Below are 461,373 nucleotides of genomic sequence, written 5' to 3' on the forward strand. Positions count from 1 at the left end.
GCTCATATGGAGCCCCCAACATGCCATGTGCAGAAACCATTCCCACCTGCGAAGAGCTTTGAGCGAATTCCAACAACCGCGACATCGCATGAAAGTAGTGCGGCGAAAGCTCAAGATCGTCTTCAAACATCAGAACTGCGTCTGCGTCCGATTCCACCGCGGAAAGCCATGCACGCTCGCAATTCCCATTTGGCCCGAGATTATGAGGCGCAGTGACAATTTCACTAACTGGTAGCCAGCCTTGAAAAACCCGCGCGCACTCTGCAACCAACCCGGCCTCATCAACCGCCGAGCGCGGCCCATCAAGAAACAGTCTGATCGACCTGATCTGCAGACTACCTGCCCTCTGCGCAGCGATAGAGCTCGCCAACCGGTCGAGGCAATGTGGTCGGTTGAACCCTTTTACGATGATATCGACAAGCATAGCCCCACTCATCACTCGCCCCATCTATCAACGAATCTGTCGCGCTCATCGCAGGAATACAAGCACGCCACGTACGGCAGGGAGGCATAGCGGGCAGCAAGGCGCTCCGGTATACGCAACCGTGCCTTCAACCTTTTATAGAGCTCGGCGTAAAGCTTTGTTTTACTATGGTTCTCCTCGACGTTAACAGATGGCTTGAGGAGAATTGAATTCGCCACTTCCTGCAATGCGGCACTGCCGTCCTCAAAACGGTATACAAGAAACGTCGTACTTTCGCGCTTGAAGCGCCACAGCTTACTATCCGGCACTTTTTCGAAATCGCGCCACGACAGATTGTGATGCCCAAGCCACTCATGATCCCACCACCCGACCGCTCGCTCGCTGGCCATTCTGGTGAGCATATCAACGGGCGCATTTCCAGTAAGGTCACATTGCCATGCAGCTTCAAGCACATGAATGACAACCGCCTCGATGTACGATTCCAAATGACCCATTGCCGCCGGCAAAGCGGGATAAGCAGGTACCAGTGCGGATAACAACTGAAAAACATTACTCAGAATGAATCCGATCGGCTCTCGAAATCCGGCAACGATTACCACTTCGTCACCATTCGCATTTGCTGCCTGCAGCTTACTATTAGTTGCCTCAGCTTCATTCGCCTGGAACTCTAGCGAAAGGTAGTGCTCTGGAATCAGGTTACCATTTCGGCGCCCTTCAGCGGCCATCGCTCGCATACTCAAAATAAATTTGTCAGTCAGCCCGTGGTCGCGCCGCAGGTAATCCAGCCATATTTCTTCGCGCAACATCGCTTGCAACGCCTGCGATCCCACCTTACCCATCTGATGTATCAGAACCAATGGTGTTTGGCGCAGTTCTCTCCTGGGACCCGGCATGTCATTCATTGCCGTTCAAGCACGAAGAAACCATTGCCGTCAGGATAGGCGGAAACCCAATTCTCCTTGACGCCACGGAAGCTCAACGTGTCGCTTTTCACGTGCCATCCATACTTTTCAAAGAAGTCACGCCACCAGCTACGCGGCTTGATGGTTACGTGCGTTACGTCATCATCGTAGCTCGGCACGATGAAACCCGGCTCTCCATTTTCCTTGCCGAGCGGAACCACCACGAACATGCGATCGACACGCTCCCTGACACAAAGCATCAAAGCTGCAAGCTGTGGCTCGTCAATATGCTCAAACACATCTTTCGACAGAAGCCAGTCATAATGATGCTCGGTCTTCAGAATGTCCGATGGCGCCTCAATTTTGCTGCAGTATTTCCGTACATCATGGGGCGTTTCGCCAATAGCATAGTCTGAAACGTCAACGCCAAACGCCTGAATGTCGAGAATGCGGAGCGCCCTCACGAGAAAGCCTTTGGCACAACCATAATCCAGCACTTTGTCTGTCGACTTGATCCCCAGCTCCTGCACCAGATGGTGAGCCATTCGAATAGTCATCTCAGGCATCCAGCTGTAATTCATGTAGCCGGATATTCCGAGAACAGCTCCCCGCTCGAAATAGTCGGCATCATATTTCGTGGTCGGAGCGAGATTTTCCCTCGTCTTGGATTTATTTGTCATGAACTGGACCCTTCCGAGATGGATCAAAGGCTTATGGAAAGTTGAGATGCTCGAGAGAAGTGTCGAGGTTCATATCCCCGTAGCTCGCTCGCTTCACGAGGTCTGAAACAGCCCGATTGTTGTTCATGAACAAGCAAGAGGCACAGATGTCGCGCGGATCGAAGAAAGGCTGAAGAGGCTCGGTGAACAGCCGGTGTACCTCGGTGCTCTTGACCGTACCCCATTTGTCGGCATTGAAACGCCGCTCAGAGACTGAAATGTCGGTCTCGCCTTGCTCGTCAGCAAGCACGGTAACGGAGTCGCAAGGATAGCAGTGCGAATACCCGTTCTCTTCATGCCCCGTTGTGTCCCAAAAGACGTTGTAGGACTGAAGTTTACATTGCCCGTCTGACCAAAGCTCTTCAGCCTCACGCTGTGAGCCGTGATACTTGAGCTGGTGAAAAATCCTGGAAAGCGGCTTTCCGACTTCATCAATGAAGCCAAGCCTGAACAGGCGGTCCGCCAAATCCTGATGTGCCTTCAATTGCGCCTGACGCGTCAGATTGCAGTCTGTCAGCAACCTCACGTAACGGAATCCATTTTCATGGGCAGATGCGTCCAAGCGCTTGAGCATATCGTCATCAGTCCACGGGCCGTAAACATACGAGAGGCCGACTGTCAGGCTATCATTGTGACGTAAGCTGGCCGGAATATATTGCCGGTCAAAGCGGCCATCCGGATAGAAAGGTGACGCCGATTCCGGGGTGATTGACAGCCTGACCCACTTGAACCTCTCATAAACGTCCTCGGCAATTTTCGGCGGGAAGCCATTGGTAATCAAACCGACATCCAAATCCAGCTCACCAAGCCACCTAACAAATTCCGAGAAGTGCGGCCAAAGATTCGGTTGTCCACCACCCGACAGGATGAGCCCCTTCAGCCGAATATCTGTGCCCGTCAGCCGCCGGTATTCTTCGTTGTAGCGGACAAACTCATTCCGGTTCAGTGCTGCCTGCTCGTTATACAATGTACTGACAAACGCCTGAGCTTCAGTGAGCGAAACACTGTCCCGCTTGTTCCGCAATATTGTGGAGCAGAACGGACAGTTTGAGGAACAAAGTTGATGAAGCGTCAGGGTTGCCCTTATGATGCTACCAAAGCCTGTTTCCTTGAGCTTTTGAAAAATTGGCCAGTGATGAGCGAGTTTACCGCCCGTCGCAGTAAAGCTCTGTTCCGCAATCGTTCTTTGATGCCGCACCAGGTCGGGCGAAACATTGGTCCGGGTACGAGGCGACCATTTTCCAACCACCAGATCGCTTTCATAAATATTGAAAGCCTCAGTGGACCCCCGAACTTCGAATGAGCCGAAAATGAAGCTGGCAATATCCGGTGTAATCGCAGCCTGCCTCACCAGATTGCCATCATTGTCAAGAATGTTAACAAAGGTATGCACCGCCTTGTGCCGGCCAGACCGCTTACCTATGACGAGCAATTCAGGCTGCGGCAACGCATCACCGCGATACTTGAGCGTGAATTCACCGAGGTCGAGGGTGCTCTCCTCTGGCCGTGACATTTGCCGGGTTGGTGCCATAAAACTCTCCTCGGTCATCGGTCCGGTACGCAACAACGGCTAGACGAACCAACACCATACTCAAGGGGGCAAAGCAATTGCCGTTCCAGTTTCAACGCCGCATCCATATTCAGCATTTTATGCTTGAACGCATAGAAATGCCATGAGAACCCGAACTCAACCTACCCCACTGTTTCTGCGGCCAAAGATTGCGAACAAAAGAACCCATCCGCCAACAATCCTCGGCTCGCCTTGAAAAGCATGAGAGAAGCGATACTAATAGCCCCATGAGATAGTTGAGGCACCTACGAAAAAGCTGACAGAAACATGCAAGACCAAACTGCTGCAAATTTTCCCGACGGTGAATGGTGTTCGCTCCTGTGGCCTCTACCTGCCCACCGGCAAAAATACCTTGCCGCTACCCAAGGGCTCCTTGCAACAGTCGAGGCAAACGAGTTCTATCAGGAACTTGCTCTACACATGACGTCGATTGACCCAGACGCAGCCCAGAATCTGGAAAAGTTGCTACACCATGGAAAGTCCTCCACGCCGGTCCACGATCAAACCCTTCTGGCAAAAGAGGTCGATGATGTTCCATTGACAATCGTGACTGTTTCCCGAAACGATACCCATGTCGAAAGGATGGAAGAGCGAACGCAAGCGTTTATCGACGGCTTGCTACACCAAGCAGAAACTCACGAACAACGGATCGAATTAATTATCGTCGAATGGAATCCGCCGTCAGGGCGGCCTTCTATGGCCGAAGCGTTTCGTTTTCCTGCTTCACATCCCTATGCCAGCGTCAAAATCGTTACGATCCCCAGCGACCTGCACAATCACTTTGCATACGCCTCCCGGCTGCCGCTCTACCAGATGATAGGTAAGAATGTCGGAATCAGGCGCGCGCGAGGCTCAATAATTCTGGCAACAAACATAGATGTCCTGCTGTCCGACGAACTGTTCGCGGTCATATCATCCGGCATGCTGCACTCGGGGAAGCATTATCGCTCTGACCGATGGGATATCGACCGTTCAGTTCTGGATCTCAGCTCGCCATCTTCCCGCCTGCAACAAGCGCGCAGCCTTTGCCTTGGGGTCAACACCCGCCATGGCTGCATACCCAAAGCGGCAGTCGACATTGACAGAGTGGAAATCGGCCCCGCAGCAAACACGCCTTATATTCCGCACCTTCACACCGTAGCCTGCGGCGATTTCCAGTTGTTGCACCGTGACGACTGGGCTCTACTGCGCGGATACCCGGAGCTGGATTCATTTTCTATGCATCTTGATACGATGTTCGCCATGCAATGTCATGCGTTCGGGCTGGTCGAACATACTTTCGCAAGCAAGATGCCTCACTACCACATTGACCATACGCTGGGCGTTCAAGTCAAAGCTGCGTCTTATTTCACACAGGAAAAACAAGAACTCAAACATGTGTCACTTGGCAACATCGTTGCCATGACAGAGACCATGCTGACTTCTGGCAAACCACTCTGTTTGAATAACGAGGATTGGGGACTGATAAACCACGACATTCCCGACACCTGCGTTACTCTCGGAGAGTGGGACACCCCACTGTCTTCAACGCGGAGAAACATAAAATTCGCCAACTCAACTGTTGGCTCGTCTCTCGTTAGCCTTCATGACTTTGAACATTGGGGTTCACAAGCCCTTTTGCCGGCACTCGATGCATCTATGCGACATGTATGCACCACTGCAATCAGGATTGCAGGAGGTCGAAGATTGCGAATTTGGGGACGTGGCGCACGAGGCACTGCGATCTGTGCCTATTTTGCCAAAGTGCAGCACCCGATCGATTGTTTCATTGATGGCACCCTCGCCTCAGGCGCCCGGGAAACATTCCGGAACTACCCTGTGCGCTCGCCCTTTGACGTGCTCAGCACCAGTGAGCCCCCCGACAGCCGAGCCTTTGTGATTGTCGCTTCTTCTTACATTGATGAAATCGAGCCCACATTGCACAAGGCCGGCTATATCGAAGGCTCAGACTATCTGCTTGGCCTATGAGTGTCTATCGACGGTTCGCCATCGCTTGTGTAGCAATCCAGCAATATGTCTTCGCAATTCCCTCCGTCAGCGCGACTGACGGAGCCCAGCCAAGCTCGGCACTGATCTTGCGGTTATCAGAATTGCGGCCTCGTACGCCAAGCGGGCCGGGGATATGTTTCAGCGTCAGCTTCTTGCCAGCTGCCTTCATGGCGATCTCCGCCAACTGGTTGATGGTCACCATCTCATCGGAGCCGATATTGTAGGGTCCGGTCTTGTCGGACCGCGTCAGGCGGATAGTACCCTCAACGCATTCGTCGATATAAAGGAACGAGCGGGTCTGAAGACCGTCGCCCCAGATTTCAATCTCGCCGCCATCAGGGGTTTCCGCGACCTTGCGGCAAATCGCCGCCGGGGCCTTTTCCTTGCCGCCCCGCCACGTGCCCTCGGGCCCGAAGATATTGTGGTACCGCGCTACCCGGCACTTCATGCCATGGTTTCGCGCATAAGCCAGATACAGCCGCTCACTGAAAAGCTTCTCCCACCCATATTCGCTATCCGGCGCAGCCGGATAGGCAGAGTCTTCCGCACAGTTCGGATTGTCGGGGTCTTCCTGATTGTAAGCTGGATACATGCAGGCCGAAGAACTGTAGAAAATGCGGCTGATATTGCGTTTGTGGCAACGGTCCAGGACATTCAGGTTGATGGTCGCCGAGTTTTGCATGATGTCGGCATCATGTTCCCCGGTGAAGATGTAGCCGGCGCCGCCCATGTCGGCAGCGAGCTGATAGACTTCATCGAAACGGCGATCGATCACCTCGCGCACGACCCGCTGGTCGCGGAGGTCCCCGATCAGGAAGTCATCGGCCTCCGTCGTCGCGAATTCCGGGAATTTGAGATCCACGCCACGCACCCAGAGACCTTCACGCTTCAGGCGCTTCACCAGGTGACTGCCGATAAACCCACCGGCGCCGAGTACGAGTGCTGTTTTCATCGAACCCATCCCTTTCAAAAATCAATACAGAATGTCACGCTCAGGCAGGAACCCCAACGCCTGATACTCCCGGCCAATTTCCGGCGCATGCATCGACGCCGCGATTACCAGATGCCGGCCCGGATGCGCCATCCTGCCAAACACTTCAGCACTGATCACCGGCACGCTTGGCGCCGTCGGCAAGGGACTGCCTGCAATACGATCAACAAACATGTCCGGCGTTATTCCTCTGCGCAGCAGAAAGTCAACAAGACGGACAGCAAGTCCACCTGTGCCCCTGATGCAAATCTCTCGTCCTTGCCGCTTGGCAGCAAGCAGCCTTTCCGCAAATCCGGCCAAAACAAAATCCTGCAGCATTTCTGCTGCCTTAACTGGCGAGCGCTTGGAAAGCCTAGCGAACCCGTCCCAATCAAAACCATTTGTCCCGTCGGCAGTCTCTAGAGACATGATCGGAAAGTACCGCTCAACCCGCTCGAGAAGCGTATAGGCAGCATCGACCAGGGCCCGATGTTCCATGCATGCGGAAGCGCCGGCGAGACGCACACAACCGGCAACAAATTCCCGTTCCGGGTCACGGGCGCACTGCGCTGCTAGCCAGTCACGGGCGGCCAGATCCGCTTCGATCAGTTCGCCGCCCTTCAGCAGGTGCGTAACTGCGTCATCAAGATTCATCGCACGGCCATCCATCAGCTGCCTGTTGCGGACGGCATCGTCGCCCTGCACCAGTTGGTGCCATCCGCCAACGGCATGATATCCATGTATCGGATGAAAGAGGCTCATGTCCGCGGATGCATCGATCACATCCCCGCCGCTATTGTGCGCGCTCCAGATAAGCCAGTTGTCCCAGCCCATTCGGCCAACAGCGAACGGCGGAATATCGGTATAGATGTCGCGCGTGAACAGAAAAAGGTCTACCGCATTGCTGCGGTCCCAACAGCCGTACTCCCGGTCAACTGCGCGCAAGTCATCCCAAAAATCATTGCCTCCCTCGCCAAGGGGCATGTCCAGCGGCAAGTTCCTGCGGCGGGCAGTGGCGAGGCCACGCCATGCTTTGCTCTCACAGCACAGGTCCTGAAAAGCTGCATGGGACCGCGTATCAAGAATGATATCGCCGTTGATATAGCCGAGATACGGCGCGTCACTATTTTCCCGTGCCAGACCGAACATCGAGGAGACCAGCGGCACGCCATTCTCGCTGCGCTCTACCGCCGGAAAATGCCTGAACCCGTAGGTTTCGGCCGCCGCTTCAACACCGTCCTCGTCGCCGAACAGAATGACATCCAGCCCGAGAAGTGCCCAGCTCCGCAGCGCATTCTGCTGGAACACCGCTGGCTCGCCCTGGAAAGGCTTGAAGGTCGAAAACAGGGTCAGAGGCAGATCAGAGGGCATTTTGATCCATCCTGCCGCGCCCAAGTGAAACAAGGGTCACACTGTTCCCGAACTCGCTGCCGGAGAACATCCGCCAGGGGTCAACGATCGTCAGCTTCGATTGATCCGGCACCAGAGCGGGCAAGGTGTTGAATGCATCCCAAGGCGTAACAACAACAGCCAGATCGCACCCATTCAAGGCATCCGGCAAAGTCTCCGCCCATGTCAACCAACCATCAGTCGCCGGTCCCTCGGTTGCGACACCCGGATCAAAGGCTGTCACTTTAACGCCTTGGTCAACGAGCCGCTTTCCAAGCATCAGGCCCTGGCTCGCTTCTATCACTGCCGTCAGGGGCTTGTAGGAAACACCGAGGATGGATACTCGCGCGCCTTCGCCGACAAGGCCAAGGATGCAGCGCTCGAGCCGCTCCACCTGATAGTCGTTCATAGCATCGGTCGCGCGGGCAAGATCACTGCGCGCCCCCAGACTATCGGCAAGGGCTGCGAAGGCCCGATTGTCGCGCGGGAAACAGGGCCCACCATAGCCTACTGCACCCTTGAGATATTTTTTCCCGATCCTGCTGTCGGCCCCGACCGCGGTTGTCACGATATCCACATCAGCGCCGGGCAGGCGGTCACAGATATCTGCAAGCATGTTCGCGTAGGTGATTTTGGTAGTGACAAAGGTATTGACCGAGATCTTGCAAAGCTCGGCATTCACCGCATTCATGCGCCTGAAGACCGGCTCCTTGGCACAGGTGTTCTTGTAGATTTCTTCAAGGCAGTCGCCGGAGGTCGTGTCGCTCTCGCCGATCAGGATGAAATCGGGGTGCAGCATGTCGTGAATGACACTGCCAAGTGCGATGAATTCGGGATTATAGCAAAGCCCGATGTCGCGGCCGGCCTTTAGACCAGTCGCCTTTTCCAGTGTCTGTCGAATGATGCCATCTGTGGCACCCGGCATCACTGTGCTGGTGACAACGATAAGGTGCCGAGACTGCTTGGCCCGAAGCGCCGGAGCCATTCCTTCAATAGCGCTAAGGACATAGTCGAGCGAGAAAAACCCGTCAGGTTTGCTCGGCGTTGGTACGATAATGAAGGAAACGTCACTGTTCGAAACGGCTACCTCGATCTTCTCGGTCGCAGTTAGACGCGCGGCGACCTTATTAATCATGTCCTGCAAGCCGGTCTCATTTACCGGCGCCACGCCCCGCTGAACTGCGGACACAAAATCTCGATTGAGGTCGTACCCGATGACCTTGTAGCCACCGTTCGCCATGACAGCGGCGAGCGGAGCTCCAAGCTTGCCAAGCCCGATGACGGATACACGCGGAAAATCGATGGCTTGTGAAGACATATAAACCTCAAACTCAAACTTGGGGTGGCTTAGCAAACTACAGCCAAGGCACTACCCTATCGAAAATTCTTCAGGGAGAGAAACTGCTCACCCGCACCACCAAGCGTCTTTGCAAGAAGCATTCCATCCGAACTATCGCTACCCATCAAAGCGCCATTCCACCCTTGCCTCATCATAGCCGCACCCAACCTCGATGCCCTCGCTTCTGGCCTTGTTCATGATGGCTGCGGTGCTCTGCTTCCAGTCTTCGATCACGGCCCTATTCTGCTGCAGCTTCGCGTGGTGCCGCAAGATAAACGCCTTCACTTCCAGCCACGTCATATCGTCGATTGCGGAGCCCGCAAGGTGGAACAGAGTGTCGAAAAATGCGTGATCCTCTGGATAGTCCAGAACCAATCTTATGTCTCCCTGCAGCTCGCGATACTGCTGCGGGCAAACGAGCTGCAACATGCTGTTTTCTTTTCTGTTCTTGATGCCTAGCGTCACGTGCTCGCGTTCCATGCTGGAAGTGGTTTCCCGGAAGGCCCTATCAAGCTCCGCCATCGTGAAGACCTCGCAGTCAAGCCCATGGGGAAAGCCTGCAATGCCGCCAAACGCGTAGCCGCCATCCATTACAGATCCGAGAAGCTGACCGCACACACCGGGATCCACAAGCGGACAATCGGACGTGATCCGCATCACATAATCCGCACCGGCTGCAACGGCTGCACCGTGGTAACGGGAAAGAACATTTGCCTCGTCCCCCCGGAACACACTAGCGCCAACAGCCGCGGCAATATCGAACACCGGCTGCTCCTCGTCCCGCGCCACCCCGGCACAAATGACCTCATCAATGCCCGGAATCTGCAGGCATCGTTTCAGGCAGGATTCAAGCGCTGTCGTATGACCAATCGGTTTGAGGATCTTGTCTGGCAACCGGGAGGAACCGCGACGCGCCTGGACAATGCAAACAGCTTTCATGCCTGAACACTCCCGTAGTCATGGCGCGAGGCTTCAGCCCGGAGAGGCAGGCGGGTCCAACGGAGCGACCCGCCATCACGATTATGCCGCGCATCAAGATACTCCGGCCAAAGCCTCAATGCCTCGTCGAAATATTCATTGCCGCTGCCCCCTTCTTCCGCAGCGAGCACCCCGAGATTGTTCAGCACTTCGGGGCGCTTCGAAACGGCCAATGCATTTTTCAGGTAGTTCGCGGCCTTGCCACGCTCGCTTCGACCATAGGCCGCGGTCGCAGCCATAAAATTCCAAAGAAATGCAACCTCAGGGCTTGGGTCCTCCGTCAGGCATTCACCGCAGAATTCAGCCAGTTCGTGCCACTCTTCAAGACGGCAAAGCACGCAGGCCCTTACCCAGGCTGCCTCTGTTCTTGGCAGTTCGCTTTTGCCGATAAAAGTGCTGAGCGTCGAAATTCCGATAGACTGCAACGTCAGGCGAACACCCTGCTGCTGGTTTTCGATACGGCGCGACAGGCTTTCCGGATAGCCATACTGCCGATAGGTCACCTCCCGTGACAGAGCGATATTCATGTCCGCGAGCAGCGCCCGCACGAAGAAATGGTAATCTTCGGCGTGCCGCATTGTTGCATCATAATTCAACATCCGCGCCGCATCAGTACGCGCCATAAGCCAGCCAATCGAAGGGATATAGTTTCGTGCAAGCTGATAGGTCAGCCCACCCGGCACAAACAGTTTCTCTGCAATCGGCAAGTGGCGCAGATACCTATCGCTGAGCCCGTCATACAGTTCGGCGGAATCGTAAACAAGATCAGCACCTTGGCAAACATGCGAAAGCATGGATTCGGTGCGTCCCGGTAAGGCCATGTCATCTGCGTCAACACCCATCAGAACAGGCATATCGCAGGCCGCGAGTGCAACCGTGCGCGCATGCCCCACGCCCCTGTTCTCCGGTTGTTTGAGCAGTGTGAGGTGCGATAGCCCAAGCCCCTCCACCACAGCCACCGTGTCATCGCTTGAGCCGTCATCAACCACTATGATGCGTCCCACCTGATCCGCTACCGAGCGGATGGCACGCTCAATCGTCCGGGCGGCGTTATAGGCCGGGATCAGGGCACAGACATCGGCTTTGGTCAGCATGCCTCGTGCTCCAGCATTGCTGTCAGCCTCGTAACATCTGCGATTGCCACGGCAGCCGACGGCACATCCATAAAGCGCCCGGTCAGCACACGCACAAAGCGGCAACCCAAGGCCTTGGCGGCAAGCTCGTCGTGTGCCGGATTATCCCCGACAATCAGTGCGCTTTCCGCGCTGCCTCCGAGAAGGGCAAGCGCCTTCAGATACGCGGCAGGATCGGGTTTTGGCGCGTCCTCTTCCCAGCAATAGACGATGGCATCAACAAGCTGTTCCAGCCCCAATGCCTGCACCTTGTTGCGCTGCATGAGCGGCAGGCCGTCGGTGACGATGGCAACCGGATACCGGCCTTTCAGCCGCCCCAGCATCTCCCTGGCACCGGGATAGAAGCTGATAGTCGGCTGATGCTTCCGATAGGCATCGACAAGATCGGCCACCGTCACCTTCAAGGCCAACACGGGGAATTCAAGGAGCAATGCATCGAAAGCACCTTCCCTGCCCTGTGCTTCGAAACGGCCTGTCAGGAATCCCGTGATGGCGGCAGCTGGAACACCGGCCTCGGTCGCGAAAACCTCACCCAGATGCCGATAGCCCGAGCGAACATAATCGGCCTCCTCATAGAGCGTATCGTCGAGATCAAGGAGGATGGCCGGATGCTTCTTCATCACGCTGCCACCTCGGACGCCAATTCCATCAGCCGTTCTGCAACGCGCGTCGGGCCGCCGGCAATGTCCGGGCACTGTACCTTGTCGACCTGCCCCGCTGCCGCCGCAATGGCAGCAGCATCCATTGCCCGAAATACGGCAACGCCCAGCACTTCCAGCGCCTTGATCTGCAACGCCTGATCCGCGGCCACCTGCACCGCAATCACCTTGCAACCACTGGCCATGCCCTCCACAGCCATTTGCCCTGCCCCGCAGATGAGGACATCCGTGCTGGCATAAAACGCGACCATGTCGGGTGAAACCAGATGGGTAATTTCCGTGCGTTCCGCCAGTAAATCCTGCATGGCTGGCACGAGATTGCGTTGTCCTGCATCAACCCATGTGACGGGTCCATCGAGCGCAGCAAGCACCGGGGCGGCCCAGCTGCCGTCATCGGCGCCACCAAAGCAGACCGCAATACGCTCTCTTCCGGCGTCATCAGCCAGCGCAGAATAACGCGGGTCGATCAGGTTCCAGCGCACGCCTGCCAACACCTCTGAAAAGGCCACAGTGTCGTAGGCCAATTCCTGCCCATAGATGTTTGGATTGATCAGCAGGCGGGCAGCGCCAACAGCCGGTTGGCCGATGTCATCGATCAGCACCAGTTTCCGCGCGGTTTTGGCAAGCGCGGCAAGCTCCGCCGCAGCAAAGTCCTTGCCGTCCACGACAATGAGCGCGGCTGTCGCGGCTGCGTCGGCAAGCGAACAAAAACTGTCGTAAATCGCCGTCGCACTCGATGGCACCGGGCCCTCTCTCACGATTAGCCTGACCGTCGCGCCTTCAGCCTTCAGTGCAGCAGCCAGCACCCCCATGCGCCGCCAATGCCCGAGGCCGTGGCGCGGGTCGCATGTCACCAGAAAGGCAATGGGGCCCATCAGCCGGCTGCACCTTCTCGCACATAAAGGTCGCTCATGAAGCGGTACGATGCGAGGCCCCAGCGGATCAGCCGCGGCTTCACGGCCGCAGCATCACCTGCAGCCATCTGGATAAGCCGTTCGGGCGACGCGAGGCCAGCCTCAACACTCAGCGACGAAACGCCGCCGAAACGGGGGTTGACCTCGATGAAAGAGAATTTCTCGCCGGCCTTATCGTGCACAAAAGCCTGCACCACATTGTGCCCCTTCAGGCCGAGCCGGGCGCAGAGGTCAAGCGACGCCTGCATCAGGGCCGGCAGCTCCACCGTGCGGCTATAACTGCTTTCTCCGTTCGCGATCCGACCGCGCACCCGGCTGACCGCCTGCAAGGGCTCGCCCTCCAGCGACATCAGGACATCGATTGTATATTCGTCGTCAGTGCAGAAGGGCTGGACCAGCGCGTCAGGATGGTCGGCCTGAAATGCTGCAAGCTCGGTCGTATTGTTGATCTGCGCGGTGCTCCGGCTGCCCGCGCCCACTGACGCGCGCACAAAAAGCGGGAAACCGGAAGGCTTGCCCTCAACCGCCGGCAGTACCGGAAATTTGTTGTCCAGACAGAAGCGATGGAAAGCCCGTTTGTCGAGGCACATGTCGAGCGCCTCCGCCGTCGGCAACGGCAGGATGACACCAAGCTTGGCGAGCTCCGGCGCCAATGCTGCGAGCACCTTCATCTCGCCGTCGCGGGTGGGGATCAGGAGCCGCACCCGTTCGCGCTTGCATTCCTCAAGGAGCTTCCTGCCAAAAGCGGGGTCGTCGCTTGCCGGCAGCGGGCAGAAATCATCAGCCACAAAGCGCGAAGCCACATCATCCCGGATATCCGCAGCGATCACCCGCCCGCCGCAATCCATCAGCGCCTTGCGGAACGCTTTCACAAGCGGGACCTTGTTTGCCGAACTCGTTATCAGGACATTCATTCCTTACCGCCCTCGCCGCCTTTGACCATGGCCCAATCAAGCGGCGTACCTGCAGTAATGTCGCAGGTTGCTGTCCGGCCCAAGATGCCTTTCAGATTGCGCGTATGAAGCCCACCCGCGGGACGCACCGACCGCAGGTTTCGGGCTGTGAAAACCTCACCGGCCCTCACGTCTTCTGCAACATAAAGCGAGCGCCTGAAGCGCAGGCTGTCGGCTTCCGAGGCCGTCGGGCCATAATGTGGCGCAGTGCGGGCTTCGGCGACCTGACGGCAGGCTGTCACCATCGCCTTCATTTCGTCCGGCTCCAGCGAAAAGGCACTGTCCACTGCGCCAGCCGCCCGCGAATGGCAGAAATGTTTCTCGATCACGGTTGCGCCGAGTGCCGTTGCCGCAATAGGGATAGCCGTGCCGAGTGTATGGTCGGAAATCCCGACCGGCAGACCGGTGCGCCGCGCCAGATCAGGGATCGTTTCAAGGTGACAATCGCTATAGGGCGTCGGATAGCCACTGATGCAGTGCAGGAGCGTGATATTATCTGCCCCTGCCCCTTTGGCGGCCGCCACCGCCTCATCGATTTCAGCAAGCGTTGCCATACCGGTCGACATGATCATCGGCTTGCCGGTCCCCGCCACCCGTTCGATCAGCCCGATATCAACAAGCTCGCACGAGGCGATCTTGTAAAGCGGGCAATCAAGGCTTTCGAGGAGATCGACTGCCGTCAGGTCAAACGGCGCCGAGAAGGCAAGGATACCGCGTTCCCGCGCACGGGCGAAAAGGGCCGCATGCCACTCGAACGGCGTTTGCGCCTCTTCATAAAGGTCATGCAGGCGCCGACCTTTCCATAGCCCCTCCTGCACCACAAAAACTGGCGCATCGGAATCGAGCGTGATGGTGGCTGGCGAATAGGTCTGGAACTTGACGGCGTCTGCGCCGGTTTCGGCGGCCAGGTCGATCAGTTCCAGCGCGAGGTCGAGCCGTCCCATATGGTTGCCCGAAACCTCTGTGATGATGAAGGGAGATGCTTTCTGGGTCTGTTTCATCGGATTGGTCGTCACACTATCAGCCGGTCGCCGGAACGAGCACTTTCAACATAAGGCTTTGCCGCCTCAATAATGCGTTCCCAAGACCGCGGATGCTCAATATCATAGCCTATAACCTTGCCCTTGGACCGGTAGAAGGGCGGATGCCCGTCCGCCGCACCGAAAAGCCACCACGGACGACCGGGCGTCAACCACACCGTCGGGACCCCAGTGACCATCGCAAAGTGCTGTGTCGCGATATTCGGCCCGATCACCACATCCAAGTTTGCCATGATCGCGAGATTGTCTTCAATGCTCTCGCGCAGGTTGGTGTCTTCCCAGTCGTGGATAACCATCCCGCTGCTTTTTCGGAACTGCTCCAGTTCTGGCTTCACATCCCCATACTGGAGATTGATCAGATGGGCATCCCCGCCCTGTAGTTCAGCCAGCATTTCGACCAAAAAATAGCTTCCCGATCGTGTAACAGCCATATTGCCACTGCGCCAGGACACGCCGATCCTCAGCCCGGGCCCCAACGCATCAAGCCGTTCTTTCCATTTCTGAACAAGGTCTTCACGCGGCAGGAATAGCGGCGCGGTCCGATCCTGGATGGCGGAGACAGTGGGCCAGATGTACTGCAAAGCTGAAGCTATCGGGATATAGTAGTCGACGGAAACCTCACCATTTTTCACCAGCATTGTTAGCTCTGGCGACGACCGGAAATGATAGCCCATCTTTTTCTCGGCAGCATATTGCACCACCCGAGCTTGCGGGAAGCTGCGCCTGAAAATGTCACAGAGCCGCCGGTCGCAGGAAACGACGACTTGTGCCGCCATCTTGATCAGGTCGGGCAACACTTGCGAAAACAGGACCTCATCCCCAATGCCTTGCTCTGCAGCGACATAGATCGTCTTTCCATTCAGGTCTTCACCACGCCACACCGGGAAGTCATGAAGGAATACTACCCCCTGGCCACCTCCACGCCCCGAGCTGAGACGATAGTCATAATGCTTCCAACCTTCTGCAAGGTGACCACTCGACAAAAGTTCAACGCCGAGCCCCAAATGAGCCTCTGTATAGCCCGGCGAGGCTTTCAACGACTGCTCATAGGCGTGAATTCGTTCCTCAACCCTGTCTTGAGAGTAACATGCCGCTAGGTTTGACCAAGCCTTCGCATTGTCCGGCCCGACCCGAACTGCTTCCTCGTAGAACGGGATGGCTTGAAAACCGCCACGGCTATATTGCACGGCTGTCCCCAGTACGTTCCAAAGGCCTGAAACCTCGGGGAACAGCGGAATAATTTCCTGACAGAACTCGATTACCTCCTCCAGCCGTTCCTGCGAATACATGGCGGATGCGAGGTTGACGTAGGAGATCGGCGCTGCAGGGTCGAGCATGATGGCCTGACGCCAGACTTTCTCGGCAATCTCATGCATGCCCATGTTAGTGGCAAGCGAGCCCATCACCTGACAGACACCGACGCTCGGTGTCGCCCGCGCAATTGTACGTTCAAGCATCTGGATCGCCAGGTCCCGTACCCCAAGCCGAACCAGAACGTCGGCAACGACCGTCATCAGGTCGATATTGTCAGGGTCTGTATCGAGCGCCTTGTTCAGGAGTTCAAGCGCCGTGGGCCAGTCCTCACGCTCGTAGGCTGCCTTGCCTTCCTGCAACAACCGCAAATTCTGGCGATTGCCTGAGGCGACGCCCTTTTTTTGAGCCTTTGCCTTGACCGCCTTTTGCCGGACTGACTTCGACTTTGCCATACCAATACTCCGCTGCGAACTTTCGTGAGGCAATCGCGAACCACTTGGCACGCTTATAGCAATAATCTTGCCAGCCATGCCAGCGCGCGACATCCTGATTTGCGCTCAACCCTTTTGATGCTAAAAGGAAAAGCGCATCAAACAAAGCACAAGCTGCGGGAGGAACATAATGGCGCTGAAATTGTCGCTGCGTCCTGAGGAAAAGCTGGTCATCAACGGCGCTGTCATCGCCAATGGGGACCGCCGCGCCAACCTTATCGTCCACAACAAGGCATCAATCCTGCGCGAGAAGGACATCATGCAGCAGGAAGAGGCCAATACGCCCGCCCGCCGTATCTATTTCCCGATCATGCTGATGTATATGGACCCATCCAGTTCGAGCCAATATTATGACGAATTTGTGCTCAGGATGACCGAGTTCATGGGGGCCGTATCAACCCCCGAAGTTCTGGATATGTGCGTGGAAGTTAGTAAAGCGGTAATGGATCGCAATTATTATAAGGCACTCGTTCAGTGCAAAAAGGTGCTGAAATTCGAGGCAGATCGGCTGAATTTGAGCTATAGTGACGAGTAGAAGGAACCCGAAGGCCAGATGTCATACCAGGCTTACCAGAAAACCCAGGCATCCGCTGAGAACCCCAGCCAGACGGAATATCGCCTGTTTGCCGAGGTGACCCGGTCGCTCATGGATGTTCGGGAACTGACCCCGCCTGACTCAAAGCTTGCAGCCGCCCTCGATTGGAATCGCCGCCTTTGGTCAGTGCTGGCCACGGATTGCGGTGCCGAGGGCAATCAGTTGCCCCAGCAGCTACGGGCTGCCATCATTTCCCTGTCGATCTGGGTATCCAAGCACTCCTCGCTTGTTATGCGCGGCCGCGAAAAGGTCGATGATCTGATCAACATCAACCGCACCATCATGGAAGGGCTTGCAGCACAGGCCGCCCAAGTCGCAAAACCAGCAACCCCTCCGACCCAACCGACGCCGACATCCCACAACGTTTGACAAGCGCCGCGCTCACCGCGCCCTGCCCGGCAAATTATTCCGCATTTTAATCGAATTTGACCGGCAATAACTGCCTGATCGGTATTTTTTGCCTATTATTTTGTTAACTTTTGAAGGCTTGACTGAGGGGCTTGATGTAAAAAATCGCCTAGCCAATCAGCCAGATTCAAGCCCTCCCCAAATGGTTAACAACTGCTCTGGCACGCAGATTGCTTGGGATTATTCGAGCGCAGAAGTGCTCAGTAAGCAAAATGCTTACAGGTAAAAACCGAACTTATCTCAGAATGGAGATTGTAAAATGGCGTTTTCCGTCAATACCAATGCAGGCGCATTCGCCGCCCTGCAAAACCTCAATGTCACCACCAAAAAGCTGAACACCACGCAGACCCAGATCAACACGGGCCTGAAGGTCGGCTCCTCCAAAGACAATGCTGCTATCTTCGCTATCGCGCAAAAACTGCGTGGTAACGTGGCTGGCCTCAATGCTGTGAAGGGCTCGCTCGACCGTGCTCTTTCGACCCTTGACGTTGCCATCTCGGCTGGTGAAGCCGTGTCCGACCTTCTCATCGAGATGAAAGAGAAGGCTGTGGCTGCCAAGGATCCGGGTCTTGACGATGACAGCCGGACGTCGCTCAACGACGACTTCTCCCAGCTGCGCGACCAGATCACCTCGATCGTCAACAACGCCACCTTCAACGGCACCAACGCCGTGAAAGCCGGCGGTGACGCAATCGTCGCCATCACCGATGAAACCGGTACCTCCGACAACCAGATCACCGTTGCAGCACAAGACCTGTCGCTGCAAGGCCTCGGCCTGGATTCGGATACGGCCATCAGCGGCACGACCGAAGCCAGCTCGGCCGTAGATCTGATTGAATCGGCGATCGACACTGTGAACACGTCCCTGTCGACCCTCGGTGCAGGTTCGAAGCGTCTTGAACTCCAGAAGGACTTCACGACGAAACTGTCGGATGCCATCGAAGTCGGTATCGGTAATCTTGTGGACGCGGACCTCGCCAAGACAAGCGCCCAGCTGCAGTCGCTGCAGGTCAAGCAGCAGCTTGGTCTTCAGGCTCTCTCGATTGCCAACCAGGCTCCGTCGACCGTACTTGGTCTCTTCCGTTAATAGACGGACGACCCATAAAATCAGGACAAAGGGGCCTTTCGAGGCCCCTTTTTCATTGTCCTCACTTCCCCACCGCTGCCCTTTTTGCGGCAATTTTAGCCACTTTCTGTAGGCACTTCCTGCCGCACCCCGACCCCACCCGCACTCAACTCCAAGAATACTCATTATAATTCATATGGTTAGTAATGGCACAGCCGTTGCTCTCCTTCTCCATCGAGCAAAAGGCTCTTAACAGCTTTCCAGAATGGAGAACGGCCATGACTTTCTCAGTCAACACGAACGAAGGTGCCCTGAAGGCACTGCAAAACCTGAACGCAACGAACATGAAGCTCCAAACGGTGCAAACTCAGATCAATACCGGTCTCAAGGTAGCATCCACCAAGGACAATGCCGCTACCTGGGCTATCGCCCAGATTCTGCGCGCAGATGTTTCTGGCCTGAATGCTGCTCGGGGATCGATTGACCGCGCCCTTTCGACGCTTGATGTTGCCGTTTCGGCAGGTGAAGCAGTGTCGGACCTGCTGATTGAAATGAAAGAGAAAGCGGTCGCGGCCAAAGACCCCGGCATTGACAGTGCCAGCCGTACGGCACTGAACAATGATTTCGTCCAACTGCGCGATCAGATCCAAGCGATCGTGCGAACGGCCGAATTCAACGGCATCAATGCGGTCGGGGGGCCGTCTCCAGCTGCCATTACAGCCATTACGGACTCGACTGGCTCTTCCGCCAATCAGATCACCGTCGCCGCCCAGGACATGTCCCTTGGTGGCACGATCGTTACCGTAGCTTCCGATGCCTCCATGACCTCGGCCGCGGAAGCATCGTCCACGCTGAACCTGATCGAGGCTTCCCTCGACAATGTCAATGCGGCCCTGTCGCGCCTCGGTGCCGGCGCCAAGCGTCTCGAACTTCAGAAGGCCTTCACGGCCAAGCTGTCGGACGCGCTTGAAGTCGGTATCGGCAATCTGGTGGATGCCGACATGGCAAAAGCCAGCGCAACGCTACAGGCGGTACAGGTCAAACAGCAACTTGGTCTTCAGGCGCTGTCCATTGCCAACCAAGCTCCGGGCGCCATCATTTCGTTGTTCCAAGGCTAAAACCTCTGCCGGTCGGGCCTCGGCCCGACCGGCACAAATTGCCGACCAATGGGCATTTATGTCCCCAAAGTCAGAAACTAGGCAATTTTTTCCATAGAAATGCACGTCGAAGTAGTCGCGGTATTTCCACTTTTGTTGAGTAAAAACACCGGCTTAGGGCAACCTTTGCCGGCGCATCCGTTTGGCATAAGGCTTGCTTCTATAACAGCGGGATAAAACATCCCTGGGCAAGAAAGCCCAACAACAACTCCAAAATGGAGAAAGCAAAATGGCTTTTTCGGTAAACACCAATGGCGGCGCCTTCCTGGCCCTGCAAAACCTCAACAAGACTTCGTCGAGCCTTGAAACCACTCAGGGCCGCATCAATACCGGCCTGAAAGTCGGTTCTTCCAAAGACAATGCTGCTATCTTCGCTATCGCGCAAAAACTGCGTGGTAACGTGGCTGGCCTCAATGCTGTGAAGGGCTCGCTCGACCGTGCTCTTTCGACCCTTGACGTTGCCATCTCGGCTGGTGAAGCCGTGTCCGACCTTCTCATCGAGATGAAAGAGAAGGCTGTGGCTGCCAAGGATCCGGGTCTTGACGATGACAGCCGGACGTCGCTCAACGACGACTTCTCCCAGCTGCGCGACCAGATCACCTCGATCGTCAACAACGCCACCTTCAACGGCACCAACGCCGTGAAGTCGGGCGGCGATGCGATCTCTGCCATCACCGATGAAACCGGCACCTCCGACAACCAGATCACCGTTGCAGCACAAGACCTGTCGCTGACCGGTCTGGGCCTTGCATCGGATACCGGGATCAGCTCGACCGGCGACGCAAGCTCGGCCGTAGATCTGATTGAATCGGCGATTGACACCGTGAACACCGCCCTGTCGACCCTCGGTGCAGGTTCGAAGCGCCTTGAACTCCAGAAGGACTTCACGACGAAACTGTCGGATGCCATCGAAGTCGGTATCGGTAACCTCGTGGACGCGGACCTCGCCAAAGAGTCGGCGAACTTGCAGGCCCTGCAGGTCAAGCAGCAGCTTGGTCTTCAGGCTCTCTCGATTGCCAACCAGGCTCCGTCGACCGTACTTGGTCTCTTCCGTTAATAGGAATTCGGGCAAGCCGGTACGCCGGCTTGCCCCCTTCCTGGAGATACGAGTAATGGTTAAACGGAGAGGAGATCGATTGAGCGGTTGGAGCTAAACGATGACAACAATTGATAACATCGTTGGCGGTAACCTAGGTCAGACCCTGCGAACCGCCGACAAAAAGGCAGAAGGATCTGAGGGCATCGAACGATTCGCCCCGCCCAAAGGCTCGGGCGAGACGAACAGTGCAGTATCCCAGTTCATTCAGCGACAAGACGTGAAAGAGGCCAAAGGCGACGAAAAGGCCGAGAAGAAGGATCCCCTTCAGAAAGCCAGCGAAACGCTTGAAAGCTTCATTCCGGATGCGGAGTTCATCCCGAACACCCGCCTTCGGATCGACCGTGACGACACAACCGGGCTGTTTGTCTACCAAAGCGTGGACAATGATTCCGGTGAAGTGCGCCGGCAGTTTCCGGCAGAAGATATCCTGAAGTTCCTGTCCTACTACAGGGAGCTTGAGGGACTGGCTGTCGACGACGAAGCCTGATTGCATTGCCGATTTTCGGCAGCCGAGTTTCGGCGATGCAATCGAGCCATGATGTTCTGATTTTCCTGGCCACCCGGACCTGATGGGGTGCTGCCGGGTTTTTGCGTTCTATGCCCCCTCACCTATTCATATTTGACGGCTTGAATTCGTGCTTTTGGCGGCCTACTCCTGTAAATAGGAAGGCACCCTAACGATAGGACGGACAAGACGCATGAAATTCACCGGCACCGATACCTATGTGGCGACGGACGATCTGAAGATCGCCGTCAATGCCGCAGCAACCCTGAAGCGCCCCCTCCTCATCAAGGGTGAGCCCGGAACAGGCAAAACGGTGCTGGCGGAGGAAGTTGCACGGTCTTTCAATACCGAGCTGATCGAGTGGCACATCAAATCAACCACCAAGGCGCAGCAGGGCCTTTACGAATATGATGCTGTATCGCGCCTGCGCGACAGCCAGCTTGGCGACGAGCGCGTGAAGGATATCCGCAACTATATCAAACGCGGCAAACTGTGGGAGGCCTTCACGGCGGAAGGGACCCCCGTTCTTCTCATCGACGAGATCGACAAGGCCGATATCGAGTTCCCGAATGACCTGCTCCTTGAGCTCGACCGTATGGAATTCCATGTCTATGAAACCGGCGAGACAGTGAAGGCGAAAGAGCGCCCCATTGTCATCATCACCTCGAACAACGAGAAGGAACTGCCGGACGCCTTCCTGCGCCGCTGTTTCTTCCATTATATCAAGTTCCCCGAGCGCGAGACGATGCTTGATATCGTCGCGGTCCATTATCCGAATATCCAGAAGGATCTGGTGCGCGAGGCGCTGAACATCTTCTATGACATGCGCGAAGTGCCGGGCCTGAAGAAAAAGCCCTCCACGAGCGAGCTTCTGGACTGGCTGAAGCTCCTGATGGCGGAAGAGCTGCCGCTTGAAGTGCTGCAATCCCGTGACCCGAGCAAGCTGGTGCCGCCACTGCACGGCGCCCTTCTGAAGAACGAGCAGGACGTACATCTTTTCGAACGTCTGGCCTTCATGAACCGCAGGCAGCAGCAGAAAGGCTGACGAACGCCGATGTTCATCGATTTCTTCTATGCGCTGAGGGACGCCCGCCTGCCGGTCAGCATCAAGGAATATCTGACCCTCCTTGAAGCCCTGAAAGCCGGCTGCGCGAGCTACAAGGTGGATGATTTCTACTATCTCTCGCGCGCTGCCTTCATCAAGGACGAGAAGAATCTCGACAAGTTTGACCGCGTTTTTGCCAAGGTCTTTGAAGGCATCGAATTCATCGCCGACGACCCGTCTGCCGAAATCCCTGAGGAATGGCTCCGCAAGATGGCGGAGCTGTATCTGACGCCCGAGGAAATGGCCGAAATCGAAGCCCTTGGCGACTGGGACGAGATCATGGAAACCCTCAAGAAGCGACTTGAGGAACAGAAGGAACGCCACGAAGGCGGCAACAAATGGATCGGCACCGGCGGTAAAAGCCCCTTTGGCGCCTATGGCTATAATCCGGCAGGCGTTCGCATCGGCCAGAAGGAAGGCCGCCACGGCCGCGCCATCAAGGTGTGGGATAAGCGCGAGTACCGCAATCTCGACGACAGTGTCGAGCTTGGCACCCGCAACATCAAGGTGGCCCTAAGGAAGCTGCGCCAGTTTGCCCGCACGGGCGAGCCCGAAGTGCTGGATATAGACGACACGATCCGCGCCACCGCCCACAAGGGCTATCTGGACCTGAAGATGATCCCCGAGCGGCACAATGCTGTGAAGGTCCTGATCTTCTTCGATATCGGCGGTTCGATGGACAGTCATATCCGGGTCTGCGAGGAGCTATTCTCGGCCGCACGCACCGAATTCAAGCATCTTGAATTCTTCTATTTCCACAACTGCCTTTATGAACGCGTGTGGAAGGACAACCGCCGCCGCCATAATGAATATCTCTCGACCATGGATGTGCTGCACACCTACCCGCACGATTACAAGGTGATCTTTGTGGGCGACGCATCGATGAGCCCCTACGAAATTCTCTATCCCGGTGGCTCTGTGGAGCACTGGAATGAGGAATCGGGCGAGGTATGGATGCGGCGGGTTATGGATGTTTATTCCAAGGCCATCTGGCTCAACCCCATCCCGGAAACCCACTGGGGTTACAGCCAGTCGACCGAGATCATGAAAAACCTGATGGAAGGCCGCATGTTCCCCCTCACCATCGCCGGCATCGATGGCGCCATCAAGGAACTGAAGCGCTAGGCCTCAGGCCCCAACCTTGATCCCTTCAGCAATCTTCAGGATTTCTTGCAGACGGTTCTTCCAGCTGTTTTCAGCCTCCGTCTTCGTGCGCCCGGCTGCGGCAATAGCATGCATCTTTTCAGGACTTGTCAGCAGTTCTTCGGCCTTCACAGCCACTGTATTTGTCGACACCCATTCAAAGAGCGCGATATCGCTGCCGTCGGTGAAGTGGGTCTGATACCAGCTGGACACATCCGAAAGCACAGCAGCACCCGCCATCTGGGCCGCAAAAACGCGCTCGTGGGCGCCAGCCACGAAATTCGTGTTGGTGTTCAGCACGATGCGGGTGCGTTTCAGATTTTCAAGGGTTTCCTCGAACGTCCCCTCCCCGCCATAGGTGAAGCTTTTGAAACGATAGAGATGCTTTTCCCACCCCTTGCCATAAAGATGCACCGGCGCCCCGGCCTTGGCGAGCGCGATCAGCGCGTCCCAGCGACGTGTCGAGTGGATCTGGGCCGACAGATGGAAGGAAAGCGTCAGCAGCGACTTGTATACCTGAGGATCGACGCCGCCATAGATCGAGATCATCGCAGCTTCGAGGGCACCTTCGACAGGCATCATATTGTGCGCCATCGCGATATCGAAGGTGGCGTCCAGAAGCCTGCCTACCGGCGTGCCGTTATGCTGCGCCCAGCGCTTTCCCTTATGGTCGTGCCAGGTGCCGGTGAACAGCATCGGAATGTCGCGGCGGTCCATGAATTCATCAACCGTCGCATCAACCGGCGGCGGGGCCTTCACATTGCCGCCCGGCGGCACGAGCGCCAGTGCGCCTGCCTTGCCCGGCATCATGGTCTCGACCCATTTGATATGGCTGCCATCAAGGAAAGTCAGAATCTGATCCTTGGTGGCGGCTGCAACGCGGGGCTGCTGCGCAGCCGGATGATCCACAAACATCACACAGTGCGGGCAACCCGCCACTTCTGCCATCGATTTGCCCTCAAATCGCAAATCACCGCCGATATTCTGGGTCAGGATCAGGGCGTTGTCGCCGCCGAACATGCCCCAGAAACCTGTCTTCACGCCCTCGTCCGTCAGATCCAGCACGACCGGCTTGTAACCCAGCGCCACTGCTGCTTCCGCTGCCTGATCGATATGGAGCCGCAGCGATCCATATTGCGACTGGCCTTTGAGGAAGATGATCTGTTTCATGGGCTTAGGGCTTTCCTTTGAACTGCAGGTCTTGGATAGCGGCGGGCGCTTCCCGGCCTGCTTCGAAGCTCACGTCGGCGGGCACGCCAAGGCACCGTACGGCATCAAACGGCAGGTCATCAATGAAGACCTCATGACCTTGCTCGATCAGCCAGTTATAGACCGGCGCCACATAGGTTTCGCCCTTCTCTGTCGCGCCGCCGCCATAGGTGCCGACAACTGCAGCTTCAAACAGCCGGAATGACGCAAAATGATAAAGGCCGATCGTCGCGTGATCGGAGATGCGGGTTTTCTCCCGTACTTCCAGCGCTTTGCCGTCGGCATCCGCTTTCACGAAGCTCCAGCTTTCGCCGGCCGCCGGGAAGCAGGGTATCCAGCCCTGCCCGCGCACTCTTGCCGGGTCAAGTGCTGCGGGCTCGGTGAAGGTGTCGATATTGTAGATCAGGATCGGCAGGTCGGCCTTGAGATGCGGACCTGCGAGAAGCGCGCTGTCTGCCTGCCCTTTCGTCGGCGCGTCCAGTTCGACAAGGACGGGGTCTGGTACACCAAGTGCTTTGGCGCGTGCCAGTATCCAGTCACCCGCCTCATCCGCCCGCCGCACGATGAAGACCGTACGGCTCACCTGCGGATAAAAGCGTGACAAGGATACAAGCGACCAGTCGAAAAGCGGCACACCGTGCACCGGGATACGATATTTGGGCAGGTCATAGCCCGCGTCGCGGAAGCGGCTGCCGAACCCGGCCATTGTGATGATGATCTGCATGCGTACCCTTAGCTGAAATATGGACCAGCCAGAAGCAATCCCCGCGCCAGCAGCGCCTTCTGGGCTTCCGGCCTGTCCCCATGCAGCGGCAGCATGGAGAGGAACAGAAGCGCCTCGATGAGCCGCACCTGCCGCATATAATCGTCTGGGAACCGCGCCAGCCAACCCGTGAAGAGGTCTTTCACCACCTTCTGGCTGCGGCTGATAGCCGGGGTGAAGGTCACTTGGTCACCGTCCATCTCAAAGCGATAAAGCCCGGCGATGATATGGTCATAGTCGCCTTCGATACTGTGACAAAGCTTGGCGAGATCGTAGCGCGGGTCCCCGGTCAACGATTGCCGCCCGAAACTGCCGCGCGGGTCGATCAGACGGACAATTCCATGGCGCGGGTCAAAAAGGATGTTCGACAGGCAGAAGTCACCGTGGATGATCGAGAAATAGGCGGCAATCAGCAGGTCGTTCGCTTCGGCAACGGCAGCCAGTTCCCGCCGCACGCGCGCGAGGCCCGGGCACACAATGCCATTGATCGTAACCCGCTCCCCTGCCATCGCGCCGAAACGGGAGAGATCACCAAGCCCGTCCAGCCGTTCGAGCGTTTTGCCAAGATACATCTCGGTCAGGTCCGCCGCCATCTCGGCGTCGCTCAGGTCCGGGCGGCGCTTGCCCATCAGCACCAGCGTTTTATCAAGCGCATGGATCACCCGCTGCCAGAAGGCGGGGGCCACATCACCGAACAGGTAAAGATCATTCAGCGCCGGGTAGCTGTAATATTCCATCGCGACACTCGGTCGCTCTGCCCCCATATCGGCATCGAAAATCCGGGGCGCCAAAAACTGCAAGTCTGCAGGCAGGTCACGATACCAGGCAATTTCCCGGCGGAATTTATCGGCGTTCGCGCTTGATTTCACAAGGATGCCGCGGGTTTCATCCAGCGCCACATCGTTGAATTCCCGCGCCCCGAACCCCAGCCGTCGCCGGGTGGCATAATAGGTATCCAGATGCCCGAAATCGTACCAGTCCTTAGGCTGCACAAGGGCGCGGGAGGCTGCGGGTTGCGCGTTGAACCATGCGATGAAGGCCCGGTAGAAAGGATCAAGCGCCTGTCCGGCAGGCAGCCGCAACTCATCCGCCAGATGCCGGAAAAAGCCATGCACGTCGCCGATCCGGAAGACCCCGCAAAAGGCCAGCGCATCGCCGTGCCATGCGCTGTCCTCGAACTTCTCCGTCACTTTCACAATACGGCCGTCAGCGTCCGAGGCGAGCTGGGTCCAGCGGAAGGGGTCGGCCACCCGGTCAACGAAGCACAGGTTCGGCGCATCGGGGTTATCGGTCAGGAGCGTGTCGGAGAAGGCGACAATCATGTCGCTCACATCGTCCGGCACCTGCTCCATCAACACCGCGATGGTTTCACCAAGGCTTGCCGTTTCTCCGACATCGATCAGATCAACGCCATCGTATCCCATCAGGTCAGCGTAAGCGCGGATGCGGTCGCCGCCTTCGTGGATACCGACAAGGATACGGTAGCCACGGTCCAGATACAGGCGCGCGATATAGTCAAAGGCCGGGCGTCCGCCCACGGGCAGCATGGCAGCCGGCATCGAGCCGAACTCGACCTGCAACTCCAGTGGCGCAAGCTTTGCAGCTGGGATCAGCGCCACTTTTGTCACGCTTTGTTGCTCCGCTTTGCCTGAAAGATCATGGACTTGCCCCTATGGTCACCTGCCCTTGCCAGCTTAGCGTCCGTGTCCGCCAGCGCCAAGGAGGAAAAGCAAAAAAGGGCCGCATGAAGCGGCCCTTTGGCATCAGGCGTTTCGCAGGATCAGCGACCGACGGCTGTATCCAATATCTGGATGCTGGCCCGCGCACCGGCGGGTGCGGCATCCGCCAGTTCTTCCCCGGTCACGATGCCCTGACGTTCACGCATCCGGAGTTCCCCGTAGGACGAAACAAGGGCGTATTCCAGCTTCAGCGCAAAGCTCATCTCGTCGCCGGCATAGCTTGCCGGAATCGCCGGGAAATCAGCCCGTTTAGCCACGCGCTTTGCCGCCGCATTGAATACCGATTGACGCGACTTCTTGATGAAGTCGGTGTCGACCACCTCGCCGTCGCGGTTGATCGTCACCCGCAGGACCGTTGCACCGCTCAGGTTGTCGCGGATCGCGCGGGCTGGATACACCATCACGTCATCTACCGCATCGGCGGCACCACCTACCCAACCCTTGAGGACTGACTTGTCGTCCGCCATCGCACTCGCACCGAAGGCTCCGGACACGAGCGCTGCTGCGAGCGCCCCTTTGATGATCAGTTTATTCATATCGTTTCTCCTCGCTTCTTGATGCCGCCACTGCCGGGCGGTAGGGTCACGCTATCAAGGGAGGGCCGCCTCCGACCATCGCAGGCGACGAACCGTTCATCGCCTGCGACTTGTCGCTAAACCTTCAATCGAAGGATTTATGCTCGGCGCCTGAATTTGTGGCAAAGGGAGAACAGAATGCCGAAATCGAGAAACTGGCTGGCCGGAGTTGCACTCCTGGCCGTAAGTACCGCTGTTGCAGCGACTGACTCGCCCAAAGGCGACGGCACTGCTGACGAGTGGTACAAGGCGGGCGCCGACGCGATTGCAGAACGTGCTGCAGCCCCGATCAACAAGGGCCGCGCCAAGAATGTGATCCTCTTTGTCGGTGACGGCATGGGCATTTCGACCATCACCGCTGGCCGTATCCTTGAAGGCCAGATGCGCGGTGACCCGGGCGAAGAAAACAAGCTGAGCTTCGAAAAGTTCCCCTATACCGCCCTCGTAAAGACTTACAACGTGGATGCGCAGGTCCCGGATTCTGCCGGCACGGCCTCGGCCCTCAATACCGGGATCAAGACCCGCATCGGCGCGATCAACACGCTGCCAGGTCAGGAAATCGGCGTCTGCAAGGGCTCGCTTGAAGGCGCCCCCAAAACGCTCGCCATGTATGCCGAAGAAGCCGGGCTTTCAACAGGTATTGTAACAACGACGCGTCTCAGCCACGCCACGCCGGCGGCGGTCTATGCCCACGCAGCAGAACGCGACTGGGAAGCAGACGCTAACCTGCCCGATGAAGCCAAGGCCAACGGCTGCCCGGATATCGCGGTCCAGATGGTTGGCTCGCTTGGTGGGAACGGCCTTGAAGTTGCCCTTGGTGGCGGGCGCCGCAACTATGTGCCCGAGGCCAAAGGTGGCCGCCGGCTGGACGGCCGCGACCTCACCGAAGAATGGGTGAAGGATCGTGCCGACGCGCGCTTTGTAACAAGCCTTGAGGAGCTGAAATCCGTCGACCCGGCGAAAACCAAGCATCTTCTTGGCTTCTTCAACGATAGCGACATGAATTTCGAGGCCGACCGGACGACGGAACCGAGCCTTGCTGACATGACGGAAGCCGCCATCCGCCAGCTTTCCACCAACAAGAAGGGCTATTACCTGATGGTGGAAGGTGCCCGGATCGACCATGCCCACCATGGCGGCAATGCTTACCGTGCGCTCCATGACGTGGTCGCCCTGTCGGCTGCGGTGAAGCGCGCCAGCGAGCTTGTGGACCTCAAGGACACGCTGATCCTTGTGACAGCCGACCACAGCCACGTCTTCACCATTGCGGGCTATCCCTCGCGCGGCAACCCGATCTTCGGTCTTTCCGAATTCCACGGCGAGCCGGATCTTGACGAGGAAGGCCGCCCCTATACCACGCTTGGCTATTATACCGGCCCGGGTGCGGTACAAGGCGACCGCCCGACGCTGACCCCGGAAGAAGTGCTTAACCCGAACTTCCGCCAACAGGCTCTAGTGCATACCAGAAGCGAAACGCACGGCGGTGAAGATGTCGCCCTGTTCGCAGCTGGCCCGCGCTCCTACCTCGCCAGCGGCTCGCTTGAGCAAAATGCCGTCTTCCACCTGATGCGGTATGCGCTGGACCTGAAAGCCAAGCGCTGACCCCCGGACAGAAACACAAAGCCCCCGCCAAGCGATCCTGGCGGGGGCTTTCGTTTGTGCGGATCACCGCACCTCAGGTCGAATATTTGGCGATGGCTTCGTTCAGGCCTTCGGTGAGGCTTTTGCCGATATCGCCGCCTGACCCTGCCACCCGGCCACGGATCACGGCGCGCATCGCATCGATATGGGCTTTCACCAGCTCGACAACCGCGTCTTCGATGTCACCCTTGATCTGGGTGAAGCCATAAAGCGAGTCCGAAAAGGCGGTGATGAGGGGATAGCCGAAGGTGCCACCCTGCCCCTTCATATCATGGGCAATGCGGGCAATTTCCTCGAAACATTCCTTGCGACTTTCCGGCGTATCGACGCAGCGGCCATGCTGTTCCTGCATCTTGCCGACAAGGCCCGACACCCAGTCTGGATAATCTTCCGACATTTTGGAAAGCGCCTTTTCGGCCTCTTCCATCGCTTCCGCAGAAAGCGACACCTTGCCAGACGGATTAAGGCCTGCGGTCTTTTCCTTCAGCCGGTTTTTGAAGCGATAGAAACGCACGATTACGGGTTTGCCATTAGCCACGGATAATCTCCACGCCTTCGCTCTTGTCGGTCAGCACCCGGCGGTCGCGGCCATCCGGCATCTGGATCGCCTGCCGGCGCCTGTCGGGACCGAAATAGTCCTTCGTATGCACAAACTGGCGGGGGCGTTCGATGATCGACACGAGCTTCTCGCCCACGCTTTTCACAGTGAAAGGCTTGGCGAGCATTTCCGTCACGCCCATCTCGCGCGCCTGCATCACCCGGTCGGGCTCGGTATAGCTTGTGATCATCACAAACGGCACGAAGCGGTCCGGGCTGTCCTTGTGACGGCGCACCCAGCGCAGGAACATCATGCCGTCGATCGGATGCATATCCCAGTTGGAGACGATGATGTCGATCTGCTGGCAGCCAACCTTCATCGGCTCATTCTTCACGCGCTGCAGGAAGGTGATTGCGTCACCGCCATGCTCCACCGCGTAAACGTTGCCGACACCAAGCACCTTGAGCGAATTGGCAATAAGCGAGCGAATGAAGGGACTGTCGTCCACCAGAAGCACGCTCACCCTGTCGAAATCGTAATTGCTCATGAATCCGCCCTGAAATTCAATCTTCTATGCTTGTCGCATAATCCAAGTGTCATCTAATCCTTAACCCTGTTCGTGGTCAATCATCACATCAGGGCCTCGCCGCGCTTCAGGCTGCCACAACGGCGCGAATTTCGGCGAGAAGTGCATCAAGCCGGACGGTGAGTTCGGCGAGGCAAGCTGCACGCTCGGCATCGCTGCGCTCCGGCATCTCGGTTTCGGCGCGCTCGGCCTCCACAGCCAGCCGCCATGCGCCAATCCCCCGCGCCGCGCCTTTCAGCTTGTGGGCATGGGCTTTCCAGTCGGCTACTGCCGCCGTTTTCAACGTTTCGAGATAGTTCGGTGCGTTCGCCGCGAAAATACCGAGGATTTCAGCTTCCAGATCCTCGTCCCCGCCGGTAAAGCCCGCAAGGTGGGCCCGGTCGAGTATCACGCTTTCATCCCAGTTGCTGCGCGCTATCGTCACGTGCGGCTTTTCCTTCCATGATCCGAAACGGCGCGCCGGCCAGCATCGGTCAGCTTGCACACAAGCCAGTCCGGCTTGATCGGGTTCCTGTACCAGGGTTCGCACCAGCCCTCGCGCAGGCAAGCCTTCACGGTGGCATCCTTCACGCGCTGGCCGCCACCATCGAAAAGCGGCAACTTGCCGCCCGGCTCGCCAAGGCCGCGCTTCAGATAGGCCGCCTGAACAGGTGTCGGGCGGCGGTTAATGGTTTCTGTATCTGTCCCTCTGGTCGGCTCCACGGTCGTTCCCCAAAAGTCCTTTCCATGGAAGGCCATACTATAGCCACGGATATTCGCCATGCATAGGGTTCAGGCAATTGACCTCGCCCCGGAAATGCGAAAGTCTAGGGGGCAGTGGGGACAGCCCTGCCCACCGGGCACAGGGGCGCGACGATCAAGGCAGAGCGATGAAGGCCGAACTGGAACTCTCGAAATCCGCGAAAGAGCAAGAACCGGAAGGTGCACCGCGCGCTGAAAAGCGCCCGCTGCCGCGCCGTTACTGGCCGGTCGTCGGAGCCTCGCTTGCCTCGCTTCTGTGGATCGGCGCCTGCATCTATTTTGCCGCGACGGGCCAGCTTGGCGCGTTCGACTCGCTGAATGTTGCGACCATCGCGTCCTACCTTGCCGGCGCCATCACGCCGCTTGCGCTGATCTGGCTGATTGCCCTCGCCTTCCAGCGCACCGACCCACTGATCGAACACCGGCTGGATATGTCCCGCACGCTTGATCAGGCGCTTGCCCCCGTGGAGATGGCAGAGCGGCGACTGGTGGAACTGAACCAGAAGCTGAAGAAAGAACTTTCGAGCATCGATGCGGTGGCTGACCTCGCGGCCAACCGGCTAGGCCATCTTGAGGGTCGTTTTCAGGAACAGATTGCCTCGATCTTTTCGGCCACCGCGGACGCCGAAGCGCGCACCGTTTCGATCCGCGATTCCCTGACCCGTGAACGGGCCGAGATCAATACGCTGACCGCTGCGCTTGAAGAGCGGCTCGTGGCCCTTGAAGCCCGCGTTTCGGACATGGGCACGAAAATCGGGGCTGCCACCGATGACACCCGCGCCACCATCGCCGAAAGCGAGGCCTCGGTGACCCGCAGCCTTGGCGCCCTTGGCGGCGCCGGCGAAGCTTTCGAGGCGCGCCTCGCCCGCGTGCAACAGGATATCGACGCGCAGGCGGACCGCATTGCGAGCGAAGCGGCGGCCATCGAAGGGCGGCTCGACAGCGTGACCGGCAATCTCGGCGACCATATGGTCCGGCTGGACGATACGCTTGGCACTATCGAAGGCCGGGCTAACGACATCGGTGGCCGGATGTCGGATCAGGCCACAGCGCTGCGCGACCTTGCCCGGGAAACGGCTTCCGAATCGGAACGAATCGAAGCCACCCTCAAGGCGCATGTCGAGGAAGTCCAGCGTACGGCGGAAGCGGCCCTCGCCCGCACCAGCGAAATCGGCGCCGAATATTCGGCCCACGCCACATCCATGTCCGCCCACATTGTGGATACGGTAGAGCGTGCCCGCGGCATGCTTGATGAGGCAAACAGGGCGCTGGATGCGCACTGCCAGGAAGCCCTCGCCACCAGTGCCGAACTGCATGCCCGCACAATGGCGCAGACGGAAGCCACCAGCGAAGCCGTGCGCACCAGCAGTGCCGAGCTTGACCGGCTGCTGGACGAAGGCCTCGCCCGCGCCCGCGCCACGCTTGAAGAAACGGCTGCCGGCATCACCGAGCAAAGCAGCATGGCCGTCGCCGCCGCCGAGGAAACCGCCGCCCGCACGCTGCAGCATATTCGCCAGATGCGTGCGAATGTGGAAGACCAGATGGCCGAGCTTGCCTCCACAGGGGCCGCCGCAGGCCGCGCGCTTGGCGAGGTTGTGGAGGAAATCGGCGACCAGTCGAAAACCCTTGTCGAAAATGCCCGCGCGACCGGCGAAAGCCTTTCGGAAGTGCATGCAGGCATGAGCGAGCAGAGCGAAGCGCTTGCTGCTGCGCTCAATGATACACGCCAGAAGCTGGTGCGGCTCGAAGCTGATCTGGTGGCGCAGCGCGATACGCTCGCCACGGTATCGGATGAAGCCGCCGCCCGCGTGATCGACGCCACCGAACGCTTCGCCAGCCGCAGCGAGGCCCTGCGCGAAGCCGCGCACGAGGTGCGCAGCGACCTGATCGCGCAGGCGGACGACATGGGCAAGGCAACCGAGCATCTTGGCAGCCTCGGCGCCGCCACGCACAACAAGCTGATAGAAGCTGCTGATGCGCTTGGCACCGAGGCCAACAGCATCCGCAATGAACTGGCGCAGTCGAGCAAGGCGCTCGGTAACGCTGCCACCGCCTTCTCGGGCGAGCGCAACCGCATCCGCGAGGAAGTTGAAGGCATTGTCGCACGCATCAACGATGCCTCTGGCCAGCTTGGCCGCGAGGCCAGACGTCTGGTCGAAGACACCGATGCCATGACAAGCAGGATTGAGGAAGCGGGCCAGACACTGAAGGACGAAAGCGAAACCGCCCGCCTGCGCCTGCGCGATGCCGTGGAGGACACGAACCGCGAACTGACGGCCAGCATCGACGAAATCGGCCGCCACGCCAGCGAGAAGATCACCTATCTGCAATCCGACATGCAGGCGACGCTGGCCAAGGTGCTGGACGACTATCAGTCAACCGCGACCCAAGCCGAGAAGGAAAGCGCCCTTCTGGCCATGCGCATGGGCCGCGAAGCCGAGAAGATGGCCAAGATCGCCGCCGAGTTCGGCGCCAAAACCGCCGAGATCGAAAGCCGGATCGGCGAGGCCACGAAAAACGAGTTCGCCCGCACCGCCCAGCTGCTGATCGAAAGCCTGCAGTCGCTGTCGATCGATATCCACAAGGCGCTGGCCCACGACGTGCCGGACGAGGTGTGGGGAGCCTATTTGGGCGGGGACCGGTCCATCTTCATGCGCCGTACGATCAAGATGGGGGACCGCGCAGCACGGAACGCCATCGCCGACCGCTTTGCGAAGGACCGCGAGTTCAAAGAAGCCGTCTCGCGCTTCTGCCGCGACTTTGAAAGCCTGATGGAGCGCGTGATGCCGGGCGACCGCGGCAGCGCCATGTCGGTATCGCTCATTTCGTCCGAAATGGGCCGGCTGTATCTTCTTCTCGGCCAGTCGCTCAAGAAATTCGGTTGAAATCGATGCGCCCTGCCCTTGTTGCCGCCCTGTCGCTCGCCCTCATGCTGCCTGCCTGCGGCAAGGCACCTGAAACCGCGAAACCGGAAGAAGCGGCACCTGCACGCCAGATCAGCTGGCGCATGTCCAGCACCTACCCGTCTACACTGCTGATCCTTGGCAGCATGGGCAAAAGGATCACGAGCGAGGTGGCAGCGGTTTCGGGCGGCGCCATCAACATACGCTTCTTCGAACCCGGTGTGCTGGCCCCGCCGTTTGAAACCTTCGACGCTGTCAGCTACGGCGCCATCGAGGCCGGCTGGTCGACAAGCGGCTACTGGGCCGGCAAGGTGCCAGCGCTGCAGCTATTCTCCTCTGTTCCGTTCGGGCCATCGGCGCCGGAATATCTGGCCTGGTACGATTATGGCGGCGGGCGGCCCCTGTTCGAGAAAATCTACCACCAGCACAATATCCACGGCCTCATCTGCGGCATGAGCCCGCCTGAGGCATCGGGCTGGTTCAAGGATGAAATCCGCACGCTTGATGATTTCAAGGGCAAGAAGATCCGTTTCTTCGGCCTTGGCGGCAAGGTGCTCGAGGAAGTCGGTGCTTCGCCGCAGCTGCTGGCGGGCGGCGAGATTTATCAGGCGCTCGAGCTTGGAACCATCGACGGCACCGAATATTCGGTGCCTGCAGTGGACGAGAAAATGGGCCTGCAGGAGATCGCCAAGCATTATTATTTCCCCGGCTGGCACCAGCAATCCACCTTCTTTGAACTGATCATCAATCTGGATGCCTGGAACGGCCTGACGACGACCGAACAGACCCAGATCGAAGCCGCCTGCTCGACCAACATCCGCTACGGCCTTTCGGAAGGTGAAGCGCTGCAGGCTGCTGCGCTCAAACGGATCGCCGACGCCGGCGTCACGCTGCACACATGGCCACCCGAAGTGCTCGCCGGCCTCAAGACCGCCTGGGAAAAGGTCGCTGCCGACATGGCCGCAAACGACCCCGAATTTGCCGAGGTCTGGGCCTCGATGACCAGCTTCCGCGCCGCCTACAAGGAATGGGCGGACCGCGGTTACCTGAAAGACTGACGCGGCCATGGGGTGGCTTGAACGGCTGGCGGGGAAACTGGAGCGGATTGTCGCCTTTTTCGGGCGGAGCGCTGCGTGGCTCCTTCTTCTCCTCATGGCTGTGATCGTCGCCGATGTGACCCTGCGCCACTGGTTCGTGATCGGTTCCACCAAACTGCAGGAACTGGAATGGCACCTTCACGGAGGCCTGTTCCTCCTGACCATGGCATGGGCTTACAGCCGCAATTCCCATGTGCGGATCGAACTTGTCAGCGAACGGCTTTCCGAGCGCGCCCGCGCGATCATCGAGCTTGCCGGCATTGCCTTGCTGCTGATCCCCTATGTGGCGGCCATCCTGTGGTTCGGCAGCGACTATCTGGCCTACAGCTTCGCCTTCAATGAAGGTTCGGCCTCGGCCACGGGCCTGCCGTGGCGCTGGATCATCAAGGGCATCCTTGTCTTCGGTTTCGCCCTTCTCGGGCTTGCTGCCATTGCCCGCGCCTGCCGCGCTGTCCTGACGCTGCGGGCGGGAGGTGCCGGTTGATGGAAGAATATCTCGCCCTCCTGATGTTCGCGGCCCTTGTGCCCCTGTTGTTCACCGGATTTCCGGTGGCCTTCGTGCTCGGCGGCGTTGGCCTCGCCTTCTGGGGCATTGCCGTGGCGATGGGGCTGGAGAACGGCCAGAGCTTCTTTCTTGTCGTCGCCCGCATCTTTGGCGGCGTGGTCGACAAGCCGCTTCTTGTCGCCGTCCCCATGTTCATCTTCATGGGGCAGATGCTGGAGAAAAGCGGTGTCGCACGCGACCTTCTGAGCATGCTGCAGCGCCTCACCCGCCGCGTTCCCGGCGGGCTTGCGCTTTCGGTCACGCTTCTGGGCACCATCCTCGCCGCCACCACTGGCATCATCGGGGCAAGCGTGGTGATGATGACGCTGCTGGCCCTGCCGGTGATGCTGGAACATGGCTACAACAGGCCGCTTGCCACTGGCACGATTGCCGCTTCCGGCACGCTCGGCATCCTGTTGCCACCCTCGATCATGCTTGTGGTGATGGCGGACCTGCTGTCGATCTCCGCTGGCGGCCTCTTCATGGCGGCGGTCGGGCCCGGCCTGCTGCTGGCCACCCTTTACGCGCTTTATATTCTGGTGCGCACATGGCTGAACCCGTCGCTCGCGCCATCACTGTGGGATGGGGAAGCCGCCCCCATCACCTTTGCCGAAGTTGTCCGCAGCCTGTTGCCGCCGCTCGGCCTGATGCTTGCCGTTCTTGGCGCCATCTTCGCCGGATTTGCGACCCCCACGGAGGCCAGCGGCATCGGGGCATTCGGCGCCCTGCTCCTGGCCCTTTTCAAAGGCCGCCTGTCATTCCCGACACTCCGGGAAGTGGTGGAAGAAACCGCCCTCACCTCCGCCATGCTCTTCGGGCTTTTCGTCGGCGCGACCGCCTTTTCCTATGTCTTCGCACTTCTTGAAGGGCATCATCTGATCCTGTCGGCGCTTGAAGCCACAGGGGCCGGACCCTGGCATCTGATTGTGGTGCTGATGCTCGCCGTCTTCTTCCTCGGCTTCTTTTTCGACTGGATCGAGATCACCCTGATCATCCTGCCGGTTTTCGCACCCGTCATCGCGGGGCTCGATTTCGGCACCCATGTGCCGGTCGGGCTCGTGTCCATCTGGTTTGCCATCCTGATGGCGGTGAACCTGCAGACAAGCTTCCTGACCCCGCCCTTCGGCTTCGCGCTCTTCTACCTGAAGGGCGCCGCCCCTGCCGATGTGGCGCTGACCGACATCTATCGCGGCATCCTGCCCTTCGTGCTGCTGCAGATACTGGGGCTTGCCGCCATCATCCTGTGGCCGGAAATCGCCCTGTGGCTGGTGCCTGCGCGCTGACATGAAAAAAGGCGCCCCGAAAGGCGCCTTCTTCTTCAATCCGGTATCGAGCTTCCGATCAGGCGACAGCGCCGGTGGGCGATTCGATCTTGTGCAGCTTGCCGATCAGGTAATCGAGATTCTCGGTGTCCCAGCTGTCTTCCACAGCGGTCAGCACGCGCTCGATCATCAGCTGCTTGAACCGCTCGCGGTCATCGCCGCCGGTGGCGACCATCTCGTCCGCCACCTCAAGGGCTGCCCGCGCGACCGGCAGGAACTGGATCGGCATCTTGGCCGCTTCAAACAGGCGCTTCAGGCCCATATCGCCTTTGTCATGTACCAGCTGATAGGCGTTCGCTGCCGGGATGCCGACGATACGGGCAAGGGCCGCCTCGAAGAAGGTGGTGTCGCCCATGATCAGCGCGCGCAGGACGAGCGTCGAGGTCAGGCGCTTGTTCTTGTAAAGCTGGTCGACAAGCTGCAGCACATTCTGCGCCTGCTGGCCACCTTCCAGAAGCGACACAGTCGCCTTCTCGCGGCTCTCCAGAAGCAGGTCGCTCGCCATCGAGGCCGAAATCTCGTGGTGCGACATGATATGTTCGCGCAGTTTTTCAGACACCAGCGTCACCAGACGCTCAGCCACCCCGATCGGCAGTTCGCCGCGCTGGGCAAGCGGCGCGTTGACCTTCTCGTTCGAGCCGAACTTGTCGATCACATGGCCGTAAGTCGCTTCCGAAATCTGGGCGCCTTCGTTGGCAACAAGGGTTGCCACCACATTCTCGTTATCCGTACGAGCAAGCGCATCGGCTACGGAAGCAGACACGGTCGCACGGCTCGCCACCGCCTTCTGCGCGCCTTCGCCCGAGGACTGGACGATGGCCAGGAGGTCTTCATCGGTCAGCACCGAGGAGCTTTCGATGAAAGGCAGCGCCACCTCGTCCACATCGCGGGCGAGTGTCGCAGCCACATCATGCGGCACATCGGGGTTTTCCTTGAGGCTTTCGGAAAGCGCGGCGCGCACGCGCACGGCAGCATCCTTCAGCATCACGCGGAAGATATCTTCGGCAATCGCGCGCTCGCCCTCGGAAAGCTCGGACGAACTGAATGTCGCCGCCACCTTGGCTGCCGCGTCGGCACGGTTGTCGGTATTGGGATCCTGCAGAAGCTTTGCGACATCCGCGCTGGACAAGGTCTTGTTATCTGCCACCGTGCTCTTCCCGTTCTATCTGCCTGACCTATACCGGATAACCGGTCCGTCACCTGCAAGCTAGGTGAAACTGTTTAACCGGGCGTTAATCGCGGCCTTGGGCAAGGATAACACTCCCTTCCCCTACGGCCAGCAACTCCTTCGTCAAATATGGCAGAAATGTGCCATCTTTCCGTTGAGCCGCCCGGCTTTACCGGCTATCGTGCCAGCAATTTTAACCGGACAGCGTATCTGTCCCAAGAACAATCTTCATGAGCACTCATAAACTGCAGGCTCGTGATACGGGGAAAATCAGACACATGATCATTCGATTGCTGGCTGCTATCGGCGCCCTAGTGGGCCTGAGCCAAGCGGCTTTCGCGCAGGAAGCGGCAGAACGAACCTTTTCGCAGACCGTCAATGACACGATCTCGCCGATTACAGATTTCATCTCGAACGAGATCATCTTCTTCAAAATCCCGCTCAGCGCTTTCATCGACGGCGCACCGGACGTTCCCTTCCTCATCGTGTGGCTGCTCTCGGGCGGCATTTTCTTCACCTTCTATATGGGCTTTATCAACCTTCGCGGTTTTGCTCAGTCGCTCAGGATCGTTTCCGGGCGTTATGACAACCCGGCAGATCCCGGTGAAGTTACCCACTTCCAGGCCCTGACAGCCGCCCTTTCGGCCACCGTCGGCCTCGGCAACATCGCAGGTGTGGCACTCGCCATCACGCTTGGCGGCCCTGGCGCCACCTTCTGGATGATCCTCGCCGGCCTTTTCGGCATGACCAGCAAGTTTGTGGAAGTGACCCTTGGTCACAAATACCGTCAGATCGACGAGAATGGCGTGGTGGCCGGTGGCCCCATGCATTATCTGTCGAAAGGCCTTGCTGCCCGTAACTGGCCGAACGCCGGCCGCATCGTGGCGGTGATCTTTGCCGTGATCTGTATCGGCGGCGCCTTCGGGGCCGGCAACATGTTCCAGGCAAACCAGGCGACTGCCCAGCTTGCCAACGTGGCAGCGGACCTGACCGGTGGTGCGGAGAGCATCTTCTTCGGCCGTCCGTGGATTTTCGGCATCATCTATGCGGCGGGACTTGCGCTTGTGATCGTCGGCGGCATTCGCGGCATCACCCGCGTCACCGAGTTCCTGGTACCCATCATGGCGGGGATCTATGTGATCGCCGCCCTTTTCATTATCGGCGCCAATATCGAGCACCTGCCCGATGCCTTCGTCGCCATCTTTGAAGGCGCCTTCACCGGTGACGGCGTTGCCGGTGGTATCCTTGGCGTGATGTATATGGGTCTGCGCCGTGCGACCTTCTCGAACGAAGCGGGCCTCGGCACTGCCTCGATCGCCCACGCCGCCGCCAAGACGAAAGAGCCGGTGGCAGAAGGCCTCGTGGCCCTTCTTGAGCCCTTCGTCGATACCGTCGTCATCTGCACCATGACGGCGCTCGTGATCATCATCACCGACATGCATATCAACGGCGCCGGCCTTGACGGCATCGCGCTGACGTCGGCTGCCTTCGACAGCTTCATCGACGGCTTCCGTTATGTGCTGACGATTGCCGTGCCGCTCTTCGCCTTCTCGACGACCATCACCTATTACTATTACGGCGAACGTGCCCTGCACTTCCTGACCGGCGGCAACAAGGGCAACACTGTCCATGTCTATAAAGCCACCTATCTGGCGGCGATCGTCGTGGGTTCGGCCATGCAGCTGACCGCCGTGATGGACTTTGCAGATGCGATGCTCCTTGCCCTCGGCTTCCCGAACCTTGTGGGTGTGTTCATCATGCGCCGCGAAGTGAAGGCGATGCTGACGGACTACCTGACCCGCCTCAAAGCTGGCGAGATCAAACCGTTCACCGGAAAATGATCAGGCTCCGGCGCGGCAATTCGCCGCGCCGGGCTTGCGTCCGGTTCAGCGCAGGTTCATCATAAGAGTTGAAAATGGCGGTCCATGGCCGCCTTTTTCTTGTTCGGCAGACGGAATTCCGCCAGCCATCCGCCAGACCGGTCCCTACCCCAGGGCCAAAGACTTCAAGGATTTATCCCATGCTGAAATCCCTTCTCAATGCGACTGTCGCCACCCTGATCGTCGCCACCGCGCTGACCACCGGTGCGCAAGCGGCCGGTGACCCGGCCAAGGGCAAGATGATTTTCAACCGCTGCAAGGCCTGCCACACGCTGACTGCCGCCGAGCGCCTGAAGATGGGCCCGTCGCTCGCAGGCGTTTTTGGCCGCAAGGCCGGCACGTCGGAAGGCTACAAATATTCGCCGGCAATGGTGGAATCGGAAGTCGTGTGGAGTGCTGAAACGCTCGATCAGTATCTCGCTGATCCCAAAGGCTTCATCCCGAAGAACAAGATGATCTTCCCAGGACTGAAGAAGGATCAGGACCGCGCTGACGTGATCGCGTATCTCGAACAGGCGACAAAAGAGTAATTAGCGGTTATAGTCGGCGCGCAAATAAGAACCGACTAACCGTCGATGCGAGGAAAAACAAATGCTTGATAGACTGAGCAAACAGGCCTTCGGGGCCGTTTGCGCCCTCTTCATGCTGGGCGCGGGCATTGCCCACGCCCAGGATACCGCCGTGGCCGATCCCCAAGGGGCCGTGGCATTCATCGAATCTGTGGCTGATGACACCAAGGCCGTCTGGAGCGATTCAACGCTTTCAGACGCCGACCGCACCACTGCTTTCCGCAAGATTTTCCGGCAAGCTGCCGATATCGACCTTCTGGCAAAAGGCATGCTTGGCCGTCACTACCGGTCGGCAACGCCGGACCAGCGCTCCGCCTATATGGTTGCGATGACCGATTACATCATCGGTGAATTCGACAAGCGCATGCAGCAGATCGGCTTCAAGGATGTGGAAATCGTCGGCACCACGCCGGCTTCTGGCAAGGGCGGCCACCTGTTTGTCCGCACCAAGGTCGACCGTGCTGAAGGTGCACCGATCCTGGCTGACTGGCGCGTCCGCAAAAAGGACGGCGGCTTCCAGATCGTCAATCTCGAGGTTGAAGGCATCAACCTGCTGATCACCAACCGCGAACAATTCTCGGCGCGCATCGCCGAAATCGGGCTGGACGGCCTGATTGCCGAACTCAAGGCCACTTACAGCACGGCTTCCGCCGCGCCGGTCGGCAACTGACCAGTTCTGATCAGTCCGTCGCGGCCACGGTCGCGACGGATACAGGCTCCATCACACACAGAAGCCGCAAGCTGCCAGCCGTATTGTAAAGCGCACTTTCAAGCGCCGTTGCCCGGGCAGCCGGCACATTCACCGCAAATCGCGTCCTGTAATCGAAACCGGCCTCGGTTTCGATCCGGCGGCTGTTCATCCGCACGATATTGGCGTCGTAATCGACAAGCACTTCACTGATCCGGGCCACCAGCCCCGGGCGGTCACCGCCCTTAACCTCGATCACATGAGTGATGGTGCCGCTGTCATCGCGGGTGAGGTTGAAGGGGAAGCTCGTGACCGCAATACGGGCACCCTCGAGCAGATCGAGGGCAGCAAGCCCTTCCTGCACTTCTTCAGGCGTCGTCAGCGTCGCGAATTCTGCCACACAGCTGAATTCGAACCCCTGCCCCAGTACCGCATAGGCGCTGTCGGCAAGGTTTGCACCGATTTCGAAAAGATAGCTCGAGACAGCAGAAACAACACCGACCCGGTCACGCCCGATGATCGAAATAAGGAGATTACTGGAGACCCGTTCCTGACCTTGTGTGTTGCTCATGTTCTTGCCTGCTTGAAAAAAAATGATGCTGCGCCACAATGGATTTGATACACAGGCGCCGCGCTCCACAATCATTTTCATTAGGGACATAGCCCATGTCTGACAAGCAACTTCTTCACCTCGTCTTCGGCGGTCCGGTTTCGGACCCGCAGACGCTTGATTTCACCGATCTGAGCAAGCTTGAGATCGTCGGTGTCTTCGGCTCCTACCAGGAAGCCGAAAACGCATGGCGCAGCGTCAGCCAGGCCAATGTGGATGACGCGATGACCCGTTATGTGGTCGTGCACCTGCACAAGTTGCTGACGCCGGAAATCTGAAAGCCCACGCTTTCGCCGGCTTTGAAATGAGAAAAGCCCCGCAGGCAGAGCGCTTGCGGGGCTTTTTTTGCGGAGCGCTATCGGGGGGATCAGCGCGTCGACGCGGGGGCAGCAAAATGGGCGTCAAGGCCATCGGCAATCGCTTCGCCTTCAAGGTCATAAGCGCCGAGGTGGCCGTGGAGATAGGTCATGGCTTCCTCGCGGCTGCCAAACTGGCGGCGGGAAAGCTCAAGCTGGGCAATCCGGCGGATGCCTTCGATATCGATCGGGGAATAGTACATCGTCCCTTCGTCTTTCATTTCTTCTTCTGCGATTCACGTATTTCAGCCACCCTAGAAGGGATCACCGGACGAAATCGTGACAGTTAGATGACGTTTTGGTGACAAGGCCCGATGGTTGACATTCGGCTCGCCTGCACCTATCTCACGGCGCAGAAGGAGTAACGAGGACCATGACAACGAATCCGCCCATCACCCGGAATGCGCTTTTCACGATCGGCCAGGTCGTGAAGCATCGCGTGTTTCCGTTCCGTGGCGTGATCTTTGATGTGGACCCGGAATTCGCCAATACGGAAGAATGGTGGGAATCGATCCCGGCCGAAATCCGGCCCGAGAAAGGCCAGCCGTTCTATCATCTGCTCGCGGAGAATGGCGAGCAGTCGTACGAAGCCTATGTTTCGCAACAGAATCTGGTGCCGGACGACAGCGGCGAACCGGTTGATCACCCTGATGTACCCGACATGTTCGGCGAATATCTCGGGGATCGCTACCGCATCAAGGAAAGCCAGCGGCATTGAGACAAAGAAAAAGGCGGCCAGATCGGCCGCCTTTTCTCATACCGGGTATCCGGTTTCCTCAGGCGAGGAAAATCTTCATCAGCACGAGGACCGCGACAATCGCGACGGTCGACCGAACGGCCACCTTGATGAAGCCATTGTAGGTGGTTTCCTGTTCTTTAACGTCCATCGACATGATCATCTCCCAAAGTATGGAGGGCCCCAGCCCGTTGTTTTTTGCTCTATAACCGATTGTGACAGTCCGGCCAAGCCTCAAACCGCAGTGCCGGCGAGGCAAGCCGCGAGAAGTTTGGGGTCGATATTGCCGCCCGAAAGCACGATCACGCTGGTCTGCCCCTTCGCTTCAACACGGCCTTCAAGGAGTGCCGCGAGCGAGACAACACCCCCCGGTTCGGTCGTCAGTTTCAGGATTTCAGAGGCATAGGCCACGGCATCAGCTGCCTCGCGGTCCGATACGGTCAGGCCCTTCACGCCAAAGGCTTGAAGCACGGCAAAGGTCAGCGGCCCAGGCGAATCCGAGAGAAGCGCGTCGCAGATCGACTTTACCGTGATATCCGCCTGCTGGCGCGTACCGCTTTCCAGCGAACGCTTGGTGTCGTCATAGGTCGCGGGTTCCACCACATACCGGGCAGCACCCGGAAATTCGCGCCCGAGCACGGTATAAAGCCCCGAAGCGAGGCCACCGCCACCGCAGCCGGTGAGGATTTGGTCGGGGGTTACGCCAATCGCCTTCAGGTCTTCTGCGATCTCAAGCCCGATGGTGCCCTGCCCGGCCATGATATAAGGGTCGTTGAAGGATGGCACGACGATGGCGCCTTCCTTTTCGCTGATCTCGGCAGCAATCGCTTCGCGGCTTTCGCTGTAGCGGTCAAACAGCCTGACAATCGCGCCATATCCTTTGGTATTGCGAACCTTGATCTCGGGGGCGTCCTTCGGCATCACGATGGTCGCCTTCACGCCCAGCATGCGGGCAGCGAGCGCCACGCCCTGCGCGTGGTTGCCGCTCGAGAAAGCCACAACGCCGCGCTTCTTTTCCTCGTCCGTCAGCTGCGAGATGCGGTTATAGGCTCCCCGGAACTTGAAGGCACCGGCGTGCTGCAGGCATTCGGGCTTGATGAAGACGCGCCCGCCAAGGCGTTCATTGAGGGCAAGGTTTTCGATAAGCGGGGTGCGAACGGCAATCCCCTTGATGCGGCCGGCAGCGGCAACAATATCCTCGTAGCTGATCGCGAGTGTCATGGTCTTATTTATCCTTTTTTCGGCGCGGGCGATGCTTGTGCCACCAGCGCAACAGCCTGACTTCCATGCGCCGGCGGAACCGGCGCACGGCGGGATAATCCACGGAAAGGATCACAAGGCCAAGCGGTATCATCCAGAATCCGAGAACCGGCAGAAATCCGAGGATGCCGCCAATGACCAGAAGGACGCCTACAATGAGGCGTCCCAGCTGGTTGTTCGGAATTGTCTTCTTGATCTTCTGGCGGATCATGTCCCGCCCCTTCGGTCAGTCGACCGCTGCAAGCGTTTCGGCGAACAGGTTGAAGATACGGTCGATATGCGCCTTGTCGGAAACAAGCGGCGGAGCGATGGCAATATGATCGCCCGACAGCCGTACTTTCAGGCCCATTTCAAACGCCTTCAGGAACACATCGTTCGCCCGTGCACCCAAGACGCCGTCGCGCTGCGCCACGGTGAAGGCACTCATGAAGCCGAGGTTGCGGATATCGGTCACATGCTTTGCCGTTTTAAGGCCATGGGCCGCCGCGCCGAAATGCGGCTCAAGGGTCTGGACATTCTCGTAAACGCCCTCTTCCTTGAAGACCTTCTGGGTGGCAAGCGCCGCGGCCACGGCCAGCGGGTGCGCCGAATAGGTATAGCCGTGGAACAGCTCAACCCCGCCCTTCGTTTCATCCATGAAGGTATCGTAGATGCGCTTCTGCACGATCACAGCGCCCATCGGCACGGTGCCGTTGTTGATGGCTTTGGCGGTCGTGATGATATCGGGTTCCACCTTGAAGCGCTCGGCAGCACTGGCATAACCCAGACGCCCGAAGGCCGTGATCACCTCGTCGAAAATCAGGAGGATGCCGTGCTTTGCGGTAATTTCGCGCAGGCGCTCCAGATAGCCGATGGGCGGGATGAACACACCAGCCGAACCCACAACAGGCTCGACGATCACCGCAGCGATGGTGGAGGCATCATGCAGCTTCACCAGATTTTCAAGCTCGTCGGCGTAAGCGGCACCCGTTTCCGGCTGGCCGTTCGTGAAGGCCATGGTCGCCGGGTCATAGGGGAAAGGCATGTGGTCCACACCCGGCAGCAGCGAGCCGAAGAATTTGCGGTTATTGACCATGCCGCCAACCGAGATGCCGCCAAAGCCCACGCCGTGATAACCGTTGAAGCGACCGATCAGGCGGGTCCGCGATGCGTCTCCCTTGAGGCGGTGGTAGGCGATGGCGATCTTGAGCGCGGTATCCACCGATTCCGAGCCCGAGTTCGTGAAGAAGACATGGTCAAGCGAGCCGGGCATCACGTCCGCCACCACATTGGCGAGCTCGAACGCCGGGCGGTGGCCGAAGCCGAAGGCGGTGGAATAGTCCAGCTTGCCGGCCTGTTCGCGGATCGCTTCGGTCACTTTCGGATGGCCGTGCCCCAGCGCTGAACACCAGAGGCCTGAGGAGCCGTCAATCACCTGACGGCCATCGTCCGTGGTGAAATAGAGGCCCGCAGCGCTTTCCAGGAGGCGCGGTTTGGCCTTGAAGGCCTTGTTGGGCGTGAACGGCATCCAGTAGGCCTGCAGTTCATCGTTCCGAAGCGGATTGGAGGAGGTCATGAAACACCTGATGCTTTGGCGAAAGCGGCTCTCCGGCCGTCGCCTCTGGACTTGATCTTTTGTGGGATCGGGGCGGCCGCAGCCGCCCCGCCCGAAGCGCTAGATTATTCTTCGCCGAAGTTGACGGTCAGCTTCACACCCACGGTGCGCGGACGGCTGATGCCGAAACCGTGCGCCGGGAACAGCCCGTCAGGCGAGCCTTCGCTGGTGCCATCGAAATACTTGGCGTTGAACACGTTTTCCATATAGGCCGTGACCGACCAGCCTTCGTTGCTGGTCCAGCCGAGGCGGGCTGCAACATCGGTCCACCCGCCATTAACACCCGACGGGGTGTTGTCGAGGCCGCCGTAGGTCTTGCTTTGCGTACGGAAGTCAACCGACCCTGTGATCTCGCCCGCGTCACCGATCGGCTGGTGATAGGCAAGCACGCCGGCAAGCGTCCATTTGGGCGAACCCGGCAGGCGCGAGCCATCAGGCCCGATCACCACTTCGGTGCCATCCGGATAGGTGTAAACCGCACCGGTCACTTCGTTGGTGTTGTAGGAGCCCGAAACGAACATATCGAGGTTTTCGCTCAGGATCGCCTGCACGGTGGCTTCCGCGCCCCATGCCTTCACCTTGCCCACGTTCACAATCTTGGTGCCTGCATCGAAGAAGTTCAGCTGCAGGTCCGTGTAGCGATAGTGATAGACGTTACCGTTGAGGCGGACGCGGCTGTCAAACAGGTCGCCCTTGAAGCCAACCTCATAGGAGGTCACCTGCTCGGGGTCGAACGAGTTCGGCGTAGCGCCCGGGGTTGCAACGAGATCGTCGTCAACACCATCCGGGAACTCGTCGGTCGGGTTCAGGTTCACAGCGAACGAGCCGAAGCCGCCCGATTTGTAGCCTTTGGTGAGGCTGGCATAGATCATCCAGTCCTCATTCGGGCGGTAACGGGCGATGAAGCGCGGCGTGAACTTGTCCCACGACTTGCTGTCATAGACGAAACCGTCGGTCGTCAGGCCGAACATCCAGTAGGGGCCGAGGCCGGTATCGACCGGCAGCACGTTGATGCCGAAGTTCTTCTTGTCCTTGGTGTAGCGGATGCCGGCACCGATATCGAACTTCTCGCTGAACTCGTAGGTCGCCTCGAAATAGGCACCCCAGCCCGAATATTCACCGTCGACCATGTTGGCTTCAACCTGGCCTTCGGGGTTATATTCATAGTCCTCGCCATAGTAATATTGCGACATTTCCTGACAGGTCATGCCGTAATAGACGCCGCAAAGGACATCTTCACCAAGGGCGTTGCGGAACAGAACGTCGAGCTTTTCCTTATAGTAGGAAACGCCGCCGTACCACGACAGCGGGCCTTCGGTCTGGCCTACAAGGCGCAGTTCCTGCTCGAAATAGTCGCCCGACTGGGTCTGGGCATAGTCGTTGTAGCGGAAGGGCGCGCCGTCGAAATCTTCGGCGTAATCATAGTCATGATCCTTGTAGCCGGTGATCGACTGCAGGCTTGCGAAGCCAAGGTCGAAATTGATGTGCGCCTCGAGCGAGAGAACATCGCCGATATCGTAGTTGCCAAGGCCTTCGTCGGCATCCACATCACGGATATCACCGCGCGGGGTGACCGGGCCTTCGAGCACTTCTTCAAGCGAGTCCAGGATACCGAAGGCATTGTTGGCGCGGTAAACCGAGCCGCTTTGCTCGCGGTCTTCATACTCGAGGATGAAGGTGCTGTCCCAGCTTTCGCCGCGCACGCCAACGCTCGCCCGGAAGGCATCCTTGTTGTGCCATACCTGCTTGCGGGCTTCGGGATCGAACTGGTTGTCGACATAGCCGTCTTCTTCGCTGTGGTAAGCGGCAAGACGCACAGCAACCTTGTCGTTGATGCCATAGTTGAAGGCAGCTTCGCCTTCAAGAATGCCACGCTGGCCAACACCCATTTCCATATAGCCGGACGTCTGGTCGTACTTCGGCTTGGTGGTATAGAGGCTGACAGCGCCCGAGATTGCGTTACGGCCGAACAGGAAGCCCTGCGGCCCGCGCAGGACCTCGGCACGTTCCATATCGAACATCGAGGTCACAACAACGCCGTTACGGCCCTGATAGAGGCCGTTCTTGAAGAAGCCGACCGACGGATCGCCGCCGACGCCGAAGTCGTTCGTCGAGATACCGCGGATGTTGATATAGTCGATGAAGCTGTCTTTGCTGTCGCCCGCGAAGCCCGGGGTGAATTTCACCAGGTCTTTCACGTCGTCAAGATTGACGCGCTTCTGGAAAGCCGCATCGAAGGCCGCAACGGCGAGCGGCACATCCTGCACCGATTCAGCACGTTTCTGGGCTTCAACGAGGATTTCCTCGATCACCATCCCGTTGTTGTCGCCGGATTCCTGGGCAAACGCCTGCCCTGCCCCGGCAAGCAGCGCCGCGAACGACGCACCGGTCGTCAGCCAAGGCCGCTTTTTCTTTGTCGTGACTGCCATTCTGTTTCTCCCTGACAATTCGATTTGCACATTTTTCCAGACTCAAACGCAATCGTGGTGGCCGTTCAAGGCACAAATGCCATGCGGACACCGTTTTTGGGCAAGGGGTTGTCAGACGGCAACACCTTGGGCCAGCAGTTCATTCCGCATCGCGGAAAGCTTGTCTTCATAGCGGCGCCAGCGACCGACCGAGCGCGTGTGGGCGGGCTCTCTCACCTGCGCCGCGCTCGCCGTCGTCACGGCGCCGTCGTTGTTGAAAAAGTCGAGGCAGGCGTCATCCCACGCAAGGCCGAGGGCCGCGATCAGGCGGCGGGTTTCGGCCTCCGTATCCGTCACCAGTTTTTCGTATTCGATCTCGATCAGGCGATCCCCGAGAAGGGCGCGCCAGTCCGTCATCAGTGACAGGTAGCGGGCATGGTGCCGCGCCATTTCCTGCTGATTGTAGGAATGCGGATAGGCTTCGGCGAAAAGCTGTTTGTAGCTTGCGAAGCAGCTATCCATCGGGTCGCGCCGCACATGCACGATCTTGGCGTTCGGCAAGGCGGCGGCGATAAGCGGCGCATACAGATAATTCACCGGCATCTTGTCGATGAAATGCGACTTTGAGCCACGCACCGGCTTCGTTGCCTCGATATAGGCATGCCCGACAAGGCTAGCATCCATCGCGGCTATCGCTTCCACCACCTCAGCGCTCATCGGCAACGGGGTTGAAAGGCCCGACAGGCGCTTCATGGACATGGCAAACTGTTGCAACTCACCCGCCGCCTCGACCTCGCCGTGTGCGGCAATGATCCGTTCCACCAGCGTGGTGCCGGTGCGCGGCTGGCCGACGATGAAGATCGGCGCATCTGCCGGTGTCTTGCCCTTCTGTGCCGCGAGCCATTCAGTGGTGAATGCAGATTTCAGCGCCGCAAACAGCTGTTCCTCGACGGCCTCGTCATAGTCCGTTGCTGCGCGTTTGGCAGCGGCACCGGCCTCGAAGGCTTCGAACGCGGCGTCCCAGTCCTCAAGGTCTTCCAGTTCCTTGCCGGTGGCATACAGGAGGAAGCTCTGGGACAGCGGCGTATAGCCGCGCGAGCCCAGATATTCAGCCATTTCCTCGATATGCTTGCGGTCCTTGGCCTTCGACATGCCAGCGATCATCCAGTGGGCGCGAGGCATATCGGGATGGGCCTTCAGGACGATATCGAGCGCCGCCCGTGCCTCGTCAAACCGGCCGAGGAACAGGAGCGCGTTGGCACGGTTGAAGGCAAACTGCGGATGGCCGGGCTCTTTCGCTGTCGCCTTGTCAAACCAGCGCAGCGCTTCAGCCTGATCGCCAAGCGCGCTGAAGACCCCGCCGATCGTATCCATCACGATAGGCATTGCGGGCGACAACGCCACAGCGCGTTCCAGCGCGGTTTCGGCATTTCCGTATTGGCCGAGCATGGCATAGAGCCGGGCAAGCTGCGCCCAGCCCGCCGCGTCGCCCTCATCAAGACCGACAACGGATTTGAAAGCCCTGACGGCGGTTGCCGTATCGCGGCTTTCGGATGCGATAAGGCCGACGAGGAAATGTGCCTCTTTCACGCGCGGGGCATGGGTCAGCACTTCACGCGCGGCGGCGCCGGCCTCTCCAAGCTTGCGCGATGCGAAGGCCTGATAACCGCGCTTCAACAGAGCGGCCAGCCGGGCCTTGTCGGGCTCGCCTGTCCTTACGATTGTCTCTGTCGCACCTGCGTTCATCATCCCCCCGGATATTCCCGCCTTAGAAAGCCCAGTCTCTGAAACGATACCATGCCATGCCGATTGCCTGCAGCGGATGCTTGAACATGCGCCCGCCGGGGAACGGCAAATGCTTCACCGAGGCCATGATGTCAAACCGTTTCGGGTCGCCCCCGATGGCCTCTGCAATAATCTTGGCCGACATATGCGTCGGCGCCACGCCGTGGCCCGAATAGGCCTGCGCGTACCAGATATTCTTGTCGAGCTTGCCAACCTGCGGAATGCGGTTAAGGCCGATCCCCAGATACCCGCCCCACGAATATTCAACACGGATGTCTTTGAGCTCCGGGAACACTTTTTCCATGGCCGGGCGGATCGATTTCTCAAGATCATGCGGATGCAGGCCGGAATAGTTGGCACGGCCCCCGAACAGGATGCGCCGGTCCGGGCTCATGCGGAAATAATCAAGCGCCCAGCGCTGGTCGCAAGCGGCAAAGCGCGCCGGCATCAGCTTTTTGGCAAGGTCTTCCGAAAGCTGTTCGGTCGCGAGGATATAACTGCCCGTCGGCAGGCAGCGCGCGGCGAGCGAGGGAACGAGTTCCCCCATATAGGCGTTGCCGGCGAGGATCACGTGATCGCAGACGACCTTGCCGCCTGTTGCTGTCACCACCGGCTTGTCACCGTATGCGACATGAGTGACCTCCGCGCCTTCAAAGATGCGCGCGCCATGCTTTTCGGCGGCCCGCGCCTCACCGCGCACAAGGTTCAAGGGGTGCACCTGCCCCCAGCCCATGTTGACCCGGCCACCGACATAACGGTCGGAGCCGATATAGTTCTTCACGTCAGCCGCACCCACCATGCGCTGCTCGTGCGGATAGCCATGGGCTTTCAGGACTTCCATCCCTTCCGCCAGCTCGTCCATCTCGCGCGGCTTCATGGCGGCATCGAAATAGCCCCATTCCAGATCGCAATCGATCTGATATCTGGCGACCCAATCCTTGATGATATCGACGCATTCGACGCCCATGTCGAACACCGCCTGTGCGTTCGCCTTGCCGAAGGTCTTTTCCATCATCGGTGCATCGGTCATTTCCTGACCATAGCCGCCGATGACCTGCCCGCCGTTGCGGCCCGAAGCACCCCAGCCGATCAGGTTCTGCTCCAGCAGCACCACGGACGCGCCGCGTTCCGCCAGATGAAGGGCCGCCGCCACACCGGTGAAACCGCCGCCGACAATGCAGACGTCGGCCTTCACCTCCCCTTCAAGACGCGCGAAAGGCGCCTCGTCCTTCAGGGTGGCGGTATAGTAGGAGGCCGGAAAACGGTCGCTATGTACTCGGTCGGTCAAACGCATATAAGTAACGGTCTTTCCTCAGACAATCCTCAGATAGTGGCGATAGTCAGCCGAGCTGACGGCCCGGTGGAAGGCCAGTTCCTCGGACCCGCGCACCTGCACATAAAGATCGACGAAATCCTCGCCGAGATATTCTTTCATCACGTCCGCCTCCATCAGGCGGTCAAGCGCGATGCGCCAGCGGTTCGGCAGGACGTTCTCGAACACAACAGCGTCGAATTCGCCGCGCTTCGGGCCGGGGTCCAGCTGGTGTTCGAGCCCGAAGTGAGCGCCCGCGAGGATCGCCGCCAGCATCAGGTAGGGGCACGCATCGGCGCCGCACACACGGTGCTCGAAGCGACGATCCTTGCCAGAGGCCATCGGCAGGCGCACCGAGAGAAGCCGGTTGTTCTCGCCCCAGTTCGGCACCACGGGCGCGAAGAAATCGGGGTCGAAACGGCGGTAGCTGTTGGCGTTCGGCGCGAACAGCGCCGTCGCCTCAGGCATGGTTTCCAGAAGCCCGCCAACGGCATGCTTCAGCCGGTCTTCGCCGCCCTTGCCTTCGAAGATATTGTTGCCGTCCTTGTCGAGGATCGAGACGTGGGCATGCATGCCGTTCCCGGCTTCGTCCACCAGCGGCTTGGCCATGAAGCTCGCCAGCAGACCATATTTGAAGGCAACACCCTTGATGATGCGCTTCAGCATCATGGCGTAATCGCACATGCGCATCGGATCATCGATATGCAGGAGATTGGCTTCAAACTGGCTGGAGCCATATTCGGTGACGATCCCGGTGATGGGCAGACCCTGCTCCTTGCAGACATCCTCCATCTCGTTGAGGATTTCCTCATAATCATAGAGGACGTCCATATTATAGATGTTGCCGCCCTCGGCCTTCGGGAAGTCGTTCAGCGGCGACATCGGCACCGGCGGCACCGTGCTTGTGGCCTCGAAAAGATAGAATTCAAACTCCAGCGCCACCACAGGCTTCAGGCCGGCAGCGCGGTAGCGGGCAAGCACCCGGTTCAGCACCGAGCGCGGATCCATGAAGAAGGGGCCGCTTTCCGAATCCATCATCGTCAGCATGATCTGGGCGGTCGGGTGTTTGGTCCAGGGAACCCGCACCAGCGAACCCGGCACCGGCATGCACACGCGGTCGGGGTCGGTGCCATACTCGTCGCTCACCGTATCGGCGGCGGCACCGTTGAAGGTGAGGAACGGCGTGGTGATCGGGAAAAGCGTGCCTTCCTTCGGCAGCTTCTTCAGCGCCTCGATTGGCAGCTGCTTGCCGCGGAAAAGGCCGTTCATATCCGGCAGCAACACCTCGATCACTTCCGTGTCGGGGTGGCGGGCGAGGAAGGCCTCGACCTCTTGCTCCAATGTAAGCTTCGCATCCTTCGGCATCGTCATATACTCTACGTTTGGCGCACAGGTGGGCTGGCACGAACGCCGGCCGGCATGCCAAGGGGCGGCAAGGACCGGCTGCCCGGAAAACGACCCTGAGATGGGTCACAATCGGTGCGGAATGGTGCAATGTGATCACAAGAAAGAGACTAAGTCAATGCCATCAGGATGCAGATTCGGCCAATAGCCGAGCTTCAGCAAGCATTGCGCGGGCTCCAATGCTCCCCGCAGTGCTTTCGTTGCGCATCCGATCCGTCTTGACGGAAACCATAATTTGTGATCACATTTTGTCGAGGCGCGACTCTGAGTCGCTTCCGCCAGTCAATGCTACCCCAAGCTACCTGGAATATAAATCATGACCAGAAAACCCATCGAGCATACGGGCTCCTACTATGCTGCCACGGCGAACCCCTCGCCCGTGCGCCCCTCCCTGCAAGGCGACATCACGGCTGACGTGTGCGTGGTCGGCGCCGGCTATTCAGGCATCGTCAGCGCCCTGACGCTTGCCGAGCTTGGCTACAAGGTCGTTGTCCTTGAGAATGCCAGGGTCGGTTGGGGCGCATCGGGGCGCAACGGCGGCCAGATCATCAACGGCTACAGCCGCGAAATCGAATATATCGAGGACCGCGTTGCCCCCTCACAAGCCCGCATGATGGCCGACCTCGCGCTCGAGGGCGGCAATGTGATCCGCGAGAATGTGGCCAAATACAATATCCACTGCGACCTGAAGCATGGCTCAGTACTTGCCGCCTATACGCAGAAACAGATCCGCCATCTGGATGAAACCATCAAGGCATGGGCCGAGCGCGGTCGTGGCGGGCTTGAGCTGCTGGACAAGGCCGGCATCCGCGAGCAGGTCGGCACCGATATCTATGCCGGCGGCTGGATCGACCATAACGGCGGCCATATCCATCCGCTGAATCTCTGCCTCGGCGAGGCGGCGGCGGCTGAAAGCCTTGGCACCGTTATCTACGAGCAAACCAATGTGACCCGCGTTGACCACAATGCGGAAAAGCCTGTCGTTTACTGTGAAAACGGCAGCGTGACCGCCAATTACGTGGTCCTCGCCGGTAACGCCTATCTTGGCAAGACGGTGCCGGAGCTGGCTCCGAAGGTGCTGCCGGCCTCCACCCAGATCATCGTCACCGAACCGCTTGGCGACCTTGCCGATGAATTGCTGCCCAATGGTTACTGCGTGGAGGACTGCAATTATGTCCTCGATTACTTCCGCCTGACGGCTGACAAACGGCTGCTCTTCGGTGGCGGCACGGTTTATGGCGGGCAGGATATTGCCGACGTCGAAAAGGCCCTTCGTCCCAACATGGAGAAAATCTTCCCCATGCTGAAAGACAAGAAGGTGGACTTCGGCTGGCAGGGCAATATCGCCCTCACCTGGATCCGCCTGCCCCATGTCGGCCGGCTCGGCAAATCCACTTTCTTCACCCAAGGCTATTCCGGCCACGGGGTGACAAGTTCACACATGATGGGCCGTGTTCTCGGACACGCCATTCATGGCCAGGCAACCGCCTTCGATGCCTTTGCGGGCATTCCGGCGCGCAGTTTCCCCGGTGGCCAGCTCCTCAGCGTTCCGCTGTCGACCATCGGCTGCTGGTACTATTCGATGCGAGACAAGCTAGGAATCTGACGCCCGGATGGCATAGACTTCTGATCCGGGCAATTCAGCCCGGTTCCAATGGGATAATGGGATGGGGCACAAGAACACACTGTGGGGCGTGAAGAAGGAACGGCTGTTCCAGGGTTTCAAATATCTGGTTTACAGCTTCATTCTGGTGAACTTCTTCTACTTCCTGCGGGAAGACTATCTGGCCTCGACCCACACCTACCGGGACGGCTTCAACTGGACACAGCTGGCTGAAGCCTTCTCGCAGTCGACCGACACCCTCGCCTGGTGGATCCTCCTGATGCTTTTCGAGCTTCAGACATGGACCCTGAATGACGAGAAGCTGGACCGGATAAAGGGCATGATCAGCGCTGTGGGCGCTGTTGCCTATGGCTTCATCATCATCGCGTTCCTTGGATACGTGGAACGCATGCTGATGACCTACGGTTTCTCGGCCTCCAGCTTCACCGATGCCTGCTCGGCTGTCGGTCAGGTCCTGTCGGTCGCGATGGATATGGATGACTATATCGACCTGACCGCCGCCAACTGCGCCTCGTTCGAAGGAACGCGCTGGTTTGTGAACGAAACGGTTGGCATGATGGCAAACGATGAGGTGCTGACCCGCATGCACCGGCTGTCGGCTACGGATGTCCTGAATGCAGGCGCGTGGCTTCTCATCGTTGTGGTGCTGGAAGTGGATGTCTGGCTGACGCTGAAACGCGAACTGACAGACTTTTTCTACCGCATCAATACCGCCGTGAAGATGGTCCTTTACGGCACCCTCATCGTCTGCTGCCTTTACTGGGCCGGCATGGGGGATCTGGTCGGCTTCTGGGATGCTTTCGTCTGGATTGTCGCCTTCTTCCTGATCGAACTGAACCTGTTCAAATGGCAGGAAGAGGAAGAGGCAGACATGGAACGTGAAGCCATGGAAGACGCGATCGCCAAGACCGGTGACAGTTTCTAGAAGCACTCGAGGACGAAAATGACATCGAAACCCGTCGTCGCCATCGTATGCGATACCTCGAAATCGGGGCCGCATATCTATCATTCGGTCGGCGACAAATATATCCAGGCGCTGCGCCGCTGCGCTGACGTCACGCCTGTACTGATCCCGTCGCTTGATGTGCCGGTGCCAGCGGAGGAGATTTTCTCCTTCGCAGACGGCCTGCTGGCCACTGGTGGCTACAGCAATATCCAGCGCCACTATTATGGCGATGCACCAGCCCCCGAGGGCGAGAATGAAGACCCGCACCGCGACAAGAACACCCTGCCCCTGATCCGGCAGGCGATTGCCATGGGCATCCCGATGCTCGGCATCTGCCGCGGCTTGCAGGAACTGAATGTCACGATGGGCGGCACGCTGTACCCGCGCCTCCATGAAATCGACGGTCGCTTCGACCACCGCGAGGACAAGGACGCCCCGGTCGATGTGCAATATGGCCCCGCCCACAGCGTGAGCGTACGCGAAGGCGGCCTGTTGCATACCATCACCGGCGCTGACGAATTCATGGTCAATACGGTGCATGGCCAGGGCATCCGTGATCTGGCGCCCGGCCTTGTTGTCGAGGCACTTGCCGATGATGACACGATCGAAGCCGTTTCCATCGAGAATGCCAAGGCATTTGCGCTGGCAGTCCAGTGGCATCCTGAGTGGAAAGCCTGGGAAAACGACCAGTCGACAAGAATTTTCCGCGCGTTCGGCGATGCCGTTCGCGCCCATAGCAAGTCCCGAGTGGGCAAATAACCTGAAGAGAAAGGACAGGGCCCGGCAACCGGGCACTGCAAAGGTGTTTCATGTACGACCCGAAGCGTATTGAAGAGCTGGACAACTGGCTCAAGAGCGAGGGCATCGACGATATCGAGTGCATGGTGGCGGATCTCGCCGGCATTGCACGGGGCAAGGCCATGCCGCGCACGAAGTTCATTGAAGGACTGAAAAAGCGAGACATGAAGATGCCGGAAACGCTCTTCGGCCTCACCATTCACGGCGACTATGCCCTCAATGATTATCTCAGGGAAACCGAGCAGGATGTGATCCTGCTGCCGGACCTTGAAACCATCTGCAAGACGCCTTGGCAGTCGGAACCGACCGCCGGGGTGATCTGCGATTGTGTCTATGAAAACGGTCAGGCCGTTGAGTTCTCGCCGCGCCAGATCCTGCGCCGCGTGCTGGATCTCTACCGCAACGAAGGCTGGCAGCCGATTGTGGCGCCGGAGTTCGAGTTTTACCTGATCGACCGGCAGGAAAATGTGGAATCGAACCCGATCCCGCCGCGGGGCCGTTCGGGCCAGCGCGACACGGGCTCGTCGCCTTTCTCCATCGACAGCCTCGATGAATTCCCGGCCTTCTTTGACGATATCTACGATGCCTGCGAAGCGCAGCGCGTGGAGATCGATACCCTGATCCATGAGGCCGGCCCGGCCCAGTATGAATTCAACGTGATCCACGGCGATCCGCTGAACGTAGCCGACCAGTCGTTCCTCTTTAAACGGATCGGGCGTCAGGTTGCCATTCGCCACAATATGTTCTGCACCTTCATGGCGCGCCCCTATCCCGACACGTTCGGTAGCGCCATGCATATCCACCAGTCGGTGCAGGATATCGAAACAGGGCTCAATATCTTCGCCAGTGCCGACGATACCGACAGCGAACTGTTCCACGCGCATATCGCGGGAATGCAGAAATATCTGCCTGCCGCCATGCCCTTCATCGCGCCCTATGTGAACAGCTACCGCCGCTTCGGCACCGGTCTTTCGGCACCGACGAACACGCATTGGAGCCGTGAGAACCGCTCGGTCGGCCTGCGCGTGCCCTCAGGCCCGCGTGAAGCCCGCCGGGTGGAGAACCGCATTGCAGGCTCCGATGTGAACCCCTATCTCGCCATCGCCGCCTCGCTCGCTTGCGGCTACCTTGGCATGAAGGAAGGCCTGTCGCCCTCGCCGGAGTTCAAAGGCTCGGCTTACGAAGCCCGCGGTCGTGCATTACCGGAACATTATCTTGAAGGCCTGCATAACCTTCGTGATTGCAAGCCGCTCGCCAAGGTGCTGGGTGAAGCCTTCGTGAATACCTATATTCAGGCGAAGGAAATGGAATACGAAAGCTTCGGCACTGTGCTTTCCCCGTGGGAAAACAAGTATCTGCTGCTTTCGGTATGAGGTGCGTGGAGCAGGCAAGTGCTTGCGCCACATCACAAAATACCCCACCCTGTGCGAGACAGGACAAGCTTTGACCGGCGTGGAGCATGAATGACGTGACCGAAAAGGCCACACTGCGGTTCGATCAACTGACCCGTGAAGACGGGGAAACCGCCCAGGAGTGGGTGTACCGGGCACTCCGTTTTGCCGTGATGGCGGGTCAGGTGTGGCCTGGCCTCGCCCTGACGATCCGGGGCGTGGCCACACTTCTGGGTGTCAGCCCCATGCCCGTGCGCGAAGCGCTCAGGCGGCTGACGTCCGAAGGCGCGCTGGAACTGAAATCCAACCGCCGGATCGAAGTGCCAACCATGACACCGGCACGGCTCGCCGAGCTTCTGGAACTGAGGATCGTTCTTGAGACCCACGCCGCCGTCCGCGCTCTTCCTTATGTGGATGAAGCCCGCCTTGCCGAGCTCAAGCGGCTGGACCATGAGCAGGATCTGGCATTCGAGCATTATGACGCCGAAGCCATCATCCTTGGCAACCTGCGTTTCCACCGCATGCTTTATACTGCGCACCCCCACCCGGTGACGATGCCCATGATCGAGCGCGTTTGGCTGCAGATGGGCCCGTTGCACCGGTTGGCGCTCGCACATCTGGAGCGCACCTATGTCGTCGACAGGCATGTCGAGATCATGCAGGCCATCGAAGAACGCAATCCCTTCGGGCTCAAATTCGCGCTCGAGGCGGACATCCGCGAAGGTGCGGGCTATGTGACGCAGACCGAGCTTCTGGAACAGTATGCACGCGGCGAAGCCCCGCTCAACCTGCCGCAGCAGGATTTCATCCGCACCCTTGGCCGGCACTGAAACACGACCAGATCACCCGTTCCGGTTTAGGTTTGTTTCAAGCGACTGCGAATGCTATAGTTATGATTGTGTGAAGATTTTTCCAACGCTTCATGGTTGCAGGGGGTCCGATGGACAATGCCGGAAACCTGTTGCATTTTGCCCTTCTGCCCCTCCTTCTGAGCGGCATTCTTCCAGCGTACCTGATTGTCAAGCATCGCCGGCACGGCAGCAATGATCCGGGCTTCCCTTGGCTTGTGACCGGCAGCCTGCTCCTCTGCCTGTATGCCCTGCTGCACTATCTGCACGAAACCGGATTGGTGCCGCACACCCATACCCTGCCCGTCGGCATCACGATCGAGAACGACGATATTGCGATCACTGTGGCTGTCCTTGCCAGCCTCGGCTTCCTGCGCGGCTTTGCCGTATGGCTGCCGGCAGTCCAGTCGCTGAGCGAGGAAATCGCCTACCGCCAGATGGTGGAGGACGAACTGCAAGCGCTGACGATGGAGCTTTCAGACACCGCCGTCCGCGCCGAAGAAGCCATGCAGTCGAAAGCCGAATTTCTCTCGGCCATGAGCCATGAGGTACGCACCCCGCTCAATGCCGTCATCGGCTACGCCCAGATGCTGCAGCAAGGCTATTTCGGGCAAATTGAGGGGACCAAGAACCGCGAATATGTCAGCCTTATCATCGAAGGCGCCACCCAGCTTCTGGGCACCCTTACCGACATCCTTGAACTGTCGAAGCTTGAATCAGGCCGGTTTGAACCCCGCAATGAAGAAGTCGACATGGTGAAGCTGGTGGAAAGCAGTGTCGCGTTCCTGCATCCGATGCTGAACGAGAGCGAGCATTATCTGAGCCTGCAGCTCGAAGACGGCTCGCTATGGACCGATCCGCGCCTCTTGCGCCTGATCCTCATCCATCTTGTCTCAAACGCCGCCAAATTCACGCCGCGCGGCGGGCGCCTGCTTTTGGAGGGACATCCGACCAACGATAGCTACCTGATCCGTATCACGGATACGGGCATTGGCATGACATCTGAAGAAATGGCCCGCGCACTGGAGCCCTTCACGCAGCTGCAGATGCAATATGCGCGGGGCTACAAGGGGGCCGGGCTGGGCTTGCCGCTCGTGCAGCGCTACGCCCGTATCCTCGGGGCCGAATTCACTTTGCAGTCGCGCAAGGGCGTGGGAACAGTCGCGCAAATCGAGGTTCCTTTCACTGCCCAGTCAAAGCGGGCTGCCTGAGGAACGCCCAACAAAAAAGCCCGCCGGAAAGGCAGGCTTTTTGAGTGGTGATCCCTACGGGACTCGAACCCGTGTTTTCGCCGTGAAAGGGCGACGTCCTAGACCGCTAGACGAAGGGACCGTCTATATTTCGCGCGCATCTGCAAGTGGTGATCCCTACGGGACTCGAACCCGTGTTTTCGCCGTGAAAGGGCGACGTCCTAGACCGCTAGACGAAGGGACCACGATCATTTGCTGTGACGCGGGGGCCTAGATACTCACCCCACTCTGATCGGTCAACATCTTTTTAAAAAATTCAGTGCGCGCCGCCGGAGGCCTCGGCGATTGCCACGTCGTCCAGCATGATTTCCGCCTTGGCCGTGCCGGACCAGGTATCGATTTTCAGCTTGCCGGCGATATGGAATTGGCGGCCGACACCGGTGAGGATCAATTGCCCCATCGGCTCGTCCGCCACGCGGAAGGCCATCGCCTTGATCGAGCCGCCATCGCGCCCCTTGAAGATGGCCCGGACGTGCGTCTCGCCCACCCGGTCGGCCTTCACAAGCGCCACAGGGCCAATGGCGAAGCGCGGTGCCGGATTACCGGTCCCGAAGGGGCCGACGGCCTCGATCCGCTCGATCAGTTCTGGCGTGGCGCCCGATAGCGCCACGACGCCATCGATCTTCAGCGCCTTCGCTGCCTCAGCGGCTGTCACATGCGGGCGCAGGAGGCCCGTCAGGAAGCCCTGCAGCTCATCCAGCCGTTGCGGCGCCACGCTGAGGCCTGCGGCCATCGCATGGCCGCCGCCTTTGAGGATGATGCCAGCCTGTGCGGCCTCGATCACCGCAGCCCCAAGGTCCACACCGGGGATGGAACGCCCCGATCCTTTTGCCTCACCCGCCTCCACTGCGAATACAAGCGCAGGGACGCCGTAGCGGTCCTTCAGGCGGCTGGCGACGATGCCGATGACCCCGGCGTGCCAGCCCTCGCCCGCAGCGAATACAAGCCCGTCTGGTGTGCCGCCAGCGCCCAGAAGGCCTTCCACCTGATCGATGGCGGCTTCCAGTACCTCGGCCTCGATGGCGCGGCGTTCTTCGTTATAACGGTCCAGTTCCTCGGCGATACGGCGCGCTTCCACCGGGTCATCTGTGGTCAGGAGACGGGCACCAAGCGAGGATTGCCCTACCCGGCCGCCCGCATTCACACGGGGGCCAAGGATGAAGCCGGCGTGATAGGTACCGGGTGCTTCGGACACGCGCCCGACATCGGCAAGGGCCGCAAGCCCCGCCGTGCGGCGCTGTGCCATCACCTTCAGTCCCTGCGCCACCAGCGCGCGGTTCACACCGGTCAGCGGCACCACGTCACACACGGTGCCCAGCGCCACGATATCAAGAAGCGCCATCAGGTCGGGCTCCCGCCCGCCGCTGGCAAAATATCCACCGGCCCTGAGCGCACGATTGAGCGCGACGACAAGCATGAAGGTAACGCCAACCGCCGCCAGCTGGCCAAGGCCGCTGTCATCGTCCAGCCGGTTCGGGTTCACCACCGCCACCGCTTCGGGCAAGGTCGGCTCTGCCTTGTGGTGATCCACCACAATGACCTCAAGCCCCAGCCGTTTCGCGTGGGCGAGCGGTTCGTAGCTGAGCGTGCCGCAATCAACCGTGATGACAAGATCGATGCCCTCGCGCCGCAGCGTTTCCATCGCTGGTGCATTGGGGCCGTAGCCTTCGCTCATCCGGTCCGGAATATAGATGCGAAGCGGGACACCGATGGTCGCCAGATAGCGATGCAGGAGCGCCGAGGATGTTGCCCCGTCCACATCATAGTCGCCGAACACGGCGATGCGCTCGCCAGCCTGAATAGCACGCGCAAGCCGCGCTACCGCCTTGTCCATATCCATGATGGTGGAGGGGTCTGGCAGGCTGTCACGAAGCGACGGATTGAGAAAGCTTTCAACTTCGTCCGGGTCCACACCGCGCCCGGCAAGCATTTCGCCAACCACGAGCGGCAAGCTGTGGCGTTCGGCGATCATGGCGCCCATGCGCTTCGATGCACTGCGGGCGATCCAGGCCCGGCCAGAAATGGACTGGCGGACGCCGAGGACAGCGTCCGCCATGTCAATCGATTGGGAAGTCTGGCTCACGCCCTGCCCCTCCGCCGCACTCACGCGACGTGTTGTGCCTTCACACGGCGCACCGTTTTGCTCTTCGAGCGCATCACGATCGTTTCCGTGGTGATGTAGCCATCCACCGAACGGTGCACGCCTTCGAGGAGCGAACCGTCGGTCACGCCGGTCGCGGCGAAGATCACATCGCCCGAGGCCATGTCTTCCATATTATATTTGCGGTCGAGGTCGGTGATGCCCCATTTGCGGGCACGGGCGCGCTCGTCGTCGTTGCGGAACAGGAGCCGGCCTTGCATCTGGCCGCCGATGCAGCGCAGGGCTGCGGCCGCCAGCACGCCTTCAGGCGCACCGCCTGCCCCCATATACATGTCCACACCACCCGAGCGATCGGTGGTGTTGATCACGCCTGCCACGTCGCCGTCGCCAATCAGCTTCACGCCGCAGCCGATCTCGCGCAGTTCCTTAATGAGCTGGCTGTGGCGCGGACGATCCAGCACGCAGACCATCATCTCGGTGACTTTCTTGCCGCGCGCTTCAGCAACTGCCGTCACATTCTCGGAAACCGACTTGTCGAGGTCGATGATGCCTTCAGGCAGCCCGCCCCCCACTGCGATCTTGTCCATATAGACGTCCGGCGCATTCAGGAGACCGCCTTCTTCTGCAACCGCAATCACGGCCAGCGCATTCTGCTGTGCACGGGCGCAGATGGTGGTGCCTTCCAGCGGATCAAGCGCGATATCAACGCGCGGGCCGCCGGTGCCGACCTTTTCACCGATATAGAGCATCGGCGCTTCGTCGCGCTCGCCCTCACCAATCACGATAACGCCGTCCAGCGGCATTTCATTTAGGACGGTGCGCATGGCCTCAACCGCCGCGGCGTCTGCCGCTTTCTCGTCGCCCCGGCCATTGAGGGCACTGGCGGCGATGGCAGCGGCTTCGGTGACACGCACCATTTCAAGGACGAGCGTACGGCTGAGGTCTTTAGACATTGGGGTTCCCCTACATTGGTTCTATGGTCGAGGTATGGTTCAGACTTCCTCGATCCGGAGCATTGTCGGGCTCTCTAGCACACAATCCAGACCAGTGAAACGCTTGAGTGTCGCCTTGATGGCCGCTTCATTGGTCTTATGGGTGGTAAGCACCACATAGACCCCGCCACCAGCGGCCTGGCCGCGCTGCAAGAGGCTCTGGATCGAAACACCTTCGCGGCCAAGGGCTGCGGTAATATCAGCCATCACACCGGGCCGGTCCTCGACCCGCAAGCGGATATAATAGGTGCCCTCGTGCGCGTCCGCCGGGATCGCCTTTGCGGTTTTCAGACTACCTGCCGGAATACCGAAGGTCGGACCGCCGCAGCCGCGCGCCACGTCCACAAGGTCGGCAACCACGGCAGAGGCCGTCGGGCCTTCGCCGGCACCGGCGCCTTCATAAACCGTGCGGCCAACGAAATCGGCATGCACGACAACGGCGTTGGTGCCACCCATAACCTGCGCGAGCGGCGCCGCAAGGGGCACAAGTGCGGGGTAAACGCGGGTCTCAACCCCCGCTTCCATCTGGCGCGCAACGCCCAGAAGCTTGATCCGGAAGCCAAGCTCGGCCGCATAATCGATATCAACCGGCGCAATCGTGCGGATACCTTCGATGGCGAGATTGCCCATATCGGGCTCGGTGCCGAAGGCGAGCGAGGCGAGGATCGCCGTTTTATGCGCCGTATCGATGCCATCGATATCGAAGCTCGGGTCTGCTTCGGCGTAACCGATGCGCTGCGCATCCGCCAGCACCTCACCAAAGGGCAGCCCTTCGCGCTCCATCCGTGTCAGGATATAGTTGCAGGTACCATTGAGGATGCCATGCACACCGGTGATGGCGTTGGCGGCAAGGCCTTCGCGCAGCGACTTGATGATCGGGATGCCGCCCGCCACCGCCGCCTCGAACCGCAGCGACGCGCCTTTTTCCTCCGCAAGCGTGGCCAGCTCCTTGCCGTGATGCGCGATCAGCGCCTTGTTGGCGGTGACGAAGCTCTTGCCGCGTTTCAGCGTTTCGCGTGCCAGCGCCAGCGCCGGGCCGTCCGAGCCGCCGATCAGTTCCACAACAACATCCACATCGTCGCGCGCGGCGAGATCAACCGGATTGTCGCACCATGCAAGCGCGGAAAGGTCCACGCCGCGATCCCTGTTCCGGTCGCGTGCCGACACCGCAACAAGCTCCAGCCGGGCGCCACCGCGCGCGGCGAGCAGGTCGCCATGGGCGGCGAGGATCTTGACGACCCCGACGCCCACCGTGCCAAGGCCCGCGACCCCGATCTTTATAGGTTTATCTTTTTCTTTCATGATAATAGTCTCTTTTCTTCAACTCAATTCTTCGAAGCTTGGGCGGCTTTCCAGTCAGCGATGATGCTGTCCTTGTTCGCCATGAATTTCTTGATATTGCGGATGGCCTGCCGCAGGCGGTGCTCGTTTTCCACAAGGGCGATCCGCACGAATCCTTCCCCATATTCGCCGAAGCCGACGCCCGGCGCCACCGCCACCTTGGCATGCTGCAGAAGAAGTTTGGCAAATTCCATCGAGCCCATTTCGCGGAAATCTTCCGGCAGCGGCGCCCAGGCAAACATGGTGGCCTTCGGTGACGGCACATCCCAGCCGGCAGCAGCAAGGCCGCTGATCAGCACATCGCGGCGCGCCTTGTAGGTGCGGCGGTTTTCTTCAATGCAATCCTGCGGGCCGTTGAGGGCAGCAGTTGCGGCCACCTGCACCGGCGTGAAGGCGCCGTAGTCGAGATAGCTTTTGACCCGGGTCAGCGCGCTGATCAGCGTCTTGTTGCCGACCGCGAAGCCGACACGCCAGCCTGCCATCGAATAGGTTTTCGACATGGAGGTGAATTCCACGGCGCAGTCCCACGCCTTGTCGATCTGCAGGATCGAGGGCGGCGGCACGTCGTCGAAATAGATCTCGGCATAGGCAAGGTCCGACAGGATCCAGATACCGCGCGCATGGCAGAAGTCCACGACCTCGCGGTAGAAATCGAGATCGACGACTTCAGCCGTCGGGTTCGACGGATAGTTCAGGATCACGGCACTCGGCGTCGGCACGCTATGCTGCACGGCGCGGGAAAGCTCGCGCATGAAATTGGCACCCGGCGCCATCGGCAGGTGGCGCACCGATGCCCCGGCAATCATGAAGCCATAGGGATGGATCGGATAGGACGGGTTCGGCGAAATGATCACGTCACCGGGGGCCGTGATGGCCTGCGCCAGGTTGGCGAGCCCCTCTTTCGAGCCCATCGTGACGATAGCCTCGGTTTCCGGGTCCACATCCACGCTGAAGCGGCGCTTGTAATAGGCGGAAAGCGCCTTCCGGAGGCCCGGAATGCCTTTCGAAATCGAATAGCCGTGCGTCGTCGGGTTATCGACCGTCTCTTTCAGCTTGTCGACGATATGCTGGGGCGTGGGCAGATCGGGATTGCCCATGCCAAGGTCGATAATATCTTCGCCACGCGCTCGCGCCGCCGCCTTCATCTGATTCACTTCAGCGAACAGATAAGGAGGGAGTCGGCGGATACGGTAGAAGTCGTTGCTGCTCATGGCGAAAAATGTTCCAATTGGTTGGGTGAATGCCGATACGGCAGTGAAACTGTCGTTTCACCGGCTTACATCTAAGGGAATTGTATTGCACACGCAATCTTCGTAATCATTTGCGATGCATTTTGTAATAGTCTTGCGCGAACGTGAGCGTTCGACAGTCTTTGCGGGGGGCAGATCATGACCGATTCTGAGGGGACCAAGGGCACAGGCATGCCTGATATGGAGGCTTACGCGGCCTTTGTGTCGGATGCTGCCGGCAAGTCGCAGCAAATGATCGAGGAATTCCTCGAATCCCAGCCGACCGAGGTTCGCTCGGCGCTTGATCCCATGAACCTGACACCGGCTATTCTGGACCTCACCCGCAAGATGGTGGCGGACCCCAATGCCTTCATGCGCAACCAGATTTCCTTCTTCGAGGATTATCTGAAGCTGGTTGATGCCTCGGCGCGGCGTATGGCCGGTATGGAAACAATGCCGGTGATCGAGCCCACCAAGGGCGACAAGCGCTTCAAGGCGGCGGGCTGGAGCGAACAGGCGCCCTTTGACTTCATCAAGCAGAGCTACCTTCTGGCCTCGCGCTATATCATGCAGATGGTCAGCAATGTGCACGGGCTTGACCCCAAGGAAGCCCGCAAGGTGGAGTTCTTCACCAAGCAGATGGTGGATGCGGCAAGCCCTTCGAACTTTCTGCTGACAAACCCCGAAGCCATTCAGGCGACCATCGAATCGAAGGGTGAGAATCTGGTGCGCGGCATGCAGCACCTGCTGGACGACTTCCAGCGGAACGAAGGCATGCCGCTGGTGAAAATGGTGGACGACAGCAAGTTCGCGGTTGGCGAAAATCTCGCCACTACGCCGGGCAAGGTGGTGTTCCGCAATCGCCTGTTCGAGCTGATCCAGTATAGCCCGACGACGAAGGATGTTTACGCCACGCCCATCGTCATCTTCCCGCCGTGGATCAACAAGTTTTACATTCTGGACCTATCCGCCGAGAAAAGCTTTGTGTCGTGGGCGGTGGCGCAGGGCTTTACCGTTTTCATCGTGTCGTGGGTGAACCCCGATGCATCCTACGCCGACTGCGATATCGCGACCTATGTCAACGAGGGCTTCCTTGAAGCCATCACCGTAGTGCAGGAAATCACCGGCGAGCCATCGGTGCATGCCGTGGGTTACTGCGTGGCCGGGACGATCCTTTCCATGGTGCTTGCTTACCTGCATGCCGAGGGGCGCGAAGGCATCGTCAAGTCAGCCACCTTCTTCACGGCACAGGTCGACTTTTCGGAAGCCGGTGACCTTTCCGTGTTCATCGATGACGAGCAGCTGGCGCTGATTGACCGGATGATGACCGAGAAGGGCTATCTTGATAAACGCGCGATGGCGCTGACCTTCAACATGCTGCGCTCGAATGATCTCATCTGGTCCTATGTCGTGAACAATTACCTGATGGGCCGCGAGCCCATGGCGTTCGATCTCCTTTACTGGAACTGCGACAGCACCAACCTGCCCCGCGCCTTCCACAAGCAGTATCTGAACTGGATGTACAAAAGTAATGCTCTCGTCGAACCGGGCGCGATCGAGATCATGGGCCAGCCGATTGACCTGACGAGCGTGGAAACACCCTGCTACATCCAGGCCGGCCGCGAGGATCACATCGCACCGCCGCGTTCGGTGTTCAAGATCACCGAACAGTTCCAGGGGCCGATGCGCTTTGTGCTGGCGGGGTCAGGGCATATAGCCGGTGTCGTCAACCCGCCCGCAGCCAACAAATACCAGTATTGGACCAACGACAATCGCTACAAGGGCTTCGACGCCTTCCTCGACGGCGCCACCGAAACGCTTGGCAGCTGGTGGCCGGACTGGGCGGCGTGGCTTGGCACCCGTTCGGGCAAGAAGGTGCCTGCGCGCGAACCCGGCAAGGGGCCACACAAGGCGCTCGAAGATGCACCCGGCAGCTATGTGAAGGTCAAAAGCTGAAAAACAAAAGGCGCCGGAAACGGCGCCTTTCTTCACGGAAAGCCGGAACGCCTATTCGTCGAAATGGGCTTCGTGTTCGAAGTGCGCTTCGGCCTTGGCTTCTTCCACATCACGCATCGCAATGGCTTCATCGTGAAGGGCGCGGAGCTCGATATTCACCGCGCGAATTTCCTCGATCCGGGCCAGACGCTCGGAAACGGCGGCAATCGCCTCGGCGCGGCCGTGCTTCCAGTTTTCCATCGCGGCTTCCCGCGACATGGTTTTGATAACATTGCGCAGGGCTTCGGCTTCAATCGCCAGCACGTCAACAACGCTGCGGTCAAACACCCGGCTGCTTTCGGAAAGCCGCTCGGCTACCTTGCGGGTCATTTCCAGACGGCGCAGGGTCGAGGTCGCAACTGCGGTCTGGCAGGCGGCCGTTGCCTCAGTTGCCTTGGCGGGCATCGGCGCCACATGCGGCACCGGTGCAATCGCGGGCTCCATACGCTTGAAGCTCGTGTCGGATACCGCGCCTTTACCGCCCAGTTCGCGCACAATCGAACCGAGGCTATCAAGCGACGCAGGCTCCCCGGCGAGCGCAATGCCCCCGGCAAGTGTTGCGACTGACAGTCCAGCGATGGCGAACCCCACGCGGCGTTTCATCGGTAATCCCCTTGCACAACGCACGGCCCGTTAACCATGCGTAGCATCATCATGCGTCAAATAAGCAATAAGGGCAAGCGATCCGCCGCCTGCCCTTACGAAAGATTATCAATTTCAGGTGAGCGAGCCTCACGCCCTGCCGTCAGCCTCCGGGCTTTCTGGTGCTACGGGCGCTTCTTCAGTTGCCTCAGGCGTGGCTGGCGCGTCAGGCGCGGCATTCACAGCCGGCGTTTCCGGCGCTTTGGGGGCCACGGGTGCCGCCCCCGGCTGGGCAGCCTTGCGGCGGGCCAGCTGTTCCTCAAGGCGCTCGCGGGTGCGCTTCAGGTCCGCTTCTGCGCGTTTCAAGGCCTCAAGATGGCGTTCTTCGTCGATCTGCAGCTGGGCGGCATTTTCCTTCAGGCGCTTGATATGCAGCTCGCGTACTTCACCGTCCAGATCAACCTTCAGCTCGATATCCTTCAGGGCACCGTTCACGTCCTCGCGGGCGCGGCCCAGCACCACGACAAGCTCGTCGCGCATGTCATCAAGGTCGCTCTGGTGCACTTCAATCTCGCGCAAGGCTTCCGCCAGCGAGCGCTGATATTGTTCCTCGGCTTCAGCGATATGCTCGTTCACCTCGTCTTCAGACTGATTACGCAGGCTTTCGCGGGCGGCCAAGAGGCTTTGCCGGGCGGAGGCAAGTGCGGCGCGGTCGATGGCGCGCATCTCGGTCGCGTCACGGGCATCGAGGTCAGCAAGGGCGCGTTCGATATCGGCCATCGCGCGCGAGCGACCTTCCATGACGGCGGCACGAATATCGGCCGGCCAGTCTTCGCTGCGGATCGAGATATGGTTGGAAATCGCCTTGCCGGATTCAGCGGTGGCCTTCACGGCCTCCTTCACCGCCTTGACAGCTTCTTTCGCTGCTTCGGCCTCTGCCACGCGGGCGGCGGCCTCCGCTTTCTCGGTCTCGCGCTCCGCAATTTCGGCAGCGGCTTCGGCTGCCTCTGCTGCCTGCTCGGCAGTGGTGTCTTCGTCGGGTGCGGCAAATGCCCATGCGGGGGTGGCAAGTGCGCTTCCCATCAGGAGAAGTGCTGCAGCACCCGTCAGTTTCCTCGCTTTGATTGTCATTTTATTGGTCCTCCAACAGGCCATGTAATGGCAATGCCCCCACACACCTATCCTGCAACGAGTGGCGCCCGCTGCAAAGTCTTTTGGCGATGAATGGAAAGTCCCTTGCGACGGGACGCCGGATCAGTCGACCGGCAGAAGTAGTGCTGCAACCCGGCGCTCTTCAAGCAGCAGGACATTATAGGTGCGGGCCGCCGCACCTGTATCCATGATGTCGTGCCCAATCCCGGCGGCATCAAGCTTGGCCCGAAGGGCGGAAGGCACCAGCGCCATGCGGGCACCGGTGCCGATCAGCACTAGGTCGATTTTCGGATCGGCATTCAGGGCTTTCGCGAAATCATCGAGCGTGAGCGAGGCGATATCCTTGGCCTCAATCGGGTAAACCCCGCCCGGCAGGACAATGACGCCGCCTTCAAAGCGGCGCCCCATCAGGCGGAAGCCGCCCCCGCCGTAACCTTCCACCAGCAGCACGTCATCGGGATGCTGCTGGTCAAGGAAAACGCCGGAGCCCTGGATGCTTTTGCCTGCCACAAGGCTATCCTTAGTTCGCGAAAGGATCGACCGAACGGGACTTGTCCACGGTCGGGTCGTTGTCCTGAACGTCGTTGAACATGTGCTCGCGGTCCAGCTTCATCAGGGTGAGAAGCGGCGACGCCACGAAGATCGAGCTGTAAGTACCAACGAAAATGCCCCAGATCATGGCCGCGGTGAACCCGCGGATCACTTCGCCGCCGAAGATATAAAGCCCGAGAAGCGCCAGCAGCGTGGTGAAGCTGGTCATCGTCGTCCGGCTGAGCGTCTGGTTCAGCGAGAAGTCGATAAGCTCGGGCACCTCCATCTTGCGGAACTTGCGGATATTCTCGCGGATACGGTCGTAAACAACCACGGTATCGTTGAGCGAATAGCCGACAATGGTCAGGAGCGCCGCGATGACCGACAGGTTGAATTCCAGCTGCGTGATCGCAAAGAAACCGATGGTCAGGATCACATCGTGGAAGAGCGCAATCACGGCACCGGCGCCAAACTGCCACTCGAAACGGAACCAGATATAGATCAGCACGGCAGCAAGTGCGACCGAGATGGCGATGATACCATCACGCTTCAGTTCGCCCGAAACCTTGGGACCGATCACGTTTTCCTGCCGGAAGCTTACATCAGGCACAGTCTTTTCAAGCGTGGCACGAACGAGATCGAGCGCAGCTTTCTGGGCTGCATCATCGCCGGGCTGGCGTTCAACACGGATGAGCGCTTCGCTCGGGCGACCATATTCCTGCACGGACACATCGCCGAGGCCGAGGCTCGAGAGCGAGCCCCGCACCTGGCCGATATCGATGGCGCTGTCGTTCGTGGTGCCGATTTCGACGGCAAGGCCGCCCTCAAAGTCGATGCCATAGTTGAGACCGACGCTGAAGAAAAGCGCGATGGAAGCCACGATGCCGAGGATCGAAAGTCCGTAGCAGAACTTGCGCGCCCCCATGAAGCCGATTTTGGTATTATCCGGAATAAGCCGAAGCATGGTGGTTCTTCCTCAGATATTGATTTTTTCAGGCCGGGCGCGATTGAGCCAGGTCGTCAGGATAAGGCGCGTCAGCACAACGGCCGAAAAGACCGAGGTGATGATGCCGATGCCAAGCGTCACGGCAAAGCCCTGCACAGGACCAGAGCCGAGGAAGTATAGCACGAAGGCCGCGATGAAGGTGGTGATGTTGGCATCGATCACCGTCGACATGGCCTGACCGTACCCTTCGCTGAGCGCAGCAAACGGCTTGCGCCCTGCGAGCTGTTCTTCGCGGATACGCTCGAAAATGATCACGTTGGCGTCGACCGCCATGCCGATCGTCAGCACGATGCCGGCAATGCCGGGCAGCGTGAGCGTCGCCTGGAAGATGCTGAGCGCGCCGAGGATCAGGAGAACGTTGGTGAAAAGCGCGATGTTGGAGATGATGCCGAACCAGCCATAGCCGAAGAACATATAGGCGACAACCGCCAGGAAGCCGATCACGGCGGCCACTTCGCCGGCAGCAATCGAGTCAGCGCCGAGGTCCGGGCCGACAGTCCGCTGTTCCATCACTTCAAGCGGTACGGGCAGCGCACCGGCTTTCAGGAGGGTTGCCAGTTCCTGCGCTTCCTGAACCCCGCCTATCCCGGTGATCTGGCCTGAGCCGCCAAGAATGGCGGTGATGATGCGCGGGGCGCTAATGATTTCATTATCAAGGACGATGGCAAACGGCCGACCCACATTCTCGCGGGTATGGTTGCCGAAACGGCGCGCGCCCGAAGTATTGAAGGCAAAGGCCACTGCAGGCTGGCCGTTCTGGTCGAACGCCGCCTTGGCATCAACGAGATCGTCACCCGAAACGATGGCGCGCTTTTCGATGACCATCTCACCGCCACCGCGCACCGGCACTGCTTTTTCGCTGGACCGGATACGGCCACGGGCTATGTCGTCGGGCGTGATGTTGGTATTCACGTCATGGAAGCTGAGCTTTGCGGCGGTCGAAATCACGCTCAGCAGGCGCTGCGGGTCGCTTTCGCCCGGCACCTGCAGGACAATACGATTGTCCCCTTGCGGCTGCAGGGTGATCTCGCGGGTGCCATCGGGGTCAACGCGCTTGCGGACCACCTCGAGCGCACGCGAAATCGCGTCGCGTGCCTGCATGCTGATGCCTTCGTCGGTCAGCGTCAGGGTGAACTTGCGTCCTTCCCGCTCCAGCGAGACTTCCTGCACGGTCGCGCCCATCATGCCGCCAAGGCCGGCACTTGCCTGCGTCAGCGGCAGAAGTGCGGTGCGCGCCTTTTCGATCATCTCGTCATCGGTTACCGAGAAGATGACCGAGCGGCCTTCGATCCGCACGCCTGCGAAGTTCACGCCTTTTTCGTTGCGGCGAATGTCACGTACCTGCCCCGCCAGATTTTCAAGGCGGCCTTCGATGATATCGTCCGTCTTGGCTTCCAGAAGAAGGTGAACACCGCCCCTCAGGTCAAGCCCCAGATTGAGCGTTTTCGAAGGCATGAAATCGGGCAGTTCCGCCCTTTGCTGCTCGGACAGAAAATTCGGGAGCGCGGCGATGAAACCAAACAGGCACACGCTCAGGATCAGCAGCAGCTTCCAGCGCGGATAAGTCGACATGGCGGGGTCCTCTCGTCACGGCGGCACCGGCGGGACTTGCCCCGCCAGTGCCAGGCCGGACTATTACTCTTCGGTCTTGGCGGGTTCGCCCTTGGCGCGGACTTCGGTCAGCGTGCTTTTCACAACGCGAACCTTGACGCCTTCGCTGATCTCGACCTCAAGCTCGTTGTCGTCCTTCACGCGCACGACCTTGCCGATCAGGCCGCCGGCGGTAACAACCGTGTCGCCGCGTTTCACGTTGGCAACCATTTCACGATGTTCCTTCATGCGCTTCGACTGCGGACGCAGCACGAGGAACCAGAAAATCACAACGATGAGGATGAGCGGCAGGAAGCTCTCGATAATGCTGGGCTGCTGTGCCGCGACAGCGGCGTCGGCAAAGGCCGGAGTGGAAAACATCGGTTAGTCCCCTTGAATAAAGAATGGCGAACGGGCAACCGGCCCATACGCGGTATTTTGTCTTGGTCCCGGACTATAGCCACCCTGCCCCCGATTGCAACAGACGTGGCGGCGTTTGCCCTTGGCGTCTCGCCTCTGGCGGCAAGCCATGCTAAGACCTGCCACGAGAGATAAGAACGCGCGTGAGAGATACAAGTGCAAGACAATGATATCAAGCTAATCAGCGTCCTTGAACGCATCGCCAACGCCCTTGAGGGCCGCCCGGCCGCAGCTGTCGCGCCGGCGCTTGATCCGGCGGTCAATGCCTATGTCTATGAGGCCGAGCGTCACGTGCTGCAGCCGGTGAAGCATGTCTCCGCCCCGCCGCTCGCGCTTGTGCTTGGCGTTGACCGCCCACGCGACGCGCTTCTCGAGAACACCCGCCGGTTTGCGCGCGGCGTAGCGGCCAACAATGCGCTTCTGTGGGGGGCGCGCGGCATGGGCAAAAGCACGCTCGTGAAAGCCGTGCATCAGGCCGTTCTCGCCGAAGCGCCGCTGTCGCTTGTTGAAATCCACCGCGAGGATATCGCCGCACTCCCCGCGCTTCTGGCAATCCTGAAGGGCGCTGACCAGCGCTTCATTATCTTCTGCGACGACCTGTCGTTCGATCAACCCGACAGGGATTTCAAGGCCTTAAAGTCCGTTCTTGAAGGCGGACTTGAAGGACGGCCGGATAACGTAATCTTTTACGCCACTTCCAATCGTCGCCATTTGCTGCCGCGCCGGATGATGGATCAGGAAGCCGCGACCGGCATCCACCCGACCGAAGCGATGGATGAAACGATCGCCCTTTCCGACCGGTTCGGCCTCTGGCTCGGCTTTTATCCCTGCGATCAGGATATCTATCTTGGCATCGTGCGCGGCTATCTGGCGCACTTCGGGCTGGATACCGGCGATGACTGGATGGCGGCAGCGCTTGAATGGTCAAAAACCCGGGGTAATCGTTCGGGCCGCACGGCATGGCAGTTTGTCACCGCCTGGGCCGGCAAGGCGGGCAAATCCCTCGCCTTCTAGGGGGTCAGAGGAACAATTCCTGAAATTGGCGGTCGGTGTTCTCACGCGCCGGGATCGCGACCGTCACCGTCGTGCCCTTACCGGGTTCGGAGGCCATGGCGAAATCGCCGTCCAGCAAGCGCACGAAACGATCCACGATCGTGAGCCCGAGCCCAGCCCCGTCATGCTGGCGGGCATAGGCACTATCGACCCGCACGAACGGCTCCAACACTCAGGAAAGCTGGTCTTCCGTCATCCCGATGCCGGTATCGATCACCTTGTAGGTCAGCCGGCCGTCCGCGAACCCGACTTCAAGGCGCACCTCGCCACCTTCCGGCGTATATTTGGCGGCATTCGACAGAAGGTTGATCAGGATCTGGCGGATCAGCCGGCTGTCGCTTTCAACGCAGACATCGGCGACACTTGAGGTCAGGTTGATGGCCTTTTCCCCGCACATGCCTGCCACGTACGCAAGGCAGTCGCGGGCGTGCAACGCCACATCGAAGGCTTCTTCCTTCACGTCGATCTTGCCGGCCTCAAGCTTTGCTATATCGAGGATTTCGTTGATCAGGGTCAGCAGATGCGAACTGCTGGTATGGATAACCTTCAGATATTCCTCCCGCTTCGCCTCCTCAACCGGCCCGGCGCGACCGAGCAGCATTTCGGTGAAGCCCATGACAGCGTTGAGCGGTGTCCTGAGCTCGTGGCTCATCGTCGCCAGAAATTCGGACTTGGCCTGGTTCGCCTCCTCGGCCTTCACAGCAAGGCGCTGGGTTTCACCAAAAAGGGCGCGGAGCTCCTCTTCCGCCTGCTCGCGACGTTCCACCTCGTGCGAGACCCGGCGAATGGCGGGCAGCCAGCGTGCGAGCCCGAGGCCGATCAGCAGCACCCCCGGCGCATAGATGATCGGCAGGATACTCGGCCCCAGCCGGTCACGGTCAAACACGATCTGGAAGTAAGGCGTCATCGCCGGCACTTCCTCGAGATAGTCGAAGATGCCGGCACCAAAGATGATGCAACTGCCGAACAGGATATAGCTGAAACCGCGGTCCACGCTGCCGAGCCGCCGTGCGCTCAGGATCAGCGTCACACACACGATGCCGATGCAGACGAGCATCAACAATGTCGCATTGATGAATTCCATATCCGCCGCATTTCCTTCCTCGGATACGGCTGTTTGTAATAGAGGAAGATTGACAAGCGGTTACCAGCTAGCGGGCCGCGATAGCGCTTGCTTCGGCTTCTGCGCGCTGCCGCTCAAGGAACCGGAGCGGATCGAGCGCCTGCCGGCCCTGCCGGATTTCAAAATGCAACTGCGGCTCCCGCACGCCGCCGGTGTTGCCAACGCGGGCGACCACCTGCCCGCGCGTCACCTTCTGCCCCTGTCGCACCAGAAGCCGCTCGTTATGTGCATAAGCTGTGATCCAGCCGCCCGAATGTTTGACAAGGAGAAGGTTGCCATACCCCGCCAGCGCGTTCGAGGCATAGACCACAACGCCGTCTTCGGCCGCCTTCACGGGCGTACCGACGGGGGCGACGATATTGATGCCGTCATTATGCTGGCCGCTGCCTGTCGGGCCGTAGCGCGCCACGATGGTGCCGGTGAGCGGCCATGTGAAGGTGGAACTGCGGCGGGGCGGCGGGGCGGCGGTCACCCGGCCCACAACCTCGGTTTCGCGGCGGCGCTCTGCATATGTGCCGCCACCATCCTCGGAAGGCACGGTCGATGGCGTCGCCGGTGTCACCACTTCTGCCTCTGCCCCGCCAGGCAGGCTCAACCGTTGGCCGATGGTCAGGTTATAGGGCGGGCGCACATCATTCAGCGCCATCAGGTCGGCAAGGTTGACGCCGTATGCGCGGGAAATGCTGTAGCCGGTGTCGCCCTTGGCCACCACATGCACCTGCACGCTCGGCACCCTTATCTCCTGCCCCACCGCCAGCCGGTAGGGCGGCGACAGGCGGTTGGCGCTGATCAGATCGCGCACCGGCACGCCGGTACGGCGCGAGATCGCATAAAGCGTATCGCCGGGGCCGACCCTTTCGATCCCGCTCGATGGCAGCGGGGTCGGCGTCACAGGTATCGGGCTGGTGCCCGCTTCCGACGGTTCATAGGGTGCGGCATAGCGTGACGGCACCTGTGCCGGCTTGAACTTCGGGTAAGGCACTGGGACAGGAGAGTTGCGAATGTCATACACGGGCTTGATATCCTCAGGCCGCGTATAGCCGCCACCACTGCCAAAGCAGGCGGCAAGGGGCAAGGCAAGCGCAAGCCCCACAAGCCCGCGCCACGCCTGAATTTTTCCAATTGAAGCGCCAAGCCGCACGATCATGATCCGAAAATACCGGCTCCCTCCCCCCGCTTCAAGCGGTACGGAGGATTACTTGCAGAAGTCGCAGGTAATCGCCTCGCAAAGGGCCGCGCGCGTGGCATGGTGGGTAAGGTCTAGATGCAGGGGCGTGACCGAAATGCAGCCGTCCTGCACCGTGTTCAGGTCCGATTCCTGCCCCGGGATGCCGATCTCGCGGCCCAGCCCAAACCAGTAATAGCGGAAACCGCGTGGGTCGATCCGCTCTTCCACGTTCGACGAGCCCATCTCGCGGCGGCCTTGCGCGGTGATCTTGATGCCCTTCACTTCGGCAGCCGGCATTGCCGGAAAATTGACATTCATCAGCACACCCGCAGGCCAACCGGCATCGAGAAGTTTCGCAAGAACCACTGGCGCGTGCGTTTCTGCCGTTTCCCAAGGGGCTGAACGGTCAAGATCGACACACTGGCTGAAGGCAACCGACGGGATACCGGCAAGCGTGCCTTCCATGGCCACCGAAACAGTCCCCGAATAGGTGACGTCCTCCGCCAGATTGCCGCCCCGGTTGACGCCAGAAAGGATCAGTGTCGGCTTGTTATCGGCCATCAGCTTGTTGACCGCCATCATCACGCAGTCGGTCGGTGTGCCGTCAACGGCATAGCGCTTGTCGGCAAGCTTACGTACCCGCAGCGGCTTGGTGATGGTCAGCGAGTGACCCGCGCCCGATTGCTCTGCTTCCGGGGCGATCACCCACACATCATCCGAAAATTTACGGGCAACCCGCTCAAGCACCGCAAGGCCGGTCGCGTTGATGCCATCGTCGTTGGAGACAAGGATGCGTTCTACCCGGCTCATGCTGTGATGACCTCAACACCACCCATATAGGGGCGCAGAACTGCAGGCACCGTGATCGAGCCATCTTCGTTCTGATAGTTTTCCATAACGGCGATGAGCGTGCGGCCAACGGCAAGGCCAGAACCATTGAGCGTGTGCACGAAACGGGTCTGCTTTTCGCCTTTCGGGCGGCAACGCATCTTCATGCGGCGCGCCTGAAACTCGCCGCAGGTGGAACAAGACGAAATCTCGCGGTACTGGTTCTGCCCCGGCAGCCAGACCTCGAGGTCATAAGTGCGCTCAGCCGCAAAGCCGATATCGCCCGAACACAGCTTCATGGTGCGGAACGGCAGTTCAAGACGTTTCAGGATTTCCTCGGCGCAGCGGGTCATGCGCTCATGTTCCTCGTCCGCCTGTTCCGGCGTCGTCACCGATACCATCTCGACCTTTTCGAACTGGTGCTGGCGGATCATGCCGCGTGTGTCGCGCCCGGCAGAACCGGCTTCCGCACGGAAACACTGGGTCAGCGTCGTGAAGCGCAGCGGCAGGTCTTCTTCAGCGAGGATTTCATCTGCATGGATATTCGTCAGCGTCACTTCAGACGTCGGGATCAGATAATGATCGCCAGCCTTGAAAAGATCGTCCTCGAACTTCGGCAGCTGGCCGGTGCCCATCAGGGCGGTGTCTTTCACCAGCGCCGGCGTCAGCATTTCGGTATAGCCATGCTCGTTCACATGCAGGTCCAGCATGAACTGGCCGAGCGCGCGTTCTAGCCGGGCAAGTTTTCCCTTGAGGACGACGAAGCGCGAGCCCGAAAGCTTGGCCGCACGTTCGAAATCCATCAGGCCCAGCGCTTCGCCGAGGTCGAAATGCTCTTTCGGCTGGAAGCTGAACTCGCGCGGCGTACCGTGGCGGCGGACTTCAACATTGCCGCTTTCATCCGGGCCTTCGGGCACGTCATCACGCACCATGTTCGGCAATGCCATCAGGATGCTGTCGAGGCCGCCCGCAAGATCACGTTCCATTTCCTCAAGTTCCGACAGGCGACCCTTGAGGCCGGCGACTTCGTCCATCAGCGCCTGCGCCTTTGCTTCGTCCTTGTCGGCCTTGGCACGGCCGATCAGCTTCGAAGCCTCATTGCGGCGAGCCTGCGCTTCCTGCGCTTCCGTCATCACGGCGCGGCGGGCGCTATCGATCGACAGGATTTCCTCGGAGCGTGCCTCGGCGCCGCGTTTGGCAAGCGCACGGTCAAAGGCTTCGGGATTGTCGCGGATGAGCTTCAGGTCGAACATGGGATATCTTTCATTCCGGATCAGTCGGGGCCAATTATTCTGGCGTGGTCGCGCGCTTCTTCTCGGATGCGCGGATCATCAGGATGGATAGCTCATACAAAAGCAGCATCGGGATGCCAAGGGCGATCTGGCTGATCGGGTCCGGCGGCGTCAGGATTGCCGCCATGAAAAAGACGACCACGATCGCATAGCGCCGCTTTTCGCGGAGCGTCTCTGCCGAGATTAGCCCCGCCCTGCCCATCAGGGTCAAGGCGACCGGCATCAGGAAGGCGAAGCCGAAGGCAAACACCATCTGCATGATCAGCGACAGATATTCACTGACCCGCGTTTCAGCGGCGATCTGCACGGCGCCGTTGCCGCCTGCTTCCTCGTAGCTCAGCAGGAATTGCCACGCCCACGGCACCACCATGAAATAGGCAAGACACGCCCCCATGGCGAAAAGGATGGGGGTCGCAAACAGGAAGGGCGCGAAGGCGCTGCGCTCGTTCTTGTAAAGGCCCGGCGCCACAAACTTCCATATCTGGATCGCCAGGATCGGGAAAGTGACTATGAAGGCGGCATAAAGCGCGACCTTGATATCGACCACGAACTTTTCCATGAGGCCGGTATAGATCATCCGCACCCCTTCCTTGCCGACCTGCGCGTCGACATAGGGTTTGGCGAGGATCTGGAAGATATCGGCCGAAAAATAGAGGGCGACAAGAAAAGCCAGCAAGAGTCCGATAACCACCTTGATCAGCCGCGAGCGCAGCTCTTTCAGATGCTCCAGAAGCGGGGCTTTGGATGCCGAAACCTCGTCCTCCTCATCCTCGATCAGGTCGGGCGGTGCGATATGGGCGGCGTAATCGTCGGGGCGCATGATCATACCGGCTTGTCCCCGGTTTTCGGCGCTTCGGCAGTCACGGCAGCGGGCATTTCAGCAGGCGTTTCAGCGGGCTCGCCTGTGGCCTCGCGGGCGCGGTTCGCCATGATATGGTCGGTCACTTCCTCTGGGCTCATGCCCGGCTTCAGGCCTTCGCGCTTGCGCTCGTCCCGGAAGGGATCGGTCTCGCGCTCCACTTCATCGGCCAGATGCTCGATCCCCCGGCGGATTTCATAGCTCAGGTCCCGTGCCTTCCGGACCATGCCACCAACGGTGCGCAGCAGGCGTGGCAAATCCTTCGGCCCGACCACGATAAGCGCGACCACCGCCAGCACCAGAAGTTCCATGGCGCCAATATCGAACATGAAAGGCCCCTGCCCCTAGAGAATGCAGTCAGGCTCAGGCGTCGGCCTTGTCACCGGTTTTTTCCGGCTTCGGCGCGACTTCGGTATCGCTCTTGTCTTCAACCGATTTCAGGTCCGGCGTATCGGTGCCGTCCTTCAGGCCCTTGCGGAAGCTGGTGATGCCTTTGGCAACATCACCCATCAGCTCGGAAATCTTGCCGCGACCGAACAACAGCACAATCAGCAGCACTACGAGTGCAATTTGCATCCAACCCGGAAACATCGTCTTTTCTCCTTCTGTCCCTTATCACTCAAGGTAAGGGGCAATCCTCTGTTCTTCAATCGTCCTGTCCGCTCAGGTGAGCGGTTCGGACTCGTAATCCATCTCTTCCTCGAAGCCGGCAGCACGGCGCAGCTCTGCGCCCGCCCTGCGCTCGGAGGCTGCAATCGCGTCTTCAAGGTCGATCTGACGGTCGTCGTCGCGGTCTTTCGCGTCCGCACTGTCCGCCATCTTGTGGAAGGCGTGATCCACAGTATCAAGGAGGCCCGCAGCCTTCAGGTCGGCAATGCCCGGCAGGTCCTTCAGGCTGTCGATCCCGAAATGCACAAGGAAATCCTCGCTGGTGCCGAAGGTCACCGGGCGGCCGGGTGTCCGGCGACGGCCGGCCACGTGTACCCAGCCCGCTTCCATCAGCACATCCAGCGTGCCTTTGGAGATACCGACGCCGCGGATATCCTCGATCTCTGCCCGCGTCACCGGCTGGTGATAGGCGATGATGGCCAGCGTCTCGACCGCCGCGCGGGAAAGCTTGCGGGGTTCCTCGACCTCACGGCGCAGAAGGAAGGCAAGGTCCTCGGCGGTACGGAACATGAATTTGCCCGCCACCTTCACAAGGTTGACGCCGGCATTCCTGTAATCGCGGATCAGCTCGGCCACATGGGTTTCAACCGAGGCGCCTTCGGGCAGCCGTTCGGCGATTTCATCCAGCGACAGCGGCCGGTCGCTCGCGAACAGGATCGCCTCGACCATGCGCCGGTGCTCGCTCATGCGGCCTTCGTCCAGTTCGTCTTCCATTCCCGTCCTCAATTCCCCCCGGCGCTGCGGTCACGCTCGCGCTGGCGCACATACAGGGGGCCGAATGTCTCCATCTGGCGGATTTCCGCCACCCCCTGCCGGGCGAGCTCCAGGCTTGCCACAAACATAGAAGCCAGTGCCGACCGTGCATAGCGGCTGTCCTTCAACCCGTCAGGCAGGAAGGTTGCCAGCTGCGACCAGCTATATACATCGCCAATCAAGCCTGACAAGCGTTCCAGTGCATCTTCAAGCGCCATCACGGGGCGGCGCTCGATCCGCAGTTCCGTCACCATGCCGCGTTCGCGCACGCCGCCGTAGGCGCGCAGAAGCTCGTAATAGGTCAGGTCATACTGGCCAAGCTTCAGGAGCTTCAGGCCTTCGGGTGCGCCGCGCAGGAATATATCGCGCCCTGCCCGGTTGCGGGACATCAGCTGGGCGCCCGCTTCGCGCATGGCTTCCAGCCGCTGCAGGCGCAGTTGCAGGCGCAGCGCCAGTTCCTCGGCCGAGGGCTCGTCCTCGTTCTCTTCCTTCGGTAGCAGGAGGCGGGACTTGAGGTAAGCAAGCCACGCCGCCATCACCAGATAGTCGGCGGCAAGTTCCAGCTTCAGCCGTTTGGCCGCCTGCACGAATTCCAGATATTGCTCGACAAGGGCGAGGATCGAGATCTGCGTCAGGTCCACCTTCTGGGTGCGGGCGAGCGTCAGGAGGACGTCGAGCGGGCCTTCGAAACCTTCGATCTGCAGCACAAGCGCATCGGTATCGGCATCGCCTTCCGGCATCGCCCAAACGGGTGCTTCATCCGCTTCGAAGGTTTCGCCGGTGTCACTCATACCGGGACGCCGACGAGATAGGCGATCAGGCCGAACATCATGCTCGACGGCACCATGATCACGGAAGGCGCCAGAATGATGACCCCCATCAGGATCATGAAACCGAAGGGCGCGATGCTGCGATATTTCTGGGCTGCTTCATACGGCAGGAACTGCTCCACGATCCCGGCGCCATCAAGGGGCGGAATGGGCAACAGGTTGAAGACCATGAAAAGGCAGTTGATATAGATGCCGAACACCATGGTGTTGACGATCCAGCTTTCGGGCCCGGCGCCAAACATCAGGGCGAAGCGCACCATATAGGCGCAGAACAAGGCAACAACGACATTGCCCAGCGGCCCGGCGATTGCCACCAGCACCAGATCCCGCCGCAGCTTCTGGAAGGGGCGCGGGTCGATCATCACAGGCTTGGCGTAGCCGATCAGGAACGGCAGGTTCGCGAGCACCGCGACAATCGGGATAACAACGGTGCCAAAGGGGTCGATATGATTGAGCGGATTGAGCGACAGGCGCCCTTCGGCCACCTGTGACTTGTCGCCCAGATAATAGGCTGCAAAGGCGTGCCCGGCTTCGTGCAGGGTGACGGCCAACAGGAACGGCAAGGCCATCAGGCTCAGATAATGGATACTCGAAGCGAGATCGGGCAAACAACTTACTCCGGCTTGTAACGGGCCATCAGGTCGCGGTAGCGCTTCTCGAGATCGGCCCTGTCCACACCCTGCCGGGCGTTGACTTCTTCGATCAAGGTGGCGAGCCGCTCCTCAAGTTTCAATGAGGCGCGGGGCACAGCGGCCGCAATGGCCTTCATTTCAGCCAGATTGCCGTTGCAGTGAAGCGCGATATCGCAGCCGGCCGCCAGCGCATCGGCGGCGCGCTTCTCGATGGCGCCATCGAGCGCATTCATCGAAAGATCGTCCGAGAACAGGATGCCCTGGAAGCCGATCTTCATACGGATGATCCGGCCGATCACGACCTTGGAAAGCGTCGCGGGGCGCGCGGGATCAATGGCCTGGTAAATGATATGCGCCGTCATCGCGAAGGGCGCGTCATGAAGCGCGGCGAACGGCACGAAATCGGTTTTCGAAAGGTCCTCAAGCGACGCGCTGACACGCGGCAGGCCGTGATGGCTGTCGACAAGTGAACGGCCATGGCCGGGAATATGCTTCAGCACGCCCAGCACGCCGCCGTCCGCCAGCGACTCCAGTGCTATTCGTCCAAGGGCCCCCACTAGCTGCGGGTCATGCGCAAAGGCACGGTCGCCGATCACCTTGTCCGCCCCGCGCTGCGGCACATCAAGGACCGGCAGGCAGTTCACATTGATGCCAAGCTGCACCAGATCATCGGCAATCAGGCGGCAATTGAGGCGAAGCGCACTGGCACCGAGCGTGGCATCCTGCCGCGCCATATGGCCAAAGGTTTCCATCGGCGGGTAGGCGCGCCAGTGCGGTGCCTTCAGGCGTTGCACACGGCCACCTTCCTGATCGATCATCACCGGCACATGCTTGCGGCCCGTGGTTTTCTTGAGTGCTGTGACTAGGGCCCGCACTTCATCAGGGGTGCCCACATTGCGGGCGAACAGAATGAAGCCCGCAGGCTTCACCTCGCTGAAAAAGGCAGCTTCTTCGTCGCTGAGTGTTGTGCCCGCGCAGCCGAAGACGACCGGAATCATCCCCGCCGCCTCACGGGTTCACCACGATGCAAGCCTGGGACTTGGACCGCAGGGCAAGGCAAAGCTGGTCGGCAGCGGCGCGGTCCTCGATGGGGCCGAACCGCAGGCGGTAAAGTGCACGCTCCCCGGCCTGAACCCGCTCATATTGCGGAACAAGGCCGCCAAGCTCGCCACTGAATTTCTGCTTCAGCATCTTGGCCGCACCCTCGGCACTCGGTTCGCTGCCATAGGCGCCAAGCTGGATGCGATATTTGCCGGCGAACGATGTCTCTGCAGCTTCCTGCGGCAGGGCTGCTGCTGGTGCCGGTACTGTCGTTTCTGCTTCGGGTTCGGTAACCTGTGTGGTGGTCGCAGCAGTGGTGTCAGCGGCTGCCGGCATCGATGTATCGCGGTCGGTCGCACCGGGGGCATAGCCCTCTTCGCCCGGCTCGCCCTCAAGGGCTTCTTCCGGCAGGGCTTCCATCGGCTGTTCAGCCGGCTGACCAAGGGCGACGTCTTCGCGGCTCTCGATCCCTGCGGCCTTGTCGAAGACCTGCTTGTCCTGATGGTCGACCTTCATGCCGCCGGCGTCTTCGGGGCGCACCTTCATCGGTTCGCTCGGAGCGCTGACATGCATCGGCGCGCCGTCCGGCTGATCTTCGTAAAGCACAACAATCGCAGTGATGAACAGGATCACCAGAAGGATGGCCCCGCCCGCGACGATCATCATCGTGCGACGGTTGCCGAACATACCTTCTTCATATTCTTCCTCGGGCACCGGCTGCAGCCAGGGTGGCGTTTCCCGGTCATTCTGCCCATAAGGATTGTCGCTCATATCACCGCATTTCCTCAACCGGTGTGACACCGAGAACGGCAAGGCCACTCGCGATCACGAGCGCTGCCGCACGAATGAGGGCCAGGCGGGCCGCCGTCAGGGCTGCGTCCCCCTCGATCACGAACCGAAGGCTCGTGTCTTCATTGCCCCTGTTCCAGAAGGTATGAAACTCGGAGGCAAGATCATAGAGGAAAAATGCAATCCGGTGCGGCTCATGCGCCTCGGCTGCCGCTTCCACCATGCGCGGCCACGCCGCCATCGACCGGATCAGCGCCAGCTCGGCCGGGTGGTCGAGGCAGCTGATATCCACTTTGGCAAGCGCCGCGTCGTCGAAAGCGACACCCGGGAAGGCTTCTGCCGCCTTGCGCAGCACCGAGAAGACCCGGGCGTGGGCATATTGCACATAGAAGACCGGGTTATCCTTCGATTGCTCCATCACCTTGGCGAAGTCGAAATCGAGCGGCGCATCGTTCTTGCGGGTCAGCATGATGAAGCGGGTAACATCGCGGCCAACTTCATCCACTACTTCACGAAGCGTCACGAAGTTACCGGCTCGTTTGGACATTTTTACAGGCTCGCCGTCACGGAACAGGCGCACCAGTTGGCAGAGTTTGACATCAAGCTCGGCGTCGTCATCAAGCGCTTTCACCGCCGCCTGCATACGCTTCACATAGCCGCCGTGATCCGCGCCCAGTACATCGATCATGTCCTTGAAGCCGCGGTTGATCTTGTCGAGGTGATAGGCGATGTCCGCCGCGAAATAGGTATATTCGCCGGTCGATTTCTGCAGCGGGCGGTCCACGTCGTCGCCAAAGGCTGTGGCGCGGAACAGGGTCTGCTCACGCGGCTCCCAGTCCTCCGGCGTCTTGCCCTTCGGCGCTTCCAGCACGCCCTGATACATATGCCCGCGCTTGGTGAGAACCTCGACGGTTTCCGGGATACGGCCGCTTTCGTGCAGCGAACGCTCGGAGAAGAAGACGTCATGTTCGACGCCCAGCACCTTCAGGTCCTCGCGGATCAGATCCATCATGGCGTTCGAGGCATCGATCTTGAAAAGTTTCAGCCACGCGTCTTCCGGGGCATCCAGATACTGGTCGCCGTACTTGGCTTTCAGCATCTGACCGACCGGCACCAGATAGTCGCCGGGGTAAAGCCCCTCGGGGATTTCACCGATATCGCGACCGAAGGCTTCCTGATAGCGCAGGTGCGCCGAACGGGCGAGCGTATCGACCTGGCTGCCGGCGTCGTTGATATAATATTCCTTGGCGACCTTGTAGCCGGCCTTGGCCAGCAGGTTCGCCAGCGCATCGCCGAACACAGCCCCGCGCACGTGGCCCACATGCATCGGGCCCGTCGGGTTCGCCGATACATATTCAACGTTCACGGCACGGCCTGCACCAAGCGCGCCGTCCCCGAAAGCCGTACCCGACTTCAGGATCGTGGCCACCTGTGCTTGCCAAACAGAATGCGCGAGCCGCCAGTTGATGAAACCGGGGCCGGCAATATCAACGCCTTCAACACCCTTGGCAGCCCCCAGAAGCGGCGCCAGCATATCCGCGATATCGCGCGGCTTCATGCCTGCCTGCTTGGACAGCACAAGGGCAGCGTTCGTCGCCATATCGCCGTGGCTTGCGTCTCGCGGTGGTTCCACCGTCACGGCGGTGCAATCGAGGCCGCCCGGCAGGCGGCCTTCTTGTGCAAGGCCCGTGAGCAGGTTGACGATCAGCTGGCGATATTCGGCGAAAATGTTCATTGCGTTACCCGGGAGAGGTCAAAGAGCTTGGCATGTTCGCCAAAGGCGAACCGGTCGGTCATGCCAGCGATGAAATCGGCCACCACGCGGGCGGTCTCGGCCGTGCGGGCGCCGCTTGTGCGCGCGCTCCATTCAGTCGGCAGGCATTCCGGCTCGCTGATATAAAGTTGGAACAAGTCTGTCACAACCCTTTTCGCCTTGCTGGTAACGCGATTGACGAGATAGTGGCGGTACATCCGCTCAAAGAGGAACTCTTTCAGCGTCTTCACGGCCCGACCCATTTCAGGCCCGAACGAGATGGTCGGCTGGCCGGCATTGCGGATATCGTCCGGCGACTGCGGGTTCAGCGCATCCAGCCGCTTGCGGCTTTCGATCGTCAGGTCAGCGACCATACGGTTGATCAGGCGGCGGACCAACTCATGGATCAGGATATCCTTGGGCGCATTCGGATAGGTCCATTTCACTTCGTCAATCAACTGGGCGAGCACAGGGATTGGCTTCAGCTCGTCAAGATCGAAAAGGTTGGCGCGCAGGCCATCATCCAGATCGTGGCTCGAATAGGCGATATCGTCAGCGAGCGCCGCAATCTGCGCTTCGGCGCTGGCATAGGTATGCAGCTCCAGATCCAACGTCGGCAGGAATTCACGCAGGCCAAACGGCAGAGACGCCGGCGGATTTTTGGGATCGATGGCTTTATCGAGAAGCGGGCCATTGTGCTTGGCGAGGCCCTCGAGCGTTTCCCATGTCAGGTTCAGGCCATCGAACGAAGCATAGCGATGCTCCAGCTTCGTCAGCAGGCGCAGGGTCTGCGCATTGTGATCGAAGCCGTCATATTCCTTCATACACTCGTTCAGCACCGCTTCGCCCGCATGGCCGAACGGCGGGTGGCCAAGATCGTGCGCCAGCGCCAGTGCCTCGCCGAGGTCCTCGTTCAGGTGCATTTCACGGCACACCGAACGGGCAATCTGGGCGGTTTCCAGCGAATGGGTCAGGCGCGTTCGGTAATGGTCGCCCTCGTGATACACAAAGACCTGCGTCTTGTGCTTCAGGCGGCGGAAGCTCGATGAATGGATCACACGGTCACGGTCGCGCTGGTAAGGGCTGCGAGTCGGGCTTTCCGGCTCCTTGACGAGACGCCCCCTGCTGTTGTCGGTGCGGCAGGCGTAAGGGGCGAGAAGGTCGTCATAGCTGGGCAGCGCGAGCGTCATCGATGTCTCCGGGCAAGGGGCACAAATTGGATGGGAGGCACCTTATCCGGGAGGCAAAAACACGGCAACCGATTATCTCGCCGACCTCTCATCCACCTCGCGAAAATATTAACAAAACATTAATTCACATCTTGAAGGTTAAGATGATTTTAACTATGCTTTAACAATCATGATCACGGCGGCTACCATACTCGGCCATGATGCCAATTCCCTGACGGCAGCTTTTCAGGACAATCTGCTTACCCACTGGAACGAGATCCGCAACGGGCACCGCTTCCCCCTGCGTCGTGCCTTCCGTCCGCAGACGGCATCCCGTCACCTCCCCCGTGTGGCGATGGTGAGCATCGATGCGGACAAGGCCTTCCACACACGTGTTGTTGGCAGCGACATCGTGGAACGGCTGCATCTCGACACCAGTACCGATCCGTTGATTGAAGCAAACGACCCGCATACTCGCGATCTTTTGATCCAACTGTTGGGCACGGCGCGTGATGCTGCGATGCCGGTTTATCTGGAAGGTGTGTTCTCCCCCGCCGCCTTCCACAGCATCGCCTTCACTGCGCTCGTGCTGCCCTTTTCCATGAACGACAGCGGCGAAAGCCTTGATGTGCTGATGCTGGCGTTCGACTTTTCCCGCCCCCACACGGTTGACTTTTCAACCTACGAACGCCGCGCCGACGACACTTCTTTCGGCGCCGCCATTTGACCCTGAGCCCCGGACGCCTTACATAAGGGCCAAAGCACCCTCCGGGCATGACCCGACAGGGCCAGTTTCAAGGACAGCGTCATGGCACAACAACAAGCCCCCGTTTCCATCAGCGAACGCGCCGCAAAGCGCGTGGCGCAGATCATTGCCGCCGAAGGCAAGCCGGACCTGAAGTTCCGCCTGTCGGTTTCTGGCGGCGGCTGCAGCGGCTTCCAGTACGGGTTCGATCTTGTGTCCGATGCCGCCCCCGATGATGTGAAAGTGGAGCGCGACGGCGTGACGATGCTCGTCGACAGCATGTCGCTACTGTATGTGATCGGCTCGGAAGTCGATTATGTGGAAGACCTTGTCGGCGCCTCCTTCCAGGTGAAAAACCCGAATGCCACCGCTTCGTGCGGCTGCGGCACCTCGTTCGCGGTCTGACCCCGTATGCGGATCGCAACATTCAACATCAACGGGGTGAAGGCCCGCCTGCCCCGCCTCCTCGAATGGATCGAAACCTTCTCGCCCGATGTCGCCTGCCTGCAGGAGATCAAAAGCATCGACGAGAATTTCCCGCGGCTCGAGATCGAAGCCCTTGGCTATAACGTTGAAACCCACGGCCAGAAAGGCTTCAACGGCGTTGCGCTGATATCGAAGCATGCGATTTCCGATGTGAAGCGCGGCCTGCCGGGCGACGACAGCGACGAACAGGCCCGCTATATCGAGGGCACCGTCAACGGTGTCCGCATCGCGTCCATCTACCTGCCGAACGGCAACCCGCAGCCGGGGCCGAAATTCGACTACAAGCTCGCCTGGATGGACCGCCTGATCGCCCACGCGAGAGACCTGCTGGCAACCGAGATGCCGCTGGTGCTGGCCGGCGACTATAACGTCATCCCGGAAGATATCGATTGCCACAATCCCGCCGCATGGGCTGATGACGCGCTGACCCAGCCCGAAAGCCGGCAGAGGCTGCGCACGCTGATCAACCTCGGCCTTACCGATGCCCTGCGCCAGATCAAGCCATCGGGCCCCGCCTACACCTTCTGGGACTATCAGGCGGGCGCATGGCAAAAAGATCACGGCATCCGGATCGATCACCTGCTTCTTTCCGCCGAAGCAGCCGACCGGCTGGAGGACTGCGCCGTGGACCGCGGCCCGCGCGGACTTGAAACACCCAGCGATCACACGCCCGTCTGGATCAAACTCCGCGACTGATCCGGGCACCGGTTCAGGCTTGCCAAGCACCATTTCCACCGCTATGGTCCGCCCCGTCATTGGGGAGTAGCCGCCCTCCGTTTGAGAGGGGGATGCGTCAACAAACTTGAGCCTGCGGGTTCATGGCGTATCCGGCAAATGCTTGGCGAGACCTTTGGCTTCACCGCTGTCCCAGGGGCTGGGCGGAGCGGCGAGCCATTGGTCATTCTGCCGTCCGGCCCTTGATGGACTTTTCATGGAAGCTTTTCTCGTTTCAACCGGCGTCGTTGCCATCGCTGAAATCGGCGACAAGACGCAGCTGCTGGCGCTTTTCCTGGCTGCCCGGTTTCGCGCCCCTGTCCCTATAATCCTCGGCATCCTTGTCGCTACGCTCGCGAACCACGGGCTTGCCGCCTGGGCGGGGCTGATGGTCGCCGACTGGCTGAGCGGCGATTCGCTGCGCTGGATTCTCGGCCTGTCGTTCCTCGCGATGGCTGGATGGATGCTGGTGCCCGACAAGCTGGATGACGACGCACAGGCAAATGGCCGTTTCGGGCCGTTCCTCGCCACTCTCATCGCCTTCTTCCTTGTGGAAATCGGCGACAAGACGCAGGTCGCGACCGTTGCCCTTTCAGCGCGGTTTCAGGATCTTCTGCTGGTTACTGCCGGCACGACGCTTGGCATGATGCTCGCCAATGTGCCTGCCGTGCTGATCGGCGATGCAGCGGCGACCAAAATCCCGCTGAAACTGGTGCACGGGATTGCCGCAGTGATCTTTGCAGCCCTCGGGATTGTGGTACTGGTGGCCTTCTAGGCCGTGTCAGGCGTCAACCGGCTCGTACTTCTCACCGAGCCGGTTACCTGCCGGCGCGCCAAGCGTTTCGAGTGACGGGGTCACATATTCATCGATGCTGACGATGCGGTTGGCGGCGTCCACATGCACGGCGCGGCTGACGCGGCCCGGCAGATCGCGGGCCGGCACCTGCTCATACCCCATGATGATGGCGAGATCACCTTTCGAGAAATGATGCGCAGCCGCACCATTCAGGCAGATATCACCACCGCCTTCCGGCCCCTCGATCACATAGGTGGTGAGCCGCGCGCCATTGGTGATATTCACCACATCCACCGCCGTGTGCGGCAGGATGCCGGACGCACGCAGGAGTGCGGGGTCAACCGTGATTGAGCCCACATAGTGGAGCTCGGCCCCCGTCACCGTCACACGGTGCAGCTTGCCATACATGAAAGCGCGGGTCGCGCCATCGAGCGTGGGGCCAAGAGACTTCGCGGACATGGGACTTCACTCCTGTTCGAACATCGAACAGCGTGATGCCCCACCCGCATTCGAAGGTCAAGAGCCTGCCCGCAAGCCTTTGCTTCAGTTGACAGCCGGTTCCTCGTCGCGCGCCGCGATACACATCCGGTAGCGCACCCCGTGGGCGATGGCGATAGCCGCCATCATCGGAAAGGCCAGCACCACATTCAGCACAATCGACACAAGAGGCAGCCCCACCGCAATCAGCGCAAAGATCGGGATGATGACCACAAGCTCGATCAGCATCAGCGCCACGGCAAAGTCCACCGTGTGGGGATGCTCCAGCCCCTCGCGGTCATCCCCGAGCGCGGTGCCCGTCAGGTTCGCCGAGAAGAAGGAGTAAACAAAGCAGGCAACAAGGATGCTGATGACCTGCAGCGTCATCTGCCCGAGGGTGAAGCTGGCCGACAGGAAAGCGAGGAAACCTTCAACGCTGGAGATATCTTCAGCGGTCGGCTGCAGCCTTTCCCCGCCAAGGCCCATCATGCTGAGCCCCGCCGTGATCACCAGTGTGATGATGCCGATAATGATGACGATGAGGATGAATTTCACGAAATTGACGAGGGCCGCCGAAAGAAACTTGCCAACCGACCCCGGAAATGCCCGCCCGGTGCCGAAAGCCGCGAGCCGGACCCAATAGTTGAAGGCAGCACTCATCGACATGCCAAAAAGCAGGATCAGGGCGACCGCCTTCAGGAACACGGCAAAGCCGGAGGTGCCGAAGTTCTTCGCTGCGCCAAAGCCCAAGCCAATCAGGATGGCAATGAGGCACAGGGCGAGGCCCACACCATAGGTGCGTATCCAGTGTTTCCACGTCAAAGCCCAGGATGCGCCAAACACGCCCAGAATTGAAAACTGCATGAATTTCCCCCTGATCGAATGTGAACAGAGGGAAACCCTAACCGAAGTTTCATGCAACTCAAGCGTTTAGAGTTGGCGAACAGCCCCTTTGGCTGCCGAGGTCGTCAGCTTTGCGTAGGCCTTGAGCGCGGTCGAGACCTTGCGGGTGCGCGGCTTGGTGGGCTTCCAGGCGTCGTCGCCTTTCGCTTCCATCGCCGCACGGCGGATGGCGAGGACATTATCGCCAACCTTCAGCTCGATCGTGCGGTTCGGGATATCGATCTCGATCGGGTCGCCGTTTTCGACAAGGCCGATAAGGCCGCCCTCTTCCGCCTCGGGGCTGACGTGCCCGATGGAAAGGCCCGAGGTGCCACCCGAGAAACGACCATCGGTGAGGAGCGCGCACGCCTTGCCGAGCCCCATCGATTTCAGATAGCTCGTCGGATACAGCATTTCCTGCATGCCGGGGCCGCCGCGGGGGCCTTCGTAGCGGATGACGACCACGTCGCCTTCTTTCACCTCGCCGCCGAGGATGCCTTCAACGGCGGCGTCCTGGCTTTCATAGACGCGGGCCGAGCCCTTGAACTTCAGGATGCTGTCGTCCACGCCCGCCGTTTTCACGATACAGCCTTCTTCGGCCAGATTGCCGAAAAGGACGGCAAGCCCGCCATCCTGGCTGTAGGCATGTTCCTTGGCGCGGATGCAGCCGGCCACGCGGTCCAGATCGAGCGTTTCGTAGCGCTTCGACTGGCTGAACGCGACCTGCGTGGGCACGCCGCCCGGTGCGGCGCGGTAGAAGCGATGCACATCGGCGTCCGTCGTCTGCGTGATATCGAACTGGTCGATAGCTTCGCCGAGCGTTTTTGTGTGCACAGTATGGCAATCGCGGTGGATGAGGCCCGCGCGGTCCAGTTCGCCAAGGATCGCGAAGATACCACCAGCCCTATGCACATCCTGAATGTGATATTTCTGCGTGGCCGGCGCCACCTTGCACAGGTTCGGCACGCGGCGCGACAGCCGGTCGATATCCGCCATCGAGAAATCGATGCCGCCCTCATAGGCCGCCGCCAGAATATGCAGCACGGTGTTTGTCGACCCGCCCATGGCGATATCGAGCGTCATGGCATTTTCAAACGCCTTGAAGTTGGCGACATTGCGCGGCAGGACGCTTTCGTCCCCCTGCAGGTAATAGCGTTTCGTGAGGTCCACCACGCGGCGCGCCGCTGAAAGGAACAGTTCCTTGCGGTCAGCATGGGTCGCAAGCGTCGTACCGTTGCCGGGCAGCGACAGGCCAAGCGCTTCCGTCAGGCAGTTCATGCTGTTGGCGGTGAACATGCCACTACAGGACCCACAGGTGGGGCATGCTGAACGCTCGACAATCGCCACTTCTTCGTCCGAAACCTTCGGGTTCGCAGCATCGACCATGGCATCGACAAGATCGAGCTTGCGGTGGGTGCCTTCATAATCAGCCTCGCCCGCTTCCATCGGACCGCCAGAGACGAACACGGCCGGGATATTGAGGCGGAGTGCCGCCATCAGCATTCCGGGGGTGATCTTGTCGCAGTTCGAGATGCAGACAAGCGCATCGGCACAGTGGGCGTTCGCCATATATTCAACACTGTCGGCGATGATTTCGCGCGACGGCAAGCTATAGAGCATGCCGTCATGCCCCATGGCGATACCGTCATCCACGGCAATCGTGTTGAATTCCTTCGCCACTCCACCGGCAGCCTCGATCTCGCGCGCAACCATCTGGCCAAGGTCTTTCAAATGCACATGACCCGGCACGAACTGGGTGAAGCTGTTGACGACAGCGACAATCGGCTTCCGGAAATCCTCATCCTTCATGCCGGTGGCGCGCCAAAGGGCGCGGGCGCCCGCCATGTTGCGGCCGTGGGTCGAGGTTTTGGAACGATAGTCGGGCATTGCCTACTCCGGTAACAGCGGATGAATCGCGGCGGACTTTAGCCGCGCACCCTGCCCCTGTCGATAAGAAATGAAAAGATTAGGTATCAATTTTTGATTTTTTATTGCGCCTGATTGATTTGCGTCCCGCCGCGCGCGCCAGTATGTATGGGCCGTGTTTTCAATGGTGGAGCAAGACCAATGTCCCAAGGCATGATGGAACCCTATGGCGGCCATATTTCCTACCTGCGTTTCCCGGTGTGCGAAAGCGCCGAAGGGCTGGACCTTGCCATCATGGGCGTGCCGTTTGACCTGAACACCACGGGCCGCGCCGGTGCGCGCTTCGGGCCTCGCGGCATCCGTGAAATGTCGCTGACCATGGCCGAATTCCCCTGGGGGGTCTGGCCGTGGGGCTATCATCTGCGTGACAAGTTCAAGGTCGGCGACATTGGCGATGTGATGGGCTTCACCGCCTACACCGAGCGCATGATGCCTGCCGTGGAAGCCGCTGCTGACAAGGTGATGGCAACCGGCGCCTCGCTCCTCACGCTTGGCGGCGATCACTCGATCACCTATCCGCTCCTGAAGGCCCATGCCCGCAAGCATGGCCCGCTGGCGCTTATCCATTTCGATGCGCACAGCGACACCTGGATTGATGACGACATCAACCACGGCACCATGTTCCATCATGCGATCAAGGACGGCACCATTGTGCCCGAAAACTCGATCCAGCTGGGCATGCGCACCCCGAACCCGGACGAACAAGGCATGCTGGTGCTGGACGGCCTCGAGTGCCTGAAAACCCCGCCGCTGGAGATGGCGAAACGCATCCGCGAGCGTGTGGGCAACCGCCCTGCCTACCTCACCTTCGATATCGATTTCCTTGACCCGGCTTATGCGCCCGCAACTGGTACCCCTGTGGTCGGCGGTCCCAATTCGGCCTATGCCCGCGATGTGCTGCGCGCACTTGTCGGCATGAATATTGTGGGCGGCGATCAGGTGGAGGTTGCCCCGCATTATGAAGGGGCGGCGCAGATCACTGCACTTGCCGGCGCTACGATTGCGGCAGACATCCTTTACCTGATCGGTGCTTCACGCAGCCGTTGAGGCGCTGGCGAGCGGGCCTGTCAGTTCCGGCAGGCCGTAGCCCAGATCGAAGAAATGATAGCTTTCGAGCGTACCCTGATCGAACTGCAGGGTGGCGAGATCAAGCAGCTGTCCAGCTTTGCCCTCGGGCGCCATTTCGATCGTGTACATCCCCATGTTGCGCTGCCCTTTCGCATCGCATAGCGGCAGGGTCATGATATGCATGTTCCACGCCCCGCCGGTCGCCACCGGGATGCGGCGCTTGGATTTCATGCCGCAGGGCACATCAACGAGCGCCCGGAACGCCGCATTCGGCAGAAAGAGCGACGTGCCCTGATAGCGGCGCACCGCCTCGGCCGCCTTGCCGGCCAGTTCCTCGCCGAAAAGATCGCGGTAAAAGGTGCCGGAAAGCCGACCTACCATCTTGCCGGTTTCATCGATATCGATCAGGGCAACATAGGGCAGCAGCTGCTTGATGGCCTGGGGATCAACCTGATCCTTGCGCGGCACCGGCCCGCCCGATGCTGTGCGCCAGCGCTTCCACTCGGAAAGCAACGCCTCGAACGTAGCTGTTGGAACGACAATCATGCCTGCCTCATATCAGGTGCCCCGGAACTTAGCACCGTTCAAGAATAGGAAATGGAGATGGGGCCGGTCAATCGCGGAGGCGCGGGTCTTCGGCACCCTTGCCAAGAATGCGGCGCCATTGGCCATCCTCGACAGCCTTGTCGATCTCGCTATCGACAAGGTCAAGTAGCAAGGTACGGGTGCCGCCCTTCCAGCAGGCGATCTGCTCGTTAATATCGCCGATCCCGAATTCGGGATCGGCCACGACATCCTGTTCGCCGTGTTGCGCTTCATATTGGGCGAGATCAAGCCCGTACACCGCCACGGCATCCACCCTGCCCTTGTCCAACAGCGCCAGCGCTGCCTGCAGGCTGTCCATCGCCATCAGCTGTGCACGGCCACTGACTTCGGGTTCTGTCGAGACAATCGAATAGGCACCGGATTCAGCTGCAACGCTCAATCCCCGCAAGGCCTCAAGCGAAGCAGGCGGTGTGCGACCAGCATGAACGAAGAATTTGATCCTGAGCCGGTTGACCGGCTTCGAATAGCGCACCTCTGAAAGGTCCGGCGAGCCATAGGGTTCGTAATTGAAGCCTTCATTAGCGATATAAAGGCAGGACTGACGGTCTTTGAGGAAGCTGCGGACCGCCCGGCGATACGGCATGATCTGCAGGTTCATGTCCTTCTGCAGATTGCGCGTCAGATACTTCAGGAGCCGCACATAGGGGCTGCCATCCGACGAATCCAGAAGCTCCTCAACCCGCGTGGCATAGATGCGCACCGGGCCGCGTTCTTCAATCTCTTCGGAAAAAGCACCGGGGTTTGCGGAAAGGGACACGGAACCGCACATGACCGAAAGCAGCATGCACACAGGAAACAGGGCTGACCGGCGCACAAACTTGCTGCGCTGCCTATCGATCAGACCTGTTCCTTGTGGACCACGCTTCCTGAGCAATATTGCGACCCCTTCCCGGAGGTTCAGCCCAAACGCTTGAAGGCGGCGTCCAGCTTTTCGGCCTGACTTTCAAGGTCCGCGAGCTGTGCCTTAGCTTCCTCTATCACATGTGCGGGTGCCTTGGCCACGAATCCCTGATTCGACAGGCGACCGGACAGCGCCCCGGCCTCCTTGCGTACCTTTTCCAAGGCTTTGGCAAGACGAGCTTTTTCCGCTTCCACATCCATCAGGTCAGCGAGCGGCAGATAGACAGTCGCTTCATCGACCACCAGCTGGGCCGAACCTTTCGATTCGGCAGTCGCCACGGCCTCGGCCTTTTCAAGCCGCGCCATGCGGGCCAGCATATCCTGCCAGCGATCGATCCGGGCCTGCGTCTCGCTGGATGCACCAACTACCAGAGCGGTCGCCTTGGCGTTTGCGGGCACGTTCATTTCCGCGCGGGTCGAACGGACAGCGCTGATGAACCGGATCACCCAGTTGACCTCGTCACCGGCGGCAGCATCAACCGTATCGATCTTCGGCCACGAGGCAGCGATGAGGTCATGTTTGCGGCCGTCTTTCAGGCCGTGCCACAGCTCTTCGGTGATGAAGGGCATGAAGGGGTGGAGCAGCACAAGGATCTGGTCCAGCACCCAGCCGGCAACGGCACGGGTCTCTTCCTTCTGCGCTTCATCCTCGCCCCAGAAGACCGGCTTGATCAGCTCAAGATACCAGTCGCAGAAAGTGCCCCACACGAAGTGATAGATGGCGTCAGCCGCATCGTTGAAACGGAAGGCTTCAAGCGCGCTCGTCACACCTTCGGCGGCTTTCGCCACTTCACCGATGATCCATTTCGACAGAATGAGGTCAGCCTTCGGCGGCGCTACGGTGTCGGAGCCGCCAATGCCGTTCATTTCGCAGAAGCGGGCCGCGTTCCAGAGCTTGGTGCCGAAGTTGCGGTAACCTTCAACGCGCTTCTCGGCGAGCTTGATGTCGCGCCCTTGCGCTTCCATCGCGGCAAGCGTGAAGCGCAGGGCATCGGCGCCGTAGGTGTCGATGAATTTCAGGGGATCGATCACGTTCCCCTTGGATTTCGACATTTTCTGGCCGTGCTCGTCGCGCACCAGCGCGTGGATGTAAACGTTCTTGAACGGCACATCGCCCATGAAATAGAGGCCGGACATCATCATCCGGGCGACCCAGAAGAAGATGATATCGAAACCGGTCACCAGTGTGGCGTTCGGATAATATTTCTTCACTGTGGCTTCGTCGTCGGGCCAGCCGAGGGTCGAATAGGGCCACATGGCGGACGAGAACCAGGTGTCGAGCACGTCTTTGTCGCGCTCCAGCACCACGTTATCGCCGAACTTGGCCTTGGCCGCGGCCATGGCATCTTCTTCCGTTTCCTCAACGAAAACGGTGCCATCGGGCGCGTACCATGCGGGAATGCGATGGCCCCACCACAGCTGGCGCGACACGCACCAGGGCTGGATGTTGCGCATCCATTCGAAATAGGTCTTTTCCCAGTTTTTGGGGATGAAGTTGGTGCGACCTTGCTCCACCGCTTCAATGGCGGGCTTGGCGAGCGTTGCTGCATCCACATACCATTGCTCGGTCAGCCAGGGCTCGATCACCACGCCGCCACGGTCGCCATACGGCACCATATGGCGGTGGGGCTCAACCTTCACAAGGAAACCGGCGGCGTCCATATCGGCCACAATGGCCTTGCGCGCCACGTAGCGGTCCATGCCCCGGTATTTCGCCGGCGCATTCTCGTTCACGGCCGCTTCCGCCGTGAAGATATTGATCATCGGCAGGTCATGGCGCTTGCCGACTTCAAAGTCGTTGAAGTCATGCGCCGGAGTGATCTTCAGCGCACCAGTGCCCTGCTCCGGGTCCGCATGCTCGTCACCCACAATCGGGATCAGGCGGCCAACCAGCGGCAGCTTCACCATCTTGCCGATCAGGTGCTTGTAGCGCTCGTCTTCTGGGTTCACGGCAACGGCTGTATCACCGAGCATGGTTTCGGGACGCGTGGTCGCAATCTCGATGAAAACGCCGTCTTCGCCGTCCACGGGATAGCGGAAGTGCCAGAAGTTGCCGTCAACTTCCTTCTGTTCCACCTCGAGGTCCGAAATCGCGGTTTTCAGCTTCGGATCCCAGTTCACAAGGCGCTGGTCCTTGTAGAGAAGGCCGTCCTTGTAAAGCTTCACGAATTTCTTGATCACAGCGGCCGAGCGGGGCTCGTCCATGGTGAAGGCCTCGCGCGACCAGTCGCACGAAGCGCCCAGACGGCGCAGCTGGCGGGTGATGGTGCCGCCGGATTCCTCTTTCCATTTCCAGACACGCTCAAGGAAGGCCTCACGGCCCATTTCCTGACGGGTCGTCTTGCCTTCGGCGTCCAGCTGGCGCTCGACCACCATCTGGGTGGCGATGCCCGCATGGTCGGTGCCCGGCTGCCACAACACGTCCTTGCCGCGCAGCCGCTCGAACCGCACCAGAACATCCTGCAGCGTGTTATCCAGCGCATGGCCCATATGGAGACTGCCGGTGACATTCGGCGGCGGCATCACAATCACATAGGGCTCGGCATCCGGCTTCTGCCCGCAGGCGAAGGCGCCGTTATTTTCCCAATGCTGATACCATTTCGCCTCGATGTCGCCGGGGCTGTAGGTCTTTTCCATGGCCATGACTGAAAGGTCCTGAATCAAATGAATACGTGGCCCGAAATCGGGCGAACGCTTCTTTTAGGGGGAAGGCGGCAGGGCGTCAACGCCAACACCGCCGGATTTTGGCTGATTTACTTGCGGCGCGCGATACGGGCGACTTCGCGCTCGACAGCGTCCTGCACGATCTGCGGCAGGTTCTCGTCGAGCCACGCTTGCAGCATCGGCTTCAGCATGCTGCGGACAAGCCCTTCAAGCGTGTTCTGGTCGCCTTCATAGCCCGACACCATCAGATGCGAGAGATGCGCGAAGCTTTGCGCCGTGCGCGTTTCTACCGGTGGCGAAACGATGCCGTCAGAATCAGCGAAATCGGTGAGTTCCAGAATATCATCCAGGCGCTCGGGCTCCGGCTCGTAGGCCGGCTCGGGCTCGGGTTCATATTCCGGTTCAGGTTCGGGTTCCGGCTCGGGCTCAGGTTCCGGCTCGTAAACCGGCTCGGGCTCGGGCTCGGGTTCCGGCTCAAACGCCGGCTCTGCTTCGGGTTCGGGCTCGGGTTCCGGCGCAGCGGCAGGGGCGGCAGTCTCATCCGACTCATCGGAGATAATCCGGCGGATGGACGCCAGAATTTCTTCCATTGTCGGCTCGTCGTCAGATGCAATCACGCTAAATGCCAGCCCGTGTTAACCACTCCCTCATGAACAGGTACCGCCTCCCTTTCGGAGTGTCAATAAATCTTAAGAGTTGAAAGGCAGTTATGGCGCTTTCCATGACTTTTTCGTCACAGCATCCAATGGCTTTCCTGTTTCCAAAAGAAAAGGGCCCCGAAGGGCCCTTGAATTCGTGCGTTTCGATTGACGCTTACCAGCCAATCATCTGGTTTTTCACGTCGTCGTAATGCTCTTCCGGGTCGTAGGCATCGACATCGAGCCCGAGCGTACCGGAATTGAGCGTACCGACGGCCGCCAGAAGATTGTAGGCCGCAACAAATTCGTCACGCTGGGCGCGGATGAGGTTGGCGCGGGCATCCAGCAGTTCCTGCTCGGCATTCAGCACATCAAGCGTGGTGCGCGAGCCGACGGCTGCTTCCTGGCGAACACCTTCAAGTGCGATTTCGTTGGCGCGGACCTGTGCTTCGGTCGAGGCAATCTGGCCCCGCGCTGCGCGCAGGCGGTCCCAAGTCACCAGCGCGGTTTCCTGCGCTGAACGCTCGGCTTCAACGATCTGCACCATACGCTGGCTGCGAACTTCCTTGGCACGACGGATGTCGGCATAGGTAGCGCCGCCCGTGTAAAGGGGCACGGTCAGCTGGAAGCCGAACGCCTTGATGTCGCTATCGTCGGGGGTCGTGTTGTTCCCCACGAGCGAGCTGCCATCGGTGTGCGAGTAGGACGCTTCGGCACCAAGCCGCGGCAGCAGGCCACCTTCGGCGATATGGATACCGCGGCGGGCCGCTTCTTCGCTGTAACGCGCGGCAATCACGTTGGGTGCGTCAGCCATTGCCGTTTCAATTGCAGATTCAAGTGAAGCAGGCAGAACCGGCAGGCCACCCGGCGTATCAAGCCCGGCAGGCGCCCGACCGATCACGCGCTGGTAAGCACCGCGGCTTGCTGCAAGCTGGGCTTCGGCGGCCAGAAGCTGCGACTTTGCCCCTTCGAGGCGGGCTTCGGACTGGGCAACGTCCGTGCGGGTGATTTCACCAACGCGGAAACGGTCGCGGCTGGCTTCCAGCTGGCGTTCCAGTACCTGCACCTGATTCTTGTTCAGTTCGACTACGGACTGATCGCGGACAACATCCATATAGGCGGCAATACCCTGCAGCAGCACTTGCTGTTCGGTATTTTGCAGCTGGGCGCGTGCCACCATGACTTCCGCCTTGGCCTGGCGCACGGCATTCAGGTCACGCATGCCGTTGAAGATCGACAGCTGCGCCGTCACGCCGTATGCGGTCGAATCGACATCTGCGTCGTTCCGCGGGCCATTCGGTGCCTGGCTGTTAATCACCTTGCCATGGCGTTCGCCGTAGCTTGCTTCACCCACCACGCTCGGCAGGAAAGCGGCCTTGGCGCCGGGCACGGTGTTATCGATTGCCCGCACGGCAGCACGCTGTGCTTGCAGGGTCGGGTTGGAGGCGTAGGCGGCCTCGAGCGCTTCCTTGAGCGTCTCGGCGCTGACGGCCCCGGTGCCACCCAGAACGGTGGCGATCGCCAGAAGCGATGCGATGGTTTTTTTCATTGTGTTCCCTCCTTGAGGTTCCTCGCTGTTTATTAAAAGGCAGGTTTCTGTCCTGCCTGTTGAAAGAAAGGCGGCCATCCCCGCCTTTCAAACCCTATTAAAATACAAATCCCGCCGGTTTTGCAAAGCCCGGAATGGGCGGCACGTTGGCGTCGAAAAGGTCGCGGGCGGCAAACTGGCCGTCTTCGCGGGTCACGATATGGGCGCGGCCCACACCGTCTTTTTCACGCACGCACACAAGGCGGCCACCGTCAGCGAGCTGCTTGAGGAGCGCCTGCGGCACTTCCTCCACCAGGCCACCGATGAAAATCACGTCGAACGGGCCTTGTTTGGCAACGCCCTCGGCATGGGCACCCTGCACCACAGCAGTATTGATGATTTCAAGCTCGCCAAGCTTCTTCTCGGCAGCAGCCGCGAGCTTCTTGTCTTCTTCAAGTGCCACAACAGCCTCGGCCAGCCCGGCGATAACGGCCGCGCTGTAGCCAGTGGCGCCGCCGATATCGAGCACAACGTCGCTCGACTGGACGTCAGCTTCCGTCAGGAGGCGGGCAAACACCATCGGCTCCATCAGATAACGGCCTTCGCCAATGGCAATATCCTCGTCAACATAGGCGACGGAACGCTTTGCCTTGGGTACAAAATGCTCCCGCGGGACGCTGCGAATAGCGGCAATCAGGCGCTCGTCATTCACTTCATTGGGGCGGAGCTGGCAGTCGATCATATGGCTGCGGGCGACGGTCATGTCAGTCACGGGCGCTAATCCCTTAATTGATAGGCGAGTTACTCGTGCGCTCTATATAAATATACCGGCGCCGCGTGACAACGCGTTTCCTGCATCAAGGGGGTGTCGCGGCTCGATTTTTAGGGGCAAGTGTGCCTTTCGTCCCTCGCTACTTCGCGCTTGACCGCCGAAGTGCGCGCCTCTATACGGTTCCCCACACCACGTGAGGCGCGATGGCGGAGTGGTGACGCAGCGGATTGCAAATCCGTGTACACCGGTTCGATTCCGGTTCGCGCCTCCAACTTTCCCCCCATATGACAATCATCGACACCCTGCCCGCGCAAGCGCGGCGGCATGTGCTATATCGCGTGCCCTGCCCTGCAATTGGCACGAGCCAAAGCCTCGATTTTTGCAGGAATCTGCGGCTTTGAAAAAAGCTGCACAAAAATGTAAAATGGGGGTTGGCAGGCCATTTTTTTTCAGTATAAAGGGCGCCACTTGCGGCGATGAGCCGCCAGTTACTGATCCCCAGTAGCTCAGTGGTAGAGCAAGCGGCTGTTAACCGCTCGGTCGCTGGTTCGAGTCCGGCCTGGGGAGCCAATCAGGGAAAGCCCGGTTCTTCGGAACCGGGCTTTTTCCGTAAGTGCCTTTTGAAATTGCGCGCAGTCCGCGTGATTTTTGCAACAGTCCCTGTATAAGTATTAAGATAGTGTTGCAGAATTGCCGCTTTCTGCCTTGTGAGTGCCGCATTTCATGGTTAACTCGTCTGGCGGGACAGCCCAGCATTGATCGGGCTGCCGTCACATCCTTTCAGGGAGATCATCTCATGCGCTTTGCCCATTTCCCCACCCTTCTGGCAGGGCTTTCGATGGCCGCGATTGCGGCAACCACTGCTCACGCTGACGAAGGCGTCTATGCCGGTTTTGAACTCGGCGGCAGCTTCGCCGGTGAAAACGAATACCAGACCCCGAACAGCGGGATGCGTATTTCCGACGAAAAGAACATCGGTTTCGTGACCGGTGCTTTCGTTGGTTACGACGATGGCGACAAGTGGCGTACCGAATTCAGCTATTCGTACCGCCGCAACACCCTTGAGTCGTTCGACATCCTGAACCCCGGCGCGATCCCCTTCGGGACCAACACGCGCGACGGTGGTTACCAGCGCTCGCACGCGCTGATGATCGGCGCGAAATACAATGTCGCCACCTTCGGTGACTGGAAAACCTACATCGGCGCAGGCCTTGGCCTCGCACGCCTCGAGCTTGATGCCTATCATATCGGCAAGGTCAATGTGATCGACGAGTCCGATTGGGAAGTCGCCGGTCAGCTGAGCGCCGAAATGGTGAAGCCGATTTCCGACGATATGGAATTCAGCGCCGGCTACCGCTACTTCCGCTCGGCCAAGGCTGATTTCGCTTCTGTGGATGGCCCGGCAAGCTTCGGCTTCTCGGCCCACGAAGCCTTCGCCCGCCTGACCTGGAAGTTCGGCAAGAAAGCCGCGCCGAAGCCCGAGCCGATGCCCGAGCCGGCACCGATGCCCGAGCCGAAGCCTGAGCCCGCTCCGGCACCGGCGCCTGAACCGGCACCGCTTCCGGGTCCGTTCATGGTCTTCTTCGACTGGGATCAGGCCACCATCCGTGGTGACGCCGAGCCGATCATTGCTGCCGCTGCCAAGGCCTTCCTTGAGCGCGGTGCAGTCGAGATCGTCTCGAACGGCCACGCCGATACGTCGGGTGCCCTCACCTATAACGACAAGCTGTCGCTGAAGCGCGCCGAAGCCGTGAAAAACGCCCTCGTCGCCCGCGGTGTTCCGGCCGACAAGATCGACGTGAAATATTTCGGCGAACGCGCCCTGCTCGTTCAGACCGCCGACAACGTCCGCGAGCCGCAAAACCGCCGCGTGGAAATTGTCCTCGGCGAATAAGCCGACACCATAGCGAATACGAAAAGGCCGGGATTTTCCCGGCCTTTTTCTTTTTTCGCTGCCGCCATCTATGAAAATTCATAGTGGCATGGGCCTTGGTTTCGCATGTAGCATCGGTTGCAGTATGAAGCGGGTCGATTGTCGGCCGGTCGTCTTCATTCCTGTCCGGCATAGCCAGCTGGCCATGAATGCAGCATCGGAGCGAACTGTATGAAGCGTTCCCTGAAATCCGCATGGCCACAACTGGCCCTTCTCCTGTCAGCGTCCGTCATCACGCCGATACCAGCCGAGGCGCAATCGTCAAACGGACCGCTTCCCACCTATCCAGCGTCACATCAGGGCCTTTATGACAATCTGAACATCCTGAATACCGCGCCGATCCCGGCGCCGCCCGAGGATGCCCCTTCGAGCCCGTTTCTCGATATGCAGTGGGAAAGCCCCTTGGTGCAGGCCATGCTTGACCGCCCCATTGGCGTTTGTCAGGCGGACGCGAACCCGTATGCCCAACCGGTCGACAACCCGCGCGAAGCCGGGCTGACGAGCCCGCAGACCGCGGGGCCCAGCCTCCTCCGGGGCCTGTTTTATCTGGCCTATGACTATTATGGCATGGGCCTCAATCACTATTTCATGCTGCGGCACGACGTGATGTATGACCGCGAAAAGCTCGAAGCCGCCAAAAAGGCCATGGGCTATAAAGATCCACCCTTCGCGCCTGCCAAAACACAAGCAGTCCCTTATCCAAAGGACGGTCTTGCGCTGCAACCGGTGCCGCCCGGCAAAGGCAACATCGAGATACCCGAGGTCGTTCCCACCAAAAATGGCCCGGAGTGGAGCAGTTTCGGCACCAGGGTCAGTTTCCGTCACACCATCCTTGATCCCTTCGACCTTTCGCTGGTGGCCGACACGTTGGACGAATTTGTGCTGCGGCAGCTGGTGACGCCTGAAAATGCGCAGTCCGCAACAGCCCCGCTTGTGGTGCGGAATGTTCACGGCCCCAACCGCTTTGGCAGCTTCAAGGTCAAGTCAGGCCAGAATGTGCCGGTCGGGCTCAACCATCTCTCGCGCCTTTCTTACCCCGGCGTCGCTTACGCGTGCGACCGCAGCAGCGACGCTGCCTGCGACCGGCGGGGAGACACCGGCAATCCGGTGCCGATAACCGATCATGCCCATTATTCCTACGTCGGCGTCCACATGCCTCTCGAATATAGTTTCTGGCCTGCCAAAAACCGGATCAGCTTCCCGCCGCCTTCCGTGCTGCGGCTGGACACGCCCATGGTGTGCGCCCAGTGGCGCTGGGCACAGGAACGCAAGCATGCAGGGCAGGAAACCGAGGCCGACAAGCTTCTGGAAGCCCTGATGAAGCGCGCTAGGGTCGATGACCGTCGGGTGGTTGTGAAGCAGAACGCCAAATATCCCGGTGTCGCCCTCCACGAAGAACCGACCGACAATTTCTGGATCATTCCGGGAAGGGGGCTTTGACATGATGAAGAACCATCTCCTGCGCACCGCTTTCATCGCCGCCTTCCTCGCCCTGCCGGGTGCCGCCAACGCAGACAGCGGCATCAGCAAGTCAACTGCCCGTGCGCTTGATGAAATCTACAATACGCGGTACGGCGACCTGAAACCGTCCGACCAGAAGAAGGTGGATGCTGCCGTAGCAATCTGGACCGATAAACAACTGGCAGCCTTCAAGGCGCAACTTGAGGCCACCCCCTGCCTAATGCCCTATGTGAACCAGCCATCACGTCAGCTGCACGGTGACCCAGCCCCCACCCCGAAGGGCGAGGCGTGCGACGCGGGCCGGCGCACCCTTGGGGCCTTTAAATATGCCAAGTCCACCGAAGGCTATGAAAGCATCTACGGCTCAAAAGGATTTCGAACCGGCAGCCAGCGCTTCATCAAGAAGAAGGATATCCGCAACCCCGACTGGCCGGGGAATTTCCCTGCGGTCCTGAAAGCTGTGGAAGCCCGACTGGCACCGCTTGCCAAACAAAGCTTCGAAAACTATTCCCCCTATGGCGGCGAGTTCAGTGCCGACATGCGCCATTATGCGGCCAACTCCAGAACCAGCGTCAGGGGGACGGAGTATCTGCTGCGGGATGGGCGCACCATCCTTGGCGTGCAAAGCAAAGCCTATAAAAGCGACCGCCACTGTACGCGCGGCGAATGCGCAGGTGGCAACAATTACAGCCACGTCATTGCCTTCTATGTCTTTGATGTGCGGCGCGTGCCGATCATGAGCTATTGGGGGCGGACTATCGACACCAGCCTCCATCAGGAGCGCCACTTCAGCGCCTTTTTCGATGCACCCTATCACCATTATCTGCGCCAGTGGGAAGGCGTGTCGATCACGGACAAAACGCCGCGGCGCGATGGCGGCAGCCCGTTGCTGATCGGCCGGCGTGCCGATCCGCGACTGCTGGACCCGGCGTATGTGAAAGCAATCGAACTTGAGCCGGAACTTGAGCAGCTTGGCCGACACCTTGCCCAGATCCGTTGGGCGCGGATCGGGTTCGTCAACGACAATATGACCCGCCGTGGCAATCAGGCCGCCTCACAAGCCAACTCGACGGCCGACCAGCTGAACGCCAGTATCGCGCGCGACTGGAAGCGCGATCAGGCCGAATGGCGGGCCAGCATGGGGATTGGCGAGAATGACAACCCGATCGCAGCCGGGATCGTTGCGGGGATCAACAGCGCCGCCCAGCAGCAAGCCTTCTGGAACGCACGGGCAGCCGAAGCCCAGTCGCGCTACTTCATGGCGCAATATGGCTGTCAGGCCGGCTATTGTGCCGGTGGCGGCGGTCACGGCAGGCATCATGGCGACCGTGACAGGGACCGGGATCACGACGACGATAGGCGTGGTCACGACCGCGGCCGCAACGAAGATCGCAGCGAAGGAACCCAAGCCAGCAAGCAGCAGGCATCCGGTTCCTCCTCGTCTGGCAACGGCTCAAGCTCCGGCAATGGCGCACGGCTGACGCAGGAGCGCGGTGCCGCGCCTGCCCCCATTACAGGCTCGTCATCCTCTGCACCTTCCACGCCGCCCGCCGCAGAACAGGCACCAACCCTACGGACCGAACTTATCGGCACGGAACCCGCGTTCGGCGGCACACAGGCGATGGCTTGTGCGGCGGCGAAACGGCTACCGCCGAAACGCAGCACGCCCGGCAACAGTAGCCTGCAGTTCACCGGTAAAATCATGGAAGAATGTGGCTGTCAGGACAGCACACGGGGCATCAACGAGAATATCGCCCGTAACCGGCGCATCATCGCGAAACGGCAGGAGGAACTGGCCAATACGCAGAATGACGCCTACCGCCGGCAAGCCGAACTCAGCATCCAGCATGCCGAGGGTGAAATTGCCGAGCTTGAGGAACAGCTTCGCACAAAGGCATGGCGGTGCACCGCCACGCACGAGGCGAAGGTTTCATCGTCTAACGTTAGGTGAATTAGCGCCCGGTCGGCGTCGTGGCGCTTGCCACGGCGGTGGCAGGGCAGGCTTTACCGATGCGCTGGTAGCTGACAGGCATGAGATCGAGAAGCGGCAGGGCTTCGCGCGCCGAACCGCCTTCAAGCGATGCGACCTTCAGCATCTCGCCGCAAAAATCGGCGACTTCCCAGCTACCCAGGGAAATCAGGTTGGCCTGCGCTACCAGATAGCTGTCGATCGTGGTGCGGCCATCGCGCTTCAGGAAACCGCTGAGGGTGCGATAATTGTCGGTGAATTCGGCGCGGTGATTGGTCACGAAGCCATTATAGAATTCAGCGAGCGCCTTGGTATGCGAATGGCGGCACTGCAGGGCGGCCACCATGAACTGGGTCTGCACAAAGCGGATCTTGTCGGCGCGTTCTTCCTTGGGATTCAGGCACGACTGCCCGCCCGCGATTGCCGGTGCTGCCGTCATCATGGCTGCTACCGCCGTCGCCAACGCGGCCTTCGCCGCCCGATACGCAAACTGTTTCATGGATTCCGCCCCTGCCTGAGCCTTATTGCTGCCTGAAAGCAAGCCTGCCCTTAGAGTGTTAATGATATCTTAAGGGCACAATTAACAGCAAGTTCGAACTGACGATGCGGTGAAATCCGGCAGATTCTTCGGCGCCCACCTTGCCAAACTGCCAAAAATCCTTAGGGTCGCCGGAATAACAAATTTACGGGGGAATTGACGTGACAGCCACAGAACCGACGGTACAGACAGGCGAGCCGATGCATCGCCAGCTCTGGTTCCGCGTGCTGGCCGGGCTTGTGCTTGGAGGGTTTGTCGGCACTTTGATGGGACCAGATCTCGGCCTGATGGATCAGGGGATCGCCTTGCAGATCGGCGAATGGCTGGCCCTGCCCGGCCGCCTGTTCCTGACCCTTCTCAAATTCATCGTCATCCCGCTCGTGATATCGAGCGTGATGCTCGGCATTTGCGACGGCAACGACATCAGGGCCATTCGCACGCTTGGCAGCGGCCTTGTCTATTTCGTCATCACCACGACGATTGCCATCATCATCGGCTTCACCATCACCGGCCTTATCCAGCCGGGCTCGCAGATCGACAGCAGCCAGCTTGGCGCTGTTGTGCGGCCTGACATCGTTGCCCCGAATGTGGGTGGCGGCTCGATCCCTTCCACGATTGTCAGTGCGATCCCGACAAACCTTGTCGAGCATATGGTCAAATCCGACATGCTGCAGGTGGTGATTGCCGCCGTCATCTTCGGCCTTGCTCTCCTGAAAATGCCGAATATCGAAGGCCGCCCGATTGTCGACCTGATGCGTTCCACGCAGCAGGTCTGCATGACCATCGTGATGTGGCTGATGAAATTCGCCCCCGTTGTGGTGTTCGGCCTGATCGCCAATACGGTGATCACCATGGGCTTTGGCGCCATCAGCGCGGTTTCGCTATTCTTCCTGACCGTGATCCTTGGCCTTCTCGCCATGATCGCCGTCTATATGTTCCTCGTGTCCGTCGTTGGTGGCCGTAATCCCGTTACCTTCATCCGTGACTGCCGCGATGTGATGGTGCTTGCCTTCTCCACCTCGTCGTCGTCGGCCACCATGCCGGTGACGCTGCGGACAGTGGAAGAAGTCCACAAGATCCGCCCGACTGTCGGCCGCCTGGTCATTCCGCTTGGCACCACGATCAATATGGACGGCACCGCCATCTATCAGGCGATTGCCGCCCTTTTCATCGCGCAGGCCTACGGTATCGATCTCACCACCTTCCAGATGGTGTCGATCATCGTGCTGTCGATCGCGGGCTCCATCGGCACGCCGGGCATTCCGTCGGCGGGTATCCCGATCCTTGCCGCCATTCTGGAAAGCCAGAATATTCCAGTGGAAGGGATCGCGCTGATCCTGGGCGTTGACCGCCTGCTGGACATGAGCCGTACAGTTATCAACGTTGTGGGCGACATGACGGCAGCCGCCGTGCTCGACCGCCTGTTCGGCCACAAGATGGAAGGCGATGCCGCGCCCGACAATCCCGCCTGAGGCACAAACTTGCCTTTTGGCTTATCATTCGCGGCGCCGGGTGCTATATGCCCCGGCGTTTCGCTTTATGTTAGTGTTTGAAGTCAGCCTGCGGAAAGGATGCACACCCATGACCGAGAAGAAAAAAGCCGTCGTTCTCCTCTCCGGTGGGCTCGATTCCGCGACGGTTGTCGCCATGGCGCAGGCGGATGGCTTTGACGTGCATGCCCTGTCGTTCCGCTATGGCCAGCGCCACAGCGTTGAGCTTGATGCCGCTGAACGCGTCGCCCGCCAGCTCGGGGTAAAGGAACACAAGATCGCGACGCTCGACCTGCGCCTGTTCGGCGGCAGTGCGCTGACCGCCGATATCGATGTGCCGAAGGACCGCGACGAAAGCGCCATGACCGCTGACATCCCGGTCACCTACGTGCCGGCGCGCAACACGATCTTCCTGTCGTTCGCCCTCGCCTATGCTGAAACAGCCGGTGCTCGCGACATTTTCATCGGCGTCAATGCGCTTGATTATTCAGGCTACCCGGATTGCCGCCCGGACTATATCGCGGCTTATGAGAAGATGGCGAACCTCGCCACACGGGTCGGCGTGTCTGATACCGAGCACCCGTTGCATATCCAGACCCCGCTCATCGACCTGACGAAAGCCCAGATCATCGCCGCCGGCACCAAGCTTGGCGTGGACTATAGCCTGACCATCAGCTGCTATGACCCCGACCCCGCCGGCCATGCCTGCGGCCACTGCGACAGCTGTCTTCTGCGGAAGAAAGGTTTCCGCGAAGCCGGGATCGACGACCCGACCCCTTACCAGCAAGGGGCGTGAACGTGGCCAAGGTCTATACGGTCAAGGAAATCTTCTACACACTGCAAGGCGAAGGCGGCAATGCCGGGCGTCCCGCCGTGTTCTGTCGTTTCTCAGGCTGCAACCTGTGGACCGGCCGTGAAGAAGACCGCGCTGAGGCCATCTGCCAGTTCTGCGATACCGATTTCATCGGCACCGACGGCGAAGGCGGCGGCAAGTTCCGCAGCCCCGAAGCGCTCGCTGACGCTGTGAAGACGGCATGGACCGGAGGCCCCGGCGGTGTGCCGCTGGTGGTCTGCACGGGCGGCGAACCGCTCCTGCAGCTGGATACGCCGATGATCGATGCCTTTCACGCAGCAGGCTTTGAAATCGCGGTGGAAACCAACGGGACGATCGAGCCGCCTGCCGGGATCGACTGGCTGTGCGTCAGCCCCAAGATCGGTTCTGAAATGGTCGTGAGAGGCGGGCAGGAACTGAAGCTCGTCTATCCGCAAAAAGGCGGTGATCCGGCCCAGTTCGAGCATCTTGCGTTCGAACGATTTTACCTGCAGCCGATGGATGGTCCCGAGGCCCTTGAAAATACCACATTAAGTGTGGACTATTGCAGACGCCACCCCAAGTGGCACCTTAGCCTTCAGACACACAAATATCTCGGGATTCCATAATGCAGAACGAGCCGGTCGAACATTTGCCCCATGCCCCAGGCGATGAAGAGGCAGATGCCGGCATCTCTCCCTGGATCATCGGCGGCATTGGCGCCGCCCTTGTGTTTTCGCTCGGCCTCTTTTTCATGGGCGGCGAAGATACGGGCGAACCCAGCTATGATGCCGAAGCCGATGTCGCCGCCCTCACCGCCGTCGCCGAAGGCTTTGCCGAAGACTGCCTGAACACGGCGCCAGCCGACCTTGGCATGCGGATCAACGCTGAACCCCGTGATTACGCCCAGATGCGCGGCGCGGGCCGGCCCGGCGAAACCCGCTACCGTCATCTGTCGCTTGAGCGGCAATCCGGACTGGATGTCACGATGCGTATCGCCCCCGGCTTCTGGTGTGGCATGGCGGCGGGGCCTGATATGGCGCACCATTATGATGAATGGCGCGATGCGGTGCTGCAGGCGGTGCGCGGCTACCAGCCGGTAAAAATCGGCGAGCAGACCACCGCTTTCGGTTCATTCGAAGAATATGACCTCGGCCGCCGCCAGAACTGGCGCCTGCGCATCTTCGACGGCCGCAATGAAACCGCCCAGTTCGTCAGCGCGCGGGTCTTTGCCTATGACCCGGCGACGCAGGAACCGCGCGAGCCGCTCGCCGAGGTCACGAAAGAGAATTAACCCCGGCCGCGATAGGGCGCCACGCCCTGATCGGGCAGCCAGACGCCTTCAGGCAGCTTGCCCTTCTGCACAAACACATCGATCGGGATGCCGCCGCGCGGATACCAGTAGCCGCCGAAGCGCAACCATTTCGGCTTCATTTCCTCGAACAGACGTTCGGCGATGCCCACGGTGCAATCCTCATGGAATGCCCGGTGGTTGCGGAAGGACTGCAGGAACAGCTTCAGCGACTTGCTTTCGACAAGCGTTTCACCCGGTACATAATCCAGCACCAGATGCGCAAAATCGGGCTGGCCGGTCACCGGGCAGAGGCTCGTGAACTCGGGGCACGTGAAGCGCACCAGATAATCGGTGTTCGGGCGCGGGTTCGGCACATATTCGAGGACGGCTTCCTCGGGCGTTTGCGGAGTCGCCGACTTGCCGCCAAGCTGGCTCAGGCCTTCATAGATATTCTGCGACATCGCGTGTCTCCTTCAAAAATTCCAGACTTCCATACGCCTTGCAGCGCCGCCTGTCAAAGCGCGAAACGGCAGCCATTCCAAAGCCTTGTACGACCCTTTTCATGCGACACAAAGTTGCGCCATGTTAGGGTTTTGTGAACTTTTTGTTCAGTCGATGTTAAGGCCAAAGCGCTATAGTCAAGTCATCGGATCAAGAAATGATCCCCGGCAGATCGTAGTCGAAAGTAGCCGGAAAGGAGAAGAAAATGGAACACATTCAGACCGCAACTTTTGCCCCTGGCCAGGTGGTTCGCCACCGTCGCTTCGGCTACCGCGGCCTCATCTTCGATGTGGATGCAATGTTCAGCCAGTCTCCCGAGTGGTACGAAATGATGGCACAGTCGCGTCCCAGCAAAGATCGGCCCTGGTATCACGTCCTGGTGGACGGCGAGACCCACACGACCTACGTCGCCGAAGAGAATCTTGAGCTGTGCGGGCATACCGACGAGTTTGACCATCCCCTTCTGTCGTCCCTGTTTGATATGGCCGACAATGGCGATTTCGCCAGCCGTGTAAGCGTGAACTGACACCTTCCTCCCCCCGCAAGGTCAGTTCCAGTTGGCTGGTACGTGATGGGGATGCACCCTCCCCCGGTGCATCCCCATTCATGTTTCAAGTGGCCCGCCCAGGCTTGATTTTCTTGTGCAATTCACAACAAGTCCCCTGTTGAACCTTGGGCTGTGGCGGCCTAGTCTTTGGCATTCGCCGAAGGATGCCCACCCATGCCGCCGAGCCTACCCACCCCCATCGTTTCGCCCGACTGGCTGATCCAGCATCTGGATCATCCGTCTGTTGTGGTGATCGACGCCAGCTGGCACATGCCCGATGCGGGCCGGAAAGGCGCCGACGATTTCGCACGCCGCCACATACCCGGCGCCCGTTTCTTCGATATCGATGCGGTTTCCGACGTCTCGTCACCCTATCCCCACATGCTGCCATCGCCTGCGGATTTCGCCGCTGCCGTCGGTGCGCTTGGCATCAGCAACGACAGCCTTGTGATTGTCTATGACGACAGCGCCGTGCGTTCTGCTGCACGCCTGTGGTGGAGCCTTCGCGCCATGGGGCACGACACCGTTGCCGTATTGTTGGGCGGGCTTGCCGGCTGGATCGCTGCCGGTGGCACCGTGACCGACGCACCAGGCGAGATCACGCGCCGCACTTTCGTGCCCGACTTCCAGCCCGGCCTTGTCCGCAGTCGTACCGACGTGCTGGCTGCCCTCGACAACATCCAGATTCTGGACGCCCGCGCCGCCGCGCGGTTTGAGGGCAGTGTGCCGGAGCCGCGCCCGGGCTTGCGGTCGGGTCATATCCCCGGCGCGCGCAACCTGCCCTTCGGCCAGCTTTTCAACGCTGACGGCCACCTGAAATCTGCCGATGATCTGCAATCGGCTTTCGATGCTGCCGGGATTGATACCGGCAAGCCGGTGATCACCAGTTGCGGGTCAGGTATCACGGCCAGCGTGCTGGCACTGGGTCTCGCCACCCTTGGCAGAGACGACACCGCCGTCTATGACGGCTCCTGGACGGAATGGGGCAGCGACCCCGACCTGCCCCTTGAAACGGGCACCGCTTCGACAAAGTAGGGACTGATGAGCGACAACAAGAAATCGACAAAAATCGAAACACGGCTGATCACCGACGGTCGCCGGGACGAATGGACCCACGGCATCGTCAATCCGCCTGTCTACCGCGCCTCTACCTGCCTTTTTGACAGCTACGCCACGATGCGCGAGCGCGCCAAGGATCCGGCGGCACGGCACCTCTATTATGGCCGCAAGGGTACACCGACACAGTGGTCGCTCGAGGAAGCCCTGACCGACCTTGAAGGCGGCGCCGGCACCAAACTTTACCCCTCGGGCGTCGCTGCTGTGAACAGCGCGATCCTAGGCCTTGTCTCGGCCGGCGATCACGTACTGATGGTGGATAGCGCCTACGAGCCGACCCGTGCGTTCGCCCGCAGCATCCTCCAGCGCTTTGGTGTGGAAACAAGCTTCTATGACCCGATGGCGGGCGAGAATATCGCTGCCGACTTCCGCGAGAACACCAAGCTCGTGGTGGCTGAAAGCCCCGGCTCGCTGACCTTCGAAGTACAGGATATTCCGGCGATTGCCGCCGTCTGCCGCGACAAAGGCGCGTGGCTCCTTGTCGATAACACATGGGCGACACCGCTTTATTGCAATCCGCTGGCGCTTGGCGCCGATGTCAGTGTCCATGCCGTCACCAAATATATCGGCGGGCATTCAGACCTGATGATGGGGTCGGTGACCGCCAACGAGCGCGCCTATCCGCTGATCGAAAAGGCCGCTTTCTCGCTCGGCCAGACCGTCTCGCCCGATGATGCCTTCCTCGCCTCGCGAGGACTGCGCACACTGGCTGCCCGCCTGAAAATCCACGAGGAAAAGGCGCTCACCGTCGCCCGTTGGCTGCGTGAACGCCCAGAAGTCGCCAAGGTGTTGCATCCGGCCTTCGAGGATTGCCGCGGCCATGCCATCTGGAAACGCGATTTCAAAGGCTCAACCGGGCTGTTCTCGGTGATCCTGAAGGACGGTACCGATGCCGATACCGCCCCGATGGTGGATCACATGCGCCTGTTCCGCATGGGCTTTTCGTGGGGCGGCTATGAAAGCCTGATCCTGCCATCGAACCCCGCCGGCAGCCGCAGCGCCACGCACTGGGCGGCCCCCGGCCCGCTCCTGCGCCTGCATATCGGGCTTGAAGATACCGACGACCTGATCGCCGACCTCGCCGACGGGCTCGACCGTTACCGGGAGCATATGGCACGCAAATGATCGGCCCCATGGAAAGTGCCGCACTGATCCTCAGCCTCAAGGTCGCGGGGGCGGCAACGCTCGTCAGCCTTCCGCTCGCCGTTCTTCTCGCCTACGGGATGGCGCGCCGCGATTTCAGGGGCAAGACAATTGCCGACATTTTGCTGCATGTGCCGCTTGTGGTGCCGCCTGTCGTTGTCGGCTATCTACTGTTGATCGCCTTTGCCCCCAATGCGCCTGTCGGCCACTGGCTGGAAGAGGCGGGCCTTGGCGTCGCCTTCCGCTGGCAGGGAGCAGCGCTTGCCAGCGGCATCATGGCCCTGCCCCTGATGGTGCGCAGCATCCGGCAAGCGTTCGAGGCAGAACCGCCGATCTACCGCGAAGTCGCCGCCACACTAGGCGCAGGTGCCTTTGCGCGCTTCTGGCGCGTTTCCCTGCCGCTTGCGGCCCCGGCTATCGCCACCGGCACACTTCTGGGCTTTGCCCGTGCCATCGGGGAGTTCGGCGCCACCATCACCTTTGCCGCCAATATTCCGGGCCTGACGCAGACCCTTCCGCTGGCGCTCTATAGTGCCGCACAGATACCGGGCGGCGAGGCTGAAGCCGCACGGCTGGCGCTTCTGTGCCTGCTGCCTGCTGTTCTGGCCCTTGTAGCCTCCGAAATGCTCAGTCGCCGCGCCCGGCGCCGTACGGGGCTCACATCATGAGCGGGCATCGCCTGACCGCCGATCTCGCCTGGCATACCGGCAGCGCCGAAGGTTCTGCCCGTTTCACGCTTTCAGACGGGATCACAGCGCTCGTCGGTCGCTCGGGATCGGGTAAAACGACCCTCGCCCGCGTGCTCGCAGGCCTGCACCCGGCAACGCGCGGTAATATCAGCCTTGATGGCAGCATGCTTTATGACGGGCAAACGGGCGTCAGCCTTGCCGCTGGCAAGCGCGGCATCGGGCTGGTGCCGCAGGGCTCGTCCCTGTTTCCGCACCTGACAGTCGCCGCCAATATCGATTTCGCCCGCGCCCCGCGCCCGGCGTGGCGGGACGACCTGATCGACCGGCTGGGGCTTGCGGGCCTGATGGACCGCCGCCCGCACCAGCTGTCTGGCGGTGAAGGGCGGCGTGTGGCCATCGCCCGCGCCCTGATGGCAAACCCGCGCCTCCTTATCCTTGACGAGCCGACCACAGGGCTGGACCCGGCCCGCCGGCGCAACATGCTGGAGGCCGTCGGCTATGTTGCCTCGCTCACCAAAACGCCGGTGCTGCTGATCAGCCACGAACGCGAGGATATCCAGACAACCGCGACCCACGCCCTTCTGATGGAGGACCAGCATCTTGTTGCCGCCGGCGCTGTGCCGGATGTGATTGCCCGGATGGACGCAACCCCGTAACTTTCGTTGGCTTGCCAGTGCCACCCTCTTGTCGGACACTGGCAGATCATAAAAACGGGGAGGAATTCCAATGAAAAGAACAACAGGGGTCAACCGCCTGATCAAGGCAGCCCTTCTGGGGACAACGCTTGCCTTCGCACCGATGATGCACGGGGCGATGGCCGAGGATGCACCGGGCCAGATCCGCTGGGACCTGAGCGACCTTTACCCGAGCGTGGAGGCATGGAACGCCACACGCGAGCAGGTGCTGAAGGACGTGGCCGCCTACAGTCGCTTCCAGGGCAATCTCGGCAAAAGTGCCGCAGCCCTCGCCGATGCGCTGGATGAAGTGAACCGGATCGAGAAAGAGCTGGCGCGGATGTATATCTACACCTCGCTCGGTTCCGACGAGGATCTGCGCGACGCCAAGGCGCAGGAGCGTTTTTCCCAAGCCCGCACCACCTATGCCGAGTTCGGCCGTGCCACCGCCTTCATGGCGCCGGAGCTGCTGACTGTCGGCACGAAAAAGATCGAAGGCTATATAAAACGTGAGAAGCGGCTGGAAAAGCATGCCTTCTTCCTGCGCGATACACTGCGGCAGGAAAAATACACGCTGGGGCTTGAAGCCGAAGGCGTGCTCGCGAACGCATCCGAAGTGACGGGCGGTGCTGGCAATATCTATAACCTGCTGACCTCGGCGAATATCGCATGGCCGACCGTGAAGCTTTCAACGGGCGAGGACGCAACGCTCAGCCAGGCGGGCTATTCCAAATACCGCGCCGTGCAGAACCGCGAAGACCGCAAGCTTGTTTTCGATACCTTCTGGCAAACCTGGAAGAATTACGAGGCAACCTTCGGCCAGACGCTCGACACGCTCGTCAAGGGCCACACCTTCTATGCCAAATCGCGGCACTATCCGAACGCGCTTTCCTATGCTTTGTCCGGCCCCAACATCCCGGAGGAGGTATACCGCACGCTCGTTAAATCGGTGAACGAGAGCCTGCCTTCGTTCCACCGCTATCTGAAGCTGCGCCAGCGCATGCTCGGCCTCAGCGACATGCGCTATTATGACATCTATCCGGAAACCACCGCGCTTGACCGTGAATTCAGCGTGGATGACGCGAAGAAGCTGACCCTTGAATCCCTCACTCCCTTTGGCGAGGAATATCTGGGGCTTCTCAAGCAGGGCTTCGATGCTGACTGGATGCATGTCTATCCGCAGCCCGGCAAGCGGTCCGGCGCCTATATGAACGGCGCTGCGTATGACGTGCACCCCTATGTTCTCCTCAATTATAACAAGGGGTTCGAGGACGTTTCGACCTTCAGCCACGAGTGGGGCCATGCTGTCCACACACTCTTGTCCCGTGCCGCCAACCCGTACGAAACCTACAGCTACCGCACCTTCACGGCGGAGCTTGCCTCCACCACGAACGAGGTGCTGCTGCAGGAACATCTGCTGAAGGGCGACCTGTCGGACGAGGAACGGCTTTACTATATCGACCGGGCACTGGAAGGCATCCGCGGCACCCTCTTCCGCCAGACCATGTTTGCGGAGTTCGAACTGAAAATCCACGAAGTGGTCGAGGCCGGTGAGCCGCTTTCGGGCGAGAAAATGACCGCCATCTATCTCGATCTCCTGAAGCGCTATCACGGCGACGCCGAGGGCGTGATGAAGATCGACGATCTTTATGGCATCGAGTGGGCCTATATCCCGCACTTCTACCGGAACTTCTATGTGTTCCAGTATGCCACCAGCATCTCGGGCGGTACCATGTTCGCCGAACGCATGCTGAACGGCGACCCCAAGGCACAATCGGATTACCTGAATGTGCTGAAGGCGGGCGGCTCGCGCTATCCGTATGAAATGCTGAAAGAAGCCGGCGTCGATCTGGCAAGCGAAGCACCGTACCAGACGATCGTTGCCCGCATGAACCGGCTGATGGACGAGGCAGACGCCATCCTCACCCGCATGGGCAAATAATCGCCACACTTGGGCGCGAAGGTTTCGGGGCGGCAAGGGCGTACCATCGGTATGTCTGCCGCCCCGAATGCATTCGAGAGGAAGGCCCGATGAAAAGCCCTGCCCCTGCCCGCTTTGTCGGTCGTTTCGGCCTTGGCGCACGCCCCGGTGACGCCAGCGCCATCGCCGCAGACCCGCTCGGATGGACATTGGCCCAGCTTTCGGACAAGCCCGATGACCGGCGCGCCTTCGATGGCCGCCCGGCGAGCGACAAGCTCCTTGGCGACGTCTTCATGTTCCAGCGTGAATTGCTGAAAGCTCGCAAGGAGAAGGTGGACGACAAGGAAATGGCCGCCAAGGTGATGGACCGGAAGGACTTCCGCGACATCTATCTTGCCGATGTGGAAGCGCGGCTGACGCAAGCCGTGCTGACCGAAACACCGGTGCAGGAACGGCTGGTGCGCTTCTGGTCCAACCATTTCACCGTGTCCGCCGAAAAGCTGGTGGTGCTGACCGTTACCGGCGCGTTTGAGCGCGAGGCGATCCGCCCGCACCTGAACGGCCACTTCCGCGATCTGCTGCAGGCTTCGACCGCGCATCCCGCCATGATCCTCTATCTCGATAACGACCGCTCTGCCGGGCCGAACAGCATGGCCGGGCGGCGGCGCGATCTCGGCCTCAATGAAAATCTGGCGCGGGAAATACTGGAACTGCAGACGTTGGGGGTGAACGGCGGCTACACTCAGGCCGACGTCACCGCCTTCGCCCGTATCCTGACCGGCTGGACAGTCAGCCGCCCGATCCTTGGCGGCACCGGCAGGTTTGTCTATGTCGACCGCATGCATGAGCCCGGTGATCATGCGGTGCTTGGCAAAACCTATCGCGGCGAAGGTGACGCGCAAACGCGTGCCGTGCTTGCCGATCTGGCCGTCCACCCCGCCACCGCAAGTTTTATCGCCCTCAAGCTGGCCCGGCATTTCATCGCGGATACACCGCCCGATGACGTGGTTGCGGCCCTCGCCAGTACCTTCATGGAAACCGACGGGCATTTGCCAAGCGTCCACAAACGGCTCTTTGAACTCGCCGCCCCGCTGCTCGACGACACCCGAAAGGTTCGCCCGCCGGAGGATTATGTGGTGGCAACGCTGAGGGCACTGAAAATCGACCCTGCCGACAAGACCCGCAAGATATTCGCCGTGCTCCGCGACATGGGCCAGCGCCCGATGGTGCCGCCGGGGCCTGACGGCTGGCCGGACACCGCGAGCGAGTGGCTTTCCGGCCAATCGCTGATGACGCGGATCGACTGGGCCTCCGCGCTGGCCGAGCGCGTCACCCGCGTTGATTCCCGCGCACTCGCTGGTTTCCTTTGGGGAGATGCGCTTTCCGAAAGCACCCGCACCTCCATCGCGCGCGCAGAAAGTGGCCATCAGGCCCTGTCGCTGCTCCTTGCTGCACCGGAGATGATCTATGCGTGAAGATGCCCTTTTGAACCGTCGCCGTTTCCTCGCCCTCACGGGTGCGACCGCCGCGCTTACGCTTTTCAGCCCGCACTTGATGGCCAATGAGCCCGGCGAAGCGCCTCGCTTTGTCTTTTTGCTGCTGCGTGGTGGCATGGACGGCCTTTCCGCAGTGCCCATGCTTGCCGACCCGGCCTTCGCCGGACTGCGCGGCGTGCTGGCGGAAGAGGAAACGGCAGGCCTGCCCCTTGACGGTGGCTTTGCCTTGCACCCCAAGCTTGCCACGCTTCATGCCCTTTACGGCGCAAAGGAAGCCACGATCTTTCACGCAGTGGCCGGCCCCTATCGCAGCCGTTCACATTTCGACGCGCAGGACATGCTGGAACAAGGCATCGCTGCTCCGGCCACCAGCGACGGTTTCCTTGCCCGGATGATCAATAATGACGGTGCGACCAAGGCCGTGGCACTCGCCGAGACCATGCCGCTGGCGCTGAGGGGCGGCGAAAGAGCCACAAGCTGGGCACCAACGCTGATCCCGGAAGCGAGCCCCGACATACTGGACCGCCTTGACGACCTTTATGCTGGAGATGCGCTTCTGGAAGCTGCCCTCCAACAAATGCTGGAAAACGAAGCCGTCGGATCGGGCATGGGAGGCAAGATGAATGGCGGGCGAGGCAATATCGTCACGCTGGCCGAATCCGCGGCCCGCTTCCTGACGGTCGAAGGCGGGCCGAATGTTGCTATGCTCGAATTCGGCGGCTGGGACACCCACACTGGCCAAACCGCACGCCTGAACCGGCAGTTCGCCGCCCTCGATCAGGCGATTGCTGCCCTCAAAGCCGGCCTCGGAGCTACATGGCAACGCACCGCCATCATTGTCGCCACCGAGTTTGGCCGCACTGCCGCCGTGAACGGCACACGCGGCACCGATCATGGCACGGCGGGGGCTGCATTCCTCTTCGGAGGAGCCGTTGATGGTGGCAGGGTCATTGCTGACTGGCCAGGCCTTGGCGGCGCGATGCTGTATGAAGGGCGCGATCTGATGCCGACGCTTGATCTGCGGGCCATCCTCAAGGGCGTGATGGCCGATCACATGAAGGTCGCCGGGCCGAAGCTTGATCTGGATATTTTCCCGGACTCCGGCACGGTGAAGCCGCTATCCAGCCTCATCCGGGCCTGATCAGAGGCTTTTCACCGCAGCGGCTGCCGCCGAGCCGAACTCGCGCCGGGCGAGGATCGCAAGTATGAACAGGGTTGAGGCCACATAGAAGACCGGGCCAATGAACCAGCCGACGGTCGCGAGGCCAAAGAAGATCGCCCGGATACCCCGGTTGAAATGCAGGCCGCAAAGGGTGTTCAGACGGGCCGCCGCAGCAACGCGCTGCTGGTCGGCCTCGCTCGGCTCCGCCAGCGCGAACCCGAAGCCGCCCAAAAGGATCGCACAATAATGCGACAGGCGGATCGCCCAGGCGAATTTGAAAAAGGCATAGATGAAGATCGCCAGAAGCACGGCGAGCTTCACCATCAGCTGTTCAGGCGAACTTGGGGTCGCGAAGGGCATGCGGGCGAGCGCCCCCGCCAGCGCCTCATTATAGCCCATCGCCGCAAACAGGCCGCCGATCACGATGATCGACGTGGAGGCGAACATATTCATGCCGCTCATCAATATCTGCAGGATGCCGGTATCGAGGATGCGCAGGTCGCGCCGGAAGGCTTCCTCGAACCAGCGCTGGCGCTGGCGTTCCATCGCGGCGGCAATCGAGCGCGGCCGCAGGAAGCTTGCATCCGTCAGCAAGGTATAGCCCGCCCAGACAAACAGGAAGAAGGCGAGCGCTTCATAATCGGATAGACTGAAAATGGCGAGCAGCCGGTCCATCGTTCACAATCCCCCTGATGATCTTTTCTGGTGTGGCTTCAGACGACAACGATCACATCATTGGCGTCGGCGCTCGTCAAGCCCACGAGCCGCACCCAGTCGCCGCCGCCGAGGTCAATGACAAGCCCCCATGAATCCTGTGTCATCGCAGCACGCGCGGCCGCCTCGCTGGCGAAGCCGCCTGTCAGGCCTGAGAAGTCAAGAATATCGCGGCTTGTGTCGAAATCAGTGATCCGGTCCCCGCCGGAATTGTCCGCGAAGATGTAGGTATCCGCTTCCGAGCCGCCGGTCATGGTGTCATGGCCGGTCCCGCCGATGATTGTATCACGGCCCGGGCCGCCGATCAGCCGATCGTCACCGGCGCCGCCGTCCAGCAGATCAGCCCCCCAGATACCCGAGAGGAAATCGTCACCGGCGTCGCCGTACATTCTGTCGAAACCTTGCTGGCCAAGGATGCGGTCGTCACCATCACCGCCGCTCAATGTATCCCCGCTGTGCCCACCGCGCAGGGTATCGTCGCCAGCATTGCCAAGAAGCGTGTTGGCCTGCTTGTTGCCGATCAATGTATCATTGCCGCTGGCGCCGGAGGCCTTCTCGATCCATGTGTCCGGTGCGATGAAGACGGTCTCGTTCTCCCGGTAGTTTGTGCTGCGGCTGCTGTATGTCACTACGGTCCCGATATCGGACCATGTGCCGGGGATGAGCGAGATGGTCACGTCGTCAGGGCCATTCGTGACGCTCAGGGTATCAATGCCACCAGCATCCCATATCGTTGTCAGGTGACGTTCGGAGAGGTCGAAATTATAGGTATCGGCTCGTCCCGTCGTCACCGTATCAGTGCCATACAGGGCCTGCAGTGCCATGATATCAAGATACATATAGCCGTCTGGCTCGAGATCGGTCCACAGCGCCTCGCTGTAGCGTGCCGACACATTGTAGCTCATCACCGTATAGTCGTTGCCGTCATATCCGGCTGCCAGCACGGGGAACTTGCCTTCTGCCTCATGGGGGTGCTTCAGACCCAGCGCGTGACCGAGTTCGTGATAGATCGTCGTTTCGAAATAGGCGTCGCTTTCGCTGAGCGTGCCGCTGATCAGCCAGATATCACCGGCCACTGGTGCGGAGGTCGGATAATAGGCCCAGGCCAGCGTTTCATCGTCAACATAGTCGGTCCAGGCCATGCGGATGGTGCCCGCCAGGGTGCCCGTATCGCTGACTTCCGTGAAAGACGCGTTGGTGTAGCGTTCGATATCATCAAGTGCCTGACGCAGCACGTCAGCCTGAGACGCCGTCACTGGGTGCCAACCGCTGTTGACCTCGGAATCAGACGCGCCGTAGCCCAGATTGAAACTGGTCGCAAAAGTGCTGCTCGCGCCCGGAATGCTGAAGCTGATATCAACTGCGCCATTGGCGTCCGTTGAATAGCGCACGCCATACAGAAGGCCATTCACCAGCGGGTCGCCTGAAAGACCAACACTTTCAACAAAGGGACGCGAACTGATCGAGGTATCGGGCATTATGTCTGATTTTCCCTACTTATCCGGAACAAGATTGATCCGGGGATCAGGCTCATATTGCAGCCCAATTCCCGCACCCTGCCATCAAACATCAAGCAAACGTCCTGTAAAAGGGTTAAGGCGCAGATATTTTATAACGGCATATGTCCCTGCAATGTTTCTCCACAGGGTGGCAATCGTCACGCCGACCGCCAGCCCGATCAGCCCCCAGAACTGCGCCATGGTCCAGCCGAACGCGACAAGGAGGACGGTGCCGACGAGAGCGTTCCGCAGGGAAATCTTCTCATGTCCGGTAACAGCCAGAAGTGTGCCGACATTCGACATCAGCACGATGGTCAGCTGCGAGATGACAAGTACATGGACAACAGGAACAGCCCCCAATGTCTCCTCGTTCACGATGGCGAGCAGTGGCTTGACGAGAAGAACGATCAGAAGTGCTGCAGGAATGGCCAGCCCGAGCGTCATCTTGGTGATCGAACGACAAAGATGCCCCAGCGCTTCGCGGTCTCCTGCCTTGTGCGCTGCGGCCAGTTTTGGGGCAAAAACCGAATTGAGGGCCGCAAGTATCAGCGTAAGGCTGCCACTGACCTGCCATGCGATCCTCATCTGGCCAGCTTCGGCTGCACCGAAACTGGTGGCGGCGACGGCGAGCGCGAACCATTCGGCGAATACCAGCGTAAGCCCGACCCCGAGAAGCGGCAGGCCACTCTTGATCATCGCCCCGATTGCCGGCTCTTCCTTTTCCCCCGGCGCCAGAGCCAGCCTCAGGCAAAAGAAAAGGCCGACAAGGGTGGCTGATGCAGCAACCACGATATTGATGATCAGGAGTGCATTTACCTCGTTGTACCAGCCGAAGATCATCACGAAAGCGAGTGCTGTCGGTACGAACAATGTTTCCAGGCACTGCCCCAGCAAAAAACGGCGCTGCGACCTGAGTACCGCGCTTACAAGGCGTTCCGACGAACGTACGACGATAACAAGTACAAGCAAGGCGCCCCACTCAATCGGGATGACCCCTCCGAACAGGGTATCCCACAAACGGCTGCCGCCCAGCCAGAACAACAGGCCAATGGCTGAAGTGGTCGACAGTATGAAGAGCACAAGTCGGCCAAGAATGCTGACGGTGAGGTGCCCCTTGCCATCCGATGCGGGTGTAAGAAAGCGGATCGATGAAAGGTCAATACCGCCAAGTGCCAGAACAGCCAGCAACATGCCTGTCTGCGTCACGAGCGCATATTGCCCGTTGGCCTCGGCGCCCAGACGATGCGCAATCAGGAATGTGACAGTGAATCCAAAAGCAGTAGCAACGGCGCGAACAGCAAGCGCACTGATGGCGGAGGTCAACAGCCTCATATAGTCGGGTGTCCTTTACTCAGCGCTCGTGGAAAGCGTTCGTGAAATTACTGAGAAGGGGTTGCAGCAGATAAAGCAGCACAGGCTGCTTGGCGGTTTCGACGATCACCTGAACAGGATAACCCGGCTGCAGGGTTTCCCCTTGCTCCAGATTGGCGAGGCTTGATGCATCGAAGCCGATGGTGATCGGGTAATAGTCGGTGCCGGTGCGTTCGTCCTTCACGATGTCGGGCGACACGGTCAGCACCTTGCCTTCGATTGTCGGTGTCGAACGGCTCTTGAAGGCAAGGACCGAAATGCGCGCATGCAGGCCGGGGCCGATGTTGGCGGCGTCCTTTGCCTGCAGCTGACCCGTGACCACAAGCTGTGCACCTTCCGGCACCAGTTCCATTGCAGCGGCAGCGGCCGGCAGCACACCACCCACGGTATTGACCTTCATATTCATGACGGTGCCGTTCCTGGGGGCACGCATCACCGCACGGGAACGCTGGTCCTCGGCAAGCCGCACCGCGGCGTTAAGTGCCACCAGATCAACAGTTGCCGCCTGAATGGTCTTGGCGATTTCCTGAGCGCGCTCGGAGCGGAATTTGTCAAGCTCCACGCGGGTGGCAAGCAGTGCCTGCCCCTGTTGCTCCTGTTGGCTCATCAGGCCAAGCTGCTCGGAGGCTGCCCCCTCACGCGCGCGCTTCAGCGCAAGGCTCCGCGATTTCGGCGCATAGCCCTTCGCGAGCAAGCCGTCGACGTCGGAAATCTCTTCATCCAGCAGCTTCAGCTGGCCCGCGATATTCTGAAGTTGCGCCGACGTATTGTCATAGACCTCCTGCGCTGCAGTCACCGCATTCACATAAGCGGCCTCCTGACGGGCATAGAGACTGCGGCGCATCACAAACTGCCGCTCTTCAGCCGCCAGGATATCGGCGACAGCTGCATCATTGAGGCCGGTTGTATCAAGGTTTGAAAAATCGGGCGCATCAAGGCCGTCCAGCTCCGCCTGCAGGCGGTTGCGCTGGGCCGCGAAGGCCAGTTGCCGCGCTTTCACCTCCGCCACACGGGCCTCGGCCGGGCGCGGATCCATCACCAGAAGCGGATCACCAGCGAGCACCTTGTCGCCATTCTTGACGAGAATTTCACGGACAATGCCGCCCTCCAGATGCTGCAGCGTTTCCTTGTCGCCTTCCACAATCACCCGGCCCGTGACAACGGCACCCGTCGAAAGTGGCGCGAAGATCGACCAGGCGAGGAGAAAGCCAAAAAAGGCAAGGATCGTGACCGCCCCGATCCGCACCTTGTCTTCGACAAAAGGAAAGCGGGACTGACGAACTTCCTCGATCAGGGCAGACATCTGGCCGTGCGGTACATCAGTCATCCTGACCTCCCTGCGGCGGCAAGGGCGGCTGTGCCGGGCGCCGCGCGAAGCCTTCCGGTGTCAGCGATGCAGCAGTGTCACCACCGTTGCTGCCGGAACGCTCGGGCAACCGGTTCGCCCCAATCGGCCGCACGCCGGAAATCCCGCTCTGGCGCGGTGCAGGGCCAACCTGACGCGGCGCAACACCAGGCTTGGCAGGACCGGAAAGGCGGCGCAGCACCTGCGCTTTCGTGCCAAACTGGCTGAGGCGGCCACGAACGATCAGCGCCAGTTTGTCAGCACGTTCGATCATCGATTTCTGGTGCGAAATCACGATCACCGTCACGCCACGAGCCTTCTCCTCGTCAAGCGCGCGGATAAGAAGCGCCTCGCTTTCATTGTCCAGATTGAGGTTTGGCTCATCGAGGACAAGAAGCCCCGGTCGCCCACACAAGGCGCGCGCAATGGCAAGGCGCTGCAATTGTCCGCCCGAAAGCGGATGACCCTGATCGCCGCCGATACGGGTGTCGTAGCCCTTGGGCAGTTCCATGATGAAATCGTGCGCACCAATCCGCGATGCGGCCTCGATCACCTGCTCGATCGGCATTTCCTGAAAGCGCGCAATATTCTCGTAGATCGAGCCCGGCAGGAATTCGAGCTTCTGCGGCACATAGCCGACGAAACCGCCGAGTTCATCGCGCGAGAAGTGCGACACCTCGAAATTGCCGAGCATCACAAAGCCTTCAGTCGGATTATAGGCCCCGGAAATCACGCGCCCGAGCGTTGATTTGCCGGAAGCCGATGGCCCGATCACCGTCAGGATTTCACCGCGCACGGCTTCAAGGCTGATGCCCTTGAGGAAAGGCTGCTCGGCACCCGGGAAGGCAAAGCTCATGTCCTGCAGAGTGATATCAACCGGGCCATCCGGGCGGCGGGCGCTCACTTTGCGCTCGCTTTCGGCCGGCAGCGAGTCCCGCAGGCGCGAATAGGAACCAAGTGCCGAGATAGCCTGTTTCCATGCGGTGATCGCCTGCTCGACCGGCGCCAGCGCGCGCGACATGATGAGCGACGCACCGACGATCGCGCCGGGGCTGAGATTGCCGCCGAGCACAAGGATGGCCCCGGTGAACAGCACGGCAAGCTGCAGGATCATCCTGAAGGTCTTGAAAAGCGCCAGATTGGTCGCGGCACGGGTGGAGCTCGTATATTGGTCCCGGAGCGCCTTGATATTGTGGGTCAGCCAGCGGTTCATCACCGCGGGCATCATGCCCATCGACTGGATCTCGTCGCTTGAGCGCTGCACCGACCGCACGAAATCACGCGATGTTTCTGCAATATTCTGGGCGTTCGAAAGCACGGCCCGAACCGAATTCTCGTTATAGATGGCAATCCCCAGAAGCACCACTGCGCCGATCAGCGCCAAAAGCCCCAAGGGGACGGCGATCAGGAACAGCACGATGAAATAGAAGACCATCCAGGGGATATCGAAGAGCGCCAGAAGGCCCGGGCTCGACATGAAGGACCGCAAGCGCCATAGGTCTTCCAGACCCTGCGCCTTCACAGGCATCCCGTTATGGAGCGCCATGGCCACGTGCGGAAACAGTTCGACACCGAGGCGCGATTCGAGCCAGCTCGCCGCCCGGTTGAGAATATGGGAGCGCAGTACGTCAAGGGCCGCGGACACGCCAAGCGCCACGACAGCAATCAGGGTGAGCAGATAAAGGCTCGCCGTGTTGCCCGACCCGATCACGCGGTCCAGCAGCGTCATCATATACAGGGGAACGGTCAATTGCAGCAGGTTCAGGACAAGGGAAAAGGCGGCGGCGGCCTTCACAGAACGGCGGCACGCCTGCATCACGGTAACGAACGGTGATGTCTGTTCCGCGATCGCGTCTTCAACCACTGCGGTCTTGAGAAGTTCAGCCACAAGCGATCCCCTGAACTATCCGATGAAGCGGGCACGGCTCCCGCTAACCCTGAACGACCGGCCCGGCCGGCGAAATCTTCGCCTGAATATCAGGCAGGCCCGTCAGCCGAAGCTGGCAAGCATAAGAAGCCTATGCCCGATGCATCCCAAAAGCAAAAACTTATTTGTTTCAGCACCGTTGCCGCCCTCTTCTTCGACAACACTTCACCGATTTACCGTTGAATTCCCTATCTGAATACGGGATAGTATCGTGCGGGGAGCGTTAAGTGTCTGGTAAATTTCCCGAAATCACCTCAATCGCGGGCCATGTAAATCGTGGGCCGCCAACAGGTTCGGTAGAATGACTTGTAAAAATGCATCCTTTTTGACTGCAACCGCCACTTTTGCACTCTTGCTCGGCGCCACGCCGGCAAATGCCCAGCAAGCACAGATTTCAGCAATGAGCGCCCCGCGCGTGGATGGGCTGTCGCTCGCTGCCATGGTTCAGGAAACATACTATGACAACTTCCTGCGCCTTTCCGACATCGAGCAGAGTGCTGACCCCAGCGTCAAGACGTCCGAATTCGTGACGCGCGTGATGGGTGACGTGCAGGTCGGTCGCAACTTCGGACGGCAGCAGGTCAGTGCCGCAGTCCGCACCGGCTACCAGTTCCACAAGGAAAACAGCAATCTCGATAACGATTTCCTCGATGCCCGCGCTGCCCTCAACTGGGCGCTGGGGTCACGCTGCGCCGGCGCCTTTGCCGGCGACTGGGGTCGTCAGCAGAGCGAATTCGAATCGCTCGCCGATATCGTGAAAAGCACGCTGACCGAGAAATCCATCTCCGCCTATGCCCAGTGCGGCGTTGGTGGCCGTTTCTCGCTGGCTGTGGCAGGCGAGCTTGGCGATGCCAGCAACTCTGCCGAGCGCCGCAAGGCGAATGACCACGACGACAAAGGCGCCTATTCGTCGCTGCGTTTCTCTTACGCCCCCGAATCCTACATCGGCGTCAGTGCGCGCTATTTCAAATACGAGTATCCGGAGCGCCCGCTGATCGAAGGCACGCGACCCGCTTTCGAAACCAAGGAACTGATGGCGGAACTGCAGCATTCGCTCGGTGCCCGCATGAAGCTGAGCCTCTCGGGCGGTGCAGTGCAGGTGGATTCCAATTCGACGACCGAGGATCCGGGCACGGGCATCAGCGGCTCGGCAGGTCTGACCTATAATCTCGGCGGTCGCCACGTCATCGACCTGCAGGCCTACAAGTCCTATCAGCCGCTGCAGAACCTCGAGGCCCTCTATTCGAGCACCAAGGGGCTGCAGGCAGCGATCGCTTCCAACTGGTCGCCCACGATCTCGACCAATATCGACGCCGGTTATATTTCGCGCTCCATCGCCTATGCGGATGATTTCGTGCCGACGACCGAAGGCTTGAATACCGGCGACGATACCTTCACCGCCAATGCTTCCATAGGATATACGATTGGCCGCCTGATCATGCTTGAATTCGGCGGGCGCTATATCAAGCGCGATTCCAACGTGTCCTCGTTCGATTATACGGACAAGTCTGTCTTCGTCATGCTTCGCCTGAAATGGGAATGACGACTGGCCGATTGATCGAGCCCCAAATACAGAAAACGTGAGACAGTCATGACTGCAAAGTTTCGATCCACCCTCCTCCGGATGTACCTGGCCGTTGCCGCGCTTGTGGCATGTGCACTCCCTGTGTCGGCGCAAACCGCTTCGTCCTACCTGATCGGGCCGCGCGACCTTGTGGATATCCAGGTCTTCCAGCAACCGTCGCTAAGTGCGCAGGCGCGGGTGCAAAGCGACCAGAGCGTCTTCCTGCCGGTGATCGGCAACGTGACGATCGGCGGCATGGACGAACCAAGTGCGGCACGCGCCATTGCCTCCGCCCTTGAAACGGGTGGCGTGGTGCGTGACGCAGCTGTCACCGTCCGGGTAATCGAATTTGCCAGCCAGCGGATTTCTGTCCTTGGCTATGTCGGCTCGCCGGGTTCCTATATCCTCGATCGGCCTTCAACCATTTCCGATCTTCTCGCCAAGGCAGGCGGCGCCACGCCAGACGCCGGTGACAAGCTCGTCTTTACCGACCGCCCGGTAGGTGCCGGCAAGGTCGAGCGGGTCGAGCTGAATATCCAGGACCTTCTGGGTGGTGCGGACGCATCGATCGACCGGCCGGTCAGTGACGGCGATACCATTTTCGTGCCCCGCGCGCCTGTCTTCTATATCTACGGCGAAGTTCGCTCGCCCGGCACGTTCCGGGTTGAGCCCGGCCTCACGGTCGAGCAGGCGCTGGCCACCGCAGGTGGCGCCACCGAACTTGGCAAATCGAACAAGATCAAACGGCGTGACACGCAAACCGGGAAACTGGTGTCGGCAGAGTTGACCGACATAGTGAAGGGCGGTGATGTTTTCTTCCTGCCGCAAAGCCTGTTCTGACGATAGAAACTGGCTAATCCGTGCAGACACGGCTAGACTGAAGACAACGTGACCAGAAGGTAGCAGAGAGCGAGCGAATCGATGAGTATTTTCCAAGTTGTAGCCATCCTGAAAGCCAGGCTTTGGCTCATCATCTTGTCGACGATCGTGGCAGGTGTCGTCTCGAGCCTGATCGTTCTCGCCCTGCCTGAACGGTACACGGCGTCCACGACCGTGCTTCTCGATATCGCTGAGCCCGATCCGGTCACCGGTCGGGTGATGTCGACCTCGCTTGTCCGCAACCATATTCGTACCCAGATCCGCCTGATCATGTCGGAAGGTGTTGCAGGGCGTGTGGTCGACCAGCTTAACCTGACCTCTTCGCCTTTCTACCTGAATGCCTTCAGCCAGCAGGAAAACCCGGGTGTCGACATCCGCTACTGGATCGGGCGACGTCTTCTCGACAACCTGAAAGCCGAAAACGTGGCGGGTAGCGACATCGTTGCAATCAACTATACGGCGCCTGCGCCCAATCTGGCGGCGCAGCTCGCAAATGCCTTCGCCGACGCCTATATCGCAGCCGACCTCGACCTGCGAGTTGATCCGGCCCGCCGTAACGCCCAGTGGTTTGCCGGCCAGCTGAACAAACTGCGCCAGAACCTGAATGACGCCCAGCGCCGCCTGACCGAATACCAGCAGCGCACCGGCATCGTTTCGGAATCGCAGGAACTGAACGCTGAGGACACCAAGCTCGCCGACCTCACCGCCCGCGTCACCGAAGCCCGTGCAGAGGTCAGCGAAGCCCGTTCGATGGTCAGCCAGATAAATGCTTCCGATATCCAGAAGGGCGGGACCCAAAGCCTGCCGGCCTTCATCAACAGTTCGGAAATCCAGCAGTGGCGCGATGAACTGACCAAGATCGAATCGATTCTCGCAACCGTCGGCGGCCAGGTCGGGGTTAATCACCCTGAGTACAAAGCCATGGTGGCTCGCCGCGAAGTGGCGCAAAACCAGCTGAACACGGAAATCCAGAAGGTCCGTACCGCCATCTTCAACCGCGTGAAGATCGCCGAAGCCAAGGCCGAGACCCTGGAAGCCGAACTTGAAGCCCAGAAGAGCCGCGTGCTGCGCCTGCGTCAGGGCCGCGACGAGCTCGATGGCCTCGCCCGCGAAGTGCAGATCCGCAAGGCCGAGTATGATGACGCCTTCCGCCGCGCCGGGTCGCTGCGCCTCGAAGGCGATATTGCCCAGTCGCAGCTTGTGGTGCTTGAAGAGGCGGTTCCGCCGCTCACCCACAGCTTCCCGAAACGCGGCCTCACCGTTGCTGTTGCCACCGTGGCCGCCGTCTTCTTCGGCATGGCGCTCGCCTTCCTTCTTGAAATGATCGACCGCCGCCTGCGCTCGCCAGAGGATCTGGAGCAAGCAACCGACTTGCCTGTCCTGGCCGTTCTTGCCGCTTCGAAAACGTCGCGCAAGACCAAGAAGGCGGAAAGGAAGCGGCTGAAAAAAGCTTCTTCGGGATCATCTTCCCAACCAACACCGGCAGCTGCCGAATAAAGGGGCACTATAATGCCGGCTACGAATCAAGCGCTCGTCAAGCGTGAAAGCTCCCTGCCCTATGGCCTGAAGATCGGCCAGATCCTGATGGCGCAGGGCAAGATCAATGAAGATCAGGTCCGCGAAATCCTGAAAACCCAGGCCGAGCGCAGCTGCAGTTTCGGTGAAGCCGCCATCTATCTCGGCTTCCTAACCCAGCTTGATATCGACACCGCAATTTCGCAGCAGTTCAACTATGCGATCCTATCGCCGGAAGCCGGTTCCTATTCTGCCGAGCTGCATGTCGCCACCAACCCGTTTGGGCAGGAAGCGGAATCCTTCCGCGCGCTCCGCTCGCAGCTGATGCTCGAAAGCCTTGAAAAGGGCCGCCGCGCCATCACCATCGTCGGGCCGAACGCCGGTTCCGGCTGCACCTATACGGCCGCAAACCTTGCGATTGCCTTCGCCCAGCTCGGCCTCAAGACCTGCCTGATCGATGCAAACCTGCGCAATCCGCGGATCGCGAAACTGTTCAGCATTTCGCGCGAACATGAAGGCCTGTCGGAAATCCTGATCGGTGGCCGTACCTATGACGAGGTGCTGGTTGGCGACACATTCCCGAACCTCAGCATCATCACCTCAGGCCGTGTACCGCCGAACCCGCAGGAACTGCTGGGCCGGCATGAACTGATCTGGACCCTGTCGCACGTCCTCAGGGACTTTGACACCGTGCTGTTCGACACGCCGGCGATGAACCATTGCGCCGACGCCCGTACCGTCGCGGCCCGCGTGGGCTCTGCCCTCCTCGTCGCGCGCCGGCATCAGACGCTGGCAAACGATGCCAGGGTTGCGGTTGAAGAGTTGCGGTCCAACGGTGTCCATCTGATCGGCACCGTGCTCAACACCTACTGACAGAAACGACAAGCCTCCGGAAAGCCGCAACGTGACCACACAAGCCCGTAAGCCCACGATTGACCTGGACTTGCAACGTATTGCAAGCGACCTGTTCGGCAGCGGCATGTGGCTTGTCGTCACTGCACTTGTCGTCACCTACTTTTCGACCTACGCCATCATGGCGGAAGGCCCCTGGAACACCGATCAGGACGGCCACGGTCCCTTCATCCTGATCGTTGCTTTCCTTGCCTTCCTGATCCGCTACCCCGCCATAGCCGTGCTGCCGAAGCCTGACCGGATTGTGTGGGAAGGTTGGGCGCTGCTTGTAGTCAGCCTCGCGGTTTTTGCTGTTGGCAGTTCGCAGGAAATTCTTCTGTTCGACAGCGGCTCGCAGATTCCCGTGGCTGCATCGCTTATTCTCATTTTCCGGGGATGGGCCGGGCTGAAAGCCGCCTGGTTTCCGATCTTCTTCCTTGTTTTCTCGATCCCGCTTCCTGGCTGGTTGATCGATGGCGCTACCCTGCCCCTCAAAGTAATGCTCTCGGATCAGGTGGTGGAACTGCTGTACAACGCCGGCTATGAAATCGCCCAGAACGGCGTGATCCTTTATATCGGCCAATATCAGCTTCTGGTGAAAGACGCCTGCGTGGGCCTCAATTCCATGCACAGCCTTGCCGCTGTCGGGGTGCTCTATATCTATCTGATCAAGCCGCAAAACTGGATGCACACAGCGCTTCTGGTGCTTTTCATCCTGCCTGCGGCCTATGCGGCAAACGTCTTGCGGGTGATCATCCTTGTCCTCATCACTTTTTATCTTGGCGATGAAGCCGGCCAGGGCTTTCTCCATGATTTTGCAGGCATCGTGATGTTCGCATCCGCCCTACTACTCTTCTTCGTCTTTGACAATCTGATCTTCGGAGGTTTGCGGTGGATTCAATCGCGCAAAAAAGCGGCGTGAAGCTTCCCGGTCTCCAGGTCCTTCTTGCAGCGGCGCTGATCCTGCTCGGCGGGCTCGCCAGCTGGCGGCTGACGCCCACGGAAATGACCCCGATCCTGAAGGACAATCTGCAGATTGCGGATATCCTTCCTGAAACATTCGGTGACTGGACCGTCGATGAGCGGATCGAGGCTGTGCGCCCGCTGGAGCAAAGCACGCTTGCCGACGCGATCTACGACCAGTCCATCACCAAGGGCTATCGCAACACCGACGGCGAACTGGTGATGGTGCTGATCGCCTACGGCGCCAACCAGAGCGACACATTGCAGCTGCACCGGCCGGATGTTTGCTATATCGCCAACGGTTTCCGCATCACCTCCAATTTCCGCAAGGACGTGGACCTGAAGGTGCCGGGGCGCGATATCACCCTGCCTTCTGTCCGCATGATGACGATCAACGGCCAGCGCTATGAGCCCGTGACCTTCTGGACGCGGGTCGGCGATGCCATTCCGGTCAAGACGCTGGAGCGCCAGTGGGACAAGCTGAAATATGGCCTCAGCGGCCGTATCCCGGATGGCTTGCTGGTGCGCATTTCCACTATTTCGCGTGACGAAGAATCCGCTTATGATCTGCACGATCAGTTTGCACGGGATCTTCTCGCGGCCCTTCCGGCCAACGCGCTGCCATTATTCATCGGTGCACAAGGCGAAGAGCTCGATCTGTCCGGGCTCCGCGCGGCCGAGAAATAACGTTCCGAGCTACTTTTGAATGAACGACCAAGATTTGGGGGATAGGTGATGGGCTGGGCCACACAAAAGAATAACCTGACCAAGGCGGCTGCGATTGCATCCGTGCTGGTTCTCGCGGCCTGTGGCGGCGGTGACGACAAGGCTGAGACCGCTGGCGGCTCCACGGAAGCGGCCAAAGAAGGTGGCGAGCAAACCCCTTCGAGCCAGGTTGTGGCCAATGTGAACGGTGAGGAAGTCACCATTCACGAACTGAACAGCGAACTGTCACGGATCAATATCCCTGCTGACGCTGACCGTCAGGCGATCGAGGAAAACGTGCTGCGTGCTATCGTGAACCGCAAGGTTCTGGAGCAGAAGGCCGTAGGGGCTGGCCTTGACCGCGTGCCCGGTGTGATTGCGGAAATCCGCCGTTCGCGTTCGACCCTCTTGGCTCAGGCCTATATGCGCTCGCAAGCGTCGGGGGCGCAGACCGTCGGTCGTCAGGAAGCCGAGAAGTACATCCTCGATAACCCGAACCTCTTCGCCAACCGCACCTATTATATCTTCGACGCCATCCTCGCGCCGAGCGATGCCCTGCCTGAAGAGAAGAAAGACGCGTTCGAAGCGCTCGGCAACCTTGACGAGATCGAACGCCAGCTGACGAACTCGCAGATCAACAACCAGCGCAAGCCATACACCGCCTTCTCGGAAACCATTCCGTCGGCGATGCAGGAAAAACTGCCGGAACTGATGCGTGACCGCACCGTCTTCTTCGTGGTGCAGGGGCCGCGCACCATGATCACCCAGTTCCAGGAAAGCCGCCCGGCTTCGCTGACCGGTGAGGAAGCTCTTCGCATCGCAACGCGCATGCTGCAGGGTCGCAACAACCGCGAAACCATGATGAAGGTTCAGTCGGAAGCCCTCGAGCAAGCCAATATCAGCTTCAATGGCAAGTTTGCGTCGATGACCAAGAACCCGCCGAACCTTGTGGACGGCAAGCTGCAGCGCGAGATCGATTCCAGCGTGCAACAGCCGGATACGGACAATGACGGCGACGGAGCGGGTGCCCCCGGCAGCCTGTACTGAGGCATGACGGCAGGCCCTGCCCATCCCCCGCGATAGCAAATCCAACGATGCCCGGTCCTGGGCATCGTTTCATTTCAAGGCGACAGAGATCGATGACAACCGCTGCCGTTTCCCCTCCTTGCCTCACTGTCGGGCTCTTCTGGCATTCGATCAATTCCGACAATCTCGGCATCGGCGCACTGACCGTTTCTAACATCGCGCTGGTGCGGGAAGCCGCCCGGCAGGCCGGTTGCGCGGTCCGTTTCACGATCTTCGGCTATCTTGACAAACGCACCCCGTATGTGGGCGGCGACGATATCGAATTTGTCGCACTGAACGGCAAGCGCATCGCCCTGCCCTGGTCTGACCTGCAAGGCAAGGTCGCTGCGTGCGACCTGATGCTGGATATCGGCGGCGGCGACAGCTTTGCCAGCATCTATGGCGGCAAACGGCTGACGTTCCTGCTGCTGTCGAAGATCCGCACGCTGATCGCTGGTGTACCGCTGATCATGTCGCCGCAAACACTCGGGCCGTTTGACAACTGGCTCGGCCGTACTGCAGCAAGCCTTGTCCTCAAGGGCTGCCACACCGTCTATACCCGCGACGCTCTTTCGGAGGCCTATTTCCGGGAAGCCATGGGCGGCAAGGCTGAGAAAATCAGGCTCACCACCGATGTTGCCTTCGCCCTGCCCTTCGATACGCCCGCCGCTAACACCAGTGGCAAACCGAAAGTCGGCCTCAACCCGTCCGGCCTGATGTTCAGCGGCGGCTACGGCAAGAAGAACGATTATAAGCTGACGCTGCCGTTCGATCAGCTGATGCACCGCCTGATCGCCCATTTCCGGGACAAGGGCTGCGAAGTGCACCTGATCGGCCATGTCAATTCGCTGACCCTGCCGGTTGATGACGATTATCATGTGTGCGAGCAGCTGAAAGCCGAATATCCGGACTGCGTGCTCGCCCCCAATTTCACATCACCGTCCGAAGCCAAAACCTATATCGCGGGGCTGGACTTCTTCACCGGCGCCCGCATGCATGCCTGTATCGCCGCAGCCTCGGCCGGCATTGCCGTTGTACCGCTTGCCTACAGCCGCAAGTTCGAAGGCCTTTTCGGCACGCTCGGGTACAAACGCACCCTCGATTGCCGGACCAGCACGCTCGACGACGCCTTTGACCAGATTGTGAAGGCCTTCGACGACCGCGAAACGTTGAAAGCCGAAGCCGGCGAGCTGGCCGCCGTCTCGCGCGAGCGCCTGAAGGTTTACACCGATGGCATCGCCGATACGATGCGACATGTGATGGCCACCCGCAAAGCCGGATAAGATGACCCAGACGCTGACCTCAATCCTGAAGCGGAACTTGTGTGCGGGCTGCGGCCTTTGCGAAAGCCTTGGTGCATCAGAAGGCATCCGCATGGATTATGATGCCAAGGGCTTCCTCCGCCCGCAGTTCAGCGGCCCTATCTCGAAGGCGCTGGACGAGCAGATCGGCCGTGTCTGCCCCGGCGCCAACCTTGACATGCAGGTGCCAGCTGCCGAGCAAACGATCCTCTGGGGTCCGATCCGCACCGCATGGACGGGCTGTTCAACGCGCGAGGACTTGCGCCACCGTGCGTCCTCGGGCGGTGCGCTGTCGGGGATGCTGATGCATCTCCTGACCTCGGGCAAAGCCGACTGCGTGGTGCAGATCACCGCATCCACCACCCATCCGACGCGCAACCAGATGGTCATCAGTCGCAACAGCCGGGAAGTGCATGAAGCCGCAGGCTCGCGCTATGCCCCGTCGGCCCCGCTTGCCGATATCGTGCGCATCCTCGAGGGCGGCGAACGCGTCGCCTTTGTCGGCAAGCCTTGCGACGTTGCGGGGCTGACCAATCTCCTGCGGGACAAGCCGGCGCTAGCCCGGAACCTTGTCGCCAAAATCTCCTTCATGTGCGGTGGTATCCCGAGCCAGACGGGCACAGCGGAAATCCTGAAGCGCCTTGGCATGGCCGACAAGGAAATCGCCAGCTTCCGTTTCCGCGGCGATGGCTGGCCGGGCGGCGTGAAAGCCGTGGCAACGACCGGCGAGGTCGGCACCATGAGCTATCCCGATTCCTGGGGTGGCATTCTCAGCGGCCGGGTGCAATTCCGCTGCAAGATCTGCCCGGATGGCACCGGTGGTTTTGCCGATCTGGTTTTTGCCGATGCCTGGCACGGTGATGATCGCGGCTATCCGAGCTTTGTCGAGGCCGACGGTCGCAGCATGATCCTCGCCCGCACAGCCCTTGGCGAAGCCCTGCTCGCCGATGGCATCGCTGCAGGCGATATTGTCGCCGATCCGCTCGATCCGTCTGAGATCGCGGGCATGCAGCCCTCGCAGGCAAACCGCAAACGGCTGGTGACATCGCGCCTTGCCGCCATGACCCTGTTTGGCCGTGCCAGGCCGCGCTACAAGGGCCTGCGTCTTGGTGAAGCCTCATCGCAAGCACCGTTCAAGCTGCGGCTTCACAATTTCCTCGGCCTCGTGCGCCGTCTATGGCGTGGCACCGAAGGCTGATCCGCGTACAAAACGCACAACGAAAAAGGGCTCCCGAACGGGAGCCCTTTTCTTGTCGACTATCGGTGGAACCGATTAGGCAACCGAAACGCTGGTGCGCTCACGGCGGCGGGCAGCGATGCCCACGAGGCCGAAGCCCATGATCATCATCAGCCAAGTGGCCGGCTCCGGAACGGCAGCGATGAATTTGGCGAGGATCACGAGGTCGTCGTGGTTATCGTCAACGTCAGCGCCGTTGTCGTCGAAGGCGAAGATCAGGTTGGTGTGGCCATTGAGGTCGTTCACACCACCAACGTGGTAGATGCCGAACTCTTGCGCGCCGAGGCCGATGTTTTTCACGCCCTGAACCGAGTCAAACTGGAAGATCGAACCATTGAGCGCGGTAGCAGCGCCAACGCCGAACGAACCGAGCCAGGTGTTGGTCCAACCCTGCCATGCAACGTTCGACTGGCCGAGATTTTCCTGGAACAGCAGCCCGCCGTTTACCGAGAACGAGTTGCGGTACGCGCTTTCAGCACCGAGCAGGTAGAAGTGGAAGGTACCAGCCGAGGTGGTCTCGAGCGTTGCACCCTGAACGAGGTTGTCGTAGCCAGCTGCGAGCAGTTTGCTCTCGAACCAGTTTTTCGGAATGTCGTTGCCGGTTTGCTCGCCGTCGAAGTCATAATATTCGGTCGAGCCATCAACAACGATGTTCACTGCTGCCTGCGACGGGAAGGTCAGGCCAGCGGCGAGAAGAATAGCACCAAAGAGCTTTTTCATTTTCGTCTCCCTGAACGCCCCCAGCAGGGAAGCGCCTGTTTCGTTTGAGTAATCGATGGAGGCCTCATGCCCCATCCGGTTCTGGGGTTCTCTTAGCGGGTGCAAAAAAACTAAACAAGTGTTAATCATATTTTATTGCAATTTTATCTATCTGCCCTTGAGACAAAGGGCGAAAGGCGGCAATTCCGTATCAAACTGAAACGCCGAAGACCCATTTTGATACAGTTGGGTTGGGATTGGCGTGGGATGTCGCCGCAGGCGTTTGAAGCCGTGTCACACCGATTCCTTTGTGGCCGAATACATCGATTTTTATAGTTAACCTCAATTTAATATAAACATCACAGGCTCATCACCGACGCGGTCGCGCAAAGACTTGAAAAGCTTTGTCAGGCATGCGACTTGATTGAGAGTGAATTGAGGCGGGAGAGATAAGACGTGGGATTGTTTTCGAGCAGGCGGCGAAAAACCGGTAACACCACACCGGAGTCCCCCGAACCCAAGAAAAATCAGGCACCCGGCCCCGATGCCCCTATTCCAGGGCTGCCGCCGCGGCGTACCCTCCTGCGCGATAATGACGTGCAGCAACCCGCGCCCCCAGCCGTTGCACCGCGCACCCCGGCGCCGCGCAGCAGCGGCATGCCTTTCCTTGATATGGGCCAGCAGGCCGCCAAAACCGGGACTGCCGCGGCGGAGCCCGCCGATGCTGCAATCGACCGGGATATCCATAATATCCGCTTCCGCACGCTGGCATCTGACCGCCCCAACAAGAATGCGGTGGAGGACAGCCCGTTCGAGCGCGCCCGGCTTTTGCTGCGCGAAGTGTTCGCACCAAGCGCCCCGGTTCTCGACAAGAACCATTTCGCCGGCCGCACCAATGAACTTCGCCGCGCCATCTCGGCCATCGAGAACGAGCGCATGCACCTGATCATCTACGGCAAGCGCGGCTGGGGCAAAACGAGCTTCACGAACACGCTGTGTATGATCGCGGAAGAAGCGGGATACGCCGTTTGCCGCGCATCCTGCTCCAACGCCACGACGTTCGAAGGCATTTTCCGCGATTTCCTGCGCCAGATTCCGCTGCTGCATGACCGGACTTTCCTTGCCAGCCACGGCGCCGATCAGTCGCACCTCGGCTTCGACACACTTCTGCCGGAAGATGGCTTCTCGCCGAAGGAACTGACCGACGTGCTTTCGCGGCTCTCCACCACCCGCGTCATCTTCGTCTTTGACGAATTTGACCGCGCGGACGAGCACAAGCTGCGCCGGCAGATTGCCGACACGATCAAGAGCTTCTCGGACCGCTCCGTCCGCGCCACGCTGATCATCGTTGGCGTCGCCGATACGCTTGATGACCTGCTCGGTTTCCATGAATCGATCGAGCGGAACGTGACCGGCCTGCCGATGCGGCTGCTGTCGTCCGGCGAATTCGAAGAACTGATCTCGATTGGCGAAACCGTTTCGGGCGTTTCCTTCCCGCTGGCAGTGCGGGACCGGATTTCGAACCTGTCGCGGCAAATTCCCTATTTCACCCGGCTTCTGTGCCTGCACGCCGCCCAAAGCGCGCTTGAAGACCAGCGCTGGGAAGTGCGTAACGGCGATGTCGATTATGCGGTGGAGAAAGCCCTCGACGACACGGCAACGCTGATCGACCGCAACCATCGCCGCCTGATCGATGAAACGGAAACCGGCCCGGCCAAGGACTTCTTCCATTGTCTGGCCTCCGTTTCCACGAACGACGAAGGCGACTTCACAATGGATGCGCTGGTGACCGAATACGAGGCCACCACCAAGACGCATATCTCGAAGCTTTCGATTGGCAGCAAGCTTTCGCTGCTCGCGCGTCCCGGCATCGACTTCCTGTCGAAGCACGAAGACGACAACAAGATCAAATACCGGCTGCATGACCCGATGACAGGCTTCTACCTGCGCCTCATCCAGGATCGCAACCAGACCGGCAAGATCAAGAAAAGCTGAAAATCAAAGAGCCCCCGTCAGGATTGAACGGGGGCTTTTCCTTCGAGGAACCCTTCAATGAAACGGGCATAGGCGTTGGGGTCGATCTCGACCGACTTGCCCTTGCCTGCACGCGCGGCCTTGATCGCCTCCCGGAGGCTGTCCACGTCGCGGGCCTCAAACACCAACCCCTGATCACGGAAGGCGCCGACCAGCTCGAACTGGTGGTCGTCATAATGCTCGCCCATGTCATGGCGGCGCGGCATGGCAATGACCGCGCACCCGGCGCGGATCGCACCGAGCATCGAGCCTGACCCGCCATGGACGATGGCAATAGCGCTTTCCTTCAGGTGACGGTCCATTGCATCCTGCGGCAAGGTCTTGTGGACCTCGATCCCCTCGGGCGCGATATCGCTTTCCCCCGTTTGCGCCACCACCGTTTCCGTGATCACGCCTTCCTGCATCAGCTGGTGCACCGAACTGATCATCCGGTCGAACGGCAGCACGGTGCCCACGGTCGCGAAAAGCTTGTGCGCTTTCTCATGCGCCGGCGCCTCGGACTGGCAGAAAGGATTGCAGTAAACAGCTTTCGGATGCTGCGAAACGAGCCCCGGCCACTGCACAAGATAAAGATCCGCGAAACGGGCCGAAAGCTTGCCGAACATGGAGATGCTTTCAACGCGGGCAATCGATTCGATATAAATCACCTTACGGCGGGTCATCCAGGCCAGCACCAGCGTGAAGAAAGCGGCACCTGCCCCTGTGCTGATCACCACGTCAGGGCGCATCACGATGAAATGCCAGATCGACGCGAAGAAGTTGCTGATGCCTGCCCAGGCGAACTTGAGGAAACCGTCGGTTTCACGCTGGCCGAAGGCAAAGTGCGGCACAAAGCGGGCCGGATGGTCGCTTGCGAGACTAAGCCCCAAGGGCGTCGCTTCCGTCAGGAAATAATAGTCATGCTTGCGGGCAAACGGGAGCATCTGCACCAGCTGACGGAGATGACCACCGCCAGAGGCAGCAAGGCACACGCGCAATTTCTTCATAAGAACAGGTCCGCTTGAAAATCAGCTGTCGTCGCGCTCGTCAGGCACGCCCTGACGCCGCAGGATGAACAGGAAAACATAGCCAAGGGTCGCTGCGATCATGATCCATGCGATGAAATCAAAACCCTTGTTGCCGAAATAGTTGGCGAAGGCGCAGCCCAGCGCGGGCCAGATATAGGCCGCGATATTCTGGTCCTCGCGCCGCGAGAACTGGAAAAACATGCCAACGATTGCCACAAAAATGGCCACCGTCACAAAATCAAAGATCGTACTCATATAGCCCTCGCCCCCATTCTTTTCGTCACCACTTCGGTTCGTGAAATATACAAGCCCAGCCGCCGGTTGCAAGCTGACAAGTCACAGATCGAAGTCTTCCTTGATAGAGTTGCCGCATGCCCTTAACGTGCAGCTTCATTGCAACGTCTCTATTTCGGGGGCCTTCTGGATAGCCTATGACCACCGTACCTGCCGCGTCCGTGATCATTCCTGCCTATAATGAATCAAAGGCCCTGAAGCGCCTGCTGCCCCGGCTGCACGACGCCTCTCCCGATGCCCGCTTCGATGTGATCGTGGTCTGCAACGGTTGCCATGACGACAGTTTCGATGTGGCAGCGCGCTTTGGTGACAATATCCGGGTAATCAACCAGGTAGAAGGGTCGAAGACAAAGGCGCTGAATGCCGGCGACGAAATCGCCAAGGCCTTTCCCCGCATCTATCTGGATGCCGACAGCGAAGTAACACCCGGTGATCTGGCCGCGGTCTGCAAAACGCTGGAGGAGCCGGGGGTCATGGCTGTCGGCGCCGTCGCCAATTTCGATGCAAGCGGCGCAAGCTGGGCCGTTGCAGCTTACTACAAGGCCTGGTCCCTGCTCCCGTTTGGGCGCAATCCATCCAGCATCGGCGGCTCCGGCATCTATGCCCTCAGCCGCGAAGGCCGTGCCCGTTTTGATGCCTTCCCCGATGTGATTGCCGACGACGGTTTCATCAACCATCTGTTCACTGCAGCCGAGAAAGCACGTTGCACAGACTGCGTGGTGCGGATTACGCCGCCGCGCACATGGTGGTCGCTCGTGAAGATCAAGTCGCGGGTATTTCGCGGCAACCGGCAACTGCAGGCAATGGGCATTCATCCACCTGCCGAATCCAACAAGACCGGCTCGGGCATCCTTTCCCTGATCCTTTCTCCGCGCACCTTGGTGCCGGCCATTGTCTATGCCGTCACGCAAGTGGCGGCGCGACTATACGCGCACCTGATCCAGCCCCTCACCCGGCAACGCTGGCAACGTGACGAAACGACCCGCTGAAGGCCTTCATGGACTGCAACGTTGCCGCAACCTATTGATGGTTGAATTCTTTCTCGCACAGAAACAGGTCTTGAGCTTCTATGGCGCCTAAACTAGTTTCCGTTTATAAAGCTTAACCATATCGGCTTTCGGGGGGATGCATTGCTGTGACGGAAACGTCGGAAATCGGCAAGAAAAGCGGCGTTGAGCCGGGCCAGCAGGCCCCTGGCAACACTGACCATGACCCGCATGCCGTGGATAAACTTCTGGAACTGACCGATCTTTCTGCGGGGCGCCCGGTGCCGCCGTCGATGATCGAGTATATTCTGCGGGTGTCGGATGTCCTTTCGATCCTGATTGCCGGGATCATTGTATTTGCCGCTGTCCTTGCCAATCCGACCGCTGACCTCGCATTGTTCTACACGAATATCGTCGTGCTGGGCGCCATCCTCGCGAGCATGACCATCTATTCGGTCGGTGGCTATGATGCCGACTGTTTCTTCAACCTGATCACATCGTTCCGGCGGGCGAGTTTTGGCTGGGCCTTGACCATCGCGGCACTTCTGGTTGTCGGATTTGCCTTCAAATCGACCGGTAATGTCTCGCGTATCTGGGCTTCTGCCTGGGCGATCGGTGCGCTCACCACCCTTGGCGTGACACGCGCCGTGATCTGGGGGCTGATGGTCAACATGCGCAGCCGCAAGCGGTTCGACAGCCGCGTCGCGATTGTCGGGGCCAGTGAACAAGGCCAGCGCCTTTACCGGTTTGTGCGCGACAGCAAGTGGCTGACCATGCGTGTTATAGCCTTCTGTGACGACCGGGTCAGCCGCGTGCCCGACGAACTGGACCAAATTCCAGTGCTCCCCGGCCTTGATTCCCTTGTGGAACTGATCCGCCGCAACGCCATCGATCAGGTTCTTGTTGCCCTGCCCTGGTCCGCGACCGAGCGACTTCGCGAAGTGATCGACCGGATCACGGAAACCCCGATCAAGGTACGCCTTGCGCCCGATATGGCGCTTTTCGATTTCAGCAACCGGACTTTCTCGTCGCTTGGTGGCCTGCCGGTGCTGGACCTGTATGACCGGCCAATTTCCGGCACCAGCTGGATCCAGAAATGGCTGGAGGACAAGATCCTTGCAAGCCTGATCATCCTCCTCGTGTCACCGGTGTTGATCGCCTGCGCCATTGCAATCAAACTGGATAGTCAGGGTCCGGTCTTCTTCCGGCAGAACCGCGAAGGCTTCAACAACCAGACCTTCCGCATCTGGAAATTCCGCACCATGCGGCCTGAAAGCTGCGAGGGCGACAATATCCGCCAGGCCACCAAGAATGACGACCGCATCACCAAGGTTGGCGCCTTCCTGCGCCGCACCAGCCTTGACGAACTGCCGCAGCTGTTCAATGTGATCACCGGTGACATGTCGCTTGTTGGCCCGCGTCCCCACGCCAAATCGACCCGCGCAGCCGGTGTCCGCTTTGACGACGCCGTGAAGCGGTATGCGGCCCGCCACCGGGTGAAGCCCGGCATTACCGGCTGGGCGCAGGTGCATGGCTGGCGCGGCGAAACCGATACGATCGAGAAGCTGGAAGCACGTCTCCGGCACGATCTCTATTATATCGATAACTGGTCGCTGGGGCTTGATCTCTATATCCTCATCCGGACCGGCCTTGTCGTGCTCGGGCAGAAAGAGGCCTATTGAATGAGGCCTGCCGACATGGCTTCCAGCCATTCCCATCAGCACACTGCCCAGTTGCAGCAAGCGCCGACGCGTTTGGCTGAACCAACGCTTGCCATTATCATCGTCAACTGGAACGGCTGGCGTGACGTTGTTGAATGCCTTGAAAGTATCTTCAACAACAAAGATCGCCGTTTCCGCGTTGTCGTTTGCGACAATGCCTCAAGTGACGGCTCCATCGGGCATTTCATTGATTGGGCAGCGGGCCTCGCGCCGGTGACCGCCGCCGGTGCCCTTGCGCATCTATCGACCCCCAATACGCCGAAGCCTTTACGCACGGCGCTCATCGGCCCGGACGCGCCCCTGCCCTCGGCAGACGATGCCGATCTCTTCATCATCGACACGGGTGCCAACCTTGGCTTTGCCGGCGGCAACAATGTGGGGCTGAAGATTGCTGCCAACTGGGCCGGTTGCCGTCATTTCTGGCTTCTCAACCCCGATACAGTGATTGAGCCTGATGCGATTTCAGTCCTTATTGACCGGATGGACGAGGCCGACAAGCCGGGCATGGTCGGCACGGACCTGCGCTTCTATCACACACCGGAAGTGATCCAGGCCTATAACGGCTCGCGCTACAACAAATGGACCGGCACCAGCCGGGGCCATTTCAATTTCCACACGGGCACACCGACCGTAGCCCGGGCGGAAATCGAAGAGGCAACCGACTTTGTATCCGGCGCCTCGCTCGCTATTTCCAAAGCCTGCTACAATGATATCGGGCCAATGAACGAAGCCTATTTCCTCTATTTTGAGGAAATCGAGTGGGCACTCAAGGCAAAGAAGCGGCATCATATTGGCTATGCGCAAGGTGCGCTTGCCTACCACAAGGAAGGGACCGCGGCAGGATCGAGCTCAAACAAGGGGGGGCGCAGCCTCGCATCTGAACGATTTCTCTTGCGTAGCAAGCTGATGTTCACCCGCGAACAATTCCCCTGGGCGCTTCCAGCCGTCTATGCCTTTACCTTGATGCAAATTCTCGTCAGGATTCGACGGGGGCATTTCGACAAGGCAGGCATGATGTTTAAACTATTGATGGGCCGGTGATGAATTTCCTGCGCGCACTTTATACACGCCTTCTCGTGCAATACCGGCTGTACCGGCTGAAGATGCCGGCAACGCGGCCCTATATGCGCTATTCGCAAGGATCGCGCTTCATCAACCGCGCCATTCTTTACCTCAGCTTCTTTGTCGTCGCTATAATCGGATCGTTCCTGTACGGCTACACCGCCATCTACGGCAACCCGCAGCCCATGATACAATCCATGGGCATTCCCGTCGTTGTCCTTGCCCTCATATGCATCTGGGCCCTGCCAGAGCGGGCCTCGTGGGGGGAAAAAGCCCTCTACCCGCTTCTGGTTGCCTATTTCTTCTTCGCCCTTGTCTGGGCCCAGTATGTTTCGATCATCAAGGTGCCAGGCAACCCATGGCTGAGCCCACAGCGCGTTCTTCTGTATGTGATCTCGGGAATCGCCCTAATCTCCTTCTCCGTTTCGCGCGAGATGAAGGGGCTAATCAAGGAACGATTCCAGGCCCACAAGCCGATTTTCATCTGCCTGATCGTGCTCATTGCGATCGAGATTATGAGCCTGGGCCTGACTTCCAACATGCGCCTCTCGGTCAGCTATATTATCCGCGAGACGATGCTGATCACCATCCCGTTCCTCCTTTGCGCCGCTCTCTTCCAAGACGCCGCCCGGGTGCGTCTGTTCATTGCTATCTCCATGGTCAGCATCGTGATCCTTGTTGCCTTCGCCTACCAAGAATCGCGCCTCAACCAGCCCGTCTGGGCAGTCTATATCCCGCACTGGTGGTTTGACACTTCGGACGAGACCATCCAGCGCCTCCTAAGCGGACGATCGCGGTACGACCGTTTCCGGGCGAAATCCTCGTCCCTGACGTCACTCGAATTCGCTGAATTGATGGCAATACTCTTTCCATTCTGCCTATATTATCTGATGGAGCGGCGCCGCATGCTTCTGCGGGGGATTGGCGCCGTCATGACAATCATATGCCTGATTGGTATATATTTTTCGGGCTCCCGACTGGGTTTTGTCGGAGCCATCGCCGCCTTCGCGACATATCTTTTCCTCTTTGGTCTCAGGTACTGGCGTACTCATAGAAAAAGCTTGATAGGCCCGGCGCTTATCGCGTTCTACCCTGCAGCCATGACAACCCTTATGGTGGGGATCGCGATCAGCCCTCGCCTGAGCGCCATGGTGATCGGGGGCAGTTCAACGGATGCAAGTACACAGGCACGCTTCGACCAATGGCAAATGGGCCTGCCGATGATCATGAAAAACCCCTTCATCGGTTATGGGTATGCAAACGGCGCCTACAAACTTGGGTTCGTCAACCCCGGGGGGGAACTGACTATCGACACATTTTACCTGTCAATATTGTTGGAAACTGGGGTGCCCGGTACTCTCGCTTTTTTCTTTTTCCATGCGATTGCAGCATGGGTATCTGCCAAAGCTTATCTAAACTCGACAGACACTGAAGGCAAAGACGGCACGCGCATTGGGGCAGCAATTGCTTGTGCTATGGTCGGCTTTCTGATTGTGAAACTTGTACTTTCCCAAAGAACCAATCACACGTTCTTGGCGATACTCGTAGGATTCGCCGTCGCATTGTATAGAAACAATAAAACCGCCTTGAAGCAACACAGCGATGCCTAATACAGTCCTTTCACCCCAACGCCAATATTATTTCGATGCCCTCAGGGGCTCGATGATGCTGTTTGGCGTTTTTGTTCATGCGAGCCTTGCGGATCAGCGCTCCGGGGAGCTTGAGTGGATCAGGTTTTTGTCAGGCACCTTCCGCATGGCCTGTTTCTTCATGATTTCCGGGTATTTCTCAGCGATGGTCTATGGCAAGCAGCCGGGGTTGCCATTTGTGCGGCAGCGACTGGTGCTGATGCTGGTGCCGGCATTCTTTGCCATCTTCGTGCTGAATCCGCCGGCGATTAACTGGATGTATGAATTCTGGGGAGCGGGAGATCCGGACGCGGAAATTCGCGTCAACTGGCATGTGCACGTCTGGTTCCTGCTTTCGCTCGCGCTTTACACGCTGATCGTGCCGCTTCTGGCCATGGGGTTGACCGAGAAGATCTTCGCATTCGCACAGCGCCTGTGCCGGCCATTGCCGGCCCTGCCTGTGACCATCGCGCTTTGTGCCGGTGCTATGGTGCTGGTTTACGCATGGTCGGTCAGCTGGGAGCGCCTGCCATACGGTGAAGCCTACCAATTCCTGATCCGCTCGACACTTTTTTACCTGCCCTTCTTCATCTTCGGTTTTCTGATGTTCTCGGATGACGGGCTGCGCGCGTTCGCACACCGTTTTGACTGGCCGACGCTGGCAATTGCGCTCCTTGGCATGGCTGCCTGCGCCTATTTCAAATATTGGGCTGTGCCGGTCACTCCCGCAGAAAAGATCGCCAAGTTCGGCGCCCAATATATAACGGGCTTCAGCCTGAGTTTCCTGATCCTTGGCGCTGGGCGGCGCTGGGTGCAGGGCGGCTGGTATGCCAGCTATTGCGCCAAAAGCTCCTACACCATCTATCTGGTGCATTATTTCCTGATCTCGCTCATTTTCCACACCTTCGGCGCCGATACGCTACCGGCTGAATTGCTTTTCCTTCTGGCTGCCTTCACAGCCGTCGCCACGGGATCGGTTATCCAGTACCACCTTGTCGAGCGCTCGAACATTGCCCGCTTTCTGTTGAATGGCCGGTACCGCTGAAAGGAGGCTGACGAGAATGCAAGCGCTGCCAAAACAATTTCTGATCTCCGCACAGGATCTGCCCGTGCCCGAAGGCTGGGCAAGCACTGCCTTTGGTCCCCTTATCGTCAAGAGCGCCCCCGAACTGCCGATCACGCACTTTACGGAGGCAGGAGGCAGGACGGTCGGGCTGTTGCTGGGCTGGGCCGTTTTTGCGGGTTCTGTGGTCGGGAACGGCTACTTCAGCCTGCCGCACAGCGTCATGCTCGATGGCTTCCTTGATGCAGCCTGCGGCCGCTTCATCTGCCTGTTCGAGCGGGACGGAGACACGTTCATCATCGGCGATGCCGGCGGCCTTCTGTCGCTCGTCTATTCGCCGGAACACAAGGTTGCCTGCTCAACCAGCACCGCGCTGCAACGGGCGTTCCCCCTTGAAGCGGAGCCGGAAATCACGGCGCAGTTCGATCTTCGCAGCCGCCACGGCTGGATACCCTTCGGGCTCACGGCTTGGAAATCCCTCTATCGGCTGTTACCCGATCATGCTGTTCGTATCTCCAGCTGGCAGGCTGAGAGGGTCCGGGACTATCCTGCCCCATCGGAAAACAGATCGGATGCTGGCGCCGCCATTGCGAAAATCGCCGAACTCGTCGCGGACAATGTCAATGGCTTCCTCGCCATGGGGGGCTCTGCCGCCCACATCACGGCTGGCAGGGACTCGCGCATGTCCTTGGCGTGCGCGCGACCATATGCGGGGCGGCTGACCCTTGAAACAATCCGCGCACCGGGCGATGGAGCGATGATTGATGTGCTCGTCGGCCAGCGCCTCGCCAAGATTGCCGGAATCAAGCATCGGGCGATTGACCTTGAAGACGCCTCAGAGGAAGAGAAGGCGGCCTGGCTAGAACGGACCGGCTATTCTGTGAATGATAGTGTCGTTGGGCTCGTGCGTACCGTTGAAAAGCATGATCAGGGCCATCCCGTACTCACCGGCACCGGCGGCGAGGTCGGAAGGGCCTTCTACTGGCAGGACGGTGACATGGCTGAACACACAATCGCTCCTGAAGCGCTCGTCACGCGCCTCGGTTTCACCGCGACGCCCGTGCTCGTGCAGGCTGCAACGCAGTGGCTGAACACAACCCCCCATCAAACCCTCACCCAATTGCTCGACATCGCTTATATCGAGCAACGTCTTGGCTGCTGGGCAGGACCTTCGGTGTATGGCCACCGGATTCCGGTCCCGACATTCAGCCCTTTCAACACGCGCGATATCTATCGGCTCATGCTATCGTTGCCTGCCGATTACCGTTATGCACAGCGCCTGTGTGATGACCTTGTCCGGCACGCCTGGCCGGCGCTGGCTGGTCTTCAGTATAATCGTGCGCCGGGCCTCCTGAAACTTCGGTTCCTGAAGTCAGAATTGAAGCGGCTGCTGCCCGCTTCGCTGAAAAGCAGACTGAAGCGAATCCTGTCGCCTCGCTGATAAATTTCAGGCCTCTTTTTGCTGGAAACAGGCGTTCAATTGTTAGTGTTCCGAATCACCTGCGGACAAACAATCTTCGATTCAGAGGAATGGAAATCATGAAAAATGGCTCATTTCCAATAAAAGTCAGGCCTTCTGTCCTTTCATTTTGCCATTCTCAACTTCCTGAAACTACTTACAGTTTTATAAAAGTTTACAGTCTGTTTACCGTGCCAGGCCGCGCTCTGTATGGGAGAAAGGACAAATTCTTCCGATTCGTTAGCTCAATCTTTATTATTCTGATGTTCAATCTGGCCAACGAAGCCGCTCATGGCAGTGATCGGCTTATGCAATCCACGCACATGGAGCAGGCAGACATGGCAACTACCACGATCAAAGTAACGAACGCTTCGGAACTGATGTCGGCGTTGAAGTCGGCAAAGGGGGGCGAAACGATTGTTCTCGCAGACGGTCATTATGGTGAGCTTTCGCTCAACCGTATGGATTTCGGCTCGAACGTCACTATCGTATCGCAAAATCCGGAAGGGGCGGTCTTCAGCAAGATGACCATCCTCAGCACCAACAACCTGACGATCGATGGTGTATTCCTTGACTACGTGCCCGATCAGTCGACCGTTTCCTTCTCGACCGCGCTGAAAATTGACCAAAGCAATCACATCAAATTTGTGAATTCGCTTCTTGAAGGCGGCCCGGCTGTGAACGGAGTCGATCCTTCGGCTGACAAGCTGGACAGCACCGGTAACGTTCTCGGTCTTCCTGCTGCACAGGCCGTGCGCATCACCGGCTCGACCGACGTTCTGTTTGAAAATAACGTAGTCACCGCGTTCCACAAGGGCATCCTCCTCGGCGATTCAAACGGTATCACGATCAACCAGAACGAGGTTTACAACCTGCGTACCACGCCGCTCAACGGTGGCGATCTGGACAATGTGGTGGTCACCAACAACTATTTCCATGACTCCAATCCGTGGAGCCTCGGTGGCGCCGGCGACCATGCCGACTTCATTCACTTCTGGACCGTGCCGACGAAACAGACAACAGCAAGCGAGAATTTCCTGATCTCGAACAACGTTTTGCAGCAAGGTGCCGGCCAGTCGCCCATTCCAATCTATTTCGATGACAACCTCAACGGCCTCGGCTTCAAAAATGTCGATATCGTCAACAACGTCATCCAGGTCGAAGACAACCAAGGTATCCGCCTTGAGTTCGTGAACGGCGGCAACGTGTCGAACAACACAATGATCCAGCGCAGCGGCGACTATGGCGAGAACCCGAGCCTCATTCTGAAAGACAACACCCAGAATCTGACGATCGACAACAATATCCTCGGCGCCATCAGTGGCCTCGACAAGGTCGTCACCTCCACGATCAAGGTTGGCGACAACCTGTTCCTGCAGGGCTGGGACCCGATGGGCGATGACTTCGTCGGCAACTATTTCATGAACGCACTCAACCACACCGCCGATCCGATGACCGATCTTCTCGCCATTCCGGGCGGTCTGATCGACACCAAGAACTATGGTTCTGCCCTCACCCAGCCGACCCTCGGCGCGGGCGAGAGCCTGACCGTGGTCAATGCCCAGAGCGGTGAAAACGTTCTCGAAAAGACCTTCAACGTCAAGGAACTGTCGGCGCTCGGCGAGGTTGACATCTCGAAAGCCAAGATCACCTGGGATTTCGGCGACGGCACCAAGGCGTCGGGCATGAATGTGACCCACACCTTCGCCGACGGCGGTCGCTACGATGTGACGGCTACCGTCAACACCGGCCTTGAAATCATCACCGTGCACAAGACCGTGCTGGTGCAGGACCTCGTCCTTCTCGATCTCAATCTCGGCGCGGGTGGTGGTGACTCGACCATCATGAAAGCAACGGCGGTTGAAGAAGGCAGCACCGATACGAACCTCGCCTGGGTTGGCAAGGCTGCCTACATTCAGTCGGCCGATCATGGCACGGTTGCGCACTTCACCGATGATGGTTCCTACATCAAGATTTCCGGCGGTGCCGACCTCAATGGCATGCAGGACCTGATGCTCGAATTCGACATCCAGTTTGAAAAGGAAAGCGGCGACCGCGCCCGTCCAGTCTGGGGATCGAGCACCTATGGTGTCGAGATCAGCGGCGAAGCATTGACCTTCTTCCTCTATATGCAGGATGGCAGCGTCGCCAAGCTAAAGGGCACCCTGCCCGATGTCCAGAATGGCGACTGGCATACGCTGAAGTTCGTTTATGACGGCGACGCCCACACCGTTTCGGCCATGATGGACGGCGAAGTCGTTGCCAGCATGGAAGGTGTGACGGGTGCAGTTCGCTCCAACAACACAACCAGCATCTATGTGGGGGGCGATCCGTGGGGCGCCGGCTTCACCGGCAATATGTCGAACCTGACGATCCTCAATGGCACTGAGCGCGTGGAAACCGGCACGGTTATCACCGATCCGGTCGAGGAAGTCCCGACACTGCCGGAGGCAATCCTGCCCGACTATATTCTGGACAGCATGCTGGCCAGCATCGACTCGCCGTTCAAGACTGGTGACACCGCTGACGACTATTTCAACTTCAACGGTTCGGGCTATGCGAAGCTCGGCAAGCCGGATGTCTTCTTCAACCCCGATGAGCTGACGGTCAGCTTCGACCTGCGTTCGCACGGCGAAAGCACCTCCACCGCCCGCGTGCTGTGGAACCATGCCCGCTACGGCGTCGAACTGACAGGAGATGACCTGAACTTTCGTCTCTATACCGATACCGGCGGATCATACAATGTTGTCGTGAAAGACACCGGCATCACTGATGGTAACTGGCACAATGCAAGCTTCACCTTCGATGCCGCAGCCGGCACCCTGAATGTCTATGTCGACGGCGATCTTGTTGGCAGCAAATCAGGTATCACCGGCAACATCGCAGCACCCGCTGGCTGGGATGTCACGGTCGGTGGCACACCTTGGGGCCGTAACTTTGACGGCGATATCGCCAACCTGAACGTATACAGCCTTGCGGACGACACGCTTGTCGCCAAAGCCGCAGACACCGTAACTGACGTGGCCGATGCCACCGACGTGATCGCCGATATCATCACCGATGTGATTGCATCGGACGGTGCTGAAGCTCCGGCTTCCAATGATGCGGTTGGTGACGATGTGATCTCGGCAATCGACGATGCGGCCGCTGGCCTCAATGTCATCCAGGCCGTGACCAACTACACCGGTGACGCGACCGACAGCGGCGATGCCCTGCACTTCAACGGCAACGGCTATGCGTCGATCGGTCGTCCGGCCGAACTGATGAGCATGGACGAACTGACCCTGACGCTCGACGTGAAGCCCGATGCCGACAATTCCGGCACCAGCCGCCTGTTCTGGGCGCATGGTCGCTACGGCGTTGAACTCTCGGGCGACGACATCACCTTCCGTCTCTTCACTGATGCCGGCGACAGTAAGTCGCTGACCATCAAGAATACGGAAATCCTTGATGGCGACTGGCACCAGGTAACCATGTCGTTTGACTCGGAAACCGGTACGCTCAAAGGCTTCTTCGACGGCGAACTGGCCGGCAGCCTAACCGGGATCAAAGGCCAGATCAGCAACCCGAGCGAATGGGACGTCACCATCGGCGGCACGCCATGGGGTCGTAACTTCAAGGGCGAGATCGACAACGTCCGCGTCTGGGGCGAAGCCTTGGAGCCTGCGGCCCATGACGGCGAATTCGTCCACGATACCGGCGATGGCCTCGCCTACAATCCGGAGGACTTCTGGTCCACCCATATGCAGGACGCAGATCTGATCATGAATCTGCGCTAGAGCTAGCCTAGCCAAAGTTTTATTGGTCGGCCCGGAACCGTCTTGGTTCCGGGTTTTTTTACGATGCGAACGACTGATTGAAAGCATTCACATTAGGGCCCTCCATCCGCGCCACAGGTTGCACCTGCACCAACCTTAAGTGATTGACAGTGGGAAATTCATGCACATTACTGTTTCAGTAAACTTTATTCTTTTTGTGCAAAGGTGATAAATGAAAACCAATCAAGGTCGGGGCACTATTACCAGCCTTGAGTCTCTCAGGGGAATTTGCGCCATATTGGTCCTGTTATTCCATATTCCATGGGAAAGCCAAATTGGTAACCTCGGCATCGTTCGGCATGCCTCATTGGCAGTTGACTTTTTCTTCGTATTGAGTGGCTTCGTGCTGTCGCTCAATTATGCGGACAAACTAAACACGCCTTCAGCCCTTGTAACATTCATGCGCCGTCGGTTCTGGCGGCTTTACCCGCTCCACCTCACAGTCCTTTTTCTATTTGCTCTCTATGAGATGGCAACGTTTGTTCTGCAGGAGACAATTCTAGGCGGATATGGCACCCCTGCCTTTAGCGACAGCATGACGATATATGGACTTTCTTTATCCCTCAGCATGTTAACGGTCTATGGCTTGGTCGACCACCTCCCATGGAATCAGCCATCATGGTCAATCGCCGCTGAAATGTTTGTCTATGTTGTTTTCTCTTGCTTTGCGACGCTAATGCCCGGCCGTTGCCGACTAGCTGCTTTCTCCATCGTCGCGATCCTCACCGCTTATTGGGTAATTTCAACGAATATTTCCCCATTCCTCTCCCACACCTACGACTTAGGGTGGGCAAGAGCACTTGGGGGCTTCTTCGCTGGCGTCATTGGCTGGCTGACGTTTGACAAGATACGTGACCATATTACCTTGCCCGCAACAGTCTGCACAGCAGTCGGCCTTGTCGGATTTGCGTTCATATGGTTGGTTGCACCAAATAGCCAACTTTCCTTTGCCGCATGGATTGTGTTTCCTGCAGTGATCGTTGCAATGTCACTGTCTGTCCCCGGGGGCATTTTCACCGCTTCACCATTGGTATATCTCGGCCGAGTATCATTCTCGCTTTATATGCTGCACGCACTGATCATTGCGGTCATAAAGAATGTGCTGCAGCTAACCGAGTTGCATTCAACGTTTCCAATGAGTGGCGACGTTTACGCACTGACAGTGGTTGCACTTACTACGTTCTCAGCCAACATTGCTTATCGAATGGTAGAGGAACCTTTCAGGAACGGTATTTCTTGGCTACGTGACCGCACAACGTAGATTTCTTGGCCCGTCCACTATAATATGTAGCTGCTATATAATTAAGCGTTCAGCGGAAAATGCCTTTGCTAGTGCGCCCATCGACAATTCACTTCAAAGGCGAACGGTCCCTCAGGATTTCCGTCGCTTTCTGAATAGCAAGGTCAGCCACGATGCGGTTGCCCTCTGGCGTCCAGTGGCGGTGGCCTTCTTCAAAATAAAGCTTCTTGTCAGGCGCCGCTGCTGCCTTGAAGGCTTCCACCGGGTTGACATAGGGATAGCGCGAGAAGGGCTCGTTGCCGAGATCATTACCGCTTGGCCGGTAATCCAGCCGGCTGAGGCGCACCGGCACGTCCAGCACCATGAAGGCAGCACCGGCAGCTTCCGCCTCGCTCGCGAGGGCATCCACCAACTGGCGGCTGAGCCTGATACCAGCATCCGAGATCTCGCCTGCCACGGTATCGGCACCCGCCGGTGGTGTGTCATTCGCGTCATCTGCGACCGCCGTGCCGCCACGCATGCTCGCGAGAATATTCTTGATCACTGCGGCAGCACGCTCGCGGATCGCACTATAGAAATGGCTGTTGCTGATGGCCCATTCGTATAGCGGAATTTTCATCAGCTTGTCGGTCAGTTCCACACCGGGCAGATAGGTGCGAGCGGCCGGCTGCAGCGCGCCATCCACCATCTTGAAAAGGCCGGAGCGCACATTATCGTCCACGTCCGTCGTGTGCCATTCCATCAGCACAAGGTCCGGCTTGTATTTCAGGCCGCGTTCCCTGAGTGCGATCAGCTCCTCCGCCGTGCCGAAGCCCGAAACGGCAAGGTTGATCACTTCCACCTTCAGCCCTTCGGCCTTCAGTCCCTCTTCCAGAAGCCATGCAAAGCTGTCTTGCAAGTCAACCTCATAGCCCATCATGAAGCTGTCACCGAGGATGACGATCCGGTAAGTGCCGGGCGCCTTCTCAACCGGGATCTCGCGGTCGGCCCGCATGCCTTCGCCGTTGATACGCACTTCCACATCCACCTCGGGCGTCCACTGCCGGTAAACGGCGTTCGGGATATTGGCGCGAATGCCGTCAGGCGCGCCCGTCACATAACGCGGCATCATCGGCTGGGGGTCAAACGCCCGCAGGAAGAATTCTCCGAACACAAGGGCATAAAGCCCGATCAGTGCCCATTTGACGGTGGTTTTGAAAAATTTCTTCACAGCCCCGCCCCCCTAGAAATCGAAATAGATGAAGGCCTGCGTCTGCACGGCCGGAAGGAAAAGCAGGCCATAAAGGATGGCAAGCGCGAGATTGAGCCGGATGAATTTCGGCACCCGCCAGAAAAACTCCAGATCGCGCATCCGGAACTGGATGATCTGCACCAGCACCAATGGCGCGATATAATGGAGCACCCTGACGATGCTCGGGTCGGTCCAGCCCTCGGTCCCGAACAGCCCGATGAAATAGGTGCCAAGGCTCGCCATGTCGTTGGCGCGGAAGATCAGCCAGCCAATGAGCGTGAAGCCGAACATGACGGCCATCAGGAGCCCGTTGATCGCCACCCGGCTCGCCATCGCGCGGTTCTTGAAGCCCTCGAGCCAGTCGTCGATGTTGAAGATGCGGTAGATGACAAGGAGCAGGCCGTGATACGTGCCCCACAGAACAAAGGTCCAGCTCGCCCCGTGCCACAGCCCGCCAAGGATCATCGTCAGCGAAAGGTTGCGGTAGGTGCCAATCGCCCCGCCCCGGTTACCGCCGAGCGAGATATAAAGATAGTCGCGAAGCCAGCTTGAAAGGCTGATATGCCAGCGCCGCCAAAACTCGCTGGGCGTGCGCGAGACATAAGGCAGGTTGAAGTTCAGCATCAGATCGAAGCCGAGCATGCGGGCAGAGCCGCGCGCCATATCGCTATAGCCTGAAAAATCGCAGTAAATCTGGAAGGTGAAGGCCAGAAGCCCGGCAAACAGCTGCCCCGCTGTCATCAGCGAGGGGTCCGCGAAAGCCTGATTGGCGATGGGCGCGATATTGTCCGCAATCACCACCTTCTTGAACATGCCCCAGGCAAAGAGCACGGCGCCCGTCTGGATATTCTCCCAGTTCAGGTGGCGCAGGCGGTCGAACTGCGGCAACAGGTGCGCGGCGCGCTCCACGGGGCCAGCCACAAGTTGCGGGAAGAAAGCGACGAAGGCGGCAAGTTCGATGAAACGATCGGTGGGCTTCAGGTTGCCGCGATACGCGTCGATCGTGTAGCTGAGCGTCTGGAAGGTATAGAAGGAAATACCGACCGGCAGCACGATCTCGAGCGTTACGTAGCTGAAACCGATGCCGAAGGTATCGCCGAGCGCCACGAGCGATTCCGCAAAGAAGTTCAGATACTTGAAGACGCCGAGAATGCTCAGGTTGATGACCACACTGGAGACGACATAGAATTTCCGGCGGGCGGCTTCATCCATGCGGCGCGACAGGAACTCGATACCGACAAGGATGGCGCCAAGGCCCATCACCGCCAGGAAATACTGGCCGGATGTCTCCCACTGCGCGCCAAGCGCCACAAACGAGCCCACAAACAGATAGCCAAGCGCGGTGCCAACCTGACGGTTGGTGATCTTGTTACCCGCGGCCCCAAGCCCTGCCAGATAGTCGGTCGCGGTCGACGCGATGATCAGGACCAGAAAGCGCTCATCCCAGGCGCCATAGAAGACATAGCTGCCAATCAGGATCAGAATATTCTGGAGGCGCAGATGCTTCCGGGTCAGATAGTAAAGGCCGAAGAAGACTGTGAAGAAGGCGAAGAAAAGCGGCGTTTGAAATAGCATAAGTCAGTCATCCATAACGCCGCGCAGCGCGGCCGCAATGCGTTCGTATCCTAGCGGAGAATAATGAAGGGCGTCCACGAAGTTTTCCCGCCCATATTCGCCCCCTGCCATCAGCACCATTTCAAGGGGCAGATAGATGACCCCTTCGCCATTCAATTCGGCAAGCCTCTCATTGAGAGCCTCGACATCGGGGCTGGAATCACCCCAGAGAAGCGCGCGGGCAATGTCTGGCTGAACCGGCGGGGTAACGGAAGGGATAATCACCTCGATGCCCGCCTCGCGGCAGGCAGCAATCATGGCAGCCAGATTGGCTTGTGCTGCAGCTACGATACCGGCGCGTTTGCCATCTTCCAGCATCGAGGCCGTATTCAGGTCGTTGATGCCTGCGAAAATGATGACGGCATCGGGCTTGCGCTCTATCACGTCTTTCTGCAGGCGCACCAGCATGTTAGGCGTCGTATCACCGCCGATGCCGGCAATTTCGACGCCGCGACCAAGAAGCGCGTCCGCCCCGCGAAAGTTGGCTGCGCGGCTGTCGCCAAAAATCACAATATCCGGGGATGGTGCGCCGCTTCGATCCGCCACGCTCGCCCAGCCAGGTTCAAGATGGCCAAGGCGATACTCGATGTAAAAGGCACGGGCAGCGAAAAAGGCGACAATTGCTGAAGCCAGCAAGACGACGGTCACTCTGGACCAGAATTTCTGCCGTTTCGTCAAGCCGCCCCTCCCCCGGTCTGGCTTGCGCAACTGTGCGCGTGTGGCGACCCCGGCAGGGCTCGAACCTGCAACCCCCTGCTTAGAAGGCAGGTGCTCTATCCAGTTGAGCTACGGGGCCCCTTGGGCCTCGTGACCGGCGCTAACGCCGGCCCGCTTCAGGCCGTATATTTGAAATTGTCGGCATAGGCCTGGATATTGCGCTTGCGCGAATGATCCGGCGCTACGGTGTACTCAAGCCCCATGCGCTTGGCATAGCTTTCAGCTTCTTCGAGCGTGTCGAATTTCAGCCGGACCTGACCTTTGGTATCACCCGAGCCCACCCAGCCCATCACGGGGTCGAGCGTCTTGCCCTTCTCGGGCTCAAACTCGAGAAACCATTGCCGCGTGTTGCGGGTGCCGGACTGCATGGCGGTCTTGGACGGACGATAGATGCGTGCACTCATGGCTTTTCGTTCCTGTATCAGGGGTAGGCGAATTGGAGCTACCCATTAACGCATTTTTCCGGCAAGCGAAACACCCAGTTTGCAGCCGGATGTTAGAAGACAAGCGAGGCCAGCGCGTGTTTCACCGGCAGGCACCGCACGCCGCTTTTAGCAACGGCATCCACCACGGCTCTGAATTCATCCGGGCGACAGCCGAAGGGGCTCGGTTTTTCAGCCACCTCGTGGGTGTAGAAGATCAGCCAGCCGCCGTTCGCCGCCACGTCGGCAATCTTGCCTTCAAGGGCCGCAAGGTCAAACCCGTTGCTGTAAATCTGGTTGGCGCGAAGGTTGCCAAGGTCGGCAAGCCCCCGGTTGATGCCCCCGGTCACGCCCCGTGCACTGCCGAAACGGTCGCTCGCCAGCCGTTTGGCGGCAACCGACATCTTGCCGAAGGGATAGGCAAAGCTGTAGGGCGCAAGGCCGGTCAGTTCGGTGATCGCGACCTTGTTCTTTTCAAGGTCAGTGGCAACCGCCGCCGCGCTGTTTGCCTGACAGTCCATATGGCTGAAGGTATGGCAGCCGATTTCGTGACCGGCATCGAAAGCGGTTTTCACCGTGTCCGCGCTCGCGATGCTATGGCCTTCAAGCTCGGCGTCTATCAGTCCGGCGCACAGATAGAAGGTCCCGGTCATGTCGGCCGCTTCCAGAATGCGCCCGCCCTGCTCGTAGGCATCCACATGGAAATCATCGAAGCAGAAGCTGATCGCACCCCGGCCCTTCGGCAGGGTCATGCGGCGGCTCGGTGCATAGCGGGCGACGCGGCGCTCGATCTTTTCAAGAAGCGACATGATCGATCACCTTCACATTGACGATATCCTGATGGTCGAAAGGCTTGCCGTCCGGCCGTTGCAGAATCTTGAAGTCCCCGTCCATGCCAACCTCATCGAAGCCGAGCTTCGAGAAAATCTCGGCGGGCTTGATGTTGCGGTCGCTCGGCTTGAAGCGGATTTTCATGTCCGCGCCCTGGCTTTCCAGAAAATGCTGGATCACGGCATGATCGACATATTTGCCCTGGATACGGCAGCTGAACATCAGGTCCTCGAGAAGCCCGGCTGGCCTGTCAAAGATCGCCAGGCCCACGATGCCGTAATTGCCGAAGCGGTCGGACGCGTGCACCAGCATGGCAAGCTTGTTGTCACTCGCCGCGATTTCGGCAAGCTGCGTTTTGGTGTAGCGGCAGCCCGAGAAGTTCATCTGGTTGGTGCGCTGTGCCAGCTCGTGGGCGCGCGGCAACCGGTCCTCCGACAGGGGCTCCATCTCAACCTGCAGGTTACAGCCACGCAGGAAGGCAAGGAAATCCGCCTCGCCGTTGGTGGCAAGGAAGCTGTTGCGGCTCATTTCGTCGCGGTACATCTGGCGGCGCCCGGCGCTTTCGTCGGTCACTTCCACATCGAACGAGGGATGATCCCGCCAGCTTTCAAAATCAAGCGCATCGAAGGTGCGCACCGCCGGATGGATCGTCGACACTTCCTCGCGCTCGAACGGCTGGTCATCAATGAAGGCGAAGGTATCAATCCCGATATTCAGGCTTTGCCGGATGATATCAATCGACTGGCTTTTGGGCCCCCAGTTGATTTGCGGATAGAGGAAATATTCCTCGATGCCGAGCTCACGGAGCTTCGCGAGGCCATCGGCCTCGTTATTCTTGCTGGCGACCGAATGCAGGATGCCCCTGGCGTCCATCGCCTTGATGAAATCGATCAGCTCGGTGCGCGCAACCAATTTGTCGGCGCCGTCCTCAATCAGCACCCCTTTCCAGAGCGTGTTATCGAGGTCCCAGATGATGCATTTCACTTTGTCTGCGGGGGTTTTCTTGGCTTCCTTCTTGGCGGCGGGCTTTGCAGCCGCCGACAGGAACTTCTGCGGATCACGCAGCTGCACGAAATCAGCGAACAGGAAGGCGATATCTATATTGCCACCCTCTTCCGCCGGATAAACCGCCACGAAATAATCACCGGAAAGATCGATGAGCGCCGAGATCGACGCGAGATCGATCACCACACTCGTCAGGCCCGGCTCAATCGTCACATTCTTCTGGAACACGCCGGTGCGGCCATCCTTGTTGCGAAACTCAAGGATGAGGCTCGCCGCTTTGCCGGAAAGGCTGACGGCCTGCAGCAGGAAGGCATGCGATGCCGTCACCGGTACGCTGGCGCTGCGACGCGCGAGCTTCGATTTCAGGCCATAGAATTTACGGGCCGCCCAGGTACGCGCCCCGTGCGGTACAGGAAAGTGCCAGATCAGGCTGCCGATCACGGACGAAAGGCCAAGCGCGAGCGATGTGATAAGCCCACCCCGCAGCGCATGACTGCCGATGGCTTCAAGCTTTGCCCATTTCCCGTAAGCAACCCGCGCCATCTTCGCGCCGTCCGGCCCCGAGGCAACCTCGAAACCGCGGCGGAACCGGGCACATTTGAAATCGCGGCGCGGCGCATAGAACTGGCAGGACGTGAAACAGGCCGGCATCGTGCATTCGCTGCAATGTTCCGACCATGAAAGAAGCGACCGCCCGACAATGTCACCCGGCTGTACAAGGCCGGTGAGTGCGTCTGCCCCGAGGCCTTCGGGCCAGGCGATGCGCTTCACATTGCCGGATTCACTTTCAATCAGCATTGCCATCAGTCGTTTCCGTCTTCCGTCTCGCGCCGGGAAAGGGGTCCCGGTCGCTCGCTAACAGGTAAGTAATATCGGAAGCAACCGCAATAGGCTAGCCGCCGACGGGAAAGTGATTGTTGAAACGCGTCTCATATCACCTGCCCTGTTGCAACGGCGGCGAATGTATCGTGAAATCATGAATGAATGATGGGAGGGAGAACCAGTCATGTCCGTTACATTCGACTTTACAGGCAAAACCGTTTTCGTGTTTGGCGGCACCAGCGGCATCAATCTTGGCATTGCCGAGGCTTTCGCTGCACGTGGCGCGCTGGTCGGCGTCGCCAGCCGGTCGGAAGACAAGGTGAATGCGGCCGTCGCACGGCTTGAAAGCCTTGGCGCCAAAGCCGCCGGCTATCCACTTGACGTCCGCAATGTGGAAGCAGTGCGCGACGCACTGAAGGCTTTCCATGCCGCCCATGGCCAGATCGACATCCTCATTTCGGGCGCGGCCGGCAACTTCCCCGCCCCTGCCCTTGGCATGTCGGCCAACGCCTTCAAATCGGTCGTCGACATCGATCTTCTCGGCACCTTCCATGTGATGCAAAGCGCCCAGCCTTATCTCAGGGTACCCGGCGCCTCCATCATCAATATCTCGGCCCCGCAGGCCTGGATTCCTATGATGCTGCAGGCCCATGTGTGCGCCGCCAAATCGGGGGTCGATATGCTGACCCGCACACTGGCCATGGAATGGGGCCCGATGGGCATCCGGGTGAACTCGATCTCGCCCGGCCCCATCGATGGCACCGAAGGCATGAAGCGGCTTGCACCGACGCCGGCAGCGGTGAAAGCCACCGTTGAAAGCGTGCCGCTGATGCGCATGGGCGCGGTCAGCGAGATTGCCGACGCGGCCATGTTCCTGTCGTCCCCTGCAGCGGCCTATGTCAGTGGCGTGGTTCTACCCGTGGATGGCGGCTGGAGCCTTGCCGGCGCAGGCACCCTGTCGATGGCAATGGTCAAGGGGCAGATTTAGGCTCGATCCGGTAGATATCGTAGAAACTGCCGTTCAACACGGGGTGGAAGTTGGCCGGAATTTCGGCCCCGCCCCGCGCACTGCCGCAGAGGATCGCATAGTCAAAGCCCGATGCTGCCAGCGCCTGCAGCTTTTCATTGGTGAGAGGCTGGTTGAAACCATGCCGGTAACGCGGGAACGACGGCATCGCGTCGTCCGCTGCCGCCATCGCGCCAATCGCCCGCAGCGGCTGCTGGCCCGGGATGGTGAATAGCTGCGCGCCCACATGATGGACCAGCATCAACAGCGAATCGAGCGGCTGGCAGCGCGGTAACGAGTCGCGCCGGCCATTTACCGGCGCAATCGTGATCGGCTTGACAAGCGCCTCGGGCTCGATCAGCGCCGATGCTTCAGCAAGATACGCGCTGTAAGCGCTCTCGCTTTTCTGCAGATATGCCCCGAGCATTGCGCTTTGCACGACGGCGCCAAGCGACAAGGCAGCGACGAGCGTGCGGGTGCGAACCTCAGCCGTCAACCCTGCGGCCAGCGCGATCAGCAGCAAGAGCGGCACGCGAATTTCCAGATAGCTCGCCCCGAAAAAGTTCGGGGGAATGGTGACAAGCAGCAAGAGAGCCGCGGCGACCGGCATCAGCGGCGGCCAGATACCTGCGACCCGGCGGTGCCGTGCGAAGGCATAGATCAGGACAGCAAACAGCAGGCTGTTCAGAGCGATATCCGCCAAAAAGAATCCTGATTCGACCGTGGTCAATGTCACCACAAGGCGTTCCTTGATCTCCCACACGGTGCGCGCCATCAGGCTGCCCGCATCCGGATAGGTGGCAAGCACACGGTCAACGCCAACGGCATAGCCGCCGCTCGCTTCGGCCGTGCGGGTCATGAAGAAGGCGGCAACCGGCACCAGGGCATGCCCGGCAAGCCAGAGCGCGTCGGTGAAGAGCGTGCGGATATCCCGTGGCTCCCGACGCCACCATCCGGCAAAGATCAGCACACCGGCCATCAGCCCGTAAAAGACGAAGGCAAGCCCATGGCACAGGAAAACCATGAAGGCGAGCGGTAGCTGGATCAGATAGTGCCGCCGTACCAGCCGCCAGTTATCGTCCAGCGTCAAGCGCAGCAGGAACAGCGACAGCGCGAAACCAAGGAGGAAATTGATGAAGCCCCAGCCGAGCACATAATTGTGGGAGAAAAGTGCCGCGACGGGCGCGGCCAGCCGCATATCGGCGCGCATCAGTTGCATCGCCGCAAGCCCGCCCCAATACATCAGCGAGACAAGCGCCAGAATGCAAACCTTCGCCGCAATCAGCGGCGGCAGCCAGTTGAAGACGGGCCACGCGGCCAGATCGAACCCCAGATTGGGCATCAGGGCCCAGGCGGGAGCATACCATTCCCTGAACTGCGGCACTTCATCAAAGTGCGTCAGCACAAAGAGGCGGGCGGCATGATTGTAAAGGTCGACAAAGGGGTAAAGCTGCACCAGCAAGAATGGCGCAAGCGCGACGGCAAAGAACAGGATGGCCCACCACCTGGACGTCACGAATTCCCCCTGATGCATCCGATGCGATCAGCCCCCTGATCGATCTAACGGTTTATGCTTTCCATTGACGATACTGCCCGCTTCTGCATTGCGCAACCTGCGGCATCACAACGGGGCGGAAGGCGTACCATACATTGGCGACCTATATACAATTTTTACGATGCGCTAACACTTGATTCACGAATTGTCCGCTAAATATACAACCATTCACTGTAATTTCTGCGGGTAACGGCGGATGTTGTGCCGGAAGGAGAGAGTTGAATGGATGTCATGGTATGGGAACTGGTGGGCCTCGGCCTGATCCTTGTCGCCATCCTCGGCCTGAATGGCAAGGCGCTGACCCGCCGCAAAGGCAGCCGGCCAAAGCTTGTCTACAGCCGGGAACGCCAGGCTGAACGCCGCGACCCGACCATCGATCAGCTGCAGAAGGTGATGCAGGCAAGTTTCACCAAACGGCGCATCATGAATGGCAGCGAATATGGGCTCTTCCGCCTTGTGGAAAAGGAGCTTCCACAGATCAACGGCGGCTACCGCGTGTTCGCACAGACCTGCCTTGGCGAAATCATCGGCTCGAAAGACAGCGAAGCCCACGCCTGCATCAACAGCAAACGGGTGGATATCCTGATCATTGGCAACACCGGCGAGCCATTGGCCGCCATCGAATATCAAGGCAGCGGCCATTATCAGGGCAATGCCGCCGTACGCGACGCGGTGAAGAAGGAGGCCCTCCGCCGCGCCGGTGTGCGCTATGTGGAAATTTTCGAAAGCTATACCGACGAAACGGTGCGCCAGCTGCTGCGCGATGCCCTGCGTCCTGCGCCGCAGACCGCTGCAACCTCACCCGCTGCCTGAGCCCTACCCCAGTTTCCGCTGCGGTTTACCCTTGCGCGTCCTTGTGCCCGGCTTGCCGCCCATGGCGCGGCCTTGCGGACGCAGGGACTTATCGGCGATGCCAAGCTCGCCGGCCTCCAGCCGCTTGATCTCGTCCCGGATGCGGGCCGCTTCCTCGAATGCCAGATCCTCGGCGGCCTTGCGCATCTTTTCCATCAGGTCCGCGAGGTGCGCCTTGAGGTTCGACCCCACCAGATGCTTGGCGTCCTCGCCGATATCGACGGTCACATAGTCCGATTCTGCCACATGCTCCAGAATGTCGCCGACATTCTTCTTCACTGTTTGCGGAGTGATGCCATGCTCTTCGTTGAAGGCCTGCTGCTTGGCGCGGCGACGGTTGGTCTCGCCAATCGCGCGCTCCATCGAGCCCGTGATCTTGTCGGCATACAGGATCACCCGCCCTTCGGCGTTCCGCGCGGCACGGCCGATTGTCTGCACAAGCGAGCGTTCGGACCGGAGGAAACCTTCCTTGTCGGCGTCCAGAATGGCGACGAGGCCGCATTCAGGGATATCAAGACCCTCGCGCAGGAGGTTGATGCCCACCAGCACATCGAACACGCCAAGGCGCAGGTCGCGGATGATCTCGATCCGCTCCAGCGTTTCGATGTCCGAGTGCATGTAGCGCACCTTGACGCCGTTTTCGTGCAGATATTCGGTAAGGTCTTCCGCCATGCGCTTGGTGAGCGTGGTGACCAGTACCCGCAGGCCCTTTTCCGCCATGCGGCGGGCTTCATGCATCAGGTCATCCACCTGCGTATCCACCGGGCGAATATCGATTTCCGGGTCGGTGAGGCCGGTCGGGCGGATCACCTGTTCTGCAAACACGCCGCCAGTACGTTCCATCTCCCAGTCGCCGGGAGTTGCAGAAACGAACACGCTTTCCGGGCGCATCGCGTCCCATTCCTCGAACTTCAGGGGGCGGTTATCCGCACAGCTCGGCAGACGGAAGCCATACTCCGAGAGGATCGATTTGCGCGCGGCATCGCCCCGGCTCATGCCGCCGATCTGGCTAACACTCACATGGCTTTCATCCACGAAAAGGATGGCGTTTTCGGGCAGATATTCAAACAGCGTCGGCGGTGGCTCACCGGGATTGCGGCCTGTAAGATAACGTGAATAGTTTTCGATCCCCGCGCAGGAGCCGGTGGCTTCCATCATTTCGAGATCGAAACGAGTGCGCTGTTCCAGCCGCTGGGCTTCGAGGATGCGCCCCATCTTCTCATATTCGGCCAGCCGCTGGGTCAGCTCATGCCGGATGCCCTTCACGGCCTGATCAAGCGTCGGGCGCGGCGTCACATAGTGGCTGTTGGCATATACCTTCACCTGCTCCAGGCTTTTGATCTTCTCGCCGGTCAGCGGATCGAACTCGACAATTTCCTCGATCTCGTCGCCGAACATCATCAGTCGCCATGCGCGATCTTCATAGTGGCTCGGGAAAATGTCGATCACGTCGCCGCGGATGCGGAAGGTGCCGCGATGGAAGGCGGCGTCGTTGCGCTGGTAATGCAGTGCCACCAGCCGCCGGGCCAGTTCGCGCGTGTCGATCTCGTCGCCTGCCTTCAGGGTGAAGGTCATGGCCGTATAGGTTTCCACCGACCCGATACCATAGATGCAGGACACCGAGGCCACGATGATCACGTCGTCGCGTTCCAGCACGGCGCGGGTGGCCGAGTGGCGCATGCGGTCAATCTGTTCGTTGATCGAGGCTTCCTTCTCCACGAAGGTGTCGGTGCGCGGCACATAGGCCTCCGGCTGGTAATAGTCGTAATAGGATACGAAATACTCGACCGCGTTTTCCGGGAAAAAGCTTTTGAATTCGCCATAAAGCTGGGCCGCCAGCGTCTTGTTCGGCGCCAGGATCAGCGCCGGGCGCTGGGTTTCCTCGATGATCTTGGCCATCGTGAAGGTCTTGCCCGAGCCGGTGACACCGAGGAGCACCTGATCGCGCTCGTGCCCCTTCAGGCCGCCCACCAGCTCGGCAATCGCTGTTGGCTGGTCGCCTGCCGGCGTGAAATCGCTCACCAGCTTGAAGGCAATGCCGCCTTCGGATTTCTCAGGCCTGTCGGGCCGGTGCGGCACGAAAGGGATAGTGGCGTCGTTCGGGATCATTCTTATGCCTCGCTGTGTTTGGCCCGAAGGTGCCCCTTTCGGGCCGCCGCATCAAGCCCTGCCCGCGAACAGAATTCCGTGATTACCCGCCCCATCGATGTGTTCATATTTTAATCAATGATTATAATATGTGCATGTTTTCTATCGCATCGCAACATAGCTGGATCAGCGAAAACTCAATATATTGTTAATTTACAATGAATTACCGGATAATACCGCGATTGGCACAGCCTTTGCTGATATGCTGTCACAAAAATGAAAATTACCAAGACCCGATATCCACGGAGGAATACTATGCCCACTTTGAAACTGCGCCGTTCTCTTGTTCCCCTGGTTCTGATTGCCTCGGCTGCTGCTGTAGCCCCGAGCGCTGCCATGGCGGACGACGAGCCTTACTTCAGCCTTTCCGCCAATGCTTCGCTCGTCAGCGAATACCGCTTCCGCGGCCTTTCGCTTTCTGAAAAAGATCCTGCCATTCAGGGCGGCTTCGATGTTTCAACCAAGGATGGCTTCTATATCGGCGCCTGGGGCTCCTCGATCGAGGGCTATGGCACCGACACCGGCGGCCTTTCCGAGCTCGAGCTTGACATCTATGCCGGCTACGCCACTGAAATCGGCGCGGGCCTGACTGCAGATATCGGTGTCCTCGCCTATACCTATCCGGGTTCGGACGGCACCCATTATGTGGAAGCCTACGGCTCCATTTCCGGCAACTTCGCCGAACTGGTCGACTGGAAGCTTGGCGCTGCCTACGTATGGGGTGGCCAGGCCAACCTCACCAACCAGGACAATATCTACGTTTATCTGGATGCCGGCGTGCCGATCAAGGACACCCCGATCACCGCAACGGGCCACATCGCCTATGAAGACGGCGCCTTTGGCGACGGCAAATGGGACTGGAACCTCGGCCTTGAGTATGCGTTCGAGCAATACAGCGTCAGCGTTCAGTATGTGGACACCAACGTCGACGGGATCGGCGCTGCCGCCGCCGTCTTCGGCCTGCATGCGTCCTTCTGACGCCTGATCAACCTTTCTATAGTTTCTGGACCAACTTGGGGGCGCTACGGCACCCCCATTTTTTTTTGATTTTCTGATAGCTTTTGGCCCTTTCTGCCCTTGAAGCAGCCCGCAGCCCCGCCTATGCTGCGCCGCGTCAGTCCTGACGCCGAACCCAATTCTCTCAAGGAATTTTCCGATGTCCTTCCTGTCCAGCTCGCTCGACCGTATCAAGCCCTCGCCGACCATCGCCGTGACCACCAAAGCGGCAGAACTCAAGGCAGCTGGCAAGGATGTGATTGGACTGGGCGCAGGCGAGCCCGATTTCGATACGCCCGACCATATCAAGGAAGCCGCCATCGCTGCGATCCGCGCGGGCGACACCAAATACACGGCCGTTGACGGCACCCCGGCCCTGAAGAAGGCCGTGGTCGAGAAGTTTCGCCGCGAAAACGGCCTGACCTATGATGTGAGCCAGATCACGGTGAATGCCGGCGGCAAACACACGGTCTATAACGCCATGATGGCGACGCTCAACCCGGGCGACGAGGTTGTGATCCCCTGCCCTTACTGGGTCAGCTACCCGGATATCGTCCTCCTCGCCCAAGGCGTGCCGGTGTTTGTGCCGACCACGCTTGAACAGAATTTCAAGATGTCGCCCGAGGCGCTTGAAGCCGCGATCACGCCGAAGACCAAATGGCTGATCTTCAACTCGCCCTCGAACCCGTCGGGTGCGGCCTATTCGGAAGCCGAGATCAAGGCGCTGGGTGAAGTGCTGAAGCGCCACCCGCACGTCCATATCTTCTCGGACGATATATACGAGCATCTCGTTTACGACGATTTCAAGTTCAATACGATTGCCGCCGTGGTGCCCGAGCTTTACGAACGCACGCTGACCATGAACGGTGTAGCCAAGGCCTATGCCATGACCGGCTGGCGGATCGGCTACGCCGGCGGCGATGCCAAGCTTGTGAAAGCCATCGCCAAGGTACAGTCGCAGTCGACCTCGAACCCCTGCTCGATCTCGATGGCTGCAACCGTTGCCGCCCTCAACGGCCCGACCGACTTCTTCGCCGAGCGTGCTGCTGTATTCAAAGGCCGCCGCGACCTAGTGGTTGACATGCTGAACGCCGCCGAGGGCATCACCTGCCCGAAGCCCGAAGGCGCCTTCTATGTTTACCCCTCGATCGCCGGCTGCATCGGCAAAACCACGCCCAAAGGCCAGAAGATTCTGACCGACAGCGACTTCGTGACCTATATCCTCGAAGACTTCGGCGTTGCCGCCGTACAGGGTGAAGCCTTCGGCACCTCGCCGCACTTCCGGGTGAGCTATGCGACCTCAACGGAAGCGCTGACCAAGGCTTGCACCCGCGTGCAGGAGGCGTGCGCCGCGCTCAAATGACCGGCCTGATTGCCAACGATCCCGATACATGGGCCACCCTGCTGATCCTGATCGCAGCGGTGGCCCATGCCACTTACAGCGCCCTCCTGAAGAGCGCGTCCGACAAGGTCGCCGCTGCCGTCGGCATGAATATTGTGGGCGGGGTCGCCTTCGTGCCCGCCGCCTTCCTTGTGCCGCCGATGCCATTGCATGGCTGGCTGTGGATCGCGGCCTCGGTGGCCGTGCACGTCACTTACCAGCGGCTGGCGCTTTATTCCCTGTCGCGCGGCCAGCTTTCGACCGTCTATCCCATCGCCCGCGGCACCGGGCCGCTTGTCATCGGACTTCTCAGCTTCTTCTTTCTGCCTGAGCCCCTGACACTCTGGCAGTTCGGTGGTGTTCTGGTGCTGGTGACCGGCATTTTTGCCATGTCGGGCCTTCACCCCCGCCACCTTTTCCATTCAGGCAAACGCGAGGCCGGCGTCGGCAGTGCCATGCTTACCGGGCTTACCATCGCCTCCTACAGCCTGATCGACGGGCTGGCCGTCAAGGAATTCGGCTTTTCCTATATCGTCTGGGTGAACCTCGTGTTCGCGCCCTTCTTCGTGGCGAGCGCCCTGATCCAGCGCCCGGTGAAGCCCCTGATGCAGGCGGTGCGCAAGGAGTGGAAGATCGGGCTTTTGACCGGGATCGTCTCCTACGGCGGCTACACGATCACGCTTTATGCCTTCCAAATCGGCGGCCTCGGCGAGATTGCGGCACTCAGGGAAACGAGCATTCTGTTCGCTGCCCTCATCGGCGCCGTGTGGCTCGGCGAACCCATGACTCGGCGCAAGACGGCGGCGACCCTTCTGATTGTATCCGGCGCCCTTGCCATAAAATTGGCGGGTTGACCTGTTAATCGATTTTTTCGATCACAGACACACCTTTAATCGTCTGTATATATTCCCATGTCTGTGGCATAACCATTTCAACAGCAAGGAGAAATGAATATGAGCCCCAAGACGACGAAGAAATCTGCCACCGTTAAGGCTATTGTTGCTTCCCCCGCCGTTGTCGATGATCTCAAGGTCATCCTCGCGGAAACCGTTCAGCTTTATATCCTGACCTACAACGTACACTGGAACGTCACCGGTCCACTTTTCCAGCCGGTGCACCTGCTGACTGAAACGCAATATACCGAAATCGCGCTTGCCGTTGATGAAGTCGCGGAACGCATCCGTACCCTTGGCCAAAAGGCCCCTGCCGGCTTCAAGGTCTACCAGAAACTGGGCTCGATCGCGGACGGCGATGAAAACGCCTCGGCCGAAGATATGGTCAAAAGCCTTGTGGCTGCCCACGCCCACCTCGCCGCACGCATCCGTCCGGTGATTGGCAAGGCAGCCGAAGTACATGATGAAGTAACTGCAGGCCTCCTGACCGACCGCCTGCAAGCCCACGAGAAAGCAGGCTGGATGCTCGGCGCCATGCTCGCCTGATTAAAGGCAGACACCTGCAAAAATGAAAACCGGGCGCCCAAGAGGCGCCCGGCTTCATTTTGGCTAAATGCAGCTTCCTAGAAGCGGAAGTTGGCCGACAGCATCAGGCGGCGGCCGATAACGTCATAAGTCGACGGATCGGTACCCGACTGCACGTTCGGTGCATAGGTTTGCGGCTGCTTGTTGAACAGGTTGTTCAGGCCGGCGCGGAAGGTCATATTCTCGGTGAAATTCCAGCTGACAGCGGTATCGAAATACCAGACAGCTTTGGTACCGGTGGGCGACGTTTCACCAAGGAACTCAACAGAAGCCCGGTTTTTCATGCCGTCGATGAAGCGGCTACGGAGGTCAACCGAGAAGTCACCCACGGTCCAGCGGGTGTTCAGGTTGGCTTTCCATTTCGGGAAGGTCTGACCGAGGCCGACACCGAAATACGGTACGGTGCCCGCATAATCGATCACCGGCAGGAAGTCCCATTCCTGAACCTTGTAATCCATCACATGGTTCACGGAGAGGCTCATGTCGATAGAACCCGCCGACGGTGAAGCACCGAGCCATTCCAGATCGAAGCCCCAGCCAACGAGCAGGTCAAGACCGGTCGTTTTGGTGAAGCCCTGGTTGTTGCCCGGGATATTGCCGTCATCCGTATTCGGGTCCTGAAGGGCCAGAATGTCACCGCCTGCGCGGAAGATATACTGGCATGAACCATAGTCGGCCGACATGCTCTGATTATTGCCATAATAGTTATAGCAATCCGCGATCAGCAGGTTCACGTTCGGCGTATTGATCAGGCCCGTTACCTTGATGTTGTAGTAATCAAGCGAGGCAACCAGACGCGAAGTCCACTGATTGCTGGTGGGGGCGTTGTAAACGGCGCCCAGCGTGATCGTGGTCCCTTTTTCCGGCTGCAGTTCGGTATTGCCGGTGGTGTTGATCGAAGCCTGGGTGCCTGGCGTCTGCGAATAGGTGTCGGGCGCGCCCACACCGGTTGCAGCACAAAGCGCCCGTGCGTCAGCCCCGCCCGAAGTGCGGAACACGGTCGTCACCGAGCAAGGATCGAAATACTGTGGGGCAGCACCGCCACCGTCAAAGAGCTCGCCGAAGTTCGGGGCACGTACCGACTTCTGGTACGAACCACGGAAACGCGGCCAGCTCGGGTCGACCTGCCAGCTGAGTTCCGCCTTGAAGGCCGAGCTGTTGTCTGCCTCACCAACGATCCCGCGGGCGGTATCGGTGAATTTGGCGCTCGACAGGCGGTAGCCAAGGCTGAGTTCCAGCGTTTCAGCCCAGCTTTCGCCAGAGGCAAGCGGGACAAGGGCTTCAAGGAAGATATCGTTGAAGCGGTTCTTGCCACCAGCCGGATCCTGGGTGTTGAAGCCCGAGACCGGACCGCTCAGTGAACCCGGATCGAAGTCATACTTGAAGTGACGGGTCTCAGCCCCTGCCACAACGCTGACCGGGCCAGCGGGTGCTTCGAAGAGCTCGCCGGTGATGTAGCCCTGCGCGATCTGCTGCTTGAAGACCGTGCCGGTACGTGCATCAACCGTGAAATAGTCGACACATTCTTGCGAGACTTCCTGACGGCCGAACGGATTGTATCCGCCGGCGCAGAGGCTGGCGCCACCGTCGGCTGCTTCAAGGGCATTCTGGATACGCTGGGTATCAAGGTTACCGGTCTGGCGCTGTTCGATGGTCGTCTTGCCTTCCATGGCATAGGCTTCCCAACGCCAGTTGTCGCCGAGGGTGCCACGAAGGCCTGCCATATATTGCAGCACGGTGTTGTCATAGTTGGACTGGCGCAGGCCACCCCAGAGCGAACGGGACCGCATCAGGAACGGTTCGGTTGCGCCCGAGCCCACGAGGTTCGGGTTGTCACCCGACCGCGAAGCCAGCACTGCCGCGAAGTCGGCCGGAATGAAGGGGTTGGTAACCGGCACGATCAAGGTGTTGTTGATCAGGCCACCCGGTACCACGAGATCGGTTTTCACCCGCGAACTTTCGGTGCCAGCGGTGTTTTCGAAACCGACAGTCGGGAACGGTGTCGGCGCCAGCGCAGTTGCCGAATTGTAGTTGGTCCACGAAGCCGAAGCGAAAACCTCGATACTGTCGCTCAGTTCATAATTGATCTTGGTAGAGAACGACTTGCGTTCCACCGGCAGGATCAGCAGGTTCACAGCGTCGAAGTTGTAACTGTAGACATCCGGGAACAGCGAGGTGTTGACCCCGTTATCGATCGGATAGCGCCAGTTCACAACGTCGATCGGCGTATTGAAACCGCCGTAACCGATCAGCGTGCCATCAAGGTTGAAGCCGATGATGCTGCCATTCGCCGGTACTGCACCCGCACCAACGCCATATTGGGCGAAGATTGCATCAACCGAAGCCTGGGTCGGGTTGTTGCCACCGCTGAAATAGCGACCTTCCGGGAAGAAGGAGGTGGTCGACGTGGCGATTTCCGCAAATTCACGCTGCGATTTGATCAGGGCTTCCCTCGAGGAATAATCAAACGAGAAGATCGCATTGCCCTTGTCGTCGGCGAAGTTGCCCCCGATAACGCCCGAAACGTTATATTCCTTGGCGTCCCACTGCTTCAGCGAGTTCGAATAGTTGGCGCGCACATCCAGCCCTTCGAAATCATTCTTCAGCTTGATGTTGACAGCACCGGCGATGGCATCGGCACCATAAGCGGCACCGGCACCGCCCGTGATGATTTCGATGCTGTCGATCATCGCGGCCGGGATGGTGTTCAGGTCGACCGTCATGTTCGAGGCCGACACCATTGTGCGGCGGCCATCGACCAACACGAGGTTGCGGTTGGCGCCAAGGCCGCGAAGGTCGATGTTCGACTGGCCGTTGTTGCCGGGGTTGTTCGAGCTCGTGGTACCCGCCGGGTTCACTTGCGGCAGGGTGTTGAGGAAGGTGTCAATCGTGACATCTGCACGGCTGTTCAGTTCTTCCGCACCCACGGTCGAAACCGGGCTGTTGGCGACATAGTCCTTGCGCACAATGCGCGAGCCGGTGACGACAACCTCTTCAAAGGCCATATCCTCATCTGCACCGGTTGAATCCTGTGCTGCTACCTGTGCTCCCAATCCGCCGGTCGCAAGGGCCACGAGGGCCACATTGCCAAGATACCGGGCGGCTCTTCCATACGTTCTGCGTTCCATGGAACATTCTCCCTTATGTCATTGAATCGGAGAGCTTCGGGCGAATGCCTCCGCCCCCGACACCCCCTCAGACACATGGGATTTCACTTCCCTCATACGACGGATGATTTAGATCGGAGCCTGTTACATAATTGCAACATTCGTCAGCATGACCCGACCGGTCACATAAAATTACACTGGTCATAACGGGGAAGACACGGCAAGCTTGCATCACAAGAAAAAAGGGCGACACAAAGATGCCGCCCTCAAAAGTGTGCTTGGAAACACAAAGTGTGCACCTGTTAAGACCCACGGGTACGGCAATCCCTCAACGGATTTCCGAAAAAATTCACAGATGCACAAAAAATGCATGAATCGTGGTGTGTTAGCGGGTTTTAAGGAGGAACGGAACAAGCAAGACGCACACAATGAATAGCCAAGCCTTCAAGCTATACAACAAGGACGACAGCGTGACTTTCCTCAACTTTGGGGCCGCGGGCAGAACAGCGCGGGACCGCGCTGTTGCAGACTGCAGCCGTGAGCAAATCTCTGCTCTGGAAACGGCAATTACCGAAAATCGACCGATACTGGTCAACTGGCTTCGCCGAAAACTGGGCAATGACGACAGTGCCGAAGATCTGGCGCAGCAGGTTTTTCTGCGTGCCGTGAATTATGCAGGCACCAACGAGATTGCCGAGCCCCGTGCGCTTCTGTTCAAGATTGCTGCCAATCTGGTTATCAACGAGTACCGCCGCCGCGCGATGGAAGCCATGCACTTTGTGCCGCTGGATGACGATGCGCCGGCAAATGCCTTTGATGCCACAAAGGCGGAATCCCAGTCTCCCGAGTTCCAGCTCCTCCACAAACAGCAACTGCAGCTTCTGAAAGCTGCGATCGATGCCCTGCCCGAACGTCAGCGCACCGCGTTTGTCATGAACCGGTTTGAAGGCAAAACCTATCCGGATATTGCGGCGGTCATGCAGGTCTCGGTCAGCACCATTGAAAAATACATGATGGAGGCGCTCCGCCAGTTGCGGGACGCGGCAGGTCGCACCCCCCTTTCTCCGGGCCAGACGAAACCTGCCAATCCAAACGATCGGGACACCAAATGAACGAAAACAATAATCCCATGCCCGCTGAACTGATCGACGAAACGGCGCACGGCTGGGTCGCCCGTCAACGCTCCGGCATAATGGACGAAAGCGATGTCGCCGAGCTGAATGACTGGCTGGCTGCTGCCGAGCAGCACCGTGATGCCTATTGGCGAGCCCGGGCCTTCGATGAATCGCTCGATGACATCGCCGCCGAAGTACTCGAGCCCCTGCTCATCGCCGAGCTTGAGGCAGATGCCGCGGCGGCCGCTGAAGCAAGGATGCCGGCAGGGCCCGCCACGGGCGATATATTGCCTTTCAGGAAGGCCGCCCCGCCAGCCCCAACAAACAGTGGATGGCGCACGATGATGCAGGCAGCGGCAGTTTTTCTGGTGGCCGGGGTTGCCGGGCTCATGCTTTGGCAAGAGCCACCTGCCGAAGCAACAATTTACGAAACTGCTGTCGGGCGGCAGCAAACGATCAGCCTGGCAGATGGCTCGGCCGTTACCCTCAACACCGGCAGTCGGCTCGAAGCGGGGCTTGACGGCAACGACCGGCATGTCCGCCTGCAGCAGGGCGAGGCCTTCTTCGATGTCTCGCACGATGAAGCCCATCCCTTTGTTGTTGAAAGCGGCAACACCCGCATCATTGTGCTTGGCACCAGTTTCAGCGTGCGCCACGACAGCGAAGGCGAAACCGTGGTCGTCCTCACCGGCCGGGTTCAGGTTCAATATGAAAACGACCAGCGCACCGAAAGCGCGCTTCTTTCCGCCAACGAGCGTATCAAGGTCAGTGAGACTGATGAGCCGAAAGTCGAGAAAAGCGAGCCGGGGATCGATTTCGCCTGGCGGGATGGCTGGCTGAGATTCCGCCAGACTCCCCTGGCCGAGGCCGTCGCGGATCTCAACCGTTATCGCCGCCAGAAGCTTGTCATCGAGGACGAACGCCTAAAGAACTTGCCCCTGACAGCCGACTTCAGGTTTGAACAGGAAGCTGACACGGTCAAGGCACTGGAAGCCGCCTTCAACCTGAAGGCACGCCGCAGCACGACAGGCGAGATGATCCTTGAAGCTGCGCAGTCCTGACCATCGCAAACGGAGCAAGGCACTTCTTGGCCTTGCGCTTTGCGGCATCACATTGCCTGCCGCCGGCGCCGATGAGGTGCGGGCAGCGATGGAGTTCACTATCCCGAGCCAGCCGCTGCCGGCCGCGCTGACATCCTATGTCGACCAGACCGGCATCGGTATCGTCGTCGACAGCCGGCTGATTGCCGGCAAGACAGCCCGGGCCGTCACCGGTCCGATGCTCCCGCTTGATGCACTGGAACACATGCTGGCGGACAGCGGGCTCGATATCCGGCGGATTGGCCAAGGCACAGTATCGCTGACGCCCATGCGCGCCCTCAATGTTGACAGTGCCCGCCGGATCGCGCCCTTGCCGGTTGCCGAAATACGGCATACGGCCGCCCGTGACATCCCGATTGAAGAACTGCTGGTAATCGGCGAACGACCGCCGCAATTCACCCAGCCGAACGGCCACCCTGTCTCACGGCTCAATTTGGATCAGATTTCCGGCAACGGCTATCTGACTGCAGCAGACGCACTGACCAGCCTGCCAATGATGGAATCGACCATCGGTCTTATCAACTCGGCGATTTATGGAACGGCCACCGCCCTCTCGCTGGTTGAACTGCGAGGGCTCGGCGCAATGCGCACCCTTGTCCTTGTGAACGGCAAGCGCGTCGCCAGTACGCTTGGCGGCAACGACATGCTGCAAGGTACCGATCTCAATTCCATCCCGCTTGATGACATCGAACAGATTGAGGTCATCAGGGGCAATAGCTCGGCGGAATATGGCGAAGAAGCTATCGGCGGCGTCATCAACTTCAAGCTGGCGCGGGACAGGGAAGGCTTTTCGCTGACGACAAACAGCGGCATCAGCCAAAAGGGCGACCGGCAGAATATCAGCGGCAGCATGCGCTATGGCACGCCCTTCAGTGGTGGATCGGGCTTTGTTTCCGGCAGCATTTCCTACGCTGCTTCTGGCGGGCTTCTCATGAGCGACCGCCGGATTACATCGAGCCCTGCCGACTTCGCGAAAGATGGCAGAAGGGTCCCGTTTCAGGAGGGGGGCGTCTATACGCCGGGCTTCGGCGGCAGCACCTTTACGCAGAACGGCACTATCATCGGCTATTGGACAGCCGATGGGGAACTGCGCAACTTTTCGGACGGCTCCTACCTCATCGCCCCGGACGGCAGCTCGATCACACGGCCCGAAGGCAAGCCCGGCGAGCGGTACAATTATTCAAGCGCCCAGTCGCTGGTTGCGCCGCTGGAGCGTTGGACCGCAAACTTCTACATCGACAAGGATATCGGCAGCAGCGCCGAATGGCGCCTTGATGCCGGCTTTGCCCGCTCAAGCGCTGACACGACCCTCGCGCCGCTGCCGCTGGTCGCGGGTACCGATATCGTCGAAGCGACGAGCCCGATTTATGGCATCGATCTCGATCATCCTGCGATCCCGGAGAGTGTGCGGCAGGAACTGCTGGCCGCGTCCGGCGGTGCGGCATCTCGCCTGCTGCTCACCCGGCGTCTTGTAGAACTTGGCAGCCGAACGTGGCTTTTGGACCGGGATACGATCAACGCCTCAACCGGCATTTCGGGCAGCTTTGCCGATATCTGGCACTATGACCTCGACCTCCTCTACAGCCAGACCATCGTCAAGGAACGCCGCCGGGGGCTGGTCAACCTTTCAAAGCTGTTGCGGGCACTGGATGCCGAAGACTGCGCGGCCGAGCCCGGTTGCACGCCGGTGCATCTGTTTGGCGCTAACGGGATATCACCTGAGGCCGCCATCTATATCGGCGCGGCAGAAACACGGCGCCGTCTGACAAGCTACAGCAAGATTGCCAGCTTCTCGCTGGAAGGCAACCTACGCTTCCTTGGGCGTCCCACGACCCTGAATACCGGGCTGGAATATCGCCACGACAAGATCAAGGACCGCCCGGAAAGCAGACATGCCCCCGGCGAGGTACTCAGTACCTTCCCCCTTCTTTCGACGGAGGGCAGCACAAGCGTGCCATCTGCCTGGTCACGGCTTTCTCTCTCGCTCATCGACAACAAGCCTTTTGTCCATGCGCTGAACGTTAACATGGCTGCACGGGTGAGTTCCCAGGGCAGCTCCGGGACGCTTTTCAGCCGTAGCCACAGCCTTGACTGGCAACCCGCCAAAGGGATTTCGGTCAATTTTTCCTACAGCCGAAGTGAACGCCCGCCCTCAACACTCGAAATGTTCCTGAACGGCCCATTTGGCTACGATCCCTACAACGATCCCTGTGCCGGGATAGAAATCCCCGACAACTCAGACCTCGCGGCGAACTGTGATGCCGTACTGCCAACAGATGCCCATGATCTGTTCGAGCAGGAGAACCCCAATACGCTCGTCTGGTACGAAGGCAGCACCGAGCTTGAGGCGGAACAGATCAAGAGCACTTCTCTTGGCGTTGATTTCGCCACCCAGCCCATATGGCCGGACGCAGGTTTTCAGGCTGGCCTAAGCATTGACTGGTACCGTAACCGACTTTGGAATGTGATCGGATACCCTACCGCTTCCGACGTGCTGGCGACCTGCTATCAGTCGCCGGAGTTTTCCCACCGCTTTTGCGGTGCCGCCCCGCTCAGTGGCCGTCCGATCATCACGCGCGACCCGGTCTCCGGGCAGGTCAGCCGCGTCATCGTCACCCCGCTTGCACAGGGCCGCGGCAGCACCGAAGGCGTTGAGACTGAATTATGGTTCAGCTTCGACACATCGAATGGCGCCCTTGGCAACAAGTACGGGCTGCAACATCTCGATCTCAGCATTTCGCACCATTATTCGATCAAGGTTTCGCGGCAGCTGTCGCTGCAACAGGACGAACAGAATCTGAGCGGAACGACAAAATATCCGAAGCACCGGATGGAAGTCCGTTCGGACCTTGATTTCGATGCGCTTGCCATTGGCCTGTCGGCCCACATCCGGGGCCCCGGATACGCCGATGCCGCCCCCCTGCCAATCGCCGCCGCCCGGGCACCCTGGATTGTCACCATGGACTTGTCGGCACGCTACCGGCTGAGCGACACCGTTACCATGACGGCGTCCGTGCAGAACCTGTTCAACAAGGACGCGCCCTTCTTCGCCTTCAGCACAACCTCAGGCACGTCCCCAGAATATTATGACGTGGTGGGAAGACGATTCAGTCTTGGCGTGCGCCTCGCATTCTGACCACGCCTACGGAAGCATCGTCAGGTGGCATGTATCCTGCTACTGTCGGGATATAGTGAAATGTTCAGGAAACTCCCCCGATGTCCAATCCATATCAATCGCTTGGCCCTTCAAAATTCTGGCGCTCCGGTGTCGCTGAAATTGAACAGGGCAAAAGCTTTCCTGACATCTGGTGCCCCAAATACCCGGTTGGCGAGCAGTCCGGATTCATCACAGCCGGGTCTTGCTTTGCCCAGCATGTCGGCAAATGGCTGACATCGAACGGCTTTCGATTTTCGCCGTCCAGGCTTGCGCCAGCGTTCAATTTTTCCTTCGCGCTCGGCAACATCTACACCCCTGCCCTGATGCGCCAGTGGCTGGAGGCCGCTGCAGGAGGCAAAACCCTCACCGGGCACATTGCCGAAACGGACGGCAAGTTTTTTGACCTGCTGCGCCCTGCTGTGGTCACGGACGGGTTTGAAAGCGCTGCTACCTTACAGGAAGCCAGAGAAAAGGCGATTGCCGAGATCGCGGAGCAGATCAGGAGTGCGGAGATATTCGTGTTCACGCTCGGCCTGACTGAAGCATGGCGCCATAGCGATGGTACGGTCTATCCCATGTGCCCGGGCACGATCTGCGGCACATTTGACCCCACCGCCCACCACTTCCACAATTATGGCCACGCCGAAACGCTGGCCGAAATGAAGGCCGTGCGGCGCCTCGCCCGCGAAATCAACCCGGATATCCGCTTCCTCCTGACCGTATCGCCCGTTCCGCTCACCGCCACAGCAGCAGACGACCATGTGCTTGTGGCAACGACCTATTCAAAATCGGTGCTGCGGGCCGTTGCCGGCGAGCTTGCCGCAAGCCATGCTGATATCGACTATTTCCCTTCCTTCGAGCTGATTGCCTCCCCGCCGATCCAGGGACGGTATTTCGAGGAAAACCAGCGCAACGTGAAACCCGAAGGCGTGTCATTTGTGATGTCGCACCTGAGGGCAGGCCTTGGAGGGGCGCCCCAAGACTCAGCGCAGCCCGTGGCCGCTGACGAAGATGCCATTTGCGAGGAATTGCAGCTCGAAAGCTGGAACAACAGCTCGAAAGTCGATACCACGGCGCGCTTCTGCCTCGTCGGCGATAGCCATATGCCGCTTCTGGCCAGGAGTTTCGCCCGGGCTAACATCCCAACGGTCGGCGGCATGACCATGATGGGGGCTTCGTGGGCCGCGGGCAAATTCCGCCCCGATGAGGACGACTTCTTCGTGCCGCTCGAGGGCCGGGCATCCCGTCGCAACTGGCTGCAAACGCTCGAGCATCTTGAAGCCATCGAAAAGGTCGCAGGTAAGCCGGTTATCGTGACCAACATCGGCCTCAATACAAGGGCCAGCGTCAATCAGCTGATCCAGTGGCTGCAAGCCCGCAACATGTTGCAAAATCTGGACGTCAACAAATGCTTCGACTTCTTCAATGAAGTGAAGGCCCCACACAAGGCCGCCATCAAGGCATTTGTCGATGCGGGATACGGGGTCGTTGTTTTCTCCGACCCGCCATTGCAACGCTTCTACGACACCGGCTCGGAGATCGAACCGTTTGTCGAGCTTTATGAGAAACTCTATTGCCTTGTCGTGCGCTCGGTGGGCGCCGAATTCATTCTGGTGCGGGAAAAGATGGCGGAGGAGGGCCGGATCAGCGAAGCCCTGTGCTCTGACACACCGCTGGCGGACGGCGGGCGGGACTGGATGCACGGCAGCGATGCCTATTATGACATCATCCGCGACTGGCTTGTCGCCCTTGAGAAAACAAAAAGCCCGGTCAGATGACCGGGCTTTTTATCATGGTCGGGGAGACAGGATTCGAACCTGCGACCCTCTGTTCCCAAAACAGATGCGCTACCAGACTGCGCCACTCCCCGACGCCCGCTCCTTCTAGGGAACTGTAGCATCGCTTGGCAAGCGGAAAGTTCGGGATTATTCGCCCGCGGCGATCAGGTCGTGCAGGATACGGTCGCCCGGCTTGATGCCGAGCTCCGCTGCGCGGCCACCGGCAAGCTCCAGGACACCGATCACCCTGCCCTTCGAGGGGCGCGGATCATCGGTCTCAGGCTCGGCATTGGCGATGATATTGGCCACCCGGCCATCGGTGCGGATAAAGAGCATATCAAGCGGGATCAGCGTATTGCGCATCCAGAACTGGGCGCGCACGGGCTCCTCGAAGATGAAAAGCATGCCGTGATCGGGGGCCAGATGGGTGCGGAACATCAGCCCTTCGGCGCGGGACATGTCATCCGTTGCCGTTTCCACCTGAAATTCGATCCGGGCGCCATCGCCCTTCACGACAGCAAGTGGCGAAAGCGGCCCTTGTTGTTCGCCCGCCGCAAGCGGCAAGGCGGCCACTGCCAGAAGGCAGAAGCCGGCCAATAATGTTTTGAAGGTACGCAGCACAGATTGCCCCTGGGCTTTAAGGGATCACGCGTCCCCGGGCAGTGCGATCTGGGCTACAAGCGGCCCGCGCTCGCCCCGGCCGATCCGTACGCGTACGGCCTGCCCGGGCTCGAGATCCGTCAGGCCTGCCCGGCGCAGCGTCTCGATATGGACGAAAATATCAGGTGTGCCTTCACCACGCGACACGAAACCGTATCCCTTGGTGCGGTTGAACCATTTGACACTGACGTCTTCATATTCGCGCGCGACCTCAACTTCCATCCCCGGATGGGAGAAGGACGAACGCCCCAGATCTTCGGGCGAAACGGCTGTTGAAAGGTCGAGCGAGCTTACACGAACAGCCTGCCGCCCCTTGTCGCGGGCGACAGCTTCGCAAATCACGGTTGTCCCCTCGGGGACTGAACGGCGTCCAATTTCACGCAGTACGGAGAAATGGAGAAGAATGTCGCCATTGCCATCATCGGGCACCATGAATCCGTAGCCTTTCACGGCATCGAACCATTTGACGCGCCCGGTAACTTGCTGCGCATTCTCGACGGGCCGGTCCTCCAAACGCGCCTGATCACGGCCACTCATATCTACCCCCCTTAAATAGTCACGGACGGATATGCCTGACCGCCCAAAAATTAACCATTCATTAACTATATAGCAAACATTGGCTCAAAATAAAACCGCCCGCAACTGTTTTCGTTGCGGGCGGTTTGTCGTTTCGTCACCGGCCTGTTGCTTCAAGACAACGGGCAGGAACTTGTTTTAGTGACCGGTTTTATCCGGAACACCGTGCGTACCGGCGGTGTCACCCATGTCGGCAGCTTCGCCCACAAGCTCATGGTGATGCTTGATCAGCTTGGCTTCATACATGTATTCGGTGCCCGGAATAAGCAGGTGGGCAACGGCAAGATAGCCAATGATCGACATGGTGATCGTGTAGGGCAGCGCCATCACGACCATGCGCATGTAGCTGAGCCGGATGAGGGGCGCGAGCGCGCTCGTCAGCAGGAACAGGAATGCAGCCTGGCCGTTCGGGGTCGCAACCGACGGGATGTTGGTGCCGGTGTTGATCGCCACAGCCATCATGTCGAAGGTGTCGCGGTCGATCACGTGGGTCGACAGTGCCTTCGCAGCTTCAGTGATATAGACCGTTGCCACGAACACGTTGTCCGAGATCGCCGATAGCACCCCGTTCGCCACATAGAAGGCTGTGATCTGGCCGTGCCCGTCAAGGCTCAGCACGAGATCAGTGACCGGACGGAAGAGATCGAGGTTACCGATCACCGCCACAACCGCGAAGAAGACCACGAGCAGCGAGGTGAAGGGCAGTGCTTCCTGGAAAGCATGGCCGATCTGGTGTTCTTCGGTCACACCGGTCAGCGCCGATGCGAGAACGATGATGGTCAGGCCGATAAGACCGACAGCGGCAAGGTGGAACAGAAGCGCCACGATCAGCCAAAGGGCAACAATGCCCTGAAGTACGAGCGAAATCTTGTCCTTCTTCGTGCGGCGCCCGCTTTCGTAGGCGTCATAGTCCTGCAGGATGGTGAGGACTTTCGGCGGAATCTTGCCGCCATAGCCGAACCAGCCGGTGAGCTCGAGCAGCACACAGGTGATGAGGCCGGTGAAGAGAACCGGAATGGTCACGGGCGACATGCGGAGGAAGAATTCCGCAAATCCCCAGTTGGCGCGGCTGCCGATCATCAGGTTCTGCGGCTCGCCAACGATGGTGCAAACGCCACCAAGGGCGGTACCGACAGCAGCGTGCATCATCAGGCTGCGCAGGAACGCGCGGAAACCTTCAAGGTCTTCCTGACCAAGCGGCTCGATCGTCGTGTCGTCGCCGTGATCGTGGTCGTGATGGTAATCCTTGCCCGAAGCTACCTTGTGGTAGATCGAGTAGAAACCGACCGAAATCGCGATAACGACGGCGATAACCGTGAGCGCATCAAGGAAGGCCGACAGGAAGGCGCCGGCAAAGCAGAACATCAGGCCAAGAAGGACCTTGTTCTTGACGCGCACCAGGAGCTTCGTGAAGACAAACAGCAGCATGTCTTTCAGGAAGTGGATACCCGCTACCATGAAGACGAGGAGCAGGATCACTTCAAGGCCGTGCTGGACCTCGTAATAGACCTGATCGGGCGACGCCATGCCGATGGCGATGGCCTCGATGGCGAGAAGACCGCCGGGCTGCAGCGGATAGCATTTCAGCGCCATCGCAAGGCAGAAGATGAATTCGAGAACGAGCACCCAGCCGGCGATCCACGGATCCACGGCGAAATAGATGATCGGGTTAATTACAAGAAATGCCAGAATGGTCAGCTTGTACCATTCGGCGGAATGCCCGAGGAAAAGTCTCCCCGTCGGGTTCGCAAAAAGCGACATTGTCCACCCCTAAACTTTATTGGAAGTCCTCAATCCGGTCGCAGCTTTTCCCTGGCCAGCTTCCGGCGTGCAGTTCGCTTTTACAAACCCCCTATTCCCAAATCAAGGATAACCGGTAGCGATACCGGCTATCGGCTTAAGGCTTGCCAGCCACAGCGGGGCGGCGCTAGTCTCCGGCAAAATGGGGATGGGCACACGCGTATGGATCATGAACTACAGACACTGATCAGTTGGCACCTTGCGGGGCAGAAGGTGGCCCTTGCCATCGTGGCGGAAACATGGGGTTCTGCCCCGCGCCCGGCTGGCAGCCTGATGGTGATCCGCAAGGATCAGGCCTTCGAGGGATCCGTGTCCGGTGGCTGCGTTGAAGGCGCCGTCATCGCAGAGGCAACCGAACTGATGCATTTCGGCGGCGCCAAGCGGCTGAATTTCAGCGTCGCTGATTCCGAGGCATGGGGCGCCGGCCTCGCCTGTGGTGGCCAGATTCGCATCCTTCTCCTCGCCGTTGACCATGCGCTTTCCGAAATCCTCGGCGACACGCTGAAAAAACTGCAGGCAGGCAAGGATACGCTGCTCGAGATCGATATGAAGCGCGGCACGATCAGCATCCCCCGCTATGTGGGTGAGGAGATCAGCGGCAGCGACATCCCCATCATCGAGGGCGACACGCTTTTCCTGCCGGTGAAATCGAAGCCGAAACTGGTGGTCGTCGGTGCGGTTCACATCGCGCAGCATCTGGTGCAATTCGCGAACGAATCCGGATTCGCGGTCACCGTTGTGGACCCGCGCGGCGCTTTCACCGACAGCCGCGTGTTCGGCAAGGCGGAAATCGTGCGCGACTGGCCGGACGATTATCTGAATTCGCACGAGCCCGACAGCCGCACCGCCGTTGTCACCCTGACCCACGATCCGAAGCTGGATGACGCAGCGCTCAAGGTGGCGCTCCGTAGTGACGCCTTCTATATCGGCGCACTCGGCAGCCGCAAAACCCACGGCGCGCGGATCGAACGGCTGAAGCAATATTCGTTCGACACGGCGACCCTTACCCGTATCCAGGGTCCTGTCGGGCTCAAGATCGGCGCGGTAACGCCCGCCGAGATCGCGCTTTCCATCATGGCGGAAATCATCTGCATCATGAGAACGGGCAATGGACTTTGAAGATCGCGCACCGGCTGATGCCATCGGCTGGCAGCTCGCGCACTCCCTGCCCTTTCCCGGTGGCAAACTGACCAAGGGCCATCTGCTGACAGATGCCGACATTGACCGGATGGGGAATACCGCCCGCACACCTGTCGGTGTTTTCCGCTTGGGACCAGACGATTGCGGCGAGGATGACGCCGCCACAAGGATTGCAGCCACGCTTGCCGGCGCCGGCGTGCGGGCGGCAGCCCCCGTTCATGGCAGGGTCGATCTGTTCGCGGCGGCTGACGGCCTGTTGCAGCTGCCGACGGATCAGCCCCAAGGTCTCGGTGGCTATCCCACCGCGCTTGCCACCCTCAGCCCATCAGCACCGGTAAAAGCTGGCGACAAGGTTGCAAGCCTCAAGGTCATCCCGTTCGGCCTGCCCTCACGCGACGTGAAGGCTTTGGCCGCTGCAGCGGCTGCCCTGCAAGTCGCGCCCTTCAAACCGTTCAGGGCAGCACTTCTGAATGCAGATGCGCCGGGAGGTGAGAAGCTGGTGAAAGTCACCGATGCTCGCCTTGCCGCTGCCGCAGGTGCACTTGCTGTCCATGCCGACTGCGGGTTTGACAAGGCATCGCTCGCCGATGCGCTGGCAAAAGCAAGCACCGCGTCGCCGGATGTGATCCTGATTGCCGGCAAAGCAGCCATCACCGACGCGCGCGATATCGTGCCTGCAGCCCTTGTGGCGGCTGGTGGGGAAGTTCTGCAACTTGGCCTCGCGGTCGATCCCGGCAACCTCCTGATGCTCGGCAAGCTAGGGAACAGCCTTGTCATTGGCATGCCCGGCTGTGCCCGCAGCCCCGCCCGCAACGGGCTGGATCTGGTGCTGGAGCGGTTCGCAGCGCGCCTGCCGCTTGACCCCGCAGCCCTCAGCACCCTTGGTGCTGGCGGTCTTCTGGAGCCCGGCCGCGGACGTATCGAGGTTACCAGCAGCAATGCTGAACCGCGCATCGCTGCCATTGTCCTTGCCGCCGGATCGGCCCGGCGCGCGGGCGGCGTCAACAAGCTGACAAGCCGGTTGAACGGTGAACCCGTGCTCGCACGCAGCATTAGAAAAATATCAGAACCAATTAAAAATAAAGACAATATCATCGTCATAACGGGCCACGATTCAGCGTCGAGCGGCGCGATTGCTGTCGCAGAGGGCGTCGTGGCAATCCACAATCCGGCACATGCGGAAGGCATGAGCACCAGCCTGAAAGCCGGCCTTGCGGCCCTGCCCGAGTGTGACTGGTTCCTTGTGGCGCTGGGTGACATGCCCTTCGTGCGGGCCGATACGATCAAGGCACTGATCAATGCCGGTGAAGACGACCCCACAGCCGAAATCATCGCTCCCCTCTTCGCCGGGCGGCGCGGCCATCCAGTGCTATGGCGGGCCGATCTGAAAGCTGAACTGATGCAGGTTGAAGGCGACAAGGGCGGCAAGGCCGTAATGGCGGCGCACGAAGCTGGCGTGCTTGAAGTGCCGGTTGACGACCCCGGCATCCTCATCGATCTCGACACGCCCGAGCTTCTCGCCCTATTCGGTGCGGTTACAGAAGCTCCCTGAGGGCGTCTTCGTCCATATCGAGGATTTCCGTCGCGAGGCTATAGGAAAAGCCGCCGCGCATCATGGCGCCCAGTTCCTTGCGGCGACGGTCGTCGCTTTGCTCCTTGCCCGTACCAAAGGCACCGAACCGGCGGCGACGCGCCAAAGCAGCCGCCGCTCTGCGATCCAGTGAGGCACCTTCGTCGGTATCGATTGTTTCCAGCGCCCCGGCCACGCCCTCTTCGCCGATGCCCCGGTGGCGCAGGTCGGCCGCAATCGCGCGTCCGGGCTTGCCCTTGCGCAGCAGCGTGGCGGCGCGGGCGCGGGCATAGGCCGCGTCATCCACATAGCCCAGCTCCACGCAGCGGTCGGCCACGGCCTCAACCCAGCCTGCCTCCTCCGTGCTTGGCGGGGCGTCGTCCTCATGCCGTCGGCGCACCTTGCGGATCAGCACCTCTACAAGCCGGCTTCGTGTTGCCGAATAACGCCCCAGATAATGCAGCGCCGCCCGTTCCAGCCATTCCTTGGTGACTGGCCGGGCCCGGCGTGCCTTGGCGGGGTCAGAGTGCACCGATCCGCTCCACAAAGCGGTCGATATCTTCTTCCGACAGATAATAGTGCGGCGATGCGCGAAGTGTGGTGTCGACCCCGCGTGCCTCAAGGTCGATCCGTGTATGCGCCACCGACGCCACATTCACCGCGATACCTTCTGCTTCCAGCAGCGCTTTCACTGCTGCCGGGTCATGCCCCTCCTTGCGGAAGGTCACGATGGCGCCGTAAGCGCCGGGCGGACAGGTCATGGTGACACCGGGAAGGCTGGCAAGACCCGAGCGAAGCCGGTCAGCGAGGCCAAGTGCCCGCGCCATCAGCTCAGCCGGGCCATGGTCGCGGAAATAGCCAAGCGCAGCCCCGAAACCGAGGACGGCAACCACATTGCGCTCCCATGCTTCAAAGGCGCGGGCATCATCCCTGAGGGCAAAGCGGTCGGTCGCGACCCAGGCGCTGTTGTTGGTGACAAAGGCGAGCTCAAGCCGCCGCCGCATTTCAGGCTTCACGTAAAGGAAGCCCACACCGCGCGGCCCGCGCAGGAACTTGCGCGCCGTGCCGATCATCATGTCGCAGCCGATCTCGTCCACATTCACCGGCACATGGCCTGCGGACTGGGCGGCGTCCAGCAGGAACGGCACCCCCTTGGCCCGTGCCACCTTGCCAACCGCCGCAACAGGATTCACCTGCCCGCTTGAAGACGGCACATGCACGAGGCTGATAAGCCGGGTGCGGGCATCGACAAGGCTTTCGAGGGCAGCCACATCAAGCTCGCCGTTCGCGCCGGGCGGTGCCACGCGGATTTCGATCCCGCGCCGCTCAGCCTGATGCAAATAGGCAACATAGTTGGCACAATATTCATTGTAGCCGGTGACGAGATTGTCGCCCGGCTCGAACGGAACACTGTAGAAAAGCCGGGTCCAAGCATCCACCGCACCGCTTGTCAAAGCATAGTCCGCTGTCTTGCCGCCAAAGAGGGCTGCAAGCGACATATAGACGCCGTCCATCTCCGCCGCCGTGCGCTCCTGCCCCACGTAGCCGCCAGTCTCTGCCTCGAGTTTCAGCTGCTTTTCCATGCGCTCGATCACCGGCCGCGGCATCAGGGCCGAACCGGCATTATCGAGGTGCAGTCGCGTGGCCGCCCCTGGTGTGTCGTTACGCAGATCGTTCAGGTTCTGTTCAGGCATATCAAATGTCTTCCGCTGTCATCTTTTGGCCGCAATGGCTCTCTAATCGAACTCGCAGACTACCCGGCAGGCCAGAAATCACTTGCGCCGGAGCCGCGCAGATTGTAATTCAGCCGTAACATTCGGGACAAAACTAACTGCCTGAAATGAATAAAATGGGACCCGGGCGAATCAAGGATTTTCTTTCGGGTTTGCAAGCAAAATATCAGTTCCAGGGACGGGACCGACGGCGAATCGGAACGACCCTCGTATGTTATTTGGTACCGGTCCGTTTGTCTGGATCTATTTGGTTGAAGCGAGCGCTATGACTTCAGTAACGCCTACCCTTGACCCCACCCTGCCGCGTCGCTTTGCGGACTTCGATACTCTTGTCGACGCAATGGAATATGCGGCGCAGGGTATTCGGGGCGCCAATTTTTTTGACGCACGGGGTGATCTTGTAGAGTCGGTTACCTGGACCGAAATTCGTGACCGCGCCCGTATCATCGGCCGCAAACTGACGGGCCTTGGCTTCAAGCCGGGCGACCGCATTGCGTTGATCGCCGAAACGAGCGCCAATTTCGTGGCCTTTTTCGTGGGCTGCCAGTATGCGAGCGTCCTGCCCGTGCCACTGCCCCTGCCGACCTCGTTCGGTGGCAAGGAAGGCTATGTGAGCCAGCTGCAGGGCCAGATGCAAAGCTGCGATGCCTCGGGCATCATGGCGCCGGAATTCATGAGCAGCATCATCGCCGAAGCCACCGAAGGCATGAGCCTGCGCTTCAAAGGCTCCTACGCTGACTATGCCGCCGCCGATGCAGACGCCGAGCATAACCTGCCGACCGCAGATGACCTCGCTTACCTGCAATATTCTTCCGGCAGCACGCGCTTCCCGCACGGTGTGGCGGTTACCCACCGGTCGCTCCTTGCCAACACCTTCGGCATGGGCTTCCACGGCGTGAAGCTGCAGGATACCGACCGCTGCGTTTCCTGGCTGCCTTTCTACCATGACATGGGCCTTGTCGGCACGCTCCTCACCACCCTCACCTGCCAGGTATCGGTGGACTTCATCCCGACCGAGGAATTTGCCCGCCGCCCGCTTACATGGCTGCGTGTTCTGTCGAACAACAAGGGCACCATTTCCTACAGCCCGACCTTCGGTTTCGATGTCTGCTCGCGCCGCGCTGCCATGCGCGCCAGCGCCCTTGAAGGCCTCGATCTTACCAGCTGGCGCGTGGCCGGTATCGGCGGCGACATGATCCGCCCCGACGTGATGCGTGACTTCTTCGAGACCTTCCGGTCGATTGGCCTCAAGAAAACGATTTTCCTGCCGAGCTACGGCCTTGCCGAATGCACCTTGGGTGTGAGCTTCGGCGAAGTGGGCAAAGGGATCGAGATCGATCTCGTCGAGGAAGCCCTTCTGGGCGGCGACCGCCACCTCCTCGTCACCAACTCCAAGGACAACGACCGCAAGCGCGAAGTTGTCAACTGCGGCAAGCCGCTCCCCGAATATGAGATCGAAATCCGCGACGAAGACGACGCCGCCCTTGGCGAAGGCCATGTGGGCCGTGTGTTCGTACGTGGCACCTCGGTCATGCGGGAATATTTCAACGATCCCGAAACCACCCGCGACGTTCTGTCGGAAGACGGCTGGCTCGACACCGGCGACATGGGCTACATGAAGCGCGAGTGCCTCTATATCGTTGGCCGCGCCAAGGACATGATCATCGTCAACGGCCGTAACCATTGGCCGCAGGATATCGAATGGGCTGCCGAGCAGCTTCCGGGCGTGAAGGCCGGCGATATTGCCGCCATTTCGGTTCCCGGCGAGAATGCCGAAGAAGTGCCGATGATCCTTGCCCAGTGCCGCCAGTCGGACCCGGCGGACCGCGCCCGTTTCGCCGACATGCTGAAAAAGCATGTCCAGAAAACCACCGGCATCAACTGCCTGATCGAGCTTGTCGGCCCACGCGCCCTGCCGCGCACCTCTTCGGGCAAGCTCAGCCGCTCCAAGGCCCGCAACCAGTATCTGTCGGGCCGCCTGCAGGCCCTCGCGAGCTGATATGAGCGACCCCGTGGCGACGGCACCCGTCGTCGCCCTGACCGGGGCGACCGGTTTTCTCGGCGGTCATCTGATCGATAGTCTTTTGCGTGCCGGATACCGCGTGCGTGCCCTCACCCGCCGCACGCCCACCGACAACCGCACCGGGCTTGAGTGGATCAAGGGCGACCTTGACGACGAAGACGCGCTTGAAGATCTCTGCGAAGGGGCCGAGGCCGTCATCCATGCCGCTGGTCTTGTGAAAGCGCTCAGCCGCAGTGACTATTTCGACGTCAACCTGAACGGCACGCTCGCCGTACTGAAGGCGGCAGCCGACGAAGACGTGAAGCGCTTCTTCCTTGTCTCCAGCCTGTCGGCCCGCGAGCCGCGCCTGACCCATTATGGCGCCTCGAAAGCCGCAGCCGAGCTTGCCGTATCGGCGCGTCCCTGGCCGTTTCGCTGGACCATCATCCGCCCGCCTGCCATCTATGGCCCCGGCGACATGGAAATCCTGAAGCTGTTCAAGGCGACCCGGTTTGGCCTTCTGCCCAACGGCGGCTCGCGCGACAATCGCTTCTCGATGATCCACGGCGCCGACATGGCCGAGGCCATCGTTGCCATGCTGAAGGGCGGTTTTGGAGGCCAGATCGTGGAAGTGGACGACGGCCGTGACGGCGGTTACCGGATCGACGATATCGCCAGGGCGCTCGGCGACGACGAGAAAACACCCCGTGTGCTGGCCATCCCGCGCCCGCTGGTGATCTTTGCCGGCGCTATCGGCAGCCTCGTCGGACGCATCATCGGCAAGCCGCTCACGCTCAATCTGGACAAGGCCCGGCTGATCACCCACCCGGACTGGCTGGTGCGCGGCGCACGGCGCCCGTCGATCCCCGGCTGGACCCCCGTTTACGACCTGAAATCGGGCCTAAAAAACACAATTGAATGGTATCGCCTGAACCGCTTTTTGTGATAGGTTCCGCGTCACCCTGCCAGCAGCCCGGTTTCCGGGTGCGCCGGCCCCCAACCAAGAGGCGGATTTATTTCTATGGCAAACGCCCAAACCCTCGACCGTATTTTCGAACTGGTCACCCCCTTCAACAAGAAGGGCATTGAACTTCAAGCGGACACGACTTTCGCGACAGACCTTGATCTCGACAGCCTGACCGTGATGGATCTGGTGGCTGAAATCGAAGACGCGTTCGACATCATCCTGCCGCTCAATCTGCTGCCCGAACTCGAAACCATCGAGCAGGTGGCCGACGCCGTCGACCGCATCGTGGCCGACAACGACTGAGCCTTTTGCCCGAGTACCGACGATGGACCTGTTTGACAAATTCGATCCGCTGATCGCCCAGAAATCCAGCCTGCCGTTCGAGAAGGCCGACCCCTTCAAGGTAGTGATGGAAAAGGTTCTCTCCGAGACCGTTGCGATCATCGATGGCCGCGAGACCATCCTTGCCGGCACCAACAATTACATGGGCATGACCTTCAACGAGGAAGCGATTGCTGCCGCCAAGGAAGCCCTGGACAATTACGGCACCGGAACAACCGGCAGCCGCGTCCTTAACGGCACCTATTCGGGCCATAAAGGCCTCGAGAAAACTATCGCCGACTTCTATGGCATGGACCATTGCATGGTCTTTTCCACGGGCTATCAGGCCAACCTTGGCATGATCTCCACCCTCGCAGGTGTCGACGATTATGTCATCATCGATGCCGACAGCCATGCCTCGATCTATGACGGCTGCGCCATGGGCAATGCCACCATCGTGCGCTTCAAGCACAATGACATCGAAAGCATGGAAAAGCGCCTGAAGCGCCTGCCGGAAGGCGTTGGCAAGCTCGTTGTCGTCGAAAGCCTTTATTCGATGCTGGGCGATGCCGCCCCGTTGAAAGAACTTCTGGAAACCGCCAAGAAATACGGCTGCACCACGCTCGTGGACGAAGCGCACTCGATGGGCTTCTGCGGCGAAAAAGGCCGCGGCCTTTGCGAGGAACTCGGCGTCGAGCATCTGGCTGATTTCATCGTCGGCACCTTCTCGAAATCGGTTGGTACCGTTGGCGGCTACTGCGTTTCGAACCATCCGAAATTCGATGTGCTGCGCCTTGTGTGCCGCCCCTATATGTTCACGGCTTCGCTGCCGCCGAGCGTGGTGGCGTCGGCCACGGCAGCCATCAAGGCGCTGGAGCGCAGCGGGAACCGCCGTGCCCACCTGTGGGAAAATGCCCGCCGCCTGCATTCGGGTCTGAAAGCCGCCGGCTTTACGCTGGCGACCGAAACGGCAACGAGCCCGATCATCGCGGTTTGCCTGCCGGACCCCCTGATCGCCACCAAATTCTGGGAAAAGCTGCTCCTGAACGGCGTTTACGTGAACATGGCCCTGCCGCCTGCCACGCCCGCCGGTTACAACCTGATGCGGGTCAGCGTTTGTGCGCAGCATACGACCGAACAGATCGACGAGATCACCCGCCGCTTCATCGCCACGGCAGAAGAACTGGGCCTGAACGTCAAGGCTGCCTGACCCGGCGAACATCCGATACAGAAAGGGCCGCATTGCTGCGGCCCTTTTTCTTTGCCTATTTGAAGGCGCCCTTTTTCCTTAGGCTCCAGAAAAGCGAGATACCGGCGAGCACCGGGTGGCGGCGCATCCAGTCGGTGACTTCGATCTCCACCCCCGAATGACGGCGGATCTTCCAGGCAAGATAGTCGATGCCACCATCAAAGGTCATGGAAGCCTTCACAAGCCTGAGGAAACTGACAACCTTGCCGTTCCAGCGGCGCCGCGCCCAAAGGAAGCCGGGCGAGTGTGGCATCGGGATGCCGTCAGCCGCGATCACACCGGCAAGCGACGGCGTGAAGCGGTCATACCGTTCCTGATCGAGCAGATAAAGCTCCAGCCCCTTGCCCGGCTTTTCAGACCGCAGCTCGGCCGCATAGGTGGCCTCGAAGGCTGCCACCCACCAGTCGCGCGGCGCCGCGCTTTCGATCAGCGGCTTTGCAGCCTCGAGCATCGTCACGCTGGCCTCAGCAATGGCTGCAGCAATCCGGTCGCGCGATGCGTCATCTTTGGCTGAAAGCAGTAGTGTCGGCTGCGAGAAACGCGCCCAGACGGAGACATTCAGGCAGCTGCGCCCGGTGCGGTATTCAAGATCGGCAAGCGACAGGACGGCATATTTGGACCGCACGATCATGCCGCCATGATTGAACTCATGATAAAACACGTTCGGCGGGATCAGCTTGTTGGCAACGGCCAGAAACCGGCTTTTATAGGCCGCAGCATAATCACTGACGATCACATAGAAATCGAGGATCTTGTCCTCGATCTCGCCCGTCCGCAGGCAGGAACCATAGAAGAGCGTGCCAAGAGCGGCATCCCCATAAAGGGCGGCAATCCGGCTGGCGGCTTCAACCGCGGCCTCGGCGGCCGGGCGCTGCCATTCCTGAAGGATGAAATCGCGGGCGCCCGCGCGGGCTTCCTGTGGCGTGGTCATGCGTGTTGGCCGCGCGTCAGAGCCGGACGAAGGTGAGGCACTTGTCGCCCCGCAGGACCACAGGGCGGCCCGGGATCGGCGTGTAGATTTCGCCGTCGAGCGTCATCGGGTCGCTGCCTTCGATAAGGATTTCGTCGCCGCAATAGGTGTGCACGCCTTCTGCCGGGCGGCGGCCAAACACGCCGGTGAGCAGGTCGCGCATGCCGCGCCACACATTGGCGCCGCCAAATTCAACCGCTGCGAAACGAAGGCCACCAAGTCCGTCCTCGGCATAGGGGCGCAGGCCGAACAGAAGCCGGTCGAGCGTCGTCGCCGTCACGATGGCGAAACGCCCGGTCAGCGTTACCCTGCCCCGTACATCAAGCTGCATGGGTTCGGACGCCATCAGGTTGCGGTCCTTGCCAAGGCCGGCGGCGGACGAGATCAGCTTGAAGGCCGACCACAGGTGCGCCATCCAGTTGGGCAGGCCAAGGCTGTAGGCATTCTCGCGGCACCAGAAGATGCCTTTCACGATACCGGCAGTCCCGAAGAAGGTGCCAACCTTGGGGTGCGATCCGTCGCCAAGGTCCAGCTCGATCAGCTGGCGGCTGGTCAGGTTGTCGTCCACCTTGCCGAAGGCCGCGAGGCGCAGCAATTTTTTGAGGACAGCATCCGGCCGCCCTTTGGCGCCAAGGTCTGCAGCCGTCATGTTCGTCTTGCCGCCGGGCAGGAAGGAAACCGGCGGCGTCGATTTGAAGGGGTTGCGGTAGAGAAGTGCAGCAAGCACGGCACCGATCGTGCCGTCGCCGCCGTTGATGACCACGAGGCCGACGCCGGCACGGGCGAACAGCGCAAGGCCTTCATCGATGGATTCGATGCCATCAAGTTCGAAATGGATCACATGCGGGGTGGCATCCACAATGGAGCGGATGCGGCTCATGCCCTCGGCATTGGTGGAACTGCGCGGGTTGGAAAGAATACCGACGAGCAAGATGCCCGATTTGCCTTCTTCCACGATATGCCGCTCATGCTGCATCGTGCGCGTTCCAATCCCTGCTATGCTGACCGGCGTCTTCTTACCGTTTCAACAGCCAGCCTGCAAGCATCGTCGGTCAGCTACGCCGGAGCTTGCGCCGTTTCTCGGTCTGTTCCTTGTCTTTCCCGAACATATATTGAAGATCGATAGAAACCAATGTTTCTCCGGCGGGTGCGTCAAAAACGACATCTTCATGGTCGGGTGCCGAGAGGCCAAGCTTGGGATTGTTCGAAAAACCGAAGCCTTCCGAGAAAAAATCGGATTTCCCGTTCGCATTGCGGTCATGCAGGATCACCAGCGCATAACGGCCGGGTGCAGGGAGCGGCACACAGATGCTGGCATCGTCCTCAAGGGCGGGCACCTCGATGCGAACGAGCTTTTTGCCCTTCTTCAGGAACTCTGCCTTGTCGCTACTGTAAACCTGCGCGCGCAGGTTACCCTCCGCCGAGCGGATATTGTGGATTTCTGCGCGGATCACGGCGCCGCTTGGCGGTACCTCGCAATCAGCTGATGACTTTTCTTCGGCCTGGACCGGGACCGAAACCATTGTCAGGGCAAGCAGGAAAGGAAGCGTAATGCGCTTCAAAAGACATCTCCTCTATCTTCGCCGTCGGGTCTTTTTTCTGTTCTGGCCCGTACAGGCATCGCCGTCCAAGGTGGCAAAAATAAGGTAGAGCAGCACAAGCGTCACCGAGCAAACGATTTTTCAACACAAATTGGCTTGCATCGGCGCCCGCGCCCGTGTAGCGCGGACTGATGCTGACCCTTCTTGACCGCTATGTCCTGCGCCTTGTCATGACCCCGCTCATGACCACGCTCGGTATTGCGGCCCTCCTCCTTATCCTCGAGCGAATGCTGCGGCTTTTCGACTTCGTGGTGAACGAGGGCGGCCCTGTGGGCGTGGTGTTCGAGATGCTGGCGAACCTGACGCCGCACTATATGGGGCTTGCCCTGCCCATCGGGCTTTTCCTCGGCATCCTTGTCGCCTTCCGGAACCTTTCACTTTCAAGTGAGCTCGATGCCCTGCAGACCAACGGCGTCGGCCTTGGCCGTTTGCTGCGCCCGGTCCTGATGCTGGCGCTTCTCCTGATGGCAGTGAATGTGGCGCTCGTTGGTTGGGTCCAGCCGCACAGCCGCTATGCTTACCGCGGCCTTGTCTATGACCTGCGCTCGGGCGCGCTTGGCGCCTCGATCCGGGTCGGCGAATTTGTCGAGATCGGTGACGACACCGTGCTTCGGATCGAAGAGTCGCACAATCAGGGCAGCGACCTGCGCGGTATCTTTGTCGAGCGCCGCGACAGCCGGGGCAGCATCGCCGTTTCCGCCGACCGCGGCGGCTTCTTTGCAACCAGCGACGAACAGACCGTGATGCTGCGGCTTTATGACGGCATGCTCATTGACCTTAACGAGAACCAGATGAAGCCGCGTGTGCTGTCATTCGATCAGCAGGACCTGACCTTCCGCCTGCCGACCGGCAGCACCTTCCGCGACCGGCTGGGCGAAGAGCTTGAGATGACCCTGCCGGAACTGTACCGGCACCAGCATGACAGCAGCCTGCCCCCTGAAAGCCGCCAGCGCATGGAAGCCAACTTCCACTGGCGCCTGATGCACAGCCTGACCTTCCTTGTGTTGCCGCTCCTTGCCGTGCCCATGGGCATCACCAACAAGCGCGCCACCAAGGCCACGGGCTTCGTCGTCGGCCTCACGCTCGTCATCGTTTATAACGAACTGATGGAAGCGATGGAGACGCTGATCATCAGCGGCCATTCTCCCTTTACCACCATGTGGCTGCTGTTTGCCGGTTTCACGATACTCAGCCTGTACCTCTTCCGCGTTGCCGCCTATAAGGTAGGCGGTGACCCGCTCGCATGGGTCAACGGCATCTGGAGCAGCATCAAGACACCGCTGATCCGCACGACCCGCCGACTGATCGGAGTGAAAGACTGATGGCCATGAAGTTCCTGCGCCCCCTGATGCCCTCGGGCACGCTGGCGCGCTACATGATCCGGATGCATCTCGGTCGCTTCTTCGGCATTCTCATCGGCCTCTGCGCCGTGCTGCAGCTTCTGGACCTTCTGGCCCAGTCGGACGAGATCATGGCGGCCGACGGCGCCACGTCAGCCTCGCTCATCACCTATGTTGGCCTGCGCTTGCCGCAGATCATCAGCCAGTTCGTGCCATTTGTGGCGCTTCTTGCCACCCTTCTGACCCTAGCCACGCTCAACCAGCACAGCGAGGTGATCGTGATGAAGGCCGCCGGGCTTTCCGCGCACCGCATCCTCTTGCCTGTCGGCTATGCCTCCTTCTTCATCGCTGTCGCGCACTTCACCTTCAACGAAACCGTTGTGGTGGATGCCACCGACCAGCTCGATTACTGGGCCGAGCATGGCTACGCGATCGACCTGCCACCCAAAACCTCCAACACCGGGCGCGTGTGGGTGAAGGAAGGTGAGACAGTCATCCTTGTGGAAGCCGTCAGCCAGGTGCAGAACCGAGTGGTGCTAGACAAGGTCAACCTTTTCGAACGCGATGGCTCGGGCCGCCTCAAGGCCATTGCCCGCGCCGATTTTGCCTGGCACCAGGATGGCAAGTGGACTCTCCATGAGGTCCGCCGCTTTGACGCAGGCTCGCACGAGCTTTCCGTCACGCCGCTTGAAGAATGGAATATCCCGACGCGTCCGCAGCGCTTCATGGCACTGACGGTGAAACCCAAACATGAATCGCTTTTCTCGCTGTGGCATTCGATCGATGAACTGAAGGCCGAGGGCCTGCCGACCGAACGACTGATGACGAGCCTGCTGCACAAGATTGCCGCCCCGGCCTCAAGCCTCCTGATGCCGCTGCTGGCCGCTGTCGCCGCCTTCGGTGTGCACCGCGCCGGCAGCCTGTTCATGCGGCTTGTGATGGGCATGGCGCTCGGTTTCGGTTTCTTCGTCGCCGACAATTTCATGCTGGCGATGGGCGAGTTCGGCGTGGCGCCGCCGCTGCTGGCTTCGTTTGCGCCTTTCCTTCTGTTCCTTGTCGTCGGCTATGCCGTGATCTTCCATACTGAAGAAGGGCACAAACTGCCCCGCCGCAAAGAGGTCTCCGCGTGAGCGACCCTCACCTGTCGGATGCCGGGAAGGAAGAGGACCAGCGTGCCCGCGTCGCTTCCGGCGCCGGGATGGCGCTGGTGGGCCGCCTTGGCGCCCTGATCGAGGTCGTATCGGTCATCTTCTTCACCTGGGCCTACGGGGCCGTCACCTACGGCCTTTTCGCGGTTCTCTGGAGCTATGTGAAAGTCCTGACGGCGGTCAGCGACATCGCCATGACAACCGCCCTGCAGCGCTTCGTACCACGCGCCGAGGGCGAAGCTGCCGACCATGCGGCAGGCTATGCCCTCAAACTCAGCCTGATTGCTTCGAGCCTGATCGCACTTGCCCTGACTGTCGCGGCCCCCTTCCTTGGCCGGTTTGTGAACGCCGGGGACGGCGACGCCGAGCATCTGGTGCGCGTGATCCAGCTTTATGCGTGGGTGCTGCCCTTCTGGACGATTGTCGAGGTCGCAACCGCCGCCATCCGGGCGCGGCGCACCTTCGGACCCGAAATCCGGGTGCGCATCTTCTATGAGCAAGGCCTTCGCCTCGTCGCAGCCCTCGCCTTCGCCGGGCTCGGCTTCAATACCTTCGGGCTTTTCGCGGCCCACCTTGTCAGCGTCATTCTGGCGGCGATCCTCGCCCTTCGCCTTGTTGCCAAACATTATAATTTCCGTGCTGTCATGGCGGCCCCGATGCGGGGATTGCAGGTACAGGCGATGCGCCGCTATGGCCGCACCGTGATGCCCGCGAACCTTGTGAAGAAGCTCTTCAGCGAATTCCCTGTCATGTATCTGAACCTGCTGCTGCCGGGCGCAGCGGGGGCGGCGGCTGGCGGCTATTATGCCGTGGCCCGCAAGGTGGCAAGCGCGCTACAACTGGTGCGCCTGACCTTCGAATATGTGATGGCGCCCCTGGCGGCTGAACGCGACGGCAAAGGCGACCGCTCCGCGCTTGGCGACATGTATGCCTTCGCGACCCGTATCTCGCTGGCGCTTGCCCTGCCCTTCGGCGTGTCGCTGATGGCCGCCCGCCATGACCTGCTGGCTGCACTCACACCCGAGTTTCAGGTGGCGGGTAGCGCGATTGTGATCCTGTGCGTGGCGCGGATCATCGAGGCCGCAACCGGGCCATCGTCGGCGATTGTCGAGATGCTCGGCCACCGCAGCCTGCCGCTTATCAATGGCTTCGCAGGCCTTGCCGTGCTGCTTGCCCTCGGCTTCGCCCTCATTCCGGAACAAGGGGTTACGGGTGCCGCGTGGGCTGCTGCCTTCGGTATGAATACCACCGCCATCCTTGGCCTTATCCAGACGCATATGCTGTACCGTCTCAACCCCTACACCCGCCCCATGGTGCGCCCGCTGGCGCTCGGGATCCTTCTCGGGGCGCTGCTATTCGGCCTCGGCGACGCGCTAAACACCTTCGGCCCGCCCTTCGGCCTTGTTTCTGCCGTTTTTGGCTTTATGGTGTCGCTCCTGATTCTGGTACGGTACGGGATCGGCGCGGAAGATGCCGCTGCACTTGGACGTTTTGGACGTATCCTGCGGCACGGACGAGCCTGAGACCTGCGTGCGGCACAGTGCCGCGTATCAGAAAATGATGTTGCGGTGCAGCCATCGAGGCTAGTATGACCGCGATTAGACAGCGAAAATGATTGCGGAGTGCAAGCAATGCGGTTCAGCTTCCTGAAGCAGAAGAGCCATTATCTCGACAAGATGACCATCAAAGAACTGGTGGTCGCCTTCTTCGGCTATTATGCCGTGCAGGTGTATCTGGTGCTGGCGGCCGTCAGCCTTTATGTCGCCTTCACCTATGGCACCAGCCTTCTCATGGGCCTTGCAGCAGCCGCGATCGCCATCGCGCTTTATCCGCTGTCGTGGTACATCACCCACCGCTGGATCCTGCACGGGCAGTGGCTTTACAAGAACCCGCTGACCGCCCCGCTCTGGAAGCGGATCCATTATGATCACCATCAGGACCCGCACCATCTCGAGGTGCTGTTCGGCGCGCTTTACACCACACTGCCGGCCATCGGCATCGTGACCATTCCGGCTGGCTACTATCTGGACGGGATCGGCGGCGCAGGTGCGGGCTTCGCGGCAGGTGTGCTCTGGACCTGTTTCTATGAATTCTGCCACTGCATCCAGCACCTGAACTACAAGCCCAAGAATGCGTTCCTGAAGCATATGAAGGAACAGCACATGATGCACCACTTCCATGATGAAGATGGCAACTATGGCATCACCAGCTTCTTCTGGGACAAGCTCTTTGGCACCTATTACCTGCGCAAGGAACGCCCCGTGAAAAGCACCACTGTCTTCAACCTCGGCTATACCGAGGAAGTCGCGGCGGTCTATCCGTGGGTCGCGAACCTTTCAGGCGGCGTCGATGACCGCCGGCCCCGCGAAAAACGCGATGGCTACAAATCCGGCGCAGAAGACACGAAGGCGGCTGAATAAGCCGCCTTTGGCGTATCAGTACGGGGAAGCATACTGTGAGCGAACTCATCATCCGGCCTGTTGTTACAAAGGCCGACCTCAAGACATTCATCCGCGTCACCGAGCTCGTCTATAAGGACGACCCGGCCTTCATCCAGCCCTTGATGCTGGAGCGGCTTGAAAGCCTTTCGAAAGACAAGAATCCCTATTTCCTGCATGCGGAAGGCGAATACTGGATCGCCGAGCGCGACGGCATTGCCGTTGGCCGCATTTCGGCGCAGGTTGACCCGACCGTGCAGGAAAAGTGGGGCCCGGACCTCGGCCACTTCGGGCTCTTTGAGGCAACCGACTTTGAAGCCGCGGAAGCCCTTTTCAAAACCGCTGCCGGCTGGCTGAAAGCCAAGGGCATGAAACGCATCCAGGGCCCGTGGTCGCTGTCGGCCAACCAGGAATGCGGCATGCTCGTCAAGGGCTTCGAGACGCCGCCTGTGGTGATGATGCCACATGGCCGCCCCGAATATGATGGCTGGCTGAAAAAGCTCGGCTTCGAAAAGGCCAAGGATCTGGTTGCCTGGTATCTCGATATCAAGGACGAGCCCGAAGAGCGCATCGCCCGTATCGTCGAAATGGGCAAGCGCAACAAGAAGATCAAGATCCGCGAGATCGATATGAAGCGCTTCAATGAGGAACTCGACCTCATCCTCGATATCTTCAACGACGCATGGGCGGACAACTGGGGCTTCTCGCCCTTCACGGACGCCGAAGCCGCGCACACCGCCGCCTCGCTGAAACCCATCGTGAAGCCCTACCGCACCTTTATCGCCGAATATGACGGCGAAGCCGTGGGCTTCATGGTGACCATTCCTGATGTGAACCACCATATCCGTGACCTGAAAGGCAAGCTTTTCCCCTTCGGCATCTTCAAGCTCTTGGCTCGGATGCTGGGCAAAAAATCGGACGAGCGCGTCCGCGTACCCCTGATGGGCGTTCGCCAGTCAATCCAGAAATCGAAGGTCGGCGGCATCATCCCGATCATGCTGATCGAAGCCACCCGCCCGGGTGTGCGCAAACGCGGCGCCACCTTCGCCGAGCTCAGCTGGATCCTTGAAGACAACGAAGGCATGAACAACATGCTGCGCGAAGTGGCCTGCGTGCCCTACAAAACGATGCGCATGTATGAAAAGGCTATCGACTAGCCTGCCTTGGTCTCGAAACTGCCCTCAAGGCTCTCCCGCAGCCAGTCGGCAACATATTCTTTGCCACAAGGCGAGTAGCGACTGAGATGGGGAAGCCCTGCGACAACCAATGGGCTTCCCTTTACGACCGCGCGAAACCTTTTTAGCTTCCAGTTCCCGTGACCTGCGGCCTGATGGTCGACGACGGCTTCTCTACAATCAAAAGGCGTCTGCAAATAATTAAATGGCGAAGTCTTGGAGTTGCCGAAGGCCAGAATGAGTTTGGGCCTCACAATTCCCAAGATTGCCTCATGCACCGGCCAACAAATATCGGCCAAATCACGAGGAACTTCGCCTGCCCTCCTGCTTTTCACAAATATCAGGTTGCTGGCGCAAATGGTCTGGAGCGGGTACCCAAGCTGATCCGCGATCCATTTCAGCCGTTGCTGGAGAGGGGCTCTACTATACGGGGCATCAGGCCCCTGATCGGAGGTCAGCCAATTCTCGCAAAGATAGGCATTGCAGTCGTTTGTCAGCATCGTATCGATGCTTTCCGAAATCGGCCTACCGTCTTCTGGCGCTCCGCCGGGATTGAAGCCCAGAATATAGATATCGCCCTTCACGAGGGTACTGTGGCCGCTATAAAGAATGCCGCCCGTCCGGTGCTGAATATCTTTCAGCTTCTCCCTCGCCTTGACCTGCAGATCTACTTTTCCGATGTCCAAAGCGCCCCTCCCGATGCCTGATCGGATGCTAGATATCCACGCGAGCAGCAACAATCAAAAATTGCAGCGGTGTTATCCCGATTGCATCAGGCGCACGCCTTCGTCGCGCTCGAACAGATACAGAAGATTACGGAGCGCCTGACCGCGCTCCGTTTTCAATTCCGGGTCCTTCGATACAAACAGCCGGGCGTCGTCGTTCGCCATCGGGATCATGTCACCGTGGGCTGCGAAATCGACGAGGCGGAATTCCGGCAGGCCCGATTGCTTGAGCCCGAGGATTTCACCGCCCCCCCGAAGGCGCAGGTCTTCCTCGGCGATCAGGAAGCCATCGTCAGTGTCGCGCATCACCTGCAGGCGGGCGCGGGCGACCTCGCCGACCGACTGGGCACGAACGAGCAAGCAGGTTGACTTGGCAGCCCCCCGCCCCACCCGGCCCCTGAGCTGGTGAAGCTGGGCCAGGCCGAAACGTTCGGCATGTTCGATCACCATGATGGAAGCTTCGGGCACATCAACCCCCACCTCGATCACTGTGGTCGCCACCAGCAGCTGGATATCGCCTTTCTGGAAGGCTTCCATCACCGCGTCTTTCTCCGGCCCCTTCATGCGGCCATGGACAAGCCCGACAGCGTTTTCACCGAAGACATGGGCGAGCATGCCATAGCGTTCTTCGGCGGCAGCCAAGTCGCTGTTTTCGGATTCCTCCACGAGCGGACAAACCCAATAGGCGCGTGCCCCCTGCGCCATCGCCCGGCGCAAGCCGTCAATCACATCCGACAGCCGGTCTTCCGATACTACACGGGTATCGATCGGCGTGCGGCCCGGCGGCTTTTCGCGAATGAGCGACACATCCATGTCGCCGTAGGCCGTCAGCGTCAGCGTGCGCGGGATGGGGGTCGCCGTCATGCCCAGCACATCGATGCCATGGGCGGCCTTGTCGGCAAGCGCCAGCCGCTGCTGCACGCCAAAGCGATGCTGCTCGTCGATGATGGCAAGGCCGAGGTCGCGGTAGGCCACATCATCCTGAATGAGGGCGTGGGTGCCGATGAGGATATCAATCTCGCCGGCCTTGAGGCTGGCGAGCAAAGCCTCGCGCGCCTTGCCCTTGGTGCGACCGGTGAGGAACGCAATCTTGAGGCCGGCAGCAGCCGCCAGTTTCTCGATCCCCGCCGCATGCTGGCGCGCGAGGATTTCGGTCGGTGCCAGGAGGGCCGCCTGTGTGCCCGCCTCCACGGCGGTCGCCATGGCGAGAAGCGCCACGACCGTCTTGCCACTGCCCACATCGCCTTGCAGCAGGCGCAGCATGGCGCGGTCCCCGCCCATGTCGGCCATGATCTCGGCCAGTGCCTTTTCCTGATCACCAGTCAGCGTGTAGGGAAGTGCGGCGCGTATCTGTGCCGTCAGTTTGCCGTTCCCTTTGATCGCGCGCCCGCGCTTCTTGCGGACCTTTTCGCGCACCAGCGCGAGCGCCAACTGGGTGGCCAGCAGTTCGTCGTAAGCCAGCCGCCGCCGGGCGGGGCTATCGAGCGCGATATCATGCCCGGTTTCGGGCGAATGCAGATGGGTGAGTGCAGCCTTGAAGCCCGGCCAGCCTTCGCGCGCCATCAGGCCGGCGTCATGCCATTCGGGCAGGTCGGGGATTTGCCCGAGCGCATCAAGCACCGCCTTGCGGATCACCTTGCCCGAGAGGCCGGCAGTGAGCGGATAAACGGTTTCGAGCAGCGGCAGGCTGCCTTCTTCCTCCGGCTTCACCATATAGTCCGGATGGGTGATCTGCCGGGTGCCCTGATATTCCTCCACCCGGCCCGAGATCAGCCGGGTTTCGCCTTCGGGCAGCTGCGCCCGCAGCCAGTCGGCCCGCGGATTGAAGAACACGAGGGTCAGGAAACCGGTCTCATCCTTCGTGAGCACGCGGTATGGCACGCGCTTCGAAGGCGCAGGGCGGTGTTCGATGATATCGAGCGACAGGGTGGCGATACTGCCCGGCACGGCAACCGCCACGCTCGGCCTATAGCGCCGGTCAATCAGGCCGGTCGGCAGATGCAACAGCATGTCGCGGATACGGGTGCCGGAAAGTTTATCGAAAAGCGCGCGGTTGCGCTTGCCGATGCCAGACAGGCCCTCTATATCCGCAAAAAATGCATTCAAGGCTGGCGGCCGCATTGGCCCTGTCTCCCCGGAATTTAGCTTTATCGGGGGTGGACCTTAGCCTATGGTGGCGGCCCCGCCAAGAGAGCGAAACGATAAGAGAATTCCGATGAGCGACTATAACCCCCATGCCCCCCTGAACCTTGAAGACCGGCGCCGCCGCCTTGTCTTCCGGTCGTGGCACCGGGGCATCAAGGAACTGGACCTCATCTTCGGCAATTTCGTCGAGGCGAATGTGGCCACCTTCAGCGATGAGGATTGCGCCTGGTTCGAACGCCTCTTTGAGGAACAGGACCATGAAATCCTCGCATGGGTCACGGGCGGCGCGCCTGAGCCTGATGAATTCAAAGGCGAGATGATGGACCGGCTGAAGAAGCTTGATTTCATGACACTGAAGGCGAGGTAGGTGGATCGTGATTGCCAATATCATTGACAGTCGAAAGAAGAAATTCCGTTGGAAAACTGTGAATGCGATAGTCGAGGCGACATGGCAAGACAACAGCTGCTCAGATTCAGATCAAGCTGAAGAGGGTGAGGCTGTTTTTGATGAGCGCAAGGGCATTTCAGTCCACGAGGCTATCGACTGGGCGAGCAACATGACCATGCCCGTCACGCTCTATCTGTCTGATTCAAAGTAATCCACTTAGCCACAATCAACTGTTTTCAGGCTTCAATATTGAACATCACATGACGAACCCTGCCGCCGATGCTCTGCCCTTTGCCCTCGCGCTCGACGCCCTGACGAGCGGCGACCCCGTCACGCGCATGTCCGGCGTTGTGCCGGGCTTCGATGGCATGATGCTCGGGGCGCTGGCCTCCCGTGTGTTCGGTAAGGGCAAGCGGGCGCTCGTTCATGTGGCGCGGGATGACGCACGGCTCGCCGCCCTTGAAGCCACCGTCCGCTTCTTCTCGCCTGAAATCGAGGTCATCACCTTCCCGGCGTGGGACTGCCTGCCTTATGACCGCGTGAGCCCGGCGGGGGAGATCGTGGCGCACCGGATGGCGACGCTCGCCGAGCTTGCCGCACGCAAGCCCAAAGGCCCTCTCCTTCTCCTCACCACCATCAACGCCGCCCTGCAGCGTGTGGTGCCGAAATCGGCGGTAGCGACATCAAGCCTGATGGCCACCCCCGGCGATACGCTTTCGATGGACGATGTGATCGCCTTCCTTGTCGGCGCCGGTTACCGCCGTGCGGGACAAGTGATGGAAGCCGGCGAGTTTGCGGTGCGCGGTGGCCTTGTCGATATTTTCCCCTCGGGTGAAGCCGAACCCGTGCGGCTCGATTTCTTTGGCGACGAGCTGGATGCCATTCGCCGCTTCGATCCCTTCACGCAGCTGACGACCCAGAAGGCGGACAAGCTGCATCTGATCTCGGCTAGCGAAATTGCCTTCACGCCCGAAGCCATCAGCCGCTTCCAGCGCACCTACACATCCACCTTCGGCCCTGCCAAGGGTGAAGACCCGCTTTATGAAGCCGTGCTTGATGGCCGCCGCTATCAGGGCGCCGAACACTGGCTGCCCTTCTTCCATGAGCGGCTGGAGACGATCTTCGATTATCTCGATGATCCGGTCGTCACCTTGGATCACCAGACGGATGAAGCCGCCGCCGAGCGCTTCACGGCCGTAGCTGACTATTACACTGCCCGCAAGGAAGCCTGGGAAACCGCCAAGGCGACAAAAGACACCCGCATCCCGCCCTACAAGCCGGTGCCGGCGGAAAGCCTGTTTCTGGATGCTGAAGGCTGGGGTGACCTCACCGATGTGCTGGGTGCCCTGCACCTGACGCCCTTCAAGGCCCCGCAGGTGCCGGGTCTTGTGGCATTCGATGCAGCACAGGGCCGCGACTTCGCTCCGGAACGCGCCGCCCGCGAAGGCAATATCTATGACACGCTGAAAACCCACGTTGATGCCCTGCGGGACGCCGGCAAACGGGTCGTGTTCGCCAGTTACTCGGAAGGCGCTGCCGAGCGCCTGAAGGGTGTTCTGGAAGACCACGGCGTGAAGCCAGTTGGCGTGGCCGAGGGCTGGGCCGATATCCGCCACGCCAATCCGCGCCTTGTGGCCATCACAGTGCTGCCGCTTGAAAGCGGGTTCGAGACCGCCGACCTCGCCATCATCAGCGAGCAGGATGTGCTGGGCGACCGGCTGGTGCGCAAGGTGCGCCGCTCCAAGAAGGCCGACAATTTCCTGACCGAAGCCGCCGCCCTCAGCCCCGGTGATCTGGTCGTGCACGCCAGCCATGGCATCGGGCGCTTCGAAGGGCTTGAGACCGTAGAGGTGACGGGAGCAGCGCATGACTGCGTGCTTCTCACCTATCATGGCGGCGACAAGCTTTTTGTGCCGGTCGAGAATATCGAGGTCCTGTCGCGTTACGGCAGCGACGAAACCGGCGCCCAGCTCGACAAGCTTGGCGGTGTTGCGTGGCAGGCCCGCAAGGCGAAGATGAAAGAGCGTATCCGCGAGATGGCGGGGGAGCTGATCAAGCTTGCCGCTGCCCGCGCGCTCAAGGAAGGCAATCCCATCGCCGCCACCGACGGCGCCTACGAGGAATTCTGCGCCCGCTTCCCCTACGCCGAAACGGACGATCAGCTGCGCGCCATCGCCGATGTGGCGACCGACCTTGCGTCCGGTCGCCCGATGGACCGGCTCATTTGCGGCGACGTGGGTTTCGGCAAAACCGAAGTGGCCCTGCGTGCGGCTTTCCTTGCCGTGATGGCTGGCTATCAGGTGGCGGTGATCGCGCCGACCACCCTTCTTGCCCGTCAGCATTTCCAGACCTTCACCGAGCGCTTCAAGGGGCTCCCGGTTCGCATTGCGCAGCTTTCGCGGCTTGTTTCCACCAAGGAGGCAAACGCCAGCAAGGACGAGATGAAGGACGGCAAGCTCGATATCGTGATCGGCACCCACGCCCTTCTCGGCAAGGGGATCGGCTTCCGCGACCTCGGCCTGATGATTGTGGACGAAGAGCAGCATTTCGGCGTGGCCCACAAGGAGCGCCTGAAGGCGCTGAAAGCCAACGTCCACGTGCTGACCCTGACCGCCACCCCCATCCCGCGCACCCTGCAGATGGCAATGAGCGGCATCCGTGATCTTTCGATCATCGCGACCCCACCGGTGGACAGGCTGGCCGTGCGCACCTTCGTACTGCCGTTCGACCCCGTGGTGATCCGCGAGGCGCTCTTGCGCGAGCATTACAGGGGCGGCCAGAGCTTCTTCGTGGTGCCGCGCATCTCGGATATCGCCGAGGCTGCCGACTTCCTGAAGGAACAGGTGCCCGAAGTGCGCTTCACCATCGGCCACGGCCAGATGGCCGCAAGCGAACTGGAAGATGTCATGACCGCCTTCTACGAGGGCAAGTATGAAGTGCTTCTGTCCACCACCATTGTGGAATCCGGCATCGATATCCCCACTGCGAATACAATGGTGCTATACCGCGCTGACCGGTTTGGCCTGGCGCAGATGTACCAGCTGCGCGGGCGTGTGGGGCGCGCCAAGGTGCGGGCTTATGCTTATCTGACCACCCCGCCCGGCCAGATGATCAGCGACAATGCCGACAAGCGCCTGCAAGTGCTGCAAACGCTGGATACGCTCGGCGCCGGCTTCACGCTTGCCAGCCACGATATGGATATCCGGGGCGCGGGGAACCTCCTTGGCGAGGAACAGTCCGGCCATATCCGCGAGGTGGGCGTCGAGCTTTACCAGAAGATGCTCGAGGAAGCCGTGGCCGAAGCCCGTGCCGGCGGGTTCGAGGAAGCGGAAACCGACTGGTCCCCCACCATCAATGTGGGCGCCACCGTGATGATTCCGGAAAGCTATGTGCCGGATCTCAACCAGCGCATGGCGCTATATCGCCGCCTTGCCGACCTCGACACGCGCGAAGAAATTGATGGATTTGCCGCCGAATTGATCGACCGTTTCGGCCCGCTGCCGCCACCGGTGAAGCAGCTGACCGCCATCATGATCATCAAGGGCCACGCCAAACGGGCGGGGATCGACAAGCTGGAAGCCGGCCCCAAGGGTGTCATCATCGGTTTCCGGGGCGACAAGTTCGAAAATCCGGCGGGTCTTGTGGAGTTTATCTCCGGCAGTGGTATCCGGGCAAAACTCAGGCCGGATCATAAGCTTATTTACTTCGCCGCCGAAGCAAAGATCGGTGCGCGACTGAAGATGGTGCACGCTCTTGTAAAAGAGCTGGAAGTACGCGCACGGCGTTAACCTTAATCCGCTTTTCTAATACATCGAATTGATATATGTTCCGCCTCCTTAACAAGGCTGGCAGCAAGCTGGCCATTTTTGCGACAGAGAGGAAACATCAATGCTTGCAGCGCGCTTTTTCAAACTCGGGGCCTTATACGGCCTGATCGGCATCGCCCTTGGCGTTTACATGGGGGCGAGCCATGACCACAGCCAGATGCCCACCCATGCCCACCTCAACCTTCTGGGCTTCGTATCGATGATGCTGTTTGGCGGCTATTACCGCCTGCACCCCGCCGCCAATCACACGATGCTGGCGCGGATGCATTTCTGGCTGTCGAACATCGGCCTCTGGATGATGATCGTCGGCCTGTTCGTCATGTTCAGCGGCAATATGGGCGCCGAGCCGCTCACGGCTGTCGGTTCCATCGTCGTGCTCATTTCGATGGCGATGTTTGTGGCCGTCACGCTGCGCACCAAAACGCCGACAGCGTACTGAACCGTAATTCCCAAAGCTTTCAGGCGCCCGCCCCGTCGGTCGCCTGCGCATGGTCGATCACCTTCACAAGTTCGCTATGGTCCTGCGCGCCGGACACGGCAAAGCGGCCATCGAAAATGAAGAAGGGCACGCCCTGCACGCCCATCCGGTGCGCCTCGGCCACTTCCACCTGCACAACGTCCCTGTCGGCGTCGCTCGCCAGCAGATCGGCCACCAGCGTGCGGTCCATCCCTGCCCTTGCGGCAATATCGGCGAGCAGTTCACGGTCGCCCAGAAACGCGCCTTCCTCGAAATAGGCGCGCATCAGTCCTTCCACCACAAGATCCTGACAGCCGGGTGCCAAGGCCCAGCGGATCAGGCGGTGCGCATCCAGCGTGTTGGCGATCCGGGCCGGACGCTCGAAATCGAAGGCGATGCCGAGCTCTTCTCCCCGCGCGATCAGATGCTTCCGCGCCTGTTGGAACTGCGGGCTATTGCCAAATTTCTGCGCATAATAGGTGGCGCGGTCCACGCCCTCAGCCGGCGTTTCAGCACTCAGCTGATAGGGCCGCCAGCGCACGCCAGTGACAGCCGCCGGCCGCTCGGCAACCGCGAGGTCCAGTTCCCGTTTGCCGACGAAGCACCAGGGGCAGACCACATCGATCACCGTATCGATCAGCATCACAGACATCCTTCAAATTGCGCCTACGCATTAAACAGAGCTTTACCCTTTCACCTTATGGTCAGCTAATCAAGGAGGAGAAGCCACCGTGATCGACGCCCTGAACATTGCCGCAAACGGCCTCATCCAGTCCGAAAAACGGGCGACGGATGTGGCGCGCAAGATCATTGACGACACCACGGCAGCGGCCAATTTCTCGCTTGATGACCTGCCCGAAGGCGCCAATACGGCGGCTGTGGCCACCGCCACCGGCGGCAGCGGCAAGCTCTCGGGCGGCCCCGGTTTCGGCGACCTGATCCAGCATATGGTGGACCTGAAGACGGAAAAGCATGTCTTTGCCGCCAACGCGAAGGTCTTCAGCAGCATCGACGAGACGCTGGACGAAGGCCTCGGCCGCCTGCTGGACGACAAGGGCTGAGGATAGCCCGCCGTTCGATTCCTTCTGGAACTCCTCACCCGAACGCCTATACTCTCCGCCCGAGGGAGTATTGCTCAGTATGAAAATAGCCATCATTTCCAGCGAGTTCGGCGAAGCTGCGAAAGCCGCCGCCCGTCTGCGCAGCCACTATCCGGTGGTGGGCACCCGCGAGGCCGAGGTGATCGTCGCCCTTGGCGGCGACGGCTTCATGCTGCAAACCCTGCACGCCTATATGAACCAGAATGTGCCCATCTTCGGGATGAACAAGGGCACCGTCGGCTTCCTGATGAACGAATATAACGAGGAAGGCCTGATAGAGCGGATCAAGGCGGCCACCAACTTCACGATTCACCCCTTGCGGATGCGTGCCACCACCTGCGACGGCGAAACGATCGAATATATGGCGGTGAACGAGGTGTCACTCCTGCGCGAAACCCGGCAGGCTGCCAAGATCCGTGTGTCCATCGATGGCACCGAACGCATCCCCGAACTGGTGGGTGACGGCATCCTTGTGGCCACGCCTGCCGGCAGCACGGCCTATAATCTTTCCGCCAATGGCCCGATCATTCCGCTCGGCGCTGACCTCATGGCACTGACCCCCTTGGCCGCCTTCCGCCCCCGGCGCTGGCGCGGTGCGCTGTTGCCGCACAATGTGTCGGTCGAGCTGGTGGTGATGGACCCGAGCAAACGCCCGGTTTCTGCCGTGGCCGACATGCACGAGGTGCGTGACGTGCGCAAAGTGGTGGTCGAGGAAGCCCGCGATATCCGGATTAATCTTTTGTTCGATAGCGAACATAATCTCGCTGAACGTATCTTCGGCGAACAGTTTGTACACTGAGCCAACAATATAAACCAATTTGGGGGGCGAGAATGAAACCCATGAAATACCTGACCGGCCTGCTGGTAGCAGCGCTGGTCATGAGCGGATCGGCTATTGCCGACGACAAGAAAGAAACGGCTGCAAAGCCGGTTGGTGAGCCCAAAGTCTTCGAGACAACCCACAAGGGCACCTTCGGCGGCACCGCCGTCAGCTACAAGGCTGTGGCCGGCGAAACCTACCTGAAGGATGAAAACGGCGAGCCGACCGCTGCCATTTTCTCCACGAGCTATATCCGCACCGATGTGAAAGACAGCGTTTCGCGCCCTGTCTTCTTCGTCTTCAACGGCGGCCCGGGCTCGGCGAGCGTGTGGCTGCATATGGGCATTTACGGCCCGAAGCGCATCATTGTGCCGTCAGACGCCAAGGATGACGGCGCCGCCCCCTTCACGCTTGTTGATAACCCGGATTCGATCCTTGATCAGGTCGATATGGTCTTCATTGACCCGGTCGGCACCGGCTGGTCCCGCGCCATCGGCAAGGGCAAAAGCGAAGACTTCTGGGGTGTGAAGGAAGACGCCAAGTCGGTCGCGGAATTTATCCGCATCTGGCTGCAGAAGAACAACCGCTGGAACAGCCCCAAATATCTGTCTGGCGAAAGCTATGGCACCACGCGTGCAGCCGCGCTCCTGAACGAGCTTCAGGGCAGCTACACCGATATCGCCATCAACGGCGTGGCGCTGATTTCCTCGATCCTCGACTTCTCGTGGAACAGCTATGACCCCGGCCAAACACGCGCCTATATCGGCTACCTGCCGACGATGGCCGCCACCGCCTGGTATCACGGCCTTGTCAGCCATGAAGGCCGCACGCTTGAAGGCTATGTCGAGGAAGTGCGTCAGTTCGCCCTTGGCGACTATGCAACGGCCCTCCTCCAGGGCAACCGCCTGCCGAAAGCCAAGTTCAACGAGATTGCCGAAAAGGTGGCTGCCTACACGGGCCTGAAGCTTCAGTATGTGAAAAACGCCAACCTGCGTGTTCACTATTACAAATATCTGAAGGAGCTGCGCCGCGACGAAGGCCTCACCGTTGGCCGCCTCGATGGCCGCTATCTTGGCCGCGACTATGAAGGCACGGGCGAGCATATCGACAACGACCCGTCCTTCTACGGCATCGATTCCGCCTATAACGCCGGCACCATGCATTATTTCCAGAACGACCTGAAGGTCGATATCGAACGCCGCTTCTCCGTGATCGGCGGCGTGCGCAACTGGAAAGGCCTGGAATATGGCGGCTATGACGGCGGCTTCGTGAATGTCGCCCAGCATGTGGGCCAGGCCCAGCGCGAGAACAGCGATATCAAGATACTGGTGGCAAACGGCTATTACGATTTTGCAACGCCCTTCTTCGCCACGGAGAATACCTTCAACGACAATGGCATCGACACCGCGAAGGTCACCTTCACCTATTATGAATCCGGCCACATGATGTATGCCCACGAGCCCAGCTTCCAGCAGCTCGTGAAAGATGTGCGGGACTTCATCAGGAAGTAAAAACCAGAGGCCCGGCAGTGGAAACCGCCGGGCCTTTTCCACAAAAAGAGGGGGCCTCAAAGGCTTGTCGCCTGAGGCCCCGCTCCTCCCGTCCCGATCTTGTGATCGGTGATTATCCCCTGGATATCAGATGAAATTGTCGTCCGCGGCAGCACCATCCGAAAGCGGCAGGTGCACGGTGAAGCGGCTGCCCTCACCCACATTGCTTGCAAGCGTCAGGTCGCCGTCCATCCGCCGCGCCAGCTCGCGCGAGATATGCAGGCCAAGGCCGGTGCCTTCCTGCTTGCGCGAGTAGACGTCGTCGGTCACCTGATGGAATTTCTCGAACACCTTCGGCTGGTTTTCTTCCGAAATGCCGATGCCGGTATCCCAGATTGTCAGCTCCACCATATTGTCGTCGCGGTTCTCGGTGATCTCGCAGCCGATGGAGCCGCCCTCAGGCGTGAATTTCACGGCGTTCGACAGAAGGTTCACGATGATCTGCGTGGTGCGCCGGTCATCCGCCTTGATGACAAGGTCGCTGGTGGTGGCGAGAAGCCCGTCCACATCGATCTGTTTCTTGCGGGCAGCTTCCACATTCATCTGCACGGCTTTCATCAGCACGCGCTCCAGCGGCAGTTCGTCAATCAGCAGCGACAGGCCGCCGCTTTCGATCACTGCCACATCCAGAATATCGTTGATAAGGCCAAGGAGATGCTGGCCCGATTTGCGGATATCCGCCGCATAGGCGAGATAGGCGTCTTCAAGCTCGCCAAAGGCCTTGCGCTCGAAGCTTTCGGCAAAGCCGATAATGGCATTAAGCGGCGTACGAAGCTCGTGGCTCATAGCCGCCAGGAATTCGTTCTTGGCCCGCAGCGCCGTGGTGGCCTGCGCCGTGGCGTCATCAAGCGCGATATTCTTGCGGGTCAGTTCCGCCAGCAGCTTTTCAAGTCGTTCCTGGTTTTGCCGCGCGTCATTCGCCTGCTTGTAGCGTTCGGTCACATCCATGCCAACGCCGCGATAGCCACGGAACTCGCCGCTTGCGCGCTCGAACACCGGCACGGCGGACAAGTGGAATTTCAGTTCGTGCCCGTCATGGGTTTCAACCACAAAAAGCTGGTCGCGGAAGGGCTTGCGCATCTTGATGGCGCGCGGCCCATCCGAGTGGCCTTCAAGGTTCGCGTCGAAACGGCCGAACTGATGGAACTCGGCGCCCACGAAAAGCTGGGCCGGCTGGCCGACAAGCGCCGTGAAACGGTCGGACAGTGTGGTGATCTTGAGGTCCGCCCCGCATTCGAAGAACCAGTCAGAGCTTGCGCGGGCGAAATCCTGGAAACGGGCCTGCGTCTTCGAGGCTTCCTCGATACCGCGCACCTGCACGGTCACATCCTCGTAGGTGCCGGCGATGGCGATGATCTCGCCCTTTTCATTGCGCACCGGCATATGACGGCCGAGATAGACCCGCTCCTTGCCGCCGATCACGGCGACTTCCTCGGCGCGCACGGTGGCGCGGGACGCCAGAATATCGCCAATGATGGGCGCCAGCATCGTGCTGCCGCGCTTGCCGCGCGTTTCGGCACCGCCCGGCGCCAGCGTGGCATCGCCCAGCATATGGTCAAGCTGGCGGTAATGGCCGTTCATATGGATAACGGTGCCATCCAGCGCCGCCACATAAAGCGGCAGGCTGTCGTCCACAACGATGCGGTCAATCAGGCCCAGTGCCTGCTCGTTCGCCGGAAGGCCTGCATGGGTGCCGCGAGAGATAGAAGCGCCAAAGGCCGCGTCCGCCCCGTCACCGCGGCGGCCGGTCAGATCAACGACATTCGCTGCCGCCTCAATCGTCCCTTTATCGACCTTCATAAGCGTTCACTACCCTGTCCAGCGGCACTTCTTTTACCGGCGCCTGCCATTTTACCCGGTTCAACCGACCCGGTCCAATTCCTCGATCGCAGCCTGATAGGCGCTGTCGCGCTGCCAGACCTGCAAGGCCCCCTTCGCATTCTCTTCCGTGATGGCATCGAAAAGCGCCAGGATTTCCTTCAGGAAACCCGGCGACTTGACGGTCGCGCCTTCGCGCGCCTGCACCACCAGAAGGAAGATGCTGGTGAACTGGCTGCGATCCACGCCCACGGCCTTGGCAAGGATCGCGAAGCTTTCGCCACCACGGTCCGAGAAAATGCGCCACGCAGTGCGGAAATCCACATTGCCGAGCTCGCCCATGCCTGCCACAAAAACGGCAATCCGCTGCTGACGCAGCGAATTGATCAGGAACTGGATCGAAAGTTCGCCGTTTTCGGCCATGCGGCGCACCAGTTTCTGGGCGCGTATATAGGCGCTTTCATTTTGCTGATGATCGACAATCGTTGTGCTGACGGCGCGCTTCACGGCCTGCTCCAGCACCACGGGGTCGATATCGAATTCGGTTAGGATACGCTTCCTGAGCGCGGCCGACACCCACCAGTACATGCGATAGGCCAGATCGCCCGGCAGATCGGCACGCAACAGAAGCGGCTCCTGGAAGCGGTCAACGCGGCGGCTTTCCGCCACCAGATATTCCATCGCACGTTTCGAGATATTGGCGTCGTGGTTGTTCAGAAGCGTCTCGATCACGTCTTCCGAACCATATTCCACGAGCGCATTCGACACGGCTTCCGAAAGCTCGTCACGCATCGCGATGGACATGCGGTGTTCATCGGTGCGCATGCGGATGATTTCAATCAGGTCCGGATCCTGCAGCAGATGGCTGCGTTCCAGAAGCGGGCGGGCAATCTCGACCTCGTCGTTCGCGAGCATCCGGGCGATATCGGGGAAATCGACCCCGGCCCGCACCATCGTCTCGGCCAGCTCCTTGCGGATATCAGCTTCCACCTGCCCGATCAGCTTGCCAAGAATGTCCGACATCAGCGCGCGTTCATGCTCGCTGAGGCGGCCTTGGTCAGAAAGGAAAAGGTCAGTGATATTCTCGACAAGACGTGCCCGGGCATCGACGGATTTGCTCCGCGCCAGCAACAATAGCTGCTTCAACTGCTCACCAGACACCCATCTTCTCCCGTCGAGAAATTCTTCTCAGCCCGCATGAAAAATTCGAGCATGCGTTTCCCAACTCAGAACCCTTGGCCTTTAGGATATAGATTCCAGACCAAGAATCAACAATTTAGAAGAAATCGTTAACTATTTGCCTTTAGGCTCCCGCCCTTTCCACCATATATCGACTCATAGCGAGTCTCCGATTCTATATCTTGTGATTCGGAAGGTGGCGGAATTCTGCGAAAAATTTATCAAAGCGGCGTCAGGGTCGACCATGTGCCGTCAATATAGGCCAGCGGGTCTTCAAACTGCTCGCCTTCGGCCTCGATCCCCTGCACCTGCCCGATGACGATGCCGTGGCTGCCAACATCAAGAATATTATCGACTGTGCAGTCGAACGTGGCGAGCGCCCCCTTGAGGGCTGGCGCCCCGGTCACGAGCGGCGCCCACAGGCCCCGTTCGAACCGGTCACACTCGGGCTCGCCGCTCATGCCGGCAAAACGCTTGGCAAGTTCAAGATGCGATGCCCCGAGCACATTGATGCACAGGGTGCGGCCGCGCGAGATGATGTCATAGGTGCCGCCCTGCCGGTTGATACAGGCGAGAAGGCGGGGTGGCTCAGCCGACAGCGACGTGACCGCCGTGGCGGTGAGCCCGGCCCAGCGATCCTTGCCATCGGCGGCGGTGACGATGGTGACAGCCCCGCCCAGCCGGCGCATGCCTTTGCGGAAAAGATTTTCGGTGACGCGCACAAACATTCCCCGGTCGCTTCAGAAACGCCCTGACTGTAGCCAGCGCACCCCGGAAAGCAAGGCCGATCGGTCAGATATAGCGCAGAAGCGACAGGTCAGAGAGGATCGAAACAGCCTGATAGGATGCTTCGAGCGCGACCTGGTTGTTGTTGAGCCGCGTCACGGCCTCGGCCATGTCCACATCCTCAAGGTCGGCAATGAAGACCTCAAGGAACACAGCTGTGTCGGAATGCTGCTCGTTAATCAGGTCCAGGCGTTCATACACAAGGCCGTTCTTCACCTGGTTCTGACGCAGACCATCGATGGCCGAGGTGATGTTCGACAGCATGGACTGCAGGTAATCCCACTGCGTCTGGTCAAGTTCGCCATTCAGCGGACCGCCGGCGCCCTGATCGTAGTTATAGAGGTCAAGGAGGACCTGAAAGCTCTCCTCCGCCACGTCATCAGCCACCAGCCCGAAATCGAGATCGACATTGTCGGCAATCTTGGCCTTGAAGCCGATATCCGAGTTATCAAAGGCGTCGGCGACAGCTCCCAGCCCTGAAAGTTCGGCCAGAGTTTTCACGTTCACCGGCACGGTGCTGGTCTTGGCACCCGAGAAAAGATAGGTGCCGTCGAAATTGGTATTGAGGCCATTGACCATGAATTTGAAGGTCTGGTCGAGAAGCTCCGAAAAGCCTTCAGCCTGATTGTTGGCGAGCGCCACCTGGATATTGTCCTTCAGGGCTTCCATCGAGGAGAGCATGCCTTCAATCTGCACGTCGTTGGCGTCAAGCTTGCCACGCACCGTCTTGATCGTCGTCTGGAAGGTATCAACCCGTGCCATGAAAGACCGGGAGCTAAGGACCGTGTTGGTCGCGCTCTTGAGGCCTGCATATTCGTCGGTCTTCTTGCCGGTTGCCACCTGACGCTGGCCTTCGAACACCCGTTTCTGGTTTTCCATCAGGGTGTTGACCATCAGCGACTGCTGGCCGAAGCTGGATACGCGCGTCATGCTATTGCCTCCCTTACACCGAGCTCAGGAGCGTGTCGTAAAGCTCCTGCACGCTCGAAAGAACCCGCGCTGCCGCATTGTAGGCATTCTGGTAGACGATGAGGTTCGAGAGCTCCTCGTCCATATTCACGCCCGTCACATCCGAAAGACGTACGCCGAGCTCGGTCTGCAGCGCCATATTGTCTTCCATCATATTGTTCGCCCGGTTGGCCATCAGGCCGGTATTACCGAGGAAACGGGCGGTATATTGGGTCAGGGTCACGGCAGTGGCATTCAGCTCGCCGGCGTCATCGAAGCTGACAAGCTTGCTCTCAAGCTCCTGAAACGCCAGCGCCCCGCGCTGGTCGCCGTTGGTGAGCGCCACCTGGCCAACCGCTGCGGTCAGGTCAAACTGGCTGAGTGCCAGAAGGTTCTGGTTATTCTGCAGCCGGTCCACCACCTTCACGTCGCGGGCAGCGTTCGCCTGATAACCATCACCGATGCCGAACGCTTCGGTGAAGCCGATGCCGGTGGTGCCGATTTCGCTATTGTCGGTAAGCACTTCAAGCTCCAGCCCCGTACGCGGCGGATTGACTGTCCAATCGAGCCCGCCGTTTGAATTGAGCGAGAAGTTGAAATAGGCACCAAGGCCGGCAACGTTATTGAGCTCGGCCACCATGTCGCCGTAGGTCGTGCCGGTCGCATTCACGGTCACCGTCGTCAGCACACGCCCCTGAGCGTCGCGCACCCGGAAGGTCATGCTGTCGGTCGCGCCGAGATTGTGAAGCGTGGTTGAGGCAACGCCGGTTTCATAGATGCCGGGCTGTGATGCTTCGATAATGTCGTTCATGCCGAAATAGTGGCTGAAGCCGCGGCCGCCACGATCGCTCGGCGCGGACGGATCGTCGGCGATGGCAACACCATGGGTGGGATCAGTTGCGGTCAGGCTCATGACACCGTTATTGAGCGCAAGCGTGCCAGCACCGCCAAGGCCCGCATTCACCTGCGCGATGAGGGCAGCATAGTCCGCGGGCGGGGCACCGTCGAAATCAACCGTCGTTTTGGCAATCACATTGCCTGTGGCATCGACCACGGCAAAGTTCACAATGCCCGTGAAGCCGGTCTCGTTGTTCGCAGAAACCGGCTTGGCCTTGCCGATCAGGCTATTCGGCGCCGGGATCGCGCTGAACTGGTTGTGAACAGCATTGAATTCGTCGGCTGCATGGGCCGCGAGCTCGCCAAGGCTCAGCGACAGGTCGCGCAGCTGGCCATCGCGCATGTCCAGAAGGCCGCGCAGTTCACCAGAACGGACAACCGCTGAAAGATCGAAGGCCGAGGAGGTCGGGTTTAGCTGGTCGTCAACCCGGTGAAGCTCGACCGCACCGAACTTGGTGTCGGCATTCACGATGCCAGCAGCCGAATAGGAAAGCTGGCTGAGCGATGTGTCGACGAGCGGCAGGCCGCTTGAGGTGAAAACGCTGATACCGCCATCGCTGCGCGGGCGCACCACGATATCCAGCAACTGCGAAAGCTCGCTCAGTGCCTGGTCCATCTGGCCGGAAATACCGCCGGTTTCGCCGCCCACCACATTCTGGCGGATAAGGATCGGGTTCAGGTTATCGATGACGCGCAGCAGTTCGTTGGCCTGATCGACCACATCCTCGATCTTGGCGCTCACATCGGCGCGCAGGTCCTGGATCTGATACTGCAGGGTACTGATCTGGCCGAGGTATGTATCGATCTCGGTGATATAATCCTGCCGGCGCAGGGAATCTGCAGGGTTGATCGAGAGGTCGGCAACCGAGGCAAAGATATCGTCAAGCTGGGCGGTCAGCGACGCTTCGGAATCCGGCTTGCCAAGGAGCCCCTGCAGGCGGGAATGGAATTCCGACTGGATGCTGTATTTGGCGGTATCCGAATTTGACGTGCGCAGTGCCGACGACAGGAAATCATCAACAACGCGGGTGATCCCCGAAACCGAGGTCCCCATCGACTGACCCTGCAGCACGAGCGGCGCTTGTTCCACCCGCACCCGAGAATAGTTGGGCGTGTTGACGTTCGCGATATTGTTGGACGTAACCCGGAGTGCCGACTGATTGGTGAAAAGCCCGGTCAGCGAGGTATTCAGGATGGCATTAAGCGTCGACATGGCGGCCCTCCCCTTCAGCGGCAGCATCTGCCGGGCGACAAGCGGCAAAATTCGCCTCGCGCACCACGGAAGCACTCACCGAAATACTGAAAAACTTGTTCATTCGCATAGGCTTGACCAACTCTTGCTCAGCGTCTTCGCAATTGCCACCCGGCACGGGCAGCCTGCTTGTCCACCTTTAAAGCAGCAAGCATCGTGCCAAGCCTGACCAGCCCGGATAAACTCGCGTAACATGGCTGCACGTCATTATGCCGGAGGTTGTTTTTAACAATAAAAGTTGTTAAATTGCGTTGGCGATTGAAGGAGCAGGAAATGACACTGATCGGCCAGGCCGTATCCCGCCTCAGGAAAGAAAAAGGCTATTCTCAGCAGCAGCTTGGATCGATGGTCGGAATGAGCCAGCAGGCTATCGACCGGCTCGAATCGGGTCGCACCGGGCACCCTCGTAAAATTGTGCAGTTGGCTCGCGTTCTGGGTGTCAGCCCGGACGGGCTGGAGCGGGGTGATATCCTGCCCGCAGCACCGGTGCTCACTGAAGGCTCTGGCCAGCCGATCATTCCCCTGCCCGCGCCTGTCTTTTCGCTCGGGCGGGACCTGCCTGTGCTTGGCCGCGCACAAGGGGGCGCCGAGGGCAATCTGGTGATGGAGGAAGGCGCCATTGACTGGACCTTCCGTCCCGCCGACCTCGCCGGGGTGCGCGATGCCTTTGCCGTTTACGTCACCGGCACCAGCATGGTCCCCAAATATCAGGACGGCGACCTTGTCTATGTCCATCCGTCGCGCCCGCCAAGGCGGGACCGTTTCGTGCTTGTTGAAACGTCCGACCATCGCGGCCTGATCAAGCAATTCATCAAATGGGATGAAGACATCCTCGTACTGCGGCAACTGAACCCCGAGGACACGATCCGCTTGCCGCGGGCCCGTGTCCTCCGGGTCATGCTGATCATCGGCAGCATGGACGGCTGAAAAAGCCTAGTCTGCCAAGGCCTTGTGAACCGCGCGCTCAAACGCCGCACGGCGATCCCAAAGCTCGGTAGTGCCCGCCACCGGCCACGAGGACTGGGTAACGATCACAATGCCGCCTTCCATATCGATCTGGAAAGCCTGCCCATGGATGCCCCATGCGCCAAGCTGGCTGATTTCGGGGTCCAGATACCACTGGCTGAAATAGGAGCGCTGTTCCCCGCCCGGCCGCTGCGACTTGAACTTCGTCGGGTCACCGCCTTGCTTGATCTTCTTCACCACTTTCGCTGGCACGACCTGCTGGCCGTTGAACTTGCCGTCATTCGCGATCATCTGGGCGAACCGGGCCCCGTCGCGTGCTGTGATGCTCATGCCGCCCGCCGCGAAGGCGATGCCGTGCGGATCGACAATCACGCTGGCGTCGCGGTCCGCCCCGAGCTTGCTGTAGATGCGCTGCTCGAACAGTTCACCCCAGGACTGGCCCGAGGCGCGCGACATGATCCAGGCAAGCACCTCGGTCGTCGCGCTGATATAGCGCCATGCCTCGCCGTGATTGCCCTGCTTGCTGATCGTCGGCAGATAATCATACATGGACGGATAGACCTTCACCCCTTCGGGCGCCGGGGCAAGGCCTGCCGAATAGGCGAACTGGCTGATGCTGGAATAGGGATCGCCGTAGGTTTCGGTGAAATCGAGCGCCACCAGCATGTCCAGCACCTGCCGCACCGTGGCGTCGCCGTAGCCGCTGTCTTTCAGCTCCGGCACATAGTCGGTCACAAGCTTGGTGTCATCGAGCTTACCTTCAGCGATCAGCATCTCGGCCAGCGTGCCGCCCACCGATTTGGTAACCGAATACATGATGTGGCGTGTTTCGGCGGTCTGGCCGTCGCCATAATGCTCGGCCACCAGCTTGCCGTCCTTCAGGACAACAATCGCATCCACATAATTATCGCGGATATAGGCACCGAGATCGAAATTGCCGCCCTCGCCCATCGCAGCCTCATAGCGCGCGACGACCTTTTTCGATGCCGTCGGCAGGGGCACCACAGGCCCGCTGCCGCGATAGATCGGGCGGCTCGGCAGCAGGCTTTCAACATGCTTGAAGGCCCAGCGGCTATAGGGGGGCAGAACCCAGTTGGAGAAGGTCACCTGTGCTTCGGCAGGCGGCGGAAAGCCCTGCATCAGCGCCGGCGCCTTGGCGGCATCCTCTGCAGCGGTTGACGCAGACAGTACCAGCGACAGGGCCAGGGCCCCGCCGTACCAACGGGATCGTGCGATCATGAATTTCCTCCCTTAATCTCTCCCGCCAGCATCATTAACCATACTGACGGGTTTGACAATGGGGAGGCAGCAACCGGCCTCAGGTGCGGAATTTGCTCCACGGGCCGGTGATCGCCAGCGTTTTTGCCGGGCTATAGACATTGACGAACATGGTGGCACCGTCCGGCGAGAAGCAGACACCGGCGAGCTCCGTCTGCGTCTTCAGCTCGCCAAGCGTATAGACCTTGCCGTCCGGCGTCACGCCGCGCAGGTGATTGTCCGTGATGGTCGTATATTGGTCCTCGCAGACGATCAGGTGGCCGTTCGGCGCGACCGTCAGGTTATCGCCGAAATCGAAAACGTCCGGTCCGGGCGATTCCAGGAACAGCTGGATACGGCCGGGCTCGTCGCCCTCTTTCGCCGTGCCTTCAAACGAGGAAGGCTTATAACGCATGATCTGGCCGTAGCCTTCCACGCCGCCCGAGGTGCAGCAGAAGTAAAGCTCGTCCTTGCCCCAATGGATGCCTTCGGCGCGGGCGAAGGTCACCGCCCCTTTGGCAGCACCGCGTTCGCGCAGGTCATCGTTCGGGCTATGGACGTCATCGAGGTCAACCCAGAAGGCCTGCTGCCACTGGCCAACGCCCCAGTCCCGACCGTTCCAGTTGCGGCTGTCGCCGCCCGCCGGTTTCGCCACAAAGGCAAGCGCCTGCAGGCGGCCACCCTTGGCAAGGTCACCCGGCACTTCGGGAATGAAACGGTAGAAAAGCCCGTCGTCGCGGTCTTCGGTCAGGTAAACGATGCCGCTGCGCGGATCGACAGCCGCAGCTTCGTGGTTGAAACGCCCCATGGCCTTCAGGGGCACGGGCTCCACCGGCCCTTCAGCGCGCGAGGGAACTTCGAAGATCCAGCCATGGTCCTTGGCACCGGGGTCGCCCGGCAGGCTGATATCTTCCTCACAGGTCAGCCAGCTGCCCCACGGTGTTTGTCCGCCCGCGCAGTTGCGGATGGTGCCAATGAGGCTGATAAACTGCCGGTCAACATGGCCGGTCGCCAGATCATAAATGATCGTTGTGGTGCCGCCCGGCAGCGGTACGCCATTGTCGAACCGGTCATAGGCCGGCATGTCGGCGGGCGCGGCTTTGCGGGCGAACGGGCCGGTGCGGGTGTTGGACGGCTTCATTTCATGGTTGCGGACCAGCGCCACCTTGGTGCCTTCATAGGGGAAGCAACCCATGCCATCGGCCTTGTCGGGCACGGCAAAGCCGTCGCTCATCATATCGCCGAACTTGGAGACAACCCGGTAGGAGAAACCCTTCGGCAGGTCCAGCAGGCCATCCGGATCGGGGACAAGCGGCCCATAGCCCGCCACCAGCGGCGAAAGCCCGGCATCGGCAATCGCGAGCCGCGAGGCAACGCCTGCAAAAGCGAGCGAACCGAGCCCCAGGGTGAACTGGCGTCTGCTGAGTTTCATGGATGCTGTCTCCTCTATTTGTCTGGCACCCTAACGCATGTGAATGCCATTTGTGGAGCCGCATACAGCCTGCACAGTGACATTTTGATGAAGCGTTGAAAATTTGAGGTGCATCCTGCCTTGCAGGAAGGTGACAAAAACACCCGCCTCCGGTAGGGTCGCGGCCAACAAACGGAAGGCAATCCATCGTGGCGCGGCTCATTCTTTTCAACAAACCCTATGACGTACTGTCGCAGTTCACCGACCGCGGCACCGACAGCCCCCGTGCCACGCTTTCCGATTTCATCAAGGTGCCGGGCGTGTATCCCGCCGGCCGGCTGGACAGGGACAGCGAAGGACTGATGCTGCTGACGGACGACGGTAGGTTGCAGGCGCAGATTTCGAGCCCGAAGTTCAAGATGCCAAAATGCTATCTCGTGCAGGTGGAAGGCGACCCAGGCGAGGATGCGCTTGTCGCCCTTCGGAGAGGCGTTGAACTGAAAGACGGCATGACCCTGCCCGCAGGTGCGGAACGGATTGAGCCCCCTGCCCTGTGGCCGCGCAATCCGCCCGTGCGTTTCCGCAAAAGCGTGCCAGACACATGGCTGAAGCTCACAATCCGCGAAGGCCGCAACCGGCAGGTCCGCCGCATGACGGCAGCTGTCGGCCACCCCACGCTGCGGCTGGTGCGCTGGAGCATCGGGGACTGGACGCTTGATGGCATCGCACAAGGCGAATGGCGGGAAATCCAGGTCAGATAGTAGCGGGCTCGAGCCCCAGAAGGCTTGTCAGTTGCTCGGGCCTGGCGATCAGGTCAGCGAGCGTGTAACGGTCAAGCACCGTGAGGAACGCCAGAAGCGCTTCAGAGAGGATGCCGCTCAATCGGCAATCGGGTTTCACCCGGCAACAGTTTTCCGCCATGAAGCATTCAACGATGGCCATGTCGGGCTCCACCTTGCGGACAAGCGCGCCAAGGATGATAGCGTCGGGCTCCTTGCCCAATCGGATACCGCCATTCTTGCCCCGGATCGCCTCGACATAGCCAAGTTGCCCCAGCTGATGCACCACCTTCATCAGGTGATTGTTCGAAATGCTGTAGCAGTCTGCAATTTCCCGGATCGTTGCCAGCCGTGACCGGGTGACGCCCAGATACATCAGGACGCGAAGGGAATAGTCGGTCTGCAGCGTCAGTCGCACCTGTTATCTCCGATCATGCCGTGCGGCATCATCTATCATCTAAACAGGTATTCCAGATATTGCAATTCCGGCCTATTCCAGATCGGTGCGGTAAGGGGCGATAACGCTGGCGTCGAAGCCCTCGGCTTCCATCTGCGCGACGGCAGCTTCGAGCTGGGCGCGCCCTTCGGCCTCCTTGCCCTGCCGCATCAGGACCCGGGCTTCGAGCCCCGCAATACGCGACGCCCATGTCTCGCCCGGTGTTGCCGCCTCCATGACCGGCGCCTTAAGGCCCGGCAGCAGCGAGGCTGCCTCGCCCGCTTGCCCGTTTGCCACATAGGCGGTTGCCAGATGGAAGCCCATCACCTGCACCCCCGGCGATGCCGGTCCCATCATTTTGGCAAAGCCTTCGCGCGCCGCCGCCAGTTGCGGCACGGCACCGTCCGCGTCCCCAAGCTGCAGGCGGATGACACCTTCATTGCCGAGCTGCATTAGGCAGGACAGATGCTCGGCGCCGTTGCGCGCACACATGCCTTCCCGCACGCGGGTGATCAGCGGCAGAGCTTCCGCCCAGCGCCCGGTGGAGCCATAGAGATTGACGAGCGCGCCTCGCGCTTCCTCGGCCTGAAACGAGTCCGGGCCGTAGCCTGCCGACAAGGCATCGATGGCCGAGAGCAACACAGGCTCCGCGTCCGCATGCCGCCCGGCATACAGGAGTGCTGCCCCCAGAAACAGCTTGGCGCTCGCCTGACGGGCTGGCGTTACCCCAGCCTCGGCGAAGGCCGGGTGATCCAGCCCTTCCAGAAGTTCAACGGCTTCTTCCTGACGGCCAAGCCGGCTGTAGCTCTGGGCAAGGTCCATGCGCAGGCTGTGAAGGAGGCTCAGGTCCGCCATGCCGGCCTTGTCATAATGGGCAATCGCCTGTTCATAGGCATTGGCCGCCGGCTCCATCTGCGCCTGCAACAGGTGATAGCGCCCCCGCGCATAGGCCGCCCGGATCGCCAGCGGATTGCTCGCCGCAATCAGCGCCCCCGCATCTGCGTCAGCGGCATCCAGTATGGGAGCGGCCTCCCCGTAGCGGCTGGCGTTCGACAGGGCCTGTGCCAGTGCATAGCGGGCCGTGAGGCTTTCTGGCGACGCCTTGCCGGACCGGGCCGTTTCAAGGCTCACCAACCGGGTCAGATGCTTTACCGCCCCTTCAAAATCAGCGAGGCCTTCGTGGATGCCCGCGATGCTCCGGTGCAGGGATATCTGCGTTGTGGGGTCGTCGCCAAAACGTTCATCGATCCGGTCGGCGGCTAGGGCCAATGCTTCCCGCACCGAGGCGTCGGCGCTCGCCCCCGGGCTGCGCGGGTCCGCCGCCAGCAATACCTCGCGCAGGAAACCTGTTGCCGCCTCGGCGCGGCTGGCTTCGGCCACTGCCTGATCCCGGGCCTTCTCGGCGCCCTGATATAACCAGAGGCTGGCGACAAGGCCGAGGGTGAGGACCGCGCCGGTTGCCCATATCCACGGACGGCGGGCGGCAAGCCGGTCAAGCTGCCGTGCCATCCGTTCGCTTTGCGCGAGGGCCTCCCGCGCTTCTTCCGCTGCGCGGTGACGCAGCGACAGGTCACGCAGGCTCCGGGCAAGCATGTCGGCGGCTGGCGTGCGCGCGACCGGATCACCCGCCGTGGCTGCGGCGATATCCTCACGCAGCAGCTCATCTGCCACATCCTGTTCCCAGCCGGTGGTCAGGGGCTTGCGCATGTCGCCCGCCAGCAGCTGATACAGCAGGATGCCCAGCGCATAGATATCGCTGCGCACCGAAGGCGCCTGCCCGGTTACCACCTCGGGCGCCAGATAAAGTGGCGTGCTTCTGCCGGTTTCGCTGGAGCCTGTATCCTGCGTCATCCCCAGCGGGGTCACACCAAGGTCCGCGAGCGTCTCTGCGGCAAAAACACCGCCACTGCCAAAATCGGTCAGTTTGACCTGCCAGCCCTTTTCCGGATTTTCGCGGATCAGGATATTGGCGGGCTTCAGGTCCTTGTGCAGCACACCGGCACGGTGGGCCGCGGCAACCGCGTCAACGATCTGCACGGCAACGGCGAGCCGCGCATCCGGCACCATATGCTTCAGCCTGCCGCCTTCCTCTGCCCAGTCCCGCAACTGCAGGCCGCCATCCTCGATTTCCAGAAAGAAGGGAGGCTCCTCGAAATTCCAGTCGTGGATGCGCACGATATCCGCCCGGTCGCCAAGGCTCATCTGCAGGATGCGCGACAGGGTCACCTCCCGCTTCAGGGCAGAAAGCTGCGCGCCATCAGCGCTGAATTTGAAGATGCGGGTTTCGGGCGTCTTATAGTGCCGCGCCCGCCATACCTCGCTGCCCTCTGTACCGGCGAGCTGCGCTTCAAGCCGGTAATGCGATCGACCCGGCACCTGTTCCCCGGCTGTGAGGTCAAGCCGGTTGACCAGCCGCCGCCCGGTAGCCACGCGTTCAACCGGCCCCTTGAAACGATATCCGACGCGTGCCTGTGTCACGATCCGGTCGGCATGGTCTGGCCCCAGCGCCTTGCGCAGTTTCGCCATGGCGTTGGCGAGCACATTTTCAACGGTGATGCGGCCCGCCCAGACATGGTCAAGGAGTTCGTCCTTGGTCATGACCTCGTCGGCATGGGCGACGAGAATGGCCAGAAGCTCAAGCGGCTTGCGCTCAAGTTCCACCGGCTTGCCGTCAAGGCTCAACTCAAACCGGGCCTCGTCAAACTCGACGGAGCCGAAGCGGTAGCGGAACAGCGTTCCGCCCGATGTGTCCGGTGTTGCCACCATGATCCGACCCCCATGGCGGTTGAAGCCCCAAGTCCTTGATCAGGCGAAAGGTTAGACTTTCGTTAGGGTTCCGTGAAGACCGAAAATGCCCGCTGCCCCTATCGTTCGCTCATTCATGTCGCATTGGGGAGCCATCAGCCATGACACCGAAACCTTCATCGTTCCGAGTTTCACACCGTGCAACCCTACTTGCCGCCGCCAGCCTGATGCTGGCTGCCTGCGGGGGCGAAGAGGACGCATCGTCCGCCGCTGCCGCCGCCGGGGCCAACAGGTCCGCGGCAGAAACACGCCCGGCGGCCGCAAAGCCGGCGGGCGACCCGAACGCCCTGCCTGCCCCCAAATGCCCGGCAAAAACGGATGATGGCCTGCCCGGCCCCGATATCCTTGGCCTGAAGCTCGGCATGAGCAAGGACATGGCGCTCAATATCGTGCGGTGCCATCTGGGCGCCGACGCCTTTGTCGACCCGCAGCGCAACTGGATCCAGGGGCTGAACGCCCACCAGCTGGAACTCGCGCCCCAGGCCTTCATGGTGCAGCAGGGTGAGACCTCGGCCTGTAACTTCCGCACCTTCAACGACATGCAGAAGTGCGGCCCCGGCAACCGTGTCTGGGGGCACGTTTCGGAGAAATTCACCCTCGCCACCCCCGGCGTGCCGGGCCGCGAAACACTCGTCGGCGTCTGGCGGACCCAGAATTTCAAGCCGGACGAGATGCCCGCTGTTGAAAGCCTTGTCGCCGCCCTCACCAAGAAATACGGCGCGCCGCAATTCCGCGACAAACGCGAGAACCGCCGCGGCGACCTCAGCCGCCTGCGCTGGATCACCGATGTGAGCGGCCAGCCTGTCATAGACCCCAACCCGTTGTTCCGGCGCTGCGGCTTCAATATTGACGGCCGCATGAATGCCCTTTCATGGAGCGAAGGCTGCGGCCTCAACCTCGCGGTCGAAATCATGCACAGCCCCGATAACCCGGCCCTCGCCAAGGAACTCAGCGTCGGCATGCTGCATCAGGACAATCTGTTCCAGTATGGCAGCGACCTGCAGGCCGAACTGAACGAGATCGAAGAAGGCCGCCGCGCCGAAGAGCTGGAACGGGCCAAAAAGTCCGGCAGCGATATCGCACTTTAGGAGCAGATCATGACCAGACCAGCTGTTGCCATCCTCTCCCTGTTCCTCGCGGCCTGTGGCGGCGAGGGAACGTCCGAAGGCCAGTCGGGGCAGGATGCAAACCAGACCCGCGCCACCTATGGCAGCTCGCGCAGCCAATCCGGGGGCAATTCCGCTGTGCCCGGCAACACCAGCACATCGTCGGGCGTGGACAGGCTCAAGCTCGGGGGCGGCACCCTCGCCTATCCCGACTATCTTCAGGTGGTCGCGCTGGCCTTCCGCCTGCGTGGAGAGGCGCTGCCCATTGAGGAATGGACGCGCTGGAACATCAAGGTAACAAACGCCAACGAATTTGAACGCCCGGCGCGGCACGCCGAGGTGATGGCTGAATATCGTGCCATCGATGCCTCAACGGCTGGCATCGGCCATCTACGCATTCTCGTGCGTTCGCGGCTCATGGAATATGATATCCAGCGCCAGGGCTTCCCGCTTCAATCCATCGGTCCCGGCACGACCTATGAATATGAGGCGCAAATCGGCAAACCTTACAAGGCCGGTATACGGCTCGAGAATGCGACCGAAGCCGGCTTCTGGCCCATACCGCCCGCCGAGGCGCAAGCCTTGATCAACCGGATCAGGACTGTGCGTATGGTGGACGCCCATCTGGACCTCGACATCACCGGCATCGACACGCGCGGCAAGGTGCCGGTCATTCTGGCAAACGTCACCGAATTCCGGCTCAATCTTGAAAAAGTTCTCCAGAGCGAGGAAATCGCCCACGTCCGGGTGAAGTAGTCGTGGGCGATCAGGATGGGGCCAGCTCGCCGCGCGCGACGGGGTAGCCCATATTCATCCAGCCGAAAATGCCTTCGTAAAGCACGGCGGTGCGGGTATAGCCGCGCCGCCGCAGCTGGTTCACCACATGCTCGGCCGCCGCCCGCGGGCAGGAACAATAAGCCACGATCTGCACATCCTTCGGCAGGTCACGCACCACATCATCAAGCTTCGTATAGTAAGGCAGCGGGACCGAGCCTTCGATATGCACGCGCTGCCATACGGATACGACCCGTGTGTCCAGCAGCACCATGCGTTTGCCCGCCTGAAGGGCTGCGAGCAGGTCCTTCGATGATACGTGCATGCCGTCCCTCAGCTCGAAGTCCGGGTCTTCGCCGTCCTTGTTGATGACATATTGATCCGGCGTCGGCAGCGGCTTCAGGGCAACCTTCTGCGCCTTCCAGCCATCTGCGCGACCACGCAGGAACGCCGTCAGGTCATCAATATTCTGCGGCGACAGGATATCCTTCCACGCCACCATCGGCGTGTCTTCGCGGCCGTTCGCGATGGCATAGCGGATGAATTCATCGGAATTGTGGGCGAGGGCCGACCGGTTGCCGATGGCCGGCGCCGTCACACCCTGCCCCTCGTCGCCGTGGCAGCTGGTGCAGTTTTCCCTGAACAACACTTCGCCGCGCGCAGCGTCGCCTTCGATCATGTCTTTCTGGATATCGACGCGGTCTTCGGCACCCGACTGCCAGAAAAGCCAGTAGGTGAGGTCCCACGTTTCATCGAGCGTCAAGGGGCCGCCGACCTCTCCGAGATAGCCGCCCATCGCCGTGCCTTCGCGCCCGTAGGAAAGCGCACGCAGCACTTCATGCGGCACACCCGTGCGCATCAGGCTTTTGCTTCTGAGCGACGGTGCATGGTCATTCACATAGCCCTGCCGGTCTTCGCCATGGCAAAGCGCGCAGTAGCGCTGGTAATTGCTGGCGGCGACCCGGGCCTGTTCTTCGGTCAATTTGCGGGGCGGCTCGATCGTGCCGCGCTCCTGAGCGTGTGTTGTGCCACCCGCAACCAGCATGAGCGTCGCAACAGCCATGACCCGCGCCAGATTCTGCATTTACCCCTCCCCGACCAGCTTTACGCCAACTGTAGCGGGAAGACGTCCGGTGTCAAAAGGCTATCAGGGCTAGATAATCTTAAAGCCAAGGGAAGCGCTGTGCCTGTTTGTATTCATACACAGCGATGGCATCTTCATCCACGCGCGTGAGGCCGATCTGGTCAAGCCCGCGCAAGAGGCAGTCCTTGCGGAACGCGTCGACGTCAAAGGCCACTTTTGTGCCATCGGTTGTGGTGATGGCCTGCCTTTGCAGATCAACATGCAAGGAGCCCAACGCTGCCGCCGCCAACTGTTGCCTGCGGCAGGGTGATCAGCAGCCTTGCACGCGAACGGCTCCTTTCGGATTCCGCCCGCGTGCAAAGCTGGCCATTCTCGATCTGCCATCCTGGCGGGAAGGCCCCTTAGGCGATCGAAAGACGGACCGTCCTCAAGGACCAGAACTCGATCCAGCCGAGGGCCGCAACCACAAGCGCCTGCGCCACCACAAAGGCGGTGCCGAGCCCGTTGGGTGCAATCATTTCCAACAGAATGATGCTTGCGACCACCCAGCCTGCATTGCCGATGATCACGAGCCAGACGGCAGCTGCGTTGCCGAGCCACCAGGTCGCAGTTGCAGCCATATACAGCCCGATCGGAAGGAGAAGCGCCCCGGCATAGAAAAGCAGGGCTGGCGGCAGAGCGGTGAGGCCGGACACAAACCCGGACGCCGCCACGAGAAGCAGCCCCATGAGAAGACATGTAGCCGCATCGAGCAGAAGAATGGACTTCAGGGAAATTCTGGGTTGGGAAGACATATCAGGTTCCTTTCGCATCTAGACCCACGCCGGGTATGGGGCAAAAAGTGATCCTGCTGCTGCGGGAAGTCGATTACCTGCAAGGTAATTGTTCATACTTTTTATCTGGTGCTAGGATGGTGTCATGAACAGCGCCTCGTCGATGAATGTCGGTTCGCTTCTCAGGGAATGGCGGGAACGCCGCTCGCTGAGCCAGTTGGCCCTCGCCTGCGAGGCCTCGATCTCGCAGCGGCACCTGAGCTTCGTGGAATCCGGCCGCAGTACGCCGAGCCGCGACATGATCATTCATCTGGCCGAACAGCTTTCCATTCCCTTGCGGGAGAGAAACTCCCTGCTTGTCGCGGCTGGCTTCGCGCCCCTATACAGCCAGCGCCCGCCAGAGGACCCCGCCCTCGGGCCCACTAGCGAGGCGGTCGCCGCAATCCTGAAGGGGCACGAGCCATATCCCGCCATTGCAGTGGACCGGCACTGGAACCTGTTGCAGGCGAATGCGGCCTTACCCTTCATGCTGACGGGCGTGGATCCATCGCTTCTGGAAGGTCCGATCAATGTGCTGCGCATAGCGCTGCACCCCAAGGGCCTTATGCCGCGTATCCTTAATCATGCAGAGTGGCGGCGACATCTGTTGCACCGGCTGGACCGCGAAATCAGCAACACGGCCGATCCGAAACTTGTTGAGCTGGCGAACGAACTGAAGTCCTATCCGCATGGCGAAAACCGAGCGCGCTTCGGCGTTGAAATGCCGAACCTCGGCAATGTCGCTGTCATGCTGCAATTATCATCCGACTTCGGGCCGCTCTCGCTGATCAGCACGACAACCGTGTTCGGCACCGCCCTCGATATCGGTCTCGCGGAACTCACCATCGAGACCTTCTTCCCTGCCGATCCCGATACCGGGGCCCGCCTGCGCCAGATTGGTGCCACCCAAAAATAAGCGCCGCCGACTGCCATCAGCCAAGCGTCTTTCCCTCATTTCACCTGCCGGTGCGCGTCCCGAAGCCTTTCATGCGGCGTTTTGGCCATGGCATTTCTCCCTGCTTCGTTGGCAGTGCCGGCCCATGGCATGAAAAACGACGATTAAATGTATACAATTATCTTTACGCCCGCCCCAGAATATGTATCCTGTCAATGATAGGGAAAGTGCGGTTAATCCGGGATATTTTGTAAAAAACGGTAAAAATCAGGAGAGGGTGTCATGCGGAAATTGGGTTCCAGCCTGCTAGTATTGTGTACGTACGGGCTCAGCCAGCAGGCAGTTGCACAGACGGAAGACCAGAGCGACGACTTCGCGCTTGAAGAAATTGTGGTTACGGCGCGCGGCCAGCGCGAGATCCTGCGGGAAACCCCCGCAACACTGACGGTACTGACAGCCGAAACGCTGGAAAAGACGGGCATCAAGAATGCCTCCGACTTTGTGAACTTCACCCCCGGCGTGTCCATCGTGGCCAACACAGCCGAAGCCGGCGACAACCAGATCAACATCCGCGGCATCAATAGTGCGCGCGACGCCGAATCCTCGGTGGCGCTGGTCGTTGACGGCATCCTCAAAACCAACACCGCGGTACTCAATCAGGATCAGGGCACTGTCCGCCAGATTGAAATCCTGAAAGGCCCGCAGGGCGCCATCTATGGCCGCAACGCAGCCGCCGGCGCCATCGTCATGACCACGGCTGAGCCGGGCGACGAAATGGAAGGCGGCTTCAAGGCAAGCGGCGGCAACAACAGCAATTTCAGCGGCGCGGCCTATATCAGCGCCCCGCTTTCCGACACTGTCGGCTTCCTCGTTTCAGCGGACTATACGACAACCGACGGCTTCTTCCGGAACCGCTATCTTGGGGACCGGGCCATTGTCGATGACCGCGAGACATGGAACATCAATGGCCGGCTGGTACTGAAGCCGAGCGACGTGACGAAGATCGATGCCAAGCTGCGCTACGGCGAACTGGGCGGTGCCTCGATTAACTTCAACCCGATCTTCGCCCTGCCCACCTTTGCAAGCGGCCTTGGCGTGCCAGCCTTCTATGAAGACATCAACAAGCACACCTTCCTCTATGACAGCAACATCCGCCCAGAAAACGACCAGCGCACCTTCGAGGCGTCGGTCAAGCTGGAGCATGAATTCGATACGATGCGGCTGACCGCATGGGCGCTTTACAGCGATGTGAAGAACGACCTGACCGCCGATGGCACCTCGGGTGACTTCTTCCGCTATGCCGGTGTTGCAGAATGTATCGCCTCGACAGCCGAGGCCGAAGGCTATCCGGTCAATCCGCCGTCCTACTTCGCGGGCGCATTCGGCCAGCTTTACGGCGCCTATTCGCCCACGACCTGCGACGGCACCCAGTATCAGATGCGCAACCAGAAAGACTTCAGCGCCGAAGTCCGGTTGGCGTCGCTTGATGACGGGCAGCCGCTGCAATGGCAGCTTGGCTCCTATTATCTGAATATCGACCGCACCACGGCGGTCAGCCTTGGCGCTGACCTCAATCAGGGTGTCCTGCAAAATCCCTATAACGGCCCGACCTCGGCAAACCCGACGTCGCAGCTTTACTGGGATAATTTCAACACCAACGTCTATGCAGGTTTCGGCTCGCTGAGCTATGCCATGAGCGAAGCCCTCAAGGGCACCTTCGCCCTGCGCTATGACCGCGAGGAACGCAAGGTCCACAACCTTGCCCCTGCCGTGTTCGACCCTTACACAGGCGGCCCCATCAACCCGGGCCAGCAGGTGGTGGACGGCGTGGTGCAGCCGATTGCCGACCAGTCGGAAGCCTTTGACCAGATCGAGCCGAAAATCAGCCTGAGCTATGCGCCTGACCGTACCTTCACGGCCTTCGCCAACTGGGGGATCGGCTTCAAGTCCGGCGGTTTCAACAACCAGGGCAGCAAGGCGCTGATCGATGCCAACTTCAACTCGGCCCCGGTCAACGCCGGCGTGGTGATCAACGACCAGTTCCGCAAGGAAACCTCAAGCGCGTTTGAAGCAGGCATCAAGGGCACCTTCCTTGATGGTCGCGTCAGCTACGATCTTGCGGGCTACTATACCAAGGTCGACGACATGCAATTCTTCGAATTCTTTGTCGGCGGCTTCGGGCTCCTGCGCGTTGTTTCCAACATCGACCGGGTCGATATCAAGGGCCTTGAAACCAACGTCAATGTCCGCATTACGCCCGAATGGCGCGTGTTCGGCGGGGTGAATATCACCGACAGCGAGATCAAGGAAAACGCGTCGCGCCCCAATACCGTCGGTAACAAGTCACCCTACACGCCGGACTACACGATCAATGCCGGTACCCAGTATGTGCAGGAGATCACGGACGATATCGATCTCTTCGTGCGGGCTGACTGGCGCCGCGTGGGCCCGACCTGGTTCCATACAGTGCAGGACCAGACGCGGGTGACGATCTTCGAAGCCTTCTATCCGGGCCTCGGCACCGCCAACTATGACCTGACGCAGCGCAAGGCCTACGATCTCGTCAATCTCCGCATCGGTTTCGAGACCGACACCTGGAGCCTGACAGGCTATGCCTCCAACCTCTTCAACGAGAAGTTCGTCGAGGAAGTGATCCCGGCGGTCGAGTTCGGCGGATCGTTCGTCTCGCCCGGTGCGCGGCGGTCTTACGGCCTCGAACTGAGCTACAAGTTCTAGGAACCCTCCGGGTGTACGCACCCACGGATAACCATCGAGGCGCGGCTGGCAACGGCCGTGCCTCTTTGCATGGCATGAAAGAGCATGCAGCTGGTGCGAAGCCCCTGTTTTGGCGTGCCAAAACCGGTCAAGTTCCGTATAGAGGCTGTAATCCTTCCGGAAAGGAACTCGAAGGTGTCGAAAGCGACTGAAAAGGCCTATGAAACGATCCGCGCGGCGATCCTGTCCGGGCGCTACGCCCCCGGCGCGCATCTGAAGGAAGAGGAGCTCGTCGGCCTCTGCGGCGTCAGCCGCACCCCGGTGCGCGATGCCCTCCGCCGACTGGCGGCCGATCGCTATGTGGTCGCGCGGCGCAATCAGGGCACCTATGTCAATGAATGGTCGCTCGACGATATCGCCTGCATCTTTGAAATGCGTGCCCTTCTCGAAGGCTATGCCGCCGAGCGCGCGGCCACCCGCATCACGCCCGATCAGCTCGCGCGCGTCGACAAGGCATGGCGCGATATCGAGGACGTCCTTGCCAAAGACAAGCTGGATATCCCCGAATTCCTGCGCGCCAACCGCGTGTTCCACACAACGATCATCGAGGCCGCCTGTAACCGCCAGCTCCGCGAAACCATCGACCAGCTGGTGCAGCCCCCGATCGTGAACCGCACAGCGATGACCTATTCACGGCAGGACCTGCGCCAGAGTAACGATCACCACGGGCTGATCCTTTCGGCACTCAAGACCGGCGATGCGGTCACCGCCTGCACGGCGATGCGCCAGCACCTGCTGACGTCCTATCAGAACTTCCTGCGCAATTACGACCGCTCGCTGGGGCAGGAATAACCGGACAAAACCATAGAAAAGGGCCGCCCGTGACATTCACCGGCGGCCCTTTTTCATTCTATGCTCTTGTCAGTGCTGGCGCGGTGGCATCGGCGCCGGCAGGCCGGTATCCGCCTCGCAGCGCGCCCGCAGTTCCTCGATCGACGGGCCGAAATTGAAGATCTGGCTGGTGTCGATTGTCTTTGCAAGCTCGGCGCGGCGGGCCTTTGTGGCGGCTTCATCCACCGTGAAATCCTCCCGCACCTTGACGCCATAATTGGCAAAGGCACCCTCGACGCTCACAAGACCGCGTTTCACCTCAAGCGCCACGAGATCGGCATCGCGCTCGGCCGGGCTGCCCCAACCGCCACCGCCCCAGGTGATATAGTCAAGCTCGTCGCCTTCCTGCACCTCGATATTATCGCACTTGGCAGGCAGGATGATTTCCTCACCCGATTTACGGCGCAGCACCTTCCTTGACCGCTCGCCGGGCTCACCGCCGTTCACACCCCAAGGTGAGGTGAACCAGCGGTCGTCATGGATCGCGATAATGCCGTCATTGAGGAAGGCATAGGTCATCAGGATGCCATTGCCGCCACGGTTCTTGCCCGCCCCGCCACTATCGGCAAGCGAGGTATAGCGGGTGATGCGCATCGGGAAATAGCGTTCCAGAAACTCGTTCGGCACGTTGGTGAAGCCCGGCCACAGGCTATGACCATCCGGCCCGTCACCCCAAGGCCGGCCCGGAATGCCCCCGAAGCCGATCTGGAACAGCTGGAACCATTCGCGGCTGTCCTTGTGGAAGCCCGAATACATCAGGTGCGGGCTCGACGAGAAACCGGCCGCGTTCAGGAATTCCGGCTGCCCCTGCCCCAGAAGCCCGCCAAGTACGTCGAAGATACGGCCAAGCGCGTGGGTCCGGCAGGAAAGCGCCGCCGGGAAGGCCGGCTTCAGCAGGCTGCGTTCGGGGATGCGTACGTCAACGAGATCATAGAAGCCATCGTTGAACAGCACCTGCGGATCGAACACCATGATCATGTAGATGCCAAAGAACATCTTCAGCATGTTTTCGTTGAGATAGAAGTTCACCGAGCCAACGGCCTGCGGGTCGGTACCTTCGAAATCGAGGATGACCTTCCCGCCCTCGCGCCACATGGTGCATTTCAGCTTGTAGGGGCCATAGCCGCGGCCATCGTCGCAGACATAATCCTCGAAGCTGACTTTCTTTTCGGAAACCGCCGAGGCAATCAGGTGCCCCATCGCGCGTTTGTTGCGGGCCAGAAGCTCATCCGTGGCGGAGGAGAAAAGGTCGTCGCCGAAACGGTCGCAAATCTCGTTCACGCGGCGCTCGGCCACCCGGCAACTGGCGACAATGGCCAGAAGGTCGGCACGGCACCATTCGGGCATCCGCACCTGATGCAGCACCAGCTTCAGGATATCTTCCTGCAGCACATCCTTGCGGAACAGCTTGATCGGCGGGATGCGCACGCCTTCCTCGAAGATCGAGGTGGCGTCGGTGGGCAGCGAGCCCGGCACCTTGCCGCCGATGTCAGTCTGGTGGCCGAACATGCAGGCCCAGGCGGTCAGCCGCCCCTGGCGGAAGATCGGCCGGATGATCAGCCAGTCGTTATTGTGGCTGACCGCGCCTTCGCACGAATAGGGATCGGAAAGCCAGATCATGTCGCCTTCCTCGATCTCGCCTTCATAGGCGCGCAGGAAGCCGCCAATGAAGCTGCCGAACTGGCCGACGACCATCAGGCCGTTGCGGTCAGCGATCAGCGGGAAGGCGTCGCCCTGCTCCCGGATGCCGGGGCTCATGGCCGTGCGGAAAAGCGTCGCGTCCATCTCTTCCCGCGCGTTGCGCAAGGCATTTTCGATGATATCGAGCGTGATCGTATCCACGTCGATGGGCGTGAAGGGCGTCTGGTTGGTCTGGATGATTTTTGCAGCCATTGTCTTTCCCCTCAGGCGACCGGATTGATCAGGATATTGCCGAAGTCATCAACGACCCCGACATGGTCGGGCAGGATCACCGCGGTCGAATCCATCTCGGTGATCACGCACGGGCCGACCAGCCGGTCACCGGCTTCGAGCTTAGCGCGCTCGTAAATAACGGCGTCGCGTTCCTGCCCTTCAACCCACATGCGGTGGTCGCGCAGCTTGGCCTGCGCCGGGTCCGTGTCCCCTTTGGCGAGCTTCTGGGTCGGCATTTCCGCCGCCTTGCCAAGCCCGATGGCCCGGAGGTTGACGATTTCATGCACCACATCAAGATTGAAGGTGAAAAGCCGCTTGTGTTCGGCATCGAAGGCCGCCTTGACCGCCTCGATCCCGTGGCCAGCTTCGAAGTCGGCAATATCGATTGCCATGCTGACTTCGAACCCTTGGCCCGCGTAACGAACGCCGGCCTCGAACCGCACCGACTGCTCGTCCTCGGGCACGCCTTCGTCTTTCAGGTCGCCCTTCACCACGCCGCGCATTTCGGCGAGAAGTGCAGCGATTTCTGCATCTTCCGTCTGGCTGACCATCTTGTTGAACGAGCGGGCATGTTCGTAACGGAGCTGCGTGGTCGCGTCACCGGTTGCACACAGCACACCGGGGCTCACCGGCACGATAACGGGATAGGATCCCATCAGCTTGCCAACCGCGTTCGAATGCAGCGAACCCGCGCCGCCAAAGCCCATCAGGGCAAATTCGCGGGGGTCATAGCCCTGCTGCACGGAAACAAGGCGAAGCGCGCCGAACATATTCTCGTTGGCGATATCGATGATGCCCTGTGCAGCCTCATAAAGGCTGACACCCAGCGCATCGGCAACCTTCTGCACCACGGTTTTCGCCGCGTCACGATCCAGCTTGAAGGTACCACCCAACAGCGATTCCGGCAGGTTGCCAAGCACCACATGTGCATCCGTTACCGTCGCGCGGTCGCCGCCCTTGCCATAGGCCGCCGGCCCCGGCACGGCGCCCGCGGATTCCGGGCCGACACGCAGCGCACGGGTCAGTTCCGGCACATGGGCGATGGAGCCACCACCAGCGCCGACCGTTTTCACATCCAGCGACGATGCCCGCACGGTGAGGTGACCGACACTCGTTTCGCGGCGCAGCTTGGGCTCGCCGTTCTCGATCAGGGCCACGTCGGTGGACGTACCGCCCACATCAAGTGTCAGGATATTGCCGATCCCGGCATTGCGCGAAACCCACAGGGCGCCTGTCACGCCGCCAGCCGGGCCGGACATCAGCAGGTTCACCGGGTGCCCCTCGGCCTTCTCCGATCCCATCAGGCCGCCGTCAGACCGCAGAAGGTTGATCCGGCCTTTCATGCCAAGGGCGCGCAGCTTGGACCGCAGGTTGGCCACATACATGGCCATCACGGGCCGCACCAGCGAGTTGGCAACAGTGGTGAGCGCACGCTCATATTCCTGCATCTCGGGCAGGATTTCATGGCTCAGCGAAACCGGGATATCGGGGAAAATCTCGGCGGCGATTTCGCCAACGCGCTGCTCGTGCGCGCCGTTCACATAGCTGTTAATCAGGCAGACCGTCAGCGCCTCAATCCCTTCGGCTTTCAGGCGCAGGAGTGCTGCGCGCACGCTCGCTTCATCAAGGGGCTTCACGACGCTGCCGTCAGCGCCCAGCCGTTCAGTGACCTCGACGGTCGTCTCCAGCGGGGCCAGCGGCTCGGGCTTCGGCCAGGTGATCCAGGCGGCAAGCCCGCCGGGCACCAGCGACCGGGCGACCTGCAGGATCTGGCGGTAGCCTTCGGTGACGACGAGCCCGGTGCGGGCGCCCTTGCCTTCCAGAACGGCGTTCGTGGCAACCGTGGTGCCATGCAGGAACTGGTCGATCTCGGACGGCTTCACGCCTGCCGCGGCGCAAATCGCCTCGGTGCCGTTGATCACGGCGACCGACGGGTCATGCGGCGTGCTTGGCACCTTGTTGCGCCATGTTTTTCCGGTCTTTTCCTCGATCAGAAGGAGATCGGTGAATGTCCCCCCAACGTCTACTCCGAGCCTGTATGACATCCCGTCTATCTCCCCGTATCGGTCTTGAGCCGTTCTGAAATCATGATATCAGGCGGCGCAGCTGGTGCCGCCGCCTTCTGGAAAACCGCCCGCCTGCGCCACTTGCGATGGCACCGGGCGGCCAAGAATTGTTTCGACCCAGCGTGCGCCCGCGACAATCGCATCAAGCGAAAGGCCCGTTTCAACCCCGCATTCGGCGAGCATATAGACAAGGTCTTCGGTCGCGATATTCCCGGTCGCTTTCGGTGCGAACGGGCACCCGCCAAGGCCGCCGATGGAAGCATCCAGCACATCGGCGCCAGCCTCGTAGGCGGCCCATGCATTGGCGATCCCGGTGCCGCGCGTATTGTGAAGGTGGACCCGGATGGGCATCCCCGGCAAGCGTTCCTTCAATGTGCCGACAAGCGACGCCACGGCGCGCGGATTGGCGACACCGATAGTGTCGGCAATAGCAATCTCGCGCGGGCCGGCCTCAGCGATTGTCTCTGCAATCGAAACAATGCGCGCGGGATCAACCCGCCCTTCGAAGGGGCACCCGAAAGCCGCCGAGATGGTCACCTGCGCTGACATGCCGTTTTCTACCGCCATCCGCACGATCTGGCTTGAAACCTCGACCGATTCAGCCGAGGTCTGGCCCTGATTGCGGGTCGCGAAGGTATCGGTTGCCACCACCACGGCGCCTGCCTCGTCAACCCCGCGCCGTCCGCCTTCCCGCGTGGCAAGCGCTCGCAACAGGCCGCGCTTGTTGAGAACAAGGCCGATATAGGTAACGTCCCCGCGGTCCGGCAGCCCGGCGATCACGTCTTCAGCGTCGGCCATTTGCGGCACACGGGCGGGATTGACGAAACTTGCCACTTCAAGGCGCCGCGCACCGGCATCGATGGCACGCGTGATGAGCGCGAGCTTGTGGACAGTCGAGAAAATGACCTTCTCGTTCTGCAGGCCGTCCCGCGCGCCAACCTCGACAATTTCGACAGGTCTCATCATCTGTGTCTCCCGCCCTATCCATACGCATTTCTATTGACTGTATACAATCCTAAAAATAATTTGTATACAAAATTGGGACGCGATAAATCTGGGCCTTGAGGGGCAATTGCCGACCACGGGCTATTTAGAAGAATACATAAACTGAAGGGTCCGGTTCGCGGGGCTTCGGGTCTGGAAAAGGAGACAAGCATGTCGGACAATGGCTTTGGCGCCCTGCAGGGCCTGCGCATGATCGAGCTCGGCCAGTTGATCGCGGGCCCCTTCTGCGGCCAGCTGATGGCCGATCATGGCGCCGAGGTCATCAAGATCGAGCAGCCCGGCAGCGGCGACCCGATGCGCGAATGGGGCCGCAACAAGCCGGTCTGGTGGCCGGTCATCGCCCGCAACAAGAAATCAGTGACGCTGAACCTACGCGTGCCCGAAGGGCAGGATATCCTGCGCGAACTGGTGCGCGATGCCGACTTCCTCCTCGAAAACTTCCGGCCGGGCACCATGGAGAAATGGGGCCTTGGCTACGATGAGCTTTCAAAGATCAACCCGCGCCTGATCATGATCCGGGTTTCAGGCTATGGCCAGACCGGCCCTTATGCGTCCCGCGCCGGATATGGCTCGATCGGCGAAGCCATGGGCGGCATGCGCAATCTGGCAGGTGATCCCTCCACCCCGCCAAGCCGCGTGGGGCTTTCCATTGGCGATTCCCTTGCTGCCACCTATGCCACCCTTGGCGCCCTGATGGCGCTGCAACGGCGCAACGTAACGGGCCGCGGGCAAGTGGTGGACAGCGCCATTTATGAAGCCGTGCTCGCGATGATGGAATCGACCATTCCCGAATATACTGAAGCGGGCTTCATCCGCGAGCGCACGGGCTCGATCCTGCCGAAGGTCGCACCTTCGAACGTTTACCCAACCAAGGACGGCGAAATCCTGATCGGCGCCAACCAGGACAGCGTCTGGACCCGCATGGCCGAAGCCATGGGCCGCCCGGAACTCGGCAGCGATCCGCGCTATTCGAGCCACCATGCACGCGGCGAAAACCAGGAAGAACTGGACGAGTTGATCTCGGCATGGAGCATCGGCTTCACCTCCAAGGACCTTCTGGACCTCATGGAGGAAAACGGCGTGCCGGCGGGCAAGATTTTCAAGGCGCCTGACATGCTCGAGGACCCGCACTTCAAGGCGCGCGACGCCGTGGTGAAAGTGGAACACCAGAGCTTCCAGAATATCTGGATGCAGAATGCCTTCCCGAAGTTTTCGGAAACGCCGGGCGAAATCCATTGGCCGGGCCCGGAGCTTGGTGCGCATAATGAGGATGTCTACAAGGGCATCCTTGGCCGGTCGGATGCCGACCTTGCCCGGATGAAGGCGGAAGGGATCATCTGATGGCGGGACGCAGCCCCGAAGACCTGCAGGACGACTACAAGAAGGCCGGCTTTTCGGGAACGCTCGGTTTCGGCAAGCGGCCTGCCCTCCTGATCATCGACGTGTGTGCTGCCTACCTCGACCCCGAAGCCCCGCTTTACGCCGGGATCGAGGCCGAATGCGCCAATATCGAAACGCTCCTGAAGGCTTTTCGCGCCAAAAGGCTGCCGGTCGTTCACACGCGGGTGGAATATCTGCCGGGCGGCGCCGACGGCGGACATTTCTACCGCAAGGTTCCAGCCCTGAAGGCCTTTGACCGCGGCAGCCCGCTGGCGGAACCGCCGACCGCCCTTTTGCCGGTAGAGGGCGAGGTGGTTGTCACCAAACAATATGCCAGCGCCTATTTCGGCACGTCGCTCGCCAGCACGCTTACATCACTTGGCGTGGATAGCGTGATCATCACCGGGGTCAGCACATCGGGCTGCGTGCGGGCGTCATGCCTCGATACGCTGCAGCACGGCTTCATCCCGCTTGTGGTGGAAGACGCCTGCGGCGACCGTGACCGCCGGGTCCATGACGCCAATATCTTCGACATGGGCGCCAAATATGCCGACATCGTATCGACTGCCGAGGTCATCGGGCATCTGGCCCGCGCGTAAGCGAAATCCAGCGCCCGCGTGGAACTGGACCGTCATTTGTTTCAACACTGATCTCGGAGCGAGGCTGGCAGCGCAATGCTGTTCAGAAAAGCAAGGATAGCACCCCCTACTTGAGCCGGATGCGTGATGGCAGCCAGATGGCCCGCGCCTTCAAGCCGCAGTCCGCTCGCCTTCGGGAGCCCGATGACCAGCGTGTCGGCAACGGCATGGAGCCAGCCGGTATCATGTTCGCTCGCAACAACAAGTGCCGGTGTTTCGATTTTCGAGAGCCTGCCGGCAATATCGGGCGCCGGACCGGTTGGGAGGGGCGCCGTCAGGTCGCGCCCTTCGTAGGACGCCAGCATGCTCTTTACCAGTTCTTTGGCATCGTTCTGCCCGCCATGCTGCAGCAGCGGATGTGCGACCCAATCCGCCCGCACCCGGTCCATGCCACCCGCCGCCGCCCATTCCCGGTACAGCGCCACGGGGATCGCCTCGTCAGCGTTCGGGGGCGGGAAGCCATCCAGTGGCGCGCTGATCAGGGCCATGCCCCATACCCGGGACGGCAACCTGTCGCTGACCCGCAGGGCCACGCGCCCGCCCTGCGACATGCCGATGAGGCCGCAGGCCGGGGCACCAAGATGATCGAGAAGCGCCGCGATATCATCGACCTCACAGCCCAGACCGGGCGGCGCCGAGGTTTCGCCAAAACCGCGCCGGTCAACAAGGGCGAGCCGGAAGTGCGGTGCCAGCAGGGGCACCAGCGGCCCCCACATGCGCCGGTCGAAGCTCCAGCCATGCAGGCACACAACCAGTGGCCCGCTGCCGGTGATATCCACAACGATGTCACCATCCGGCCGCGTCAGCCGGATGGTTTCAAATGAATAGCTCATGGAAAGGTCATGCCCTGAGGGGCGGGCCGCGTCAATGCGCGGCCAACTCGTCTTCCGGACGGAGGACGTTATTCACCCGGTGATCGCCGCCCAGCCAGCGCTTCAGCTCGCTATGGGCATCCTTGCGCCGGATGGCATTCAGCTTCTCGGCTGAGGGCGAATCGACCGTGAACTCAAGGATCATCCCCGCCGGGTCCTTCACATAGACCGAGCGGCAATAGCCGTGATCGAGGATATAGGTCTGCGGCTCGACGATGCCGGCCTTGGCGATCCGGTCAACGAGCGCATCCTGTGTTTCCTGATCAACAAGGAACGCCACGTGATTGAAGGGCGACGACGGGATTTCCGGGCCGAACAGCGCCTGGTCTTCGGGGTTCGCGAACTGGAAGAAGGCCAGCGCGCCGCCATCTTCGATCTCGAAAAAGCAGTGGGCATAGGTGCGCTCGGCACCAAACAGCTCGTCTTTTTCGCACCAGGTGGCAATCAGCGGCAAGCCGACCACTTCCTCGTAAAACTTGCGGGTCGCTTCCAGATCCTTGGTGACGTAGGCGGTGTGATGCAACCGCTGGGGCCGACGTTTCATGGCCATTCTATTCCTCCTCCACTTGAATGCGGGCCACCTGCCCGCCCCCGGAATATTCCATCGAGGCCCGCCTCCCCCGAGGCCGGCCTCATTTCCGGAAGGGACGATACCACAGGGGCAAAGCCCAAGCAATTCGATTGTCGAAGTTGTTTTCGATATGCGAATTTTTTGAAAAAGACACAGAAGCCCTGCGGCACGAAGCACCGATAGCAGACGGAAAAATCAGCTGCCGCGAAGCGAGTGAACGAGGAAAGGCCAGGCCTTCAGCGCACCTTCCACATGATCGGCCGCATTCTGAAGGAGCGGCAGACGGGTGCGGATCAGGTCATCCCGCGCGATGCGGGTGGTGGAGGTAGAACAGTTGATCGAAGCCGCGATGCGCCGTTCGTTGTCAAACACCGGCACGGCTACTGACACGATTCCATAGTCTAGCTCGTCCTGCGCCGAATCGTATCCCTGGCGGCGAATCTGCTTCAACCGGTCTTTAAGCACCGCCTTGTCGGTGATCGTATAATCGGTGAAGGCCGTCAGTTCGACATTGGCCAAGTAGGCGTCGATCACATCGTCGCTTTGATAGGCCATCAGCACGCGGCCAAGCGACGTTGCATAAACCGGGAAGCGCGTACCAACCCCTGCCCCGAGCCGGATGCGACGGTTGGTGGAAACATGGACAAGATACAGGATGTCCTCGCCCGTCAGCACCGCAAGAGACGAGCTGTCCCCCGTCTCATCCCGCACCGCCTGCAGGTGCGGTGTGGCCACCTGCTCAAGGTTCATCGATGCAAGGAAAGCCGAGCCGAATTCCAGCACCTGCGGGCGCAGCAGGAAGCGACGGCCGTGACGGCCGACATAGCCAAGCTTGACGAGTGTATTGAGGCAGCGCCGCGCAACAGCGGGGCTGAGGCCGGTAGCAGCCGCTACTTCGGAAAGCTGCATTTCGGGATGTTCCTGCCCGAAAACCCGAAGCACGGAAAGGCCACGCTCCAGCGTGGAAAGATATTCGGGATCCTGTTCCGTACCTGCTTCACGCGCCATATTCGCCTGCCCCTCCGGTATGCATACCTGCTGCGATATAGCGCACCTCTGGCGGCGCTTGCCAGAAATTTGTCTAGGCCGGCCTTGCCCTTCTGGGATCTGTGCCTGCCTGATAGGCCGCCTTGATGGCCGTATCGTCCGCCCCCAGAAGCGGCGGGGCGCTGATCGCGAGCGACCGTTCGCCATCGAAACTGACGGGCGAGCGAATACTGCGGAAGCGCCCCTTGGCGGGATCGGGATGCGGCGCCGAGACTTCGAGTTCCAGATGCTTTGCCTGCGGCGTTGCCAGAACATCGGCAGGCGACTGCACCGGTGAATGCGGCACCTCGTTGGCTGCCAGCCGGTCGCACCATTCCGCCCGTGTTGCGGTCAGGAACAGGGGGGCGAGATAGGCCACCACATCTTCATAATGCCCGATCCGTGACAGGCGGTCGCCAAAACGCGGGTCCTGCAGCATTTCAGGGTGCCCGACCGCTTCGGCGAGGCTTTCCCAGAATTTGGCAGGCGACGACATATGAAGGGCGATCCATTTGCCATCCTTGCAAGCGAACACATAGGACTGCGACACATGCGGCCGGCTGTAGGGCGACATCACCATGTCTTCCGAGAAATAATGGGTGAAGTCATCAAGGTTGAAATGGCACATGGCTTCAAGCATCGAAACCTCGACCTTGCGCCCCTTGCCCGTTGCATGCCGCTCATTAAGCGCACCAAGGATGCCATAGGCCGCATAAAAGCCGGTGATGGCGTCGGCAATCGCCGGGCCGACCACGCGGGGATGCTCGGGGTTCACCAGCAGCCGCAGGAAGCCGCTTGCCGCCTGCGCCACCGTATCGAAGGCCGGCCTGTCCTTGTCCGGCCCCGTGGCACCGAAGCCTGAAATGGCGCAGTATATGAGGCGCGGATTGATCGCCTGCAGGCGTTCCGCTCCCACGCCCAGCCGGTCCGCCACGCCGGGACGAAAATTCTGGATGAAAACATCAGCATCCGCGATCATCCTGTCGAGGACTGCAAGGTCGGCCTCATCCTTGGTGTTCAGCGTTATGCTGCGCTTGTTGCGGTTATAGGTCTGGAAATGGGGGCTATAAAGCTCGCCCTTGAAGGCGCGGAAGGGATCACCATCCTTCGGGTTCTCGATCTTGATCACCTCGGCGCCAAGGTCAGCCAGAAGCATGCCGGCAGCGGGGCCGGTGATGAAAGTTCCCATCTCCAGAACCCGCACATTCTTGAGCACTTCAGCCATACATGCCCCCTCCGTCCCTCTATCGAATTCTCACGGCCAAAATGGCCTGTGCCATGATAGCCTTTGCAAAATCTTCGGGCGGAGTATAATTTCTTCGATTATCGAAAACAAGTTCGTATAACGAAAATATTTCACACGAGCTTCACAGAAAGGGAGACCCATGAGAATTGGCAAGCAGGACCAGCCTTTCAGCGCTATTTGCACCTCGGATGCCGAAAGTATCACGGTGCGCGGCAAGGACCTTGTCGGCGATCTCATCGGCAAGACTGATTTCACCACCTATTTCTGGTTTCTGGTGACCGGGCATATGCCGACGGCGGAACAGCGCTTCTTTGCAGATGCCGTTCTCCTTTCCATCGCCGAACACGGGCTGGTGCCGAGCGTGGTTGCCGCTCGCATGACCTATGCCGCCGCCCCCGAAGCCTTCCACGGCGCAGTCGCCGCCGGCCTCCTTGGCTGTGGTTCGGTGATCCTTGGCAGCGCCGAAGTCACCGGTCGTTTCATCGCGGGTCTTGTCGCCGAGGTGCAGGAAAAAGGCATCAGCGAAGCCGAAGCTGCCCTTGCCGGCGTGCAAGCACTGAGGGCTGAGCGCAAGGCAATCCCTGGCTTTGGCCATCCGCAGCATTCGGGCGGCGACCCGCGCGCCAACCTGCTCCTAACCCTCGCCCGCGAGCGCAGCGCCGCTGGCGCGCACATCAGCATGCTGATGGCTGTGCAGAAGGCGATCCCCGAAGTGATCGGCCGCGACCTGCCGATCAATGTGAACGGCGCGATCCCGACCGTGATGCTGGATGTCGGCTTCCCGCTTGAAGCCCTGAAGGGCATTTCGCTCCTTGCCCGCACTGCAAGCCTCATCGGCCACCTGCAGGAAGAAGCGACCCGCCCCATCGGCTTTGTCATGTCCGGCAAGGCGGCGGAAGCCATCACCTACGACGGCCCGAAAGGCTCCTGATCTCCCTCGGCCTGAAGGGAAACTGGTGACGCCTGCCCCACCTCGGGGCGGGCGTTTTCTTTTGGGCGACCCGGCCGCGCCGGAAAAACTTCGTAAATCGAACTTGACTTCGATAATCGAAAAACTTAGCTTTTCCATCAACCGCACGTGTCGATCATGGGGAGACCTGTCTCTTGGGGAAGAGGCAGGCCACAGACTGTCGGGTCGCCTGTGCGTTGGGGAAATGACAGGGAGGGAAACATGGGAAACTTTGGAATTCGTCGGTCGTATCTGGCCGGAACATCCCTGCTGGCGCTGACAGCAGGACTTTTGAGCGTGCCAACGACGGCAGCACGCGCACAGGAAAGTGCAAGCAACTCCGGCGATATGGTGCTTGAAGAAATCACCGTCACCTCGCGGCGCCGGTCGGAAAGCCTGCAAAGCGTGCCGGCAGCAGTGACCGCCTTTTCGTCGCAGACAATCGAAGACGCAGGTATCGAACGCCCGTCCGACTTCGTGGCACTGACCCCGAACGTGACGCTCGTGGAAACCCAGAATGCGGGATCGAGCTTCATCGTCATCCGCGGCGTTTCGCAGGCCCGCAACAGCGAGCCATCGGTCGCCGTGATCATCGACGGCGTGCAGCAGGTGAACCCGGCGCAGTTCAATCAGGAACTCTTTGACATCGAGCAGATTGAGGTCCTGAAAGGCCCGCAAGGCGCCCTTTATGGCCGCAACGCCATCGGCGGCGCCATCGTGGTCACCACCAAGCAGCCGTCAGACGAGATTGAGGGCAAGGTGAAGGTGGGCATGGATTCCGGCCCCGGCTACAAGGCGCAGGCGTCGATCAGCGGGCCGGTCGGCCAGTCCGACACGCTCAAGTTCCGCCTCGCCGGTTCCTTCATGGATACCGACGGCTATATCAATAACGAATATCTGGATGAGGAAGCCGATCCCTATAAGGATTTCAGCCTGCGCGGCATGCTGACATGGCAGGCCAGCGAACGTTTCCAGATGGACCTGCGCGGATCGATGTCCGAGCTTCGGACCCAGGCCTTCTATTATAATATCGTTGGCGATGTGAACGATACGAGCCTGCCCGTGCGCGTGAACAACGCGGGCCAAAACGACCGCGACATGTATACCCTTTCGCTGCGCATGAATTACGATGCCGACTGGGGCACCTTCACATCGGTCAGCGCCTACGACAAGCTTGAAGAAATCCTGACAGGTGACGCCTTCAACTTCCTGCCGATTGAGGAATCCTTCTTCAATGACTTCCTCGGCTTCGACATGAACCAGAGCCAGTATCTGGACGTGGAAGCCTGGAGCCAGGAACTGCGCCTGACATCGAACTCCGACCAGCGCCTGCGCTGGATCGTCGGCACCTATTTCATCGGCACGGATCGCTATATCTCCACCGGCAACATGGTGGATACGGGACAGGGCGTTTTCCCGGTCTACCGGGAGCCGAGCACCAATCCGCTCAATCCGCAGGCCACATTCCTCGCAGATTCGCAGGATAACTTCGCCTGGGCAGTTTTCGGTGACGTAACCTACGATATCACCGAGGACCTGGAGATCGACCTTTCGCTGCGTTACGACCACGACAAACGCGAACAGACGACCCTGACACCGACCCAGTATCTGCCGAACGTGCCGGGCTTCCCGGCTGGCGCCACCGGCGATGTGCGGGACCGGTCCTTCAGCGAATGGCAGCCGAAAGTGACGCTGCGCTACAATGTGTCGGATGATGTCAGCCTTTATGCGGGTTACAGCACCGGCTTCCGCTCTGGCGGCTTCAACCAGACAGGCGTTGGTGCCGTTGCCTTCTCGAACGGCATCGTTGGCGTGAACGACATTTTTGAGGCCGAAGTCGCCAAAACCTTCGAGGCCGGCGTGAAATCGAGCCTGATGGACCGGATGATGACCCTGAATGCCAGCGTCTTCACCACCAAGTCGGAAAACAGCTATTTCTTCGTCTTCCTTGCCGCCAACTCCACGCAGAACCTTGGCAACGTGCCCGAAGCACGCCTCACCGGGTTTGAACTCGAAGGCACGCTCCGCCCGATGGCCGGCCTCGACCTGAATTTCGGCCTCGGCTACACGGACAGCAAGATCAAGGATTTCGAAAACCCGGCCTATATCGGCAACGAAGTGCCGGTTCTGTCCCGCTACACGCTCAATCTCGGCGCCCAGTATCACTGGGATATCACCGATGACGTGCGGGGTATCATGCGGGTGGATTACCAGCGGATCGGCAAGACCTTCTGGGATGTGGAAAATTCCACCGTCCGCCGGCCTGTTGACCTTGTAGATGCCCGCATCGGCGTGGAATGGAACGACTGGTCGCTCACGGCTTGGGCTCGCAACCTGTTCGACGAGCGCTATAATGCCGAATATTCGCCGGGCGGTTTCGTCTTCAAGGCCAAACCGGCCCGTTACGGGATCGAGCTTAGCAAACGGTTCTGAGCCTCCAGCTCTGATCGAGGGCGCCAACCATTCCCGTGGCGCCCTCGTTTTTTATCCGACGACCAACCAAGGAGCAGATGATGGCCCGCATTCTGGTACTTTACTATTCAAGCTACGGACATATCGAAACCATGGCCAATGCCGTGGCCGAAGGCGTGCGCGAGGTGAAGGGCGCAGAAGTGGTGATCAAGCGTGTGCGCGAACTGGTGCCGGACGAAGTCGCCAAGGGTTCAGGCATGAAGACCGATCAGGAAGCACCCTATGCCGAGCCCGGCGAACTTGGCGATTATGACGCCATCATCTTCGGCACCCCCACCCGCTTCGGCAACATGGCCGCCCAGATGCGCAACTTCCTTGACCAGACCGGCGGGCTTTGGGTGAAAGGGGCGCTTGTCGGAAAGGTCGGCAGTGTGTTCACCTCCACCGCCAGCCAGCACGGCGGGCAGGAAACCACCATCACCTCGTTCCATACCACGCTCCTGCACCATGGCATGGTGATCGTCGGCCTGCCCTACAGCTTTGCCGGCAATGCCATCATGACGGAAATCAGCGGCGGCACGCCCTACGGCGCCAGCACGCTCGCCGGTGCCGATGGCAGCCGCAAACCCAGCGAAAACGAACTCGCCGGTGCGCGCTTCCAGGGGCGGCACGTGGCCGAGATCGCCAAAAAACTGGCAAGCTGAGGCAGCGTGGAAGCCTAGGCGTCCTCAAAGCCCGCAAGGAACGAGACAAGGTTACGTGGCAGGGCCTCGGACGGATAGCCGCCTTCCTGCACAAGCAGCGTCGGCAAGCCGGCTGCCGCGATCATCCGTGCTGCCTTGGCAAAGCCTTCGCCGGTGACATTCAGCACACCGACCGGGTCTTCCGCTGCCGCATCAAGGCCCAGCGACACGACAAGGGCGCCGGGTTCAAAAGCCGCAATCCGCTTCAACCCCGTGGCGATAGCCGCTAAATATTCGGCGTCGCCGGACTGGTGGGCGAGCGGGATATTGAGATTGTATCCCGCCCCGTCGCCCGCGCCGGTTTCATCGGCGCCGCCGGTATAGTGCGGGAAATAGCCCTGCGTGGAGGCATGAACGGAAACGGTGAGCACATCGCCGCGTTCATAGAAAATGCGCTGTGTGCCGTCGCCGTGGTGCACATCGATATCAAGGACCGCGACACCTTCATACCGCCCGCGCAGATGCTCGGTCGCAATGGCGGCATTGTTGAGGAAACAGAAGCCGGACCCGCGGGCAGCGCTCGCATGGTGCCCCGGCGGGCGGCACAGCGCGTAGGCGGCCCGCTCGCCGGCGAGCACAGCCTCTGCCCCGCTCAGCGCCGTTTGTGCGGCACCATATACTGCATCCCATGTTCCCGCCCGGATACCGACGGACGTATCACTGGCGTAAAGCCCCATCTGGCCCTGCACGGTTGTCGGGCGTTGCAGCGGCGGCAGCACCGAAAACTGGGTGGTATTGATCTCGTCGCCCGTCAGCCCCTCGGCCTTGCCGCGTTCCCATGCGGTAGCCAGAAACTCGACATAGCCCGCATCATGCACCCGTGTGATCGGTTCGCGCCCAAGGTCGCCCGCCTGCCGCAATTCGTGCGGGCCACCCGCAACGGCATCATAAAGGAGCCGGTAGCGGCCGGCATTTTCCGGGTGATTGATCGGCTTTCCCATGCGGAAGAAATGTTCGGGATCATGCAGGTTCGCCGCATCAGAGTGGAAAATCAGCATCCTCGGGCACCCTTTGTTGCAACAGTCTGGACATCATGCCTGCACACGCAGGGCAACTCATCTAATGGGTATCAGCAATGGGCCCGCAACAGTAACGTATAGCTGGCGTCATTTCCGTTCAAATGACGATAAGAGGCCGGGCTTTCATGATTTTGTTCGGCCAGAGGTTGTTTCCGGGCCCGTCCGCCTGCCCGAAACACGTCCGGACCAAACAAACAGGCCTCCCGCACCGGTCAGGCTGCATATTGTGCGGCGGCCCATAGCGATATACGTCAAAAAAATGCGCGCGCATTGGATAGGCTGGTAAGAGGATAGAAACGCACGCTCGGGGGTATGATGCGCATGTCATTCAGAACAAGCCTGATCGCGGCACTGATCGCCGCAACGCCGCTGCCACTTGCCGCAGTTCATGCGGAGGATGCAGCCACGGCGCGGCCGGCAGCCGAAGGCGGCCCGATCAAACCGCTGGATATCATGAGCCTGCAGTCGCCTGTCGACCTTGCGCTGTCGAACGATGGCAGCCTTGTCGCCTTTGCAGTGCTGCCGCAAATGTCGACCTTCTTCACGCCTTCATCGGATATCTGGATTGCGCGAGCGGACGGCGCCACCCCTGCCCGGCCATTCATCATCGCCAAGGGTGCCAACCGCACGCCGCGCTGGTCGCCTGACGACAAGCTTATCGCTTTCCTCTCCAACCGGGCCAACCCGCTGGCCAGCGAGGACGACAAGTGTGAAGGCCTGCAAATCTGGGCGCTTGCCGTTTCTGGCGGCGAGGCTGCCCCACTGACCTGCGCACCGCAGGGCGTGAACGATTTTCGCTGGTCGCCCGATGGCAGCCGGATCGCCTTCACTTCCGGTGACGCGGCATCTGTTGATGAGGCCAGGCTTTCAGACGCCATCGTCGCCGACGCGCCCCGGCCCCTCTCCCGCCTTTGGCTCCTAGATCTGGCGGACGGCAAAACAGAACGCGTCTCGCCTGAAGGCCTCAATGTCGCCGACATGCAATGGAGCCCGAACGGCAAAACCCTGTCGCTGAGGGTAACCGACAAGCCGGGCCTGAACGCCTATTTCTATCACAGCTACATGGTGCTGATGGACGCTGGCAGCGGCAAGGTGACGGGCACACCGGTGAAGACCATGGCGAGCGGTGGCTACTGGTCGCCGGACGGCAAGCGGATCGCCTATCTCGATCTTCTGAAGGACGGGGCTGACCGCCCGCTGACGGGTGGCATCTCCACCGGCATTCGCGTACTTGACCTTGCCACGGGCAAGATTGACCGCTTCGGCGACGACTATCCCGGTTTCCTCCTTCATCCCCATTGGGCGAAGGGCGGCAAAGTGGTTGAAGCCATGAGCTTCGAGAAAACCCGGTCAAACATCATCAGCATCGATCCCGCCACAGGCACCATCAAAACGGTCGCTGCATTCGACGGCGAACTGACCGATACAGCCACTAATGCGCGCGGGGACATGGCGGCTATCGGCAACACACCCACCCGCCCCGGCGAGGTATGGAAGCTGGACGGCAAAGCCTTCACTGCCCTCACCGACCTCAACCCGGACGTCGACAACTGGAAGCTCGGCAAGGTGGAGGAGATCAGCTGGCAAAGCAGCCTTGATGGCCGCACCATTTACGGCGTGCTGATCACCCCGCCCGGCTACAAGCCCGGCTCCCCGATCAAGACGGTGACGCAGCTTCATGGCGGCCCCGAATGGGCGTGGTGGAGCGGCTGGATGGGCAGCTGGCACGAATGGGGCCAGATGCTGGCAAGCCATGGCTATGCCGTGTTCCTGCCCAACCCCCGCGGATCGGACGGCCAGGGGGCTGCCTTCGCTCGCCTCGCCATCGGCGACTGGGGCGGCGGCGACTATCAGGACGTACTCGACGGCGTCAACCATCTCATCGCCCGCAAGATTGCCGACCCCGAAAAGCTCGGCATCGGCGGCTGGAGCTACGGCGGCTATCTTTCCGCCTGGGCAGTGACCCACGGCGGCCCCTTCAAAACCGCTATCGTCGGCGCGGCGCCCACCGACCTGCTCGCGATGCTGCAAACAACCGATACGCCCGATTTCGTGCTCGACTATTATGGCAGCGCCGCCGACAATCCGACGGCCTATGATGCCGCTTCGCCGGTTCGCCGGCTGGACAAGGTGACAGTCCCTGTCCTCATCCTCCACAACGAGGCGGATGTCCGGGTGCCGGTCGACATCGGCAGGCAATTCTATGGCGGCCTGAAGCTGCTAGGCAAAGAAGCTGCGATGGTCACCTACCCGCGCGAACCGCATTGGATGGGCGAAGCCGACCACCAGCTTGATATACAGGAACGTGTGCTCGACTGGTTCGAGCGTTACATTCACTGAAATGCCTAACCTATTTGGAAGAAACGACAATGCATGTTTCCTCGCTCTATCGATACCCTGTCAAAAGCATGCGGGGCATTGCGCTTGAAAAAGCCCTTATCGAGCCCATCGGCCTCGCCGGTGACCGCCGCTGGATGGTGGTGGACGAGCGGGGCCGTTTCGTCACGCGGCGCGAAGCGCCCGCGATGGCACAGATCGAAGCGTTCGAGGTGCCGGAAGGCATGCTGCTCCGCCATCCGGGTCAAGGTGAACTGGTCGTCAAAACCCCCGATGCACCGCTCGCGGATGTGACCATCTGGAAAGATGCGCTCAGCATCCCCGCAGCCGGCAGCGAAGCGACGGAGTTCCTATCCGCCATCGTCGGCCGTCCCGTTCGCCTGACCCACAAGCCCGACAGCATTCCCCGCCCGGTGGACATGACGTACGGCGCAGCGGGCGAAGAAGTTGGCCTTGCGGACGGGTTTCCCATCCTTGTCACCACGGAAGAAAGCCTCGCCGCCCTGAACGGGCAGCTGGACCATACCGTCACCATGACACGTTTCCGGCCGAACATTGTTCTCTCGGGCACCAGCGAGGCATGGGCGGAAGACTGCTGGAAACGTATCCGCATCGGCGGCCTTGTGCTCAGGATCGTCAAACCCTGCGCGCGCTGCATCATTGTGACGCAGGACCCGGAAACGGGCGAGCGGCACCATGGCAACGAGCCCATCAATACCCTGCGGCAGATGGGGCGTCAGGCGACGAACGGGATCATTTTCGGGCAGAATGCGATCCCCGAAACACGGGCAGAGATCGCGGTTGGCGATGAGGTCGAAATCCTTGAGGAAGGCGAAACCAACCTCGTCCCCCTGAAGAAGCGCTAGGACCGCCTATTCAGACGGCACTGGGTAGCCCGCGAACCGCTTGGTTTCTTCCATCACCACGTGGGTGACCATCTTTTCGACCTTGTATTTGGGCTCAAGGAGGCGGTGGGCAAACTCCTGCCACTCGTGCACGCCCGACAGGCAGAAGCGCACGACATAATCGAAGGGGCCGTTCACCCGCAAGACCTCGACAATTTCGGGCATCGACTTCAGGAGATTATCGAAGGCACGAATGTCATCCGGATTGTGGGAGGCGAGTGAAATCTCGGCCAGCATCACGAGTGTGGGGCGTACCTTCTCGATGGCGATCGAGGCATGATAGCCAAGGATAACCCCCGACTTTTCCATCAATTGAACGCGGGAAACGCAGGCGCTAGGCGACAGGGCCACCCGTTCCGACATGGTGCGGTAGGTGATGGTGCTGTCGTCCTGCAGTTCCTTCAGGATCAGATAATCGCGCTTGTCGAGCTTGGGCAGGTTTGCGGGTTTCATGCAGACTTCCTTTTCGCCGCAATGTGCGCGAGGCCGGGGTGCCTGTCGATAGAAAACATGCGCCCCTCCGCCATCACTTCCCTTCTGACTGCGCCTCCGCCCAGATCCGGCTATTGTGCCGCCCGTAACCAAAATAGAGCCCCGCGCCGAGCGCGATATAGCCACCAAGGATGATCGCCGGCAGCCATTCGCCGTCGATGGCCTTCATGGCGATATCAACAAGCACCGGCCCCATCATCAGAAGGCTCATGACAAGCGCCAGAACCGGAATGACGCCGAGCCAAACGCCGCGCACCCGGATACCGCCGAACGGCACCTTGAAGGGCCGGGGCAGATCGGGCTGGTGGGTGCGCAGGAACATCACGCTCAACGCCACCACGATGAACATGCAAGCCGCCCCGATGCTGACGAAATCGGCAAGCAGCGTGATCGGCAACAGCCCTGCCGCTACCGCAGAAATGGCCGCAAATGCGATGGTGCCGGCAGCCGGCGTCTGGAAGCGCGGATGCACGCGGCTGAACAGCGGCGGCAGCAAGCCGTCACGCGACATGGCAAAGCCGATCCGCGACTGGCCGTAGGTATTGACGAGAAGGACCGAAGCAAGCCCGGTGAGCGCCCCGACCTTGATGAAAGACCCGATGGCCGGCATGCCGATATGATTGACTGCCACGGCGATTGGGTCCGGAACGCTGAGCTCGGTGTAGGAAACAAGCCCGGTCAGCGTCATGGCCACCGCCACATAAATGAGCGTGCTGAAGAGTAGCGCGCCCAAAATGCCAATCGGGATATCGCGCTGGGGCTTGCGGCTCTCGGCCGCTGCCGTCGCCACTGCCTCGAAGCCCAGATAGGCAAAGAACAGGATGGAGGCTGCCCGCACCACCCCCGGCCAACCGAAGGCGAAGCCACCCTGGTTTTCGGGGATGAAGGGCGTCCAGTTCGCGGCATCGACATGGGAGAAGCCTGTTGCCACAAACAGGAACAAAATCCCGACCTTGACGATGACAAGCACCATATTGACCGTCGCCGAATGCGCCACACCGCGGATCAGCACCGCACAAACAACGGCAAGGCTGAGGACGGCCATCAGGTTGAACTGCGGGCCGGCTGTGAAAACCATCTCGCTGCCCGCGCGTGTTGCCTCGATTGTCGAAGTGGCGAGCGCTGCCGGCAGATAAATCCCGAAGTCAGCGAGAAAACTGATCAGATATCCCGAAAAGCCGACGGCGAGCGCCGAACCCGCCAGCCCGAATTCGAGCATCAGCATCCAGGCGAGCGACCATGCGACGACCTCGCCGAGGACCGTATAGCAATAGCTGTAGGACGCACCTGAAACCGGCAATACTGAGGCCAGCTCGGCGTAGCAAAGCCCCGTCAGGCAGCAGGCAAAGCCGGCTATCGCGAACGACAGCACCACCGCAGGCCCCGCATAATTGGCCGCCGCCGTGCCCGTCATCACATAGACACCGGCACCGATGATGATGCCGATGCCAAGCAGGACAAGGTGCGTGGCACCGAGCGACCGGTCGAGCCCCGAGGTTTCGACATCCTGCCGGACGGATTCAATCGATTTGCGGATGAAAAGGGAACGGAAAGGGCGTGACATTGAGGCTCCGGGGGAAAGCGTCTATCGGGAACAGCCGGACAGAAAGAAGTGACAGCCAAACGCGTGACTGCCACTTTCCTTGTCTTGGGTGCCTCAGTTCAGGGCGAACCGCAGCGTTGCGCCGATTGTGCGCGGGCGCGTCACGGCACCGGCGAAGCTGAAGGGCGCGTTCAGGATGCCATATTCGTCAAAGATATTCTTGGCGAACAGGACGACCTCGAGCCCTTCCTTCACCTCGAACGAGGCGTTCAGGTCAACCAGATGATAGCCGCCCTTCTCCAGCACCGCACCGAAGGCAACGGGCGCGTCGGAGAGATAGCGGTGGGCAATCCCGAAGCGCGGCTTCAGCGCCACGTCCTCGAAGCTGAAATCAAGCTGGTTGGACATCATCCATTCGGACGAACCCGGCAGGCGTGAGCCTTCGGCATAGCCGCCACCGACGGCAAAGCTGTCCGGCAGCAGGTCCGACAGGCGCGCGTCGGTGTAGGTCAGGTTGGTCGAGAAGGAGACATTGTCGGTGGGGCGCAGCACTGCCGTCAGTTCCACACCATCCACTTTGGCGCCTCCACCGTTCGTGGTGTAGGCGTTGAAGGTGACCGGCGTGAAGAGACGGGCCTGAATATTGTCCCACTTGATATGATAGGCCGAGATATCGAACGACAGGACCTTGTCCAGCAGATCGAACCGGGTGCCGATCTCATAGTTTTTGGTCGTGTCGCTTTCGAACGTCAGTGGGGTGCCGGCGGCAATCGCATAAACGTTCACACCGCCAATCCGGAAGCCTTCGGAATAGAGCGCATAGGCCATGAAATTGTCGGTCGGCTTGTAGGTCAGCGAGACTTTCGGGATGAAGTCCGACTTCTTGTCAGCGCCCGGCTGATAGTCGAACGGATCGATAAGGGCGGCGTTCGGCAGGAACTGCAGGCGCGGGGTTGATTTATATTCGAACACGCGGCCGCCAAGCGTCAGCGTCAGCGCCTCGGTGAAATCGTAGGATGCCTCACCAAACAGCGCGAGTTCTTTCACCTCGTTCGAGGACACCGTGCGCTGGGTGAAATCGTCGGGCGCGATCACCGAACTCGGCTGATCGCCAAATTCGCCCGGGTTATTGTCGATATAAGCCGCGATGCCGGGAATGCGGACGCCGTCCGTGCTGTTGGATTTCAGCTTGGTGTAGTTGGCGCCAATGATCCACGAAAGCGCGCTTTCGCTGTTCGAGGTCAGCCGTGCTTCCAGATAGTCGGTCTTCGATTTGCCGGCGGAACCGGAAAGCTGGGCCGTATCGGTGCGCGGGTCCATCCCGAGGAAGACGGAATCGTCAAACGCGAGGTCGTTTTCCTTTTCAGTGTGGCTGCCCACCAGCGTCAGCGTGGCAAAATCGAAATCCTGCTCGATCGTCAGGCTGTTCAGGAAGAATTGCGTATCCTGATATTCGTCGACATTGGTGCTGCGCTCGTAGCGATCCATGTCAAAGAGGGCATAGGTCTGATCGTCCAGGCCATATTCCTGATACATGCTGAGGACCGAAACCGTGGTTTCCGCGCTCGGCGTCCAGACAAGGCTGCCGCGCACGCCGCGCACGGTCAGGTCGTTGCTGCCGTCCTCGCCGGTGCCAAGGTTGTCGAGATAGCCCGCATCGTCACGCTGCAGCGCGGTCACACGCAGGGCCAGCTGATCCGACACAATCGGGATATTGGCCATCGCCTTGATCGCATAGCTCGCCTCGCCTGCACGGCGGGTGGACGAGACAGTGCCCTCGAACGCGGCGGCATAGCCGCTGGCGTCCGCTTCATTGACCACATAGTTGATGGCACCGCCGAGCGACGACGAACCGAAGAGCGTACCTTGCGGCCCGCGCAGCACTTCAACCTGTTTCAGGTCGAACGCATCCACATCGGGGATCACCAGCGGGAAGCCGGGCTCGATGAGCGGAATCTGATTGAGATAATAGCCGGTCGTCGCCTGATTGGCCTCGTGATAGGTCGTCGAGGCGATGCCGCGGATCACTACCTCGGATACGCCCGGCTGATAGTCGTTGAACACCACGCCCGGTACGCGCGTGATATAGTCCGACAGGCTCTGGGCGCTCAGGGCCTTGAGATCCGACTGGCCGACAGCGGAAATCGAGCCCGGCACATCGCGCAGCGACTGCTCGCGCTTGTTGGCGGTCACGATGATTTCGTCGAAAAGCACATCATCGTCACCGGCGTCTGCCCCGAGGGCGGGTGCGGATGCCAGCGCAACGGCGATGACGGCGGTGGTCGAATAGAGTTGGATGAAATTACGCATGCTGCACCCCTATGCTATGTGATCAGCGTTCACTTCCCTGTGGTATTCACCGTTTCGGATCAAGCCGAACGGGCCACCCCTGCGAACAATGTTCTGTCTGCTGCATTTCTGTTCGCTGTATAAAAAATTAGCATGCTGAGGGCTGCGAAAATGGCGAATATTCCGGGTAGCCGCCGAACAAAGAACGGAAGCCAAGTCGAATACCGCACAATGTGCATCGGTTGCTTGAAACGGGCTAAAGCCCCTTCGCCGTCGCGGTGCTAATGGCAAGACGAACGGTTTCGACAATGAATGACGGAGGGTGTACCCTGCCCTCATCAGGGCCGCTGTCTGCAGGGCGCGGGTTCCATCTTCTGGCGTTCGCCTTACGACCCACAGTTTCCTGATTGACATCAATCAGATGGCGTCTGCAATGTTACATTATTACAGTTAAGCCCGCACCCGGGACAAGATGACATCCGATCTATGCCATCTGCCCCATTCAACCAACCGCGACCCGGCGGCCAGTCCAAGGCCGCAGCAGGTCGCCATCATTTCGGTTTTCGGAGGTAATTGTGCAATCGCGACTCCTGCCAGCCTGCCTGACGCTCCTGCTCTCTGTCTTCGTTTCTTCATATTCAGCACCTGTTGCGGCTGCCGATACCGAGGTAGCCGAAAGCCTTGAATATCGCCTCATCGGGCCATGGCGCGGTGGCCGAGTGACCGCCGTCACGGGCGTGCCCGGCAAGCCGAACCTATACTATATGGGCGCAGCAGGCGGCGGTGTGTGGCGGACCCAAAATGCCGGCCAGACGTGGGAAAACCTTTCCGACGGGCATTTCAAGGTTGGCACAATCGGTGCGGTGGCGGTGTCAAAGTCCGATAACAATGTCATTTATGTCGGTACCGGCGAGGCGCCGATCCGCGGGGTTACGACCTCGCACGGCGACGGTGTCTGGAAATCGATCGACGGCGGCGCCACCTGGGCGCATATCGGCCTGCCGAAGGCCGGCCAGATCGCCCGGATCGAAATTCACCCCACCAATCCAGATATTGCCTATGTCGGCGTGCAGGGCCAGATTTGGGGCGGCAGCGAAGAGCGCGGCGTATTCCGCACGACTGACGGCGGCAAGACATGGGACCATGTGCTGAAAGTGGGGCCAGAGACAGGCACCTCTGACCTGCGCATGGACCCGACCAACCCGCGCATCCTGTATGCTGCCATGTGGCATCATGGCCGCAAGCCGTGGTTCATCATGTCGGGCGGCACAGAGGGCGGCATCTTCAAAAGCATCGATGGCGGCGACAGCTGGACGAAGCTTGGCGGCGGGCTTCCCGAGATGATCGGCAAGATCGGCGTTGATGTGTCAGCCAGCAACCCTGAGCGCGTCTATGCGATCATCGAGGCAGAACACGGCAAGGGCGGGCTGTGGCGCAGCGACGATGGCGGCAAGGCATGGGCCCTGATCGATGGTCACCGCGTCCTGCATTCCCGCGCCTGGTACTATATTCATATCGCGGCCGATCCGGTCGACGAGAATACCGTTTATGTGCTGAACGTACCGCTGATGAAGTCGATCGATGGCGGCAAGAGCTGGGAGCAACTGTCGACGCCGCACAGCGACCATCACGATCAGTGGATCAACCCCGACAACCCGAAAAACTTCATCAACGGCAATGATGGCGGCGCGACGATCACGTTTGATGGCGGCAAGACCTGGTCGTCGATCATGAACCAGCCGACCGCGCAGTTTTACCGTGCCGAGACCGACGACAAGAAGCCTTTCCGCATCTATGCCGGCCAGCAGGACAATACGACGGTGGCGATCGCCAGCGAGAGCCTCTATGGCGGCATCGGCGTAGAGGATTATTTCGATGTCGGGGGCGGCGAGAGCGCGCATGTGGCTTTCGATCCGGCCAACCCGCAGCTTATCTATGCGACCACGATCAATGGCACCCTGACGGAGCATGACCGCGAAACGCAACTTACCCGCATGATCATTCCGTATCCGGAGATGATGTACGGCAAGGACCCGAAAGACCTTAAATACCGTGCCAACTGGAACGCCCCGGTCGAAGTCGACCCGCATGATCCTTCGGTTATCTATTATGGGACGCAGTTTGTCCTGAAAAGCGATGATCGCGGCCGGACCTGGAGCCAACTCAGCCCCGACCTCACCCGCAACGACCCCGAGAAACAGGGCCGGAACGGCGGCCCCCTGACCCCGGAAAATGTCGGCGCTGAATTCTATAACACCATCTTCTACATCGCGCCCTCCCAGCACGAAAAAGGCGTGATCTGGGTTGGCAGCGATGACGGCCTCGTGCATCTCACCCGCGATGACGGTGCCTCGTGGCAGAATGTTTCGCCCAAACACCGCGGCAAATATTCCGAAGAAGCCTATATCAACGCGATCGAGATCAGCCCGCACGACCCGGCCAAAGCCTATCTCGCAGTACAGGGGCACAAGCTGAATGACTTTGCGCCCTACATTTACCGTACGACCGATTATGGCAAGCGCTGGACCCGGATCGATGCCGGGCTGCCGAAAGACCAGTTCGTTCGCGTGGTCCGTGAAGACCCTACCCGCCGGGGCCTTCTCTATGCAGGCACCGAGGGCGGCATGTTTGTCAGCTATAACGACGGTGCAGACTGGAAGCCGCTGCAGCTCAACCTGCCGCCGGTTCCGATCACGGATATCACCATTCGTCATGACACTCTCGTCCTCGCGACCCAGGGCCGCGCCTTCTGGGCACTGGACGATCTGTTTGTCGTACGACAGGACGCCGAAGGTGTATCGGCTGGCGATGTCGCGGTCTATCGCCCCGGCGTCGTTGAAATGCGGATTGGCGACGGTGGCGCCGCGGGCGACTCTGAAGGCAGCAACCCGCCGCGCGGGGTGCCGCTTTACTACCGGCTGGGCGAAGATGCCGCTGGCCCGTTGACGATCGAGATCATCGACCGCGAAGGGCGTGTCATCCGCACCATCAGCAGCGAGGAATCCCTGCGCGACAAATGCCTGAAGGCCAATGAAGACCCCCGCAGCCCGTTTGAGCTGGAATATCCTTCCAAGAAACGTGGCCTGAACAAGTGGATCTGGGATCAGCGCCGCGACGGTGTCACCTGTATCGAAGATGTCGATATATTCGCCGGATTTGGCGGCCCGAAAGTGCCGCCGGGTGAATATCGGGCCCGCGTTTCGGTCGGGGATGCAAGCGCCGAGGCGGCCTTCTCGCTTGCGCTCGATTTCCGTGTTTCGGCATCACCTGAGGAAGTTCAGGCATGGTCAGCAAAGCTCGACGAGACGGCAGCCCTACTGGATGATGTCCTGCGCACTCTTGGGCAGGCGCGGGAAGCGCGGTCAGACATTGAGGCGCTGATGGCCGATCATCCGGGCGACACAGAGCTGCAAGCGGCCGGTACCGCGGCGATCGAAGCCCTGACAGGCTGGGACCGCCTGATCAACCAGCATCTGCATCAGACCTATGAAGATGAAGATGCGTGGGAGACCATGCTCGCCGGACAGGTCCGCTACCTGCTGGATGTCATCGACTATACCGGTGCACCCGTGACCGGCGGCCAGATCGCACGGCTTGGCGACCTAGAGGCCGAATGGGTGAAACGACTGGCTGAACTCGACGCCATCGTGAAGGGGCAAGTTGCGCCCATCAACGAACGCGCCAGGCAGTTGGGGCTGGAGCATATCACCCTGCCCGGGCAGTGACATGAAGATCCGGCGTGCTGCAGGCGTCTGTCTGCAGCCGGAAGCTCCACACCAGCTGAACTGATCGCCGGCTTCTGTAAAAAATAATCCCTGGACCACCGGCCGCAACCGATGGTCCAGGGATTTGTTTTAGGCCAGAATGCCCTTGAGCTGGCGTCAGTCCAGATCAGGCAGGCTTGCCGAGCCACGCACCCACGGCGCGCCTGCGTCTTCAAGTGCCTTTTCAAACGCAGGAATCGTACCGGTCATCAGCGTATCAAGACGCGCCTTGACGCTGCCGAATGCCTCCAGCGCATAGCCCAGCTGTTCACGGCTCTGGGCGGTCGGCCCATAGCTTGTCGAGCTGCTGAACTTGGCGAAACCGACACGGCTGCTGATGGTAGCGGGTGTTGCCCCCATCTGTTCACGCGACTGCTGGCCGTTGATGGCCTCCTCAAGGCTGAACAGTTCGGCACGGATGGCTGCGAACCGGCTCTCCAGCGCGCCCCTGTTAGACGTCTGGTCAAGAGCATTGCGGTAGCCTTCGAGCCGCTTCTGCAGGTCGGCGATGGTGATGCTGGCTGCGGTAACCGCCGCCTCCGCCTTCACCACCCGCTCCTGGAAGGCCTGCACATCTTGCAGCGTCGCGGTTTCAAGCGACGGATCGATATATTCCGTCACCTTGAACTCGACCGGGCCCGCCAGCTCACGGATCGTGCCGTTTTCACGCAGATTGAGCGTGGCGGTATATTGCCCTGCCAAAGCCCTCACACCCTTCGCCTCGCCGAGCCACGAGGGACGCGGTTCGTTGGTGATGGCCTCCTTCAAGGCATGGTGAAGATCCCACGTTACCCGCTGGACGCCCTTCTTGTTGGCGGCGGGTACGTGCCGGACGATGGTACCCGCAGCGTCCTTGATGGTCACGAACACGGCAGGGCCTTCTTCGCGGCGCTCCGCTTCAAGAACATCCCACGCCGGGAACAGAACACCGTTCCCGCCTTCAACTGCCTTCTTGTCAGCCTCGACACGCTTGTCCTTGGCTGATTTGAAGCTGTCCTTCAGATAATAGGTCAGCGACGCGCCATAAGGCGGGTTCTCTGCCACCCACTGGTCATCGCCCTGGCTATCGCTATGCAGTTCGTCCTCGACATAAAGCAGGGTTTCGGGGTCGGCAAACAGCAGTGCCTCTTTCTCAAGGGCAGCCGCATTGATGCTGCGCAGCGGGCTATAGTCATCAAGCACAAAGATGCCGCGCCCGAAACTGCCTGCAACAAGGTCGCTTTCACGGCGCTGGATGCGCACATCGCGGAAGGAGATGGTCGGCACGCCGCCCGTCAGTTCAATCCACTCGTTGCCACCATCAACCGTGAAATAGAGGCCGAACTCTGTGCCAAGGAACAGGAGATCCTTGTTCACATGGTCCTGCGTGATCCGCCAGACGAGGTTCTTCTCCGGCAGGCCGCCGGTGATCAGTTGCCAGCTCTTGCCGAGGTTGGTGCTCTTGATCAGGTAAGGCTTGTAGTCACCTTCCTTATGGTTATCGAGCGCCGCATAAACGGTATTGGCGTCGAAATTGTCGGCGCGGATATCGTTCACATAGGCATTCGCCGGCACACCCTTGATCTTGCCGATCTCGTAGCGGGTCCAGTTCTGGCCGCCATCGGTCGTTACCTGAATAAGGCCGTCATCCGTGCCGACATAAAGGATATTCTCGTCCACCGGGCTTTCGGCCACGTTGGCGATGGTGTGATAGTCGGACATGGCATAGAGGTCCCAACCGGCCTCAGGGCCCCAGGTGCGGTCCATGACCGGTTTGTGCAGCCGGTTGCCGTTACGGGTCAGGTCACCGGAAATCGGCGTCCAGCTATCCCCGCGGTCATCCGACCGCCACAGGCGCTGGGAGGCGTGATAGAGCCGCTTCGGATCATGGGTCGACACATTGATCGGCGCATCCCAGTTGAACCGTTCGGCGGGCTCACCCGGCTTGGGCTGGGGCTGGATGAAGGTGCTTTCGCGCAGCTTGCGATCATGACGCGCAAGGCTGCCCTTCTGCCACTGTGCATAAACAATGTTCGGGTTGCCAGGCTCGGTAGCCGGCTGGTGCCCGTCAGCACCAAGGATCAGATACCAGTCAGCGTTCTTGATCCCCTCGGCGCGCATGGTGCGGCTGGGGCCGCCCTGGGTCGAGTTATCCTGCGTGCCGCCATAGACATTGTAGAAGGGATAATCGTCGTCCGCTGCGATCTTGTAGAACTGGGTGACCGGGATGCTTTGCATGAAACGCCAGGTTTTCATGTCGTCCCGGCTTTCATAAAGCCCGCCGTCAGACCCCACGAGGATGAAATCCGGGTCAGCGGGATGGAAGGCGAAAGCATGATCGTCCACGTGGCGGTTTTTCAGATTCATGGTTTCCCATGTCTTGCCGCCATCCTTCGAGACCGCACTGGCGTTATTCGACATGTAAAGCATGTCGAACGTATGGGGATCAGCGAAGAGTTCCTGATAATAGTGCGGGCCAGTGCCGCCGCCAACCATATCGGACATCTTTTCCCAGCTGCCGCCCTTGTTGGCGGAGCGCCAGATACCGCCTTTACGCTCATCCAGCTCGATTGCAGCATAGACCACATTCGGGTTCATTGGCGATACAACGAGGCTCGATTTGCCCATGTTGGTGGCGGGCAGGCCATTGGTCATTTTCACCCAGGTCTCGCCGCCGTCATCCGACGTATGAAGTGCCGAACCCGGCCCGGTGTTCACAAGGGCCGCGACCGTGCGCTGGCGCTGCCATGTGGCGGCATAAAGCTTGTTCGGGTTTTCGGGGTCGATGGCCACCGAGCCAACGCCTGTCCATTCATCGCCTTCCAGCACATTGCGCCAGGTCTTGCCGCCGTCTGTCGTCTTGAAAAGGCCGCGCTCGCCACCCTTCGACCACAAGGGCCCCTGTGCAGAAACCCAAACGGTGTTCGAATCCGTCGGATGAACGATGATGTCGCCGATATGCTCGGACTTGCCGAGACCCATGTTTTTCCACGTCTTGCCGCCATCCAGCGACTTGTAGACACCGTCACCGAACGCGATGTGACGGCCACCGTTGTTTTCGCCCGTTCCTACCCAGATGATGTTCGGGTTGCTCGGGTCGATTGTCACGTCACCGATGGAATAAACCGCTTCATTGTCAAAAATCGGCGTCCAGGTCGTGCCCGCATTGACGGTTTTCCAGACCCCGCCAGAACCGATGGCAACATACCAGGTATTCGGGCTGGTCGGATCGACAGCAATGTCGGCCACACGGCCAGACATATAGGCCGGCCCGATGTTCCGCACCTTCAGGCCTTCGAACGTCTTGGCAGACATCGCTTTATCGTCTGGTGCGCCCATGGCCGGTGTGGCCGCGAGCATCATTGCAATTGCAACATTCAGTCCCAGTTTCATAGGTCCCCCCATTTGTTTGATTTCTGTTGCCTTCTTCGTTGTAACCTCAGGTTTCCAACGACATCGAAAGTTCAATTCAGGCAGAAGCTATCTGCCCCGCAATAACCAACTACACTCACTGAACCATCATTACGGCTGACTGCATTTCAACAGTCTGCCCCGCAATTCGCCTTCAGTCGCCCGAAAACCGAATACCGACCTTGAACGCCCTGCCAGCCTCGGGCAAGCCAAGCTGGGGCAACACGAGCGCATCGGTGATATTGTTCAATGCACCGTATAATTGCCAAACGCCGAAGCTGGTCTCTTTCACCGGAATATAGAATTTCACATTCAACTCGGTGGAGCCCTCGAGCCGGGCCGTCGTACCATCTTCGGCCTCGTCATATGCGTGGCCGGTGTGGTTCGCCTCGACACGCAAGTTGGCGCCGCCCGCGAACGTGTGATTGGCCGCCAGAAGCAGCTGCCCCCTTGGTCGCTGATACAGGATCGGACGATTGCCGTCCTCGTCCCTGTCGGCTTCGAGGTCCTGCCACAGGGCGTTGGCTTCCAGCGTCAGCGCCTCTGACACCTGCCATATCGCACCGGCCTCGATGCCGTATCCGCGCGAGCCTTCAAGATTGTAGCGCTGGGTAAGCGAGGCGTCGTCCACCGTCACCCTGCGCTGCGAAAGCGTATCACTGATACGCGTGAACCAGGGCGTAAGGGACAGCTGAAACGGCAGCGCCTGTGGCGCCCATTCGAAACTCAGGTCCCCGACAAGGGCGGTTTCAGGCTTCAGGTCAGGGTTCAGAAGGAAGCGGCCAAGCGCCGTGCCGTAAAGTTCCCGCATGGTGGGGAAACGCGTCCGCAGCCCAAGCGTCGCTGTAATAGTCAGTTCGTCTGAAGCCAGCCACTGCGTCGCCCCGCTTGCTGCCCATTTCGATATGGCCGGCTGTGTTGGCCGCCCGCCCGTGAGCGGTGTGGATGCGCGGTCATAGGCCAGCGCGAGCGAGGTCTTGACCGCTTCGCCCATTGGCACATCGACTTCCCCACCAATACTGAAGAGCCGCTGCCGGAAACGCTCGGTGTCGCCGTCGACATTGCTCGAAAGATCGGTTTCGAACTGGGCATGGGTGCTCTGCTGCAGGGAGGTGACAAGGCGGGTCGTCAGATGCGACCAGTCGGTGGCCAGCACAAGTCGCCCGCCGTAGGTACGGTCCTTATCGTTTTGGCGGTCTTCGGGCACGCTGTAGGTGATGTCGCGGTAGGAAACGATCGCCTGGCTGAACCGCTGGTGCCATGTGTTGACGCGCAGGTTTGAGCTTTCGCCAAGCCTGATATCCCCGGCGAGGCTGATCTGCCGCATATGCCAGTCCGGGTATCGCCAGAAGCGGGGGCTCGATTCCGCCGGATCGAGATGCGCGGCCGCAGCGATGCCCTTGTCCGCATCAATATCAATCGCGGAGAGACGCAAGGTTCCCCACGTTTCCTCAAGGGCGACTGCCCCGAAAAAGCTGGTGCTTGTCAGATCGGTATTCGTGCGCCCGTCACCCAAAAGCGGATCGAACGGAATGGCTTCGCTGCCTGCCACACTGATGGCATCGCGGCTGAAATGGTTACCCCCAAACTGCAGGCCCACATTACCGACCGGCACATAGGTCTCGCCTTCCACAAGATAGGAGCCGTGGGTTCCGGCCTCGCTCCGGGCGCTCAGGGTGAAGTCATCCCCGGTTGCGAAGGTGGAGATGTCCACAACGCCAAGCACCGCATTGGCGCCATATTCGATCGGGGCGGCACTTTTGATAACGGTCGCCCGCCGGATCAAGCTTGCCGGGAACAGCGACAGGTCGGCGCGGCCATCCCACGGCACGCTGATCGGCGCGCCATCTATGAACAGCTGGGTCTGGCGCTCTTCCGATCCCCTGAGGCGGAGAACCGCCTCCCCGCGCGAATTTGTTCGCACCCCGACGCCCATGACGGCGCGGAACACCTCGGTGAAATCGGTGGGCACCGTCCGCCTGAAAAGCTCTTCATCAAGCTGTACAGCCGGTTGAAGGGCGCGATTTTCGCTCCTGACAGCCAGAACGCTGATTTCTTCCAAGCGTGATCCCGAGGTCTCCGCCGCCCATGCCTGCGGTATCACCAGCGTCGGCACCAGCACGCATGAGGCAAGCACACAGATTGCGCGATTTCCTGATCGCCGCGCTGAATGGTCTGAGATGCAAGAACGAACCTTAATGCGCACGCTGTCCCCAATCTATCCGGCCGCCTCGAAAGCAGTATGTTCAAACGCCGCGCTCTTCGCGGGTTTGAAGGTATGACGAGGCGATTGTTTTTTGTCTGTCCGAATAAAAGGACCGACCCCCAGTCCTGCTTAGTAAATTACGACCATCAGCAGAAGTTAGCCGAAAGTTTATAGGGCGTCTGTTCCGACGACCAGCCCTGTTTCACTCCTGCCGCCAGTCCTTCTTTTCCGCCTCCCATGCCTGATCCGACTGCATGAGGCACAATGATCTCCCCATATCCATTGGTTCGCTTTCGGTATCACCCGGCTTGGGGGCCGATCAACCTGCACACCTCATACGATGGTATGGCATGGCTGAATCGATTGGCGCAGCATATCCGCCTTGGGGTATCATTCGCCCGGAAGCTGGTTCGGAGACGTGGCCATGGAAGACGTATCCGTCGTTCACATTATCGATGATGACCGCTCGCTGAGGGAAGCGCTCGCGAGCCTTTTCGCCTCGGTCGGGCTGGAAACACGCCTTTATGCCGCTGTGCAGGATTTTCTGGACGCTGACCGGCCGGATATGCCCGCCTGTCTCGTCCTTGATGTACGCCTTCCCGGTATGAGCGGGCTCGACGCGCAAGACCATCTGAAAGAACTGGGTGTCCATATGCCCGTGGTGCTAATGACAGGCCACGGTGATATCCCGATGTCAGTGCGCGGCATGAAGGCCGGTGCGCTTGATTTCCTCACCAAGCCCTTCCGCGATCAGGATATGCTCGATGCTGTCTTGGCCGCGCTTGACCACGACCGTGCCCAGCGCAGCAGCGACCTGAAGCTCAACGAACTTACCGCGCGCCTGAACACCCTTTCGCCGCGCGAGCGGCAGGTGATGGCGCTTGTCGCGACCGGCAAGCTGAACAAACAGATCGCCTGGGACTTACAGCTCAGTGAAATCACCGTGAAAATCCACCGGGGTGCCGCCATGCGCAAGATGGAAGCCCGGACCCTGCCCGAGCTCGTGCGCATGGCCGACGCCCTTGACCTGCGCGTTGAAGCCACCCGCAATTAAACTTGGGTATAATATCCTCCCGCAAAGTTTTGCCGCATCAATGAGGCTTGCAATTTTGCTGACGCCGGCGCTTTGGGGGTGCCTGTCAAGGATGTGATATAGTGCCTGATCCCCGTATTTCGGTCATCGATGATGACGATTCCCTCCGCGAGGCCCTTGTCGGCCTTCTGCGCTCCTGCGGCTTCGAGGCAACGGGCTTCGCCTCCGCCGAAGCTTTCCTTGCAACCGAAACAGCCAACTATGCCTGTATTGTCACCGACATTCATATGTCAGGCATGAGCGGCTTTGATCTGCTGAAGGCACTTGGCGCACGGCAGGCGCCGCCTGCCATCATGATAACGGCCCGGCTCGACGCCGACCTTGAAGACAAGGCCAAGGCTGCCGGGGCGCTGTGTCTTTTACGCAAGCCGTTCGCCAGCGATCGTCTCCTCGATTGCATCGACCGCGCATTGGCACGATAATCCGGGCGAAAGTGAGACCGGCAAATGTGTGGAGCTATCTCTATCGTGTCGGCAAGCCAGGGCGATATTCTCGACCTCCTTCATGTTGCCGTCCTTCAGCGGACGCGCGACGGCAAGGTGGCTGGCTGGAACAAGGCCGCTGAAGCCTTGTTCGGCTGGCCTGCGGCGGACACTCTCCACAAAGCGGCCCACGAACTGATCAAGCTGCGCCCGGACAGCGACAACGCATCCTTGGATGAAGCCTCTGCTGCACTTGATGACACCGGCCAATGGCAGGGAAACCTGATTGCAGAAACCGCCGGCGGCGAGGAGATTTTCGTCGACGCGCACTGGGCGCTGGCCCCGGATGGCAGCGCGGTGGTCGAAACCTACCGCAACATCACGGAACGGCGCCGCACCGAGATGAAGCTGCGCCTCAGCGAACACCGCTACCATAACCTCTTTCAGGCCATGGCCGCCTCCTTCTGGGAACTCGACTTCTCGGGGGTCGACGACATATTGCGGCGCATCTACCGCGCCGGAAACACCGACTTCCGCAAATATTTCCGGGATCATCCCGAAACCGCGCGCGAGATGATGCGGGCGACCCGTGTTGTCGACGTGAACGGCGAAACCGTGAAGCTTTTCGGTCGCGACGGCAACAAGGAAGAGCTGCTCGTCAATGTCGATCCCTTCTGGCCGCCGCAAAGCGAATGGGATTATCTGAACGGCATATTGTCGGCGGTGGAAGGCAAACTCAATTATTCGGTCGAAACCAAGCTTCGCAGTATCGACGGTCGCATCTTCGACGCCCATTTCACCGCCTGCTATCCACCCGACACAATGGGCAAGGGCACGCTCCTCATCGGCGTCCTTGATCTGACCGCCCGCAACGAGGCCTTCGCAGCGCGCGACAGGATGCGGGCCGACATGGCCCATGCCGCCCGCGTTTCCATGCTTGGTGAACTGGCGGCCTCGATTGCGCACGAGGTGAACCAGCCACTCGCCGCCATCTCGACAAGTGCCGAGGCGGGCCTGCGCTGGCTCAATCGTCCCGAACCGAATGTCGAGGAAGTCAGGGCGCTCACAGGGCGGATTGTTGCAGACGCCCGCCGCGCGGCCGATATCGTCGCCCGCACCCGTGCGATGGCGAGCGGACGACCGCCAGCCCCTGAGCCGCTCATCCTGAATGATGTGATCAAGGAAGCCGCGCGCTTCCTGCAACATGAAATGACCGCACACCAGACCGAACTCAGCTGCAAACTGACGCCCGAAACGCCGCAGGTGAAGGCGGACCGCACCCAGTTGCAGCAGGTGATCATCAATCTGGCCGTCAATGCATTGCAGGCCATCGGACAGGTGCCCGGCCGGCGCGGCGCTGTGCGCATCGTCACTCGCCCGTCGGAAACCGGAGAAGCAGAAATCCGGGTCGAAGACAATGGCCCGGGGATCCCGGCCGACCATCTCGATAAGCTGTTCGACAGTTTCTTCACCACGAAGGAGCGCGGCATGGGCATGGGCCTGCAGGTCTGCCGGTCGATCATCGAGGGATGCGGCGGCAGCATCAGCGCAGGCAACGGTGCGATGATCGGCGGGGCTGTTTTCACGATCCGCTTGCCAGCCCTTCAGGCCTGAGGCAGGCCCTTCTGTCGGCAGCATCCCCCGAGCCTTTTTCGCCAGTCGAGTGTCACCCATACAAAGGTTTAACCGGCCAATACGCTCTGGTGATTCCGCCCAATTTTCGCTCTCGCTACAATTCTACCCAGGTCCGGCGAACTCTTCCGCCGTGATCGGCTCCCGCCGCGTGGCCAACGCCCCGGCACCGAGACCGAAAGGAAAAGGCATGACAAAAATCCCCCATACCATTTCACGCCGCGACGTCCTTGTGGGCGGAACGACTGTGGCGGGTATCGCCCTCGCCTCCCCGCTTCTCCTGCAACTTTCCCCGGCTGCCTACGCAGCCCAGCCTTCAAAGGATCAGACCATGAGCTATGTCACCACCAAGGATGGCACCCAGATTTTCTACAAGGACTGGGGCCCGAAATCGGCTCAGCCTGTTGTGTTCCACCACGGCTGGCCACTCAGTGCCGATGACTGGGATGCCCAGATGCTGTTCTTCTATGCGCAGGGCTACCGGGTGATCGCCCATGACCGGCGCGGTCACGGTCGCTCGACCCAGACCGACACCGGCAACGAGATGGACACGTACGCCGCTGACGTAAAGGCCCTCGCCAAGGCGCTTGACCTCAAGAATGCAATCCATGTGGGCCACTCCACCGGCGGCGGTGAGGTAGCCCACTATGTGGCCCGCGCCGATAAAGGCCGGGTCGCCAAAGCGGTCCTCATCGGCGCCGTACCGCCGATCATGGTGAAGACCGCGAACAACCCCAGCGGCCTGCCGATCGAAGTGTTCGATGGCTTCCGCGCAGCCCTTGTCGCCAACCGCGCGCAATTCTTCCTCGATGTGCCCACAGGCCCCTTCTATGGCTATAACCGGCCGGGCGCGAAGGTGGATCAAGGCGTGATCTACAACTGGTGGCGCCAGGGCATGATGGGTGGTGCCAAGGCGCACTATGATTGCATCAAGGCCTTCTCCGAAACCGACTTCACGGAAGACCTGAAGGCGATCGACGTGCCCGTCTTCATTATGCATGGCGATGACGATCAGATCGTCCCGATTGCGGACTCCGCGCTTCTTGCCGCCAAGCTTGTGAAGAACGGCACACTCAAGGTCTATGAGGGTCTGCCCCACGGCATGGCGACAACCCACGCCGACGTGATCAACGCCGACCTTCTCGCCTTCTTCAAAGCGTAGGGGGCCAGCATGCTTAAACAGACCTATACCGCTGCCAATGTGCCGACCGAGTTTGTCGAAAGCCGGGGTCGCACCCTCGCCTACCGTTCGATCGGTGCAGGGTCGCCGCTTATCCTGTGCGTCCGTTTCCGCGGCGTGATGGATGTGTGGGACCCGGCGTTCCTTGATGCGCTTGCCACCCGCTTCCGGGTCATCACGTTCGATTATACGGGTCTTGGCCAATCGACCGGCCACGCCACCTATGACCGTGTCTCGATGGCAGAAGACGCGATTGATCTCGCCGATGCCCTTGGTATCGACACGTTCGCCATCGGCGGCTGGTCGCTCGGCGGGATCGCCGCACAGGTCGCGGCGAAACGTCACCCCGGGCGTATCAGCCACATGATCCTTATCGGCACCACCCCGCCCGGCAAGGTGGCGCACGGCCCCGAGCCCGTCTTCTTCGAGCGCGCGCTGAAGCCGGTGAATGACCTTGATGATGAAACCGTGCTTTTCTTCGAACCCGAAAGCGAAAAAAGCCGCAAGGCCACGAAGGCATCGCACGACCGTATCAATGCCCGCACCGCGGACCGGAGCCCGCCGATCCCGCAGGAAACCTTCATGCGGATGCTGACCGAAAGCCAGAAACCGGACATCTTTTTCGATGATGACGGCTACCGCGACTTCCTGAAGGCGACCGATATTCCGTTCCTCGTGATCTCGGGCGATCATGAAATCGTCTTCCCGCCGGCGAACTGGTTCGATCTTGTCGACACATGCCCGGAACTACACCTTATCGTGCTGCCGGAAATGGGCCACGGACCGCAGCATCAGGCACCGGAGTTTTGCGCCGACCTGATCGCCAGTTTTGTCAGCCGGATAGCCTGACATCGCCCGCCCGACGAAACATTGAAGTACGCACGTGAAATACAGGCCGCCCCACGAGGCGGCCTTCGCACAACTGCAACGTATCCGGTCACATGTATCGCAATTATTATTTTATTTTTGTTGACGATCAGAATTTAAATTGCATTCTGATTGCGGGATGGGATTGGCTGCCTGCAGCCGGAAATGATGGAGGCACCCTTGGCTGGCATATTCAATCTGTTTTCGCCGTCACCAGCCACAACGCCCCTGACTGACAAAACAGAAATCGACCATCTGTATAAAAGGCATCGCCTGCGGGTGATGCTGGCGATCACGCTGGGTTACGGCATCATCTATACCTGTCGTCTCGCCCTTGGCCTTGTGAAGAAGCCTTTGATCGACAACGGTATTTTCACACCAGATGATCTGGGTCTCATCGGATCTGCGCTTTTCTATGCCTATGCCATCGGCAAGCTGACGAACGGTTTTCTGGCCGATCATGTGAATATCAAGCGCGTGCTGGCGCTCTTTTTCCTCATGACTGCGCTTTGCAATATCGCCATGGGCTTTGTGGGCACCGTGGGGGCCGCTGTCCTAATCTGGGGCCTCAACGGCTGGTTCCAGAGCTTCGGTGCGCCCGGCAGCGTGGTGGCCATGACGCACTGGTTTTCAAACCACGAACGTGGCCGCATGTATGGCATCTGGAGCACCGCGCATTCTATCGGCGAAGGGCTGACCTTTCTGGTCGTCGGATCGCTTGTTGCCCTGCTCGGCTGGCGTGCCGGTTTCTGGGGACCGGGGCTGATCGGCCTCGCCGTCGCCCTCGTCTCCTGGCGCTTGCTGCAGGACCGGCCCGCCTCACTCGGCCTGCCCACAGTCGCCGACTGGAAGAACGACCACTATGAAACCACCAACCACAAGCAGGACGCCGCCTCGGTGTTCCGCACCCAGATCGCCATCCTGAGGCTGCCGGCTGTGTGGATATTGGCGCTTGCCAGCGCCACCAACTATGTCACCCGCTACGCCATCAATTCATGGGGGGTCCTGTATCTGCAGGAGGACCGTGGCTTGACGCTTCCCGAGGCCGGCACGCTCCTGATGATCAGCACACTCGCCGGGATCGCAGGTGCCATCGCCTATGGCTTCGTGTCCGACAAATTTTTCAATGCGAAACGCCCGCCCGCGAACCTCCTGTTCGCGCTGATGGAGATCGCCGGGCTGCTGCTGCTGTTCTACGGCCCCGACAGCATGCCGGTGATGGTGTGTGCCGTGCTGCTTTTCGGCCTTGGCATGACCGGCCTTGTGACTGCCCTCGGCGGCCTTTTCGCCGTGGACATCTGCCCCAAGCGGGTGGCAGGCGCGGCGATGGGCGTGATCGGCGTTTTCAGCTATATCGGCGCGGCGGTGCAAGAGCATGTCTCAGGCATCCTCATCAATGGCGGCATGACTGTCGCCGACGGTGTTCGCCATTATGATTTCGATGCCGTGATCCTGTTCTGGATTGGCTCGTCCGTCCTTTCCACCCTTCTTGCCGCAAGCCTGTGGCGCACTCGCCTGAGAGACTGATCCATGCTGAACCCGTCCCGCCACCTTCAGGCCATGATCGACGCCGCCCTTGCAGCTGGCGCCGGCCTTATGGAAGACCAGAAGAAGCTTGATACGCTTGAAATTCGCCGCAAGGGCCCTGCGGACCCGGTATCGGCTGCGGACGAGCGCGCCGAAAAGACCCTGCGCACCCTGCTTGCGGCAGCCGAACCAACCTTTGGCTTCCTCGGCGAAGAAGGCGGCTTGCTCGCAGGCAGCGACCCCGACCATTGCTGGATCGTCGATCCTCTGGATGGCACCGCGAACTTCCTGCATGGCACGCCGCTTTTCGGGGTGAATGCCGCCCTCGCGCGAGGGGGTGACGTGATCGCCGGGGTCATCTATCTGCCCGCGCTAGAAGAGATTTATGTCGCTGAGAAAGGCAAAGGCGCCTTCTGCAACGGCAAGCGTGTGCAGGTTTCGAAACGCAGCAACCTTTCAGAAGCCGCCCTCGCCTGCGGTATCCCGTTCGAAGGCAAGCCGGACCATGACCTGTTCATGCGCGAAATGCAGCTGCTGACCCACCGGGTGGGTGGTATCCGGCGCACGGGCGCTGCGTCGGTTGACCTTGCCTTCACCGTTGCCGGTCGCTGGGACGCCTACTGGGAACGCTGCACGTCAGCATGGGACATGGCGCCGGGCACGATCCTTGTGGCCGAGGCTGGCGGACGTTTCTGCCATCCGTCCGGCGATGACTGGACAATCGATGGCGGTGCCATCCTTGCCACCAACGGTGCGGTGCATGACGAACTGCTCACAGTCCTCAAGGAAGCCTACGCCTCACGCGGCTGATCTGAGCTCAAATTCCAAGGCAATAAAAAAGCGGGCTCGGGGATATTCCCGAGCCCGCAGTCTTGTGGCCCCGCGTGTCAGCGCGAGGATCGGTCGGACGGCGCGTCCAACCCCAGTGCAGTGGCAATATGTTCCCACGGCACAAGCTTGAAATTCTGGTGTTCTTCCGGCGCGATGTTACGGCCGTCCTGCGCAATGAAGGCGCCGTGCGGGAAGGCCGGCCCCATGGGGGCTGCCGTCACATCAAGCCCGTCGGTTTCAGACGAGCCATCGATGCCGGTGCCATCACCTGCCACCACGGTGAAGGAGCCGATATAGGCATGCGGTTCCTTGCGGTCGAACACCGCATAGCTGTTGTTGCCCTGGCTTGAAAGCACCAGATAGCCCGCGCCCTCGTGGCCGTAATAGATCGACACGCCTTCAAGATCGTCTTTGAGCGCCGGGTTGGTTTCAACCGACGTCACCATGGTGCGCGCGTCGCCGTCACCGGGCTCGGCACCGTATTTCCAAAGGGCAACATCTTCCTCGGCAATATAGAAGGCGCCGGTTTCATCGTCCGCCGCACAGCCCTCGGCCTGACTGCCGACCGGGAACCTGCGAACCTCCTCGATCTTCACCTTGCCGGACGTACCTTCCACCAGCTTCCACTGATGCACGGTGCCGTCAGAATCGTTCCCGAGCACATAGGTGCTGCCGTCTTTCGCGCTTTGATACATGCACATGCCGTAAGGGTCGGACATATCGGTCGGCTGCACGCCGTCTGCCACGTCTTCCATCATGCCGGTCGCTTCATCCATCCTGAAAATGGAGATGCTTTTTTCCGTGCGGTTGGTGGCAGTAACAAGCGTCATCGGCGTACCACCGATCTGCACATTATAGCGGATATCCACGTTATTCACGCGGCCAACCGGCAGATACTGATGCTGGGCGCCATCAAGGGTATAGCTGTAGAGCCCACCCTTTTTGTTGGTGCCGATGATCAGGCTTTTTGCCGGATCGCTGGCGTTCTGCCACACAGCCGGATCGTCCGCCGCATCACCGTCATTCACCACAGGTGCGGTTTCGACGCTTGCCGAAACCGGCTTGAAGTCGAACTCGACCGGGCGGTCCTGCCCCAGCGCCTGCCGCTTGCCAAGGTCCAGACCCTTGGCCACGCCTTGCCAGTCAACCAGTTTGAAGTTGGCACCGGCATCATTGCTGTTGTCAGCAACGATCAGCGTGCCATCGGCGAAGGAAATGCCATCGCCCAGATCATCCACGCCGTCGATATTGCCCTGCTCGGCGATCACCGCGCTGCCGAGATAGGCATTGTCGGCATTCAGATCATAGACATTGACGTGTGCGGCACCGGCGTCGCCGGCGAGCAGCACGGCCTTGCCATCAGCATCCCGCACGAGCGCGAGGCCCGCAACTTCGCCCTTGATATTGCCGAAATCACGAACATCAACGAGCTTCGGCACCACTTCGGCTTCCGGGTTCGCATCGAAACGCCAGATGCCAACGGCTTCTTCCGTTACGTAAAGGGAATTCGTCCAGGCATCGGCCACGCAGAATTTCGGTTCCGTGCCCAGCTGCAGGGTGCGGATCTGGCGCCCGGCAACCTTGCCGCCCGCCTTTTCAAGCTGCCACTGCTCGATGATCCCGTCACCGCCCAGAAGGAAAGCGTAGGTGGCACCATCAAGCTCGCTTTTAAAGGCGCACATGCCTTCCAGAAGGCGGCCGGCTTTAATCGGCTTGTCCATAAGGGCAGAAGGTGCCGCATCCGGTGCGCCGGCATCCAGCTTCCAGGCCTGCAGTTCCAGCGAAGACGTATCAAGCGTCAACAGCATGTCGCCGACAAGCGCCAGCCCTTCAACCTTGCCACTGCCGAACGCGCCCTTGAAGGCACCGTCGCGACCATATACTTCCACACCTTCTTCAACGGCACCGAAGAGTCGCGCATTTGCGCCTGTGCCCCACAGAAGGGCAATGCCTGCGCTTTCGGTGCGCGAGGGGGTGGTTTCAGCCGATGCGGCAACGCTGACGACTGAACGACTCGGCTTCGACTGTGTCGGCTGCTCGGCGGAACAGGCTGAAAGACAGGTTCCCGCAAGCGCTGCAACGAGGGTCGATGACCGTATATATTTACCGATAGGCACTGATTTTCTCCCTTTTCACTCCCCTGCCCAGTACCGGATATGGCAGGCAATCCGCCACGTTTCAAGAAAAAAGTAACAAATCTTCTATTTTCATTTAACAAAGGAATTTAAATTCTATATTGTATGCGAGAGCGGCACTGGGGAGTGACCGCCTTTGGACCTTGGGGAAGGCCCATCCATATAGACACCCGGCAAGCCGCAGTGCGGTGACGCGAGGGGAAAAGGGGAGATGAAATGCACAGGAAGAGTTTAATGAATGCACTGCTTTGCAGTTGCCTGACCTTGACCCTGGCGCCAGCCGCCACCGTCATGGCACAGGAAGCTGCAGACGCAAACGCCGCTGCCAGCAGTGCCACAGGGCGCGGGTCGGTTTCCGGTCGGGTTCTTGATGCTGGCTCGAATCTCGGTTTCCGGGGCGCCATTGTAAAGGTGCAGGAACTGGGGATGCAGGCGACCACAGGCGCGGACGGCGATTTCCGCCTGCGTGACCTGCCCGCCGGCACCTACACGCTGGAAGTCAGCTATATCGGCGCCGAAACTGCAACGCAGACGGTGACTGTGTCCGCAGGCCAAACCGTTTCAACCAACGTGGCGCTTTCGTCCGCGGTTGGCGAGTTTGAGGAAATCATGGTCGTCGGCCAAAAGGCACGCGCCCTGAATGCCCTCAACCTGAAACGCTCGGCGGCTGTCGTCAGCGACTCGATCACGTCCGATTCCATGGGCCAGTTCCCCGACCAGAACGTATCGGAAGCCGCCCGCCGCATCGCTGGCGTATCGGTAGTGAACGACCAGGGTGAAGGCCGCTTCGTGACCATCCGCGGTGCCGATCCGAACCTCAACGCCGTTTCCATTGGCGGCATTCGCATGCCGTCGGCCGAAACCGATGCCCGTCAGGTATCGCTTGATGTGGTGGCCTCCGAGCTTCTCTCCGGCATTACGGTGAAAAAGACCGTGACCCCGGACATGGACGGCGACGCCGTCGGCGGTACGGTCGAGGTGAAAACCTTCAACGCGTTCGACCGCGCCGACACCTTCGTCAGCGCCACCGTTGAGGGCAGCTACAACGACCTGATGAACAAACTGTCGCCCAAGGCAGCGCTCTCGGCTTCGAAGCGCTTCAAGGTCGGTGACGAAAACGAACTCGGCATCGCCGTCGCCGGCAACTATTTCGACCGCAAGTTCGGTTCGGACAATGCCGAGAATGGTGAAGGCTGGGATACGGCGGAATTCGGCGGTCAGGAATTCTATATCCCGATCGAGGTTTCGCAGCGCCCCTACCGGATCACCCGCGAACGCGTCGGCTTGGTCGGCAATATCGACTATCGCATCGCCGACCATAGCGAAGTGTATCTGCACACGATCTACAGCCGCTTCTCGGACACGGAAGGCCGCTCGGCGAACGATTTCGAATTCGACGATCCGGAATTCACCAGCCTTTCGGCCACCAGTGCATTGGCCAACAACGGCAGCTACGAGCTTGGCAAATCGACGAAAGACCGGACCGAGACTCAGTCCGTCATGTCGCTCAATCTTGGCGCCAAACACATGACCGACGCCTGGACCGTTGACTATCAGGCGGCCTACTCGAAATCGAAGGACAATTACAGCAACCTCGAAAGCGCGTGGGAAGGTGACTTCGATGATGACCTTTCGGTCGGCTACCAGCTCTCGGACAAGAATCCGAAGGTGATGCAGATCATCGCAAGCGACATGGACGCCATTGCCAATATGGGCGCTTATGAGCTTGACGAGTTTGCCCTGGAAGCAAGCGACTATGCCCAGCGGCAATGGACCTTCGCCGGCAATTTCCAGTATGACTTCACCGCTGGTGACGTGCCTGCCTTCATCAAGTTCGGGGCGAAATCGACCCGTAACAAGAAGACGGCGGACGAAACCAACACGGTCTATGACGATTTCGACGAGGATTACACCCTCGCCCACGACAATCTCTCGACCACGCTGGACTATAGCCTTGCCAATGTCGGGCCGTTTGCCAACATTCCGGGCATCCGCAGCTTCTTCGATGCCAACAACGGTTCGTTCGGCATCAATGATGAAGATACCTATATCGACAGCAATGCCGCCGATTTCGAGATCCGCGAAAATGTGACGGCAGGCTATGTGATGGGTCAGGCGGACTTCGACCCGCTCCTGATCGTTGCCGGCGTCCGGGTGGAGCACACCAAGTTCAGCGCCGATGGCCACCTGCTTTCGGTGAACGAGGATGACGAAACGCTGGAGATTTCCCCCGTTTCGGCAAGCAAAAGCTACACCGACTATTTCCCGAGCCTGAACCTGAAATACAGCGCCGGGGATGCGGTGATCATCCGTGCTGCCGCCAGCCGCACCATCGCCCGCCCGAACTATAATGATGTCGCGCCGATCTATGAAAGCGCCATCGAGGAAGGCGAGCTTGAGGGCAGCTTCGGCAACCCCGATCTCGATCCCTACAGCTCCAAGAACTTCGACCTGTCGCTCGAATATTATCCGGGTGACCTGACGATGATTTCCTTCGCGGCCTTCTACAAGGACATCAAGAATTTCATCGTGACGGCGGATCTTGGCGGCGTACCGGGACAATATGAGGATTTCAATGTGGCCATCACCAAGATCAACGGTGAAACCGCCACCCTGAAAGGCTTCGAGGTCTCGTTGCAGCAGCAGTTCAGCTTCCTGCCCGCACCGTTCGACGGGATGCTTGCCAACGTCAACTATACCTACGCTGACGGCAAGGCCCACCTCGACCTCGGTGACCGCGACATGCCGCTACCGAACCAGGCGAAGCATATCTTCAACGCCTCGCTCGGCTACGAGAAGGATCGCCTCGGCTTCCGCTTCGCGGTTGCCTACAAGGGCAAATATCTGGCGGAGATCCTGGACCCTGAAGACCCGGCCTTCGACAATTATGTCGATGCCCACATTTCCTACGATTTCACCGCGGACTATGAAATCACGGACAATGTGAAGCTCGCCTTCAAGATCCAGAATATCAACGGTCGCCCGTTCCATTCCTACTTTGCGAACAAGCGCTTCCCGGGCCAGTACGAAGACTATGGCTGGACCGGCAGCTTCGGCATCACCGCCAAATATTGACGAAAAAGGTGCCGCCCCACGGGGCGGCCTCTTTCCCTGGGGATTTCCCGGTCCCCGCAATATAAAAGGCAGGCCAATCGGCCTGCCTCTTTTTTTGTCGCGGTCGTGAAGGTGGATCAGGGAGCGACAGCCATCCCGGTTGCCAGCGACTTTGCTGCCGCTTCGGCGAGCTTCAGCGCCTGAACGCCATCGTCACCACTGACAAGCGGCTTCGACTTGCCTTCCATGATCTCAAGGAAGTGTGCCGCTTCCGCCTTGTAGGCGCCAGCATAGCGCTCGAGGAAGAAATCAAGGAGCCGGGCATCCGTCGTGCCCTGCACGCCCGAAATACGCACCGTATTCTCAAGCACGTTGCCGGCCTGCGCCAGCCCTTCGCTGCCATGGACCTCGATCCGCTGGTCGTAGCCATAAACAGCGCGGCGGCTGTTCGAAATCTGGCAGATGCGCCCCGATGCGGTTTGCAGCGTCACGGCCGCGCTATCCACGTCACCCTCAGCCCCGATGGCGGGATCGACAAGGCAGCTGGCAACAGCCGACACCAGCACCGGTTCCTCACCCAGCAGCCAGCGGGCCATATCAAGGTCGTGGATCATCATATCCTTGAAGAGGCCGCCGCTGGTGGCAACATAACTGGCCGGTGGTGGGGCCGAATCACGGCTGGTGATCTGCACCATTTCGACCTTACCGATAGAACCGCCATCGATGGCCTTGCGGAGTGCGGCAAATTGCGGATCGAAACGCCGGTTGAAAGCAAGAAAGAGCGGCACACCGGCCTTTTTCACCGCTTCCACAGATTTCAGTGTGCGCTCCATATCCAGCGCCACCGGCTTTTCGCAGAAAATTGCCTTACCGGCAGCTGCCGCCTTTTCGATCAGGTCGGCATGCGTGCTGGTGGCGCTGCAAATGGCAACGCCGTGCACCGCCGGATCAGCCAGTGCTTCCTCAAGGCCCGCCGGGCGTGCGCCAACAGCCGAGGCCAAGGCCTCCGCCGCTTCCGCCACCGGGTCCACCACATAGCGGACAGCCGCGCCTTTCAGCGCAGCAAAGTTGGATGCGTGAATGCGGCCGATACGGCCGGCACCGATCACGCAGACAGAATGGGTCATTAAGTGGTTCTCCTTACCCTCTAAATTTCACAAACAGAATATATATTCTTGACCTTCATATCAAACGGAATAATTATTCTGTTTAAGGAATCGCTATCATTCCTGTCGCCGACCGAGGGGGAAGGCTGCAGGAAGGACTGAGGGGACATCCGTTGACTGAACATATCACAAATCACAGGGCGGGATTCGATTTCGGCCTGACCCGTATAACAGACTTCCGCAATCCGGACGAACCCACAGGGATGGGCTTTGCCGTCCTGCGCCTGAAGGCCGGCGAAAGCCTTTCGGAAACCTTCGCGCACGAACAGGCGTGGCTGTCGATGCAGGGGGCCGCCAAGGTCAGCGTCGGCGGTGAAACGCTCGACTGGTGGCGTGACAGCCTTTTCGACCAGCATGGCGGCTGCGTGCATGGTGCCAAGGGAACGCAAATTTCGATCGAGGCAGTTACCGACTGCGAATTCACGGTCTATGAATGCCCGAACGAGAAAACCTTCCCGCTCGAAGTTTACGACCCCGCAGAAGGGGCCGACGAGTTTCGCGGCAAGGGCCAGGTGGGAGGCGCATGCCTCAGGATCGTGCGGACTTTCTTCGACGACACCAATTCCTCACCCGATGCCGAACTGGTGCTGGGCGAGGTCGTCACCCTGCCCGGCCGCTGGTCGTCCTACCCCCCGCACTATCATGACCAGCCGGAAATCTATCATTACCGCTTCACCGATCCGCGCGGCTGGGGCCACGGCGAGCTGGATGACGACGTGCTGAAACTGCGCCACGGCGACACCGTGCGCATTCTGGACGGCAAGACGCACGCGCAGGTCTCCGCCCCCGGCTACGGGATGTATTATGCCTGGGTGATCCGTCACCTACCTGGCAACCGCTACGGCATTCCGACCTTCAAGCCGGAACATGCCTGGACAATGGATAAGGATGCCCAGATCTGGCATCCGAAGGGACTCGACGAATGACGCCGCCCGTGAAGACACTGGATATCATCTGCCTCGGCCGCTCGAGCGTCGACCTTTACGGCGAACAGGTCGGTGGCCGGCTTGAGGACATGACGAGCTTTGCCAAATATGTTGGCGGCTGCCCCACGAACATTTCGGTCGGTACTGCGCGCATGGGCCTGAAAAGCGCCCTCCTTTCACGCGTTGGTGACGAGCATATGGGCCGCTTCATCCGCGAAACGCTGGTGCGGGAAGGGGTCGATGTCTCGCATCTGCGGTCTGACCCTGACCGACTGACCGCACTTGTCATCCTCGGCATTCGTGACAAGGAAACCTTCCCGCTGATCTTCTACCGCGAGAATTGCGCGGACATGGCCCTTTGCGCCGATGATGTGGACGAGCCTTTCATCGCGTCCGCCAAGGTCGTGGTTGTCACCGGCACGCATATCTCGACACCCGGCACCTGCAGCGCGACCGACGCCGCCATCACCTTCGCCCGCCGCAACGGCACGAAAGTGGTGCTCGATATCGACTATCGCCCCGTCCTTTGGGGGCTGACCGGCAAAGGGCTCGGCGAGAATCGCTTTGTCGAATCGGAACGGGTGACCGAAACCCTGAAAGATATCCTGCCGCTTTGCGACGTGATTGTCGGCACGGAAGAGGAATTCCACATCGCCGGCGGCTCCACTGATACAGTCGAGGCATTGAGGGCAATCCGCAAACAGACAGGCGCCGTGCTGGTACTGAAGCTCGGGGCCGACGGATGCGCTGTCTACACGGGCGACATTCCGGCAAAGGTCGAAGACGGGCTGGTTGTTCCGGGCTTCCCGGTCGAGGTTTTCAATGTGCTCGGCGCCGGCGACGCTTTCATGTCCGGCCTGATGCGCGGCTATGTGGCCGGGGCCGGCTGGTACGAATGCGGCCAGCTTGCCAACGCCTGTGGGGCGCTTGTCGTCTCCCGCCACGGCTGCGCCCCGGCGATCCCGAGCTACGCCGAGGCCTTGACCTTCATCCGCGAAGGCAGCCCCGAATTCAGCCTGCGGAAAGACGCCGCACTTGAGCAGCTGCACTGGTCCAGCACCCGCACGCGGCGCTATGACGAAGTGCTCGCCTTCGCTTTCGACCACCGCAAGCAGTTGCATGACATGGCAGAGGCGGAAAGCGTGGGCGAGGACAAGATCGCCGAATTCAAACTGCTGTGCCTTGATGCTTTCAACAGCGTCCGCGAGAAGCGCAACGGGCGCGGCCTGGGCATCCTGTGTGACGGACGCTTCGGCGAAGATGCCCTTGCCAAAGCGAGCGGCACCGGTGCCTGGATCGGGCGACCCATCGAGTTTCCGGGCTCGCGTCCGCTTGTCTTCGAAGGCGGGCACAGCGTGATGGCGACGCTGCGTGAATGGCCGCAGGAACACTGCGTAAAATGCCTTGTATTCTATCACCCGGACGACACGCCCGGCATGCTGCTGGAACAGGACAGGCAGCTCAGGCGTCTTGCAGCCGCCAGCCGCGCCACATCACACGAACTGCTGATGGAGGTCATCCCGCCTGCCTCGATGCCGCGCGATGGTGCCACCATCGCCGCTGCCATCGACCGCATCTACAAGCTTGGTATCTATCCCGACTGGTGGAAACTGCCGCCACCGCTGGACGACCGCGAATGGGGTAATCTGGCCCGCATGATCGACAGCTACGACCCGAACTGCCGGGGCATCCTTCTGCTGGGGCTCGATGCTCCTGAAGAAGAGATAGCCGCCGCCATTGCACAGTCGGCGCGCCATGATATCTGCCGGGGCTTCGCGGTCGGTCGCACCATCTTCGGCGATGTGGCACGGCGCTGGTTCGCCCGCCAGATCGATGACACCACCGCGATTGCAGAGATAGCCGCGCGGTACGACCGTCTGATACAAGTCTGGGCAGAAGCACGCCCCACGATCACCGAACGCAAAGAGGCCATCGCATGACGACCATCCGTCTCACCGCAGGGCAGGCCCTCGCCCGCTACCTGACGGCCCAGATCAGTGTACTGGACGATGGCAGCGAGGCACCGCTTTTCGCCGGGGTCTTCGCCATCTTCGGCCACGGCAATGTGGCGGGGTTCGGCCAGGCGCTTGAAAGCATCAAGGACATACTGCCAACGTTTCGGGCCCATAACGAACAATCGATGGCCCATACCGCGATTGCCTACGCCAAGGCGCAGGCGCGCCGCCGGATGATGGCCTGCACCACGTCGGTCGGCCCCGGCGCCACCAATATGGTGACGGCAGCAGCCCTCGCGCATGTCAACCGCCTGCCCGTTCTCCTGCTGCCCGGCGACACGTTTGCCAACCGGCGGCCGGACCCGGTGCTGCAACAGATCGAGAATTTCGGCGATCCCCTGATGGTCGCCAATGATTGCTTCCGCCCCGTCAGCCGCTATTTCGACCGCATCACGCGGCCCGAACAGCTGATCACCAGCCTGCCGCAGGCCATGCGGGTGCTGACTGACCCTGCCGATTGCGGCCCGGTCACCCTGTGCCTGCCTGAAGACGTGCAGGCGGAAGCGTACGACTATCCCGCCGCCATGTTCGAGCCGCGCCGCCACAGGCTGCGCCGGCAAGGGCCCGACGCTCACGAACTGGCCGTTGCATCCTCCCTCGTTTCCTCAGCGAAGGCACCGCTGATCGTCGCGGGCGGCGGGGTTCACTATAGCGGCGCGTGCGAGGCTCTCGCTGCCTTCGCCGCCAAACACGCGATCCCGGTTGCGGAAACGCAGGCAGGCAAAAGCGCGCTCGTGGACGATCACCCGTGTGCGGTGGGCGGGATCGGTGTCACCGGCACCGAAGCCGCCAACAGTTTCGCCCGCACGGCAGATGTCGTTCTGATGGTCGGCACCCGGCTTTCCGATTTCACCACCGGCTCGCGCAGCCTCTTTGCCAATCCGGATGTGAAGTTCGTATCGCTGAATGTGGCCAGCTTCGACGCCATCAAACATAGCGCCCATCCGCTGGTCTCCGATGCCTTGCTGGGTCTTGAGGCGCTCGATGGCGCGATGACGACACCCGCCGGCAAGGATGCCCGCGCCGCCGGCGTCGCCAAGGCGAAGGCGGACTGGTTGAAGGCGGTGGAGCCCATCGTTACGGCGCAGCAAAACACCCTGCCGACCGACGCGCAGGTACTTTCTGCCGTCAACGCGGTGGCAGGCCCGAGGGATGTAGTCGTTGCCGCAGCAGGCGGCCTGCCGGGCGAGCTGCATAAGCTGTGGCGGTCCAAAGGCATTGGCACCTATCACCTTGAATATGGCTTCAGTTGCATGGGCTACGAGGTCGCAGGCGGCCTTGGCGTGAAGATGGCGCGGCCCGAGGGCGACGTGTTCGTGATGGTGGGGGACGGATCGTACCTCATGCACAATTCCGAACTCGCCACGTCTGTCCTGATGGGCCAGAAGATCATCCTTGTCCTTCTGGATAACGGTGGTTTCGGCTGTATCAGCCGGCTTCAGAACGCCACCACTGGCAGCGCCTTCAATAATCTTTTTGACGCAGGCACGCGGATTGACGGCGTGCGGCCGGTGATCGACTTCGCCGCCCATGCCCGCGCCCTTGGTGCGATCGCAGAAAATGTACCCGACGTCTCGTCCCTCGCCGCCGCCATCGCCCGCGCCCGCGCGGCAGATCGGTCCAGCGCCCTTGTCCTTTCAACCGACCCCCGTGTCAGCACCGGCATCGGTGGCCACTGGTGGGATGTACCGGTCGTCGAGACGGGCGGTCATGACGGTTCAGAACAACGCCTTGAGGAACACAAGGCACAACAGAGAAAGCAGAGAATAGATGGCTAACAAGGTCACTTTCGGGACGAACCCGATTGCCTGGTCCAACGATGACAAGCGCGAACTCGGTGGTGCCACGCCGCTTGAAGTCTGCCTCAGCGAAGCGGCGCGCGCCGGATACAGCGGGATCGAGCTTGGCCACAAGTTCCCCCGTCAGGCGGATGTGCTGCGGCCGATCCTTGACCGGCACGGCCTGTCGCTGATTTCCGGCTGGTATTCGTCCGAGCTTCTGCTGCGCTCGGTCGCCGACGAGAAGGCCTCGCTGGAGGCGCATCTCTCGCTGCTGGCCGACATGGGTTGCAAGGTCGTGGTGTGGGCCGAGACAACCAACTGCATCCACGGCCGCGAGGACGTTGCCCTTGGTGCCCGCCCGGTGATTGCGGAAGGCGACTGGAACCGCTTCTGCGATAGCCTCAGCGCCATGGGCGAGCATGTGGCCGCCCGCGGCCTGACGCTTGCCTATCACCACCATATGGGCACCGTGATCGAAACCGAGGCCGAGATCGACCGCATGATGGCGGGCACGTCCGACAAGGTCGGCCTGCTGCTTGATACCGGGCACCTGACATACGCAGGTGGCAGCCCGCTCGGCGTTGCCAAGCGCCACGCCGCCCGCATCGCCCATGTCCATTGCAAGGATGTGCGGGCGGGCGTTCTCGCCGCTGCCAAAGCTGGCGACTGGAGCTTCCTCAAGGCCGTCACCGAAGGCGTTTTCACCGTGCCGGGCGACGGCATGGTCGATTATCCGCCGGTGATGGATGTGCTGAAAAGCGCGGGTTACGAAGGTTGGCTGGTTGTCGAAGCCGAACAGGACCCCGCCAAGGCCAATCCGCTAGAATATGCCCGCAAAGGCTATCAGGCGCTTGTCAAATATGCCAAGGATGCCGGGCTCGCATGAGCCCGGCCTTCGGGCATTCCCTTAAAGATCAATCCAGCGCCGTTCCTCGGCTGAAAGCAGCCAGGCATCGATGATGTCTTCGATTTCGCATGCCTTGTGCACGTCCACCGGCACCGGCGCACCTTCGGCAATCGCCTTCATCAGGCGGTTCACCTCGATCACCTTCAGGTCGTTATAGCCAAGGCCATGACCGGGGGCCGGACAGAAGGGTGCGAAATCGGGGCAGGAACCATCCACCAGCAGCGTCTTGAAGCCACGGCGGCCAACCGGTGCGCCTGCCTCATAAAGCCGCAGCTCGTTCATCCGCTCCTGATCGAACTCGATGCTGCCCTTGGTGCCGACAATCTCGAACGCCAGCCCCTGCTTCTTGCCTTGCGCCACACGGCTGGATTCAAACACACCCATGGCACCGCCCTTGAAGCGCACCATGGCGTGGCCCTGATCCTCGTTCTCGACAGCGCGCGAGGCGCCGTTCGCGTCCTTGCGGGTCGGGATCACTGTCTGGATATCACCGGCGATGGCAGCCACCGGCCCCACCAGATGCAAGGCCATGGAAATGAGGTGCGAGCCCATATCGCCGATTGTGCCACTGCCGGAAAGGACGAGTGAACAGCGCCAGCCGAACGGCACGGACGGATCGGCCATATAGTCCTCGTTATGGCGCCCCCGGAAATGCACGATCTCGCCCAGTTCGCCGGCGTCGATCATCGCTTTCAGCATGCCGATCATCGGATTGCACAGATAATTATAGCCAAGCATATGGACGAGGTTCTTGCCCTTGAGGGCCGCCGCGATCTCCCGCGCTTCGGGGGCATCGAGCGCCAGCGGCTTTTCAATATAGACATGCTTGCCTGCCGCGATGGCGGCGAGCGCCATTTCACGGTGCAGGCTGTTCGGCGTGGCAATTGCCACCACGTCCACCTCCGGATCGGCGACCAGCGCCCGCCAGTCACCATAGGCTTTGCCGATATCAAGCCGGCGGGCAGCATCGACCGCGCGCGCGTCGCCGTCGTCCGCCACAGCCACACATACCGGATTGGCAGGGCCGCCAAACACGCTTGTATGCGTGCGATAGGCAATCGCATGCGTCTTGCCGATATAGCCGCTGCCGATGAGGCCGATCCTAATGTCTTTCACGATTTTCCCCTCCCCTGAGGCGCTCGCATCATCAGAACGACTGTTCTGAGACGAAAATTTACATTCTGAAATCAAAAGCAGCTAGTAAATTCTGAAATGGGAATTTAAATTCCATTGAAACGGCATTCAGGCGCAACCGGAGGCACAGACCGTATGACCAGCATGGAAAAAGGCGAGATCAAGGACGTCGACGGGTTCAACGCCTATCTCGCCAGCCGGTTCGATGGCCTCAGCAAGCAGCTGAAGAAGATTGCCCGCTTCGTCCTTGATAACCCGATTGATACGGCACTTGATACCGCCGCTGAAATCGCCAGCAAGATCGAGGTGCAGCCTTCAAGCCTGATCCGCTTCGCGCAGGCGCTGGGCTTTGACGGTTTTTCCGAAATCCAGCGCATCTTCCGCGGCGGCCTTGTGCAACAACTGCCCGGCTATTCCGCCAACTATTCCCACCGGATCGAAAAACTGAAGGAAGGCACCGAGGACACGGCGTCGAGCGACCATCCGGTGCTGAATGTTTTCATCGATGCCAATATCGATGCCATCAATGCACTGCGGGCTGACGCCAGCGAAGCCAAGCTGAACGAAGCGGTCGGCTATATCAACAAGGCGCGGCATGTGTATGTGGTGGGCCAGCGGCGTTCCTACCCTGTTGCCATCTATCTTTACTATATGATGCGCAATCTGGATGTGCCGACCTACCTTCTGGACGGTGTGGGCGGCCTGTTGCCCGAACAAGCCAACCAGATTGGCCCCGAAGACACCGTGATTGTCGTCACCTTCCCGAATTATTCGGATCAGGTGATCAGCCTGGCCCACAAGGCAGCAGAGGCCGGCGCCAAGGTTGTGGGCCTGACCGACCGCCTTGTCAGCCCCATCGTGAAACTGAGCGACGTCTATTTCCTCAGCGACAAGGTGGAAGTCAGCGGCTTCCGCACCGTGGCAGGTACCATGTGCCTTGCCCAGGCGCTGATGATCGCACTCGGCCTTGACCGCGAAACGGCGGGCGAAAACGCCTGACGGAATTCTGTCCGTCTTTGTCTTGACACCCTTTCGCAATCAGAATAACAATTCTGATAATGCATGCAGATGGAATTTAAATTCATTTGTGATGCGTCATCTTCCTGGGGAGGGGGACCGATGCTGTCACTTGTATCATTCGTTGCTTTCACGGGGCTTGTTGCCCTTATCGCCTGGTGGAAAACCAGGCATGACCGGATGGAAACGTCCGACGCCTATTTCCTTGGCGGCCGCAGCCTGACGGGCTGGGTGATCGCCGGCTCCTTGATGCTCACGAACCTGTCGACCGAGCATCTGATCGGCCTCAATGCCGATGCCTTCAACCATACGATTGCCGTGATGGCATGGGAAACGACGGCTGCCCTTGCCATGGTGCTGACGGCCGTTTTCTTCCTGCCGCGCTACCTGCAGCGGGGCCTGACGACAATCCCGGAGTTCCTGGCGTCGCGTTATGACGAAGGCACACGGGTGATTGCATCCGGCCTTTTCCTCTTTTCCTACATTCTGGCGATCCTGCCGGTGGTGCTGCTGTTTGGCGCGACGGGCCTTGAAAGCCTCTTCAGCGTGGCGGGCACGTTCGGCATTTCGCAAACGGCAGCCATCTGGATGATGGTTTGGGGTGTGGGCACGCTGGGCTCGCTTTACGCCATTTTCGGCGGGCTGAAGGCTGTGGCGATCTCGGACACTGTGAACGGTGTCGGCTTCCTGATTGCCGGGCTCACGATCCCCTTCCTCGCCCTCATGATGATCGGGGACGGTAACCCGCTTGATGGCCTCGCCACCGTTTACACGGAAGAGCAGCCGAAGTTCGATATCACCGGCGACGAGCCCGGTTCGTTCCTGCCGTTCGGCGTGCTGTTCACCGGCATGATCGTCAACCAGATCTTCTTCTGGTGCGTCAACCAGTCCATCGTGCAACGCGCGCTTGGCGCCAAGAATCTCGCGGAAGGCCAGAAAGGTGTGCTGATCGCCGCCGGCTTCAAGCTTCTCGGGCCTTTTGTGATCGTGCTGCCGGGCGTTATCGCCTTCCATATGTTCAAGGATACGATTGCGCCTGAAAACTATCTGATGGCCTACCCGACCCTTGTGAAGGCCGTTCTGCCTGATGCCATGGTCGGCTTCTTTGCCGCCGTTATGGTGGGCGCGGTCCTCAGCACCTTCAACAGTGTTCTCAACAGTTCCGCCACGCTCTTCAGTCACGGCATCTACAAGACACTGATCCGCAAGGATGCGTCGGAACGCGATCTAGTGAAGGCTGGCAAGCTCTGCAGCGTTGCCCTTGCGCTCGCGGCCATGGCGATGGCGCCACTGGTCGATACCTCGGGCAGCCTTTTCAACTACCTGCAGAAGATCAACGCCACCTTCTTTGGTCCCATGCTGGCCGTTATCTTGCTCGGCCTGCTGACCCGCACTGTCACCGCCCGCGCGGCCCGCATCGGGCTGATCATAGGCCCAGTGCTTTTCTATCTGCTCGTCTTTGCGTTCGGCACTGAAACGCAGGCGGCAGCGCGCGCCCTGTTTGGCGTGACCGAGGACCTGCACTTCCTGCACTTCCTGGGGCTTGTGTTCGTGATCGTCACCCTGCTGATGGTGGCGGTGACCCGGCTTGCCCCCGGCGTGGCGCCTGTTGCCGCAGCGATGGAGGCAGCCCCTGCCCCCGTTGACATGACGCCCTGGCGGCACCTGAAACTGGTCAGCGCCGCCATCATAACCATCACACTTGCTTTCTATATTTCGCTTGCCCAATGAACCGGATCACGGAGAAACCGATGCTGAAATCATCCCTATTGCGTACCGCCGCCCTTTTGCCGCTTCTCGCTGCGCCTGCCTGCGCCGCCGACAAGGATGCCGAGATCGGTTTCATCGCCTTCGGCGACAGCGGATATCACTATGGCTACATGGACCCAAAGGAATACAAGAAGCCGCTGAAAACGCTTGAGGAGTTCACGGCAGCAGAAAAAGCTGACGCAGCCGAAGATTACCTACCGCTGGAAAGCTTCCAGATGCCGCCCGCCTATTTCCATCCCGAGATCGGCGGTTATGTAACGGCGAGCGGGCAGGATGCGGTGGCCCGCGCCATGACCGCCTATTGCGAAAAGGCCCTTTGCCAGTTCGCCACGCTTGCCGGCGACAATATCTATCCTGATGGCGCCACCGCCGGCGCCGATGGCAAGGACGATGGCAAACGCTTTGAAGACATCTTCGCTGTTCCCTATGCCGACTTCGGCAAGGACATGCCGGATTTCAAAATCTACGCCGCCCTCGGCAATCACGACTGGGATACTTCACGCGAAGGCGCCATGGCGCAGGTCGCCTATCTCGAGCAGTCGTCGAAATTCTATATGGACGGCATCTTCTATCGCGTCAGCCCGCCCGCCACGAACGGCGAGGTAGAGATTTTCGTGATCGATACGGATGTGATGCTGGCCGGCCTCGAGGTACGCGAAGCGATGCTCAACCCCGATGGCAGCGAGGTGAAAGACACGCCGGTCGACCAGCCCGATGAATGGATCAAGCCGGCCAATGACGCCGAGCGCAACATGGCCAAATGGCTGGAAGACGCGATGGCCTCCTCCACCGCCAAATGGAAGCTGGTGGTGGCCCACCATCCGCTCTGGTCATCGGCTGGCGGCAAATTCGAACAGGCCCGCGTGCTGCGCCGGGTGCTCTTGCCAACGCTTTGCAAATATGCCGACGCTTATCTTTCCGGCCACGAGCATTCGATGGAAATGCATGAAACAAGCTGCGCTGCTGCCACCGGCAACCCTGATGCCCAGCCGCTGCCGGAAATCCTTTCCGGTGCCGCCGCCAAACAGCGTCCGCTCAACCCCAATTTCATGGCCTATCAGGAAAAGACCTATCCTGAATACAAGCCCTACTATCGTCGCGGCATGGTCTGGGGCTTTGCGCATGTGAGTCTGAAAGGCGACGAGGCAAAGGTAACCGTCCTCACGACCCCCAATGACGAAAGCGGCACACCGGTTGAAGATTTCAGCTGGAGCTTCAGCAACCGGCCCTGATCAGCAACCGGTTACAGACGAAAACCGCCCGGGCCTCACATCAGGCCCGGGCGATTTTTTTCTGCGAGGGCTCGCCCATAAACCTCGTGGCATACGGATACGCATGCCATTTACGATAATTCCAAATCTGCAGATTTTGTTGATTCAACACATCACGAATAACAAATTATTATTTAAATTCAATGTTATAGATTAAATCCACAGCTTCTACAGACTTTCTGCAGACCATCTCCAAGCGCGAAATCCCGAGTTCGCGTACCTCTTCATTCGTCAATCACGACACCCTGTGAAAACACGAATTGGAGAGACAAATGTCACACACCGAAACTGCTACCGCCCAACTGAATGGCGTTAATGTTGCTGCCCTTCTGGGTGCCCGCGAAGCCCTCGAACAAGCACCCGAAGCTGCAGAGTTCACCTGGAAAGCCACCAGTGAATGGAAAGACGGCGTTCATACCCGCATGACCATGGACGGCTTCTTCGGCCTTGGTGAAAACCAGGCACGCTCGCGCTCCTTCACCATCGATACCGATCACCCGGCCTGCTTTGCCGCGACCGACAAGGCGCCGACCCCAGTCGAAGTTGCCCTTTCGGGTCTTGCCGGTTGCCTGACCGCCGGCGTCGCCACGGTTGCCGAGAACCGGGGCATCAAGCTCCGTTCTGTAACCGCCACCATTGAAGGGGACATGAGCCTCTTCGGCATCCTCGGCATCGATAGCAACACCCGGAACGGCTTCCGTGCTGTTCGCGTGAACTTCCATGTCGATGCGGACGCCAGCGACGAAGACATCCGCGCACTGGTTGCCCAGTCCCAGAAACGTTCGGCCGTCTTCGACCTTTTCACGAACCCGACGAACGTGTTCGTCACGGTCGACTGACCCGTCCTTCACGACAGCGAAAAACGGAGCGAGTACCATGCGGACAACAACGACAATCATTATCGGTGCCGGGCAGGCTGGCCTTGCCATGAGCTATCATCTGACCGCGCAGTCCATTGACCATGTCGTGCTCGAACGCGGCAAGGTGGCCAACTCCTGGCGCACCGAACGCTGGGACTCGCTCCGCCTTCTGACCCCCAACTGGCAGAGCCGTCTGCCCGGCTATGAATATGAGGGCGATATGCCGGATGGCTATCGCACCATGGAGCAGACGATCACCTTCCTTGCAGGCTACGCCGATAGGATCAAGGCTCCGGTTGAAACCGACACCCTTGTCACTGCAGTTGAGCCGACGGACGGCGGTTACGTCGTCCGGACGAACAAGGGCGACTGGCAATGCGCTGCGGTGGTGATTGCAAGCGGCGCCTGCAATATTGCCAATGTGCCCGCGATGGCCGCTGATCTGCCTTCCGACATCCGCTCGATCACACCAATGGATTATCGCAGCCCCGCACACCTGCCCGAGGGCGGCGTACTGATCGTCGGCGCCTCGGCCACGGGGGTGCAGCTGGCGTCGGAAATCCAGCTTTCCGGCCGCCCGGTGACCCTGGCAGCTGGGGAGCATGTTCGCGTGCCCCGCACCTACCGCGGCCGCGACATCAAATGGTGGATGGAAGCCACCGGCATCCTTGATGAAGGCCTGAACGAGATCGACGATATCCGCCGCGCCCGGCGGCTGCCGTCCCTGCAACTGATCGGTAGCCCCAATCAGGAAACCATCAGCCTGAACAGCCTGCAGACCATCGGCGTGATGATCGCCGGTCGCCTGATGGGCCTGCAGGATGGCCGCGCCCAGTTTTCCGGCGCCCTTGCCAACCTGTGTGCCATGGCCGACCTGAAAATGAACCGGCTCCTCGCCGCCATCGACAAATGGGTCGATGAAAAAGGGATGGCGGATGAGGTTGGCGAGGCCTACCGGCTGCGCCCCACCCATGTGCCTGTCGACCCGCCCCTGATGCTCGACCTGAAAGCCGCGGGCATTCAGACCGTGCTTTGGGCAACCGGCTACCGGCCCGACTATTCCTGGCTCAAGATGCCTGTACTGACACCGCGCGGCGAGCTACGCCACAATGGCGGGGTCGTTGATGCGCCGGGGCTTTATGTGCTGGGGCTGCCGTTCCTGCGGACCCGCAAATCCAATTTCATCGATGGTGTCGGAAACGACGCCCGCCATCTCGCCGATCATCTCGCCCGCTATCTCGCCGGCAGTGCATCGGTTGCCGCCTGAACCCTTGGAAAGGATCATCAAGATGCCGACAGCAATGGAAACAAAAGAGACCCTGCAACGCGCCGTCCAGACCGTGACGCTACGCCCCTCCCATGGCCAGCGCACCTATGTGAATACCGCGATCATCGAGTCCGGCACCGAATGCTGGGTCGAGGAAGCAGGTCATACGATGGTCATCGATGCAGGCAAAGGACTTGGCGGCGGCACCGCAGGCCCTACTCCCAGCATGATTGTCCGCTCCGCCCTTTCCAGCTGCGTGGCGATCGGCATCAAGCTTTGGGCCGCCCGCACCGATGTGCAGATCGATCATGTCAGCGTGCTGCTGGAAACCGACACGGATGCCCGTGGCATCCTCGGGATCGCAGACAATGTCACACCGGGCTTCACGAACTGCCGGCTGAAAATCAACGTCGTTTCGCCGGCAAGCCGTGCCGAAGTCGATCATGCTATCAGCCTGTCCCTGCGCTACAGCCCGCTCATGGCAATTTTCCAGGACGGGCTATCGATCAGCCTTGAAACCAACCTCAGCATGGCAGCCTGAGCGCCAACCGGAGAAGATACGATGCAAACCAATCTGCAACGCCGCATCCAGCGCTATGGCTGGAACAAAGCCGCCGATCATTATGAACGCGGCTGGCGCGAAAGCCTCGCCGAGGCGCAAGCCCGCCTTCTGGAGATGGCCGACGCCCAACCGGGCGAAACTGTCGTCGACATGGCCTGCGGCACCGGCCTCGTCAGCTTTCCGCTTGCCGAAAAGGTCGGCCCCAACGGCCGGGTTATTGCGACCGACATTTCCGAGCGGATGATCGAGATCGTCCGGCAAGAAAGCACGATACGCGGTGTGATGCGGGTCGATGCTTTCCGGGCTGATTCCGAGATGCTGGATATGATCCAGGACGCGAGCGTTGACCTTGTGACCTGCGCGCTTGGCCTGATGTATTTCCCCGATCCCCTGGCCGCCATGAAGCAGGCCATGCGGATGTTGAAGCCCGGTGGACGCGCTGTCTTCGCCGTCTGGGGCGGCAGGGACCGCTGTGGCTGGGCCGATATCTTCCCGATTGTCGATGCACGCGTGCAATCGGATGTGTGCCCGCTCTTCTTCCGGCTTGGCACCGGCAGCACGCTCGCCTGGGAAATGGCGCTTGCTGGCTTCTCCCACGTTCGCGAAGAACGCCTTTCGACAATGCTTCCCTACGACAGCGCTGATGCAGCCGTCAGCGCAGCCTTCGCCGGCGGCCCGGTGGCCCTTGCCTATGAACGTTTCGACGATGACACACGCCATTCGGCCCACGACGAATATCTGGCTTCGATTGCCGCCTTCCGGGACGGCAACGGGTATCGGATACCGGGTGAGTTCGTGATCTGCGAAGGCCGGCGGGCGGTTTAGGGGTTTTCAAGGGCGGCGAAAGATTCTTCGTCGCCCTTGGTCCATAACTCTCCGGCCAGCTCCCTGGCTTTCCGGAGGTGAGACACAGCCTCGACCGTCTGCCCCTCGGCCTGCGCAAGCTTTGACTTCATCCGGTAAAGGCCGGCTTCCTGCGGCACAAGTTTCGCTGCTTCGTCGAGCGCGGCTTTCGCTGCTGCCAGATCACCTGCAGCAAGCGTCGCGCCTGCAAGGCTGACAAGCGCACGACCAAGCTTGTTGGCTTCTGGCAGCTCGCGTGCGGCGGCAACTGATGCCTCGGCATGCCGACGTGCCTCCCCCGACCGGCCCTCTTTGAGGGCGAATTCAGCAAGGGCGGCTTCTGCTTCCATGATATCGGCAGGTACCCCCTCAGACCTGGCCCACGCCAGAACCGTCTGTACCGCCGCAACAGCAGACGCCGCTGCGCCATCCGTATGCTCAAGACGGGCAAGCCTTATCCGTTCGGACTGCATGTTGCCTTCACGCTTCGCGGCTTCGAACAGGTCGAACGCGCGGCGATGATGCTGGCGCGCAAAATCGGCGTCGCCGCGCAAGGATGCGACCCGTCCCAGATAGGAATGAGCCTGCCCCTGGCGGAACTTGTCGTCCCGCGCCTCGCCATTCTTCAGGAGTTCGCGGGCAAGGCTTTCTGCCTGTTCGAGACGCCCCGTATCGACAGACAGACTGACCAGCGACTGAAGGCTAGACGCAATGCCGAATGGATCGTTCACCGCCCTGCGCAGCGTCAGGCCTTCGTTATACAGGACGAATGCACCGGCATAGTCGCCCGCCATTTCTCGGATATCGCCAAGATTGTTTTTGACCGCAGCCGCAAAGCGATCGTTGCCATCCAGATGGAAACGCTGCAACGCCCGTTCAAGATACTGGACCGCTTCTGCAGGGCGGAGCTGTTCGATCCGCAGGAGCGCCATCGTGTTGAGAAGCGCGCCGGGCGGCGCCGTAATGCCTGCCGCATCAAATTCCGCAAACGCGCGCGTCAGGTAAATCTCAGCCTGATCATACTGTCGGCGGCGCCGTTCCAGAATGCCAAGATTGATCAGGATGGCCGCCGACCGTGTGTGATCGGTCAATCCTGCAGAAATCGGCAGCGCCTTCTCAAGGCTCGCGAGTGCCGCCGCGTCATCATTCCTGAGCATGTTGACGATGGCAACGGCATTGAGGATCGACGCCAGCACCTCGGGGTTATCCTTTGCTTCGGCTTCTGCCTGCAGCGTCGTCAATTGCGCCTCTGCACCTTCAAGATCGCCGATTTGCCGCGTGGCAAGGGCATATTCGTAGCGCAGCCAGATGTCCTCCGGGTCTTGCTCCACCGCAACCGCAAACAGGTTCCGTGCCTCTTCCGCCCGCCCTTGCAGGGCATAGGCGAGCCCCCGAGCATAAGCTTCCGCGACAAATGGATCTTCCGGGCTCGTCCGCAGCCTGATGGCTGCATTCTGGCGACCGGGCAGCGAACTGACGATATGGCGGACCATCAGGTCGGCGAGTTCCAGTATTTGCTCCCCGTCGAAACTGCCCCGGCTTTCGCGCCCGTCAGCCCCCCTCACGGCAACATCGAGATGAAGCCGCGCGCCAATGCTTGTGAGGCGCGAAACGACAAAGTGACTGGCACCTTCGGTCTGCCTGAGTTTCCGTATCAGGTCTTCAGGAATCTCGAGCGCATCCGTTGCCGCAACCACCTGCTCGCCCGTTCCTTCGATCATGGCCCGGGGCGAGACACTGCTGACCGCAGCTTCCTGTTCAAGCTTATGGGACACCAGGCTCATCAGCCCGAGCTCCGCCCAGCCGTTTTCAGCCACGTCGGAGGCGATGTGAACAGGCAGGACAGCAACCCGAACCTGATTGGCTTGCACATTTCGCGACATCGGCTGAAAAACCAGAAACAGGGCCACGGCCGCCGCCACGGCAGCAATCACGGCACCAAGCCAGAGCATGTGCGGCTTGCGCTTTTCTCGCGAAGGGATCGGGCCGGCAACCACCTTTCCGGCGGTGGGCGCATCGGTCAGCGCAGCCATTTCAGCTTCGCTGACCGTGACCGGTGCGATGAAGCGGAAGCCCGTTCCATGGACCGTTTTTATGAAGCGCTGCGCCTGCCCATCATCACCAATCGCCTGACGGGCCGACTTGATACGGCTGGAAACAGCGGAATCGGAAACAAACCGTCCCTCCCAAACCACTTCGATCAGTTCATCCTTGGAAACAACCCGTTCGCGTTCGCGCACCAGAAGGACAAGAAGTGAAAGGACCTGCGGCTCAACTGGCACAAGTGCTCCGTCACGACGAAGCTCATGCTTCTCGACATCGATCTCGATTGTATCGAAAGCATAAATCATGTTCCGTGCCCGCCCCTTGCATCAGATGATTACTTTTGAGTTATCATCACCGTGACGTCAATAACCGCTGTAACCGGAACCCGGAACAACAAGCCGGCCCGACAAAAAAGACTGAGCAGAAGAAAGCCCCACCCGCCGAAGCGTCCGTGAGGCCCTAAAGCGCGAGCCAACTGACCAGCAAAGATGCGCAGAAGCTTACGGAAGTCGCCACAAACACCGGGACGGCGGGGCGCCACCCCATGGAGAGAAGCAGATCAAGCCGGGTGCGCATGGCAGTCGCTGTAACGGCGAACAGCAGCAGCACTTTCGACCCCGTCAGCGCCCAGGCCGAAAGTTCGCGTGGGAAATTAACCAGACTGTTCAGCCCGACAAGCAGCAGGAAGGCAACGATGAACCACGGCAGCGACAGGCGCTTCAGGATGCCGCCGGTGTTGTTGTCGGGCGTATCAACCGCAAGGCTGATCAGTGCCACGAACGGCGCGAGCAAGGCCACCCGTGCCATCTTGACGATGGTGGCGTGTTGGCCGGCCTCATCCGAGAACGAATAACCCCCGCCAATCGCTTGCGCGACATCATGGATAGACGCGCCGAGCAGGAACCCGGCCTGCATGTCGTTCAGGCCAAGTTCGGCGGCGAGTATCGGATAGATCGAGAATGCCAGCGCACTTGCCATCGCCACCCCGACAAGTGTCAGGGCAAACTGGGCCTGTGGCAGACGGTCCTTGCCGATGACGCCATAAAGGGCCAAGGCAGCGCTCGATCCGCAAATCGCAGTGGCTCCGCCCGCCAGAAGCCCGGCAAAGCCGGATTGACCGGCAAGCCGCGCGCTACCAACGCCCGCCAGTACCGTTACCGCCATGACGGCCAGCAGGCACACGAACGGCATGATCCCGAGTGCACCGATCTGCATGAAGGTCACCTGCAGCCCGAGCATGGCAATGCCCACACGCAGGAAAGACCGTGACGCAAAGTCCAGCCCTTCGTGCGTGCGCTGATCACTCGACACGAAATTCATGGCGAGACCGACAAGCAGCCCCAGAAGAATGACAGGAAAACCGTAATGGTCGGACAACCAGGCCGCCGATGCAGCCCCTGCCGCGCAAACCGCAAGCCCCGGGAAAAGGCGCTTCCAAAGCGGCCGCAGGTCTCGGTGAGGATCAATTTCCGCGGCCAATTGCTGCTCGCAGAACAGGTCGCCCTGATAGTCGAGGTCGCTTTGATTGGGGTCCTTCATGATCGACTCTCCAATTTTCTGTCCAACGGTATCATATTTTTCTTTCCATATACTTAGCAAGGTATAGGATGCAAGCGGGAAAGTGGGAAGAGACCGGGAGGAAACACCAATGTTCGACAAGGATTCGCGCGGCAACAGCGGCCAGCCTCAAACGGCATTCATGCTGTTGGTAATCCTGCTTTTTATAGGCAATGCGCTTAATTATGTCGACCGGCAGGTCCTTTCCCTCCTGAAACCCACGCTCGAAACCGAATTTGGCTGGAGCGACAGGGATTATGCCCATCTTGGCTCGGCATTCCAGATTGCGGCGGCCGGCGCCCTTCTTTTTGTCGGCTGGTTTGTCGACCGGCTCGGCGTTCGCATCGCATACGGCGTGGCCATTGCTGTCTGGAGCGCGGCGGGCATGGCGCACGCCCTTGCGATGACGGTTCAACAGTTTGTTGCGGCACGCATCGTTCTGGCCGTCGGCGAAACGGTCAGTACTCCGGCCGGACTCAAGACAACAGCGCTCTACATGCATCCGAAACAGCGCAATCTGGCGATCGGCATCATCAACACCGCCCCCAATATCGGCGCGATCATTACGCCGCTGCTGATCCCGCCCTTCGCCATTGCTTTCGGCTGGAAAGCTGCATTTCTGGTGACAGGCGCCCTTGGCTTTGTCTGGCTTCTGTTCTGGCTGCCCGCGACCCGCAATCTCAAGCCCATCGGCAACATCCCCGAACGCGCCCCTGTCGACTGGAAAACATTGTTCCGTGACCGGCGCAGCTGGGTTGTTATCGGCGCCAAAAGCCTCACCGACTGTGTCTGGTGGTTCGTGCTGTTCTGGATGCCGGATTTCTTCAGCCGCGTCTTCGGACTGGGACAAGCCGAACTCGGCTGGCCGATTGCCATCATCTTCTCGCTTGCCGCGTTTGGCGCCATTTCGGCGGGTGCCATCTATCCGATCCTTGTCGCCCGCGGCCACGATATCAATGCTGCCCGCAAGCTTTCAATGCTGTTCTTCGCAGCCATCGTGCTGGCCATGCCTTTCGCGCTCTCGACTGACAGCCCCTGGGTTGCTGCCGTCCTGATCGGCCTTGGCCTTTTTGCGCACCAGGGCTTCTCCACCAACATTTTCGGCATGACCGCCGACATCGTACCGGCCACGCGCATTGCCAGCGTGATTGCCATGGGTGCTGTGGCAGGCAACCTTTCAGGGACCGGCATCATCGAACTCGCCGGCTGGTCGCTTGAAAATGGCCACGGCTACGCCCCCCTGTTCGTCATCTGCGGCGGCGCCTATTTCAGCGCCCTTGCCTTCATCCAGCTGATGATCCCCCGCCTGGAACTTTCGGAGGGGCAAGAGGCCTGAGGAGCCACAATCTTCGAACAATGTCGCGGGCCGCATATTCTGCGGCCCGTTTCATTTCGCCCCTTCACCATCCATTGCCCGTTCGGAACATTGCCCCTTGAGAGGCCATGAAGACGCCCCGCCCTGCCCAACCGCACCCTGCCGCACAACCACTCGCCACACATAGGCGCCACTCCTCGGTGCCCATGTAGTTCACACAAAAGAAAACCCCCGCCAGTGCACAGCGGGGGTTTCGTGTTTGCGGGCCGAGGGAAACGGCTGGCCCGGTCACGAGGGGAAGGGTTACATCTTGATGCGGAAGCTGACGCCCATGTAACGGTCGGCATCGCGCGGGATCTGCAGGCGCTGGCCGTTGGAAACATTGAGGAGAACGTAGCTTTCATCAGTGATGTTCCGGACATGGAACGATAGGCGGTAGCTGTCATCCTTGTCCGAGAAGCCGAGCGAGGCATTCCACATGCCATAGGCATCGATTGCGCCCTGCTCGCCCAGATCCGAGAACTGCTTGCCCACATGGCGATAGTCAGTGTTCAGATACATCATATAGTCGCCGACTTCGCGTTCGTAATCGGCACCAAGGACATAGGTGAACTTCGGTGCCAGCGGCAGGCGGGTGCCATCGCGGGCGTCAGGCGCGTTGGTCAGCGGGTTCGGGTTGAACTCCTTGACCTTTGCGTCTGCATAAGCCGTGCTCAGGCGGAGCGTAAGGCCTTCGGTCGCGAGGAACACGAGATCAGTCTCAAAGCCCTTGCTCTTCACGGTGCCGGCGTTTGTCAGGTTGGTTACCACGGCGCCGTTCAGGAGCACGAAGTTGTTGGCCTGGAACCCGTCATACTCGACCGAGAAGACCGAAGCATTGAGCTGCACGCGGTCATTCATGAACTGGGACTTCATGCCCACTTCGAACGCGTCCGAGGTTTCTTCTTCAATCGGAACGGCGTGTGTCGGTGCCGTGTGGTTGAAGAAGACGTTGAAGGCCGGCCCTTTGTACCCGCGCGTATAGCTGGTGTAGAGCATCATGTCGTCCGAAGGCGTGAACTGGAGGACGGCTTTACCCGAAAGGTTGCCGTTGCGGCTGGACCCTTCCGAGATATTCGTCCCGTTGCCGCCGGCAGAGACAAGACCGCCCGCCGGGTTGCCCGAAACACCGGGGCCCGTTGCCGGAAGGCCTGTCGCGGCATTGATGCCGGGTGCACGTTCATGCGTGTATGAGAGACGGTCCCACGTGTAACGAAGGCCACCGGTCAGGGCGAACATCTCGTTGAAACGATAGGTTCCCTGCCCGAATACGGCATAGTTGGTCGAGTTCACGTCGCTATAGGACGTCGCCGTCGGGAACAGGGTGTTCACCGTGTCCGTAAGGTTGCACGGCTGGCCGCCGGTGACCGGATCAACCGGCAGGTTCGACGTTGCACAGGTGATATCCTCGCGCGTGAAGACCTGCTTGTTGTCAGACCGCCACGCAAAGGCGCCAACCTGATAGAAGAAGGGCTTCGACTGATCGGAGGCAATACGGGCTTCGAACGAAAGCTGCTCGGTTTCCACCACGCCGTTATCATGCAGCTCGGCAACGCCTACGATGGCGCGCGGCTGGAAGTCACCTTCGCGGATTTCCTCGTTCCACCAGTTGCGGTAGCCCGCAACCATGCTGAGCGTATGGCTGTCGGAAATGTCAAAGTCGGCAGATGCCGTCAGGCTCCACTGCTTGTCGTTCGTCTGGGTGACAAGATTGTGGTTGATATAGCGCTGGTCCTCGCCAAGGTCGACGCCGCCCGGCAGGCCAAGCTCGGCGTCGCGCACGGCACCAACGCTGGCGCCAGCCACGTCGGCACAGCAATCGTCATTCGCCTTGAAATAGTCAGCGATGAAGCGCATGCGGCTGCTGTCGCCCTTATAGTCGAGAACGCCGCGTGCACCCCAGTGCTCGTAGCCGTTCACGTCTTCCTCTTCGCCGCCATAGATATTCTTGATGTTGCCATCATAGCTGCCATAGAAGCCGGTTACGCGCCCGCTCCACTGTTCCGACAGCGGCCCTGAAACCGACGTGCGCAGGCGGTATTCATTGCCTTCGTACCATTCTGCACGGGCTTCGGCTTCCAGCTCCTCGGTTCCGCCTTTCGAGACGATATTGACGAGACCTGCCGAAGCGTTCTTGCCAAAGAGCGTACCCTGCGGCCCGCGCAGCACTTCAAGGCGCTCTGCGTCCACAAGATCAAGGAAGGCCTGCCCCGAACGGCTCAGCACGACGCCGTCAACAACAGTCGAAACGCTGGGCTCGGCCGCCACCGAGAAGGTGATTGTGCCAACGCCGCGCATCACAATGGCGCTGTTCGCACTGGTCGTACCTTTGCGGAAACTGACCGAAGGCACGATCCGGCCGATCGTCTCAAGGCTGGTCACACCGGCGTTTTCCATGCGCTGCGGCGTTACCGCACTCATCGAAATCGGCACTTCCTGAATGTTTTCGGAAACTTTTTGCGCGGTCACCACGATTTCTTCGAGCGCAAAATCATCATCTGCCACGACAGCGCCAGCCATCGCGATCAGGCTTGCGGACGCCGTCAGCACCCGCATTGCAATACGATTCGTGTTGGGCATTTTCCCTCCCTAACTCCTTTAAATGGCGCACTTTTTCTGCATCAACCATTGATACAGAGCAAAGCAAACGCGCCAACCTCCCACCTACTCAGATGCTCTTTTCCACTTGTTATGTCAAGCGGTGTCATATAAGGTCAGAAGCAACGGGGAAGAATCACCAATTTTATCTTGGGCAGGGGTGATGAGAGGGATTTCTACACGCATTTTGGCGGAAAATGAGGGTTTTGAGCTGGTCTATGAGGGCCGGATCATCCTTCGTCACACCAGTTTATGTCCTTCGTTGGTCATTTCCAGAGGCAACCCTCGGGTAACCATGTACCGGGGCAATTTCCGCATTGAAGATTCCCCTTCGGGCACAGTGATCCCGACCGGATGGCAACAGTCCGAGAACGGCATTGAATTTGCCGCTAACGGCTCGATCTGCGCGACGCTGACTGTAATGTCGAACGGGATCGAGGTCCGGACCACCGACCCCGCATTTGACCGGATCACCCTGCACTTCCATGCCGAAGCGGATGAGCAAGTCTGGGGTGGTGGCGAACAGATGAGCTATCTGTCGCTCAAGGGCCGCGCCTTCCCCATGTGGACGAGCGAACCGGGTGTCGGCCGCGACAAATCGACCGAACTGACACGGATCATGGACAAGGAAGGCATGGCCGGTGGTGACTATTGGAACACCAATTATCCCCAGCCGACCTTCCTGACGTCCCGCTGGACGGCAATCCACCTTGATGCCAGCTGCTACAGCGTCCTCGATTTCACCAACCCTGAAAGCCACACGGTTTCAGTCTGGAGCAACCGGGCAAAGTTCGAGATATTCGCCGCCGCGAGTCCGACTGAACTGGTCAGCGCCCTCTCAACCCGTTTCGGCCGGCAGCCCCAACTGCCGGACTGGGCGATCGAAGGCGCTATTGTGGGCCTCAAGTCCGGTGCCAGCAGCTTCGACAGACTTGAACGCTTCCTGGATGCAGGCACCTCGGTATCCGGCATCTGGTGTGAAGACTGGGCTGGTATCCGCGAAACCAGTTTCGGACGCCGCCTGTTCTGGGACTGGAAATCCGGCGACCGCAGCGCTGCCCGCTATCCGGGCCTGAAGCAACAGATCGCGGCACTCCATGAACGGGGAATCCGGTTCCTTGCTTATGTGAACCCGTATCTCGCCGTGGACGGTGAGCTTTTCGCTGAAGCCGAGGCAGGCGGGCACTTTGCCCGGCAGCTTGAAAGCGATGCGACGCATCTTGTCGATTTCGGCGAGTTCGACTGCGGCGTCCTTGATTTCACCCAAGCCAAAACCCGCGACTGGTTCGCCGAGCGCATCTTGGGCCGCGAAATGCTTGATATCGGGGTCGATGGCTGGATGGCTGACTTCGGCGAGTATCTGCCGACCGACCTGCGGCTTGGCGACGGATCAGACCCGATGGAAGCGCACAACAAGTGGCCGGTTCTCTGGGCTGAGGTGAATGCGCAGGCCGTCGCATCCCGCGGCAGGACAGGCGACGCCGTTTTCTTCATGCGCGCCGGCTTCTCGGGCGTGCAAGCCCATTGCCCGCTCCTCTGGGCCGGGGACCAGTCCGTTGACTTCACCCGGCATGACGGGATCGGCACCGTGATCACCGGCGCCCTTTCCGCCGGCCTTGTCGGCAATGCCTATAGTCATTCGGACTGCGGCGGCTATACCTCGCTTCATGGCAATATCCGTAGCGAAGAACTGCTGCAGCGCTGGTGCGAGCTTGCAGCCTTCGCCCCGGTCATGCGCAGCCACGAAGGCAACCGGCCGGACGACAATCTGCAATATGACACCAATGAAGCGCTTCTCACGTGTTTTGCACGCTGGAGCCGCGTTCATGCTCATCTGGCGCCCTATGTTCGTCACCTCTGCGAGGAGGCCGAGAAAACCGGCCTGCCCGCCCAGCGCCCCCTTTTCCTGCACTATCCTGACGACGCATCCCTCTGGACAGTGCAAGACCAGTATCTTTACGGTGCTGATCTTCTGGTTGCGCCGGTGATCGAGCAGGGTTCTTCATCACGCAATGTGCTTCTTCCGGGCGATACGCCCTGGCGGCACTGCTGGACCGGCGAAGATTATGCGCCGGGCCTTCATGATATTTCTGCTCCCATTGGCCAGCCGCCGGTCTTCTATCGGCCAGACAGCGCCTTTGCGCCGCTGTTTGCCGGGCTTGCAGGGGTGATTGAACTATGAGTGAACGGGCGAATATCAGGGATGTGGCTGCGAAAGCAGGGGTTGCCGTCAAAACGGTCAGCCGCGTGCTGAACGGGCATCCTTATGTGAGTGCAGAAACCAAGACGAGGGTCGAAGACGCGATCCGTGAACTTGATTTCCGCCCCAGCATCGCCGCCCGCATCCTGACAGGTTCAAAATCGAACCAGATCGCCCTCATCTACGATAACCACAGCCCCTACTACATGTTCCAGATCCAGACGGGCTGCTGGGAATTCTGCAAGGAAAACAACATCCGCCTGCTGGCACAGCCGGTTGATGTGGCAGACCCGCAGGTTGGCGAGCAGGTTCGCGGCCTCGTTTCCGAAACGCATGTCGACGGGATCATCCTTTCGTCGCCGGTAACCGACTGCATCCCGGTCCTGCGTACGCTCGAGGCAATGGATATCCCCTTCGTCCGCATCTCGCCCGGCACCAATCATGCGCTGACTAGCTCGGTCTTCATGGATGACGCGCAGGCCGCAGACGACATCACCACCTTCCTTATCAACGCAGGCCATCGTCGTATCGGCTGCATCAAGGGCCACCCCAACCACATGGCCTCGGATGACCGTCTTTTCGGCTACCGCCGCGCGCTTGACCGCGCCGGCCTGCCCTTTGAGCCGAGCCTCGTCTTCGCCGGCGAGTTCGATTTCGAAAGCGGCGTCCGTGCAGGCCAGTATTTCCTCGACATGCCGGACCGGCCGACCGCCATTTTTGCCTCGAACGACGATATGGCAGCAGGCGTCTTGGCCGTCGCCCATGACCGGGGCATCGAACTGCCCACGCAACTTTCGGTCGCCGGTTTCGATGACACAACGCTTGCCCGTACCGTATGGCCGCCGCTGACCACCATCCATCAGCCGATGGCTGAGCTTGGCCGGACAGCGACCGAAATCCTTGTTGCGGGCGGTGATATCACCCACCGGCGCCTGCCCCACACCCTTGTCGAGCGCGCGTCTGTCGTGCCACCACCTAGGAAGACTTTATGAGCGAACTGCGACTACCGCCTGCCGAGCGCACCCTCGGGGCCAGTGGAATTGCCATCTCCCCCATCGCATGGGGCATGTGGCGCCTTGCTGAAAATGGCCGGACGGCCGGCGAAGCGGCAAGGCTGGTTCATGCAGCCCTTGATGCGGGCATCAATCTGCTCGATACAGCCGACATTTACGGCTTTGACGGCTCAGCCGGTTTCGGCGATGCAGAAGCGCTGCTTGGCGACGTACTGGCGCTGGAGCCGAGCCTGCGGGCCCGCATGGTGCTCGCGACCAAAGGCGGCATCCGCCCGCCACTTCCCTACGACCAGAGCGGCCCGTACCTGAAAGAAGCAATCGACGCATCGCTGCGCCGGATGAAGACCGATGTGATCGACCTGTGGCAGGTTCACCGCCCCGATCTTCTGGCGCATCCGCAGGAAGTTGCGCGTGCCCTTGATGATGCCATTGCCGCCGGCAAGGTGCGCACGCTTGGCGTCTCCAATTTCACCATTCATCAGCTGGCAGCACTCAACCAGTTCCTTGGCAACAAGCTGGTCACGACCCAGCCCGAGATCAGCCCCCTGCGCATCGATTGCTTCGAGAACGGCGAGCTTGATCAGGCCATGATGCTTGATCTTGTGCCGCTTGCCTGGTCGCCGCTTGGTGGCGGCCGTTTGCTCTCGCCGGAATCGGCCCGCGACAAGGCGGTCGTGGCTGAGCTGGACCGGATTGCCGGAGCCAAAGGTATTTCGCGTTCGGTCGCGGCCTATAGCTGGTTGATGGCTCATCCGGCAGGGATCGTGCCGATCATCGGCTCACAGCAGCCGGAACGAATTTTGGAGGGCACGGCCGCGCTTGAAGTGCGCTGGACACGTGAGGAGTGGTACGCGGTGCTTGTCGCCGCCAGAGGAGAAAGGATGCCCTGATCATGACTGATCAACAACAGTGTGAAATCGCCTGGTTCTCAGCGCTTTGCGATGATGACTATGAGTTTCTCGGGGTTCCCGACAAATATCTGCAATCGAGCTGGGACCATTGCCGCAACATCGTGATGCGCGCAGACGAAGGCGGCTTCGACAATATCCTGCTGCCCTCGGGCTACCAGCTTGGCCTCGACACCACGGTGTTCGCAGCCGCGGTTGCCACGCAGGTGCGCAATATCAAGCTTCTCTGGGCGACCCGGATTGGCGAGGACTGGCCGCCGCAACTGTCACGCCGCATCGCGACGCTTGACCGTATCCTTGGCCCCAACAAGGCAGGTACGGGTGGCCGGCTGAACGTCAACATCATCTCGTCCGACATGCCGGGCGAGAAGCTGGAATCCGGCCCGCGCTATGCCCGCGCCACGGAAGTGATGAAAATCGTCCGCACCCTGCTGAACGGCGAACATCTCGATTTCCAGGGCGAGTTTTACAAGCTGAAGCTTGACCCTGCCCGCATCACCACGCTTTCCGGCAAATGCCCGCCCTTCTATTTTGGCGGCCTCAGCCATGAAGCCCGTGAATGCGCCGCCGAGGGCTGCGATGTCTATCTGATGTGGCCGGACACGATGGACAAGGTTCGCGAAACCATCGCCGACATGAAGGCCCGCGCCGCCCGCTTCGGCCGCACTCTCAAGTTTGGCTACCGCGTCCATGTGATCGTCCGCGAAACGGAAGAAGAAGCCCGCGCCTATGCCGACCGGCTTCTGTCGAAGCTGGACGTCGAGGCTGGCAAGGCGATCCGCGAAAAGTCGCTCGATGCCAAAAACTACGGCGTGCAGCGTCAGGCAGAGCTCCGCACTGCTGCGGGCGGTGACGGCTTTGTTGAAGACAATCTCTGGACGGGCGTCGGTCAGGCGCGATCCGGCTGCGGCGCTGCCATCGTCGGCACCCCCGATCAGGTTCTGGCGAAACTCCGGGCCTATCAGGCCGAGGGCATCGAAGCCTTCATCCTGTCCGGTTACCCCCATATGCAGGAAGCCGATCTCTTCGCGCGTCACGTGCTTCCGCACATCAAGCACGGACCGCTTGAACTATGAACCAACACCAGCCGGCAACAGCCGATGACCCGTTTGATATCGCGGTCATCGGCGGCGGCATCAACGGTGCCGGTATCGCCCGGGACGCAGCAGGACGCGGTGCCCGTGTCCTGCTTCTCGAAGCGCGGGACCTTGCGAACGGTACATCATCGGCATCCACCAAGCTCATTCATGGCGGCTTGAGGTATCTCGAGCATTATGAATTCGGGCTGGTGCGGGAAGCGCTTTCCGAACGCGAGCTTCTGTGGTCGATCGCCCCCCATATCATCTGGCCGATGCGGTTTGTGCTGCCCCATATCGAGGGACAGCGGCCCCGCTGGCTGCTGCGCCTTGGCCTGTTCCTTTATGATCATCTGGGTGCCCGCAAGAAGCTGCCCGCGACCGAACAGATCAGGCTTGAAGGCCATAGGGCCGGCGCACCCTTGTCCGCTGAACTCAAGCACGCCTTCGTCTATTCAGATTGCTGGGTGGATGACGCCCGTCTTGTTGTCCTGAATGCCCGCGATGCCGCCGACAAAGGCGCTGTCATCAATACCCGTTGCCCGGTTACCGCGATGGAGCGGAGCGACAAGGGCTGGACGATCACAACACCCAAGGGCCGCTTCCACGCCAAGGCTGTGGTCAATGCATCGGGCCCCGCTGTCCTTGATGTACTGGGACTGAGCGGCAAGAAGACCGACCGCCAGATGCGGCTTGTGCGCGGCTCCCATATCGTGGTGCCGAAAATCTTCGACCACGAGAATGCCTATTTCTTCCAGTTGCCGGACGGCCGCATCTTCTTCGCGATCCCCTACGAGCAGGACTTCACGCTGATCGGCACCACGGATCAGGACCACCATGGCAGCCTGACCGATGTTCGCGCGAGCGAGGCGGAGATCGCATATCTCTGCGAAGGGGCAAGCCGCTACTTCAAAAAGCCCATCAAGCCTTCCGATGTGGTCTGGACCTATTCGGGGGTGCGGCCGCTTATCGATGACGGCTCGCAGAAGCCGGAGGGTGCCACACGCGGCTACAGCCTCGAACTTTCCGCAGCGGATGAAGGTGCCCCTCTCCTTTCCGTCTTCGGCGGCAAGATCACGACTTACCGCCACATGGCACAGGATGCGGTCAACCTGCTGTCAAAGCGCTTGCCGGTTCTGGGGAAAGCTGCGTGGACGCACACTTCGCCTCTACCCGGCGGCGATTTCCCCTGTGAAGGCGTCGGCGAGCAGATCGAGAGCGTGGCCAAACGCTATCCCTTCCTGCAGCCGGAATGGGGTCGTCGCCTTGTCCGCAACTATGGAACCCTCGTCCCGGCCATCCTCGGCGACGCCCGGTCACTGGCAGATTGCGGCCAGCATTTCGGGGCGGGGCTTACGGAACGCGAGGTGGCCCATCTGATCAAAAACGAATGGAGCCAGACGGCGGAAGATATCCTGTGGCGCCGCACCAAGCTCGGGCTGCGCCTCTCCGCTGATCAGGCTTCAAATCTGCAAAACTATATTGAAAAAGAGTTGGTCCAATGACGCATATCGTAGCCATCGGCGGCACCGTCAATCCGCGCAGTGCCACAGAACAAGCCCTGCAGGTTGCCGTTGCTGCAGCCGCGGCAGAAGGCGCCCAGGTGCAGGTTTTCAACGGGGAATATCTGTCGGACCTGCCGCATTATCGCAGCCGTTCCTACAAGCCTACGGACGGCGCCGAAATGATTGAAGCCGTTCGCGCCGCCGATGGCATCATCATCGCGGCCCCCGGCTATCACGGCACCATCTCGGGCCTCGTCAAGAATGCACTGGACTATCTCGAGGATCTGTCGAAGGACACCCGTCCGTATCTGGATGGCCGCGCTGTCGGGCTTCTGGCAACGGCCTATGGCGATCAGGCGACCATGAGCACGATGCAAACCCTGCGCAGCATTGTTCACGCCCTGCGCGGTTGGCCGACCCCCATGGGCGCCACCATCAAGCTGTCGCCTGAATTATTCGCAATCGACGGCGCCTGCACCGATCCGCGCGCCAAGACGCAGCTTGATCTTGTCGGCCAGCAGGTCGTTCAGGGTGCCCGCAGTTTCTCGGCCGGACGGGCGGCCTGATCATGTCTGATATCAGGAAAGCCCTTGAAGACCTCGCAAACGGCAAGATCATCGTACTGACGGGTGACAGGTTGCGGGGCGGCGATATCGATTTTGCCGTCGCTGCCAAACATGCCAACGCCGAAGCCATCAATTTCATGGCTAAGCACGGGCGCGGCCTCGTGTGCCTGTCACTGACGCCTGCGCGGGCGGTGAAGCTTGGCATCCGCCTGATCAATTCGGGCAAAGAGCGCCAGTCGGGCCGTCCCTTCGGACAGTCAATCGAGGCAAAGACAGGCGTTTCGACCGGAATTTCGGTTGCCGACCGCGCCCACACAATCAGCGTGGCCATTCGCGACGGGGCAACGGGCGACGATATTACCGCACCCGGCCATGTCATGCCGCTGATCGCCGCCGCGGGCGGAGTGAAAGAGCGCCCGGCCGCCGCCGAGGCATCCATCGATCTTTGCCGGATGGCCGGCGCCGGTGACACGGCGGTCATCTGCTCGATCATGCGCGAGGACGGCGAAATGGCGCGCCTGCCTGACATCGAAGCCCTGATCAGGGAATTCGATCTCGCCGTTGCTGATATCGACGACCTCCTCGCCTTGCTCGACAAGGGGGACATTCCGCAGTGAGTGGCCCGTGGATTCTGGTGCTGGATGAAGGCACGACCTCAACCCGTGCCATGCTGTTTGATGCGGCCGGCCGCCCGGGCGGCGTCGCCCAGCAGCCGCTGACGCAACATTATCCACGACCGGGCTGGGTTGAACACGACCCGCACGAAATCCTTGAAAAGACGATTGCTTGCGCCCGTGAGGTGATCGAACGCGCGGGCGGCGCTGGCCACATTGCTGCCATCGGCATCACAAACCAGCGGGAAACAACCGTTGCGTGGGACCGCACGACCGGCAAGGCAATAGGCCCTGCTCTTGTCTGGCAGGATCGCCGCACGGGTGACTTCTGTACGTCGCTCAAGGACGCTGGCCACGAGGATGACGTACAGAAGCAAACGGGATTGCTGCTGGACCCCTATTTCAGCGCCTCCAAAATGCGGTGGCTCTTGGATAATATCCCCGAAGCGCACGGCCTAGGCGACAGGCTGGCTTTCGGCACGATTGACAGCTGGCTGATCTGGCACCTGACAGGCGGTTTGCATGTCAGTGACGCGACCAATGCCAGCCGCACATCCCTGATGCGTTTGGACGGCAGAGGCTGGGACGCTGGCCTGTGCGATCTTTTCGGCATTCCGGCAAAGGCATTGCCGGAGATTGTTTCCAGCGCAGGCCGGATCGGCGAAACCATGCCCGAATGGTTTGGCGCCCCGATCCCCATCACCGGGATTGCCGGGGACCAGCAGGCCGCAACAATCGGACAGGGCTGTCTTGCACCCGGCGAGACCAAAGCGACCTTCGGCACCGGCGCCTTCATCCTGACGAACCTTGGGCACGCTGTACCAAAATCCGGTCACCGGCTGCTTGGCACCGTCCTTCATGAAATTGATGACAGACGGACATATGCGCTCGAAGGCTCCATCTTTGCCGCCGGGAGCGCAGTGAAGTGGCTGAGGGACAGTCTCGGCCTCCTTCAGACGGCGGCAGAAAGCGAAACACTCGCGCGGTCGGTTGACGACTCTGGCGGCGTTGTGTTCGTCCCTGCCCTCGCAGGCCTCGGCGCACCGCATTGGCGCCCTGATGCCGCTGCAGCCCTCATGGGGATGAGCTTCGCAACAACACGCGCCCACATTGCCCGGGCGGCGCTGGAATCGATGGCCCACCAGTGCAATGACCTCAAGCGCGCCTTCAAGGCGGATGGTGCCGACTGGCGCCTGCTGCGCATCGACGGTGGCATGAGCAGCAACAACTGGCTTGCGCAGGATCTCGCCGATATACTGGATGTGCCGCTGGAACGCCCGACAGATGTGGAAACCACCGCACGCGGCGCTGCCATGCTGGCGGCTGTTGGCATCGGAATGCATTCCAGCCTTGAAGACGCGAAAGCCATGCTCCCGCCCGTTGATGCCTTCACGCCGAACACATCACCGAAGGTCCGCGAAGCACGCCTGGCAAAGTGGGAGGCCGGATTGGCGGCAGTGTTGAAGGGCCAGGGAGAGTGAAACTATGAAATCGCTGATTGCTGGCCTTCCTGTGCTTCTCGCCTCGACCTTGGCTGTTGCCGAACCAGAAAAGTCTCCAATGATCGATTTGAATGATCAGGTATCCGGACTTGTCTGTGATGCGCGATATGCTGGCGCCGAAAACTTCACGGGCCGGCCACTGACCGGATATGAGAAATCTATGTGCCTCGGCACACCGGAACTTGCGTTGGCGCTTGCCAAGGCGCAGGAAGCTCTCGCCCCATATGGTCTGACGCTCGTCGTTTTCGATGCCTATCGGCCCCAGTCGGCAGTTGATGGTCTGATCAAATGGGCAGCCGACGAGAAAGACACCCTGCACAAGGCTGACTATTATCCAGATGTGCAGAAAGACCGCCTCATTCCAGACGGCTATATCGCCGCCAAATCAGGCCATTCACGGGGCGGCACCGTGGACCTTTCCATCGCTGATGCTGCGACGGGCACTTTGCTGGACATGGCCACCAGTTTCGATTTCTTCGGGCCGCAGTCAGGCCTCTCGGCAACTGGCCTCACCGTGCAGCAAAAGGCCAACAGGGCTTTGCTATCAACTGTGATGCAGGCTGCCGGCTTCGTTCCCTATGATGCCGAATGGTGGCACTTCCGCCTGAAAGATGAACCCTGGCCCGACACATATTTCGACATTCCGGTACGCTAGGCAGCTCCCCTGGAAACAGTCAGGATTGAGCTGCAGCAAGCGAAGCATCGTCTTGGACCGTGTAAAATGCCCGATTACACGGCCCAACAACGGACGCCATCCCGAATTTTATTCGCCAGCACTGTCCTCGATCATATCAGATGGGACCTCGAACAGATCGCGGGTAAGGCTGGCGCTTTCCACCTTTTTCAAGCGTGTTGCGCCCTCCTCGCCGCGGACAATCACGGGCACGCCCGAAAGGCCCATCGATTCCATATCGTTATAGGCGCCGCCGCCAAATGACATGGCGGCTTCCATCGCGGCAAGCTCGTCTTTCGTCAGACCGAAAGCCGCTTCATCGGCAAGACATACGTCGATTGTCACCATGCCGGCGGCGTTCAGTTTGGCCCAACGGCAGCCGATGCCGCCCGCGGTGCCGGCTTCACCGGTCCATGCCCCCGCAAATTTCATCATCGGATTCTGCTGCGCCTTTTTCATCTGGCCAAGCATGGCGCCCGACATACGGCGATACATCCCGTCCGCCGGGAAACCGAAAACATAGGAAGGACCGGCGGGGTCATAAATTGTGAAGCGCGCATCGTCGTCCTCGGTTTCCGGCTGGTCGATCCGCACCTTGCCGTGACCTACCGAAATTCTCATTTCGGCCTTTTCTTCCGTCTCGAACGTGAGTACCGCATCAGCGTGCGCTGCTGATACGCCAAGCCCCAGAAGCATCAGGGCAATGCCTGATTTGATGGTTTGTTTCTGCATGATTTTTATCCTCATTTGCTGTCGTCGTTTTGTTGACTGGATTGAAGGCGCAGGGTGACCCGGCGGTTGCGGGCGCGGCCTGCATCTGTCGCGTTGTCGGCTACCGGCTGGCTTGCCCCGAAGCCTGCAGGCCTGAAGGCATCGGCTGCAGCCCCCCGCACCACGAGGGCACTGACCACGGCTTCTGCCCGCGCCTTCGAAAGCGTCAGGTTGGCAGTATCCGACCCGATGGCATCGGTATGGCCCTCCACGCTGAAACGCGCGTCGGGATCGGCCTTGTGGAGAGCAATAATCTCACCAAGCACCAGCTCGCTTTCCGGCCGGAGGCGCGCGCTACCGAAATCGAAATAGAGGCCATAGAGGTCGGCCTTGCCGTCCGCCTTCATCCGGTCAGCGAGGCTTTTTCCCACCGCAGCCGGTGGCAGGACTCGGGTATAGCCAAGCTCGGTATACCAGGGATGCCCCCAGTTGCTGTTGATCACGAACTTCAGGAACCGGCCCTTGAGCGGCGCGGTCCGCACGGACTGGCCAGCCTTGTTGCGTTCGAGTTCGAATGTCGCGGTCTTGGCCAAGCTGGCCTCGTCCGCCCCCACCCAGATTTCAATCTCGCGGGCTGAAATGCCGGGATGATCGGCTTCATCGGGCAGATAATTGTCGAAGACGAAAGTCTCGAACGATTGCTCTTCCGGAAAGGCGAACGTGATCCAGTGCGGGAACGGCGCCTGGCTTGCCGAACTCCAGATGCGTGACAGGATTGTGGAGCCGTCTGCCTCCTCCTGCCCCCGGATCAGGTTCGCAGCTTCCCAGCCGGAGCCGAATTCAGAACTGAAGGCATGGATACTGGCGCCCGCCGCCTCGCTCAGAAGCTCCCTCTCTTCGGCCATGACTGGCCCCGCGAAGGCGAGGCAAAGCGCCGCGGCAAATGCACTGCGTCTCATTGCCCGCCTCCGGTCAGCAGGCTGATGATCGGCGAAAAATCTGTCCGGGCGAGCCACTTGTCCATCATGGCCTGCAATTCCTTGTCACCTGTCGAGTTATCAAGCCAGACGGAAGCAAAGCGCGGGTCGCCCTGATCACTGCCTTCTTCATAGAGGATCGGATTCAGATAAACGCGGGGCGTGGAAGCACCGCCCTTGACCGTCTCATACGCCCACATGGGATTGTCGGGCGACTGGCCGGAATAGCCGGTCTGCTGCGACAGGTCATCCGCGGACAAGCTGGCGAGCCTGTCATCAATGTCCCACATCTGCTGCGAGGCGAACTCGGCACCGCCATTCATGGCGATTTCGGCCAGGCGGGCCTTCCACTCGCTCAGATGGTCTTCAACTGTATAGGGCAACAGGATATCGGTGCCGACAGGCGCCAGCAGCAGGAAGCCTTCGTTGCCATAAATCGGCAAGGCCCTGTTTTGCCCTTTCTGTTTGGGCAGGGGGAATGGCCGCAGCGGACTGTCTTCCTGCGCGGCATCCCGGAAGGCCAGAATATCCGAACTATTGATCTGGATATTGATCGCTGCACGCAGCTGATAATCGGCCATGCCCTGATCCAGCCCGCAATTGCCTTCCCAAACGTCCCGTGGGTGGAAACCAAGCTGGATACTGACCGTGTAAGGCGCCCCTTCCCACGATGGATAGCCGGTAAAGATGGTCAGCTGCTGGCGATAGCCCGGCAGGCTGCCAAGCATCGGGTCTTTTTCCAGCCAATCGGCGATCTTGCGGGTGGCTTCCACAAGGGGCGACTTTGCGGTCGCCTCCGCCACTTCGTCGCTGGCGTAAGAACTGCGCTCCTCCACCCAGCACCCGGCGAAGGCACTGCCCGAAAGAATGGTCGACAGGAAAAGGAGGCCGAGACAAGCCCGGCCGGAGTTTTTCATGATCATTTTATCCTCACTGTTCGTGTGGCAGCCGGTGGGTTGCGACTGCCTGTTTCTTGTGAGGCCGAAGATGCGGATTTGCCTTCCCGTCGGGAAGCTGCCAATTGCGCAGTTACATTCTGCACTTTTGCAGAACAAAACTGCAGGTCCGGTGACTTTGCCGTGGCGCCCGTCGCGCCTATTGCTGTGGCATCCCAATCCACCGGAGAAGAAAAATGACCAACACGATAGCGACCCGTCTGAACCTGTACCGCGAGATCCACAAGGGGCTGAGGCACGGCCACGGCCTTATGCTCACGCGTCTTGGCAATACAGACTGGCGCGATATCCAACAGACGCAGGCCCTGCTGGAAGCGCTTGATGCCCATCTGTTGCTGTGCGAGCGGCACCTGAAGCACGAGGATGATTTCATCCATCCTGCCCTTGCCGCCTTCGACACGGCCCTCCTTCACAAGCTGGCGGGTGACCATGAGCATCACGAAGGTGCCCTTGGCATGCTCAGTGCCCGGATCGCCAGCCTCGGCTCCACGACCGACAACTTGCGACCCTTGCTTGGCCACCAGCTTTATCTTGCCTTCACCCAGTTTGTTGCTGCGGATTTCGAACATATGGAGCGCGAGGAGGCGCTGGTGATGCCGGTCCTTTGGGAAAATATGGACGATGCCGAGATCGGCACCATTCATGGCCGGATCGTCGGCGCTATCCCGCCCGAAGAGATGATGGCCTACATGCGCCTGATGCTGCCGGCGATTTCGCCTGCCGACCGCCTTGGCATGCTCACCGGCATTCGGGCCGGGGCGCCTGCGGAAGCCTTCCAGGCAATCCTGCAACTGGCAGCCCGCCCGTCGCTGAGCGCTGAAGACTTTGCGTGGCTGAGTACAGAACTCGGCAAGGCGGCCTGAAATGAAAACGCTGAAAGCCCTTGTGGCGCTGGGGTGCGCCGCCTTCGTTGGCGGGCACGCCTTTGCCGACCCCTTCAAGGTTTCGATCGAAATGATGGAACGTTTCGACCTGCAAAGTGAATCCAGCGAAGCCCTGCCGGGCGAAAAGCTTTTCCTGCAGGTCCATTATTACGGCGGCGACATGCGACCCGAATGCCGGGATGCGCCAGAGGATCAGCAGCCGCTGGAATGCGATCTCCTGACGCCGCTCATTACCTATGAAGTCAAGGAATGGACCGTCAATGGCATCCGGAACGGTAACGGCGATGTTGGCGCAATCTCCGGCCTCACTGATGGCCGGGTCACCTATATCGCACCTTCCGAGCCTCCACAGCGTAACCCCGTTGCCGTCACGGCGAAGGTGCGGGTCGGGGAACAGGACGTGCTTGTCAGCACCGAAATCACCGTACGCCCGCCTAACAAGTGGGAAGGCTATGTGACCTACAATTTCGAAGCGGACTATCAGGAAAACGACCCTGCCACGAACAGCGTCACTAACGGCAAGGTCAAATTCTTCGGCGCCTACGAAGTCGATGAAGTTCTCTCCGACAGCTATGGGGACGACGGCACCGGGGTCGTTTTCCTCGCCATCGCGCCGCGCGAGGCCGAATACGAATTCAATGAGAAAACAAGGGATGACTGCGAACGCACATCATCAATGCGCGGCAGTTTCCTCAAGGGCCTGAAGATGCCACCGCCGAACCAGACACTGAACCTGACAGTGGGCAAAGAAGGCCTCGAATTTGCGAATGTGATGCCAATGCCTATCGAGGCCGAGGGGGAATGGCATGTGCGCAATTGCACCAATGACAAGGGGCTGGAAGGATCAGGTGATGCCGAAGCTTTCGTCAATGTAGACATGCTGATCGACAGCGGCTTCAAGGCGCGCCTAAACGGCGGCACCTATCATGGCAGCCTGCAGGAAGACCGCACCCTCAGCATCGCAAGCAAGGAATTCCAGGGCACGCTCACCATGGAATGGGTTTTCAAGCGCCATAATTGAATGCCCGGCACTGCGGGTCAGCGTATCGGCCCGCAGTGTTTGCCAAACTCTGCCGCAAAGAAGTCCATGAAGGCCCGGATGCGGCGAGCATTGCGCATGCTTTCGCGCACCAGCATGAAAAAGTCATACCGGCTACCGGGAATAGCCCCCATGCAGCGGTGCAGGTCTTCGTAATAGTCACCGATGAGCTGCGGCAACGGCCCGATGCCAAGCCCTGCCCTTACCGCCGCCACGACGTTGGTGAGGCTTGAGGAAACCGCACCAACCGGGGCGTCGGGCACTGTTTCCTTCAGCCATGTCATCGCAGGCATCTGGCTGACGCTGCCTTCGCACAGGATCACCGGGCGCTCGCGGAGTTCCTCAATCGTTTCGGGCATCCCGCACCGCGCGATATAGGCCGAACTGGCATAGAGATACCAGTCAGCGACCTGCACCTTCTTCACAACGAGGCCAGCGTCATTAGGGATCGTGCCGGAGCGCAGCGCCACATCGGCTTCCCCCTTAAGGAGATCAAGCCGACGATCCTCGACCATGATTTCGATCCTGACATCAGGGAATTCCTCGTAGAATCGCCCAAGCGCCGGCACCACATAGAGATTCGCAACCGATTCCGACATGGTCACCCGGACGGTGCCGCTGATGCCGCGGCGGCGCTGCTCCAGCTGGGCGGCAAGATCGGTGGCGATACTGTTCATCCGCACGGCATAATCAAGGACGGCGATCCCGTCCTCGGTCGGCAGATAGCCCGATTGCCGCCGCTCCACGAGGGTTAGTCCCACCGCCTGTTCAAGCGCCGCCACCCGGCGCGCCACGGTCGTCTGATCCACCTTCAGCTTGCGGGCAGCGGCCAGCGTCGAGCCCTCCTCGAACACGGCGAGAAGGTAGCGCAGGTCGTTCCAGTCGAAGGTAGGGGTAGCCATCCGTTTATCCGGTCAAATTGCTTTTGCGGCGCCCCGCCCTTTCGGGCAAGAATGCGCCGTCATTAACCAAGGCGACTGTAGTCATGCCGCCGACCGCGTCAAGGATGCCGAATGCTGCGCCTCTATATGGACCCGATTTCAACGACTTGCCGCCCGATCCTGATGTTCGCCGAGGAAGCAGGGATCACGCTTGAGCCTGTACTGATCTCGCTCATGAACAATGAGCAGATGTCGGCTGAATTTATCGCCGTCAACCCGGCCCATGCCATCCCGGTTCTTGATCACGACGGCTTCATCCTGACGGAATCGTCCGCCATCCTGAAATATCTCGCAGACCTGCACGGCTCACCCGCCTACCCCACGGATATCAGGGCCCGCGCACGGGTGAACGAGGCAATGGACTGGTTCAACACAGGCTTTTATGGCTCGTTCGGCCGCGGCTATGTTTATCCGCAGGTGATCGACTTTTTCACCTGGCCGACGCCCGAACAGCAAGAAGCAGCGCTCGACCGCGCACTTGTGCTCGCCAAAGACCGCTTCGCCCAGCTTGAAGGGCAATTGGCCCGGAACGGTGATTTCGTCTGCGGCGATGCGATCACGATTGCCGACTATTTCGGCGCCTGTCTGGTCAGCCTCGGTGAACTGGTCGGCTTCTCACTTGCCCCTTGGCCCAAGGTGCAGGCATGGATGGCGCGCATGCAGGCGCGGCTTGCCTGGGGCAAGGTCCACACTGAATTCAACAAATGGGTCGCGGGCTGCACATCCGAGAAAGACATGCCAAGGTGACATGAAAAGACTGGCAGCAGCGCAGAGGACTGACTTCCCCCTCTGACCCGGGCCAGGTGTCTATCAATTCACCACAAATAAGCGGAAGCAAATCTGGCGTGGTCAATTCCGCGCGCTGTTGTGTGAAATTGACGCTGTCAGTGCGCCAAGCAAGCCCTCAAGGAATTCGCGAGTCTTTGCGTCCACAAGGGCCCCTTCCCTGAACTTCTCCGGCGCAAGGCCGATGGCAACTTCAGGGAATTGAACAACGGGCGTAAGCGTTGCCGAAAGGATGGTCTTCAGATGCTGCTGCGCCCTGACCCCGCCCGTGAGCGCGGGGGTGGCACTGAGGATCGCGGCGGGCTTGCCCTTCAAGACTGACTGATAGGCCGGACGACTGGCCCAATCGATGGCGTTCTTGAGCACACCCGAAATGCTGTAATTATATTCAGGCGTTGCGAACGCAAGGCCGTCTGCCGCCGCGATCGCCTCGCGCAGGCGCACCACGCTTTCGGGCGGCGTTTCGCCGTCAAGTGCCGGATCATAGTGCGGCAGGCTGCCGATATCGGCGAAGGCGAAGCTTACATGGGATGGTGCCAGCGCCGCCATTGCCTCAAGCGCCAGCCGGTTCCACGAGCCCTGACGAAGGCTGCCGGAAAAGGCAAGGATGGTGATCGGCTTCATGACAGCGGCTCCACTTCAATATTGCTCCAAAGGGGCGGAAACAGAACCGGCCTCCGAAGAGGCCGGCCATTTTCTGACTGTGCCCGGCCTTACTGGCCGAAGCGCCAGGTGAAGGTCATGCCGTAGGTGCGCGGCGCCTGATAGTTGGCGTAATAGGTGCCGAAGAGTTCGAGGCGGCTGGCATAGTTCAGCTCGTCCGTCACGTTCTTCACCCATGCACTCAGCCGCCAGCGGTCGTCCTTGGCTGCCACCCCGGCATAAAGGTTCAGGGTGAATTCCGACGGGTTCTTCAGGTCAGCCGTATTGGTGTTCTCGAAGAAATATTCGTCGGTCCACTGATAGTCGGCACCAAGCGAGCCAACGAGATTGTCGGCCAGATCCACCTCATAGCTTGCCCCGAGGTTCGCGGCGTGGCGCGGGGTGCGGCGGCAGGTGTTGCCGTCCACGTCCGTGCCGTCCTCATCGATGATGAGCGTGCCGGTGAATTCGCAGCGGCTGTAGGCATAGTTGCCGGTAACCGCGAAGCCCGCACCAAGGAGCGCCTTGAAATCAAGCTCCAGGCCGTAGGCTTCCGCCCCGTTTTCAGCGTTCACAACGAAGTTGTCCGGCGGCCGGGTGGGATCAAGCTGCAGGAACTGCTGGGTCTGCAGGTCCTTGTATTTGGTGAAGTAGGCAACCGCGTTGACCATCAGGCGGCGGTCTGCAAGCAGGAACTTGCCGCCGGCTTCATAGCTCGTTGCGAATTCAGGTGCGAACGAGACGATGGCATCAAGTGGGTTGCCTGCGTTTTCACCTGTATAGCCGCCAGCCTTGTAGCCGCGCTCCACCCGGGCAAAGTAGTTTTGGCCGTCCGTCGGCGCATAGCTCAGCGTCAGGCTCGGCAGCCAGGCGTCCCAGCTGTCCTTGTCGGTGACGGTGAAACCACCCGGGGGCAGCGGGCTGTCGAAACTGTCGCCAAAGCGGTTCGACGTGAATTTCTTCTTGTCGTAGGCATAGCGAACGCCGCCGTTGATCGACAGGCTTTCGGTGATGTCGTAGGTCAGCTCGCCGAAGAGACCAAGGTTGGTGGCCTTGGAGCCCGTGCGGGCATTGCTGGTGCCGCCAGCAGGCGTCGCCGGCTCACCGCCATAGGCAATCGCAAAGGCAAATTCGGTGATACCGTCAAAGTCCGGGAAGTAGAAGCTGACACGTTCAAGACGCTCGATATCTTCTTTCAGGACATAGGCACCAAGCGACCATTGCAGACGCTCGCCGCCACCCGACAGGCGAAGTTCCTGCGAGAACTGCTTCACGTCATCGGCCTTCTGCTGGTCGAACCAGCAATCCGGCACGGTATTCAGATAGGCATCGACACCTGCTGCCATGACGGCATCGATGACCGGCACCTGCGTTTCGGAATCGATCGGCACATTCCAGTACATGCCGCAGCCATCTTCCCGCACGTCGATATCGCTTTTGCGGAACGAGGTGATGGAGTTAAGCGCCATCGTATCGCTGATGTCGTAATCGATATTGGCCGCGATGCCGTAGAGATCGGAGTTCTGGTAGCCCGAGAAATTGCGGGCACCCTTGCGCGGATCGCTGTTCTTGAACGGCGCGTTCCGGGTCGGCAGCACAAAGCTGTCCGGCAGGCCGGGGATCGGCGGCGCGAAGAAGGAGTTATAGGTGACGGCATGGCTGTCGCCGGCCACATCCACGTCCACCCAGCGTGCGCCGTCGCGGTGACGGGTATAATCGGCAGTGACAGTGGCATCGAGCTTGTCATTCGGGCGGAAGCGCAGCGAGCCGCGCAGCGACTGGACATTGATGTCCTCTTCATCGCCGCCCATCGTGTTGGTGGCAAAACCGTCGCGGGTGCGCGACGTGGCGGTGAGGCCTGCCGAAACGGTGTCGCTGACCGGCCCGCGGATCGAGGCCGCGATATTCACGGCATTAAAGTTGCCGTACGAGGCCTCGACCTTGCCTTCCGTCTCATCGCCCGGCTTCTTGGTGATATAGTGGATGAGGCCGCCGACGATATTCTTGCCGAAACGCAAGCTCTGCGGGCCTTTCAGCACTTCGACGCGTTCGAGATCGAAAAGATCGACCAGCACGCCCGAAGAACGCGCCATATAAACGCCGTCGATAAAGATACCGACCGAACTGTCAGCGGCTGCACCCTGAATGTTGGAGCCGATACCGCGCATGAAGATTTCGGGGTCGGTCGCGTTCGCGATATTGAACTTGGCGCCGGGAATGCGGTTCGTGACCTCATAAAGATCGCGAATACCGGCCTCTTCCATGGCCGACGCATCAAACACCTGCACGCTGACAGGAACGTCTTGCAGCCCCTCGTCCTTGCGGCGGGCGTTGACGATGATTTCCTCGAGATAGAATTCTTCACCCTGATCCTGGGCCATGACCGCCGGTGCCTGCACACCGCTGATCAGCGCTGCCCCGCAAAGGCCGCTCATGAGCGCCGTTTTCATTCCTGACTTCATATCGTGCACGTTACCCCTCCTGTTCATCGGGTTCTTGCGCGGCCATTCGTCGCGGCTCGCGCAGGTGTCACCACAATGCATTCACTTCCCTTGCCCTTCCGGCGCATTGCCTGTGGTTTCAAGAAAAGCTTATGGGGGTCAGGAATAATAAAATAATATCGTTTCATGTGGGCTCTATTACGGTTTTGTTATAGCGAAGCGGGGCTATAACAAACGGCAGAATGCCTCTTTTCCGCTCATAGCTCCTATAAGAATCCGGAATATCAAAGGCCGATACCATTACTTTTTCCGCCTGACCTGCCTCGCTAGTGTTCACCATTGGGGGGCGCACGGGGCGCCTGTAAACGATCAGGAAGGGAGATGACAATGCATCCTGAGAGACGGACACCGAAGGGGGCGCGATGGCTGATGGCCACTGCCCTTTGCGCACTCATGACGGCACCAGCCGCACAGACAGCCGACAAGGACGAAGACAAGCCGGTACGCTATGAAGCGCCGGGCGAAGTCCATGCCCCGAGCCCTGATCCCGATATCCGGGCGTGGCATGACCTTACCTACGACCGCAAGCCCCCACGCCCGACCCCCGGCAAGGATTATGGCTACAATCCCGAAACCGGAGTCTTCACCCATCCGAAGGCAACGCCCCTTGTAAAAGATGCCCCTTCCTTCACCGGTCAGCTCAGCTACTGGGACCAGAATTCCTACACGAAGAATGTCACCGTCCTCGGCTTCTATAACGAGGTCATGTCGGCCGGGCACACATGGCAGAATATCGTCGACTTCGACGGGCGCCGTTACATGTATGTCGCTGGCAGCCGCAATCTTGGTGTCTATGACATCACCGATCCACGCGATGTGAAACTGGTGCACCTCAAAGGCACCCACGTGGTTGGCGAAGGCCGCAACAAGGAGCCGGAAGTCAATCCTTACGCCGAAAATGATATGTCCGGCGCCATGTCGATCCAGTGGAGCAAGAAGCTCGGCAAATATGTGGCCGTCGTTTCCCATGCCATCCCGCGCTACGGCATCATGGATGAAAAACTGCTGGAGCCCGAAGGCGTCGAGACGCTGAAGCACTGGAAAGGCCTGAAGGGCTTCCAAGTCTTCGCCGTGAATAGCCCGAACCCGGATGATTGGGAACTCCTTGCCACCCGCACCACGGATGTGAGCCATCCCGATGCCCCGAACGGCCAGCAGCAGGGCTCGGGCTCGCTTGATGTGCCCTCATGGTTCGGCGGGAAATATATGTTCCTGTCTGCCGCCCCCGACGACCGCTACATGCTGACCGAATTCCCGGACTATCTCTACTCCGCAGGCTTCCAGGCATGGGACATGTCCGATCCTGCTGACCCGAAATTCGTCAGCCAGTTTACTGCTCCCGGCCAGATCCTTGGCGACCCGGCGCATGAAGAAGCCTATCTGATGAACCCGCGGGCGGGGAACCGCACCTCGTGGTTCGGCTCGCGCATGCCGCCGTTCCTTGTAAAGCCGCTCGAAAAGGGCGGCAAATATGCCTTCGGCTCGATGGCGTCGCTTGGCCTTTATGTCCTTGATCTCAGCGATCCGAAGAACATGAAGCCCGTCGGCCATGTGAACACCGCACCGCGCTTTGCCGGCACGGAATTCGATAACGTCGACGTCAGCCAGTACGAGCGCACGGGGTATGTCTTCACCAACGGCTACCCGATGAATGACGAATGCTTCGAACCCTACAAGGATATCTGGGTGGTGGACGCCAAGGACGTGAAAAATCCGAAGATCGTCAGTAAGTTCCCGCGCCCGACCCCGCCGGATGAAGCAGCCTTCACCGACTATTGCCAGCGCCGTGGCAGCTTCGGCCCCAAACGGCCGGGCTATCACACCACGCAGCCGGGCAAATGGCGGCAGGGGATCATCCCCTATGCCTTCTACAATGCCGGCGTCCAGTTCTTCGATGTCAGCAATCCGCTGGATGTGAAGATTGCCGGCTATTTCGTACCGCGCTTCCCCAAAAAGGGCGAAACGCCTTCCTACAGCTTCGGCAACCTGACCTACGGCATCTATGCGGAATACGACCGCAACATCGTCTGGGTCTTCACCAACAACGGCTTCTACGCCGTCAGTTCACCGCTCCTTGGCGAGCCGAGCTTCGAAGCTCCGAAAAAGCCCTGGCCGCCGAAAGGCTGACAGGCACTCTCTGCGATACCGGAAACCTTGCGCCGTCCCTTAAAGGGGCGGCGCTTTTTTATAGGTCTAGTGCCGAATAAAAAAGCGCCGACGGGACTATTTCCGTCGGCGCAAGTCAGGGACAAACTTTGAAATTCGGCAGGATCGCCTATCCTGCCCGGCGACGCACCCAGCGAACAAAAAGCCAGGGCAAGGTGATCATCAAGAGACCATAAGCAAGCGGCAACCGCGCCATCGCCGGTGAGTGGACAATGGTGACCGCAGCAAGGATGGCGACCGCAAGATTCTGGACGCCGACCTCAATGATGACCGTAAGCAACTGTTTTTCAGACAGTCGTGCAGCGCGAGACAGGACGTAGGCAGCTGCGGTCGAACAAAACATAAGCGCCGCGCTCACCCCGAAGGCTTCAGCAAGGATGGCAGGATCAGATAGATACTGCCAATTGAAGCCTGTGGTCGTCGCGCACATGAAAACAATCCCGAGCACAGAAAACCGCCGTCCGTAGGGCGCAATGCGGTCGGTCAGCTTTGGCCACCGCGCGCGGGCGAGCATGCCAAGAATAACGGGCAGGATCGTAAGGAGACCGAGGGTCACCATCGTTTCGCCGACAGGCATCGAAATACTGGCTTCGCCACCCAGGAATTGGCGTATCGCGAAGCCAGTCCAAAGCGGCAGGGTGAATGCAACGAACAGGGTTGAAAGTGCGGTGAGGCTGACCGCAAGCGCGATATCGGCCCTGACGGCCAGCGATATGGCGTTCGAGGTAACACCCCCGGGGCTAGCCGCTAGCGCAACCAAGCCCACCGCCATTTCCGGCGAAACCGGCAATAGGAAGACAAATCCGAAGGCCAGCAGAGGCAGCACCAGCATCTGCGCCCCAAACCCAACAAGCGCCGCCTTCGGCGATTTCATGATGGCACGAAAATCTTCAAGGCCAAGCGTCAGGCCCATCGCCATCATGATGAAAAAAATTATGGACGGGAACACATAGCCCGACAGAAAGGGGAAGAGCCCGCTCATGCAATGCCCTCACACAAAGCTGATCCCCGAGATGCGCCTCGTAGCCCGTTCGATTGAATGGAAAACCGAAGCCACCATTTCGCTGCCTGAAACCCCGATCGCAGGCTGGCGGCGACGGATCGAAATCGAGGCGCCATCCCGCGCCCTGGCGTCGATTTCCAGTTCAAGATGGGTGAGCGCCGGATCGACGATCAGACGGGCGCGGCAGGCATTGAGCCCGGTGGTCGCCAGCGCACAGGCAACCATCGCATTCACATTGTTGGGGTAGCGCGCGGCGATTTCTCGCACACTGCCGTCGAACAATATCTGCGCCCCGGCGGTATCAGACACGTTCCCAAGGCTCGCCGGCGGCTTCCGGAAGGTAATGGTCACATCGTCCCACTGGTCGCGCCATTCGATCAGGCTATCCATCCCGACGAGTGCACCGTGGGCGATATGCATTGCGTGCCCGTGTTCGTTTGCCGCCTCCGTCAGCCGCGCCAGCATTGCATCATCAGCGAGCGCTGTCAGCGACAAAGGCATGTAATCGGCGACCTCCAGCAATGCTTCGCCGTAACGAACCGTGACGTCCGGTCCTGCCATTTCAACAATCAGATCGGGGGCGGCATCACCAGCCTGCGCCAGATCTGTCAGGACGAGGGGCGACGGCACGCCTGCCAATGGCCGCTTTGAACGAACATGGACAAACGCGACCTCATAGGCCTCGGGCAAAGCCGTGAGACGACGAAAGATGCCTTCGCCTATGAAGCCAAAGCCGACAAGCCCGACGCGGATCATTGTCAGTTCCGGACAGGCGTGTAACCCGCCGCATTCGAGTGCGCAGGGCGTGCCTTGCCCACATGCCCTGCCATCTGCAGAAGGCTGAGGAGCGTGTCGTTATATTCGCCTGGCCGCTCGAAGAAGGCCGAATGGCCAGCGCCAACGACTTCCACAAGGAATGAACCCGCGATGCGTTCCTGCATCAGGCGGATGGCTTCCACGGGAAAAAGCTTGTCCTCATGCCCCGCGATGAACAGGATCGGCATACCGGCCTCGGACAATGCCTCGGGCGTGATCGGGTAGAATGATCCGGTCACATTGTGGCGTGTTGTCGGGTTGAAGCTGTTGATCAGGCGGTAAAGCCGCGCCATTTCCGGTCGCTCGCGGGGCGTGCGCTCCCCCAGCACACGGTCGATCAGGTCCATGTCCACTGTGGCATCACGCGCCTTGTCCATGACAGCCTTCACATCGTCCGGCTCGATCAGGCCGTGCAGCGACGAGGAAACGGCAAGGGCGGCTACCCGCTTCGGGTAGCGCGCAGCAAAGCCGATGCAGGTCCCTGCCCCCATCGACTGCCCGAGAAGCGCCACCCTGTCCTCTCCGAGTGCATCAAGGAGAGCGGCAAGGTCGTCAACAAAGGCACTGCGACCGCGGCCGTCCAGGTCCTTCGACAGGCCGAAGCCGCGATGATCGAAGACAATCACCCGGTTGGTGCGGGCGAAGGTGTCGATCTGCTGGAACCAGATGGCGTGATTGCCACCCATCCCGTGCGCGAGCACAAGGGCCGGGCCTTCACCGTGGCTTTCGTAATAAATTTCTGCGCCTTCAATGCTGATGAACGGCATATTTCAATCCTTTCAGGCAACGCCCATCAAGCGACCGAGTTCGGCGGCATATTCGCCGAACATCGGATCCTTGCGGGTTTCGGAGGGGTGGCGGGGCCGCGGCAGATCGATCCTGATGTCGCGGATCACCCGGCCCGGACGTTCAGACATGACAAGCACGCGGTCGGAAAGGAGGATCGATTCCGCAATGCTGTGGGTCACCAGCACCACGGTCTTCTTTTCCTTCTGCCAGATTTTCAGAAGTTCGACGTTCAGATGATCGCGGGTCAGCGCATCAAGGGCACCGAAGGGTTCATCCATCAAAAGCACACGCGGGCTGCGGATCAGTGCCTGGCCAATGGCCACCCGGTGCCGCATGCCGCCCGACAGTTCGTGCGGATAGCTGTCCTCGAAGCCGGTGAGCCCGAGCGTCTCGACCATCGCTGCAATCGCTGCCTCGTCGGGCTGGGTCGCCTTCCGGTCAAGTTCGGCAGCCAGCAGCAGGTTCTTCCTGACATTCGCCCACGGCAGCAGGTTCGATGTCTGGAACACAAAGCCGACGTCAGCGGACGGACTTTCAACCGGCGTATCCAGCAGCGTGATATTGCCTTCCTCGTAGGGCACAAGACCGGCCATCAGGCGCAGCAGGGTCGATTTACCACAGCCCGAAGGCCCGAGGATCGAGACGAACTCACAGTCGGCAATCTCGGCATCAACGGTATCAAGGACCTTCAGGTCGCCGAACCATTTGCAGACGCCTTCGATACGGATCGCAGGACGGCTTTCCGCCTCTGCTGCCACTGGCCGGCTCATGTCGAGCGCCACCATACAAACCTCCCAAGGATTTCAACGATATAGAAAAGGCCCAGCGACAGGATGGTCACGGTCAGAAGCGCCGCGAAGGTGAGCGGCGTATTCGATGACCCGGTCGCCAGCAGGATCAGGTTACCAAGGCCGTCGTTCGAACCGACAAACTCGCCGACAATCGCGCCGATCACGGCAAGCGGCATGGCAACCTTGCAGCCATCCACAAAGCTTGGCATCGCGGCGGGCACCCGCAGGCGCCAGAAGGTTTGCAGGGCACTGGCCCGCAAGGCGCGGAAATGCTCCTCCATATTGGCCGGGGTGCTTGCAAGACCACCGAGGGTCGAAATAACGACCGGGAAGAAGGCAAAGAGGAATGCCATCACCACTTTCGAAGAAAGGCCGTAGCCGAACCAGACGACGATGATGGGCGCGAGGCCGATTTTCGGGATACTCTGCAAGGCCACCATCAGCGGATAAAGCGTCCGCTTGGCGAAAGACGAGAAATAGATCGTCGCCGCCACCGGGATGCCAAGGCCGACAGCCAGCAGGAAGCCCCAAAGCACCTCACCCATGGTGATCATGCCATGCTCGAAAAGCTCTCCCCGCGACACCCAGAGTTCGGCGGCAATCGCGCTCGGCGGCGGCAGGAGATAGGCTTTCACCTCAAAGAGGTCGACGCTGATTTCCCAGATGCCAATGAGGACAGCAAGGAACACAGCGCCTTCCAAAAAGCCGCGCACCGCGCCGGGACCGTTTGAATTGCGGACCTTTTTCATGCGCCGCCCTCCTTCGTGTCCATGTCGAGGATCGCCTTGATACGGGCCGGCGGCTCGACCACAAACTCCTGCAGGTTCCAGCGGTCGAACGTTTCCATCTCGCCGCCATCCCAAACAGCAGGCGTATGCGGTGTTTCGTCCGTCACCTGGATCATGTCGGAATAAAACTCGACATTGTTGCCGTCCGGATCCTTGAACACGATGAAAGTGTTGCCGCCCGGCCCGTGACGACCGATGCCGCGGTCGATCGGTATGCCGCGCGCCACCAGCATTTCGGTGATCTCGCGAATCTCGTCGAGCGTCTCCACATGGTAGGAAAAATGCTCAACCATCGGATACTGGCCTTCCGGCGCCGCCACATGGCCGGGCGGCAGCTGCAGGAGGGCCAGATCGTGGTGATCCTCGCCGCAGCGCAGGAAGACCATATGGCTGCCGATCCAGTCGGAGACCTCAAGGCCGACGACCTCGGTATAGAAAGCAAGGGATTGCTGGATATCACGCACCTTGAGAACAAGATGGCCCAGCTTGCGGGGCTTTGGACGATACATCATGGCCTCCTATTCGGCGGTGTCAGCAGGCAGGAATACGGTGGAATAGATATCCCCGGCGGCGATCGGTGCGCTCAGCGACCCAACTTCGGTGAGGATATCGAGCGTGCCCTGAATGCGGTCGGCATCGATATGGCCCGGCCCACCTTCGGTCGCGAACAATTCGCCGGTTTCAACAATCTGCTGGCGGGTGACGGCGGCATCGAGAAGGCTGTGGGCCTCCTTCATGATCGTCACTGCTTCGTCCGGATGGTTGAAGGCATAGGCATAGCCACGGTAGGTCGCGCGCAGGAAGCCACGCACCACATCAGGCTTGTCCGCAATCAGGCGGTCGCTCGTCACGATGCCGCTGCCGTAAATATCCAGCCCGAAATTGGCATAGGGGAGCCAACCGATGGTGAGGCCCGCCTCCCCGGCCCGTTTCTGGAACAGGGCGATGGAATTGCCGAGCCAGCATTCGCCGAGGTCGATCTTGTCTTCAATGAGCGAGGCAACCACAACGGCAGGATCAAGCTGCATGATGGTCACATCGCCGGCTTCCATGCCATTGCGGGCGAGCCACGCGGGCAACAGGGCCTGCACCGGACTTGCCTGCCCGCCACCGAAAACAAGGCCTTTCATGTCCGCAGGGGCGGCGACGCTGTGGCGTTCCTGCACGAAGCAGGCACCGGCGGGCCAGCGGCCATTGATGGCGCCGACCATGCGGGTCTGACCCCCATTGGCGCGGTTCAGCGCAACGGCCATCGGGTCGCCGTAGCCAAACTCGAACATGCCCTGGTCCAGCTCGTTGACAGTGCGAATGCCGCCAAAGCCGCGCACGGCTTCAACCGTCAGGCCTTCCTCGGCATAGAAGCCTTTCGCTTCAGCCACAAAGACGCCGGCCATGCTGCCTTGCGGCAGCCACGCCATATTGAAACGCACCTTGGTCAGGTCCGTTGTTTCCTCGGCACCGCCGCAACCGGCGAGCAACAGGCCTGTCATAAGTACCGCTGCGGCTTTCGCTTTTGCCGTCACTCCCAACGTTTTCATCATCCCCTCCCTTTCGTGCATCAGGTTTCGATGCGTTCGGCAGCAACCGGATTGACGATCTCGCCAATCCCATCGATCCAGGCGCGCATCACGTCGCCGTCTTTCAGGTAAACGCCCCGGCCCATGCCGACGCCTGCGGGGGTGCCGGTCGCGATCACGTCGCCCGGCTGCAGGGTGAGAATGGCTGACAGATACTGGATCTGCTCGAAGACGTTGAAGATCATCTCGCCGGTGCTGCCGTCCTGCATCGTTTCGCCGTTGACAGAGAGCCCCATGCGGAAGGCATGCGGATCACCGAGGCAGTCGCGGGGCACGAACCAGGGGCCGAGCGGCAGGAAGGTGTCGTAGCTTTTGCCGCGGAACCAGTCGTGCTTGAACGGGAAGTCGTTGCGGCGGGTCTGGTCGCGCGCCGAAACATCGTTGACGACGATATAGCCCGCGATGTGATGTACGGCGTCCGCAAGCGCGATGCGTTTGCCGGGCTTGCCGATCACCACGCCCAGCTCGACTTCCCAGTCTGCGCGTTCAACCTGCGCAGGGATCACGACCGTTTCGCCGGTTGCGATCGCAGAGTCCGGTGACTTCATGAAAACATAGGGCTGACTGTTGACCTTCTCGGCCAGCACTGTGTCCATTTCGTTCGCATGCTCGATGAAGTTCGAGGCGGTCGCGAACACGCGGCGCGGATGGAACGGCAACAGCAACGAAGGATCGGCAACGACAAGCCCGGAAAGGCGGCCATCCTTCAGGGCGTCGGCGGCGACCGCGACAAGCGCCTTGATGCTGCCATCGACTTCCGCCCAGTTCCGGATGATGCCGTCCAGTGTCGCGTCCACCGGCAGCGCGTGGCCGAGTCTGTCGGCGGTCCCTTCAAGGTCGATCAGGTGATCGTCAACGACGATCCCGGTACGGGCTGCACCGTCATCGGCGCGGTAAGTGGCAAGGGCAAACCAAATCATAAAAACATTCCTTCTAGAGCGTCAGTGCCGCGCGGTAGAGCATCCGCGCCGCAACGATGGCGAGGAAGCAGCCGAACGCGATGCTGAGATGGCGCGGGGTCATGGCATGGGCGAGTTTCGCGCCCCAGGGTGCAGCGACCCAGGTCGCCGGTGTGATAACGAGAAAGCCGATGGCATTGACGAAGCCAAGGCTGCCGGCAGGCAGGCGCGGGTCGCCCCAGCCGGTGAGGATGAAGCCGATGGTGGCGGGAACGCTGATCAGCAACCCGAACAGGGAGGCTGTACCGACAGCCCGGTGGATCGGTTGCCCCATCAGGGTCATGGCCGGCACGCTGAGTGTTCCGCCGCCGATCCCCATCATGCTCGAAAACAGACCAACAAAGGCGGGCGGCACCATGCCGACGATCCCGCGCGGGACAGCGGACGTGATATGCTTGCCGTCAAGTGGCAGAATCATCTTCAGGGTCACCAGTGCCGCGATGCCCCCAAAGACAAGCGACAGCACGCCGCTGGAAACCTGCGAGGCGACAACCACCCCCGCTGCCGATCCGATCAGAATTGGCGCGGCCCAAAGCCGGGTCACATCGAGGTCAATCGCACCCTTGCGGTGGTGCGCCTTGGCCGATGAAACAGACGTCACCATGATTGTCGAAAGCGATGTGGCAACGGCAACATGCATGCGGATTGCGGGATCAACGCCCACAAGCCCAAGTGCCACTTCCATCACAGGGACAATCACGATACCGCCGCCGACCCCGAGAAGGCCCGCGAGGATTCCGCCGGCCAGACCGGTACTGATCATCATCAGGAGAAGCGGCAGCGCTTCGATCAATTGTTCGCCAAGGCTATGGTCCATTGGAGGGGCTTTCGGACTGTTCTTTCCTCCTTTCGGACTAGCCCAAACCGGTCAGGTCATAAAATTATAATACCGGTGCGCAATATTCCCGTTCGGCATATCTCGCCTTCAGCTCTCTATATAGTTTTCGTTATAACGAAGCCCGAAGCTAATACTTCATGGCATAGAGGAAACTGCCTAGCTTGACGGAAAGCCCCGCGCCCACCGCGCGGATGTGTTTCTCGCTCGCGAAAGGCAGAATTGATGAAGAAAGTTGCGATTGCAGGACTGGGCACGATCGGCCTTGTCGTGGCGAAAAGGCTGGACGCGGGCATCGAAGGACTGAAGCTTGTCGCCGTTTCAAGCGGCAACCGGGAAAAGGCAGAGGCCAAACTTGCAGAGCTTTCCAGCCCCGTTCCCATGGTTTCCAACGAAACGCTCGCCACCCTTGCCGATATCATCGTCGACTGCGCACCGACCAAGGCATTCGATACTGTTGCCGAGTCCGCGCTCAAGGCCGGCCGCACGCTCGTAACCGTCAGCGGCGCCGCCATTCTCAAGAACCCGGGCATTGTAGATGTTGCGCGTGCCCACGGCGGTCGTATCGTGCTGGCCACCGGTGCCCTTCTCGGACTTGACGCCGTGCGGGCAGCCGCCGAAGGCAATATCCATTCGATCCGCATGCGGACAGCGAAGCCGCCAAAGTCTCTCGTTACCGCAGAATATGTGGTGAAAAACGGGATCGACCTTTCGGGCCTCACCGAACCCCTGAAGCTTTTCTCCGGCACCGCCCGCGAAGGGGCAATGGCTTTTCCTGCCAATGTGAATGTGGCAGCGGCCCTTGGCCTCGCGGGCGTCGGGGCGGATCGCACCGAGCTTGAAATCTGGGCGGATCCGGCGCTTGAGCGCAACACCCACACCATCACCGTCGATGCGGACAGCGCCAGCTTCGAGCTGCGCATCCAGAATATCCCGACGGACGAGAATCCCGGCACCGGCCGGATAACCGCGCTCAGTGTGATCGCGGCCATTAAGGCGCAAGTCGCGCCGCTCCATGTAGGAACGTGACGATCCAGAAAGGAAATCCCATGACCGTTCGCCTGCGCCACGTGGCCATTGCCTCGGCCGACCCCGACAATGCTGCCAAGTTCTTCGAGACCGTCCTTGGCTGGACCATTGCCGGCAAGGTCGATAGCCGCAATGCCCGCGGCTATTATGTAACTGACGGCACCATCAATATCGCCCTTCTGAATTTCAAGAACCGCCCGGCGGCGGGCATGGAATTCCCGGAAGGCTACACCGGCCTTCACCACCTGGGCTTCCAGTGCGATGACATCGAAGGCCTTGTCGAAACCTTCGAAGGCTCCGGCTATGCGCCGCGCCACGATGTGAACATGGCCCAGGGCCTTGGCAAAAACCCCTCCAAGGACAATGCCGAATACAAGATGAAAGGCCCGGAAGGCGTGATGATTGATGTATCGGAACGCGGCTGGGTCGGCACCGACAGCTACAAGAAACTCGACTGACCTCCCCCCACTTGCCAAGCCCGTCAGTCGGGTAAAAGAGCGGCGCCTGTGATGTCACAGGCGCCGCTTCAGTTCTGAGTGGGCAGAGTTAGGCAGGTCTTCAGATGTTGAAGAAGGTTGCGGCGTTGCCGCCGAGGATACGTGCCTTGGCTTCATCGCCGAGGTCCGCATGATGGCGCACCAGATCGCCAATCTGCTGTTCGCCAAGCGGGAAAGGATAGTCCGAGCCAAGCATCACCCGCTCGTCGCCCATGACATCGACCAGAAGCTTCAATGCCTCGTCGCTGAAAACAGCGGAATCGACATAGAAGCGGTCGAGATAGCTGGACGGGCGGTTGGGGCAATCCTCCCGCACGATATCGCGGTATTGCCAGGCATTGTCGACGCGCCCCAGAAGGAAGGCAAAGCTGCCGCCGCCGTGCGCGAAGCATAGCTTCAGGCTCCTCGGCAGCCGCTCGAACGCACCCGACAGGATCAGCGACAGGATCGAAAGCTGCGTTTCCGCCGGCATGGCGACAAGCCATTGCAGCATATATTTCGGCATACGCTCGCGCGCCATCATGTCCCATGGATGGATCAGCACAGGGGCACCAATCGAGGCCGCGTGCTGCATGAAGGTCATCAGGCCTTCGTCATCAAGGTTCCGGTTGCCGAGATGGTTACCGATATGGACCCCGATATGCCCGGCCGCCATCGCCCGCTCCAGCTCCTTACAGGCTAGATCGGTATCCTGTAGCGGCACCTGGCACATAACCTTCAGGCGGGCCGGATCGGGCGCGCAAAGATCAAGCGCAAGATCGTTGAAGAAGGCCGCGCTTTCAGCGGCGTCCTTGGCTGGTCGGGAATAGCCGAACATAACCGGTGTTGCGCTCATCACCTGAACGTCCACGCCGCAGCGGTCCATATCCTCAAGCCGGGCAGAAGCAGCCCAGCAGGCATTGGTGATCGGGCGGAAATGCCGGTCGCCGACCATGATATAGCCGTTCTCGGCGTCGGTTTTCAGGAGCCACGGCAGGCCAGAAATCCGGGCCTTTTCCGAGCGGGAAGCGTCCATTTCCGGGAAGAAATGGCTGTGCATGTCGATCACTGTCACGGCGTCAGTCCTTTCCCGGATGGAAAGTGCCGCACTTGGGGCAAAGCCGCTTGTCGTGCCGGTCGTGGAAGGCCTGATAGATCGGCGGCAGGTCTTTCTCGATATCGGTTACCGGTCGCTCTTCCCGGTGCAGGTGCGTGTGGCACTTGGGACAGAACCAGTGGAAGATTTCGGTCGGGCGCACACGCTCCACCACGATACCGACGCTTGAAGGGTCGGGCCGCTGCGGCGAATGCAACAGGCGCGGCGGCAGCAGGAAGACATTGCCTTCCGGGATATCGATCCGGTCGGGACCCGCATCCGTCATGATATTCAGATGGATGTCACCCTTGATCTGGTAGAAGAATTCCTCGTGCGGGTCTTCGTGATAATCGTTCCGCCGGTTAGGGCCGCCCACCAGGAACACGATGAAATCAGTATCGCGCCACAGGGCCTTCACGTTCGTCGGCGGTGTTTTCAGGAGTTCTTCGTTCTCCCGCATGAAGCGGTGGAGATCGAAGGGAAGCGTGTAGGGTTTCTGGAACAGTGTCATTGTTGGCTCTTCCCTCTTTGCGTCATCCGCGCGGGCGGTAAGCAACCGCCTTGATTTCGATCAGCAGGTGCGGATGGGGCAGCTGATGCACCGCAACCGTGGTGCGGGCCGGCCCCGTTTCGTCAAAGAACTCCCCATAGACTTCGTTATAGCCCTTGAAGTCGTTCATATTGACAAGATAAGCAGAAATTTCGACCACATCCTTCAGGTCGGCGCCCGCATCGGCGAGAATTTCACCGATATTCAGGATCACCGCGCGTGTTTGCGCCCTGATATCGAGGGTCGTGGCGCCGAAACCATCGGCGTCTGCGCCCGCAATCGTGTTATCTGCCCGGCGCGAACTGGTGCCGGATACGAAGATAAAGTCGCCGGCCCGCCGATAATGGGGGAAACGCCCGCGCGGCACGGCCCGCCCTGCGATCACACGCCCGTCGCTCATGAAGCTGCTCCCTTCACCTTCAGGTCCACCCGTCCTAGACCTTCGGTTTCCAGCGCGACATGCAACCCTGCCTTCAGCGGCTGTGCCGCCGTTGCCGCACCCGCCAGCACGATCTGCCCGGGGGCAAGCTGGAAACCATATCGCCCGGCAAGCCTTGCTGCCGCCACCAGAGACCGCCACGGGTTGCCAAGGATGCCTGCAGACGACCCGATCTCCACCGGGCGGCCATCAAAGCGCATCACCATGCCAAGGTTGGCGATATCCGCCGGTGGCTTTGACCAGGCGCCGATCACGAAGCCCGAAGACGAGCAATTGTCGGCCACGACATCCTCAAGCGAGAATTTGAAATCGCGGTAGCGGCTGTCGATCAACTCCATGGCCGGCGCCACAGCGTCGACCGCCGAAATTGCTTCCGGTAGCGAAACATTGCCTGAAAGCGGTCGCGAAAGGCGGAAAGCGATCTCCGGCTCGATCCGGGGATGGACATAATCTTCCATCGAAGCCTCGCCGCCATCTTCCAACATCATGGCATCGGTGAGCCGTCCCCAGATCAGGTCGGCGACACCCATCTGCACCATCTTGGCGCGGCTGGTGAACCCCATCTTGATGCCCACGAGCGCTTCACCCCGCAACAGGCGCCGGGCGATCGACCGCGCCTGGATTTCATAGGCTTCATCAAGGGTGATGGCGTCAGCACCTGTTGAAAGCTGGGCAACAGCGCTGGCCTTCGCGGCAGCGCTATCAAGCCGCTCGGCGATTGTATCGAGGCGGCTCATGCTGCGGCCTCCCGTTCCTTGAGGATATCAAGCGCCACATCGACGATCATATCTTCCTGCCCGCCAACCATCTTGCGCGCCCCGAGGCGGACCAGAATTTCACGAACATCGAGGCCATATTGCGCGGCGGCCTTTTCTGCGTGGCGCAGGAACGAGGAATAGACGCCTGCATAGCCGAGGCTCAGAGTTTCGCGGTCCACCCGGACGGGCCTGTCCTGCAGCGGACGGACAAGGTCTTCCGCCGCGTCCATCAGTTTGAAAAGATCGCAGCCATGGTTCCAGCCCTTGCGGTCGGCGGCAGCGATAAAGACTTCCAGCGGGGCATTGCCCGCCCCCGCCCCCATGCCGGCGAGGCTTGCATCAACGCGGCGCGCACCGTTCTGGACCGCCACGATGGAGTTGGCGACCCCGAGCGACAGATTATGGTGGGCGTGAATGCCGCGTTCGGTAGCAGGATCGAGCACTTCGTTAAACGCCTCAAGGCGCTCGGCCACACCGTCCATATCCAGCGCACCGCCGCTGTCGACCACATAGACGCACTCGGCACCGTAGCTTTCCATCAGCTTCGCCTGCTCGGCGAGTTTCGCGGGCGCCGTCATATGCGACATCATCAGGAAACCGACCGTATCCATCCCGATCTCGCGGGCGACGGCAATATGCTGGGCGGCCACGTCTGCCTCGGTCGAGTGGGTCGCGATCCGGATCGAGCGCACACCCAGCGCATAGGCGCGCCGGATATCCTCCTTGGTGCCAATGCCGGGTAGAAGCAGGGTCGCAAGCTTCGCCTTCTTCAGGACCGAGGCTACCGCCTCGAGCCATTCCCAATCGGTATGGGCGCCAAAGCCATAGTTGAAGCTGGCCCCCGCCAGCCCGTCGCCGTGAGCCACCTCGATTGCATCGACGCCAGCTTCATCAAGTGCCTTGGCAATCGTCATCACATGGTTGACGCCGTACATATGCCGGATCGCATGCATGCCATCGCGCAGGGTGACGTCCTGGATATAAAGCTTGTCGGTCATGCTGCTGCCCGCCCGTATTTTTCAGCGGCGATACGCTCACCCGTACCGCGCGCTGCCGATGTCATGATGTCCAGATTGCCGGCATAGGCCGGCAGGTAATCCGCCGCCCCCTCGACCTCGAGGAAGATCGAGGATTTGATGCCGGTGAAAGTGCCGTAGCCGGGGATTTCTAGCGGGTTGTTGTTGCCGAAGCGTTCGAACTGCACGTCCTGCTTCAGCCGGTAGCCCGGCACATAGGACTGCACGTCCGCCGCCATTGCCGCGACCGATGCCCGGATGGCTTGTTCGTCCGCTTCATCCGACAGCACATAGACCGTATTGCGCATCAGAAGCGGGGGCTCAGCCGGGTTCAGCACGATGATCGCCTTGCCGCGCGCAGCCCCGCCGACCCGCTCGATAGCGCGGGAAGTTGTTTCGGTGAATTCATCGATATTGGCGCGCGTACCGGGCCCCGCCGAGCGGGACGAGATCGAGGCGACAATTTCGGCATAGCGCACCGGTGCCACCCGTGCGACAGCCGCCACCATCGGGATCGTGGCCTGCCCGCCGCAGGTGACCATGTTGACATTGCGCTCGCCAAGGGTTTCCCCAAGGTTGACGACCGGCACGGTATAAGGGCCGATCGCAGCGGGGGTAAGATCGATCAGCGTCTTTTCAGGGTGATCGGCGAGCAGTTTGTCATGCGCCAGGTGCGCCTTCGCGGACGTCGCATCGAAGAAGATATCAACCTCGCTAAAAAGATCCTCGCCCATGAAAGCCGCGAGGCCCTCATGGAAGGTCGCCACACCGTGCGAGCGGGCAAGCGCCAGCCCTTCGGACTGGGCATCAATGCCGATCACGACCGCCGCCTCAAGAAGGGCATCTGCCTTCACTATCTTCAGCATCAGATCGGTGCCGATATTGCCCGATCCGATGATGGCGCATTTTACCTTCCCGGCCATCCAAGTCCCCTATTCGAAAATCGCGCGCACGGAGCCAAGCCCGTTGATGCGCACTTCAAAAACATCACCCGCCGTCGCCGCCACCATCGGGCCAAGCGCACCCGAAAGGACAACGTCTCCAGCCTGCAAAGGCGTGCCGACCTCGACCATCTTCTCAGCCAGCCATTTGACAGCATTGAGCGGGTTGCCAAGGCATGCCGCACCAGCACCGAGCGAAACCTGATCACCGCCGCGTTCCATGACCATGCCACACAGAACCGGGTCGAAGTCGCCAAGGCGCTTCGGGTGACCGCCAAGAACGAACAGCCCGGAAGATGCATTGTCAGCAATGGTATCGAGGATGCCGATCTTCCAGTCGGCGATCCGACTGTCGACAATCTCGAGCGCCGGCAGGGCATAGGCTGTGGCACTGATGATATCGGCGAGCGTCAACCGCTCGGCTGTCAGGTCACGCGCCAGTACGAAGGCGATCTCGGCTTCGATTTTCGGCTGGATCAGGCGGCTTGTGGGCACCGGTTCGCTGTCGCCAAAGGCCATATCGGCAAAGAGGGCGCCGAAGTCCGGTTGGCCAACGCCAAGCTGCTTCTGCACGGCGGCAGACGTCAGCCCGATTTTCCGCCCGACAAGGCGCCGCCCGGCGGCCAGCCCGCGTTCGGTATTGATGAACTGGATGCGGTAGGCATCGTCAAGGCTGCCACTCGTGATCCGGTCGCGCACGGGGGCAACCGGCTGGCGCTTGCCTTCCGCCTCCATCAGGTCCGCCGCGATTTCGGCAAGGATATCGTTCGTCATCGCCCGTTCCTCAAAGCTTGATACAAATGTTGGATGGCTCGGCATAGAAGGCGAGCGAGTGGCGTCCCCCTTCGCGGCCGACGCCTGAAAGGCCGACCCCGCCGAAGGGTGTGCGCAGGTCCCTCAGGAACCAGTCATTCACCCACACAATGCCGACTTCCATCTGGCGCGCGACCCGGTGACCGCGTTTGATATCCTGCGTCCAGACAGCAGCCGCGAGGCCATAGTCGGTGTTGTTCGCCAGTGCCACGGCCTCTTCCTCGCTGTCGAAGGGGGCGATGTGGCAGATGGGCCCGAAGATTTCCTCGCGCACCGTGCGTGCGGTTTCAGGAAGACCGGTCAGGATGGTTGGCTCCACAAAGGCACCGGCATCGCGCTCGTCCCCGAATGCCGGGATACCGCCACCGGTGACGAACGTGGCACCTTCAGCGCGGGCAATTTCGAAATAGCCTGTCACCTTCTCGCGGTGCTCGCGGGAAATGAGCGGCCCCATATCAACCCCGTCTTCCGGCCGACCGATGGTGAGCGCGCGGGCACGCTCGGCAAGTGCGGCGACGAACCGGTCAAAAATCGAACGCTCCACATAAACGCGTTCAGAGCAAAGGCAGACCTGCCCGCAGTTTGAAAAGACCGAGCGAACGGTGCCCGCAACGGCGGCATCGAAGTCCGCGTCGGCAAAGACAATGGCGGCATTCTTGCCGCCGAGCTCGAACGAAAGCGGCTTCACGGTTGGTGCCGCCGCTTTCATGATCACACTGCCGGTGGCAGAAGCGCCCGTAAAGGTGATGGCATCCACATCCGGGTGGGCTGTCAGGAACTCGCCCGCCGACCCCGGCCCGAAGCCGTGAACCAGATTGAACACGCCTGCGGGCACGCCTGCATCCTGCATCACTTCAGCAAGCAGTGTGGCGGTGGACGGCGTTTCTTCGGATGGCTTTGCCACAACGCAGTTACTGGTGGCGAGCGCCGGCGCAACCTTCCACGTCAGCAACAGCAGCGGCAGGTTCCACGGCGAGATCACGCCAACAACCCCGTGCGGACGGGCGACGCTGTAATTCAGCGCCCCCCGCCCGTCGGGGGTATCCATTTCAAAGCATTCCTGCCCCGCCACCTTCACCATATCGGCAAAGACACGGAAATTGGCCGCACCGCGCGGAATATCGATCGTGCGCGCCTGATGCTGGGACTTGCCCGTATCGGCGATCTCTGCCGCAACAAATTCATCGAACCGCGCTTCGATGCCATCTGCGATCCGATGCAGCACCTTGGCGCGCTCGGCAGCAGGCATACGCCCCCACACCTCACACTGGGCACGCTTGGCAGCCCGGACAGCTGCATCCACAGTCGCAGCATCGGCCTCGCACACACGCGCCACCAGCGAACCGTCAACCGGTGAAACGTTGTCGAAGCGCACGCGACCCTCAACAAAGGCGCCATCCACAAAATTGCGCAGCAAAGGCACAGTGCGGGCCTTGTTCGGGTCGCTTTCGGGGGCTGCTAAAGTGGTATCCATAAAGGTCTGCTCTCGTAACCGGTGGAATGCTCGGACAAGAAGCAGCCTAGGCGTGCCACTATATGAAAAATAATATCTCTTTCCGTTATTGATATAACAGAATGGGTATAGGCCATGTCACAGTCGCCGGGCAGCCAATAGGAGGCCCGCATGGCCAAGATTCACGAGAATTTCCTGATCTCGCGACTGAAACTGAAGCAACTGAAACTGCTGACCGTCGTGGCGCAGGAAGGCAATATCCTGAAGGCGTCGCAGGTGCTGAATATCGCCCAGCCTGCGGCCACCAAAAACATCCGCGAGCTCGAAGAAACGCTGGGCATTCGCCTGTTCGAGCGCTCCTCGCGGGGCGTCGCGCCCACCTCATACGGCGACGTAATGATCAAGCATGCCAAGCTCATCCTTGCGCAGCTGCGCCACGCAAGCGAGGAACTGACTTCACTTGAGGAAGGCAATTCGGGGCGAATTTTTGTGGGGACCCTGCTGTCGGCATCGTCTGCCTTGCTGCCGCGCGCTGTCGCCCTCATGAAAGCCGAACGGCCAGGGATCGCGATTACCATCGTCGAAGGCATCAACGACAAGCTGATGCCGAGTCTGAGGACCGGTGATCTCGATATTGTGCTCGGCCGCCTGCCCTCCTACCGCGAACGTGACGGCCTGACGCAGGAAATCCTCTATACCCATCCGATTTCGATCGTGGTGCGCAAGGGCCATCCGCTGGCCGACCGGCCATCCCTGACCCTCAAGGATCTTGCCAATTCCGAATGGATCATGCCGTCGCAGCAGACAACCCTGCGCCGCCAGATCGTTACAGCCTTCCTGAATGAAGGGCTGGAGCCACCGGCAGACCTTGTGGAATCCGTGTCGATCATGGCGAACCACGCGCTGCTGACCAACACGGACATGGTGGCCGCCATGCCATTTGAAGTCGCCAACGCTTACCCCGGCCTCGCGCGACTGCCCATCAATCTGGCTTCAGCCGACGGCGAAGTGGGCGCCACGACACGCGCTGGCGCCGACCTTTCGCCAGCAGCCGCCCATTTCATGGCGGTGCTTCGCAGGGTCGCGGAGGAGATCAAAGCCGAACTCCTTTCAGAAGTCGGCGCCGCGTGACCCTTTATGCGAGCTTGAATTCGATAACAGCCGCGCCGGCGCCGTAGGTTGGCCCGTAGGCCTTCACATCGGCGCCCCGAATGTTGCGACAGGTACCCAGTATCCAGGCGATGTGCTTCATGCCCATGTCTGTGCCGGTGCTTGCTGCATAGTCCAATGCAGCCATGCGAAGACCTGCCCCATCGGCATCCGTGATCGCAGCCAGAAATTGGCGATTGGCAGCGTCGTCGTCGCTTTTGGCAATATGATCATCGGATAAATCTATGTCGTGATCGATATAGTTCGAGGAAAGACCGCCGACAGCCAGCACAACAGCACGTTTGCCTTGCGCCAAAACCGCATCTCGCGCGATGGCACCCAGCCCCTCGGTCTTTTCAAAGTCGTGGTAAAGGTTACAGGCTGCAATCAGGGTCGGAATTTTTGCTTCGGGATCGACAAATCCAGTGGCGACAATGGTGCCTGTATCGATCGGGAAGCCGTCGTAATCGACACCTTTGGACTTGATGCCCGCAGCGTTGGCGCGTGCGACACACTCGGCGGCAAGCGTAGTATCGGTGCGCAGTCGGAACGGCAGATCACCATGATCATGCCATTGTTCATCCACATGCACGCCGGCGATTTCAGCCCGTGCCTGCCAAAGCTGGTCAAGCACCGCGTACCACTGGGTCGAATAGATCAGCAACACATCCGGCTTGGTAGCGCGGATGGCGGCGCCAACTTCATTGCAGGCAGCAACAAGCGGCCGCCACGGGGCGTTATCCGGGTGTAAAGTGGGCAGCGGATTGCCCGGCAGGAGAAATGCGGAAACAATGGTCATGAAAATCAGTTCCTTGAAGTCGAAGCGGGGGACCAGGTTCAGGCGTCGAGCCGCCATTCCATTACGGCATTGCCGGTGCCGATGACGGTGCCATAGCCGTGCAGCTCAGCCGGAATTTCGGGATAGTCCATCGCAGCCAGCATCCAGGGAAAGGCCCCGGACTTCACCTCGGCGAAGGCCGCTTCCACCCATTCGGGGAAAAGGCGCATCACGTCACGCAGCTTGCCCTGCCGCATCAGTTCAATCATCCGCATGTCCCACTTGTAGCCTTCATAGCTTTGGGGATGCTCCTTGCTCATATCCTCTGGAACCTCCGGCTCCTCATGAAAATGCCAGTGCGAAAAGGTGTTTGAACAAAGAAGCACCGCACGTTTCCCGGATTTCTCGATGGCGCGCCGGGTGGCGACACCCAGCCGCTCCATTTCATCCACCCCTTCATCGAGCGTCAGATAATAGGGCGAGTTGTTCGCGGAAATGCCGACAACAGGAATGTCCCATTGCGGGCGCATCATATGGAGCGTCGTGATCGTGCCATAGTCGACACGGAAGCGCGGGTTGCGCATAATGCGGGTGGTCAGCCCTTCCGCCTGCGCCTCCTCGCAGCAGGCCTCGGCAAGATCCACATCCACATTGAGCCCGAAGTTGTAGCGAAAAAGGTTCGGAAAGATCGGGTCTACTGACTTGCCCTCGAGCCTTGGAACACCCAGAAAATGGTGGCCGACCTTGGTTTGCCAGTGCGGCGAATGAACAAGAAGCACATCGGGCCTCAGGTCCTCAAGGCTTTGACGCGCCCTTTCGTAGGCCCAGCGCAAGGGTTCCCAGCCGCCCTCGGATCGGGGTTCGTTCTGGGGTGGATTGTCGGAATAGACAAGGTGTGGTGGATGCGGAGCCACAAAGCCCGCAACGATCTTCCCGTCAGCCATTTTTACTTACCTCCCGCGTAAAGATGGGCCTGACCCAAAGGCTGCCAAACGGTGGCAACACAAGGCTCTTGCTCGGGTCTCGCACATCTGACTTGGGGTGAATAATAAGGATTCCGGTGGCACCTATAGCCGCCGGGCATATCCGGGCGGGTTCAATATGCCAGTCGGCTGCGTGCTATGCCGGATTTTTATATCATTGCCTTTTTCTATAGCCGGACGTGTATACTGGGCCGTCGCCTTTTCGCGGCGGTAAGGAGTGCGTAGTGGCCAAGATTCACGAGAACTTTCTGGTCTCGCGGCTGAAGCTGAAACAGCTGAAGCTGCTGACTGTCGTGGCGCAGGAAGGCAATATCCTGAAGGCGTCGCAGATCCTGAATATTGCCCAGCCCGCCGCGACCAAAAACATCCGCGAGCTGGAAGAGACGCTCGGCATCACCCTGTTTGACCGAACATCGCGCGGCGTGACACCCACGCCGTACGGCGAGGTCATGATCAAGCATGCGAAGCTTGTCCTCGCCCAGCTCCGCCATGCAAGCGAGGAACTGACCTCGCTTGAGGAAGGTACTGCCGGCCGCATATTCGTGGGCACGCTGCTTGCCGCTTCTTCGGCCCTCCTGCCGCGCGCAGTTGCCCTGATGAAGAAGGAACGACCGGGGGTTGGCGTTACAATTGTTGAAGGCACCAATGACAAGCTGATGCCAAGCCTTCGTACAGGCGATCTCGATATCGTGCTTGGCCGCCTGCCGGTTTACCGCGAGCGTGAGGGGCTGGCGCAGGAGGTTCTTTACAAGGACCCGATCTCGATTGTCGCGCGCCGGGGCCACCCGCTTGCAGAGCGGCAATCGCTGACGCTCAAGGACCTGGCGGACGCCGAATGGATCATGCCCTCGCCGCAAACCACGCTGCGGCGCCAGATCGTGACGGCCTTCCTGAACGAAGGGCTGGAGCCTCCGGCTGATCTGGTGGAATCGGTATCGATCATGGCGAACCACGCGCTGCTCGTCAGCACCGACATGGTTGCCGCCATGCCGTTTGAAGTGGCGAATGTTTATCCCGATCTCGTGCGTCTGCCGATCGATATGGCATCGGCAGACGGCGAGGTTGGCGCCACCACACGCGCCGGGGCTGAACTGGCGCCCGCAGCCGGGCATTTCATGGCTGTGCTGCGCCGGGTTGCGAAAGATATTGCCGCAGAAATGCCGGCAACCGGCAGCCTTTAGGCCATCGCCCCGCCGATCAGCACTGCCGCCAGCGCAAGCGGCGCCACATAACGCAGGCAGAACCGCCAGAGGCCGAAGGCATAGCCGCTTTCCGCCACACCGAATTCGTCGCGCGTCAGCGCTTTCGGCAACGCCCAGGCAACGAACAGCGCGATGAAGATGGCACATCCCGGCATCATCAGCGTGGTGACGAGATAATCGAACAGCGCAAAGAAATTCCGGCCTTCCAGAAGGGGCACCCCGTCAAGTGGATGAAAGCCCGACAGGATGTTGAAGGAAAGCACACACAGGACGCCAAGGCCGAAGCTGATCGCACCCGGCACCAGCGCAGCCGTCACCCGCGACCAGCCAAACCGGCCCTGCAGCCACGATACCGGCGCCTCGATCATCGAGATGGAGGACGTAAGCGCCGCGAAGAACAGCAGGAAGAAAAAGGCGGGTGCGATGAGGCTGCCGCCTGGCATCTGGGCAAAGGCCACGGGCAGAGTCTGGAACACGAGGCCCGGCCCGCTATCAGGCGCAAGGCCCACGGCAAATACGATAGGGAAAATGGCGATCCCGGCAATCAAGGCAACAGCTGTATCTGCCCCCACGATGAACAGCGACGTGCGGGGGATAGAGGTATCCCGGTCCACATAGGCGCCGTAAGCCATCAGGTTGGTCATACCGACACCGAGCGAGAAGAAGGCCTGCCCCACCGCGTCCATCACAACCGCACCTGTGATCTTCGAAAAGTCGGGTTTGAAAAGGAAGGTCATCGCCTTGGCGGCTTCACCGGCAATCAGGGCATAGGCGGCCAGCGACAGAAGGATCAGGAACAGCGCGGGCATCATGATCTTGACGACCCGTTCGATCCCCTTTTGCACGCCCAGGGCGGAGACGGCGATGGTTGCACCGATGAAGACCGCGAAACAGGCAAACAGCCCCGGCGCACTGGCGTTCAATCCATCAAACGCCGCGCTTGCCTCGGCGGCGGTTACCGGGCTCGCGCCCGTCAGTGCCTTTCCGGCATAGGCCAGCGTCCAGCCGCCGACAACGGAATAGAAGGCAAGCACGATCAGCGAACCAATGCCCCCGACATACCCCATGCCTGCCCATGCAGGCGAAGCCCCGCCCTCCCGCGCGACAGTCCCGATCGCCTGTGGCGGGCTCAGCCGACCGCGGCGACCAACCATCAGCTCTGCAATCAGTACAGGCAGCGATACAAGGAGAACAGCCCCGAGATAGACAAAGACAAACGCGCTGCCGCCGCCGGTGCCGACGCTATAGGGGAAGCGCCAGAGGTTGGCGAGCCCCACGGCCGAGCCAACGGCTGCAAGAATGAATGTGGCGCGTGAAGACCAGCGCTCGGGGGCCTTGGAGGTCATCTTTAGCTTGTCCTTTTCACGGTCATGTCACTGCATCGACCGCGCTGTAAACCGGCTTTTTCCATTCGTCGCTTGCCATGATGCGATAAAGCGTCTCTGCCGCATTCCAGACATCCATATAGCTTGTGTAAAGCGGCGTGAAGCCGAAGCGCAGAATGTCGGGCGCCCGGAAATCACCAATCACACCATGCGCGATCAGCGCCTTCATGATCGGATAGCCGGTTGCGTGGGTCAGGGCCACCTGGCTGCCGCGTGCATCGGCGTCACGCGGGGAGGCAAGCCCGAAGCCGAAACTGCCGCACCGCTCGTCCACCAGCCGGATGAAAAGCGAGGTCAGCGCCAGCGACTTCTGCCGGATCAGGGCCATGTCAGCGCGCGCAAAGATATCCAGCCCGACTTCAGCGACAGCCATGCTGAGGATCGGCTGCGTGCCGGTACGGAACCGCGCGAGGCCGGGTGCGGGTGCATAGTCACGGGAGAAGGCAAAGGGAGCCTTGTGCCCCCACCAGCCGGTGAGCGGCTGGCGTGCCTCACCCTGATGGCGCCGCGCGACAAACAGGAACGCCGGGCCACCGGGGCCACCGTTCAGATATTTGTAGCTGCAGCCGACGGCAAAATCAGCCCGTGCGCCGTTCAAATCCACCGGCATCGCCCCCGCACTATGGCACAGGTCCCAGATGGCAAGCGCACCCGCCTGATGGGCCGCCGCCGTAATCCCCTGCATATCGAGGATGTGGCCGGTTTTATAGTGCACGTGCGTCAGGCATACGGCAGCAACATCCTGATCGATCGCGGCAAGGATATCATCCTTTTCCGCAAAGCGGATCTGGTGACCCTGCCCCAGAAATTCGACCAGCCCCTGCGCCATGTAATTGTCGGTCGGGAAATTGCTGCCTTCCATGACGATGACCTTGCGGTCCGGTCGCAGGGCAAGGGCGGCAGCCAGCACCTTGAAGACATTGAGGCCGGTCGCATCAGTGACCAGCACTTCGCCCGCACCCGCACCGATCACAGGCGCAAGCTTGTCGCCAAGCCGTTCGGGCAATTCAAACCAGCCGGCTGTATTCCAGCTTTTGATCAGGTCCGTTGCCCACTCGCGGGACACAACCTCCTGTGCCCGCGCCAGTGCGGCCTTCGGGGCAGCACCCAATGAGTTACCGTCCAGATAGATCACGCCCTCGGGCAGTGCAAACTCATCCCGAAAGGCACGAAGCGGATCGTCCGCGTCAAGGGCGGCGAAGGCTTCGGCAGTCAGTGGCAGGGTATCGATCTGCATGGGGTTCCTCATCAATGTCAGGCCAGCGTGAAGCAGACAACCTTGGTCTGGCTCATTTCTCGCACCGCAAACTTCACGCCCTCGCGGCCCATGCTGCCTTTTTTGGCACCGCCAAACGGCATCGCATCCAGCCGGTAATCGGTGGACTCGTTGATCATCACGCCGGCAGCCTCAAAGGCGCGCGCGGCACCGAGCGCACGGTTCACGTCGCGGGTGAAGATGGCAGCATGGATTGTATGGTCAGGCGCGTTTGCAGCCTTCATGGCTTCATCGAATTCGCCGAAAGGTACCAGCGTGACGACTGGCCCGAAAACCTCCGAGCAGATGACGGAGGCGGCCTTAGGCACATTCTCGAGGACGGTCGGCCACATAACGGACCCTTCGCGCTTGCCACCGGCGAGCACACGCCCCCCTTGGGAAACAGCATCCCGGACCCAGGCCTCCACACGGGCAGCTTCGGCCTCACCGATCATCGGGCCGATATCGGTGCCCGGCAGCATCGGGTCGCCAACCACCAGCGCTTTGGTATGGCGCACCACTGCATCGCGGAAGGCTACGTATGCACCTTCTTCCACAAGGATGCGCTGCACGCCGATGCAATTTTGCCCGGCCGCCCAGAAGGCGCCTGACACACACGAGGCTGCAGCCGTCTCGATGTCGGCATCCGCCATCACGATAACCGGCGAATTGGCACCAAGTTCCATTGCCAGTTTCTTGATCCCCGCCTTTGCGGCGATGCGATTGGCAACAGCGACCCCACCGGTGAAAGAGATCATCGCCGGCTCCGCCGACGCGACGATCAGGTCACCAAAGTCGCTGCCACGCCCGGTTAGCGCCGCAAGCCCCAAGGGCGGCAAGCCTGCAGCCAGCAGTTTCTTCACCAGCATCAGCGCAACGATCGGGGCCTGCTCGGCGGGTTTCAGAAGCACCGAATTGCCCGCTGCAATCGCGGGGCCGAGCTTGTGGGCGACCAGATTGAGGGGGTCGTTGAACGGCGTGATCGCGACGATCAGCCCGAGCGGCTCATAGGCATAAAAACCCTGCCGCGCCTCACCGCCTGCAAAACTGTCGAAGCGGATAGTCTCGCCCGTCAGCCGAACCGCCTCCTCAGCGGAAAGGCGCAGCGTGTTGACGCAGCGGCGAACCTCTTTCTCAGCCGCCTTCAGGGGCTTGCCGGTTTCAGCCACAATCATCGCAGCGAAAGCCGTGGCGTCAGCGGCCACTGCATCAGCGGTACGGTGCAGGATGGCCGACCGTTCACCGCTCGTCAGCGCTTTCATTGCAGCCCGGCCAGCCGCAGCACTCGCCAGCGCTTTGGCGGCATCGGCATCGGTCGCGGCACCAACTGTGCCAATCACGGCGCCAGTGAAAGGGTTGACGATATCCATCCCGCTGGCCGCATGGTGCCAGCTTCCATCATAATAAAGCGACTGCATGGCGGCTGTCCGGTCAGGGCTTGTCTTTGTGGAGGACGAGGCTGTCGTATTCGTGGCTACTGACGAGCGCTTCCACAATCACCGGGCCGTCGCCCGCAAAGGCGTCCTTCAGGTGAGCACGGAATTCCTCGGCGCTTACTGCCGTTTTCACCGGCACGCCAAACAGATTGTCACCACCGATATTGCCCTTGGCCCGGATGGGCGTCCCGTAGATCGGGTTCTGCTTCTTCTGCTGCTTGATGCGAATGAGCGCGAGGTCGTTATCCGTCAGCACCACAAACACGATCTTCAGATTTTCACGCACGGCCACAGCCAGTTCACCGACGGTCATCAGGAAGCCGCCATCACCAAGCACCGCACACACCTCGGTGTTCGGGCGGGCAAGTTTGGCGGCAATCGCTGCCGGGATGCCGAAGCCCATGGCGGACCAGCCGTTCGTCATGATCTGCAAGCCCGGCTTCGGGGTCGGCCACTTCTGGCCGATAAGGTGCGTATGGGCACCCACATCACAGGTCATGATGCCGTCTTCAGGAAGCTCGTCACGCAGCACATCAAGTGCCGCTGTCGGCCCGAAAACATCGGACTGCGGCGACATGCGGCGGAAGATTTCTGCCTTGCGCTCGGCGACGTCCGTCAGGTCCCATGCCTTGGCGCTGCCGCCCTGCTCGATCAGGAAATCGACGCTGGCCGCAATATCGCCCGTAACATCGGCGCCGAGCGTATATTTGCTCGTATCCAGATCGACCGGAACGATATCGATATTCACCACCGGCACATCGGGTATCCAGCCTTCAAGATTGAATTCGACCGGGTCATAGCCAATGGCGACCACCAGATCAGCCTGCTGGTGCGTTTGGCCGACAACATCGGACAACGCATGGAACAGGATGCCCGCATAGGACGGGTGCGTTTCAGGTACCATGCCCTTCGCCATCGGGGTCAGCACGACCGGCACATTGAATTTTTCAATCAGTGCAATCACTTCTGCCTGCACGCCCGCCTGCACGGCACCAAGGCCGACAGCCACAACCGGCTTCGCCGACGACTTGAAAAGTGCCGTCATGCGGGCAAGGGCTTCCTTGTCAGCCTTGGCCGGGCGTGAGGGCGCCCAGGAAACCGGCTTGCCGTCGCCAGCGGGCTCGGCGCTCATGCCAACAGGCAAGCCGACGTGGACCGGGCCGGGCCGCCCGTCGAGGGCAACGAGGGCTGCATCGTGCAGGATTTCGGTGACACGGTCAGCTTCAAGCCGCGTCGTTTTCTTGGTCACAGGGGCAAACAGCGCCTGATGATCGATCCCCATCTGGGTGACGCGCCCCCGCATCGCTGTCGGCATTTCATCCGAAAAGGCGATCATCGGCGAACGGTCGAGGAGCGCCCCGCCAACACCGGTCGTCAGGTTGGTGGCGCCGGGGCCGAAGGTACCGAAGCAGACGCCGGGCACGCCGGTGAGCCGCGCAGTCACGTCTGCCATGAAGCTGGCGCCACCTTCATGTGTGGCAAGAATGAAGTCGATGCCATCAACCTTGCGCATGGCTTCCATATAATCGACCCAGCCGCCGCTCGGCACGCCGAACACATGGCGTACGCCCATTTCCTTCAGTGTCTGGACCAACTTTTCCGCGACGTTCGTGGCACTCATGTCTCGCCCTCTTTGTTCCCATTGCGCCAGCCGGGCAATGTATCCCCGGCGGCAGATATGCCCTGACAATAGGCAGGCGGCCTATGATGAAAAAATAATAAAAAGCGGGTTCGATATAACGAAGAGAATATAGTCAATCGGCAAGGCGACGAACAAGAACGGCTGCCCCCAAGGCAGCAAGCCCCATCAATGCTGATACGACGGCAAGACCGACCCCCGCATCGAACATAAGCCCCGCCAAGGCAGGTGCCAGTACAGCCCCTCCCCGGCCTACCCCGATCACAAGCCCCGCGCCTGTCGCACGTTCGGCGGGCGCAAAAGCGGTACCGATCAGCGCATACAGGAGGCTCATCCCCGCCATCACGAAGAAGCCGGCAAGACAGGCAAGCAGGGTGACAAGCCCGAGGGGCGGTACAGCCTGTCCGAACAGGGCGATGGAGAATGCCGTTCCGCCGAGTACCGCAACAATGACACGCGCAAGGCCAAACCGCGATGCCAGCATCCCGGCCAATGCGCCACCCGCAATGCCCGCGAGGTTCGACGCCGATGCCACACCGGCTGCTGTAGCCGGATCGAAGCCGACGTCCGCGACGATTTTCGGCAGCCAACTGAGGAAGTAGTAGATGCTCATGATATAGAGGAAATAGCCGCCCATCAGGCGCAGTGTTCGCTGGCGCGCAGCGCCGGTCAGGAGGGCACGGACGCCAGACTTCGGCGCCCCGCTTTCCGGCACCGGCAAAACGTCAAGCCGCTGCAAGCCGAAACGCCCGAGCACACGATTGATCCGCACAAGCGCATCTTTCGGCTGGCGTGCCGCCAGATAGTCGGGCGATTCCGGCAGGTAGCGCAGCACAAGCGGCACCAGCAGCAGGGCCATGCCGGCGCCAAACAGGAAAACTGCTCGCCAGTCATACGCCGCCAGCAACAGCCCGCTTGCCGCACCGCCCAGAAAGCCGCCGACAGGATAACCGATCGTCATCAGGGAAACGGCAACCGGCTTCATGCGCAGGTTCGCAAATTCCGCCGCCAGGGGCGTGATGATCCCGACCATACCCCCGATCCCAACCCCGGTGAAAAGACGACATGCCGCAAGGCTGCCAAGGCCGCCCATAAGGGGCGACAATGCCATTCCAAGCGCCATGACGCCGAGGCACAATAAAACGGCAGGTCGCCGCCCCAGCCTGTCTGCGACCGGCGACAGGAACAGGGAGCCGAGCGCCATACCGGCCAGCCCCGAGGAGAGCAGCAAGCCAAGCTCTGTCTTGCCAATCCCCCGCGATGCAGAAATGCCGGGTGCAGCAAATGTCATGGCCAGCACATCGAAGCCATCAAGCGCGCTGAGCGCCACTGTCACTGCAATGGCCTGCCACTGCGCGCGGCTCATAGGCCCGTTTGCGATCAGGTCGCGGGCAGCCAGGTCAGCTCGCGCCATCAGGCGATGGTGAAATCAAGCGGCTCCAGCCCCTCGATCTCCGCCCGCACCCGATCACCCCGCGCCACCGGCCCAACCCCGGCCGGGGTTCCGGTGTAGATAAGGTCCCCTGGCAGAAGTGCCATATAGGTTGAAAGCTCGGCGACAATGTCGGCCACAGGCCAGATCATATCGGCGACATGTCCCTGCTGCCGCACGTCGCCATTCACTGTAAGCCGCAGGGCTGCCTGCTCAATGCCGGGCACCGCAACGGCAGGCGTGATCGCAGAAATCGGCGCCGCCTCATCAAAGGATTTGGACATGTCCCAAGGCCGGCGCTTGGCCTTGGCTTCGGCCTGCATGTCGCGGCGGGTCATATCGACCCCGGTGGCATAGCCCGCCACATGCTCCAAAGCCCTGTCCCGCGCGATATCGCGGCCACCCTTGCCGATCACAACAACAAGCTCGATCTCATGCTGCAGATCAGCCGTGCGCGGCGGATAGGAAAGTGTAGCCGGGCGAACGACAAGGCATGTAGCAGGCTTGATGAAGAAGAAGGGCGGCTCCGGCACTGCATCGCCCATCTCGGCAGCATGGTCAGCATAATTACGGCCAACGCAAAACACACGCCCGGCAGCAAGATCGCCACCACCAAGGACTGGGATGTCAGGAGAAAAAACGGAAGCTTCGGTCACGGCACCCTCAAGGCAATATATGATTGCACACATTCTGGGGGCTTGCTGCCATGCAGGGAAATATCGAACGACCTCCGCACTATAACAGCAGCATTATATCAATGGCGGCCTCTATTCCAACTCGGGTGCATCGCTTGGGCGGCATCTGTCGCCTCGGCCTTTTTATGCACCGGTGATCCGGCTTCCATCCTCCGCCGTAAAGAAGGGCAATATCTGGCAACCCCTTGTCCCGGAAGGATGACCATAGTGTCGAGCATCTGTCAGCGCAGGATCGCCGTCGTCGGCACCGGCATTTCCGGCCTTTCCGCCGCATGGCTCTTGCACCGGGACCATGACGTCACCGTTTTCGAGAAAAACGACTATGTCGGCGGGCACAGCCATACCGTTGATATCGACGTTGACGGACAGCCCGTAGCAGTCGACACGGGCTTCATCGTCTATAATCCGGTCAACTATCCGAACCTCACGGCCCTCTTCGATCAGCTGAGCGTGCCAACCCACCCGACAGTCATGTCCTTTGCAGCCTCTGTGGACGACGGAGATTTCGAATATTCAGGCGGCGATGGCTTTGGCCTGTTGGCGCAACCGATCAACCTGCTGCGACCCCGCTTCTGGTCGATGGTCAGCGGCATCCTGCGCTTTTACCGGAATGCGCCTGCCCTGACCGCGCGCGCCGAGGAAACCGGCTGCACGCTTGGCGAGCTGCTCGCGGAAGCTGGTTACAGGGGCGCCTTCATCGACGATCACCTCGCCCCCATGGCCGGGGCCATCTGGTCGTCCGATTGCCGGTCCGCGCTTGAAATGCCGGCTGCTCCGTTCCTGCGCTTCTTCCGCAACCACGGCCTCGTCCAGCTGACCGACCGGCCCGGCTGGCGCAGCGTTGAAGGGGGAAGCCGCGAATATGTGGAACGCCTCACGGCTGATTTCCGCAGCAAGATCCGGCTTTCCTGCGGCGTGGCGTCACTCACGCGAGAAAAGGGGCAAATCCGTGTCTCCGGCACGGACGGATCATCCGAACTGTTTGATGATGTTGTTCTGGCTTGCCACAGCGATGAAGCGCGGGCCCTTGCCGCCAGTATTCAAAGCGTCGCCGCGAAACCGTTGTCCGCCATGCGGTACTCTGAAAACGAGGTCATTCTGCATGGCGATACCGGCCTGATGCCGAAGCGGCGGGCAGCGTGGTCGGCCTGGAACTTCCTTGCACGCTCCGGCACCGCTTCAGCGGCGCCCTGCGTGACCTACTGGATGAATGCCCTGCAGCGGCTCGGCACCGATACGCCGGTCCTTGTGACCCTCAATCCTGATCGCCCCATCAACGAGGCTGAAGTCCATGGGCGCTACACCTATGCCCATCCGGTTTTCGACAAGGCTGCGCTTGATGCACGCGCCGAGCTTTGGGCGTTACAGGGTAGAGGCGGCTTGTGGTTTGCGGGTGCCTATCTCGGGGATGGCTTCCACGAGGACGGCATACAGGCTGGCCTCGCCGTTGCCGAAATGATCGGCCCGCGCCTGCGCCCGTGGGTACGACCCAATCAGAATGCCCGCATCGGCCTGCCCGACATCATCACTGCCAAACGCCACAGCCCCGAGCCGTTGCCGGAGCCCGTATGATTAACGCTGCTGCCGAGCTTCTAGTCGCGACCGTCTGGCATCGCCGCCACCAGCCGAAGCCGCACGCCTTTCGCTATCCGAGCTTCTATCTGCTGATGGACCTCGACCGGCTGGATGCACTTGGCAAAATGTCATTCCTCTTTTCGGTCAACCGCTTCAATCTGTTGAGCTTCCACGAAAAAGACCATGGCAGCGCGGGTGACGAGTGCTTGCGGGACAGAATCGCCAATCTCCTTGCCAGCCGGTTCGGCGGCTGGCAGGCAGATCGCATCCTGCTGCTGGCCATGCCGCGCTGTCTGGGTTTTGCCTTCAACCCGCTCAGTGTTTTCTATGCCTACGATGCGAACGGCCAGCTTGGTGCGATTGTTTACGAAGTCAGCAACACCTTTGGCGAAAAGCATTCCTATGTTTTCCGCATGGAAGGCAGCACAGGCGAGCCCTCCCCACACAGCTGCAACAAGCGTTTCCACGTCTCGCCCTTCTTTCCCCTTGATGGCAACTACGAGTTCCGCCAGCGCCACGGGGAAAGCAGCCTGAACCTGCTGATCCGCTATTTCGGCCCGAACGGCGAGCGCCGTTTCGACGCGGGCGTCAAAGCCGACCGGCGCCACTTCGCCACCAGTGCACTCCTGAAGCAGCTCGTGCGCATGCCGCTTGCGAGCGTCGGGGTTGTCGTCGCCATTCATTACGAAGCCCTAAGGCTTTGGCTCAAACGGCTTCGTGTCTTTTCATGGCCGGGCAAATCGCCCGAGCCTGCTTCTTATCATCTTGTCACCAAGGACGGAGGGATCTGATGGACGGATCAGGCGCTTTCAGGGAGGAGACAATCGTCCGCCCTTCATCTTCAATGCCTTTCATGTCGGTGCTGCGTAAACGCATGGCGCGGCTGGCTGTTGGCACGCTTGATATCACCTTCCCCGGTGGCGGATTTGAACGCTTCGGCAATCCCGGCACCGGCGCCCCCGGCCTCCACGGCGCGATTGTCCTTCATAACTGGCGGGCCCTGTCGCGTATGTTACGGTCGGGCGCGGTCGGCCTTGGTGAAGGCTATATGGCCGGTGACTGGGACAGCCCGGACCTCACAGCCCTTCTCACCCTGCTTGCCGCCAACATGGATCAGGTGGAGCGCAACAGTTTCCTTGGCCGCCTGACCCTGCAGGTGGACCGCCTGCGGCATTTCCTCAATCGCAACTCGCGGGAAGGCAGCCGTCGCAACATCGCCTTCCACTATGACCTCGGCAACGACTTCTACCGGCTGTGGCTGGACCGCACCTTCACCTACTCCGCCGCCCTTTATGACCGGCCGGGCCTGACGCTCGAGGCGGCACAGACCCGTAAATATGCCCGTCTTGCTGAAGCCGTGGGCCTCAAACGCGGCGATCATGTGCTGGAAATCGGCTGCGGCTGGGGCGGGTTTGCCGAATATGCAGCGGGCACGCTCGGCTGCCGCGTCACCGGGGTCACGCTTTCGCAGGAACAGCTGGTCCATGCCACCGCGCGCATGAAAGCTGCGGGGCTTGACCATCTTGTTGAGCTGCGCCTGCAGGATTACCGGGATGTGGACGGCAGCTTCGACGCCATTGTCTCGATCGAGATGCTCGAAGCCGTGGGCGAGGACTGGTGGCCGACCTACTTCAACCGGCTGAAGGCGCGGCTAAAACCCGGCGGCAAGGCGGGTGTGCAAGTCATCACCATCGATGACGAGCGCTTCGAAGGCTACCGGAACAGCTCCGATTTCATCCAGAAATATATCTTCCCCGGCGGCATGTTGCCTTCCGACAGCATCGTCCGCAGGCAGGCGGCAAACGCGGGCCTCAGGGTCGACAGCCACCTCGCCTTCGGCCTCGGCTATGCCGACACGCTGGCCGAATGGCACAAGCGTTTTCTCACGGTGCGGGCTGATGTCATGGAGCTTGGCTACGACGTCCGCTTCCTGCGCATGTGGCGCTTCTATCTCGCCTACTGCGAGGCAGGCTTCCGGCAGGGCCTGATCGACGTCCGCCAATATGTCTTCGCCTGACAAAAGCCGGGCAAGCCTCACGCTTGCCTATGGCCTGCCGGCACTGATCCTGGCGGTGCCGACCATTCCGTTCGCGGTCTATCTGCCCGCATGGTTCGCCAATGACTTGGGGCTCGGCTATCTGGCCGTCGGGACTGCGCTCTTCGCCGCGCGCCTTTTCGATATTGTCAGCGACCCGATCGCCGGCATTGTAAGCGACCGGATGCCGCTTCTTGGTTACCGGCGCAAAGGCTGGATGGTCGCGGGCGTTGCCGTTGCCGGGGCAGCACTTTCGATGCTGGCAGGCAGCGGGCCGGGCATGCAGCCTTTCGACCTCTTCTTATGGTCGGCGATCCTCTATATCGGCTGGACCTTCGCGACAGTGCCCTATCTTGCGATGGGCGCCGATCTCGCCTGCTCGGCGCACGACCGATCCCGCCTTGCCGGTGTGCGCGAGGCCATGTCACTGGCCGGCATGCTGGTCGCCCTTTCGCTACCCCTGATCGTCGGCGGTGAAGGATCGGTCATTCCGCGTTTACCCGGCCTTCTGTTGCCCGGTGCCCTCCTCTGCATTTTCCTGTTCTGCCTTTTGGTGCCCGAACCACACGGGTCAGGCACAGCTCCACCTGTTTCAGCTGCCGCATTAAAGCTGGCACTGGCGCACCTGCCCTTCCGCCGCCTTTGCACAGGCTGGCTGCTGCTTGCTGCCGCCAACGCCATGCCTGCCGTTCTGTTCCCGGTATTCGTGAGCGATGTACTGAAGGCTGATACAGGCACGCGCGACTGGCTGATCGTCCTCTATTTCGTGGCCGCCATCCTTTTCGTACCAGCCTGGATCGCTGCGGCACGGCGTTGGGGCAAACAAAGGATCCTTGCAGCTGGGGCCACACTCACCTGCCTTGTCTTCCTGTTTGTGCCGCTGATCGGGGAAGGAAACATCCTCGCCTTTGCAATTGTGTGCGGGCTCACCGGCGCCGCACTGGGTGCCGAGATGGTCTTGCCCCCTTCTATCCTGGCCGACATTGCCCACGAGAGCGGCACGCACATGAAAAGCAATACGGCCTTTCTGTTTGCCCTGTGGAGCATGACATCGAAGATCGCGCTCGCCGTGGGTGTCGCCGTCGCCTTTGGCGGCATGGCGTTCGCTGAAAACATCCTCGATCCCGGCAGCCTGCCGCTTGCCACTGCCATGCTTTATGCCCTCGTTCCGGCGATCCTGAAACTAACGGCAATGCCCTTTCTTCTGGCCACCGGAAAAGCAGCGCCAAACTGATCCGGTCGGCCCGGCTGTGCGTACCTAAAACATACCCATCAACAAAGGAGCAATCGGCAGATGCATGCAGTGAAAACCCTAATTTCGCTCTTTCTGCTAACCCTGCTGAGTGCCTGCGGAACAAACATGAAACCGACTGATTTTGCCAGCATGAAACCCGACCTGAAGCTTGAGGACTATTTCACCGGTCGCACGGTGGCGACAGGTCTTTTCGAAGACCGGTTCGGCAATGTGCGCAACCAGTTTGTTGTCACGATCGATGGCACCTGGGACGGGCGGACCCTTATCCTGAAGGAAGACTTCGCCTATTCCGACGGCACCAGCGAATTCCGCCGGTGGGAAATCGTGAAAGATGGTGAAAACCGTTACAGCGGCATCACCGAGCAGGTCATCGGCCGTGCCGTAGGCGAAACCTCCGGCAATGCCTTCAACTGGCAATATGACTTCAACCTCAAGGTCGGGGATGACATCTGGAAGGTCAGCTTTGACGACTGGATGTTTCTGCAGCCTGACGGAACCTTGCTCAACAAGGCGACCGTCAAGCGCTGGGGCTTCAAGATCGGCACCGTCTTCCTGTCCTTCCGCCGCGTCGCCAATGAGGATGCTGCGACCGGCCCGGCACCGCTTGCCGCAACCGGTTCCTAGGGAAGAAGGCGGCGTGTCAGGCTGAAGAACAGGCCCTCCGGCAACAGCCGCAGGATTTTCATCAGGAAGGCAAACCGGCGGGGCGTGGTGATTTCAAATCGCCCGCCCCGCAGCCCTTTGTGGATCGCGCGCGCGGCGGTATCCGCGTCAATCAGGAACGGCATCTCGAACTCGTTGCGGTCGGTAAGGGGCGTCTCGATAAAGCCGGGATTGACGAGGCGCAGGTCAATCCCCTCCCGCGCCAGTTCCGGCCGCAGGGCTTCTGCCATATTGATCAGCGCGGCTTTCGACGCCCCGTAGGCCGCCGCCCCCGGCAGGCCCCGATAGCCAGCAAGGGAGGCCACAATAGCGATCTGCCCGCTGCCCCGCGCCCGCATGAGGGGCAGAAGTGCCGCCAATCCATGCACCACGCCGAAATAGTTGACGTCCATCAGGGACCTATAGTCCTGAACCCTGAAGTCTCCCGCCCATGTGGGAATGTGATTGCCCGCGTTGAGGATGACAATATCGGGTAGCATACCGGCCGCCCTCAATGTGTCTGCAAGGGCCTGCATGCCAGCTTCGTCCGTCACGTCACCTGGCAAGGCGCGGATTTCGCCAAGTGAACCACGCCCGGCTTCGACCACATCGTCCAGAACCTCACGCCGACGGCCGGTGATCACCACGTTGCAGCCGTCTGCTGTATAAAGGAGGGCTAGCGCCCGACCGATCCCGGTCCCGGCGCCTGTGATCCAGACTGTCTGTGGCGCGCGCGTCATGGCCTGCCTGCCTGGGTGTCAGCTGAAACAGCGCCTGGCACCTCATCCGTGCGCCGGAACTCGATCTCACTACCACCCTTGTGCCGGAACTGCATGCCAAGCCAATTGCCATCGTCGTCATAGGTGGAACGGATATTCAGATCACCCGTGACTGCATATGTCGTGGCCCCGGATTGCCCGGCATCAATGGGCTGGATAGTTACCTTGTTCACCTTGCCCGTGATCGTATTGAAAAGCGCAGAAGCCTGCATAGCAGCAGGGTTCCAGTGGTTGGTGGTGGCGAACCTGCCGTGCGAGTTTTCCAGCACACCAATCTCATCCGCCGTCAGTTCAACCTTGATGTCGGTGCCATTGTCGTCAACCTCGGTCGAAATCTGCTGCAAGCTGTCGCCACACCAGACCTCGCGGGACGCATAGTCATACCGGAACACGGTAACGAACAGCAGCTTCACCCGCATTCTGGTACGAACATCGGCGACAAGGCGCCCGCTATCCTCCTGAAGCCGGATGCTATGTTCACCGATCTTTTTGCCGTTGCGATAAACGTCATAGGAAGCCGGAGAAACAAGATTTTCAGCCGGGCTTGCGACCGCCGGACACTCTGGCTGCGGCCTCACCGCCTCCCCTGCATCCTCGGGGACAACGGCGGTGCCCATAAGCGCTAAAGCTTCAATTATCATGATCAATCCGTTCCTTAAGGCTGAAGCATCCTTGATACGTGCCAGGATGCCCCGCTAGATCAGTGGTGATCAGCAACGCACTGCAGGTCGGAGATTTATGCGACGGCTTTGGCCAGGCTGGTGTCAGGGCACCAGCCCGATCCAATCGATTAGCCGCCACAAAGTAAATTGTGTCTGGATTGATCCACTGACGAAAACAGGAGGCCAGCGCACCCTGAAGGAGAAGCCCTTCAGGGTGGCTTGAATTCAGAACTTGGCGGAGGCCATGAACCAAAGCTTTGTCGTATCGGTCGCGAAACTGTCGGCATTGTAGAAGGCGGCCTTGGCGGTGAGTGTCAGATAGCTTGTCACCTGCTTCTCCACCTGAAAATCCCACTCGCTGCCATAGTCAGCGCTGCCAGTGTCAGATTTGAACTTGTGATAAACGGCCATGAGCGCCGTGCCCGAAAGCGCGCTGCCCTCGGGCACCTTGTAGGCAAGCGTTGCATAGATATCCTTCAGGCCAGCAGCGGGCGTGGACAGGAACTTGTCCGCCCAGCCGTTGAATTTGTGAAGGGTGGCAAGCGGCGTCTGGAAGGCGGCACCGCCGTCTGCCCCCAGAAGCTCGTAATCGAGCCCGGCCATCAGCCCCTTGCCCGAAACGCTTGCGCCCACATGCCAGAAATCGGCGGCATAGTCGGCCGGATTGGCGCCGTGGTCGGATTGCCGTGCATATTCAATCTGGTAGCCAAGCGAGACGGGATCGGCGAGCTTCGCACTGCCCGCAAACCGGACGCCGAGTGTCTTCGACGACAGGCCCGCCGCCCCCGGCGCATCGAAATCGAGGAGATAACCGTAGGCTGTCAGCTTGCCGTAACTCCAGCCCGCATAGCTCGCATTGAAGAGATGCGTGTCGCCGTGCAGGTTGCCGAGCGGATGATCGTTCCCGAAGATGCGGTTGACGTTCCAGACATAGGCATAGGTGGCGCTGAGCCCGGCAGCGGGCGTCACGGTCGCAGCCGCGCTATCATAGGTCTGGTCGTTCTGGCGCCAGCCAACGGTGCCAATGAATCGCTGGTCATCGAAATTGATACCCTGCCGCCCGGCCTTCACCTCGAATGCGTCGGACTTGTAGCTCGCCCATGCCTGATTGACCTCGGTGCCGGTCGGGTCCGGCACCACGGGATAGGCCGCCTTGCCATTAACGGTGCTGTTATAGGAACTCCCGCCGATGGCCGCCACATTGGTGGCCTCCAGATAACCGCTGAAACCGTTCACATTGGCGGTCTTGTACCAGAGTTTGGTGAGAAGCGTGGAGGCTGTAGCGTTTTCCGCGAACCCGTCCTGATCCACTGTTTCCAGCCGGTAGCGGAGATCAAGCCCCGCGTCGCCTTTGGTGAAAAAGTCAGTGATGTCGTCCGCAAAAGCCGAGGGCGCCTGAGCCGCAATCATCACGGTTGCGCCGATATATTTGTGAAATGCCTTCATCGAAGGTCTCCCTGCAGAATGTTTCTTTCATGGTTGGACCCGGACACAATTCACCCGTCCCGTGCGGCGCTGCACGGCCGGGGGTCGTGTTCCCGGGGAGATGCGCGCCGCCATTGACACGCAGGGATAAAGTCAATCGTTCAGGCGCCGCGCCGGATCGGGAAACGGCGCCAGTAACCTTCCACATCGCCGCCATCGAAGGCGTTGCCATCGAACGGCATGGCCGCCATGCGGCGACCCGCGTTTGTGCGGCTGCCAGCATCCTGCCGGCCAATGCCGTCCATGATGGTGGTATCGAAAATCGCGCTGACCTCTTCTTCGTGCCCGGCACCGGCCTGCCCCCAGCGCCGCATCTGGGCAAGGAGCCAGAGGCCTGCTTCGGCATAGGGATAGCCAAGATCAAGCCCACCGAAGGACAGATAATCGGCAACCGGCTGGCGCGTCTCGCCGGGCACCAGCCGGGGCGCGCACATCAGGCCGCCAAGGATCACCTCGCGGTCGGTATCCAGATAGTCAGGCCCGGCCAGCATGTCGGCCAGTGCATTGCGGTTTGCCGGTTGTGCCGCCCAGCGCATGGCGGCCACACAGGCGGCCACAAGCCGCGACACTGTCTCGGCATGCCCCGTGGCCCATGACCGCCGCAGTGCCAGCACCTTTTCGGGGCTGTAGGGATAGAGATCAGCTTTGGTGGCCATGATGCGCCCGATGCCTTCCTCGACTGCCAACTGGCTCCAGGGTTCCCCCACGCAGTAGCCGTCGATCTGACCGGCCCGCAGCGCCTCCACCATCTTCGGCGGTGGCACCACGGAAAGTTCCACATCCTGATCGGGATCGACCCCGCCGTGGGCGAGCCAGGCGCGGAGTTCATAACTGTGGCTTGAATAGGCATGCACGCTGGCCAATCGAAGCGGTGCTTCCCCCGCCGCCCGCCGCGCCTGCACGACAGCGGCAAGCATGGCGGCCGACTGGGCGCGGTCGAAAATCACCCTGCCCTTCATCAGGGCCCGGGCTTCCTCATACAGCGCAACCGAGATGGTGATGGCATTGCCACCGCGCCCGAGGAGAAGCGGCACCATCATTTCGGACCGAAAACCGCCAAGCCCCAGATGCATGGCCAGCGTCAACCCGCCGAGCATATGGGCACATTCAAGCTTCTCGAACGCCAGCTGGTCGCGTACTGCCGCCCACGACGGCAGGCGCACGGGCTCGATCCTGATGCCTTCTTCAAGGTCAAGGCCCAATTCGCGCGCCACCACAATGGGGGCGCAGTCGGTGAGCGCGATGAAGCCGGCGCGGATAACGGGGAGGTTGGCTTCAGGCATGGTGGCGGTCTCCGAGTAAGCCGGCATCCAGCTCAAAGGCCGTGATGATGCTGTCGGCGATATCGACAATCTTGCGGCTCTGCTGCATGGCGGTGCGGCGCATCATGCTGTAGGCCTCTTCTTCCGTGATGCCGCGATACTGCATCAGAAGCCCCTTGGCGCGGTTGATGCGCTTGATATCGGCAAGGGCCGTGCGGGCCTCGTCGCGTTCGCGCAATAGCTGACTGAAGCTTTCAAAGCGGGTCACCGCCACTTCGACAATCGGGCGCACACGGTCCTTCTTCAGGCCGTCAACCACATAGGCGCTGACGCCAGCCTCGACCGCGCGCCTGATGGCGTCGTCGTCCGACTGGTCAACGAACATGGCAATCGGCTTTTTCACCGAGCGCGACACCTGGAACATGTTTTCCAGCGTGTCGCGGTCGGGGTTCTGCAGGTCGATGATGATCACATCGGGTTCGATGGCCACGATACGCTGGTGCAGGTTCGCCGTTGTTCGCAGCGTCACCACATGGGTGTAGCCAGCCTCAACAAGCGCCCCTTCAAGGAGCGCGGCGCGGGCCGGATCCTCGTCGATCACCAGAATATTGAGGCCGGTTCCTGCCATTTACGCTGCGGTCCTCCGCTTGGGGGTCGGTTTGCTTTCGGCGTCTGCGGGGTCGCCGTGCTCGTAGGCTTCAAGGAAGGACAAAAGTTCTTCCCTGTATTCATAATATTTCGGATGCCCAACGAGATCACGGCGGCGGCGCGGCCGGGGGATATCGATCTCCATGATATTGCCGATCTTGGCGTTCGGGCCGTTGCTCATCATCACGCAGCGGTCGGCCAGAAGGATCGCCTCGTCCACATCATGGGTCACGCAGATGGCGGTCACCTGTGTGCGCGCCCAAACATCCATCAGCACTTCCTGCAAGGCCCAGCGGGTAAGGCTATCCAGCATTCCGAAAGGCTCATCCAGAAGCAGCAGCTTCGGCGACAGGGCAAAGGCACGGGCGATGCCGACGCGCTGGCGCATGCCGTTCGACATTTCAGCCGCTGGCTTGTGCATGGCGTCGCCAAGCCCGACGCGGGCGAGATAATATTCGATCACATCGCGCTTCTCGGCCGCCGTCGCGTGCGGATAAACACGGTTGACGCCCAGCGCCACATTCTGGAAGGCGGTCAGCCACGGCATCAGGCTCGGCGCCTGAAACACCACGGCGCGCTCCGGCCCCGTGGAGATGACCTGACGCCCATCAAGGATCACACCGCCGGCGCTGATCGAGGTCAGCCCCGCCGCCATATTGAGGACGGTGGATTTGCCGCAGCCCGAATGGCCAATGAGCGTGATGAACTCGCCCTTTTTCATCTTCAGGTCAAAGCCATCGACGATGGTGAGCGGTCCTTTCGGCGTGTCATAGACCTTGGAGATTTGCGAAAACTCCACATAGCGATCCACACGCGGGCTCGCCGCCGCCTCGCGGTATGCTTTCGGTGCCCGGCCGATCTCGATGGGTGCGATGGTCGGCAGGATGCCTTCTGCCGCCTGCCGTGCGGCGTTCGCACCTTTTTCAGCTTCGATCAGGAAGCTTGTTACATCGGCCCGAAGCTTCACGAAGCCTGCATCATGGTTCATCGCGGACCGCAGGCGCGGGCGCGGGATATCCACCTTGAAGGCAGGCCCCAGCGTGGCTTCCGGCCCCGGTGTCAGCGGGATGATCCGGTCAGCCAGCAGGATCGCCTCGTCCACATCGTTGGTGATCAGGATCACCGTCTTGCGGTCCTTCGCCCGGATCGCATCCAGCTCGTCCTGCAATTTGGCGCGGGTGAGCGCGTCGAGTGCCGACAGGGGTTCATCCAGCAACAGGATTTCCGGATCCATCGCCAGTGCGCGGGCCACCGCCACGCGCTGGCGCATGCCACCCGAAAGCTCGTGGGGTTTGCGGTCGCGGGCATGGGTAAGGCCGACCATATCGATATAGCGGTCAACCCGCGCCTGCCGGGCCACCTTGTCTTCGGTGCCGAAAAGGCTATCGACCGCCAGCGCGATATTGCCCGCGACCGTCAGCCACGGCATCAGCGAATAATTCTGGAACACGACGCCCCGGTCAGGGCCGGGGCCGGTGACCGGCGTGCCATTCATCGTGATGCTGCCGCGTTCGGGCTTCACAAGGCCCGAGATCAGCGAGATGAGAGAGGTTTTGCCCGCGCCCGAAAAGCCGACGATGGCCAGAAATTCGCCTTCCTCGATGGCAAGATTGATATCCCGCAGCACAGGGGTACGCCCCCTGCCCTTGCCGTAGGAAAATGCAACGTCCTTGAGTTCAAGATGTGCCATTTGCCGCCCCCTCACCGCTGTGCCCGGCTGGTGACCAGCGCTTCAAAGGCGAGCATCAGGCGGTCCAGAAGGAAGCCGATGATACCGATGGTGAAAACGGCGACCATGATGCGAGCGAGCGAGCTTGATGACCCGTTCTGGAATTCGTCCCACACGAATTTGCCAAGGCCCGGATTCTGGGCCAGCATTTCGGCGGCGATCAGCACCATCCAGCCAACCCCCAGCGAAAGGCGCATGCCGGTGAAGATGAACGGCAGGGCCGAAGGCACGATCAGCTTGCGCACCTGCACGCCGGGCGACAGGCGCAGCACGCGGCCGACATTCAGGAGGTCCTTGTCGATCGAGGCCACCCCCATCGACGTATTGATCAGCGTCGGCCACAGCGAGCAGAGCGTGACAGTGATGGCAGACGTGAGGAACGCCTTATCGAACAGCGGATCGTCGCTCACATAAAGCGCACTGACCACCATTGTGACAATCGGCAGCCAGGCCAGCGGCGACACCGGCTTGAAAATCTGCACCAGCGGATTGATCGCTGCATTCATCGATGGCGACAGGCCACCGATGATGCCGATGGGAACGGCCACGAGCGTAGCAAGCAGGAAGCCCATGAAAACGGTCTGGATGCTTGTCCATATCTGGTCGAAATAAGTCGGCTTGCCGGTATAGGGGTGGATTTTCGGCTCGTAGGACGGGTCTTCCGCAACCCGCGCCTCGTTCCGTGCGTGCTGGCGTTCGTAGAATGCCTCTGCCTTCTCGCGTTCCGCCTTATGGCTGTCCACAAGCCCGCCGAAGGCTTCGGCTACCTGCGCCGGCCCCGGGATCGCCCCGAGGCTTGTATCCACCTTCGGCGCCATCTGGGCCCAGAGCCCGAGGAAGAGGATGATCGACGCGAGCGGAATGCCAAGGCCGCGCCACAGGGCTTTTAGCTGTGCCGAGGGATCCTCGCCGTTCGCCAGCCGCAACATCGGGGTGACCCAGCCGAAGCCGAAGATGGAGATATAACCGTCAATCCGCCCGATCAGCAGGCCGCGCTGCGCCTGCGCAGCCTTGCGGGCGGCGCGGGCGAGTTCGGGATCGTTCTTCACCGTCGCATTCATGTCAGTTGCCTCCCGCTTGCGCAGGGGCCACGTCGTCCTTCAGGCCGATACTGAATTTGCGCAGATAAGCCGTCGGCGTTTTGCCGTTGAAGGCGATGCCATCGATGAAATGGGTTTGCGGTGCGCGGTAGCCATCCGTGTCCCACGGGAAATCCTCTTCCCGTGCCTTGCCTTCCTGCACGAGAAGCCGTGCAGCTTTCAGGTAAATTTCAGGCTGATAGACCTTGCGGGCGACCTCGTCATACCAGGCATCCGGTTTCGCTTCGCCGATCTGCCCCCAGCGGCGCATCTGGGTGAGATACCAGACAGCGTCGGAATAATAGGGATAGGTAGCAAAATAGCGGAAGAAGACGTTGAAATCGGGCACATCGCGCTTGTCGCCCTTTTCATATTCAAACGTCCCGGTCATCGAATTGGCGATCACGGCGGCGTCCGCCCCCACGTAAGCGGGCTTTGCCAGCATTTTCACCGCTTCCTGCCGGTTGGCATTGCCGTTCGCGTCCAGCCACATGGCCGCGCGGATCAGCGCCTTGACGACAGCGAGATGCGTGTTCGGATATTTCTTCGCCCATTCGGCTGAAACACCGAACACCTTTTCCGGGTTGTTCTTCCAGATTTCATAATCGGTGACGACCGGCACACCGACGCCCTTGAACACCGCCTGCTGGTTCCAGGGCTCGCCAACGCAATAGCCGAAGATGGTGCCCGCCTCCATCGTCGCCGGCATTTGCGGCGGCGGGGTCACGGACAGCAGCACTTCGGCGTCCGTCGTGCCTGTCACATCACCCGTCGTATAATAGCCCGGATGGATGCCGCCAGCAGCGAGCCAGTAGCGCAGTTCATAATTGTGGGTCGAAACGGGGAAGACCATGCCCATCTTGAAAGGCTTGCCTTCGGCCCGGTACTGCTGAACCACCGGCTTCAGATAATCCGCCTTGATCGGATGCACGGGCTTGCCATCCGCGCCCATGGGTACATGTTTTTTCATCGCTGCCCAGACCTCGTTCGACACGGTGATGCCGTTGCCATTGAGGTCCATCGAAAAGGCGGTGACGATATCAGCCTTGGTGCCAAAGCCGATGGTGGCGCCAAGCGGCTGGCCCGCCAGCATGTGAGCACCATCCAGCTCGCCCGAGATCACCCGGTCCAGGAGCACTTTCCAGTTGGCCTGCGCCTCAAGCGTCACATAAAGCCCCTCGTCTTCAAAATAGCCAAGCTCATAGGCCACCGCGAGGGGGGCCATGTCGGTCAGCTTGATGAAACCGAGGGTCAGGGTTTCCTTCTCCGGCCAGAGATTGTCGGCCGCGGCCGGCAGCCCGAAGCCGCAAACAAGGGCCGCGAGCGCCGCAACGCGGCGGCATGTGCCGGCAATTCGTTTGCTGATGTCAGTCGTCTTTCCTTGCATCCTATCCTCCGAAAGCCTTGTCTCTGCCTCGAATGATCGATGCGTCGATCAGTCGAAGGCCAAAAGCCGCTGCCTTCATGCGGACGAACCCGTCCAGAAGCTTGCAGCGATGTCTTTCGACCCTCCGTTGGATCGGAAACCTGGTGCGCCTTCATCGGCGACCGACAGGGGATAACGAGCAAAGCGCGTGCCAAGGGAACACGCCGCAGCAGCGCCGGGGCACGCTTGGCGTCAGGGGCTACCTGCAAAAACCGCAGGCCCCTGCGGGTTTTCTTGCTGCATAGCAACACAAAAATTGTTTCAATCGCCTCAGGAAGATGGGCCCACCATCCGGAATCAGCACTATTCCCGGCCGCCTTTCATGCTGCGGCGCATCTAATTTATTGACTATTTTTTGTTCATTGATTATTTTTTAATCAATTCAGTCGGCATTTGCAGCCACCATCACACGATGGCCTGCAGGCCGGCAGATGGCAGGATCACAGGGCTTCCGCGCCAATATGCCCCCTCGGGCCCGGCGTGGCATGCTCCTTGCTGATCCTTCCCTTCACAGGCACCCGATTTGCCACCGACCCAACGGCGGGTCATTTCAGGATAACGACGTCCAGGGCCACAGCCATCAGGCTGGCGGGCGGATGTCGTTTTTCACCTCCCCCTCCTTCCACCGGCACCCCTGGACCAGCCAAGTGGAAGCGACCATGACAAAGTCCAAGAAACCCAGACTGGTGATTGTCGGCAACGGCATGGCCGGCATTCGCACGCTCGAGGAGCTGTTGAAGCGCGCGCCGGATACCTACGATGTCACGGTGTTCGGGCAGGAGCCGCGCCTCAATTATAACCGCATCATGCTGTCTCCCATCCTCGCGGGCGAAAAAGCCTATCAGGATATCATCCTCAACGACTGGGACTGGTACGAAGCCAATAATATCCGCCTGCATGCGGGTGACCCGGTCATCGGGATCGACCAGAAGCGCGGGTTCGTCTTCTCCGCTGCCGGACGCAAGGTGGCTTACGACAAGCTATTACTCGCCACCGGCTCGGAGCCCATCGTCATTCCCGTGCCCGGCCACAAAAAGAACGGCGTCATCACCTTCCGCGACATGAAGGACGTGGAAACGATGATCGACGGCGCCGGGCGCCTGCAACATGCTGTGGTAATCGGCGGCGGGCTGCTGGGCCTTGAGGCGGCTTACGGCCTCTCCACGCTCGGCATGAAGGTCACCGTGCTGCATCTGGCCCCGCACCTGATGGAACGCCAGCTGGATACCGCAGCCGGCACACTGCTGAAGCAGGAACTGGAACGCCGCGGGCTCGATATCATCCTTGAAGCCGATACCGCCGAAATCACCGGCGACGACCGCGTTGAAGGCGTGCGACTGAAGGATGGCCGCAGCTTCCCGGCCGATCTTGTGGTGATGGCAGTGGGTATCCGCCCCAACACATGGCTTGCGCGTTCGCACGGGCTCGCCACCGGGCGCGGCATCCTGGTGGACGATCACATGATCACCTCCAACCCCGACATTCTGGCGATCGGCGAATGCGTCGAGCATCGCGGCCTATGCTACGGCCTCGTCGCTCCCATATGGGATATGGCGCGGGCCGCTGCCGACACGCTCGCCGGGTCAGACGGCAAGGGTTATCAGGGCTCGGCCATCTCTACAAAGCTCAAGGTCACCGGGGTCGATCTTTTCTCGGGCGGTGATTTCTCGGGCGGCAAGGGCACCGAGGATATCGTGTTCCGCGATGCCGCCCGCGGCGTTTACAAGCGGCTTGTGGTGAAGGAAAACCAGCTGATCGGCGCCGTCCTTTACGGCGATACGGGCGACGGCCCCTGGTATTTCCAGATGATCAAGGACGGCACCGACATCACCCCCTTGCGCGGCACCATGGCCTTTGGCCAGGGCTTCGAGGAGGGGGCGCTTTCCGACCCTTTTAAGGCGGTCGCGGATCTGCCGGCAGATGCCGAGATCTGCGGCTGCAACGGCGTCTGCAAGGGCACCATCCAGACGGCGATCACCGAAGGCGGCCTCACCTCGCTTGCCGAGGTTCGCGCCCACACCAAGGCCTCGTCTTCCTGCGGGTCCTGCACCGGGCTTGTCGAAAAACTGATCGGCTTCACGCTGGGTGATGGCTATGTGGCCGACAGCGGGCCGAAGCCCCTTTGCGGCTGCACCTCGCTCGATCACGGCGAAGTCCGCCGGCTGATCGTCGCCAAAGGCATCAAGGATATCCCGAGCGTGTTTCAGGCACTGGAATGGCGCACGCCGGATGGCTGCCATACCTGCCGCCCTGCCGTGAACTATTATCTCCTCTGTGCCTGGCCCGGCGAATATCAGGACGACGCCCGCGCCCGCTTCATCAATGAACGCGTCCACGCCAACATCCAGAAGGATGGCACCTATTCCGTGGTGCCGCGCATGTGGGGCGGCGTCACATCCGCGAAGGAACTTCGGGCCATCGCCGATGTGGTGGACAAGTTCAATATCCCGACCGTGAAGGTGACAGGCGGCCAGCGGATTGACCTTCTTGGCATCAAGAAGGACGACCTGACCGCCGTCTGGGCTGATCTGGGCGCTGCAGGGATGGTTTCGGGTCATGCCTATGGCAAGTCGCTGCGCACGGTGAAAACCTGCGTGGGGACCGACTGGTGCCGCTTCGGCACGCAGGACAGCACCGGGCTCGGCGTGAAGCTTGAACATGCCACCTGGGGCAGCTGGATGCCCCACAAGTTCAAGATGGCGGTTTCGGGCTGCCCCCGCAACTGCGCCGAAGCCACGATCAAGGATTTCGGCATCGTCTGTGTGGACAGCGGCTACGAGCTGCATGTCGGCGGCAACGGAGGCATCCATGTGCGCGCCACCGATCTTCTCTGCAAGGTTACAACGGAAGAAGAAGCCATCGAATATTGCATGGCCTTCATCCAGATGTACCGCGAGGAAGCCTGGTATCTGGAACGCACCGCCCCCTGGATCGAGCGGGTGGGGATCGACCATATCCGCGACCGACTCACCAGCGACTCCGAGGTGCGCATCAAGCTGCGCGATCGTTTCCTCCTGAGCCAGAAGGATGCGCAGGATGACCCGTGGGCGGCGCGCGCCAAGGGCGTTGACGCCCATGAATATCAACTTCTTGCGACGATTGGATGAGCCGATGGTTAAAGCATCCACCTTCACCCTTGTCGGCCAGCGGGACGATATTCCCCGCCTCGGATCGCGCCGCGTGCGCACCCCGGCGGGCGAGATCGCCCTTTTCCGCACCAGCGACGACAAGGTCTTCGCACTGAGGAACGAATGCCCGCACAAGAAGGGCCCCTTGTCCGAAGGCATCGTGCACGGGCACAGCGTTACCTGCCCCTTGCACAACTGGGTGATCAGCCTGGAGACAGGCGAGGCACAGGGCGCCGACACGGGCTGCACGGGCAAGCTTGCCGTCGAGGTGCGCGACGACGGCTCGATCTATCTGGCCATTCCTTCGGGCATGGCCGAGGCGGCGGTGGCATGACAATCACAAGGACCACATGCGCCTACTGCGGGGTGGGATGCGGAATCATCGCCACCGAGATGGAAGGAGGGGTCCGGATCGAAGGCGACCCGTCTCACCCCGCCAACCGCGGCCGCCTGTGTTCCAAGGGACTGGCCCTCGGCCAGACGCTCGATCATGCTTCCCGCCTTGCCTTTCCGACCATCGATGGCGTGCGCGTTTCGTGGGATACCGCAACCCGCGCCGTCGCAGACCGGCTCACCACCGTTATCAACGAGCACGGCCCCGATGCGGTTGCCTTCTATGTTTCCGGCCAGTTGCTGACCGAAGACTATTATGTCGCCAACAAGCTGATGAAGGGCTTCATCGGCAGCGCCAATATCGACACAAACTCGCGCCTGTGCATGGCTTCAACCGTGGCGGGCCACACCCGTGCCTTCGGCGGCGATATCGTGCCCGGCGACTATGCCGACCTTGAAGAAGCCGATCTTGTGGTGCTTGTGGGCTCCAACCTCGCCTGGTGCCACCCGGTACTGTTCCAGCGCCTGCGAGCGGCCCGGGAGGCACGCGGTACAAGGGTGGTGGTGATCGATCCGCGCCGCACCGAAAGCTGCGATATCGCTGATCTCCATATCCCCGTGATGCCGGACGGCGACGTGCTGCTGTTCAACGGCCTGCTCGCCCATCTGGACGCCTGCGGCACCGCCCCTGCCGCCTTCACAGGCCATCATGTGGATGGCTATGCCGGTGCGGTCGCGGCCGCCCGCAGTGAAGCGCCAGCACTGGCCGCTGCCATCGCTACGCGCGGCATCGAGGCCGAGGTCGCAGCCTTCTACCGGCTGTTTGCGGCCACCGAAAAGGTGGTGACCGTCTTTTCCCAAGGCGTCAATCAGGCGCACAATGGCACCGACCGGGTGAATGCCATCATCAATTGCCATCTGGCGACCGGCCGTATCGGGCGACCCGGCATGGGGCCTTTTTCGGTGACCGGCCAGCCGAACGCGATGGGCGGGCGCGAGGTCGGCGGACTTGCCAGCATGCTTGCCGCCCATATGGGCTTTTCGGATCATGAATGCGATCTCGTGCAGGGCTTCTGGCAATCGCCCGCCATTCCCCGCGCGGCAGGCCTTCGCGCTGTCGACATGTTCGATGCCGTCCATGACGGGCGTATCAAGGCGATCTGGATCATGGCGACCAACCCGGCGGTCAGCCTGCCGCAGGCCGCGAAGGTCCGCGAGGCACTGGCCCGTTGCCCCACTGTAATCGTATCCGACTGCGTGAAGGATACAGACACACAGGCTTTCGCCCATATCCGCCTGCCCGCCACGGGCTGGAGCGAAAAGGACGGCACGGTCACCAATTCCGACCGCACGATCTCCCGCCAGCGTGCGTTCCGGGCCCCTTATGCCGAGGCACGGCCCGACTGGCAGATCATCTGCGATGTGGCCACTGCTATGGGGCATGGTGCAGCCTTCGCCTATGAAAGCCCCGCTGACATTTTCCGCGAACATGCCGCCCTCAGCGCGCACCGCAACGAAGGCAGCCGCGCTTTCGATATTGGCGCGCTGGCCAACATAGGCGCCGCCGACTACAACACCCTCGCACCAACCAAATGGCCGCAGCGAGCGGGGGAGCGCAGTCAGACGCGGCTTTTCGGCAATGGCGCCTTCTTCACGCCGGACGCACGAGCCCGGATGGTCGCCCTTGATCACCGCCCCTCGCCTGCCGTCCCCTCGCCTGATTATCCGCTTCTCCTGAACACCGGGCGCTACCGGGACCAGTGGCACACCATGACCCGCACCGGCCTCGCCCCCAGCCTGACCGGGCACAGGCCCGAGCCGCTGCTGGACGTTTCCCCCACGGATGCACGGTCGCACGGGCTCGCTGACAAAGGCTTTGCCACCGTCGCCAGCCCGCGCGGCCGTGTCGTCGTTCGTGTGCGGGTCACGGATGACCAGAAGCCCGGCGAGCTGTTCCTGCCCATGCACTGGTCCGAAACCCATGCGAGCGCTGCCCTTGTTGGCACGCTGATCGCGCCAGAGGTCGATCCCCTTTCCAAGCAGCCCGCCTTCAAGTCCACGGCGGTCTCCCTTGCCCCCGCCGCCATGTCATGGCGGGGGCTTCTTCTTTCCCGCTCGGAAATTGAAATCCAGATGCCCTACTGGACCCGGACCCAGCTGAAGCATGCGACGCTCACCCGCATAGCCGGCTACAGCGAGGCCGACTTCGCCGCGCTTCGCGCACGCCTTGAACAGGTCACCGGGGACACTGCCAGCATTGAAGACGGCACCGGCCTGCGGTTGGCCGGCTTTGAGAAGGGGCAACTCGCCTTCATCCTTTTCGCGGGCGAAAGCCTTGCCGGGATCGACCTCGGCTGGGCGGACAGCCAGTTTGAGGCTGCAAGCCTTGAGGATAGCGCTCGCCGCCAACTGCTCGCCGGCCGCAGCCCCGGCGCCGTGCGGGACACGGGCCCGGTCGTCTGCTCCTGCTTTCAGGTCGGCCAAAACACGATCCGCGATGCCATCTGCAAGGGCCGCCTGACCAGTACCGACGGCGTTCGCGACGCCACCGGGGCCGGTGGCAATTGCGGCTCCTGCATCCCTGAAATCAAAGCCCTCATCGCCCGGGAGTAAAGCCCCAATGCAGCCTGAAACCCTGTTTCCGATCAGCCTTGACCTCCGTGGCCGCACCTGCCTGATGCTGGGCGGCGGCCCGATTGCCGCCACCAAGGCAAAGCCGCTCCTCGACGCTGGTGCCACGCTGCGCCTTGTGGCTGACCACCTTTGCCCCGATATGGCGGCGCTGATCAAAGATCACCCCATTGAGCACGCAGGTGCCTTGCTGGATGACCCGCATCTCGACGGCATCACGCTTGCCATCGATAGCGGCGAGATGCCGGCCTTTGCCGATGACCTGCGCCGGATGACACTGGCGCGGGGTATCCTCCTGAATGCCGTCGATGCGCCCGCCCGGTGCGATTTCCAGATGCCCGCCGTGGTACGGCGTGGCCCCGTTCAGGTTGCGATTTCCACAGGCGGTGCCGCCCCGACACTCGCCCGGAACCTTCGCCAAGCCATCGAGCGCCTGTTGCCGCATGATATTACCCACCGCGTGCGCCGCGCTGCCGCCATCCGCGTCGAGGTGAAGGAGAAACTGCCCCCCGCTGCCCAGCGCCGCCTGTGGGACCGGATGTTCGACCTTGGCCGGCTGACAGACACAGAAGCAGATATGCCGGACCACCTGACCGAGGCAGAAATCGAGGCAGCACAAGGCGACGGCATCCCCGGCGAGGTCTGGCTCGTGGGCGCGGGTGCGGGCAGCGCCGACATGATCACCCTCAAGGGCCTGAAAGCGCTCGAAAGCGCTGACGTGGTGCTGCATGACGCATTGATCGACCCCGCACTGCTGCTGCACGCCCGGCGCGATGCCCGGCTCATCCCGGTTGGCAAACGCTGCGGCAAACGCTCGGCCAGCCAGGAATTCATCAACCGCACGCTCACCAACCTTGCGGCACGTGGCCAACGGGTGGTGCGCCTGAAATGCGGCGATCCCTTCATCTTCGGACGCGGCGGCGAGGAACTGGACCATTTGCAGGCAGCGGGCATCCGTACCCATATCGTGCCCGGCGTGACGGCTGCATCCGTAGCCGCTGCCGACTGCGGCATCGCGCTCACCCACCGTGGCATCTCCCGCCGCCTGACGCTGATGACAGCCAGCACCAATGAAGGCCTCGCCGAAGACCAGCCAGACTGGCAGGCGCTGCTGAACGGCGGCACGGTCGCGCTTTATATGGCGCGGAACAAGATCGGCAGCCTGATGGAAGCCATGATCGCGAGCGGTGTTCCCGCAGCCCTGCCCGTCATGATCATCGCCAATGCCGGACGCACCGAACGCCAGCAATGGCAAGGAACAATCGGCAGCATGCGCGCGGCGCCCGCCACGCTTGCCGAGGACGCCCCCACCCTGATCATTGTCGGCGCTTCTGCCACCGCTCGCCTCGCCGAGCTGCATGAACCCTTGGCGGAACGGACAGCGGCCAATGTTTGATCTGCTCTCCAATAGCGCAGACGTTCCGGTGGTCATCCTTGCAGGTGGCCAGTCGCGGCGCATGCGCGGGCCCGACAAGGCCGAAGTGCGCCTGGGCCGGGATCGAATGATCGACCTGATCATCAATCGCCTGCGCCCGCAGGCCAGCCGCCTCCTCGTCTCTGGCCCGCACGATTACGGGACCGGCCTTACGGTGATTACTGACATGCCAGACATGCCACCGGGCCCGGTCGGCGGCATTCACTCGATTGCTGCATGGCTCGCCGCCAATGCCCCTTCGGTCGCCGGCTTCATCACCACACCTGTCGATGGCCCTTGCGTTCCGGAAGATCTGGTCTGCAAGCTCAGCGCCAGCGGCGATGCGGCCTTTGGCCTTGATGAAACCGGCGACCATCCGACATTCGCCTATTGGTCCGTCCCTCGCCTGATGGCACTGCGAATGCAAGCGCCCGTCTCGCGCGCATCCTCGCTGCGTGCCCTTCTCGCCGCGATTGATGCCACCCCGGTCGCGTGGCCGGGGGCGGGACAATTCCTCAATATCAACACGCCGGAAGAACTGGCAGCTGCGCAAACGCTGCATGCGGGCAATAGTTCCTCCTGCACCCGCGCGACCATCTCCTATAGCGAGGCACTCGCGGTCCTTCACGCAAAGACCCGGCCTCTGAAGCCGGTCTACGCTTCCCTGAAGACGGTGGCAGGGCATGTGCTTGCCGCTGATGTCATGGCGGAGGCCCCAGCCCCTGCGTTCGACAATGCTGCCATGGATGGATTTGCACTCCGGGCGGCAGACACTGACCTTGCCACCCCTGCAACGCCCGCCCGGCTCGAAATCATCGGCACTTCGGCGGCCGGCGATGAAGGCAAAGCCGAAGCCATCGGTCAAAATCAGGCCGTCGCCATCATGACCGGCGCGCCGGTCCCTTTGGGCACCACCAGTGTCATCCCGATCGAAGCGACAAGAACAGAGGGCAGCACCGTGCTGATTGAAACGCCCTTCCCCAGCGGAAAGAACATTCGCCGAAAGGGCACAGATTTCAACGCTGGAGACCGGCTTGTTCCGAAAGGCACGTTCGTCACCCCGTCAGCTCTGCCGGCCCTTGCCGCCTCCGGGCAGGCGCGTTTTGCGGTCTATCCCAAACCGCGCGCCTTTTGGATTTCCAGCGGCAATGAACTGGTGGACGACCCTGCGGAGGCTCTGGCACCCGGCCAGATTTACAACAGCTCCGGCCCGTTTGGTGAAGCGGCACTGCACGAAGCCGGCGCCACATGCACGGGTCGCATAACCATCAGGGATGACGCCGATACCCTGATAGCGGCCCTTTCCTCTCCGGCCGCACGTCAAAGCGATCTGGTGATCTCGACAGGCGCCGTATCTGCCGGACGGTTCGATTTTGTGCGCACGGCGCTGGAGGCCATCGGGGCAACGATCCACTTTCACGGCGTCCGCATCAGGCCCGGCAAGCCTGTCCTGTTCGCACAACTGGCAGACGGCCGGTATTTCGCCGGGCTGCCCGGCAACCCTTCGGCGACGACCGCCACCTTCCGCCTGTTCGTCAATCCGCTGATCCGCGCCCTGACGGGCCTCCCCGCTGAACGCCCCTTCAAGGCAAGACTGACATCCGAGGCAAATATCCGCCCAAACCTGACTTTCATGATGAAAGCACATCTGGAGACCAGCCAGACCGGGCAACTTGAAGTCAAAGCACTGGACGGCCAGCAATCCTACAAAGTCGCCAACATGATCGACCAGAATGCCTGGATCCTGCATGTGGAAGGCGCAGCCCTGCCGGAACCGGGCACAATGGTTGATTGCCTGTGGCGTTGACAGCGGTGCCGCGAGAGTCTCGCCCTACAATCGCAAATAATTCAATAACTTAAGATCGTTATCGCCCGCTACCGGCACCAGAGACTTGCTCCGATCAAAAAGTTACAAGCACTTGGCGCTAATCTGACGCACCATTTTATTGATCCGGGAACATCTGTTTTTGTGCGCCGATTGCCCATCCCCCCCGAAATCGGAAGCCCCCACCCGCCAAACATGGTTAATTCGAGTAAATAAATCTAATTCGCTGGCTCTTTCGTGGTCATGTATATCTTTCGATATAGCGGCGTGGGGGCGTCACCATGACAATCGGACTGAATTTGCGGACTGCAGGTGCGGCGCTGATGGCCGACCTGTTGATGGCCTTTCCGACACAAGCACAGGATTTCGCCCTGCTACCGCCTGAAAAGGTGACCACCTTCCTTGGCATCGACCTGCCCCTGCAGCCCGGCGAACGGCTCGTGCCAACTGCAGACGGCGACTGCTCGGTCGTCGTGTTTGCCCCAACGCCGGACCGGTACGAGCGACACCGCGCCTATTGGGAGGCACACAACTGGCTCGGCGCCTGCCGGTTCGGCCTAGCCCATGGCCCCGGCTATGCCTCACGAAAGACCGATGAGGCCACACGGGGTTATACGATGCTGTATGGAATCTCGATTGCGACACCACTTGAATCGGAAACGCGAAACTGGCCCAGTGGTGGTACATATATCATGCAGACGGAGGCCTATTACAGTTCTCCAGCCCTTCATGACCTCTCGGAGGCTCGGTATTATATCATTCATGGTCAGTATTCTGACCTGCCGACCAAGGACTTCAAAAAATTTGAGACGAGCTGGAGCGACGTCGGCACTTTCCAAAAGATCAGCTATGACGGACAAGGCAACGAGTTTTTGGTCACAATCCAAAGCATGAACGTAGCCGACCAGTGCGAGACCCACCGTGGGGCGAAGAATCTCTATTCAACAGAAGTCAGAAAGGCCTGCAAGGCCAAGTCCGCGGGCAAATACATTCTTGTCAGGCGCGAAGGATACCGGACCAGCCCAACGGCCTCTCATCAGATCATCACGGTCAAGGCATGTCCTTACAAGACCAAGGGCGACTATTATCAGGATTGCGGCCTGGTCCTTCGCGACGTCCTTGGCACAGAGGCCGCTCAGGTCGAAAGCGCCGTTTCCACAGATAACGCGCATCGCGCCGCCGCTGCGCAGGCAGTGCTCGCACGCTACGCACCGCTTGAGCAGGCGCTTGAAAATCGTATCCGCCGTTCCGGGAACATTGCACCATGACACGCATCCTGTCCGTACCGGCAAAGCTTCGTCTTGGCCTGATTGCCGGCATGATAGCCCTTGGCTCGGCGCCTTTAGCGGCGCAGGAGGCCGGATATGACGCCAATTGCGACCCGCGCAATTATACGGACGAGGAACTGACCCAGCAGGAGCTGTGCAAGGCGCATATCGGCTGCAACCTTACCATCAAGTTTGCGCAGTCCGCCTGCAAGGTGAAGGGCTTCTTCAACAATCTGGGCGGCCTGCTCGGCGGTCGCAGCAAACCCGACAATATCGATGTGTTCGAGGCCCTCAATCAGACCGAAGTCCCGCAAACACCGGGCGTCAAGCAGGTCAATGCCAAAGCAAAGGCAAACTATGCGCAGGCTCGCCAGCCCGCCTACGACCGCACGAATGCAGCCCAGATAGATTACCAGCAGCAGCCTGATGGCACCCTTTCCGCAGACGGCAAGCCTCGAAGCACCCTGTTCCGGTTTCAGGACAACAAGGCTGTGGGATTATTGGAAGCCACCACCATCGAAGACCCGTCTGTTAAGGCCATCAGTTACGGGGTCATGATCAGCAAGTATGGCGATATACGGGCTGGCCTCAAGCCCAACGGCACTTCCATCAAGGATGACGGCGCCTTCCGCGCACCGGATGGCACCTGGATTGGCGGCACGCTGACCCACGAAGGCAAACTTTTTGGGCCAGGATACAAGCTCACGCCGGACGGCACGGGCCAGCCACCGGTTCTGGAAGGCAGATTCGAAAATGACGTTCCCGTTGGCATGATGCTGGCCACCTGGCCTGATTTCAGCTCGCGGAAGGAATTGTGGCAAGACGGCAAGATGGTCGCCGCCGGACCGAAAGTCGCCAAAGGGCAAATCCCGACCAACCCGCAAGCACCTGCGCAGCCGCAACTTGCTTCGAGCAGCACGGGCACGAATACTGGCAATGGCGGAGCCGCGACAGCGGCTTCTCTACCGGCCTCAGGCTCGCCCGGCAAGATGCACGCTGTGACCCTTGTAGACCGCTGGGCCGGCGCCTGGGAAAACACATCCCTTCTGCAAGTACCGGAATCCGCCTACGATCAAACGGTCGCCAACATGAAATCCTTTTGCCAGTCCAATGACTGCAGCGCGACCATGGCCTCACCCCAGCGGGTATTCGCCTACAATGTCGGCAATATCGTGAACCCCTTCAGAATCTCGGGGGAGCCCGGCCAGCAGTTGCCACAGTGCAAATACACCCCGCAGGGCGGCTATTCGCTCCCCTACCTGCCGGGCTCGAGGGGCATGATTGCGTCCGCCGGCGTGCCGGGGGAGAAGACATGTGCGTTTCTCCTTTTGGCCGCCATCCACGAATGGATGGAAAACAATGTGGGTGGCCAGCGCGGTGCTGGGTCGCTTGCCAGTTCAGCGCCTGTCATGCCCGGCACGGCGACAGGGCAATGCAATGCCGACATGCAGGCCTATCTCGCTTCCGCAAAGCAGATCAGGGCCAATGTTTCGCCGATGGACCTTATCAAAAGCTTGCAGGTCTCTCTGTATCTCGACCTCAACCTCTACCGGATATCGACCACTTCCTGCAAAGGCACGTCTTACGAGGAAAGCGCCGGCATGTATCTTCAGACAGCTGGCCAGTCACTGAAGACCTGCCAGATGATGACGTCAACGCAAGGGGTTTGCGTCCCCAAAATCCCATGATGGCGGCCGCTGACGGCACCTTATCCTTATTGATGTCAATCCATCACATGGGAAGATGCGCAGCTTTTGGAAATGGGCCAAAGCGACGGATTGTCACAAGATTGAGATGAGCGTCTCCCGCACATGACAGGTGATTTATTTCTTGGTAATCCCTCTGTGCAACGTTAGGACATCAGCACCAAGACCCAAGGGAATGTCGAGATGCGGGTGATATCGCCCCGAAAAGGAATGCTGAGCTTGCTGTCGGCCATACTGATGGCCGTGCATCTGGCATGTCTTTGCCTCGTGACGAGTTCCGCCCACCACAATAGCGTGTCGCCGCAAGTCGAGATGAGCCATCACGGGCATGTCTCTGCCACAGTAGGTGATGCCGCGCCGTCCTTTGGTGAACATTGCGATTCATGCCCGGATCAGGATCTGACCCGCTCGACGAGCGTGACGGAAATCAAGCTATTCCAGACAAGTGAACCCTTCCTCCCTGCCGAGACCTGGACACCCGAAAAGAAAGTCAGCAAATCCATCTGGCAAACCTACCGGTCGTTGGCTCGACCTCCAACCCCAAGTCCTGTTATCCTGAAAGTCAGACTTCGGAATTGAGATGCCGTCTGCCCCCTGACGCAGTCAGTGGGCCCACGCCGGTATCCATCCAACCAGTCGCAACAGGAACAGTCATGATCAACAGACGACATTTTCTCATCGGGGCCAGTCAGGTCGGCCTCATGACCGCGCTCGGCGCCAGCTTGCCCGCTTGGGCGCGCAGCAGCGCAGACGGCAACATGGGCATCACCACGCTCGAAGGCCGCGATTTCAATCTCACCATCGACCGCTTCCCGGTCACGATTGACGGCCGCCGTGGCAGGGCTGTCGGCGTCAACGGCACCCTGCCCGCGCCCCTTCTCCGTTTCCGCGAAGGCGAGGATGTAACCCTTCGTGTCACCAACCGCCTGAAAGAAGACACGTCAATCCACTGGCACGGCCTTCTGCTGCCGTTCGAGATGGACGGCGTGCCGGGCGTGACCTTCGATGGGATCAAGCCGGGCGAGACCTTCACCTATCATTTCCCGGTCCGCCAGAGCGGTACCTACTGGTATCATTCGCATTCCGGCCTGCAGGAGCAGGACGGCCTTTACGGCCCGCTCGTGATCGACCCCGCAGGCGCCGACCCCGTAGCGTATGACCGTGAATATGTGCTGGTGCTTTCCGACTGGACGTTCGAGGGCGGCGACCGCGTATTCGCAAAGCTCAAAAAGGTCAGCGACACCTACAATATGGGCCAGCGCACCCTCGGCGACTTCTTCCGGGATGTTTCTGACAATGGCCTCGACGCCACGCTCCGCGACCGTCGCGAGTGGGGCGAAATGCGCATGTCGCCGCGCGACATTTCAGACACCAGTGCCATGACCTACGAGTTCCTGATCAATGGCCACACGACAGGCGACAACTGGAACGGCGTCTTCAAAGCGGGTGAAAAAGTGCGCCTGCGCATCATCAATGCCTCGGCCATGACCATTTTCAACGTGCGGATGCCCGATCTGCCGATGACCGTCGTTGCCGCCGACGGGCTGAATGTCCAGCCACTTGAGACCGACGAATTCCAGATGGGCGTCGCCGAAACCTATGATGTGATCATCGAGCCGAAGGAAGACCGCGCCTATGCCTTCGTGGCGGAATCAATTGACCGGTCCGGTCAGGCTGTCGCCACATTTGGACCGCGCCCAGGCATGCGGGCAGAAGCTCCTGCTCTCCGCAAAATCCCGACGCTCACCATGAAAGACATGGGCATGGACCACGGCGCCATGGGGCATGGCAACATGGGCGGCATGGATCATTCGACCATGGATCATTCCCAGATGAACCATGCCACAATGGATCATGGGCAAATGGACCATTCGACAATGGACCATTCAAAGATGGGGCATGCGCAGCCGGATGAAGGGCAGATGGACCATGCCGCCATGGGGCATGCACCTGCCGCCAAACCCTTGAAGACCGGACCGGGGGTCGACAATATCGCCACCATGCCGGTCAGCAGGCTTCATGAGCCTGGCCTCGGCCTTGAAGATGTCCCGCACCGCACCTTGCGCTACTCGCAACTGCGCAGCCTTGATCCCATTCCTGATCGGCGACAGCCGGAACGAGAACTGGACCTGCACCTGACCGGCAATATGGAACGCTATATGTGGTCCTTCGACGGGATCAAATATACCGAGGTGAAAGGGCCGATCATCTTTAAGGAAGGGGAACGCCTGCGGCTGCACCTGACCAACGACACGATGATGAGCCACCCGATCCACCTGCACGGCATGTTCTTTGAACTCAATAACGAGGGCGGCGACCATCGCCCCCGCAAGCATACCGTGATCGTGAAGCCGGGCGAGAAGCTGTCGTTCGACGTCACTGCCGACGCCCTCGGCAACTGGGCTTTCCACTGCCACCTGCTGTATCACATGCATGCCGGCATGATGCGGGTTGTGCAGGTACAGCCGCGAAATCCGGGCGAAGTCGACCACTCCACGATGGATCATTCAAAGATGGACCATTCGAAAATGGGCCATAACAACATGAACCACGGGGAGCACAACCAATGAGCCTGAAACATCTTCTGGTCGTCGGGCTCGGCGCCCTCTCCGCCTCGGCAGCGGCACAAGACCATAGCAACCACGGCACGCATACTCCGGCCACGGCTGATACGCCTTACCAGATGCAGGGCAGCGGCGCCGGGCATCATGATCCCATGTTCCTGTTCCTGCAGGCCGACCGGCTGGAAACGCAGTTCCATGACGGCGAAGAAACACTCGTCTGGGATACGAACGCCTGGTACGGCGGCGACCTCAACAAACTGTGGATCAAATCTGAAGGGGAACTCAGCCTTTCAGGCGGCGAGTTTGAAGAAGCCGAGGTGCAGGCCCTGTGGTCCCATGCGATCTCGACCTATTTCGACCTCCAAACGGGGCTCCGCTATGACATCGCAGGCAAGGACCGCGTGCACGCGGCCTTCGGTGTCATGGGGCTGGCCCCCTACTGGTTCGAGGTCGATGCCATGGCGTATGTCAGCGACAAGGGCGACATCACGGCAACGGTGGAGCTTGAATACGAACTGCTTCTGACCCAGCGCCTGATCCTACAGCCGCGGGCCGAGCTCGCCTTTTCGGCGCAGCATGTGCCCGATGCTGGCCTTGGCAAAGGACTGACAGGGCTCGATACCGGCATCCGGCTTCGCTATGAAATCATCCGCGAGTTTGCCCCCTATGTCGGCATCGAGTGGCAGAAGCGCTTCGGAGCAACCGCCGACATGATGCGGCGGGACGGGGAAGACCCGAACCGGATGGTCCTTGTGGCAGGCATCCGCGCCTGGTTCTAAGCTTCTCCCAAGAAAACAGAAGGGCGCTGCGACCCGGGTCGCAGCGCCCTTTTGCATGGACTGCCGGACGTCTGTGTTAACTGCCGAAGTCGTCGAAGGCGATCCGATCCTCGCGAACCCCAAGCTGGGCCAGCATCGCAATGCAAGCTTCTAGCATGAGCGGCGGACCACACAGATAGAAGTCGCACGACGCAATATCTGGATGTGTCGCTAGATGGTCCCTGAGGGCGACCTCATGGATCAGGCCCCTTGCACCGCTCCAGCTTGGCCCTACGGATTCGGAAAGGGCAACTGTCCAGCGGAAATTGGCATGTGCCTTGGCAAACGCGTCGAACTGGGCCTGGTAGGGAATATCGGTCTCGGTACGTGCCCCGTACCAAAGAGAGAGTGGTGCAGTGTCACCCCGATTGACGAGCGCATCGATGATCATCGAGCGCAAGGGAGCGATACCAGCGCCGCCGCCGATAAAGACCTTCTCCCGGCCGCCTTCCTTGAGGCCGAAGTCACCAAACGGACCGCGCAAGGCGAGCCGGTCGCCGGGAGCAAGCTGGCACATGTAGGCAGACCCGGCGCCGAGGGGAGCCACCTCGCCCCCCGCTTTGGGCGTAGCGAGACGAACATTCAGGAGGAAATCTCCCTCTGTCTCACCCGGCGCATTGGCGAGTGAATAGGTCCGGTGCAACGGTGCTTTCAACCGAATATCGTTGCTTGCCTCGCTATAGCCCCAAGCTGTCCTGAGTTCCGCCGGCACACCGGCGTCATCCCTGTTCAGGCTATAGGAAGGAATCGTAACCTGCATATAGGACCCCGCCCTGAAATCGAGGGCGCCACCTGCGATCGGGCGCAGGCGAATTTCGCGGATCGTCGGGGTCAGAAATGTCGCGGAAACAACCTCCGCTTCAAAATCACGGGCCTCGAGCAAATGATCGGGCAACTTCAGTCGTGCATCACGGCTGACAAAATGTTGGCACGCGAGCCGGTAGCCGGCCTGCAGTTCGCTTGCCGGTATCTGCCGGAAATCGGCAGGCGTGGCCACGGGGGCATCGTCCATCTGGATACGACACAGACCACAACTGCCACCCCCCCCACAGGAGGAGGGCAAGTGCAGATCCGACGTGGCAAGAGCATCAAAGACGGTAATCCGACCACGCGCAGTGACGATCCTTTCCCCGCCGCTCTTGTCCCACAAGGTCAGGTTACGGGTGCGCTTACGTTGACTCGCTGCCGAGACAAGGTTGAAGTCACCCCGTTTAAAACCCTCCCCAATCATTACAAGCCCAGAAAGCACCAGCCAGAAGACAATCCAGCTGCTGCCGATCACCAGGATATTGTTGAAACTCTCCCGGTTTTCGTAATCCATGATATGGAGCATCCAGAAGATATCGAACACCCGCCAGGTATCGTTCCGCCGTTCCCAGATATCGCCGGTTTCGGCCGAGACATAGAAGCTGCTTGCCCCTTCGTCATCGAAATCAACGCGCCACGCAGGACCCTTGCGCTTGCGCGTCTCCATGGTTGGCGCTTCTATCGCCGTGACAGAGGACACTGTACCCTCCCCCGCATAATCGCTGATAGCGATCGTCTTTGCAGCATCTGCATCCACAACCACATCCTGCCCGGTCGAGGCATCAATCATCCGTGTGCCGTTTTCGGCCCTGATTGCGAAAACAGACTTATGAAGGAAAGTCCTGAGGCTGATGTCCTTTAAGGCCCCTGCTTTTTCATCTTGTGTCAGGAATGCCATCGGATCGACGGGATTGCTTTCACGCATCACAGCATGATCCATATGGCCTTCGTGACGGCTGAGAGCGTGACCGCTCACCGTCTCGTGGTCGAACCATCCCATCATGAAGCCAGAGAGCATCCAGAGGAAAAGTTGCAAGCCAAGCAACAGGCCGATCCATTTGTGAAGGGCGCGCATGAGGGTCATTTGGCACCCCCTTCCACAGAAGCCGATTTTTTGCGATTGAAGCTGTAGAACAGCAGGCAGAGGCCCGCCAACGAGGTCAATGTCCCAAGAAGGGCCGCGAGGCGCAGCAGATTGTTGTTGATGTCGTCACGCGTTTCATAATCCATGATGTGGAACATCCACACAAAATCGAACCAGCGCCAATAGCGGTGCCGCTTGACCACAAGTCGACCATCTGATGGCGAAATATAGAAACGGGTTTCTCCTGCGTCATCGAAGCTCACCTGCCACATGGGCAAGCGGTTCGCCTGAATTTCCGTCGAACGGTCACTATTGCTGTCGATTAGCGCCACCGAACTGATCTCGCCATCGAGAGCATAATGATAGGAAGCGACAGCCCGCGCCCCGGCTTCCGAGATCGGTGACAGGATGGTACCCGTACCTGCATCAAGGAGAATGGCGCCTTCAGCGAGATCAACACGATAAACTGGTTTGCCAAGCCACGACCTTAGGTGAATCGAGCGGGCTTCCGGGTAACGCGCAGAAATTTCCGGCATGAAGACCTTCACGGCGTCCTGTGCGACGGGTTCATCCAGCCGTGTGACAAGATGATCACCATGGATGAAATCCAGATTCACGGTGACCATATAGATTCCGCTGATCAGCCACAGGAGTGCCTGGACCCCGATAATCAGCGACAGCCACTTGTGCCATCGGCGGACTAGAAACGAAAAACGCATCGAGACTTTCCTTATCCGGAACGTTGATCCATTCGATATGGACTGACCTCTGGACGGGATCTATTCCTACACCGCCGTTAGGCTCACACGCACGATTGATCGATCCAAACCGGAAAATTGCGAAGAAAATTAGGCAATTGGGCCGCAAAAATCAAAAATAATATAATAAAATCAGTAATTTAAAATAATCGACACCCTCTGCCGGCACCAGAGACTTATTCAGATCAATTAGTTACGAGCACTTGGCGCAAGTTTGGCGCACAATCTTATTGCTCTCGCATCTAGTGTTTTCATGGTCTAATCGACCCAATTGTCCAAGAGTACCAACCTAAGCTGCATCTATTCGATCTCGCAAATCGGCCAGCCAGTCTGCGAGATCAAGCCCGGTGCTTTCTTGCACAAGCGTCAGATCGTCAATCATCGCACCTAGCACCGAAACCGGTATATTCGCAGCCTTCGCGTCCGGTTGGCCTTCAATGCTTCTCTCGTTCAACCTGTCGATTTTCTTGAAAACCCACCACTTCACCCGCGTCGGGACAAGCCGCATCACAGCTCTTCGCAAAGCCGATTTTCCCCCGGGCGCATAAAGAACATCCCGCAAGACCCTGCTGCGCGGTGCGCTGGCTGTGTTGGCACGCAGAGACGCCTGCCCGCTCGTCCGATGTGGATTCGTACCGATGAAAGAACATATCCGGTCATATCCGCTCGAACTGAGCGTGTCTGACCGGAGGAACAGAAACTCCCCGTCCGGAAAAGCATCCCGAAATCGCTGTATCTGCGGGTGGTAGAGGCTGCGTGACGCATAGCTCCAGTTGTCATGCGCGAACAAAGCGTTATCGCCAGCCAACCTGCCTGCCTCTTCGCTCAGGGCCGTGTGAAAATCCGACGTTTCATACCCTCGGCGTTGGCTCATAAGAAAATGAGAATAGGCCCTGTCGACCGGATGGCGCAGGATGAAAACGAATTTTCGCACACTGCTGCCCGCCCGAATGGCACTGGCGGCCTCGGGCCAATACATATATTCGGGGTCGATTTCACCGACCAAATGCGTGGCTGCCGACTGATTGAACTGGCCGAGATACCAATCGCGTCCAAGTGTTGCCCGCTCTGCATGGCTGAAAAAATGCGTTTCCTTGATCTTCGGCAATGCAATATCCGGGTGTGCGCTCAGCATTTCGTGAAGCGCCGTCGTCCCGGCTTTCTGGGCACCGACCACAAGGAAATCGAGCCTGATCGGACCTTTCCTCATACACCGCGCCTTTCAGCCAAGGCCTGTGCCAGATAGTCGGCCCGGACCGCAAGGCTTGGCCGCAAGCGCGCCAGAACCCGCATCGTGGCAAGACGACGATGTGGCAGGTCGGGCTTTCCGATAATCTCGCTATAGAGGATGAGACTGCGGGCTTCTTCCCTGAGCATGAAGTCGACCGAAGGATTGCTGGCGCCGCCTTCGTGCAGGATTTTCACATCCCGACAGAAGCGCGGTCGCCCGAACTTTTCGTTCAGGCGGCGGCTCAATTCGACTTCTTCATAATAAAGGAAAAACCGTTCATCGAAGCCGCCGACGGCCTCAAATGCTGAACGGCAGACCACGAGCAGGGAACCCACCGGATAGGCAAAACGCAGCAGCGGCGCGCACCGGTGCATCCAGCGGTGCGGCCGCGCAAGATCGGTCAGCAGTGTTCTGTATTCAGGCCTCAGGTCAAACGTGTTCACGCCGCGCTCGCGGGATATCTGCAAGGCGGTTCCCCAGCGATTGCCGGCGAATGATTGCACGAGGGGGACAAGCGAGGTCTGGAAGAGGACGTCAGGATTGATGAAGGCGATCGTTTCGCCATTCGCCAGTGCCACGCCTTCGTTACAGCCGGCCCCGAATCCGTGATTCTCCGTCATTTTCACGGTCACGGCGAACCCGGCCTGCCGCAGCGTCGCAGCATGCTCTTGGGTGCTGATGTCCCCCGAGTTTTCAATGAAGATGAACTCGAAGTCGCCTTTGCCTGCCAGCGAGGCGTGACACTCTAGGAACGAGGCGACATACCCGCCAAGCCGGGACGCTGAATTATGGCAAACGGTCACGATGGAAATCATGATCGCCGTCCCGTCAGCGAAAGGATCATGTCTGCATAGGCCCCGGCCGCGGCATCCCACGAATAGTCGGCCCCTATCCGGGCTCGCTTTGCTACCGCTTCAGCACGCAACCCTCTAATATTTTCGGAAGCGGAACGAACTGCCGCGAGAAAAGCCTGATTGTCGTCTGCGGGGAATGTGTGCCCCGCGAACTTGCCCCTGAAATCGGCAAGGGCACCGCCATCGGAGACAACCGCCGGAAGCCCCGCGGCCACAGCCTCGATGACCGGAATGCCAAACCCTTCAGCTTCCGACGGGAACAGGAGGAGATCGCTGCTGGCATAAACGGCAGCGAGATCAGCTGACGACAGGCCGGCGCGAATATCAACCTTCAGCCCTACGGAGCGAGCGCGGGCGACCTCTGTGTGCAACTGCGCGGCATACTCCCCGACGCCACTGCCAATGATCGTGTATTCGCTATCGATCCCGGCACCCGCGAGCATCTGCTGCGCCTGTATCCCCCATTCGTGACGCTTGCGCTGCTCCAGCCGTGACACAGACAGAAGCCTTAAGGGCCCTGCGCTGGCCCTTTCCTGCCTCGGGATTTGCAGGAACACCGGGTCAACGGCATTCGCGATAATGGCGATGCTATCCGCCGGAACCCCGAAATGGTGTTCGATGCGCCCGGCTGAATAACGCGACACAGTGGCGACACGCGTTGAATGCCGTGCCGACCAGCCAAAAAGCAAGCGGCGCAGCGTGCGGTAACCCCATGAAAAGCTGTTCGGGAAATCAAGGAACAGAACATCATGGATGACACTGATGGTCGGGCAAGGCGCTGCGAACGGCCTTACATACTGGCTGAGAACAACATCAGCCCCGGTCCGGCGAAGCGCCCGCGGGATATCAACCAAATTTCGCCATAAAAACCCGGTGCGGATCGGAACATATTCAAATGGCACCGTCAGGAACCGGCAGATATTGTCTGCACTTTCAGCGGCACAAACGAGCCGCAGCTTTATATCCGGCACCTTTGCGGCCATTGCGCCCGGCAACGCATTCAGGATGCCGGCGAGATAGGTTGTCGTCCCCTGCCATCCGGCATCGAACGTATGACAATCCACAAAGACAGTGACGGCCCTGCTCATCGACGCCCTGCTCCGGGCTCCACACCGCCGGCAACAGGCCCTTCGTTTTGAGCCTCAGCCGTCGCCATCGCTGCCCGCCGGCTGGCGGCGCGGGCAACCAGCATCATCCGGATCAGCGCCCCGGAACTCCAGCCCCACACCAGCAGCACGCCATCAAGGCTTTCCCGGTTCAACGGGCCGGAAATCAGTACGGTGGTGATCAGCAGCGTGACTGCGGAGGCGCGCGCAAGCTGCGAGAGAACATAGTCGTGGCCCGTTTGCGTCAGATAGGGCAGACGGAAGGGATAGATCATGAAAACAATGATCGCGACGACGCCGACAATCCCGGTTTTCACGAGCAACGTAAAATAGGCATTGTGGATGAAGGGTAGCGACCGGACATCCTCTGAATCGCCGTAAGCCACAGAATTGCCAAGGTCGATTGCCGTTCCGAAGCCCATCCCGAAAATCTGCTCCGGCAACGATCCTGATATCCAGGTCTGGTAAGCCCGGTAGGCTTCGAACCCGCGCCAGTTGGCATACATCCGCAGCCGGTCGTCGCCGGTTTCAAACGTGATTTCATTGAGGGCATTCTGGATTTTGCCCAGGAAGGTGATGTTTGCGAAATCATACTGTGGCAGCAACGGCACCACGAGGAACATGAGAATGCCAAGCGCCAGTGTCGTCATCAGGAAGCGCGACTGTGTATGCAGCACATGGTTCACGGCCAGATAAGACACGAAGAGGATCAGCACACCGGTGCGCGAGCCGCTGAGGACGATCATCACGACAACAAGGATCAACAGGGACATCCTGACCACCTGCTCGAGGATACCCCTGCCCTGATAATAGCGCCAAATGAAGGGGGTCAGCAGAACCGCGACGTAGGAAAGGTGCCGCGCCGTCTCGATGTTCCGGTCAAGGACCGCCAGAAACACATTGACGGCAGAGAGCACGAGGGCAACACGGGTGAATTGCCTGAGCCAGTTGCGGTCCACCGCCAACAGAAGCCCGAGCAAGAGGCCGACAAAGGCCACCAGCATGACTTTTGAAACATACCAGACGTCCTTGAGAACATCATAGGATGCAGGGCCCCAGTCAGCGAACAGAAAGCCCGACAACGCAAGCAGCGCAAGCGGCGCGAGTGGTCGGAATGCCGGGACCGGCAGCTTTCCACCCCGCAGGAGAAAGAGCCCGACAGCAACCACAATCAGCACAGGGAAATAGTAGGCGCTCGGAAACAAGCCGATAATCAGCAACAGCCCGGGCAGAAGCAGGCGGCTCATACGGGGGCCCCTTCGTCGGACGCATCCCTCTGCCGCAAGAAGCGCGCAGGGATGCCCACGTAAATACAGTTCGCGTCTGTCTGGGCACCGGCAAGAACCGTGTTGGCGCCAAGGACAGTACCGTCGCCAAGGTCGGAGCCGTCCAAGAGGGTCGATTTGGCCCCAAGCCAGCAATCGTTGCCGATACGGATCCCGCGTCCCCGGATCGCCTGTGCTCGCACAGGTCGGTCGGTCGCAAGGCCGTGTTCTTCAGGGTGGACCGACACATAAGGGCCGGCAATCACATTTGCCCCTATCACAAGGCCAAAGCCGCCACCGATATTGCAATAGGGCCCAAAGGTGACATTCTCGCCAATCTCCACGTTCGGGCAGGTGAACGTGGAGCTTCCGGATGCGCGGAAGATGCTGAAATCCCCAAGCGAAAACCCGGACCGGATCGTCCCCTTTGCCGTATAGCGCAGGTCAAGCTTTGCGAAGTCGCCGACCTTCACAATGCCCTGCAGCTTCACTTTCCGGTCAATCCAGATGCGCGCGCCCCGGCCCTTCAGGATGATGGCATCGAACCGCAGATGCAGTATCTGCCAGATCAGCCCCCGGACAAGCATGGCGATATGTTCTGGCCTGACCCGGCGTTTCATTTGTGGCGCCCCCTTCGGGCCTGCAGCCCGACCTGCCATTCATCATATTTCGCCATCAGATCACCCCCGGCAGAAAACCAAGATTCCGCCGCACGGCCAAAACAACAAGAAGCTTTGTCATGACCAGCCCGATCGCGATACCGACGGCGGCGCCGTCTGCGCCGAAAAGTACCGCAAGTACGGTAACCGACACCATCATTATGGATAAGCCGGTCGCCTGTGCCGTGACACCGCGCCGCTCATGCCCCGTCATCATCAGGATAAGCGCCGGCGAGCCGAAGGCGACACCAAGCAGCTGCCCCACGCTCAGGAACACCAGCGGCAAATAGCCACCTTCAACATAATTGTCCCCGAAGGTCAGCCCGATCAGGGGCTTGCCAAGGGAAATGAGTATAAGGGCAACGGGCAGCGCCAGTGCAAGTGTCAGCCGTGCCGACTGCCGCGACAGCGCCTGAAGCGCCGGGCGCCCTGCCCGGTTGGCTTCAACGATCCGCGGACCGATGATGGCATTCATGATCATCAGGGGAAAGGCTACCAGCAGCGCGCCCCGCTCGGCCACCCGCAAATAGGCAACGTGTTCATCATTGCCAAGGAAGCCAAGAAGCAGCGTGGCGAACTGGGTGCTGAGGGTGGTCATGCCGCTGATCAGCGCGAATGACAGCAGGGCCGGCCCCCAGGCTTGCAGGTGCGCCCCGCCCGGCAATAAGGGTCGCACAGGGAATTTCGAGACCTGTATGACGAGCCACAATCCGGCAAGGCCGACAAACAGATAGGCCAGCAGATTGAACCGCAGCATGATGCCTGCTTCGGCAACTGCCCCTTGCAACAGCCAAAGTGCCGCAACGATCAGGATCGGCGGCACGGCAAGTTGCCGGATGGCCTCTGCCAGGGCCGGGCGCCCAGCCCCTTTCAGGACCCCTTCCCCCACAGCCATCAGGCTCAGGGCCGGAACCATCAGTGCAGCCATCGTCAGCAATGCCGAGCGCCCCGGCATAACATATGCCCCGAAGGCGAGCACCCCGAGGATCACCACCAGCGACGCCACCCCCACCCACGCTAGCGACGTGGTCAGGACCCGTTGAAAGGCCGGCGTGTCTTCGGCCAGCAGGCTTGTCGAGACTTCCCGTGTCAGAAGAAGGGGCAGACCGCCTGAAACCGGCACGGCCAGAAAGGTCGCCGCTGCGATCGCAAAGCTATATTGCCCGAATTCTTCCACGGGCAACCACCGGGCCAGCACGATATTGACGATGAGCGCAAGCGGCACGCCAATCACATACACAGCCGAAACGGATGCCAGCGATTTCATCATGGGAATTGCCCGCCCGCCCGCCGCACGCCGATCATGCAATGATCCAGCGTTCGGTGCCCATCAGGCCAACCGCGCTTAACTTGCCCGTGGCGAAGGCGCCCGTATCGACCGCAATCCGTCCGGCTTCCATCGTGACTTCATTGACGCCCGTATGGCCATGCACGACGCACAGGTCAAAACCGTGATCGCCTTGCGTGAAGGCGTCGCGGATCATCAGCTTGTCGGAGACTTTCTGGTCTTCAAGCGGCACACCGGGGCGCAGGCCCGCATGGACGAAATAATAATCGCCCAACCGGAATTCGAGCTGCAAGCTGAGAAGAAAGTCGGCATGTGACTTGGGGATAGCGGCCTTCAGTGCCTTTGCCGTATCCGCCAGCACTGCATCTGGCACTTCAACCGGCACCGGCACCCCATAGCTTTGGCACGCTGCCCTGCCCCCCACGGCAAACCAGCGCGGGCCTGTTGCGGGGTCACGCAGGAAATCAAACAGCATCAGTTCGTGATTGCCAACAAGAGGGACAAGCTTCAGCTTCGGGTGGCTGTATGCCGCGAAAAAATCAATCACTTCACGGGACTGGAAGCCGCGATCAATATAATCCCCAAGCGGGATAAGATAGGCTTCCTTCACCCCCTCGGCATAGTCGAGATCGGCTTCGATCTTGGCGATCAGCGGCAGCAGGAGATCCAGCCGCCCATGAATGTCTCCGATTGCATAGGCAATCACACCATCAGGCAAGGCCCAGTCACGCGGCGGTACGGTTTTCTTCCGGCTTAAACGACCCCAGAAGGTTTTCATGCGGGCTCCCCAACGGCCTGTCGATCAGTTGCTGAAACCTTTGTAAGGCTTCATATGCCCAACCGCAATCGGCTGCACTGCAGCCTTCAGATGAAAAACCCCGGCACAAACCGGGGTTCACATGACTTTCACGATCTCGAATGGCAGGTCAGGTCGGCGAACCGCTCTGATCAGGATTGGGCTCGACAATTACCGGCACTTCCGGCGTGACGGGCTGCGGCACCACTCGAACAACTGTAGTTGTGTTCTGTTGCGTCGCTTGCTGCGTATTCTGTGCAGTTTGCACAGTCTGCGTATTGCTGCCACCACCGACGTTCGCATTCATATACGCCATCTGCAATGGGCCATTGTTAATCGAAGCAACAAAAGACTGGATATTTGCCGAACTGGCCGGATCGGTTGCCGTCATTGCATAGGCGGCGTTGGCGGCAGCTTCCCCCACGGCATCTACAAGCGTATTGTCCGCCGCAGCCACCGCCGGATTGTTAGCAAGCGTAAGAGCCACATTGATCAGCGCTGCTGAACTCTGCGTATCCGAGGACGCAAGGCTTTGCCCCATGGCCGCGATGCTTTTCGCAACCTTCGCAACCATCGCCCCTTTGCCCTGCGCGAGCTTGATGCCAACCAGTTGCTGGATCCCGGCGGTGTTACCCGCTTGGGCAAGCGCAATGATCTGAGCCTGCAACTGCCGCTCTTCCATGCTTTCGGAAACGGCTTGTGCGACCGCTGCAGGTGTTACCACGGGCAGCGCACCAAGGGAGGCAACCGCGCAGCCGAACGCGACAGCGATAGAATAGGTACGTTTCATGACTTTCCTCCCGACAGGGTGCTCAAACCAGCTTATAAAGTGTCGATATCAGTTTTATGCCAGAATCCGTTAAGCATCAATATCTTAAAACTGCGAGCTTCCTACCGCATAACATTCCTTGCGCGAATGTCCTATTCTCGCACGAATTCCTTCAGAAATGCCGTTTGGGCTTTCGGATCGTGCCCAAGCAGGAAGGAAACCCAGTCAAGCCGCTCCATTCTGACAGCATACAGCCTGAGAGTATCATTGTGCGCATGATAGAGCCGCATCGTCTGTTGCCTCAGAAGATCAAGATCAGCCGGGGTCAGGGACGGCAGCAGGACGCGCCCCAATTCAAGCCGAGGCACCATCAGATCGTACGCCAGCGGGCCTGTCAGCAACGAGCTGCGCAGCGCGTCAACCGCCTTGCCCTCCTGCCCCAGCAGGACCGACCGGGCAACCGCCAGCCTCATCCAGCCATAGGAATATAAGGGCCGGAGGGCGAGACCGGCCTCAAGTTCGTTCGCCGCTTCTGACGCAATGATACGACGGGTCACCGGGTCTTCCTCGCGGGCAAGTTCAGCAACATAAAGCGCACCCAGATTCAGGTGTGGCTCTGCGAGCGGCGCCCAATCAAGGGCCGCCCGGCTGGCTTCGACAAGGATTGTGCGTTCATCGGGCGACAGCATCTCGCCCCTGTTGACCATTTCGATATAGGGCTGCGCAGTCGCAAGGTTCAGGTGCGCCAGCAATCGGGGAGCGGTGGCCGCAAGCGCCCATAAGGAAAGCCCGATACCGGCGACGAAGAGAACCAAACCGGTTCGCCCTGTCGGCCTTCCAGCGTTCTGGCGGAGCTTTTTACGGTGCGGGGAAGCTACGTGAGTCCGCGTTTCGCCGTCCGGGTCAATTTGTGTAGTAGGCTTTATACTTGCCATAATAATGCCCGTACTCGCCGTAGCCGTAGCCCACGTGCTTTTTCACATTGACCTGCGAAATCACCGCTCCCGCCACATCGACCCCGGTATCGGACAGCTGCGACAGACCGGTACGGACCGACTCTTTCGCTGTCTTGTCCCAACGGACAACATAAACGGTTTTATCGACAAGCTTGCTCGTCAGGATCACATCCGAAACGGCAAGCACAGGTGGTGTGTCGATGATGATAAGGTCAAACGTCTGACGTGCCGCCGTGATAAACTGCTGCAGTTTTTCATCCACAAGATACCGCTGCGGTTCGGGCGTATGGCCGCCCGCGATAAGATAGCACCCCGACTTCTCGTCGCGCGCAATTGCGTCCTTGATAGAAAGATTTTGCTGCAAACAGTCCAGAAGCGTCGGGCTTGCCGCGATTTCCGGCACACGGCGTTGAAGCGTCGGCCGGCGCAGATCGGCCTCGATCAGAAGGATTTTGCTGCCCGATTTCGCGAGGAGGCGTGCAAGGCAAAGGGCGAAGGTCGACTTGCCTTCGCCTGACACGGACGACGTTACCTGGATAACCTTGGGGGCGAGACTGCGATCTTGCGAGAACATCAGGGTCGCAAACACATTCCGATGCGCTTCGGCAAAGGATGAGGTGCTTTTGTCCAGGATATATTGTTCCGGCTGGCTCTGGTTGCGGCCGAAAAGGTGCGGAATGAGGCCAAGGCCCTTGATATTCACATCATCCGTCAGCTGCTCGAGCGTATGGTAGCCGTTTTCAAGCGTCTCCAGCAGGAATGCGATACCGATACCGGTCGCAATAGACCCGAAGAAGACAACCAGAAGCGTCAGCCCCTTGCGCGGGAAGGATGCTTCCGTAGGCGCGGTCGCGACAGACAGGATGCGGGCATCCGCTTGCTGCAGGTCTTCCTGGTTGCTGGTTTCGCGGAACCGGGTCAGGAAGGTCTCAAGAAGAACGCGGCTTGCCTCCGCTTCCCGTTCCATCTCGCGCAGTTGCACGAAGGCGCGGTTCGCCTCGACATTCTCGCTCTTCAGGCCATTGAGGCTATCTTCAAGGGTGCGTACTTTTGCCCGGGCAATCCTCACTTCGCCCTCGAGGCTCGACACGATCTTGCGCATCTCGAGCCTGACTTTCGTCTGGAGGTCCGCGAGTTCGGCTTCAACCTTGATCATGTTCGGGTGCTTCGGGCCATATCGCGTTGCCAGTTCGGCGCGGCGACGCAGCACTTCGCTTTCCTGCTGTTTCAGGCTCTGGATCAGCGGACTCGTCAGTACCTCGGCAAGAGTTTCTTCAGAGGCGATACTGTTCCGCGCAAGTTTATCGAGCTGCTGGAAGCGTGCCTCGGCCCGGGCAAGCTCTGTCCGTGCGGTGATCAGGCTTGAGTTCACCTCAGACAATTGCTGTTCATTCACAAGCCCTTGGCCGTGTGTCTGAAAGAGCTGGTTTTCTTCGCGGAACCGCTGAACTGCCAGTTCGGAGACCCGCACCTTCTCGCGCAGGGTGCTGATGCGTTCATTCAGCCAGTTGCTGGCCCGCGAAGTTGCTTCGTATTTATATTCCAGCTGGTCGGTCAAATAGAGTTCGGCGAGCGTATTTGCCAGCAGCGCAGCCTTTTCGGGATCGTGCGACTTTACGGTCACCGCGATCGAGTATGAACGCGCCGGATTGTGTACGCCCAGGGCTTCGATGACATTGTTGACCACCAGATTATAGTCCTGCGCGGCGGCGGCCTCAGCGGACAACGTCTGTTCATCGCCGAGGATCATGCGTTTCCATTTTTCCGGCACCCAGTTCACCGGGTTTAATGGGTCTTCCTCGCGAAGTTCAAAGTTGAATTCCGGATCCTTTGTCAGGTCCAGCTTGTCGACCAGCTTGCCGACCAGACGCCGGGACCTGAGGACGTCAATTTCCGTGGTGATCGCGGCAACGTCAGTGCCAAGCCCGGTCAAAACCGCATCCATATTGACGATATTGTTCTTGCGAGACTCGATCGCCATCAGCGTGGAGGCGGAATAGACTGGCCGCAGCTGGAAGAGAATGATCAGCGTCGCGATGCAAAGCAGCGCCACCGTATTGATGATGACATATCGCCGGCGCCACAACAGGCGGCCGAACGCTCGCAGGTCAAACCCCAACTCCGGTGCGTCGCCCTGGATCGGATCGATTACAGATTGCTGTGACGCCGTGGGCCTGACGATATTCATCTAACTCGTTCCTGATAGAGCGGATAACGCATGGTTCGGGTTCTTGTCGACCAACGGCATCGGGTCAAAACAGTCTCTGAGGGATGCGAATTATATCCCCCGGCAAAACCTTTGCCGTGATCGCCGACTGCAATTTGATTTCCTTGTCGCCATCCTTGCGGGTGACTTCAATTTTCCTTTCCTGGGCGCGCGGTGTAAACCCGCCGGCAAGCGCCACGGCATTCAGTATGGTCATGCCATTCACATAATCATAGCTGCCCGGCTGCTTGACTTCCCCAAGGATGTAGAAGGGGCGATAGTTCATGATCTCGAGGCTGACCTGTGGATTGATCAGGAACCCGTTGGCCAGCTTGTCGCCGACCTGGCGTTCAACTTCCGTCACGGTCAAGCCGCTGACTTTCAGCGTACCGATAAGCGGCAGGCTGATCTGTCCGGCCCCGTCCACCTCGAATTCACCCGAAAGGTCCTGCTCGTTATAGACAAGAACCCGGACCTTGTCGCCGGCACCAAGGCGATACTCGATATTGTCCTGATCCCGCGTTTCCTGGGCGGAGAGGGGCGCAGCCTGTGCGACGGCAATAACTCCCAAAAAACTGATAGCCAGAAGGATCGCGAGGGACTTTAGCTGACGCAACAAACCGGACTCCTTTAGGTCGCAAGATGCAAAGCGGGCGAGATAATCAAATCTCGCCCGCCCCGACGTAGTCAAACGATTACCACTGCAGCTTCAAGCTTGCCATGATCTTGTTCCGCGAGAATTCACCACGGCCGACTTCGTTGCTCTTGTCGCTATAGTCATAGCGGAGTTTGAGGCGGAGGTTCCTGTTGATAAGATACTCCCCGGCAAGGCCGAAACCAAGCACATCGTCCTCGCGAACGGTGCCGATGAATTCCTGCCGCGCATAGCTTGCGATGCCCGAAAGGATCAGGTTTTCCATCAGCTCATGCTCGATTGTGAAGTCGACGCCGGTGTTGAGGATACCTGCCACGGGCACGAAGGCGCCAAGTGCATTCTCATCCGATACCGATGTCTCGACCACATCCTGCGAGACACCAAGCTTCATTGAGGTGAGCTCGGTCGGGCTCCACTCGATGGCCGCACCATAAGTGAACTTGCCGACATCCTTCAGCACGCTCGAATCGTAATCATGGTTCAAATAGCCAGCGTAAACATCGATGCTGGTTGTGCCGGTGATATCAAGCACACCACCGACCACGAGGCGATAGCCATTCCCGTCACGCAGCGGGCCGCCGTCTTCCTGCGAGTTGTCGTATTCCACCTTGTTACGAGAACCGAGGACATAGGCTTCGGTGCTGTCGCCGATTTCATACCCGAGACGCAGGCCGACATTGTAGCGCTTGCGGTCGCGATCGTCGTTGTTGTTGATGCCACCACCGACGAGGTCCGCATCCTTGAAATTTCTCCGCGTGTAGTCAGCGAAGAGCTTCATGGACAGCAGCGAAAGGTCCCGCGTGAATGCGACGTTCGCCTTGAACATATTGTACTCGGTCGGATCGGCGACAGCCCCGAGGCTGTCCGGCGAACCGCGATCCTCGTGCAGCTTCGAATAATCGACCCCTGCGTCGAAGTATGTACCTTCCATGACTTCAAGCGTGCCGTAGGAAGTGAGGGTGTAATCCTCGTAATCTTCGCGGGAATTCTGGTCGTAATAGCCAAGGTCAGCGCTTGCGATGACAGCGAAACTGTTGTTGTTCCAGTTGGAGTACAGCCCGACTTCGGGTTTCACATTGAAGATTGTGTCATCAACCTTGCCGGTGTCCGTCGCATAAATATTGTCGTCGATCGTCACGCCGCCGACCGCGCTCGGCATCAGGTAGAAGCTACCGACACTGAGACCGAGTGCATCATAATCCTGCCGCGGCTTCTTCGAGACCTGCACGACGGACGATTCCGCAAAAGCAGGGGCCGAAATGGCGCCGGCAAGCACGGTGGATGCCAGCATGCCGCAAAGCGTATACTTGAAAGACTTCATAATCAGACCTCACTTTTATACATGAAGGCGAAACAAACAATAGTTGCCCATGACTTGATGGTATGAATTCGGTGCCGTCATCACAACCTCCCCCGGGCCGGGGCATTTCGCCCATAAGACTTTGTACTTTCGGCATTTCGCGGGAACCTTATGCTACCGCCCGGCCACGCTCAATCGAAAAAATGCCCCCTGAAACAACCGCCGGGCGTGACACCTGACCCGTCGCTGGCGCACATTAATTCGTCCACGGGCCAACGGTACATTTGTTCCGTAGAATACGGAAGCAATTGATTGCAAAGAGCCACTGGCGTTCGTCATTTAAAATTGCAGACTGGCAGCAATGCCACAGAGACCCGACGACGCTCGGACCAACCTCCTTCAGAGGCGGAACAGATCGAAATAGGCTTTTCCCACGAGGTTCCAGCGATAGCGTCGCTCCGCGATTTCCTTCATCGCGCTTCCAACCGCGTTCCCATCCCCCGCACCGAGGCCCCGGGCCAGCAGGGCCAAGTCGTTGGCACTCCTGAAGAAAAGCGCTTTCTCTTCCGTTGTGTGCCGGTTGAACACACAGTCGAAGGCGAGGACCGGAATCCCGAAATGCATCATTTCAACCAGTGAAGGATTTGTCCCCCCCGCCGAATGGCCATGCAGATAAATCACCGCACGGTCACGGATCGCCCGCAGCGCGCCGGGCTCGTAGACCGGGTCCAATAACGAAATGTCGGGGTTGTCTGCATAGGCAGCTTTTAGCCTGCGGCCATAACCGCTTCGGTCCCAGTTGCCAACGAAAACAAGAGGCATACCGAGACCGGCCCCTGCTTCCAGGATCATCTCCACATTGTTTTCGGGCTCTATTCTGCAAATCGCGAGCGCATATCGCGCTGGCAGGTCCTGGCAATTTTCCACGTGGGGCGTTGCCGAAACAGCATGATCACCACCGTAAGGGATCGTCACGCAAGGGACGCCGTATCGCGCCTGAACATATTCAGCAACCGCCTGATTGTCGGCGACTATCACATCCGAAAAGCGCACAGCGGCCCATTCCGAGGCTTTAAGCACTGCACGCGCCAGAGGGTTCCACTTGTCGCGGCGCCACTCGATGCCATCAATGTTCGTAACGATGCAGGGGCGCCCGAGCACCTTCCCTGCAATTCGAACTAAGGGCAAAATCAAAGCGCCGGAAACACCCAGAAGGAGAATGTGACTGCAGCCCCGCATCAGGGCATCGAGCATTGACCATGCATCATAGACCATGCTGGATGGGCCATTTGCCCCCAGAGGAACGAACCGGCGACGCGCGCCCCTGAAACAGGGCGCCCGGTCTTCAAACGCGGGCGCAGAGCAGTAGACTGTAATCCCGGCTCCGCCCTCCGCCCGTTCGGCATAGGTCACCAGATTTTCGGCGAGGGTTTCAAAGCCACCATAGCTGCCCGGCACCCCGACCGTGCCTATGATGGCCACATGGAACGCGGGCTGGATGCCTTCTTTTTTCTTTTTCTTCGATTTTTGAGACAATCGTCGCCAGCCCCCGCATCCCCGCTTGCATTCGCCGTACCGCATCGCCCAACCGAGCAGACGGTGCTGGACGACACCCGATCAACCCCATATATTCTGCTGAACCGTCTCAGACAATCTCGTTCCAAACGTGTTGGACACTCAGCGGGCAGTACATCCATGAGCCTTATCATTGCCTACCTTGGCATACTGACGGTCCTCGTTATAGCCCTGAACGCCCGGTTCCTGGGCGAGGCCCTCGGTGTCATGGATGACCCGGAGCAAGAAAAACACAAGCGGCATACTATCTCCACGCCACTGATCGGTTCATTACTCGTCGGGTCAATCGCCGTCACCATCGTCATAAATCAGATGGTCTTTGAGCTGAGTGATCGCTGGGGGGGCGTGAGCACCTGTGTCCTTCTTGTCGCAGCCTTGGGCTTTCTGGATGATCGCCACAATCTCAAATGGCAACTCAGGCTCGCCCTTATTGTGGCCATCTGCGGCCTGCTCGTTTGGCTGGTGCCGGAAATCCGGTTAACCAGCCTCCACTGGTCTTTCGGCGAGACAACCGTTCTCAGTCGCTGGGTCGGCGCCCTCCTGACAGTCGCCTGCCTTGCCACCCTCGTTGTTTCGTTCAACATGATGGATGGATATAATGGCGGCGTGATCGGGATCAGCCTTATCCTGGTTCTTGTCATGGCGCTGCTGTCCGTCAGCCCGCACCGGCAGGCGATCTGCCTGTTCCTCGCCTCGGCCCTTGGCATCATGTTCTTTTACAATATGAAGGGTAAATTCTTCCTTGGAGACGGCGGCGCCTATGCGCTTGGCCTTCTGGTGGGTTCACTTGCGCTGATGACTTATAATCTTGGCAGTGCAACCGTGCCCGTTTATGCGGATACCGTGGGAATTTGGCTGATGTTGCCGGCTGTTGACTGCCTGCGCGTTACGCTCGGTCGCAAGCTCCGGAAGCAGAGCCCTTTCAGTGCCAACCGTGACCATCTGCATCATATCCTCCTCGATCGTTTCGATGCCGGGACCACTCTGGCAATCATAATGTCGATTGTCGGGGCAACTGTCAGCTTGTCGCTCTTCACGGCGTCCTACAGCTTCATCCTGTTCGTGGCCTGTTTCTGCCTTTACTTCTTCATCCTGCCCATCATCGACAGCACTTTCCCTGCCAAAGCAGAAAACCCCTTGTAGGAACCGGCATCCCGACGAACCCTTTTGGTTCCACTGGCCGAACCGCCGTCCGCTGCTGTAGGAATTGGTGGTGAGTTCGGCATCACTCGAGGAGCCCAGAGCAAAACTCCGTGCATAAATTCCTGATCTATTTTCTGATTTCCTTTTCGCCCCTTCCATTTGCGAGCGCCCGCCCGGCGTGGCAATTGTTATGGACCGGGCTCATGTTGCTCGCTTCGATTGCCTTTTTCGCAGAGCGCATCTGGCGGAAGCGCTGGCTTTTCCCTGGCACGCATCTGCGCTCGATCCCGAAGGTTCCCCTTGTTTGCTTCGGGGTCGTCACCCTGTGGGCATTCCTTCAGCCCCTGAGCCTAGGCATTGCCTCCGGCCAGTATCCTTTTGATTCCACGATTGCGTTTGCGGAAACTGCGGGCACGCCAACGTCAATTGCGGTCAATACGGAAGCTGCCTTTTTCGGCGCCCTGCAGCTCTTGTCACATCTTGCGCTTTTCGTGCTTGTCTTCGCTTATGCACGCAGCCCCGAGGCTGTGAGCCGGCTGATACGTTTCATCGCCATCACAACGACCTGTTATGCAGCATACGGATTCATCACCTATATTTCCGGTAACGAGAAGGTGCTGTGGTTCGACAAATGGGCGAGCCTCGACAGCCTGACCTCCACCTTCGTCAACCGAAACAATTACGCAACCTATGCCGGGATTGGCATCATCTGCTGCCTTGTCTGGAGCGCGGACATCCTGATGCCTGATAAGGCAAAGGCGCTGAACCGCAAGGAACGTGTGGGCCAGACCATCAACCTCATCCTCGGCAAAGGCTGGATTCTCGGGCTGATGCTGTTTGTATCCTTCTCGGCGCTCATGCTCACCAACTCGCGGCTTGGAACAGCGGCGAGCATACTTGCGATACTGCTATTCCTGACGACAGCCTTTGCCCGGCATAGTCGCCCCGGCTTTCGCAAGCTGGCAATCTTCGGAAGCGCGCTCATGGCAACGCTGTACTTCGGCTACAATCTGAGCGGCGACATGCTGCAAAAGCGCCTTCTGGCTGACCCGCTTGAGGATGCTCGCTTTGAAATCTATCCCGGCGTCATCGACGCCATCGGACAGCGCCCGCTCACCGGCTACGGATTGGGCAGCTTTGCCGATGTCTTCCAGATGATCCGGTCGCCCGAATTGCCGGATCGGGTGAATTTCGACCAGGCGCATAGCGACTATCTGGAAATGGCTTTCAGCCTCGGCATTCCGGCATCGCTGATTGCGCTCATCGGCTTCATCTTTTGCCTCATCCCGCCGCTCAGGACACTGACGGCAAGTGATCGGCTTTTCCATACGAAACTCGGGATTCTCGCCGCCTCGTTCCTGGTTGCCGTGCATGCGACACTCGATTTCCCGCTCACAATTCCGGCGATATCATATATCCTGACCTGCCTTCTTGCGCTCGGTGTCAGCTCTGGGACGTTCAAACCGGGCGCCTCCCGCAAGTCCCCGCATCCGCCCAGCCGATAACCGAAGCCTTTCAAAGGCAAATCCGGCGCACCTGACCAATGGCAAGGTGCTATTCTGAACCCGAAATCGACATGAACTCCCGCATGGGGACGGACAGAGGCAATCCCATCCGCCCCTTTCACTTCGCGAGATGCCTTACTTGCGCTTGCCGACCTGCTGCCAGTTGCCGGGATTGAGGACAATCGTGTCACTCTCTGCCGGGAAATGGATGGTCAACGGATACCGCCCGGGCACCGTATAATCGCCACCCGCTGCAGCCTGTAATTCCACCGCTTCTTCATGCCCGATGCCATAAACCGGGCGCTTGCCAACCGCGCGTGCAAACAGTTTGCCGTCTTTCGCGGTGACCTCAAGGCTCGCGAAACGGCTGAACTCGTAGGCGCCTGTGGCGTTATCCTGCGCCGCCTTCTGTAACTTGCTCCCTTTCGCGAGGATGGCCGCCTTCGGCTGTTCAGGTACTGACGCGAGGATCGCATCCCACATCACTTCCGAAGCCATCACGCCAAGATCAGGCGAGCCATAGGGCGCCCCCTCCACTTCGGCGGTGGAGACCGCATAAAGCACATCACCATCGAACTGGGTGGCGAAGGGCTGGATGCCCCGGCCCATCGACGTATGCACCTGCACGGCCAGACGCTTCAGTTCCGGCGGGGTCAGTTTCTGGTTGGTCACGATCAGGCTGATCGTCGTGTTTTTGGCGCTGGCGGTTTCAGCGTCCCCGCCAGTCCAGCCTTCCTTGCGGCTTTCTGGGAAATCCTGCATCAGCTCCGCCGTCTTCAGGTCTTTCGGCCAGCCTTTCGCCTTGTAACAGGCGGCAATCTTGCCATCGCGGTCGGTGATCACGCCGTAAGGATTGGCAACAACAAAGGCCGCGATCTTGAGGTCGCCCACCTGCTTGAAGGCACCGCCCTGCCCTGAAAAGGCATTGCAGCCAAAGAAGCCGCCACTTTTGGCAAACCGCCCGGCGCCCCGTGCACCAAGGGGGAATGCCCCCGGCTTTGCGGCGCGGAACGCAGCCTGCGCCAGCCGTTTGTCGGGATAGATTTCATTGAGACGCCGCGAGCCGAAATCGAAAATGATCGATCCCACCGACATAGCAATATTGGGCTCCATGGAGAAAGCGTCACCATCGCGGATGCCGTCGTCCTTGAGCGCGGAGGCCACCGCCGTCACACTTTCAAGGCCGTACCAGGACCCGCCCGAAAAGACGATGGTATCAAGTTCCGGGAAATCGTAGCCAAGGTCCATATAAGGTGCATTCACCGTGCCCGGCCCGCCGCCACGCACATCCACCTGCACCAGCACGCGCTTCTGGAAATGGAAGACCGTAACACCGGTCGGCCCGTCTTCATATTCGCCCGTACCCACATGCAGGAGCGGCCAGTCGAAATCCATCGTCCGGTCGGACTTGTTGAGAACAAGCGGCAGCGTTTCCTGATTGTCGAGAGGCTTTGCTGTGTCTGCCGTCGCGGGTACGGCGAGCATGGCGCATGTCGCACCCGCTGCCATCAGGCGCGTGAGCGTGCGGCGAGCAAAGCGTGCGATTTTCGTATTGGCTGTCATGTCCCTTGATCCTCCCTTGATTGGCGGCGCATTCATCCGCCTTCCTGCTGGAAATCTTAAGGCTGCAAGCCCCAAGCGGAAGATGCGCTTCATGTCATGTGTGGTGCACTGGGCGCACCAAGGCCGGATCAGGCGTCCGGCACTTCCTTGGCGATGGCGGTATGGAGCCAGCTGCGGAAACGCCGGACAGAGGGCTGCTCCCAGCGGTCGGCCCGCGCCATGAACAGATAGGCCGCCGGCGTCTTGCCCGAGAACAGCGGATTGCCGGCACCGACTTCGACAAGCCGCCCGGCCGCAAGATCGGCTGCCGCCACCAGATGGTTGCTGAGGGCGATACCGCGCCCGTGGCGGGCAGCATCCAGCGTCAGGTGCCCCTGCCACAACAGGGTGCCGCCCTGACAGTAATCACTGCCATCCACGCCGTGGGCCGCCAGCCATTCGAGCCACGGGCCGTAGCCTTCCTCGTGCAGCAGCTGATGCCGGGCGAGATCTTCGGGGCGCTCGATCACTGGACGTGCCTTCAGATAGCCGGGGCTCGCAACCCCGATGATCGGCAGATTGGCCAGCTCCAGCGCGCGCAGGCCCTGATCGATATGATAGGGCGTGCCATATTGCTGTACGAAACGGATGTCCACATCGGCTTCGTTGCCCATCAGGTCGGGGCTCATGTCGGTGGGACGCACTTCGATATCCACGCCCGGATAAGCGGCCTCGAAAGCGCCAAGCCGCCCTGTCAGCCAGTGGAAGGCAAGGCCCGGCATGCACCATATCTGCAGTGGCTGGCTGCCGCTTTGTTTCATCATATCAAGGGTCGCCTGCGCGATCGTATCGATCGCCTCGGCGATGCGCGCATGATAGTCGCGGCCAGTATCGGTCAGGACAACGCCGGTCGGCGTGCGCTCGACCAGTGTGGCACCCGTCCATGTTTCGATGGTGCGAATGTGCCGGCTGATCACCGCGTGATCGCGCTCCAGCCCTTGCGCAGCCTTGCGGATACCGCCGAGACGCGCGACGGCGTCAAGGGCGCGCAAGGCCTCGAACGGCGGCAAAGCCTTGCGGGGCGGCAGGCCCTGCGGGGAAAAGCTGCGTTTCGGTTTGTCAGCCGGCATCTTGGTCTCTGGTCTTCACTGGATACAGGAAACCGCGCCACCTGCAGGCAGGCGCCACGAAACCCTGATCTTGCTGACGCACCGAGCTGTGTGTCAAGCCTGCCCCCTAGCCAAGTCGCAGCATGCGCCGGAAGGCGCCATAGCCCAGAAGCACGATCAGCGCTCCGGCCCCGGCGACCGCCGCATGCAAAAGCCAGAAACCGGCAGGCGATAGCGGCTCGTAAAACCGGCCGAGCCAGCCGCTCATAAAGCCCCCCACGAACAGCGACAGATAATAGGCGCTGATCATCATGGCATTCACGGCTTCGGGGGCAGTGCGCGACACAAGCGCCATCATCACCGGCCCCACATAGAGGAAGCCAATGGCGCAGATGAAATGGAAGAGGACAGGCCACATCAGGCCGACCATCCCGCCGTCCGAAAGCCATTCGCCCGCCGCCAGCCATACATAGGCAAGGCCGAAGATGAAGCAGCCCTGCATGATCTTGATCAGGTCGCCCCGTTCAGCCTGCCGCGCCCGCTGGTGCCGCCAGTAAAGGATAACGAGCGGGGCAAGCGCCAGAACCGCAAGGGAATCGAGCGATGAAAACCAGGTAACAGGCATCTCGAGGCCAAAAACAGAGCGGCTGACGCGTTCCTTGATCCAGAGGGGATAGGTGTTCCAGACCTGAAATTGCGCGCTCCAATACATGGCGGCAACCACGAAAAGCGCAAGGATCGCGGCGATGGTCGTGCCATCGCCTTTCTGCAGCTTGGGACGGTCACCGCGGTCGATCCGCTTGCCGTCGGGCGGCAGATAGTGACGCCCCTTCAGATAGATAACGATCCCGACCAGCATGCCGATGCCGGCAGCACCAAAGCCGTAGTGCCAGCCGTAAAGTTCGCCGAGCGTGCCGCACACCAGAGGGGCGACAAAGGCGCCGACATTGATCGCCATATTGTACAGCGAATAGGCCGTATCGCGGCGCTGGTCATCCCGCGCATAAAGCCGGCCAACCTGCGCAGCGAGGTTACCCTTCAGGAGCCCGGCCCCGAAAATCAGCGACAGAAGCGCGAACAGAAATGCGGCCTCTAGCGCCATCAGGAAGTGACCGAGCGCCATGAGGGCCGCACCGATCAGAACGGCGCGCTGCTGGCCAAGCCAGCGGTCACCCAGCCAGCCGCCGATTACCGGGGTGAAATAGATGAGCCCGCCATAAAGGCCGAAAATCTGGGTCGCCAGCGCCTGCGTGCCGAGGGGGCCGAAAACCGCTTCAAGCCCTGTTCGAAAAGCGCCAAAGCCCATCACCCGGTTGGCGTTTTCAGGTTCCAGCAGATAGCCGGCCATATAAAGCACCAGAAGCGCCTGCATGCCATAGTAGGAGAAGCGCTCCCACGCCTCGGTGAAAACAATGAAGGCGAGCCCGCGGGGGTGCCCCATGATATCGCGGGGCTGGTTCAGCGGTGTTCCGTTCATATGGCTTTGCCCCCGGATCGTGTCAGCGGATCGTCTTGACGACGGCGTTGAAGAAATCGTTGTCGAGAATGACCTCGGAGCCGATGGGCTTGGCCCGGGCGCTCCAGACCACAATGACAATTTTCTCGGCCGGATTGATATACATATATTGCCCGAAGATGCCGCGTGCCGAAAAACCCGCCTCGAACTGGGTTCCAGCCGGCGGTTTCACCGGCCACCACATGAAACCATAGTCAAGCGGCTGGCCGCCCACCTCGCGCGATGACCCGGCCTCCTTCACCCACCAGTCCGGCAGGACCGCCTCGCCGTCAATCACGCCGCCATTCATAATGAAGTGGCCAAACCGCGCGTAATCCCTGAGCGTCGCGGAAAGCCCGCTACCCGCGACTTCGAGCCCGTCGGGGGCTTCGAGCCACCATGTGGCGTCCGCCGCCATACCAAGGCGGGACCAGATTTTGCGGGAAAGATAATCCGACAGATATTCGCCCGTGGCAGCGCGGATCAGTTCCCCCACAACATGGGTTTCGCCGGTGCTGTAATTCCAGTGCGTGCCGGGCTCGGCCACGCGCGGCAGGTTTGCCATATATTCAAGGATGGCACCCGGTTGCTGGGCGATCTGCAACTCCAGTACCTGACGACGTTCGGACCCGCCGAAAGTATGGGTCTCGTCCCAGCGCACACCCGAGGTCATCTGCAGGAGGTGCTTCACAGTCACCCCGTCATAGGATGACCCCTTGAGAGACGGCAGATATTTGCTGAGCTGATCGTCAAGGCTGCCAATGGAGCCATCCTTGATCGCCGCACCGACAAGCGTGGTGCTGACCGACTTCGCCATGGACATGGACATCCAACGCGTTTCCGGCCCGTTTCCATATTCATATTGCTCGCGGACAATCTTGCCATCGCGCGCCACGAGCAGCGCCGTCACCCGATTGCGCGCCACATAATCAAAGAGATCATAATCCCCCTGATCGGTTTCGATTGTCATGTCGTCAAGCGGCAGGGGGCGATAGCCGAATGGTCTCACGAACTTGTCCTCCCCCCGTGTTACGGTGCGGGTCGGGAAAAGCCTGTCGATATTTCTGAATGTTTCGATCTGAACAGTCGGAAACAGCCGCCCGGCATAGGCATCGCGTACATTGCCGATCATCAACTCGCCTGACGGCTTCTGTTCGTCCATCATCCATCCCCTCATGAATCCGCTATATCCGGGTGAGCCTAGAAGGCGGGCCCGCGCGCCGGAAGGTGAGAACGGCGCCCCATGTGGTGAGACAGACGCACCGGGGCAACGCACCCTCGAGGCACCGGCACACAAATACCGAACAAAAGCCCAGGGTTTCGTCCGCGCCGGTCTGGTGACTGCAGCGCACCGTCTGCTGCATCATTGGCATCTGTTTCATCCCCATACCCCATGCAAACCTGACGATTGCGGAAGTATGGATGGCAGCGGACCAGCAATGGCAATCGCTGCCGGGATCAACTCTCGGGGGAACGACCATGAACAAAAGAACTGGCAAATTTCTAACTTCCCTGTCTGCGCTCGCACTGCTGCAGACCGGGGCGGCAAACGCCGCAGCCGACGGTGTGGACCTGACGTTCGAGGAAATCGTCGTCACGGCCCAGAAGCGCGAACAGCGCCTGATGGAAGTGCCGATGGCCATCACGGCCTTCGGCGGCACCGAACTCGAACAGCGTGGCATCGACAGCATCCAGGATCTGTCCTTTGCCGTTCCGGGCCTTACGATGCGTGAGGACGGCCCCGGCAGCTACCAGATTTTCCTGCGCGGCATCGCCAATGCCTATGGCGGCGGTTCGCTCGTCAGCGTCTATCAGGACGAAGTGCCGATGAACCTGACCGGGTACGACGTGCTGCCGACCCGCACGCTGGATCTTGCCCGTATCGAGGTGCTCAAAGGCCCGCAAGGCACGCTTTACGGTCAGGGCGCCGTTGCCGGCACCGTGCGCTATATCACCAACGACCCGAAGCTTGACGAATTCGAAGGCAGCATGGATGCCACGCTGACTTCGGTGAAGTCGGGCGACATGGGCGCCGAGGTCACCGGCGTCTTCAACATTCCGGTCGTCAAGGACAAGCTCGCCGTACGCATCGCTGCAACGGGCAAAACCGGCGGCGGCTGGCAGGACCAGCCCGAAGTCGGCATTGAAGACGGCAACGACGAGGAACTGACCAACCTGCGCGTCAAGGTGCTGTGGCAACCGACCGAAAACCTATCGCTGCTTGGCACCTTCATTTCCTACCATGCGGAATATGAACTGGGCCAAGGCTATGAACAGCCGGACCGCACCGTCTTTGTTGCCCTTGATCCGGCCAAGACGCTGATCCCGAAAGTCTGGGACTATGAGCTTTACAACCTCACCATGACCTATGATTTCGGCGGCGCGGAACTGATGAGCTCCACGAGCTATGTCTCACAGGATCACCAGTATCCCTTCGCCTACCGGGGCGGTGAGGAAACAGTCTATGGCGGCAACTATGCCGGCAATGACCTGCGCTACAATCCCGGCAACCAGTTCACGCAGGAACTTCGGCTTTCGTCCACCGGCGACGGGCCGTTCCAGTGGACGCTCGGCGGTTTCTACCGGGATATGGAACGCTCGCTGACCGCCTATTTCGAATATGACTATTTCGGCTTCATCGTTGAAGATCAGGAATATTTCTCGGAAAACACTTCCAAGTCCCACGCCCTGTTCGCGAATGCATCCTACAAGCTGACCGACCGGTTCGAGGTTGGCGCCGGCATCCGCTACTTCAAGGACAAGGCTTCGGAAACGAACGGCTTCGCCCCGGACAGCGTCACCGAAAAGGGCAGCTTCGATACGGTCAACCCGCGCTTCTACCTTTCCTATGCCATCAGCGACGACGCCAACCTTTACGCCAGCGTCGGCAAGGGCTTCCGCAGCGGCGGCTTCAACACCGGCGGCAACCCGCCGTTCAATCCGGAATCGCTCTGGAGCTATGAAGTCGGCCTGAAGGGCAGCCTCGCAGACGGCGCGGTCTATTACGATCTTGCCGCCTATTACACCGAATATAACGACATGCTGCGGCGCGGCCTCGTCTTCCTCGGCCCCGAGCTTGGCCTGCAGCAACTGGTAAGCAACGTGGGTGCGGCCGAAGTGAAAGGTCTTGAGGCCTCGATCAACTGGAAAGTGACGGACGCCCTGACCTTCAGCGCCGCCGGCACCGTGATTGATGCCGAAGTCACCGAAATCACCGCCGAAGATACCGCCAACGTCGTGGGCGACCCCATCGACTATGTGCCGGACTTCAGCTTCACGCTCGGCGCCAACTATGATTTCAACTGGAATGCCGACACGCCCGGCTTCTTCCGGGTGGATTATAGCTATCGGGACAAGCTGCCCTATGTCGACCTGACGAGCTTCCCGGCGGAAAACACACCGCAATATTCCGACAAGATCGCCCTTCTGGATGCGCGCGTCGGTGCCACGCTCGGGCAGTTCGATATTGAAGTTTTCGTGCAGAACCTGACGAACGAAAACAAATATATCGATCCCTATCACGACTGGAACAACGCCAACCGGACGCGCCCGCGCACCATCGGCGTTTCTGTCGGGCTCGATTTCTGATCGAACGAACAAGCCATGCGCCGTCGCCGGGCACCGGCGGCGGCACCTTCATGGATCACGATATGACCAGTCACTTCAAACCGGGCAAAAGGCGCGTCACCACATGGGATGATGTAGGCCGCGACACGTTCGTGCCCGACCATTATGCCATGCCGGAAGGCAGTGACCTCAGCGCCCACATCGCCGCCCACCCCGTGGCCCAGATGTTCACCGCGCATGAAGGCCGCTTGCAGGTAACTGCCGTGCCCTTCGTTCGGGCGACAGGCAGCAAAGATCAGCCCCTTCTGCTGGATGGCCACATGGCAGCGCGCAACCCGCAATGCGCGGCAATACGCGACGGTGCACCGGTGCTGCTGCAATTCTGTGCGCCCGGCGCCTATATCTCACCGCGATGGTTCAGGGAGCGGATGACCGCCCCTACCTGGAGCTATGTGACCGTACAGGTGCGTGGCAGGCTACGGCCCATTGCCACCGCCGCCGACACGCTCGATATTATCGATCGTACCGTCGCCCATATGGAAGCGCAGACGCTGCGGGCGGGCGAGACAGCATGGACCTGTGCCCCGCTGACGGACGAACAGATGGACCGCTATCTCGGCATGATCCTCGCCTTTCAGGTGGAAGTGAGTGCCGCGGAAGGCATCTGCCGCCTCAATCAGGAAAAAACGGACACCGACAGGCAAAGCATCATCGAAGGCCTGCAGCTTCAAACTGATGCAGGCAGCCGGCATATCGCTGCGCTGATGCAAGCCGGCATGGAGGCCAGCGCGTGACGCGGCAAACCCGGATATCAGTGCCTGCGGTGCATAGCGCGCACCGCCGCAGCGGCGCTTGGCACCATCCGCAAGGCGCCGCTTTTTTCCATCCTGCAAAGGTCCAGAAACCCCTCGCTGCCGCCTGCATTTCAGGTCGGTGGCGGGGGAATCAATAGACGCCGGGCGACAACAGCAAACCGGCCAAGAAGAGAGGGGAACAATCATGTCTGGCATGGAACGCACCACCGACGAATGGCAGCGCATTGATGTGGAACACCATCTGCATCCTTTCACCGATCCGCGCTATTTCGACAAAAAGGCGCCGCTGATCGTCACGCGCGCCGATGGCATGCATGTATGGGATTCAAGCGGACGCCAGATCCTCGACGGCATGGCCGGCCTCTGGTGCGTGAATGTGGGCTATGGCCGCAAGGAACTGATCGAGGCGGCGAACCGCCAGATGAGTACGCTCGCCTACTATAACGTCTTCTTCCAGAGCGCGACGCCGCCGCAGATTGAGCTTTCCCGCCTGCTGGCAGAGGTCACGCCTGAAGGGCTCGATCATATCTTCTTCGCGAACTCGGGGTCCGAAGCCAATGATACGATCATCCGGATGGTACGGCACTTCTGGGAAGTGCAAGGCCAGCCGGACAAGCATGTCTTCATCGGCCGCAAGCTCGGCTACCATGGCAGCACGGTGGCCGCGACAAGCCTTGGCGGCATGCAGAATATGCATGCGATGGGTCGCTCGCTGCTGCCTGGCTTCGAACATATCATGCATCCGCACTGGTATCTTGAAGGCGGGGACATGGACCCCGATGAATTCGGCCTGAAAGCTGCCCGTGCGCTCGAGGACAAGATCCTCGAACTGGGCGCCGACAATGTCGCTGCCTTTATCGGAGAGCCGATCCAGGGCGCGGGTGGCGTGATCGACGCGCCCCGCACCTATTGGCCGGAAATCGAGCGTATCTGCCGCAAATATGATGTCCTACTCGTCGTCGATGAGGTTATCTGCGGTTTTGGACGCACCGGTGAATGGTTTGGCTGCCAGACTTACGGCGTAATGCCCGACCTGATGCCGATGGCCAAGGGCCTGTCTTCGGGCTATCTGCCGATTGCGGCCGTTGCCTATAACGAGCGGGTCCACAAGGTGCTGAAGGATGGCGGGCTGTTTTCACACGGCTATACCTATTCGGGCCACCCGGTTGCCTGCGCTGTTGCCATCGCCAACATTGATCTGATCCGCCGCGACAAGCTGGTGGAGCGCGTGCGCGATGATGTCGGGCCCTATTTCCACGACCGCCTGAAGGCTGCTGTCGGTGACCATCCGCTGGTTGGCGAAGTACGTGGCAAGGGGCTGCTTGCCGGTGTGCAACTGGTGAAGGACCGCGACAGCCGCACCCTTTTTGATACCGCCGACAATGTGGCGATGCGGGTCCGTGACCTGTGCTTAGAGCGCGGGCTGATCATGCGCGCTGTCGGTCAGTCGATGGTCGCAAGCCCCGCCCTGATTGTGAAACGCGCGCAGATTGACGAGATGGCGGATATTCTGGCCGACAGCCTGAATGCGGCTGCCCGCGAATTCGGGATGGCCTGAAAATGACAGTCCTTGCCCGTTCAACCGAAGCAGGCGACGCCCTCGCCGACCGGATCATAACATGTCCCCTGCCCGGTGGCTGGCGAGGACCGACCTTCCCGGTTCTCAACCCGGCCACCGGCGCGCACCTCACCGATGTGGCCGACATGGGGCCTGATGAGGCCAAGGCTGCCGTTAAGGCCGCCAGTCAGGCACTCGCGTCATGGGCGGGCCGTACGGCCAAGGAACGTGCCGCTATCCTGATGGCATGGCATGACCGCATCCTGCAGAACAAGGACGAACTCGCCCGGCTGCTGACCCTTGAAATGGGCAAGCCTTTGGCGGAAGCAGCAGGCGAGGTCGCCCATGGTGCGTCCTATATCGCGTGGTTCGCGGAGGAAGCGAAGCGGCTCTATGGCGATGTGATCCCGACGAACGACCCGAACCGCCGCATGCTGGCAATCCGCCAGCCGATCGGGGTCGTCGCCGCCATCACGCCCTGGAATTTCCCGAGCGCGATGATCATGCGCAAGGTGGCACCTGCCCTCGCGGCGGGTTGCACGGTTGTCATCAAGCCGGCTGAAGACACGCCGCTATCTGCCATCGCGCTGCTGCAGCTTGCCGGGGAGGCAGGCATGCCCGAAGGCGTGCTGTCGCTTGTCACTTGCCGCAAGCCGGCCGAGATCGCCCGCGTGCTGACCGACCACCGCGATGTTCGCAAGCTTTCCTTCACCGGGTCCACCGCTGTCGGCAAGCTCCTGATGCGGCAGTGCGCCGATACGGTGAAGAAGGTTTCGCTGGAACTTGGCGGCAACGCACCGTTCATCGTCTTTGCCGATGCCGACCTTGATACCGCCGTGAATAGCGCCATGCTCGCCAAGTTCCGCAATGCCGGGCAAACCTGCATCAGCGCCAATCGTTTCCTTGTGGAAGCGTCCGTCCTGCCTGCCTTCACCGAAAAGCTGCTGGCCCGGATTGCCGGGCTAAAAGCGGGCGACGGGCTGGAGGCCGGCACCAGTCTTGGCCCCATCATCAATGAAGCGGGGCTTGCCAAGATCGACAGGCTGGTGACCACCGCCATGGAACAGGGTGCCACGCTCCTCACCGGCGGCTACCGGATCGAACGCCCCGGCACCTTCTACGCACCGACCGTGCTTGCTGACGTCACGCCCGCGATGGATATCAGCAAGGCAGAAATCTTCGGTCCGGTTGTCACGCTTTCCGCGTTCGAAACGGAAGCCGAGGCCATCCGGCTCGCCAACGATACCGACTATGGGCTCGCTGCCTATGCATTCACGCGGGAGATGGGCCGCCTGTGGCGACTGCCCGAAGCGCTGGAGTTTGGCATGGTTGCCATGAATGAAGGCACGGTCGGCAGCGAAGCCGCCCCCTTTGGCGGCGTCAAGGAATCGGGGATCGGCCGCGAAGGGTCCCGCGTTGGTATCGATGAATATGCCGAGATCAAATATGTGGGCATGGGCGGCATCGGCGCTGCCCGTTAATCCCTCAGGCTTCCGCTGGCTCCGGCGCTGATCGCCTGCTACCTGTCAGATTACGAGCAGGTGATGCTGCGGCAGGGGACGGCTTTCGCCCCTTGCCGCTTCCGGTTGCGCTTGAACTTGTCGTGCAAGCTCTTTATGAAATCATTGTCTGTTGACGGGATTTGAGGGCTGCGCCCGCCCCCTGCCAGACCCCCGCCGTGTACCAAAATTTGTGGGACCGGGGATCGCAGTGATCGTCTGCGCTGAGTTACATCAACAGCGGAACTTCAAGGCAATATGCGGACATTGACGCTTCAGCACCGGCATGAAAAGGCCACATCAGAGAAAGGCCGCAAACGAGTCGAACTGATTCTGAATGCCGCACGGGATGTGTTGATCAACGAAGGTTACCCCTCCCTTTCCATGCGCAAGATCGCGGCTAAAGCCGGGATCACGCTTGGCAATCTTTCCTACTATTATGCGACCAAATCCGACCTGTTGCTCGATCTCGTCGATGCCATCATTCAGGGCTATGTGGGCTGGTGGAATGTCATCCTTGCCGATGAGACCCTGAAGGCCGAGGACCAGTTCCTGCAGATCATCCGCATGATCATCGAGGATCTCGACACGCGCGAAACGACTCACTTTTTCCCCGAGCTTTGGGCCCTCGCCAACCATGAGGCATTTGCCGCCGAAGCCATGGAGCATGTCTATAGCCTCGTCCGGGAAATGCTGATCGGAATCATGCGCCGGCTGAACCCTTCTCACAGCGATAATGAACGGGAAGCGCTTGCTTATTTCATTTGCGGATCGTTCGAGGGCCAGACCGTTTTTGCAGGCTATCAGGGCACCGGCAACCGCCACCTTGGCCTTATCGCCAACATCTCGGCATGGTCTTTCCTGAACCTGATCTACAATATTACGTCCGAAGAAATTCGCGGGCTTCCAGCCACGGGCCGCTGACCCTCATCCCCCGCGTTTCCACCTTTGTTGAATGCCCCGCACTATCGAGCGCCAGGCCAATTTCAAGGCGCTCGTAGACCATCCCATTGTTTTAGTTAGAGATATTTTACCGTTACCGCGTGTCGCCACGCCGTCCCTGCGAAACATTATTGCCGCAAAAGCACCCTCTCCTTTTCGGATCAATTAAAAACTTGGCGGTCGTCTTATTTTTAATATAGGACATTTGTCATGTTTTTATGACGGGATCGTTCGGAGTTGCGAATGAGGTGCCGGGATTGCCCCGCACCACGGAAGGGGAAAATGATGTCGCTCAAATCTGCCATCCGTCGCGTTGCCGGTGCATCCCTGATGTCCATGATGACGGCAACTGCAGGCCTCGCCGATGTTTTGCCGGTGGAGGAGATGCCGTCGGTTCAGACCCTGCCCAAACAATATCCCGCCAACTGGCTGCTGCTTCACGACCTGAACTTCTTCAGCCTCATAGACGGCAAGGTCGTGGTGGTCGACGTGACGGCAGACAACCGCAACTACAAAGGCGCAATCGGCGCTGCGCAGTTTGCGTCTGTCATCAGGTCGGCCGAACGGCAGGAAATCTATGTCGCCGAGACTTTCTACAGCCGGGGCACGCGGGGCACGCGGACAGATGTGGTGACCATCTACGATACCGCAACGCTTTCCACGGTGGGCGAGATCGTCCTGCCCGATGCAAAGCGGGCCTTGACGGTCACCCAGAAAGGCAACCTGCGACTGACGCAGAACCAGCGCTATCTTCTGGTCTTCAACTTCACGCCCGCGGCTTCGGTCACCATCATTGACCTTGAGACACGCGCGATCACCAGCGAGGTCGACGTTCCGGGCTGCATGCTGACTTACCCCATGGGCAAGCAGGGTTTTGCTTCCCTCTGCGGCGACGGCACCATGATTTCGTTCCAGGTGGATGACGCTGGCCAAGCGCATCGGGGCGCCTCGACCGAAGCCTTCAACAATCTCGACGACGATCCGCTGTTCATGAAGTCGGTCAACCTGAACGGCATCGAATATTTCCCGAGCTTCAAAGGGCGCCTGCAGGCCGTTGACCTGAAGGGCGAAGCGCCGGTGATCGGCAAAAGCCTTTCGCTCATTCCCGCCGCCGACAAAGGATGGCGCCCCGGCGGCTGGCAGATCATAGCTGGCAATGGCAGCACCGTCTGGCTTCTGGTTCACCCTGACGGCGTGAACGGCAGCCACAAGAACGGGGGCTCGGAAGTCTGGTCCTTTGACGTCACCTCCGGGAAGCGCCTGTCGCGGGTCACGCTGAAAAACTGGGGCGTGTCGATCGAGGTGGCCGGCGCCAAGGCAGAGTGGCTGGCTGTCGGCACTGCGTCTGGTGATCTGGATGTCTATAATAGTGCAACAGGTGCCTTCGAGCGCACCATTGGCGGCCGCATGACGGCCAACCCGATGGTGATGCACAATGTAACGGGATCACGTTGATGGACCCGCTGTTTCACCTCGTGATAGCCGCCTTCATCTTGGTCCTCTGCGCCCACGCGGGGATCACCAAATTGGCGCATCCCGAACGCCTGCTGCCTGCCGCGCGTGTGCTTTCAGGTCTTCCGGAAAAGCTTTTGGTGCTGGCCCTGCCTGCCCTCGGCATTCTGGAAATCGTGATCGGCGTGTCGCTGTTTATGCCGGTCGTGTCCCCTTACGCCGCTATCGCAGCCGCACTCCTCTTCCTTGGCTACGGCCTGCTGATCGCCCGTCAACTGGCCAGGGGCAACAGGCACTTCGATTGCGGTTGCTCGCTGATTTCCTCCCCCCGCAAGACCGAAACGGCCTCCCGCCATGTCGCCCGGAATCTTGTTCTCGTGGCAGGCGCGGTCTTGCTCCTTATCCCCGTGGCAAGCCGGACCCTTGTCTGGTTCGATTTCCTGAACGGCCTGTTCGGGCTTGCCGCACTCCTCTGCCTTTACATGACCTTTGACGCCCTGGCCGCGCTGAACCCGGCCCACGGAAGGAAGCTTTCATGACCACTGCCCTTGTCGTCTCGCAAATTCTGCTCTGGGCCCTTGTGATTTCCATGTCGCTGGTCATCGTGGCACTGGCCCGACAGGTCGGGGTGTTGCACGAACGGCTGGCACCGGCCGGTGCCTTGGCCATGAACAGAAAACTCAAGGTCGGCGACAAGGCTCCGCAGGCGCCTGTGACCGATCTGAACGGCCGGTCAAGCATGCTGGAACCTGCAAGTAATGGCCGCAGCGAGCTTCTGTTCTTCCTGTCGCCGGATTGCCCAGTGTGCAAGACGCTGCTGCCCGCGCTCCATTCCTTCCGCAAAAACGAGCGCAAATGGCTTGATGTCTCGATTGCATCCGACGGTGAAGCCGCCCCCCATCAGGCCTTTGCGCAGTCGGAAAATCTCGATTTCGCGAAATATTACCTGTCGGAGGAACTCGGGAAGGCCTTCGGCGTCTCGAAGCTCCCCTATGCCGTCCTGATTGACGAAAAAGGCACGATCGCCGCAATGGGGCTCGTCAACAGCCGCGAGCATCTCGAAAGCCTCGTGAATGCCCGCACCATGGGGGTCGCCTCCATCCAGGATTATATGCGCGACCGCGCTTCTGCGTGACCGTGAGAATGGCTCGGACCTAGGGGATTGATGATGAAAAAGTTGGACCAGAAAGTTGAAAGGCTCGCCCGCGGCCTTGCGCACCGCACCTCTCGCCGCAGCCTCCTGACCCTTATTGGCAGTGCGATTGCCGGCGGTGTGGCCATTCCCCTTTTGCCCGTTGCCCGCGCGTCGTCACCGCAGCATGGCGGACAGGGCGAAGGCAACGGCTATCCGGGCGTCGCCTCACAGTCCACCGGCAACCCTCAAGACCCCGGCGACCCGACAAGCTGCGATTACTGGCGTTACTGCGCGATCGACGGCTTCCTGTGCAGCTGCTGTGGCGGCACCCAAAACAGCTGCCCTCCGGGAACCGAAATGTCGCCGATCACCTGGATCGGCACCTGCCAGAACCCGGCAGACGGCGTGAACTACATCATTTCCTACAATGATTGCTGCGGCAAAAGCAGCTGTGGCCGCTGCATGTGCAACCGCAATGAATCCGATCTCCCGATGGTTCGTCCGCAGGCAAACAACGACATCAACTGGTGCCTTGGCACGGCCAGCACGATCTACAACTGCTCGACCGCCATCATCATCGGCACGGCGCTGGAGTGACACCATTGCGGATTGCCTCGCTGACCATCGGCCTTGTTGCCACCTTCGCCATTCAGGCCTCCGCGTTTGCGGGCCCTGATGAAAATGGCCGCCTGCAATTCAAACGCTGCGCCGCCTGCCATCTGGCCACCGGCGAGGGCGTACCGGGCGCGTTCCCGTCGCTCAAAACCCCTGAAGTCGGCTCCTTCTATGAAACCGATGAAGGGCGCCTGTGGCTCGTCCATGTCGTGAACAGCGGACTGGCCGGTGAAATCACCTCCGGCGGCAAGACATACCGGGGCTTCATGCCCGCCCAAGGTGGCGCCCTTGGCCCCGAAGGCATCGCTGACGTCCTGAATTTCGTGCTCCATGAATTTCACCCGGCCCGCAAAGACCCCACCAGTTTCACGGCAGATGAGGTGAAAGCGCTTCTCGATACACACGGCAAGCCCAATCCGAGAACCTTATCCGAAACACGCCGCGCGCTTCTGGAAAAAGGAACGGACTGATGGTTCGCCCGGCTCTCGCAATCCTCACGATGATCGCCTCTTCCAGCGCCTTTGCTGATGATGCCGTCCGGGATGCAAGAGCCGCATTTCTTTGGAAAATGAACTGTCAGGGTTGCCATCAGGCTGACGCCCGCGGCTCGGCCGGTGGCGCGCCGGACATGCGTGGCTATGTCTCCCGTTTTCTTTCGGTCGATGGCGGACGCGCCTATCTCGGGCGGGTGCCGGGCGTTGCCTTCGCGCCGATGTCGGATGCCGACATTGCCAATCTCCTGAACTGGACCCTCAAGGAATATGACGGCGGGCATATCCCCGAGGATTTCAAACTCTATAGCGCCGAAGAACTCGGCCATCTCAGAAAAAACGCCCTCATAGAGAATGCCAAAAGCGAGAGGGAAGCGCTCGTCCGGAAACTGGCGGAGATCAGCCAGACAAACTGAGCCGAAATCAAAAACGTCCAGCCGGGGGGCCGGGCGTCATCAAAAAGGGGTTAGGAAATGAACACGAAATACACGATCAGGGCACTGCTTTGCAGCTGTGCCTCTCTGGCAATCCAGGCACCGGCCGCCATGGCGCAGGATGACAGCGCCACCAGTTCGGTCATGTTCGAGGAAATCACCGTTACCGCACAAAAGCGGGAGCAACGGGCACAGGATGTCGGCATCGCGATCACGGCGATCAGCGGCAACCAGATGAAGGCATTCGGCATGACCAATGCCCAGCAGATCACCGATTTCGCCCCCGGCGTCAGCACGGTGCAGCCGAACGGCGAGGCTAACTATTCCATCGCCATTCGCGGCGTCGCCAACAGCGATTTCACGACCAACGTCGAAAGCCCCGTGGCGATCTATGTTGATGAAACCTACATCAGCCAGACCTCCGGCGCCGGCTTCATGATGTTCGATCTGGACCGCGCTGAAATTCTTCGCGGTCCGCAAGGCACCCTCTTTGGCCGCAACGCCACGGGCGGGCTTGTTCATTTCATCACCCGCAAGCCCTCTCAGGAAGCGGAAGGCTATATGGAAGTGTCCTATGGCCGCTTCGACCGGGTAAGGGCCGAAGGCGCCTATGGCACGCCGCTCAACGATCAGTGGTCTGCGCGGGTATCCTTCGCCACCAATCAGGGCGACGGCTATATCACCAACCGCCAGAACCCGGGGCAGAAGCTGAACAATGCCAACGAAACGGCGGGACGCCTGCAGCTTCTGTATGAAGGCGACGGCGTTGATCTTCTGCTGAACGCCCGGTTTGGCGAGCAGGATATCCGGACCGGCTTCTTCGAATACAAGTCCGCCATCTATCCGACCGGCGACTTCACCCCCGGCCTGCCCAACCCCTTCCTCGGAGATTATGTGGACACGGACGATGACGTCTATGCCGGCGACTATGATTTCACCGGCCACAATGACCTCTCGACCCGCGGCTACACAGCAACCCTGAACTGGGAAGCCACAGACAGCATCACGCTCACCAGCATTACCGATTACCAGACGGTCAAGCGCGACTATATCGAGGATTCCGACGCTTCCCCGGCCAAATATTTCCAGTTCTTCCTGACCACCGACGCCAAGCAGTTTTCGCAGGAACTGCGCCTATCCGGCACCAACGAAGAACTGAAGTGGGTGACCGGGCTTTATTATCTCGATCTCGATATCTCGGACAGCAATGGCGGCATCATGCCCGGCCTCTTTGAGGCTTTGTACGGGGCGTCGGTCGAAGAACTCGGCTTCAACGGCCTTGTGAACCCCTACTCCTCGAAATCGAAAAGCTGGTCGCTTTTCGGGCAGCTGGAATATGACCTGAGCGATACCCTGACCCTGATCGGCGGCGCGCGCTATATCAGCGAGAAGAAGGACTTTGCCTACAGGGATATCGTCGCCCTCTTCCCCGACAATTCGACAAGCGGGCAGGACCCGCGGGCCGAATGGCTGGTTGACGCGGTCGCACCCTATGAGGATTCCCGGAAAGACCATGAATGGTCCGCCCGCCTGCAGATGGACTATAAGCCGAGCGACGACCTGCTCTTCTACGCCAGCTGGAACCGCGGTGTGAAATCCGGCGGCTACAACGGCCCGCTCTTGCCCACCGATATCTATGTGACCGACGCGTTCATGAAATATGAACCGGAAATCCTCAATGCCTTCGAAACCGGCTTCAAGTGGGATATCGCGCCGGGCACCTATCGCCTGAACGGGTCGGTCTATTACTATGACTATGCCAATTATCAGGCCTTCTCCATCATCGCGCTTGATACTTTCACGCTGAATTCGCAGGCAAAGAACAAGGGCTTCGAGCTTGAATTCCAGGCCGCTCCGGCCCGTGGGCTCGATATTCAGCTGGGTGTCGGCTATATCGACGCAAAGGTCAGCGATGTGCCAGGCCTGACCATCGATGTGGACACACCCGCCGGGCTCGTCACCGCCCTCCTGCCCGGCGCAAAAGTCCGCCCGGTGCAAACGCCCAAGTGGAACCTGAACGGCCTTGTCCGGTATGAAACCGCGATCGGCAATGCCGGCAATCTGGCGCTGCAACTGGACGGCCAGTACCGGTCTTCGCACACCTTTGCGCTGACCGGTGCACCGGCTGTTTCCGAAAACGGCTATGCCATCCTCAATACCTCCGCCACCTGGTATCCTGAAGACAAGAACTGGTCGCTGCGCTTCCAGGTCCAGAATCTGACCGATGCCGAATATGTGGTGCAGGCGTTTGACCTGTCGGGCACTGTGGCAGAGGGCGGCTTCTTTGGTCTGGTTGAGCAATATTATGGTCGCCCCCGCCAGTGGAGCGTCACTTTCAGCCTGGACTTCTGAGGAACCCCTTGATGCGTGAGACCAAGAGTTACGTTTGCGGCACCAGCGATACGCCGCTTCAATATCGGACCATCGGCGAGGCGCTTGACGAAACCGTCAGGCGCTTCGGCGAGCGTGACGCACTGGTCTCACGTCATCAGGGCATTCGCTGGAACTGGAAGACCTTTGCCGCTGAAGTGGACAAGGTCGCCGCTGGCCTCTGTGCCATGGGGCTGCGGAAAGGAGACCGGGTCGGCATCTGGTCACCCAACAATGCCGAATGGATCCTGACCCAGTTTGCCACCGCCCGACTGGGCGTGATCCTTGTGAACATCAATCCGGCCTACCGGCTTTCCGAGCTTGACTATGCGCTCAACAAGGCGGGGTGCCGGGGGCTGGTGATCGCGGATCGTTTCAAGGCTTCGGATTATGTGGACATGATCCGGACGCTGGCCCCTGAAATTGCCGATTGCCCCAAGGGAAAACTGAGATCGGGCGCGATACCCAACCTTGAATGGGTCGCTGTCATCGGTGCCAAGGTAACGGGCGGATTCCTTGCCTTTGCTGACATCGCGGGCGCCGGCAGCCAAACCGACCTTGCAGCGCTCCCTGCGATAGCGGCAACCCTGTCGCCGGACGATCCGATCAACATCCAGTTCACCAGCGGCACCACGGGATCACCGAAGGGTGCGACGCTCACCCACCACAATATTCTGAATAACGGCTATTTCGTCGGTGCCCGGCAGGACCTGAGCGAAGCGGACCGGCTTTGCATCCCCGTACCGCTCTATCACTGCTTTGGCATGGTGATGGGTGTTCTCGGATGCCTCACGCACGGCGCCTGCATGGTCTTGCCCGGCGACTCCTTCGATCCGGTCGCCGTGCTGCAGGCCGTGGCCGCCGAGAAATGCACCGCGCTTTACGGTGTCCCGACCATGTTCATCGCGATCCTCGATCATCCGGACTTCGACACCTTCGATCTTTCAATCCTGCGCACCGGCGTGATGGCGGGCTCGCCCTGCCCTGTGGAGGTCATGAAGAAGGTGATTTCCCGAATGCATATGGCGGAAGTCACCATCTGCTATGGCATGACGGAAACAAGCCCTGTTAGCTTCCAGAGCACGACCGACGACCCGCTCGATAAGCGCGTCGGCACCGTCGGGCAGGTTCATCCCTATGTGGAAATCATGATCATCGACGAAGCCGGCTGCCCGGTCCCGCGCGGTGTGCAGGGTGAACTTTGCACCCGCGGCTACAGTGTCATGCGCGGCTACTGGGACGACGAGGCGCAGACACGGGAAGCCATCGATGCGGCAGGCTGGATGCACACCGGTGACCTCGCCACAATGGATAGAGAAGGCTATGTGAATATCACCGGCCGCCTGAAGGATATGATCATCCGGGGCGGCGAGAATATCTACCCCCGTGAAATTGAGGAATATCTCTATCGCCACGAGGACATTCAGGATGTCCAAGTCTTCGGCGTGCCGGACGCCAAATACGGCGAGGAAATCTGCGCATGGGTGGTCCTGCGCGAAGGCGCCCGAATGGACGAGGCCATCCTGAAGGCCTTCTGCAAGGGTCAGATCGCCCATTACAAGGTGCCGCGCTATGTGCGGTTCGTGGACACATTCCCGATGACGGTCACCGGCAAAATCCAGAAATTCGTCATGCGCTCGACAATGGCAGATGAACTGAAAATACGCGAACAAACAACGGCTTGATGCCCGTGGAACCCTGGGGAGGGGAAAATGACGGATTTTAAATTGCTGATCGGCGGCGAACTGGTCGAAGGGGACCTGACGCTTGATGTGGTGAACCCGGCGACCGAGGCAGTCTTTGCAACGGTCGCTCGCGCGTCGGAAAAACAGGCGCATCAGGCCGTGGCCGCGGCCAAGGCTGCCTTCCCCGGCTGGGCCGCCACCCCCCTTGCCGACCGTCAGGCTGCTGTCGCCAAATTGGCCGACAGGATTGCTGAAAATGCCGAGGAACTGGCCCGCATCCTGACCAGTGAACAGGGCAAGCCCCTGCCCGAAGCCATGGGTGAATTGGCGTGGACCGAAGGCTATCTGCGCCACTATGCGACGCTTGGCCCATCGTCCCACGTCATTCAGGATGATGACGCCTTCCGGATCGAAGTCCGCCGCGAGCCGCTGGGGGTCGTTGCCGGGATCGTGCCCTGGAACTTCCCGCTGCTGGTTGCCTGCTGGAAAATCGGCCCCGCTGTCATTGCCGGCAACACCATCGTTATCAAGACCTCCCCGACCACACCGGCCACCACGCTGAAGATCGGCGAATATTGCCGGGACATTTTCCCGGCGGGCGTGGTCAATATCATCACCGATAATAACGAGCTTGGCCCCCTGCTCACCGGGCATCCCGATGTCGCGAAAGTGTCCTTCACCGGCTCCACCGAAACCGGCAAGAAGATTGCCTCGAATGGGGCGAATACGCTGAAACGGCTGACCCTCGAGCTTGGCGGGAATGACGCCGCCATCGTGCTGGACGATGTGAATATCCCGGCTGCCGCCGCTGGCGTTTTTGGGGCTGCGACGCTCAATGCGGGCCAGGTGTGCCTCGCTGTCAAGCGGGCCTATGTCCATGACAGCATCTATGACGAGATGTGCGATGCGCTGGCTGATCTCGCGCGGCAAGCCGTGGTGGACGACGGCCTGAAACAGGGCACCACCATCGGCCCGCTGCAGAACCGCATGCAGTTTGAAAAGGTAAAGGGCTTCCTCGAAGACGCAAAGGCCGCCGGCAAGGTCATCGCTGGCGGCAATATCCCCGACCGCGAAGGCTATTTCATCGAGCCCACCATCGTACGCGACGTGAAATCCAGCGACCGGATCGTGGCCGAGGAACAGTTCGGCCCCATCCTTCCGGTGATCCGCTATTCGGACATCGATGCCGTGCTCGCCGAAGTGAATGGCACCGACTATGGCCTTGGCGGTTCCGTCTGGTCCGGCAATGTGGAGCGCGCGGTCGAGGTGGCAACGAGGATCGAAAGCGGCTCCGTCTGGGTCAACCAGCATATCAATATCGGGCCGCATATCCCGATGTCGGGTTACAAAAGCTCCGGTGTCGGCATCGAGCAGGCGCAGGAAGGGCTGGATGAATTCACGCAGATGCGCGTGATCAATATCGCGCGCCAGCCGGTATAGGCGGCGTCCATGACCGACAGCACCGCTTATGACAAGATGCGCCGGGACTATAGCCCGGCCCGGCACAGCCATTACAACTTCGCCCGCGATGTGATCGATGTATGGGCCGAAAAGGAGCCGGCCAAACGGGCGCTCCTGTGGGTAAGCGAAGCCGGCATCCGGCGAGACGTAACCTTCGCAGAACTGGCCGAGCGCTCCTGCCGGCTCGCGAATGTCCTTGCGGGCGCGGGGGTCAAGCGGGGTGACACGGTCATCATCGTGCTCGGCCGGCAGCTTGCCTGGTGGGAAACCCTGACCGCCTGCATCAGGGCCGGGTTCATCGCCTCGCCCGGCACAACACAATTGTCCGCGAAGGACCTGATCTACCGGGCCGAGGCGTCAGGCGCCGTCGCCATCATCACCGATAGTACCACGGCACAGAAGCTGAACGCTGCGAAGGAGCCCCTTCCCGCATCGCTTGCCACAAAGATTGTTGTCGATAGCGAAGCCGAAGGCTGGCAGGATTATGAAGCCCTTGTCGCAGCGGCCAGTCCTTCCTTCGCCGCGGTCAACACAGCGGTCGAAGACTCTGCCCTTTGCTATTTCACTTCCGGCACCACCGGCTATCCGAAAATGACCATGCATTCGCACGGCTATCCGCTTGGCCATGAGATCACCGGCCGGTACTGGCTGGACCTCAAGCCGGATGACCTGCACTGGAATATTTCGGACACCGGCTGGGCGAAGGCCGCATGGTCCAGCTATTTTGCGCCGTGGCTGATGGGGGCTGCGCTGTTTGTATGGGACACGCCGGGTTTCGACCCCGCAGCGAGCCTTGCCATGTTCGGGCGCTATCCCATCACCACCATGTGCGGCGCGCCGACGATCTATCGGCTGTTCGTGCAGCAGGACCTCAAATCCTTTTCTTTCCCCCACCTCCGCCACTGCGTCGGGGCGGGCGAACCGCTCAACCCCGAAGTCATTGAGCGGTGGAGGGAGGCCACAAACCTCACCATCCGCGACGGCTATGGCCAGACGGAAACCGTTCTCCTTTGCGGTTCGTTCCCCTGTATCGACACCAAGCCGGGCTCGATGGGCAAACCCTCACCGGGGCTCGACCTGCATGTCATCGATGAAGAGGGCCGTATCCTGCCGCCCGGCGAAGAAGGCGATATCGCCTTGTCGCTTCTCCCTATCCGCCCGCAATGGCTGTTTTCCGGCTACAGGAACGACCCGGAGCGCACGGCATCCTGCTTCCGCGGCGACTGGTATCTGACCGGCGACCGCGCCTACCGCGACGACGAGGGCTATTTCTGGTTCGTCTCCCGCGCCGATGACGTCATCCTGTCGTCCGGCTACCGGATCGGCCCGTTCGAAGTGGAAAGCGCCCTCATCGAGCATCCCGCTGTGATGGAAAGCGCAGTGGTATCGAGCCCCGATCCCGTGCGCGGTGAAATCGTGGCGGCCTATATCGTTCTCGCCAAGGGCTTCACGGCCTCCGCGGCACTGGAGAAGGAACTCCAGAACCATGTGAAATCCGTCACCGCGCCTTACAAATATCCGCGCAAGATCATCTTCACCGGGGAGCTCCCCAAAACCGTTTCCGGCAAAATCCGCCGGACCGACCTGAGGGCGCAGGAATGGAGTAGCAAGCCACAATAGACGCGATCGGACCGCTCCAGCCTCTAATTTCCAAATTCGCTCATGGCTGCAGATGGTCAACTTCAAGGAGGCCATTATCGCGTGCAGCGACCTACCCCATCGCAGAGAAGCTATTGATGACCGTGAATGAGAACGGATCAGACGCAACTTAGTGCCGCTGCCCCGGCATCAGACCGGCACGCCAAATCACCGTTCCAAGCGGTCAAGAAAACCCGAAACAAACAATAAAAAATATTCCAATAAAATCAATAACTTAAAGTCATTGGTGCCCGCCGCCGGCACCAGACCCTTATTTATATCAATAAGTTACAAGCACTTGGCGCAAATTTGGCGCACGGATTTTTGCAGTTTCACAATCATTGTAAGTGGCAAATTAGCTGCACCATGACGCCTCCTTTGCGTCACTTTGTCCCATAACAGAATTGTCAGAAGACATGAGCCAAGCGTCTGGTACGATGTCGGCATGCGCAAATTCATTGCACATATCGGCAGCGGCCTGAGAGCTATTATGACTGCATGGATCATCCTTGCAGCCTCGCTCGTTATTGCGACAACCACCACTCTTCCTGTTGCAGCTTCTAGCCCTGCGCCGACGCAGGAAGCGCAAGTCAAGACCATGGATGCATCTGACTGCACCCAGCCTTGTGGCGATGACTGCCGCATGGAGGACGGACGCTGCGTCATGGCAGCCCAGTGCCCAGTTGCGGCTCAAGTCGCCAGCGCGCTGCCAACAGCGCCCGACCTGTATTTTCCGGCGACAGATGCCGCTTATTCCCGACTTCCGATTGAAGTGCCCCCTGGCCTTGCTACTTCTGGCTTAAAACGACCTCCGAGGACTGTCTGACATCACGCTGAAGCTTTGTGCGGCACCGTGTACGCCCCAAGGCTTCGTCCTGTTTGTCTGACGATCCCGGAGTCATTCCATGACCATTCTGAAAAAGCGGCCTATCAGAGCCGCCCTCCTCGGCGTTCTGGTGCTTGGTGGCATCGCTTTGGCCATTTCATTCAGCGACCTTCGTCATGCCTTCCTGCATGAAGACATGACCGCCGACATGGCCACGAGCGACGCCCCTGCCGCCAAGGGTGAACGCCGCATCCTTTATTACCGCAACCCGATGGGGATGCCCGATATCTCCTCCGTGCCGAAGCAGGATTCGATGGGGATGGACTATATCCCCGTCTATGCCGATGAAGCCTCGGCTGAAGGCACCGTGAAAGTGCCGGTCGAGAAAGTGCAGCGCGCCGGCGTTCGTACCGCGCCTGTCCGTTCGACTATCCTTAGCCGCACGATACGCGGCTCAGGCACGCTCACCATGAACGAATCCCGCGTGTCGGTGGCGACCGCCAAATTCGACGGCTTCGTGAGCAAGCTGAAGGTGCGCACAACGGGCGAGCGCGTTACGGCTGGCGAACCGCTGATGACCGTCTGGATCGAGAGCCCCGATGTACTCCGCAAGATGGCGGATCTGGCGTCCCTCAAAACCGGCAACCGTACCGCCAAGCTCGCCGCCGATAACCTGCGCCAGTTCGATATCCCGGAAGCCGATATCGCGGCGATTGCCAAAAACGGCGGCAGCAGCCGGATCGTCACCCTGAATGCGCCTTCAACTGGCACCGTGATGCAGAAACCGGCGATGGATGGGATGCGTTTCGCCGCCGGTGCCCCGCTTTTCCAGATTTCCGACCTTTCCGAGCTTTGGGCCGAGATCGAAGTACCGGAACAGGACCTTGGCCTCATCCGCAAGGGCCAGTCGGTGACCTTGCGGCTGCCGTCGCGACCCGGTGAAGTGTTCGAGGGCAAGGTCAGCTTCATTTATCCCGATATCAATATGGCGTCGCGCTCGGGTCGGGTACGGGTCGTGGTGGCGAATGCGGATGGAGCCCTGCAAACCGGACTTTTTGTCCATGCCGGGATCGCAGCGCATCTGGATGCTGATCCCGTGCTCGCAGTGCCCACCGCTGCCGTAATTGACGACGGTAAGCGACAGGTCGTGTTCGTCGCACGCGGTGACGGGATTTTCGAACCCCGCGATGTAGCGCTCGGCGGACGGGCGGGTGACCTGATTGAAATCCGCGACGGGGTTGATGAAGGCGAAGAGGTTGTCACCCACGGCACCTTCCTGATCGACGCCGAAAGCAAGCTGCAGTCGGCGCTGGCTGCCTTCTCCGCGAAGGGAGAAGATCAATGATCGCGCAGCTCATTGCCTGGTCGGCCCGCAACGTCGTCCTCGTCCTTATTGCTTCTTTTATGGCGCTGCTGGTGGGCGTTTACGCTGTCACCCGCCTGCCGCTGGATGCAATCCCGGACCTGTCGGACACGCAGGTCATTGTCGTCACAGATTATCCGGGGCAGGCGCCGCAGGTGATTGAGGATCAGGTTACCTTCCCCCTCAGTTCCGCCATGCTCAATGTGCCGAAGGCGCGGGTTGTGCGCGGCTTCTCCTTCTTCAGCGTGTCATTCGTCTATGTGATCTTCGAGGACGGGGTGGACCTTTACTGGGCCCGCAGCCGCGTTCTTGAGTATCTGAACGGTGTATCGGGCAGCCTGCCAGATGGCATCACGCCGCGCATCGGGCCGGATGCCACCGGAGTTGGCTGGGTCTATCAGTATGCGCTGAAGGCAGATGTCCTGAACCTTGCAGAAACCCGCTCCCTGCAGGACTGGCAGGTGCGGTACGGCCTCGCCCGTGCTGACGGCGTGGCAGAGGTCGCCAGCGTCGGCGGCTTCGTCCGGCAATATGCCATCGTCGCCGACCCCGAACGCCTGAAGCAATATGGCATCACGCTCCAGATGGTGAGCGACGCTGTGAAGGCCAGCAACCGCGACGTCGGCGGCCGCACGCTGGAGCTTTCGGAAACAGAATTCATGATCCGGGGGCGTGGCTATCTTGCCGGCCTTGAGGATATGGAAGCCATCGTGCTGAAAGCCGATGACGGGACGCCGATCACGGTGGGCGATGTGGCGCGGGTGGAACTGGTGCCGGCCGAACGGCGCGGCATCGCCGAACTGAACGGTGAAGGCGAGGTCGCAAGCGGCATCGTGTTGCAGCGGCAAGGCGCCAATGCACTGGATGTGATCGACAGCACCAAGGCCGAACTCGCGAACGTGGCGAAAAGCCTGCCTGAAGGGGTCGAAATCGTCAGCGTCTACGATCGCTCCGGCCTTATCGAACGGGCGATCCGGACGCTTGTGAATACGCTGACGGAAGAAAGCATCGTCGTAGCCCTCGTCTGTTTCATTTTCCTGTGGCATGCCCGCAGTGCGCTTGTCGCCATCATCACCCTGCCGGTGGGCATCCTGATGGCGCTCGCCGCCATGTATTTTCTCGGAATCCCGTCGAACATCATGAGCCTTGGCGGGATCGCCATCGCCATCGGCGCGATGGTTGATGCCGCCATCGTCATGATCGAGAATGCCCACAAAAGGCTGGAGCATGCCCCCGAGGGCACACCACGTGTCGAAACGCTCGTGAAGGCAGCGCAGGAAGTGGGCCCGGCCCTTTTCTTCAGCCTCCTGATCATCACCGTTTCGTTCCTGCCGATCTTCACTTTCGAGGCGCAGGAGGGTCGTCTGTTCCAGCCGCTGGCCGCCACCAAGACCTTTGCGATGGCGGCGGCAGCCATCCTGTCGGTGACGCTCGTCCCGGCGCTGATGGTGCTGTTCATCCGGGGCAGAATAGCGCCTGAGGGCGAAAATTTCCTCAACCGGGCCATGATTGCTTTGTACCGCCCCGTCATCCGGCTGGTGCTGAAGGCAAGATTCCTCACTATTCTGGCGGCCGTCGGCATATTGGGGGTGACCGTAATTCCGGCCGGACGGATCGGTTCCGAATTCATGCCGAACCTGAATGAGGGCACGCTCCTTTTCATGCCGACCACCCTGCCCGGTATCTCGGTAACGAAGGCTGCAGAACTGATGCAGACGCAAAACCGGATCATCAAGACCTTCCCGGAGGTGGAATCGGTGTGGGGCAAGGCGGGGCGCGCTGAAACGGCAACCGATCCCGCACCCATGGAAATGTTCGAAACGGTGATCAACCTGAAGCCCCAGTCCGAATGGCGCGAGGGGCTTACGGTTGATGGCCTGATCGCCGAGATGGACAGCTCCTTGCAGTTCCCCGGCGTGTCAAATGCCTGGACGATGCCGATCAAGGCGCGGATCGACATGCTATCGACCGGTATCCGCACACCTGTGGGCGTCAAGGTCTTCGGGCCGGATCTTGCCACGCTCGAACATCTGGCAACCGAGATCGAAGGCGCGCTCCGTGAAGTTCCCGGCACGACCTCGGCTTATGCCGAACGAGTAAACGGCGGCTATTTCATCGATATCAGGCCGGACCGCCGGAAAATGGCGCGCTATGGCCTCAGCATGGATATGGTGCAAGGCACGATCGCGATGGCCATCGGCGCCGAGGCGCTGACCACCACGGTCGAGGGTCGCGAACGCTATGACGTGGTGCTGCGTTACCCGCAGGCGCTGCGCGGTGACCCGGATGCCATCGCACACAATGTGCTCGTCAGCCTGCCGAACGGTGCGGCTATTCCGCTCGGCGAAATCGCGACCGTTGAACGCTCGCGCGGACCCACCATGGTCCGCACGGAGGACGGCCAGCCGGTTGTTTACATTTATGCCGACCTGCGTGGACGTGACCTTGGCGGCTATGTGGCGGAAGCCCGCGAGACAGTTGCCTCACTGGTCGATATGCCAGCCGGCTATCATGTTGTGTGGAGTGGCCAGTTCGAATATCTGGACCGGGCCGAGGCACGACTTGCCTGGGTGATCCCGGTCACGCTCCTCATCATCTTTGTCCTTCTCTATCTCAACTTCAAACAGCTGACCGATGCCCTCATCGTGATGCTGTCCCTGCCCTTCGCGCTCGCCGGGGGGCTGTGGATGATGGACATGATGAGCTTCAACATGAGCGTGGCGGCCGCTGTGGGTTTCATCGCGCTGGCCGGGGTTGCGGCAGAAACCGGAGTGGTGATGCTGCTTTATCTCGATCAGGCTTTGGCCGAGGCCAAGGAGATGGCCTTGAGGGCCGGTCGGACACTCACCCGTACCGAACTTGATCATGCCATTATGGAAGGTGCCGCAGGCCGCGTGCGACCGAAGATGATGACGGTTGCCACCATCATGGCGGGCCTTTTGCCAATCCTCTGGTCCACCGGCACAGGGGCCGAGGTGATGCAGCGGATTGCGGTGCCGATGATCGGCGGGATGGTGTCCTCCACCCTCCTCACGCTCATCGTTATCCCCGCCATTTATGCGGCGGTGCATGGGCGCCGGCTTGGGGCCTGAAAAATTAGCGCGCGGATGGTATGTTATGTCCGATCCGCGCGCTTCCATCAGCCATCAATGATCTGACGGAGTCAAGTATGACCAAGCAGCAGGAACTTGGCGCTCACCACAGCCATCGTAGCCATGAAAGCGATCATGGGGCGCATGCCCATCATGGCCACGGAAACCTCGATGCACCGCCCGCAAAGGAGGTGCCAGAGGGGACGATCTGGACCTGCCCGATGCATCCGGAAATCCGTCAGGATCATCCCGGCGCATGCCCCATCTGCGGCATGGCGCTGGAACCATATCTGAGTACCGGAGAAGCGGGGAAGAGCGATGAACTCAACGATATGACCCGGCGCTTCTGGGTCGGACTTGTCCTTGCCCTGCCTGTATTCATCCTTGAGATGGGTGGCCATCTGATCCCTGCACTACATGACCTTGTACCACCCCATATCTCTGTCTGGATCCAGTTCGCCCTTGCGACACCGGTTGTTCTTTGGGCAGGCAAGCCGTTTTTCGAGCGGGGATGGGCTTCCATCCGATCACGCAACCTCAACATGTTCACTCTGATCGCCATGGGAACCGGCATTGCATGGAGCTACAGCCTCGTCGCCACTCTAGCACCTTCAGTCTTTCCCGCAGCCTTCCGGGGACCGGACGGCACAGTTGCCGTCTATTTCGAGGCAGCCGCTGTGATCACCGTCCTTGTCCTGCTCGGCCAGATGCTGGAACTGAAGGCACGGGAAAATACCTCAGGGGCAATCCGCTCCCTCCTTGACCTCGCTCCCAAGACCGCGCGTCTGCTGCACAAAGACGGATCTGATGAAGATATTCCGGTTGACGAAATCGAAGTAGGCGACCGGCTGCGCATTCGCCCTGGCGAGAAAATCCCGCTCGATGCTGTGATTGAAGATGGGCAATCCTCTGTGGACGAATCCATGGTTACGGGCGAGTCGATGCCGGTCTCCAAGAAGGCTGGCGACAAGGTCATCGGCGGCACCATGAACCAGACCGGTGCCCTTGTCGTGAAAGCCGAAAAAATCGGACACGACACCATGCTCGCCCGCATCGTGCATATGGTGGCCGAAGCGCAACGCTCGCGCGCGCCCATTCAGCGTCTTGCGGATCAGGTGGCAGGCTGGTTTGTGCCAGCTGTGCTTCTTGTCGCCCTCCTGGCTTTCGCCGGCTGGAGCCTGTGGGGACCGGAGCCCCGCATGGCCCACGGTCTGATCGCCGCCGTTGCCGTGCTCATCATAGCCTGCCCTTGCGCGCTTGGCCTCGCCACCCCGATGTCGATCATGGTCGGCGTCGGACGCGGCGCGGAGCTTGGCGTGTTGATCAAGAATGCTGAAGCGCTGGAAAGGCTCGAAAAGGTTGATGTCATCGTCGTTGACAAGACCGGCACGCTTACCGAGGGCAAACCCAAGGTCACCCGCATTGTCATAGCCCCTGACTGGGAGGAAGACGACCTCCTCCGTCTGGCTGCCGGAATTGAACGAGCGTCCGAACATTCCCTTGCCGCCGCCATCGTTGCCGCTGCCGAGGCTCGTGGAATTGACCTGCCAGATGTCAGCGACTTCGATGCCCCAACCGGCAAAGGAGCTACCGGCAACGTTGAAGGACGGCACGTTTGCCTTGGCAATAGCCGCTTCCTTGATGAGCAGGGTGTCAGCACAGAAGCACTTGACAGTGACGCAGACAAGCTGCGCCGCGATGGGGCAACCGTCATCTTTGTCAGCGTGGACAGCGAACTCGCCGGCATCATCGCCGTCGCGGACCCCATCAAGGAAACCACACCAGAGGCCGTCAGCGCTCTTCAGAATGAGGGCATCACCGTCGTCATGTTGACCGGTGACAATCGAACAACGGCCGAAGCAGTCGCACGGAAGCTTGGCATCCATGAGATTGAGGCAGAAGTCTTGCCCGAGCAAAAGGGCAATGTGATCGAACGTTTCAAAAAGAACGGCCGGGTCGTTGCGATGGCGGGTGACGGCGTGAATGACGCACCTGCCCTCGCAGCTGCCGATGTCGGCATCGCGATGGGCTCAGGCACCGATGTCGCGATCGAGAGTGCGGGCGTCACGCTCCTGAAAGGCGACCTCATGGGGATCGTGAAGGCCCGACGATTGAGCCATGCCACGATGTCAAACATTCGCCAGAATCTCTTCTTCGCCTTCATCTATAACGCAGCAGGCGTGCCGGTAGCGGCGGGGGTTCTCTATCCCCTATTTGGCACCCTCCTGTCCCCCATGATCGCGGCAGCCGCCATGGCGCTTTCATCCCTCAGCGTCGTGGCGAACGCGCTGCGCCTGCGCAAAACTAGCATCGGATGAAGCCAAACTGATCCGACTGACAGATTCAACAATGTTACCTGACTGGCTGGCCGCACCTGAACTGACACACGGAAAAACACATAAATAACTCAACAAAATCAGTAACTTATAGTCATTGGTGCTCGCTGCCGGCACCAGAGGCTGTTTTAAATCAATCAGTTACAAGCCATTGGCGCAATTTTGGCGCACAATTTTATGTCTCTGAGCACGGATCAAAGAATCATCAAATTTCGTATTCCCATCTACGGTTAACACTGATTCACAACGATTCATTCGGCCCTTCGGGCTGACACGCCCACCATGTGATCCGGGGTGCAGACGCGCCCTGAGATATTTCAACCTTCCTGAACGGAGCGTGTCATGACCTTTTTCACGAAACTGACCCGATTTGCGACTGTGCTTGCCGCCACCCTTGCGCTATCGACCGGCGCCATGGCCCAGGCCAAGCCGGTGCCGGCCAAAAGCATGCTGGCCCCCGATAACCACACACTGATTCTGATCGACCACCAGCCGCAGATGGCCTTTGCCACCAAATCGATCGAGATTGTGGAACTGCGGAACAATGTCACCGGCCTTGCCAAGGCTGCCAAAGCTTTCAATGTGCCGACGATCCTGACCACGGTTGCCGAGAAAAGCTTCTCCGGCCCCATGTTCCCCGAGCTCAAGGCCGTCTTCCCGGACCAGAAGCCCATCGATCGCACCACAATGAACACGTGGGAAGACAAGCGCATCACCGATGAAGTCAACAAGATCGGCAAGAAAAAGATCGTGATTGCCGCCCTCTGGACCGAGGTCTGCGGTGTAGGCCCCGTGCTGTCGGCCATCGAACAGGGCTATGAAGTCTATTTCGTTACCGATGCGTCAGGCGGTGTCAGCCTCGACGCCCACAATATGGCGGTCCAGCGGATGGTACAGGCGGGCGCCCACCCCATCACCTGGCTTCAATATATGCTTGAACTGCAACGCGACTGGGCGCGCGGCGAGACCTACAATGTCGTGACCGGCATCGCCAAGGAACATGGCGGCGGCTACGGCCTCGGCATCATCTATGCCAAGGAAATGTTCGGCGCCCAGGAAGGCCACTAAGTCAAATCGCGGGGTGCTGCGTTCTGCGGCACCCCGCTCCTTTTTGATCTCGCCGGAGCAACCGCAATGACCACCGAAAATTCCAATAGAGAACCTTCCACCAGCGCTTCCCGCCGTGCTGTCCTTGCCGGCGGCATCGGCCTTGCCGCCGCCCTGCCCGTCCTCGCTGCAACGGGCGAAGCGGAAGCTGCCTCGAAAGCGAAGCCGGGCAAACCGAATGGCAGCTATCTGACCGTCAAAGATGGCACACAGATCTATTTCAAGGACTGGGGATTGGGCCAGCCGGTCGTCTTCAGCCACGGCTGGCCGCTCACTGGCGATGCATGGGACGCCCAGATGCAGTTCATGGGCATGAACGGCTACCGGACGATCGCGCACGACCGGCGCGGCCATGGCCGGTCCAGCCAGACATGGGACGGCAATCACATGGACCAGTATGCCGATGACCTGGCCGAGCTTTTCGAAGCACTGGACCTGAAGAACGCCATCATGATCGGCCATTCCACCGGCGGCGGCGAAGTCGTGCGCTACCTTGGCCGTCACGGCAGCAAACGGGTGGCGAAGGCAATCCTTGTGGGCGCGGTGCCCCCAATCATGGCGAAGACCGATGCCTATCCGGGCGGCCTGCCTATCGACGTGTTCGACGGTATCCGGGCAGGTGTGCTGGCTGACCGCTCGCAATTCTTCAAGGACCTTACCACCCCCTTCTTCGGGGCCAACCGTGATGGCGCCAAAGTGAGTCAGGGCATGCGCGACAGTTTCTGGATGCAGGGCATGATGGGCGGGCTGAAGAGCGAATATGATTGCATCAAGGCTTTCTCGGAAACGGACTTCACGGAAGACCTGAAAAAGATCGCTATTCCGACCCTGATCATCCATGGCGACGATGACCAGATCGTACCAATCGGCAATTCCGGTCATCTTATGGCCGAACTGATCCCGGGTGCGAAGCTCAAGGTTTACAAAGGCGGCGGACACGGCCTCGCGCAGACCGCGCAGGCCGACCTCAACGCCGACATTCTTGCCTTTGCCAAGGGCTGAGGTGAAGGCCTCCCCTCAGCCTGCACCGGTGCCCTTCCCCTTCCCCCCTTCGCGGAAGGGCACCCCCATTTTCCAAGGAGCAGCACGATGACCAGAAGCTATCAACCCACCCGGCGCGCCTTCATCGGCAGCTCGTTCGCCGCGCTTGCTGCGTCCAGTCTTACCCCGCTATGGGCGGCGGCTGGCGGTGCGGACATGATCGTGATCAATGCCAACATCTATACAGGTGACCGCTTCCAGCCCTTTGTGGAAGCGATGGCGATCGCCGGCGGTCGCATCGTTGTAACGGGTAGCATCGCCCGCATTTCGGAGCTGAGAGCAAAGAGTACGCAAGTGATCGATGCTGGCGGCCGCACCATCATTCCCGGGCTCAACGACAGCCATCTGCATGCCGTGCGTGGCGGGCGCTTCTATGCAACGGAGCTCCGCTGGGACGGCCTTACAAGCCTTGCGCGCGGGCTGGATATGATTGCCGCACAGGTAAAGCGCATCCCAAAAGGCCAGTGGGTCCGGATTGTCGGTGGCTGGAGCCCTTTCCAGTTTACTGAGAAGCGCATGCCGACGGTTGAGGAACTTGACCGCGCGGCCCCAGACACACCGGTTTTCGTGATGCTGCTCTATAGCCAGGGCCTGATCAACAGGGCTGGCATCAAGGCACTTGGCATAACCAAGGATACCGTGCCTCCGAAGGGCACCCGCTATGAAATCGGCCCGGATGGGGAGCCGACCGGGCGCCTCCTCTGCGAGCCTTATCCAAACATCCTGTACCAGACCATCGGGCAACTGCCGCCGTTATCGGCTGCCGATCAGGTAACATCGACCATGCACTGGTACCGGGAGCTCAATCGTTTCGGGCTTACAAGCGCCATAGACGCGGGCGGTGGCGGACACACCTTCCCGCAGGATTATGGCGGCACCCAAGGCTTGGCCGCGGATGGACCGATGCCGCTCCGCATCTCCTACTTCCTGTTCCCGCAGCGCTCTGGGCATGAACTTGAGGATTTCACCAAATGGGGTGCCGACCATGAAGTCGGCAGCAACAGCGCAAAAACGGTGAATGGCTTCGTGCTCGAAGGCGGCGGGGAACTTCTCGCCTTCAAGTCAAGCGACTATGAAAACTTCCTCTCCGACCGGCCGGACTTTACGCAGACAGAGGGCTGGGACAAGGACCTCTATGCCGTCGCCCAGTATCTTGCTGCCAATCGCTGGCCGTTCCGCATTCATGCGACCTACAATGAATCGATCAAGGCGATGCTCGGTGTGTTCGAACGCCTGCACCGGGATGAAATTCTGGCTGGTCGTGCGGGCCTTACCGGCCTGCGCTGGGCATTCGATCATGCCGAAACGATTGAGGCCGACACGATCCGGCGTGTGAAGCGCCTGGACGGTGCCATCGCCCTTCAGGGCCGCATGGCATATGGCGGCGAGTTCTTCATGGAACGATATGGCCGCGACGCCACCTTCAAAAGCCCGCCGCTTGGCTGGATGCTCAAGGAAGGCCTGCCGGTCGGGCTTGGTACCGATGGCACCCGTGTGGCGAGCTACCATCCCTGGAGCACACTTTACTGGGCGGTCACCGGCCGCACCGTCGGCGGCACCGAAGTCCTTGGCCCAGAACATCGGCTGAGCCGCGCACAGGCCATCAACCTCTATAGCCGCGGCAGTGCCTATTTCTCGGGCGAGGAACAGCTGAAGGGCCGCATCGTGCCCGGCCAATATGCCGATTTTGCTATCCTCAGCGAGGACTTCTTCAGCGTCCCGGTCGACCGTATCCGTGCCATTGAATCCGTTCTCACAGTCACCGACGGGCGTGTGGTTCATGGCGCAGGTCCGTTTGAAGACCTGTCACCGACCCTGCCCCCACTAAGCCCGGATTGGTCGCCGGTTCGCGAGTATGGCGGCTTCCAGAATGATCTGGCCTGATCGCCTTTCTTGCCTCGCCGCCCTATTATTTGCCAGCGGGGCGGCGCACGGGTCAGATACCGAATTCTTCGGGCATTTGCGGGAACGGGCCACGCTGATTGACAACAGTCTGTGGGGGACCGACAGCAAAGGCGAAGACTGGTTCCTTACCCATCGCTATCACGTCGGTGCCAGTGTTGCCGGCCAGAACGTCACCGCCCTCGTCGAAGTGACGGGCGCCTTTCAGCATGGTGCGAAAGGTGGCGATAGCCCGGTGGAAGAAAATCGGCTGGATATCAACCGCGCATGGATCGAAATCCCGTTCGCGGATAAAGCCTTAAGATTGCGCATCGGGCGTGACGAATGGAAGCTCGGCTCCCAGCGGCTTGTTGGTTGGCGCGATGGCACCAATGTGCACCGGCGGTTCAACGGCACGCGGCTGACAGCCACTGGTAACAGCTATGACATCCAGCTTCTCGCCGGTTTCGAAGCAGAAAACGATCCCGGCATCCTCGATGATAGCCTGATCAATAACCGCGCTCTGTGGGGCATATACAGCACCTTTGATGCACCGCTCGGACTATCTGGCAAGGTCGATCTCTACTATTTGGGCTTCGATAGTGACAGAGGCATCAACCAGACACTGGCAGGACAGGAGCGCCGTCACAGCTTCGGCATCAGGCTTGCCGGAGAAGACGACGACTGGGACTGGGATCTGGAAGGCGTGTGGCAGACAGGCCATTTTCAGCCCGATGGTCCGCGCCAGAAAATCCAAGCATGGACCCTTGCCGGCATTGCGGGCTACACCTTCGCGGACCTGCCTCTTTCACCACGCCTCGCGCTCAGCGCCAATGTGGCAAGTGGTGATCGCAATCCAACTGACCGCACATTTGGCGCCTTCAATGCGCTGTTCCCGCGCGGTAGCTACTTTTCCGACCTTGCCCATCTCGGCCCCAGAAACTTCTACAATTTCAACCCATACCTGACCCTAAACCTGACCGAGGAACTGAAGGTGACGGCGGACATGAATATGTTCTGGCGGTATGCACGGGCAGACGGCGTTTATAGCCCGTCAGGAAGCCTCGTGTTTGAAGGCGACACGAACGCCCCACGCCATGTTGATACGTCGACGAGCTTCAATCTTGAATATCAGCCCCGAAACGGCCTGTTCCTTGGTGCCATCTATACCCGTGCCGCACCAAAAGCCTTCGTAAAAGCCCAAAACACGGATGCGAGAACAACCCATTTTGTGGAACTTACCCTCCGATTTGATTTCTGACCCCCTATTATGGTGTGTCTTTCTGACCCGTTCGGGGCTTGCCGGAATTGGGCCGCGGATGTTTCATTTCAGCATCGCCAAACAAGCGAGAAAGGACGTGCCAGGTGTCCTGCGGGGAAGCAATGCTGTCAGATTCAACAACAGGCGGTCGAATCTCCTTCGGTCCATTTTCATTGTGGCCAACCGATCGCACGCTCAAACGTGGCGACGAACCCATCCGGCTGGGCGAAAGGGCTTTTGACGTGCTGCTTGCGTTGATCGGGCAACCCGGCGTCATCATGTCCAAAGCGATGCTGACATCAAAGGTCTGGCGACGTGAATGGCTGGACGATTCCAACCTTCGGGTTGCGGTTGCAGCCATCCGGAAAGCCCTCGAAGACAGGGATTGTACCTACATCCTCAATGTACCGGGTCAGGGTTATTGTTTTTCAGGGACGGTAAGCCTCACCAGATGGTCTCCGGGACAGACAACAGGCAAGATGACGCAGGCACCGTGGCTGAATGACTGGTCACAGCTGCCCGTCAAGGTTCTGGGGCGCAGCGCCATTACAAACGCAATATTCGATCTTCTGGAAACTGCCCGGCTCGTGACACTTGTGGGAACCGCAGGGGTCGGTAAATCCACAGTCGCCCTGACTGTTGCCAAGGCCATTCGCAGCAGTGAAAAAGTCCGGCTCGTTGACCTGTCTGAAATGCAGGATACCAGCGAGGTTGCCGAACGATTGGCAAAAGCACTCGGCGCACCGCGGGAAACAAATGACTTCACCGGCTGGCTGCATAACTTTCGCGGCACCGAAAACATCTTTGTCGTTCTCGACAACTATGATCACGCCGCCTACGGCGCCGCTCTTTACGCCGAACAGCTGCTACGCAACCAGCCAGGCATCCGAATTCTTGCAACAGGCCGAGAGCCGCTCAAAACCCGGACAGAGACTGTCTATCGTCTCAATGGCCTTGCGTGGCTGTCACATTCGGCAACCCCGCCTGCGGTTGAGCTGTTTATGGACAGGGTCAGGGCGATGTGCCCGGAGGCGCTCTCTCACGGCCAACTTGTCGCCCGTGCCCACGACATATGCCGGCGGCTTGACGGCAATCCTTTGGCCATAGAATTGGCCGCCAACCGCATCGCATCTCTCGGGATCGATGGGCTCTCCAACCACCTCCACAACCAGTTCGATATTCTGACACAGGGCTACCGGACCGCACCCGCGCGGCACCAGTCGCTGGAAGCGGCTTACCAATGGGGACATTGTATTCTCTCGCATGAGGAAAGATGCTTTTTCATCCATTTGGCCCATCTTCCGCTGCAATTCACATTGGCAATGGCGGCAAGCCTGACCGACCACAACTTGCAGGCGGCATCGCTGTTACTGGCACGGATGATCGACAAATCACTCCTCACAGCCTGCAATAAAGATGGTGAATGTCATTATTCGCTGCCCGAAACAGTCCGTGCCTTTTGCTGGCGGCAACTGCGTCATGCCGAGCCTTCCACGCACCTCCCAGTGACGGATCGAATGGTTCTTCGGGAGCAATCATCAATCGCAAAGCCGGCAACATGGCAGGATGTGCCATATGAAATTGTCGCCGCAGAATAGCAAGGCAGGTCGTAAACTGGACGACCAGCCTTTATGAGTTCTATGTTGGCATGAACCACTTGCAGCGCCTGTGCGCGTCCACATCGAAACCAGAGTTAAGCGGCATGCAAAACCGCGCGTCAGACACGCACCCAGCCACCGACCAACCGCCCACCATCACAGTGCTGATCGTGGACGATCACGTTTTACTGCGTGAAGGGGTCCGGGCCGTGATTTCTGCCCATGAAGATGTCGAGGTTATCAGCGAGGCCGGATCAGGGGGCGAAGCAATTGTCGCCTATACCGAAGTAAAGCCTGACATAGTGCTGATGGACCTGCAACTGCCCGACATGACCGGCGTGGAAGCAATCAGTCAGATCAGACTGAAAGACCCGGACGCCAAGATCATCGTCCTGACAACCTATACCGGTGACGGGCGTGCCATAAAGGCATTGCGCGCCGGGGCGTCCGGCTATCTGCTGAAAGCAAGCCTGCGCAATGAGCTCTTGAACGCAATCCGTTCGGTCTTTCATGGCGGCAAACACCTGGATGCAGCGATCGCCAGTGACATCGCCCTTCATGTGCTCGATGAACCCTTGTCAGACCGGGAAGTCGAAGTCCTTTCTCTGGCGGCATGGGGCAATTCCAACAAGCAGATCGCCCGCAAACTGGACATCGCCGAGGAAACGGTGAAGGGATACATGAAGATCATCTTCTCGAAGCTTGGCGCCACCGACAGAACGCACGCAGTTACCATTGCCGCCAAACGCGGCCTGATCGAACTATAGAATCAGGCGGGCAACTGGATGGGAAACGTGCCGAGACAAATCACCGCAATCCTCTTGCTCCTGACCGGTTGGCTCACCTTCACCAGCGGCAGCTCGGCGCTACCCGCGACAACAGCGATCAACCAGCTACATCATAAAAGCTGGATGATCGCCGACGGCGCCCCGGCCGATGTATGGGCCCTGGCGCAAGGGCCGGATGGCTATATGTGGCTAGGCACCGGCGCCGGGCTTTTCAGGTTCGATGGCACCGAGTTCGAGCGGATCGTTCCAGCCAACAATGTCCAGTTCCTGTCTATCGACATCACAGCAGTGTTTGCTGCACCCGACGGCGATATCTGGATCGGCTATTCGGGCGGCGGGCTCTCACGCCTCCACAACGGAGAACTCACAAACTACGAAGTCGACAATCGCAAGACCCACTGGATGGTTCTTCGTTTTGCGCGCAGCCGTGACGGCACAATGTGGGCCGCGACCGAGCGCGGACTGATGCGGTTCGATGGAACCGAGTGGCATATCATTGGCGAAGACTGGCACTTCCCGGCCGAAAGCGCAAATTGGGTGGAAGCAGCTTCAGACGGGTCGCTTTGGGTCGGTGACGGTGAAACCATCCACGTACTGGAACCAGGCGCTCGGGTGTTTCAACCAACTGGCTTGCGCACAGGACGCGCTGCTTTCGCCGAAGGCCGGGGAGGCCGGGTGTGGGTGCTCGATTCCTATCACGGCCTGACCTCGATTTCGCTGGCAACCCGCACGGTTGAAAGACCCATGGCGGACGCTCCGGCGCCACCGCAATTTTCCCCCAACTATATTGCTGTCGATGAAGATGACACGGTCTGGGGCACAGACCTCACCCGTGGCGGCCTTTTCAGAATATCTGACCCGGCAAGTGTCGCCGGCGGAGGCGCAGGCCTTTTTCTCAGCGCTGTAGAAAACTTCCAGCTTGAAGACGGACTTACCTCAAACATTGCTGTTCCAATTCTGGTCGATCAATCCGACCAGCTGTGGGTCGGCACGAACATGGGTATTGACCGCCTGAGCCGGCAGTTCTTTGTCACCGAGTCCAGCGTTCCACCGACCTCCCGTTATGGCTTCAGGGCTGTTTTTTCGAAAGACCGAGAGTTCATCCTCGATTCCACTTCGATCTACCGGTTGCGGGACAATCGCCAGATTGAAGCCATAGCCGATATGCCAGGCCAGCTTTCCTGCGCCATGATCGACAGTAAAAGCAATTTGTGGATCGGTGTCCGCCAAGGCCTCTGGCAACTTACGGCGGATGACAGAATTGTTGCCGTCCCCTTGCCCCAAGGACTTTCCAATACGCGGGTCAATGCGCTGGCCGAGGAACGGGACGGCAGCCTGCTCGCCATAATCTACCGTGAAGGCGTTTTCCGCTACTCGAGGGATGACTGGAGCCGTGTCCTGCTCCCGGAAGAGACGCGAGAAGCGGTGCCGGGTGGCCTGTTCGTCACCCCAGATGGGTCAGTATGGATGAGCCTGCGGGACGGTCGACTCCTGCTCATCGACAGTCATGACCAGCAGTTGTTCGACCGCAGTAGCGGCCTTGATATCGGAGCTGTTTATGGCATCCATCAGGTCGGCGGGCATCTTCTGGCCGTCGGTGAGTTCGGTGTTGCAAGACTGGAAGGTCGTCAGTTCAACACCCTTCCTCCCCAAAAAATTCCACCGGCCAGAGGTATTACCGGGCTGGCCGTATCGCCCGATGGCCAGGTCTGGCTGAGCACCATTTCCGGTGTCGTGCGCGTGTCTGCAAGCGAACTGATCGCGGCTTTCGAGAAGCCAGATTTCCGCCCTGCATCAGAGCTCTTCACCGTTCACGACGGATTGCCCGGCGTCGCCCAGCAGTCCTATTCCGACACGGCCTCGATTTCTCAGGACGGCCGCATCTGGTTCACAACAAATCATGGCCTCGCCTGGCATGACCTGAGCTTTGAAATCGTTGCGGCAGCACCCGTTCCCGTCCGCCTGAAGTCCGTCATCGCAAACGGTGTGCCCTTCGCGCCGACCGAGAGCATGCTTCTTCCTGATGACACCACCCAGCTTTCCGTCTCGTATCAGTCCCTGAACCTTTCGTCACCAGAGCGTACGCAATTCCGGTACCGGCTTGGTGACGACAACCAGCCATGGGTTGATGTCGACACCGCAAGACTGATCGAATTTTCAAACCTCGGACCGGGCCAGTACTCGGTAAGCATCGAAGCGACGAGCGAAGCCGGCATCTGGCTCGGGCCCACAGAGCGTTTGACCTTTGTCATTCCGCCAACCTTCTTCCAGTCAAAATGGTTTTTCCTGACGGTGTTTCTAGCCGGACTCGGCCTTGCCTTCTCGGCCTATCTCATGCACCTGCGACTGGTTGCTGACCGGATCAAGACCCGTATGGAAGGCCGGCTGGCCGAACGGGAACGCATCGCTCGCGAGCTGCATGATACATTGCTGCAGGGCTTTCAGGGACTTCTGTTGCGTTTTCAATCCGTTGGCGATCGACTGCCGGAAGGCAGCGAAGGCCGGAGATCACTGGAAGCCGCGTTGGAGCGCGCTGATGACGTACTCCAGGATGGTCGTGACAGGGTCAGTTTCCTGCGCGGGGAGGAAGGCCCGGTTGATCTCGCGAATACCCTTTCTGACCTTGCAGCGGATATCCTGGGCAACCGGCTTGCGTGGTCGATCAACGTAACCGGAAACTCGTCACTCATCGGCTCACAAATTGCTGACGATATCGCCCAGATCGCCAGCGAGGCGATGTGGAACATAATCCGGCATGCTCAGGCCGGGAACGTGCAGATCAGTGTCAACTTCCAGCGATCCAATGTCACTATTTCAATAGCAGACGATGGGATCGGCATCCCCCCCGAGACAAGAAAAAACTGGCGACGCAAAGGCCATTACGGCCTTGTCGGCATGCGCGAACGAGCGATGAAACTTGGCGCGAAGATCCAGATTTTGGACACCAAGCCCAAAGGTACTGAAATCCGGCTTTCGATGCCTTTGTAGATTTGACTTGGGCTTGAAGCTGCTGAAGCATGTCCAAGCCGTGACCACCATCGCGACAGACAAACCATAGTAACGCAGAATAATTCAATAAAATCAATAACTTAAAGTAATTGGTGCTCGCTGCCGGCACCAGACTCTTATTTATATCAATCAGTTACATGCACTTGGCGCAAATTTGGCGCACGGATTTTTCCGCAACCTCCCCCTTTTCCGCCCAATGCCGTCTTTAATTCTGCTTGGATTCGGCGCCAATTATTAGAGGAATTTGTACAAAGAAGGCTCCACAAGACGAGGCAACTTGGGAGGCACTCATGTTTCATCTTTAAAAAATTGGGTGGTGAGGATCATCTCCAGGCACCACCCTTAGAGTCAGGGACAACACAACATTCAAGATTGGAAAAGCCTGATATAATATTGATTTATAAACGCTAATCCGCCCAATAAAGCTTCACCGGGTTGGCAACCAAGAGTTGATGCTGCAATTCGGCCGTCGGCGCGATGCGGGGGATCATATCGACAAGGTGGCCGTCATCGGGGATGGCGTCCTGCATGTTCGGATGGGGCCAGTCTGTCCCCCACAGACATCGGTCCGGATAATCGGCGACAAGCGGCGCGACCGCCTCGGCGAAGGCATCCCAGGGGCAGCCGGCCGGGTCGAGCCGGTCCGGGCAGGTTGCCTTGAAATGGATGTCATCGCGGCTGTCGAGGAGCCGCCGGAAAGCCTTCATGTCGGCGCCATCAGGTCCCTCGATTACATCCGGGCGGCCCATGTGGTCGATCACGAGGGGCACAGGGATAGCGTCGAGGAAAGGCCGCAGTTCTTCCAGAATGTCGGCTTCGAAATAGACAACAACATGCCAGCCCAGCCGACCGATCCGGCCCGCAACCTCCAGAAACTTGTCCTTCGGTGCATCGTCCACCAGCCGTTTCAGGAAGTTGAAGCGAATGCCCCGAATACCGCCGACATGAAGGTGATCAAGTTCGGCGTCCGTAATCAATGGATCCACCACTGCCACCCCGCGCGCCCCGCCGCCGGAAGCAGCGATTGCGTGCAGGGTCGCTGCATTATCGGTGCCGTGGCAGCTTGCCTGCACGATCACATTTCGCGAAAAGCCCAGATGGTCGCGAAGCGCGAAAAGCGCATCGGCGCCAGCATCTTCAGGCAAATACTTGGCCTTCGGGCTGAAGGGAAACTCGGCCATCGGGCCAAATACATGACAGTGGGCATCCACTGCACCGGGCGGCGGCGTAAAGTGGGGCTTCGATGGGCTGGCGTGCCAGCTGACAATCCGGTCACTCATCCGAAAACTACTCCATCCATTAGCTTACGCGCCGTCCGCAGAAGGGCCGCCGTCCTGACCGCACCGGCATCATCAAGCTCCATGACGCAACTCATCTCGCCGGTCGGATGCTCGACAGAAAGCGTCTTCACCCTGCCTTCCGGGATCACCGCTACTTCGGCAGCCGGCGAACCATCGATGAGACACGCGGTTGCCACCGACACAGCCCCCAGTACGCCGATCGAAGCATGTGCCCGGTGCGGGATGAAACTGCGAACGGTAATTGCCCCACCCTGCCGGGGTGGCGCCACCAGCATCATCTTGGGCACCGATTTTTCGCGAACGTCGCCAAGGTTCATGCGTGCACCGACGGCGAGCCGAATGGCCTCGATCCTCGCCTTGAGGTCGGTATTGGCGTCCAGTTCCTCACGGCTTTCATAGCCTTTAATGCCAACATCCGCCGCCTTCATCACCACGCACGGCATGCCGTTGTCGATCAGGGTCACAGGAACGCCATTCACGGTTTCCGCCGCAAGGCCCGTCGGCAACAGCGCCCCGCAAGACGACCCGGCGGTATCGCGAAATTCGAGCGGCACGGGCGCATGCGTCCCCAGCACACCATCAATGGCAGCACTGCCGTCATAGACCACTCGTCCGTCAGGCGTTTGCACCGTGGCCACGGCAATCTGGCCGGTGTTTTCCATGAAAATGGTGACTTTTGTCTCGCCTTCAGCGGCGTCCACAAGGCCGCGCTCCAGCGCGAAGGGGCCTACGCCTGCAAGGATATTACCGCAATTCTGCGCGTCCGAGACAATGGCCTGGTCGACAAAGACCTGCAGGAACAGATAGTCGACATCCACACCCGGCCGATCGGACTTTGAAACGACCGCCACCTTGCTGGTCAGCGGATCGGCGCCGCCCATGCCGTCGATCTGGCGAGGGTCAGGGGATCCCATGACGCGAAGGAGGAAGGTATCGCGCGCTGCCCTGTCGGCAGGCAGGTCGCCCTTCAGGAAATACCCGCCCTTCGAGGTGCCACCCCGCATCCACATGCAGCGCACGCCTTCAGACATATTTCAGCCCCGTCTTCTCGAGCGACTCGCGCATCTTGTACATATCAAGGCCCAGAATGCCGGACGCGAGTTTGGCGCGCTTGTCGCCCTCGTTGGCTTCCCGTGCCTTGGCCTTGGCTAGCACGTCAGCCGCTGTGGCACGCGGCACCACGCAGACGCCGTCATCGTCAGCGACGATCACGTCACCCGCCTGAATGGCGGCACCTGCACAGACAATCGGCACATTGACGGACCCGAGGGTCGCCTTGACCGTCCCCTGAGCCGAAATGGCCTTCGACCAGACGGGAAATCCCATTTCGGTCAGGTCGCGCACATCGCGTACGCCGGCATCGATGATAAGGCCACGACAGCCGCGCGCCTGCGCAGAGGTTGCCAAAAGGTCGCCGAAATAGCCGTCAGTACAAGGACTTGTCGGCGCAAGCACGAGAATGTCGCCCGCCTTCAACTGCTCGATCGCGACATGAACCATCCAGTTATCGCCGGGCGGCGCTGAAATGGTGACAGCTGATCCGGCAATGCGCGCGCCCGGATAGATGGGCCGCATATAGGGCAGCATGAGGCCTGTCCGCCCCTGCGCTTCATGCACTGTCGCAACACCGCAGGCCGCGAGCCCATCAATGACTGCGGCGTCCGTCCGCTCGATATTTTGAACCACGATGCCGGACATAACGATCCCTTTCTTTCTGTTTCAGTAACAAGGGTCGCCTCGCCCCATGGCCAAGACAAGACGGAATGGTGGACAAGCCATAAATTTTTGCTAAGAAAAGCCATGAACCTTTGGCATTTCAACATCCGGCACCTGCGTGCCCTTGTCGCCATATCCCGCCACGGAACGCTGTCGCGGGCGGCCCGCGCGGTCAGTCTTACCCAACCGGCGGTGACACAGGCGATCAACAAGCTTGAACGCCAGTTCGGCCTGCCGCTTTTCATCCGACGGCCCGACGGCATGGACGCGACCGAAGCGGCCCTGATCCTGCGTCCTCGTATCGAGAAGGCCCTTTCCCATATTGGATCGTCGCGGGTGACCACCACCCAGATGCGGGCGCTGGTTCTCGTCGCCGAGGCCGGCAGTTACAGCGAAGCAAGCCGCAGGGCCGGACTGACCGAGGCCTCGCTCCACCGTGCCCTCGCCGACCTTTCAGTGGCAACAGGCGAGCGACTGGTTGAACGGCGCGGCCGGGGCATCATGCTCACCGCTAGAGGTTTGGCAACGGCGCGAACCTACCGCCTCGCCAACGTGGAAATCGTCGCCGCTCTTTCAGAACTGGACGCCCTGAAAGGGTATGAAACCGGCAGGATTGCGATTGGCGCCATGCCACTTAGCCGGGCCAAATTACTGCCCGCAGCCATCGCGCTTTTTCACCAACGCTTCCCCGACGTCGACATAGTGGTCGCGGAAGGATCACACAACGAGCTGATCGGCCCCTTGCGGGATGGCGACCTGGACTTCATGGTTGGCGCCCTGCGCGCTCCCGGTACGTTCAATGACCTGACACAGACCCATCTGTTCGTTGACCGGCCTGTCATTCTGGGGCGCAGCGGTCATCCGCTTGCCCGCGCCACGCCTGACGCCGCAACACTTGCCGAATATCCCTGGATCGTGGCAGGCCCCGGCGCCCCGCTCCGCGCGCAGTGGGAGGAAATTTTCACCCACGCCGGCATCGCACCGCCCCATGTACCCATTGAGTGCGGATCGGTGATCACCATCCGCCAGCTACTGATGACCGGCGACTTCCTGACACTGCTGTCGCCCGATCAGGTGGCCGTGGAACTGGAAGCCGGATGGCTTGAAAGGGTCGCGCCGCCGCCTGTTGCCATCAGCCGCAATATCGGTGTGACGACGCGCCTCGACTGGACCCCGACCCCCAGCCAGCAGGCTTTCATGGAACTGCTGATCGAACAGGCTGCAATCCAGAACACTTCACAATAATTTATGACCGGGACAACCTTCCGATTGGAAGCCCCAGCTGGCCGCGGCCTATGGTGTTTCCATGAAGCAGGATCTTGCCATCATTGGGTTCGGGGAAGCCGGCGAAATTTTCGCCGTTGCAGCCAATTGGCGCACGGACGCGCGGGTTTTTGACATTGCGACAACAGAGGCCGCATCTGCGGACGGTATGCAGAACCGCTACAGCACTGCAGGCGTGCATGGCTGCGCGAGCCTTGAAGACGCCATTGCAGGCCGGGCGGTTATCCTGAGCCTCGTGACGGCGGAATCATCGCTCGCTGTCGCCCGCAAGGCCGCAGGCCACATGGCTGCCGGCAGCCTGTATTTCGACATGAACTCGGTTTCGCCCGGCACCAAGCGGGAAGCTGCCGCCTTTATCGAGGGGGCGGGGGGTCGCTACGTGGATGTGGCGATCATGGCGCCGATCAACCCCGCCCGTCTTGACGTCCCGCTTCTTGTGAGCGGCGAATGGGGTGCGGAAGCCGAGGCAATGCTCACGGGCCTTGGTTTCAGATCCGTCCGCCGCGTGGAAGGTGGCGTGGGCCGCGCCTCCGCCATCAAGATGGTCCGTTCGGTGATGATCAAGGGCATCGAGGCGCTGACTGCCGAATGCATGCTCGCCGCCAGTGCCGCAGGCGTTGTCGACGATGTCCTTGCCTCGCTTGGTGCCGAATGGGCCGACAAGACAAATTACAATCTCGACCGCATGCTGGTGCATGGCCTTCGCCGCGCCGCCGAGATGGACGAAGTGGTGCGCACACTTGACGAACTTGGGGTCGATCCCCTGATCACCCGCGGCACGGTTGTACGCCAACGTGCCCTCGGCAGCATGGGGCACAAAAAGCCACCACAGGATCTGGCGGCCAAACTGGCCTTAATCACCGGAAAGAAGGAGGCGGCTGAATGACCCTCGTCATCGATTGCCACGGCCATTACACCACAGCGCCCGAGCCGCATAACGAATGGCGCGAGGCCCAGAAGGCCGCCTTCAAAACAGGTGCGAAGCCCCCGGCCTATCCCGACATATCTGACGCCGAGATCATTGAAACGATCGAAAAGAACCAGCTCAAACTGATCCGTGAGCGCGGCGCCGACATGACCATCTTTTCGCCCCGCGCATCCGCCATGGCCCACCATGTGGGCGACCAGGCGGTAAGCCAGGCCTGGTCGGAGCATTGCAACAATCTGATTGCGCGGGTCGCAGGGCTCTACCCTGAAGTTTTCGCCCCTGTCTGCATGCTGCCCCAGTCGCCTGATGCTGACCTGACGGCCTCCATTGCCGAACTGGAGCGCTGTGTCACACAGCATGGCTTCATCGGCTGTAACCTCAATCCCGATCCCGGCGGCGGTCATTTCAGGCATCCGCCGCTGACAGACCGATACTGGTACCCGATTTATGAGAAGATGGTGGAACTTGACGTGCCCGCCATGATCCATGTGTCGGGCAGTTGCAACCCCGGCCTCCACGCCACCGGCGCCTTCTATATTGCGGCCGACAGCATCGCCTTCATGCAGCTTCTGCAAGGCGACCTGTTCAAGGACTTCCCGACGCTGCGCCTGATCATCCCACACGGCGGCGGGGCGGTTCCCTATCACTGGGGTCGCTACCGGGGGCTTGCCGACATGCTGAAAAAGCCGGCGCTCGATGGGCATCTTATGAACAATGTCTTTTTCGACACGTGTGTTTATCACCAGCCGGGGATCGACCTCTTGGCCGACGTAATCGAGACCAAGAATATTCTTTTCGGATCCGAAATGGTTGGCGCCGTGCGCGGCATCGATCCGACAACCGGCCATTATTTCGATGACACGAAGCGGTACATTGATGCCCTTGATATCCCGGATGCAGACCGGCACGCGATCTTCGAAGGCAATGCCCGCCGCGTCTTTCCGCGGCTTGATGCACAGCTGAAAGCGAGGGGCCTGTGACAACCGATATCCACCAGTATCTCGCGGAATTCGAGGACATTCCCGGTACGCGTGTCTATACGGCGGCACGCGCACGCATGGGCTATCAGCTCAACCAGTTTGCCATGAGCCTGATGAAGCCAGAGAACCGCGCCCGGTGGAAAGCGGATGAGCGCGCCTATCTGGCCGATTGGCCCCTGACCGACGACCAGAAGCAGGCAGTCCTCGACCGGGACTACAATCGCCTCCTCGACCTTGGCGGCAATATCTATTTCCTCGCCAAGATTTTTTCCACCGACGGTCTTTCCTTCGTTCAGGCGGTATCGACCATGACCGGCATGAGCGTGGAAGATTATCAGGCCATGATGCTGGCAGGCGGCCGGTCACCCGAAGGTGTGCGTTCGAAGAAGGAGCAGAACTGATGGCCCGGATCACTGCAGGCGTGGGCACCAGCCACGTTCCCGCTATCGGCGCCGCAATCGACCTCGGCAAAACGGGAGAAGACTATTGGAAGCCCGTTTTCGCAGGCTATGACTGGTCCAAGGACTGGATCGCATCGCAAAAGCCCGATGTCGTGATCCTTGTCTATAACGATCACGCCTCGGCCTTCGACATGAAGTTCATCCCGACCTTCGCCATCGGCTGCGGCGAGCGCTTCGCGCCCGCGGACGAAGGCTGGGGTCCTAGGCCGGTGCCCGATGTGATCGGACATCCTGACCTTGCCTGGCATATCGCCCAGAGCCTGATCCTCGATGAATTCGACATGACCATCATCAACGAGATGACGGTCGATCACGGACTGACGGTGCCGCTGTCATTGATGTTCGGCCAGCCTGAAGCCTGGCCCGTGAAGGTCATCCCGCTCGCCGTCAATGTGGTCACCTACCCGCCGCCGACCGGCAACCGCTGCTGGGCGCTTGGAGAAGCGATCCGGCGGGCTGTGGAAAGCTTCCCCGAAGACCTGAACGTGCAGGTCTGGGGCACGGGTGGCATGAGCCACCAGTTGCAGGGCCCGCGCGCCGGGCTGATCAATGCCGCATGGGACAATATGTTCCTCGATGGCCTGATCGGGGAAGGCGATGCGCTTCGCCACATTCCCCACATCGAATATCTGCGCGAGACGGGCTCGGAGGGGATCGAGATGGTCATGTGGCTGATCATGCGCGGCGCCCTCGGCCCCCTCACGCACTGCCTTCACCGCCATTATCATGTGCCCGCCAGCAATACGGCAGTCGGCCATATCGTCCTAGAACCAGTTACAGGAGACTGACAATGCGGATCGCCCTCGCCGGTGCCGGTGCCTTTGGAGAGAAGCATCTCGACGGCCTCAAGAAGATCGACGGTGTTACTGTCACCTCGCTCGTCGGTCGTCGGCTTGAGCCGACCCAAGCCATTGCCGAGAAGTACGGCATCCCCCATGCCACCACTTATCTTGCCGAAACGCTGGCCCGCGACGATGTGGACGCCGTGATCCTGTGTACACCCACGCAGATGCATGCCGCGCAGGCCATCCAGTGCATGGACGCAGGCAAGCATGTGCAGGTGGAAATTCCCCTTGCCGACAGCTGGGCGGATTCCGAGGCAGCGATGAAGAAGCAGCAGGAAACCGGCCTCGTCTGCATGGTCGGCCATACCCGCCGCTTCAACCCGTCGCATCAGTGGGTCCACAACCGGATCAGGGCTGGCGAATTGAATGTCCAGCAGATGGACGTGCAGACCTATTTCTTCCGCCGCCAGAATATGAATGCGAAGGGCGAGCCCAGAAGCTGGACAGATCACCTGCTGTGGCACCATGCGGCGCACACGGTGGATCTGTTTGCCTATCAGGCAGGACCTGTGGTTGCAGGCAATGTCCTGCAGGGTCCGATCCACCCGGAACTTGGCATCGCCATGGATATGTCAATCCAGTTGAAGGCTGAAAGCGGGGCAATCTGCACCCTTTCGCTCAGCTTCAACAACGACGGACCACTTGGCACCTTCTTCCGCTACATCTGCGACAACGGCACCTATATCGCCCGCTATGACGATCTCGTCACTGGCCGCGAAGAAGCAATCGATGTGTCGAAGGTTGATGTCTCGATGAACGGCATCGAACTGCAAGACCGCGAGTTCATCGCCGCCATCCGTGAAGGCCGTGAGCCCAATTCAAGCGTTGCAAAGGTCCTGCCCTGCTACAAGGTGCTGCATGACCTTGAACAGCAACTGCGCAGCGGAGGCTGATCATGGCCGGGGTCAAGACACAGGTTGCAATCGTTGGTGCCGGGCCAGCCGGCCTTCTTTTGGCGCATCTCCTGAAAGCCGAAGGTATCGATTGCATCGTTATTGAACGGGTCAGCGGCGACTATGTACTTGGCCGCATTCGGGCAGGTGTTCTGGAGCAGGTAACGATCGACCTGATGGCGCGACTTGGCCTGGATAGCCGCATGAAGGCCGAAGGCCTGTATCACGAAGGCTTCAATCTCGCCGATGGCAGGCGCCTGATCCATATCGACATCGCAGGCCTGACTGGCAAGCGTGTCATGGTATACGGCCAGACCGAACTGACCCGCGACCTGATGGATGCCGCCAGCCCGCGCGGCGTCGAGGTTATCTATGAAGCCGCCAATGTGGCGCTCCATGATATCGAAACCGATGCGCCCCACATTACCTACTCGAAAGATGGCCTGAACCACCGGATTGACGCCCGGTTTATCTGCGGCTGCGACGGGTTCCACGGGCCCTCCCGGCAAGCCATCCCGAAAAGCGCTGGCAAGGCCTACGAGCGGGTCTATCCCTTCGGTTGGCTCGGTATTCTTGCCGACGTTCCCCCATGCGAAGCCGAGCTGATCTACGCCAATCACGAACGCGGATTTGCGCTGGCGTCGATGCGGTCGCCGACCCGCAGTCGTTATTATATCGACGTGCCGCTCAGTGAAACAGTCGATGACTGGCCGGATGAAAAGCTGTGGGACGAACTCGCCATTCGACTTGGCCCGGACGCCGCAGCCCATATCACGCGGGGGCCAGCCCTCGAAAAATCCGTCGCGCCACTCCGTTCCTTTGTGTTTGAGCCGATGCGATACGGCAGCCTGATGCTGGCGGGAGACGCCGCCCATATCGTTCCGCCGACCGGCGCCAAAGGGCTCAATCTGGCAGCATCCGATGTTGCCTATCTGTCGGACGGGCTGATAGCCTATTTCAACAAACAAGACAGCGCGCCGCTGGCCTCCTATTCCGAAAAGGCGCTTGCCCGCGTCTGGAAGTCCGAGCGTTTCTCCTGGTCCCTGACCCGGCTGATGCACCGATTCCCCGAAGACGGGTCTTTCGAACGCGCCATGCAAGTGGCAGAGCTTGATTATATCGCCTCATCAAAAGCGGCACAGACCGCCATTGCGGAGAATTATGTCGGCCTGCCGCTCTGAGAAAGGAACAGAATGACATCTCTTCCCGTCCCCAAGATCGGCCCCTACCCCGTTTCCGCCATCGGCCTTGGCTGCATGAACCTGAGTCATGCCTACGGCATCTCGCCGTCCGAGGCAGATGGAATCCGCCTGCTGAACCACGCGCTTGATGCCGGTGTCACCTTTTTCGATACAGCGGCGCTTTATGGCATGGGCGCCAACGAGCGGCTTGTGGGCAAGGCGATCATGCACCGCAAGGCCGAATTCACCCTCGCCAGCAAATGCGTGCTTGATGTCTATGACGGCAAACGTGGTCTCAATGGCCGGCCGGACGCCATCCTGAAGACGCTTGATCAGGCTCTGGTTCGGCTCGGCACCGATCATATCGATCTTTATTATCTGCACCGGCTGGACCGGAACGTGCCCATCGAGGAATCGGTGGGCGCCCTTGCACGCGCAAGAGAGGCCGGCAAGATCGGCGCTATCGGTGTTTCCGAAATGTCAGCTCCGACCATCCGGCGCGCCCACGCCGAGCATCCCTTGGCAGCCGTCCAAAGTGAATATTCGCCGTGGGTCAGGAATGTGGAAGTCGCAGTGCTCGATACCTGTCGGGAGCTTGGTATCGGCTTTGTCGCCTTCTCCCCGGTTGCCCGGGGATTTCTGGCCGGTGCCGTCAGTTCCCTCGATTTCGTGGAAGGTGATATCCGCACCGCCATGCCCCGCTTCCAGGAACCGAGTTTCACCCAAAATCTGGCACTTTTCGAACGCTTCAAGACGGTGGCCGAAACTGCCGGAGTTACCCCCGCACAATTGTCGCTCGCCTGGGTGCTGTCACGCGGCGATCATATCGTGCCGATCCCCGGCACCCGCTCCATCACCCATCTGGATGAGGATCTTGCCGCTGCATCGATGGACGTCAGCGTGGAGGCATTTGCAGCAGTGGATGAAATCTTTGCGCCCGGTGCTGTCGCCGGCCCACGTTATTCCCCCGCCATGCAGGCACAGATCGATACCGAACTGTTACCGGAAGAGGTAGCCGGTTGAGCCAACCGGCATGAAAGGGGCCGACGCCGGACGCGGATCGGCCCTTTCACAAGGTTTCTCTATTCGGGCCTGACCATCATGAGGGCATCAAGCGCGACGGCACCTTCACCTTCGGGATAGACAACCACGGGATTGAGGTCGACCTCGGCGATCCGCGGCTGCGACACCATCAGCCGGCCGAGGCGGGAAATGATGTCCGCAACGGCCACAACATCCAGCCGCGGCGATCCACGGTAGCCTTTAAGAAGCGGCGCCATCCTGAGTTTGCCTAGCTCGGCAACGATGTCCTGCACCGGCAGGTCCGGCACCAGAAGGCGGGTATCCTTCATGATTTCGGCAGTCACACCACCGACGCCAACAAGCACAACGGCTCCCCAGTCCGGGTCGTTACGCGCACCAATGATCAGTTCAAAACCGCGCTTGCCCATCCCTTCCACGAGCACGCCATCAAGCCTGATCGATGAATTGTATGTCTTTACGCTTGCTTGCATCCGTGCCCAGGCCGCACGGACAGCGCCCGAGCTCCCGCAGTTCAGCTCAACCCCACCGGCATCACTCTTGTGACTGAGATCGGCGGACTGCGCCTTCAGGGCGACCGGGAAGCCCAGACGCTCTGCCGCTGCCACCGCCTCATCAACGGTCGCGGCAAATTGGCCGACGGGAAAGGCGACACCTTGGGGCCCGAGAAGCTCCTTCGCCTTATACTCGGGGATCACCCCGCCTTCTGGCGGCAGCGCCAATGGCGGCATCTGCGTCGCCGGTGCTTTCGCAAAACTTCTGCCTGCCAGGTCATTCAACCGCTTCAATGCCCGGAACACCCTTTCCGTTGACGGGAAATAGGGAATACCCAACCGGCGAAGATCGGCAATGAAGGCGGCCGGAATATCGCCTCCTTCATCAAGCCCCGCAAAGATCACCGGCTTCTGCGGCTTCAGCTCGGATACTGCCTTCAATATCGGCGGCAACTTGATGCCCGAAGTCACAGGGTCTGTCTGAATGATGCCCACAACGATGCTGCCGAACCGGCCGTCATCAAAAAGTGCGGCGAGCGTGCGGAAATAGAGATCCGGATCAACGAGCCCCTGCGCAGTAAGATCAAGCGGATTGCTGACCTCGACAAATTCAGGGAGCGCAGCCCTCAAGGCTGGTGAATCCTCTGCTGTCACCTTTGGCAGATCAACGCCAAGGGTTTCGCATAGATCATAGGTCAGCGCCTTGAACGCGCCGGACTCACCAAGGACAGCGGCCCCGCCCTCGGGCATTGCCGGGCAGCGCACGATGATCTCGGCGATGTCCGCCAGTTCTTCAAGGGTTTCAGCAAAGACAACCCCGGCCCGTTCCACCTTGGTGCGCATGACGGCATAATCACCCGCGAGGGCACCGGTGTGGGTCGCCGCAGACTCTCGCGCGGCACTGCTTTTGCCCGGATGCAACAACACAATTGTCTTGCCGGCATCGCGGGCACGGAGGGCAGCGGCCAGAAACCGCTGCGGCTTCCGGAACTGTTCGACCAGCATCACGATCACCCGTGTGGCGGCATCGCCAACGAGATAATCGACATAATCCTCAACACCGCTCGCTGCTTCGTTACCGGTAGAAACCGAGAAGGTGAGGCCAAGGTCGCGGCTTGCAATTGTGGTACCGAGGACCGCAGCCATAGCCCCGCTTTGCGATACGATGCCGATCCCCGGCCGGTTACCGGGCGGCTTCGCTTTCGTCTCCACAAAGGTGAGCGGGATACCATCGACATAATTGACAAGACCAAGGCAGTTCGGCCCTTCAACGACCATGCCGGCGTCCCTTGCGATGCGCGCAATTTCACGCTGCTCCGCCATGCCTTCCTCACCGCCTTCGGCGAAGCCTGCGGAAAAGATGACCACAGACCCGACCTTCGCGGCCGCCAGCGCCTTCATGCTGTCAAGAACGGCAGCGCGCGGGATGGCCAGCACGGCGGCATCCACCCCGGAGGGCAGTTGATCGATCGAGGCGAGGCAGGGGCGACCGTTGATCTCCTCCCTTTTCGGATTGATCAGGTGAATATCGCCTGTGAACCCGTTGCTCTCGAGATTGGCGAGAACGGATGCCCCGAGCGCCCCGCGCTTTTCCGAAGCCCCGACAATCACCACGGATCGCGGCCTCAGGAGACGCTCAACCGCAGCGCGCGGCAACGCAGCCTGTTCGAACTCTGAAATTTCAGGCATGAGGTTACCTGTTTTTGTCGTAGGCGCCGAGGCCGGGCTTGTATGACTTTTCATCGATAAACTGGCGAATCCCTTCCTTGCGGCCCTCATTGTCGAAGCTGTTGGCAGCCTCCTGGGCGCGCACGAGGAAATCTTCGGCATTATCGTAGGTCATTTCGCGAACCCGCCGAATAGCGTCCTTGGTTGCCTTCAGGGCGACGGGGTTTTTCCCCAACAACACCTTGGCAACTTCGGTGACCCGTTCCTTCAGGGCTGACAGCGGCAAGGCCTCGTTCACGAGCCCCCATTCTGCGGCCGTCTTGCCGTCGATATTCTCGCCCATCATGGCGTGATACATGGCGCGGCGGAAGGAGACGAGCTCGGCAATCACTTTCGAGGCCCCACCACCCGGCAGGATGCCCCAGTTGATTTCCGACAGGCCGAACTGGGCTTCCTCGGCCGCAAAGGCGAGGTCACAGGCAAAGAGTGGCCCATAGCCGCCCCCGAAACACCAGCCATTCACCATGGCGATGGTCGGCTTCTGGTACCAGCGCAGACGGCGCCACCAGCCGTAGGATTCGCGCTGGGCATTCCGCACGGCACCAAGGCCTTTGGCCTCATTCTCGCGGAAATATTCCTTCAGATCCATGCCCGCGCTCCAGGCCGTTCCCTCACCGGTCAGGACGAGTACGCCCACGTCATCACGAAACTCCAGATCATCCAGCACTCGCATCATCTGCCGGTTGAGCTTGGGGCTCATGCAATTGCGCTTCTCGGGGCGATTGAAGCTTACCCACGCAATGCCGTCCTCGATGGTGACGGCGACAGTGTCTTCTTCCAGACGTTCGGTTGTCATTGTTTCAACTCCTTGGAAATCTTTGATCAGATGGGGAAATGGCCGGGTTCGGTTTCAACCGTGACCCAGCGAAGTTCGGTGAAGGCATCGATGCCTGCCTTGCCGCCGAAGCGGCCATAGCCGGAAGCCTTGGTGCCGCCGAAGGGCATTTGGGCCTCGTCATGCACGGTCGGCCCGTTGACGTGGCAGATGCCGGATTTGATCTGGCGCGCAACCCGAAGTCCGCGTGACGTATCGCGCGTAAAGACCGAGGCACTGAGGCCATATTCAGTGTCGTTGGCAAGCTCCACGGCATGCGCCTCGTCGCGCGCGCGGACGACCGCAACAACCGGCCCGAAGCTCTCCTCCCGGAACAGCCGCATCGCAGGGGTCACCTTGTCGACAACATGGGCAGGCATGATCACACCGTCCGCAGCACCGCCATTGGCGAGCGACGCTCCGGCCGCAACAGCATCCTCGATCAGCGACTGGACATGCTGCACCGTTTTCAGGTCAACCACGGCACCCAGAGGCGTTTTCCCCTCGCGCGGGTCACCCGCCTTCATGGTGGCGACCTTCGCCTTGAATTTCTCGACAAAGGCATCGGCGACGGCGTCGACAACGATCAAACGTTCCGTAGACATACAGATTTGCCCCTGATTCATGAAGGCACCGAAGGCTGCCGCCTTCACGGCTTCATCGAGGTCTGCATCGTCCAGCACGATCAGGGGGGCTTTGCCACCGAGTTCCAGAAGCACCGGCTTCAGATTTTCAGCCGCCCGCTTCGCAACAATGCGGCCAACAGCGGTGGAACCGGTGAAATTGATGCGCCGGACCGCCGGATGGTCGATCAGGGTGCCTACCACTTCACCAGCGTCTGCCGGCGCATTTGTGACGATATTGACTGTGCCATCAGGCAACCCGGCTTCGGCGAAGGCATCGATGATCAGGCTGTGGGTCCGCGGGCATATCTCTGACGCCTTTAGGATGACACTATTACCGCACGCAAGCGGCACGGCAATCGCTCGCACCCCGAGGATGATCGGCGCGTTCCAGGGCGCAATGCCAAGCACAACCCCCGCCGGCTCCCGCAGCGCCATGGCGATACAGCCCGGCTTGTCGGACGGGATCACTTCCCCCGATATCTGGGTGGTCAACGCGGCGGCCTCGCGCACCATGCTGCTGGCCAGCATCAGGTTGAACCGCGCCCAACCTTCAGTGGCACCAATCTCGCCCATCATTGCATCGACAAAGTCGTTTGCGCGGGCATCGAGGGCCGCCGCCGCTTTCATCAGGAAACTACGGCGAGCGTTTGGCCCAAGGGCACTCCATGCCGGAAAGGCTTGTGCCGCCTTGTCGGCAACCATGCCTGCCTCGGCAGCGGTCATGGCCTGAGCCGTGGTCGCCACCTCATTGGTGACGGGGTTGCGGCGCTCGAACGTCCTGGTCGCGCTTGTCTGTGTCATGTCGGTCCCCTCCAGGATCAATGTCTATTCTGTTGACGCAATGCTTGGTGTTTCACGGATTGGTGGATTGCCGGGTCGGTCGCAGGGCAAATATCGCGGCAGCGGCGATGAGCGACCCGGCCGCCATCGCCAGGGAAACGCCGCCGAGGCCATAACCAAGCGTGAAGAGCAGCCCGGCGATCACTGGCCCGAGTGCGGCACCGCCACGCCCGATGCCAATGATGAGGCCGGTCCCCCCCGCCCTGAGCGAGGCCGGATAGGCCTGCGCGATGAGGGCATAGAGACCAACCACGCCGGCATTGGTGCAAAAACCAACGACGGCAGCAACGAACGAAAGGCCTGCCAGCTCGTTTTGTCCCTGCCCGAAATAGACCACCGCCAGAACCGAAGCCGCCATTGCGCCGATTACAAGCAAACGTGTGCTGATCTGCAGGCTGGAAATACCAAGAAGGAAGGCTCCGGCCAGGCCGCCGATATTGGCCGCCACCAGCACGGCGCCCGCTTCCGAAGGTGCATAGCCCATATCGACCACGATCTTCGGGATCCATTTCAGGATGAAATAGAAGGTCATGATGTGGGTGAAATAGGCGAGCGTCAGCAGGATCGTCGGGCGAGCAAAGGCGCCGGAGAACAATGCTGTCAAGCCGCCACGCTGGTTCTCGGTCGCCTGCGGCGGCGCCAACCGGGTCACCGTGGCGTGCCCAAGCCGCTTCAGCACTGCATTGATGCGCGCAATCGGACGTTCCTGCTGTTTCTTCTGCATAAGAAAATCAATGGATTCCGGCAGCAGGAACCACGTTAGCGGCAGCATCAAGGCCGTCATGATCGTGCCGAGCACGAAAACATCCCGCCAGTTACCATCCACCAGCAGCATCGA

The 461,373-nt window shown here is 60.1% G+C and carries 386 protein-coding genes, 6 tRNA genes, 1 pseudogene and 1 riboswitch (2 of these 394 cut by a window edge); of the genes and pseudogenes, 197 read left to right on the forward strand and 196 right to left on the reverse strand.

All coding sequences use genetic code 11. The features are described from left to right. The 4 genes in view from PH603_RS10915 to PH603_RS10930 are tightly spaced (at most 31 nt apart) and all read right to left on the reverse strand, a layout consistent with a single transcriptional unit that may run on beyond the window. Positions 1 to 424: the 5' end (the start) of a glycosyltransferase family 2 protein gene (locus PH603_RS10915; RefSeq protein WP_289502563.1), read on the reverse strand. 635 nt of this gene lie to the left of the window's left edge; the window shows 424 of its 1,059 coding nt (coding positions 1-424); its start codon is at positions 422 to 424; its stop codon lies off the left edge, out of view. A gap of 11 nt (positions 425 to 435) precedes the next feature. After that, positions 436 to 1,326 carry a hypothetical protein gene (locus PH603_RS10920; RefSeq protein WP_289502564.1) on the reverse strand — a complete coding sequence of 297 codons (891 nt, stop codon included), beginning with the start codon at positions 1,324 to 1,326 and terminating at the stop codon, positions 436 to 438. Further along, on the reverse strand, positions 1,323 to 2,006 hold the full coding sequence (locus PH603_RS10925) for an SAM-dependent methyltransferase (protein WP_289502565.1): 684 nt from the start codon (positions 2,004 to 2,006) through the stop codon (positions 1,323 to 1,325). The genes PH603_RS10920 and PH603_RS10925 overlap by 4 nt, the downstream gene beginning before the upstream one ends. Positions 2,007 to 2,037: 31 nt before the next feature. Next, positions 2,038 to 3,576: a radical SAM family protein gene (locus PH603_RS10930; RefSeq protein WP_289502566.1), complete on the reverse strand. Its 1,539-nt coding sequence runs from the start codon at positions 3,574 to 3,576 to the stop codon at positions 2,038 to 2,040. Between the two features lie 306 nt (positions 3,577 to 3,882). Here PH603_RS10930 and PH603_RS10935 point away from each other — a divergent pair, with 306 nt between their 5' ends. Next, on the forward strand, positions 3,883 to 5,583 hold the full coding sequence (locus PH603_RS10935) for a hypothetical protein (RefSeq protein WP_289502567.1): 1,701 nt from the start codon (positions 3,883 to 3,885) through the stop codon (positions 5,581 to 5,583). A 4-nt stretch (positions 5,584 to 5,587) separates the two neighbouring features. Here the strand turns inward: PH603_RS10935 and PH603_RS10940 are convergent, their stop codons facing one another. The 10 genes from PH603_RS10940 to PH603_RS10985 all read right to left on the reverse strand — a co-directional run bounded on the left by PH603_RS10940 (position 5,588) and on the right by PH603_RS10985 (position 16,685). Then, complete coding sequence (locus tag PH603_RS10940; RefSeq protein ID WP_289502568.1) at positions 5,588 to 6,556, reverse strand: NAD-dependent epimerase/dehydratase family protein; 969 nt, start codon at positions 6,554 to 6,556, stop codon at positions 5,588 to 5,590. Positions 6,557 to 6,577: 21 nt separating this feature from the next. Next, the gene (locus PH603_RS10945) at positions 6,578 to 7,945 is read right to left on the reverse strand and encodes a hypothetical protein (RefSeq protein ID WP_289502569.1); all 1,368 of its coding nucleotides are present in this window, start codon (positions 7,943 to 7,945) and stop codon (positions 6,578 to 6,580) included. Next, positions 7,935 to 9,317, reverse strand: a complete 1,383-nt coding sequence (locus tag PH603_RS10950) for a UDP-glucose dehydrogenase family protein (RefSeq protein ID WP_289502570.1) — start codon at positions 9,315 to 9,317, stop codon at positions 7,935 to 7,937. Before PH603_RS10950 ends, PH603_RS10945 begins: the two co-directional genes overlap by 11 nt. A 102-nt stretch (positions 9,318 to 9,419) precedes the next feature. Further along, the gene (locus PH603_RS10955; protein ID WP_289502571.1) at positions 9,420 to 10,241 is read right to left on the reverse strand and encodes a cytidylyltransferase domain-containing protein; all 822 of its coding nucleotides are present in this window, start codon (positions 10,239 to 10,241) and stop codon (positions 9,420 to 9,422) included. Beyond that, positions 10,238 to 11,374 (reverse strand): glycosyltransferase family 2 protein, encoded by a 1,137-nt coding sequence (locus PH603_RS10960; protein WP_289502572.1) that lies wholly within the window; start codon positions 11,372 to 11,374, stop codon positions 10,238 to 10,240. The genes PH603_RS10955 and PH603_RS10960 overlap by 4 nt, the downstream gene beginning before the upstream one ends. Next, positions 11,368 to 12,033, reverse strand: coding sequence for an HAD family hydrolase (locus tag PH603_RS10965; RefSeq protein ID WP_289502573.1), 666 nt, complete (start codon positions 12,031 to 12,033; stop codon positions 11,368 to 11,370). Before PH603_RS10965 ends, PH603_RS10960 begins: the two co-directional genes overlap by 7 nt. Then, on the reverse strand, positions 12,033 to 12,884 hold the full coding sequence (locus tag PH603_RS10970) for a hypothetical protein (protein WP_289502574.1): 852 nt from the start codon (positions 12,882 to 12,884) through the stop codon (positions 12,033 to 12,035). The genes PH603_RS10965 and PH603_RS10970 overlap by 1 nt, the downstream gene beginning before the upstream one ends. A 62-nt stretch (positions 12,885 to 12,946) precedes the next feature. Next, positions 12,947 to 13,900: an ATP-grasp domain-containing protein gene (locus PH603_RS10975; protein WP_289502575.1), complete on the reverse strand. Its 954-nt coding sequence runs from the start codon at positions 13,898 to 13,900 to the stop codon at positions 12,947 to 12,949. Next, entirely contained in the window at positions 13,897 to 14,940 is a 1,044-nt protein-coding gene (pseI, locus tag PH603_RS10980) for a pseudaminic acid synthase (RefSeq protein WP_289502576.1), read from the reverse strand. Before pseI ends, PH603_RS10975 begins: the two co-directional genes overlap by 4 nt. An 11-nt stretch (positions 14,941 to 14,951) precedes the next feature. Continuing rightward, complete coding sequence (locus tag PH603_RS10985; RefSeq protein ID WP_289502577.1) at positions 14,952 to 16,685, reverse strand: tetratricopeptide repeat protein; 1,734 nt, start codon at positions 16,683 to 16,685, stop codon at positions 14,952 to 14,954. Positions 16,686 to 16,854: 169 nt separating this feature from the next. On the opposite strand from PH603_RS10985, the gene flbT reads away from it, so the two are divergent. The 8 genes from flbT to PH603_RS11025 all read left to right on the forward strand — a co-directional run bounded on the left by flbT (position 16,855) and on the right by PH603_RS11025 (position 23,784). After that, complete coding sequence (gene flbT / locus PH603_RS10990) at positions 16,855 to 17,259, forward strand: flagellar biosynthesis repressor FlbT (RefSeq protein WP_289502578.1); 405 nt, start codon at positions 16,855 to 16,857, stop codon at positions 17,257 to 17,259. An 18-nt stretch (positions 17,260 to 17,277) separates the two neighbouring features. Next, positions 17,278 to 17,688: a flagellar biosynthesis regulator FlaF gene (gene flaF, locus PH603_RS10995; protein WP_289502579.1), complete on the forward strand. Its 411-nt coding sequence runs from the start codon at positions 17,278 to 17,280 to the stop codon at positions 17,686 to 17,688. Positions 17,689 to 17,986: 298 nt separating this feature from the next. Next, a complete protein-coding gene (locus PH603_RS11000) occupies positions 17,987 to 18,814 on the forward strand; it encodes a flagellin (RefSeq protein WP_289502580.1) in 828 nt (275 codons plus the stop codon). 257 nt (positions 18,815 to 19,071) lie between these two features. Next, on the forward strand, positions 19,072 to 19,911 hold the full coding sequence (locus tag PH603_RS11005; protein ID WP_289502581.1) for a flagellin: 840 nt from the start codon (positions 19,072 to 19,074) through the stop codon (positions 19,909 to 19,911). Between the two features lie 268 nt (positions 19,912 to 20,179). Next, positions 20,180 to 21,007, forward strand: coding sequence for a flagellin (locus PH603_RS11010; protein ID WP_289502582.1), 828 nt, complete (start codon positions 20,180 to 20,182; stop codon positions 21,005 to 21,007). A 100-nt stretch (positions 21,008 to 21,107) separates the two neighbouring features. Beyond that, positions 21,108 to 21,536, forward strand: a complete 429-nt coding sequence (locus PH603_RS11015) for a flagellar protein FlaG (protein ID WP_289502583.1) — start codon at positions 21,108 to 21,110, stop codon at positions 21,534 to 21,536. 211 nt (positions 21,537 to 21,747) lie between these two features. Then, the gene (locus PH603_RS11020; RefSeq protein ID WP_289502584.1) at positions 21,748 to 22,599 is read left to right on the forward strand and encodes an AAA family ATPase; all 852 of its coding nucleotides are present in this window, start codon (positions 21,748 to 21,750) and stop codon (positions 22,597 to 22,599) included. 9 nt (positions 22,600 to 22,608) lie between these two features. Further along, complete coding sequence (locus PH603_RS11025; RefSeq protein ID WP_289502585.1) at positions 22,609 to 23,784, forward strand: vWA domain-containing protein; 1,176 nt, start codon at positions 22,609 to 22,611, stop codon at positions 23,782 to 23,784. Positions 23,785 to 23,787: 3 nt separating this feature from the next. Here PH603_RS11025 and PH603_RS11030 read toward each other — a convergent pair whose 3' ends face one another. The 4 genes from PH603_RS11030 to PH603_RS11045 form a co-directional block, all read right to left on the reverse strand. Beyond that, positions 23,788 to 24,972: a glycosyltransferase family protein gene (locus PH603_RS11030; protein ID WP_289502586.1), complete on the reverse strand. Its 1,185-nt coding sequence runs from the start codon at positions 24,970 to 24,972 to the stop codon at positions 23,788 to 23,790. Between the two features lie 4 nt (positions 24,973 to 24,976). Further along, the gene (locus PH603_RS11035) at positions 24,977 to 25,735 is read right to left on the reverse strand and encodes a glycosyltransferase family 2 protein (RefSeq protein WP_289502587.1); all 759 of its coding nucleotides are present in this window, start codon (positions 25,733 to 25,735) and stop codon (positions 24,977 to 24,979) included. Between the two features lie 8 nt (positions 25,736 to 25,743). Continuing rightward, complete coding sequence (locus PH603_RS11040; RefSeq protein WP_289502588.1) at positions 25,744 to 27,402, reverse strand: phosphotransferase; 1,659 nt, start codon at positions 27,400 to 27,402, stop codon at positions 25,744 to 25,746. Positions 27,403 to 27,554: 152 nt separating this feature from the next. Continuing rightward, on the reverse strand, positions 27,555 to 28,049 hold the full coding sequence (locus PH603_RS11045; protein ID WP_289502589.1) for an energy transducer TonB: 495 nt from the start codon (positions 28,047 to 28,049) through the stop codon (positions 27,555 to 27,557). 177 nt (positions 28,050 to 28,226) lie between these two features. On the opposite strand from PH603_RS11045, the gene PH603_RS11050 reads away from it, so the two are divergent. Beyond that, the gene (locus tag PH603_RS11050; protein ID WP_289502590.1) at positions 28,227 to 29,690 is read left to right on the forward strand and encodes an alkaline phosphatase family protein; all 1,464 of its coding nucleotides are present in this window, start codon (positions 28,227 to 28,229) and stop codon (positions 29,688 to 29,690) included. 73 nt (positions 29,691 to 29,763) lie between these two features. Here the strand turns inward: PH603_RS11050 and PH603_RS11055 are convergent, their stop codons facing one another. The 4 genes from PH603_RS11055 to PH603_RS11070 form a co-directional block, all read right to left on the reverse strand. Beyond that, complete coding sequence (locus tag PH603_RS11055; protein WP_289502591.1) at positions 29,764 to 30,267, reverse strand: Hpt domain-containing protein; 504 nt, start codon at positions 30,265 to 30,267, stop codon at positions 29,764 to 29,766. Further along, complete coding sequence (locus tag PH603_RS11060) at positions 30,260 to 30,814, reverse strand: response regulator (protein ID WP_289502592.1); 555 nt, start codon at positions 30,812 to 30,814, stop codon at positions 30,260 to 30,262. The genes PH603_RS11055 and PH603_RS11060 overlap by 8 nt, the downstream gene beginning before the upstream one ends. Before the next feature lie 106 nt (positions 30,815 to 30,920). Then, positions 30,921 to 31,277: an Hpt domain-containing protein gene (locus PH603_RS11065; RefSeq protein WP_289502593.1), complete on the reverse strand. Its 357-nt coding sequence runs from the start codon at positions 31,275 to 31,277 to the stop codon at positions 30,921 to 30,923. Then, positions 31,274 to 31,555, reverse strand: coding sequence for a hypothetical protein (locus tag PH603_RS11070; protein WP_289502594.1), 282 nt, complete (start codon positions 31,553 to 31,555; stop codon positions 31,274 to 31,276). The genes PH603_RS11065 and PH603_RS11070 overlap by 4 nt, the downstream gene beginning before the upstream one ends. Positions 31,556 to 31,722: 167 nt before the next feature. Between PH603_RS11070 and PH603_RS11075 the strand changes: the two genes are divergently transcribed. The 4 genes from PH603_RS11075 to PH603_RS11090 are packed head-to-tail and all read left to right on the forward strand — an operon-like array spanning position 31,723 to position 37,421. Continuing rightward, positions 31,723 to 34,479: a coiled-coil domain-containing protein gene (locus PH603_RS11075; RefSeq protein ID WP_289502595.1), complete on the forward strand. Its 2,757-nt coding sequence runs from the start codon at positions 31,723 to 31,725 to the stop codon at positions 34,477 to 34,479. A 5-nt stretch (positions 34,480 to 34,484) separates the two neighbouring features. Next, positions 34,485 to 35,555, forward strand: coding sequence for a TRAP transporter substrate-binding protein (locus PH603_RS11080; RefSeq protein WP_289505651.1), 1,071 nt, complete (start codon positions 34,485 to 34,487; stop codon positions 35,553 to 35,555). A gap of 7 nt (positions 35,556 to 35,562) precedes the next feature. Continuing rightward, positions 35,563 to 36,078, forward strand: coding sequence for a TRAP transporter small permease subunit (locus PH603_RS11085; protein ID WP_289502596.1), 516 nt, complete (start codon positions 35,563 to 35,565; stop codon positions 36,076 to 36,078). Next, entirely contained in the window at positions 36,078 to 37,421 is a 1,344-nt protein-coding gene (locus PH603_RS11090) for a TRAP transporter large permease (protein ID WP_289502597.1), read from the forward strand. Before PH603_RS11085 ends, PH603_RS11090 begins: the two co-directional genes overlap by 1 nt. Positions 37,422 to 37,479: 58 nt before the next feature. On the opposite strand, the gene spbR is transcribed toward PH603_RS11090, so the two are convergent. Continuing rightward, entirely contained in the window at positions 37,480 to 38,607 is a 1,128-nt protein-coding gene (spbR, locus tag PH603_RS11095; RefSeq protein WP_289502598.1) for a SpbR family protein, read from the reverse strand. 299 nt (positions 38,608 to 38,906) lie between these two features. On the opposite strand from spbR, the gene PH603_RS11100 reads away from it, so the two are divergent. The 3 genes from PH603_RS11100 (at position 38,907) to PH603_RS11110 (ending at position 41,747) form a co-directional block, all read left to right on the forward strand. Next, a complete protein-coding gene (locus tag PH603_RS11100; protein WP_289502599.1) occupies positions 38,907 to 40,469 on the forward strand; it encodes an alanine/glycine:cation symporter family protein in 1,563 nt (520 codons plus the stop codon). Positions 40,470 to 40,648: 179 nt separating this feature from the next. Further along, positions 40,649 to 41,038 carry a c-type cytochrome gene (locus PH603_RS11105; protein ID WP_289502600.1) on the forward strand — a complete coding sequence of 130 codons (390 nt, stop codon included), beginning with the start codon at positions 40,649 to 40,651 and terminating at the stop codon, positions 41,036 to 41,038. A gap of 61 nt (positions 41,039 to 41,099) precedes the next feature. Next, on the forward strand, positions 41,100 to 41,747 hold the full coding sequence (locus PH603_RS11110; RefSeq protein WP_289502601.1) for an MlaC/ttg2D family ABC transporter substrate-binding protein: 648 nt from the start codon (positions 41,100 to 41,102) through the stop codon (positions 41,745 to 41,747). 10 nt (positions 41,748 to 41,757) lie between these two features. Here PH603_RS11110 and PH603_RS11115 read toward each other — a convergent pair whose 3' ends face one another. Further along, positions 41,758 to 42,336 carry a glycine cleavage system transcriptional repressor gene (locus PH603_RS11115; RefSeq protein ID WP_289502602.1) on the reverse strand — a complete coding sequence of 193 codons (579 nt, stop codon included), beginning with the start codon at positions 42,334 to 42,336 and terminating at the stop codon, positions 41,758 to 41,760. A gap of 95 nt (positions 42,337 to 42,431) precedes the next feature. Here PH603_RS11115 and PH603_RS11120 point away from each other — a divergent pair, with 95 nt between their 5' ends. Further along, a complete protein-coding gene (locus tag PH603_RS11120; RefSeq protein WP_289502603.1) occupies positions 42,432 to 42,653 on the forward strand; it encodes a DUF4170 domain-containing protein in 222 nt (73 codons plus the stop codon). An 89-nt stretch (positions 42,654 to 42,742) separates the two neighbouring features. On the opposite strand, the gene PH603_RS11125 is transcribed toward PH603_RS11120, so the two are convergent. Beyond that, the gene (locus PH603_RS11125; RefSeq protein WP_289502604.1) at positions 42,743 to 42,952 is read right to left on the reverse strand and encodes a hypothetical protein; all 210 of its coding nucleotides are present in this window, start codon (positions 42,950 to 42,952) and stop codon (positions 42,743 to 42,745) included. 152 nt (positions 42,953 to 43,104) lie between these two features. Between PH603_RS11125 and hspQ (PH603_RS11130) the strand changes: the two genes are divergently transcribed. Further along, the gene (hspQ, locus tag PH603_RS11130; protein ID WP_289502605.1) at positions 43,105 to 43,449 is read left to right on the forward strand and encodes a heat shock protein HspQ; all 345 of its coding nucleotides are present in this window, start codon (positions 43,105 to 43,107) and stop codon (positions 43,447 to 43,449) included. A 58-nt stretch (positions 43,450 to 43,507) separates the two neighbouring features. Here hspQ (PH603_RS11130) and PH603_RS11135 read toward each other — a convergent pair whose 3' ends face one another. From PH603_RS11135 to PH603_RS11170, 8 genes are all read right to left on the reverse strand, one after another. Beyond that, entirely contained in the window at positions 43,508 to 43,624 is a 117-nt protein-coding gene (locus PH603_RS11135; protein ID WP_289502606.1) for an aa3-type cytochrome c oxidase subunit IV, read from the reverse strand. A 77-nt stretch (positions 43,625 to 43,701) separates the two neighbouring features. Then, the gene (locus PH603_RS11140; protein WP_289502607.1) at positions 43,702 to 44,688 is read right to left on the reverse strand and encodes a threonine ammonia-lyase; all 987 of its coding nucleotides are present in this window, start codon (positions 44,686 to 44,688) and stop codon (positions 43,702 to 43,704) included. 4 nt (positions 44,689 to 44,692) lie between these two features. Then, a complete protein-coding gene (locus PH603_RS11145; RefSeq protein WP_289502608.1) occupies positions 44,693 to 44,938 on the reverse strand; it encodes a PGPGW domain-containing protein in 246 nt (81 codons plus the stop codon). A gap of 15 nt (positions 44,939 to 44,953) precedes the next feature. Continuing rightward, complete coding sequence (gene aptA / locus PH603_RS11150; protein ID WP_289502609.1) at positions 44,954 to 46,282, reverse strand: omega-aminotransferase AptA; 1,329 nt, start codon at positions 46,280 to 46,282, stop codon at positions 44,954 to 44,956. Positions 46,283 to 46,386: 104 nt separating this feature from the next. Further along, positions 46,387 to 48,750: a TonB-dependent receptor gene (locus tag PH603_RS11155; RefSeq protein ID WP_289502610.1), complete on the reverse strand. Its 2,364-nt coding sequence runs from the start codon at positions 48,748 to 48,750 to the stop codon at positions 46,387 to 46,389. Positions 48,751 to 48,861: 111 nt separating this feature from the next. After that, entirely contained in the window at positions 48,862 to 50,478 is a 1,617-nt protein-coding gene (locus PH603_RS11160; protein ID WP_289502611.1) for a tetratricopeptide repeat-containing sulfotransferase family protein, read from the reverse strand. A 19-nt stretch (positions 50,479 to 50,497) separates the two neighbouring features. Further along, positions 50,498 to 51,808 (reverse strand): NAD(P)/FAD-dependent oxidoreductase, encoded by a 1,311-nt coding sequence (locus PH603_RS11165; RefSeq protein WP_289502612.1) that lies wholly within the window; start codon positions 51,806 to 51,808, stop codon positions 50,498 to 50,500. 18 nt (positions 51,809 to 51,826) lie between these two features. Then, entirely contained in the window at positions 51,827 to 53,197 is a 1,371-nt protein-coding gene (locus tag PH603_RS11170) for a glutamine synthetase family protein (RefSeq protein ID WP_289502613.1), read from the reverse strand. A gap of 349 nt (positions 53,198 to 53,546) precedes the next feature. On the opposite strand from PH603_RS11170, the gene PH603_RS11175 reads away from it, so the two are divergent. The 6 genes from PH603_RS11175 (at position 53,547) to PH603_RS11200 (ending at position 60,048) form a co-directional block, all read left to right on the forward strand. After that, entirely contained in the window at positions 53,547 to 54,836 is a 1,290-nt protein-coding gene (locus tag PH603_RS11175) for an NAD(P)/FAD-dependent oxidoreductase (protein WP_289502614.1), read from the forward strand. A 61-nt stretch (positions 54,837 to 54,897) separates the two neighbouring features. Next, complete coding sequence (locus PH603_RS11180) at positions 54,898 to 55,779, forward strand: hypothetical protein (RefSeq protein WP_289502615.1); 882 nt, start codon at positions 54,898 to 54,900, stop codon at positions 55,777 to 55,779. An 18-nt stretch (positions 55,780 to 55,797) separates the two neighbouring features. Further along, a complete protein-coding gene (locus tag PH603_RS11185; RefSeq protein ID WP_289502616.1) occupies positions 55,798 to 56,559 on the forward strand; it encodes a gamma-glutamyl-gamma-aminobutyrate hydrolase family protein in 762 nt (253 codons plus the stop codon). A gap of 50 nt (positions 56,560 to 56,609) precedes the next feature. Beyond that, entirely contained in the window at positions 56,610 to 57,971 is a 1,362-nt protein-coding gene (locus tag PH603_RS11190; RefSeq protein WP_289502617.1) for a glutamine synthetase family protein, read from the forward strand. Between the two features lie 86 nt (positions 57,972 to 58,057). Further along, positions 58,058 to 58,819, forward strand: a complete 762-nt coding sequence (locus tag PH603_RS11195) for a GntR family transcriptional regulator (protein WP_289502618.1) — start codon at positions 58,058 to 58,060, stop codon at positions 58,817 to 58,819. Between the two features lie 110 nt (positions 58,820 to 58,929). Continuing rightward, positions 58,930 to 60,048 carry a sensor histidine kinase gene (locus tag PH603_RS11200; protein ID WP_289502619.1) on the forward strand — a complete coding sequence of 373 codons (1,119 nt, stop codon included), beginning with the start codon at positions 58,930 to 58,932 and terminating at the stop codon, positions 60,046 to 60,048. Positions 60,049 to 60,093: 45 nt separating this feature from the next. On the opposite strand, the gene PH603_RS11205 is transcribed toward PH603_RS11200, so the two are convergent. From PH603_RS11205 to PH603_RS11230, 6 genes are all read right to left on the reverse strand, one after another. Continuing rightward, a tRNA-Glu gene (locus PH603_RS11205) sits at positions 60,094 to 60,169 on the reverse strand. Between the two features lie 26 nt (positions 60,170 to 60,195). Further along, a tRNA-Glu gene (locus tag PH603_RS11210) sits at positions 60,196 to 60,271 on the reverse strand. Positions 60,272 to 60,343: 72 nt separating this feature from the next. Next, on the reverse strand, positions 60,344 to 62,170 hold the full coding sequence (recJ, locus tag PH603_RS11215; protein ID WP_289502620.1) for a single-stranded-DNA-specific exonuclease RecJ: 1,827 nt from the start codon (positions 62,168 to 62,170) through the stop codon (positions 60,344 to 60,346). Between the two features lie 20 nt (positions 62,171 to 62,190). Next, the gene (gene glpX / locus PH603_RS11220) at positions 62,191 to 63,141 is read right to left on the reverse strand and encodes a class II fructose-bisphosphatase (protein ID WP_289502621.1); all 951 of its coding nucleotides are present in this window, start codon (positions 63,139 to 63,141) and stop codon (positions 62,191 to 62,193) included. A 39-nt stretch (positions 63,142 to 63,180) separates the two neighbouring features. Beyond that, positions 63,181 to 64,482, reverse strand: coding sequence for a homoserine dehydrogenase (locus tag PH603_RS11225; protein WP_289502622.1), 1,302 nt, complete (start codon positions 64,480 to 64,482; stop codon positions 63,181 to 63,183). A gap of 23 nt (positions 64,483 to 64,505) precedes the next feature. Further along, a complete protein-coding gene (locus PH603_RS11230) occupies positions 64,506 to 65,732 on the reverse strand; it encodes an LL-diaminopimelate aminotransferase (RefSeq protein ID WP_289502623.1) in 1,227 nt (408 codons plus the stop codon). Between the two features lie 177 nt (positions 65,733 to 65,909). On the opposite strand from PH603_RS11230, the gene PH603_RS11235 reads away from it, so the two are divergent. Further along, positions 65,910 to 67,706 carry a PHA/PHB synthase family protein gene (locus PH603_RS11235; protein WP_289502624.1) on the forward strand — a complete coding sequence of 599 codons (1,797 nt, stop codon included), beginning with the start codon at positions 65,910 to 65,912 and terminating at the stop codon, positions 67,704 to 67,706. A 51-nt stretch (positions 67,707 to 67,757) separates the two neighbouring features. Here the strand turns inward: PH603_RS11235 and PH603_RS11240 are convergent, their stop codons facing one another. The 6 genes from PH603_RS11240 to yajC all read right to left on the reverse strand — a co-directional run bounded on the left by PH603_RS11240 (position 67,758) and on the right by yajC (position 72,987). Continuing rightward, the gene (locus PH603_RS11240; RefSeq protein WP_289502625.1) at positions 67,758 to 68,348 is read right to left on the reverse strand and encodes a hypothetical protein; all 591 of its coding nucleotides are present in this window, start codon (positions 68,346 to 68,348) and stop codon (positions 67,758 to 67,760) included. A 129-nt stretch (positions 68,349 to 68,477) separates the two neighbouring features. Next, positions 68,478 to 69,458 (reverse strand): PspC-like choline-binding domain-containing protein, encoded by a 981-nt coding sequence (locus PH603_RS11245; protein ID WP_289502626.1) that lies wholly within the window; start codon positions 69,456 to 69,458, stop codon positions 68,478 to 68,480. Between the two features lie 123 nt (positions 69,459 to 69,581). Next, on the reverse strand, positions 69,582 to 69,989 hold the full coding sequence (locus tag PH603_RS11250; protein WP_289502627.1) for an Mth938-like domain-containing protein: 408 nt from the start codon (positions 69,987 to 69,989) through the stop codon (positions 69,582 to 69,584). A 10-nt stretch (positions 69,990 to 69,999) separates the two neighbouring features. Further along, positions 70,000 to 70,974 carry a protein translocase subunit SecF gene (gene secF, locus PH603_RS11255; protein ID WP_289502628.1) on the reverse strand — a complete coding sequence of 325 codons (975 nt, stop codon included), beginning with the start codon at positions 70,972 to 70,974 and terminating at the stop codon, positions 70,000 to 70,002. 12 nt (positions 70,975 to 70,986) lie between these two features. Beyond that, positions 70,987 to 72,588 carry a protein translocase subunit SecD gene (secD, locus tag PH603_RS11260; RefSeq protein WP_289502629.1) on the reverse strand — a complete coding sequence of 534 codons (1,602 nt, stop codon included), beginning with the start codon at positions 72,586 to 72,588 and terminating at the stop codon, positions 70,987 to 70,989. A gap of 63 nt (positions 72,589 to 72,651) precedes the next feature. Next, positions 72,652 to 72,987, reverse strand: coding sequence for a preprotein translocase subunit YajC (yajC, locus tag PH603_RS11265; protein ID WP_289502630.1), 336 nt, complete (start codon positions 72,985 to 72,987; stop codon positions 72,652 to 72,654). A 195-nt stretch (positions 72,988 to 73,182) separates the two neighbouring features. Between yajC and PH603_RS11270 the strand changes: the two genes are divergently transcribed. After that, a complete protein-coding gene (locus tag PH603_RS11270; protein ID WP_289502631.1) occupies positions 73,183 to 74,040 on the forward strand; it encodes an ATP-binding protein in 858 nt (285 codons plus the stop codon). Between the two features lie 4 nt (positions 74,041 to 74,044). On the opposite strand, the pseudogene PH603_RS11275 reads toward PH603_RS11270, so the two are convergent. The 14 genes and pseudogenes from PH603_RS11275 to PH603_RS11340 form a co-directional block, all read right to left on the reverse strand. Beyond that, positions 74,045 to 75,163, reverse strand: a pseudogene (locus tag PH603_RS11275) (sensor histidine kinase). Positions 75,164 to 75,230: 67 nt separating this feature from the next. Next, the gene (locus PH603_RS11280; RefSeq protein ID WP_289502632.1) at positions 75,231 to 76,343 is read right to left on the reverse strand and encodes a peptidoglycan DD-metalloendopeptidase family protein; all 1,113 of its coding nucleotides are present in this window, start codon (positions 76,341 to 76,343) and stop codon (positions 75,231 to 75,233) included. A 54-nt stretch (positions 76,344 to 76,397) separates the two neighbouring features. Next, positions 76,398 to 77,180, reverse strand: a complete 783-nt coding sequence (surE, locus tag PH603_RS11285; RefSeq protein WP_289502633.1) for a 5'/3'-nucleotidase SurE — start codon at positions 77,178 to 77,180, stop codon at positions 76,398 to 76,400. After that, positions 77,177 to 78,451: a serine--tRNA ligase gene (gene serS, locus PH603_RS11290; RefSeq protein ID WP_289502634.1), complete on the reverse strand. Its 1,275-nt coding sequence runs from the start codon at positions 78,449 to 78,451 to the stop codon at positions 77,177 to 77,179. The genes surE and serS overlap by 4 nt, the downstream gene beginning before the upstream one ends. A 34-nt stretch (positions 78,452 to 78,485) precedes the next feature. Continuing rightward, positions 78,486 to 79,316: a twin-arginine translocase subunit TatC gene (tatC, locus tag PH603_RS11295; protein ID WP_289502635.1), complete on the reverse strand. Its 831-nt coding sequence runs from the start codon at positions 79,314 to 79,316 to the stop codon at positions 78,486 to 78,488. Beyond that, a complete protein-coding gene (gene tatB, locus PH603_RS11300) occupies positions 79,313 to 79,678 on the reverse strand; it encodes a Sec-independent protein translocase protein TatB (protein ID WP_289502636.1) in 366 nt (121 codons plus the stop codon). Before tatB ends, tatC begins: the two co-directional genes overlap by 4 nt. Before the next feature lie 34 nt (positions 79,679 to 79,712). After that, on the reverse strand, positions 79,713 to 79,940 hold the full coding sequence (locus tag PH603_RS11305) for a twin-arginine translocase TatA/TatE family subunit (protein WP_289502637.1): 228 nt from the start codon (positions 79,938 to 79,940) through the stop codon (positions 79,713 to 79,715). 72 nt (positions 79,941 to 80,012) lie between these two features. After that, on the reverse strand, positions 80,013 to 80,732 hold the full coding sequence (gene scpB / locus PH603_RS11310) for an SMC-Scp complex subunit ScpB (RefSeq protein ID WP_289502638.1): 720 nt from the start codon (positions 80,730 to 80,732) through the stop codon (positions 80,013 to 80,015). Between the two features lie 8 nt (positions 80,733 to 80,740). Then, positions 80,741 to 81,562 carry a segregation and condensation protein A gene (locus PH603_RS11315; RefSeq protein WP_289502639.1) on the reverse strand — a complete coding sequence of 274 codons (822 nt, stop codon included), beginning with the start codon at positions 81,560 to 81,562 and terminating at the stop codon, positions 80,741 to 80,743. Next, positions 81,559 to 82,209: a site-2 protease family protein gene (locus PH603_RS11320; RefSeq protein WP_289502640.1), complete on the reverse strand. Its 651-nt coding sequence runs from the start codon at positions 82,207 to 82,209 to the stop codon at positions 81,559 to 81,561. Before PH603_RS11320 ends, PH603_RS11315 begins: the two co-directional genes overlap by 4 nt. A 5-nt stretch (positions 82,210 to 82,214) precedes the next feature. After that, a complete protein-coding gene (gene nagZ / locus PH603_RS11325) occupies positions 82,215 to 83,231 on the reverse strand; it encodes a beta-N-acetylhexosaminidase (protein WP_289502641.1) in 1,017 nt (338 codons plus the stop codon). Between the two features lie 10 nt (positions 83,232 to 83,241). Beyond that, entirely contained in the window at positions 83,242 to 84,045 is an 804-nt protein-coding gene (locus PH603_RS11330) for an SPOR domain-containing protein (protein WP_289502642.1), read from the reverse strand. Between the two features lies 1 nt (position 84,046). Further along, the gene (gene argS, locus PH603_RS11335) at positions 84,047 to 85,798 is read right to left on the reverse strand and encodes an arginine--tRNA ligase (RefSeq protein ID WP_289502643.1); all 1,752 of its coding nucleotides are present in this window, start codon (positions 85,796 to 85,798) and stop codon (positions 84,047 to 84,049) included. Further along, entirely contained in the window at positions 85,795 to 87,006 is a 1,212-nt protein-coding gene (locus PH603_RS11340; protein WP_289502644.1) for a deoxyguanosinetriphosphate triphosphohydrolase, read from the reverse strand. The genes argS and PH603_RS11340 overlap by 4 nt, the downstream gene beginning before the upstream one ends. A gap of 169 nt (positions 87,007 to 87,175) precedes the next feature. Here PH603_RS11340 and PH603_RS11345 point away from each other — a divergent pair, with 169 nt between their 5' ends. The 4 genes from PH603_RS11345 (at position 87,176) to PH603_RS11360 (ending at position 89,705) form a co-directional block, all read left to right on the forward strand. Next, positions 87,176 to 87,712, forward strand: a complete 537-nt coding sequence (locus PH603_RS11345) for a PAS domain-containing protein (protein ID WP_289502645.1) — start codon at positions 87,176 to 87,178, stop codon at positions 87,710 to 87,712. An 81-nt stretch (positions 87,713 to 87,793) separates the two neighbouring features. Then, positions 87,794 to 88,135, forward strand: a complete 342-nt coding sequence (erpA, locus tag PH603_RS11350; protein WP_289502646.1) for an iron-sulfur cluster insertion protein ErpA — start codon at positions 87,794 to 87,796, stop codon at positions 88,133 to 88,135. Positions 88,136 to 88,141: 6 nt separating this feature from the next. Further along, the gene (xth, locus tag PH603_RS11355; protein ID WP_289502647.1) at positions 88,142 to 88,912 is read left to right on the forward strand and encodes an exodeoxyribonuclease III; all 771 of its coding nucleotides are present in this window, start codon (positions 88,142 to 88,144) and stop codon (positions 88,910 to 88,912) included. Positions 88,913 to 88,961: 49 nt separating this feature from the next. Beyond that, positions 88,962 to 89,143: riboswitch (yybP-ykoY riboswitch) on the forward strand. A 4-nt stretch (positions 89,144 to 89,147) separates the two neighbouring features. Continuing rightward, complete coding sequence (locus tag PH603_RS11360) at positions 89,148 to 89,705, forward strand: TMEM165/GDT1 family protein (RefSeq protein WP_289502648.1); 558 nt, start codon at positions 89,148 to 89,150, stop codon at positions 89,703 to 89,705. A 6-nt stretch (positions 89,706 to 89,711) separates the two neighbouring features. On the opposite strand, the gene panD is transcribed toward PH603_RS11360, so the two are convergent. The 3 genes from panD to ilvD form a co-directional block, all read right to left on the reverse strand. Further along, positions 89,712 to 90,185 (reverse strand): aspartate 1-decarboxylase, encoded by a 474-nt coding sequence (panD, locus tag PH603_RS11365; RefSeq protein WP_289502649.1) that lies wholly within the window; start codon positions 90,183 to 90,185, stop codon positions 89,712 to 89,714. An 84-nt stretch (positions 90,186 to 90,269) separates the two neighbouring features. Next, positions 90,270 to 91,067 (reverse strand): hypothetical protein, encoded by a 798-nt coding sequence (locus PH603_RS11370; RefSeq protein ID WP_289502650.1) that lies wholly within the window; start codon positions 91,065 to 91,067, stop codon positions 90,270 to 90,272. Between the two features lie 66 nt (positions 91,068 to 91,133). Beyond that, a complete protein-coding gene (ilvD, locus tag PH603_RS11375) occupies positions 91,134 to 92,972 on the reverse strand; it encodes a dihydroxy-acid dehydratase (RefSeq protein WP_289502651.1) in 1,839 nt (612 codons plus the stop codon). A gap of 180 nt (positions 92,973 to 93,152) precedes the next feature. Between ilvD and speB the strand changes: the two genes are divergently transcribed. Beyond that, positions 93,153 to 94,058 (forward strand): agmatinase, encoded by a 906-nt coding sequence (gene speB / locus PH603_RS11380; RefSeq protein WP_289502652.1) that lies wholly within the window; start codon positions 93,153 to 93,155, stop codon positions 94,056 to 94,058. Here the strand turns inward: speB and PH603_RS11385 are convergent. The 6 genes from PH603_RS11385 to PH603_RS11410 form a co-directional block, all read right to left on the reverse strand. After that, on the reverse strand, positions 94,044 to 94,625 hold the full coding sequence (locus tag PH603_RS11385; RefSeq protein WP_289502653.1) for a PAS domain-containing protein: 582 nt from the start codon (positions 94,623 to 94,625) through the stop codon (positions 94,044 to 94,046). The genes speB and PH603_RS11385 overlap by 15 nt on opposite strands. A gap of 67 nt (positions 94,626 to 94,692) precedes the next feature. Next, positions 94,693 to 95,442 carry a substrate-binding periplasmic protein gene (locus PH603_RS11390; RefSeq protein ID WP_289502654.1) on the reverse strand — a complete coding sequence of 250 codons (750 nt, stop codon included), beginning with the start codon at positions 95,440 to 95,442 and terminating at the stop codon, positions 94,693 to 94,695. Positions 95,443 to 95,582: 140 nt separating this feature from the next. After that, positions 95,583 to 98,228: a valine--tRNA ligase gene (locus PH603_RS11395; RefSeq protein WP_289502655.1), complete on the reverse strand. Its 2,646-nt coding sequence runs from the start codon at positions 98,226 to 98,228 to the stop codon at positions 95,583 to 95,585. A 110-nt stretch (positions 98,229 to 98,338) separates the two neighbouring features. Then, the gene (locus PH603_RS11400; RefSeq protein ID WP_289502656.1) at positions 98,339 to 98,866 is read right to left on the reverse strand and encodes a DUF2497 domain-containing protein; all 528 of its coding nucleotides are present in this window, start codon (positions 98,864 to 98,866) and stop codon (positions 98,339 to 98,341) included. Between the two features lie 196 nt (positions 98,867 to 99,062). After that, on the reverse strand, positions 99,063 to 100,436 hold the full coding sequence (locus tag PH603_RS11405; RefSeq protein WP_289502657.1) for a TolC family outer membrane protein: 1,374 nt from the start codon (positions 100,434 to 100,436) through the stop codon (positions 99,063 to 99,065). Between the two features lie 97 nt (positions 100,437 to 100,533). Next, complete coding sequence (locus tag PH603_RS11410; RefSeq protein WP_289505652.1) at positions 100,534 to 101,178, reverse strand: protein-L-isoaspartate O-methyltransferase family protein; 645 nt, start codon at positions 101,176 to 101,178, stop codon at positions 100,534 to 100,536. Positions 101,179 to 101,384: 206 nt separating this feature from the next. Here PH603_RS11410 and PH603_RS11415 point away from each other — a divergent pair. From PH603_RS11415 to PH603_RS11435, 5 genes are all read left to right on the forward strand, one after another. Then, positions 101,385 to 101,458 (forward strand) — tRNA-Cys (locus PH603_RS11415). 224 nt (positions 101,459 to 101,682) lie between these two features. Then, a tRNA-Asn gene (locus PH603_RS11420) sits at positions 101,683 to 101,757 on the forward strand. Positions 101,758 to 101,983: 226 nt separating this feature from the next. Next, positions 101,984 to 103,081 (forward strand): OmpA family protein, encoded by a 1,098-nt coding sequence (locus tag PH603_RS11425; protein ID WP_289502658.1) that lies wholly within the window; start codon positions 101,984 to 101,986, stop codon positions 103,079 to 103,081. A 210-nt stretch (positions 103,082 to 103,291) separates the two neighbouring features. After that, on the forward strand, positions 103,292 to 104,560 hold the full coding sequence (locus PH603_RS11430) for a hypothetical protein (protein ID WP_289502659.1): 1,269 nt from the start codon (positions 103,292 to 103,294) through the stop codon (positions 104,558 to 104,560). Between the two features lies 1 nt (position 104,561). Continuing rightward, on the forward strand, positions 104,562 to 106,532 hold the full coding sequence (locus PH603_RS11435) for a hypothetical protein (RefSeq protein ID WP_289502660.1): 1,971 nt from the start codon (positions 104,562 to 104,564) through the stop codon (positions 106,530 to 106,532). A 1-nt stretch (position 106,533) separates the two neighbouring features. Here PH603_RS11435 and PH603_RS11440 read toward each other — a convergent pair whose 3' ends face one another. After that, positions 106,534 to 107,049, reverse strand: coding sequence for a hypothetical protein (locus PH603_RS11440; RefSeq protein WP_289502661.1), 516 nt, complete (start codon positions 107,047 to 107,049; stop codon positions 106,534 to 106,536). A gap of 200 nt (positions 107,050 to 107,249) precedes the next feature. Between PH603_RS11440 and PH603_RS11445 the strand changes: the two genes are divergently transcribed. From PH603_RS11445 to PH603_RS11460, 4 genes are all read left to right on the forward strand, one after another. Then, the gene (locus tag PH603_RS11445; protein WP_289502662.1) at positions 107,250 to 108,560 is read left to right on the forward strand and encodes a dicarboxylate/amino acid:cation symporter; all 1,311 of its coding nucleotides are present in this window, start codon (positions 107,250 to 107,252) and stop codon (positions 108,558 to 108,560) included. 109 nt (positions 108,561 to 108,669) lie between these two features. Then, positions 108,670 to 109,374, forward strand: coding sequence for a 7-cyano-7-deazaguanine synthase QueC (queC, locus tag PH603_RS11450; protein WP_289502663.1), 705 nt, complete (start codon positions 108,670 to 108,672; stop codon positions 109,372 to 109,374). Between the two features lie 2 nt (positions 109,375 to 109,376). Next, positions 109,377 to 110,018 (forward strand): 7-carboxy-7-deazaguanine synthase, encoded by a 642-nt coding sequence (gene queE, locus PH603_RS11455; protein WP_289502664.1) that lies wholly within the window; start codon positions 109,377 to 109,379, stop codon positions 110,016 to 110,018. After that, positions 110,018 to 110,683, forward strand: a complete 666-nt coding sequence (locus PH603_RS11460; protein WP_289502665.1) for a hypothetical protein — start codon at positions 110,018 to 110,020, stop codon at positions 110,681 to 110,683. The genes queE and PH603_RS11460 overlap by 1 nt, the downstream gene beginning before the upstream one ends. Here the strand turns inward: PH603_RS11460 and queF are convergent. Next, positions 110,680 to 111,144 (reverse strand): preQ(1) synthase, encoded by a 465-nt coding sequence (gene queF / locus PH603_RS11465; RefSeq protein ID WP_289502666.1) that lies wholly within the window; start codon positions 111,142 to 111,144, stop codon positions 110,680 to 110,682. The genes PH603_RS11460 and queF overlap by 4 nt on opposite strands. Before the next feature lie 245 nt (positions 111,145 to 111,389). Here queF and hspQ (PH603_RS11470) point away from each other — a divergent pair, with 245 nt between their 5' ends. The 8 genes from hspQ (PH603_RS11470) to PH603_RS11505 all read left to right on the forward strand — a co-directional run bounded on the left by hspQ (PH603_RS11470) (position 111,390) and on the right by PH603_RS11505 (position 119,911). Further along, a complete protein-coding gene (gene hspQ / locus PH603_RS11470) occupies positions 111,390 to 111,710 on the forward strand; it encodes a heat shock protein HspQ (protein ID WP_289502667.1) in 321 nt (106 codons plus the stop codon). 195 nt (positions 111,711 to 111,905) lie between these two features. Continuing rightward, positions 111,906 to 112,766: a 3-mercaptopyruvate sulfurtransferase gene (sseA, locus tag PH603_RS11475; protein ID WP_289502668.1), complete on the forward strand. Its 861-nt coding sequence runs from the start codon at positions 111,906 to 111,908 to the stop codon at positions 112,764 to 112,766. A 6-nt stretch (positions 112,767 to 112,772) separates the two neighbouring features. Continuing rightward, positions 112,773 to 113,972 carry a cystathionine beta-lyase gene (metC, locus tag PH603_RS11480; RefSeq protein WP_289502669.1) on the forward strand — a complete coding sequence of 400 codons (1,200 nt, stop codon included), beginning with the start codon at positions 112,773 to 112,775 and terminating at the stop codon, positions 113,970 to 113,972. Continuing rightward, positions 113,969 to 114,658 (forward strand): molybdate ABC transporter permease subunit, encoded by a 690-nt coding sequence (modB, locus tag PH603_RS11485; protein ID WP_289502670.1) that lies wholly within the window; start codon positions 113,969 to 113,971, stop codon positions 114,656 to 114,658. The genes metC and modB overlap by 4 nt, the downstream gene beginning before the upstream one ends. Then, a complete protein-coding gene (locus tag PH603_RS11490) occupies positions 114,655 to 115,335 on the forward strand; it encodes an ATP-binding cassette domain-containing protein (protein WP_289502671.1) in 681 nt (226 codons plus the stop codon). Before modB ends, PH603_RS11490 begins: the two co-directional genes overlap by 4 nt. Before the next feature lie 70 nt (positions 115,336 to 115,405). Beyond that, positions 115,406 to 117,295 (forward strand): oligoendopeptidase F, encoded by a 1,890-nt coding sequence (pepF, locus tag PH603_RS11495; RefSeq protein ID WP_289502672.1) that lies wholly within the window; start codon positions 115,406 to 115,408, stop codon positions 117,293 to 117,295. A gap of 89 nt (positions 117,296 to 117,384) precedes the next feature. After that, entirely contained in the window at positions 117,385 to 118,749 is a 1,365-nt protein-coding gene (locus PH603_RS11500) for a DUF1800 domain-containing protein (protein ID WP_289502673.1), read from the forward strand. Beyond that, entirely contained in the window at positions 118,742 to 119,911 is a 1,170-nt protein-coding gene (locus PH603_RS11505; RefSeq protein WP_289502674.1) for a DUF1501 domain-containing protein, read from the forward strand. The genes PH603_RS11500 and PH603_RS11505 overlap by 8 nt, the downstream gene beginning before the upstream one ends. On the opposite strand, the gene PH603_RS11510 is transcribed toward PH603_RS11505, so the two are convergent. The 5 genes from PH603_RS11510 to PH603_RS11530 all read right to left on the reverse strand — a co-directional run bounded on the left by PH603_RS11510 (position 119,912) and on the right by PH603_RS11530 (position 126,749). Further along, on the reverse strand, positions 119,912 to 120,607 hold the full coding sequence (locus tag PH603_RS11510) for a DUF599 domain-containing protein (protein ID WP_289502675.1): 696 nt from the start codon (positions 120,605 to 120,607) through the stop codon (positions 119,912 to 119,914). Between the two features lie 38 nt (positions 120,608 to 120,645). Beyond that, on the reverse strand, positions 120,646 to 122,124 hold the full coding sequence (locus PH603_RS11515; protein WP_289502676.1) for a M10 family metallopeptidase C-terminal domain-containing protein: 1,479 nt from the start codon (positions 122,122 to 122,124) through the stop codon (positions 120,646 to 120,648). Positions 122,125 to 122,208: 84 nt separating this feature from the next. Continuing rightward, positions 122,209 to 123,468, reverse strand: coding sequence for a lipopolysaccharide biosynthesis protein (locus PH603_RS11520; protein WP_289502677.1), 1,260 nt, complete (start codon positions 123,466 to 123,468; stop codon positions 122,209 to 122,211). Positions 123,469 to 123,496: 28 nt separating this feature from the next. Then, positions 123,497 to 124,843, reverse strand: coding sequence for an HlyD family type I secretion periplasmic adaptor subunit (locus tag PH603_RS11525; protein ID WP_289502678.1), 1,347 nt, complete (start codon positions 124,841 to 124,843; stop codon positions 123,497 to 123,499). Then, positions 124,836 to 126,749: a type I secretion system permease/ATPase gene (locus tag PH603_RS11530; protein WP_289502679.1), complete on the reverse strand. Its 1,914-nt coding sequence runs from the start codon at positions 126,747 to 126,749 to the stop codon at positions 124,836 to 124,838. Before PH603_RS11530 ends, PH603_RS11525 begins: the two co-directional genes overlap by 8 nt. Positions 126,750 to 127,188: 439 nt before the next feature. On the opposite strand from PH603_RS11530, the gene PH603_RS11535 reads away from it, so the two are divergent. The 9 genes from PH603_RS11535 to PH603_RS11575 all read left to right on the forward strand — a co-directional run bounded on the left by PH603_RS11535 (position 127,189) and on the right by PH603_RS11575 (position 136,869). After that, positions 127,189 to 128,331 (forward strand): porin family protein, encoded by a 1,143-nt coding sequence (locus tag PH603_RS11535; protein ID WP_289502680.1) that lies wholly within the window; start codon positions 127,189 to 127,191, stop codon positions 128,329 to 128,331. 48 nt (positions 128,332 to 128,379) lie between these two features. Continuing rightward, complete coding sequence (locus tag PH603_RS11540; protein WP_289502681.1) at positions 128,380 to 129,192, forward strand: SLBB domain-containing protein; 813 nt, start codon at positions 128,380 to 128,382, stop codon at positions 129,190 to 129,192. A gap of 81 nt (positions 129,193 to 129,273) precedes the next feature. Further along, the gene (locus PH603_RS11545) at positions 129,274 to 130,728 is read left to right on the forward strand and encodes a Wzz/FepE/Etk N-terminal domain-containing protein (protein WP_289502682.1); all 1,455 of its coding nucleotides are present in this window, start codon (positions 129,274 to 129,276) and stop codon (positions 130,726 to 130,728) included. A gap of 12 nt (positions 130,729 to 130,740) precedes the next feature. After that, positions 130,741 to 131,619, forward strand: a complete 879-nt coding sequence (locus tag PH603_RS11550) for a polysaccharide biosynthesis tyrosine autokinase (RefSeq protein WP_289502683.1) — start codon at positions 130,741 to 130,743, stop codon at positions 131,617 to 131,619. Between the two features lie 31 nt (positions 131,620 to 131,650). Then, a complete protein-coding gene (xrtV, locus tag PH603_RS11555; protein ID WP_289502684.1) occupies positions 131,651 to 132,559 on the forward strand; it encodes an exosortase V in 909 nt (302 codons plus the stop codon). After that, entirely contained in the window at positions 132,556 to 133,287 is a 732-nt protein-coding gene (gene epsI, locus PH603_RS11560) for an exosortase-associated protein EpsI, V-type (RefSeq protein ID WP_289502685.1), read from the forward strand. The genes xrtV and epsI overlap by 4 nt, the downstream gene beginning before the upstream one ends. Before the next feature lie 48 nt (positions 133,288 to 133,335). After that, positions 133,336 to 134,352 (forward strand): EpsD family peptidyl-prolyl cis-trans isomerase, encoded by a 1,017-nt coding sequence (locus PH603_RS11565; protein ID WP_289502686.1) that lies wholly within the window; start codon positions 133,336 to 133,338, stop codon positions 134,350 to 134,352. Between the two features lie 92 nt (positions 134,353 to 134,444). Next, on the forward strand, positions 134,445 to 135,653 hold the full coding sequence (locus PH603_RS11570; RefSeq protein WP_289502687.1) for a polysaccharide pyruvyl transferase family protein: 1,209 nt from the start codon (positions 134,445 to 134,447) through the stop codon (positions 135,651 to 135,653). A gap of 1 nt (position 135,654) precedes the next feature. Further along, the gene (locus tag PH603_RS11575) at positions 135,655 to 136,869 is read left to right on the forward strand and encodes a Coenzyme F420 hydrogenase/dehydrogenase, beta subunit C-terminal domain (RefSeq protein WP_289502688.1); all 1,215 of its coding nucleotides are present in this window, start codon (positions 135,655 to 135,657) and stop codon (positions 136,867 to 136,869) included. Between the two features lie 75 nt (positions 136,870 to 136,944). On the opposite strand, the gene PH603_RS11580 is transcribed toward PH603_RS11575, so the two are convergent. After that, a complete protein-coding gene (locus PH603_RS11580) occupies positions 136,945 to 137,628 on the reverse strand; it encodes a PEPxxWA-CTERM sorting domain-containing protein (protein WP_289502689.1) in 684 nt (227 codons plus the stop codon). Between the two features lie 636 nt (positions 137,629 to 138,264). Between PH603_RS11580 and PH603_RS11585 the strand changes: the two genes are divergently transcribed. Continuing rightward, complete coding sequence (locus PH603_RS11585; RefSeq protein WP_289502690.1) at positions 138,265 to 139,602, forward strand: ATP-binding protein; 1,338 nt, start codon at positions 138,265 to 138,267, stop codon at positions 139,600 to 139,602. A gap of 17 nt (positions 139,603 to 139,619) precedes the next feature. Here the strand turns inward: PH603_RS11585 and welK are convergent, their stop codons facing one another. Both welK and PH603_RS11595 read right to left on the reverse strand, forming a co-directional pair. Further along, positions 139,620 to 140,627 carry a beta-1,4-glucuronosyltransferase WelK gene (gene welK, locus PH603_RS11590; RefSeq protein WP_289502691.1) on the reverse strand — a complete coding sequence of 336 codons (1,008 nt, stop codon included), beginning with the start codon at positions 140,625 to 140,627 and terminating at the stop codon, positions 139,620 to 139,622. 21 nt (positions 140,628 to 140,648) lie between these two features. Then, positions 140,649 to 140,903: an XrtV sorting system accessory protein gene (locus PH603_RS11595; RefSeq protein ID WP_289502692.1), complete on the reverse strand. Its 255-nt coding sequence runs from the start codon at positions 140,901 to 140,903 to the stop codon at positions 140,649 to 140,651. Positions 140,904 to 141,079: 176 nt separating this feature from the next. Between PH603_RS11595 and PH603_RS11600 the strand changes: the two genes are divergently transcribed. The 8 genes from PH603_RS11600 (at position 141,080) to PH603_RS11635 (ending at position 153,940) form a co-directional block, all read left to right on the forward strand. After that, positions 141,080 to 141,931, forward strand: coding sequence for a glycosyltransferase family 2 protein (locus PH603_RS11600; RefSeq protein ID WP_289502693.1), 852 nt, complete (start codon positions 141,080 to 141,082; stop codon positions 141,929 to 141,931). Positions 141,932 to 142,077: 146 nt separating this feature from the next. Further along, positions 142,078 to 143,610: an undecaprenyl-phosphate glucose phosphotransferase gene (locus PH603_RS11605; RefSeq protein WP_289502694.1), complete on the forward strand. Its 1,533-nt coding sequence runs from the start codon at positions 142,078 to 142,080 to the stop codon at positions 143,608 to 143,610. A 15-nt stretch (positions 143,611 to 143,625) separates the two neighbouring features. Further along, positions 143,626 to 144,690 carry a glycosyltransferase family 2 protein gene (locus PH603_RS11610; RefSeq protein ID WP_289502695.1) on the forward strand — a complete coding sequence of 355 codons (1,065 nt, stop codon included), beginning with the start codon at positions 143,626 to 143,628 and terminating at the stop codon, positions 144,688 to 144,690. Then, the gene (locus tag PH603_RS11615) at positions 144,690 to 146,321 is read left to right on the forward strand and encodes an O-antigen ligase family protein (protein ID WP_289502696.1); all 1,632 of its coding nucleotides are present in this window, start codon (positions 144,690 to 144,692) and stop codon (positions 146,319 to 146,321) included. The genes PH603_RS11610 and PH603_RS11615 overlap by 1 nt, the downstream gene beginning before the upstream one ends. Beyond that, entirely contained in the window at positions 146,314 to 147,384 is a 1,071-nt protein-coding gene (locus PH603_RS11620) for an acyltransferase family protein (RefSeq protein WP_289502697.1), read from the forward strand. Before PH603_RS11615 ends, PH603_RS11620 begins: the two co-directional genes overlap by 8 nt. Before the next feature lie 16 nt (positions 147,385 to 147,400). Further along, positions 147,401 to 148,843: a hypothetical protein gene (locus PH603_RS11625; protein WP_289502698.1), complete on the forward strand. Its 1,443-nt coding sequence runs from the start codon at positions 147,401 to 147,403 to the stop codon at positions 148,841 to 148,843. A 356-nt stretch (positions 148,844 to 149,199) separates the two neighbouring features. Beyond that, positions 149,200 to 152,640 carry a LamG-like jellyroll fold domain-containing protein gene (locus PH603_RS11630; protein ID WP_289502699.1) on the forward strand — a complete coding sequence of 1,147 codons (3,441 nt, stop codon included), beginning with the start codon at positions 149,200 to 149,202 and terminating at the stop codon, positions 152,638 to 152,640. 211 nt (positions 152,641 to 152,851) lie between these two features. Further along, on the forward strand, positions 152,852 to 153,940 hold the full coding sequence (locus tag PH603_RS11635; protein WP_289502700.1) for an acyltransferase family protein: 1,089 nt from the start codon (positions 152,852 to 152,854) through the stop codon (positions 153,938 to 153,940). Between the two features lie 88 nt (positions 153,941 to 154,028). On the opposite strand, the gene PH603_RS11640 is transcribed toward PH603_RS11635, so the two are convergent. The 7 genes from PH603_RS11640 to PH603_RS11670 all read right to left on the reverse strand — a co-directional run bounded on the left by PH603_RS11640 (position 154,029) and on the right by PH603_RS11670 (position 160,543). Further along, positions 154,029 to 155,129 (reverse strand): SGNH/GDSL hydrolase family protein, encoded by a 1,101-nt coding sequence (locus PH603_RS11640; protein WP_289502701.1) that lies wholly within the window; start codon positions 155,127 to 155,129, stop codon positions 154,029 to 154,031. A gap of 12 nt (positions 155,130 to 155,141) precedes the next feature. Continuing rightward, a complete protein-coding gene (locus PH603_RS11645) occupies positions 155,142 to 156,725 on the reverse strand; it encodes an MBOAT family O-acyltransferase (RefSeq protein ID WP_289502702.1) in 1,584 nt (527 codons plus the stop codon). Between the two features lie 3 nt (positions 156,726 to 156,728). Beyond that, on the reverse strand, positions 156,729 to 157,442 hold the full coding sequence (locus tag PH603_RS11650; protein ID WP_289502703.1) for an SGNH/GDSL hydrolase family protein: 714 nt from the start codon (positions 157,440 to 157,442) through the stop codon (positions 156,729 to 156,731). Between the two features lie 41 nt (positions 157,443 to 157,483). Further along, positions 157,484 to 157,560 (reverse strand) — tRNA-Arg (locus tag PH603_RS11655). 37 nt (positions 157,561 to 157,597) lie between these two features. After that, complete coding sequence (locus PH603_RS11660; RefSeq protein ID WP_289502704.1) at positions 157,598 to 157,885, reverse strand: ETC complex I subunit; 288 nt, start codon at positions 157,883 to 157,885, stop codon at positions 157,598 to 157,600. Positions 157,886 to 157,977: 92 nt separating this feature from the next. After that, entirely contained in the window at positions 157,978 to 158,712 is a 735-nt protein-coding gene (locus tag PH603_RS11665; RefSeq protein ID WP_289502705.1) for a polysaccharide deacetylase family protein, read from the reverse strand. Beyond that, positions 158,699 to 160,543, reverse strand: coding sequence for an HAD-IIIC family phosphatase (locus PH603_RS11670; protein WP_289502706.1), 1,845 nt, complete (start codon positions 160,541 to 160,543; stop codon positions 158,699 to 158,701). The genes PH603_RS11665 and PH603_RS11670 overlap by 14 nt, the downstream gene beginning before the upstream one ends. 202 nt (positions 160,544 to 160,745) lie before the next feature. Between PH603_RS11670 and PH603_RS11675 the strand changes: the two genes are divergently transcribed. Continuing rightward, the gene (locus tag PH603_RS11675) at positions 160,746 to 161,549 is read left to right on the forward strand and encodes an SDR family oxidoreductase (protein ID WP_289502707.1); all 804 of its coding nucleotides are present in this window, start codon (positions 160,746 to 160,748) and stop codon (positions 161,547 to 161,549) included. Here the strand turns inward: PH603_RS11675 and PH603_RS11680 are convergent. Continuing rightward, on the reverse strand, positions 161,533 to 163,083 hold the full coding sequence (locus PH603_RS11680; RefSeq protein ID WP_289502708.1) for a hypothetical protein: 1,551 nt from the start codon (positions 163,081 to 163,083) through the stop codon (positions 161,533 to 161,535). The two genes, PH603_RS11675 and PH603_RS11680, sit on opposite strands and share 17 nt — an antisense overlap. Positions 163,084 to 163,344: 261 nt before the next feature. Between PH603_RS11680 and PH603_RS11685 the strand changes: the two genes are divergently transcribed. Then, the gene (locus tag PH603_RS11685; protein WP_289502709.1) at positions 163,345 to 163,935 is read left to right on the forward strand and encodes a DUF2726 domain-containing protein; all 591 of its coding nucleotides are present in this window, start codon (positions 163,345 to 163,347) and stop codon (positions 163,933 to 163,935) included. A gap of 3 nt (positions 163,936 to 163,938) precedes the next feature. Here the strand turns inward: PH603_RS11685 and uvrB are convergent, their stop codons facing one another. Further along, complete coding sequence (gene uvrB / locus PH603_RS11690; protein ID WP_289502710.1) at positions 163,939 to 166,083, reverse strand: excinuclease ABC subunit UvrB; 2,145 nt, start codon at positions 166,081 to 166,083, stop codon at positions 163,939 to 163,941. A 294-nt stretch (positions 166,084 to 166,377) separates the two neighbouring features. Here uvrB and PH603_RS11695 point away from each other — a divergent pair, with 294 nt between their 5' ends. The 4 genes from PH603_RS11695 to PH603_RS11710 all read left to right on the forward strand — a co-directional run bounded on the left by PH603_RS11695 (position 166,378) and on the right by PH603_RS11710 (position 169,938). Further along, positions 166,378 to 167,100 carry a TorF family putative porin gene (locus PH603_RS11695; protein ID WP_289502711.1) on the forward strand — a complete coding sequence of 241 codons (723 nt, stop codon included), beginning with the start codon at positions 166,378 to 166,380 and terminating at the stop codon, positions 167,098 to 167,100. 178 nt (positions 167,101 to 167,278) lie between these two features. Then, on the forward strand, positions 167,279 to 168,481 hold the full coding sequence (locus PH603_RS11700) for a pyridoxal phosphate-dependent aminotransferase (protein WP_289502712.1): 1,203 nt from the start codon (positions 167,279 to 167,281) through the stop codon (positions 168,479 to 168,481). After that, positions 168,478 to 169,353, forward strand: coding sequence for an EamA family transporter (locus PH603_RS11705; protein WP_289502713.1), 876 nt, complete (start codon positions 168,478 to 168,480; stop codon positions 169,351 to 169,353). Before PH603_RS11700 ends, PH603_RS11705 begins: the two co-directional genes overlap by 4 nt. Positions 169,354 to 169,452: 99 nt before the next feature. After that, complete coding sequence (locus PH603_RS11710; protein WP_289502714.1) at positions 169,453 to 169,938, forward strand: Dps family protein; 486 nt, start codon at positions 169,453 to 169,455, stop codon at positions 169,936 to 169,938. Positions 169,939 to 170,015: 77 nt separating this feature from the next. Here the strand turns inward: PH603_RS11710 and PH603_RS11715 are convergent, their stop codons facing one another. Then, positions 170,016 to 173,105 (reverse strand): TonB-dependent receptor domain-containing protein, encoded by a 3,090-nt coding sequence (locus tag PH603_RS11715; protein ID WP_289502715.1) that lies wholly within the window; start codon positions 173,103 to 173,105, stop codon positions 170,016 to 170,018. 407 nt (positions 173,106 to 173,512) lie between these two features. On the opposite strand from PH603_RS11715, the gene PH603_RS11720 reads away from it, so the two are divergent. From PH603_RS11720 to PH603_RS11735, 4 genes are all read left to right on the forward strand, one after another. After that, the gene (locus tag PH603_RS11720; RefSeq protein WP_289502716.1) at positions 173,513 to 174,196 is read left to right on the forward strand and encodes an RNA polymerase sigma factor; all 684 of its coding nucleotides are present in this window, start codon (positions 173,513 to 173,515) and stop codon (positions 174,194 to 174,196) included. Continuing rightward, positions 174,193 to 175,260 carry a FecR family protein gene (locus tag PH603_RS11725; protein ID WP_289502717.1) on the forward strand — a complete coding sequence of 356 codons (1,068 nt, stop codon included), beginning with the start codon at positions 174,193 to 174,195 and terminating at the stop codon, positions 175,258 to 175,260. Before PH603_RS11720 ends, PH603_RS11725 begins: the two co-directional genes overlap by 4 nt. Then, positions 175,241 to 178,435, forward strand: a complete 3,195-nt coding sequence (locus PH603_RS11730) for a TonB-dependent receptor (protein ID WP_289502718.1) — start codon at positions 175,241 to 175,243, stop codon at positions 178,433 to 178,435. Before PH603_RS11725 ends, PH603_RS11730 begins: the two co-directional genes overlap by 20 nt. Before the next feature lie 80 nt (positions 178,436 to 178,515). Then, on the forward strand, positions 178,516 to 180,234 hold the full coding sequence (locus PH603_RS11735) for a GSCFA domain-containing protein (protein ID WP_289502719.1): 1,719 nt from the start codon (positions 178,516 to 178,518) through the stop codon (positions 180,232 to 180,234). A 15-nt stretch (positions 180,235 to 180,249) separates the two neighbouring features. On the opposite strand, the gene PH603_RS11740 is transcribed toward PH603_RS11735, so the two are convergent. The 4 genes from PH603_RS11740 to nhaB all read right to left on the reverse strand — a co-directional run bounded on the left by PH603_RS11740 (position 180,250) and on the right by nhaB (position 183,231). After that, positions 180,250 to 180,326 (reverse strand) — tRNA-Pro (locus PH603_RS11740). Positions 180,327 to 180,381: 55 nt separating this feature from the next. Continuing rightward, positions 180,382 to 180,855 carry a DUF192 domain-containing protein gene (locus PH603_RS11745; RefSeq protein ID WP_289502720.1) on the reverse strand — a complete coding sequence of 158 codons (474 nt, stop codon included), beginning with the start codon at positions 180,853 to 180,855 and terminating at the stop codon, positions 180,382 to 180,384. Between the two features lie 24 nt (positions 180,856 to 180,879). After that, on the reverse strand, positions 180,880 to 181,431 hold the full coding sequence (locus tag PH603_RS11750; protein ID WP_289502721.1) for a cold-shock protein: 552 nt from the start codon (positions 181,429 to 181,431) through the stop codon (positions 180,880 to 180,882). 177 nt (positions 181,432 to 181,608) lie between these two features. Then, positions 181,609 to 183,231: a sodium/proton antiporter NhaB gene (gene nhaB / locus PH603_RS11755; RefSeq protein WP_289502722.1), complete on the reverse strand. Its 1,623-nt coding sequence runs from the start codon at positions 183,229 to 183,231 to the stop codon at positions 181,609 to 181,611. A gap of 201 nt (positions 183,232 to 183,432) precedes the next feature. Between nhaB and PH603_RS11760 the strand changes: the two genes are divergently transcribed. Continuing rightward, complete coding sequence (locus PH603_RS11760) at positions 183,433 to 184,389, forward strand: XdhC family protein (RefSeq protein WP_289502723.1); 957 nt, start codon at positions 183,433 to 183,435, stop codon at positions 184,387 to 184,389. After that, entirely contained in the window at positions 184,379 to 185,962 is a 1,584-nt protein-coding gene (locus PH603_RS11765) for an NTP transferase domain-containing protein (RefSeq protein ID WP_289502724.1), read from the forward strand. Before PH603_RS11760 ends, PH603_RS11765 begins: the two co-directional genes overlap by 11 nt. Here PH603_RS11765 and PH603_RS11770 read toward each other — a convergent pair. Then, positions 185,946 to 186,512, reverse strand: a complete 567-nt coding sequence (locus PH603_RS11770) for a regulatory protein RecX (protein WP_289502725.1) — start codon at positions 186,510 to 186,512, stop codon at positions 185,946 to 185,948. The two genes, PH603_RS11765 and PH603_RS11770, sit on opposite strands and share 17 nt — an antisense overlap. Beyond that, positions 186,502 to 187,674, reverse strand: coding sequence for an aminotransferase class V-fold PLP-dependent enzyme (locus PH603_RS11775; protein ID WP_289502726.1), 1,173 nt, complete (start codon positions 187,672 to 187,674; stop codon positions 186,502 to 186,504). Before PH603_RS11775 ends, PH603_RS11770 begins: the two co-directional genes overlap by 11 nt. Positions 187,675 to 187,978: 304 nt before the next feature. On the opposite strand from PH603_RS11775, the gene PH603_RS11780 reads away from it, so the two are divergent. The 4 genes from PH603_RS11780 (at position 187,979) to spt (ending at position 192,213) form a co-directional block, all read left to right on the forward strand. Continuing rightward, positions 187,979 to 189,712: a fatty acyl-AMP ligase gene (locus PH603_RS11780; protein WP_289502727.1), complete on the forward strand. Its 1,734-nt coding sequence runs from the start codon at positions 187,979 to 187,981 to the stop codon at positions 189,710 to 189,712. Between the two features lies 1 nt (position 189,713). Then, positions 189,714 to 190,661, forward strand: a complete 948-nt coding sequence (locus PH603_RS11785; protein ID WP_289502728.1) for an NAD-dependent epimerase/dehydratase family protein — start codon at positions 189,714 to 189,716, stop codon at positions 190,659 to 190,661. 75 nt (positions 190,662 to 190,736) lie between these two features. Further along, on the forward strand, positions 190,737 to 190,985 hold the full coding sequence (locus PH603_RS11790; RefSeq protein ID WP_289502729.1) for an acyl carrier protein: 249 nt from the start codon (positions 190,737 to 190,739) through the stop codon (positions 190,983 to 190,985). 22 nt (positions 190,986 to 191,007) lie between these two features. Next, positions 191,008 to 192,213, forward strand: coding sequence for a serine palmitoyltransferase (gene spt / locus PH603_RS11795; RefSeq protein WP_289502730.1), 1,206 nt, complete (start codon positions 191,008 to 191,010; stop codon positions 192,211 to 192,213). Between the two features lie 55 nt (positions 192,214 to 192,268). Here the strand turns inward: spt and PH603_RS11800 are convergent, their stop codons facing one another. The 3 genes from PH603_RS11800 to PH603_RS11810 all read right to left on the reverse strand — a co-directional run bounded on the left by PH603_RS11800 (position 192,269) and on the right by PH603_RS11810 (position 194,784). After that, a complete protein-coding gene (locus PH603_RS11800; protein ID WP_289502731.1) occupies positions 192,269 to 193,183 on the reverse strand; it encodes a hypothetical protein in 915 nt (304 codons plus the stop codon). A 16-nt stretch (positions 193,184 to 193,199) separates the two neighbouring features. Continuing rightward, positions 193,200 to 194,198 (reverse strand): diacylglycerol/lipid kinase family protein, encoded by a 999-nt coding sequence (locus tag PH603_RS11805; RefSeq protein WP_289502732.1) that lies wholly within the window; start codon positions 194,196 to 194,198, stop codon positions 193,200 to 193,202. A gap of 76 nt (positions 194,199 to 194,274) precedes the next feature. Then, positions 194,275 to 194,784, reverse strand: coding sequence for a DUF2141 domain-containing protein (locus PH603_RS11810; protein WP_289502733.1), 510 nt, complete (start codon positions 194,782 to 194,784; stop codon positions 194,275 to 194,277). A 170-nt stretch (positions 194,785 to 194,954) separates the two neighbouring features. Between PH603_RS11810 and lptF the strand changes: the two genes are divergently transcribed. The 5 genes from lptF to PH603_RS11835 all read left to right on the forward strand — a co-directional run bounded on the left by lptF (position 194,955) and on the right by PH603_RS11835 (position 200,906). Beyond that, the gene (gene lptF / locus PH603_RS11815) at positions 194,955 to 196,145 is read left to right on the forward strand and encodes an LPS export ABC transporter permease LptF (RefSeq protein WP_289502734.1); all 1,191 of its coding nucleotides are present in this window, start codon (positions 194,955 to 194,957) and stop codon (positions 196,143 to 196,145) included. Next, positions 196,145 to 197,293, forward strand: a complete 1,149-nt coding sequence (gene lptG / locus PH603_RS11820) for an LPS export ABC transporter permease LptG (RefSeq protein WP_289502735.1) — start codon at positions 196,145 to 196,147, stop codon at positions 197,291 to 197,293. Before lptF ends, lptG begins: the two co-directional genes overlap by 1 nt. Next, positions 197,290 to 198,834 carry an oligosaccharide flippase family protein gene (locus PH603_RS11825; protein WP_289502736.1) on the forward strand — a complete coding sequence of 515 codons (1,545 nt, stop codon included), beginning with the start codon at positions 197,290 to 197,292 and terminating at the stop codon, positions 198,832 to 198,834. The genes lptG and PH603_RS11825 overlap by 4 nt, the downstream gene beginning before the upstream one ends. A gap of 108 nt (positions 198,835 to 198,942) precedes the next feature. After that, positions 198,943 to 199,731, forward strand: a complete 789-nt coding sequence (locus PH603_RS11830) for a sterol desaturase family protein (RefSeq protein WP_289502737.1) — start codon at positions 198,943 to 198,945, stop codon at positions 199,729 to 199,731. Positions 199,732 to 199,766: 35 nt separating this feature from the next. Continuing rightward, entirely contained in the window at positions 199,767 to 200,906 is a 1,140-nt protein-coding gene (locus PH603_RS11835) for a hypothetical protein (protein ID WP_289502738.1), read from the forward strand. On the opposite strand, the gene PH603_RS11840 is transcribed toward PH603_RS11835, so the two are convergent. Both PH603_RS11840 and recG read right to left on the reverse strand, forming a co-directional pair. Further along, positions 200,903 to 201,610: a uracil-DNA glycosylase family protein gene (locus PH603_RS11840; RefSeq protein ID WP_289502739.1), complete on the reverse strand. Its 708-nt coding sequence runs from the start codon at positions 201,608 to 201,610 to the stop codon at positions 200,903 to 200,905. The two genes, PH603_RS11835 and PH603_RS11840, sit on opposite strands and share 4 nt — an antisense overlap. A 72-nt stretch (positions 201,611 to 201,682) precedes the next feature. Next, complete coding sequence (gene recG, locus PH603_RS11845; protein ID WP_289502740.1) at positions 201,683 to 203,770, reverse strand: ATP-dependent DNA helicase RecG; 2,088 nt, start codon at positions 203,768 to 203,770, stop codon at positions 201,683 to 201,685. Positions 203,771 to 203,864: 94 nt separating this feature from the next. Here recG and PH603_RS11850 point away from each other — a divergent pair, with 94 nt between their 5' ends. From PH603_RS11850 to PH603_RS11865, 4 genes are all read left to right on the forward strand, one after another. Beyond that, positions 203,865 to 204,161, forward strand: a complete 297-nt coding sequence (locus tag PH603_RS11850) for a succinate dehydrogenase assembly factor 2 (RefSeq protein WP_289502741.1) — start codon at positions 203,865 to 203,867, stop codon at positions 204,159 to 204,161. Positions 204,162 to 204,168: 7 nt separating this feature from the next. After that, positions 204,169 to 204,393 carry a hypothetical protein gene (locus tag PH603_RS11855; RefSeq protein ID WP_289502742.1) on the forward strand — a complete coding sequence of 75 codons (225 nt, stop codon included), beginning with the start codon at positions 204,169 to 204,171 and terminating at the stop codon, positions 204,391 to 204,393. A 49-nt stretch (positions 204,394 to 204,442) separates the two neighbouring features. Next, a complete protein-coding gene (gene mfd, locus PH603_RS11860) occupies positions 204,443 to 207,970 on the forward strand; it encodes a transcription-repair coupling factor (protein ID WP_289502743.1) in 3,528 nt (1,175 codons plus the stop codon). A 100-nt stretch (positions 207,971 to 208,070) separates the two neighbouring features. Next, complete coding sequence (locus PH603_RS11865; RefSeq protein ID WP_289502744.1) at positions 208,071 to 208,448, forward strand: hypothetical protein; 378 nt, start codon at positions 208,071 to 208,073, stop codon at positions 208,446 to 208,448. A 19-nt stretch (positions 208,449 to 208,467) separates the two neighbouring features. Here the strand turns inward: PH603_RS11865 and PH603_RS11870 are convergent, their stop codons facing one another. Further along, positions 208,468 to 209,109, reverse strand: coding sequence for a DsbA family oxidoreductase (locus PH603_RS11870; RefSeq protein WP_289502745.1), 642 nt, complete (start codon positions 209,107 to 209,109; stop codon positions 208,468 to 208,470). 88 nt (positions 209,110 to 209,197) lie between these two features. On the opposite strand from PH603_RS11870, the gene PH603_RS11875 reads away from it, so the two are divergent. From PH603_RS11875 to PH603_RS11885, 3 genes are all read left to right on the forward strand, one after another. Beyond that, positions 209,198 to 209,527, forward strand: a complete 330-nt coding sequence (locus PH603_RS11875) for a hypothetical protein (protein ID WP_289502746.1) — start codon at positions 209,198 to 209,200, stop codon at positions 209,525 to 209,527. 79 nt (positions 209,528 to 209,606) lie between these two features. Then, complete coding sequence (locus PH603_RS11880; protein ID WP_289502747.1) at positions 209,607 to 210,365, forward strand: NAD kinase; 759 nt, start codon at positions 209,607 to 209,609, stop codon at positions 210,363 to 210,365. 41 nt (positions 210,366 to 210,406) lie between these two features. Then, positions 210,407 to 211,897 carry a S10 family peptidase gene (locus PH603_RS11885; protein ID WP_434783324.1) on the forward strand — a complete coding sequence of 497 codons (1,491 nt, stop codon included), beginning with the start codon at positions 210,407 to 210,409 and terminating at the stop codon, positions 211,895 to 211,897. A gap of 126 nt (positions 211,898 to 212,023) precedes the next feature. Here PH603_RS11885 and PH603_RS11890 read toward each other — a convergent pair whose 3' ends face one another. The 5 genes from PH603_RS11890 to flgK form a co-directional block, all read right to left on the reverse strand. Further along, positions 212,024 to 213,736: a sensor histidine kinase gene (locus tag PH603_RS11890; protein ID WP_289502749.1), complete on the reverse strand. Its 1,713-nt coding sequence runs from the start codon at positions 213,734 to 213,736 to the stop codon at positions 212,024 to 212,026. A 60-nt stretch (positions 213,737 to 213,796) separates the two neighbouring features. Beyond that, positions 213,797 to 214,915: a DUF2336 domain-containing protein gene (locus tag PH603_RS11895; protein ID WP_289502750.1), complete on the reverse strand. Its 1,119-nt coding sequence runs from the start codon at positions 214,913 to 214,915 to the stop codon at positions 213,797 to 213,799. 239 nt (positions 214,916 to 215,154) lie between these two features. Further along, positions 215,155 to 215,655 carry a flavin reductase family protein gene (locus PH603_RS11900; RefSeq protein WP_289502751.1) on the reverse strand — a complete coding sequence of 167 codons (501 nt, stop codon included), beginning with the start codon at positions 215,653 to 215,655 and terminating at the stop codon, positions 215,155 to 215,157. A 70-nt stretch (positions 215,656 to 215,725) separates the two neighbouring features. Continuing rightward, positions 215,726 to 216,649: a flagellin gene (locus PH603_RS11905; RefSeq protein ID WP_289502752.1), complete on the reverse strand. Its 924-nt coding sequence runs from the start codon at positions 216,647 to 216,649 to the stop codon at positions 215,726 to 215,728. Positions 216,650 to 216,662: 13 nt separating this feature from the next. Next, the gene (gene flgK / locus PH603_RS11910; protein ID WP_289502753.1) at positions 216,663 to 218,777 is read right to left on the reverse strand and encodes a flagellar hook-associated protein FlgK; all 2,115 of its coding nucleotides are present in this window, start codon (positions 218,775 to 218,777) and stop codon (positions 216,663 to 216,665) included. Between the two features lie 312 nt (positions 218,778 to 219,089). Between flgK and PH603_RS11915 the strand changes: the two genes are divergently transcribed. Continuing rightward, positions 219,090 to 219,743 (forward strand): XRE family transcriptional regulator, encoded by a 654-nt coding sequence (locus PH603_RS11915; protein ID WP_289502754.1) that lies wholly within the window; start codon positions 219,090 to 219,092, stop codon positions 219,741 to 219,743. A 6-nt stretch (positions 219,744 to 219,749) separates the two neighbouring features. Here PH603_RS11915 and PH603_RS11920 read toward each other — a convergent pair whose 3' ends face one another. Further along, positions 219,750 to 221,021: a serine hydrolase domain-containing protein gene (locus PH603_RS11920; RefSeq protein ID WP_289502755.1), complete on the reverse strand. Its 1,272-nt coding sequence runs from the start codon at positions 221,019 to 221,021 to the stop codon at positions 219,750 to 219,752. 79 nt (positions 221,022 to 221,100) lie between these two features. Beyond that, entirely contained in the window at positions 221,101 to 222,471 is a 1,371-nt protein-coding gene (locus PH603_RS11925; protein ID WP_289502756.1) for an alkaline phosphatase PhoX, read from the reverse strand. Positions 222,472 to 222,659: 188 nt separating this feature from the next. Here PH603_RS11925 and PH603_RS11930 point away from each other — a divergent pair, with 188 nt between their 5' ends. Further along, positions 222,660 to 223,211, forward strand: coding sequence for a pseudouridine synthase (locus PH603_RS11930; protein ID WP_289502757.1), 552 nt, complete (start codon positions 222,660 to 222,662; stop codon positions 223,209 to 223,211). Here PH603_RS11930 and PH603_RS11935 read toward each other — a convergent pair. Continuing rightward, the gene (locus PH603_RS11935; protein ID WP_289502758.1) at positions 223,204 to 223,647 is read right to left on the reverse strand and encodes an Rrf2 family transcriptional regulator; all 444 of its coding nucleotides are present in this window, start codon (positions 223,645 to 223,647) and stop codon (positions 223,204 to 223,206) included. The two genes, PH603_RS11930 and PH603_RS11935, sit on opposite strands and share 8 nt — an antisense overlap. Positions 223,648 to 223,719: 72 nt before the next feature. Next, positions 223,720 to 226,431 carry a protein kinase domain-containing protein gene (locus PH603_RS11940; protein ID WP_289502759.1) on the reverse strand — a complete coding sequence of 904 codons (2,712 nt, stop codon included), beginning with the start codon at positions 226,429 to 226,431 and terminating at the stop codon, positions 223,720 to 223,722. 140 nt (positions 226,432 to 226,571) lie between these two features. On the opposite strand from PH603_RS11940, the gene PH603_RS11945 reads away from it, so the two are divergent. Both PH603_RS11945 and PH603_RS11950 read left to right on the forward strand, forming a co-directional pair. Beyond that, the gene (locus tag PH603_RS11945; RefSeq protein ID WP_289502760.1) at positions 226,572 to 227,558 is read left to right on the forward strand and encodes a hypothetical protein; all 987 of its coding nucleotides are present in this window, start codon (positions 226,572 to 226,574) and stop codon (positions 227,556 to 227,558) included. Positions 227,559 to 227,567: 9 nt separating this feature from the next. Then, entirely contained in the window at positions 227,568 to 228,332 is a 765-nt protein-coding gene (locus PH603_RS11950) for a hypothetical protein (protein ID WP_289502761.1), read from the forward strand. A 10-nt stretch (positions 228,333 to 228,342) separates the two neighbouring features. Here PH603_RS11950 and PH603_RS11955 read toward each other — a convergent pair whose 3' ends face one another. The 3 genes from PH603_RS11955 to PH603_RS11965 all read right to left on the reverse strand — a co-directional run bounded on the left by PH603_RS11955 (position 228,343) and on the right by PH603_RS11965 (position 230,228). After that, entirely contained in the window at positions 228,343 to 229,434 is a 1,092-nt protein-coding gene (locus PH603_RS11955) for a c-type cytochrome (protein ID WP_289502762.1), read from the reverse strand. 79 nt (positions 229,435 to 229,513) lie between these two features. Continuing rightward, a complete protein-coding gene (locus PH603_RS16540; protein WP_491844598.1) occupies positions 229,514 to 229,723 on the reverse strand; it encodes a hypothetical protein in 210 nt (69 codons plus the stop codon). Positions 229,724 to 229,835: 112 nt separating this feature from the next. Then, on the reverse strand, positions 229,836 to 230,228 hold the full coding sequence (locus PH603_RS11965; protein ID WP_289502764.1) for a hypothetical protein: 393 nt from the start codon (positions 230,226 to 230,228) through the stop codon (positions 229,836 to 229,838). 124 nt (positions 230,229 to 230,352) lie between these two features. On the opposite strand from PH603_RS11965, the gene PH603_RS11970 reads away from it, so the two are divergent. The 3 genes from PH603_RS11970 to PH603_RS11980 all read left to right on the forward strand — a co-directional run bounded on the left by PH603_RS11970 (position 230,353) and on the right by PH603_RS11980 (position 234,708). Next, positions 230,353 to 231,162, forward strand: a complete 810-nt coding sequence (locus PH603_RS11970; protein ID WP_289502765.1) for a helix-turn-helix domain-containing protein — start codon at positions 230,353 to 230,355, stop codon at positions 231,160 to 231,162. A 261-nt stretch (positions 231,163 to 231,423) separates the two neighbouring features. Beyond that, the gene (locus PH603_RS11975) at positions 231,424 to 233,877 is read left to right on the forward strand and encodes a TonB-dependent receptor (RefSeq protein WP_289502766.1); all 2,454 of its coding nucleotides are present in this window, start codon (positions 231,424 to 231,426) and stop codon (positions 233,875 to 233,877) included. Between the two features lie 174 nt (positions 233,878 to 234,051). Beyond that, positions 234,052 to 234,708, forward strand: a complete 657-nt coding sequence (locus PH603_RS11980; RefSeq protein WP_289502767.1) for a GntR family transcriptional regulator — start codon at positions 234,052 to 234,054, stop codon at positions 234,706 to 234,708. Between the two features lie 69 nt (positions 234,709 to 234,777). Here the strand turns inward: PH603_RS11980 and PH603_RS11985 are convergent, their stop codons facing one another. The 3 genes from PH603_RS11985 to PH603_RS11995 are packed head-to-tail and all read right to left on the reverse strand — an operon-like array spanning position 234,778 to position 239,693. Continuing rightward, complete coding sequence (locus PH603_RS11985; protein ID WP_289502768.1) at positions 234,778 to 236,640, reverse strand: hydantoinase B/oxoprolinase family protein; 1,863 nt, start codon at positions 236,638 to 236,640, stop codon at positions 234,778 to 234,780. Between the two features lie 11 nt (positions 236,641 to 236,651). Then, a complete protein-coding gene (locus tag PH603_RS11990; protein ID WP_289502769.1) occupies positions 236,652 to 238,706 on the reverse strand; it encodes a hydantoinase/oxoprolinase family protein in 2,055 nt (684 codons plus the stop codon). Between the two features lie 48 nt (positions 238,707 to 238,754). Next, on the reverse strand, positions 238,755 to 239,693 hold the full coding sequence (locus PH603_RS11995) for a hydroxymethylglutaryl-CoA lyase (protein WP_289502770.1): 939 nt from the start codon (positions 239,691 to 239,693) through the stop codon (positions 238,755 to 238,757). Positions 239,694 to 239,882: 189 nt separating this feature from the next. On the opposite strand from PH603_RS11995, the gene PH603_RS12000 reads away from it, so the two are divergent. Both PH603_RS12000 and PH603_RS12005 read left to right on the forward strand, forming a co-directional pair. Next, positions 239,883 to 241,073 (forward strand): CaiB/BaiF CoA transferase family protein, encoded by a 1,191-nt coding sequence (locus tag PH603_RS12000; RefSeq protein ID WP_289502771.1) that lies wholly within the window; start codon positions 239,883 to 239,885, stop codon positions 241,071 to 241,073. Continuing rightward, on the forward strand, positions 241,073 to 241,711 hold the full coding sequence (locus PH603_RS12005; RefSeq protein WP_289502772.1) for an isochorismatase family protein: 639 nt from the start codon (positions 241,073 to 241,075) through the stop codon (positions 241,709 to 241,711). Before PH603_RS12000 ends, PH603_RS12005 begins: the two co-directional genes overlap by 1 nt. A gap of 41 nt (positions 241,712 to 241,752) precedes the next feature. Here PH603_RS12005 and PH603_RS12010 read toward each other — a convergent pair whose 3' ends face one another. The 4 genes from PH603_RS12010 to PH603_RS12025 form a co-directional block, all read right to left on the reverse strand. Continuing rightward, positions 241,753 to 242,583 (reverse strand): alpha/beta fold hydrolase, encoded by an 831-nt coding sequence (locus PH603_RS12010; protein ID WP_289502773.1) that lies wholly within the window; start codon positions 242,581 to 242,583, stop codon positions 241,753 to 241,755. A gap of 31 nt (positions 242,584 to 242,614) precedes the next feature. After that, positions 242,615 to 243,172 carry a VOC family protein gene (locus PH603_RS12015; RefSeq protein WP_289502774.1) on the reverse strand — a complete coding sequence of 186 codons (558 nt, stop codon included), beginning with the start codon at positions 243,170 to 243,172 and terminating at the stop codon, positions 242,615 to 242,617. Between the two features lie 216 nt (positions 243,173 to 243,388). Next, positions 243,389 to 244,201, reverse strand: a complete 813-nt coding sequence (locus tag PH603_RS12020; protein WP_289502775.1) for an IclR family transcriptional regulator domain-containing protein — start codon at positions 244,199 to 244,201, stop codon at positions 243,389 to 243,391. Positions 244,202 to 244,274: 73 nt separating this feature from the next. Next, positions 244,275 to 245,444 (reverse strand): CaiB/BaiF CoA transferase family protein, encoded by a 1,170-nt coding sequence (locus tag PH603_RS12025; protein WP_289502776.1) that lies wholly within the window; start codon positions 245,442 to 245,444, stop codon positions 244,275 to 244,277. Positions 245,445 to 245,604: 160 nt separating this feature from the next. On the opposite strand from PH603_RS12025, the gene PH603_RS12030 reads away from it, so the two are divergent. From PH603_RS12030 to wrbA, 3 genes are all read left to right on the forward strand, one after another. Continuing rightward, positions 245,605 to 246,396 (forward strand): citryl-CoA lyase, encoded by a 792-nt coding sequence (locus PH603_RS12030; protein WP_289502777.1) that lies wholly within the window; start codon positions 245,605 to 245,607, stop codon positions 246,394 to 246,396. A gap of 240 nt (positions 246,397 to 246,636) precedes the next feature. Next, the gene (locus PH603_RS12035) at positions 246,637 to 248,847 is read left to right on the forward strand and encodes a TonB-dependent receptor (protein ID WP_289502778.1); all 2,211 of its coding nucleotides are present in this window, start codon (positions 246,637 to 246,639) and stop codon (positions 248,845 to 248,847) included. Between the two features lie 80 nt (positions 248,848 to 248,927). Next, positions 248,928 to 249,530, forward strand: a complete 603-nt coding sequence (gene wrbA, locus PH603_RS12040) for an NAD(P)H:quinone oxidoreductase (RefSeq protein ID WP_289502779.1) — start codon at positions 248,928 to 248,930, stop codon at positions 249,528 to 249,530. A gap of 14 nt (positions 249,531 to 249,544) precedes the next feature. Here wrbA and PH603_RS12045 read toward each other — a convergent pair whose 3' ends face one another. Next, entirely contained in the window at positions 249,545 to 250,567 is a 1,023-nt protein-coding gene (locus PH603_RS12045; protein WP_289502780.1) for a histone deacetylase family protein, read from the reverse strand. 342 nt (positions 250,568 to 250,909) lie between these two features. Between PH603_RS12045 and PH603_RS12050 the strand changes: the two genes are divergently transcribed. Together PH603_RS12050 and PH603_RS12055 are read left to right on the forward strand one after the other, a co-directional pair. After that, a complete protein-coding gene (locus PH603_RS12050; protein WP_289502781.1) occupies positions 250,910 to 252,928 on the forward strand; it encodes a S9 family peptidase in 2,019 nt (672 codons plus the stop codon). A 29-nt stretch (positions 252,929 to 252,957) separates the two neighbouring features. After that, a complete protein-coding gene (locus tag PH603_RS12055; protein WP_289502782.1) occupies positions 252,958 to 253,791 on the forward strand; it encodes an MOSC domain-containing protein in 834 nt (277 codons plus the stop codon). Between the two features lie 6 nt (positions 253,792 to 253,797). Here PH603_RS12055 and PH603_RS12060 read toward each other — a convergent pair whose 3' ends face one another. From PH603_RS12060 to PH603_RS12070, 3 genes are all read right to left on the reverse strand, one after another. Beyond that, positions 253,798 to 254,283 (reverse strand): Lrp/AsnC family transcriptional regulator, encoded by a 486-nt coding sequence (locus tag PH603_RS12060; protein ID WP_289502783.1) that lies wholly within the window; start codon positions 254,281 to 254,283, stop codon positions 253,798 to 253,800. 73 nt (positions 254,284 to 254,356) lie between these two features. Next, positions 254,357 to 255,886, reverse strand: a complete 1,530-nt coding sequence (locus PH603_RS12065) for an amino acid permease (RefSeq protein ID WP_289502784.1) — start codon at positions 255,884 to 255,886, stop codon at positions 254,357 to 254,359. Between the two features lie 93 nt (positions 255,887 to 255,979). Further along, on the reverse strand, positions 255,980 to 258,175 hold the full coding sequence (locus PH603_RS12070) for a TonB-dependent receptor (protein ID WP_289502785.1): 2,196 nt from the start codon (positions 258,173 to 258,175) through the stop codon (positions 255,980 to 255,982). A gap of 554 nt (positions 258,176 to 258,729) precedes the next feature. Between PH603_RS12070 and PH603_RS12075 the strand changes: the two genes are divergently transcribed. Further along, positions 258,730 to 261,879, forward strand: a complete 3,150-nt coding sequence (locus tag PH603_RS12075) for a WD40/YVTN/BNR-like repeat-containing protein (RefSeq protein WP_289502786.1) — start codon at positions 258,730 to 258,732, stop codon at positions 261,877 to 261,879. A 156-nt stretch (positions 261,880 to 262,035) separates the two neighbouring features. On the opposite strand, the gene PH603_RS12080 is transcribed toward PH603_RS12075, so the two are convergent. Next, positions 262,036 to 265,290: a WD40/YVTN/BNR-like repeat-containing protein gene (locus PH603_RS12080; protein WP_289502787.1), complete on the reverse strand. Its 3,255-nt coding sequence runs from the start codon at positions 265,288 to 265,290 to the stop codon at positions 262,036 to 262,038. 172 nt (positions 265,291 to 265,462) lie between these two features. After that, positions 265,463 to 267,445: a TonB-dependent receptor plug domain-containing protein gene (locus PH603_RS12085; protein ID WP_289502788.1), complete on the reverse strand. Its 1,983-nt coding sequence runs from the start codon at positions 267,443 to 267,445 to the stop codon at positions 265,463 to 265,465. A gap of 493 nt (positions 267,446 to 267,938) precedes the next feature. Here PH603_RS12085 and PH603_RS12090 point away from each other — a divergent pair, with 493 nt between their 5' ends. The 7 genes from PH603_RS12090 to PH603_RS12120 all read left to right on the forward strand — a co-directional run bounded on the left by PH603_RS12090 (position 267,939) and on the right by PH603_RS12120 (position 275,045). After that, a complete protein-coding gene (locus tag PH603_RS12090; RefSeq protein ID WP_289502789.1) occupies positions 267,939 to 268,568 on the forward strand; it encodes a response regulator transcription factor in 630 nt (209 codons plus the stop codon). Between the two features lie 101 nt (positions 268,569 to 268,669). Further along, positions 268,670 to 269,029, forward strand: a complete 360-nt coding sequence (locus PH603_RS12095; protein ID WP_289502790.1) for a response regulator transcription factor — start codon at positions 268,670 to 268,672, stop codon at positions 269,027 to 269,029. 45 nt (positions 269,030 to 269,074) lie between these two features. Next, on the forward strand, positions 269,075 to 270,643 hold the full coding sequence (locus PH603_RS12100; RefSeq protein WP_289502791.1) for a sensor histidine kinase: 1,569 nt from the start codon (positions 269,075 to 269,077) through the stop codon (positions 270,641 to 270,643). 349 nt (positions 270,644 to 270,992) lie between these two features. Beyond that, positions 270,993 to 271,823 carry an alpha/beta fold hydrolase gene (locus PH603_RS12105; protein WP_434783325.1) on the forward strand — a complete coding sequence of 277 codons (831 nt, stop codon included), beginning with the start codon at positions 270,993 to 270,995 and terminating at the stop codon, positions 271,821 to 271,823. 9 nt (positions 271,824 to 271,832) lie between these two features. Beyond that, positions 271,833 to 272,690, forward strand: a complete 858-nt coding sequence (locus PH603_RS12110) for an alpha/beta fold hydrolase (protein ID WP_289502793.1) — start codon at positions 271,833 to 271,835, stop codon at positions 272,688 to 272,690. 198 nt (positions 272,691 to 272,888) lie between these two features. Further along, a complete protein-coding gene (locus PH603_RS12115) occupies positions 272,889 to 274,235 on the forward strand; it encodes an MFS transporter (protein ID WP_289502794.1) in 1,347 nt (448 codons plus the stop codon). Between the two features lie 3 nt (positions 274,236 to 274,238). Then, entirely contained in the window at positions 274,239 to 275,045 is an 807-nt protein-coding gene (locus tag PH603_RS12120; protein ID WP_289502795.1) for an inositol monophosphatase family protein, read from the forward strand. Between the two features lie 77 nt (positions 275,046 to 275,122). Here PH603_RS12120 and PH603_RS12125 read toward each other — a convergent pair whose 3' ends face one another. Next, complete coding sequence (locus PH603_RS12125; protein WP_289502796.1) at positions 275,123 to 277,183, reverse strand: phytase; 2,061 nt, start codon at positions 277,181 to 277,183, stop codon at positions 275,123 to 275,125. 252 nt (positions 277,184 to 277,435) lie between these two features. Between PH603_RS12125 and PH603_RS12130 the strand changes: the two genes are divergently transcribed. Continuing rightward, positions 277,436 to 280,276: a TonB-dependent receptor gene (locus tag PH603_RS12130; RefSeq protein ID WP_289502797.1), complete on the forward strand. Its 2,841-nt coding sequence runs from the start codon at positions 277,436 to 277,438 to the stop codon at positions 280,274 to 280,276. 116 nt (positions 280,277 to 280,392) lie between these two features. On the opposite strand, the gene iolG is transcribed toward PH603_RS12130, so the two are convergent. Continuing rightward, positions 280,393 to 281,382, reverse strand: a complete 990-nt coding sequence (iolG, locus tag PH603_RS12135) for an inositol 2-dehydrogenase (RefSeq protein ID WP_289502798.1) — start codon at positions 281,380 to 281,382, stop codon at positions 280,393 to 280,395. Between the two features lie 152 nt (positions 281,383 to 281,534). Here iolG and PH603_RS12140 point away from each other — a divergent pair, with 152 nt between their 5' ends. Genes PH603_RS12140 through iolE form a run of 4 tightly spaced genes read left to right on the forward strand, consistent with a single transcriptional unit; the run spans position 281,535 to position 287,029 of the window. Further along, positions 281,535 to 282,347: a 5-deoxy-glucuronate isomerase gene (locus PH603_RS12140; RefSeq protein WP_289502799.1), complete on the forward strand. Its 813-nt coding sequence runs from the start codon at positions 281,535 to 281,537 to the stop codon at positions 282,345 to 282,347. Then, positions 282,344 to 284,287 carry a bifunctional 5-dehydro-2-deoxygluconokinase/5-dehydro-2-deoxyphosphogluconate aldolase gene (locus PH603_RS12145; protein WP_289502800.1) on the forward strand — a complete coding sequence of 648 codons (1,944 nt, stop codon included), beginning with the start codon at positions 282,344 to 282,346 and terminating at the stop codon, positions 284,285 to 284,287. The genes PH603_RS12140 and PH603_RS12145 overlap by 4 nt, the downstream gene beginning before the upstream one ends. Beyond that, the gene (gene iolD, locus PH603_RS12150; protein WP_289502801.1) at positions 284,284 to 286,140 is read left to right on the forward strand and encodes a 3D-(3,5/4)-trihydroxycyclohexane-1,2-dione acylhydrolase (decyclizing); all 1,857 of its coding nucleotides are present in this window, start codon (positions 284,284 to 284,286) and stop codon (positions 286,138 to 286,140) included. Before PH603_RS12145 ends, iolD begins: the two co-directional genes overlap by 4 nt. Next, a complete protein-coding gene (iolE, locus tag PH603_RS12155; protein ID WP_289502802.1) occupies positions 286,133 to 287,029 on the forward strand; it encodes a myo-inosose-2 dehydratase in 897 nt (298 codons plus the stop codon). The genes iolD and iolE overlap by 8 nt, the downstream gene beginning before the upstream one ends. A gap of 21 nt (positions 287,030 to 287,050) precedes the next feature. Here iolE and PH603_RS12160 read toward each other — a convergent pair whose 3' ends face one another. After that, positions 287,051 to 288,166 carry a Gfo/Idh/MocA family protein gene (locus PH603_RS12160; protein ID WP_289502803.1) on the reverse strand — a complete coding sequence of 372 codons (1,116 nt, stop codon included), beginning with the start codon at positions 288,164 to 288,166 and terminating at the stop codon, positions 287,051 to 287,053. A 153-nt stretch (positions 288,167 to 288,319) separates the two neighbouring features. Here PH603_RS12160 and PH603_RS12165 point away from each other — a divergent pair, with 153 nt between their 5' ends. The 7 genes from PH603_RS12165 to PH603_RS12195 all read left to right on the forward strand — a co-directional run bounded on the left by PH603_RS12165 (position 288,320) and on the right by PH603_RS12195 (position 295,756). After that, positions 288,320 to 289,183, forward strand: coding sequence for a MurR/RpiR family transcriptional regulator (locus tag PH603_RS12165; RefSeq protein ID WP_289502804.1), 864 nt, complete (start codon positions 288,320 to 288,322; stop codon positions 289,181 to 289,183). 120 nt (positions 289,184 to 289,303) lie between these two features. After that, positions 289,304 to 290,932 (forward strand): solute:sodium symporter family transporter, encoded by a 1,629-nt coding sequence (locus PH603_RS12170; protein WP_289502805.1) that lies wholly within the window; start codon positions 289,304 to 289,306, stop codon positions 290,930 to 290,932. Between the two features lie 20 nt (positions 290,933 to 290,952). Further along, entirely contained in the window at positions 290,953 to 292,203 is a 1,251-nt protein-coding gene (locus PH603_RS12175; RefSeq protein ID WP_289502806.1) for a metallophosphoesterase, read from the forward strand. A gap of 311 nt (positions 292,204 to 292,514) precedes the next feature. Further along, positions 292,515 to 293,081: an OsmC family protein gene (locus PH603_RS12180; RefSeq protein ID WP_289502807.1), complete on the forward strand. Its 567-nt coding sequence runs from the start codon at positions 292,515 to 292,517 to the stop codon at positions 293,079 to 293,081. 37 nt (positions 293,082 to 293,118) lie between these two features. Further along, positions 293,119 to 294,369: an NAD(P)-binding domain-containing protein gene (locus tag PH603_RS12185; RefSeq protein ID WP_289502808.1), complete on the forward strand. Its 1,251-nt coding sequence runs from the start codon at positions 293,119 to 293,121 to the stop codon at positions 294,367 to 294,369. Between the two features lie 22 nt (positions 294,370 to 294,391). Beyond that, positions 294,392 to 294,910, forward strand: coding sequence for an OsmC family protein (locus PH603_RS12190; protein ID WP_289502809.1), 519 nt, complete (start codon positions 294,392 to 294,394; stop codon positions 294,908 to 294,910). 21 nt (positions 294,911 to 294,931) lie between these two features. Beyond that, on the forward strand, positions 294,932 to 295,756 hold the full coding sequence (locus PH603_RS12195) for a class I SAM-dependent methyltransferase (protein ID WP_289502810.1): 825 nt from the start codon (positions 294,932 to 294,934) through the stop codon (positions 295,754 to 295,756). Here the strand turns inward: PH603_RS12195 and PH603_RS12200 are convergent. Next, a complete protein-coding gene (locus PH603_RS12200; protein WP_289502811.1) occupies positions 295,753 to 298,125 on the reverse strand; it encodes a tetratricopeptide repeat protein in 2,373 nt (790 codons plus the stop codon). The genes PH603_RS12195 and PH603_RS12200 overlap by 4 nt on opposite strands. Positions 298,126 to 298,279: 154 nt before the next feature. Further along, the gene (locus PH603_RS12205; RefSeq protein WP_289502812.1) at positions 298,280 to 299,359 is read right to left on the reverse strand and encodes a YeiH family protein; all 1,080 of its coding nucleotides are present in this window, start codon (positions 299,357 to 299,359) and stop codon (positions 298,280 to 298,282) included. A gap of 109 nt (positions 299,360 to 299,468) precedes the next feature. On the opposite strand from PH603_RS12205, the gene PH603_RS12210 reads away from it, so the two are divergent. Further along, positions 299,469 to 300,713: an MFS transporter gene (locus PH603_RS12210; protein WP_289502813.1), complete on the forward strand. Its 1,245-nt coding sequence runs from the start codon at positions 299,469 to 299,471 to the stop codon at positions 300,711 to 300,713. 282 nt (positions 300,714 to 300,995) lie between these two features. Here PH603_RS12210 and PH603_RS12215 read toward each other — a convergent pair whose 3' ends face one another. Further along, positions 300,996 to 303,311, reverse strand: a complete 2,316-nt coding sequence (locus PH603_RS12215; RefSeq protein WP_289502814.1) for a TonB-dependent receptor — start codon at positions 303,309 to 303,311, stop codon at positions 300,996 to 300,998. 181 nt (positions 303,312 to 303,492) lie between these two features. Here PH603_RS12215 and PH603_RS12220 point away from each other — a divergent pair, with 181 nt between their 5' ends. The 9 genes from PH603_RS12220 to PH603_RS12260 are packed head-to-tail and all read left to right on the forward strand — an operon-like array spanning position 303,493 to position 313,368. Further along, positions 303,493 to 305,511, forward strand: a complete 2,019-nt coding sequence (locus tag PH603_RS12220; RefSeq protein WP_289502815.1) for an alpha-glucosidase — start codon at positions 303,493 to 303,495, stop codon at positions 305,509 to 305,511. Continuing rightward, the gene (locus tag PH603_RS12225; protein ID WP_289502816.1) at positions 305,508 to 306,521 is read left to right on the forward strand and encodes a LacI family DNA-binding transcriptional regulator; all 1,014 of its coding nucleotides are present in this window, start codon (positions 305,508 to 305,510) and stop codon (positions 306,519 to 306,521) included. The genes PH603_RS12220 and PH603_RS12225 overlap by 4 nt, the downstream gene beginning before the upstream one ends. Beyond that, positions 306,518 to 307,432 (forward strand): aldo/keto reductase, encoded by a 915-nt coding sequence (locus tag PH603_RS12230; RefSeq protein WP_289502817.1) that lies wholly within the window; start codon positions 306,518 to 306,520, stop codon positions 307,430 to 307,432. The genes PH603_RS12225 and PH603_RS12230 overlap by 4 nt, the downstream gene beginning before the upstream one ends. A gap of 2 nt (positions 307,433 to 307,434) precedes the next feature. Beyond that, positions 307,435 to 308,526, forward strand: a complete 1,092-nt coding sequence (locus tag PH603_RS12235) for an LLM class flavin-dependent oxidoreductase (RefSeq protein ID WP_289502818.1) — start codon at positions 307,435 to 307,437, stop codon at positions 308,524 to 308,526. Then, entirely contained in the window at positions 308,523 to 310,031 is a 1,509-nt protein-coding gene (locus PH603_RS12240; RefSeq protein ID WP_289502819.1) for a glycerol-3-phosphate dehydrogenase, read from the forward strand. Before PH603_RS12235 ends, PH603_RS12240 begins: the two co-directional genes overlap by 4 nt. Then, entirely contained in the window at positions 310,028 to 310,597 is a 570-nt protein-coding gene (locus PH603_RS12245) for an NADPH-dependent FMN reductase (RefSeq protein WP_289502820.1), read from the forward strand. Before PH603_RS12240 ends, PH603_RS12245 begins: the two co-directional genes overlap by 4 nt. Before the next feature lie 2 nt (positions 310,598 to 310,599). Further along, positions 310,600 to 311,214, forward strand: a complete 615-nt coding sequence (locus tag PH603_RS12250) for a 3,4-dihydroxy-2-butanone-4-phosphate synthase (protein ID WP_289502821.1) — start codon at positions 310,600 to 310,602, stop codon at positions 311,212 to 311,214. Then, a complete protein-coding gene (gene glpK, locus PH603_RS12255; RefSeq protein WP_289502822.1) occupies positions 311,211 to 312,692 on the forward strand; it encodes a glycerol kinase GlpK in 1,482 nt (493 codons plus the stop codon). Before PH603_RS12250 ends, glpK begins: the two co-directional genes overlap by 4 nt. Before the next feature lie 4 nt (positions 312,693 to 312,696). Next, positions 312,697 to 313,368, forward strand: coding sequence for a M15 family metallopeptidase (locus PH603_RS12260; RefSeq protein ID WP_289502823.1), 672 nt, complete (start codon positions 312,697 to 312,699; stop codon positions 313,366 to 313,368). Positions 313,369 to 313,476: 108 nt separating this feature from the next. Here PH603_RS12260 and PH603_RS12265 read toward each other — a convergent pair whose 3' ends face one another. From PH603_RS12265 to PH603_RS12275, 3 genes are read right to left on the reverse strand one after another with little or no spacing between them, the layout of a single operon-like run. After that, positions 313,477 to 314,118 (reverse strand): hypothetical protein, encoded by a 642-nt coding sequence (locus tag PH603_RS12265; protein ID WP_289502824.1) that lies wholly within the window; start codon positions 314,116 to 314,118, stop codon positions 313,477 to 313,479. Between the two features lie 11 nt (positions 314,119 to 314,129). Continuing rightward, positions 314,130 to 315,056 carry an OmpA family protein gene (locus PH603_RS12270; protein WP_289502825.1) on the reverse strand — a complete coding sequence of 309 codons (927 nt, stop codon included), beginning with the start codon at positions 315,054 to 315,056 and terminating at the stop codon, positions 314,130 to 314,132. Then, positions 315,053 to 315,991: a hypothetical protein gene (locus PH603_RS12275; RefSeq protein ID WP_289502826.1), complete on the reverse strand. Its 939-nt coding sequence runs from the start codon at positions 315,989 to 315,991 to the stop codon at positions 315,053 to 315,055. Before PH603_RS12275 ends, PH603_RS12270 begins: the two co-directional genes overlap by 4 nt. Before the next feature lie 215 nt (positions 315,992 to 316,206). Between PH603_RS12275 and PH603_RS12280 the strand changes: the two genes are divergently transcribed. Together PH603_RS12280 and PH603_RS12285 are read left to right on the forward strand one after the other, a co-directional pair. After that, positions 316,207 to 316,893, forward strand: coding sequence for a hemerythrin domain-containing protein (locus tag PH603_RS12280; protein WP_289502827.1), 687 nt, complete (start codon positions 316,207 to 316,209; stop codon positions 316,891 to 316,893). A 1-nt stretch (position 316,894) separates the two neighbouring features. Next, positions 316,895 to 317,935 (forward strand): hypothetical protein, encoded by a 1,041-nt coding sequence (locus PH603_RS12285; RefSeq protein WP_289502828.1) that lies wholly within the window; start codon positions 316,895 to 316,897, stop codon positions 317,933 to 317,935. A gap of 17 nt (positions 317,936 to 317,952) precedes the next feature. On the opposite strand, the gene PH603_RS12290 is transcribed toward PH603_RS12285, so the two are convergent. Next, entirely contained in the window at positions 317,953 to 318,855 is a 903-nt protein-coding gene (locus PH603_RS12290) for a LysR family transcriptional regulator (RefSeq protein WP_289502829.1), read from the reverse strand. 111 nt (positions 318,856 to 318,966) lie between these two features. On the opposite strand from PH603_RS12290, the gene PH603_RS12295 reads away from it, so the two are divergent. Next, positions 318,967 to 319,641, forward strand: coding sequence for a glutathione S-transferase family protein (locus tag PH603_RS12295; protein ID WP_289502830.1), 675 nt, complete (start codon positions 318,967 to 318,969; stop codon positions 319,639 to 319,641). 102 nt (positions 319,642 to 319,743) lie between these two features. On the opposite strand, the gene PH603_RS12300 is transcribed toward PH603_RS12295, so the two are convergent. Next, complete coding sequence (locus PH603_RS12300) at positions 319,744 to 320,304, reverse strand: NADPH-dependent FMN reductase (protein WP_289502831.1); 561 nt, start codon at positions 320,302 to 320,304, stop codon at positions 319,744 to 319,746. Positions 320,305 to 320,393: 89 nt separating this feature from the next. Next, entirely contained in the window at positions 320,394 to 322,772 is a 2,379-nt protein-coding gene (locus PH603_RS12305; protein WP_289502832.1) for a TonB-dependent receptor, read from the reverse strand. 420 nt (positions 322,773 to 323,192) lie between these two features. Here PH603_RS12305 and PH603_RS12310 point away from each other — a divergent pair, with 420 nt between their 5' ends. Continuing rightward, positions 323,193 to 324,950 carry an LVIVD repeat-containing protein gene (locus PH603_RS12310; RefSeq protein WP_289502833.1) on the forward strand — a complete coding sequence of 586 codons (1,758 nt, stop codon included), beginning with the start codon at positions 323,193 to 323,195 and terminating at the stop codon, positions 324,948 to 324,950. A 148-nt stretch (positions 324,951 to 325,098) separates the two neighbouring features. Here PH603_RS12310 and PH603_RS12315 read toward each other — a convergent pair whose 3' ends face one another. The 9 genes from PH603_RS12315 to PH603_RS12355 are packed head-to-tail and all read right to left on the reverse strand — an operon-like array spanning position 325,099 to position 332,529. Next, positions 325,099 to 325,971 (reverse strand): bile acid:sodium symporter family protein, encoded by an 873-nt coding sequence (locus PH603_RS12315; protein WP_289502834.1) that lies wholly within the window; start codon positions 325,969 to 325,971, stop codon positions 325,099 to 325,101. Positions 325,972 to 325,980: 9 nt separating this feature from the next. Then, on the reverse strand, positions 325,981 to 326,748 hold the full coding sequence (locus PH603_RS12320) for an aspartate dehydrogenase domain-containing protein (RefSeq protein ID WP_289502835.1): 768 nt from the start codon (positions 326,746 to 326,748) through the stop codon (positions 325,981 to 325,983). A gap of 2 nt (positions 326,749 to 326,750) precedes the next feature. Beyond that, positions 326,751 to 327,575 carry an alpha/beta fold hydrolase gene (locus tag PH603_RS12325; protein ID WP_289502836.1) on the reverse strand — a complete coding sequence of 275 codons (825 nt, stop codon included), beginning with the start codon at positions 327,573 to 327,575 and terminating at the stop codon, positions 326,751 to 326,753. Positions 327,576 to 327,587: 12 nt separating this feature from the next. Further along, positions 327,588 to 328,382 carry an ABC transporter ATP-binding protein gene (locus PH603_RS12330; RefSeq protein ID WP_289502837.1) on the reverse strand — a complete coding sequence of 265 codons (795 nt, stop codon included), beginning with the start codon at positions 328,380 to 328,382 and terminating at the stop codon, positions 327,588 to 327,590. Then, on the reverse strand, positions 328,364 to 329,137 hold the full coding sequence (locus tag PH603_RS12335; RefSeq protein WP_289502838.1) for an ABC transporter permease: 774 nt from the start codon (positions 329,135 to 329,137) through the stop codon (positions 328,364 to 328,366). Before PH603_RS12335 ends, PH603_RS12330 begins: the two co-directional genes overlap by 19 nt. After that, positions 329,134 to 329,688, reverse strand: coding sequence for a VOC family protein (locus tag PH603_RS12340; protein ID WP_289502839.1), 555 nt, complete (start codon positions 329,686 to 329,688; stop codon positions 329,134 to 329,136). The genes PH603_RS12335 and PH603_RS12340 overlap by 4 nt, the downstream gene beginning before the upstream one ends. Before the next feature lie 6 nt (positions 329,689 to 329,694). Beyond that, positions 329,695 to 330,717 carry an ABC transporter substrate-binding protein gene (locus PH603_RS12345; RefSeq protein WP_289502840.1) on the reverse strand — a complete coding sequence of 341 codons (1,023 nt, stop codon included), beginning with the start codon at positions 330,715 to 330,717 and terminating at the stop codon, positions 329,695 to 329,697. Positions 330,718 to 330,734: 17 nt separating this feature from the next. After that, positions 330,735 to 331,673 (reverse strand): fumarylacetoacetate hydrolase family protein, encoded by a 939-nt coding sequence (locus PH603_RS12350; protein ID WP_289502841.1) that lies wholly within the window; start codon positions 331,671 to 331,673, stop codon positions 330,735 to 330,737. Positions 331,674 to 331,686: 13 nt separating this feature from the next. Next, the gene (locus PH603_RS12355) at positions 331,687 to 332,529 is read right to left on the reverse strand and encodes a sulfite exporter TauE/SafE family protein (RefSeq protein WP_289502842.1); all 843 of its coding nucleotides are present in this window, start codon (positions 332,527 to 332,529) and stop codon (positions 331,687 to 331,689) included. A 243-nt stretch (positions 332,530 to 332,772) separates the two neighbouring features. Here PH603_RS12355 and PH603_RS12360 point away from each other — a divergent pair, with 243 nt between their 5' ends. Together PH603_RS12360 and PH603_RS12365 are read left to right on the forward strand one after the other, a co-directional pair. Continuing rightward, a complete protein-coding gene (locus PH603_RS12360; RefSeq protein ID WP_289502843.1) occupies positions 332,773 to 333,576 on the forward strand; it encodes an aspartate dehydrogenase in 804 nt (267 codons plus the stop codon). A gap of 20 nt (positions 333,577 to 333,596) precedes the next feature. Further along, the gene (locus tag PH603_RS12365; protein WP_289502844.1) at positions 333,597 to 334,034 is read left to right on the forward strand and encodes a VOC family protein; all 438 of its coding nucleotides are present in this window, start codon (positions 333,597 to 333,599) and stop codon (positions 334,032 to 334,034) included. A 100-nt stretch (positions 334,035 to 334,134) separates the two neighbouring features. Here PH603_RS12365 and PH603_RS12370 read toward each other — a convergent pair whose 3' ends face one another. The 8 genes from PH603_RS12370 to PH603_RS12405 are packed head-to-tail and all read right to left on the reverse strand — an operon-like array spanning position 334,135 to position 341,139. After that, complete coding sequence (locus PH603_RS12370; RefSeq protein ID WP_353507411.1) at positions 334,135 to 335,112, reverse strand: amidohydrolase family protein; 978 nt, start codon at positions 335,110 to 335,112, stop codon at positions 334,135 to 334,137. Between the two features lie 19 nt (positions 335,113 to 335,131). Then, the gene (gene nbaC, locus PH603_RS12375; RefSeq protein ID WP_289502846.1) at positions 335,132 to 335,659 is read right to left on the reverse strand and encodes a 3-hydroxyanthranilate 3,4-dioxygenase; all 528 of its coding nucleotides are present in this window, start codon (positions 335,657 to 335,659) and stop codon (positions 335,132 to 335,134) included. Positions 335,660 to 335,681: 22 nt separating this feature from the next. Next, a complete protein-coding gene (locus PH603_RS12380) occupies positions 335,682 to 336,098 on the reverse strand; it encodes a RidA family protein (RefSeq protein ID WP_289502847.1) in 417 nt (138 codons plus the stop codon). Continuing rightward, the gene (locus PH603_RS12385; protein ID WP_289502848.1) at positions 336,095 to 336,874 is read right to left on the reverse strand and encodes a 2-keto-4-pentenoate hydratase; all 780 of its coding nucleotides are present in this window, start codon (positions 336,872 to 336,874) and stop codon (positions 336,095 to 336,097) included. Before PH603_RS12385 ends, PH603_RS12380 begins: the two co-directional genes overlap by 4 nt. After that, positions 336,871 to 337,893, reverse strand: a complete 1,023-nt coding sequence (dmpG, locus tag PH603_RS12390; RefSeq protein ID WP_289502849.1) for a 4-hydroxy-2-oxovalerate aldolase — start codon at positions 337,891 to 337,893, stop codon at positions 336,871 to 336,873. Before dmpG ends, PH603_RS12385 begins: the two co-directional genes overlap by 4 nt. Then, a complete protein-coding gene (locus PH603_RS12395) occupies positions 337,890 to 338,834 on the reverse strand; it encodes an acetaldehyde dehydrogenase (acetylating) (protein WP_289502850.1) in 945 nt (314 codons plus the stop codon). The genes dmpG and PH603_RS12395 overlap by 4 nt, the downstream gene beginning before the upstream one ends. A gap of 9 nt (positions 338,835 to 338,843) precedes the next feature. Further along, positions 338,844 to 339,626, reverse strand: a complete 783-nt coding sequence (locus tag PH603_RS12400) for a 2-keto-4-pentenoate hydratase (RefSeq protein ID WP_289502851.1) — start codon at positions 339,624 to 339,626, stop codon at positions 338,844 to 338,846. 10 nt (positions 339,627 to 339,636) lie between these two features. Beyond that, a complete protein-coding gene (locus PH603_RS12405) occupies positions 339,637 to 341,139 on the reverse strand; it encodes a 2-hydroxymuconic semialdehyde dehydrogenase (protein ID WP_289502852.1) in 1,503 nt (500 codons plus the stop codon). Positions 341,140 to 341,289: 150 nt separating this feature from the next. On the opposite strand from PH603_RS12405, the gene PH603_RS12410 reads away from it, so the two are divergent. Continuing rightward, entirely contained in the window at positions 341,290 to 342,249 is a 960-nt protein-coding gene (locus PH603_RS12410; protein ID WP_289502853.1) for a LysR substrate-binding domain-containing protein, read from the forward strand. A 4-nt stretch (positions 342,250 to 342,253) separates the two neighbouring features. Here PH603_RS12410 and PH603_RS12415 read toward each other — a convergent pair whose 3' ends face one another. Then, positions 342,254 to 343,066 carry a DODA-type extradiol aromatic ring-opening family dioxygenase gene (locus tag PH603_RS12415; RefSeq protein WP_289502854.1) on the reverse strand — a complete coding sequence of 271 codons (813 nt, stop codon included), beginning with the start codon at positions 343,064 to 343,066 and terminating at the stop codon, positions 342,254 to 342,256. Between the two features lie 38 nt (positions 343,067 to 343,104). Beyond that, the gene (locus PH603_RS12420) at positions 343,105 to 343,989 is read right to left on the reverse strand and encodes a DODA-type extradiol aromatic ring-opening family dioxygenase (protein ID WP_289502855.1); all 885 of its coding nucleotides are present in this window, start codon (positions 343,987 to 343,989) and stop codon (positions 343,105 to 343,107) included. Between the two features lie 263 nt (positions 343,990 to 344,252). Here PH603_RS12420 and PH603_RS12425 point away from each other — a divergent pair, with 263 nt between their 5' ends. After that, positions 344,253 to 345,209: a LysR substrate-binding domain-containing protein gene (locus PH603_RS12425; RefSeq protein WP_289502856.1), complete on the forward strand. Its 957-nt coding sequence runs from the start codon at positions 344,253 to 344,255 to the stop codon at positions 345,207 to 345,209. On the opposite strand, the gene PH603_RS12430 is transcribed toward PH603_RS12425, so the two are convergent. The 6 genes from PH603_RS12430 to PH603_RS12455 form a co-directional block, all read right to left on the reverse strand. After that, positions 345,206 to 346,576 carry a sodium-dependent transporter gene (locus PH603_RS12430; protein ID WP_289502857.1) on the reverse strand — a complete coding sequence of 457 codons (1,371 nt, stop codon included), beginning with the start codon at positions 346,574 to 346,576 and terminating at the stop codon, positions 345,206 to 345,208. The genes PH603_RS12425 and PH603_RS12430 overlap by 4 nt on opposite strands. 22 nt (positions 346,577 to 346,598) lie before the next feature. After that, positions 346,599 to 347,852, reverse strand: coding sequence for a kynureninase (kynU, locus tag PH603_RS12435; RefSeq protein ID WP_289502858.1), 1,254 nt, complete (start codon positions 347,850 to 347,852; stop codon positions 346,599 to 346,601). 17 nt (positions 347,853 to 347,869) lie between these two features. Continuing rightward, entirely contained in the window at positions 347,870 to 349,288 is a 1,419-nt protein-coding gene (locus PH603_RS12440; protein ID WP_289502859.1) for an aldehyde dehydrogenase family protein, read from the reverse strand. A 13-nt stretch (positions 349,289 to 349,301) separates the two neighbouring features. Continuing rightward, positions 349,302 to 350,927, reverse strand: a complete 1,626-nt coding sequence (locus PH603_RS12445) for a thiamine pyrophosphate-binding protein (protein ID WP_289502860.1) — start codon at positions 350,925 to 350,927, stop codon at positions 349,302 to 349,304. Positions 350,928 to 351,060: 133 nt separating this feature from the next. After that, positions 351,061 to 352,311, reverse strand: a complete 1,251-nt coding sequence (locus PH603_RS12450) for an MFS transporter (protein WP_289502861.1) — start codon at positions 352,309 to 352,311, stop codon at positions 351,061 to 351,063. Positions 352,312 to 352,358: 47 nt separating this feature from the next. Further along, entirely contained in the window at positions 352,359 to 353,066 is a 708-nt protein-coding gene (locus PH603_RS12455; protein WP_434783309.1) for a fumarylacetoacetate hydrolase family protein, read from the reverse strand. Positions 353,067 to 353,270: 204 nt separating this feature from the next. On the opposite strand from PH603_RS12455, the gene PH603_RS12460 reads away from it, so the two are divergent. From PH603_RS12460 to PH603_RS12480, 5 genes are read left to right on the forward strand one after another with little or no spacing between them, the layout of a single operon-like run. Then, on the forward strand, positions 353,271 to 354,644 hold the full coding sequence (locus tag PH603_RS12460) for an NAD(P)/FAD-dependent oxidoreductase (protein WP_353507355.1): 1,374 nt from the start codon (positions 353,271 to 353,273) through the stop codon (positions 354,642 to 354,644). Next, positions 354,641 to 355,438, forward strand: a complete 798-nt coding sequence (locus tag PH603_RS12465) for a DUF1365 domain-containing protein (RefSeq protein ID WP_289502864.1) — start codon at positions 354,641 to 354,643, stop codon at positions 355,436 to 355,438. Before PH603_RS12460 ends, PH603_RS12465 begins: the two co-directional genes overlap by 4 nt. Beyond that, positions 355,438 to 356,664: an SAM-dependent methyltransferase gene (locus PH603_RS12470; protein WP_289502865.1), complete on the forward strand. Its 1,227-nt coding sequence runs from the start codon at positions 355,438 to 355,440 to the stop codon at positions 356,662 to 356,664. The genes PH603_RS12465 and PH603_RS12470 overlap by 1 nt, the downstream gene beginning before the upstream one ends. Beyond that, entirely contained in the window at positions 356,651 to 357,916 is a 1,266-nt protein-coding gene (locus PH603_RS12475) for an MFS transporter (protein WP_289502866.1), read from the forward strand. Before PH603_RS12470 ends, PH603_RS12475 begins: the two co-directional genes overlap by 14 nt. Positions 357,917 to 357,976: 60 nt before the next feature. After that, positions 357,977 to 358,561, forward strand: a complete 585-nt coding sequence (locus tag PH603_RS12480) for a DUF3833 domain-containing protein (RefSeq protein WP_289502867.1) — start codon at positions 357,977 to 357,979, stop codon at positions 358,559 to 358,561. Here the strand turns inward: PH603_RS12480 and PH603_RS12485 are convergent. The 8 genes from PH603_RS12485 to PH603_RS12520 all read right to left on the reverse strand — a co-directional run bounded on the left by PH603_RS12485 (position 358,558) and on the right by PH603_RS12520 (position 367,610). Continuing rightward, positions 358,558 to 359,319, reverse strand: a complete 762-nt coding sequence (locus PH603_RS12485; RefSeq protein ID WP_289502868.1) for an SDR family NAD(P)-dependent oxidoreductase — start codon at positions 359,317 to 359,319, stop codon at positions 358,558 to 358,560. The two genes, PH603_RS12480 and PH603_RS12485, sit on opposite strands and share 4 nt — an antisense overlap. After that, positions 359,316 to 359,999: a DUF6134 family protein gene (locus tag PH603_RS12490; RefSeq protein WP_289502869.1), complete on the reverse strand. Its 684-nt coding sequence runs from the start codon at positions 359,997 to 359,999 to the stop codon at positions 359,316 to 359,318. Before PH603_RS12490 ends, PH603_RS12485 begins: the two co-directional genes overlap by 4 nt. Before the next feature lie 246 nt (positions 360,000 to 360,245). Beyond that, on the reverse strand, positions 360,246 to 361,466 hold the full coding sequence (locus tag PH603_RS12495; protein ID WP_289502870.1) for an alginate export family protein: 1,221 nt from the start codon (positions 361,464 to 361,466) through the stop codon (positions 360,246 to 360,248). Between the two features lie 140 nt (positions 361,467 to 361,606). Further along, a complete protein-coding gene (locus PH603_RS12500) occupies positions 361,607 to 362,788 on the reverse strand; it encodes a CmpA/NrtA family ABC transporter substrate-binding protein (RefSeq protein WP_289502871.1) in 1,182 nt (393 codons plus the stop codon). Beyond that, on the reverse strand, positions 362,781 to 363,395 hold the full coding sequence (locus tag PH603_RS12505; protein WP_289502872.1) for an ANTAR domain-containing response regulator: 615 nt from the start codon (positions 363,393 to 363,395) through the stop codon (positions 362,781 to 362,783). Before PH603_RS12505 ends, PH603_RS12500 begins: the two co-directional genes overlap by 8 nt. Next, positions 363,396 to 365,105 carry a nitrate ABC transporter ATP-binding protein gene (locus PH603_RS12510; protein WP_289502873.1) on the reverse strand — a complete coding sequence of 570 codons (1,710 nt, stop codon included), beginning with the start codon at positions 365,103 to 365,105 and terminating at the stop codon, positions 363,396 to 363,398. An 11-nt stretch (positions 365,106 to 365,116) separates the two neighbouring features. After that, positions 365,117 to 366,205 carry an ABC transporter permease gene (locus PH603_RS12515; RefSeq protein WP_289502874.1) on the reverse strand — a complete coding sequence of 363 codons (1,089 nt, stop codon included), beginning with the start codon at positions 366,203 to 366,205 and terminating at the stop codon, positions 365,117 to 365,119. A gap of 1 nt (position 366,206) precedes the next feature. Next, positions 366,207 to 367,610, reverse strand: coding sequence for a CmpA/NrtA family ABC transporter substrate-binding protein (locus PH603_RS12520; RefSeq protein ID WP_289502875.1), 1,404 nt, complete (start codon positions 367,608 to 367,610; stop codon positions 366,207 to 366,209). Between the two features lie 698 nt (positions 367,611 to 368,308). Here PH603_RS12520 and nirB point away from each other — a divergent pair. From nirB to PH603_RS12570, 10 genes are all read left to right on the forward strand, one after another. Then, positions 368,309 to 370,756 carry a nitrite reductase large subunit NirB gene (nirB, locus tag PH603_RS12525; protein ID WP_289502876.1) on the forward strand — a complete coding sequence of 816 codons (2,448 nt, stop codon included), beginning with the start codon at positions 368,309 to 368,311 and terminating at the stop codon, positions 370,754 to 370,756. Between the two features lie 4 nt (positions 370,757 to 370,760). After that, positions 370,761 to 371,111, forward strand: a complete 351-nt coding sequence (gene nirD / locus PH603_RS12530) for a nitrite reductase small subunit NirD (RefSeq protein ID WP_289502877.1) — start codon at positions 370,761 to 370,763, stop codon at positions 371,109 to 371,111. Then, a complete protein-coding gene (locus PH603_RS12535; RefSeq protein WP_289502878.1) occupies positions 371,108 to 373,723 on the forward strand; it encodes a nitrate reductase in 2,616 nt (871 codons plus the stop codon). The genes nirD and PH603_RS12535 overlap by 4 nt, the downstream gene beginning before the upstream one ends. Before the next feature lie 7 nt (positions 373,724 to 373,730). Further along, positions 373,731 to 375,137, forward strand: coding sequence for a siroheme synthase CysG (cysG, locus tag PH603_RS12540; protein ID WP_289502879.1), 1,407 nt, complete (start codon positions 373,731 to 373,733; stop codon positions 375,135 to 375,137). Next, the gene (locus PH603_RS12545) at positions 375,130 to 376,962 is read left to right on the forward strand and encodes a molybdopterin-binding protein (protein ID WP_289502880.1); all 1,833 of its coding nucleotides are present in this window, start codon (positions 375,130 to 375,132) and stop codon (positions 376,960 to 376,962) included. Before cysG ends, PH603_RS12545 begins: the two co-directional genes overlap by 8 nt. A 299-nt stretch (positions 376,963 to 377,261) precedes the next feature. Next, complete coding sequence (locus PH603_RS12550) at positions 377,262 to 378,248, forward strand: hypothetical protein (protein WP_289502881.1); 987 nt, start codon at positions 377,262 to 377,264, stop codon at positions 378,246 to 378,248. Next, entirely contained in the window at positions 378,245 to 379,936 is a 1,692-nt protein-coding gene (locus PH603_RS12555; RefSeq protein WP_289502882.1) for a hypothetical protein, read from the forward strand. The genes PH603_RS12550 and PH603_RS12555 overlap by 4 nt, the downstream gene beginning before the upstream one ends. 201 nt (positions 379,937 to 380,137) lie before the next feature. Continuing rightward, complete coding sequence (locus PH603_RS12560) at positions 380,138 to 380,533, forward strand: hypothetical protein (RefSeq protein ID WP_289502883.1); 396 nt, start codon at positions 380,138 to 380,140, stop codon at positions 380,531 to 380,533. A 74-nt stretch (positions 380,534 to 380,607) separates the two neighbouring features. Beyond that, positions 380,608 to 382,524 (forward strand): copper resistance system multicopper oxidase, encoded by a 1,917-nt coding sequence (locus PH603_RS12565; RefSeq protein WP_289502884.1) that lies wholly within the window; start codon positions 380,608 to 380,610, stop codon positions 382,522 to 382,524. Beyond that, positions 382,521 to 383,297 (forward strand): copper resistance protein B, encoded by a 777-nt coding sequence (locus PH603_RS12570; RefSeq protein ID WP_289502885.1) that lies wholly within the window; start codon positions 382,521 to 382,523, stop codon positions 383,295 to 383,297. Before PH603_RS12565 ends, PH603_RS12570 begins: the two co-directional genes overlap by 4 nt. Positions 383,298 to 383,373: 76 nt before the next feature. Here the strand turns inward: PH603_RS12570 and PH603_RS12575 are convergent, their stop codons facing one another. The 15 genes from PH603_RS12575 to PH603_RS12645 form a co-directional block, all read right to left on the reverse strand. Next, positions 383,374 to 385,227 (reverse strand): NADH:ubiquinone reductase (Na(+)-transporting) subunit F, encoded by a 1,854-nt coding sequence (locus tag PH603_RS12575; protein ID WP_289502886.1) that lies wholly within the window; start codon positions 385,225 to 385,227, stop codon positions 383,374 to 383,376. Further along, complete coding sequence (locus PH603_RS12580) at positions 385,224 to 385,946, reverse strand: PepSY domain-containing protein (protein ID WP_289502887.1); 723 nt, start codon at positions 385,944 to 385,946, stop codon at positions 385,224 to 385,226. The genes PH603_RS12575 and PH603_RS12580 overlap by 4 nt, the downstream gene beginning before the upstream one ends. A 328-nt stretch (positions 385,947 to 386,274) precedes the next feature. Further along, positions 386,275 to 387,195: a sulfotransferase family protein gene (locus tag PH603_RS12585; protein ID WP_289502888.1), complete on the reverse strand. Its 921-nt coding sequence runs from the start codon at positions 387,193 to 387,195 to the stop codon at positions 386,275 to 386,277. Next, the gene (locus tag PH603_RS12590; protein ID WP_289502889.1) at positions 387,192 to 388,031 is read right to left on the reverse strand and encodes a glycosyltransferase family 2 protein; all 840 of its coding nucleotides are present in this window, start codon (positions 388,029 to 388,031) and stop codon (positions 387,192 to 387,194) included. Before PH603_RS12590 ends, PH603_RS12585 begins: the two co-directional genes overlap by 4 nt. Further along, the gene (locus PH603_RS12595; RefSeq protein WP_289502890.1) at positions 388,028 to 389,158 is read right to left on the reverse strand and encodes a glycosyltransferase family 4 protein; all 1,131 of its coding nucleotides are present in this window, start codon (positions 389,156 to 389,158) and stop codon (positions 388,028 to 388,030) included. Before PH603_RS12595 ends, PH603_RS12590 begins: the two co-directional genes overlap by 4 nt. Beyond that, positions 389,155 to 390,423 carry an O-antigen ligase family protein gene (locus tag PH603_RS12600; RefSeq protein WP_289502891.1) on the reverse strand — a complete coding sequence of 423 codons (1,269 nt, stop codon included), beginning with the start codon at positions 390,421 to 390,423 and terminating at the stop codon, positions 389,155 to 389,157. Before PH603_RS12600 ends, PH603_RS12595 begins: the two co-directional genes overlap by 4 nt. Beyond that, entirely contained in the window at positions 390,420 to 391,061 is a 642-nt protein-coding gene (locus tag PH603_RS12605; RefSeq protein ID WP_289502892.1) for an acyltransferase, read from the reverse strand. Before PH603_RS12605 ends, PH603_RS12600 begins: the two co-directional genes overlap by 4 nt. A 55-nt stretch (positions 391,062 to 391,116) precedes the next feature. Further along, positions 391,117 to 392,370 (reverse strand): oligosaccharide flippase family protein, encoded by a 1,254-nt coding sequence (locus tag PH603_RS12610; RefSeq protein ID WP_289502893.1) that lies wholly within the window; start codon positions 392,368 to 392,370, stop codon positions 391,117 to 391,119. A gap of 31 nt (positions 392,371 to 392,401) precedes the next feature. After that, positions 392,402 to 393,166, reverse strand: coding sequence for a metallophosphoesterase (locus PH603_RS12615; protein ID WP_289502894.1), 765 nt, complete (start codon positions 393,164 to 393,166; stop codon positions 392,402 to 392,404). Between the two features lie 148 nt (positions 393,167 to 393,314). After that, the gene (locus tag PH603_RS12620) at positions 393,315 to 393,974 is read right to left on the reverse strand and encodes a hypothetical protein (protein ID WP_289502895.1); all 660 of its coding nucleotides are present in this window, start codon (positions 393,972 to 393,974) and stop codon (positions 393,315 to 393,317) included. 131 nt (positions 393,975 to 394,105) lie between these two features. Then, positions 394,106 to 394,768, reverse strand: a complete 663-nt coding sequence (locus PH603_RS12625; RefSeq protein WP_289502896.1) for a hypothetical protein — start codon at positions 394,766 to 394,768, stop codon at positions 394,106 to 394,108. Between the two features lie 88 nt (positions 394,769 to 394,856). Further along, positions 394,857 to 397,097 carry a GumC family protein gene (locus tag PH603_RS12630; protein WP_289502897.1) on the reverse strand — a complete coding sequence of 747 codons (2,241 nt, stop codon included), beginning with the start codon at positions 397,095 to 397,097 and terminating at the stop codon, positions 394,857 to 394,859. Positions 397,098 to 397,161: 64 nt separating this feature from the next. Further along, positions 397,162 to 397,806 (reverse strand): polysaccharide biosynthesis/export family protein, encoded by a 645-nt coding sequence (locus tag PH603_RS12635; protein ID WP_289502898.1) that lies wholly within the window; start codon positions 397,804 to 397,806, stop codon positions 397,162 to 397,164. Between the two features lie 4 nt (positions 397,807 to 397,810). Continuing rightward, complete coding sequence (locus PH603_RS12640) at positions 397,811 to 399,091, reverse strand: outer membrane beta-barrel protein (RefSeq protein ID WP_289502899.1); 1,281 nt, start codon at positions 399,089 to 399,091, stop codon at positions 397,811 to 397,813. A 378-nt stretch (positions 399,092 to 399,469) separates the two neighbouring features. Next, complete coding sequence (locus PH603_RS12645) at positions 399,470 to 400,606, reverse strand: DUF1972 domain-containing protein (RefSeq protein WP_289502900.1); 1,137 nt, start codon at positions 400,604 to 400,606, stop codon at positions 399,470 to 399,472. Between the two features lie 159 nt (positions 400,607 to 400,765). On the opposite strand from PH603_RS12645, the gene PH603_RS12650 reads away from it, so the two are divergent. Then, entirely contained in the window at positions 400,766 to 401,788 is a 1,023-nt protein-coding gene (locus tag PH603_RS12650; RefSeq protein ID WP_289502901.1) for an MraY family glycosyltransferase, read from the forward strand. 203 nt (positions 401,789 to 401,991) lie between these two features. Continuing rightward, positions 401,992 to 403,293 carry an O-antigen ligase family protein gene (locus tag PH603_RS12655; protein ID WP_289502902.1) on the forward strand — a complete coding sequence of 434 codons (1,302 nt, stop codon included), beginning with the start codon at positions 401,992 to 401,994 and terminating at the stop codon, positions 403,291 to 403,293. 135 nt (positions 403,294 to 403,428) lie between these two features. On the opposite strand, the gene PH603_RS12660 is transcribed toward PH603_RS12655, so the two are convergent. The 4 genes from PH603_RS12660 to PH603_RS12675 form a co-directional block, all read right to left on the reverse strand. Beyond that, a complete protein-coding gene (locus PH603_RS12660; RefSeq protein WP_289502903.1) occupies positions 403,429 to 404,856 on the reverse strand; it encodes a P1 family peptidase in 1,428 nt (475 codons plus the stop codon). A gap of 128 nt (positions 404,857 to 404,984) precedes the next feature. Then, positions 404,985 to 405,965: a LysR substrate-binding domain-containing protein gene (locus PH603_RS12665; protein ID WP_289502904.1), complete on the reverse strand. Its 981-nt coding sequence runs from the start codon at positions 405,963 to 405,965 to the stop codon at positions 404,985 to 404,987. A 106-nt stretch (positions 405,966 to 406,071) separates the two neighbouring features. Beyond that, the gene (locus PH603_RS12670) at positions 406,072 to 407,421 is read right to left on the reverse strand and encodes a peptide MFS transporter (protein ID WP_289502905.1); all 1,350 of its coding nucleotides are present in this window, start codon (positions 407,419 to 407,421) and stop codon (positions 406,072 to 406,074) included. 22 nt (positions 407,422 to 407,443) lie between these two features. After that, on the reverse strand, positions 407,444 to 408,604 hold the full coding sequence (locus tag PH603_RS12675; protein WP_289502906.1) for a serine hydrolase domain-containing protein: 1,161 nt from the start codon (positions 408,602 to 408,604) through the stop codon (positions 407,444 to 407,446). A 314-nt stretch (positions 408,605 to 408,918) separates the two neighbouring features. Here PH603_RS12675 and PH603_RS12680 point away from each other — a divergent pair, with 314 nt between their 5' ends. From PH603_RS12680 to PH603_RS12800, 25 genes are all read left to right on the forward strand, one after another. Continuing rightward, on the forward strand, positions 408,919 to 411,027 hold the full coding sequence (locus PH603_RS12680; RefSeq protein WP_289502907.1) for a TonB-dependent receptor: 2,109 nt from the start codon (positions 408,919 to 408,921) through the stop codon (positions 411,025 to 411,027). A 50-nt stretch (positions 411,028 to 411,077) separates the two neighbouring features. Continuing rightward, a complete protein-coding gene (locus tag PH603_RS12685; protein WP_289502908.1) occupies positions 411,078 to 411,800 on the forward strand; it encodes an FMN-binding negative transcriptional regulator in 723 nt (240 codons plus the stop codon). 214 nt (positions 411,801 to 412,014) lie between these two features. Beyond that, the gene (locus PH603_RS12690) at positions 412,015 to 413,379 is read left to right on the forward strand and encodes an aspartate aminotransferase family protein (protein ID WP_353507412.1); all 1,365 of its coding nucleotides are present in this window, start codon (positions 412,015 to 412,017) and stop codon (positions 413,377 to 413,379) included. 2 nt (positions 413,380 to 413,381) lie between these two features. Beyond that, positions 413,382 to 414,860 (forward strand): NAD-dependent succinate-semialdehyde dehydrogenase, encoded by a 1,479-nt coding sequence (locus PH603_RS12695; protein ID WP_289502910.1) that lies wholly within the window; start codon positions 413,382 to 413,384, stop codon positions 414,858 to 414,860. Positions 414,861 to 415,136: 276 nt separating this feature from the next. Next, positions 415,137 to 415,802: a TetR/AcrR family transcriptional regulator gene (locus PH603_RS12700; protein ID WP_289502911.1), complete on the forward strand. Its 666-nt coding sequence runs from the start codon at positions 415,137 to 415,139 to the stop codon at positions 415,800 to 415,802. Between the two features lie 300 nt (positions 415,803 to 416,102). Next, on the forward strand, positions 416,103 to 417,275 hold the full coding sequence (locus PH603_RS12705) for an amine dehydrogenase large subunit (RefSeq protein ID WP_289502912.1): 1,173 nt from the start codon (positions 416,103 to 416,105) through the stop codon (positions 417,273 to 417,275). Then, on the forward strand, positions 417,275 to 417,811 hold the full coding sequence (locus PH603_RS12710; RefSeq protein ID WP_289502913.1) for a MauE/DoxX family redox-associated membrane protein: 537 nt from the start codon (positions 417,275 to 417,277) through the stop codon (positions 417,809 to 417,811). The genes PH603_RS12705 and PH603_RS12710 overlap by 1 nt, the downstream gene beginning before the upstream one ends. After that, a complete protein-coding gene (locus PH603_RS12715) occupies positions 417,808 to 418,407 on the forward strand; it encodes a redoxin domain-containing protein (RefSeq protein WP_289502914.1) in 600 nt (199 codons plus the stop codon). Before PH603_RS12710 ends, PH603_RS12715 begins: the two co-directional genes overlap by 4 nt. 33 nt (positions 418,408 to 418,440) lie before the next feature. Next, positions 418,441 to 419,004 (forward strand): methylamine dehydrogenase light chain, encoded by a 564-nt coding sequence (locus PH603_RS12720; protein WP_353507413.1) that lies wholly within the window; start codon positions 418,441 to 418,443, stop codon positions 419,002 to 419,004. A 5-nt stretch (positions 419,005 to 419,009) separates the two neighbouring features. Then, entirely contained in the window at positions 419,010 to 419,492 is a 483-nt protein-coding gene (locus PH603_RS12725) for a c-type cytochrome (protein ID WP_289502916.1), read from the forward strand. After that, entirely contained in the window at positions 419,492 to 419,929 is a 438-nt protein-coding gene (locus PH603_RS12730) for a c-type cytochrome (RefSeq protein WP_289502917.1), read from the forward strand. Before PH603_RS12725 ends, PH603_RS12730 begins: the two co-directional genes overlap by 1 nt. A 57-nt stretch (positions 419,930 to 419,986) precedes the next feature. Next, positions 419,987 to 422,299: a TonB-dependent receptor gene (locus PH603_RS12735; protein ID WP_289502918.1), complete on the forward strand. Its 2,313-nt coding sequence runs from the start codon at positions 419,987 to 419,989 to the stop codon at positions 422,297 to 422,299. 11 nt (positions 422,300 to 422,310) lie between these two features. Further along, positions 422,311 to 424,002 carry an AMP-binding protein gene (locus PH603_RS12740; protein WP_289502919.1) on the forward strand — a complete coding sequence of 564 codons (1,692 nt, stop codon included), beginning with the start codon at positions 422,311 to 422,313 and terminating at the stop codon, positions 424,000 to 424,002. A gap of 27 nt (positions 424,003 to 424,029) precedes the next feature. Beyond that, a complete protein-coding gene (locus tag PH603_RS12745; protein WP_289502920.1) occupies positions 424,030 to 425,442 on the forward strand; it encodes an aldehyde dehydrogenase family protein in 1,413 nt (470 codons plus the stop codon). 9 nt (positions 425,443 to 425,451) lie between these two features. After that, positions 425,452 to 427,083 carry an AMP-binding protein gene (locus PH603_RS12750; protein WP_289502921.1) on the forward strand — a complete coding sequence of 544 codons (1,632 nt, stop codon included), beginning with the start codon at positions 425,452 to 425,454 and terminating at the stop codon, positions 427,081 to 427,083. Between the two features lie 923 nt (positions 427,084 to 428,006). Then, a complete protein-coding gene (locus PH603_RS12755) occupies positions 428,007 to 429,272 on the forward strand; it encodes an efflux RND transporter periplasmic adaptor subunit (protein ID WP_289502922.1) in 1,266 nt (421 codons plus the stop codon). Next, a complete protein-coding gene (locus tag PH603_RS12760) occupies positions 429,269 to 432,382 on the forward strand; it encodes an efflux RND transporter permease subunit (RefSeq protein ID WP_289502923.1) in 3,114 nt (1,037 codons plus the stop codon). Before PH603_RS12755 ends, PH603_RS12760 begins: the two co-directional genes overlap by 4 nt. A gap of 77 nt (positions 432,383 to 432,459) precedes the next feature. Beyond that, a complete protein-coding gene (locus PH603_RS12765; RefSeq protein WP_434783310.1) occupies positions 432,460 to 434,700 on the forward strand; it encodes a copper-transporting P-type ATPase in 2,241 nt (746 codons plus the stop codon). Positions 434,701 to 435,132: 432 nt separating this feature from the next. Beyond that, positions 435,133 to 435,786 carry a hydrolase gene (locus PH603_RS12770; RefSeq protein WP_353507414.1) on the forward strand — a complete coding sequence of 218 codons (654 nt, stop codon included), beginning with the start codon at positions 435,133 to 435,135 and terminating at the stop codon, positions 435,784 to 435,786. A gap of 66 nt (positions 435,787 to 435,852) precedes the next feature. Next, positions 435,853 to 436,827, forward strand: a complete 975-nt coding sequence (locus PH603_RS12775; RefSeq protein ID WP_289502925.1) for an alpha/beta fold hydrolase — start codon at positions 435,853 to 435,855, stop codon at positions 436,825 to 436,827. An 87-nt stretch (positions 436,828 to 436,914) separates the two neighbouring features. After that, the gene (locus PH603_RS12780; RefSeq protein WP_289502926.1) at positions 436,915 to 438,750 is read left to right on the forward strand and encodes an amidohydrolase; all 1,836 of its coding nucleotides are present in this window, start codon (positions 436,915 to 436,917) and stop codon (positions 438,748 to 438,750) included. Then, entirely contained in the window at positions 438,737 to 440,008 is a 1,272-nt protein-coding gene (locus PH603_RS12785) for an alginate export family protein (protein ID WP_289502927.1), read from the forward strand. The genes PH603_RS12780 and PH603_RS12785 overlap by 14 nt, the downstream gene beginning before the upstream one ends. A gap of 122 nt (positions 440,009 to 440,130) precedes the next feature. Beyond that, the gene (locus PH603_RS12790) at positions 440,131 to 441,606 is read left to right on the forward strand and encodes an ATP-binding protein (protein WP_289502928.1); all 1,476 of its coding nucleotides are present in this window, start codon (positions 440,131 to 440,133) and stop codon (positions 441,604 to 441,606) included. A gap of 104 nt (positions 441,607 to 441,710) precedes the next feature. Further along, positions 441,711 to 442,373, forward strand: a complete 663-nt coding sequence (locus PH603_RS12795; protein ID WP_353507415.1) for a response regulator — start codon at positions 441,711 to 441,713, stop codon at positions 442,371 to 442,373. Between the two features lie 18 nt (positions 442,374 to 442,391). Next, positions 442,392 to 445,382, forward strand: a complete 2,991-nt coding sequence (locus tag PH603_RS12800; protein WP_289502930.1) for a sensor histidine kinase — start codon at positions 442,392 to 442,394, stop codon at positions 445,380 to 445,382. Positions 445,383 to 445,810: 428 nt separating this feature from the next. Here PH603_RS12800 and PH603_RS12805 read toward each other — a convergent pair whose 3' ends face one another. The 3 genes from PH603_RS12805 to ligK are packed head-to-tail and all read right to left on the reverse strand — an operon-like array spanning position 445,811 to position 448,402. Next, the gene (locus PH603_RS12805) at positions 445,811 to 446,683 is read right to left on the reverse strand and encodes an amidohydrolase family protein (protein WP_289502931.1); all 873 of its coding nucleotides are present in this window, start codon (positions 446,681 to 446,683) and stop codon (positions 445,811 to 445,813) included. Beyond that, a complete protein-coding gene (locus PH603_RS12810) occupies positions 446,680 to 447,735 on the reverse strand; it encodes a 4-oxalomesaconate tautomerase (protein ID WP_289502932.1) in 1,056 nt (351 codons plus the stop codon). The genes PH603_RS12805 and PH603_RS12810 overlap by 4 nt, the downstream gene beginning before the upstream one ends. Further along, the gene (ligK, locus tag PH603_RS12815; RefSeq protein WP_289502933.1) at positions 447,728 to 448,402 is read right to left on the reverse strand and encodes a 4-carboxy-4-hydroxy-2-oxoadipate aldolase/oxaloacetate decarboxylase; all 675 of its coding nucleotides are present in this window, start codon (positions 448,400 to 448,402) and stop codon (positions 447,728 to 447,730) included. Before ligK ends, PH603_RS12810 begins: the two co-directional genes overlap by 8 nt. Before the next feature lie 102 nt (positions 448,403 to 448,504). Here ligK and PH603_RS12820 point away from each other — a divergent pair, with 102 nt between their 5' ends. The 8 genes from PH603_RS12820 to PH603_RS12855 all read left to right on the forward strand — a co-directional run bounded on the left by PH603_RS12820 (position 448,505) and on the right by PH603_RS12855 (position 456,015). Beyond that, positions 448,505 to 449,665 carry a LysR family transcriptional regulator gene (locus tag PH603_RS12820; protein WP_289502934.1) on the forward strand — a complete coding sequence of 387 codons (1,161 nt, stop codon included), beginning with the start codon at positions 448,505 to 448,507 and terminating at the stop codon, positions 449,663 to 449,665. A gap of 61 nt (positions 449,666 to 449,726) precedes the next feature. After that, on the forward strand, positions 449,727 to 450,590 hold the full coding sequence (locus PH603_RS12825) for an NAD(P)-dependent oxidoreductase (RefSeq protein WP_289502935.1): 864 nt from the start codon (positions 449,727 to 449,729) through the stop codon (positions 450,588 to 450,590). Next, positions 450,587 to 451,612, forward strand: a complete 1,026-nt coding sequence (locus PH603_RS12830) for an amidohydrolase family protein (RefSeq protein ID WP_289502936.1) — start codon at positions 450,587 to 450,589, stop codon at positions 451,610 to 451,612. Before PH603_RS12825 ends, PH603_RS12830 begins: the two co-directional genes overlap by 4 nt. After that, complete coding sequence (gene ligA / locus PH603_RS12835) at positions 451,609 to 452,013, forward strand: protocatechuate 4,5-dioxygenase subunit alpha (RefSeq protein ID WP_289502937.1); 405 nt, start codon at positions 451,609 to 451,611, stop codon at positions 452,011 to 452,013. Before PH603_RS12830 ends, ligA begins: the two co-directional genes overlap by 4 nt. Next, the gene (locus tag PH603_RS12840) at positions 452,013 to 452,861 is read left to right on the forward strand and encodes a class III extradiol dioxygenase subunit beta (protein WP_289502938.1); all 849 of its coding nucleotides are present in this window, start codon (positions 452,013 to 452,015) and stop codon (positions 452,859 to 452,861) included. Before ligA ends, PH603_RS12840 begins: the two co-directional genes overlap by 1 nt. 2 nt (positions 452,862 to 452,863) lie before the next feature. Next, a complete protein-coding gene (locus tag PH603_RS12845; RefSeq protein ID WP_289502939.1) occupies positions 452,864 to 453,811 on the forward strand; it encodes a Gfo/Idh/MocA family oxidoreductase in 948 nt (315 codons plus the stop codon). Between the two features lie 2 nt (positions 453,812 to 453,813). After that, complete coding sequence (gene pobA / locus PH603_RS12850; protein WP_289502940.1) at positions 453,814 to 454,992, forward strand: 4-hydroxybenzoate 3-monooxygenase; 1,179 nt, start codon at positions 453,814 to 453,816, stop codon at positions 454,990 to 454,992. 12 nt (positions 454,993 to 455,004) lie between these two features. Then, positions 455,005 to 456,015 carry an aldo/keto reductase gene (locus tag PH603_RS12855; RefSeq protein ID WP_289502941.1) on the forward strand — a complete coding sequence of 337 codons (1,011 nt, stop codon included), beginning with the start codon at positions 455,005 to 455,007 and terminating at the stop codon, positions 456,013 to 456,015. Between the two features lie 59 nt (positions 456,016 to 456,074). Here the strand turns inward: PH603_RS12855 and PH603_RS12860 are convergent, their stop codons facing one another. The 4 genes in view from PH603_RS12860 to PH603_RS12875 are tightly spaced (at most 52 nt apart) and all read right to left on the reverse strand, a layout consistent with a single transcriptional unit that may run on beyond the window. After that, positions 456,075 to 458,216 carry an acetate--CoA ligase family protein gene (locus PH603_RS12860; RefSeq protein WP_289502942.1) on the reverse strand — a complete coding sequence of 714 codons (2,142 nt, stop codon included), beginning with the start codon at positions 458,214 to 458,216 and terminating at the stop codon, positions 456,075 to 456,077. Positions 458,217 to 458,220: 4 nt separating this feature from the next. After that, positions 458,221 to 459,051, reverse strand: a complete 831-nt coding sequence (locus tag PH603_RS12865; RefSeq protein ID WP_289502943.1) for a p-hydroxycinnamoyl CoA hydratase/lyase — start codon at positions 459,049 to 459,051, stop codon at positions 458,221 to 458,223. 26 nt (positions 459,052 to 459,077) lie between these two features. Next, positions 459,078 to 460,496: an aldehyde dehydrogenase gene (locus PH603_RS12870; protein ID WP_289502944.1), complete on the reverse strand. Its 1,419-nt coding sequence runs from the start codon at positions 460,494 to 460,496 to the stop codon at positions 459,078 to 459,080. Positions 460,497 to 460,548: 52 nt separating this feature from the next. Beyond that, on the reverse strand, positions 460,549 to 461,373 hold the 3' portion of the coding sequence (locus PH603_RS12875; RefSeq protein WP_289502945.1) for an MFS transporter. 498 nt of this gene lie beyond the right edge of the window; the window shows 825 of its 1,323 coding nt (coding positions 499-1,323); the start codon falls outside the window, past its right edge; its stop codon occupies positions 460,549 to 460,551.

Origin of the sequence: Gimibacter soli, from assembly GCF_028463845.1 — a bacterium.
GTDB lineage: Bacteria > Pseudomonadota > Alphaproteobacteria > Sphingomonadales > Kordiimonadaceae > Gimibacter > Gimibacter soli.

Coding starts and splice junctions, on each gene's coding strand:
- PH603_RS11705 (WP_289502713.1), top strand. CDS start 168,478: ATGACCGGCCTGATTGCCAACGATCCCGATACATGGGCCACCCTGCTG.
- PH603_RS11305 (WP_289502637.1), bottom strand. CDS start 79,940: ATGTTTCCGGGTTGGATGCAAATTGCACTCGTAGTGCTGCTGATTGTG.
- PH603_RS11995 (WP_289502770.1), bottom strand. CDS start 239,693: ATGATGAGACCTGTCGAAATTGTCGAGGTTGGCGCGCGGGACGGCCTG.
- PH603_RS12025 (WP_289502776.1), bottom strand. CDS start 245,444: ATGGCTGAAGTGCTCAAGAATGTGCGGGTTCTGGAGATGGGAACTTTC.
- PH603_RS11140 (WP_289502607.1), bottom strand. CDS start 44,688: ATGACACTCGCGATCAGCTACGAGGATATTGTTGCCGCTGCCGGCCGC.
- PH603_RS12720 (WP_353507413.1), top strand. CDS start 418,441: ATGAAAAAGTTGGACCAGAAAGTTGAAAGGCTCGCCCGCGGCCTTGCG.
- PH603_RS12445 (WP_289502860.1), bottom strand. CDS start 350,927: ATGAGTGCCACGAACGTCGCGGAAAAGTTGGTCCAGACACTGAAGGAA.
- PH603_RS12855 (WP_289502941.1), top strand. CDS start 455,005: ATGACATCTCTTCCCGTCCCCAAGATCGGCCCCTACCCCGTTTCCGCC.
- PH603_RS12870 (WP_289502944.1), bottom strand. CDS start 460,496: ATGACACAGACAAGCGCGACCAGGACGTTCGAGCGCCGCAACCCCGTC.
- PH603_RS12705 (WP_289502912.1), top strand. CDS start 416,103: ATGATGTCGCTCAAATCTGCCATCCGTCGCGTTGCCGGTGCATCCCTG.
- PH603_RS11340 (WP_289502644.1), bottom strand. CDS start 87,006: ATGACGCTCGCGCTGCCCAGCTATGACGACCTTCTCGCCCCTTACGCC.
- PH603_RS12660 (WP_289502903.1), bottom strand. CDS start 404,856: ATGACAGCCAATACGAAAATCGCACGCTTTGCTCGCCGCACGCTCACG.
- PH603_RS12655 (WP_289502902.1), top strand. CDS start 401,992: ATGTTGCTCGCTTCGATTGCCTTTTTCGCAGAGCGCATCTGGCGGAAG.
- PH603_RS11525 (WP_289502678.1), bottom strand. CDS start 124,843: ATGACTGATGTACCGCACGGCCAGATGTCTGCCCTGATCGAGGAAGTT.
- PH603_RS12230 (WP_289502817.1), top strand. CDS start 306,518: ATGAGCGAACTGCGACTACCGCCTGCCGAGCGCACCCTCGGGGCCAGT.
- PH603_RS12560 (WP_289502883.1), top strand. CDS start 380,138: ATGCGGGTGATATCGCCCCGAAAAGGAATGCTGAGCTTGCTGTCGGCC.
- PH603_RS12355 (WP_289502842.1), bottom strand. CDS start 332,529: ATGGACCATAGCCTTGGCGAACAATTGATCGAAGCGCTGCCGCTTCTC.
- PH603_RS11240 (WP_289502625.1), bottom strand. CDS start 68,348: ATGAAACGCCGCGTGGGGTTCGCCATCGCTGGACTGTCAGTCGCAACA.
- PH603_RS12845 (WP_289502939.1), top strand. CDS start 452,864: ATGCGGATCGCCCTCGCCGGTGCCGGTGCCTTTGGAGAGAAGCATCTC.
- PH603_RS11505 (WP_289502674.1), top strand. CDS start 118,742: ATGCGTGAAGATGCCCTTTTGAACCGTCGCCGTTTCCTCGCCCTCACG.
- queC (WP_289502663.1), top strand. CDS start 108,670: ATGACCGAGAAGAAAAAAGCCGTCGTTCTCCTCTCCGGTGGGCTCGAT.
- PH603_RS12290 (WP_289502829.1), bottom strand. CDS start 318,855: ATGGCTACCCCTACCTTCGACTGGAACGACCTGCGCTACCTTCTCGCC.
- PH603_RS12585 (WP_289502888.1), bottom strand. CDS start 387,195: ATGAGGAAAGGTCCGATCAGGCTCGATTTCCTTGTGGTCGGTGCCCAG.
- PH603_RS11830 (WP_289502737.1), top strand. CDS start 198,943: ATGCGGTTCAGCTTCCTGAAGCAGAAGAGCCATTATCTCGACAAGATG.
- PH603_RS11675 (WP_289502707.1), top strand. CDS start 160,746: ATGTCCGTTACATTCGACTTTACAGGCAAAACCGTTTTCGTGTTTGGC.
- PH603_RS11625 (WP_289502698.1), top strand. CDS start 147,401: ATGCAAGCGCTGCCAAAACAATTTCTGATCTCCGCACAGGATCTGCCC.
- PH603_RS12595 (WP_289502890.1), bottom strand. CDS start 389,158: ATGAGCAGGGCCGTCACTGTCTTTGTGGATTGTCATACGTTCGATGCC.
- PH603_RS12185 (WP_289502808.1), top strand. CDS start 293,119: ATGCGGACAACAACGACAATCATTATCGGTGCCGGGCAGGCTGGCCTT.
- PH603_RS12570 (WP_289502885.1), top strand. CDS start 382,521: ATGAGCCTGAAACATCTTCTGGTCGTCGGGCTCGGCGCCCTCTCCGCC.
- PH603_RS12225 (WP_289502816.1), top strand. CDS start 305,508: ATGAGTGAACGGGCGAATATCAGGGATGTGGCTGCGAAAGCAGGGGTT.
- PH603_RS11850 (WP_289502741.1), top strand. CDS start 203,865: ATGAGCGACTATAACCCCCATGCCCCCCTGAACCTTGAAGACCGGCGC.
- PH603_RS10970 (WP_289502574.1), bottom strand. CDS start 12,884: ATGGGGGTGCTGGCTGCTGCACTGAAGGCTGAAGGCGCGACGGTCAGG.
- PH603_RS11615 (WP_289502696.1), top strand. CDS start 144,690: ATGAATTTCCTGCGCGCACTTTATACACGCCTTCTCGTGCAATACCGG.
- PH603_RS12385 (WP_289502848.1), bottom strand. CDS start 336,874: ATGAGCCGCCTCGATACAATCGCCGAGCGGCTTGATAGCGCTGCCGCG.
- PH603_RS12580 (WP_289502887.1), bottom strand. CDS start 385,946: ATGCGTTTTTCGTTTCTAGTCCGCCGATGGCACAAGTGGCTGTCGCTG.
- PH603_RS12790 (WP_289502928.1), top strand. CDS start 440,131: ATGCTGTCAGATTCAACAACAGGCGGTCGAATCTCCTTCGGTCCATTT.
- PH603_RS12490 (WP_289502869.1), bottom strand. CDS start 359,999: ATGATAATTGAAGCTTTAGCGCTTATGGGCACCGCCGTTGTCCCCGAG.
- PH603_RS11075 (WP_289502595.1), top strand. CDS start 31,723: ATGAAGGCCGAACTGGAACTCTCGAAATCCGCGAAAGAGCAAGAACCG.
- kynU (WP_289502858.1), bottom strand. CDS start 347,852: ATGCAGATCGATACCCTGCCACTGACTGCCGAAGCCTTCGCCGCCCTT.
- mfd (WP_289502743.1), top strand. CDS start 204,443: ATGACGAACCCTGCCGCCGATGCTCTGCCCTTTGCCCTCGCGCTCGAC.
- PH603_RS12775 (WP_289502925.1), top strand. CDS start 435,853: ATGACCACCGAAAATTCCAATAGAGAACCTTCCACCAGCGCTTCCCGC.
- glpX (WP_289502621.1), bottom strand. CDS start 63,141: ATGTCTAAAGACCTCAGCCGTACGCTCGTCCTTGAAATGGTGCGTGTC.
- PH603_RS11500 (WP_289502673.1), top strand. CDS start 117,385: ATGAAAAGCCCTGCCCCTGCCCGCTTTGTCGGTCGTTTCGGCCTTGGC.
- PH603_RS12430 (WP_289502857.1), bottom strand. CDS start 346,576: ATGACCTCCAAGGCCCCCGAGCGCTGGTCTTCACGCGCCACATTCATT.
- PH603_RS11955 (WP_289502762.1), bottom strand. CDS start 229,434: ATGCAGAATCTGGCGCGGGTCATGGCTGTTGCGACGCTCATGCTGGTT.
- PH603_RS10985 (WP_289502577.1), bottom strand. CDS start 16,685: ATGGCAAAGTCGAAGTCAGTCCGGCAAAAGGCGGTCAAGGCAAAGGCT.
- PH603_RS12555 (WP_289502882.1), top strand. CDS start 378,245: ATGACACGCATCCTGTCCGTACCGGCAAAGCTTCGTCTTGGCCTGATT.
- PH603_RS10960 (WP_289502572.1), bottom strand. CDS start 11,374: ATGCTGACCAAAGCCGATGTCTGTGCCCTGATCCCGGCCTATAACGCC.
- PH603_RS12600 (WP_289502891.1), bottom strand. CDS start 390,423: ATGAGCCGCCTGCTTCTGCCCGGGCTGTTGCTGATTATCGGCTTGTTT.
- PH603_RS12475 (WP_289502866.1), top strand. CDS start 356,651: ATGTCTTCGCCTGACAAAAGCCGGGCAAGCCTCACGCTTGCCTATGGC.
- PH603_RS12365 (WP_289502844.1), top strand. CDS start 333,597: ATGACCGTTCGCCTGCGCCACGTGGCCATTGCCTCGGCCGACCCCGAC.
- PH603_RS11405 (WP_289502657.1), bottom strand. CDS start 100,436: ATGAAAAAAACCATCGCATCGCTTCTGGCGATCGCCACCGTTCTGGGT.
- sseA (WP_289502668.1), top strand. CDS start 111,906: ATGCCGCCGAGCCTACCCACCCCCATCGTTTCGCCCGACTGGCTGATC.
- PH603_RS12760 (WP_289502923.1), top strand. CDS start 429,269: ATGATCGCGCAGCTCATTGCCTGGTCGGCCCGCAACGTCGTCCTCGTC.
- PH603_RS11155 (WP_289502610.1), bottom strand. CDS start 48,750: ATGGCAGTCACGACAAAGAAAAAGCGGCCTTGGCTGACGACCGGTGCG.
- PH603_RS11760 (WP_289502723.1), top strand. CDS start 183,433: ATGGATCATGAACTACAGACACTGATCAGTTGGCACCTTGCGGGGCAG.
- PH603_RS11110 (WP_289502601.1), top strand. CDS start 41,100: ATGCTTGATAGACTGAGCAAACAGGCCTTCGGGGCCGTTTGCGCCCTC.
- PH603_RS12470 (WP_289502865.1), top strand. CDS start 355,438: ATGGACGGATCAGGCGCTTTCAGGGAGGAGACAATCGTCCGCCCTTCA.
- welK (WP_289502691.1), bottom strand. CDS start 140,627: ATGAAGAAATTGCGCGTGTGCCTTGCTGCCTCTGGCGGTGGTCATCTC.
- PH603_RS11975 (WP_289502766.1), top strand. CDS start 231,424: ATGCGGAAATTGGGTTCCAGCCTGCTAGTATTGTGTACGTACGGGCTC.
- PH603_RS11990 (WP_289502769.1), bottom strand. CDS start 238,706: ATGTCATACAGGCTCGGAGTAGACGTTGGGGGGACATTCACCGATCTC.
- recG (WP_289502740.1), bottom strand. CDS start 203,770: ATGCGGCCGCCAGCCTTGAATGCATTTTTTGCGGATATAGAGGGCCTG.
- PH603_RS11880 (WP_289502747.1), top strand. CDS start 209,607: ATGAAAATAGCCATCATTTCCAGCGAGTTCGGCGAAGCTGCGAAAGCC.
- PH603_RS12485 (WP_289502868.1), bottom strand. CDS start 359,319: ATGACGCGCGCGCCACAGACAGTCTGGATCACAGGCGCCGGGACCGGG.
- yajC (WP_289502630.1), bottom strand. CDS start 72,987: ATGTTTTCCACTCCGGCCTTTGCCGACGCCGCTGTCGCGGCACAGCAG.
- PH603_RS11080 (WP_289505651.1), top strand. CDS start 34,485: ATGCGCCCTGCCCTTGTTGCCGCCCTGTCGCTCGCCCTCATGCTGCCT.
- PH603_RS11700 (WP_289502712.1), top strand. CDS start 167,279: ATGTCCTTCCTGTCCAGCTCGCTCGACCGTATCAAGCCCTCGCCGACC.
- PH603_RS12020 (WP_289502775.1), bottom strand. CDS start 244,201: ATGGCGCGTGAAGCAGGTACGGAACAGGATCCCGAATATCTTTCCACG.
- PH603_RS12610 (WP_289502893.1), bottom strand. CDS start 392,370: ATGATGAAATCGCTGGCATCCGTTTCGGCTGTGTATGTGATTGGCGTG.
- PH603_RS11885 (WP_434783324.1), top strand. CDS start 210,407: ATGAAATACCTGACCGGCCTGCTGGTAGCAGCGCTGGTCATGAGCGGA.
- nbaC (WP_289502846.1), bottom strand. CDS start 335,659: ATGACACTGTTCCAGAAACCCTACACGCTTCCCTTCGATCTCCACCGC.
- PH603_RS12145 (WP_289502800.1), top strand. CDS start 282,344: ATGACGCCGCCCGTGAAGACACTGGATATCATCTGCCTCGGCCGCTCG.
- PH603_RS12800 (WP_289502930.1), top strand. CDS start 442,392: ATGGGAAACGTGCCGAGACAAATCACCGCAATCCTCTTGCTCCTGACC.
- nagZ (WP_289502641.1), bottom strand. CDS start 83,231: ATGATTCCGGTCGTCTTCGGCTGCGCGGGCACAACACTCAGCGACGAA.
- PH603_RS11905 (WP_289502752.1), bottom strand. CDS start 216,649: ATGACGCGCGTATCCAGCTTCGGCCAGCAGTCGCTGATGGTCAACACC.
- PH603_RS11715 (WP_289502715.1), bottom strand. CDS start 173,105: ATGGAACGCAGAACGTATGGAAGAGCCGCCCGGTATCTTGGCAATGTG.
- PH603_RS12130 (WP_289502797.1), top strand. CDS start 277,436: ATGAATGCACTGCTTTGCAGTTGCCTGACCTTGACCCTGGCGCCAGCC.
- PH603_RS11585 (WP_289502690.1), top strand. CDS start 138,265: ATGCCTTTCCTTGATATGGGCCAGCAGGCCGCCAAAACCGGGACTGCC.
- PH603_RS12450 (WP_289502861.1), bottom strand. CDS start 352,311: ATGAGCCGCGCGCAGTGGCAGGCCATTGCAGTGACAGTGGCGCTCAGC.
- PH603_RS12810 (WP_289502932.1), bottom strand. CDS start 447,735: ATGTCTGAAGGCGTGCGCTGCATGTGGATGCGGGGTGGCACCTCGAAG.
- serS (WP_289502634.1), bottom strand. CDS start 78,451: ATGTTCGACCTGAAGCTCATCCGCGACAATCCCGAAGCCTTTGACCGT.
- PH603_RS12210 (WP_289502813.1), top strand. CDS start 299,469: ATGTTCGACAAGGATTCGCGCGGCAACAGCGGCCAGCCTCAAACGGCA.
- PH603_RS11660 (WP_289502704.1), bottom strand. CDS start 157,885: ATGAGTGCACGCATCTATCGTCCGTCCAAGACCGCCATGCAGTCCGGC.
- PH603_RS12315 (WP_289502834.1), bottom strand. CDS start 325,971: ATGAGCGGGCTCTTCCCCTTTCTGTCGGGCTATGTGTTCCCGTCCATA.
- iolE (WP_289502802.1), top strand. CDS start 286,133: ATGGCTAACAAGGTCACTTTCGGGACGAACCCGATTGCCTGGTCCAAC.
- iolD (WP_289502801.1), top strand. CDS start 284,284: ATGACGACCATCCGTCTCACCGCAGGGCAGGCCCTCGCCCGCTACCTG.
- PH603_RS12060 (WP_289502783.1), bottom strand. CDS start 254,283: ATGAAACCCGCAAACCTGCCCAAGCTCGACAAGCGCGATTATCTGATC.
- PH603_RS11645 (WP_289502702.1), bottom strand. CDS start 156,725: ATGCTATTTCAAACGCCGCTTTTCTTCGCCTTCTTCACAGTCTTCTTC.
- PH603_RS11790 (WP_289502729.1), top strand. CDS start 190,737: ATGGCAAACGCCCAAACCCTCGACCGTATTTTCGAACTGGTCACCCCC.
- PH603_RS12370 (WP_353507411.1), bottom strand. CDS start 335,112: ATGCACAGCCATTTCTTCCCGGAAATGGACGCTTCCCGCTCGGAAAAG.
- PH603_RS12395 (WP_289502850.1), bottom strand. CDS start 338,834: ATGGCCGGGAAGGTAAAATGCGCCATCATCGGATCGGGCAATATCGGC.
- PH603_RS11595 (WP_289502692.1), bottom strand. CDS start 140,903: ATGAGTACGATCTTTGATTTTGTGACGGTGGCCATTTTTGTGGCAATC.
- PH603_RS11005 (WP_289502581.1), top strand. CDS start 19,072: ATGACTTTCTCAGTCAACACGAACGAAGGTGCCCTGAAGGCACTGCAA.
- panD (WP_289502649.1), bottom strand. CDS start 90,185: ATGTCCGCGAAGTCTCTTGGCCCCACGCTCGATGGCGCGACCCGCGCT.
- surE (WP_289502633.1), bottom strand. CDS start 77,180: ATGAGCCGGGTAGAACGCATCCTTGTCTCCAACGACGATGGCATCAAC.
- PH603_RS12605 (WP_289502892.1), bottom strand. CDS start 391,061: ATGAAACGCCGGGTCAGGCCAGAACATATCGCCATGCTTGTCCGGGGG.
- PH603_RS11780 (WP_289502727.1), top strand. CDS start 187,979: ATGACTTCAGTAACGCCTACCCTTGACCCCACCCTGCCGCGTCGCTTT.
- PH603_RS10920 (WP_289502564.1), bottom strand. CDS start 1,326: ATGAATGACATGCCGGGTCCCAGGAGAGAACTGCGCCAAACACCATTG.
- PH603_RS12080 (WP_289502787.1), bottom strand. CDS start 265,290: ATGAAACTGGGACTGAATGTTGCAATTGCAATGATGCTCGCGGCCACA.
- PH603_RS11800 (WP_289502731.1), bottom strand. CDS start 193,183: ATGACCACGCCACAGGAAGCCCGCGCGGGCGCCCGCGATTTCATCCTT.
- metC (WP_289502669.1), top strand. CDS start 112,773: ATGAGCGACAACAAGAAATCGACAAAAATCGAAACACGGCTGATCACC.
- PH603_RS12770 (WP_353507414.1), top strand. CDS start 435,133: ATGGCCCAGGCCAAGCCGGTGCCGGCCAAAAGCATGCTGGCCCCCGAT.
- PH603_RS11635 (WP_289502700.1), top strand. CDS start 152,852: ATGAAAACCAATCAAGGTCGGGGCACTATTACCAGCCTTGAGTCTCTC.
- PH603_RS12120 (WP_289502795.1), top strand. CDS start 274,239: ATGCTGAACCCGTCCCGCCACCTTCAGGCCATGATCGACGCCGCCCTT.
- PH603_RS12680 (WP_289502907.1), top strand. CDS start 408,919: ATGAACAAAAGAACTGGCAAATTTCTAACTTCCCTGTCTGCGCTCGCA.
- PH603_RS11460 (WP_289502665.1), top strand. CDS start 110,018: ATGCAGAACGAGCCGGTCGAACATTTGCCCCATGCCCCAGGCGATGAA.
- PH603_RS11090 (WP_289502597.1), top strand. CDS start 36,078: ATGGAAGAATATCTCGCCCTCCTGATGTTCGCGGCCCTTGTGCCCCTG.
- PH603_RS12340 (WP_289502839.1), bottom strand. CDS start 329,688: ATGATGTATCGTCCAAAGCCCCGCAAGCTGGGCCATCTTGTTCTCAAG.
- PH603_RS11200 (WP_289502619.1), top strand. CDS start 58,930: ATGGACAATGCCGGAAACCTGTTGCATTTTGCCCTTCTGCCCCTCCTT.
- PH603_RS12410 (WP_289502853.1), top strand. CDS start 341,290: ATGGCCAAGATTCACGAGAATTTCCTGATCTCGCGACTGAAACTGAAG.
- PH603_RS12265 (WP_289502824.1), bottom strand. CDS start 314,118: ATGCAGAAACAAACCATCAAATCAGGCATTGCCCTGATGCTTCTGGGG.
- PH603_RS12865 (WP_289502943.1), bottom strand. CDS start 459,051: ATGACAACCGAACGTCTGGAAGAAGACACTGTCGCCGTCACCATCGAG.
- PH603_RS12405 (WP_289502852.1), bottom strand. CDS start 341,139: ATGGATACCACTTTAGCAGCCCCCGAAAGCGACCCGAACAAGGCCCGC.
- PH603_RS12695 (WP_289502910.1), top strand. CDS start 413,382: ATGACAGTCCTTGCCCGTTCAACCGAAGCAGGCGACGCCCTCGCCGAC.
- nirB (WP_289502876.1), top strand. CDS start 368,309: ATGACAAAGTCCAAGAAACCCAGACTGGTGATTGTCGGCAACGGCATG.
- PH603_RS12575 (WP_289502886.1), bottom strand. CDS start 385,227: ATGACCCTCATGCGCGCCCTTCACAAATGGATCGGCCTGTTGCTTGGC.
- pepF (WP_289502672.1), top strand. CDS start 115,406: ATGAAAAGAACAACAGGGGTCAACCGCCTGATCAAGGCAGCCCTTCTG.
- PH603_RS12740 (WP_289502919.1), top strand. CDS start 422,311: ATGCGTGAGACCAAGAGTTACGTTTGCGGCACCAGCGATACGCCGCTT.
- PH603_RS12820 (WP_289502934.1), top strand. CDS start 448,505: ATGAACCTTTGGCATTTCAACATCCGGCACCTGCGTGCCCTTGTCGCC.
- PH603_RS10955 (WP_289502571.1), bottom strand. CDS start 10,241: ATGAAAGCTGTTTGCATTGTCCAGGCGCGTCGCGGTTCCTCCCGGTTG.
- queF (WP_289502666.1), bottom strand. CDS start 111,144: ATGTCGCAGAATATCTATGAAGGCCTGAGCCAGCTTGGCGGCAAGTCG.
- PH603_RS11060 (WP_289502592.1), bottom strand. CDS start 30,814: ATGAGCAATTACGATTTCGACAGGGTGAGCGTGCTTCTGGTGGACGAC.
- PH603_RS12700 (WP_289502911.1), top strand. CDS start 415,137: ATGCGGACATTGACGCTTCAGCACCGGCATGAAAAGGCCACATCAGAG.
- PH603_RS11985 (WP_289502768.1), bottom strand. CDS start 236,640: ATGGCTGCAAAAATCATCCAGACCAACCAGACGCCCTTCACGCCCATC.
- PH603_RS11440 (WP_289502661.1), bottom strand. CDS start 107,049: ATGAAACAGTTTGCGTATCGGGCGGCGAAGGCCGCGTTGGCGACGGCG.
- PH603_RS12235 (WP_289502818.1), top strand. CDS start 307,435: ATGACTGATCAACAACAGTGTGAAATCGCCTGGTTCTCAGCGCTTTGC.
- PH603_RS12710 (WP_289502913.1), top strand. CDS start 417,275: ATGGACCCGCTGTTTCACCTCGTGATAGCCGCCTTCATCTTGGTCCTC.
- PH603_RS11750 (WP_289502721.1), bottom strand. CDS start 181,431: ATGAGTGGCCGTGATCAGGCGCGTTTGGAGGACCGGCCCGTCGAGAAT.
- PH603_RS12200 (WP_289502811.1), bottom strand. CDS start 298,125: ATGATTTATGCTTTCGATACAATCGAGATCGATGTCGAGAAGCATGAG.
- PH603_RS12305 (WP_289502832.1), bottom strand. CDS start 322,772: ATGAAAACGGCGCTCATGAGCGGCCTTTGCGGGGCAGCGCTGATCAGC.
- PH603_RS11565 (WP_289502686.1), top strand. CDS start 133,336: ATGGGCTGGGCCACACAAAAGAATAACCTGACCAAGGCGGCTGCGATT.
- speB (WP_289502652.1), top strand. CDS start 93,153: ATGTCCCAAGGCATGATGGAACCCTATGGCGGCCATATTTCCTACCTG.
- PH603_RS12275 (WP_289502826.1), bottom strand. CDS start 315,991: ATGAAAAACTCCGGCCGGGCTTGTCTCGGCCTCCTTTTCCTGTCGACC.
- PH603_RS12165 (WP_289502804.1), top strand. CDS start 288,320: ATGACCAGCATGGAAAAAGGCGAGATCAAGGACGTCGACGGGTTCAAC.
- PH603_RS12285 (WP_289502828.1), top strand. CDS start 316,895: ATGAAAACGCTGAAAGCCCTTGTGGCGCTGGGGTGCGCCGCCTTCGTT.
- PH603_RS11925 (WP_289502756.1), bottom strand. CDS start 222,471: ATGAAACTCAGCAGACGCCAGTTCACCCTGGGGCTCGGTTCGCTCGCT.
- PH603_RS12220 (WP_289502815.1), top strand. CDS start 303,493: ATGAGAGGGATTTCTACACGCATTTTGGCGGAAAATGAGGGTTTTGAG.
- PH603_RS12795 (WP_353507415.1), top strand. CDS start 441,711: ATGCAAAACCGCGCGTCAGACACGCACCCAGCCACCGACCAACCGCCC.
- PH603_RS11085 (WP_289502596.1), top strand. CDS start 35,563: ATGGGGTGGCTTGAACGGCTGGCGGGGAAACTGGAGCGGATTGTCGCC.
- PH603_RS11035 (WP_289502587.1), bottom strand. CDS start 25,735: ATGCAGATCATCATCACAATGGCCGGGTTCGGCAGCCGCTTCCGCGAC.
- PH603_RS11120 (WP_289502603.1), top strand. CDS start 42,432: ATGTCTGACAAGCAACTTCTTCACCTCGTCTTCGGCGGTCCGGTTTCG.
- PH603_RS12440 (WP_289502859.1), bottom strand. CDS start 349,288: ATGCAGTCGCTTTATTATGATGGAAGCTGGCACCATGCGGCCAGCGGG.
- PH603_RS11430 (WP_289502659.1), top strand. CDS start 103,292: ATGAAGCGTTCCCTGAAATCCGCATGGCCACAACTGGCCCTTCTCCTG.
- PH603_RS11000 (WP_289502580.1), top strand. CDS start 17,987: ATGGCGTTTTCCGTCAATACCAATGCAGGCGCATTCGCCGCCCTGCAA.
- PH603_RS11190 (WP_289502617.1), top strand. CDS start 56,610: ATGTACGACCCGAAGCGTATTGAAGAGCTGGACAACTGGCTCAAGAGC.
- PH603_RS11165 (WP_289502612.1), bottom strand. CDS start 51,808: ATGCGTTTGACCGACCGAGTACATAGCGACCGTTTTCCGGCCTCCTAC.
- PH603_RS12170 (WP_289502805.1), top strand. CDS start 289,304: ATGCTGTCACTTGTATCATTCGTTGCTTTCACGGGGCTTGTTGCCCTT.
- PH603_RS12270 (WP_289502825.1), bottom strand. CDS start 315,056: ATGAGACGCAGTGCATTTGCCGCGGCGCTTTGCCTCGCCTTCGCGGGG.
- PH603_RS10940 (WP_289502568.1), bottom strand. CDS start 6,556: ATGAAAACAGCACTCGTACTCGGCGCCGGTGGGTTTATCGGCAGTCAC.
- PH603_RS11865 (WP_289502744.1), top strand. CDS start 208,071: ATGCTTGCAGCGCGCTTTTTCAAACTCGGGGCCTTATACGGCCTGATC.
- PH603_RS11435 (WP_289502660.1), top strand. CDS start 104,562: ATGATGAAGAACCATCTCCTGCGCACCGCTTTCATCGCCGCCTTCCTC.
- PH603_RS11160 (WP_289502611.1), bottom strand. CDS start 50,478: ATGATGAACGCAGGTGCGACAGAGACAATCGTAAGGACAGGCGAGCCC.
- PH603_RS12420 (WP_289502855.1), bottom strand. CDS start 343,989: ATGGCTGACGGGAAGATCGTTGCGGGCTTTGTGGCTCCGCATCCACCA.
- PH603_RS11125 (WP_289502604.1), bottom strand. CDS start 42,952: ATGAAAGACGAAGGGACGATGTACTATTCCCCGATCGATATCGAAGGC.
- PH603_RS12330 (WP_289502837.1), bottom strand. CDS start 328,382: ATGGTGGCGCTCGACATGAGCCGGCCAGTGGCAGCAGAGGCGGAAAGC.
- secD (WP_289502629.1), bottom strand. CDS start 72,588: ATGTCGACTTATCCGCGCTGGAAGCTGCTGCTGATCCTGAGCGTGTGC.
- PH603_RS12105 (WP_434783325.1), top strand. CDS start 270,993: ATGAGCTATGTCACCACCAAGGATGGCACCCAGATTTTCTACAAGGAC.
- PH603_RS10925 (WP_289502565.1), bottom strand. CDS start 2,006: ATGACAAATAAATCCAAGACGAGGGAAAATCTCGCTCCGACCACGAAA.
- PH603_RS12550 (WP_289502881.1), top strand. CDS start 377,262: ATGACAATCGGACTGAATTTGCGGACTGCAGGTGCGGCGCTGATGGCC.
- PH603_RS12310 (WP_289502833.1), top strand. CDS start 323,193: ATGGCCACTGCCCTTTGCGCACTCATGACGGCACCAGCCGCACAGACA.
- flgK (WP_289502753.1), bottom strand. CDS start 218,777: ATGTCGACGCTTAATGCCATCCTGAATACCTCGCTGACCGGGCTTTTC.
- PH603_RS11315 (WP_289502639.1), bottom strand. CDS start 81,562: ATGAGTGACACCGGCGAAACCTTCGAAGCGGATGAAGCACCCGTTTGG.
- PH603_RS12685 (WP_289502908.1), top strand. CDS start 411,078: ATGGATCACGATATGACCAGTCACTTCAAACCGGGCAAAAGGCGCGTC.
- PH603_RS12015 (WP_289502774.1), bottom strand. CDS start 243,172: ATGGCCATGAAACGTCGGCCCCAGCGGTTGCATCACACCGCCTACGTC.
- PH603_RS12240 (WP_289502819.1), top strand. CDS start 308,523: ATGAACCAACACCAGCCGGCAACAGCCGATGACCCGTTTGATATCGCG.
- PH603_RS12650 (WP_289502901.1), top strand. CDS start 400,766: ATGAGCCTTATCATTGCCTACCTTGGCATACTGACGGTCCTCGTTATA.
- pobA (WP_289502940.1), top strand. CDS start 453,814: ATGGCCGGGGTCAAGACACAGGTTGCAATCGTTGGTGCCGGGCCAGCC.
- PH603_RS11145 (WP_289502608.1), bottom strand. CDS start 44,938: ATGATCCGCCAGAAGATCAAGAAGACAATTCCGAACAACCAGCTGGGA.
- PH603_RS11665 (WP_289502705.1), bottom strand. CDS start 158,712: ATGTCGCTTCTTGAAAAGATCGAGCGCCGCGTCGCCCGCTATGCACCG.
- PH603_RS12110 (WP_289502793.1), top strand. CDS start 271,833: ATGCTTAAACAGACCTATACCGCTGCCAATGTGCCGACCGAGTTTGTC.
- tatB (WP_289502636.1), bottom strand. CDS start 79,678: ATGTTCGATATTGGCGCCATGGAACTTCTGGTGCTGGCGGTGGTCGCG.
- PH603_RS11600 (WP_289502693.1), top strand. CDS start 141,080: ATGACCACCGTACCTGCCGCGTCCGTGATCATTCCTGCCTATAATGAA.
- PH603_RS11765 (WP_289502724.1), top strand. CDS start 184,379: ATGGACTTTGAAGATCGCGCACCGGCTGATGCCATCGGCTGGCAGCTC.
- ilvD (WP_289502651.1), bottom strand. CDS start 92,972: ATGCCCGACTATCGTTCCAAAACCTCGACCCACGGCCGCAACATGGCG.
- PH603_RS11020 (WP_289502584.1), top strand. CDS start 21,748: ATGAAATTCACCGGCACCGATACCTATGTGGCGACGGACGATCTGAAG.
- PH603_RS11170 (WP_289502613.1), bottom strand. CDS start 53,197: ATGACGATGCCGAAGGATGCGAAGCTTACATTGGAGCAAGAGGTCGAG.
- PH603_RS11965 (WP_289502764.1), bottom strand. CDS start 230,228: ATGTCTTCCCAACCCAGAATTTCCCTGAAGTCCATTCTTCTGCTCGAT.
- PH603_RS11105 (WP_289502600.1), top strand. CDS start 40,649: ATGCTGAAATCCCTTCTCAATGCGACTGTCGCCACCCTGATCGTCGCC.
- PH603_RS12590 (WP_289502889.1), bottom strand. CDS start 388,031: ATGATTTCCATCGTGACCGTTTGCCATAATTCAGCGTCCCGGCTTGGC.
- PH603_RS12360 (WP_289502843.1), top strand. CDS start 332,773: ATGAAGAAAGTTGCGATTGCAGGACTGGGCACGATCGGCCTTGTCGTG.
- PH603_RS11235 (WP_289502624.1), top strand. CDS start 65,910: ATGACCGATTCTGAGGGGACCAAGGGCACAGGCATGCCTGATATGGAG.
- PH603_RS11185 (WP_289502616.1), top strand. CDS start 55,798: ATGACATCGAAACCCGTCGTCGCCATCGTATGCGATACCTCGAAATCG.
- PH603_RS12860 (WP_289502942.1), bottom strand. CDS start 458,216: ATGCCTGAAATTTCAGAGTTCGAACAGGCTGCGTTGCCGCGCGCTGCG.
- PH603_RS11915 (WP_289502754.1), top strand. CDS start 219,090: ATGACACTGATCGGCCAGGCCGTATCCCGCCTCAGGAAAGAAAAAGGC.
- PH603_RS11540 (WP_289502681.1), top strand. CDS start 128,380: ATGACTGCAAAGTTTCGATCCACCCTCCTCCGGATGTACCTGGCCGTT.
- PH603_RS11545 (WP_289502682.1), top strand. CDS start 129,274: ATGAGTATTTTCCAAGTTGTAGCCATCCTGAAAGCCAGGCTTTGGCTC.
- PH603_RS12300 (WP_289502831.1), bottom strand. CDS start 320,304: ATGAAGCCGATCACCATCCTTGCCTTTTCCGGCAGCCTTCGTCAGGGC.
- PH603_RS12005 (WP_289502772.1), top strand. CDS start 241,073: ATGGCGGGACGCAGCCCCGAAGACCTGCAGGACGACTACAAGAAGGCC.
- dmpG (WP_289502849.1), bottom strand. CDS start 337,893: ATGACCGACAAGCTTTATATCCAGGACGTCACCCTGCGCGATGGCATG.
- PH603_RS11135 (WP_289502606.1), bottom strand. CDS start 43,624: ATGTCGATGGACGTTAAAGAACAGGAAACCACCTACAATGGCTTCATC.
- PH603_RS11385 (WP_289502653.1), bottom strand. CDS start 94,625: ATGATTGTCGTTCCAACAGCTACGTTCGAGGCGTTGCTTTCCGAGTGG.
- PH603_RS12505 (WP_289502872.1), bottom strand. CDS start 363,395: ATGGCAGGAACCGGCCTCAATATTCTGGTGATCGACGAGGATCCGGCC.
- secF (WP_289502628.1), bottom strand. CDS start 70,974: ATGCTTCGGCTTATTCCGGATAATACCAAAATCGGCTTCATGGGGGCG.
- PH603_RS11920 (WP_289502755.1), bottom strand. CDS start 221,021: ATGATCGCACGATCCCGTTGGTACGGCGGGGCCCTGGCCCTGTCGCTG.
- PH603_RS12250 (WP_289502821.1), top strand. CDS start 310,600: ATGTCTGATATCAGGAAAGCCCTTGAAGACCTCGCAAACGGCAAGATC.
- PH603_RS10930 (WP_289502566.1), bottom strand. CDS start 3,576: ATGGCACCAACCCGGCAAATGTCACGGCCAGAGGAGAGCACCCTCGAC.
- PH603_RS11045 (WP_289502589.1), bottom strand. CDS start 28,049: ATGAATAAACTGATCATCAAAGGGGCGCTCGCAGCAGCGCTCGTGTCC.
- xth (WP_289502647.1), top strand. CDS start 88,142: ATGCGGATCGCAACATTCAACATCAACGGGGTGAAGGCCCGCCTGCCC.
- PH603_RS12010 (WP_289502773.1), bottom strand. CDS start 242,583: ATGAGCTATTCATTTGAAACCATCCGGCTGACGCGGCCGGATGGTGAC.
- PH603_RS11535 (WP_289502680.1), top strand. CDS start 127,189: ATGAGCGCCCCGCGCGTGGATGGGCTGTCGCTCGCTGCCATGGTTCAG.
- PH603_RS11580 (WP_289502689.1), bottom strand. CDS start 137,628: ATGAAAAAGCTCTTTGGTGCTATTCTTCTCGCCGCTGGCCTGACCTTC.
- PH603_RS11685 (WP_289502709.1), top strand. CDS start 163,345: ATGGATGTCATGGTATGGGAACTGGTGGGCCTCGGCCTGATCCTTGTC.
- PH603_RS11945 (WP_289502760.1), top strand. CDS start 226,572: ATGACACCGAAACCTTCATCGTTCCGAGTTTCACACCGTGCAACCCTA.
- PH603_RS12465 (WP_289502864.1), top strand. CDS start 354,641: ATGATTAACGCTGCTGCCGAGCTTCTAGTCGCGACCGTCTGGCATCGC.
- PH603_RS11785 (WP_289502728.1), top strand. CDS start 189,714: ATGAGCGACCCCGTGGCGACGGCACCCGTCGTCGCCCTGACCGGGGCG.
- PH603_RS12765 (WP_434783310.1), top strand. CDS start 432,460: ATGACCAAGCAGCAGGAACTTGGCGCTCACCACAGCCATCGTAGCCAT.
- PH603_RS11775 (WP_289502726.1), bottom strand. CDS start 187,674: ATGCCTGAACAGAACCTGAACGATCTGCGTAACGACACACCAGGGGCG.
- flbT (WP_289502578.1), top strand. CDS start 16,855: ATGGCGCTGAAATTGTCGCTGCGTCCTGAGGAAAAGCTGGTCATCAAC.
- PH603_RS12070 (WP_289502785.1), bottom strand. CDS start 258,175: ATGCGTAATTTCATCCAACTCTATTCGACCACCGCCGTCATCGCCGTT.
- PH603_RS11245 (WP_289502626.1), bottom strand. CDS start 69,458: ATGACAATCAAAGCGAGGAAACTGACGGGTGCTGCAGCACTTCTCCTG.
- argS (WP_289502643.1), bottom strand. CDS start 85,798: ATGAACATTTTCGCCGAATATCGCCAGCTGATCGTCAACCTGCTCACG.
- PH603_RS12620 (WP_289502895.1), bottom strand. CDS start 393,974: ATGAAACGTACCTATTCTATCGCTGTCGCGTTCGGCTGCGCGGTTGCC.
- PH603_RS12050 (WP_289502781.1), top strand. CDS start 250,910: ATGTCATTCAGAACAAGCCTGATCGCGGCACTGATCGCCGCAACGCCG.
- PH603_RS11890 (WP_289502749.1), bottom strand. CDS start 213,736: ATGAAGGTCGATAAAGGGACGATTGAGGCGGCAGCGAATGTCGTTGAT.
- PH603_RS12690 (WP_353507412.1), top strand. CDS start 412,015: ATGGAACGCACCACCGACGAATGGCAGCGCATTGATGTGGAACACCAT.
- scpB (WP_289502638.1), bottom strand. CDS start 80,732: ATGGAAGACGAACTGGACGAAGGCCGCATGAGCGAGCACCGGCGCATG.
- PH603_RS12045 (WP_289502780.1), bottom strand. CDS start 250,567: ATGCTGATTTTCCACTCTGATGCGGCGAACCTGCATGATCCCGAACAT.
- lptG (WP_289502735.1), top strand. CDS start 196,145: ATGGCCATGAAGTTCCTGCGCCCCCTGATGCCCTCGGGCACGCTGGCG.
- PH603_RS10975 (WP_289502575.1), bottom strand. CDS start 13,900: ATGAATGTCCTGATAACGAGTTCGGCAAACAAGGTCCCGCTTGTGAAA.
- PH603_RS11015 (WP_289502583.1), top strand. CDS start 21,108: ATGACAACAATTGATAACATCGTTGGCGGTAACCTAGGTCAGACCCTG.
- PH603_RS12480 (WP_289502867.1), top strand. CDS start 357,977: ATGCATGCAGTGAAAACCCTAATTTCGCTCTTTCTGCTAACCCTGCTG.
- modB (WP_289502670.1), top strand. CDS start 113,969: ATGATCGGCCCCATGGAAAGTGCCGCACTGATCCTCAGCCTCAAGGTC.
- PH603_RS11180 (WP_289502615.1), top strand. CDS start 54,898: ATGGGGCACAAGAACACACTGTGGGGCGTGAAGAAGGAACGGCTGTTC.
- iolG (WP_289502798.1), bottom strand. CDS start 281,382: ATGACCCATTCTGTCTGCGTGATCGGTGCCGGCCGTATCGGCCGCATT.
- PH603_RS12750 (WP_289502921.1), top strand. CDS start 425,452: ATGACCGACAGCACCGCTTATGACAAGATGCGCCGGGACTATAGCCCG.
- PH603_RS11720 (WP_289502716.1), top strand. CDS start 173,513: ATGAATAGCCAAGCCTTCAAGCTATACAACAAGGACGACAGCGTGACT.
- PH603_RS12460 (WP_353507355.1), top strand. CDS start 353,271: ATGACCATAGTGTCGAGCATCTGTCAGCGCAGGATCGCCGTCGTCGGC.
- PH603_RS12280 (WP_289502827.1), top strand. CDS start 316,207: ATGACCAACACGATAGCGACCCGTCTGAACCTGTACCGCGAGATCCAC.
- PH603_RS11100 (WP_289502599.1), top strand. CDS start 38,907: ATGATCATTCGATTGCTGGCTGCTATCGGCGCCCTAGTGGGCCTGAGC.
- PH603_RS11010 (WP_289502582.1), top strand. CDS start 20,180: ATGGCTTTTTCGGTAAACACCAATGGCGGCGCCTTCCTGGCCCTGCAA.
- uvrB (WP_289502710.1), bottom strand. CDS start 166,083: ATGATCCCGAACGACGCCACTATCCCTTTCGTGCCGCACCGGCCCGAC.
- PH603_RS11410 (WP_289505652.1), bottom strand. CDS start 101,178: ATGACCGTCGCCCGCAGCCATATGATCGACTGCCAGCTCCGCCCCAAT.
- PH603_RS11345 (WP_289502645.1), top strand. CDS start 87,176: ATGATCACGGCGGCTACCATACTCGGCCATGATGCCAATTCCCTGACG.
- PH603_RS10935 (WP_289502567.1), top strand. CDS start 3,883: ATGCAAGACCAAACTGCTGCAAATTTTCCCGACGGTGAATGGTGTTCG.
- PH603_RS12545 (WP_289502880.1), top strand. CDS start 375,130: ATGTTTGATCTGCTCTCCAATAGCGCAGACGTTCCGGTGGTCATCCTT.
- PH603_RS11940 (WP_289502759.1), bottom strand. CDS start 226,431: ATGGTGGCAACACCGGACACATCGGGCGGAACGCTGTTCCGCTACCGC.
- PH603_RS12260 (WP_289502823.1), top strand. CDS start 312,697: ATGAAATCGCTGATTGCTGGCCTTCCTGTGCTTCTCGCCTCGACCTTG.
- PH603_RS12335 (WP_289502838.1), bottom strand. CDS start 329,137: ATGAAAAAGGTCCGCAATTCAAACGGTCCCGGCGCGGTGCGCGGCTTT.
- PH603_RS12190 (WP_289502809.1), top strand. CDS start 294,392: ATGCCGACAGCAATGGAAACAAAAGAGACCCTGCAACGCGCCGTCCAG.
- PH603_RS11025 (WP_289502585.1), top strand. CDS start 22,609: ATGTTCATCGATTTCTTCTATGCGCTGAGGGACGCCCGCCTGCCGGTC.
- PH603_RS11620 (WP_289502697.1), top strand. CDS start 146,314: ATGCCTAATACAGTCCTTTCACCCCAACGCCAATATTATTTCGATGCC.
- PH603_RS12535 (WP_289502878.1), top strand. CDS start 371,108: ATGACAATCACAAGGACCACATGCGCCTACTGCGGGGTGGGATGCGGA.
- PH603_RS11115 (WP_289502602.1), bottom strand. CDS start 42,336: ATGAGCAACACACAAGGTCAGGAACGGGTCTCCAGTAATCTCCTTATT.
- PH603_RS12215 (WP_289502814.1), bottom strand. CDS start 303,311: ATGCCCAACACGAATCGTATTGCAATGCGGGTGCTGACGGCGTCCGCA.
- PH603_RS12495 (WP_289502870.1), bottom strand. CDS start 361,466: ATGAAGGCATTTCACAAATATATCGGCGCAACCGTGATGATTGCGGCT.
- cysG (WP_289502879.1), top strand. CDS start 373,731: ATGCAGCCTGAAACCCTGTTTCCGATCAGCCTTGACCTCCGTGGCCGC.
- PH603_RS12055 (WP_289502782.1), top strand. CDS start 252,958: ATGCATGTTTCCTCGCTCTATCGATACCCTGTCAAAAGCATGCGGGGC.
- PH603_RS12670 (WP_289502905.1), bottom strand. CDS start 407,421: ATGAACGGAACACCGCTGAACCAGCCCCGCGATATCATGGGGCACCCC.
- PH603_RS11050 (WP_289502590.1), top strand. CDS start 28,227: ATGCCGAAATCGAGAAACTGGCTGGCCGGAGTTGCACTCCTGGCCGTA.
- PH603_RS11370 (WP_289502650.1), bottom strand. CDS start 91,067: ATGCAGTTTTCAATTCTGGGCGTGTTTGGCGCATCCTGGGCTTTGACG.
- PH603_RS12400 (WP_289502851.1), bottom strand. CDS start 339,626: ATGACGAACGATATCCTTGCCGAAATCGCGGCGGACCTGATGGAGGCG.
- PH603_RS12175 (WP_289502806.1), top strand. CDS start 290,953: ATGCTGAAATCATCCCTATTGCGTACCGCCGCCCTTTTGCCGCTTCTC.
- PH603_RS12715 (WP_289502914.1), top strand. CDS start 417,808: ATGACCACTGCCCTTGTCGTCTCGCAAATTCTGCTCTGGGCCCTTGTG.
- PH603_RS12455 (WP_434783309.1), bottom strand. CDS start 353,066: ATGTGTGCAATCATATATTGCCTTGAGGGTGCCGTGACCGAAGCTTCC.
- PH603_RS12785 (WP_289502927.1), top strand. CDS start 438,737: ATGATCTGGCCTGATCGCCTTTCTTGCCTCGCCGCCCTATTATTTGCC.
- PH603_RS12415 (WP_289502854.1), bottom strand. CDS start 343,066: ATGACCATTGTTTCCGCATTTCTCCTGCCGGGCAATCCGCTGCCCACT.
- nirD (WP_289502877.1), top strand. CDS start 370,761: ATGGTTAAAGCATCCACCTTCACCCTTGTCGGCCAGCGGGACGATATT.
- hspQ (WP_289502605.1), top strand. CDS start 43,105: ATGACAACGAATCCGCCCATCACCCGGAATGCGCTTTTCACGATCGGC.
- PH603_RS12730 (WP_289502917.1), top strand. CDS start 419,492: ATGGTTCGCCCGGCTCTCGCAATCCTCACGATGATCGCCTCTTCCAGC.
- PH603_RS11725 (WP_289502717.1), top strand. CDS start 174,193: ATGAACGAAAACAATAATCCCATGCCCGCTGAACTGATCGACGAAACG.
- PH603_RS12035 (WP_289502778.1), top strand. CDS start 246,637: ATGGGAAACTTTGGAATTCGTCGGTCGTATCTGGCCGGAACATCCCTG.
- PH603_RS12565 (WP_289502884.1), top strand. CDS start 380,608: ATGATCAACAGACGACATTTTCTCATCGGGGCCAGTCAGGTCGGCCTC.
- PH603_RS12205 (WP_289502812.1), bottom strand. CDS start 299,359: ATGAAGGACCCCAATCAAAGCGACCTCGACTATCAGGGCGACCTGTTC.
- erpA (WP_289502646.1), top strand. CDS start 87,794: ATGGCACAACAACAAGCCCCCGTTTCCATCAGCGAACGCGCCGCAAAG.
- PH603_RS12615 (WP_289502894.1), bottom strand. CDS start 393,166: ATGAAAACCTTCTGGGGTCGTTTAAGCCGGAAGAAAACCGTACCGCCG.
- PH603_RS12000 (WP_289502771.1), top strand. CDS start 239,883: ATGTCGGACAATGGCTTTGGCGCCCTGCAGGGCCTGCGCATGATCGAG.
- PH603_RS11710 (WP_289502714.1), top strand. CDS start 169,453: ATGAGCCCCAAGACGACGAAGAAATCTGCCACCGTTAAGGCTATTGTT.
- PH603_RS11510 (WP_289502675.1), bottom strand. CDS start 120,607: ATGGACCGGCTGCTCGCCATTTTCAGTCTATCCGATTATGAAGCGCTC.
- PH603_RS12380 (WP_289502847.1), bottom strand. CDS start 336,098: ATGAGCGACGGGCGTGTGATCGCAGGGCGGGCCGTGCCGCGCGGGCGT.
- PH603_RS12735 (WP_289502918.1), top strand. CDS start 419,987: ATGAACACGAAATACACGATCAGGGCACTGCTTTGCAGCTGTGCCTCT.
- PH603_RS12675 (WP_289502906.1), bottom strand. CDS start 408,604: ATGATGGACGAACAGAAGCCGTCAGGCGAGTTGATGATCGGCAATGTA.
- PH603_RS12320 (WP_289502835.1), bottom strand. CDS start 326,748: ATGATCCGCGTCGGGCTTGTCGGCTTTGGCTTCATAGGCGAAGGCATC.
- PH603_RS12195 (WP_289502810.1), top strand. CDS start 294,932: ATGCAAACCAATCTGCAACGCCGCATCCAGCGCTATGGCTGGAACAAA.
- PH603_RS11515 (WP_289502676.1), bottom strand. CDS start 122,124: ATGCCCGATACCTCGATCAGTTCGCGTCCCTTTGTTGAAAGTGTTGGT.
- aptA (WP_289502609.1), bottom strand. CDS start 46,282: ATGACCTCCTCCAATCCGCTTCGGAACGATGAACTGCAGGCCTACTGG.
- PH603_RS11195 (WP_289502618.1), top strand. CDS start 58,058: ATGAATGACGTGACCGAAAAGGCCACACTGCGGTTCGATCAACTGACC.
- PH603_RS12510 (WP_289502873.1), bottom strand. CDS start 365,105: ATGGCACATCTTGAACTCAAGGACGTTGCATTTTCCTACGGCAAGGGC.
- nhaB (WP_289502722.1), bottom strand. CDS start 183,231: ATGTCGCTTTTTGCGAACCCGACGGGGAGACTTTTCCTCGGGCATTCC.
- flaF (WP_289502579.1), top strand. CDS start 17,278: ATGTCATACCAGGCTTACCAGAAAACCCAGGCATCCGCTGAGAACCCC.
- PH603_RS12830 (WP_289502936.1), top strand. CDS start 450,587: ATGACCCTCGTCATCGATTGCCACGGCCATTACACCACAGCGCCCGAG.
- PH603_RS12745 (WP_289502920.1), top strand. CDS start 424,030: ATGACGGATTTTAAATTGCTGATCGGCGGCGAACTGGTCGAAGGGGAC.
- PH603_RS11610 (WP_289502695.1), top strand. CDS start 143,626: ATGGCTTCCAGCCATTCCCATCAGCACACTGCCCAGTTGCAGCAAGCG.
- PH603_RS12500 (WP_289502871.1), bottom strand. CDS start 362,788: ATGCCTGAAGCCAACCTCCCCGTTATCCGCGCCGGCTTCATCGCGCTC.
- PH603_RS11230 (WP_289502623.1), bottom strand. CDS start 65,732: ATGAGCAGCAACGACTTCTACCGTATCCGCCGACTCCCTCCTTATCTG.
- PH603_RS11970 (WP_289502765.1), top strand. CDS start 230,353: ATGAACAGCGCCTCGTCGATGAATGTCGGTTCGCTTCTCAGGGAATGG.
- PH603_RS11225 (WP_289502622.1), bottom strand. CDS start 64,482: ATGAAAGAAAAAGATAAACCTATAAAGATCGGGGTCGCGGGCCTTGGC.
- PH603_RS10945 (WP_289502569.1), bottom strand. CDS start 7,945: ATGCCCTCTGATCTGCCTCTGACCCTGTTTTCGACCTTCAAGCCTTTC.
- PH603_RS12180 (WP_289502807.1), top strand. CDS start 292,515: ATGTCACACACCGAAACTGCTACCGCCCAACTGAATGGCGTTAATGTT.
- PH603_RS12245 (WP_289502820.1), top strand. CDS start 310,028: ATGACGCATATCGTAGCCATCGGCGGCACCGTCAATCCGCGCAGTGCC.
- PH603_RS12030 (WP_289502777.1), top strand. CDS start 245,605: ATGAGAATTGGCAAGCAGGACCAGCCTTTCAGCGCTATTTGCACCTCG.
- lptF (WP_289502734.1), top strand. CDS start 194,955: ATGCTGACCCTTCTTGACCGCTATGTCCTGCGCCTTGTCATGACCCCG.
- PH603_RS11670 (WP_289502706.1), bottom strand. CDS start 160,543: ATGGCAATGCTGATTGAAAGTGAATCCGGCAATGTGAAGCGCATCGCC.
- PH603_RS12840 (WP_289502938.1), top strand. CDS start 452,013: ATGGCCCGGATCACTGCAGGCGTGGGCACCAGCCACGTTCCCGCTATC.
- PH603_RS12805 (WP_289502931.1), bottom strand. CDS start 446,683: ATGAGTGACCGGATTGTCAGCTGGCACGCCAGCCCATCGAAGCCCCAC.
- PH603_RS12345 (WP_289502840.1), bottom strand. CDS start 330,717: ATGATGAAAACGTTGGGAGTGACGGCAAAAGCGAAAGCCGCAGCGGTA.
- PH603_RS11575 (WP_289502688.1), top strand. CDS start 135,655: ATGACCCAGACGCTGACCTCAATCCTGAAGCGGAACTTGTGTGCGGGC.
- PH603_RS10965 (WP_289502573.1), bottom strand. CDS start 12,033: ATGAAGAAGCATCCGGCCATCCTCCTTGATCTCGACGATACGCTCTAT.
- PH603_RS12520 (WP_289502875.1), bottom strand. CDS start 367,610: ATGCAAGGAAAGACGACTGACATCAGCAAACGAATTGCCGGCACATGC.
- PH603_RS12780 (WP_289502926.1), top strand. CDS start 436,915: ATGACCAGAAGCTATCAACCCACCCGGCGCGCCTTCATCGGCAGCTCG.
- PH603_RS12090 (WP_289502789.1), top strand. CDS start 267,939: ATGGAAGACGTATCCGTCGTTCACATTATCGATGATGACCGCTCGCTG.
- PH603_RS11805 (WP_289502732.1), bottom strand. CDS start 194,198: ATGCAGCATGAGCGGCATATCGTGGAAGAAGGCAAATCGGGCATCTTG.
- PH603_RS11695 (WP_289502711.1), top strand. CDS start 166,378: ATGCCCACTTTGAAACTGCGCCGTTCTCTTGTTCCCCTGGTTCTGATT.
- PH603_RS11490 (WP_289502671.1), top strand. CDS start 114,655: ATGAGCGGGCATCGCCTGACCGCCGATCTCGCCTGGCATACCGGCAGC.
- PH603_RS12755 (WP_289502922.1), top strand. CDS start 428,007: ATGACCATTCTGAAAAAGCGGCCTATCAGAGCCGCCCTCCTCGGCGTT.
- PH603_RS11425 (WP_289502658.1), top strand. CDS start 101,984: ATGCGCTTTGCCCATTTCCCCACCCTTCTGGCAGGGCTTTCGATGGCC.
- PH603_RS11030 (WP_289502586.1), bottom strand. CDS start 24,972: ATGAAACAGATCATCTTCCTCAAAGGCCAGTCGCAATATGGATCGCTG.
- PH603_RS11395 (WP_289502655.1), bottom strand. CDS start 98,228: ATGGCCATGGAAAAGACCTACAGCCCCGGCGACATCGAGGCGAAATGG.
- PH603_RS11330 (WP_289502642.1), bottom strand. CDS start 84,045: ATGAGCGACAATCCTTATGGGCAGAATGACCGGGAAACGCCACCCTGG.
- PH603_RS11550 (WP_289502683.1), top strand. CDS start 130,741: ATGCCGGCTACGAATCAAGCGCTCGTCAAGCGTGAAAGCTCCCTGCCC.
- PH603_RS12640 (WP_289502899.1), bottom strand. CDS start 399,091: ATGAAGTCTTTCAAGTATACGCTTTGCGGCATGCTGGCATCCACCGTG.
- PH603_RS12630 (WP_289502897.1), bottom strand. CDS start 397,097: ATGAATATCGTCAGGCCCACGGCGTCACAGCAATCTGTAATCGATCCG.
- PH603_RS11360 (WP_289502648.1), top strand. CDS start 89,148: ATGGAAGCTTTTCTCGTTTCAACCGGCGTCGTTGCCATCGCTGAAATC.
- PH603_RS12065 (WP_289502784.1), bottom strand. CDS start 255,886: ATGTCACGCCCTTTCCGTTCCCTTTTCATCCGCAAATCGATTGAATCC.
- tatC (WP_289502635.1), bottom strand. CDS start 79,316: ATGATCATGCGCCCCGACGATTACGCCGCCCATATCGCACCGCCCGAC.
- PH603_RS12825 (WP_289502935.1), top strand. CDS start 449,727: ATGAAGCAGGATCTTGCCATCATTGGGTTCGGGGAAGCCGGCGAAATT.
- PH603_RS11950 (WP_289502761.1), top strand. CDS start 227,568: ATGACCAGACCAGCTGTTGCCATCCTCTCCCTGTTCCTCGCGGCCTGT.
- spt (WP_289502730.1), top strand. CDS start 191,008: ATGGACCTGTTTGACAAATTCGATCCGCTGATCGCCCAGAAATCCAGC.
- pseI (WP_289502576.1), bottom strand. CDS start 14,940: ATGAAACAGACCCAGAAAGCATCTCCCTTCATCATCACAGAGGTTTCG.
- wrbA (WP_289502779.1), top strand. CDS start 248,928: ATGGCCCGCATTCTGGTACTTTACTATTCAAGCTACGGACATATCGAA.
- PH603_RS11870 (WP_289502745.1), bottom strand. CDS start 209,109: ATGCTGATCGATACGGTGATCGATGTGGTCTGCCCCTGGTGCTTCGTC.
- PH603_RS12665 (WP_289502904.1), bottom strand. CDS start 405,965: ATGCCGGCTGACAAACCGAAACGCAGCTTTTCCCCGCAGGGCCTGCCG.
- PH603_RS11175 (WP_289502614.1), top strand. CDS start 53,547: ATGACCAGAAAACCCATCGAGCATACGGGCTCCTACTATGCTGCCACG.
- PH603_RS11570 (WP_289502687.1), top strand. CDS start 134,445: ATGACAACCGCTGCCGTTTCCCCTCCTTGCCTCACTGTCGGGCTCTTC.
- hspQ (WP_289502667.1), top strand. CDS start 111,390: ATGGAACACATTCAGACCGCAACTTTTGCCCCTGGCCAGGTGGTTCGC.
- PH603_RS11735 (WP_289502719.1), top strand. CDS start 178,516: ATGTCCAATCCATATCAATCGCTTGGCCCTTCAAAATTCTGGCGCTCC.
- PH603_RS12350 (WP_289502841.1), bottom strand. CDS start 331,673: ATGATTTGGTTTGCCCTTGCCACTTACCGCGCCGATGACGGTGCAGCC.
- PH603_RS11630 (WP_289502699.1), top strand. CDS start 149,200: ATGGCAACTACCACGATCAAAGTAACGAACGCTTCGGAACTGATGTCG.
- PH603_RS12325 (WP_289502836.1), bottom strand. CDS start 327,575: ATGCCGTTCATCAGCATTGAAGGCGCAGAAATTTATTACGAAAGCCAC.
- PH603_RS12295 (WP_289502830.1), top strand. CDS start 318,967: ATGCTGCGCCTCTATATGGACCCGATTTCAACGACTTGCCGCCCGATC.
- ligK (WP_289502933.1), bottom strand. CDS start 448,402: ATGTCCGGCATCGTGGTTCAAAATATCGAGCGGACGGACGCCGCAGTC.
- PH603_RS12515 (WP_289502874.1), bottom strand. CDS start 366,205: ATGAATGCGACGGTGAAGAACGATCCCGAACTCGCCCGCGCCGCCCGC.